Annotated in this window: 416 protein-coding genes, 3 tRNA genes and 1 riboswitch (2 of these 420 only partly in view); of the genes, 191 read left to right on the forward strand and 228 right to left on the reverse strand. The window is 41.9% G+C overall.

Annotated features, from left to right (window positions below):
* The 3 genes from G7092_RS09035 to G7092_RS09045 form a co-directional block, all read left to right on the forward strand.
* Positions 1-1,750, forward strand: the 3' portion of a protein-coding gene (locus G7092_RS09035) for a carboxypeptidase-like regulatory domain-containing protein (protein WP_166088333.1). The gene continues 971 nt to the left of window position 1, outside the view; 1,750 of the gene's 2,721 nt are visible here — the last part of the coding sequence; its start codon lies off the left edge, out of view; it ends in the stop codon at positions 1,748-1,750.
* A 220-nt stretch (positions 1,751-1,970) separates the two neighbouring features.
* Positions 1,971-2,375: a DUF1761 domain-containing protein gene (locus tag G7092_RS09040; protein ID WP_166088335.1), complete on the forward strand. Its 405-nt coding sequence runs from the start codon at positions 1,971-1,973 to the stop codon at positions 2,373-2,375.
* A 68-nt stretch (positions 2,376-2,443) separates the two neighbouring features.
* On the forward strand, positions 2,444-2,830 hold the full coding sequence (locus tag G7092_RS09045) for a hypothetical protein (protein ID WP_166088337.1): 387 nt from the start codon (positions 2,444-2,446) through the stop codon (positions 2,828-2,830).
* A gap of 92 nt (positions 2,831-2,922) precedes the next feature.
* On the opposite strand, the gene G7092_RS09050 is transcribed toward G7092_RS09045, so the two are convergent.
* Positions 2,923-3,432, reverse strand: a complete 510-nt coding sequence (locus G7092_RS09050; protein WP_235953803.1) for a DUF6526 family protein — start codon at positions 3,430-3,432, stop codon at positions 2,923-2,925.
* A 75-nt stretch (positions 3,433-3,507) separates the two neighbouring features.
* On the opposite strand from G7092_RS09050, the gene G7092_RS09055 reads away from it, so the two are divergent.
* Both G7092_RS09055 and G7092_RS09060 read left to right on the forward strand, forming a co-directional pair.
* On the forward strand, positions 3,508-4,365 hold the full coding sequence (locus G7092_RS09055; RefSeq protein WP_166088339.1) for an aldo/keto reductase: 858 nt from the start codon (positions 3,508-3,510) through the stop codon (positions 4,363-4,365).
* Between the two features lie 79 nt (positions 4,366-4,444).
* Positions 4,445-4,858 (forward strand): hypothetical protein, encoded by a 414-nt coding sequence (locus G7092_RS09060; protein WP_166088341.1) that lies wholly within the window; start codon positions 4,445-4,447, stop codon positions 4,856-4,858.
* Positions 4,859-4,907: 49 nt separating this feature from the next.
* Here G7092_RS09060 and G7092_RS09065 read toward each other — a convergent pair whose 3' ends face one another.
* The gene (locus G7092_RS09065) at positions 4,908-5,201 is read right to left on the reverse strand and encodes a YciI family protein (protein WP_166088343.1); all 294 of its coding nucleotides are present in this window, start codon (positions 5,199-5,201) and stop codon (positions 4,908-4,910) included.
* Between the two features lie 21 nt (positions 5,202-5,222).
* Positions 5,223-5,663 (reverse strand): VOC family protein, encoded by a 441-nt coding sequence (locus G7092_RS09070; protein ID WP_166088344.1) that lies wholly within the window; start codon positions 5,661-5,663, stop codon positions 5,223-5,225.
* A 299-nt stretch (positions 5,664-5,962) separates the two neighbouring features.
* Here G7092_RS09070 and G7092_RS09075 point away from each other — a divergent pair, with 299 nt between their 5' ends.
* Together G7092_RS09075 and G7092_RS09080 are read left to right on the forward strand one after the other, a co-directional pair.
* Positions 5,963-7,129 (forward strand): galactokinase, encoded by a 1,167-nt coding sequence (locus tag G7092_RS09075; protein WP_166088346.1) that lies wholly within the window; start codon positions 5,963-5,965, stop codon positions 7,127-7,129.
* A 165-nt stretch (positions 7,130-7,294) separates the two neighbouring features.
* Entirely contained in the window at positions 7,295-7,825 is a 531-nt protein-coding gene (locus tag G7092_RS09080) for an RNA methyltransferase (RefSeq protein WP_166088349.1), read from the forward strand.
* Between the two features lie 164 nt (positions 7,826-7,989).
* Here G7092_RS09080 and G7092_RS09085 read toward each other — a convergent pair whose 3' ends face one another.
* Positions 7,990-8,961 (reverse strand): quinone oxidoreductase family protein, encoded by a 972-nt coding sequence (locus G7092_RS09085; protein ID WP_166088351.1) that lies wholly within the window; start codon positions 8,959-8,961, stop codon positions 7,990-7,992.
* Between the two features lie 342 nt (positions 8,962-9,303).
* Here G7092_RS09085 and G7092_RS09090 point away from each other — a divergent pair, with 342 nt between their 5' ends.
* A complete protein-coding gene (locus G7092_RS09090; protein WP_166088353.1) occupies positions 9,304-9,963 on the forward strand; it encodes a YdeI/OmpD-associated family protein in 660 nt (219 codons plus the stop codon).
* Between the two features lie 371 nt (positions 9,964-10,334).
* Here the strand turns inward: G7092_RS09090 and G7092_RS09095 are convergent, their stop codons facing one another.
* Positions 10,335-12,908 (reverse strand): phosphoenolpyruvate carboxylase, encoded by a 2,574-nt coding sequence (locus G7092_RS09095; RefSeq protein WP_166088355.1) that lies wholly within the window; start codon positions 12,906-12,908, stop codon positions 10,335-10,337.
* Between the two features lie 293 nt (positions 12,909-13,201).
* Here G7092_RS09095 and G7092_RS09100 point away from each other — a divergent pair, with 293 nt between their 5' ends.
* Positions 13,202-15,349 (forward strand): FUSC family protein, encoded by a 2,148-nt coding sequence (locus G7092_RS09100; protein ID WP_166088357.1) that lies wholly within the window; start codon positions 13,202-13,204, stop codon positions 15,347-15,349.
* Positions 15,350-15,385: 36 nt separating this feature from the next.
* Here G7092_RS09100 and G7092_RS09105 read toward each other — a convergent pair whose 3' ends face one another.
* From G7092_RS09105 to G7092_RS09140, 8 genes are all read right to left on the reverse strand, one after another.
* Positions 15,386-15,550, reverse strand: a complete 165-nt coding sequence (locus G7092_RS09105) for a hypothetical protein (protein WP_166088359.1) — start codon at positions 15,548-15,550, stop codon at positions 15,386-15,388.
* Between the two features lie 356 nt (positions 15,551-15,906).
* Positions 15,907-17,331 (reverse strand): RagB/SusD family nutrient uptake outer membrane protein, encoded by a 1,425-nt coding sequence (locus G7092_RS09110; RefSeq protein WP_166088361.1) that lies wholly within the window; start codon positions 17,329-17,331, stop codon positions 15,907-15,909.
* Between the two features lie 24 nt (positions 17,332-17,355).
* On the reverse strand, positions 17,356-20,427 hold the full coding sequence (locus tag G7092_RS09115; RefSeq protein WP_166088364.1) for a SusC/RagA family TonB-linked outer membrane protein: 3,072 nt from the start codon (positions 20,425-20,427) through the stop codon (positions 17,356-17,358).
* Between the two features lie 339 nt (positions 20,428-20,766).
* Positions 20,767-21,636: an AraC family transcriptional regulator gene (locus G7092_RS09120; RefSeq protein ID WP_166088367.1), complete on the reverse strand. Its 870-nt coding sequence runs from the start codon at positions 21,634-21,636 to the stop codon at positions 20,767-20,769.
* A gap of 8 nt (positions 21,637-21,644) precedes the next feature.
* The gene (locus tag G7092_RS09125; protein ID WP_166088369.1) at positions 21,645-22,001 is read right to left on the reverse strand and encodes a VOC family protein; all 357 of its coding nucleotides are present in this window, start codon (positions 21,999-22,001) and stop codon (positions 21,645-21,647) included.
* Between the two features lie 244 nt (positions 22,002-22,245).
* Positions 22,246-22,872: a response regulator transcription factor gene (locus G7092_RS09130; RefSeq protein ID WP_166088371.1), complete on the reverse strand. Its 627-nt coding sequence runs from the start codon at positions 22,870-22,872 to the stop codon at positions 22,246-22,248.
* A 12-nt stretch (positions 22,873-22,884) separates the two neighbouring features.
* Complete coding sequence (locus tag G7092_RS30890; protein WP_166088373.1) at positions 22,885-25,839, reverse strand: ligand-binding sensor domain-containing protein; 2,955 nt, start codon at positions 25,837-25,839, stop codon at positions 22,885-22,887.
* 155 nt (positions 25,840-25,994) lie between these two features.
* Positions 25,995-26,471, reverse strand: coding sequence for a nuclear transport factor 2 family protein (locus G7092_RS09140; protein ID WP_166088375.1), 477 nt, complete (start codon positions 26,469-26,471; stop codon positions 25,995-25,997).
* A gap of 321 nt (positions 26,472-26,792) precedes the next feature.
* Between G7092_RS09140 and G7092_RS09145 the strand changes: the two genes are divergently transcribed.
* From G7092_RS09145 to G7092_RS09155, 3 genes are all read left to right on the forward strand, one after another.
* Positions 26,793-27,677 carry an AraC family transcriptional regulator gene (locus G7092_RS09145; RefSeq protein ID WP_166088377.1) on the forward strand — a complete coding sequence of 295 codons (885 nt, stop codon included), beginning with the start codon at positions 26,793-26,795 and terminating at the stop codon, positions 27,675-27,677.
* The gene (locus tag G7092_RS09150) at positions 27,667-28,074 is read left to right on the forward strand and encodes a DUF983 domain-containing protein (RefSeq protein WP_166088379.1); all 408 of its coding nucleotides are present in this window, start codon (positions 27,667-27,669) and stop codon (positions 28,072-28,074) included. Before G7092_RS09145 ends, G7092_RS09150 begins: the two co-directional genes overlap by 11 nt.
* 139 nt (positions 28,075-28,213) lie before the next feature.
* The gene (locus tag G7092_RS09155; protein WP_166088381.1) at positions 28,214-28,369 is read left to right on the forward strand and encodes a hypothetical protein; all 156 of its coding nucleotides are present in this window, start codon (positions 28,214-28,216) and stop codon (positions 28,367-28,369) included.
* Between the two features lie 141 nt (positions 28,370-28,510).
* Here G7092_RS09155 and G7092_RS09160 read toward each other — a convergent pair whose 3' ends face one another.
* Entirely contained in the window at positions 28,511-28,750 is a 240-nt protein-coding gene (locus G7092_RS09160; RefSeq protein ID WP_166088383.1) for a hypothetical protein, read from the reverse strand.
* Between the two features lie 239 nt (positions 28,751-28,989).
* Positions 28,990-30,828: an ABC transporter ATP-binding protein gene (locus G7092_RS09165; RefSeq protein WP_202985243.1), complete on the reverse strand. Its 1,839-nt coding sequence runs from the start codon at positions 30,826-30,828 to the stop codon at positions 28,990-28,992.
* 208 nt (positions 30,829-31,036) lie between these two features.
* Between G7092_RS09165 and G7092_RS09170 the strand changes: the two genes are divergently transcribed.
* Entirely contained in the window at positions 31,037-31,681 is a 645-nt protein-coding gene (locus G7092_RS09170; RefSeq protein ID WP_166088385.1) for an HAD family hydrolase, read from the forward strand.
* A gap of 427 nt (positions 31,682-32,108) precedes the next feature.
* On the opposite strand, the gene G7092_RS09175 is transcribed toward G7092_RS09170, so the two are convergent.
* The 4 genes from G7092_RS09175 to G7092_RS09190 all read right to left on the reverse strand — a co-directional run bounded on the left by G7092_RS09175 (position 32,109) and on the right by G7092_RS09190 (position 36,754).
* Positions 32,109-32,621 (reverse strand): GNAT family N-acetyltransferase, encoded by a 513-nt coding sequence (locus tag G7092_RS09175; protein WP_166088387.1) that lies wholly within the window; start codon positions 32,619-32,621, stop codon positions 32,109-32,111.
* Positions 32,622-32,683: 62 nt separating this feature from the next.
* Positions 32,684-33,169 (reverse strand): c-type cytochrome, encoded by a 486-nt coding sequence (locus G7092_RS09180; protein ID WP_166088389.1) that lies wholly within the window; start codon positions 33,167-33,169, stop codon positions 32,684-32,686.
* A 212-nt stretch (positions 33,170-33,381) separates the two neighbouring features.
* Complete coding sequence (locus G7092_RS09185) at positions 33,382-34,245, reverse strand: SDR family oxidoreductase (RefSeq protein WP_166088392.1); 864 nt, start codon at positions 34,243-34,245, stop codon at positions 33,382-33,384.
* A 151-nt stretch (positions 34,246-34,396) separates the two neighbouring features.
* Positions 34,397-36,754 (reverse strand): ABC transporter permease, encoded by a 2,358-nt coding sequence (locus tag G7092_RS09190; RefSeq protein WP_166088395.1) that lies wholly within the window; start codon positions 36,752-36,754, stop codon positions 34,397-34,399.
* Positions 36,755-37,021: 267 nt separating this feature from the next.
* Here G7092_RS09190 and G7092_RS09195 point away from each other — a divergent pair, with 267 nt between their 5' ends.
* Together G7092_RS09195 and G7092_RS09200 are read left to right on the forward strand one after the other, a co-directional pair.
* A complete protein-coding gene (locus tag G7092_RS09195) occupies positions 37,022-37,378 on the forward strand; it encodes a BlaI/MecI/CopY family transcriptional regulator (RefSeq protein ID WP_166088397.1) in 357 nt (118 codons plus the stop codon).
* Positions 37,379-37,389: 11 nt separating this feature from the next.
* Complete coding sequence (locus G7092_RS09200) at positions 37,390-39,114, forward strand: M56 family metallopeptidase (protein ID WP_166088399.1); 1,725 nt, start codon at positions 37,390-37,392, stop codon at positions 39,112-39,114.
* A gap of 215 nt (positions 39,115-39,329) precedes the next feature.
* On the opposite strand, the gene G7092_RS09205 is transcribed toward G7092_RS09200, so the two are convergent.
* The gene (locus G7092_RS09205) at positions 39,330-40,415 is read right to left on the reverse strand and encodes a DNA topoisomerase IB (protein WP_166088401.1); all 1,086 of its coding nucleotides are present in this window, start codon (positions 40,413-40,415) and stop codon (positions 39,330-39,332) included.
* Positions 40,416-40,755: 340 nt separating this feature from the next.
* Between G7092_RS09205 and G7092_RS09210 the strand changes: the two genes are divergently transcribed.
* Positions 40,756-41,835, forward strand: a complete 1,080-nt coding sequence (locus tag G7092_RS09210) for an aldo/keto reductase (RefSeq protein ID WP_235953804.1) — start codon at positions 40,756-40,758, stop codon at positions 41,833-41,835.
* A gap of 97 nt (positions 41,836-41,932) precedes the next feature.
* On the opposite strand, the gene G7092_RS09215 is transcribed toward G7092_RS09210, so the two are convergent.
* On the reverse strand, positions 41,933-42,469 hold the full coding sequence (locus tag G7092_RS09215) for a hypothetical protein (protein WP_166088403.1): 537 nt from the start codon (positions 42,467-42,469) through the stop codon (positions 41,933-41,935).
* A gap of 215 nt (positions 42,470-42,684) precedes the next feature.
* Between G7092_RS09215 and G7092_RS09220 the strand changes: the two genes are divergently transcribed.
* Positions 42,685-43,200 (forward strand): YceI family protein, encoded by a 516-nt coding sequence (locus G7092_RS09220; protein WP_166088406.1) that lies wholly within the window; start codon positions 42,685-42,687, stop codon positions 43,198-43,200.
* 116 nt (positions 43,201-43,316) lie between these two features.
* Here the strand turns inward: G7092_RS09220 and G7092_RS09225 are convergent, their stop codons facing one another.
* Positions 43,317-44,336: a threonine aldolase family protein gene (locus G7092_RS09225; RefSeq protein ID WP_166088408.1), complete on the reverse strand. Its 1,020-nt coding sequence runs from the start codon at positions 44,334-44,336 to the stop codon at positions 43,317-43,319.
* 146 nt (positions 44,337-44,482) lie between these two features.
* Here G7092_RS09225 and G7092_RS09230 point away from each other — a divergent pair, with 146 nt between their 5' ends.
* Complete coding sequence (locus G7092_RS09230; protein ID WP_166088410.1) at positions 44,483-45,166, forward strand: hypothetical protein; 684 nt, start codon at positions 44,483-44,485, stop codon at positions 45,164-45,166.
* 70 nt (positions 45,167-45,236) lie between these two features.
* Here the strand turns inward: G7092_RS09230 and G7092_RS09235 are convergent, their stop codons facing one another.
* A complete protein-coding gene (locus tag G7092_RS09235) occupies positions 45,237-45,734 on the reverse strand; it encodes an NADH-quinone oxidoreductase subunit C (protein ID WP_166088412.1) in 498 nt (165 codons plus the stop codon).
* Positions 45,731-46,378 carry a pyridoxamine 5'-phosphate oxidase gene (gene pdxH / locus G7092_RS09240; RefSeq protein WP_166088414.1) on the reverse strand — a complete coding sequence of 216 codons (648 nt, stop codon included), beginning with the start codon at positions 46,376-46,378 and terminating at the stop codon, positions 45,731-45,733. Before pdxH ends, G7092_RS09235 begins: the two co-directional genes overlap by 4 nt.
* Before the next feature lie 208 nt (positions 46,379-46,586).
* Between pdxH and G7092_RS09245 the strand changes: the two genes are divergently transcribed.
* A complete protein-coding gene (locus G7092_RS09245) occupies positions 46,587-47,150 on the forward strand; it encodes a YqgE/AlgH family protein (RefSeq protein WP_166088416.1) in 564 nt (187 codons plus the stop codon).
* Positions 47,151-47,266: 116 nt separating this feature from the next.
* Here the strand turns inward: G7092_RS09245 and purE are convergent, their stop codons facing one another.
* From purE to G7092_RS09260, 3 genes are all read right to left on the reverse strand, one after another.
* Positions 47,267-47,758, reverse strand: a complete 492-nt coding sequence (gene purE / locus G7092_RS09250) for a 5-(carboxyamino)imidazole ribonucleotide mutase (RefSeq protein ID WP_166088418.1) — start codon at positions 47,756-47,758, stop codon at positions 47,267-47,269.
* 194 nt (positions 47,759-47,952) lie between these two features.
* On the reverse strand, positions 47,953-49,092 hold the full coding sequence (locus tag G7092_RS09255) for a 5-(carboxyamino)imidazole ribonucleotide synthase (protein WP_166088420.1): 1,140 nt from the start codon (positions 49,090-49,092) through the stop codon (positions 47,953-47,955).
* 66 nt (positions 49,093-49,158) lie between these two features.
* Positions 49,159-49,539 (reverse strand): hypothetical protein, encoded by a 381-nt coding sequence (locus tag G7092_RS09260; protein ID WP_166088422.1) that lies wholly within the window; start codon positions 49,537-49,539, stop codon positions 49,159-49,161.
* A gap of 182 nt (positions 49,540-49,721) precedes the next feature.
* Here G7092_RS09260 and G7092_RS09265 point away from each other — a divergent pair, with 182 nt between their 5' ends.
* Both G7092_RS09265 and G7092_RS09270 read left to right on the forward strand, forming a co-directional pair.
* Positions 49,722-51,176 carry an NADP-dependent isocitrate dehydrogenase gene (locus G7092_RS09265; protein WP_166088424.1) on the forward strand — a complete coding sequence of 485 codons (1,455 nt, stop codon included), beginning with the start codon at positions 49,722-49,724 and terminating at the stop codon, positions 51,174-51,176.
* Between the two features lie 752 nt (positions 51,177-51,928).
* Positions 51,929-52,522, forward strand: coding sequence for a fasciclin domain-containing protein (locus G7092_RS09270; protein ID WP_166088426.1), 594 nt, complete (start codon positions 51,929-51,931; stop codon positions 52,520-52,522).
* Between the two features lie 69 nt (positions 52,523-52,591).
* On the opposite strand, the gene G7092_RS09275 is transcribed toward G7092_RS09270, so the two are convergent.
* On the reverse strand, positions 52,592-53,089 hold the full coding sequence (locus G7092_RS09275) for a hypothetical protein (RefSeq protein WP_166088429.1): 498 nt from the start codon (positions 53,087-53,089) through the stop codon (positions 52,592-52,594).
* A 106-nt stretch (positions 53,090-53,195) separates the two neighbouring features.
* Here G7092_RS09275 and G7092_RS09280 point away from each other — a divergent pair, with 106 nt between their 5' ends.
* Complete coding sequence (locus tag G7092_RS09280; RefSeq protein WP_166088431.1) at positions 53,196-53,813, forward strand: hypothetical protein; 618 nt, start codon at positions 53,196-53,198, stop codon at positions 53,811-53,813.
* Between the two features lie 849 nt (positions 53,814-54,662).
* Here the strand turns inward: G7092_RS09280 and G7092_RS09285 are convergent.
* Genes G7092_RS09285 through G7092_RS09295 form a run of 3 tightly spaced genes read right to left on the reverse strand, consistent with a single transcriptional unit; the run spans position 54,663 to position 56,775 of the window.
* Positions 54,663-55,937 carry an MFS transporter gene (locus tag G7092_RS09285; protein ID WP_166088433.1) on the reverse strand — a complete coding sequence of 425 codons (1,275 nt, stop codon included), beginning with the start codon at positions 55,935-55,937 and terminating at the stop codon, positions 54,663-54,665.
* An 8-nt stretch (positions 55,938-55,945) separates the two neighbouring features.
* The gene (locus G7092_RS09290) at positions 55,946-56,179 is read right to left on the reverse strand and encodes a hypothetical protein (protein ID WP_166088436.1); all 234 of its coding nucleotides are present in this window, start codon (positions 56,177-56,179) and stop codon (positions 55,946-55,948) included.
* A gap of 5 nt (positions 56,180-56,184) precedes the next feature.
* Positions 56,185-56,775 carry a TetR/AcrR family transcriptional regulator gene (locus G7092_RS09295; protein ID WP_166088438.1) on the reverse strand — a complete coding sequence of 197 codons (591 nt, stop codon included), beginning with the start codon at positions 56,773-56,775 and terminating at the stop codon, positions 56,185-56,187.
* 198 nt (positions 56,776-56,973) lie between these two features.
* Between G7092_RS09295 and G7092_RS09300 the strand changes: the two genes are divergently transcribed.
* Both G7092_RS09300 and G7092_RS09305 read left to right on the forward strand, forming a co-directional pair.
* A complete protein-coding gene (locus G7092_RS09300) occupies positions 56,974-57,174 on the forward strand; it encodes a hypothetical protein (protein ID WP_166088440.1) in 201 nt (66 codons plus the stop codon).
* A 286-nt stretch (positions 57,175-57,460) separates the two neighbouring features.
* Positions 57,461-58,189: an SDR family oxidoreductase gene (locus tag G7092_RS09305; RefSeq protein WP_166088442.1), complete on the forward strand. Its 729-nt coding sequence runs from the start codon at positions 57,461-57,463 to the stop codon at positions 58,187-58,189.
* Between the two features lie 286 nt (positions 58,190-58,475).
* Here the strand turns inward: G7092_RS09305 and G7092_RS09310 are convergent, their stop codons facing one another.
* From G7092_RS09310 to G7092_RS09325, 4 genes are all read right to left on the reverse strand, one after another.
* Entirely contained in the window at positions 58,476-58,811 is a 336-nt protein-coding gene (locus G7092_RS09310; protein WP_166088444.1) for a hypothetical protein, read from the reverse strand.
* 145 nt (positions 58,812-58,956) lie between these two features.
* The gene (locus tag G7092_RS09315) at positions 58,957-59,283 is read right to left on the reverse strand and encodes a hypothetical protein (protein WP_166088446.1); all 327 of its coding nucleotides are present in this window, start codon (positions 59,281-59,283) and stop codon (positions 58,957-58,959) included.
* Between the two features lie 13 nt (positions 59,284-59,296).
* Positions 59,297-59,779, reverse strand: a complete 483-nt coding sequence (locus G7092_RS09320) for an NADH-quinone oxidoreductase subunit B (protein WP_166088448.1) — start codon at positions 59,777-59,779, stop codon at positions 59,297-59,299.
* Positions 59,769-60,383: an NADH-quinone oxidoreductase subunit A gene (locus G7092_RS09325; protein ID WP_166088450.1), complete on the reverse strand. Its 615-nt coding sequence runs from the start codon at positions 60,381-60,383 to the stop codon at positions 59,769-59,771. The genes G7092_RS09320 and G7092_RS09325 overlap by 11 nt, the downstream gene beginning before the upstream one ends.
* On the opposite strand from G7092_RS09325, the gene G7092_RS09330 reads away from it, so the two are divergent.
* Positions 60,382-61,596 (forward strand): BaiN/RdsA family NAD(P)/FAD-dependent oxidoreductase, encoded by a 1,215-nt coding sequence (locus G7092_RS09330; RefSeq protein WP_166088452.1) that lies wholly within the window; start codon positions 60,382-60,384, stop codon positions 61,594-61,596. The two genes, G7092_RS09325 and G7092_RS09330, sit on opposite strands and share 2 nt — an antisense overlap.
* A 163-nt stretch (positions 61,597-61,759) precedes the next feature.
* Here the strand turns inward: G7092_RS09330 and G7092_RS09335 are convergent, their stop codons facing one another.
* Positions 61,760-62,215, reverse strand: coding sequence for a DinB family protein (locus tag G7092_RS09335; RefSeq protein ID WP_166088454.1), 456 nt, complete (start codon positions 62,213-62,215; stop codon positions 61,760-61,762).
* A gap of 2 nt (positions 62,216-62,217) precedes the next feature.
* Complete coding sequence (locus G7092_RS09340) at positions 62,218-63,210, reverse strand: glycosyltransferase family 2 protein (protein WP_317169989.1); 993 nt, start codon at positions 63,208-63,210, stop codon at positions 62,218-62,220.
* Between the two features lie 130 nt (positions 63,211-63,340).
* Here G7092_RS09340 and G7092_RS09345 point away from each other — a divergent pair, with 130 nt between their 5' ends.
* A complete protein-coding gene (locus tag G7092_RS09345) occupies positions 63,341-64,189 on the forward strand; it encodes a cupin-like domain-containing protein (RefSeq protein ID WP_166088456.1) in 849 nt (282 codons plus the stop codon).
* Positions 64,190-64,544: 355 nt separating this feature from the next.
* On the forward strand, positions 64,545-65,741 hold the full coding sequence (locus G7092_RS09350) for an NADH-quinone oxidoreductase subunit D (protein WP_166090956.1): 1,197 nt from the start codon (positions 64,545-64,547) through the stop codon (positions 65,739-65,741).
* A 235-nt stretch (positions 65,742-65,976) separates the two neighbouring features.
* On the opposite strand, the gene G7092_RS09355 is transcribed toward G7092_RS09350, so the two are convergent.
* Positions 65,977-67,089, reverse strand: coding sequence for a S1 family peptidase (locus G7092_RS09355; protein WP_166088491.1), 1,113 nt, complete (start codon positions 67,087-67,089; stop codon positions 65,977-65,979).
* A 12-nt stretch (positions 67,090-67,101) separates the two neighbouring features.
* Positions 67,102-67,671 (reverse strand): RNA polymerase sigma factor, encoded by a 570-nt coding sequence (locus tag G7092_RS09360; RefSeq protein WP_166088493.1) that lies wholly within the window; start codon positions 67,669-67,671, stop codon positions 67,102-67,104.
* Positions 67,672-68,005: 334 nt separating this feature from the next.
* Between G7092_RS09360 and G7092_RS09365 the strand changes: the two genes are divergently transcribed.
* From G7092_RS09365 to G7092_RS09380, 4 genes are all read left to right on the forward strand, one after another.
* A complete protein-coding gene (locus tag G7092_RS09365; protein ID WP_166088495.1) occupies positions 68,006-68,230 on the forward strand; it encodes a hypothetical protein in 225 nt (74 codons plus the stop codon).
* A 176-nt stretch (positions 68,231-68,406) separates the two neighbouring features.
* Entirely contained in the window at positions 68,407-68,631 is a 225-nt protein-coding gene (locus G7092_RS09370) for a hypothetical protein (RefSeq protein ID WP_166088496.1), read from the forward strand.
* Between the two features lie 178 nt (positions 68,632-68,809).
* Complete coding sequence (locus tag G7092_RS09375) at positions 68,810-69,028, forward strand: hypothetical protein (protein ID WP_166088498.1); 219 nt, start codon at positions 68,810-68,812, stop codon at positions 69,026-69,028.
* A 120-nt stretch (positions 69,029-69,148) separates the two neighbouring features.
* Positions 69,149-69,592 carry a hypothetical protein gene (locus G7092_RS09380; protein WP_166088501.1) on the forward strand — a complete coding sequence of 148 codons (444 nt, stop codon included), beginning with the start codon at positions 69,149-69,151 and terminating at the stop codon, positions 69,590-69,592.
* 71 nt (positions 69,593-69,663) lie between these two features.
* Here G7092_RS09380 and G7092_RS09385 read toward each other — a convergent pair whose 3' ends face one another.
* Together G7092_RS09385 and G7092_RS09390 are read right to left on the reverse strand one after the other, a co-directional pair.
* Positions 69,664-70,119 carry a ferritin-like domain-containing protein gene (locus tag G7092_RS09385; RefSeq protein ID WP_166088504.1) on the reverse strand — a complete coding sequence of 152 codons (456 nt, stop codon included), beginning with the start codon at positions 70,117-70,119 and terminating at the stop codon, positions 69,664-69,666.
* A gap of 88 nt (positions 70,120-70,207) precedes the next feature.
* Positions 70,208-70,375, reverse strand: a complete 168-nt coding sequence (locus G7092_RS09390) for a hypothetical protein (protein ID WP_166088506.1) — start codon at positions 70,373-70,375, stop codon at positions 70,208-70,210.
* A gap of 259 nt (positions 70,376-70,634) precedes the next feature.
* Here G7092_RS09390 and G7092_RS09395 point away from each other — a divergent pair, with 259 nt between their 5' ends.
* The 4 genes from G7092_RS09395 to G7092_RS09410 all read left to right on the forward strand — a co-directional run bounded on the left by G7092_RS09395 (position 70,635) and on the right by G7092_RS09410 (position 79,829).
* Positions 70,635-72,140 (forward strand): ATP-binding cassette domain-containing protein, encoded by a 1,506-nt coding sequence (locus G7092_RS09395; protein WP_166088508.1) that lies wholly within the window; start codon positions 70,635-70,637, stop codon positions 72,138-72,140.
* Positions 72,141-72,382: 242 nt separating this feature from the next.
* Positions 72,383-75,682: a T9SS type A sorting domain-containing protein gene (locus tag G7092_RS09400; protein WP_166088510.1), complete on the forward strand. Its 3,300-nt coding sequence runs from the start codon at positions 72,383-72,385 to the stop codon at positions 75,680-75,682.
* A 195-nt stretch (positions 75,683-75,877) separates the two neighbouring features.
* On the forward strand, positions 75,878-79,588 hold the full coding sequence (locus G7092_RS09405) for a T9SS type A sorting domain-containing protein (protein WP_166088513.1): 3,711 nt from the start codon (positions 75,878-75,880) through the stop codon (positions 79,586-79,588).
* A gap of 7 nt (positions 79,589-79,595) precedes the next feature.
* Positions 79,596-79,829 (forward strand): hypothetical protein, encoded by a 234-nt coding sequence (locus tag G7092_RS09410; protein WP_166088515.1) that lies wholly within the window; start codon positions 79,596-79,598, stop codon positions 79,827-79,829.
* 59 nt (positions 79,830-79,888) lie between these two features.
* Here G7092_RS09410 and G7092_RS09415 read toward each other — a convergent pair whose 3' ends face one another.
* The 6 genes from G7092_RS09415 to G7092_RS30895 all read right to left on the reverse strand — a co-directional run bounded on the left by G7092_RS09415 (position 79,889) and on the right by G7092_RS30895 (position 83,435).
* The gene (locus tag G7092_RS09415) at positions 79,889-80,539 is read right to left on the reverse strand and encodes a DUF4136 domain-containing protein (RefSeq protein ID WP_166088517.1); all 651 of its coding nucleotides are present in this window, start codon (positions 80,537-80,539) and stop codon (positions 79,889-79,891) included.
* Between the two features lie 64 nt (positions 80,540-80,603).
* Positions 80,604-81,227, reverse strand: coding sequence for a Maf family protein (locus G7092_RS09420; protein WP_235953805.1), 624 nt, complete (start codon positions 81,225-81,227; stop codon positions 80,604-80,606).
* Between the two features lie 58 nt (positions 81,228-81,285).
* Positions 81,286-81,807 carry a KdsC family phosphatase gene (locus G7092_RS09425; protein ID WP_166088520.1) on the reverse strand — a complete coding sequence of 174 codons (522 nt, stop codon included), beginning with the start codon at positions 81,805-81,807 and terminating at the stop codon, positions 81,286-81,288.
* Between the two features lie 117 nt (positions 81,808-81,924).
* The gene (gene iscX / locus G7092_RS09430) at positions 81,925-82,167 is read right to left on the reverse strand and encodes a Fe-S cluster assembly protein IscX (RefSeq protein ID WP_166088522.1); all 243 of its coding nucleotides are present in this window, start codon (positions 82,165-82,167) and stop codon (positions 81,925-81,927) included.
* A gap of 103 nt (positions 82,168-82,270) precedes the next feature.
* Positions 82,271-82,603, reverse strand: a complete 333-nt coding sequence (locus G7092_RS09435) for a 2Fe-2S iron-sulfur cluster-binding protein (protein ID WP_166088526.1) — start codon at positions 82,601-82,603, stop codon at positions 82,271-82,273.
* Positions 82,604-82,622: 19 nt separating this feature from the next.
* Positions 82,623-83,435, reverse strand: coding sequence for a Rossmann-like and DUF2520 domain-containing protein (locus G7092_RS30895; RefSeq protein ID WP_317170002.1), 813 nt, complete (start codon positions 83,433-83,435; stop codon positions 82,623-82,625).
* Between the two features lie 62 nt (positions 83,436-83,497).
* Here G7092_RS30895 and G7092_RS09445 point away from each other — a divergent pair, with 62 nt between their 5' ends.
* Positions 83,498-84,421, forward strand: coding sequence for an alpha/beta fold hydrolase (locus G7092_RS09445; RefSeq protein WP_166088531.1), 924 nt, complete (start codon positions 83,498-83,500; stop codon positions 84,419-84,421).
* 45 nt (positions 84,422-84,466) lie between these two features.
* On the forward strand, positions 84,467-85,213 hold the full coding sequence (locus G7092_RS09450; protein WP_166088533.1) for a hypothetical protein: 747 nt from the start codon (positions 84,467-84,469) through the stop codon (positions 85,211-85,213).
* An 88-nt stretch (positions 85,214-85,301) separates the two neighbouring features.
* Here G7092_RS09450 and G7092_RS09455 read toward each other — a convergent pair whose 3' ends face one another.
* The 3 genes from G7092_RS09455 to G7092_RS09465 all read right to left on the reverse strand — a co-directional run bounded on the left by G7092_RS09455 (position 85,302) and on the right by G7092_RS09465 (position 89,114).
* Positions 85,302-86,021 carry a phytanoyl-CoA dioxygenase family protein gene (locus tag G7092_RS09455; protein WP_166088535.1) on the reverse strand — a complete coding sequence of 240 codons (720 nt, stop codon included), beginning with the start codon at positions 86,019-86,021 and terminating at the stop codon, positions 85,302-85,304.
* 144 nt (positions 86,022-86,165) lie between these two features.
* Positions 86,166-88,619 (reverse strand): cytochrome c biogenesis protein CcsA, encoded by a 2,454-nt coding sequence (gene ccsA, locus G7092_RS09460; protein WP_166088537.1) that lies wholly within the window; start codon positions 88,617-88,619, stop codon positions 86,166-86,168.
* An 84-nt stretch (positions 88,620-88,703) separates the two neighbouring features.
* Positions 88,704-89,114 carry a cytochrome c maturation protein CcmE domain-containing protein gene (locus G7092_RS09465; protein ID WP_166088540.1) on the reverse strand — a complete coding sequence of 137 codons (411 nt, stop codon included), beginning with the start codon at positions 89,112-89,114 and terminating at the stop codon, positions 88,704-88,706.
* 329 nt (positions 89,115-89,443) lie between these two features.
* Here G7092_RS09465 and G7092_RS09470 point away from each other — a divergent pair, with 329 nt between their 5' ends.
* Complete coding sequence (locus G7092_RS09470) at positions 89,444-89,617, forward strand: hypothetical protein (protein ID WP_166088542.1); 174 nt, start codon at positions 89,444-89,446, stop codon at positions 89,615-89,617.
* Between the two features lie 71 nt (positions 89,618-89,688).
* Here the strand turns inward: G7092_RS09470 and G7092_RS09475 are convergent, their stop codons facing one another.
* From G7092_RS09475 to G7092_RS09505, 7 genes are all read right to left on the reverse strand, one after another.
* On the reverse strand, positions 89,689-90,321 hold the full coding sequence (locus G7092_RS09475; protein ID WP_166088544.1) for a hypothetical protein: 633 nt from the start codon (positions 90,319-90,321) through the stop codon (positions 89,689-89,691).
* A gap of 82 nt (positions 90,322-90,403) precedes the next feature.
* Positions 90,404-91,840 (reverse strand): Glu/Leu/Phe/Val family dehydrogenase, encoded by a 1,437-nt coding sequence (locus G7092_RS09480; protein ID WP_166088547.1) that lies wholly within the window; start codon positions 91,838-91,840, stop codon positions 90,404-90,406.
* Between the two features lie 152 nt (positions 91,841-91,992).
* Positions 91,993-92,202 (reverse strand): CcmD family protein, encoded by a 210-nt coding sequence (locus G7092_RS09485; protein WP_166088549.1) that lies wholly within the window; start codon positions 92,200-92,202, stop codon positions 91,993-91,995.
* 1 nt (position 92,203) lies between these two features.
* Positions 92,204-92,875 (reverse strand): cytochrome c biogenesis protein CcsA, encoded by a 672-nt coding sequence (ccsA, locus tag G7092_RS09490; RefSeq protein WP_202985244.1) that lies wholly within the window; start codon positions 92,873-92,875, stop codon positions 92,204-92,206.
* 279 nt (positions 92,876-93,154) lie between these two features.
* Complete coding sequence (locus G7092_RS09495) at positions 93,155-96,832, reverse strand: ABC transporter permease (protein ID WP_166088551.1); 3,678 nt, start codon at positions 96,830-96,832, stop codon at positions 93,155-93,157.
* 145 nt (positions 96,833-96,977) lie between these two features.
* Positions 96,978-98,117: a carboxypeptidase-like regulatory domain-containing protein gene (locus G7092_RS09500; RefSeq protein WP_166088554.1), complete on the reverse strand. Its 1,140-nt coding sequence runs from the start codon at positions 98,115-98,117 to the stop codon at positions 96,978-96,980.
* 221 nt (positions 98,118-98,338) lie between these two features.
* Complete coding sequence (locus tag G7092_RS09505) at positions 98,339-99,022, reverse strand: heme exporter protein CcmB (RefSeq protein WP_166088556.1); 684 nt, start codon at positions 99,020-99,022, stop codon at positions 98,339-98,341.
* 343 nt (positions 99,023-99,365) lie between these two features.
* Here G7092_RS09505 and G7092_RS09510 point away from each other — a divergent pair, with 343 nt between their 5' ends.
* Entirely contained in the window at positions 99,366-99,851 is a 486-nt protein-coding gene (locus tag G7092_RS09510; RefSeq protein ID WP_166088558.1) for a methylated-DNA--[protein]-cysteine S-methyltransferase, read from the forward strand.
* A 3-nt stretch (positions 99,852-99,854) separates the two neighbouring features.
* Here the strand turns inward: G7092_RS09510 and G7092_RS09515 are convergent, their stop codons facing one another.
* The 9 genes from G7092_RS09515 to G7092_RS09555 form a co-directional block, all read right to left on the reverse strand.
* Positions 99,855-101,783: a hybrid sensor histidine kinase/response regulator gene (locus G7092_RS09515; protein ID WP_166088560.1), complete on the reverse strand. Its 1,929-nt coding sequence runs from the start codon at positions 101,781-101,783 to the stop codon at positions 99,855-99,857.
* A gap of 21 nt (positions 101,784-101,804) precedes the next feature.
* Entirely contained in the window at positions 101,805-102,395 is a 591-nt protein-coding gene (locus G7092_RS09520; protein ID WP_166088562.1) for a chemotaxis protein CheB, read from the reverse strand.
* Entirely contained in the window at positions 102,385-103,215 is an 831-nt protein-coding gene (locus tag G7092_RS09525; protein ID WP_166088564.1) for a CheR family methyltransferase, read from the reverse strand. Before G7092_RS09525 ends, G7092_RS09520 begins: the two co-directional genes overlap by 11 nt.
* Position 103,216: 1 nt before the next feature.
* The gene (locus G7092_RS09530; protein WP_166088566.1) at positions 103,217-106,663 is read right to left on the reverse strand and encodes a response regulator; all 3,447 of its coding nucleotides are present in this window, start codon (positions 106,661-106,663) and stop codon (positions 103,217-103,219) included.
* Between the two features lie 177 nt (positions 106,664-106,840).
* Positions 106,841-107,275 carry a hypothetical protein gene (locus G7092_RS09535; protein WP_166088568.1) on the reverse strand — a complete coding sequence of 145 codons (435 nt, stop codon included), beginning with the start codon at positions 107,273-107,275 and terminating at the stop codon, positions 106,841-106,843.
* Positions 107,276-107,403: 128 nt separating this feature from the next.
* Positions 107,404-107,733, reverse strand: a complete 330-nt coding sequence (gene gldC, locus G7092_RS09540; protein WP_166088571.1) for a gliding motility protein GldC — start codon at positions 107,731-107,733, stop codon at positions 107,404-107,406.
* 84 nt (positions 107,734-107,817) lie between these two features.
* Positions 107,818-108,084 carry a hypothetical protein gene (locus tag G7092_RS09545; RefSeq protein ID WP_166088573.1) on the reverse strand — a complete coding sequence of 89 codons (267 nt, stop codon included), beginning with the start codon at positions 108,082-108,084 and terminating at the stop codon, positions 107,818-107,820.
* A gap of 98 nt (positions 108,085-108,182) precedes the next feature.
* Entirely contained in the window at positions 108,183-109,529 is a 1,347-nt protein-coding gene (locus G7092_RS09550) for a DEAD/DEAH box helicase (protein WP_166088575.1), read from the reverse strand.
* Positions 109,530-109,874: 345 nt separating this feature from the next.
* Complete coding sequence (locus tag G7092_RS09555; RefSeq protein WP_166088577.1) at positions 109,875-110,354, reverse strand: hypothetical protein; 480 nt, start codon at positions 110,352-110,354, stop codon at positions 109,875-109,877.
* Between the two features lie 151 nt (positions 110,355-110,505).
* On the opposite strand from G7092_RS09555, the gene G7092_RS09560 reads away from it, so the two are divergent.
* Positions 110,506-111,840, forward strand: coding sequence for a dihydroorotase (locus tag G7092_RS09560; protein ID WP_166088579.1), 1,335 nt, complete (start codon positions 110,506-110,508; stop codon positions 111,838-111,840).
* Between the two features lie 241 nt (positions 111,841-112,081).
* On the opposite strand, the gene G7092_RS09565 is transcribed toward G7092_RS09560, so the two are convergent.
* The 4 genes from G7092_RS09565 to G7092_RS09580 all read right to left on the reverse strand — a co-directional run bounded on the left by G7092_RS09565 (position 112,082) and on the right by G7092_RS09580 (position 114,682).
* Positions 112,082-112,537 (reverse strand): GyrI-like domain-containing protein, encoded by a 456-nt coding sequence (locus tag G7092_RS09565; protein ID WP_166088581.1) that lies wholly within the window; start codon positions 112,535-112,537, stop codon positions 112,082-112,084.
* Positions 112,538-112,632: 95 nt separating this feature from the next.
* Complete coding sequence (locus G7092_RS09570; RefSeq protein ID WP_166088583.1) at positions 112,633-113,055, reverse strand: SRPBCC family protein; 423 nt, start codon at positions 113,053-113,055, stop codon at positions 112,633-112,635.
* 8 nt (positions 113,056-113,063) lie between these two features.
* Entirely contained in the window at positions 113,064-113,555 is a 492-nt protein-coding gene (locus G7092_RS09575) for an EVE domain-containing protein (RefSeq protein ID WP_166088585.1), read from the reverse strand.
* Positions 113,556-113,731: 176 nt separating this feature from the next.
* Positions 113,732-114,682 (reverse strand): helix-turn-helix transcriptional regulator, encoded by a 951-nt coding sequence (locus tag G7092_RS09580; protein ID WP_166088587.1) that lies wholly within the window; start codon positions 114,680-114,682, stop codon positions 113,732-113,734.
* Positions 114,683-114,829: 147 nt separating this feature from the next.
* On the opposite strand from G7092_RS09580, the gene G7092_RS09585 reads away from it, so the two are divergent.
* The 3 genes from G7092_RS09585 (at position 114,830) to G7092_RS09595 (ending at position 117,339) form a co-directional block, all read left to right on the forward strand.
* Positions 114,830-115,246, forward strand: coding sequence for a putative signal transducing protein (locus G7092_RS09585; protein WP_166088589.1), 417 nt, complete (start codon positions 114,830-114,832; stop codon positions 115,244-115,246).
* 157 nt (positions 115,247-115,403) lie between these two features.
* A complete protein-coding gene (locus G7092_RS09590; protein WP_166088591.1) occupies positions 115,404-116,411 on the forward strand; it encodes a glycosylasparaginase in 1,008 nt (335 codons plus the stop codon).
* 175 nt (positions 116,412-116,586) lie between these two features.
* The gene (locus G7092_RS09595) at positions 116,587-117,339 is read left to right on the forward strand and encodes a copper homeostasis protein CutC (RefSeq protein ID WP_166088593.1); all 753 of its coding nucleotides are present in this window, start codon (positions 116,587-116,589) and stop codon (positions 117,337-117,339) included.
* Positions 117,340-117,957: 618 nt separating this feature from the next.
* Here G7092_RS09595 and G7092_RS09600 read toward each other — a convergent pair.
* From G7092_RS09600 to G7092_RS09610, 3 genes are all read right to left on the reverse strand, one after another.
* Positions 117,958-120,795 (reverse strand): TolB family protein, encoded by a 2,838-nt coding sequence (locus G7092_RS09600; protein ID WP_166088596.1) that lies wholly within the window; start codon positions 120,793-120,795, stop codon positions 117,958-117,960.
* A 428-nt stretch (positions 120,796-121,223) separates the two neighbouring features.
* The gene (locus G7092_RS09605) at positions 121,224-121,511 is read right to left on the reverse strand and encodes a hypothetical protein (RefSeq protein ID WP_166088598.1); all 288 of its coding nucleotides are present in this window, start codon (positions 121,509-121,511) and stop codon (positions 121,224-121,226) included.
* Between the two features lie 95 nt (positions 121,512-121,606).
* Positions 121,607-122,605, reverse strand: a complete 999-nt coding sequence (locus G7092_RS09610) for a sulfite exporter TauE/SafE family protein (protein ID WP_202985245.1) — start codon at positions 122,603-122,605, stop codon at positions 121,607-121,609.
* Positions 122,606-123,122: 517 nt separating this feature from the next.
* On the opposite strand from G7092_RS09610, the gene G7092_RS09615 reads away from it, so the two are divergent.
* The 4 genes from G7092_RS09615 (at position 123,123) to G7092_RS09630 (ending at position 124,680) form a co-directional block, all read left to right on the forward strand.
* Entirely contained in the window at positions 123,123-123,680 is a 558-nt protein-coding gene (locus G7092_RS09615) for an RNA polymerase sigma factor (protein WP_166088601.1), read from the forward strand.
* Positions 123,681-123,729: 49 nt separating this feature from the next.
* A complete protein-coding gene (locus G7092_RS09620; protein WP_166088603.1) occupies positions 123,730-124,140 on the forward strand; it encodes a hypothetical protein in 411 nt (136 codons plus the stop codon).
* Positions 124,141-124,250: 110 nt separating this feature from the next.
* Complete coding sequence (locus G7092_RS09625; RefSeq protein WP_166088605.1) at positions 124,251-124,466, forward strand: hypothetical protein; 216 nt, start codon at positions 124,251-124,253, stop codon at positions 124,464-124,466.
* 10 nt (positions 124,467-124,476) lie between these two features.
* Positions 124,477-124,680 carry a hypothetical protein gene (locus G7092_RS09630; protein ID WP_166088607.1) on the forward strand — a complete coding sequence of 68 codons (204 nt, stop codon included), beginning with the start codon at positions 124,477-124,479 and terminating at the stop codon, positions 124,678-124,680.
* 7 nt (positions 124,681-124,687) lie between these two features.
* Here the strand turns inward: G7092_RS09630 and G7092_RS09635 are convergent, their stop codons facing one another.
* Positions 124,688-125,185, reverse strand: a complete 498-nt coding sequence (locus G7092_RS09635) for a VOC family protein (protein WP_166088609.1) — start codon at positions 125,183-125,185, stop codon at positions 124,688-124,690.
* A gap of 72 nt (positions 125,186-125,257) precedes the next feature.
* Positions 125,258-125,512, reverse strand: a complete 255-nt coding sequence (locus tag G7092_RS09640; protein WP_166088611.1) for a hypothetical protein — start codon at positions 125,510-125,512, stop codon at positions 125,258-125,260.
* 174 nt (positions 125,513-125,686) lie between these two features.
* On the opposite strand from G7092_RS09640, the gene G7092_RS09645 reads away from it, so the two are divergent.
* The gene (locus G7092_RS09645; RefSeq protein ID WP_166088614.1) at positions 125,687-126,349 is read left to right on the forward strand and encodes a Pr6Pr family membrane protein; all 663 of its coding nucleotides are present in this window, start codon (positions 125,687-125,689) and stop codon (positions 126,347-126,349) included.
* 344 nt (positions 126,350-126,693) lie between these two features.
* Here G7092_RS09645 and G7092_RS09650 read toward each other — a convergent pair whose 3' ends face one another.
* Positions 126,694-126,891, reverse strand: a complete 198-nt coding sequence (locus G7092_RS09650; protein ID WP_166088617.1) for a hypothetical protein — start codon at positions 126,889-126,891, stop codon at positions 126,694-126,696.
* Between the two features lie 203 nt (positions 126,892-127,094).
* Positions 127,095-127,952 (reverse strand): glycoside hydrolase family 16 protein, encoded by an 858-nt coding sequence (locus tag G7092_RS09655; RefSeq protein ID WP_166088619.1) that lies wholly within the window; start codon positions 127,950-127,952, stop codon positions 127,095-127,097.
* A 162-nt stretch (positions 127,953-128,114) separates the two neighbouring features.
* Between G7092_RS09655 and G7092_RS09660 the strand changes: the two genes are divergently transcribed.
* From G7092_RS09660 to G7092_RS09675, 4 genes are all read left to right on the forward strand, one after another.
* Positions 128,115-129,368, forward strand: a complete 1,254-nt coding sequence (locus tag G7092_RS09660; protein ID WP_166088621.1) for a metallophosphoesterase — start codon at positions 128,115-128,117, stop codon at positions 129,366-129,368.
* 235 nt (positions 129,369-129,603) lie between these two features.
* On the forward strand, positions 129,604-129,894 hold the full coding sequence (locus G7092_RS09665; RefSeq protein ID WP_166088623.1) for a DUF3892 domain-containing protein: 291 nt from the start codon (positions 129,604-129,606) through the stop codon (positions 129,892-129,894).
* Between the two features lie 449 nt (positions 129,895-130,343).
* Complete coding sequence (locus tag G7092_RS09670) at positions 130,344-130,823, forward strand: Lrp/AsnC family transcriptional regulator (RefSeq protein WP_202985246.1); 480 nt, start codon at positions 130,344-130,346, stop codon at positions 130,821-130,823.
* Between the two features lie 8 nt (positions 130,824-130,831).
* On the forward strand, positions 130,832-131,785 hold the full coding sequence (locus tag G7092_RS09675; RefSeq protein WP_202985247.1) for an EamA family transporter: 954 nt from the start codon (positions 130,832-130,834) through the stop codon (positions 131,783-131,785).
* Between the two features lie 98 nt (positions 131,786-131,883).
* Here G7092_RS09675 and G7092_RS09680 read toward each other — a convergent pair whose 3' ends face one another.
* The 4 genes from G7092_RS09680 to G7092_RS09695 form a co-directional block, all read right to left on the reverse strand.
* On the reverse strand, positions 131,884-132,891 hold the full coding sequence (locus tag G7092_RS09680) for an ABC transporter ATP-binding protein (protein WP_166088626.1): 1,008 nt from the start codon (positions 132,889-132,891) through the stop codon (positions 131,884-131,886).
* 889 nt (positions 132,892-133,780) lie between these two features.
* On the reverse strand, positions 133,781-134,698 hold the full coding sequence (locus G7092_RS09685; RefSeq protein WP_166088628.1) for a helix-turn-helix domain-containing protein: 918 nt from the start codon (positions 134,696-134,698) through the stop codon (positions 133,781-133,783).
* Positions 134,698-135,666, reverse strand: a complete 969-nt coding sequence (locus G7092_RS09690; protein ID WP_166088631.1) for an NADP-dependent oxidoreductase — start codon at positions 135,664-135,666, stop codon at positions 134,698-134,700. The genes G7092_RS09685 and G7092_RS09690 overlap by 1 nt, the downstream gene beginning before the upstream one ends.
* A gap of 203 nt (positions 135,667-135,869) precedes the next feature.
* Positions 135,870-137,120 (reverse strand): DUF2130 domain-containing protein, encoded by a 1,251-nt coding sequence (locus tag G7092_RS09695; protein WP_166088633.1) that lies wholly within the window; start codon positions 137,118-137,120, stop codon positions 135,870-135,872.
* A 380-nt stretch (positions 137,121-137,500) separates the two neighbouring features.
* Here G7092_RS09695 and G7092_RS09700 point away from each other — a divergent pair, with 380 nt between their 5' ends.
* Positions 137,501-137,902 (forward strand): hypothetical protein, encoded by a 402-nt coding sequence (locus G7092_RS09700; protein WP_166088635.1) that lies wholly within the window; start codon positions 137,501-137,503, stop codon positions 137,900-137,902.
* A 352-nt stretch (positions 137,903-138,254) separates the two neighbouring features.
* Here the strand turns inward: G7092_RS09700 and G7092_RS09705 are convergent, their stop codons facing one another.
* Together G7092_RS09705 and G7092_RS09710 are read right to left on the reverse strand one after the other, a co-directional pair.
* Complete coding sequence (locus G7092_RS09705) at positions 138,255-138,830, reverse strand: YceI family protein (protein WP_166088637.1); 576 nt, start codon at positions 138,828-138,830, stop codon at positions 138,255-138,257.
* A gap of 276 nt (positions 138,831-139,106) precedes the next feature.
* Positions 139,107-139,328, reverse strand: coding sequence for a hypothetical protein (locus G7092_RS09710; RefSeq protein WP_166088639.1), 222 nt, complete (start codon positions 139,326-139,328; stop codon positions 139,107-139,109).
* A 231-nt stretch (positions 139,329-139,559) separates the two neighbouring features.
* Here G7092_RS09710 and G7092_RS09715 point away from each other — a divergent pair, with 231 nt between their 5' ends.
* Positions 139,560-140,027: a hypothetical protein gene (locus G7092_RS09715; protein WP_166088641.1), complete on the forward strand. Its 468-nt coding sequence runs from the start codon at positions 139,560-139,562 to the stop codon at positions 140,025-140,027.
* A 106-nt stretch (positions 140,028-140,133) separates the two neighbouring features.
* On the forward strand, positions 140,134-140,727 hold the full coding sequence (locus G7092_RS09720; RefSeq protein ID WP_166088643.1) for a class I SAM-dependent methyltransferase: 594 nt from the start codon (positions 140,134-140,136) through the stop codon (positions 140,725-140,727).
* 176 nt (positions 140,728-140,903) lie between these two features.
* Here G7092_RS09720 and G7092_RS09725 read toward each other — a convergent pair whose 3' ends face one another.
* Positions 140,904-141,722 (reverse strand): N-acetylmuramoyl-L-alanine amidase family protein, encoded by an 819-nt coding sequence (locus G7092_RS09725; protein ID WP_166088645.1) that lies wholly within the window; start codon positions 141,720-141,722, stop codon positions 140,904-140,906.
* A 232-nt stretch (positions 141,723-141,954) separates the two neighbouring features.
* On the opposite strand from G7092_RS09725, the gene G7092_RS09730 reads away from it, so the two are divergent.
* Entirely contained in the window at positions 141,955-142,800 is an 846-nt protein-coding gene (locus G7092_RS09730) for an alpha/beta fold hydrolase (protein ID WP_166088647.1), read from the forward strand.
* Here the strand turns inward: G7092_RS09730 and G7092_RS09735 are convergent.
* The 5 genes from G7092_RS09735 to G7092_RS09755 form a co-directional block, all read right to left on the reverse strand.
* Positions 142,797-143,486: a hypothetical protein gene (locus tag G7092_RS09735; RefSeq protein ID WP_166088649.1), complete on the reverse strand. Its 690-nt coding sequence runs from the start codon at positions 143,484-143,486 to the stop codon at positions 142,797-142,799. The two genes, G7092_RS09730 and G7092_RS09735, sit on opposite strands and share 4 nt — an antisense overlap.
* A gap of 292 nt (positions 143,487-143,778) precedes the next feature.
* Positions 143,779-144,003: a hypothetical protein gene (locus G7092_RS09740; RefSeq protein ID WP_166088651.1), complete on the reverse strand. Its 225-nt coding sequence runs from the start codon at positions 144,001-144,003 to the stop codon at positions 143,779-143,781.
* A gap of 258 nt (positions 144,004-144,261) precedes the next feature.
* Positions 144,262-144,543 carry a YciI family protein gene (locus G7092_RS09745; RefSeq protein WP_166088653.1) on the reverse strand — a complete coding sequence of 94 codons (282 nt, stop codon included), beginning with the start codon at positions 144,541-144,543 and terminating at the stop codon, positions 144,262-144,264.
* 30 nt (positions 144,544-144,573) lie between these two features.
* Positions 144,574-144,942, reverse strand: coding sequence for a VOC family protein (locus G7092_RS09750; protein ID WP_166088655.1), 369 nt, complete (start codon positions 144,940-144,942; stop codon positions 144,574-144,576).
* Positions 144,943-144,995: 53 nt separating this feature from the next.
* Complete coding sequence (locus G7092_RS09755; protein WP_166088657.1) at positions 144,996-145,586, reverse strand: TetR/AcrR family transcriptional regulator; 591 nt, start codon at positions 145,584-145,586, stop codon at positions 144,996-144,998.
* A 679-nt stretch (positions 145,587-146,265) separates the two neighbouring features.
* Here G7092_RS09755 and G7092_RS09760 point away from each other — a divergent pair.
* The gene (locus G7092_RS09760; protein WP_166088659.1) at positions 146,266-148,497 is read left to right on the forward strand and encodes a tetratricopeptide repeat protein; all 2,232 of its coding nucleotides are present in this window, start codon (positions 146,266-146,268) and stop codon (positions 148,495-148,497) included.
* Between the two features lie 70 nt (positions 148,498-148,567).
* Here G7092_RS09760 and G7092_RS09765 read toward each other — a convergent pair whose 3' ends face one another.
* The gene (locus tag G7092_RS09765; RefSeq protein WP_166088661.1) at positions 148,568-148,927 is read right to left on the reverse strand and encodes a helix-turn-helix domain-containing protein; all 360 of its coding nucleotides are present in this window, start codon (positions 148,925-148,927) and stop codon (positions 148,568-148,570) included.
* A gap of 93 nt (positions 148,928-149,020) precedes the next feature.
* On the reverse strand, positions 149,021-149,335 hold the full coding sequence (locus tag G7092_RS09770; protein WP_166088663.1) for a hypothetical protein: 315 nt from the start codon (positions 149,333-149,335) through the stop codon (positions 149,021-149,023).
* A gap of 227 nt (positions 149,336-149,562) precedes the next feature.
* Between G7092_RS09770 and G7092_RS09775 the strand changes: the two genes are divergently transcribed.
* Positions 149,563-149,901, forward strand: coding sequence for a hypothetical protein (locus tag G7092_RS09775; RefSeq protein ID WP_166088665.1), 339 nt, complete (start codon positions 149,563-149,565; stop codon positions 149,899-149,901).
* Between the two features lie 150 nt (positions 149,902-150,051).
* Here the strand turns inward: G7092_RS09775 and G7092_RS09780 are convergent, their stop codons facing one another.
* On the reverse strand, positions 150,052-150,465 hold the full coding sequence (locus tag G7092_RS09780) for a hypothetical protein (protein WP_166088666.1): 414 nt from the start codon (positions 150,463-150,465) through the stop codon (positions 150,052-150,054).
* A 47-nt stretch (positions 150,466-150,512) separates the two neighbouring features.
* On the reverse strand, positions 150,513-150,695 hold the full coding sequence (locus G7092_RS09785) for a hypothetical protein (protein WP_166088667.1): 183 nt from the start codon (positions 150,693-150,695) through the stop codon (positions 150,513-150,515).
* 198 nt (positions 150,696-150,893) lie between these two features.
* Between G7092_RS09785 and G7092_RS09790 the strand changes: the two genes are divergently transcribed.
* Positions 150,894-151,595: a S24 family peptidase gene (locus tag G7092_RS09790; RefSeq protein ID WP_166088668.1), complete on the forward strand. Its 702-nt coding sequence runs from the start codon at positions 150,894-150,896 to the stop codon at positions 151,593-151,595.
* Positions 151,596-151,652: 57 nt separating this feature from the next.
* Here the strand turns inward: G7092_RS09790 and G7092_RS09795 are convergent, their stop codons facing one another.
* The gene (locus tag G7092_RS09795) at positions 151,653-151,958 is read right to left on the reverse strand and encodes a hypothetical protein (protein ID WP_166088669.1); all 306 of its coding nucleotides are present in this window, start codon (positions 151,956-151,958) and stop codon (positions 151,653-151,655) included.
* A gap of 522 nt (positions 151,959-152,480) precedes the next feature.
* On the opposite strand from G7092_RS09795, the gene G7092_RS09800 reads away from it, so the two are divergent.
* Complete coding sequence (locus G7092_RS09800; protein ID WP_166088671.1) at positions 152,481-152,981, forward strand: GNAT family N-acetyltransferase; 501 nt, start codon at positions 152,481-152,483, stop codon at positions 152,979-152,981.
* Between the two features lie 242 nt (positions 152,982-153,223).
* Positions 153,224-153,580 (forward strand): hypothetical protein, encoded by a 357-nt coding sequence (locus tag G7092_RS09805; RefSeq protein ID WP_166088672.1) that lies wholly within the window; start codon positions 153,224-153,226, stop codon positions 153,578-153,580.
* A 94-nt stretch (positions 153,581-153,674) separates the two neighbouring features.
* Here G7092_RS09805 and G7092_RS09810 read toward each other — a convergent pair whose 3' ends face one another.
* From G7092_RS09810 to G7092_RS09820, 3 genes are all read right to left on the reverse strand, one after another.
* On the reverse strand, positions 153,675-153,980 hold the full coding sequence (locus G7092_RS09810; protein WP_166088673.1) for an RNA recognition motif domain-containing protein: 306 nt from the start codon (positions 153,978-153,980) through the stop codon (positions 153,675-153,677).
* 163 nt (positions 153,981-154,143) lie between these two features.
* Positions 154,144-154,740 (reverse strand): hypothetical protein, encoded by a 597-nt coding sequence (locus G7092_RS09815; RefSeq protein ID WP_166088674.1) that lies wholly within the window; start codon positions 154,738-154,740, stop codon positions 154,144-154,146.
* 166 nt (positions 154,741-154,906) lie between these two features.
* Positions 154,907-156,160 carry a BamA/TamA family outer membrane protein gene (locus G7092_RS09820; RefSeq protein ID WP_166088675.1) on the reverse strand — a complete coding sequence of 418 codons (1,254 nt, stop codon included), beginning with the start codon at positions 156,158-156,160 and terminating at the stop codon, positions 154,907-154,909.
* A 469-nt stretch (positions 156,161-156,629) separates the two neighbouring features.
* Between G7092_RS09820 and G7092_RS09825 the strand changes: the two genes are divergently transcribed.
* From G7092_RS09825 to G7092_RS09855, 7 genes are all read left to right on the forward strand, one after another.
* Positions 156,630-157,091, forward strand: a complete 462-nt coding sequence (locus G7092_RS09825; RefSeq protein WP_166088676.1) for a terminase small subunit — start codon at positions 156,630-156,632, stop codon at positions 157,089-157,091.
* A 236-nt stretch (positions 157,092-157,327) separates the two neighbouring features.
* Positions 157,328-158,599, forward strand: coding sequence for a PBSX family phage terminase large subunit (locus G7092_RS09830; RefSeq protein ID WP_166088677.1), 1,272 nt, complete (start codon positions 157,328-157,330; stop codon positions 158,597-158,599).
* A gap of 96 nt (positions 158,600-158,695) precedes the next feature.
* Positions 158,696-161,146, forward strand: a complete 2,451-nt coding sequence (locus tag G7092_RS09835; RefSeq protein ID WP_166088678.1) for a hypothetical protein — start codon at positions 158,696-158,698, stop codon at positions 161,144-161,146.
* A 136-nt stretch (positions 161,147-161,282) separates the two neighbouring features.
* On the forward strand, positions 161,283-162,023 hold the full coding sequence (locus tag G7092_RS09840) for a hypothetical protein (protein ID WP_166088679.1): 741 nt from the start codon (positions 161,283-161,285) through the stop codon (positions 162,021-162,023).
* A 237-nt stretch (positions 162,024-162,260) separates the two neighbouring features.
* Complete coding sequence (locus G7092_RS09845) at positions 162,261-162,701, forward strand: hypothetical protein (protein ID WP_166088681.1); 441 nt, start codon at positions 162,261-162,263, stop codon at positions 162,699-162,701.
* A 139-nt stretch (positions 162,702-162,840) separates the two neighbouring features.
* Positions 162,841-164,964 carry a hypothetical protein gene (locus tag G7092_RS09850; protein WP_166088682.1) on the forward strand — a complete coding sequence of 708 codons (2,124 nt, stop codon included), beginning with the start codon at positions 162,841-162,843 and terminating at the stop codon, positions 164,962-164,964.
* Positions 164,965-165,053: 89 nt separating this feature from the next.
* Positions 165,054-167,105 carry a hypothetical protein gene (locus G7092_RS09855; protein ID WP_166088683.1) on the forward strand — a complete coding sequence of 684 codons (2,052 nt, stop codon included), beginning with the start codon at positions 165,054-165,056 and terminating at the stop codon, positions 167,103-167,105.
* On the opposite strand, the gene G7092_RS09860 is transcribed toward G7092_RS09855, so the two are convergent.
* Entirely contained in the window at positions 167,102-167,278 is a 177-nt protein-coding gene (locus tag G7092_RS09860; RefSeq protein WP_166088684.1) for a hypothetical protein, read from the reverse strand. The genes G7092_RS09855 and G7092_RS09860 overlap by 4 nt on opposite strands.
* Before the next feature lie 246 nt (positions 167,279-167,524).
* Here G7092_RS09860 and G7092_RS09865 point away from each other — a divergent pair, with 246 nt between their 5' ends.
* The 3 genes from G7092_RS09865 to G7092_RS09875 all read left to right on the forward strand — a co-directional run bounded on the left by G7092_RS09865 (position 167,525) and on the right by G7092_RS09875 (position 171,216).
* On the forward strand, positions 167,525-167,968 hold the full coding sequence (locus G7092_RS09865; RefSeq protein WP_166088685.1) for a hypothetical protein: 444 nt from the start codon (positions 167,525-167,527) through the stop codon (positions 167,966-167,968).
* 300 nt (positions 167,969-168,268) lie between these two features.
* A complete protein-coding gene (locus G7092_RS09870; RefSeq protein ID WP_166088687.1) occupies positions 168,269-168,775 on the forward strand; it encodes a hypothetical protein in 507 nt (168 codons plus the stop codon).
* A gap of 80 nt (positions 168,776-168,855) precedes the next feature.
* Complete coding sequence (locus tag G7092_RS09875; RefSeq protein ID WP_166088689.1) at positions 168,856-171,216, forward strand: hypothetical protein; 2,361 nt, start codon at positions 168,856-168,858, stop codon at positions 171,214-171,216.
* A gap of 44 nt (positions 171,217-171,260) precedes the next feature.
* On the opposite strand, the gene G7092_RS09880 is transcribed toward G7092_RS09875, so the two are convergent.
* Complete coding sequence (locus G7092_RS09880) at positions 171,261-171,554, reverse strand: hypothetical protein (RefSeq protein ID WP_166088691.1); 294 nt, start codon at positions 171,552-171,554, stop codon at positions 171,261-171,263.
* 23 nt (positions 171,555-171,577) lie between these two features.
* Here G7092_RS09880 and G7092_RS09885 point away from each other — a divergent pair, with 23 nt between their 5' ends.
* The 14 genes from G7092_RS09885 (at position 171,578) to G7092_RS09950 (ending at position 184,682) form a co-directional block, all read left to right on the forward strand.
* A complete protein-coding gene (locus G7092_RS09885; RefSeq protein WP_166088693.1) occupies positions 171,578-171,808 on the forward strand; it encodes a hypothetical protein in 231 nt (76 codons plus the stop codon).
* Between the two features lie 649 nt (positions 171,809-172,457).
* Complete coding sequence (locus G7092_RS09890; protein WP_166088695.1) at positions 172,458-173,651, forward strand: head maturation protease, ClpP-related; 1,194 nt, start codon at positions 172,458-172,460, stop codon at positions 173,649-173,651.
* Between the two features lie 178 nt (positions 173,652-173,829).
* Complete coding sequence (locus G7092_RS09895) at positions 173,830-175,038, forward strand: hypothetical protein (protein WP_166088697.1); 1,209 nt, start codon at positions 173,830-173,832, stop codon at positions 175,036-175,038.
* Between the two features lie 157 nt (positions 175,039-175,195).
* Positions 175,196-175,783: a hypothetical protein gene (locus tag G7092_RS09900; protein ID WP_166088699.1), complete on the forward strand. Its 588-nt coding sequence runs from the start codon at positions 175,196-175,198 to the stop codon at positions 175,781-175,783.
* A 349-nt stretch (positions 175,784-176,132) separates the two neighbouring features.
* A complete protein-coding gene (locus tag G7092_RS09905; RefSeq protein WP_166088701.1) occupies positions 176,133-177,416 on the forward strand; it encodes a hypothetical protein in 1,284 nt (427 codons plus the stop codon).
* Between the two features lie 105 nt (positions 177,417-177,521).
* The gene (locus G7092_RS09910; RefSeq protein ID WP_166088703.1) at positions 177,522-178,136 is read left to right on the forward strand and encodes a DUF6712 family protein; all 615 of its coding nucleotides are present in this window, start codon (positions 177,522-177,524) and stop codon (positions 178,134-178,136) included.
* Positions 178,136-180,883 (forward strand): SGNH/GDSL hydrolase family protein, encoded by a 2,748-nt coding sequence (locus tag G7092_RS09915; RefSeq protein WP_166088705.1) that lies wholly within the window; start codon positions 178,136-178,138, stop codon positions 180,881-180,883. The genes G7092_RS09910 and G7092_RS09915 overlap by 1 nt, the downstream gene beginning before the upstream one ends.
* A gap of 11 nt (positions 180,884-180,894) precedes the next feature.
* Positions 180,895-181,740, forward strand: coding sequence for a hypothetical protein (locus G7092_RS09920; protein WP_166088707.1), 846 nt, complete (start codon positions 180,895-180,897; stop codon positions 181,738-181,740).
* A 55-nt stretch (positions 181,741-181,795) separates the two neighbouring features.
* Positions 181,796-182,881: an acyltransferase family protein gene (locus G7092_RS30970; protein WP_166088710.1), complete on the forward strand. Its 1,086-nt coding sequence runs from the start codon at positions 181,796-181,798 to the stop codon at positions 182,879-182,881.
* A 259-nt stretch (positions 182,882-183,140) separates the two neighbouring features.
* Positions 183,141-183,296, forward strand: a complete 156-nt coding sequence (locus tag G7092_RS09930; protein WP_166088712.1) for a lipoprotein — start codon at positions 183,141-183,143, stop codon at positions 183,294-183,296.
* A 3-nt stretch (positions 183,297-183,299) separates the two neighbouring features.
* Complete coding sequence (locus tag G7092_RS09935) at positions 183,300-183,518, forward strand: hypothetical protein (protein WP_166088714.1); 219 nt, start codon at positions 183,300-183,302, stop codon at positions 183,516-183,518.
* Positions 183,518-183,982: a lysozyme gene (locus G7092_RS09940; protein WP_166088716.1), complete on the forward strand. Its 465-nt coding sequence runs from the start codon at positions 183,518-183,520 to the stop codon at positions 183,980-183,982. Before G7092_RS09935 ends, G7092_RS09940 begins: the two co-directional genes overlap by 1 nt.
* Positions 183,979-184,230, forward strand: a complete 252-nt coding sequence (locus tag G7092_RS09945; protein ID WP_166088719.1) for a hypothetical protein — start codon at positions 183,979-183,981, stop codon at positions 184,228-184,230. Before G7092_RS09940 ends, G7092_RS09945 begins: the two co-directional genes overlap by 4 nt.
* Positions 184,227-184,682 carry a hypothetical protein gene (locus tag G7092_RS09950; RefSeq protein WP_166088721.1) on the forward strand — a complete coding sequence of 152 codons (456 nt, stop codon included), beginning with the start codon at positions 184,227-184,229 and terminating at the stop codon, positions 184,680-184,682. The genes G7092_RS09945 and G7092_RS09950 overlap by 4 nt, the downstream gene beginning before the upstream one ends.
* Before the next feature lie 23 nt (positions 184,683-184,705).
* Here G7092_RS09950 and G7092_RS09955 read toward each other — a convergent pair.
* Both G7092_RS09955 and G7092_RS09960 read right to left on the reverse strand, forming a co-directional pair.
* Positions 184,706-184,789, reverse strand: a tRNA-Leu gene (locus G7092_RS09955).
* 60 nt (positions 184,790-184,849) lie between these two features.
* Positions 184,850-184,933: transfer RNA gene (locus G7092_RS09960), tRNA-Leu, on the reverse strand.
* Positions 184,934-185,114: 181 nt separating this feature from the next.
* Between G7092_RS09960 and G7092_RS09965 the strand changes: the two genes are divergently transcribed.
* Positions 185,115-186,131: a WD40/YVTN/BNR-like repeat-containing protein gene (locus G7092_RS09965; protein ID WP_166088723.1), complete on the forward strand. Its 1,017-nt coding sequence runs from the start codon at positions 185,115-185,117 to the stop codon at positions 186,129-186,131.
* Between the two features lie 136 nt (positions 186,132-186,267).
* Positions 186,268-186,340 (forward strand) — tRNA-Lys (locus G7092_RS09970).
* Between the two features lie 435 nt (positions 186,341-186,775).
* On the opposite strand, the gene G7092_RS09975 is transcribed toward G7092_RS09970, so the two are convergent.
* Positions 186,776-186,958, reverse strand: a complete 183-nt coding sequence (locus G7092_RS09975; protein ID WP_166088726.1) for a hypothetical protein — start codon at positions 186,956-186,958, stop codon at positions 186,776-186,778.
* A 154-nt stretch (positions 186,959-187,112) separates the two neighbouring features.
* On the opposite strand from G7092_RS09975, the gene G7092_RS09980 reads away from it, so the two are divergent.
* From G7092_RS09980 to G7092_RS10010, 7 genes are read left to right on the forward strand one after another with little or no spacing between them, the layout of a single operon-like run.
* Positions 187,113-187,403 (forward strand): helix-turn-helix domain-containing protein, encoded by a 291-nt coding sequence (locus G7092_RS09980; protein WP_166088728.1) that lies wholly within the window; start codon positions 187,113-187,115, stop codon positions 187,401-187,403.
* 7 nt (positions 187,404-187,410) lie between these two features.
* Complete coding sequence (locus tag G7092_RS09985) at positions 187,411-189,744, forward strand: type I restriction-modification system subunit M (RefSeq protein ID WP_166088730.1); 2,334 nt, start codon at positions 187,411-187,413, stop codon at positions 189,742-189,744.
* The gene (locus G7092_RS09990) at positions 189,734-191,077 is read left to right on the forward strand and encodes a restriction endonuclease subunit S (protein WP_166088732.1); all 1,344 of its coding nucleotides are present in this window, start codon (positions 189,734-189,736) and stop codon (positions 191,075-191,077) included. The genes G7092_RS09985 and G7092_RS09990 overlap by 11 nt, the downstream gene beginning before the upstream one ends.
* Positions 191,078-191,512: a hypothetical protein gene (locus G7092_RS09995; RefSeq protein ID WP_166088734.1), complete on the forward strand. Its 435-nt coding sequence runs from the start codon at positions 191,078-191,080 to the stop codon at positions 191,510-191,512. It begins immediately after the preceding gene.
* Complete coding sequence (locus G7092_RS10000; protein ID WP_166088736.1) at positions 191,509-192,987, forward strand: AAA family ATPase; 1,479 nt, start codon at positions 191,509-191,511, stop codon at positions 192,985-192,987. Before G7092_RS09995 ends, G7092_RS10000 begins: the two co-directional genes overlap by 4 nt.
* On the forward strand, positions 192,971-193,597 hold the full coding sequence (locus tag G7092_RS10005; protein ID WP_166088738.1) for a retron system putative HNH endonuclease: 627 nt from the start codon (positions 192,971-192,973) through the stop codon (positions 193,595-193,597). Before G7092_RS10000 ends, G7092_RS10005 begins: the two co-directional genes overlap by 17 nt.
* Positions 193,598-193,599: 2 nt before the next feature.
* Positions 193,600-194,577: a DUF8743 domain-containing protein gene (locus G7092_RS10010; protein WP_166088740.1), complete on the forward strand. Its 978-nt coding sequence runs from the start codon at positions 193,600-193,602 to the stop codon at positions 194,575-194,577.
* A 168-nt stretch (positions 194,578-194,745) separates the two neighbouring features.
* Here G7092_RS10010 and G7092_RS10015 read toward each other — a convergent pair whose 3' ends face one another.
* On the reverse strand, positions 194,746-195,462 hold the full coding sequence (locus G7092_RS10015; protein ID WP_166088742.1) for a DUF3307 domain-containing protein: 717 nt from the start codon (positions 195,460-195,462) through the stop codon (positions 194,746-194,748).
* Positions 195,462-196,109: a hypothetical protein gene (locus tag G7092_RS10020; RefSeq protein ID WP_166088744.1), complete on the reverse strand. Its 648-nt coding sequence runs from the start codon at positions 196,107-196,109 to the stop codon at positions 195,462-195,464. Before G7092_RS10020 ends, G7092_RS10015 begins: the two co-directional genes overlap by 1 nt.
* A gap of 189 nt (positions 196,110-196,298) precedes the next feature.
* Between G7092_RS10020 and G7092_RS10025 the strand changes: the two genes are divergently transcribed.
* The 9 genes from G7092_RS10025 (at position 196,299) to G7092_RS10065 (ending at position 206,610) form a co-directional block, all read left to right on the forward strand.
* The gene (locus G7092_RS10025; RefSeq protein ID WP_166088746.1) at positions 196,299-196,985 is read left to right on the forward strand and encodes an NUDIX hydrolase; all 687 of its coding nucleotides are present in this window, start codon (positions 196,299-196,301) and stop codon (positions 196,983-196,985) included.
* An 85-nt stretch (positions 196,986-197,070) separates the two neighbouring features.
* Positions 197,071-197,967 carry an NUDIX domain-containing protein gene (locus G7092_RS10030; protein ID WP_166088748.1) on the forward strand — a complete coding sequence of 299 codons (897 nt, stop codon included), beginning with the start codon at positions 197,071-197,073 and terminating at the stop codon, positions 197,965-197,967.
* 4 nt (positions 197,968-197,971) lie between these two features.
* Positions 197,972-199,384: a nicotinate phosphoribosyltransferase gene (locus G7092_RS10035; RefSeq protein WP_166088749.1), complete on the forward strand. Its 1,413-nt coding sequence runs from the start codon at positions 197,972-197,974 to the stop codon at positions 199,382-199,384.
* 7 nt (positions 199,385-199,391) lie between these two features.
* The gene (locus G7092_RS10040; RefSeq protein ID WP_166088751.1) at positions 199,392-200,300 is read left to right on the forward strand and encodes a ribose-phosphate diphosphokinase; all 909 of its coding nucleotides are present in this window, start codon (positions 199,392-199,394) and stop codon (positions 200,298-200,300) included.
* A 55-nt stretch (positions 200,301-200,355) separates the two neighbouring features.
* Positions 200,356-201,147: a DUF5995 family protein gene (locus G7092_RS10045; RefSeq protein WP_166088754.1), complete on the forward strand. Its 792-nt coding sequence runs from the start codon at positions 200,356-200,358 to the stop codon at positions 201,145-201,147.
* Positions 201,148-201,314: 167 nt separating this feature from the next.
* Complete coding sequence (locus G7092_RS10050; protein WP_235953806.1) at positions 201,315-202,178, forward strand: alpha/beta fold hydrolase; 864 nt, start codon at positions 201,315-201,317, stop codon at positions 202,176-202,178.
* A 109-nt stretch (positions 202,179-202,287) separates the two neighbouring features.
* Positions 202,288-202,512, forward strand: a complete 225-nt coding sequence (locus G7092_RS10055) for a DUF4287 domain-containing protein (protein ID WP_166088756.1) — start codon at positions 202,288-202,290, stop codon at positions 202,510-202,512.
* An 895-nt stretch (positions 202,513-203,407) separates the two neighbouring features.
* Entirely contained in the window at positions 203,408-205,276 is a 1,869-nt protein-coding gene (locus G7092_RS10060; RefSeq protein WP_166088758.1) for a DNA topoisomerase 3, read from the forward strand.
* Positions 205,277-205,842: 566 nt separating this feature from the next.
* Positions 205,843-206,610 (forward strand): hypothetical protein, encoded by a 768-nt coding sequence (locus G7092_RS10065; RefSeq protein ID WP_166088761.1) that lies wholly within the window; start codon positions 205,843-205,845, stop codon positions 206,608-206,610.
* A 129-nt stretch (positions 206,611-206,739) separates the two neighbouring features.
* Here the strand turns inward: G7092_RS10065 and G7092_RS10070 are convergent, their stop codons facing one another.
* Positions 206,740-207,843 (reverse strand): LptF/LptG family permease, encoded by a 1,104-nt coding sequence (locus tag G7092_RS10070; RefSeq protein WP_202985248.1) that lies wholly within the window; start codon positions 207,841-207,843, stop codon positions 206,740-206,742.
* 295 nt (positions 207,844-208,138) lie between these two features.
* Here G7092_RS10070 and G7092_RS10075 point away from each other — a divergent pair, with 295 nt between their 5' ends.
* The 17 genes from G7092_RS10075 (at position 208,139) to G7092_RS10155 (ending at position 222,532) form a co-directional block, all read left to right on the forward strand.
* Positions 208,139-210,481, forward strand: a complete 2,343-nt coding sequence (locus G7092_RS10075; protein ID WP_202985249.1) for an ABC transporter permease — start codon at positions 208,139-208,141, stop codon at positions 210,479-210,481.
* Positions 210,482-210,838: 357 nt separating this feature from the next.
* Complete coding sequence (locus G7092_RS10080; RefSeq protein WP_166088765.1) at positions 210,839-211,441, forward strand: phosphatase PAP2 family protein; 603 nt, start codon at positions 210,839-210,841, stop codon at positions 211,439-211,441.
* A 147-nt stretch (positions 211,442-211,588) separates the two neighbouring features.
* On the forward strand, positions 211,589-212,068 hold the full coding sequence (locus G7092_RS10085; RefSeq protein WP_166088768.1) for a hypothetical protein: 480 nt from the start codon (positions 211,589-211,591) through the stop codon (positions 212,066-212,068).
* 21 nt (positions 212,069-212,089) lie between these two features.
* Positions 212,090-212,755 (forward strand): hypothetical protein, encoded by a 666-nt coding sequence (locus tag G7092_RS10090; RefSeq protein ID WP_166088770.1) that lies wholly within the window; start codon positions 212,090-212,092, stop codon positions 212,753-212,755.
* A complete protein-coding gene (locus G7092_RS10095; RefSeq protein WP_166088772.1) occupies positions 212,736-213,533 on the forward strand; it encodes a sensor histidine kinase in 798 nt (265 codons plus the stop codon). Before G7092_RS10090 ends, G7092_RS10095 begins: the two co-directional genes overlap by 20 nt.
* Before the next feature lie 185 nt (positions 213,534-213,718).
* The gene (locus G7092_RS10100) at positions 213,719-214,366 is read left to right on the forward strand and encodes a response regulator transcription factor (RefSeq protein ID WP_166088774.1); all 648 of its coding nucleotides are present in this window, start codon (positions 213,719-213,721) and stop codon (positions 214,364-214,366) included.
* 358 nt (positions 214,367-214,724) lie between these two features.
* Positions 214,725-215,039 (forward strand): hypothetical protein, encoded by a 315-nt coding sequence (locus tag G7092_RS10105; RefSeq protein ID WP_166088776.1) that lies wholly within the window; start codon positions 214,725-214,727, stop codon positions 215,037-215,039.
* A gap of 67 nt (positions 215,040-215,106) precedes the next feature.
* Positions 215,107-215,658: a hypothetical protein gene (locus G7092_RS10110; protein ID WP_166088778.1), complete on the forward strand. Its 552-nt coding sequence runs from the start codon at positions 215,107-215,109 to the stop codon at positions 215,656-215,658.
* Positions 215,659-215,665: 7 nt separating this feature from the next.
* On the forward strand, positions 215,666-216,487 hold the full coding sequence (locus G7092_RS10115) for an HTTM domain-containing protein (protein WP_166088780.1): 822 nt from the start codon (positions 215,666-215,668) through the stop codon (positions 216,485-216,487).
* Entirely contained in the window at positions 216,472-216,891 is a 420-nt protein-coding gene (locus G7092_RS10120) for a thiol-disulfide oxidoreductase DCC family protein (protein ID WP_166088782.1), read from the forward strand. The genes G7092_RS10115 and G7092_RS10120 overlap by 16 nt, the downstream gene beginning before the upstream one ends.
* A 213-nt stretch (positions 216,892-217,104) precedes the next feature.
* The gene (locus G7092_RS10125) at positions 217,105-217,809 is read left to right on the forward strand and encodes a lipase family protein (RefSeq protein WP_166088783.1); all 705 of its coding nucleotides are present in this window, start codon (positions 217,105-217,107) and stop codon (positions 217,807-217,809) included.
* Positions 217,810-217,918: 109 nt separating this feature from the next.
* Complete coding sequence (locus G7092_RS10130) at positions 217,919-218,773, forward strand: lipase family protein (RefSeq protein ID WP_166088785.1); 855 nt, start codon at positions 217,919-217,921, stop codon at positions 218,771-218,773.
* 39 nt (positions 218,774-218,812) lie between these two features.
* Positions 218,813-219,661 (forward strand): lipase family protein, encoded by an 849-nt coding sequence (locus G7092_RS10135; RefSeq protein ID WP_166088787.1) that lies wholly within the window; start codon positions 218,813-218,815, stop codon positions 219,659-219,661.
* 105 nt (positions 219,662-219,766) lie between these two features.
* On the forward strand, positions 219,767-220,060 hold the full coding sequence (locus G7092_RS10140; protein WP_166088789.1) for a hypothetical protein: 294 nt from the start codon (positions 219,767-219,769) through the stop codon (positions 220,058-220,060).
* A 215-nt stretch (positions 220,061-220,275) separates the two neighbouring features.
* On the forward strand, positions 220,276-221,094 hold the full coding sequence (locus G7092_RS10145) for a helix-turn-helix domain-containing protein (protein ID WP_166088791.1): 819 nt from the start codon (positions 220,276-220,278) through the stop codon (positions 221,092-221,094).
* Positions 221,095-221,248: 154 nt separating this feature from the next.
* Complete coding sequence (locus G7092_RS10150; RefSeq protein ID WP_166088793.1) at positions 221,249-221,629, forward strand: YybH family protein; 381 nt, start codon at positions 221,249-221,251, stop codon at positions 221,627-221,629.
* A 129-nt stretch (positions 221,630-221,758) separates the two neighbouring features.
* Complete coding sequence (locus tag G7092_RS10155) at positions 221,759-222,532, forward strand: isocitrate lyase/PEP mutase family protein (RefSeq protein WP_166088795.1); 774 nt, start codon at positions 221,759-221,761, stop codon at positions 222,530-222,532.
* A gap of 309 nt (positions 222,533-222,841) precedes the next feature.
* Here the strand turns inward: G7092_RS10155 and G7092_RS10160 are convergent, their stop codons facing one another.
* Complete coding sequence (locus G7092_RS10160; protein ID WP_317169990.1) at positions 222,842-223,438, reverse strand: RNA polymerase sigma factor; 597 nt, start codon at positions 223,436-223,438, stop codon at positions 222,842-222,844.
* Positions 223,439-223,661: 223 nt separating this feature from the next.
* Here G7092_RS10160 and G7092_RS10165 point away from each other — a divergent pair, with 223 nt between their 5' ends.
* The 3 genes from G7092_RS10165 (at position 223,662) to G7092_RS10175 (ending at position 229,893) form a co-directional block, all read left to right on the forward strand.
* Entirely contained in the window at positions 223,662-224,675 is a 1,014-nt protein-coding gene (locus tag G7092_RS10165) for a FecR family protein (protein WP_166088798.1), read from the forward strand.
* A gap of 288 nt (positions 224,676-224,963) precedes the next feature.
* Positions 224,964-228,212, forward strand: a complete 3,249-nt coding sequence (locus G7092_RS10170; RefSeq protein WP_166088800.1) for a SusC/RagA family TonB-linked outer membrane protein — start codon at positions 224,964-224,966, stop codon at positions 228,210-228,212.
* A gap of 10 nt (positions 228,213-228,222) precedes the next feature.
* On the forward strand, positions 228,223-229,893 hold the full coding sequence (locus tag G7092_RS10175) for a RagB/SusD family nutrient uptake outer membrane protein (RefSeq protein ID WP_166088802.1): 1,671 nt from the start codon (positions 228,223-228,225) through the stop codon (positions 229,891-229,893).
* A 66-nt stretch (positions 229,894-229,959) separates the two neighbouring features.
* Here G7092_RS10175 and G7092_RS10180 read toward each other — a convergent pair whose 3' ends face one another.
* The gene (locus G7092_RS10180) at positions 229,960-232,386 is read right to left on the reverse strand and encodes a TonB-dependent receptor (protein ID WP_166088804.1); all 2,427 of its coding nucleotides are present in this window, start codon (positions 232,384-232,386) and stop codon (positions 229,960-229,962) included.
* Between the two features lie 188 nt (positions 232,387-232,574).
* Here G7092_RS10180 and G7092_RS10185 point away from each other — a divergent pair, with 188 nt between their 5' ends.
* A complete protein-coding gene (locus G7092_RS10185) occupies positions 232,575-233,561 on the forward strand; it encodes a 3-keto-disaccharide hydrolase (protein ID WP_166088806.1) in 987 nt (328 codons plus the stop codon).
* An 88-nt stretch (positions 233,562-233,649) separates the two neighbouring features.
* On the opposite strand, the gene G7092_RS10190 is transcribed toward G7092_RS10185, so the two are convergent.
* From G7092_RS10190 to G7092_RS10220, 7 genes are all read right to left on the reverse strand, one after another.
* Entirely contained in the window at positions 233,650-234,054 is a 405-nt protein-coding gene (locus G7092_RS10190; protein WP_166088808.1) for a DoxX family protein, read from the reverse strand.
* 184 nt (positions 234,055-234,238) lie between these two features.
* Entirely contained in the window at positions 234,239-235,759 is a 1,521-nt protein-coding gene (locus G7092_RS10195) for a glycoside hydrolase (protein WP_166088810.1), read from the reverse strand.
* Between the two features lie 50 nt (positions 235,760-235,809).
* Complete coding sequence (locus tag G7092_RS10200; RefSeq protein WP_166088812.1) at positions 235,810-237,306, reverse strand: RICIN domain-containing protein; 1,497 nt, start codon at positions 237,304-237,306, stop codon at positions 235,810-235,812.
* A gap of 127 nt (positions 237,307-237,433) precedes the next feature.
* Positions 237,434-237,760: a hypothetical protein gene (locus G7092_RS10205; RefSeq protein ID WP_166088814.1), complete on the reverse strand. Its 327-nt coding sequence runs from the start codon at positions 237,758-237,760 to the stop codon at positions 237,434-237,436.
* A gap of 145 nt (positions 237,761-237,905) precedes the next feature.
* A complete protein-coding gene (locus tag G7092_RS10210) occupies positions 237,906-239,585 on the reverse strand; it encodes a RagB/SusD family nutrient uptake outer membrane protein (protein WP_166088816.1) in 1,680 nt (559 codons plus the stop codon).
* Between the two features lie 11 nt (positions 239,586-239,596).
* Positions 239,597-242,815 carry a SusC/RagA family TonB-linked outer membrane protein gene (locus tag G7092_RS10215; RefSeq protein WP_202985250.1) on the reverse strand — a complete coding sequence of 1,073 codons (3,219 nt, stop codon included), beginning with the start codon at positions 242,813-242,815 and terminating at the stop codon, positions 239,597-239,599.
* 834 nt (positions 242,816-243,649) lie between these two features.
* Positions 243,650-247,837: a hybrid sensor histidine kinase/response regulator transcription factor gene (locus G7092_RS10220; protein ID WP_166088818.1), complete on the reverse strand. Its 4,188-nt coding sequence runs from the start codon at positions 247,835-247,837 to the stop codon at positions 243,650-243,652.
* A gap of 249 nt (positions 247,838-248,086) precedes the next feature.
* Here G7092_RS10220 and G7092_RS10225 point away from each other — a divergent pair, with 249 nt between their 5' ends.
* On the forward strand, positions 248,087-250,471 hold the full coding sequence (locus G7092_RS10225; protein ID WP_166088821.1) for a TonB-dependent receptor: 2,385 nt from the start codon (positions 248,087-248,089) through the stop codon (positions 250,469-250,471).
* A 28-nt stretch (positions 250,472-250,499) separates the two neighbouring features.
* Positions 250,500-251,225 carry a DUF4198 domain-containing protein gene (locus G7092_RS10230; protein WP_166088823.1) on the forward strand — a complete coding sequence of 242 codons (726 nt, stop codon included), beginning with the start codon at positions 250,500-250,502 and terminating at the stop codon, positions 251,223-251,225.
* 25 nt (positions 251,226-251,250) lie between these two features.
* Here G7092_RS10230 and G7092_RS10235 read toward each other — a convergent pair whose 3' ends face one another.
* Positions 251,251-251,964 carry a hypothetical protein gene (locus tag G7092_RS10235; protein ID WP_166088825.1) on the reverse strand — a complete coding sequence of 238 codons (714 nt, stop codon included), beginning with the start codon at positions 251,962-251,964 and terminating at the stop codon, positions 251,251-251,253.
* Between the two features lie 114 nt (positions 251,965-252,078).
* The gene (locus tag G7092_RS10240; protein ID WP_166088828.1) at positions 252,079-252,834 is read right to left on the reverse strand and encodes a DUF6515 family protein; all 756 of its coding nucleotides are present in this window, start codon (positions 252,832-252,834) and stop codon (positions 252,079-252,081) included.
* Between the two features lie 287 nt (positions 252,835-253,121).
* On the opposite strand from G7092_RS10240, the gene G7092_RS10245 reads away from it, so the two are divergent.
* The 5 genes from G7092_RS10245 (at position 253,122) to G7092_RS10265 (ending at position 258,502) form a co-directional block, all read left to right on the forward strand.
* Positions 253,122-254,009 carry a helix-turn-helix domain-containing protein gene (locus G7092_RS10245; protein WP_166088830.1) on the forward strand — a complete coding sequence of 296 codons (888 nt, stop codon included), beginning with the start codon at positions 253,122-253,124 and terminating at the stop codon, positions 254,007-254,009.
* Between the two features lie 321 nt (positions 254,010-254,330).
* The gene (locus G7092_RS10250; protein ID WP_166088832.1) at positions 254,331-255,977 is read left to right on the forward strand and encodes an alpha-L-fucosidase; all 1,647 of its coding nucleotides are present in this window, start codon (positions 254,331-254,333) and stop codon (positions 255,975-255,977) included.
* A 132-nt stretch (positions 255,978-256,109) separates the two neighbouring features.
* Positions 256,110-257,126, forward strand: a complete 1,017-nt coding sequence (locus tag G7092_RS10255) for an aldo/keto reductase (protein ID WP_166088834.1) — start codon at positions 256,110-256,112, stop codon at positions 257,124-257,126.
* A gap of 15 nt (positions 257,127-257,141) precedes the next feature.
* Complete coding sequence (locus tag G7092_RS10260) at positions 257,142-257,477, forward strand: L-rhamnose mutarotase (RefSeq protein ID WP_166088836.1); 336 nt, start codon at positions 257,142-257,144, stop codon at positions 257,475-257,477.
* Positions 257,478-257,488: 11 nt separating this feature from the next.
* Entirely contained in the window at positions 257,489-258,502 is a 1,014-nt protein-coding gene (locus G7092_RS10265) for a zinc-binding alcohol dehydrogenase family protein (protein WP_166088838.1), read from the forward strand.
* 251 nt (positions 258,503-258,753) lie between these two features.
* On the opposite strand, the gene G7092_RS10270 is transcribed toward G7092_RS10265, so the two are convergent.
* The 3 genes from G7092_RS10270 to G7092_RS10280 all read right to left on the reverse strand — a co-directional run bounded on the left by G7092_RS10270 (position 258,754) and on the right by G7092_RS10280 (position 262,373).
* Positions 258,754-259,725 carry a family 43 glycosylhydrolase gene (locus G7092_RS10270; protein ID WP_166088840.1) on the reverse strand — a complete coding sequence of 324 codons (972 nt, stop codon included), beginning with the start codon at positions 259,723-259,725 and terminating at the stop codon, positions 258,754-258,756.
* Between the two features lie 175 nt (positions 259,726-259,900).
* Complete coding sequence (mnmE, locus tag G7092_RS10275) at positions 259,901-261,295, reverse strand: tRNA uridine-5-carboxymethylaminomethyl(34) synthesis GTPase MnmE (protein WP_202985251.1); 1,395 nt, start codon at positions 261,293-261,295, stop codon at positions 259,901-259,903.
* Positions 261,296-261,728: 433 nt separating this feature from the next.
* The gene (locus G7092_RS10280) at positions 261,729-262,373 is read right to left on the reverse strand and encodes an ankyrin repeat domain-containing protein (RefSeq protein WP_166088842.1); all 645 of its coding nucleotides are present in this window, start codon (positions 262,371-262,373) and stop codon (positions 261,729-261,731) included.
* 264 nt (positions 262,374-262,637) lie between these two features.
* On the opposite strand from G7092_RS10280, the gene G7092_RS10285 reads away from it, so the two are divergent.
* Entirely contained in the window at positions 262,638-263,696 is a 1,059-nt protein-coding gene (locus G7092_RS10285; RefSeq protein WP_166088844.1) for a nucleoid-associated protein, read from the forward strand.
* A 542-nt stretch (positions 263,697-264,238) separates the two neighbouring features.
* Positions 264,239-264,412 carry a bacteriocin-like protein gene (locus G7092_RS10290; protein WP_166088846.1) on the forward strand — a complete coding sequence of 58 codons (174 nt, stop codon included), beginning with the start codon at positions 264,239-264,241 and terminating at the stop codon, positions 264,410-264,412.
* 371 nt (positions 264,413-264,783) lie between these two features.
* Here G7092_RS10290 and G7092_RS10295 read toward each other — a convergent pair whose 3' ends face one another.
* Entirely contained in the window at positions 264,784-265,398 is a 615-nt protein-coding gene (locus G7092_RS10295) for a hypothetical protein (RefSeq protein WP_166088849.1), read from the reverse strand.
* Positions 265,399-265,530: 132 nt separating this feature from the next.
* Here G7092_RS10295 and G7092_RS10300 point away from each other — a divergent pair, with 132 nt between their 5' ends.
* The 3 genes from G7092_RS10300 to G7092_RS10310 all read left to right on the forward strand — a co-directional run bounded on the left by G7092_RS10300 (position 265,531) and on the right by G7092_RS10310 (position 267,160).
* On the forward strand, positions 265,531-266,157 hold the full coding sequence (locus G7092_RS10300; protein WP_166088851.1) for a class I SAM-dependent methyltransferase: 627 nt from the start codon (positions 265,531-265,533) through the stop codon (positions 266,155-266,157).
* Between the two features lie 349 nt (positions 266,158-266,506).
* Positions 266,507-266,818 (forward strand): hypothetical protein, encoded by a 312-nt coding sequence (locus tag G7092_RS10305; protein ID WP_166088853.1) that lies wholly within the window; start codon positions 266,507-266,509, stop codon positions 266,816-266,818.
* Positions 266,819-266,872: 54 nt separating this feature from the next.
* Positions 266,873-267,160 carry a hypothetical protein gene (locus G7092_RS10310; protein ID WP_166088855.1) on the forward strand — a complete coding sequence of 96 codons (288 nt, stop codon included), beginning with the start codon at positions 266,873-266,875 and terminating at the stop codon, positions 267,158-267,160.
* A 60-nt stretch (positions 267,161-267,220) separates the two neighbouring features.
* On the opposite strand, the gene G7092_RS10315 is transcribed toward G7092_RS10310, so the two are convergent.
* The 5 genes from G7092_RS10315 to proS form a co-directional block, all read right to left on the reverse strand.
* The gene (locus tag G7092_RS10315) at positions 267,221-269,218 is read right to left on the reverse strand and encodes a KUP/HAK/KT family potassium transporter (RefSeq protein WP_166088857.1); all 1,998 of its coding nucleotides are present in this window, start codon (positions 269,216-269,218) and stop codon (positions 267,221-267,223) included.
* A 532-nt stretch (positions 269,219-269,750) separates the two neighbouring features.
* Entirely contained in the window at positions 269,751-270,566 is an 816-nt protein-coding gene (locus G7092_RS10320) for a TIGR02757 family protein (RefSeq protein ID WP_166088859.1), read from the reverse strand.
* 93 nt (positions 270,567-270,659) lie between these two features.
* Positions 270,660-271,799 carry a cystathionine gamma-synthase gene (locus G7092_RS10325; RefSeq protein ID WP_166088861.1) on the reverse strand — a complete coding sequence of 380 codons (1,140 nt, stop codon included), beginning with the start codon at positions 271,797-271,799 and terminating at the stop codon, positions 270,660-270,662.
* A 78-nt stretch (positions 271,800-271,877) separates the two neighbouring features.
* On the reverse strand, positions 271,878-272,393 hold the full coding sequence (locus G7092_RS10330; protein ID WP_166088863.1) for a hypothetical protein: 516 nt from the start codon (positions 272,391-272,393) through the stop codon (positions 271,878-271,880).
* Positions 272,394-272,404: 11 nt separating this feature from the next.
* On the reverse strand, positions 272,405-273,877 hold the full coding sequence (gene proS, locus G7092_RS10335) for a proline--tRNA ligase (protein WP_166088864.1): 1,473 nt from the start codon (positions 273,875-273,877) through the stop codon (positions 272,405-272,407).
* 99 nt (positions 273,878-273,976) lie between these two features.
* On the opposite strand from proS, the gene G7092_RS10340 reads away from it, so the two are divergent.
* Positions 273,977-274,885: a hypothetical protein gene (locus G7092_RS10340; RefSeq protein ID WP_166088866.1), complete on the forward strand. Its 909-nt coding sequence runs from the start codon at positions 273,977-273,979 to the stop codon at positions 274,883-274,885.
* Between the two features lie 104 nt (positions 274,886-274,989).
* On the forward strand, positions 274,990-276,477 hold the full coding sequence (locus tag G7092_RS10345; protein ID WP_166088868.1) for an OmpP1/FadL family transporter: 1,488 nt from the start codon (positions 274,990-274,992) through the stop codon (positions 276,475-276,477).
* Between the two features lie 212 nt (positions 276,478-276,689).
* Here G7092_RS10345 and G7092_RS10350 read toward each other — a convergent pair whose 3' ends face one another.
* Positions 276,690-277,220 (reverse strand): lipocalin family protein, encoded by a 531-nt coding sequence (locus G7092_RS10350; RefSeq protein ID WP_166088870.1) that lies wholly within the window; start codon positions 277,218-277,220, stop codon positions 276,690-276,692.
* Between the two features lie 135 nt (positions 277,221-277,355).
* Here G7092_RS10350 and G7092_RS10355 point away from each other — a divergent pair, with 135 nt between their 5' ends.
* Positions 277,356-278,147: an SDR family oxidoreductase gene (locus G7092_RS10355; RefSeq protein ID WP_235953807.1), complete on the forward strand. Its 792-nt coding sequence runs from the start codon at positions 277,356-277,358 to the stop codon at positions 278,145-278,147.
* Between the two features lie 129 nt (positions 278,148-278,276).
* Here G7092_RS10355 and G7092_RS10360 read toward each other — a convergent pair whose 3' ends face one another.
* From G7092_RS10360 to G7092_RS10390, 7 genes are all read right to left on the reverse strand, one after another.
* The gene (locus G7092_RS10360) at positions 278,277-280,445 is read right to left on the reverse strand and encodes a GH92 family glycosyl hydrolase (protein WP_166088875.1); all 2,169 of its coding nucleotides are present in this window, start codon (positions 280,443-280,445) and stop codon (positions 278,277-278,279) included.
* A 3-nt stretch (positions 280,446-280,448) separates the two neighbouring features.
* Positions 280,449-282,758, reverse strand: coding sequence for a glycoside hydrolase family 3 N-terminal domain-containing protein (locus G7092_RS10365; protein ID WP_166088877.1), 2,310 nt, complete (start codon positions 282,756-282,758; stop codon positions 280,449-280,451).
* Between the two features lie 12 nt (positions 282,759-282,770).
* Positions 282,771-285,050, reverse strand: a complete 2,280-nt coding sequence (locus G7092_RS10370) for a beta-N-acetylhexosaminidase (RefSeq protein WP_166088879.1) — start codon at positions 285,048-285,050, stop codon at positions 282,771-282,773.
* 15 nt (positions 285,051-285,065) lie between these two features.
* Entirely contained in the window at positions 285,066-286,217 is a 1,152-nt protein-coding gene (locus G7092_RS10375) for an acyltransferase family protein (RefSeq protein WP_166088881.1), read from the reverse strand.
* Between the two features lie 232 nt (positions 286,218-286,449).
* Entirely contained in the window at positions 286,450-289,239 is a 2,790-nt protein-coding gene (locus G7092_RS10380; RefSeq protein ID WP_166088883.1) for an alpha-L-rhamnosidase, read from the reverse strand.
* A 155-nt stretch (positions 289,240-289,394) separates the two neighbouring features.
* Entirely contained in the window at positions 289,395-290,891 is a 1,497-nt protein-coding gene (locus G7092_RS10385; protein ID WP_166088886.1) for a RagB/SusD family nutrient uptake outer membrane protein, read from the reverse strand.
* A gap of 81 nt (positions 290,892-290,972) precedes the next feature.
* Positions 290,973-294,131, reverse strand: coding sequence for a SusC/RagA family TonB-linked outer membrane protein (locus G7092_RS10390; RefSeq protein WP_166088888.1), 3,159 nt, complete (start codon positions 294,129-294,131; stop codon positions 290,973-290,975).
* A gap of 549 nt (positions 294,132-294,680) precedes the next feature.
* On the opposite strand from G7092_RS10390, the gene G7092_RS10395 reads away from it, so the two are divergent.
* The gene (locus G7092_RS10395; RefSeq protein ID WP_166088890.1) at positions 294,681-295,193 is read left to right on the forward strand and encodes a DoxX family membrane protein; all 513 of its coding nucleotides are present in this window, start codon (positions 294,681-294,683) and stop codon (positions 295,191-295,193) included.
* Positions 295,194-295,280: 87 nt separating this feature from the next.
* Here G7092_RS10395 and G7092_RS10400 read toward each other — a convergent pair whose 3' ends face one another.
* From G7092_RS10400 to G7092_RS10455, 12 genes are all read right to left on the reverse strand, one after another.
* Entirely contained in the window at positions 295,281-295,901 is a 621-nt protein-coding gene (locus G7092_RS10400; RefSeq protein ID WP_166088892.1) for an alpha/beta hydrolase, read from the reverse strand.
* 4 nt (positions 295,902-295,905) lie between these two features.
* Entirely contained in the window at positions 295,906-296,841 is a 936-nt protein-coding gene (locus G7092_RS10405) for a ring-cleaving dioxygenase (protein ID WP_166088895.1), read from the reverse strand.
* A gap of 253 nt (positions 296,842-297,094) precedes the next feature.
* Positions 297,095-297,430, reverse strand: coding sequence for a YnfA family protein (locus G7092_RS10410; RefSeq protein ID WP_202985252.1), 336 nt, complete (start codon positions 297,428-297,430; stop codon positions 297,095-297,097).
* Positions 297,430-298,224 (reverse strand): FHA domain-containing protein, encoded by a 795-nt coding sequence (locus tag G7092_RS10415; RefSeq protein ID WP_166088897.1) that lies wholly within the window; start codon positions 298,222-298,224, stop codon positions 297,430-297,432. The genes G7092_RS10410 and G7092_RS10415 overlap by 1 nt, the downstream gene beginning before the upstream one ends.
* Before the next feature lie 157 nt (positions 298,225-298,381).
* Positions 298,382-302,500: an FtsW/RodA/SpoVE family cell cycle protein gene (locus G7092_RS10420; protein ID WP_166088899.1), complete on the reverse strand. Its 4,119-nt coding sequence runs from the start codon at positions 302,498-302,500 to the stop codon at positions 298,382-298,384.
* Positions 302,501-302,636: 136 nt separating this feature from the next.
* Entirely contained in the window at positions 302,637-304,082 is a 1,446-nt protein-coding gene (locus G7092_RS10425) for a PP2C family protein-serine/threonine phosphatase (protein WP_166088901.1), read from the reverse strand.
* 90 nt (positions 304,083-304,172) lie between these two features.
* Complete coding sequence (locus G7092_RS10430) at positions 304,173-305,135, reverse strand: hypothetical protein (RefSeq protein ID WP_166088904.1); 963 nt, start codon at positions 305,133-305,135, stop codon at positions 304,173-304,175.
* 44 nt (positions 305,136-305,179) lie between these two features.
* Positions 305,180-306,619, reverse strand: coding sequence for a serine/threonine protein kinase (locus G7092_RS10435; protein ID WP_166088907.1), 1,440 nt, complete (start codon positions 306,617-306,619; stop codon positions 305,180-305,182).
* A 201-nt stretch (positions 306,620-306,820) separates the two neighbouring features.
* Complete coding sequence (locus tag G7092_RS10440) at positions 306,821-309,115, reverse strand: glycoside hydrolase family 20 protein (RefSeq protein ID WP_166088909.1); 2,295 nt, start codon at positions 309,113-309,115, stop codon at positions 306,821-306,823.
* Between the two features lie 322 nt (positions 309,116-309,437).
* Positions 309,438-310,268, reverse strand: coding sequence for an N-acetylmuramoyl-L-alanine amidase family protein (locus G7092_RS10445; RefSeq protein WP_166088911.1), 831 nt, complete (start codon positions 310,266-310,268; stop codon positions 309,438-309,440).
* Entirely contained in the window at positions 310,265-310,711 is a 447-nt protein-coding gene (locus G7092_RS10450; protein WP_166088913.1) for a Fur family transcriptional regulator, read from the reverse strand. Before G7092_RS10450 ends, G7092_RS10445 begins: the two co-directional genes overlap by 4 nt.
* A 101-nt stretch (positions 310,712-310,812) precedes the next feature.
* The gene (locus tag G7092_RS10455; protein ID WP_166088915.1) at positions 310,813-311,232 is read right to left on the reverse strand and encodes a MerC domain-containing protein; all 420 of its coding nucleotides are present in this window, start codon (positions 311,230-311,232) and stop codon (positions 310,813-310,815) included.
* A 141-nt stretch (positions 311,233-311,373) separates the two neighbouring features.
* Between G7092_RS10455 and G7092_RS30900 the strand changes: the two genes are divergently transcribed.
* Together G7092_RS30900 and G7092_RS10465 are read left to right on the forward strand one after the other, a co-directional pair.
* Positions 311,374-312,006 carry a phosphatase PAP2-related protein gene (locus G7092_RS30900; RefSeq protein WP_166088917.1) on the forward strand — a complete coding sequence of 211 codons (633 nt, stop codon included), beginning with the start codon at positions 311,374-311,376 and terminating at the stop codon, positions 312,004-312,006.
* 104 nt (positions 312,007-312,110) lie between these two features.
* A complete protein-coding gene (locus tag G7092_RS10465) occupies positions 312,111-313,307 on the forward strand; it encodes a GTP-binding protein (protein WP_166088919.1) in 1,197 nt (398 codons plus the stop codon).
* A gap of 14 nt (positions 313,308-313,321) precedes the next feature.
* On the opposite strand, the gene G7092_RS10470 is transcribed toward G7092_RS10465, so the two are convergent.
* Positions 313,322-314,818 carry a gluconokinase gene (locus G7092_RS10470; protein WP_166088921.1) on the reverse strand — a complete coding sequence of 499 codons (1,497 nt, stop codon included), beginning with the start codon at positions 314,816-314,818 and terminating at the stop codon, positions 313,322-313,324.
* A gap of 561 nt (positions 314,819-315,379) precedes the next feature.
* Here G7092_RS10470 and rhaT point away from each other — a divergent pair.
* The 4 genes from rhaT to G7092_RS10490 all read left to right on the forward strand — a co-directional run bounded on the left by rhaT (position 315,380) and on the right by G7092_RS10490 (position 321,491).
* Entirely contained in the window at positions 315,380-316,459 is a 1,080-nt protein-coding gene (gene rhaT, locus G7092_RS10475; protein ID WP_166088923.1) for an L-rhamnose/proton symporter RhaT, read from the forward strand.
* Between the two features lie 69 nt (positions 316,460-316,528).
* Entirely contained in the window at positions 316,529-318,649 is a 2,121-nt protein-coding gene (locus G7092_RS10480; protein ID WP_166088925.1) for a bifunctional aldolase/short-chain dehydrogenase, read from the forward strand.
* Positions 318,650-318,823: 174 nt separating this feature from the next.
* Positions 318,824-320,098, forward strand: a complete 1,275-nt coding sequence (locus tag G7092_RS10485; RefSeq protein WP_166088927.1) for a sugar isomerase — start codon at positions 318,824-318,826, stop codon at positions 320,096-320,098.
* 1 nt (position 320,099) lies between these two features.
* Positions 320,100-321,491, forward strand: a complete 1,392-nt coding sequence (locus G7092_RS10490) for an FGGY-family carbohydrate kinase (RefSeq protein WP_166088929.1) — start codon at positions 320,100-320,102, stop codon at positions 321,489-321,491.
* A gap of 96 nt (positions 321,492-321,587) precedes the next feature.
* Here G7092_RS10490 and G7092_RS10495 read toward each other — a convergent pair whose 3' ends face one another.
* The 20 genes from G7092_RS10495 to G7092_RS10590 form a co-directional block, all read right to left on the reverse strand.
* Complete coding sequence (locus tag G7092_RS10495) at positions 321,588-322,448, reverse strand: alpha/beta fold hydrolase (RefSeq protein ID WP_166088932.1); 861 nt, start codon at positions 322,446-322,448, stop codon at positions 321,588-321,590.
* A gap of 103 nt (positions 322,449-322,551) precedes the next feature.
* Complete coding sequence (locus G7092_RS10500; protein WP_166088935.1) at positions 322,552-323,403, reverse strand: ThuA domain-containing protein; 852 nt, start codon at positions 323,401-323,403, stop codon at positions 322,552-322,554.
* 377 nt (positions 323,404-323,780) lie between these two features.
* A complete protein-coding gene (locus G7092_RS10505) occupies positions 323,781-326,726 on the reverse strand; it encodes a DNA polymerase III subunit alpha (protein ID WP_166088938.1) in 2,946 nt (981 codons plus the stop codon).
* Positions 326,716-327,906: a DNA polymerase IV gene (dinB, locus tag G7092_RS10510; RefSeq protein ID WP_166088940.1), complete on the reverse strand. Its 1,191-nt coding sequence runs from the start codon at positions 327,904-327,906 to the stop codon at positions 326,716-326,718. The genes G7092_RS10505 and dinB overlap by 11 nt, the downstream gene beginning before the upstream one ends.
* Before the next feature lie 310 nt (positions 327,907-328,216).
* A complete protein-coding gene (locus tag G7092_RS10515; protein ID WP_166088942.1) occupies positions 328,217-329,017 on the reverse strand; it encodes a snapalysin family zinc-dependent metalloprotease in 801 nt (266 codons plus the stop codon).
* Between the two features lie 709 nt (positions 329,018-329,726).
* A complete protein-coding gene (locus tag G7092_RS10520) occupies positions 329,727-329,888 on the reverse strand; it encodes a hypothetical protein (protein ID WP_166088944.1) in 162 nt (53 codons plus the stop codon).
* Positions 329,889-329,958: 70 nt separating this feature from the next.
* Positions 329,959-330,096, reverse strand: a complete 138-nt coding sequence (locus tag G7092_RS10525) for a hypothetical protein (protein ID WP_166088946.1) — start codon at positions 330,094-330,096, stop codon at positions 329,959-329,961.
* 100 nt (positions 330,097-330,196) lie between these two features.
* On the reverse strand, positions 330,197-331,147 hold the full coding sequence (locus tag G7092_RS10530; RefSeq protein ID WP_166088948.1) for a collagen-like domain-containing protein: 951 nt from the start codon (positions 331,145-331,147) through the stop codon (positions 330,197-330,199).
* A gap of 258 nt (positions 331,148-331,405) precedes the next feature.
* On the reverse strand, positions 331,406-332,563 hold the full coding sequence (locus G7092_RS10535) for a glycoside hydrolase family 88/105 protein (protein WP_166088952.1): 1,158 nt from the start codon (positions 332,561-332,563) through the stop codon (positions 331,406-331,408).
* Positions 332,564-332,616: 53 nt separating this feature from the next.
* Complete coding sequence (locus G7092_RS10540; protein WP_166088954.1) at positions 332,617-333,006, reverse strand: RidA family protein; 390 nt, start codon at positions 333,004-333,006, stop codon at positions 332,617-332,619.
* 174 nt (positions 333,007-333,180) lie between these two features.
* Positions 333,181-333,744, reverse strand: a complete 564-nt coding sequence (locus G7092_RS10545) for a Crp/Fnr family transcriptional regulator (RefSeq protein WP_166088956.1) — start codon at positions 333,742-333,744, stop codon at positions 333,181-333,183.
* A gap of 13 nt (positions 333,745-333,757) precedes the next feature.
* Positions 333,758-334,450 (reverse strand): ribose 5-phosphate isomerase A, encoded by a 693-nt coding sequence (gene rpiA / locus G7092_RS10550; RefSeq protein WP_166088959.1) that lies wholly within the window; start codon positions 334,448-334,450, stop codon positions 333,758-333,760.
* A 26-nt stretch (positions 334,451-334,476) separates the two neighbouring features.
* Positions 334,477-334,899, reverse strand: coding sequence for a nuclear transport factor 2 family protein (locus G7092_RS10555; RefSeq protein WP_166088962.1), 423 nt, complete (start codon positions 334,897-334,899; stop codon positions 334,477-334,479).
* A gap of 6 nt (positions 334,900-334,905) precedes the next feature.
* Positions 334,906-335,445: a carboxymuconolactone decarboxylase family protein gene (locus G7092_RS10560; RefSeq protein ID WP_166088964.1), complete on the reverse strand. Its 540-nt coding sequence runs from the start codon at positions 335,443-335,445 to the stop codon at positions 334,906-334,908.
* A 33-nt stretch (positions 335,446-335,478) separates the two neighbouring features.
* Complete coding sequence (locus G7092_RS10565) at positions 335,479-336,048, reverse strand: DUF417 family protein (protein ID WP_166088968.1); 570 nt, start codon at positions 336,046-336,048, stop codon at positions 335,479-335,481.
* Between the two features lie 62 nt (positions 336,049-336,110).
* Positions 336,111-336,971 (reverse strand): helix-turn-helix domain-containing protein, encoded by an 861-nt coding sequence (locus G7092_RS10570; RefSeq protein WP_166088970.1) that lies wholly within the window; start codon positions 336,969-336,971, stop codon positions 336,111-336,113.
* Positions 336,972-337,038: 67 nt separating this feature from the next.
* The gene (locus G7092_RS10575; RefSeq protein ID WP_166088971.1) at positions 337,039-338,076 is read right to left on the reverse strand and encodes an aldose epimerase family protein; all 1,038 of its coding nucleotides are present in this window, start codon (positions 338,074-338,076) and stop codon (positions 337,039-337,041) included.
* Positions 338,073-341,414 carry a DUF5107 domain-containing protein gene (locus tag G7092_RS10580; RefSeq protein WP_166088973.1) on the reverse strand — a complete coding sequence of 1,114 codons (3,342 nt, stop codon included), beginning with the start codon at positions 341,412-341,414 and terminating at the stop codon, positions 338,073-338,075. The genes G7092_RS10575 and G7092_RS10580 overlap by 4 nt, the downstream gene beginning before the upstream one ends.
* Positions 341,415-341,432: 18 nt before the next feature.
* Complete coding sequence (locus tag G7092_RS10585; RefSeq protein WP_166088976.1) at positions 341,433-342,779, reverse strand: sugar porter family MFS transporter; 1,347 nt, start codon at positions 342,777-342,779, stop codon at positions 341,433-341,435.
* A 48-nt stretch (positions 342,780-342,827) separates the two neighbouring features.
* Complete coding sequence (locus G7092_RS10590; RefSeq protein WP_166088978.1) at positions 342,828-345,047, reverse strand: alpha-amylase family protein; 2,220 nt, start codon at positions 345,045-345,047, stop codon at positions 342,828-342,830.
* Positions 345,048-345,429: 382 nt separating this feature from the next.
* Here G7092_RS10590 and G7092_RS10595 point away from each other — a divergent pair, with 382 nt between their 5' ends.
* Complete coding sequence (locus G7092_RS10595) at positions 345,430-346,335, forward strand: AraC family transcriptional regulator (protein ID WP_166088980.1); 906 nt, start codon at positions 345,430-345,432, stop codon at positions 346,333-346,335.
* Between the two features lie 9 nt (positions 346,336-346,344).
* Here the strand turns inward: G7092_RS10595 and G7092_RS10600 are convergent, their stop codons facing one another.
* The 3 genes from G7092_RS10600 to G7092_RS10610 form a co-directional block, all read right to left on the reverse strand.
* Complete coding sequence (locus tag G7092_RS10600; protein ID WP_166088982.1) at positions 346,345-346,662, reverse strand: hypothetical protein; 318 nt, start codon at positions 346,660-346,662, stop codon at positions 346,345-346,347.
* 216 nt (positions 346,663-346,878) lie between these two features.
* On the reverse strand, positions 346,879-347,958 hold the full coding sequence (locus G7092_RS10605) for an L-dopachrome tautomerase-related protein (protein WP_166088984.1): 1,080 nt from the start codon (positions 347,956-347,958) through the stop codon (positions 346,879-346,881).
* Between the two features lie 24 nt (positions 347,959-347,982).
* The gene (locus G7092_RS10610) at positions 347,983-348,924 is read right to left on the reverse strand and encodes an NADP-dependent oxidoreductase (RefSeq protein WP_166088986.1); all 942 of its coding nucleotides are present in this window, start codon (positions 348,922-348,924) and stop codon (positions 347,983-347,985) included.
* Between G7092_RS10610 and G7092_RS10615 the strand changes: the two genes are divergently transcribed.
* Entirely contained in the window at positions 348,911-349,891 is a 981-nt protein-coding gene (locus G7092_RS10615; RefSeq protein ID WP_235953808.1) for an AraC family transcriptional regulator, read from the forward strand. The two genes, G7092_RS10610 and G7092_RS10615, sit on opposite strands and share 14 nt — an antisense overlap.
* Here the strand turns inward: G7092_RS10615 and G7092_RS10620 are convergent, their stop codons facing one another.
* Positions 349,892-350,635: an SGNH/GDSL hydrolase family protein gene (locus G7092_RS10620; protein WP_235953809.1), complete on the reverse strand. Its 744-nt coding sequence runs from the start codon at positions 350,633-350,635 to the stop codon at positions 349,892-349,894.
* Between the two features lie 140 nt (positions 350,636-350,775).
* Between G7092_RS10620 and G7092_RS10625 the strand changes: the two genes are divergently transcribed.
* The 4 genes from G7092_RS10625 to G7092_RS10640 all read left to right on the forward strand — a co-directional run bounded on the left by G7092_RS10625 (position 350,776) and on the right by G7092_RS10640 (position 355,152).
* Positions 350,776-351,759: a glycosyltransferase family 2 protein gene (locus G7092_RS10625; RefSeq protein ID WP_262889479.1), complete on the forward strand. Its 984-nt coding sequence runs from the start codon at positions 350,776-350,778 to the stop codon at positions 351,757-351,759.
* A gap of 104 nt (positions 351,760-351,863) precedes the next feature.
* Positions 351,864-353,159, forward strand: a complete 1,296-nt coding sequence (locus G7092_RS10630; protein ID WP_166088991.1) for an esterase-like activity of phytase family protein — start codon at positions 351,864-351,866, stop codon at positions 353,157-353,159.
* Positions 353,160-353,500: 341 nt separating this feature from the next.
* On the forward strand, positions 353,501-354,115 hold the full coding sequence (locus G7092_RS10635; RefSeq protein WP_166088993.1) for a DUF4369 domain-containing protein: 615 nt from the start codon (positions 353,501-353,503) through the stop codon (positions 354,113-354,115).
* 665 nt (positions 354,116-354,780) lie between these two features.
* Complete coding sequence (locus G7092_RS10640; RefSeq protein ID WP_166088995.1) at positions 354,781-355,152, forward strand: hypothetical protein; 372 nt, start codon at positions 354,781-354,783, stop codon at positions 355,150-355,152.
* Between the two features lie 125 nt (positions 355,153-355,277).
* On the opposite strand, the gene G7092_RS10645 is transcribed toward G7092_RS10640, so the two are convergent.
* From G7092_RS10645 to G7092_RS10700, 12 genes are all read right to left on the reverse strand, one after another.
* Positions 355,278-358,001 carry a S8 family serine peptidase gene (locus G7092_RS10645; protein WP_166088997.1) on the reverse strand — a complete coding sequence of 908 codons (2,724 nt, stop codon included), beginning with the start codon at positions 357,999-358,001 and terminating at the stop codon, positions 355,278-355,280.
* A gap of 175 nt (positions 358,002-358,176) precedes the next feature.
* Positions 358,177-359,037: a M57 family metalloprotease gene (locus tag G7092_RS10650; protein WP_202985253.1), complete on the reverse strand. Its 861-nt coding sequence runs from the start codon at positions 359,035-359,037 to the stop codon at positions 358,177-358,179.
* 389 nt (positions 359,038-359,426) lie between these two features.
* A complete protein-coding gene (locus G7092_RS10655) occupies positions 359,427-360,296 on the reverse strand; it encodes a M57 family metalloprotease (protein ID WP_166088999.1) in 870 nt (289 codons plus the stop codon).
* 434 nt (positions 360,297-360,730) lie between these two features.
* The gene (locus G7092_RS10660; protein WP_166089002.1) at positions 360,731-361,384 is read right to left on the reverse strand and encodes a response regulator transcription factor; all 654 of its coding nucleotides are present in this window, start codon (positions 361,382-361,384) and stop codon (positions 360,731-360,733) included.
* Positions 361,374-362,177, reverse strand: a complete 804-nt coding sequence (locus G7092_RS10665; RefSeq protein ID WP_166089004.1) for a sensor histidine kinase — start codon at positions 362,175-362,177, stop codon at positions 361,374-361,376. The genes G7092_RS10660 and G7092_RS10665 overlap by 11 nt, the downstream gene beginning before the upstream one ends.
* A complete protein-coding gene (locus G7092_RS10670) occupies positions 362,135-362,800 on the reverse strand; it encodes a hypothetical protein (protein ID WP_166089006.1) in 666 nt (221 codons plus the stop codon). The genes G7092_RS10665 and G7092_RS10670 overlap by 43 nt, the downstream gene beginning before the upstream one ends.
* Before the next feature lie 3 nt (positions 362,801-362,803).
* Complete coding sequence (locus G7092_RS10675; protein ID WP_166089008.1) at positions 362,804-363,370, reverse strand: hypothetical protein; 567 nt, start codon at positions 363,368-363,370, stop codon at positions 362,804-362,806.
* Between the two features lie 184 nt (positions 363,371-363,554).
* The gene (locus G7092_RS10680) at positions 363,555-364,427 is read right to left on the reverse strand and encodes a C39 family peptidase (RefSeq protein WP_166089010.1); all 873 of its coding nucleotides are present in this window, start codon (positions 364,425-364,427) and stop codon (positions 363,555-363,557) included.
* A 55-nt stretch (positions 364,428-364,482) separates the two neighbouring features.
* Positions 364,483-367,956 (reverse strand): hypothetical protein, encoded by a 3,474-nt coding sequence (locus tag G7092_RS10685; protein ID WP_166089012.1) that lies wholly within the window; start codon positions 367,954-367,956, stop codon positions 364,483-364,485.
* Positions 367,957-368,004: 48 nt separating this feature from the next.
* Positions 368,005-369,597: a hypothetical protein gene (locus tag G7092_RS10690; protein ID WP_166089014.1), complete on the reverse strand. Its 1,593-nt coding sequence runs from the start codon at positions 369,595-369,597 to the stop codon at positions 368,005-368,007.
* A gap of 45 nt (positions 369,598-369,642) precedes the next feature.
* On the reverse strand, positions 369,643-371,196 hold the full coding sequence (locus G7092_RS10695; RefSeq protein ID WP_166089016.1) for a hypothetical protein: 1,554 nt from the start codon (positions 371,194-371,196) through the stop codon (positions 369,643-369,645).
* A 366-nt stretch (positions 371,197-371,562) separates the two neighbouring features.
* Complete coding sequence (locus G7092_RS10700) at positions 371,563-371,736, reverse strand: BF3379 family histone-like protein (RefSeq protein WP_166089018.1); 174 nt, start codon at positions 371,734-371,736, stop codon at positions 371,563-371,565.
* Positions 371,737-372,187: 451 nt separating this feature from the next.
* Here G7092_RS10700 and G7092_RS10705 point away from each other — a divergent pair, with 451 nt between their 5' ends.
* Positions 372,188-372,886 (forward strand): Crp/Fnr family transcriptional regulator, encoded by a 699-nt coding sequence (locus tag G7092_RS10705; RefSeq protein WP_166089020.1) that lies wholly within the window; start codon positions 372,188-372,190, stop codon positions 372,884-372,886.
* Positions 372,887-372,986: 100 nt separating this feature from the next.
* A complete protein-coding gene (gene cobA / locus G7092_RS10710) occupies positions 372,987-373,715 on the forward strand; it encodes a uroporphyrinogen-III C-methyltransferase (RefSeq protein WP_166089022.1) in 729 nt (242 codons plus the stop codon).
* Between the two features lie 84 nt (positions 373,716-373,799).
* Here the strand turns inward: cobA and G7092_RS10715 are convergent, their stop codons facing one another.
* The 7 genes from G7092_RS10715 to G7092_RS10745 form a co-directional block, all read right to left on the reverse strand.
* Entirely contained in the window at positions 373,800-374,702 is a 903-nt protein-coding gene (locus G7092_RS10715; protein WP_166089024.1) for a metallophosphoesterase family protein, read from the reverse strand.
* A gap of 28 nt (positions 374,703-374,730) precedes the next feature.
* Positions 374,731-376,503, reverse strand: a complete 1,773-nt coding sequence (locus G7092_RS10720) for a RagB/SusD family nutrient uptake outer membrane protein (RefSeq protein WP_166089026.1) — start codon at positions 376,501-376,503, stop codon at positions 374,731-374,733.
* 23 nt (positions 376,504-376,526) lie between these two features.
* A complete protein-coding gene (locus tag G7092_RS10725) occupies positions 376,527-379,949 on the reverse strand; it encodes a TonB-dependent receptor (protein WP_166089028.1) in 3,423 nt (1,140 codons plus the stop codon).
* Between the two features lie 245 nt (positions 379,950-380,194).
* A complete protein-coding gene (locus tag G7092_RS10730; RefSeq protein ID WP_166089030.1) occupies positions 380,195-381,328 on the reverse strand; it encodes a FecR family protein in 1,134 nt (377 codons plus the stop codon).
* Between the two features lie 77 nt (positions 381,329-381,405).
* Positions 381,406-381,978 carry an RNA polymerase sigma-70 factor gene (locus G7092_RS10735; protein ID WP_166089032.1) on the reverse strand — a complete coding sequence of 191 codons (573 nt, stop codon included), beginning with the start codon at positions 381,976-381,978 and terminating at the stop codon, positions 381,406-381,408.
* Between the two features lie 195 nt (positions 381,979-382,173).
* Positions 382,174-383,091 (reverse strand): glycerophosphodiester phosphodiesterase family protein, encoded by a 918-nt coding sequence (locus tag G7092_RS10740; protein WP_166089034.1) that lies wholly within the window; start codon positions 383,089-383,091, stop codon positions 382,174-382,176.
* 232 nt (positions 383,092-383,323) lie between these two features.
* On the reverse strand, positions 383,324-384,445 hold the full coding sequence (locus tag G7092_RS10745) for a hypothetical protein (RefSeq protein WP_166089036.1): 1,122 nt from the start codon (positions 384,443-384,445) through the stop codon (positions 383,324-383,326).
* A gap of 169 nt (positions 384,446-384,614) precedes the next feature.
* Between G7092_RS10745 and G7092_RS30785 the strand changes: the two genes are divergently transcribed.
* Positions 384,615-384,749: a hypothetical protein gene (locus G7092_RS30785; RefSeq protein ID WP_262889480.1), complete on the forward strand. Its 135-nt coding sequence runs from the start codon at positions 384,615-384,617 to the stop codon at positions 384,747-384,749.
* Positions 384,750-385,107: 358 nt separating this feature from the next.
* Here the strand turns inward: G7092_RS30785 and G7092_RS10750 are convergent, their stop codons facing one another.
* From G7092_RS10750 to G7092_RS10765, 4 genes are all read right to left on the reverse strand, one after another.
* Complete coding sequence (locus G7092_RS10750) at positions 385,108-385,890, reverse strand: hypothetical protein (RefSeq protein ID WP_166089038.1); 783 nt, start codon at positions 385,888-385,890, stop codon at positions 385,108-385,110.
* A gap of 173 nt (positions 385,891-386,063) precedes the next feature.
* Positions 386,064-386,882 (reverse strand): SDR family oxidoreductase, encoded by an 819-nt coding sequence (locus tag G7092_RS10755; protein WP_166089040.1) that lies wholly within the window; start codon positions 386,880-386,882, stop codon positions 386,064-386,066.
* 33 nt (positions 386,883-386,915) lie between these two features.
* A complete protein-coding gene (kduI, locus tag G7092_RS10760) occupies positions 386,916-387,746 on the reverse strand; it encodes a 5-dehydro-4-deoxy-D-glucuronate isomerase (RefSeq protein ID WP_166089042.1) in 831 nt (276 codons plus the stop codon).
* A gap of 176 nt (positions 387,747-387,922) precedes the next feature.
* Entirely contained in the window at positions 387,923-388,402 is a 480-nt protein-coding gene (locus G7092_RS10765) for a Dps family protein (RefSeq protein WP_166089044.1), read from the reverse strand.
* A gap of 95 nt (positions 388,403-388,497) precedes the next feature.
* Between G7092_RS10765 and G7092_RS10770 the strand changes: the two genes are divergently transcribed.
* The 3 genes from G7092_RS10770 to G7092_RS10780 are packed head-to-tail and all read left to right on the forward strand — an operon-like array spanning position 388,498 to position 390,931.
* Entirely contained in the window at positions 388,498-389,259 is a 762-nt protein-coding gene (locus G7092_RS10770; RefSeq protein ID WP_166089047.1) for a DUF4905 domain-containing protein, read from the forward strand.
* A 21-nt stretch (positions 389,260-389,280) separates the two neighbouring features.
* Positions 389,281-390,306 (forward strand): LysM peptidoglycan-binding domain-containing protein, encoded by a 1,026-nt coding sequence (locus tag G7092_RS10775; RefSeq protein ID WP_166089049.1) that lies wholly within the window; start codon positions 389,281-389,283, stop codon positions 390,304-390,306.
* Positions 390,299-390,931: a uridine kinase family protein gene (locus G7092_RS10780; protein WP_166089051.1), complete on the forward strand. Its 633-nt coding sequence runs from the start codon at positions 390,299-390,301 to the stop codon at positions 390,929-390,931. Before G7092_RS10775 ends, G7092_RS10780 begins: the two co-directional genes overlap by 8 nt.
* Positions 390,932-391,052: 121 nt before the next feature.
* Here G7092_RS10780 and G7092_RS10785 read toward each other — a convergent pair whose 3' ends face one another.
* The 6 genes from G7092_RS10785 to G7092_RS10810 form a co-directional block, all read right to left on the reverse strand.
* Positions 391,053-391,709, reverse strand: a complete 657-nt coding sequence (locus tag G7092_RS10785) for a 3-oxoacid CoA-transferase subunit B (RefSeq protein ID WP_166089053.1) — start codon at positions 391,707-391,709, stop codon at positions 391,053-391,055.
* 174 nt (positions 391,710-391,883) lie between these two features.
* The gene (locus G7092_RS10790) at positions 391,884-392,588 is read right to left on the reverse strand and encodes a CoA transferase subunit A (protein WP_166089055.1); all 705 of its coding nucleotides are present in this window, start codon (positions 392,586-392,588) and stop codon (positions 391,884-391,886) included.
* Between the two features lie 129 nt (positions 392,589-392,717).
* Positions 392,718-393,803, reverse strand: a complete 1,086-nt coding sequence (locus G7092_RS10795) for an SGNH/GDSL hydrolase family protein (protein ID WP_166089057.1) — start codon at positions 393,801-393,803, stop codon at positions 392,718-392,720.
* Between the two features lie 229 nt (positions 393,804-394,032).
* Complete coding sequence (locus G7092_RS10800) at positions 394,033-394,395, reverse strand: VOC family protein (RefSeq protein ID WP_166089059.1); 363 nt, start codon at positions 394,393-394,395, stop codon at positions 394,033-394,035.
* A gap of 124 nt (positions 394,396-394,519) precedes the next feature.
* A complete protein-coding gene (locus G7092_RS10805; RefSeq protein WP_166089061.1) occupies positions 394,520-396,886 on the reverse strand; it encodes an endonuclease MutS2 in 2,367 nt (788 codons plus the stop codon).
* Entirely contained in the window at positions 396,867-397,373 is a 507-nt protein-coding gene (locus G7092_RS10810) for a DUF4296 domain-containing protein (protein ID WP_166089064.1), read from the reverse strand. The genes G7092_RS10805 and G7092_RS10810 overlap by 20 nt, the downstream gene beginning before the upstream one ends.
* Before the next feature lie 43 nt (positions 397,374-397,416).
* Here G7092_RS10810 and G7092_RS10815 point away from each other — a divergent pair, with 43 nt between their 5' ends.
* The 6 genes from G7092_RS10815 to G7092_RS10840 all read left to right on the forward strand — a co-directional run bounded on the left by G7092_RS10815 (position 397,417) and on the right by G7092_RS10840 (position 402,569).
* Positions 397,417-398,103, forward strand: a complete 687-nt coding sequence (locus G7092_RS10815; RefSeq protein ID WP_166089066.1) for a YggS family pyridoxal phosphate-dependent enzyme — start codon at positions 397,417-397,419, stop codon at positions 398,101-398,103.
* 132 nt (positions 398,104-398,235) lie between these two features.
* Positions 398,236-398,703 carry a GNAT family N-acetyltransferase gene (locus tag G7092_RS10820; protein WP_166089068.1) on the forward strand — a complete coding sequence of 156 codons (468 nt, stop codon included), beginning with the start codon at positions 398,236-398,238 and terminating at the stop codon, positions 398,701-398,703.
* 3 nt (positions 398,704-398,706) lie between these two features.
* Entirely contained in the window at positions 398,707-399,519 is an 813-nt protein-coding gene (locus G7092_RS10825) for a DUF3298 and DUF4163 domain-containing protein (RefSeq protein ID WP_166089070.1), read from the forward strand.
* Positions 399,520-400,776: an aspartate kinase gene (locus G7092_RS10830; protein WP_166089072.1), complete on the forward strand. Its 1,257-nt coding sequence runs from the start codon at positions 399,520-399,522 to the stop codon at positions 400,774-400,776.
* Positions 400,777-400,925: 149 nt separating this feature from the next.
* The gene (locus G7092_RS10835) at positions 400,926-401,822 is read left to right on the forward strand and encodes a YitT family protein (protein WP_235953810.1); all 897 of its coding nucleotides are present in this window, start codon (positions 400,926-400,928) and stop codon (positions 401,820-401,822) included.
* A 117-nt stretch (positions 401,823-401,939) separates the two neighbouring features.
* Positions 401,940-402,569 (forward strand): porin family protein, encoded by a 630-nt coding sequence (locus tag G7092_RS10840; protein WP_166089074.1) that lies wholly within the window; start codon positions 401,940-401,942, stop codon positions 402,567-402,569.
* Positions 402,570-402,668: 99 nt separating this feature from the next.
* Here the strand turns inward: G7092_RS10840 and G7092_RS10845 are convergent, their stop codons facing one another.
* The 4 genes from G7092_RS10845 to G7092_RS10860 all read right to left on the reverse strand — a co-directional run bounded on the left by G7092_RS10845 (position 402,669) and on the right by G7092_RS10860 (position 407,991).
* On the reverse strand, positions 402,669-403,667 hold the full coding sequence (locus G7092_RS10845) for a beta-ketoacyl-ACP synthase III (RefSeq protein WP_166089076.1): 999 nt from the start codon (positions 403,665-403,667) through the stop codon (positions 402,669-402,671).
* Between the two features lie 58 nt (positions 403,668-403,725).
* Positions 403,726-406,032: a 5-methyltetrahydropteroyltriglutamate--homocysteine S-methyltransferase gene (gene metE, locus G7092_RS10850; protein WP_166090972.1), complete on the reverse strand. Its 2,307-nt coding sequence runs from the start codon at positions 406,030-406,032 to the stop codon at positions 403,726-403,728.
* A 173-nt stretch (positions 406,033-406,205) separates the two neighbouring features.
* A riboswitch (cobalamin riboswitch) is annotated at positions 406,206-406,404 on the reverse strand.
* A 101-nt stretch (positions 406,405-406,505) separates the two neighbouring features.
* Entirely contained in the window at positions 406,506-407,558 is a 1,053-nt protein-coding gene (locus G7092_RS10855; protein WP_166089078.1) for a hypothetical protein, read from the reverse strand.
* A gap of 88 nt (positions 407,559-407,646) precedes the next feature.
* Positions 407,647-407,991 (reverse strand): winged helix-turn-helix transcriptional regulator, encoded by a 345-nt coding sequence (locus tag G7092_RS10860; RefSeq protein WP_166089080.1) that lies wholly within the window; start codon positions 407,989-407,991, stop codon positions 407,647-407,649.
* A gap of 96 nt (positions 407,992-408,087) precedes the next feature.
* Between G7092_RS10860 and G7092_RS10865 the strand changes: the two genes are divergently transcribed.
* The 3 genes from G7092_RS10865 to G7092_RS10875 all read left to right on the forward strand — a co-directional run bounded on the left by G7092_RS10865 (position 408,088) and on the right by G7092_RS10875 (position 410,756).
* Positions 408,088-408,984 (forward strand): MBL fold metallo-hydrolase, encoded by an 897-nt coding sequence (locus tag G7092_RS10865; protein WP_166089082.1) that lies wholly within the window; start codon positions 408,088-408,090, stop codon positions 408,982-408,984.
* Positions 408,985-409,079: 95 nt separating this feature from the next.
* Entirely contained in the window at positions 409,080-410,423 is a 1,344-nt protein-coding gene (locus tag G7092_RS10870; protein WP_166089084.1) for a hypothetical protein, read from the forward strand.
* Positions 410,424-410,474: 51 nt separating this feature from the next.
* Positions 410,475-410,756, forward strand: a complete 282-nt coding sequence (locus tag G7092_RS10875) for a 2Fe-2S iron-sulfur cluster-binding protein (protein WP_166089086.1) — start codon at positions 410,475-410,477, stop codon at positions 410,754-410,756.
* A 212-nt stretch (positions 410,757-410,968) separates the two neighbouring features.
* Here G7092_RS10875 and G7092_RS10880 read toward each other — a convergent pair whose 3' ends face one another.
* The 9 genes from G7092_RS10880 to G7092_RS10920 form a co-directional block, all read right to left on the reverse strand.
* Entirely contained in the window at positions 410,969-411,889 is a 921-nt protein-coding gene (locus G7092_RS10880; protein ID WP_166089088.1) for a phosphotransferase family protein, read from the reverse strand.
* Between the two features lie 4 nt (positions 411,890-411,893).
* A complete protein-coding gene (locus G7092_RS10885) occupies positions 411,894-412,502 on the reverse strand; it encodes a TetR/AcrR family transcriptional regulator (RefSeq protein ID WP_166089091.1) in 609 nt (202 codons plus the stop codon).
* 62 nt (positions 412,503-412,564) lie between these two features.
* A complete protein-coding gene (locus G7092_RS10890; RefSeq protein ID WP_166089093.1) occupies positions 412,565-414,112 on the reverse strand; it encodes a DHA2 family efflux MFS transporter permease subunit in 1,548 nt (515 codons plus the stop codon).
* 225 nt (positions 414,113-414,337) lie between these two features.
* Complete coding sequence (locus G7092_RS10895) at positions 414,338-414,919, reverse strand: YdeI/OmpD-associated family protein (protein ID WP_166089095.1); 582 nt, start codon at positions 414,917-414,919, stop codon at positions 414,338-414,340.
* A gap of 100 nt (positions 414,920-415,019) precedes the next feature.
* Positions 415,020-415,454 carry a hypothetical protein gene (locus G7092_RS10900; RefSeq protein ID WP_166089097.1) on the reverse strand — a complete coding sequence of 145 codons (435 nt, stop codon included), beginning with the start codon at positions 415,452-415,454 and terminating at the stop codon, positions 415,020-415,022.
* 97 nt (positions 415,455-415,551) lie between these two features.
* Positions 415,552-416,118 carry a DUF4256 domain-containing protein gene (locus G7092_RS10905; RefSeq protein WP_166089099.1) on the reverse strand — a complete coding sequence of 189 codons (567 nt, stop codon included), beginning with the start codon at positions 416,116-416,118 and terminating at the stop codon, positions 415,552-415,554.
* Positions 416,119-416,198: 80 nt separating this feature from the next.
* Positions 416,199-416,582 carry a DoxX family protein gene (locus G7092_RS10910; protein ID WP_166089101.1) on the reverse strand — a complete coding sequence of 128 codons (384 nt, stop codon included), beginning with the start codon at positions 416,580-416,582 and terminating at the stop codon, positions 416,199-416,201.
* Positions 416,583-416,588: 6 nt separating this feature from the next.
* Entirely contained in the window at positions 416,589-417,056 is a 468-nt protein-coding gene (locus G7092_RS10915; RefSeq protein ID WP_166089104.1) for an SRPBCC family protein, read from the reverse strand.
* Between the two features lie 6 nt (positions 417,057-417,062).
* A complete protein-coding gene (locus G7092_RS10920; RefSeq protein ID WP_166089106.1) occupies positions 417,063-417,386 on the reverse strand; it encodes an ArsR/SmtB family transcription factor in 324 nt (107 codons plus the stop codon).
* A 202-nt stretch (positions 417,387-417,588) separates the two neighbouring features.
* On the opposite strand from G7092_RS10920, the gene G7092_RS10925 reads away from it, so the two are divergent.
* The 3 genes from G7092_RS10925 to G7092_RS10935 are packed head-to-tail and all read left to right on the forward strand — an operon-like array spanning position 417,589 to position 419,162.
* On the forward strand, positions 417,589-418,164 hold the full coding sequence (locus tag G7092_RS10925) for a Crp/Fnr family transcriptional regulator (protein ID WP_166089108.1): 576 nt from the start codon (positions 417,589-417,591) through the stop codon (positions 418,162-418,164).
* Between the two features lie 45 nt (positions 418,165-418,209).
* Positions 418,210-418,611: a tautomerase family protein gene (locus tag G7092_RS10930; protein WP_166089111.1), complete on the forward strand. Its 402-nt coding sequence runs from the start codon at positions 418,210-418,212 to the stop codon at positions 418,609-418,611.
* Complete coding sequence (locus tag G7092_RS10935) at positions 418,611-419,162, forward strand: YybH family protein (RefSeq protein ID WP_166089112.1); 552 nt, start codon at positions 418,611-418,613, stop codon at positions 419,160-419,162. The genes G7092_RS10930 and G7092_RS10935 overlap by 1 nt, the downstream gene beginning before the upstream one ends.
* Before the next feature lie 312 nt (positions 419,163-419,474).
* Here G7092_RS10935 and G7092_RS10940 read toward each other — a convergent pair whose 3' ends face one another.
* Positions 419,475-420,101, reverse strand: a complete 627-nt coding sequence (locus tag G7092_RS10940) for a MarR family winged helix-turn-helix transcriptional regulator (protein ID WP_166089114.1) — start codon at positions 420,099-420,101, stop codon at positions 419,475-419,477.
* A gap of 78 nt (positions 420,102-420,179) precedes the next feature.
* Between G7092_RS10940 and G7092_RS10945 the strand changes: the two genes are divergently transcribed.
* From G7092_RS10945 to G7092_RS10960, 4 genes are all read left to right on the forward strand, one after another.
* Positions 420,180-420,521 carry a YciI family protein gene (locus G7092_RS10945; protein ID WP_166089116.1) on the forward strand — a complete coding sequence of 114 codons (342 nt, stop codon included), beginning with the start codon at positions 420,180-420,182 and terminating at the stop codon, positions 420,519-420,521.
* A gap of 222 nt (positions 420,522-420,743) precedes the next feature.
* A complete protein-coding gene (locus tag G7092_RS10950) occupies positions 420,744-421,631 on the forward strand; it encodes a helix-turn-helix domain-containing protein (RefSeq protein WP_166089118.1) in 888 nt (295 codons plus the stop codon).
* 89 nt (positions 421,632-421,720) lie between these two features.
* Complete coding sequence (locus tag G7092_RS10955; RefSeq protein WP_166089120.1) at positions 421,721-422,761, forward strand: NAD(P)-dependent alcohol dehydrogenase; 1,041 nt, start codon at positions 421,721-421,723, stop codon at positions 422,759-422,761.
* A gap of 684 nt (positions 422,762-423,445) precedes the next feature.
* Complete coding sequence (locus tag G7092_RS10960; RefSeq protein WP_166089122.1) at positions 423,446-424,261, forward strand: helix-turn-helix domain-containing protein; 816 nt, start codon at positions 423,446-423,448, stop codon at positions 424,259-424,261.
* A gap of 16 nt (positions 424,262-424,277) precedes the next feature.
* Here G7092_RS10960 and G7092_RS10965 read toward each other — a convergent pair whose 3' ends face one another.
* From G7092_RS10965 to G7092_RS10975, 3 genes are read right to left on the reverse strand one after another with little or no spacing between them, the layout of a single operon-like run.
* Entirely contained in the window at positions 424,278-424,775 is a 498-nt protein-coding gene (locus tag G7092_RS10965) for a hypothetical protein (RefSeq protein WP_166089124.1), read from the reverse strand.
* A gap of 13 nt (positions 424,776-424,788) precedes the next feature.
* Positions 424,789-425,142: a YybH family protein gene (locus G7092_RS10970; protein ID WP_166089126.1), complete on the reverse strand. Its 354-nt coding sequence runs from the start codon at positions 425,140-425,142 to the stop codon at positions 424,789-424,791.
* Positions 425,143-425,182: 40 nt separating this feature from the next.
* Positions 425,183-426,364 (reverse strand): MFS transporter, encoded by a 1,182-nt coding sequence (locus G7092_RS10975; protein ID WP_235953811.1) that lies wholly within the window; start codon positions 426,362-426,364, stop codon positions 425,183-425,185.
* Positions 426,365-426,592: 228 nt separating this feature from the next.
* On the opposite strand from G7092_RS10975, the gene G7092_RS10980 reads away from it, so the two are divergent.
* Together G7092_RS10980 and G7092_RS10985 are read left to right on the forward strand one after the other, a co-directional pair.
* On the forward strand, positions 426,593-427,003 hold the full coding sequence (locus G7092_RS10980) for a cupin domain-containing protein (RefSeq protein ID WP_166089130.1): 411 nt from the start codon (positions 426,593-426,595) through the stop codon (positions 427,001-427,003).
* A 139-nt stretch (positions 427,004-427,142) separates the two neighbouring features.
* A complete protein-coding gene (locus tag G7092_RS10985) occupies positions 427,143-428,189 on the forward strand; it encodes a YncE family protein (protein ID WP_202985254.1) in 1,047 nt (348 codons plus the stop codon).
* Positions 428,190-428,214: 25 nt separating this feature from the next.
* Here the strand turns inward: G7092_RS10985 and G7092_RS10990 are convergent, their stop codons facing one another.
* From G7092_RS10990 to G7092_RS11005, 4 genes are all read right to left on the reverse strand, one after another.
* The gene (locus tag G7092_RS10990) at positions 428,215-428,631 is read right to left on the reverse strand and encodes a DUF1003 domain-containing protein (RefSeq protein ID WP_166089131.1); all 417 of its coding nucleotides are present in this window, start codon (positions 428,629-428,631) and stop codon (positions 428,215-428,217) included.
* A gap of 153 nt (positions 428,632-428,784) precedes the next feature.
* On the reverse strand, positions 428,785-429,318 hold the full coding sequence (locus G7092_RS10995) for a hypothetical protein (protein ID WP_166089132.1): 534 nt from the start codon (positions 429,316-429,318) through the stop codon (positions 428,785-428,787).
* A gap of 68 nt (positions 429,319-429,386) precedes the next feature.
* On the reverse strand, positions 429,387-430,064 hold the full coding sequence (locus tag G7092_RS11000; protein ID WP_166089134.1) for a hypothetical protein: 678 nt from the start codon (positions 430,062-430,064) through the stop codon (positions 429,387-429,389).
* A 319-nt stretch (positions 430,065-430,383) separates the two neighbouring features.
* Positions 430,384-431,022 carry a hypothetical protein gene (locus tag G7092_RS11005; protein WP_166089136.1) on the reverse strand — a complete coding sequence of 213 codons (639 nt, stop codon included), beginning with the start codon at positions 431,020-431,022 and terminating at the stop codon, positions 430,384-430,386.
* A gap of 338 nt (positions 431,023-431,360) precedes the next feature.
* On the opposite strand from G7092_RS11005, the gene G7092_RS11010 reads away from it, so the two are divergent.
* Positions 431,361-432,461 carry a hypothetical protein gene (locus G7092_RS11010; RefSeq protein WP_166089138.1) on the forward strand — a complete coding sequence of 367 codons (1,101 nt, stop codon included), beginning with the start codon at positions 431,361-431,363 and terminating at the stop codon, positions 432,459-432,461.
* A gap of 95 nt (positions 432,462-432,556) precedes the next feature.
* Here G7092_RS11010 and G7092_RS11015 read toward each other — a convergent pair whose 3' ends face one another.
* Positions 432,557-433,816 (reverse strand): MFS transporter, encoded by a 1,260-nt coding sequence (locus tag G7092_RS11015; RefSeq protein ID WP_166089140.1) that lies wholly within the window; start codon positions 433,814-433,816, stop codon positions 432,557-432,559.
* A gap of 52 nt (positions 433,817-433,868) precedes the next feature.
* A complete protein-coding gene (locus tag G7092_RS11020; RefSeq protein WP_166089142.1) occupies positions 433,869-434,306 on the reverse strand; it encodes a MarR family winged helix-turn-helix transcriptional regulator in 438 nt (145 codons plus the stop codon).
* Between the two features lie 490 nt (positions 434,307-434,796).
* Between G7092_RS11020 and G7092_RS11025 the strand changes: the two genes are divergently transcribed.
* The 5 genes from G7092_RS11025 to G7092_RS11045 all read left to right on the forward strand — a co-directional run bounded on the left by G7092_RS11025 (position 434,797) and on the right by G7092_RS11045 (position 437,707).
* Positions 434,797-435,189 (forward strand): group III truncated hemoglobin, encoded by a 393-nt coding sequence (locus G7092_RS11025; RefSeq protein WP_166089144.1) that lies wholly within the window; start codon positions 434,797-434,799, stop codon positions 435,187-435,189.
* A 94-nt stretch (positions 435,190-435,283) separates the two neighbouring features.
* Entirely contained in the window at positions 435,284-436,135 is an 852-nt protein-coding gene (locus G7092_RS11030; RefSeq protein ID WP_317169991.1) for a glycoside hydrolase family 25 protein, read from the forward strand.
* Between the two features lie 47 nt (positions 436,136-436,182).
* On the forward strand, positions 436,183-436,674 hold the full coding sequence (locus tag G7092_RS11035) for a nuclear transport factor 2 family protein (protein WP_166089148.1): 492 nt from the start codon (positions 436,183-436,185) through the stop codon (positions 436,672-436,674).
* A gap of 63 nt (positions 436,675-436,737) precedes the next feature.
* Positions 436,738-437,226, forward strand: coding sequence for a DUF6265 family protein (locus G7092_RS11040; RefSeq protein ID WP_166089150.1), 489 nt, complete (start codon positions 436,738-436,740; stop codon positions 437,224-437,226).
* A 139-nt stretch (positions 437,227-437,365) separates the two neighbouring features.
* The gene (locus G7092_RS11045; RefSeq protein ID WP_166089152.1) at positions 437,366-437,707 is read left to right on the forward strand and encodes a YciI family protein; all 342 of its coding nucleotides are present in this window, start codon (positions 437,366-437,368) and stop codon (positions 437,705-437,707) included.
* A 90-nt stretch (positions 437,708-437,797) separates the two neighbouring features.
* Here G7092_RS11045 and G7092_RS11050 read toward each other — a convergent pair whose 3' ends face one another.
* Positions 437,798-438,499: a head GIN domain-containing protein gene (locus G7092_RS11050; protein WP_166089154.1), complete on the reverse strand. Its 702-nt coding sequence runs from the start codon at positions 438,497-438,499 to the stop codon at positions 437,798-437,800.
* A gap of 134 nt (positions 438,500-438,633) precedes the next feature.
* Here G7092_RS11050 and G7092_RS11055 point away from each other — a divergent pair, with 134 nt between their 5' ends.
* Positions 438,634-439,560 carry a glutamate--tRNA ligase family protein gene (locus tag G7092_RS11055; RefSeq protein WP_166089156.1) on the forward strand — a complete coding sequence of 309 codons (927 nt, stop codon included), beginning with the start codon at positions 438,634-438,636 and terminating at the stop codon, positions 439,558-439,560.
* A 3-nt stretch (positions 439,561-439,563) separates the two neighbouring features.
* Here the strand turns inward: G7092_RS11055 and G7092_RS11060 are convergent, their stop codons facing one another.
* Both G7092_RS11060 and G7092_RS11065 read right to left on the reverse strand, forming a co-directional pair.
* Positions 439,564-440,475, reverse strand: a complete 912-nt coding sequence (locus tag G7092_RS11060) for a polysaccharide lyase (RefSeq protein ID WP_166089160.1) — start codon at positions 440,473-440,475, stop codon at positions 439,564-439,566.
* A gap of 443 nt (positions 440,476-440,918) precedes the next feature.
* The gene (locus tag G7092_RS11065) at positions 440,919-442,238 is read right to left on the reverse strand and encodes an aminotransferase class V-fold PLP-dependent enzyme (protein WP_235953812.1); all 1,320 of its coding nucleotides are present in this window, start codon (positions 442,236-442,238) and stop codon (positions 440,919-440,921) included.
* A 15-nt stretch (positions 442,239-442,253) separates the two neighbouring features.
* On the opposite strand from G7092_RS11065, the gene G7092_RS11070 reads away from it, so the two are divergent.
* The 7 genes from G7092_RS11070 (at position 442,254) to G7092_RS11100 (ending at position 456,143) form a co-directional block, all read left to right on the forward strand.
* On the forward strand, positions 442,254-443,696 hold the full coding sequence (locus tag G7092_RS11070) for an aminotransferase-like domain-containing protein (RefSeq protein ID WP_166089162.1): 1,443 nt from the start codon (positions 442,254-442,256) through the stop codon (positions 443,694-443,696).
* Positions 443,697-444,411: 715 nt separating this feature from the next.
* The gene (locus tag G7092_RS11075) at positions 444,412-445,899 is read left to right on the forward strand and encodes a TolC family protein (protein WP_166089164.1); all 1,488 of its coding nucleotides are present in this window, start codon (positions 444,412-444,414) and stop codon (positions 445,897-445,899) included.
* A gap of 17 nt (positions 445,900-445,916) precedes the next feature.
* Positions 445,917-447,101: an efflux RND transporter periplasmic adaptor subunit gene (locus tag G7092_RS11080; protein ID WP_166089166.1), complete on the forward strand. Its 1,185-nt coding sequence runs from the start codon at positions 445,917-445,919 to the stop codon at positions 447,099-447,101.
* Positions 447,102-447,149: 48 nt separating this feature from the next.
* Positions 447,150-450,401, forward strand: coding sequence for an efflux RND transporter permease subunit (locus tag G7092_RS11085; protein ID WP_166089169.1), 3,252 nt, complete (start codon positions 447,150-447,152; stop codon positions 450,399-450,401).
* 5 nt (positions 450,402-450,406) lie between these two features.
* Positions 450,407-453,691: an efflux RND transporter permease subunit gene (locus G7092_RS11090; protein ID WP_166089171.1), complete on the forward strand. Its 3,285-nt coding sequence runs from the start codon at positions 450,407-450,409 to the stop codon at positions 453,689-453,691.
* 11 nt (positions 453,692-453,702) lie between these two features.
* Positions 453,703-454,134, forward strand: a complete 432-nt coding sequence (locus G7092_RS11095; RefSeq protein ID WP_166089173.1) for a MarR family winged helix-turn-helix transcriptional regulator — start codon at positions 453,703-453,705, stop codon at positions 454,132-454,134.
* 92 nt (positions 454,135-454,226) lie between these two features.
* Positions 454,227-456,143, forward strand: coding sequence for a M1 family metallopeptidase (locus G7092_RS11100; protein ID WP_166089175.1), 1,917 nt, complete (start codon positions 454,227-454,229; stop codon positions 456,141-456,143).
* An 82-nt stretch (positions 456,144-456,225) separates the two neighbouring features.
* Here the strand turns inward: G7092_RS11100 and G7092_RS11105 are convergent, their stop codons facing one another.
* Positions 456,226-458,325, reverse strand: coding sequence for a glycoside hydrolase family 2 protein (locus tag G7092_RS11105; RefSeq protein ID WP_202985255.1), 2,100 nt, complete (start codon positions 458,323-458,325; stop codon positions 456,226-456,228).
* 13 nt (positions 458,326-458,338) lie between these two features.
* Complete coding sequence (locus G7092_RS11110; RefSeq protein WP_166089177.1) at positions 458,339-459,775, reverse strand: alpha-L-fucosidase; 1,437 nt, start codon at positions 459,773-459,775, stop codon at positions 458,339-458,341.
* Between the two features lie 238 nt (positions 459,776-460,013).
* Between G7092_RS11110 and G7092_RS11115 the strand changes: the two genes are divergently transcribed.
* Positions 460,014-460,439 (forward strand): SRPBCC domain-containing protein, encoded by a 426-nt coding sequence (locus tag G7092_RS11115; RefSeq protein ID WP_166089180.1) that lies wholly within the window; start codon positions 460,014-460,016, stop codon positions 460,437-460,439.
* A gap of 484 nt (positions 460,440-460,923) precedes the next feature.
* Here the strand turns inward: G7092_RS11115 and G7092_RS11120 are convergent, their stop codons facing one another.
* Positions 460,924-461,373 carry the final stretch of a hypothetical protein gene (locus G7092_RS11120; protein ID WP_166089182.1) on the reverse strand. 771 nt of this gene lie beyond the right edge of the window, so 450 of the gene's 1,221 nt are visible here — the last part of the coding sequence; the start codon falls outside the window, past its right edge; it ends in the stop codon at positions 460,924-460,926.

Raw genomic sequence — 461,373 nt, forward strand, 5'->3', positions numbered from 1 at the left:
ATATACAGCTAATGTTACCTTTCCAAATGGTTCTACAGGCACCTATAAACTTCCACGGGTACAGGCTATGGGTATTAATCTGTCCGTATTTAATACCGATGCTGATAATCTTACGGTTAAAATATCGGCTAACGAGCTATTCTTACAGCGCAAACAAAACAAAAGCTTTTACTTGGTTGGACAAAGCGGAGGGGTTATTTACTATGCGGCTCAAACTGTGCTGCAAAATGCCGCCTATACAGCCAATATCCCAAAAAATAAGTTCCCAACAGGTATTGTACAGTTTACCTTGTTCTCATCCGGGGGATATGCTTTATGTGAGCGCATAGCTTTTGTACAGCATAATGACCAGTTAAATCTGGCTCTAAGACCTGATAAACCATCTTACACAACCCGGCAAAATGTTAGGATTGCCCTATCAGCAAAAAACAGTACAGCTCCTGTTGAAGGCAGTTTTTCTGTAGCCGTACTTGATGATACCAGCGTACCTACCAATGAGGACTCAGAATCGACTATATTAAGCAACCTGTTACTTACATCCGATCTGAAAGGATATATAGAAAAACCTAACTATTATTTCAACAAGCCCGACCAGGAAAAACAGGACAACCTGGATATCCTGATGCTTACACAAGGGTATCGCCGTTTTTCATACGAAGATATACTGGCAGATAAAAACCCTCCTATTTTTATTGCACCGGAGCAGGGCATTGAAGTATCAGGCATATTAAGAACTACCACCGGGCTGCCGGTAGGTAAAGGCAGCATCCGCCTGCTGATACCAGACCGTAATTTTTCGGCAGAAACGGTAACTGATTTATCGGGTAACTTCAAGTTCAGTAACGTGGTAGTGATGGATACCTCTAAAATAACCCTGAGCGCCCGTAACAACCCTAATGGCAAAAACATGGTGATTAGCGTAAACGGCGAATTGTACCAGAAATTAACCAAAAACCCTAATCTGCCAGATGAAATTGTAAACATAGATAGCGCCATGCGCCCATATCTGGATAACAGCCGCAAACAATATCAAAATTCCCGTGTGCTGAAGGAAGTAGTGGTAAAATCGACCAAATTTGAGAAAAAACCGAGCCATAACGATTATGGGACGTTCGCAGGATTACCGGGCCAGGCCGACCATGAAATATCCGGCGATCAGTTAAAGGATTGTCCCCTGCTAATCAACTGTCTAAGCACTATGGCCTTTGGTTTAACTTATGTAGACAATAACTTTTATATCACCCGCGATTATAATGCCGGCAAAAAGGTTCCTGTGCAGATATATGTAGGCAGCATGCCTGTTGATGTAAACTTTCTATCGAGCATGACAGGTGCCGAAGTTGCCTCTGTAGAGATCTTTTTAAAGGATGGGGTAAGTGGTCTTAACCGTATTAACCAAACCAATGGTATACTTCTCATCAACAAAAAGGTGATCAAAAAGGAAAAAATAACACTGGCTCAGTTACAGGCGCTTATTCCCAAACAAAACGTAGTTACTTTTGGCATACAGGGTTATGGTAAATCCAAAGAGTTTTACATGCCTAAATATGATGTTACCAAACAAAGCTCGCTCGGAGCCGATTTGCGAAACACCATTTACTGGAATCCGAAAATAATAACCGATAAAAACGGTGTAGCCTCATTCAGCTTTTTTAACAGCGACGCCCGCGGATCATACCGTGTAATTATTGAAGGTCTGGATGCCGAAGGCGATCTTGGCCGGCAAGTAATGCATATCCAGGTGAAATAGAGATTCTTGGAGTAAGGATTTTGGGAGCAAAGATTATTGGAACAAATACAGCAAAAAGTCTGTCAATCTTTACTCTAAAAATTCTTGCTCTTTACTCCTAATATCCTTGCTCCAAAAGTCCTTACTCTTTGCTCCCAAAATCTTAGCTCCCAAAGTCTCCAAAGTCCTTGCTCCTTACTCCAATAAATGATAACTTTATGATACACATAAACTTATCATTATGGATTTTTCACACATCAACTGGCTGGCCGTGGTAGCGGCTGGCGTATCGGCATTTTTAGTTGGCGGTATCTGGTACTCTCCATTGTTATTCGCCAAACCCTGGATGGCTGATAACAAGCTTAATCCCGATGAAGTAAAAGCCTCCAATAAGGGCCGCATCTTTGGCTTTTCATTTTTCTTTTCCATCATTATGGCAGTTAACCTGGGGATGTTTCTGGCCGATGCCAAAACCAATGTATCCTGGGGCGCCACTGCGGGTTTTTTGGCCGGGATATGGACATTCAGTGCCATTGCTATACAGGGACTATTTGAGCTGAAAAGCTGGCGCCTGATATTTATAAACGGTGGTTATAGCCTGATATCGTTAACCCTGATGGGAACCATTATAGGTTGGTGGAGATAGACGATGGGAAATCCCAAAATCTAAACCCGAAATCCTAACTTTTAGGAGCCAATATCTAAATTTACAATATGGATGCAAGGACGCAGACTATACTGAATCTGTTTCATGAGTCGTGGACAGAAACATTATTGCGATATGATGATCTCATAACCAATTACTCCGGTTTTGAACGGTTTAAACCTTTAAGAGAATTTATTTTAAAACTACAGGTACAGGACGAGGATAAATATTTTCGCATTGGTACATCAGTGCATTATCTTATTATCTCCAGATCAGTAAACCATGGGCTACGAACGGACCAAAAATACATCAAAATAGATGTAATAAATGAACATGATTATTACGTAACATTTCGGGAAGATACAGTAACCTACCGCGAATACCGGCTCCAAACTCTTGATGATCCCCGAATGTACAAATTACTCAAAACACTAAAAGATACGCTTGTAGATTAATACATCATCTGAGACACATGTGATGTGTCTCTACGTTTGTTTTCTTTAGTAATTTAAGACGCATTACATGCGTCTTAAATTACACAATCTTCTTACACCCGATAATGATCGGCGCGCCAATTTTTGATAGCCTGTTTAATTTCACTGGCTGACAGATTTTCTGCTATCGCTTTTTCTATTAGCGGAATCAGTTCATCATCCGGCGCGAAACGCAGAGCAGCTATCTGCGCTATGGTAAGCCGGCTATCCATCGGTTTGCGGGTAAGTATAAAATAACGTAAACCCTCCTCGGCACGAATGGCCCTGTCCTGCGCTTTTAGCGGGAACATACGTATAAACAGGCTCATGAGCAAACAACAACCAAAAAGCAGCAGGATGAGCAATGCACTCAATAAGTTGGCCGAATGCCATTGCAATACTACATTAACAACTGAAACTATCAATCCAAAAATGAGCATAGCGCTCAGCAAATAATGAAATCCTATAACAGTGCGTTTGTGATTGGTCAGGTTTTGAGATGCCATGGTTTGTTTTTGAGCGAAAGATACCACTAAATTAATATCCTTACTCTTTGCTCCAAAAATCCTTGCTCCTAAATTCATTATTACAATCGGGTTATAATATTTTTAAACAATGCAGGCATATTTGAGTTGATTTTAATAACAACAACTTATACTATGGCAAACACATTTGAAAAAACGTTCACTTTAGGTGGCGACTATACCATAAATCGCCTGGGCTACGGTGCCATGCGCATTACCGGCCAGGGTATTTGGGGCCCGCCTAAAGACAAGGATGAATGCATCCGTGTACTTAAACGCGCTGTTGAACTTGGCGTAAATTTCATTGATACCGCCGACAGCTATGGCCCCAACGTTTCAGAAGAGCTGATAGCCGAAGCGCTTGCACCATACCCTGCCGGACTGATCATAGGAACCAAGGGCGGTTTCCTGCGTACAGGCCCCAATCAGTGGAATATTGATTCATCCCCGGCTCACCTGCAGGAAGCCCTGGAAGGTAGCTTAAAACGCCTGAAACAGGACAGTATCGACTTGTATCAACTCCACAGGATAGACCCTAACATACCCGCCGAAAAAACTTTTGAGTTTTTACAAAAAGCACAACGGGAGGGCAAAATCAAGCATATTGGTCTGTCGGAAGTAAGCGTCGATCAGATTAAACATGCCCAGCAGTTTTTCGAAGTGGTATCCGTTCAAAATATGTACAGTGTGGATAACCGTAAATGGGAGGCCGAGCTGCAATATACCCGCGAGCAAAACATCGCCTTTATACCCTGGTACCCATTAGGTGGTGGTAATGTAAAAGGCGAACAGATATTACAGGGTGTGGCCGATAAATATAGCGCAACTATACACCAGGTTGCCCTGAGCTGGTTACTGCACCACTCACCAAACATCCTGCTTATTCCGGGTACATCAACCGTGGAACATCTGGAAGAGAATATGAAAGCAGCTGATATAAAACTGGATGATGCCGACCTGCTGATTCTTGAGGGTCTGAAAGACACCAAATAAACAAGCCCATAAACCAGGAAAAATAAAGGGATGCCATCAAATACGGGTATCCTTTTATTTTTGTATCATCATCAAATACATGAAGAGTAAAGAAGAGATCCTGAACAGCTATAATACCACCGGCAACGATGGTTTACCCGAAATATCGGCTCCCGACCTACTAAAGGCCATGGAGACTTACAAAGAACTATACGCAGAGGCTGCCTTCAACGCGGCCCGCCAAATGAAGGATAATGCCTATGAATTTACTACCTATGCCGATTACGTCAGCCATATCCGCCAGGAGGCCCGCCAGTTAGAGGAGAACCGCGACGGATTTACCGGGGCCATTACCCTGGCTGCCAACAGCGTACTACCGCATTTTATACCCCACGATCGCTCCGTAAAAGAATTTTCCTTCAACTTTACTATGCAGGGTAAAACTTATACCGCGTTTTATAAAAAAGATGCTGATGGCTATTGGCAATTAAACAACTGGACCGCCGCCGATTAATATGCTGGCAGGCTAAGCGATCAAGCGCAGTAATATTCTGGTGGGCCGGCTATCCAACCACAGCTACTTTAAACGGCTTTACATCAACCGATTCCCATATTTTTTGGGTGATGTAGGGATCACTTTGCCGCCATGCTTCCAGCGCTTCATCAGTTTCAAACTGCATGATCATTACGGAGCCTATCATATTACCGTCGTCATTCAATACAGCTCCGCCCATGAGAAAATTACCCTTTTCTTTGAGCTCTTTAAGGTTATCTAAATGATGCGGACGTACATCCATGCGGCGCTGCAAAGCACCCTCATCTGTATAATCATAACCTGTGACCAGATATTGCTTCATAATTAGTGAATTAGTGATTTGTTATTGTTTCTTGTCGGGGTCAAAGGTGATCTTCCAACTTATTCCAAATTTGTCGACAAGCATTCCATAATGGGTACTCCAAAAAGTTGGGCCTATAGGCATAACAGCCTGCCCTCCGACAGCGAGCTCATTATATATGCGATAAGCTTCGGCCTGACTGATTGTGCTGATATAGAGATAAAAATTATTGGCAATTCCAGGTGTTAATCCTTCATAGGTTTCGATACTATCACAACCCATTATAACCGTATTCGGGGCGATTTGTAAAGAAGCATGCATTATTTTTTCATCAGCCGAAAGCGGGAATAATTTTTTATCAGTTTGCGGCACATCTTTATACCGACCCATAAACAGGATATCACCGCCAAAAACAACCTTATAAAAATGGAAGGCCTCTTCGCAATTATCTTTAAAAACCAGGTAAGGATTTAACGTTGTCATCTTTTTTGATTTCTATATTATTACACTCGAAGAGTAAACCTAATATTTAAAAAATTGCAAATCCCACAAAAAAATTACACGAATAATCCATTTCAGTGTACTACTTTCGGTTTACACTTATCCAACAGGCAACAGACTGTTCTGTTTGCCTAACTACTGTAAAACTATATATTTAAATTTCCTGCCTGACCAGATCGGTATCTGAAAAAATTAAAAAATTCTATTTTAAATAAACTTTATAAATGTAAATTTGACAATTTTTACAATATTTGTTTTTTCCAAATTACTAACCTGAAATAATGAAGAATACTTTGCAGCAGGAATTTACTAAACTTTATCATAAAGAGGCCGACGCCACCTATTTTTCTCCCGGTCGCGTAAATCTTATTGGCGAACATATCGACTACAACGGAGGCCTGGTTATGCCATGCGCCATCACTTTTGGCACTTACCTGTTAATATCGCCTAATGAAGATAGCGTTTTTCGTTTCAGGAGTTTAAACTTTACCGATCAGGGCGATATCCCGGTTCAGCAGCGCTATGAAAAAACAGGCGACGAATGGTTCTATTTTCCTATTGGAGTAATAGATCATTTTGGTAAAGATGGACACCAGTTAAAAGGCCTGGACATGCTTTTTTATGGCGATATCCCTATTGGCTCTGGCTTGTCGTCATCAGCCTCTATCGAGGTGGTTACAGCTTATGCTCTTAATGATATTTTCGGTTGTGATTACAGCAAACTCGATCTGGTGAAATTGTCAAAATCTGTCGAAAATAATTTCATTGGTGTAAACAGCGGCATTATGGATCAGTTTGCCGTTGCCTTTGGCGAAAAGAACAAGGCCCTGATGCTGAACTGTGACACACTGGATTATCAGGCGGTTGACAGCAACCTGGGCGACCACGTGCTGGCCATCATCAACACCAACAAACCTCGCAAACTGGCCGAATCAAAATATAACGAACGTGTACAGGAATGCCAGGAAGCATTAAAAGCCCTACAACAGGAACTGGATATCAATTACCTGTGCGATATTAACGCCGAAACTTTCGCTAAATATCAGCACCTGATCACCAATCCAGTGGTACTCAATCGCGCCAAACACGTTATTGAAGAAAATGATCGCGTAAAACTGGCTGCCGTTGCGTTGGCTGCTAATAATTTACAGGAATTTGGCAGACTGATGTACGCCTCGCACGATTCATTGCGTGATTTGTACGAAGTAAGCGGCGCTGAACTGGATGCCGTGGCCGAATACAGCAAAACCAACCCAAATGTAGCCGGAGCCCGCATGACCGGCGCAGGTTTTGGCGGTTGCGCTATAGCCTTGGTTAAAGCCGATGCATTTGATAATTACAGCGCCGAAATAACCGAATATTACACTGAAAAAATTGGCTACGCCCCATCGGTATACAGTTCGCTGATCGGTAACGGTGTAGGATTGCTGAATTTACTGGTACAATAGTTCATTGGGTATTCAGTCATTAGGTCATTGCCATGAATCGGATAATTTGTACACCGGCCATTATTCTTATTTTTGCCGGCTAATGGATTTGTTCATTGACCTCATTGGATAAGAATTTTCAAACTAACCAATGACCTAATGACTGAATAACCCAATGAATCAATTATGCGCAAATTAAAATTGGATGAGCTGAACCGGGCTTCGGTTGATGAATTTAAGGCACAGGATAAATTGCCTGTAGCCGTTGTACTGGACAATGTGCGCAGCATGCACAACATTGGTTCTATTTTCCGCACCTCGGATGGTTTCGCGGTAGAGCAGATCTGTCTTTGCGGTATCACCGCCCAGCCCCCGCACCGCGAAATTGAAAAAACTGCTCTCGGCGCTACACAATCCGTTAACTGGACCTATTATGAAACCCCATTACAGGCTGTAGAACAGCTACGCAAAGATGGCTACCACATTATAGCCGTGGAGCAGGCTGAAAACAGCACCATGCTTAATGAATTTACTCCACTCGACAATGAAAAATATGCCCTCATATTTGGCAATGAAGTAAACGGAGTAAGCGACGAGGTGATGCAAAACATCGACGCCTGCATCGAGATACCACAGTTTGGCACCAAACACTCTTTCAACATCGTTGTATCGGCAGGGATAGTCCTTTGGGACTTTTTTGCTAAGATGGCTATGTGAGGTCGTTATTTTATGGCCGTTCAATTCCCTTCCCACGGGAGGGGTGCGATGGATGGCGCATAAAGGCAGGGAGGGGTTTAGCCAGCGTGGCAATCTCCTCGCGTTCATGTATGCGAGGAGATTGCTTCGTCGTTCCTCCTCGCAATGACATATATAGAAAAAACTCAAATAATCACCACCAACCGCTTACCTCCATCCACTTCCATACCCCAAAGCTCTGCAATGTTTTCCAGCTTTACAGTGATGGTTTCTACTTTCAGTTTACCGGCTGCAGCCAGTGCAAACATCTCGGGCAATATCTGGCTAAATAGCTGGCCAACCTGCGGTTTCGACCAGGCGCCCATTCCCGAGCCTGTTAACTGCAGATCGACACTTCGGAGGTTAGCCGCCGATAGCTGGATCAGATCGCCCGTCATGGCACCTATCGATACATACCTCACCCTGTTGGTAAATGAGCCATTACCTTTTAAACAAGCCAGTATCATTTCGGCCGTGTGCCCCCAGAGGTAATCAATGATCACATCAATAGGTGTGGTGGAATGAATAGTGGCCAATTGCGCTTTAAAACTTTCATCATCTTGTAACACCAAAATCGTTTCGTCGGCACCTAGCGATAACAGATCGTGTAGCGAGGTCTGGTTCCTGCCCGTCACGATCACTCTTTTAGCGCCATAGTGTTTGGCTATTTGCACCGCTACACGCCCGGTAAAACCGGTTGCCCCATTGATGAGTACTACATCACCCGGCTGAATATCTGCTTTGAATTTAAGCCCCATCGCCGCGCCGATCACGGCGTTGGGCAGAGCCGCTGCTGTAACATCATCTAATTCATCCGGGATTTTCACGATACGATCTTTATGAATAGTTGCTTTTTCGGCCAGCATACCACTTATGCCCATGCCATATACCCGCGTTCCATCTGCCAGCAAGCAAACACCATCACCTCCAATTACTCTTCCACTCTCTTTTGGGGCGGAACTTGAATAGTGCTTGCCACTAGCCCTGCTTTTATCTAAATGTTTTATGGCTACGGCTTTTACGGTTACCAATAATTCATCTTCGTTTTGAGCAACCGGCTCAGGAAAATCTATATATTGAGGTAATTCCCCTTTTTGATATATTACTGCTGCTTTCATCTTTATATTTTTTTTATACAAAAGTAGAGTGGCTATTGGCAACGGGCGATAACATTTGTTATCAAATGCGGGGAATGTGGTTATGACTCACTCCATCTGCGCTGCGCTGGACGTACCTCTCTCCTCCTGCAGTAGAAAGAAGGAATTCTTTTCTCCACGCGTCATTGCGAGGAGGAACGACGTGGCAATCCCCTCCTTACAAAGCGGCCCTGCTTATCGGGGATTGCCACGCTACGCCCGCAATGACGCTCTGGGGGCAATGTCGTTTATACGTTGTGTGTTTTAGGCGAAATTGTTATTAAATTAGCTAACCCATGATCTACGAACTATCAACAATAAAAAATGAATGCTCTTGCCAAAAAGCTACAGATGAAACCCAATACCCGTTGGCTATTGCATAACGCACCTGCCAACTACCTGGAAAGCCTGGAACCTTTACCTGCTGATGTGCAGATAGTGCACAGCACCACGGGAAGCTTTAACGGCATACAACTGTTTGTTACCAACAGCCTGGAATTGGCGGATGAATTGAAGACGATCGTTCCTTTACTGAAAAATGATACCATATTCTGGATCATCTACCCTAAAAAAAAATCGGGTATTACTACCGACCTGGAGATGATGAGCAGTTGGGATACCCCGGCACAATATGGCATCCGTCCAGTAGCTTCGGCAGCAGTTAATGAAGTGTGGACGGCGCTGCGTTTTCGGCCTATAGACCAGGTAAAAATTTCGGCAGGTCGGAACGACGCGGTACGGAATAACGAGTACAGCGCCTATATTGATGTAGATAAAAAGACCGTCACTTTACCAGATTATATCAGGGAGACGCTTGAACAGCACCCGGGCGTACTGAACTGGTTTCAGCAGCTGGCTTATAGTCATAAAAAGGAATATGTACTGTGGATACTCAGTGCCAAACAAGAAAAAACCCGGCAGGATCGTTTGGCTAAAATGGTGGAGATGCTACTGGCTAAAAAGAAGAACCCTTCGGATAAGTAAACGTTTTCTCTAATCATGTTCTCGGCCGGAGGCCGGGTAATGGTGGTCACTCGGCTGGAGCCGAGCGACGACAGTGGAGTTATTTTTCAGTTCCCTCCCCACGGGAGGGGTGCGATGTATGGCGCGTAAAGGCAGGGAGGGTTTAGTCAACGTTGAAACCCCTTCCTCCCTTTCCCGAGGGAAGGAATCGCACAATCCCGGGCTTTTGACGGCCTGTCATCCTGAGCGCCGTCGAAGGATCGCGCGTAGAGGCCCGCCCACCATGCTTCGACGAGCTCAGCATGACACCCGTAAATAAAAAAAGTCATTGCAAAAACCGCAATGACTTTTTTTAAAGTCTCCCCTTCAGGGGAGATTTAGAGGGGCGTCTCTTACGCCAGATTCCTGCCCGCGTTCACGATACCGTATACAGTACGGATCACGAGTTTATCATATATCTCAATCAATTCACTATCCTCGCTGCTATTGAGCTTTTGTAAGGCATAATGTTGTATGATCACGAGTGGTAACACAATCTTTTCGCGGATGGCGATAGAACGGCGCTCAACCGGATATTCTTCCATCAACACAGTACTGCCGGTCAGATCAAGCAACATTTCGCGGGTCAGTTCAAACTCGTTCTTCAGCATTTTCCAGAAAGCGCCGAACTTTTTGTCTTTCTCGAGATAAGCCGTTACCCTGAAATCAGATTTCGACATGGACATGGCGCAGTTATCCAGCATGGTTTTAAAGAAACCGGATGTTCTGTACAGTTCTTTTATTTCGAGCCAGTTGCCGCTGTCTTTCATCTTTTTCAAAGCGGTACCCACGCCATAAAAGCCAGGGATACTTTGTTTGAGTTGACTCCAGGAAGTTACAAAGCTGATGGCGCGCAGATCTTCCAGCTTTAATGGCGCGCCGGCATTTCGTTTGGTTGGGCGGCTGCTGATATTGATACGCGATAACAATTTAAGCGGACTGAATTTTTCCAGATACTCTACAAATAATGGGTGCGCGCGCAGGGCCATAAACAGTTCGTAACTTTCACTGGCCATTTCAGATATCAGGGCTTTATGCCTGTTATCCAGCAGGTCGTTATGGTTAGGATGCAAAGCAGATATGATACCCGCATTGATTAACTGCTCCATATTAAAACGGGCGGTCTCCACTGAGCCATATTGCGAGCTCACGGTTTGCCCCTGGATGGTCAGTTGGATATGATCATTGGCGATTTCGTTACCCATAGAAGCATAAAAACGATGTGTTTTACCACCACCACGTGCCGGTGGGCCTCCCCTTCCATCAAAAAACGCCAGGCTGATATCATATTTGCGGGCCATGGCAGTCAACTCCACTTTAGCTTTATATATCGACCAGTTGGCCATCAGGTAGCCACCATCTTTGGTACTGTCAGAAAAACCAAGCATAATGGTTTGCCTGTTACCGCGTTTTTTCAGATGCTCGGCATAGTATGGATGTGTATATAACTGCTCCATGATCTCGGCCGCACGCGAAAGGTCGTTCACAGTTTCGAACAGTGGCATGAAGTCGACACTCAGGCTGTCTTTTTCCCATCCACTCCATAAAAACAGATCGATGAGCTGTAAAATATCAGATGCCTGCTGGCAATTGCTGATGATAAAACGCTGGCAGGCCTTTTCACCATTGGCTTGCTGAATTTCCTGCATCAGGCGAATGGTGTTCAGCGTATCCTGTGTCATGGCATCCGCATCAGACGGGCAATGGAAATCGGCTTCATTAAAGCTGATCTGTTTAAGTTTTCCTTCCTCATCCAGATCGGAATAACCTTTAACAATACCGGTTTTAATATTTTTTAAACTATAATCAAACACACTGCGCAAAACACGGCTATCCTGACGGATATCCAATGTGGCAAAATAACAGCCAAACAAGCGTACCTTTTGGATCAGATTTTCTACAATATCTACAAACAAGCTATCATGATCGGTGATGATGGTTTGTTTGATAGATTGCAGCAGGCTCATTAATTCGCCCTGCAGATTTTTAGAATCCGGATGTTCGTTGGCGTTCTTGTACAGCAATTTCTCCAGCTTAGCCATAGCCTTTTCCACACCACGGAAAGTGATACGGCGTTTAAGCACCCTAAAATCGCGGTAGTAACAACGGAACAGGCGCTGCCTTAAAAAGCTGGCTACCTCCTTAGTGGTTTGCGTATTTACATTAGGATTGCCGTCCCTATCGCCACCTGGCCAAAAGCCCAGTTCCAGCACACGGCTGCTGGCGGCATCAATATCAAACTCCTCTTCGAGTTTGGATTGTATACCGGATACAGCATGGTAAAATATATTCTCCAAAAACCAGGACAAGCTAATGGCCTCGTCAACCGGTGTTGGTGATGTTTTGTTAAAGAATGGTGTTTTGCCCAATTGTTGCAGCAATACATCAATATTATTGATATCGTTGTTTTTTACGGCCTCAATCAGATCGGTCATAATGCCCAGTACAGTGCCCGGATAAAACTGGGTTGGGTGAGCAGTGAGTACCAATCGTAAGGAAAAGTCTTTTAGCTTTTTGCTGATCTGCGCGCGTGTTTCCTCGCTGTTGGTAGCTTGTGCCAGCAGGCTTTGCAGGTTGCCCGAATCATCAAACTTACCCAGTTTATTAAAGGATGAATCTTCAATAGCATCAAACAAAACCACCTGGCGTTCGATGTACTGGATAAACCTGAACATACGGTTGATCTGCTCGCGGTGATCGATATCCGGTACATACTTTTTAAAGAATGACTCAATAATATCCGTCGGCGAGGCCTGCTTAATGGCACCTTTTTCGCAATGTGAACTAAAAAACGGCAATAAAATACCAGTATCCTTTACCTGATAAAACGGTAATGTTTGAAATAAACTGTTATATAACTCAAACCTGGTTACAACCTCGTTATTAAAAGCTGTTTCCCGCTGACTGAGTTTTAAAGTTAATGACATAGTTCGAAAATAATTGGGTTAAAATTGAATGGTGCCGGCTATTGCGCAAAACCGGGGGTGAATTTAATTATCTAAAATTAAATTTCAACTAAAAGTAATAAATTTAATAATATTATTATGAATTTGATATCAAATTTACTAAAACAGGATGAAAAAATTTAATTATTGTAAATTTACAACCTGATTTAAAATCAAAATGATATTAAAGAAATTATATGGTTTAGCTGTAAGCAAAGATTTTTATAACTTGCCTGTGTATTGCTCCGCAGTAGCCAAAAACAAACACTATTTTGATGAATATTAACACCAGGGAAATAAAAAGCTTTTTTTACAGCCAGTATTTTTCTGACGGTTTACGCATAACAGCGGGTATACTACTACCCTCGCTGATATTGCTGGAGTTTAACCAGTTTGATCTGGGCCTTACTTTTAGTTTGGGTGCACTTTGTATCTGTGTAATTGACAATCCCGGTCCGGTTACACACAAGCGCAACTCTATGGCTATAGGCAACTTATGCCTTTTTCTGGTAGCCGCCATTACCGGTTTTGCCCGGCTTAATTTATATACATTGGGGTTAGAGATCACCTTGTTCTCGTTCCTGTTCTCTATGTTTACGGTTTATGGTAACCGCGCTGCATCTGTAGGTACCTGTTCGCTGCTTATCATGATATTTATGATGGATAAAGCGCAGCCCCCGGGCAACGTGTTGTGGTACAGCGCCACTATCCTGGTAGGTGGTTTATGGTACATGGCTTTCAGTCTGATATTTTTTGGTATAAGACCTTACCGTGCAGCGCAACAGGCATTGGGTGAAAATATAGCCGATATTGCCAGATTTTTACGTATCAAAGCCGACTTTTATTTACCAGATAAAGATATTGACGACAATTACCGTAAACTGGTATCGCAACAGATACAGGTAAGCCAGCATCAGGATGCCGTGCGCGAATTGCTGTTTAAAAGCCGGGTATTGGTTAAAGAATCAACCGGGGCCAGCAGGATATTGGTATTAACTTTTGTTGACCTGGTAGATATGTTTGAGCAGATCATGGCTACCCACTATGATTATAGTGAGATACGTGACCGATTTAAAGATACGGGCATCCTGAATGAAATTTCCCGCATTTTGCAACATACGGCAGATGAGCTGGATGAGATAGCCTATATGGTATTATCAAACGCCAGGAACCGTCATATTACCGATTTTAACATTGAGCTGGAAAAGCTGAAGTTAAAGATAGATGATATTGGCAAAAACAATCAGGAGATCAGTAACCTGGTGCTCAAAAAAATCTTGATCAACCTGCGCGATCTGAGCGACAGTATCAATAATGTATATAATTATTATCACTCCAAAACTGCTGCTAAATCAACTGAATTACGCGGCGATGTGGAGTACTCCCAATTTGTAACACACCAGGATTATGCCCCGCATATTTTCTTTGATAATTTCACGCTGGACTCGGGAGCTTTTAAACATGCCTTGCGCGTATCCTTAGTTTGCCTGGTGGGCTTTATTACAGCCAAAACAGTGGCTCAGGGACATCATAGCTATTGGGTACTACTTACTATCATCGTAATCCTGAAACCCGGTTTTAGCCTATCTAAACAGCGTAATTACCAGCGCCTTATCGGTACCATTTGCGGTGGCACTATTGGCATACTCATTTTAAGTTTTATACCAAACACTACGGCGCAATTTGTATTCCTGATGACATTTATGATAGGCACTTATAGTTTTTCGAGGCTCAATTATGTGGTCAGTGTGATTTTCATGACCCCTTACGTGCTTATCCTGTTCAAGTTTCTTGGTGTAGGCCTTTTGAATGTGGCACAGGAACGTATACTGGATACGCTCATCGGGTCGTCTATCGCGTTCATAGCAAGTTACCTGATATTTCCAACCTGGGAGTTTGATCAGATACAGGAAACCCTTCGCGACGTAGTGGTAGCCAATATCAACTACCTCATAACTATTGCCGAAAACTTATCAGGCAAAATAACCGGCACTACTATGTACAAACTGGCCCGTAAGGATGTATATGTAAAATCGGCCAACTTATCGGCTGCCTTTGAGCGGATGACATCTGAACCCAAAAGCAAGCAGCGTAAAGTAAAGGAGGTACATAAGTTTGTGGTTTTAAACCACATTCTGTCATCGTATATAGCTAACATAGCATCAGGGTTGGCAAAAAAGGAATCACAGCTACCCTATCCCGAGGCACTTAAGTTAGTTAAGAAAAGTATATCCGTATTAAACGAAAGCAACAAAAAGCTTCAGGGACAACCTATTGAGTTCAATATAGGCAAAACAACAACCGTTAGTGAAACTGACAAGATTGAACTATCAGCAGAGGATACTTTACTGAAAGAACAATTAGGTTTTATTAATAAAATCAGTTACGATATCGCAAAAATAACTGATAACATCCTGCAATAAAAAACCAAATCAATACTCATTGTATATTATAGCGCTTTAACTCGTAGGCGTGACCTTTTTTGTATGATTACAATTGTTTTTTGCACAATGCTTAGCATAAGTTTTAGCACATACTTTGCTGCTTTTGGGATGTTTTTTTTCTAAACCCGGGGAGTTAAAAAATACCCCGCCGGTAATAGCCAATATGATTAAAGTTTTCATGTTTAGGTGTTTGGATGCCTATATGACGAAAGTAAATGGCAAAACGTTACAATCAATTTAAAAAAAAGTGATTTCGGCCTATCTACAATCAAGTAATATATTAATAAACAGCCAATTAAATGTTTATATATAAAAAAAGTCAGTGACCTCGCGTTACTGACTTTTTAATTAACTATTAACTGACCAAATATCTTAACGAAAACTACTTGGCTGCTACAAACATAGTACGTAAATCAAAAACAGGATATGTGAAAATCACCCATCATGCTTATGTATATAAGTTTCGAATTGTGCAAAAACAACACAGGCCGCTCAAAATGAGCAGCCTGTGTTGTTAATATTAATTATGATACTGATTAATAACCAGGATTTTGTTGTGGTTTTATAGCAGGGTTTGCATCCAACTCAGCCTGTGGAATAGGCAGAATAGTTTTTGGATCTGTGGCAACTAAGCTACATTGCGGCGAACTAACCGCTAGTGGACTGGTACAAAAAGCACCCCGATCCATTGTTAAACCATTCCTCATCAGATCAAAGAAACGTTGTCCTTCAAACATAAACTCTCTCCTTCTTTCTGACAAAATTTCGGTCAATAACGGCGCTCCTGTAACACCGCTAAGGGCTGTTAATCCGCGATTGGTTTTGATGGAATTTAAATCAGCCAGAGCCTGGGCATCCTGACCCCCGATTTTGTTTTCGGCTTCGGCTCTGTTTAAGATAATCTCAGACAGACGTAATACTTTCGTGCTATATAAACCTTGAATACCACTCTGACCTGCAAACTTCTTATTTTCAAGTTCGCTTGGGCTACCTGCGAACGGCGCTATAAATGAAGTGTATCTTACGTCGTTAGTTTTGTCAAATATAGCAGTCAAATTAGGAGATACCCTGATATCCCCATAACCTGGTTTCAAATATATCTGACCCAAGTTATCCGATCCCTGGCTTTCAATTACATTAAAATTAACGGTAAAGATTTCTTCCGGTGTTCCGGGAGCACTGTAAAAGGTTGGCAGATCAGCTGCTGCAGTCACTTTAAAATCGGTATTGGCGATAACTGTATTTGCTTCAGCTATAGTATTTGCATAATCGCCTTTATATAAATAAACTCTTGACAACAATGCAGAAGCCGCAAATTTGCTTGCAGTAACTTTTGTTGCAGCTGTAGTACTAGCCAAAAGACCTTTCGCCGCTGTAAGATCGCTAATAATCCTATCGTAAACTTCACTTACGGTATTTCTGGCCGGATAAAGTGTTACATCAGAAACCAGAACAACAGGCACACCTAATTGAGCTCCGTTTCCTTGGTTATAAGGTTTAGCATATAGCCTAACAAGGTCAAAATAACCAAGCGCTCTTATAAACAAGGCTTGTCCTTTTGCCAGATCTTTAGCTCCCTGATCTCCTGAAACTTTATCTACGCTGTTGATAATGTTATTAGCCCGGGCTATTGATACATAAATTGATGTCCATATAGCAAGCGCGTCAGCATCATTCGAGGCATAAGTTCTTTGAAAAGTACTCAGGTACCTGTTACTATTAGCTACAGAAAGATATACATCATCTGCACTCAGATCACCATATACGTATAAAGATCGCCCATAATAATTTACACTTTGTAAACTTGAATACATCCCTACTACGGCAGAGTTCACCCCAGCCAGGGTACTTAAGGCTTCGGTTGTGTTTAATGAACTTTTGGGGTTTAGATTAAGCTGCTTTGTACAAGCAACAAAAACCACCACCAACATCACCACACTCAGTTTTAAAATCTTTTTCATAATATATATTCTAACTATTATAATTTATAATAAGGATACCTTTATCCCGGCAGTAACACTTTTACTTGAAGGATATTTGAATACATCATTACCATTCAACGCATTTTCAGGATCTACACCTTTATAGCTGGTAATGGTTATTAGGTTAACCCCGGTAACAAAAAACCTTAATGACGAAAGCTGTAATCTGTGTGCAATGTCTGAAGGTAATGAATAGCCTAATGATACTGTTCTTAACCTCAGGTAATTCCCACTTTCCAGGTAACGGGTTGATGGATTAGATGAGTTTTTATTACCATTGGGAGATGGTTTTGGTCTTTCAGCAATTTGCCCTGGAGTAGTCCAGTAATCTTTATCTGCGTCCTTATAATAAGCCCATTGCCAGCGCTGACCGTCTGAATCCAGGTAAGATAAAGTTTGATCATACACTTTTGCACCGGTAACAGCGTATACAAAGAAAGAGAAATCAAATCCCTGATATCTGAATGTATTACCCATTCCAAAATTGAATTTAGGAATAGATGAACCTACGAATTTTCTATTCTCTGTTCTGCTGGCGATGGTATAGCTATTTGTTGTTGTTTTTCCGTCAGCAAGATACCATAGCGGGTCACCATTCTTAGGATCAACACCTGCCCATACTGGCAAGAACCATGAATTAAGAGGCTGCCCTACACTTGTTCTGCCCAAGGTACCTCCAGCAATATCCTGATTGTTGAAAAGCCCGGTAACTACGTTTTTGTTATATGAAAAGTTAAAGTCTGTAGTCCAGTTAAATCCATTTTTCGATTTAAAGTTATCGCTACTCAAAGTAGCTTCATAACCTTTATTTTCGATAGCTGCAATATTTCTGAATGTAGAGGTAAAGCCGCTTGTTCTGGATACAGGGACACTTAACAGGGCCGAAGTTGATTTTTTGTTATAATAATCAAGAGTTGCTCTTAAACGTCCATCAAAAAATCCTGTTTCTAAGCCCACATCAAATTGTCTGCTTTTTTCCCAGGTCAAAACCGGGTTACCAGGTGTACTTGGGGCACTACCCGCTGTACCGTTATAAGTTATACCTGAATAGGTATACAGTGGTTGAGCCAGGTAGTTGTTTGGTAAGCCAGTGACAGGATCAACAGGGAAGGTAGCCACACCTGATGTACCATAGCTTGAGCGTAAACGTAAATCAGAAAAAATAGTCTGATTTTTCATAAACGCTTCATCAATAATTTTCCATGATGCACCAAAAGAGTAAAAATTTGCATATCTGTTATCAGCACTGAATCTGGAGGATCCATCTCTTCTGATAGAAGACGTTAAGGTGTATTTGTTATCAAATGTATAGTTAAGTTGTCCTAAATAGGATAAGAAAGAATACTCTGATTGTCCGCCGCCTACTGCATTAGGTGTACCAAATGTACCTAGCTCCTGCAATTTGGGATTTGCGCTTCCTTTTCCATCGGCAAGGATAAAGCTGGAATTATATCTTTGGTATTCTGTTAAAACCAGGTAGTCAAACTGATGACGCTTGTCCTTTGAACTAGCCTGTCCGTACAATGATGACTGAGAGGTAAACGTGTAAGTATTATTTTGAGTCTGGATTAACTCACCGCTGGTAGCTGGTGTTGCACCAATTCCATTACCTGTTGTTGGATCGAAATAGGTTTTAACAGCAGCCTGGATCAAATCTATACCTACGGTTTGTTTCGCACTTAACCATGGCGTGATTTTAATATCAGCATAACCTTTTCCTAACCCCCTAAACTGTTTTACTTTAGTATAATTCAGTGCGTTAGAGTATAAAAAGTTGTCACCTGAAAAACCTCCGTAATCTGGTTCTTGTCCTGTATACAATGATCCATCAGGTTTGTAAGGATAAACATGGAGCGGGCTGTTTACAAAAGCACTTAAGATGGGGCTGGAGTAGAGATTGCCGGCATCAGCATCTTTTTGATTAGAAAAAGATGTATTAAATGATAAACCTACTTTTAACCAGGTTCTTGGTTTGCTGTCAACATTTAAATTTGAAGTAAATCTTTCAAAATTTGAATTCGGAACAGTTCCATCCTGTTTAAAATAACCCAATGATAAGGAATGAGTAGTTTTATCAGTTCCTCCTCTGATACCCAAATCATAAGTTTGTGTACTGCCGTGTTTAAATGCAGCATCCAACCAGTCAAATGTTTTATTTAACATTGATGCAGGATACTGCGCATCTATATCAGCCTGGCTTGTTCCGTTAAGAGCTAAAACTGAACGTTCGTAATTATAAGTTTGTGCTCCGCTCATCAAGCCAAATTTTCCAAAACTTGGTCTTACGGTACCTGCCTGCGCGCTGAAATCGATAGTTGATTCGCCGGCTTTACCTCTTTTTGTTGTAATAACGATTACACCGTTAGCTCCTCTTGAACCATATAACGCCAGAGCCGAAGCATCTTTCAATACGGTTACGCTTTCGATATCATTAGGGTTCATGTTTGACAAGATGTCGTTACTGTTTGTACCTGCAACTTGTGCCCCATCTATGGCAAACTGCCCTCTTTCCACAATAATTCCGTCAACTACATAAATTGGTGACGAAGAAGCTGAAATAGAACCAACTCCACGGATCCTGACATCTGATGATGCACCAGGCTGTCCTGATGTACTCATAACAGTAACACCCGCTGCTTTACCTTGTAATACGTCATTGATATTGGTTAAAGGAACATCTTGAATATCTTTTGACTTAACTAAAGAGGAAGAAATGGCCGACTTTCCTTTTTCCTGAGAAAGATAGCCTGTAATAACCACCTCGGCTAAGGCCTTTGAATCGGCGCTTAAAACCACATCAATATTGGTTTTACCTTCGATAGCGATATCCCGTGAAGTATAGCCTATAAAACTAAATACAAGCGTTGAGCCAGCGGGCGCGCTGATGGTATACTTACCATTTAAATTGGTTTGGCCACCGGTATTGGTACCTTTTATTTTTACTGATGCCCCAGGTATAGGCAAACCGTCTTCTTTTGAAGTAACGGTACCAGTAATGGTTCTGTTTTGCGCAAAGGCCATAGAAGCCGAGCAAAAAAAGCAAACCATGAAAAGTTTGAGTAATTTGTGTTTCATGCTTTTTGAATTTATTAATATTATTAAGATCGTATTGGGTACTGATTGAGAAAGGGGAACAATTAACAGTACCAAAACCGGGTTGCTGATGTTTTGAGAATTTCCGGTAAATAAAAAAAGTAGGAATTATTTAAGTAGGTGCTATTATCATAGAATTGTGTTTAATAGTTAATATTATATAAGCCTGACTTACAGGTCATACAACTAATACAAACACAATAATAACATATACACGAATAGGATAATATGCGATAATCACCATTTTGATCACTTTCGCACATTACCCTATTGAGTACAAACTTATTATTTATAGTATTATTTAATCTAAAAGAAACACCATCAGGCAGTTTGCCTGTATTTTAAGGGAGTAATTTTATAGTGTGTTTTAAATAATCTGATAAAAGAGCTCGGGCATTCAAAGCCAATAAGATTTACAACCTCATTAATGGGATACGTGGTGCTCTTTAATAAAAGCTGGGCTCTTTTTAACCGTAATTGTATTAAAAACTGATGCGGGGTTAGGTTAAAAGCTTGTTTAAAAGTTCGCAACAGGTGATTTACAGACAGGCATGAATGCTCTGCCAAATCTTCCAGACTTATATTCTGATTGTAGTTACTGTACAGATATTCTTTGGCACGGTTAAGCCTGCGTAAGATCTCTATTTTGGTACTGGCATTTAAAAAATGAAGTTTTTCTGCTTTCTTAAATATCTCCTCATTATAGATACTGAAATAATTGATCAAACAATGATGCAGATACTCGTTGATCAGCAATTCATCATGCTGTCCATTATCCAGGTATTGTTTAAGGTGATACACATTATGCATAATATCACCTGTAAAGGGGTAAATAGTTTCGTCAAACTCCTGAAATTGCTTTCCTTTATAAACACTTTTTAAAGACAGGCGATTGTCGCCCAATACCCAGCATTCTTTAAAATCCTGCAAAAATTGCTGATCAAAGCTTATGCTAAATGATTGTACCGGAATATCTGAATCTGTATCGGTAGAATATTGCGTCCCTCTATTCAATATTAAAAAAGAATCGGGATATATAGATAAATGTCGTTTCCCTATATCATAACGCTCATTTCCCGCAAAAACAAATCTCAGACTAAAATCTGAACTATACTGTTGATTTTGCTTCTGGCTGCTGGTACGACTATATATTTTATTATTGTTCCGTAATGTTTTTGAATAATCCATCATATAAAAATTTATATTTCTGTATAATTTCTCTCTTCTAATAATATAAACCGGTTACCTGAGGGGTCTAAGAACTCAGCCGCAAGGCCCGTTGGCAGGTAACGCGGAACTGCGGAAAAAAACACACCGGCAGTTTTGTATAAGTGATAATCTTTCAAACAATCATCAGTATTTAAAATAATGCAGCTCTTAAAGGCGTTGCCACCAACAACCAGAGCCACATCCAAATTATCTGCCTGTAATACGGTATATTCTTCCCCCTCCGCAAATGACATATTACTAATAGGGTTGAAGCCTAATTTTTGCGTATAAAAACTTATCTGCGCATCGGTGTCCTCTGCAAAAACAGGGATATATTTCAATTTCATATGGCAATAACTCTTATAAAAATTCCTAAGGAAATCAACCCAATATCAATAACAAGTAGTTAGGGGTGACGATTTGGTGTGGGTTGCAGCCGATCAGTTAAAACTACTGCACATACCAAAGATAAGCTGGTAGCATAGGCAACGTATCCCCCAAATAGGGGGATTTATTTAATATTAAACAATAATAAATAAGACAGGAAATATACTGAAAATTAATCAGTTACAAAATAAAACTTCGTATTGATCAGATCAATTTATTTTGTTTTGCCATTTTTATGGCATCGGCGCGGGAGTTAACATCGAGTTTTACGTATATATTTTTGATGTGGCTGCGTACAGTTTCCAGGTCAATAAATAGTTCTTTGGCAATTTGGCTGCGGCTTTTTCCATCACCTATGAGCTCCAGTATTTGAGTTTCGCGCCTGGATAGTGGAGATTCTTGATTTTTTTGAAATGAACGTATAACCAGTTTGGCAATATTAATGCTCATGGGGCCTCCCCCATCTTTAACCTCTTTGATAGATTCAATTATTTTGGTAGAGGGCGTGTTTTTAGTAAGATATCCCGATGCTCCATTAGCTAATGCGTTGAATATTAATTTCTCCGATTCATAAACCGTTAATATTAACACATAACATTGCGGCAAAAGCCTCTTCAATTTAGGGATGGCGTCAACTCCATTGGTACCAGGCAATTCAATATCCAGTAGTACAACATCGGGATGGTCGGCAGCTATTTTTTTAGCAGCTTCGTCATAAGAGCAATAGGTGCTAACTACCTCATAGCCTTCAGTAGCACCAATTAAGTAAGCATAACCATTTCTAATGGTTTCATCGTCTTCAATAATGGTTATTTTTATAGTGCGGTTCATTTCTTTTAATAATTAAGCATCAACGTTTTTCCTGAACTTTAGCTCTACTACGGTTCCCTTGCCTTCTTCAGAAGTAATAAGCAGCTCAGCATTAATACGTTTTGCTCTTGCCTTAATGTTATGCATACCATGTCCCTTTGAAATAGTATTACTGTTAAAGCCTTTACCATTATCGGTAAGACGCAAACTGATCATATCTTTATCCACATAAGCCCAATGTAATATAACCTGTCCGGCTTCAGCGTGTTTAAGTGCATTATTTAGCAGCTCTTTATATATCATGGTGATATTACGGCTATACTCCATCGGCAGCTTAACTTGTTTCAGGATGCCATCAATTTTGTTAAACTCAAAATCAACCGGCATATCCTGAAAAAGCTCAATACCAATTTCTTTAATGTGTATCAAAGTTTCATATAAATTATCACTTTTAGGGTCCAGAGCCCATAAAATATCTTTTGTCCCATTATAAAGGGCGGCAGCATTTTGTTTGATCTGATCAATAAGCCCGTGCTGATCTGTTTTAGTTTGATCAATTTTAGCATTTAAAATTTCTGAAAGTATAGAAATTCGGGTAAGCTTATTACCCAGATCATCATGAAAATCTTCGGCTGTTTGCTGCCTGATCTTTATTTTTTCTTCCTGCTTAATAGCCTCAATGGCTTGCTGGCGCTGTAATTTGCTATGCTGCCAAATATTTTGCAGGCCAAAACCTATCAATACAAAAAATAGCACAGCTGATATTTGAAAGGTAAGCGTTTTATAAAATGGCGGAATAATTTCAAAACTAAAATTAGCCGTATCCGGCGAAACTTTGCCATCCGGACTAATAGCTTTTACCCTAAATGTATATTTGCCAGGTGGCAACATAGGGTACTCGACAATATTGTTTTTTACTGGCGAACAAAAAGTACTGTCTAAACCAACTAATTTATAACGGTATGATACACTTGTTGGATTTTTCAAATAAATGCCTAAGAAAGAAATAGCCAGGTGGTTTTGGTTATAAGTTAAGGTAGCACCATCTGTTAAATAAGTGAAGGCAGTATCCTTATTTCTGCCTATTTGTGGCATCAGCTTTACATTTTCAATAATAATATGCGGAGGCGGTGAGGATCTTGTTTGTAAACGGGTATTATAAACCAAAACTGATTTTGTAGTGGCCACCCAAACCTGATGATCTTTATAAAGTATGGCGTTTTGATTAGTTTCAAAAACAGGCTCTTTTGAACCTGAATTATCATTAATTATAAATTTATCAGCCGCGCCACTAAACTTCATCTGGTTAACACCTTTACCTGTACCAATCCAAACATTATCTGCATCATCAGCTATCAGGCTATATATGGTATTGGCTTTAAGGCCGTCGTTTATGGTATAGTTTTTTAAACGGTTACTTTTCAAATCCCAAGCAAATAAGCCCCGATCATCTGTACCTATTAAGATAAGATTATGATATTTGATCATGGTGAGGATAGCCGAGTTTTTCAGAAAGCTTTGATTATAAGTCTGAACTACTTTTTTGTTTACCAGTAAAACAATACCATTTTGAGTACCAATAAACAAAGAATCGCGCCCTGCCGATACTAATGATGAGGAGTATTCAGGCACACCATCCAATTGCTTAAGCGAGCCATTTTCATAATAATAGCAACCAAGTGAGGTTGCTAACCAGATAACTCCATTATCATCAGCCGTAATAGCGTGGTAGGCTATTTCATCACTTCCTTTTATCTGCCTGAAACCTTTTTGGTCATATTGCCATAACCCAGCCTGACTGGTACCTATCCAAATGGTTTTATTTTTATCGGTATAAAGGCACTGTATCCCTGCCAAATACTTTGAATTAGCAGGCGTAGCTATGTTGGATAGCTTTTTACCATCATATCTTATTAGTCCTCCCCCATCCGCGCCAAGCACGATATGATCGTTCCAATCTTTAGTAATGGCCATGATTATTTTTGACTCAGGCAAGCCTTGTGTGCCATCAAAAGTCACATATTTACTACCCTCACAACGATACAACCCATTACCCAGGCTTCCGAGCCACAGATTATTGTCCCCATCTACATATATATCGGCAATAGAAATATCGGTGAGCCCATTTGATGAATTGTAATGAACAATCTCATCATCCATTAAACAATAGGCGCCGTTATCAGTACCTATCCAGATATTCTTGTACTCGTCCTGTTCAATACATAACAGTTGCCCCTTTACACTTGCCATTCGCACAGGATCGTAAGGCATCACCTGGTTATCATTTGTATAAAATAAGCCTTTCCAGGTTAAGAGGTAAGCCTTTTGGGCATCAAATTTATCAAACAACATCTTTCTCACAGCCAGTTGTTCGTATTTTCCACTAAATGGTGTAGAAGAAATCCATCCGTTACGGGTAAAAGTATATATCCCTTTTCCGTAAACGGCGGCATAAAGTTTGCCACTTTTATCAACGGCTATAGTAGTTACTTTGCTGCTGTCGTCAAATGTTACCGGCTCCATTTTATTACCGGTAATTTTAAATAAACCATAACTCATTACGGCCCAGATAGTGCCATTTGCATCCTGGATAATATCAGTTACAACATTGTGTTTTTGAGAGGCCTCAGGCTTATAATTTTTAATTTTACCATTATGAAGCATAGCCAATCCGTCAAGTGTACCAAACCATACACGCCCCGCACGATCAGAGAAAACGGTGCTTACATAGTTATTCGGCAACCCGTTTTGCCTGGAATATCCTAAAAAATCCTTTCCATCAAAACGGCAGGCTCCTCCAAAAGTGGCTATCCACAAACGATGATCTTTATCCATCGAAAACCTGTTCACCTGCGATTGGATCAACCCATCATCAATATCATAATGCGCAAACGTATATTTTTGCCCTAATGCCGGAAATACCCGCATTAAACAAATAAATACCACACACCAAAACACCCTCACTTGATATAAAATATACTTATTCACTACACCCTGATTAATAATTTGCAGTATTACCGCAATTAAATTCAAAATAAAGCTAAATAAAGCAAAAAAAATCACCCTTTTGGGGTGATTCCTTCTTATAGGGTAAATTGGTCAAAATCCCCTATCAAGTTTTATTATAAGATCAGTTAAAAAACTCAATTTTTAGCGGTTACAGCTTCATTACTACCGGCTGGTGTTTCCAGGTCTTCAAACATTTTACAAACCTGGGTAATTTTCCATTCCTGTGCATCATCTTTTTCAAGCACCAGGTAATTATGCTGTATACTGTCATGATAACTAAAATCAACACGGGCTATTACCAGTGCATCGCTCTTGGCCAGCACTTCGTAGTTTGACTGACAGTTTTGCTGAGTGCCAGCTTCGGTTTTCATTGCATCAACCAAACCTGATTTACTTTGCTGGATTACTTTATTGCCGCGAGGAATTTTCAGGGTATAATTTTCATCCAATATCTTGTTAAGCTCTTTATAATTGCCATTCATGTGGCTGTCAATAAAACTGCGGATCACAGCGGTGTAACCCTTATCGTCAGTTTTCGGACCTGTATAAGCGTAGATTGATGTGACCGATAATAAACTTATTAAGCAAGCCACCAGAAATTTATTTTTCATTGTGATATTTTTTTTATCAAATGTCACCAGGGTTGTAAAATAAAAATGTGTGTATAGCACCCTAAAAGTATGCGTATAACACCCTAAAAATATGCGTATAACACCAACGGTATTAATTGAAGAAGAAGAAATAATGCCCAATAATGAATTTTGAATACTTAACATCTGTTTCTCCCTTCATCATTCAATATCCGGCATTCATTATTCGATCTTTAAAATAAGTTTTTTAATTAATGGTATTATTCAATTATAGTTGAATAGTACCATTTAAAATAAAAATAGTACCATTATAAATGGAAAATTGCTGCGTAATTTTGTTTCATGTTACAAAACATACCACTATATGATATCTGTTCGTTATCTGACATCAATCAGGATGACATATTGGTAAGCCGTTTTGCACCATATCTTGATACACATAAAAACCTGGTTGCCACCCATCGACACACATTTTATCATCTGGTATTATTTACAGCAGGCGCCGGTACACATACTATAGATTTTGAGAGCTTTGAGGTTAAACCCGGGCAAATTTATTTTATGATACCCGGACAGGTACACTCCTGGGCTTTTAAGGGGGTTACGGATGGTTATATTATCAACTTTTCAGCATCGTTCATCCAATCCTTCCTGTTACAGCATGGCTACCTGGATAATTTTTCTTTTTTCAGCGGTAATCTGGCCGATGCTGTGATCAATTTGCCAGCCGAAACTTATGCAGCTATCAAATTACTTTTTGAAAACATACTTACAGAAGTTAGCAATCCCGGCGCATCTGCTGCCGATATGATCAGGTTGCTGATGCTTCAAATATTTATCAGGGTTAACCGGGTAACTGCCATCCCGGTTGTAAATAATAATTCATCTTACAACCAAACCTTGCTCAAAAATTTTAAAAATTTAATTGAGCATCATTATAAGGATATCAGGTTGCCAAAGGATTATGCAGCTATGCTGTATATAACACCTAACCATTTAAACGCGGTTTGTAAAGATATGATGGGTATTCCGGCTGGTGAGATGATCCGTAACCGGGTGATGCTGGAAGCCAAACGCATGCTCACCAATCCACAGCTCAGCATCAACGAAATATCGTTAAAATTAAACTTCAGTGACAACTCCTATTTCACCAAATTTTTCAAAAAACTGGAAGACACCACCCCTGAGGAATTCAGAAAAAAATTACTATACGATCATGGAAAATAACAACTATAAATTAGCGGCATGGCCAGCCTTTGTACATGCCAAATGTCCTCGTTGCAGACGAGGCGATATGTTTGCCACAAGCATGTATGGCTTTAAAGGTCAGGAAATGCACAAAACCTGCTCACACTGCGGCTTAACATATGAAAGAGAGCCAGGCTATTTTTATGTGGCCATGTTTGTAAGCTATGCCTTTAATGTTGCCGAAATGGTAACCGCCGCCGTGGCTATAAGTGTACTGACCGGCAGCCATAATCCGTGGTTATATGTTTCTATTATATTGGCTATTGCGGTTGTACTATCGCCCTTTAACTTCAGATATTCAAGGGTTATGTTATTGTATTGGCTTACACCAGGCCTGCATTATCACCCCGAAATGAGCCGCGACAAAATAAACTGATCTTTTGATAAATGATGATAAGCGTCGGCAGTGTTTTTCCTGTCGGCGCTTTTTTTATGCGTCAATAATTTTGATGACTATTAAACTATGAGGTTTGCTTTTGGTCATAATTACATATAACATCTATATTTTTTTGACCATGAAAACGAAATTAAACATCATAAAAAAAGACCTGTATAATGTATTTGTAATGGGTAATGCCGACGAACGGCAACTAGCAAGGATCTACTTTTTACTGGCTATCCCTTTTTTTACTTTACTCTTTACTTTTGGGCACTTCCCTACCTATAAGTAAGGCAAACTTGTATTATTTAGTCTCGATTACAGAAGGATCACAGCAACCGGACTTAAAAACAAAACAGCCGTTACATTTCTGTAACGACTGTTTGCCAACTGTTTCCCTAATTAAACTAACTAAACTAAACGATCATTAATATTACTGTGTGTACCGGCCCAGCTGGTTGATGGCCATTTGTACATTTTTAATATAAAAAACACTATTATAAACACATTGATTATCTATCCACCTTCTTTTCTTTAAAAGGTTGCTGTAATTAAAATTCGTAATCGTAAAAAAGTCCTTTTTCAGATCCACTTGTGCCGTACTATCGGGCCGATTACCGCCCTGATTTTCCTGTTGTTTTATCTCCGATGGTTGATTATTAAATGATTTCATTTCATCATCTGATGAAAATATTTGGGCACAAGCAACAAGTACAAGGGAAACAAAAACAAAAATTAAAAAGTGATAAAAAAGCTTCATAGTAAATAACTTTGTAAATGTTTGATTGGATGCCCGCCTAAACATTAAGTCAAAATTAATCCTACCACGATAAAAATAACAGGGTGATAATACGGTATCACCTACGTATTTCTACGCATTTTTACATTCCATGAAATAAACTGTTGATTTATTTACCGGTAACCCGCAGCCTGCAAGTCAAATAATTCAGCATAGCGGCCTCCTTTGAGCAATAATTCCTGGTGATTGCCTATTTCTATCAGTTCTCCTTTTTCCAATACCAAAATTCGGTCGGCCATACGAACAGTACTAAATCGGTGCGAAATCAGCACCGCCGATTTCCCTTTGGTTAATTCGGCAAAACGCTCAAAAACATTGTATTCGGCCCGGGCATCAAGGGCCGATGTAGGCTCATCCAATATTAATAGCTGCGCATCACGCATATAAGCTCGTGCCAGGGCAACCTTCTGCCATTCGCCTCCAGATAGCTCTACCCCATCGGCAAAACGTTTACCTAGTTGCTGGTCATAAGTATGGGGAAGTTTAGCGGCCAATATATCGGCCAGGCTTTGGCGCGCAGAGTTTTCGATGAGCGGCCGGTTATCTTTTTCGCTTATTTTGCCTACAGCTATATTCTGCGCAAAGGTCATTTGATAGCGTAAATAATCCTGAAAAATAACACCTACGTTAAGCCGCAGATCTGTCAGGTCATACTGTTTCAGGTCGATACCATCCAGCAGTATCCTGCCCTCTGTTGGGTCATACAAACGGGCAAGCAATTTTACCAGCGTAGTTTTACCTGCGCCGTTTTCACCTACCAACGCCAGTTTTTCGCCGGGATATAGTGTAAAATTTAAATGGCGGTTGGCCCATCTGTCGGAATTAATGTATCTGAAGCCAACATTTTCAAAAGTAAAACCTTGTTGTATAGATTTAGGGAATGGCAGCGCGTTCTCGGCCAGTTTAATCTTTGGTACGATCTCAAAAAATTCAAAAAAATCGCGCAGGTAGATAGCGCCTTGAGATACTGCTGTAAAACGAGTTAAAATACCCTCGAGTAAAGTACGGAGCTGCCGGAATGAACCGGCAAGAAATGCCAGCTCGCCGATGGTTACGCTGCCGTTCACCGTACGTACAATAATAACCAGGTAAGCTGCGTAATAGCCCAGGCTGCCCAGCATGGCAAAAAAAGTCCCCCATAATGAACGTTTTATCGCCAGTCGCCTATTATCGCCATAAAATTTATCAGACAGCAGCCTGAACCTGTCGATAATAAAAGCCGAGAGGTCAAATATTTTTACTTCTTTGGCAGTTTCATCGCTGGCACCCAAGTAACGGATATAATCCAGCTCACGCCGCTCGGGTGTTTGCCCACGGGTTAGAGCATAACTTTGATCGTTAAAGTATGATTCACCTAAAAAAGCCGGGATAATAGCAATAAGCAATAACACAATGAGCCATGGATTAAAAGCCATTAAACCTACGGCCAGGAAACCCATCGTGATCAAATCCTGCACCTGACTCATGACTTGCGACAGCAATATAGTACGGCCAACGGTTTGCTGCCGGGCACGCTCCAGTTTATCATAAAATACCGAATCTTCAAACTGATCCAGATCCAATGTGGCGGCATGCTCCATAATCCTGACTGAAGTATAGTTGCTGAACAGATCGCCCAACAAGCTATCCATTAAGGTGATGGCCCGGCTAAGTGCATCGGTCAATATAGCCAGGGTAAACTCAAGCCCTACTAACTGCCACAGATAGGCCATATCCTTCACATGCTCATGGCTTACGGCTACCACCTGGTCAATAATCAGCTTACCTATATATAGTAGCCCCAGAGGCATGGCCGACCGTATAATGCGCAACAAGGCATTTACTACCGTCATCCAGCGGCTGGTTTGCCATACCAGTTTAAAAAATGCAGGCAAATTGCGTAGAGCCTCAAAACGTTCTTTTAAGGTAACTTTGCTATTAATGGTATTTTTTGGTGGGCGATCAGTCTTCAATATGGATGCTCTTTCTTGTTGATATAAGCGAATTTAACCAATTAACACCCTAACCCACTAAAGGGGAGATTTATTTTACATTGGCTTGTCATTACCAACCAGACTTACGAAATTTTAAAAACTTCGTAAGTCTTTCTAAGTATTGAGTTGTTTTTTGTAAATCACCTGCCAAAACAATAACCTGCTTTTTATTACTTTTGCCGGCACTATGGATACTTCACTACATAATCAATTTGACAGTATAATTTTTGATCTCGATGGCACGCTTTGGGACAGCACAGCCAATGTGGCCCTGGCCTGGCAGGCGGCTATTTCAAAAGTTGATTATATTGATGAACCAATGACCGTAGAACGGGTTAAGTCGATTACAGGCATGACCTACGACGCCATTTTTGATAAACTTTTCCCAAACCTCGATACAGATCAACGCAAGGAAGTACAAACCCTTTGTGCTACCAGTGAGCTCGAAATTTTGCATACCAAAGGCGGTGATCTATATCCACAACTGGAAGAATCATTGAAATACCTGGGCACAAAATACAAACTATATATTGTAAGCAACTGCCAGAGCGGTTATATCGAACTTTTTCTGGACCTGAATAACATGCACCCTCATTTTTTAGGTCACCAGTGTTTTGGCACTAAAGGTAACCCCAAGGCTGATAATATCAAGGATATTGTAAACGATCATCAACTGAAAGCACCGGTTTATGTAGGTGATACCATGGGCGACTATACCGCGGCACACCAGGCTGGTGTCCCTTTTATTTTTGCCAGCTATGGTTTTGGTAAAGTGCCTGACGGCATGGTGGCCACTGTTGATAGTTTTAGTGAGTTGACAGAACTGCTCTAATATTCTTATGGTAAACGGTTTCAGCTCTGTATCCAGGTATTTGTTTGTCTAATCAGGGTTTCCACCTGTATGATTTACGATGGCAGCGATAACAAACATATTTTTTAAGCGGCAACCAAAATAAAAACATTTTTACAAATGGCCCGCGAGGTATGCGGTTAATATTAGTGTTATTACAACGCCTGCAATGAACCGCGTGGGTATGATGGCTTGGGCTTGTTTGCTTTGAGGAAGCAATGGAAAGAATGGGTTTTTCGTCAATTTCAACAGTCATGATCAGTTATTTAGGGGTTTTTTCGCCCCCTGACCAAAATAAAAGCCATTAAAAAGTGCATACCTATCCAATAGGTTCACATCTCAATCAGGGGAGCCTAAAGTTAACTTAAAAACAATGAAATTCATAGCATTTTTTGCTTTAAAAAGAAAATTATTTTTGCTCCTCAAGCAATAATTGCATAAAAAGCAGATCGAGCCAACGGTTAAACTTAAACCCGACTTCTTTAAAATGCGCAACCTGCCTAAAACCCAAGGATTGGTGCAAGTGATAACTGATTTGATTTTCGCTGTCGATGCCCGCTATTACGGCATGAATATCATTTTTCCGGGCTATATCAATAAGCGGCCGCAGTAAAAGTTTGCTTATACCCTGTCCCTGAAATAAAGGATCTACATAAACAGAATGTTCAACAGTATAACGATAACATGGCCACACCCTGAAATGTCCGTAAGTACAAAAGCCGGCTACCTTCCCGCCTGTTACTGCCACCAATACCGGAAAGCCATTATCTATTCTGTCCTGATACCAAGCCTGGCGCATTTCCAGTGTATGGGGCTGTTCGCTGTAAACGGCGGTAGTATTTAATATGGCATCGTTATAGATGTGCAGAATGGCTGTCAGATCACCCTCATTCGCATTTCTGACATTGATTATACTATTCATATTCATCGTAAATTAAAACACCCCTTACTTTAGGTAAGAGGTGCTTTGAATATTTTCAAGGATCATCCTTTTTTATCCGGACTGCCGGCTGCCGGCTGACCACCCGGAGGCATGCCACCAGGACCACCACCAGCTGGTATCACAACTTCCGGATGAGCTGTACCACGATGGCAGGTATTACAATTGATGCCAGATTGCATGATCATGCCTAATGAATCTTTTTTGGCATGAAAATATTTCTGGTTTATTTTATTCATCATCTTGTACATATCACGCGCCATTTCCTTTTCGGGCTTGGCATCACTGGCCCAATCCATCTTTTTTGTTTCCTCATTACGGACATGACAAAAGTTGCAATGTACACCTAATGAATGCTCCCACTCTTCCATCACTTTGTGAAGATTATCGCCAGAGATGCTTTTAGGTAACACTTTTAAATTTTTAAACCCTTCATCCTGGGGTTTCTTAGGGGTCATGGACGTCATGGCGCCTAATACCACAACAGATAATAATCCAAGGGTAGCTACTATTTTTTTGTTAAATGGCATAATTGTCATGTTTAAGTAATCGAAATTAACCATTAACTTTTAATGTAACAACCGGATTCCGTAAAAGATGGTAATTTTTAAGATACAATTTATGGAATCAGGATTACTGGAACCGGAGACAGGGACCGGGAATTAAGAATTAACATAAATTTTGTTTTTTGCTTATGAAAATGAAGCTTTTTTCTTGACTCCTGATTCCTAACTCTGGCCCCTCACCCCGCATTAATAACCGGCCATACCAAATAGCGGGAAAGGAGTTTTTCACTGATAGCCCAAAGTTTATTGCGTGATTCGGTGTCTGTTGCAACCGCCGAGGTAGCTACTTTTTTCTTCTTTTTAAAATAAGCTCCATTGTACTGTTCAAGCCGAGGGGCCGTTGCCAGGAATATCGAAGTTTCGGCCGCTTGTTGTACGGTTACCATAAATGGAGTTGCCAACACAAATAATACCTTACCCAACCCTTTAATATCTGCTCCAAAGCCCGTTTTTACTGTACCCGGATGTAATGAAAAAGCAAGTATCCCTTTATCTCCATACTTCTCGGCAAGTGATTGAGCAAAATAAATATTAAACAATTTACTCATCCCATAAGCCTTAAAGCCATTATAAGCTTGCTGCCATTGCAAATCATCAAACCGGGGTTTACCCCATTTATGAGCTTCCGAACTTACATTGATGATGCGGGCCTGCCCTCTTTGCAATAAAGGCATCAGACAGTGGGTTAATAAAAAAGGTCCCAGATGGTTGGTAGCTAAAGTCAATTCAAACCCATTCTTGCTCAAATGGCGTTCCTGAAAAACGCCGCCGGCATTGTTGATCAGGATATTGACGGCAAAAAGTGTTTTATTGAGTTCATCTGCCGCCTCACGTACGCTTTGTAAATCGGCCAGATCGCAGCGAAGCACATATATTTCTTTATTGCCTGTTTTACCTGTTATTTGATTTTTAAGCCGCTCGCCTTTGGGTATATTACGTACCAGCAGATAAAGCGCATGCCCTTGCGCAGCTAATGCTAATGCAGTTTCTTGTCCTATGCCGGATGTTGCACCGGTAATAATGGTTGTTTTTAATGCCATGCCCTCTATGCTCCGAAAAGAAAATTTTCAGATTAGCAAGATACTTGTTTTTTGCCCCACGGGTCCTCTAAAGAGTGATTTTTTTGATGTGCTTCAATAGTTTTACACTTTTATTAAAATACCCGGATTTACAATCCTGTTTAGGCCTTTGCTACTCGCTCCTTAAACTCTTTACCGGGTTTGCTAACGCAGCTTTAATGGATTGAAAACTAATGGTGATAAAAGCTATTAATATCGCCATTAGTCCGGCTAATACAAATACATACCAGCCAATATTGATACGGTAAGCAAAATCTTCGAGCCATTTATTCATGGAGAACCAGGCGGCCGGAATGGCTATAGCTATGGCAATCAGTACCAATTTGATAAAATCCTTTGCCAGCAGACCAATAATTTCGGTAACGCTGGCACCCAATACTTTTCGAACGCCTATTTCGCGGGTGCGTACTTGTGCTGTAAAAGCAGCCAATCCTAACAAACCCAAACACGAAATCATGATAGCAATGCCCGCAAAATAATTAAACAGGGTTCCTTCTCTTTGTTCTCCTTTATAAAGATTGTTAAAAATATCATCCAAAAAAGTATAATCAAATGGGTATTGCCCATTGTATTGTTTAAACTGCTCCTGGGCTGCATTAATGGCTTTTTGAGCATTGCGGCCATCTGTTTTTATATACATCGAATTCAAATTCGTGGTATAATAAAAAATAGAAGGCGAGATCTTCTCCCTCATGGAAGCGAAGTGAAAATCTTTTACCACGCCTATTATGGTACCATTAGTTTTCCACATCCTGAATCTTTTCCCTATCGGATTTTTTAAGCCAATTTCTTTAACCGCTGCCTCATTTAAAATAAAATGGGTTGAGTCGGCCACTGCTCCCGTAAAACCAGCTCCCTGCACCAATTTCATCTTAAAAAAAGACATGAAATCTTTATCAATGGCCATAGGATGCACAATAAAGGTTTGGTTAGCTTCTTTACCATCCCAATCATTATCGCCGGTAAGACCGCCAAGACTTACAATGTTGGAGTTGGAACGGGTAACACCCAATACACCCGGCTGCTTTAAGAGTTCGGCTTTTACGGCATCATAATGTTTTGCCATATCCCGCATCCAGAAACCTAATACATGACTTTTATCGTAACCCAATTGCTTTGACCGAATAAAGCTAAGCTGGTTGGTAATTACTATGGTGCCAATAATAAGTATAACCGAAAATGTAAATTGGGTAACCACCAGTATTTTCCGGAAAGTAACATCACCCATGGTTGCAGAAACCTTACCCTTTAAGGCTTTAAGCGGCTCAAATGATGAAAGCAGCAAGGCCGGGTAAATACTTGATACAATAAGAGTACCCGATATAGTAGCCAATATAACTATCCATATATGATAATTACTAAGATTAAACACCAGCTGTTTGCCCGATAGCTCATTAAATACAGGCATCAGGGCGTAAATAAGTAAAATGGCTAAACCTGCAGCAATTAAAAACAGCAAGGCGGTTTCTACAATAAATTGAAGGAACAAATGTGATTTTGCAGCCCCTATAATTTTACGCATGCTAATCTCTTTTGATCGGAGCATTGACCGTGCGGTTGAAAGATTTACGTAATTGATGCAAGCAATTACCAATATCAATAAGGCTATGACAATAAATATTCTTACCGTGCTTATGCCGCGATCGGTACCATCAAGCCGATATAAATGTGTTTTTGTTAAGGGTAATAACAAATACTCCACATCGGTATCTTCCTTTTTATGGCTGATGTGAATGTTAAACAATTTTGCTTTTAAACTTTGCGGTGTGATACCTGGATTAAGTAACAGATAGGTTTCATAATTAAAATTGCTGAAATTACTATTTACATCTTCCTTATTATCCGCGAGTTTTTTATTGATATGATAACTCATAGGCATGATCATATCCATATTAAAGCTGGAATTATCCGGAAAATCGTTGATAACGCCACTTACTGTAAAGTTTGCTTTATCATCTGCTACAATTACCTTTCCAATCGGGTTTTCATCGCCGAAATATTTCTTAGCCGATTTTTTTGTTATGACTACGGAGTTATCGTTGGCAAAAGGCTTTGCCGTATTTCCCTCCGCTAATGGGAAATCGAAAATGGAGAAAAATGATGGATCGGCGAAAACAACGTTTTCATTACCAAAAACTTTATCATGGTATCTGAACATCGAAAAAAACTCATTACCGGTTATACGAACCTGATCTTTTACTCCTGCTAATTGTTGCTTTGCCAGCGGCCCCATCGGGGCTACATCCTGCGACCAGATTTGCCTGCTAGCGCCGGTGCCGCCAAAAATTGCCATTCTGTAAATGTTAGGCGCTTTTTTATGGAAGCTGTCAAAACTCAATTCGTTCTGCACCCATAATAATATCAGTATTCCGATAGCCAGGCCAACAGTTAAACCAACAATATTAATAAAGGAGTAAAATTTGTTTTTTAACAAATTACGCCAGGCAGTTTTGAGGTAATTTTTCAGCATGATGGGAGTGTTTTAGCCAATGTTAGCTAAGATTATGCCATTCATTCAATATATTGATTATCAGATAAATAAAACAAATCATTAATAAAATGCCGTACGGATATATTATACTAATTGTTCGCATGCGGACGGTTTATATCCTAATATAATGAAAAGATTGATATTGACCCGACCGAAAGAAAACGGCACTCTTCCCTTCTGAAAAAATTAAAATAAATTTGGATTACTACGAAATATTCGTAGATTTACGAAATAATCGTAAATATAATGGAGAAATTATCGCAGCAAGAAGAAGAAGCCATGCAGGCAGTGTGGCAATGCGGCCCGGGTTTTATTAAAGATTTTCTGGATCAGTTACAGGAGCCCAAGCCTCCTTATACCACCCTGGCATCAACCATTAAGAACCTGGAGCGGAAAGAATTTTTAAAAAGCGAAAAAATGGGCAATTCGCTCCGTTACGTCCCCATCATTAAAGAGGAGGAATATAAAAAACGCTTTATGAGTGGTTTTGTGAGCGATTACTTCCAAAATTCCTACAAAGACCTGGTTACATTTTTCGCCAACGAGAAAAAGATAAGCGCCAGCGATCTGCAGGAGATCATTAAACTGATTGAAAAACAATAAACCCTACCACCATGCCAGCATTGTTTGTTTTTTTGCTTAAAGTAAATATTGCCCTGTTGCTATTTTGCGCGGGTTATTACCTGGTACTCAGACCGCTTACTTTTTATACGCTTAACCGTATTTACCTGCTTGCAGCTATCATTTTTGCCAGTATATACCCCTGGTTAAACTTATCGGCCTTTTTGCAGCGACATGAGGAATTGGTAAAACCTGTACAGCAGATAGTTATCAACTGGCAGGCACCGGTACAAAGCCTGGTAAAACCATTGGGCCAGCCCGATTACTGGCGATGGGCCGAGGTTATTTTCTGGCTGGGTGCCTATGTGTTGGCGCTTAAACTGGTGGTACAGCTATTCTCGCTGTACAGATTATATAAAAGCTCCAAACCGGCTACCATCAACAATCACCAGGTACGGATTATGGATAAAGACGCGGCGCCTTTCTCTTTCTGGCAAAGCATTTTTGTGAATCCTTCAAAACACGAACCTACAGACCTGAAGGCTATATTATTACATGAACAGATACATGTGAACGAATGGCATACCGTAGATATATTGCTGGCCGAAATAAGCAGTATTTTTTACTGGTTTAACCCCGGCATATGGCTGATGAAAAAGGCTATCCGCGAAAACGTGGAATTTATAACCGATCGTAAGATATTAAATAAAGGTATCGACAGTAAAACCTATCAGTATAGCCTGGTTTCGGTAAGTTTTAACAACCAGCAGCCCGGCATAGTGAACCATTTTAATATATCAACCATCAAAAAACGCATTATCATGATGAACGCTAAAAGGTCTTCAAAAATAAACCTTACCCGCTACGCCTTCCTGGTACCTGCGGTGATTACTTTACTACTGGTGTTCAGCATATCAAAAGCCGATTTTGCCAAACCTATCCGGGTAAAATTGGTTAATGCGGTTAAACCTTTGGAAAACATCATCACTGTAACCGCTTTGCCAAACCCGGCTGGTAATGTTCCTCTTCCTAAGCTTAAAAAGCCCATGCATCCGTCGGCCAAAACATTACCAGCCGTCAAACCAGATACAACTAAGAAAGCAATCATCGTTAACAGATATGGCAATAAAGACTCCGTAATTTGTTATATCAACGGTGTAAAAGGCAGTCTTAAAAACATTGATCCTGATAATATAGCGCAGGTTACCGTTTTAAAAGGATCCCCCTTACCCGCTTATATTAGTAAAGATGATATAGATGATGCAAAAAAGCTGGGGCTGATACTTGTTGTGACTAAAGATTCGCCTGATGGAAAAACAATCGAAAAATCAAAACAAGTAAATGGGGTTGTGGTAACCGGTTACAAAGTAAATGCTAACGTAAATTCAACCAATACTGCGCTAAAAAACTATCAACCAGGCACTTTTTCTGTCCATGTTGATACCATCAATAACGCAAATACCAGGAGCAGCATAAAGGCCCACACTATAAGAGTTTCATCTGCCTCAAGCATATCTATAAATGGTAAAAACACCTCTTCTCAAAACATTTCTGTAGATAACGATAAAGGCATGCATATCTCTTTTGATAAAGATAAAACACCTTTAATTATTGTGGATGGAAAAGAAGTACCTACAGCCGACATGAAAAATTTAAATCCCAATACGATTGATTCAATGACTGTTCTTGACAACGATAACGGTGCAAAAAAATACGGAGACAAAGCAAAAAACGGGGTGATACTAATCAGCACTAAAAGAAGACCGCTTAAAGATTAAGGAGCTCATATCGAATGATGACTTTTGAATTTCGCGCCGAGGGAGCCTCAAGTATAAAAAGTGGGTTTACATGTAAACTCACTTTTTGATAGCAAAATACATGCAAATACCTAACTATCAATAACATAATAAATATTAACCCTAAAAAGTGTAAATCATGTAAACCCACTTTTTTGGTAACATAATACATGACAGATCATGCTTAATTATATCCACTAACTGGCTTCGGCCAGTTTTTCTGTTTCAAGCAGGGTAAGTAAAGCTTTTTCTGCCTGGTTGAGCTCTGCTGCTTTCACGTCCTTTTCTTCGTCGATTTCGCTAATGTATTTAAACAGGGTACCCTCCTCATAGCTTTTAATTACCGAAGGGTGCACATAGTATTTTTTACAAACCGAACGGGTGTTGCCTAAAGTAACGGCCACTTCATCAATTACACTGACGATTTTTTTACGGCATTCGGTAACATTGGCAAATTCACCGGCCGCTTTAAAAGCATATAAAGCGCTTACGCTTCCTGCCCAGGTACGGAAGTCTTTAGCCGTAAAATCTTCGCCGGTAATCTCTTTCAGGTAATTATTAATATCGCCCGAATCAACGCTATGGCGATCACCGGCTTCGTCATAATACTGAAAAAGCTCCTTTCCCGGGATGTCGCGGCATTGTTTTACCAACCGAGCTAATTTTCTGCTTTGCAAACTTACTTTATGCTGTACGCCCTTTTTGCCTTTAAACTCAAACCTGATAGTTGACCCATCAATTTTAATATGCCGGTTTTGCAGGGTGGTTAAACCAAACGAACCATACAATTTTTGATAGGATTCGTTCCCTACCCTAATGCTGGTTAGCTCCATAAGGCGCACCACAAGAGCCACCACCTTTTCGTGCCCGGGGTTATGGCGGGCCAGATCTTTATCTACCTGCTCACGTATAGCGGGCAGGTAAGAGGCAAAAGTTTGCAGGCGATGATATTTGGATTGATTGCGGATCTGGTTCCAACCAGGATGATAGCGATATTGTTTCCGACCGGCGGCATCGATACCTGTAAATTGCAAATGCCCATTTTCATAGGGCGATATCCATACATTGGTATACGCCGGCGGGATCACCAACCGGGTAAACCGGCTTATCAACTCCTTGTCTTTTATTAATTTGCCTTCGGCATCGTAAAAACTCCATCCCTTGCGCGACTTTTTACGGGTATAGCCCGGTGATGAATCTGACACATACCTTAAACCAACCGCCTTTGCAGTAATCTTTGGGTCGCGACCAATTTTTTCCAGTTTTTGCAGCAATCGGTTCATATGGATGGAACAACAAAGCCCATACCATTAAGTTTTGATGAGCAGGCAAAGGATATCCATACCCAGCCAACCTTCATTTAAAAGAATCCATACCGAATAATGAGTTTCAAATTTCCAACAGCAAATAATGGGTTTACATTAAATGAGCGAAAATAAATACAACTTATTGATTATAAATCAATTAAATACAAGTAATCCATAAAATGTGTAAACCATGTAAACCCACTTTTGTAACAAAATGGCCCAGCTGTTCGGGGTTATGCTCATCCTTATCTTTTAAATACGTATGCCATTGAGTAAGGAATCTATTGCAGAAATTATTTTGATAACCTCACTAATAATGATGTTTATATTTTATAAACGTCAGATAGTTACTAATTTCACATCAAACGAAAAACACCAATTGATGAAATACAACTTTTTAGGAAACACAGGTTTACTGGTTTCTGAACTTTGCTTTGGCACCATGACCTTTGGTGGCACCGGCCTGTACGAAGCCATTGGCAAGGCCCAGCAAACAGAGGTGAACGATATCATGAAAATAGTTGTTGACTCGGGCATCAACTTTATTGATACCGCCAATATATACTCTTTCGGTGAATCAGAATCGTTGCTGGGCCAATCTATCAACGATGTGGGGCTCGATCGTAACCAATTGGTTATTGCCACCAAAGTGCGCGCTTTTTTAAATCAGGGACAAAACAGCGGGGGCTTATCCCGGTACCATATATTCCAATCGGTTGATGCCAGTTTAAAACGCCTGCAGTTAGATCATATCGACATACTGTATGTACACGGCGTGGATTACCATACGCTTGTAGAAGAGATCATGCGCTCATTAAACGATATTGTTTTAAGTGGTAAAGTGCGCTATATAGCTGTATGTAATTGGCCAGGCTGGATGGTAATGAAAGCCATGGGTATTGCCGAAAAAAATGGCTGGCATAAATTTATAGGCATGCAATGCTTTTACTCTTTGGCCGGCAGGGATATTGAAAGAGAGATATTACCGGTTGCTATTGATCAAAACCTGGCTATGATGCCCTGGAGCCCGTTGGCGGGTGGCTTTTTATCAGGTAAGTTTACCCGTGATAGCCAGAACATCGAAGGATCGCGCAGATCGACGTTTGACCACCCTCTGATAAACAAGGAAAAAGCCTATGATATCATCGATGTAATTGTGGAGATAGGTAAACAGCGCAACGTATCAGCTGCGCAGATTGCTTTAGCGTGGGTACGCCTCCAAAAAGGTATTACGAGTACTATCATCGGTGCAAAAAACAATGATCAATTACTGGACAATATCAAATCGACCGAAATAGTATTATCTGATGAAGAGCTGAAAAAGATTGATGAAGTAAGCGCACTTCCTGTAGAGTATCCGGGCTGGATCATTGATTATCAACACAGGTTCAGATAGATTGTAAAAATATCGAATTTTAAATAAATCCTTATTCTATAACAAAAAAGGGAAGTCAAAATATGGCTTCCCTTTTTTGTCGTATCAGATAGTAAAATTACAATCCAAACCCGTAAGCTACGCGTAAAGCAAATATACCCAGGTGATCTTCTTTATGAGTGAGATAATCATAATGCAGACCAAAATCCCAGTGTTTAGTGGCATAACCCAGGTTTGGCGACAGATCTAAACGGTGCGGCCCCCAACTCGGACCTTCCAGTTTTTCAAAGGCAACACCAATTTCGCCTCCTACATATATATTTGGCAGAAAAAACTCTTTAACGCCGGCCTTTATAGGCAGCTCACCATAGCTTTGATATCTTTTGTCCTGTCCGGGTATTTTTTTTGGAAAAAAGTGGTAACCTCCGGTGGTAAAGGTGATAGCCAAATCATTGGTAACGCCATACTGCAGGCGTGCGGTTCCGCCAAGACTAAAGTTTGTACCCAGTTTGGCAACCCCAGTCGGAAGGCCCGATTCAATACCTAAGCTTAAAACAAAGTCTTTGGCTGGGGTAGTTTGTGCTTTTACGTTGGTTGCAAAAAACAAAATAGCTGCCATAAAAGCTACACCTATTAGTTTTGTTAGTTTTTTCATTTGTAATGATTTTTAGTAAACAATATTTATATACATTACTATCTCATTCACAAATAGGTTGCCTCACCTTCAATTTATTTTTGAACTGATGACCATATGAAACAACTAACCATTGATTTTTATAAAGCAGGCAACCTATTGCTTAAAGCCATCGTATTTTTTGTAACAACCGTCATTTAACAGGAGGTTATAGATCAAACCAAAAAAATATTAAAATGAAAAAAGTTATTTATCCCGCGCTGATCCTATTATTTATCAGCTTTTCGGCTTTTATTGTTGCCACTACCTGGAAGGTAAAAGATCCCTATGAAATAAAGTTTTCGAATGGAAAAATACATGGAGAATTTCAAGGGTTAAAAGCAAATATCCAGTTTGATAAAGCACATCCTGAGGATTCAAAAATTTCGGCTACTATTGATGCTACTACGCTAAGCACCGGCTTTTTTATTAAAACCAGTCATTCTAAAGATGCTATCGACGTTGATCATTACCCTACCATCAGTTTTACATCAACTATTGTAAGCAAAACCAATGCTGGCTATGACGCTAACGGCAAGCTTACCTTAAAGGGTGTTACAAAGCCGATTATCATTCATTTTACGTTTGACGATAAAGGAAACGAAGGCATTTTTAAAGGTGATTTTAAAGTGATTACTAAAGATTTCGGTATCACCAAAAATGGTTCGCCAGATTATCTGGACATTACATTAAGTGTGCCGGTAGCCAAATAAACTATTCATGATTTTTGAGTTATGAGGGGGAAGTATGTGTGTTATTTAATAACTCAAAAAGAAAGCCCGGAGCTTAAAAACTCCGGGCTTTTGATTTTATATTTTACTGCGCTTCTCTATTCAAAACTCTTCAACACTTTGATAACGTGTTCTATCTGTTCGGGATGTACATCCAGATGGGTTACAAAACGGATGCGGTGTTTATCGGTGTCGCTGGCTTTAATGCCATGGATAGCCAGTTTAGCCAATACGGTAGCAGCCGGTTCAATGGTATCAAACAATACAATATTGGTTTCTACGGGTACTACATTACTTACCCAGGACAATTTACTCAATTCTTCGCCTAAAATAGTTGCATGGGCATGATCAACTTTAAGTCGCTCCACATGGTGATCAAGCGCATAGATGCCGGCTGCCGCTAAAAAACCAGCCTGGCGCCATCCGCCACCCAATACCTTACGGATGCGACGGGCGTATTTAATGGTTGCAGTATCTGCCAATAAAACCGAGCCTACTGGCGCACCCAGGCCTTTTGACAAACAAACAGATATCCCGTTAAAATATTTGCCGTAGTCAATAGCCTTATCACCGGTATGCGTTAATGCGTTAAATATACGTGCACCGTCCAGGTGAAGCTTTAAGCCTTTGGCTTTGCATAGTTCGGCAATGGGGGCAATATCTGCCAGTGTATAGCAGCTGCCACCACCCTTATTTACTGTATTTTCCAGCACTACTAAACTGGTATGTGGGAAATGGATATTTTCGGCATTAATCTCAGGCGCTATCATTTCGGCGGTGATAATACCCCGGTAACCATTCAGCAAGCGGGTGGATACACCTGAGTTAAAGGCTATTCCCCCACCCTCATACCGGTAAACATGCGCGGTTTGGTCGGCTATTAACTCGTCTAAAGGTTGTGTAAAGCATTTAATAGCTATTTGGTTGGTCATGGTACCCGATGGGCAAAACAAGCCCGCTTCCATTCCAAAAATGGCTGCGGTTTTCTTTTCCAGCTCGGTAACGGTTTCATCTTCGCCAAAAACATCATCGCCTACTTTGGCGCTCCACATAGCTTCGAGCATTCCGGGTGTCGGTTTTGTAACCGTATCGCTGCGTAAATCAACAGTTAATTGCATGGTAATTTTTTATTCCTATTTTAGAAGCTCAAATCTAAATTATATACGTTCAATTTTACTATTATCCGTATATTTTATGGTTGTAACAAATATGTATCCATCATATTAAATGTTTTTAATTTACGTTCTCTGTTTTTAAACTTACTATGCGTACAACTATACTCCTTTCATTAATTGTATTGAGCTGCACATCGGTTCAGGCTCAAAAATGGCAGCCTGGTACTTTTACCGATGTAAAAGGCAATCGTGAAACCGGTTTTATCAGGCTTGATCCTCCGGGTAAAGGGCCTATAAAAGATGAAGGCTTTATTGAATTTAAAGAAACCGAAAAAAACAATCCATATAAATTAAGCGCCAGCGACCTGCGGTCGTTTGTGGTAGCTAAAGATAGTTTCGTGGTGGCTCATGCTCCACAGAACGGTGCCTGGGGTAAGGAAGAAACTGATTTTGTAAAAGTGGTTTTGGACGAACCAACCAAACTTTACGTGGCTCAGGGAGGCAAAGGCGGCGGTGGAAGCGGCTTTGGTATTTCGCCTGGAATTGGCATGGGTTATGGTACCGGCGGGTATGGAGGTGGCGTAGGCGGCGGTATAGGCATATCCCTTGGTGGCGGTCGTGGCCGTAAAGGCGGTAAAACAATTTATTACTACGGTGCCAACACTGCCGAAATGAAACAATTGACCGACGAAAATTTTGAAGACATCATGACCGATATTATGGGCGATGAACCCGATGTGGTGGAGAAAATACACGCACACCAGTTTGGGCTAAAAAATATTGATAAACTAATCGCTTATTATAAAACAAAGCAGAGCCCCCCAGCCCCCTAAAGGGGGAGCTTTTGATTAGCATAACTAAAAGCAAATGCATTCTTGTTCCCCCTTTAGGGGTTTTAGGGGCTCAATCTATCTTGATCCCTTTATAATATTCTGCGTTCTGGTAATCTTTCCGGAGTGGAAAACCTTCCCAATCGTCGGGCAATAATATCCGGCGCAGATCTGGGTGACCTTCAAAAAATATACCTAATAGATCATAGGCTTCACGCTCGTGCCAGTCAGCAGTGCGGTATACGCTGGTTATGCTTTTAAACTCGGGCAAATCTGTGCTTTCCCGGTTGTGGGGTTTACTTACCTTTAGCGTAAGTTGGGCTTTATAAGGTATAGAAGCCAGGTGATAAACCACGCCATAACGGTTATCCTCATCATTGTAATGCACCCCACTCAGGCTCGACAGAAAATCAAAATAAGTTTTGGAATTATTACGCAGCTCCAGGCACACCACTGTAATATCATCAGGATTGATCAACAAGGCGGGTTGCAACCCGCCAGTTTCTTCGCCAACAATTACGGTCTCACCAAATTTTTCGGTAAGTAATGCTTTGATATCGTTAAACATCATGGTGCCAAACGTACTTTTTTCCAGCTTTTTTTATCAACCTTTTTATATAGGATACGGTCGTGCAAACGGCTTGAGCGCCCCTGCCAAAACTCAACCAATTGCGGGTTTAGGATATAGCCGCCCCAAAATGATGGCTTTGGCACTTCCTTGCCTTCGTATTCGGCTTCTAATTCGCCCCATTTTTTTTCCAATTCATCACGCCCTTCTATCTCCTGGCTTTGTGGTGAAACTATGGCCCCTATCTGGCTGCCTTTTGGCCTTGAGTGGAAATATCTTTCAGAATCTTCCTTACTTAATTTTTCTATCGTACCCTCAATACGCACCTGACGTTCCAGTTCGCCCCAAAAAAAAGTAATAGCTCCCTGAGGGTTCTTGGTTATCTCCTTACCCTTCCTGCTTAAGTAATTGGTATAGAATATGAAACCATGCTGATTAAAGCCTTTTAACAACACGATACGAGCCGATGGTTTTCCGTTTGTAGTAGCTGTAGCCAGTGTCATGGCATTAGGCTCATGCAATTTTGCGGCTAAAGCTTCGTTAAACCATTGTTCGAACTGATTTATCGGGTCGCCTTTGGTATCTTTTTCGGATAATGTAGCGGCAGTATAATCCTGCCTTAAATTTTGTATTTCCTGCTGATTCATTGAATGCAAACTTACAAATATAGTAGCAAGATAGTATCAAGTAGTTAGTATCAAGTATCACGACAATTTTGCAAAGCGACATTAATCGCTAAAACGGCCTCTTGATACTTGATACTAACTACTTGATACTAAATCTTTACATAAATTTTAATTTAATAATTGAACATATTTTTATTATGCTTGTTGTAATATTTAAAAACTGAACCTTATGCTTAGTCCTATTCCGGCAGCCGCTGGGCGTCTGCTCATTTCGGAGCCTTTTATGATGGATCCGAATTTTAAAAGATCGGTTATCTTACTAACAGAATACTCTGCCGACGGCGCTATGGGGTTTATTTTAAACCATCACAGTGAATATATGCTGGGTGATGTTTTACCAGATGTTTCTTACTCTGAAATGCCGGTTTATGACGGCGGACCTGTAGCCAAAAACACCCTGCACTTTATGCACTGTTGCCCCGAAAAGATAGAGGGCGGCATTGAAATAGCCGAAGGCGTATTTTGGGGTGGCGATTTTGAACAGGCAAAAGAATTAATATCAAATTACCAGTTAACCGAACACGAGATCAAGTTTTTTGCTGGGTACTCCGGCTGGACGTCCCAGCAACTTGATGAAGAAATACTGCAAGACAGCTGGATAGTTGCCGAGAAATTTAAATCAGAAACACTATTCTCTAATGATGAGCAAAACCTTTGGAAAGAAGTAGTTATAGGCCTGGGCCAGCGTTACGCCCACATTGCCAACTTCCCGGAAAATCCGGCTTTGAATTGAGTTTGCAGTTAATATCGTAATAGGATTGCCTACTAAAATAAACACAAACAGCGATGGTTACTCATCGCTGTTTGTGTTTAATGTTGATTGTAAACTGCCCACTGGCAACTGCCTCACTACCCTTCCATTTCCTTTGCAGAATCCTCTACTTTCTTTTTAAGGTCATCTTTAAAGCTGATGAGATTTCTAACCAGGTATTCATCAGCTGTAGATAATATCTGCGCGGCCAGTATACCGGCGTTTTTTGCCGCATTAAGGGCAACAGTAGCCACAGGGATACCATTTGGCATTTGCAATATGGATAATATCGAGTCCCAGCCATCAATGGAATTACTTGATTTTACAGGAACGCCGATTACAGGTAAATGTGTTAACGAAGCTACCATGCCCGGCAAATGCGCGGCGCCACCGGCACCGGCAATGATTACCTTAATACCACGATCGGCAGCAGCGCGGGCGTAACTGAACATCCTGTCTGGCGTACGATGTGCCGATACTACGGTGATCTCATAATCTACACCTAATTCTTTTAAAACATCGGCGGCATCCTGCATCACGCCTAAATCGGATTTGCTGCCCATGATGATGGCTACTTTTGGCTGGCTCATATTTATATTTCCTTATTAAAAACCGTCATTGAGAGGGTTATTATATTTTGTTATTCAATTATGATTACATAAAAGAATTGTCATGCTGAACACAGTGAAGCATCTATTATACGATATGCATATTGGCGAATAGATCCTTCGTTCCTCAGAATGACAACTTTAATTCTAATAAACTATGATCTATGAACCATCACCTAACTTATCACCTTCAGCGTTTGCTGCACAAACCTTGCTTTTTCAATGGCTTTTTTCCGGTCAGAGTCAACAATGGTTACGTGACCCATTTTACGGAAAGGTTTAGTTAGGGCTTTTCCGTATAAGTGCACATATACACCTGGAGTTTTCAGTATTTTTTCGATACCCTGGTATATGGCCGGCCCTTCATAGCCTACTTCGCCTAAAATGTTTACCATAATGGCATTGTTAAGGCAGGCCGTATCACCCAACGGCTGATTAAATATAGCTCTCAAATGCTGCTCAAACTGCGAAACCACATTTCCCTCAATAGTTTGGTGCCCACTGTTGTGCGGACGTGGTGCCAGCTCATTTACCAGTATTTTACCATGTTTGTCTAAAAACATTTCAACGGCCAGAATACCTACAATTTTAAGGCTCTCGGCAATCTTTTTGGCAATTTGTTCGGCCCGTTCTAATATTTCGAACGGTAAGGTTGATGGTGATATCAGGAATTCAACAAGATTGGCTTGTGGGTTAAACTCCATCTCTACCAACGGAAATGTACTTACATCACCTTTTTCATTCCGAGCCACGATTACAGCTATTTCTTTTTCAAAATCGATCCATTTTTCGATCAGGCTGGGCTCTTTGAAAGCGCCAGGTAAGTAGCTTTCGTCGACTACTTTATAAACGCCTTTACCGTCGTAACCATCTTTGCGCAATTTTTGAATATACGGAAACGGGATAAAACTTTGCTGTAGTTGTTGCGCTGATGATATGATCTGAAAATCGGCCGTTGGGATGCCATTTTCTTTAAAAAATTGCTTTTGCAAGCCCTTATCCTGTATCAGCCTGATGATTCGTGACTGTGGATAAACCATCACCCCTTCACGCTCCAGTTGTTCAAGCGCATCAACATTCACCTTCTCTATCTCAATGGTGATCATGTCTACATTTTTACCAAAATTGTAAACAGTCTCATAATCGCTCAGCGAACCTATAGTAAACTCATCACAGAGCTTACGGCAAGGCGCCTCCCGATCGGGATCAAGAACTTTTATGGTAACATTATAATTTATGGCCTGTTGTATCAGCATACGACCAAGCTGGCCGCCGCCCAGGATACCTAATTTTAAATCTCCGTAGAATGCTTTCATGTTGAAGATGCAAGTTTACCTGAAATCTTTCAAAAAGCCATAAAATGCTTCAACATCTATAGCTAACTACCGTTTTTTAACCAGTAAATAATAAAAAATAGAGTGTACAACCAGGAATATACCACCAGTCATGAGATAGACTATTTTAACAGGCGGACTTAATTTCATGGTCAACGCGGTAATAATAAACACTATCGAACCGGCAAAATACAGCAAAAAACGTACAATACGATTATTCCAATATGGTGGGTTAACCAGGAACAAAGCTGGCAGCGTCATCACAAAAATGATGATATTTAAAAAAGTAACATTTTCCATGATCTTGGGCAAGGTCTTGGTATAATCGTCGCTTTTTTGCGATATATTGTAGTAAACACAGGTAGCCGCTATAGACAGGATAACTGCAAATAAGAATACTCTGAAAAGTTGTTTAGGAATTGTTTTCATCTTGATATCAAATATAATAAATAAGCCCGGTTCCGGGCCGGTATTATGGCTGCAAAGAAACGTATATGAGCCCGAAAAGCCTTAATCCTATTGTCACAAATTGAACTGCAAAAAGGCAAAACCCCTTTAAATACCCTAAAAACAGTACCTTAGCACCGTTTTTTACATAAATATAATTTTCGATGAAAACTAAAATAGCAGTAGCCAACGGTGATGGAATAGGTCCCGAGATAATGCAGGCCGTACTTAAAGTTTTTGAGGCCAATAATGTACCATTAGAGTACGAATTTGTGGAGATGGGCAAGTCGTATTTCGACGCGGGGCACTCCACCGGTATGACGGCTAAGGCTAAAGAAACCATTGAAACATTGGGTATATTGTTTAAAGGTCCTATGGAAACCCCAAAGGGCAAAGGTGTAAAAAGCATCAACGTAACCGCCCGTAAAGTTTGGAATACCTACGCCAACCAACGCGACTTCAGGACTTTGAATGGCGTTGATACTGTTTTTTCCAAAGCTGGTATCCCTATCAACCTTACCATTATCCGCGAAAACATCGAGGATACTTATGGAGGTATTGAGCACCTGCTTACTTACGATGTTGCTGTAGGTCGCAGGATCATTACCCGCCCGGGCTCGGCGCAGGTTATCCGTTATGCTTTTGAAATGGCTAAACGCAAAGGCTTAAAAAAATTAGCCTGTGGCCATAAAGCCAATATTATGAAACTGACCGATGGTCTTTTCCTGGAAACTTTTCAGCAAATAGCCAAAGAATATCCCGAAATAGAAGCATCAGACATTATTGTTGACGACCTGTGCATGAAACTGGTAACCCGTCCGGAAACGTTCGAAGCCATTGTTTTAACTAACCTGCAGGGCGATATCGTATCAGATCTTTGCGCCGGTTTAGTGGGCGGATTGGGTTTTGCGCCATCAGCCAACATTGGTGATAATATATCCATATTTGAAGCTGTACATGGCACCGCTCCTGATATTGCGGGAAAAGGCATTGCCAACCCTACCGCTTTATTACTTTCGGGTATTTCGATGCTGCGTTTCCTTGGTTTCTCCAAAAACGCGGCTGATATCGAAAATGCGCTATTATATACGCTGGAACAAGGTGTACATACCGGCGATTTTGGAAACAAAGCTATCCCGGCCTCTAATACCAATGCCTTTACCGATGCTATTATTGCCAACATAGGACAACTACCGGCAAACGGCGGTGTTTTTTCAAACCCCGACTTTGAAGCCCGTGTAAGCCATTTACAACCGATAAAAAACAAGCTTACCGTTACCAAAAACATCAAAGAAGAAATGATTGGTGTTGACGTTTTTGTGGAAGCCCGTGTTCAACCCAATGAATTGGCCGAAATGGCCAAAAAGGTGCTAACCGATAATTTTGAGCTGGTAATGATATCCAACCGCGGCACCCAGGTTTGGCCAACAGGTTCTATTTATACCGAACTGGTTAACGAGTACCGCGTACGTTTTGAAAAGAAGGCAGGTAAGGAGATCACCCAGAAAGAGCTGCTGCACATTGCCGCCGACTTTTCTGAACTGGCCAAAGTTTGCTCTGTGGAGTTCCTGATGAATTTCGACGGTAAAATTGGTTATACCTTAGCACAAGGTCAATAAATATTTGCTTACTTCAATATAAAAAGAGCCCGTGATTGATCATGGGCTTTTTTTATGCGATTTAACTACCAGAGTATATCAGCCACAAATTGGCAAAAAGTGGGTTTACATGGGTTTACACTTTTTAGGGTTTACATACATTTAATTTATTGATAATCAATTATTTATATTTTATTTTATCAAAAAAGTGTAAACCATGCTTTTGGGATAAAAGTGTCATTTTTAATTCCCTGATCTACTAAGAGTAATAGCCCGTGATTAGATATCAATCAAACCCAAACATGAAGCATAGTCGACTCACCCGGTCTACGCTTCGCTGGACCACCCTCTCTCCGGCTTCGCCGCAAAGAGGGCATTTTATCTTGTTTTTTGTCATCCTGAGGAACGAAGGATCTATTCTACAATTGAAAAGTTCAATAATAGATGCTTCACTCCGTTCAGCATGACAAATCTTTTTTACCTCCATCCGCGACAGTGTAAGCGTGAAAAGCAGCGCAGCGATGTCGAGCCATGGTGTGCGGACCTTGATAAACAGGGTAATTCGTACCCATTCGTGCAATTCACATCATTTTTACTTCCCTCTCCCTTAGCGGTTTAAGCACCTTTTTCAATTAATTAAAAACCATTCATTGTAATTATAAGTTATAAATCTACATAAATTGAAATGAACTATTAATTTAAACGATAATATATCAGAAAAACTGCTACTTATTTACATGCTAATTATGAACAAAATCAAAAGAAAGATGAACATGAAAAAGTCAGTTTTAATTGCCATTGCATCACTATCTATCGGTTTTTTATCAACCCGTGCAATTGCCCAAACACAACAACAAGATACTACTAAACGCGATACAACTAACAAAACCGCTCCTGCCTCAACCGCTGCTCCTTCTGCAGCGTCTGGCGATGTGGTTGGTGTACTCTCCAGCTCTACTACATTTGCACCAATGGCCCTGGCCATTAAAAACGCCGATCTGGAAGCAACTTTAAAAGGTGCCGGACCCTTTACCGTTTTTGCACCAAACGATGTAGCTTTCAGCAAGGTGCCAAAACCTACCATGGACGATTTGATGAAAGATCACGCCAAACTGGCCAAAGTTTTAAAATATCATGTGGTAGCCGGTAAATACACCAAAACCGACATCATTAAAGCCCTGGGTGCCGGCAAAGGCAAAGCTGTTTTAAAAACTATTGACGGCGATACTTTAACGCTATCGGTTAACGACAAGAGTAACCTCCAGATTACCGATGCCAAAGGAAATTCAGCCCTGGTAATATCATTTGATACTATGGCCAGTAATGGTGTTATACACGGCCTGAATGGCGTGTTGATACCTCAATAAAAATCGTTTGTTTAATTAATTCTAAATCCAAAAGAGTCCCGGTATGCAGGTACCGGGCTTTTTTATGGGCTACTTTTTTGATAGCATATTAAACTTTCCCTGTTTCAGGTGCCGGTCGGCAATTAAAGCTACTGGTAATCCCAGGCAAACAATCAGCACAGCTATACCGGTTATCAAAACCGGTAGTTTAATTACCGGAAACGCTTTTTGGGTGATAGGTATAACCACCAGGTTCATGATGATCCAGGCGGTAAAGCCATACAAAACCGCTATGAGGTAAGCATTTTTAAGCCCCTTTTTAAAGAAGGGATATAGCAGATAAAACGCGTTGGTAAATAAAATAGCAATCAGATAGTGAAATATAACACCGGCTGCAACCATTTCGGCACCTCCTTTAAAGGCTGCTTTGCCAAACACCGCGCTGGCTATAAATTTAAAAATGATGGCGGGTTGTATTTTATAGTTCAATAGCAGGGCAGCCAAACCATCAAGCGTACCGGTTATTAATCCAATACCAAGAATATTGAGCAGCACATTGCTTTTATGAGGTGTGGTATCTTTTTGCATCAGGAAATTTAAGCGGCTAATTTATGCTTTTTATAAAGTTGCGATACCGACATTGTTAAATTATTTTTTGCTTTTAAGTAAATTTTTGTAACAGATGCTTATTTTTATGGCAATGAATAATGACACCTGCCTTATTGAGGTTCCGGCTTTGCTGAATAAAAAAACGAACAAGATATTAACGTTTAAAACAGAAAGCCTGATCATCGAAAAACCGATGGGTTTAAAGTCGCCTGATTTTATACCTGCTGAAGCCATTACCGGTTTCCGGTACGGTGTTAGCTGGATACGGGGCTATGCTTTTACCTTCGGCAGGCAGTACTTTATTGAAATTCAAACCGATCAGCAAAAGGTAATCAGCGTTAAACTAGGTAGTTATTATGGCATCCGGAAAAATTTGTATAACCAGCTCTGGTCAGAGATTATACATCAGCTGTGGCGCTATTACTTTGTAAACCAATACAATTACTACTACGATTTGTATAAGATCAACCAAACCTTTGAGCTTTGTGGCATTTACTTTCACCCCAATGGTATTGGTTGGGATGCGCTCAACATTTTGCAATGGAGTGAAGTGGGTATCAGCAATTACTACAACTATTTCATGATTTACAACCGTAAAAACAAGCGACAGTATAAAAGTCGCAGCTTTGCCAAAGACTGGAATGCTGTAGTGCTGCAGGCTATTTTGAAAGAGATAGTCGAAGAGAAAAAAGTAGTATTCTAATTTTTAAATTTCTCCTTGTTAAAAACTTTTTAAACCTCCCGTTTTAACAATTTTCTATTCAAAAGCGGGGCAAAAACAGCTTAAAAATCCTTCTAAGAATTTTCATTTTAACGCATTTAACAAATTCCTGCACGGTTTTAATGCGTTTTGAAAACTTTAAAAAGTATGAATTTTATCGTCCCTTCAAGGTTGCCTGTAAAATCAGAAAGTTTCATCCCTCAGGGTTCTATCCGAATTTAAGTTAACCCACAAAAAAAAATGTGAACTAAAAAGAACGCGGAAAGCAAGTTCAGGGTAAGGAGACTCCGCTGGAGTCTATTGTTTATTTAAATTTTATCTATAAACAGGAGGCCTCTCTGAGGCCGAATGGCGCTTAAAACATACTGATTATAATATAAAGCATTGGTTGCCCCAGCGGGGCCACGTGTTTATAGCTCAAAAAGAGCACGTTCTTTGGCTCCGTAGGTGCCTCCGGTTGAAATTTCAAGTTGGTTAATTTGTGGGCTAACTTCAATCTCCGAGTGCCCTTGAGGGAACATAAAAGCGGGGCTGTCACCCTGAGCTCCGTCGAAGGGTAGAGCGCAGAGGCCCACCCACCATGCTTCGACGGAGCTCAGCATGACAGCCATCAAAAGCGCCAGGGCTCTTGTGCGATTCCTTCCCTCGGGAAGGGAAGGAAGGGGTTTATGGAACAAGATAATCATCACAAGTAGAAACCCCTTCCTGCCATTACACCTACCCTACGCACCCCTTCCGTGGGGAGGGAACTAAAAATGAATCCTTAATTAAAAGCCCGGATACCTGTTAAAAGGTACCCGGGCTGCTGATATAAATATATGGGAATTTAGTTTACCCTTCTAAAATCACAATTTCATCGGGAATGATCGATTTGCCGCTTTCGGCTTTCTTTTTGATGAGATTATCAACCCTGCGCATTAAAAGGATGGTGATGATGGATATCACTACAATTACATAGCCCACTATGTTATAATGCTGCAGCGGTGCACCTTTGCCCTGCTGTGTTACAATCATGCCTGCAACTGCAGCGGCAACACCACCTGCAATTTGCTGTAACGAGGAGTTGATGCTCATGAAGGCCCCACGATCGGCCATATCAGGTATGGCGCTGGTTAAGGCTGATGAAGGTATCATCCTGCTCATCACGCCCATCATCATTAATATATTGTATAAAATAACCAAAGGAAAAGCAGTAACCCCCAAATTGGTATATAATACACACATCAGCATCATCCATATGGTGGCAATTGTAAATATTTTAAACTTGCTCATCTTATCGCTCAATTTACCTACCAATGGCATGATAGCCAATGAACTCAGGCCAGCTACCATAAATAATATAGGTAATTGCCCGTTGGTTAACCCCAGGTTGTTGATAGCGAAAGCACTGCCGAAAGGCATCATCATAAAACCACCTATAGAAAGTAACGCCGTAGCCGCAAAACCTATACGATAATTACTTTTGGTAACCGTATGTAACAAATGTTTAAAAGCCGTTTTTTCGGTTTTGATGAGTAAATGCGCCACCACGGGTTTCATTTTAATGGCTATTAAGGCTGCAATGCTGATGCTTAACAGGGCTACCATCCAAAATGGAGACTCCCAACCCCAGGCATTGGCCAAATAAAGACCAATAGGCACCCCAAGAACCTGACTTGCACCAAAACCCATCTGTACAAAACCCATCACCCGTCCGCGTTGCTGCAGGGTAAACAAATCGGTAATAATAGCCATAGATATGGAGCCGATAACCCCGCCAAACAGGCCGGTAATGATACGCGCGGCAACCAGCACTGCATAAGATTGCGCCAAACCGCAAAAAACAGTACCCGTAATAAAGCCCAGATAAAAGAATAGCAGCAGCTTTTTACGATCAAACTTATCGGCAAAGCCCGCGGTTAACAAGCCCGATATACCCGCACTAAAAGCATAAGCCGATACGGCAATGCCAAAGGCCGAGGGTTTCAGGTTAAGCGATTTCATCAATATATCGCCCAGCGGCGACATCACCATAAAATCAAGTATCACGGTAAACTGGGTGATAGCCAGTAAAAATATAATGAGTTTTTGGTAACCTGTAAAAGCCACCGGTTGTTGATTATCCATAATGTAATTTAAGTTAGTTCACAGCATTGGTAGCCGTGATGGTTTATGATTTCGATAATTTGCGTATGCGACAGTGTTTCTGATATGATGCGCAATACATGGTCGCTATCCTCCATGTCAATACTCCAGCATTGTACGACAGGATGCTTATCCAGTATGGTATGCAGCAGTTGTTTGCCCTTATGGCTACTGATGTTTGTTTTAAACAGCAGGATATGATTAAAATTTAAAGCCGTTTCCATCAGTTTTACTTTTTTAAGGATTTCACCACCAGGTCAAACGCCCTCCAGAGTACTTCATCGGTCATCTTAAAAGGCTTGCCACCCAGGCTTTTCCCCTCCATATCAAAGCGGATGAGGTTATATAAAGTACCGAACGCTATTGACCAATACACCTCAAAAGGCATAGTTTCTATTTCGCCGCGCTCAGTAATATTTTGCATAAACCTGGTCATGGCACTCACAAATCCAGGCATAAAACCCGAAAGAAACTCTTCCTGGTAACTTGAACTGCGCAGCTGATCAAAAAACTGGCTCATCCTGGGTTTTTCACGGGCATAACGGTAACGGTTTTCCCATTGTTTACGCAAGCCTTGTTCAAATGGCTCTTCGGGGTCAAAGTCTCTGGTAAAAAATTCTTCCATCACCCTCAGCTCCTCCATAGCCACTTTCATGATCAGGTCGTCGCGGTCTTTATAGTATACGTAGGGTGTACCCACCGAAATATTACATGCCTTGGCCAGTTTATTCATACTAAAGCCTTCTAAACCATCTTTGATGATGAGCTCGATAGCTTTTTGCTTTACCAATTCTTCCTTATCTGTATTTCTTGATCGCATAACGGCACAAAGATAAATAAATATTCATTCATTTATAATGATGTTTTATTTATGTGACTATTTTGACAATGTGAAACAGACGTTTTTTGTAAGTTCTTAACCTTTGTAGAAAAACACTATGATCAATTTACTATAAGGTAACATTCCCGCTTTACCTTTAATAGCAAGTGAATGAACCATCATTTAAAAACAAAAACCATGAAAACTTTAAAATTGAAAGCATTAGCACTTGGGGCTACCGAAGTGCTTACAAGAACACAATTGAAAAAGGTAACAGGCGGTGCCAGCGGTCCTACCTGCAGTATTAACCAGGGCGGATGCAACACCAGCATTACCTGCGCCGGAGGCGAAATATGCAGATGCTCTGAAAACCCATGCTGGTGCGGTTGCCGCGGCTAAGCTAAGCCCTCTGACTATTTTCTTTTCCTTACATTCCTTTTAGGAAAATCTATTTGTTATACTGAGCGGAGTGAAGTATCTATTCTGTGATATACCTATTAAAGAAGATCCTTCGCTCCGCTCAGGATGACAATGATATGCTGACCTATCAACTATCCCCTCTCCTCGCTGCCTTATTCTCCTGCTTGCCGCAAAATGTTTGAATTTTGTAAGTATAGCATTGATATTTGTAATCAGTTGCGTTATGTTTCTATGGACCTTTGTGTGATAGATATAACTCAAACAAATGAAATTAAATCATAATAAAATTCTGATCACCGGCGGAGCCAGTGGCATAGGTCTGGGACTTACCGAGCGTTTTTTACAGGAAAACAATACTGTTATTGTTTGCGGCCGGCGCGAATCCCTTTTACAGGAGCTCACCGCTAAATATCCATCCGTGATAACCAAAGTGTGCGATGTTTCGGTTGAAGCAGAACGCGTGGAACTCTTTAACTGGGTTACTGAGAACCATCCCGACTTAAATGTGCTGGTGAATAATGCAGGTATACAGCAATGGATGAACATCACCGACAATGATTTTATGCAGCGTGCTAAAATAGAGATAGCCACCAATATCGAAGCGCCGCTTCATTTAACATCGTTGTTTATCCAATTAAAATCGTTCACAACGGTGATGAATGTAAGCTCGGGTCTGGCTCTTGTGCCTTTTACCCAGGTACCGGTTTATTCGGCCACCAAAGCTTTTTTGCATTCCATTACACTTTCTACCCGCTATCTGCTTCAACCAAAAAACATCGAGGTAATAGAGGTAATACCGCCTGCGCTGAATACCGATTTAGGTGGGATAGGTTTACACGATGCGCATCCGCCGGTAAGCACCTTTATTGAAGGTATATTTGAGCAATTGAAAGCCGGAAAAACCGAACTAACCTTTGGCTTTAGCGAAACTGTAACCCATAGCGACCCGGAGGGGTTGAAGGTTATATTTGATCGGTTGAACCCCGTTAAATAGTTGTAAAATCACTTTTCCCATTCGCCTGAAATTCACAAAGAAATAAAAAGCAAGTCATTTCGAACGAGGTACGAGGAGAAATCTTCTACGACTATAAGGCCAAGCTATATATGGTGTAGAAGATTTCTCTTTCGCACCGCGCTCATGCGTACCTTCTGCTGGCACACGCGTACCGCGTGTGCCTTTGTCACATATATTCAGATGTCTTGCTTAGTTAAATAGGGACACACGCGACACGCGTGCGCAAGCAAAAGGCTTTTGATAATTTGTCTGAAATAAACCGGCCTTATTCATCAATATAACAACCGTCATCGTCGTATCTATCCCAATTAACCGGAGGTTTTATGCCTTTGATGATATCATACTCGAATATAATATCACAGTCCTTTGGATTTTCGTAATTACAATGCGGGCAAATATTATTTTCCAGGGCTCCATCACATATAACCCTGGGTAAGTTGGGCTTACCCCTATCATAATATGGTTCTGCTCTTTTAATTTTATCACCAAGCTTATATTCATATTGCCAAACCTCACCAAACTTAAATTGTACGCGGTACATCATTACACCACCGCAATTGTTACAATTTGCCTGAATAGTCAACGTATTAAATGCGCCCATAGTTTAATTTTTCTTACCCCCCTGCTGGCGCACGCGTGTCGCGTGTGTCTTGGTAATATATGCAAGGTGTACTAATTAAATATATACACACGCGACACGCGTACGCCAGCAAAAGGGGTTAGGTAAGCTACTCTTTAATTATTTTTTAATTTTTTGGATGTATTGGTCTGTTGATACCCGGCTGGTCTTTATTATATTCAACTTCCACTGTATCCCCAACTTTAAGCGTAATATCATGAGCATTCCCTCTATATTCTGAACCATTTACCCGGAACAAGTAAGAATAGGAGAATTCTGGTTTCACCCGCTGATTTCCCATAAAATTCTTCTCATCAATAATCACGGCTTTAATATATTGAGGCTTGTTTCCCAGAAAATGATCTGTAAACGAATTTTTTGCTATCTTATATACAAAGAAACCCAAAATTGCAATGCCAAAAATCACCCAAGTTATATCCTTTAGCTTTTTCACCACCTCATTTCATTTACCCTCTCACCAAATGTTCCTGCTCAATTTTCTTTTGCAGTTCCAGGATGGAGCCGATGAGGGCTTCGGGGCGGGGCGGGCAACCTTGTACGTATACATCCACAGGGATCACCCTGTCTACCCCTTTTACCACGTGGTAGCCATGCTGCCAGTACGGACCGCCGCAGTTGGAACAGGAACCCATCGAGATCACATATTTAGGGTCGGGCATTTGCTCGTACAGGCGTTTAATGCGCTCGGCCATTTTAAAGGTTACGGTACCGGCTATAATGATCACATCGGCCTGGCGGGCAGATGGGCGCGGAAATACGCCAAAACGATCCAGATCGTACGTTGAAGCCATCGACCCCATCATTTCAATGGCGCAGCAGGCTATCCCAAAACTTAAAGGCCACAGCGACGACAGTCGCGCCCAGTTGAGCAGATCGTCCAATTTGGTTACTACAACACCGCCACTTTCACTCGTTATATCACTGCTCATTGGTTGGCTTTTTAAAAGTGGGTTTAAACATGGGTTTGCGGACAGGTGCGGCTTCGACGGGTGCTTCTGTTACAGTTGTTTCGGCTACTACCGGCTCATTACCCATGCTAAAGGGTTTCACCACAAATTTTCCCTGCTCCATATTCAATTGCTCGTACAGTGATGCGGGAATAGTTACATCGGTTACAGGTACCACGGGTTTGGCTTTTATCCATTCCAGGTCGCCTTTGCGCCAAACGTACACCAGGCCCAATATCAGGATGCCTAAAAACACAAACATTTCGGCCAGCGAAAACCAGCCCCAACGTGCGTCCTGCGCTATAATTTCATGACTGCCAAATACCGTTGCCCAGGGAAAAATGAATACCATTTCCACATCAAACAACAAGAATATGAGGGCTATAACATAAAAACGCGAATTGAAGGGCAGCCAGGCATTGCCGGTGGGTTCTTCGCCGCATTCGTACGAGGTTAATTTTTCGTAATTCGGATTTTTTGGAGCAAGCAGGCGGTTAATAAAAAATATTACACATACCATAATTATTCCGGTGATCAGGAAGATGAGTATCTTGCCAAATTCTGATATTTGCGAAACATCGGTCATGACTACAAATTTAACAAAACAAACCCATTTTGATGCAATAATTATTGGCGGCGGCGCCTGCGGACTCATGTGCGCCGTACAGGCGGGCTTTTTGGGCAAGCGCACGCTGATACTGGAAAAGGCCGACCGTGTAGGCGCCAAGATCCTCATCAGCGGGGGTGGCCGCTGCAACTATACCAATTTGTATGCTACCGATCAGCAGTTTATATCGCAGAACCCCCATTTCTGCAAATCGGCTTTTTCGCAATGGACGGTGGAGGATACCATCAGCTTTTTTGAAACCTACGGTATTGAGGGTAAGGAAAAAACACTGGGACAGCTTTTCCCGGTGAGCGATAAAGCCAAGGATGTGGTACAGGTTTTTATTGACTTGTGTGCCGATATGGACCAGGAGATCTGGTGCGATGCCGAAGTAAAAATGGTAGAAAAAACTGCCGATGGATTTACTGTTCGCGCTGAGATAGATGGCAGGCAAGAATACATCAGCGCACCCAGCGTGGTGATTGCAGCGGGTGGTTTACCTATCCCCAAAATGGGCACTACGGATTTTGGCTTGCGTACGGCGCGTAATTTCGACCTTAAAATTGTGGATACCGCCCCTGCCCTGGTTCCGCTGACGATTACCGGGAAGGATCAGCCCTGGTATGAACAACTGAGCGGCAACAGCATTTTTTGCCGGGTATCAAACGACAGGATCAGCTTTGAAGAAAACATCCTGTTTACGCATTGGGGCCTCAGCGGACCAGCCATCCTCCAAATTTCCTCCTACTGGAAACCTGGCGAATACATCAACATCGACCTGCTCCCCAATCAAAACATAGCCGACCTGCTACTACAGGAAAAAGAAGCCAATGGCAAAAAAATGCTGCTGGCCTACCTGGCAAGCTTATATACCCGCAAATTTGCCGAAGCCCTGAGCGATAAACTGCCGGTGGAGAAAAACCTGGCCTCGCTCACTAAAACGGATATCGAGAACATCAGCGAGCTAATACACGAATTCAAAGTAAAACCTGCCGGCGACAAGGGCTACGACAAAGCCGAAGTCATGCGCGGCGGTGTATCAACTGACGAACTATCCTCTAAAACACTGGAAGCGAAGAAAGTCCCCGGCTTGTTCTTCGGCGGCGAATGCGTGGACGTTACCGGCTGGTTGGGCGGCTACAATTTTCAATGGGCCTGGGCCAGCGGTTTTGTGATTGCGCAGAATATTTGAGCGGAATTTTCAGTCTAATCGCGCTCATTTTTAACCCATTATGTCATTGCGAGGAGGTACGACGAAGCAATCTCCTCGCGTTATCATGAATAAGAATAGCTACGAGATTGCCACGCTGCGCTCGCAATGACATATCTTTATAACATCAGATATACACCTATTGCTACGCAATCAGCCCAAACTGTTTCATATGATGGGTAAAGTGCTTACCATGCCATATGAGCCATTCGTGATGATTCATGGGACCGAAACCGCCATGGATAGCGGTGATGCCAGGCTGCTCAAAATACCGGTCAAAGGCTTCTAGTTCCTGCATTAACTGGTCAACAGCGGTTGGGATATCGAGGTATTGATAATGCTCCGGAGGCGATTTAAAAACCACGTTTCGTCCGATCTCTATATCGGAGTACACCATCTCCATTTTGCTTTGATAAGCCTCGTCGGCAGGTCGCTCGCAGAATGGTATTTTTTTACCATTTGTCCATTCTACCTGATCAACCAGGTGCTCCACCATTTGCTGGGGTGTCATTTTACCCCATACTGGTACTGTTTGGGGATTGAGCGATAGTAATAATCTGCGTAATTCAGCCCGGTTATTGATATCAAAGAATTGCGCCATACTTACCGTTCTACAATTTCATAATTGCGATACTCGCCTATGCGCCAGCCGGTAAGCTGCTCCACCCGTTGCAGGAATTTACGCCTGAAGGTCATGTTTTTACGAAGCGCTTTGGTGCTGAAATCAATCTTCCAGTTGGTAGCGGCTATTCGTTTTTGCATAGGGGCAGGATGTGTGCCGGTAAAGTGCACCAGCTTATCGGCATTGCCATAATCAAACTCATAGGTTTCTGGAAGGTTTTGCTCCATCCAGGCATCATCATGGTAAAATTTGTTGAAATTGCGGATTTTATTATTCAATCCCTGCGGTGGCTTGGCCCAGCCGTAGTGGTAGATATAAGCGTCGATGAGTTTTACCTTGATCTTTCGATCGTTAAGCCGGAAACCCTGCGCGTCGCGATAGGCCCTTATCCCTTTAATGTTCTTAACCAGGCGGATCTCCCGGCGATACCAACGGCGCGAATCGCCATAATAATCATACGAGCCATAAAAATGCAGGTATTTGAACAGCAGCCCTTCGATGTTGGGCTTGTTCAGCGCCTCTTCCATTTCCTTTTTGATAAGGGGATGGTATTTTTCATGCACAGCTTCATCGCCCTGAATGTAGAAAGCCCAGTCGCTATCCGGCGATATGGCGTCAAAAGCCTTGTCGGTTTCTACAGCAAAAACGCGTCCGCCATCTTTTAGTGAGTCGTCCCAAACAGAATCAATGATCCTGATCTTGGGTGAACCAATACCTTCAATGAGCTCCCGCGTGCCATCATCAGAATTTCCGGACATCACAATAAACTCATCGCAAAGCGGCAAAATGGAAGTGATGGCTTCAACAATGGGGTAATCATTTTTAACCGCGTTTCTGATAAAGGTAAATCCGGATACTTTCATTAAGCCAAAGGTATTTAAACAGGCGATAATTTGGGTAAAAGTAATGGGATATTTATTCTGGTTAAAAGCCAGCCTGTGCATTTTGTTCACCCAATCTTCATGTTTTTTCACAACCTTTAGTTGGTATTTCCGTAATACGGTCAAATCTCCATCTGCCTCATAAATTAAATCAATCAATTAATTATTAAGCTAAGGGTTTAATCTTTTACTAAACCTGTATCGCCTTGCAGCCTGTTTAAATATGGATATCATCAGAAGAGACAATATTACTTATGAGGAATTTATGGAAGAGCATTATAAACCTGGCATACCACTGGTGTTTACTAATGCCGCCAAAGTTTGGAAGGCTAATGGGCTGTTTAGTCCGGATTGGTTTCGTGAAAATTACCCCGATCGTAAAACCGATTGCCGGGGTACAACCTATACCATGCAGCAGGTAATGGATATGGTGGAGGCCGCTACTGAAGAAAAACCGGCTCCCTACCCCATTATTTTTGATATCCCAAGTACCCTACCCGAAATACTGCCCTTGCTTGATCCGCTGGATCTGAACTATGCATCGCCCAACTGGCTGAAGAATAAGATGTTCAGCATCGGCAAATGGGGCGGCGCTACCGAAATGTTCGTGGGCGGCCCGGGTGGTAAGTTTCCTTATATGCATATCGACTATTACCATCTGAATGCCTGGATAACCCAACTATATGGCGAAAAGCGTTTCACCGTTTTCCCGCGCGGACAGGAACATATGCTTTATCCCCGCCCTGACGATCCCTGGCGCTCGGAACTCAATGTGTTTGAACCCGATTATGAGAAATATCCGCTGTTTAAAGATGCTACACCCATAAATTTTGTGGTCGGCCCCGGCGAAACCTTGTTTATCCCCTTCGGGACCTGGCATACAGCGTACTCGCTTACACCCACCATTTCTGTTGCTTTCGATACGCTGAACAGCAAAAACCATAAGGAATTTATGAAGGATGTGTGGACCTTCAAAAAACGCGACAGCAAACTGAAAGCCGTAGCCATGTATGCTTATGCCGCAGTGGCTACGCAAAGCTGCAAAATTGGGGAGGCTCTGAAGGGGAGGTAACAGAAGTCGACTCACCCCGACATCACCCCGACATCGCTGCGCTCGTCACCCCTCTCTCCGCCTTTGGCGCATAGAGGGGAATTGAAAAGTTATAAAAGAAATTTGTCATCCTGAGGAACGAAGGATCTATTCTGCAATTGCATAATAAACAACAGATCCTTCGCTCCGCTCAGGACGACAAAAAGAAGTAAAGCCCCTCTTTCCGCGAAGCGGAGAGAGGGGCGACAAGCGCAGCGACGTCGGGGTGAGTCGACTGTATATCCTCTAAAGACTACAATTTTTATAGATTTTTATCCCGATAAAACCAAAAAAATGTTGATTTTTGAAGCCTACAAAACAGCATACAACATTGGTGATCACAAACCCGAAATACGAAGAAGCTTTAAATAACTACCATAAAAAAATAGCCGAAGCCAGCGTGGAGGATATGGTGCTCAATATGGGCCCGCAGCATCCGTCTACACACGGTGTTTTACGTTTGGAGCTGATCACCGATGGCGAAATTGTAAAAGAAGTTATCCCCCATATCGGCTACCTGCACCGCTGTTTTGAAAAACATGCCGAATCATTAACCTATCAGCAAACCATCCCCTTTACCGACAGGCTGGATTACCTGGCATCCATGAACAATAGTCACGCTTTTGTGATGGGTGTTGAACGGATGATGGGTATTGACAAGGAGATCCCCAAGCGAATAGAGTATATCCGGGTGTTGGTTTGCGAATTGAACCGTATTGCATCGCACCTCATCGCTATTGGCACTTATGGTATCGATATTGGCGCCTTCACCCCTTTCCTGTGGTGTTTTAGGGATCGCGAACATATTATGGGGATGCTGGAATGGGCCTCGGGCTCGCGTATGCTGTATAACTATATATGGGTTGGCGGCTTGTTTTACGATTTGCCGGTAGGTTTTGAGGAACGCTGCCGCGAGTTTGTAGAATATTTTAAACCCAAAATGGTGGAGCTTAACCAGCTGCTTACCGATAACCAGGTGTTTATATCACGTACGGCCAATGTAGGCGTACTGCCATTGGATGTGGCTATTAACTATGGTTGCTCAGGCCCTATGCTGCGCGCATCGGGTTTGAAATGGGATCTGCGGCGCATTGATAATTACTCCGCTTATCCAGAGCTTGATTTTGAGATCCCCGTTGGCACAGGCTTAATGGGTACTGTAGGCGACTGCTGGGACCGCTACAAAGTGCGTGTGGATGAAATAGAACAATCCCTGCGGATAGTGGAGCAATGCCTCGACCGCCTGCAAAACGAACTGAAACGCACACCGGATTTTGATCCGCGCGCCAAAATGCCGCGCAAAATAACGCCGAAGGCGCAGGACTATTATGTACGCTGTGAAGGCGCCAAAGGCGAACTTGGTTTCTATTTTATGGCCGATGGACGATCGGAGATCCCTACCCGTGTAAAATCACGCGGACCAAGTTTTAACAATCTTTCTGTATTACCCGAAATATCCAAAGGCGTACTCATCGCCGATTTGATAGCCATTGTAGGCTCCATTGATTTTGTACTGGGCGAAGTGGACAGGTAGAAGCCGAGCCCCCTAGCCCCCTGAAGGGGGAATTTTAGAAGATAACATCGAACATCCAATATTGAATTTCGAATGATGAAGGTAAAAAACTTCGATATTCGGTATTCAACATCCGTTATTGGATATTAAATTAATAAATGAAAGGTAGTTCCCCCTTTAGGGGGTTAGGGGGCAAAAAAAAGAGGTCCCTTACGGTACCTCCTTTTCAATTATTAATTTTTATTGGTTGGGCAAATTATTGATTGTAAACTTTAACCATGAAAACATAGTTTTTAAGTTTCTTTAACTGCTGGGTGCGACTTAAACCAGCCAGCGTGTTTTTGGTATTTAAGGTTAATGATTTGCTTAATGAATCTGAAGGTATATTCTGGATTGCTTTGAGCAGATATGCAGATTTTACCGCGAACGCCGCTCCTGCTACCTGGGTTTGTTTGGCATTGATAATACCAACCACATTTCCTTTATCATCCAGCAACGGACCGCCGCTGTTACCCGGGTTAACTGGTATAGAAACCTGGTATTCGGTAGTATCGCCCTGATAACCGGTGGATGAGGTTAACGAACCCAAGCCATAAACAACCTTACTATCCGGATAGCCAATAGTGAATACGTTTTCACCAAGATCTGTAGATGAACGCTTAAAATTATAAGGTACTGCACCCAATCCCTCAAAAGCATCATCATTAATCTGTAACACAGCTATATCATTCCCGGGTTCGGTATAGATAACCTTGCTGTGAAACGATTCGCCATTGGCGTTTTGTACGTAAACAGAATCGGCATCTTTAATCACATGGTAATTGGTAACGATATATCCGTTTGATGAAAGCGCGAAGCCTGTTCCCCTGAAATTACCAGGGTTAGATGGCCTGGCTTTGGGCTTAACAGGTAAATTATTAATAAAAGTATTTGCCTGGCCTTCCAATTTATCTGTTTTTGATTTAAGCCGCCCTACTTCCTGGCTCAATTGCTCAAAATTTGATTCATGATTGTTTAATTTGCCGGTAAGGAACAGCGTACCTAAAACAGCAAAAATGGCTATAGATGCTGCTACTGATATTTTAGAATGATGCTGCCTCCACATTCGCACTACCCAGGTTGGATGGATAGTTACTTCCTCTTTCAGGGCATGTACATCAATTTCGTCATGAATAGCATTCAGGCGTTTTTCAAGCTCCAGGCGCTCGCCGTATTGTTTTAATAAAGCGATAAACTGCATATGCTCGGCAACCCGGCTTTCTACAGTTGCGTCGTTTTTGCGGAGCAATTCAAACTGGGTACGTTCTTCGGCGGTCATGCTGCCGTCAAGGTACCTTTCAATTAATTCCGTAAGTTGGTGATCACTCATCTCTAACTCTCCTTATTTTTGCTGAAAAAACAGCTTTTTGAGCCTTTGCAGGCATTTATATTTTTGTGTTTTGGCATTATCTGCATTGGTATAACCAAAACGTTCGCAGATATCCTGCATAGATCTGTTATGTATATAAAAATCTTCCATAATGGTTTTGCAGGGCTCACCCAGCAGTTGCAGGGCACTTTCCATTTTACCAAACTGCAGGTCTCTTTCATTATGGTCGTCAATTTCTTCATCAACCGGCAGGTACTCTTCAAAATCACGGATATCGCCCCCGTACCTGTTCATGTGGCTAAGCCTTTTAAGCCAAAGCCTGCGACAAACCGAATAGATATACGTTTTAAGCTTACTGCTCAGTTCGAACTTGCCCGATTTGATTTTATTATAAAGAACGATGATGGCTTCCTGGTAAATATCTTTGGCATCATCCTCATCCCCATTGTTATTGACAATTAACTGTAGTATCATCGGAAAATAGGTAGTGTACATTTTTTTTAACACTATCTCCGAGTTGTTAAGTATACCAAGAACTATCTCGCTATCTGTTGGTGCCGAAGTCTTTAACTCTTTATTCACTCTTAATACTATTTATACGAAATTGTAACCCATCATTATAAAAAATAATTTACCTAAAATAAATTATTAGTACCAACGCGGATATTTAGTGTTGTAACAATTATACGCCCGAATGTTTTATCCGTTTTTAATACTATAATTTAAACAAGGTAACCCAAGCCTGTTTTACCCTGTTTTTTTATCAGGCGGCAAATCTGCAATAAAAAAAAACGGCCTCAAAACATTTCGTTAATCACTTGTCAACACCCTATACCTTTCTCTCCTGTCAGGTTACCTTTTTGTTTTTGTTGTATTAATATCAAAAACAAACAATTAAAACTTAAAACATATCCAAATGAAAAATTTAATCAAAACCGGCTTAGCCGCATTAGTTATCGCTATTTCTTTCTCTGCCTGTGGCGGTCATGGTTCAAAAACACCAGTTGATTCGGCCAAAGCCAATGCTACTAAAATTGATTCGGCTAAAATTGATTCAGCTAAAACGCTTGCTGCCGATTCGGCTACAGCAGCGGCAGCCGACTCTGCTACAGCTGTTCTTTCCGATTCAACTAAAAAATAACAAGTAACCCGCAGGTAAATAAAAATCTTATATTTTTTTTCATCCTGTTTATCAGTTATTTACAAACAATAAAAGGTAATTTATATTTTTCTCGAAAAAACTTGGGTTACCTTTTATTCCTAAAAGTATTAATACCGAAAACGATCACAAAATATTTAAATTTTAAAACTCACAAAATGAAAAATTCATTCAAATTAGGTTTCTTAGCTTTAGCTATCGCTGTTTCTTTCGCTGCTTGTAAAGGTTCTGGTTCAGCTTCAACTACTGATTCAACTGCTAAAGCTGATTCTACTAAAGTTGATTCTACTAAAGCTGATTCAGCTACTAAAGTTGACTCTACTGCTAAAGCTGGTGCTGCCAAAGTTGATTCAGTAAAAAAAGATACTGCTGCTAAGAAATAATTTTACCACAATATAAAAGGTATACCGAAATATAAATTCTATTACCTTTTTATTGATTTTTTAGTTATTCGTTAATTTATAAAGGGTAACCTGTAATTTTTTTTAAAATTATGGGTTACCTTTTTTTGTTTACCGTATTAATAACAAAACTATTAAATCACTTATTAAAAAATTAAACATGAAAAATTCATTCAAACTTGGCTTTTTAGCCCTGGCTATCGCTACTTCATTTGCTGCTTGTAAAGGTTCTGGTTCAGCTGCAGGTGCTGATTCAGCAAAAATGGACTCAGCTAAAATGGATTCAGCTAAAACTACTGCTGTTGATTCAGCTAAAACGTCAATGAAAGATTCTACTAAGATGGATTCAACTAAAAAAGACTCAGCTAAAAAAATGTAATTTTTCTTTTTTTAGAAACAAAGAAACGCCCTGACTTACCGGGGCGTTTTTTGTTTAACAGCGGTTTTGCTGCAAAACAATTTGGATAGATATTGTTTCATATGGTAAGTTTAAAATCATATGAAATATTCGGAATGGCAATTACTCAGTAAAGACGAACGTAAAACTATAGGCTGGCACCGGCACCCCCATATTAAAACAGCCACGCTTTTTAGCATTGCTTTTATTATAGTTTTTATTGTAGTAATTTTTGGTATCAGTAAAAACAGCACGGTACACCTTAATCGCAAACCAACGGGTCAGGAGGCTTTTAATATGGCCCGCGGAGTTGTAAAAGATCATTTAAAGCAACCCTCAACCGCCCAGTTTCCGGATCATGATTTTAAGCCGCTGATTGACACGGCTACCAATAGCTACCAGATCCGGTCAACCGTGAAAGCCTTAAATACTGACGGCAAAACTATAAACTCTGCATGGGTGGTTGATATGACTTACACCGGTGGCGATTGGTCTGAAAAAACAAGCTGGCAGGTTAAATCTGTAAGCATATCGCCGGAAAACTAAAAACAACAAAACTTATTTATAAAAAAAGACCCGCCATGTGGCAGGTCTTTTTTTGTTTCAAATTATCTTTTTTATTGAACCCGGTCGCGTAATGCTTTTATTTCGTCATGAGCATCAAGCAGTTCATTCAGTTGCGTGTTCACTATCGCGCGCAAATGAGCAGATAAGGATTTCTCTTCCAAAGCTTCGCGATAGGCTTTAACAATGGCATCTTCCCCAAATTCACATTCTTCCAATATGTCATGGGTATTGTGAGCAGTAAATGCAGCTTTAACATCCAGCCATGTCCGGTGAATTTTACCGCTGGTAGTTGTCCCTTTATCAATATCCTGTCCCAGTACCTGAATTTCGGTACCCAGCTCTACTTTAAACCGATGACTATCGCCAATCAGCGTAGTAAAAAGATCTTTAAGATCAGTTTCGTTATCCTTTAGATCTTTTAAAGCCCGCTGATATCCTTCAATGCGATCATTATTAATCTGTACCAGGTCATTTAATACCTCGGCTGTTGCTTGCGTGTTTTCCATAATAGTAAGTTTTATATAGAAGCAACGCAACAACAATCAAATTGTTTAATTTATAATATAAAATTTATCCTATTTATAAAATAAATCACTATTGCTTTCCGCGGAATAAAGAGATGATCCAAATGAGTAGCAGGATAACTACAACTACCGCTATAATCCCGGCAACGGCGCCTGCTTTAAATATCCCTTCAATTACTGAACAACCACTCATGGTGAACAACAATAGGGCAATAAGTACTAAATGTGCGTTTTTCATATGTTAATTATTTGTTGGTGATTGTATCTACTACAGTGGTGCACAGTTTTTTGTTTTGCTGTAATTTATCAATCCCAAAAACCATACCTAAGGTAAAATTTCAATACAGGGTAATGGCAACACCTCCATCAATCCTAACCATTTGTACAAAAAAACAGCTTAAGTTTCAAGCATATAGTTCTTCGGTATTAAATATTAAGCAAAACAGTATTGGTTTTTAAGGCAGATAAGTATTTTTACTGCCTACTTATTTAAAGCCATGTCTAATCTACTTTTTTCCATAAATAATGCTACCGTAAGGTTTCTCACCAATACATTGTTTAACAATCTTACCTTCAAAATAAATAAAGGTGAGCACTGGGCATTAATAGGCGAAAGCGGCTCGGGTAAAAGCGCTTTGCTACAAACCATAGCGGGGCGCTTTAATATAACCGGAGGCACTATCAATTACTACTTTCAGGATAATGTTTCAGCTTTGCCGACTGCCGAAAGCGGTCAGAATTTACATAGCAAACTGATATCACTGGTTGAACCCAAACACCATTTCCGGAATTTATCAAACACTACCGATTTTTATTATCAGCAACGATACAATTCGTCAGATTCTGAAGACGCTTTAACTGTTGATGATTATTTATTGTCTGTTAAAAGCGTTCCGCGCCCTGGTATACAGTGGACATTAGACAAAATACTTACCCTGTTAAACCTGCATGCTTTACGCGATAAGCAACTCATCAAACTCTCCAACGGCGAAACCAAGCGTTTAATGCTGGCCGCGGCCCTGCTTAAAAATCCGGTGTTACTCTTGCTCGACAATCCGCTAACCGGTTTGGATGTAAAAACCAGGCAGGAGTTTAATGGCATTATTGACCAGATAACAGCCTCTGGTATCAACATTATCATAGCTACATCTGTACATGAAATACCCGAAGCCATTACCCGTATAGCGGTTTTAAAAAGCGGAGAAATTATTCATGAAAGCACCAGGGACGCCTTTAAGCCGGAGCTATTCGCTATAGACACCACAGACAATATTGACAACCAAGAGCTTACAGCACTGTTAAACATCAATAAAAGTCCGGTTGTTTTTAATCAGATTGTAACTATGGATAAGGTGCATATTCAATACGGCGATAAGGTAATTTTGGACGATATAAACTGGCAAATTAAAACCGGCGACAGATGGGCTTTGCTTGGCCCTAACGGCGCGGGTAAATCGACTTTATTGAGTTTGATTAATGGCGATAACCCGCAGGCTTATGCCAACAACATTATCCTGTTTGATAAAAAGCGCGGCACCGGCGAAAGTATCTGGGATATTAAAAAGAAGATTGGTTTTGTATCTCCCGAGCTGCATCAGTACTTCCCTACCGATAATAGTTGTCTGCAGGTAATTGAATCAGGTTATTACGATACACTTGGTTTGTTCAGACCTAGTAATAAAGAGCGGGCAGATATTGCTTTAAGATGGATGAAAGCGCTGGAGATTGACCGTTATGCCCGTACTTTATTAAAAAACATACCCGCAAGCGCCCAACGCCTGTGTTTACTGGCCCGGGCGCTGATCAAAAACCCGGCTTTGCTTATTTTTGATGAACCCTGCCAGGGTATGGACGACCATCAGCAGCTCCATTTTAAAAACCTGGTGGATACCATTTGCAGCCTGAGTAATGTTACCCTTATTTATGTAACCCACTATCAGCATGAAATACCCAATAGCGTTGATAAGGTACTGCGATTAGACAAGGGAAAAGTGGTTAATTGATACCTGTTAAAACGCTGCATTTACAAGAGTAAGCACCCATCTTTAAAATTAAATATTTCTTAATAGTTAATTTTAATTTTATTAATCTGTATCATATTTTTCTTTTAAATGCTATTTATCCATTCATTTTGTTCATTACTTTAAACACTATATCCTTCTGACGAAACGCACGTAATAACCCGTAAATTACTTATTAGTTTAATAGCTGATAGGAATATTTTGTGGTTATAAACCTGCGCTTTATGAAATTTTTTTTACATTATTGGATATTGTTGCTGATACTATTTGGTTTACAGGCACAAAATGTAAAAGCAGCAACCGTATCATGGGCCGGCGGCAATACCACTGGACCCGGAGGCGCAAATGCATGGAGTAATCCCGGCAATTGGAACACGGGTACCGTACCAACAATAACAGACGATGTAAGTATTGGTGCCGTGCTCGCCTTTGCTAATCCCCCTGTTGTGGCTTCAACTGATAATGTGTCCTGTGCATCTATCACTTTTGGTGCCGTGGCAACTCTAGTATCTATACCTTTAACCGTTAACGGCACTTTAACTGTAACGGGTGCTGTTACGGTGCTTCCAACTTTATTAATTGCTTATTCGGTTCCGTTATCCGGAACCGGCACCCTCAACTGCGGCTCTATACAAATTAACAACACCACAAATCCCGGTAATGCACTTTTAAATCTCACAGTTGGTTTAAATTTGATAGTAACACTTCAAAATCTAAATGTGAGTGGAAATGTGACTGTCAATTCAAGTTATGTTGCAGTATTAATTCTTGGATTGGGGGAAATTGACGGGAAATTTTCATTAGTAAGCGGAACTACTACTATTGGGGGGCAAATACTCACACAAAATACCTTGTTTGGTTTACTTAACCTCGGTACCGGTACAGGAGTTCCTGTATTCAGTATCGATCCAGGTACCGGTTCAAACGCTACACTAATACTCACCAATGCCAACCCTATTAATACAACGCCTGTTTCCGGATCAACCTATGCAGGTACCATTGATTTTTATAATAGCACTGGGACCGGGCAAGCTACCGTAAATTATGCTTACACGGGCGCAGGTACTCAAACTGTATATGCTACAACTGGCATAAGCAATTTAAATACAAGTCCGGCATTGTATCAAAATCTGATATTTACCGGAACTGGCAATAAACGCCCTACCGTTTCATCAGGCCTGTTAACCGTTGCCGGCAATATTGATAACTCGGCAAGCTCCCCTATTGATTTTGTTACCAATACCAATACGGTTCAACTGACAGGCACTACCCAAACTATTGCAGGAGGATCATATGTTAACAGCGCGTTGCCCGCATCGCCCGTTGGTACCGTATTCTATAATCTTACCTCATCTGCTACAACTGCAACCTTAAGCGGTCGTAATAATATAGCTGCTCTGGGTACGCTGGCTTTTTTAAAAACCAGCAACACCACGATGAATGTGGATGCTACGGCAACCAACAGCCTCACCCTCTTATCAAACAGTACCGGTGATGCCAGTATAGCCAGTTTAAGCACCGATGCCAGCAGTAATGCTATTACCGCTACGGTTACCGGCAGCATTAACGTACAGCGCTACGTAAAAGGTGGTGGCGGATCAACCGGACCACGCCGTTATATGTTAATCTCGTCGCCGGTTGCCAATGTTTCAGCAAGCACGTATAATCTGCTGCCATTTTTTGCCACTACTTATATCACCGGCTCTCCGGGTGGTGGTTTTGATAGTTCGCCCCAAAACAACCCTTCGGTTTTTATATATGATGAAAATGCCCCTTTAACCAGCAACCCATCAGTAGTGACTGGTAATGAGTTTAAAGGTTTTAACACCATTAACGAAACTGTACCCATGGGCAATGGAGTTGAATTTTATTTCAGGGGTAGCCGTACAGGAGTGTCAAGCTCTACCGTATTTGTAAGCCCTTTCCCTGCTCCTGACAATGCCACCTTAAATTTTTCGGGCGCTGTATATAAGGGCGCGGGGACCAATGGCGCTTTCACGGCAAGCATCATTAATTTCCCTGCCACACCACCAACTTATTATAGTTCGTCAGCGGTTACCTTTTCAAACAATTTATCATATGCCAGCTCTGCCTCTACAAAAAAAGGGCTTAACCTGGTAGGTAACCCCTATCCTTCGGTTATCGACCTGCAAAAAGTTTACTCGGGGAATGGCAATGCTTACAGGTATTATTACATGCTGGTAAAAAATATCAGCACAGGCGCCAATAGCTTCTCAACTAAATATGCTGTTTATGATGCCACCAACTCCGGAACTCCACCTGCAGGAGCCAGCAGGTACGCTGTATCCGGACAAGGCTTTTTTATAACTGCAGCTAATGCAACCTCAACATTAACATTTAACGAGGGGATGAAAGTGCCTTATAGCTCCTATACATCACCTGCTTCAACCAGCCCGGTGTTTAATGTAATACGCAACCCAAGTGTGGTAGCTAAAACCCTAACTGTTAGTCCCGATAAAGCCAATAACACACAACAGGTAGCAGCTGCGGCCGCCCCGGCAGCGGCCCAAACCAATGCCGATCCCATGCCGCGATTACGCTTAGAAATGATGAAGGATACCAATATATTGAATACAGCCGACATTGCCTTTGATAAAAACTCCAGTGCTAAATTTGTACCCGGCGAGGATGCGCCATACATAGCAGCATCGGGTCAGGGCGATTTTTTTTATTCGCAATCGGTCGATTCTGTTGGGTGTTTTGCCAATTATACCGGTAACCTGGAAAAACTAAAACGCATCAATTTATTTATCGCGTTTTCGAATTTTGGGCAGTACAAAATTACATCGCCCATTAAATCAAATATTGACGAACGCTATACCATCTACTTAAAAGATAAATACACTAACGACTCCTTAGATGTGGTACATAACGATGTTTATACATTTAATGTAGATCAGAATGCCGCCAGTTATCCCCGCGATCGTTTCTACCTGAGCATTGGTATTGCTCCGGGACATGAATATAAATTATTAGGCTTTAATGGCAATAAACTAACAGGTGGCATTCAATTAACCTGGAAAACCGACAATGAAAGCAATTTCACAGGTTTTGCAGTTCAAAAAAGCACCAATGGTGGTAAATCATTTGAAGTGATAGACAGCTTACAATCAACCGGCGCAGGCAGTTATACCTTTACAGACCCTGCTCCCGGTACCGGTCAAATCACTTACAGGCTGGCTCAAAGTTTAGTAACCGGTGATACCCAACTATCAAAAAACCTGGTATTTGATTATAGCGGCGACCTGAATGTTTTAAAATTCATGGTATATCCCAGCAATACCGCCCAGGATATTCATATTAAGCTGGGCAAAACCTACAGTAACAATATCAAGATCAATATTATAAGCGCAACAGGCAGTATGGTAAAAACCTTAACTACCACCGATACCGATTCTGTACAGGAAAACGTAGGCAATTTAATCAAGGGGCTTTACATTGTAGAGGCTATTGATGCTGCCACGGGCAAACGCATCGGGAGCGCTAAATTCTTCAAACAATAAGCTACTATCCAATCGGTCTTTATGGTAACCTGGCGAGTTGACGTTTGTCGCCTTTTTTGAAAAAATTCTTTAAAAAATGTTCTTTTTTGTTCATTTTATTCACTGACTAACATGTCTTTAGGGTATAAAAATGAAACTTTGACGAAATTTTACCCGTATAAAGCCCTATTATTGTAAGCTTTAATACTCAAAACATTGTCACTTCCGAATTTGCAAAACCATTTACCCAAAGCTCTACTGATCTTTATTTTCCTGATAATTACCCAAAGCAGAGCCCTTGCCACAATAACTTTTGACTGGGATGGCAGCAATTCTACAGATTGGACGCTTAAGGCTAACTGGACCATTACTGCAAACAATGGCGAAAATTTAACAAACGTAAATTACCCGGGTGAAAGCAGCAGTCGTACTACTGATATCGTGAGACTTGGTGTTAATACCTCTGTTAGTGCTTTTGCTAATCAACCCATACTTAGCGCAAGTGTCACTGTAGCTTCTCTTACGTTTGGATATGCCGTAAACAGCAGTACTCCTGCCGGTACTATATTCTCAGGTTCTGTTTTAACTATCTTATCGCCTGCTATATTAACCGTAAGTGGTGATATTGTTCAAAACGTCAGCACAAGCAGTACCACTATATTTAATGCCATCAGAGGAACAGGCTCCATAACCTGTACTAATTTACAACTCGGCATCAACGGTACCACCAGGGTACCTAATTTATTCTATCTGATCGTTGAACCTGCCGTGTTTACTATAGCCAACAACGTTAATATATACGTAAACTGCTCATCACAAAATGGTAGTGGTATCAGGCTCGAGGGTGGCACTATGACCATAAACGGGCAGATAACATTTACCAATAGCGGCAATAGTACAACACAAAATTCCGCTTATTTTACCGTAAATGCCCTCACATCTTATAAAGGGAGCAATAATAACACAGCTACCAACCCAACACTCATACTGAAGAGCACTACTCCTATAAGTTCTATACCTACACCTTATGCCTCTTGTAATTTTTACGGAGATCACGGCGGTAAGGCAACCACTATTTATCAGGGGGCAAACCCGCAAATTTTCACATCTGCCTATCCTGGTTTCGGACCTGGTGGCGGTCCACCCATAAATTTACCTGCTACAAACCCTACTTATGATAACCTGGTAATACAGGGCACGGGTACTGCCGTAATAGGTGGTCCGGGTGGTGGAAACCCGGCTTATTTAACCATTGATTCTACATTAACAACTGCCAGCAATACTACTTTTAATACGGTTAATACCACAACCACTATTGGCGTTGTAAATGGTGCAACAGGAGCAAAATGGACAAACTCTGCTACAGTGACTGGCGGAGCAGGCTCAATCACGGTTAATGGAAGCCTTTTCAATAACTCACCTGGAATTATTAATCAGGCCGGAGGCAACCTCACCGTTGCATCCAACGCCAACAACACCGGAGCATTAAATCTGGGGACTGGAGCAACAGATATTAATGGAAGTGTAACCACAGGCGGCTCTTTAACGATGAGCAGTGGCACCTTAAATATTGCGCAAAATTATACCAACACCGGAACGTTTACCGCGAGTAGCGGCCTTATTACTTTTGATGGCACAACCGCACAAACTTTAATCGACCAAACTGCTGCGGGTACAAAATTCAACAATGTAACTTTTACCAATGGTACAACTGGCGCTAACAGCAAACGGATGAAATCGGGGAGTAACTTTTTTGTTAACCCAACTTATACCATCAATGTAAATGGATCGGGGATATTGACAGTTGAGAATACACCATCAACTTATACATCCGCTTTAACCCTGCTCTCCACATCGGCAGGAGATGCCAGCATCGGCAACCTCACTGCCGGAACTATTGCGGGTAAAATTGAAGTGCAGCGTTTTGTAAAAGGAGGAGCCCGCAGGTATATGCTTATTTCATCACCTGTTGCTGATACTACCAATACAGCCATAAGCAGTACCTCCAATAGCTACAGTCTTAAACCAATCATATTACCGGGCACGGCGGGTAGCAAGCTCAGTACTATTGTTACCGGCCCCAGTGGTTCTGGCGGTGGCTTCGACAGCGCCCCTGCTACAGGCAATAGCCCATCTGTTTTTGTTTATAATGAAAATGCACCAGCCACTACAGACGTTAACCAGGTGGCAGGCAATGAATACAAAGCGTTTACGAATACGAGTGCAGCTATACCTATGGGTAATGGCATATTACTTTATTACAGGGGGAGCCGAGATCTGTTAAACCTGGCAACAGGGTCACCTTTTGTAAGACCCTTCCCCGCCGCCGACGATGGCACCTTAACCTTTTTTGGTTCAGTTATCAAGGGAACAACGGCTACCAACTCCCCGATGACGCCCAACATTATTAATTTGCCTACCACCACGTCAACAGACGCATCCACTTACCCCATATCAGGCACAACCTATCCAACCACTTTGTCATATCGCAGTACAGCCACACCCAAAAAAGGATATAACCTGGTAGGTAACCCATATGCATCCGTTATTGACCTGGGCAAAGTAGGCGCGGCTAACACCAGTTTAAAATTTTATTATCTGCTCATCAAAAATGCCTCAACCGGCCCCAACAGTTCGTCTACACGGTTTGTATTGTGCAACACAACTGTACCGGCCGCACCTGTAATAGGAACCGGCGGCAGTCAGTATGTACTCTCGGGACAGGGCTTTTTCGTAGTTGCGCCTAATAATACCACAGCCATTACCTTTAATGAAAGTATGAAGGTATCCTATTCAACTTATACCGGCACCACGCCTCCTATTTTCAACGTAAAAAAAGGAGGCCCTTCCGTTGTAAAAACACTGGCTGTTAACGGAAATCATGACCTTGCGGCAGCTGCAGCCACATCGGCCACTGAATCATCATCAGCCACAACAGTTAATACCAGTACTATGCCATGGTTACGCCTGGATATGATGCAAGACTCAAGTACCTTTAGCTCTACCGATATCTATTTTAACAAAAATGCTCAAGCTAAATTTGTACCTGGTGAAGATGCACCTTACTTAGCTTCATCCGGCCAGGGAAACTTCTTTTTTTCGCAAACTGCCGACTCCATAGGATGCTTTGCCAACTATACCACCGATCTGGAGACACTGAAACGGGTAAATCTTTTTATTGCCTATACCAACTATGGCACCTATAAACTTACTGCGCCCATTAAACAAAACATTGACGAACGCTATACCATCTTTTTAAAAGATAAATTCACCAATGATTCTCTGGATGTTGTACACAATGCCGAGTATACATTCAACGTAACCACCGTCCCAGCCAGTTATGCTCGCGACAGGTTTTATTTAAGCATTGGCATAGCCCCTGGGCACGAGTATAAACTACGCGGGTTTAATGGTGCCAAACAAGCAAACGGTATAAAATTAACCTGGCAAACCGACAATGAAAGTAATTTTACCACATTTGTTATTGAAAAAAGCACTAATGGCGGTAGTTCATTTATATCGATAGACAGCCTGCGGTCAACCGGTGCAGGCAACTATAATTACACCGATATAACACCCGGCAGCGGGCAAATACTTTATCGTTTAAAACAGCAATTGGTAACAAACCGTACAGACATTTCAAAAAATTTAACCTTTAATTATCTCAATACAAACCCTGTAAGATTTATTGTTTACCCCAGCACTGCTTCGCAAAACATCAATATTAACTTTGGCAAAACTTATAGCAACAGCATTAAAGTGAGTATTGCAACAGCATCCGGAGGCCTTGTAAAAACCATAACCACCAGCAACACCAATTATTTACAGCAAAATATTGGTAACCTGTTGAGCGGACTTTACGTAATAGAGGCAGTTGACGAGTCGACCGGAAAAAGAATTGGCAGCGCTAAGTTTTATAAACAATAACATCACCATGAAAATACCAGCCTTTGTAAAAACTATTTATAAATTTTTACCGGGGATATGCCTTTTATTGATCACCTCCAATTGTTTTGCCCAATCAAACCCGGGCGGTGGTCTTTGCGACGGAAATGACGGCGGACCGGACGGTTGCCCTTTGGATACTTGGGTAATTGTATTGGTAGTTGCAGCCACTGTGTTTGCTGCTGTTCATTTATATCGCCAAAAAAAATCCCTTCAGGCTTAGCACCTAAAGGGATCATCATTATATTTTTTCTTGCAGGAATGAATGTTGTGTTGTTTGCCTTATACTTTTCGCATTTGCGATGGGCTGATCTGGTTTACTTGTAATTGTTTCAATACGCCGTCAACCACTTTTGGTAATTCGTCAAGTGTTCTTTGCGGGTTATGCAATTCGCCAACGCCAAAACCTCTCCATACTATACGACCGGTATTACGGTCAATCAAGTCGATGATAAGAGTACCTTCTTTATAAGGTACACGAGCATAGGTGCCGCCGTAACCGTATGGGTAACCCCAGCCGCCCCAGCCACCATAGTAGCCGTAAAAGCCGCGGGACCGCCAGCCCCAACCCCAGCCCCAGCCACCCCAGCCGCCCCAACCCCAACCGCCGTAGTATGCCGGATAAAATTCAGTCTTTACCCCTCTGCCGGTTATGGTAGAATAACTTACAAGCAAATCGGGATTGTTTTCCTGTAATCTTAAGCCTTTGGTTTGTAGTGCCGAGATAGTGGCATCTTTCACTCTTTCGTCAGCGATCTCTTTTTTAATCACGCCACCAGCCTTGTTGCTTGTTTCGGGCGCTACCCAGGCAAATGTTCGGTAAGATGAGAGATCAGTTTTGTTACGGGCTGCTGTGTAGTAATTGTAACTGCTGCAAGCAGACAGGGCCGAAACCAGCAATAATACCAGCCCTGTATAGATAGTTTTTTTCATTTTAATTCACTCCCTTATATTTATTCATTAGACTATTGAGCAAACAAAGGTTTAATTTAAATAATTATTTATTTAAATTAACTAGCTGAGCGTATAACTTTTCTGTAGGCAGGCCCACTACGTTGGTATAAGAGCCATTTATGCGTTCAATACCTATTAAGCCAATACGTTCCTGTATGCCATATGACCCGGCTTTATCAAGCGGGTTATACTGAGTTACGTAACTTTCTATCTCCTGGTTGCTTAGTTTGCGAAAAAACACTTCGGAAACATCAAAGAAATTATTATAATGTCCTTTATACAGCAAACAAACCCCGGTAATTACCTGGTGTACTTTGCCCGATAGCATTTTGAGCATCTCAACAGCATGTGCCGGAGTTTCTGGCTTGCCTAATATCAGACCATCTACACAAACAATGGTATCTGCAGTAAGTACCACTTCATCGGTTATGGTACCATCAAAAGCTTCGGCTTTTTTACGGGCGATGTAAACTGCAACCTCCTGTGGAGTTAGTCCTTCAGGATATGATTCGTCCACATCCTTTAAAACAACCTCAAACTCCATATCCATCAACCTGAGCAGATCCTGCCTGCGCGGTGATTTTGATGCCAGAATGATCTTGGGAATAGATGAGCCCCCCAGCCCCCTGAAGGGGGAGCTTTCGATTGGCATATTTATATTTTCCATTCTCTATTAATTGATTAACAGATACACCTTGTTCCCCCTTTAGGGGGTTAGGAGGCTTTTACCAGCTATAAGCCTGTTCGCTCATCCACTTACCCTGCACTTTAAGTACTTTTTCGATAATATCACGGGCGCATCCTTTACCGCCTCCATAGGGAGATACATAAGTGCTTACCGCTTTTATTTCTTCAACCGCATCGGCAGGACAAACCGGTAAACCGGCCATTTTCATCACCTCCAGATCAGGTATATCATCGCCCATGTATAAAACATTGGTAGCAATGATGGCCTTTTCTTCGAGGTATATTTTAAAACGCTGTGATTTGGTATGCGTACCCATATAAACATCCTGAATACCCAGGCTGTTTAAACGGTATATAGCACTTTTTGACCGGCTGCCCGATATAGCACATACATTGTACCCGCATTTAACGGCCAGTTGCAGTGCATACCCATCTTTAATGTTAAAGGCCCGGCTTTGCTCGCCATTGTCTGTTACAAAAACAGAGCCGTCTGTAAGCACACCGTCCACATCAAAAATAAACGTGGTAATATCTTTTAATTTTTGTAAAAATGACTCCACCGGGAATTAATTATTGAATTAGTGAGTTAGTGAATTATTGAATTTAGCCACAGCAATTGTTTTAATCACTTGATTTTGCAAATTGCCCACTGCTAACTAAAAACTGCCAACTGCCAATTATTGGTTATCGCGCCATTCATAAACCCAGGCCGATTGGATTTGCTCCAGGTGCCCTTCTGTAGATTCGGCTTTTGTGCCTGCAAAGTTAGGTAACGCTAAAACCCATTCCAGCAATTCGGTAAAACGAATGCGGTATATTTTTGATTCGTCAAAATCATCACCAAACTTTTCATAAAGTTCAATAGCAATGTCTTCGTGATCATTCCAGTGAATAGGTAAGGCAAATTTATTGTCGCTCATTTTTTGTGGTACGTTTTACGTGATACGTTATACGTTTTTCTATATTTTTATGTTTACCGGCCTTTTACGTAAAACGTATAACGTCAAACGTAAAACCCGCTGTTTAGTGCCCCAGGAATTGTGACTGATCTGGCAGGGTTACTTCTATATCACCGTCGATGATCACACACTGGCAACCCAGGCGGGAGTTGATACGCGGATTTACAGCCCTGTCAATAAAATCTTCCTCTTTATCTGATATTTCCTGAATATTATCCATTCCTTTATTCACATAAATATGGCAGGTACTGCATCCGCAAACACCGCCGCAATTATGCTGCAGTTCTATGCCGTTCTCCAGGCAAACATCTAATACAGATTCTCCTTCGGCAATAGGCAATTCAACCGGTTCGTGCCCTTTTTCCTCGAAATTTATCTTTATTTTAAAAACGTTCATTTAGGCAAAAGTAACAAAATTACTTGTCCCTGTGCCCACCATTATTGTTTTTGATAATACCCTGACTTAATAAAGTATAAATCTCTTGCCAATATGGCTCATCCTTAAGCATTTGCAGGTGAGCATCCATTGTAACCACATCATTTCGTACAGCCGGACCTGTTTGTACGCTTGCCGGCAGTTTTGTCTGCACTTTCTGTGCAGTTTCCAGTATAAGTGGCTTTAGCATATCAAAATTCATCTGATGCCCGGCCAGCAGCTGTTGTGCCACGGCATAAAGATAATTAGGGAAATTACAGGCAAATACAGCGGCCAGATGCAATATTTTACGATCGGCAGAGTTAACATGATATATATTATTACTGATCGTAGCGGCCAATTGTTCCAGATCCGCTTTGATATGATCATTAGCGGCTTCAATACATAGCGGCACGGCCCAAAAATCAACCTCTTTGGTTTTACTAAAGGTTTGCAGCGGATATAATACCCCCGCATTATTGGTAAAAGCCAGCATATCATTCAAATTGGTTGAACCAGATGTATGTACAATGAGCTTTTGATATCCGGCCAGTGCTTTTACCATTTCTATAATGACACCATCCTTAACAGAAATGATAAACATATCGGTATCGGGGCTGATAGCTGCCAGATTATCAATAGCTTCAGCACTCACATGGTAGGCTAACAGGGCGGCGTGCTGAGCGTTGCGACTATAAACCTGCACTATACGGTGACCAGCGTTTTTTAATGCTGCAGCCAGGTGCGTGGCCACATTGCCAGATCCGATTAAGGTTATATGCATAGTATTTTTACAATTAAAATATTTCGTAATCTATTGTAATTTAAATATTTCTGTATTTTAGCAACTATCATCTTCTATCTATCCGTAGCCCCATGAAAATACTTAGAGTAAGTATCATCATTATTATATTCCTTGTAGGAGCTTCTACCCTTATATTATATAGTTTTTACGAATATAACAATAAGGAAAAAAAGGTTTTAACTACCGCCGAACGCAAAAATATCGACGGCAAATTTATTAAATTAAGTCAGGGCATTACGCATTATCAGCTCGAGGGACCAGAAAATGGTGAAGTGGTGATATTAGTTCATGGCTTTAGCGTTCCGTATTACATATGGGACGGCACCTATGAATTCCTGGTGAAGAACGGTTACAAGGTATTGCGCTATGACATGTATGGCCGGGGTTACTCAGACAGACCTGCGACGGTATACAATAAAACCCTGTACAATACACAACTGCTTGATCTTATAACCGCCCTGAAACTACAGGGACATGTAAACCTGGCCGGTATATCATTTGGCGGCGAAATGATAACCAATTTTGCCTGTCAGCATCCGGGAATCATTAATAAAGTGATCCTGATAGACCCTGCGTATGAGAGCCTTAAACCAAGCGCTCCCCGCTATTTTACCTTATATAACGAGGGAGTAAATTCCAATAAACGGGCTAAAGATCAGTTAAATGATTTTCTGTATCCCAAGGAGCATCCCGGATGGGTAAAACGATACCTGCCGCAGATGGAATACAAAGGTTTTAGGCATGCCCTGGTATCAACCATGTATGATTATGACCAGAACGGGCGACAAAGTAATATATGCCTAAATAATGTCAATAAACCCGTATTGCTTATCTGGGGCGAAAAAGACAGCACATCACCTTTCCGTTACAGTGATTCTATCCGCAGTGTACTCAAGGTTGATTTCTTCCCGGTTGCCGGAGCGGCTCACTTACCTTCTATTGAAAAACCAGATACGGTAAATAACAAGATTTTATCTTTTTTAAAGCAGGGGTAAAAATTGGCACTGGCCAGCATCCCCAAAATTTTGTAATATTAGGTGATGAAACCTAAATTACTCCTGCTTTTATTTTTATTGATGTCCCTGGGTAGCTACGCGGAAGGCAAGCGTTTTGCTTTTACTGCGGATACCGCTAAACTGCATAAAACAAAAACAAAACATATTAAAAAGCTACAACCGATTGTATTCCGTGTTGTTCATAGCCGTGAATCTGTTAAAGGTTACAAACCCTGGTATGATGACTGTGTTTTCACTAATCAATACACCATTGCACAACGCTTAAAAAAGTATCCATTTTCAAAGGCAGTAAAAATATTAGCTGTTTCATTTAATGGAGATGCAGAACCAAATTCTCCTATCGTTATTGGTGAGCTTAAGTCAGATACCCGATCTTATGCGGAGAAACAGTTACTCAAAGGATTAACCATTATTAAAGATAGTTTAGATTATTCTACACTATATGAGGTTAAAACACTAAATCAGGATCAGATCAATCACCTTACCAATATTATTTACAACACAGCTTACAAAAAGATTCTACCTAATACCACAGACTTAGGCTATGCTTGTTATGCCCCTCGCAATGCATTCATATTTCTTAATAAATATGGAAAAGTAATTGATTATCTGGAAATATGTTTTGAGTGCAGAAAGTTCGAATCGAAATATGGGAAATTATCTATTGGTGATTACTGCAACCCAAAATTCGATATGCTCAGGAAATGCTTTGCCGATGCAGGAATAAAAAACATGGAACTGCAGAACGACGGAATGAATAACATGACATAAAACACCCACCTCCTCTTCCAGGGGGAAAGAATTGCACAAGCGTTAGCTTTTACACGATTTATTTTATTTATTCAAGGTATAGAGTAAATCACCCTATTCTTTCCGCCCAATCAATTCCATCAGGTAAATCAGCGCGGCTAAACTCAATATGCACTACCCTTCTTTTTTGATTGTTGGTGGTTCGATTAGATGCATGTAGCAGCAAGGGCCGCATAATCATTACCCCGCCCGCTGCCACCGGACAAAGCATTTCTGTTTCTACCTGCCAATCTATTATTTCAGGGCGATAAATTCCCTTCAGATGTGATCTGGAGATTACTTTGAGTGCGCCGTTATCCGGGCCGGCATCATCCAGATGGATGCGAATGGTAAAATTATCTTGTAATATACCCAATGGCGGCTGTACACCAAACTGATTGTGCTTAACCGTCCATGGACCATAGCCTGCTATATCCTTTTTTTGATCAACCACAATGGTAAGGTCCTGATGCCAGGCCACAAACCAGTTGGACAGCTCGGGCTTATCAAAGTAGATGGATTTGACGGCGAAATATCCTTCGCCAAACAAGCTACTGATCAGTGTTTTTAAATTGTTGTTAAAAATTAAAGGAACAGTCTGAGGCACTTCCTTTAAAAATTGCCTGATGGCAAACAGATCATCCGTTTTTCGAAAAGTCGGGTTTGATGGATCAACAGCTTCAATGATAGCAAGGATAGACTCTACTTCTTCCGGTGTATAAACATCCTCAAGAATGGTAAACCCATTATTGAGGATGCTTTCACGGTGAGCGATTAAATGATTATCCATATTAGGGATCAAACTTACGAAGTTTTAAAAACTTCGTAAGTTTCCGTATGGCTTGAAACAACAACTTTTTGGTCGGAATAAAGATGTATTCAAAAGCCCTCTCCATCCCGATAGCTATCCGGGTGGAGAGGACTCAATGAGGTCTTAAACCACTTTCAATTCTTTTTTCCGGCGCAGTATCGACATAAAGAAACCGATCACCATAATGATAGTACCTGCCCAGAAGAAATTGATATATGGGAACTGGATGGCCTTCATCACAATAAATTTCTTTTTGCTTTCCGGCTGCTGGTACACCATGATCTCCACCTTCTTATTCTCGGGTATTACCTTACTGAAACGCAATTTCAAACCGGCATCATCAACCTTACGGGCAAAATCAAATACGTTACCATTTTTGATCATGTATACAGGTACCACGGTATAGTGATTACCATGTGTTACCACTTCCAGGTTGGCGCCAATAGCCACATCACTATCGCTAAGCGGGATGTTTTGCACTTTAGCTTCTTTGTTCAGACCTTTTACTAAAATATAACCATCGCGGTATTTGATAGTATCGCCAGGTTTTACTTCATGGCTAACAGGTGTATCATAGTTCTTATCGTCATCAACCTCGTCATGAGCACTTTCGGAACCACCTTCGGTAGCACTAATAGCGTTTGACATGGTGATGTGTGTATACATGTCATGGAACAGGTAATGTTTGGTATCCGGCGATGAAGCCAGCTGACCTTTATTTACCTGTACCTTGGGTTTCAGCACAAATTCATTGGTCACTTTGCCATTGGCATCAACCTGCTTGTAATCAACCTTAAAGAAGTGGTTAGGGGCCGAGATTGAGTCGCCAGTATAGGTTACCAGGAAATCACCCATTTTTACAGGCTGGTTACGATAAACGATGATGTTTTCACGCGGGTTTTGCTCCTTGGCAAACTCAGGCGAAAAGCCTTCGCCAGTATTGTTAATAGAGATAACGTTGGTGGTACCCGCGGCAATCAGGGCGCCTACCAACAGTAAACCAAAACCGATATGCGCTACAGCCGATCCAGCCAGTTTGTATTGGCCCTTAAATGCATCGGCCAATATTTTGGCATTGGCTACAACTGAGTATACCGAACCCCACATCACCAATATAAACACTGCATTCAATTTATAAACGCCGGTTCCGTACACTACTAAAGCAGTTATTAAAGCTCCAAAAAGCAGGTACAAACCTGTAGTGATAAAAAAGCGGGTAACATCGGTTTTCTTATATTTTAAAAACTGGGTAAAACCAGTGAGTATGGTTACTACAAAAGCAAAAGACGATTGGATAACATTATAATGTTTAATTATATTGGACGGGGGGGCTATTTTAGTACCGAACATAGCGTTCCATACCGGTACAGAAGTTACCACCAGTAAATGGAAGCATGATAAGCCTAAAAATACCGAGCCAACAAACATCCAAAACTCGCGTGAGTAAGTGTCTTCATCTTTTTTGGTGATCGGTAGGTGTTTCCAGCGCACCACCAGTAATACTACTGAAAGCACCAGGAATATCAACACGCCGATAACCAGCTGCCAGAACATACCATTATCGGTAAAGGAGTGTACCGAAGTATCGCCCAGAATACCACTGCGTGATAGGAACGAGGAATACCAAACCAGTACAAAGCTGATGAGGACTAAAAACGTGGCGGTAAAGTAAGAGTGACCAGTATTTTTAAATACGATGAGTACGTGCAAGGCTGCTACCATCGTAATCCACGGGAAGATGGAGGCATTCTCTACCGGATCCCAGGCCCAGAAGCCATCAAAGTTCAATGATTCATATGCCCAGAATGATCCCATGATAACGCCCGTACCCAATATCATACAAGCAAACAAGGTATATGGTATAGCGGGAGCAACCCACTCTTTATAACGCTTTTGCCAAAGACCAGCTACCGCGTAAGCAAAAGGTACTACCATAGATGCAAAACCCAGGAAAAGGGTTGGCGGGTGAATGATCATCCAATAGTTTTGCAGGGATGGGTTCATACCCTGTCCGTCTTTTATAAATGATAGATAGTCGGGATTTTGGAAGATGGGCGCTTCGAGTGCTTTGCGTAACAGCAGAAATGGCGAGCTGCCGATGCGGGTACCTAAAATTTCGACACCCAACACCATAGTGGCTAAAACCACCTGCGAAAAGGCAACCACCGCCATTACCGGACGCTCCCATGATTTGGCTCTGCGGATGAGGATATTACCTAAAACAGCCTGCCAAAAGGTCCACAGCAGGAAGCCTCCCTCCTGCCCGTTCCAGAAACCTGATACAATGTAGTAAACTGGTAAGGAGCGCGAGGTATAAGCCCAGGCATAATGATACTCAAAATAGTGATTATAAATAACGTAGAACAGGCATACGCCCATACCCAGTATAGAGATAGAATTGATATAAAAGCCGATGCGACCCAGGCGCTGCCATGAGCTATCGTTTTTGCCGGCATCTTCGGTAGTGGCAAAATAATAGCTGATAAATGATATAAGCGCCGCGCCAAAAGAAAGAACGATAAAAAACTGACCTATCTGGCCGGGTAAAAGGTGTTCACCTTTAAAAACTGTATCCATATTTTAAGTCAAAATTCAAAAGTCAAAAGTTAAAAGTCAGGCATTTATGCTTTTTTGACTTTTGAATTTTGACTTTTAACTTTATTATATACCGGCCTGCGTGGCCTTTGCTTCTGTAATTTCTAACTTGTCCTGAGTGTATTTGGAAGGGCATTTCATCAGGATCTTGGAGGCGTGAAACTCCTGGCCAACCATGGTACCGGTTAATACCAGCTGCTCGCTGCGTTCAAAGTCTTCGGGTTTGGTACCTGTAAAAACCACTTTGCGTTCCTCACCTTTATTATCTTTCATATAAAATGAAAAGTAATTGGCATCCTTAGTGGCATCATAATACAACTTTTTTGCCGTATTCAGGTGCCCTACTATATGCAGTTCGCTGGTAGTTTTTGTAGCGTCGCTAAAAGAACCATAGGTACTGGAGTTGGAGTAAACACTAATGATAACCGCTATAGCGATGGCTATAACTACAAGACCAAAAATTGCACTTTTCTTCATTCCGAGGCTTATAAATTATATAATAGATTGCAAAAATACAAAACATAGCGCTAATAAAATTCATTACATGTCATATGTGCTATTTAGAATTATTCTTGATAGACATTTTAGAGGTCAGAATTAAGGGTCAGGAATCAAGATTTTGGGCATGTGGAGTTGATTCACCTTTCCTCCTTTATCTTTAAGCGTTATTGCGAGCGCAGCGTGACAATCCCCGTTTAGAAGATTAACTTGTAAATCGCACCTGTAAAGTCGGGGATTGCCACGTCGTCCCTCCTCGCAATGACGCATGCTGGATACTTTTGTTATATTTACCTAAAGCAAATACCATGAGTAACACATGCAGACTAAGATTGGAATGGATACCAGAGGCGTATAAATCTGAGGGGCGGGCTATAGAAAACAATCAGGTTAACAAAACTGCTATCACTTCCGTATTATATAAAAGATTACTAAAGAACCATTTTCAAAAAACTGGTGGTAAACAAAAAATAGCCCGCTAAACTTACTCTTTTATCCGTTTGTAATGCCTGGTGTTCCGTAAGCCTGTTCAAGACAAATACAAAGAGGAAGCCTATTGGTGTAGCTCGTTGTACAAAGCGCCCAGATCTATCTTAGAATTGTTTTGTTTTAGCGTTTTGGCAATTTTAGTTAAAAGCTCCTTGGTATCATTAAAGTCTTCACCTTCCAGAACCGGACTATTCAAATTTAAAACGTGGGCAAAACATAAGGTACTCAGATTGACTTGCTGCACTGCACGCTTAGACCCAGGCTCCGGTACCTGCTTATTATTCTGAGGAACCCTGTAATACCATAGTAAGTAAATTTTATTATTTATATTAACCCATGATTGCTGTAGGTCAGCAATCTCTAATTTCACCTCATTTTTAATATAATCAAGCTCATATTGTGCATATCCCAGCAACTCGGCCTTTTGTCTTGCCACTGTTGTATCAGTTAAGCTGAGCGCACTGTTTTCGATTAATATATACTGCAGTACTTTTTTATCTACTTCGATAACACCGGATTTGTCTAGTGGTTTAATATGTGCCGATACCACATCCAACGTCAGTGAATGCCCTGCGCTGGTATACACTATCTTCGCACCGTACTTAGTTTCCATTAAAGCAGGTTTGAATTGTTCGGCGGTTTGCGCTGCCAGCTTACCGGCACAAAGTATAAGCAATAGTAAAATTGAGGCCCGCATAAGGTTATAGATTATGGCCAAAAGTAAAACAAAAAAGGGCAGATCTTTCAATCCGCCCTTTTTTGTTTTTACATATTTTTATTTACGGCCAAACACCAAGGTTTTGGTATGATACGGCTATTTTGTTGATAGCGCCTACCATGGCTGCGTTACGCAGGGTTTCAATTTTTGGGTTGCTTTTGTATATCTCTCTGATCTCGTGATATGAGCGGATCATGGTATCTTCCAGTCCGGAGTTTACCAGTTCCAGTTCAGATGCGCCTTTGATAATGGTTGAACGCTGCATTGGTGTTAATGATGTACCGGTAATACCTTCTACCATGTTTACCAGGTTAAGATTGGAGTTTTCTTCAAACCTGCGGTTCATACGACCAAAAGCTACGTGGCTCAGGTTTTTTAACCATTCAAAGTAAGATACGGTTACACCGCCGGCATTAGCATACATATCCGGGATGATCAAACCACCATTAGCATAAAATATGGCCTCGGCTTCTGGTGTTGTTGGACCGTTGGCGCCTTCGGCGATAATCTTTGCCTGTATATTGCGAATGTTATATTCAGTGATCTGGTTTTCTAAAGCGGCTGGTACCAGGATATCGCATGGTTGCTCCAGTCCTTCCATAGTGTTGGTAAACTCGCGCAGGGCACCTGCATAACCTAAAATAGAGCCGGTTGCTTTACGGTGCTGGAAAACAGCCTCAATGTCAAGTCCGTCTTCATTATAGATAGCACCTTCAAATTCGCACAGGCCTACAATGATGGCACCAAACTCAGCCAAAAATTTAGCCGAATAATAGCCCACATTACCTAAACCTTGTACAATTACTCTTTTACCTGCTAAACCCGGCAGCAAGCCCAGTTTTTGCATATCCTCGCCAACGCTTACACACTCGCGGATGGCAATTGCCACACCACGACCGGTTGCCTCACGGCGACCAGCGATACCATGTAGCGCAATAGGTTTACCGGTTACAGCACCCATAGCATCCAGCTGGCCTGGGTTCATGGTAGCATAGGTATCAGCTATCCAGCTCATTTCGCGCTCGCCAGATCCATAATCCGGAGCAGGTACGTCAATGCTGGGGCCAATAAAGTTTTTCTTAATTAATTCCACAGTATAACGGCGGGTAATATTTTCCAGCTCGCTTACGGTGTAGTTTTTAGGGTTTATTTTGATACCGCCTTTGGCACCACCAAAAGGTACGTTAACAATGGCGCATTTGTAAGTCATTAAAGCGGCCAGTGCCATTACCTCATCCTCATTCACCATTTCGCTGTAGCGGATACCGCCTTTGGTTGGCGATTGATGATGTGAGTGCTCTACCCTCCACGCGTCGATCACCTCAAAACCATTACCCCTACGGATAGGGAAACGGAAACGATAAACACTGTTACATGATTTGATCTGGTCTAACAAACCAGCATCGTGTTTGGTAAACTGCGCTGCGTAATCGAAGTTTTTACATACGTCGCCAAAGAAATGGGTATCCTGATCAGCGACTAAAATATTCGTAGCCATAATTGTTATATAAATATTAAACTCTTAAAAAAGTGCACAAATTTGGTACAATTTTTATCAATATCGCAAATATTTTATTGTTAGTGTTTCAAATACACCTTATAACAACGGTACAAAAACCAAGTTTAAACAAGATAGGCAAATTATTTGAACTATTTTTCCTTTTCGATTTTTTTTAATCGACGGTCCATCGAGAACAGATAAAGGGCCAATCCGGCAAAAATAATGGCTATGGTAAGTACTACAACGTATATTTTACCAGAGCTGCGCAAGGTGTCGGCCATTTCAACCTGCTGCGCTTGTTGTGCCATAACAGCAGTACAACTAATGAGCAGCAATAACGAAAAGATCAATTTCTTCATATTAATTGTCATTCTTTTTATTCTCAACTAAACGGATACGGTAACGGAGCGTAGCTATCCACAAGGCTATAAAGCTCCAGCCTAGCAAGGCCGGGTAAAAGGCTATCTTCATACCATTATCCAGGTCATATTTTCCAAACGCGGGGTTACCACCACTTCCAGGATGCAGGGAGTCTGTCATCCGAGGTAAAATAAATATCAGCACAATCATGATCGGGAAAGCGAAAATGTTGTAAATGGCCGATATTTTAGCACGCTTTTGCTCCTCATCTATCGAGTTGCGTAAAACGATGTAAGCACAGTACAGCAGAAAAGCTATTGCAGCGCTGTTTTGTTTAGGGTCACCGCTCCAGAACTCGCCCCAGGTGTATTTCGCCCACAGCATCCCGGTTACCAACCCAAGCGCATAAAACAGTAAGCCGGTGTTAACACATTCCACAGCTGCCAGGTCATGCTCCTCTTTACCAGAGCTTAAATATTTAATACTGAAATATACCGATACCACAAACACCGTGAGCATGCCCATCCACATGGGTACGTGAAAATATAAATTACGGATGGTTTCGTGAATGATCTGCAGGCGCGGTACCTTAAATAATAAACCGGTTATAAAGGTGGATAAAACCATTAAAACGGCTATCACTTTCCACCATGTTTGATAAATAAACTTCATATTGATTGATGGGCAAATGTAGTTATTTTGTATTAGTTCATTGGTATTATTGGCTCATTAGTTCATTGGGTCTTTTGCTAAGGTTTTTTACCTTCTTTAAAGTGTTTTTGCAAACAGGCAGTGAAACCGGCCTATTATCAACATATAAGATTCTACCCCTCCAGGTATAAAAAATGCGCTCCGTATCTCAATCCGGAACGCACCACATCAAATGTGTCAACTAAACCTCAGATCTCACCTTATTGACCCAAGCTCTTTACTGCAAAAGCAGCTTTTATATTATTCGCTTCTCAAACTTTTCACCGGATTTTCTTTTGCTGCTTTTATGGCCTGGAAACTTATAGTTGCCAGGGCAATAATTGTTGCAACAAGGCCGCCTGCAGCAAATAACCACCAACTCATGTTGATGCGATAAGCATAAGCCTGCAGCCATTGGTGCATATAGTACCAGGCAATAGGTGTAGCAACGGCAAAGGCAATGGTTATGAGTATGATAAATTCTTTTGAAAACAAGTAAACAATACTGCCCGCAGAAGCCCCGAGTACTTTACGAATACCTACTTCTTTTACTCGCTGCACGGCCATAAATGAGGCCAAACCATACAACCCAAGACAGCTAAGAAAAATAGCGATTGCCGCAAAAATTTTGTACAAAGCGGCTAACTGACTTTCCTGTTTGTAAAAGCTTGCGATTTTATCATCCAAAAACCTGTATTCATAAACATAATCAGGAAATGTTTGCTCCCATATTTTTTTAATGGACTGCATGGTAGAAGAAATATTTGAGGTAGTCAGTTTTATGGCAACCTCACGGTACATGGTAATATTGGTAGCAATAAGCAATGGTGCCACAGTATTACGTAAAGACCTGTCGTTAAAATCTTTCACTACGCCAACAACAGGGCATTTTATCACGCCACCCAATATGCTTACTTCTTTATTCAAAATATCTTCCGGTTTTTTAAGCCCCAGACTTTTTACGAATGATTCATTCACCAAAAACTCTCTTGTCCAATCAGAAGCTTGCAAATTTCTTCCGGCTACCAGCTGCAATTTATAAGTAGGCACATAACCTTCGTCGGCAAATTTTGTAATAGCCTGAAAATCTTCATCTTTTATTGCGTGGTCAAACTTCAATTTGGTAAACATATTATTATCATCTTCAACCGGCGTATTGGAATTAAAACTTACCGTCTTCACACCATTTACCTGCAATAACTGCTGTTTTAAATAGTCCTGCTTTTGGCCCGGGCGGTAAGAAACATTTACAATCGCATCTTTATCAAAGCCCAGGGGTTGATCCATGAAATAATCCATTTGCTTTACAATGATGAGTGTTCCGATAATGAGTGCCTGCGCAATGATGAATTGAAATACCACTAAGCCTCTTCTTAGTGAAATTCCATTCCCGGCATTTGCTGCGAGTTTACTCTTTAAAGCATTAACAGGATTGAATCTTGATAAAACCAGTGCAGGATAGAAACCGGCAAGCGCAGTTACCAAAATGGTTACCATCAAAAGAAATAAAATAATCGCGGGATTGCTGAATATGTTGAATGAAAGTGAAAGTTCCAAAAGTTGGCTTACAGATGGTAAGGCCAATATGGTAATAACCGCGGCAAGCACAACTGCGCTTACAACTATTAAAAATGTTTCAACAATGAACTGTATCTGCAATTGAGATTTACTGCTTCCCAAAACTTTTCTTACTCCAACCTCTTTTGCACGGTTAACGGCTTGCGCGGTTGAAAGATTTATAAAATTTACACAGGCAATTAACAAGATGAATGCGGCAATTACCCACAATACATTAAGCAATTGATGACTGATGGTTTTGTTGCTGTAATTGCCGGCTTCTGCATCATAATGCACCGCGCTTATTGATTGTATAACCTGGCTATCCTTATTACCCTCAGGTGCCACCTTTTGTGAGTAGGTTCTTAATTGCTGATTAAAATGATCGGCAGATATATTTGGAGGCAACAAAACATAGCAACCAAAATCAGGCGCTGTTTCATTTAACCCTGGTTGTTGAAACCCGTATTCTTTATCACCGGTAAAATCGGTTCCATAGGCAACCACCAATTTTAGCTGAAAATCTGTATTTGCCGGGATAGTTGCCAGAATGCCGGAAACCTTCAGCGCTCTTGCCGGAAACTGGAATAACCCTGCACCAATGCTATAATACCCTGTTATTTTAATGGTTTTACCCATTGCCATTTTCCAATCGCCAAAATATTTTTCTGCTATCTCTTTAGTAAGCAATACGTTGTCCGGATCCTTTAACGACTCATATGAACCGGCAAGCAGCGGAAAATCAAACATTTTAAAAAATGAAGGCGCTGTATAAAACACACCGCTTTGTTCTTTAAAATTCTTTACAGGAGTTCCATTAGCATCAACTATTTGTAACTCATCATTGTGGCTGGCATAAACCGGAGTTACCTGTTCTAATTCGGGAAAAGCCGTTTTCAGTTCTGCCGGTATTGGAAAAGGAACATTTTTAGCATAAGAAATAGTTGCTGCATCTGCATGATGATATTCGGTTAACACCCGGTAAATGCGATCTCTTTTAGAGTGAAAACCATCAAAACTTGTTTGATATTGTATAATAATAAATATCACCATGCAAACGGTAATACCAACAGCCAAACCTGTAACGTTAATAACAGTATAGCTTTTATTCCGCACCAGATTGCGCCACGAAATTTTCAAATAATTCCTAAACATATAATTGCCGTTTAATTTTTCATGAGCCCATTTAAAAAGGGTTTCACGATGCAATATTACCGGCGCCAATTGGGATTGACTTCCCAACTTATAAGATGGGTACTCTTTTTTCAGGTCATTTTTATATTCCAGCGGACTTTTCCCGGTTATTTGTTTAAAAATGCGATTAAATGTGCTTTGAGAGTTGAAACCTGATTCATATGCAATGCCCAGAAGAGTGAGGTGATCAAAAGCGGGGTCCTTCATTTTTCGGGTCACCGCCTGTACGCGATATTCATTGATGAAATCATTGAAGCTTTTTTTAAGCACCGTATTGATGATGCGGGATAATTCATGGGTAGTCATCTCCAGCTTTTCAGCCAATGAGTTTAAGCTTAGTTCCGGGTCCAGATAATACAGATTGGCTTGCACAGCTCTCTTTAACCAAATACCCTTTTGCCTGATTTCCGCCGGAAGCGCCGGTTTTAAAAACAAGGGAGCCTCGGCCAGCGCGCCAACCTCCCGTCGTAAAAAGGCTACTGCCCCTATCCAGATAGTCATTATCGCTAAAAGGATATACAAGGGATAGTACGCATGTATACTTAATTGATAATGGTAATAAAAATAATCTATCGCTGTAAAAGGTATCCACAATAACCATAACAGGCCTAAACCTATCAATAAATTGTGCAGCCACCGCAGTTCGTACCGGTACCTGTCGTTCCCGTTAAATTTCAGGTCCCGATAAAAGCGTTCTATCAGCCTAAGGGATACGTACAAGTAGATACTGACCGAAATAAATGTGAGCAATTGTAATATAGGATTCAGCAGATGAAAGGTTGGCGTTTCATCAATAGCAGCACCGGTTTTTAGACTGTCCATGACTTCCAGCCCCTGGGCAGTCAATTCCAGCAGCAGGGGGCTAAAATGCAACAGATCATTCGATCGGAATTTATATTCGGGCCGGGTTATTTTGAGAACATAAAAAAAGATCAATGGACCAAATGCCAGCGAAAACCGAAGCGGCAACCAGCTCCAATGAGAAAAATAGGCTTCAAGACCGATATCCTTACCCAGTAAGCCAAGCAGCCACAGTACCATTACAACCAGGGCCAAACTTAAAAAACGATTTGCAGCCCGGTTGATCTTTTTGGCAAATCCTAATTGCAGCGCAAAACAAAGCCCAATAAATATCGCACCCAGAAAGGCCAGGTCATACAGGTTTATATGAAGTGTATATGTATTCAAGTAAACTAAATAATGCAATCACTGTTCCAAGTTACTAATTTACTGACAGATAGAAAATTGCATTTTATTTACCCTTATTAAATGTAACGAAACCGAACATTACGCCGTTCGGTTTTAACCGGTACAGGAAACCCAATGAACAACATCAGTCCCCCGGTTCATAATCTACAGGCAGCAGATCGGCCAGTTTGGCTTTGGACCAGGTGCCTTCATAAAGCGGACTTGGGTTTGATATCACGATACCATTCATATCAAACAAAATATAGGCGCTGGAAAGACTTACAATACTGGTTTCAAAGTTGCCCATATCCAACGGACGGTAAACATCTTTAAATTCGGTGGTTTCTTCTTTTTTGGTGTATACTACGTATAACAAATGCGGAAAAACAACAGCATATATACCTTTATCCTGTGTTTTACGCAATATTTCAATGGATTGATAAGGTGTTCTCACCAGATTTTCCCGGTTCCATTTGGTGAGGTTACTGAGCCTGTACCAGTTGTTCAGGGAATCACGATTGGGGGCGATGTCCCGATATCTTTTGATTTTTTGCAGTATCAGTCCTTCATCCGGCCGTTCGCGGTTTAGCATGCGTGTAAAATCATGCGCCTCAAAGCCTTCTTCCTTCAGCCTGTCTTTATATAGCGACCGGTAAAAATGCTGTGCCGAGCCGTAATAAGCCTGCTCGCGTTTCAATTTCCAGGCTTTCTTTTGCTCTGCCGAACCAGGCAATTCTTCAAACAGGGCTTTACCCGCATACTGTATGGTATGCTCAATAGCATCACTTACAAAGTTTTTAAGCAGAAATTTGGTACGATATCCCAGCGCGTGATTCTCTACCACCAGGAACTCATCGCCAGAAGCTTCCAGTTGCTGTTTATTGCGGTGATAAATCAGATTAAGGATATGCGGATTAACCACCCGGCAAAGTTTGGAATTTTCGGTAGTACCTATAAACTCGCGCCTAAACTGCTCATAGTTTTTTTTCCAGTCGGCCGCGCTACTGATCACTACTTCGCGCAGCATCAGTACTTTTTGGGTAAGTTCGATATTGAGTTTCAGCGGTGCACCGCTAACCTGTATGGTTTGCGAGAAATCTTCATAACCAACGGTAGTCACTACCAATTCGTACTGACCGGGTTTAACGCCACCAAGAGTAAATGAGCCATCATCAGAGGTAACGGTGCCATAAGTAGCATTACTTAAAAACACGCTGGCCCTGGATACCGGATTTTTGCCATTGGCATTAACAATAGTACCGGTAATGGTGGTATTTTGAGCCATTACCACAAAGGGGCACGCAATAAAAAGAAGGATGATCCAATAAGGCCGCATTAATGAGGGATACAATTTTTTTCCAAGGTACTAAAAAACATATTTTTTATGAACGCTTGATGAAATTGCCAGGCATTTATTTATTGCTACAATAAAGTTACAATGGGTTTTGATTGACGACGTTTTTTTACCTGACCGGCTCTTATGTTACTGATCAGATTTATTCCTTATCAATCCCTCCACAAGTATGGGAAAAGCAGAAGCGCAGTGGTGATCACGATGGCATTAATGGCGAACAAAACGCCTATATTACCCAGGCTCAAGCTCCTGTCTATCCCGTCCATCGCGTTTTTACTCAGGCGGATAAGTACCAGTATTACCGGTATAATAACCGGAAAACTCAGGATAGCCATCAAGGTGCCATTATTACCCGCTTTGGAGGCAATAGCCGATATCATGGTAAACACCGTAGAGAAGCTCAGGCTGCCCAATAACACGGTTAAAAAGTAAAACAAAGGATCGCCGAGCTTATTATCAAAAAATACCATATATACCAATAAGGCCAGTATACTTAATAAAGCCATCAGTAAAACATTGTATATGGTTTTTGACAGGATAATAGCCTGCGGACTGGCAATGGAATAATAATATAACAAACGGCTTTTACTCTCCTGCATAAAGCTTTTGGCGATAGCATTAACCGAGGCAAACAACATAATGATCCAGAACAGCACATTCCACACCACTTTGTACCCGTTGCTGCCGCTAAAACCCGGCGTGAGGTTAAAAGAGATATAGCAAATGAATACCGTTGATACCACGTATAACAAAACACCATTAAAAGCATATTTTGACCGCCATTCGAGCAAAATTTCCTTTTTAAGCAGGTACCAGGTTTCGTTAACGAGTTTCATGGCGTCAAAGGTAATTATTTGGTTTGTTTGTTTATGGGTTTATCGGTGCATTGGTTTTGCTTGCAGTGACTTATCCCGGTATCTTATAAAAAACGCGTCATTGCGAGCGTAGCGTGGCAATCCCCAACTTACAGAGACGCTCTGTATATCCGGGATTGCCACGTCGTTCCTCCTCGCAATGACGCGAAGGTATAAACAGGCTCGCTGTTATACCGTAAAATTCTGTCTTACCAATATCAGAATTGCCCCATACGTTTGCTCAATTGCACCGATTAAATTAAATTTGAAAAACAAAATCACATTGCCTCCGGCAATCCTTTATCAACCTGTAAAAATAAATCTCATGCCCGTTGCTTATTGTAATACCCCGCTTGGCATCACCCGGATTATTGAAGAAGATGGCTTTATAGCTTCCATATCTGCCCGGGATGAGGAATATGAAATTACACCTGCGCCTACCCCCTTGCTGCAAATGGCCATCGACCAACTGGATGAGTACTTTAAGGGTGAGCGTAAGGAATTTGATCTGCCGTTGAAACAAACTGGTACTTCTTTTCAGCAACAGGTTTGGGAAGAGTTACTGCAAATTAAATACGGGCGCACCATAACTTATGCCCAGCAATCAAACCAGATGAACAGCCCTTTAGCCATTAGGGCCATAGCATCGGCAAATGGCAAAAATGATTTGTGGATAGTAGTCCCCTGTCATCGGGTTATTGGCTCTGATGGCAGCCTTACCGGTTATGCAGGTGGTCTCTGGCGCAAGAAATGGCTATTGGAACACGAGGCCAAAGTAATGGGCATAGGCCAAACCAGGCTCGATTTTTAGCGCTTACGCCTCAACTTTTAGCAACTGACTCATTTTTTCGTGAAGCTGATACGGTTGAAAAGGTTTTGCCAATACATCATTCATACCCGCGGTAAGCGCTTGTTCCTGCTCGTGCCCAAATGAAGATGCCGAAAGGGATATAATAGGCACGCTCCTTTTAGGTTCTTCAAAATCAACACGTATAGTACGGGCTGTTTCATAGCCATTCATTTCGGGCATATGGGTATCCATTAAAATAAGGTCGTATCTCTTGGCCTTCAGTTTCTCGATCAACTTGCGTCCGTTATCAACCATTTCAACCTCTACATTCCAATCCTTGAGCATTTTTGACAGCATAAACTGGTTCACCATATTATCTTCGGCCACTAGAACACATACGTTGTTAAAAGGGCTCAATACCCTATCTGGTTTATTGTTCATTGTTTCAACTGGTTTAGCAGCTATGGTATGCCAGTTTATAAAATTAAAGATACTCCCTTTGCCTAACTGACTGCTTACCGTAAGTTCACCACCTTTTAGTTCGGCCAGTTTTTTTACAATGGTTAGCCCAAGGCCGGTACCGCCATACTTGCTTACCGTATCTTCTTCGGCTTGTTCAAACGACTCAAAAATCTTGCTCAATCTATCAGCCGGAATCCCAATTCCGGAATCCTCAACACTATACTTCAGCTTCACCTTGTCACTGTGCTTTTGCAATACCGATACTTTAAGCTTTACATACCCACGCTCGGTAAATTTGATGGCATTACTCAGCAGGTTCATCAATATCTGGTTAAGGCGCAGCGAATCAACCATCAGGTTTGCCGGTACGTTATCTTCTATTTCCAGAATAAATTCGATATTGCTTTCGTCGGCCCTGAACTTAAGCAGATCAAAAACCGATTTGATGATCTCATATACATTGTTTGGCGTACGTACAATGTTAAACTTACCCGCTTCTATCTTGGAAATGTCCAGCACATCATTAATAACACCCAGTAACGATTTTGATGAAGTTTCCAATAAATTAAGCATATTCTTTTGCTGCTCATTTAAATCGGTGCGCAACAGCAGGCTGGTTATACCAATAATACCGTTAACCGGTGTACGCAACTCATGGCTCATATTGGCTAAAAAAGTTTCTTTTACCTTTTTGCTATACTCTGCATTCTCTTTCGACTTGATCAGCTGCTCCTGGTAACTTTTCTGCGGAGAGATATCGCTGATGTTTAAAAAGATAGTTTTATTATGATAGGATGCGCGGCACTCCACCCAAATCACCCGTTTATCGAAGGTTTCAAACTGGAGCTCAAAAACGGCAAAGTTCAGGTTATCCTTAATGATCTCGCCAAGCTTTTTACGAAACAGCGTTTGCTGGTTTTCAACCGCAAGGCTAACAATGCCTTTCCCCATCAATTCCGTCGATTTAAAACCCATAATGGTTTCAACCGCAGGATTAATATTGCTGATACGAAGATTTTGTGCATCAACCGAACAAATAATATCGGCAGAGTTTTTTACAACTATGGCAAAGTTCTGCAGCTCTTCGTTTTTTAATCTGATTTCGGCCTGGGTGCGTGCCAGGTGCACAAATGAATCAACTTTGGCCGATGTAATGTAGGGATCAAGGGGCTTATACAAATAATCAATAGCACCGGTACCCAAACCTTTTACTGCATATTTGGCCTCTTTGGATATGGCGGTCACAAATATCACCATGATATCCCGCGTACGCGGATTTGATTTGAGCATTTCAACCAGCTCAAAACCATCCATCTCGGGCATCTGCACATCAACAAGGGCAATAGCAATATGCGTGTCCCAGGCAATTTTCAGAGCCTCATTGGGCGATGTTGTAGAAAATATACGAATATCATCGCGCTTTAATAATGCTTCAAGCGCAACAATATTTTCTTCTCTATCATCAACAATAAGAATATTAACGGGACTCATTTTGATGCTAATGTAAGTGAATTACTGTGTATGTAAAAGTTTAAATATCTCATCTGTGCGTAATATATACCTGGCGCCTCCGTTATTAATGGCGGCCGTAGGCATTTCATCCATTTCTGCATCCTCCGGGTGCTGGGCTATGGTAACTGCCCCTATCTTTCTTAATTTTAACATCCCCTCAGCACCGTCCTGATTGGCGCCCGATAATAAAATGGCCATACAGCGGTTCTGATAAGCATCGGCAGCGCTTTCAAAAGTTACATCAATTGATGGTTTGGAGTACCAAACCGCCTCCGATACATCCAAACTAAAATACCCACCCTTTTCTATGAGGGTATGGTAATTAGCCGGCGCTATGTAGATGGTGTTTTTTTTAAGAACATCTTTATCTTCAATTTCGCGGAGTGACATACGGCTGTTCTCGGCAAAAAGTTTCGCTATCTCACTAAAAAAGTTCCGTTTGCGGTGAATAATAATGATCACGGTTTTACCCAGATCGGCAGGGAGCAATTTTACCATCTGGAACAAAAGTTTAAACGATCCGGCAGAACCACCCAGTAGCAATAATTCGGTAGTGCGCCAGCGTTCGAGTAAATTTTTATCAGGTCCCAATTTTTTGATAAATATTTTCCTTGTGATTGATCACCTTGAACTTTCGCTTAAAAGCATCAGATCGTATGGTTTCTTTACTGCCTAAGCATAAATAACCTAACGGGCACAGGCTTTTATAAAACAATTCTAATATCCGTTCCTGCAGTTCTGTTTCAAAATAAATAAAAACATTACGGCAGCTGATGAGTTGAAACTCGTTAAAAACATCGTCGGATACTAAATTATGTACCGAAAACAAGGTATTCTGTTTCAGCTCATTGTGCACAGATGCCGCATCATACAAAATAGTAAAATTATCTGATATGGAGCCTTTTAAACCCGTAAACTGATAGTTTTCGGCATAACTTTTTATACTGCGCAAACTATATATTCCTTTGCGCGCCTCTCTCAGCACTTCGGTATTGATATCGGTACCGTAAATGAATGATTTATTGCTGAGCCCTGCCTCGCGCAATAATATGGCCAGGGAGTATACTTCCTCGCCTGTAGAGCAACCCGCGCACCATATTTTGGCATGCTGATAGGTTGACAGATAAGGCATCACCTGCAAATTCAGCGCTTTATAAAATGAAGGGTCACGAAACATCTCGGTAACGTTCACCGTGATTTCCTCTAAAAAATATTGAAAAAAATGCTGATCATTAACCAGGGTGTGTTTCAGATCATAAAACTCCATTTTTTTAAGCTGCATTATCCTAACTACCCGCCTTTTTAAAGAGGCTTTAGTATAACCCGAAAAATCAAACCCGTGTACTCTTCTTACCAGATCAATCAATTCGGTTATTTGGGTGGATGTTATAACAACAGAAGTATCACTCATATTAACTCTCTAACCACAATTGCATCAATGCAATTAACCTGTCCATATCAACCGGTTTGGTAATATAATCGTTAGCACCGGCTGCTATACATTTCTCCCGGTCGTCCTTCATCGCTTTTGCTGTTAAGGCTATTACCGGCAACTTGGCCCATTTATTTTGTTTGCGTATGTACCTGGTGGCCTCATACCCATCCATCTTAGGCATCATGATATCCATCAGTACAATATTAATGTTGGGCACTTCTTCCAGCTTGGCAATAGCCTCTTCGCCATCATTGGCTATCTCCACAACCAGGTCATAGCTTTGCAAGGCGCTGCTCAATGCAAAAATATTGCGCATATCGTCATCAACAATAAGCACTTTTTTCCCTTTTAGGGCATCTTTTCCTTTGGATGGCAGTTTTGCCTTGCTAAACGCAGGGGCCTGCTCATACTGGGCGCTGTTTGATTCGCTGATCTTGTTCAGGAACAGGTTTACCTCGTCAATCAGCCTGTCGGCAGATTTGTTGGTTTTTACTACCATGGCGTTGGCATATTGCATCAACCGGTTAACCGATGCCTTATCCAGCTCCATAGCGGTGTTTACAATTACTGGCAGCGATACAAAACGCTCCACCTCCTTGATCTTGTCCAACAGGTCGAGGCCTGAAATATCGGGCAGGTTCAGATCCAGTATCACGCACTGGTACTCATTTTCATGCAGCATCCGGAAAGCCGATTCGCCATCAAAAGCCTGGCCAACCGTAATACCCTGACCCTGCATCATATCCTTCAAAGCCTGGCTCTGGGCTTTATGGTCTTCTACAAGTAATATCTGTTTGAATTTGGTACCGCTTTGCAGCATAATATCGGCAAAAAGCTTATCCAGCGTTTCGGTATTGATTGGCTTTTTAAGGAAGCTGATGGCGCCTTCCCTGCGTACCCGGTTGGCTGCCGCATCACCTGCCGACATCAAATGCACGGGTATGTGCATGGTTGCTTCGTTATGCTTGAGCTCTTTTAGTATCTGCCATCCATCTTTACCGGGCAGCATAATATCCAGTATCACGGCATCGGGCATATGCTCCTTCACGGTTTCAACAGCCGTGGTTCCTTCATGAACCATTACTGATTTATAGCCATGATCGCGTGCATAATCCTGTAATATATGAGCAAAGTTTTTATCATCTTCTACAATAACCACTAATGGTTCGCGGTCACTGTCGGCGGGTTTAACGGCATGCGCTAAAGGCGAATTTTCTGGTTTAAAGGTTTGTGCGGTTGGCAATATCTCATCTTCATGAGGCGCTACCTGTATGGCCTTCAACGGTATGGTGAGCACAAACTCGCTGCCTACACCCTGCTCGCTGGTCAAACTGATACTGCCGCCCAACAACATAGCCAACTCACGGCTAATGGAAAGTCCTAATCCTGTACCACCATATTTACGACTGGTTGATCCGTCGGCCTGCTGAAATGCTTCAAATATGATGCGTTGTTTTTCGGCCGGGATACCAATGCCTGAATCTTTAATGGCAAAGCTCACCGTTGCTTCTTTTTCGCCCGGACGAGCGGTAATAGATATAGAACCGTTTTCGGGAGTAAATTTAAATGCGTTGGAAAGCAAATTCTTAATCACCTGTTCTACACGCACTTTATCGGTAAATATTGTCTTCGGCAGGTTTTTACTGATATGCGTACTGTAGTTGATCTTTTTATTGCTGGCCACTTCGGCAAACAGCATTTCCATATCGCCCAAAATATCGGATACTTTGATATCCTCATTTTGCATATCCAATTTGCCCGACTCAATTTTCGAAAGGTCAAGGATATCATTGATCAGCGTAAGCAAATCATTACCGGCGTTAAATATTACACTGGCATATTTCACCTGGTCTTCAGACAGGTTCAGCGGCTTGTTATCTTTTAATATCCGGGCCAGTACCAGGATGCTGTTGAGTGGCGTACGCAGCTCATGGCTCATGTTAGCCAAAAACTCCGATTTGTATTTACCCGTTACTTCCAGCTCATCAACTTTAAGATTAATGGCGGCGCGGGCCTGTTCAATAGCTTCGTTCTTTTCTTCCAGCAAGCTTGCCTTTTCTTCCAACTCCGCATTAATAGTGCGTAACTCTTCCTGCTGCACGCGCAACTCCTCTTCCGATGCCTGCAACATTTCTGTTTTGTTCATCAGCTCTTCGTTGGTAACGCGCATTTCTTCCTGCTGTGCCTCCAGCTCTTCGGCTTGTTGCTGAGTTTCCTCAAACAGGTCGTGCATAATGGTGCGCGCCTGTGCAGTGTTTACGGCGATGCCAATATCGTTGGCTACAGCCACTATATAATCTTTACTATGCCCGGGCAGTTCGCCTGCATAGGCTACTTCCAATACCCCTTTTAACTTTTTATCAAAAAAGAACGGAACAATAAAGTTTTCGGTTAATGTTTCTTTGATTACTGACGATTCCAGATCGAACTTCTCGTTCAGCTTGCCTTTAACAACGGCGGCCTTTTCATTTTTGGCTACCTGGCCTAACCAACCTTCGGTCAGTTGAACGGTTTTTTTAATAAAATCCGGATTATGAAAAGCGTACGAGGCATAAAGCTCCAAACGCTGATGGGTTTCGTTGTACAGGTATAGTGTACCGGCTGCGGCCTTGGTATAGGTACAAACTTCGGCGAGTATATTTCCGGACAGCTCTTTTTCGCTTTGCTGACCCTGCATTTTTTCGTTCAGCAAACCAGTACCGGTAAGCAGCCAGTTTTTGGCTTCGTTTTCGGCAAGAACTTTACCCAGTTCAATGTTGGCCACCTTAATTTCACCTTCAATTTTCTTCTGCTGATCAAAAGTGCGCTGTATGTAGAAGAACAGGATCAGGATAATAACCAGGAATACAAAAGATCCACCAATAATAATTATGACAGCGGTATTAGAAGCTTTTTCTGAGCTTTGTTTACGCAGGTTAAGAAAACTACTTTCTGAGTCGATGGCATGTGTAACCAGCTTCCTGATCATATCCATGTTTTCTTTGCCATTTAACAACATGTTATTGGCTACCATAAATTCGAGCCCTTTTGCTTCGCGTGTGTCAATATTCGTTTTCAGGATATTGCGCTGGGCAGTAACATATGTGGTTAAAGAATCAATCCTTTTTTGCTGAACGAGATTATCTACAGTAAGATCTCTCATCGACTGCAAATCGACATTGATACGTGGCAACGCCTCATTGTAAGGCTCAAGAAATACTTTATTCCCCGTTGCAGCATAACCCCGCATACCGGTTTCGGCATCGATCATATGCTGCAGCAGGTTGTTGGCCGATTTGATAACTTTTTGGGTATGATCAACCCAGCGGTTATCATCCTCAAACTTACGGATGCTGTTGTAGGATAACACCCCTACCACTAAAACCAGAATAATGGATACCACAAAGCCAGCTAAAACCTGCTGGCGGAAAGAAAACTTTAACATGCAGACCTTTTATTTATATACAAATATGTTTAAAAAAAACCTTTTAATCATTTAAAAGGCTAATAAACATTTCAGGAATAGTTATTTGAAAAAACAGAATGAAGGGTTAAGAACCAGGAATCAAGATCAAAGTCAATATTTTTTTACCTCCTGATTCCCGACTCTAATATCTTGATTCTACGCCTTCGCATCTTCAGATACTGGTTTGATATATGCTTTAGGCTTGCTGCTTAGCGCGCCCGCCATAGCCAGTATTACCCCACCAAACAACACATACCAACCCCATTTAAACCGTACGTGCCTGGTTAAGTAAGCATCCAGCTTTTTAAAGGGGATAAAACTAAAGGCGGTTTGCACTTTGAATATGGAAGCTAATAACAGCAGCACCACCAGGGCCAATGCCATCCAAGAAGCTGCCTTTATAATTTTAGGCTGATTTAAAAACGACGCTGCTATACCAACCACAGCAACCAGCGCCAACACTAAACCGTAAGGTTGGTTAAGCTGATAAACATCCCAGTTAAATAAGCCAAGCGGTCGTAACAAAGGGCAATAAGTACCGGCAAAAAGCAGCACAAAACCCAGAAATGATAAAATAGAACTGATACGCATGTTGGTGAGTGGTGAATAGGCAATTGTTTATAGCAAACAGTAAGTAATGAACAGGGAAAGAAAAGTGTAAAAGCTATCCCCTTTAAAGTTGACAACCACTCACCTCTCCCTATTCACCACTCACTAATTTATTGTTTTATCTCCATTTTATCGGCAAAGTGGGCGCAGTAGTCGCGCAGGTCTTCAACGACGTTGGTTTCGCCGGTGGCGCGTAAAAAGCTGTCGCCCATGGTTTGCAGGGTTTCGTAAAAAAAGCGTTTCATTTCATCAACGGGCATGTCCTTTGTCCACAAGTCAATGCGCAGGGTATTTTTGTAGCTTTGATCCCACAGGGCCAGCATCATTGATTTTACAGGCAAGGCCTCTTTATTTTGCGAATCTGTTGATTCCCACAGGATGTTCTCCGGTACATTATTATCATCAAGGGTGATGGTCAGCTTTATTTCAGCAGTTTTCATGGAGTAATTTTCTTTTTATCAATAATTATTTTGAGGCCGCAAGTATCCTAATTTTTAAACAAGCGGCATATAATGGTTTTGTAATTATTTAACCAGCAAAAATATAATGGTTACCAGGGCTATAAAGCACAGCTCCACTATCCATAGCTTTTTAAGCTCAGCAAAAAAGTTACGGAATATCAGGTCCAGAAAAAACACCACTGCCGCAAACAGCAAAAATATCCAGCCGATGGTAGTGCTCCAGGTTTCCAATGGTCTACCTGCAATATGGGCACCATAGATCCAAATATAAACTGCCGCCACCATAAAAAAAGTAGTGGCAAAATTCAATGGGGTAATGCGTAGCTTCAATTTAATTAGTGAATTATTGATTTAGTGAATTAGTAAATTTTTCATTCCTGTTAGACAAAAAAGTCCTTGTTCCTTTGTCCCAAAATCCTTCCATCTTATTAACGTTTCTTCCTGGATGGTTTACTTGTTGGATTTTTTTTGCCTACTTTACCATAACGGGCTTTATCCCTGGTAGCGTCGAATTTTTTGCGCTGATTAAGCGTTTTCTTTTCGTGGAAAGCGCCTTTAAAGTCGGGATCTTCCTTGCGTTTCTGCATGTCGATCTCTTTGTTCTGCTCCTGTCTTTCGTCGTAACCGGTTTCCTCAATAAATACGTCATCGGGAATGGCCGATACGGGTACGCTTTGCTTGATCAGTTTTTCGATCTTCCTGAGATAGTACTCCTCCGCAGGGCCACAAAAGGTAATGGCTTCGCCCGATTGCAAAGCACGACCGGTACGCCCGATACGGTGTACATAATCCTCAATTACCACGGGTACATCAAAGTTAATTACATGGCTTACATCGCTCACATCAATACCACGCGAAGCCACATCGGTAGCCACCAAAATTTTCACCTCATCATTCTTAAACGAATTGATAGAATTGATACGGGTGTTTTGCCCTTTGTTGGCGTGCAATACCCTTACTCCGCCTTCGCCGTATTTGCGCAGTAAAAATTTATATACATCTTCGGCAGCTATACGGGTTTTACAAAATATAATGAGCTTGGTAATGTCACCTTCCAGATCAAGCAGCTTTTTGAGCAGGTTGATCTTGGTTTTGTTGTTTGGCACATGATACAAATGCTGGTTTACCGTTTGCGCGGGGGTAGCCTGCGGGGTTACCTCAATAATGGTTGGGTATTCCAGAAAATTATTGGACAGCTCATGAATCTTATCGCTCATGGTAGCCGAAAAAAGCAGGTTTTGCCTTTTCACGGGCACCACTTCCAGTATGCGGTTTATTTGGGGCATAAAGCCCATATCCATCATTTTATCGGCCTCGTCCAGTACCAGTACCTGCAGCGTTTTGGTTACAATATGCCCGGCCAGGTAAATATCCATAAAACGGCCCGGGGTAGCCACAATAATGTCAACTCCTTTATTAATCTGCTCTATTTGTGTTTTAGGACCCAATCCGCCATAAAGTACCACTACACGCAAATCGGTATTGGCGGCAAATATTTTTACGTTTTCCTCAATCTGCATGGCCAGCTCGCGCGTTGGCGAAATGATCAGCGCCCGCGGATTTTCGCCCTGGGCATATTTGAGCTTCATGATAATGGGCAATACATAGGCTGCCGTTTTACCGGTGCCGGTTTGCGCAATGCCCATCACATCCTGCCCGTTCAATATCGGGGGGATGGCCTTTTGCTGTATGGGCGTAGCTTCGGTATAACCGGCATCAGCTATCGCATTCAATATTTGCCGGTTAAAATTAAATTCTTCAAAAGTTACAGCCATGCCGCAAAGATAAGCTTTTGGGGAAAGATATGAGACGTGAGATTTGAGATAGGAGATTTTTAGCCTTGCGCTCGTTTGTAACAAGTGCTTAGCATGGGTTTGCGTTTAAAACGCAAGAGCGATGCAATCGCTTAACCACAATAAGCACTCGTTACAAACGAGTGCAAGACAGAGACGATAGACTCACCCCGCCTACGCTTCGCTGGGCGACCCTCTCTCCGGCTTCGCCGCATAGAGGGTATAGGAATTTTTTTTCAAAATCCCCTCTTTCTGCCGCAGGCGAAGAGAGGGATGTCGAGCGAAGCGATGACAGGGTGAGTCGACTATACAATATACCACGCCCGTCTAATTTTCCTCTTTATGCGGATCTGTCGAAACCAGGTAATACGTATTGTTTTGCAAAGTGATGGCTCTTACGTCTTTTTTTAGCGCAAACTTAACTGGAATAACAATGGGTGTATGGTCCGTTTGCTTTACCTCAATTATCCGGGCACCATCTAATACCAGTTCGTTTTGCTGAGAGCCCATGCCCCCTTGTACAATATTGCCGCCTATGCGTTCCGTTCTGGTTTTTACGATCAACGTCAGGGTATCCTTTTTAATTTTGTAAGTTCCTTTTATTGCAAGAATGCGACCGGAATCATCGTACTGGTTAAAAACGTACTTAAAAGTACCATCATTAAAAAACCGATAAGTGTTGAGCCAGGCATCGGCTAATTGCGGGGTATTTATTTGCCAAACCCCTATTAACTTATGATTACTTACCTGAGCCGACGAGATATTAACCAACAACATGAACGAACAGATAAAGAATAGGTGCTTCATGCCCTAAAGATGAGTAATTAACGGTGATATTACCCAAATTGGCTCAATATAACTTTCATATTTATATCCTAAATTTGCCACGCAATAAATCCGAAACGGCAAAGCCTTCTTGGAAACAAATAAATCCGAAATCGAAAATCCCAACTCCGAAATGACGAAAATTCTCATCAAATCAGCAACTGTAGTAAACGAAGGCCGGCAATATGTAACTGATATTCTGGTAAAAGATGGCTTTATTGAACGGATAGATTCAAGCATTGATGTCCCCGCGGATGAGGTGATCAACGCCGAAGGGCTGCATCTGCTGCCTGGTTGTATTGATGACCAGGTGCATTTTCGCGAACCGGGTTTAACACACAAGGCCAATATCCATTCCGAATCGCGCGCGGCAGTGGCCGGTGGTATTACTTCATTCATGGAAATGCCAAACACCGTGCCTAACACTTTAACACAACAATTGCTTGAAGATAAATATGAGATAGCCTCCCGCAACTCGCTGGCTAACTACTCGTTTTTTATGGGTGCATCAAACGATAATCTTGACGAGGTGCTGCGTACCGACGCTGCCAATGTTTGCGGCGTAAAAGTATTTATGGGTTCATCAACAGGAAACATGCTGGTGGATAATCCGCGTACATTGGATAACCTTTTTGCGCAGTCGCCCATGCTGATAGCGGTGCATTGCGAGGATGAAGCCACTATCAAAAGCAACCTCAACCATTACAAACAGCTGCTCGGCGAAAATCTGCCCGTAAGGCTGCACCCGAAAATCAGGAGTGCCGAAGCCTGCTACCTGTCATCGTCACTAGCGGTTGAGCTGGCTAAAAAGCATAACACCAGGCTGCATATCCTGCATATATCCACTGCGCTGGAAACGCATCTTTTTACCAATAAGATTCCTCTGAAGGACAAACGCATTACTGCCGAGGCTTGCGTACATCACCTATGGTTTAGCGATGCTGATTATGAAACCAAAGGCAATTTTATTAAATGGAACCCGGCCGTAAAAACCGCGCAGGACCGCGATGCCGTTTTAGAAGCCGTACTGGACGGACGCATAGACGTTATCGCGACAGACCATGCCCCGCATACACTGGAAGAAAAAGAGCAACCCTACCTGCAGGCACCATCCGGCGGACCATTAGTTCAACATGCCTTACCGGCTATGCTGGAATTATATCATCATGGCAAAATCACCCTGGAACAAATAGCCGAAAAGATGGCGCATAATGTGGCTACCCTCTTCCGGATAGACAAGCGCGGTTTCATCCGCGAAGGCTACTGGGCCGACCTGGTACTGGTGAATTTGAATAAACCCTGGAACGTAAACAAAAGCAATATCTTATATCATTGCGGCTGGAGCCCGTTTGAAGGCACTACCTTCCGCTCGCAAATTGCCTATACTTTGGTCTCGGGTAATATAGCTTACGCTAATGGAAGTTTAGCTGAAGGTAAAGCTGGCAAACGTTTGAATTTTAATCATTAATAAAATTTACATTTTTCAATTACAGAATTTTCTGTAGAAGAATAAGACAGATTTGTCATCCTGAGGAACGAAGGATCTTCTTCACTTTGCTTTTCGTATAGCAGATCCTTCACTACGTTCAGGATGACAAAGAAAGTCAAAATGGCCTGTCACCCTGAGCCTGTCGAAGGGTCGCGTGAAGAGGCCCGCCCACCATGCTTCGACGGAGCTCAGCAGGACATCCGAGTTTTTGTAAGAGACACTACTTTACCGCCACATATATCTCCACACGGGTATCATCCGAGTTGCAGCTATTACAGCCGTAAACATCAAAATCGGCGGTGTATTTTCGGTTTAAACTGCTGTTCCAGATGTATTGCCAGGTTTCGGCCACACGGTCTGGCATCCAGCTATTTGCTGTAAACCTTACATAAGTACCGGGCGCTACCGTTAAGCCAACCAATCCCTCCGGAATATGATCCAGTGAATTTACTTTGCAGCCCAGTATAGCGGTATAAGGCCCGGTGTGGTCTGTTTCGTAATCGGTATATATGCAATGTACCTCGTCGCTTATCCTGTCTTCTATTTGCAGTAAAACATTATCATCCATAAAGCGGCACCATAGGTCGCCTATGTCTTTTGCCGCCTGACCATCCTGATTGGTGGTACGGGTGGCTATCCCCAGCAAAAAGAAACCTGTTACATCTATTTTATCCATAACCTGAAGCTATCACTATTTGTTATATTGATATATAATTAATTTTATACCAATTTTTTACAGCGATTATATAAATTATTTATTTAATATTAAAATTACTCGATCATTTTCCGTAATCCATCAAAAACACCTTCCCAATTTTGCGCCGAATGCTCCCTTGCGGCCTCATCTTTGATATTATCCTGGGTAATGGCCAGGGTGGTTACATCATCTTTTTCACTCAGACTGTAGGTAATATCGGCATAATTTTCGGGTTTATCTTCGGTGCCGCTCATGCTGCTCCAATAGTTATACTTTACATATCTGCCGGGGTCTATCTCCAGTATGGTACCATGATCGCGATAGGCTTTGCCATCCCATGCTCCGCTGAACACAATGGGCTCCCCTACCCTCCAGCTCGATTCCAGCTTGGTGCCAAAAAAGTAAGCTTTTACCATCTCGGGGTCAGTAAGGCCCTGCCAAACTTTGGCCATGGGCGCTTTAAATGTTAGCTCGATGCTTAATGTTAAATTTTTCATAATGTGTTTTATTTATGGTTTATGATAGCTTCATCTAAATACTCCTCTTTTGAACCTTCACCTTCGGAGAGAGCGGGTTGAGGCACCCCGGTTATCATTTGCCTTTTGATCAGTTCAAAATCATGTTCGCCTATTTCCAGAAAACCAAAACGGAAAGGATACCCCCATGACTTTTTATTGATGATAAAATCAAGCTCATCAACCAGGGGAATAATGGGCGCCTCGGTACTTTCATAAAATTGGATATTGCGGCGCCAGGGTATAAAATCATCAAACATTTTATGTTGATATATCTCGTCGCCAACGGCCTGCCCAATGGCTGTAAAAGCCTTGCAGGGCTCAGTGCCATTCATGGTTTGCTTTGGCGAATAAAACAGCACCCAATCATCGGCGTGTACTTTTTTCAAGGCGGCCTGTTTACCATGATTGGCCTGCATAAAGCCACCGGCTATGCCACGGGCTATATGATCTTTTGAAGCTACGGTTATCCAGTATTTCATATTTTTCAATTATTGAATTAATGATTTATTGAATTAGTGTTTTCATGCAACAAGCCACAAAAACACGACCATAAAACCACCTGTATAAGCCAGTAACTTAAACACGTTGTTTGTAATGGTTAAACAAAGTAAATAAGGGGGAATGACAACCTTATGTCAACAGGAAGAAGTGACTTTTAATTATTTTTTTGAACGATGGCTGCCGCTATAATTTTAACCTGATTGATAAGTTCCTGGGGTTTTACAATTTCGGCATGATCACCGTACATCATAAACCAACGGGCAAAACCTTCGATAGAGCGGGTTAAAAATGTCATCTCGATCTTATTGCCCACCATTTTTTCGGATACAAAGCCGCTGTAGTATTTTTGATGATCCAGGTAGCTCACTATCTCTTTATCCACTTTTACGATAACCGTTTCCAGTTGCTTTTCGTGGGCGGTTTGTGCGATGTAAGCTTTTAAAGTAGGATGCTGGCTATTGTTATAAGTAGCATCGGTAATCACCACCTTACGCATCCTGTCCACCCTGAAATCACGGTAATCGTTACGCAGGCGACAAAAGGCTATCAGGTGCCAGAAACCTTCCAGGTAAAAAATACCTACGGGTTCTACATCCCGTTTGGTAGCTTCCTGGCTGTGACCGGCAAAGTAATCTAAGCATAACAGCTTTTTTTGAACAATGCTATCCAGTATGGTTTGAATATGATCGGTATTATTATCAGAACGTTTCTGCGCACGGCTTTTTAGTACCTCAATACTGCCATCCAAGTTTTCCAGCACATCTTTTTCAGCTGTTTTAAGGATAGCCCGCACTTTGTACATGGCGGATTGGTGATGCTTCATGGTACTGATATCCGTCATCTTTTCCACAAATTTCTCGGCGGTTAAGAAGGCGGTGGCTTCTTCGCGGGTAAACATTACCGGGGGCAAACGATAACCGTCCATAATGGAATAACCTACACCGGCCTCGCCCATGAGGGGGATGCCGGCTTCTTCCAGTGTTTTTACATCGCGGTATACGGTACGCAGGCTGATATTAAAACGCTCGGCAATATCCGAGGCTTTCACAACCCTGCGCGATTGTAGCTGTATTAAAATAGCCGAAATACGGTCGATGCGGTTCATAACATCAAATTAAGCAAAAAACAAGCTACCTTTGAAAGAATAATTCACTAAAAGAATCAAGAGTCAAGAAATGGAACACATTTGATTGTTAGCATTGTTCTTTTCCTGATTCTTGACTCTTAATTCTTGATTCTATATTTTAAAGCCATGACCAACCCTGCTGAAGATAAGATCATAACCCTCGAAACCTATTACGATGTAATGCTGGCACATATCATGCGCACTAAGCTGGAAGATAATGGCATCCCCTGCTTTATCGCCGACGAAAATACCATCGGTGCCAATCCATTATACAATCAGGCTGTTGGGGGTGTTAAACTCAAAATATTTGAACGCGATTTGGAACGCTGCCGCGAAATACTGGCCACCGAGGGCGATTTACATGAACAGGACCACATAGAAATTGATGAGGAAACCAATAATATGATCATCTGCCCTTTTTGCGCCTCCACCAATATCGGTCCCGCAGATCCGGGTAAGTTTTCCACTTTTCTTTCAGCCGTTTTTCCTTTTTATAACACCAAAGCCTGGCATTGCTTTAACTGTTTGCAGGATTTTGAGTAGAACCTCACCCGAAGAGAGTAAGGATTTTGGGATCAAGGAACAAAGACTTCTGTCCGCTTTATTCCTATTCATAGTTTCAATCCTTGCTCTTTGATCTCAAAATCCTTGTTCCTTACTCCACCAGTCATTTAATTGCTGTTTTTTATATATTAGCAGCATGTATAACCGCCGTAAGTTTATCAAAATATCAGCCGCGGGCGCTTCGCTTGCCGCATTATCCAATTCTGCTGTAGCCAAAGCCATTTCGTCAACCACCGATACTAATTTACCTATCGTGATATCCACCTGGGATTTCGGTATCATCGCCAATAAAGGTGCCTGGAAGGTATTGTCAACGGGTGGCCGCGCGCTGGATGCTATTGAAGCCGGTGCACGCATTCCCGAAGAACAGGATATTACCAACCATACTGTTGGTCGTACGGGATTACCCGATCGTGATGGTCATGTTACATTGGATTCCTGTATTATGGATGAGAACGGCAACTGCGGTTCTGTAGCCGCCATGGAAAACATAGCCCACCCTATTTCGGTAGCCCGTTTGGTGATGGAGAAAACCCCGCATGTGATGCTTGTGGGCGATGGTGCAACCCAGTTTGCGGTGGAGCAGGGCATGAAAAAAGAAAAACTGTTAACGCCGGAGTCTGAAAAGATCTGGAAGGAATGGCTCAAAACAGCCAAATACAGTCCGGTTATGAATATTGAGAATGGTAAAAAACCAGGCGATAAATACAATCACGATACCATTGGCATGCTGGCTATTGATGCCAAGGGCAATATATCAGGCGGTTGCACTACCAGCGGCATGGCCTTTAAACTGCATGGCCGTGTAGGCGACAGCCCCATCATCGGCGCAGGTTTATATGTAGATAACGAAGTAGGCGGCGCCACCTCAACCGGGGTAGGCGAAGAGGTGATCCGCAATGTGGGCAGCTTTTTGGTTGTCGAACTGATGCGCCAGGGTTATTCGCCCGAGGATGCCTGTAAAGAAGCAGTTCGTCGTATCATCAAAAAGAAACCCGAAACCGCCAAACAGATACAGGTAGGCTTTTTAGCCATCAACAAAAAAGGTGAATACGGTGCCTACGCCATACAAAGCGGTTTTTCATTCGCCGTTTGCAATGCGCAGCAGCAGGATTTGCTGATTAAAGGAAAGAGTTTTTATTAATTGGTTCATAGTTGATGGTTCATAGATCATGGTAGGAAATTTATTTGTGGTTCAAAGATCATAGTAAATTTAAGCCGGTCAGGTGCCTTCCAAATACTATGATCTATGAACCATCAACTATGAACTCAAAAACATGAACCAATAAACTATTGACTAACGATAATCTTAACCAACTATGATTAAACCCGTTAATCTTGAAGTTTGCGCTAACTCGGTAACATCGGCACTGGCAGCCCAGGAGGGCGGCGCGGTGCGGGTTGAACTGTGCGAAAATTTAAAAGAAGGTGGAACTACGCCCTCGCATGGGCAAATACTAATGGCCCGTAGCTTACTGCACATTAAATTATATGTACTGATCCGTCCGCGAGGTGGCGATTTTTTGTATTCCGACCTGGAATATCAGATCATGATGGCCGATATCCGTTATTGTATCGAAGCAGGTTGCGATGGTGTGGTAATAGGCATCTTAAACCCCGATGGCTCTATTGATACCCAACGTTGCCTGGAAATGGCCAGGCTGGCCCGCCAATGGGGACTGGGTGTTACTTTTCACCGCGCATTTGATATGTGTGCCGATCAGGACACAGCCCTGGAAGAAATTATTGAAATGGGCTGCGAACGCATCCTCACCTCGGGTGGTAAAAGCACCGCTATGGAAGGCGCTACTGTGATCAATCACCTGGTTCAAAAAGCAGCAGGCCGTATCAGCATTATGCCGGGCAGCGGCGTAAGCGAAGCCAACGTGGCCGATCTGGTACACTTTACCGGCGTAACCGAAGTACATTCATCCGCCCGCAGCAGCGTACAAAGCAAAATGCAATACAAAAACGACCATATCCTGATGAGCAACGAACCCGGCGACGAATACAGCATCGACCTCACGAATGTTGACAGGGTGAAGAAACTGGTAGAGCTGGCTAATAGTTAATTAGAATCAAGAGGTTAGACAAAAAAATTTGTCATTTCGAACGAGGAACGAGGAGAAACTATCTCTCGACCGGAGGGAGAAATCTTCTTCGATATACAGTTGGGATTTGTACACAGCAGAAGATTTCTCTTTCGCACACCGTTCAAACCTGCCCATGCGCTATCGAAATGACATTTTTTATATATTTTTTTGAAATCAAACGAAGCATTTCCAATTCCCTCCCCACGGGAGGGGTGCGGCTGGCATGAGCGCAAAGGCAGGGAGGGGTTTGACCGATCGCAAAAGAAACCCCTTCCTCCCCTTCCCCAAGGAAGGAATCGCACAAGGCCCCACTTTCATCTTCAAACCAAAAAATATTATTTTTTCAGTTCTTCCGCTCCCGCGAGTTTTCAACTCGTGGGCTACATGGCTCAGCTTTCAGCTGATTGGCCAACGGAAGCTGAAAGCTTCAAACATGCATCCCACGGGATACACTACGTTAATCCCGCGGTAGCGGAGGCACGAAGCAATCTCTACATAGGTAGATTAACCAATAAAGTTTGCTCTGTACAGTATAGAGATTGCTTCGTACCTCGCAATGACGCGTTGGGGTAAAAAACCCAATCAACAATTCACTCATTAAAAAAACGTAACCGGCAATACCAATTCTATCCTGTTCCTGCCAGTCCCCCCAAAAAAGTCGTCATCCAGCAATCGACTGTACCTGATACCAAACGAAATACTATTCTGGTTAAAGAATTTGGTATCAAAAAACACCCCTGCCCCGGTCGACCGGAAATTTTGCTTAAAGCTGGCGCCATTGGTAAAAAAGTTATCAGAGGTGGCGCGGGTATAATCAAAAAACAGCTGCCCCCGTAAACGCAACAAGTATACGATGTTGCCAAAACCGGCATCGGGATAGGCAAAGGGAAAATGATAGTTAAGGCCCACCTTATTCATATCATCCAGGCTTTCGGCGGTGTAACCTTTGCTGAAGGGAAAATCATTCGAAAAACCGATCACGTTATTCTTGCCTTTTTGCTGATGCGCTACATTGATCACAAAGCTATGGTTGGTTGCCAGTCCCGGGAAATAGAACGAACCCTGTGCCAGTAATTGCGTGGCCGCCCCGCCAGATACACCGGCTTTATAATTCAAACTGATACTTTGCGCCAGCATGGGGTATATATTTTGCTTAGCCACCAAACCCTGATTGCTAAAGGATATATAATTATTGAGATAGGCATAGTCCCTGTCTTTAAACTTAACAGCATTGCCTTGCTGAAAGCGCGTTTGGTTATAATATAGGTCGCTGCCGAAGGTAAGGCCAGTAGAATGTTTACCCGCACTGAAGTTGAGCGGCACCTGGAGTCCGCCATGTATCGATGTTTCGTTCCAGTACACATAGCTGCCTTTATAAAACTGGCGGCGGTCAAGCGTGTAATCAACCCCGGCAGATATATAAGGGTACAAAGCGCCATAAGTAGCATCAAAACCAAATTGTTTGTAACCCTCGTTACGGTTATAATCAAAGGATATCTGCGACTGGAAAGTATTCAGCACGTTTTCGCCGGTAATGGCAAAGGAATAGTTCGGGTCGCTGATGTTAGGGATGATGCTATGGAAATTAAACAGACCGTGTCCTTTGGAATAGGGTGTAACCGGCAGCGGCTTGTCCACCACCTCCGCCAGCATATCCGCCGATGAATCACGTGCAAGCGCACTAATACCCATCGTTGGCAAATGCCGCACATACTGCGGACCAGCATCTATCCATTTCAGGTGTTTTTTATTCACCTCGTTAATCTGGTAACCAAAAGCGGTAAAACCAACCCAGGCCAGCTTGCTGTCGCTCACCGCAGGCTGATAATGGCCTATACCGGTATCATGCCCGGTAGGCAGCAATTCATAGCATTGGTTATCCTTTAACTTCAATACAAACAGGCGGTCGTTCACATCCTCGGTTTGGGTAAAGTATACATCGTCATTTTTAACCGTGGTGAAACCAATAGGGCGATAACTAAAAGGCACCAGGTATTTAGTACTCCCGGTGGCAATATCGATCAGAGCCAGCGTCATTTTACCCTGCGGGTTACGCACGGCTGCTACCAATTGATCATCGCCATAAAATTGGGGGTAGGTATAAAACAGATGCTGCGGATTGGGCAATACCTTGATCACCTCGCCATCGGTGTTTAACAGATGCAATTCACTTGCGCCCGAGGTAGCCACCTGCGACACTACGATACGTTTACCATCCGGACTAAAAGCGGGCGAAAAATATTTTGTTTTTTGCGTGATGCGATGTTCCTTGCCGCTGGCTACATCCAATATCATCAGTTCGCTGTAATTACGATACCCCCAGCGCGCATCGGGACGGTAAGCGGCATAAACCACCTTACCATCTTGGTAATTAAAATAATTATCCAACGATGACGACCGCGTGCTAATCTTCTGCTCCCGGTTACCGGTGCGGATCACAAAAGCCGGGATATGATCATACGGGCTCTTCATATAAATGAGCGTACTATCGTTAATGTAAGCGGGGTACTCCCTGTCGGCATCAAAATGCTTGGTTTTGGTCGCGGGCATTTTTTCATCATCCTTAAACTGCTCCTTAAAATGACTAATCCCGTTATTGGTAAAAGTTTTAAAATCGGTACCCGTGTATTTATTAATGGCCCGCTGAAAAGGATAAAAGCCGCCCCTAAAAGCCGCTGCATCATGTGTTACATTTTTCCACAAGTTATCGCCATACTTTTCACGCCCGTAAGAAACCAGCATATAACCCAGCGGATAATGATCGGGTGTATAATCAACGTACGACCCATTACGCAGTTTCATATAGCTGTAATCGCGATCGGCCGCCCACAGCGCCCGGTAACCGTTAAAAAACCAGGGAAGCCGCCCACGGCCCTGATCGCTTACATGGGTTTCGTTAAATACGGCATCACCTTCAAAAAACCAGTTGGGTACACTCAAGTCGTTACCCAGGGCCTGCCCGCCTTCGCCAAAAAGAATGTGCAGCACGTGCGACACACCCACATTAAAATTATTATACTGCTGTACGTGTCTAAACTCGTGAATGGCCAACTGCTGTGGCCAAGGCAGACTGCCTATATCAAAACTATTTTGCTCGGGCGTTAAAAAAAACTCGCTCCTAAATGGCGCCAAACCCACATAACCATTGGCAATAGTGGTTTGGTTTTGCAGCACAATGCTCACCTGCTTTTGCTTTAAACCGATGGTAGGCTTAATGAGCCCGTTCATTTGTTGTATGATATTGGCCACCCTCACCCCTGCCGAATCCATCCCCGCCGGAAAAATGATGCGCGCCGGTGGTGTATTTACCTGCTTCCACTTGATCGATGGCGGATTGCCTCCAAACTCCTGCGAACGGGCAATGGTAGCAGTAAACAATAACGCAGGCAGCAGTAATATTTGTAAGGTTTTTTTAACGGCGGGGTAGTTTTTCATAGGAGTGCTCAAAGTAAGCACAATTTGTAATTTAAACAATTGGTTTTAAAAAGAGTAAGGATTTGGGGAGCAAGGAACAAGGATTTCCTATTTGCGCTCGTTCTCTTGCACTCATTACAAACAAGTTCAAGATTTATTTTCGCTTTGTCTTGATTCTTGACTCTTGATTCTCAACTCTAAATAATAGCGTTACCTTCGGCCCGCGCTATCCGCTCATACGCCACAAGGCATTAGCCACGGGCCGGTATCCGCTGCTATCGCTAACGCGGCTTAATTATTGAATTAGTGATTTAGTGAATTATTGAATTTTGTTTGAACCATGATTAACTCCGTTGAGGGCTACGCCGTTTTTAGGATTGTAGGATTACATGATTTCTTCATTATTCGATTAAACTCATTTGTCATCCTGAGGAACGAAGGATCTATTCTTAAAATGCATATCGTTTAATAGATGCTTCACTCCGTTCAGCATGACAAACATATTGTAAAAGACTCTCCTTCTTTCCCCCGTCAGCAGATAAGCTTCGGGCGAAAGCGGGCAGAACAATGGTGGACTGTGCGGCCGCGGGGCATAGCAAGTTTTTGCTGAAGCCAGGGGAAGTGAGCGAACGAAGCAGGGCAAAATAATTGCAGCCCTGGTTCTGTCCGTTTTGCAGGGCTAAGGCAGTGAGCGCAAAGAAGCCTCTCTGCTGACTTGATTTTTGGTTACTTTTCATCAAGGAAAAGTAACTGGCCCTCCCGCGGCCAAGAGCGGGTATACGCCAGGTAAAGCATCTCTACTTGCACTCGTTTGCACGAGTAATAAGTTATTCTATAAATTACGCTTATCCAAACTACCGTTTTTATAGATGTATACTTCGTAGTAATGCTTATTTAAACTATATACCTCTTCCAGTAAAATTTTGTCAGCATCCTTTGCAATAGCATTAACCACTTGTTGTTTATCGGCAGGCAGATCTTTCAGCGCAATAGTCCGTTCTATCTCAAAACACTCGTCATATTCAAACTCCATTGCAAAATTACTTTGCCGCCAGCGCACCTTTGTTTCCAGTCCTTTATCCATCCGGTAAGCTTTAACACCCACGGCTTCATCACGGTACAGGGTAAAGCCCGAATTAACCAGCATCACCACACCAGAAAGTACCATGGCCGTAAAACCTATGCGTCGAAAAGTTTTTTCTGTAAAAAAAAGTAATAAGCGCTTCATGGCCTGGGCAGAGATAACCGCGGCGACAGAAATAACTACACCAATACCCAATGCCTTTATACTCAGCAAACCAAATAAGCTATACAGGATAATTTTTAAAATATGGAGCAGTAGTTCGTTTGCGGCCCGGGTGGCTACAATTTCTTCTTTGGTAAGACCATAAGTAAGATAAAAGCGATTGAACAGTAACCCAACAGCACCGGTAAGTCCCGACAGAAAACCGGTAGCCATACCAATAATACAGAGTACCCATTTGCGGTTATGGGTCTGCTGAGGCTTATTAGGAGTTGGTTTAAAAAGAAATGGAATATTAACCACCAGGAACAGGCCGATAAGCAGCTCCAGCAATACCGGGTCAACACTGCTCAGTAACCTGGCCCCAAGCCATACTGCAGGTAAAGCAGGCGGCACAAACCAAACTACAATATCCCAACGGATGTTTTTACGAAAAACCGCCATACGCGAAACACTGCTTGCCGCTGTCCCGACAGACAATGCCGCCGGAACCTGTGCTGCCGGTAATACCCAGCCCAGCACCGGTAATAAAATAAAGCTGGCGCCGCCACCACAAACAGCACTCAACGCAAATGCCGCTACTGCCACAATAAATATTGGTATGAATAAAAACCCCATTATGTTATCTTCTGCTATCTTTTATAGTTTTTGCTAAAGTATATTTAGAATCTGTATTCATATTGTAAAGCAGTTCTTTTTCCGCCAGGTGCAGTTGATTTTAAGCATATATTTTTGTATATTTACTACAATCAACAGCCCGGTTTCCTATCAAAAAAGGAAAACCGGGCTGTTTAGTTAAGGCGAAATACAAGCCAAAAATTGCCCATTTTGAAATCAAATATCTGAATATCAATTATTTATTACTTTTTAAAGTTTAAAAAACTCATCAAAACCACGTTAAAATTTGTTAAAAAGTGTTAAAATGAGGTTTTTTCGATCGATTTTAAGCCCATTTCACCCCGTTTTTGAGCAGAAAATTGTTAAAATTCAGGGTTTAAAAAGTTTTTCAGCACCCCTCTTTATTTTCTTTAAAATAATTTAAAATGTTTTTAACACTCAATCGTCTTTATCTTTAAAGGAGTGAAAAAAATTGATAACCGCCATAATGCCCGACGATAAGAACAGCCACATTATACATACCATAAAAGCGTATGGTAAAAGCCTGTTGGGTTTTATTCGCCGGAGGGTAAAAAACGATGCCGATGCCGAAGATATTCTGCAGGATGTCTGGTACCAGTTTAGTTCGGTGATCAATTCAGAACCTATTGAGCAAACCAGCGCCTGGCTTTACCGGGTAGCCCGCAATAAAATAACCGACAAGCACAAAAAAAAGACGGAAACCCTGTTGGATGATATGCTTACCGGCGAGGACGAGGAAGAAGATACGGCTGATTTTAAGGCTATTCTATTCACCGAAACCAGCACTCCCGAAACGGAATATCTGCGCAACCTGTTTTGGGACCAGCTATTTATTGCACTCGACGAGCTACCCAACGAGCAAAAAGATGTATTTGTATGGCACGAACTGGACGACATGTCGTTCCAGGAAATTGCCGACATCACGGGCGAAAAAATGCAAACTCTGGTATCGAGGAAACGATACGCGGTGCTGCATCTGCGTAAACGCTTACAACAATTGTATAAAGAAATAACAGAATATTAAAGGATGGCGGGCACAATGCCTGTCGCACAAAAAATTAAAGATTAAGAAAATGAGAAAAGCATTTTATAGAGGGCGTTTTATATTTATTCCGCTGGCAGTCGCCGCCTTCCTGTCGCTCATCAGCTTTGTAGTGATGCAGTTGTGGAACAATTTATTACCCGATATTTTGCATCTGGGTACTATTACCTTTTGGCAGGCCATGGGCATATTTATTTTATGTAAGCTATTATTTGGCTTTGGCAAAGGTGGCGGCCGTCCCGGCTGGGGGGGTGGCAAATTTATGCGTGCCCGCATGGCCGAACGCTTTAAAAACATGAGCCCCGAGCAACAGGAAAAGTTTAAAGCCAAAATGCGCGACCGTATGTGTAACTGGGAAGATCGTGGCCATGGCTTTGGAAAGTTTGACCGTGAATGGAACGACTTTAAAACCGAAGGAGAAAATAAAGTAAGCGGAGAATAGTAGTGAGTGGTGAGTAGTGAATGGTGAGTGATATCAAATTAACATTCACTACTCGCCTCTGACTACTTCCTAATTCGCTAATTCACTAACTCACTAATTCAATAATTAAAATGGATGTGCTGGTATTTTCAACAAGCGTTAAAGAACAGCGTCAGGTGAGCCGGGTAACAACTCTACTCACCAAGATTCCCGCTATTATGCAATGGAACTTTGACCTGGAAGATTGTGATAATATATTGCGTATTGAAGCCGAAGGCGTATGCCCGCGCAAGATTGAAACGCTTTTACAAAAAGCAGGCATCCAGTGCCAGGAACTTCCATATTAAATGTTAAATCATGACAAATGCCCAGGAAAGAAAAGTCATTCGCTGGATACACATTATTTTGAGTATCCCGGTGGTTGGATATATTTATGGCCCGGTAGCTTCACTTCCACATGCCTCCGCCGCAGTTAAGTGGGTATTCTTTCCGGTTATTGTATTATCTGGCTTTTGGCTATGGAAAGGGCATTGGTTTAAAAAGCAGCTAAAAAAACTTTAGCCACTTACTATTTCCCTTTTGCGGGACTATTAATCTCAATCCAATACCCGTCAGGATCCTGAAAATAAAGCTGCAGAACGCCATCCGGTCTTAAAGTTGGCTCCTTGCTATCGCCTTTCCAGTTGCCATAAGGAATATGTAACTCATCAAGCTTTTTGGCAAATTCTTTTACCGAGCCTACAGCAAAGCAAAGATGCTCTGTAATATCGTGCTTATAAGTACAGTTACCCTGTATAGCGTGTAGTTTTACATGATTCCCAAGGCTATACCACTGGTGTAATGTATCAGCAAAGGGATTGGGTACTTTTTGTAAGTGCAATACTTCGGTATAAAATGCGGTGCTTTTTTTAAGATTGCGCACACAAATAGCAATATGATCAACTACGGGAACTGCGTCGGTTGCGGTTTGGGCCTTGCAAAAGCCAGGTAAAATAAATATCAGCAAAAATACACCCCATTTTAGCCTGTCGGTCTTATGCGAACTTAAATTCAAAAAAATGCTCATATGAAGTTTGGAGATTAAAGCCTAAAGATATAGGTTTAAAAGAAGTAGCAACTAAAGTCAGTGAATTGTTACTTAGCAAGATACCTGGGGATTAAAATCACGACCGGAAACATAATATACCGAATTGTGACGGTTCCAGTCATCTATATCTATTAGTCCGGGGCGGGTTTGATAATGTCTGTCGTCATTAGGACATTTAACCACATAAAGACCTGCCACATCAGCTTTAATCACAGGACGTGCCCCGCAAATTTTGCAAAGTTTGCAGCAAATCGATTTGGGTATGGTCAAATAGCCATTCATAGCAATTTTTACGGGTAAACTCATGATGTAGTTACCCGTATACCACAATTTACAGTATAATAATGAGCTTATGCGAAAGCATTTTATTCATTTAACAATACCAGAGTAACTTATTTAAACGTATTAGCACATCCATTTCTTTTATTATATTTAAAATCATTTAAATTTTATGCTCCCAACCTTACAACAATAACAAACATGAAACAAAGCTCCTCTACATACAAACCCAGTAAAGCTGCCACCATTTACGCAGCATCAGCCGGACTGGTAGTATGGTTTGCTTTGATATTACAGGTAAGCATCTCGATACCTGCTTATATGCAAGAAGGCTATAGCTGGGCCGGATCCTTTATACAAATACTCAGTTTTTTTACTATTCAAAGCAATTTAGTGGTTGGCATTTGTTTGTGGGCCTTATTATTAAAACCATCAAGCGCCTTTTACAAGTTTTTTTCAAAAGGATATGTACTTGGTGGTATCTGCCTGTATATTATAGTAGTTGGCCTTGTTTACAACATTATACTGCGTAGCTTATGGCATCCCCAAGGGCTGTTTAAATTGGCCGATGAATTGCTCCACTCCATAAATCCTGTATTATTTGTTATTTACTGGCTGATCTTTGCGCCACGGGAAAAATCAAAATGGGTACAATCCATAAGTTGGCTTTGGTTTCCATTCCTCTACCTGGTATACACACTTATCCGCGGAGCCATCACCCAACTTTATCCCTATCCCTTTATTAATGTGGTTAAATTAGGCTATGGTCATGTATTGATCAACTCATTAGTATTATTGGTTGTTTTTTTAGGCCTTGGGTTATTCCTTATTTTTATAAACCGCTTAATCAAAAGTAACGCTTGAGCCTACACTCAACTCCAGTAACATTGGTGTGACTAAACGCTGATATTTAAACTTTTAAAGATAAGGACTGTTCATTTTTATAACACCTATTTAAAACATAAGTATTATGAAAACTTCAATTTCCCGCTCCATAGCATTGCTTGTATTAGCGGCTATCGGCTTTAGCAGTTGTTCAGCAGAATATCGCGAAAGAAGAAGACACCATCATGACGAGGTAGTCCATGAACGTGTTATTTACAGAAACTAAGAAATATCCATAAAATAAGAAAGCCCCGCTTAACAGCGGGGCTTTCTTATTTTATGGTGTATTAACAGGTTAAAAATTTGTATATATTATTGGGTGCTCAATCGTTCCACAAATAACTTTTGTGAACAGATCTGGCAAGCTTATTTTCTATAAAAAAATCTTCTTTCTGCAAACACTCATTGGTGTGCACGTCTTCGTCGGCATTTACTTTTATTACACTGCCGGCCACTTGAGTAACTATACTTGATAAAGTAGCTACTTCGCTATCTGGTATTTGAATTGTTAATATTGCCATAATGGTAGATGTTTGATGTTAATGATTGATATTCAAAAATATGCAATTGCTATTTAGGCAATGTTTAAAAAAAGTAAAATTAGAGCCATAATTTAATGACAATTTTACATTTTTTGCATTTTATAACTCAAACGCATGGCTGGCTATATGTATTATGCCTGCCATAGCTTTGTTACGCATCTTTAACAAATTTTAACAACAAACTACTCTTTAGTCTTGGTAACCAGTACCCAATCAACAAACACTTTAGCTTCGCCAGCTTTTATTTTATTTACGGTGTTTTCTGAGATCCCATAATAGGGTTTAGTGATCTTGTTGTACCCTCCTGGATAACCTCCTCCTAAAGCAAAATTAAGGATGATGAATTTTTTATTGTCGAAAGCCCAACGACCATATTTTTCGACCATGGGCTTTGTTACCGTATACGTTACCTTACCATCAACTTTAAATATCAGGCTGGTTGGGCTCCAGTCGACCGAATAAATGTGCCATTGGGTAACATCAATGCCGGATGCAAAATGCGCCCGATATGCCAAAGGCGTATTACCAAAATAATTGGGACCATGCAGGGCGTGGCTCACCCAACTGGAATCGCCAACAGTTTCCATCATATCTATCTCGCCGCAATCAGGCCATTTACCATTTCCCAATGCCCAAAATGCCGGCCATAACCCTGCACCTGAAGCCATTTTCATACGTGCCGATGCCGTACCGTAGGTAAATTCCATTTTGCTGCGGGTATTTATCCGGCCCGATATAAAATCATACTTTTTTTGTTCCTTACTGGTAAAACCAGGTTTATACAGGGCTTTGAGTACCAATGCTCCGTTCACCGCACCGTCCGCATCCTTACCTTTTGCCATATATATGGTAGCTGTCGAATCAACGTAGGCCTGTTGCTCATCATTCACGGTATGGCCTGTAATCTCTACGTTCCATTTACTTCTGTCGAGATTTTGTTCATTAAAATCCTCAAAAAACACCGTATCCGTTTTGGTTTGCTGGGCGTTGGCATGTAAGGCCATTAATAAGCCTGCAGATAACAAGTAATATAGTTTCATTGCTATGTTTAATTATGGTCTAAAATACTGAGTTAGATTTAAGAGACAAGAATCAAGAGACAAGAAAACGCCATTTAGTTTTAGTAATACCATAATCTTAACACAGGCCTCTTGATTTTAATAACGATTCTTTTTTTAAATTGCAGGTTAATACCTATTGACATGCACGGCAGCGGTTTTTTAAAAGTGTTTCTTATTATTTCGGCTATCAGTTTATTATTCGACTGGTATATTTTTTCGGGACTTAAAACATTAAGTGCCGATTGGCCATCGCAATTGTGGCGTAACATCATGCTGTTTGGCTATCTTTTTATTTCTATTGGAATTGTTGCCTTGTTCCTCACCGGTCTTGGCAGTTTTACTACCGCCAACGGCATGCGTCCCTTTCATGAATGGGTACTGAGTCTGTTCATTACCTTTTTTCTGACCAAGCTTGTGTTTGTTATTATTTTATCGCTGGGCGATCTGGGCCGGTTCATTGTTGGCCTGTTCAAGCTCGCCAGTAATTCTGATACCAAGCCGGTGTTTCCAGCCCGTCGCAAGTTTATCAGTGAAATAGCCGTATTAGTAGCTGCTATCCCGTTTACCTCTATGTTTTATGCGATGTTCAAGGGTAAATACGACTATAAACTGCATCATACAACACTTTATTTTGAGGATCTGCCGGATGCTTTTGACGGCTTTACGATAACGCAGCTATCTGATATCCATTCAGGCAGTTTTGATAATACCGAAGCTATGCAGCGAGGCATTGATATGGCCAAAGCTCAAAAAAGCGACCTGTTTGTTTTTACGGGTGATCTGGTTAATAATGCCGCCTTTGAAATTGAACCCTACATTGACCGTTTTAGTCAGATTAAAGCACCTTACGGACAATTCTCGATATTGGGCAACCATGATTATGGCGATTATATCCACTGGAATAGTGAACAGGAAAAAGCCGCCAATCTGGATAAATTAAAGGAGCATCACCAAACATTAGGCTATCGCCTGTTACTGGACGAAAATGTGACCATTGAAAAAGATGATCAAAAAATATCGCTTATCGGTATTCAAAACTGGGGGCGTGGCTTTATACAGATAGGCAATCTAAGTAAAGCGCTGCAGGGTGTACCTAAGGACGCCTTTAAGATACTATTATCACATGACCCAACCCATTGGGAAGAACAAGTGCGTTATAACGAAACCAATATTCACCTTACCCTTTCTGGTCACACCCACGGTGCACAGTTTGGTGTTGAAATTTCGGGCTTCAGGTGGAGCCCTGTAAAGTATCGCTATCTGGACTGGGCCGGTCTGGCCAATGAAAAAAACAGGTATTTATATGTCAATCGTGGCTTTGGTTTCCTGGCATTTTCAGGTCGACTGGGCATATGGCCGGAAGTTACTGTTATTGAATTAAGAAAGAAGGCATAAACAGACCGATACCCATTTTTTATAAATTTCTGGGCATACTTAATATATCCAAAAAATGCTAAGACAAAAAATGGAAAACCACTAAAGCATAACGAACTATTCACCATCAATATTTCACAAAAACAACCCGTGAAAACACGGTACCCTATCCGTAAAAATACGGTGTTTTCACGGATTGACTCGTTGGCATTTATTTCAGAGTTTTAAAACATTCAAACCCTGATAATATTTAACGATGCCCTTACAAATAACCGGAGTAAATAGTACGATTGGTGAGCATGATAATCCTTATCTGGCTATTAACTCATTAGTGTGGATTGATGACTACACGCAAAATCGCGGAATTACTACAAGAGATGTGCTTTTTGACTGGATCAATGACAATGGTACAGCCTATGTTTTAGACGAGGAAGGAAACAAAGCCAAACTGCTTACTGCAACCACCAAAAGTGGCTATAAGTACGTAAAAACGGCTTTTGATGAAACAAAACCCGACAAGTTACTAAAACTACTGGCTACAAAATAGTAAAATACCTTAACCTTATCGTACTTGCACCCGTCACAAAAAATGATGGGTGTTTGTTTTTTATAGGGATATCACAATCAATCCCGCAGCCTGTTAGTCTCCCCTCCTAAATCAGCGTATCAGCATACAGCAAGTTTCGGGTTTAAGCGCTGCACTCCACTGCGTAATTTTGTGTAGAATACAAACGGAAGCAGGTTGATAAAATAACATTTATCAATGTAAAAAGTAAGGTATACGCTGGATTTTACTCCTTCAAGATCTAATTATGCTAAACTTTTAGCAATTTTTTATTTACATGACGGGAATAAGCAAAACTATTCATTGGGATGCCAAACTGCTTTTAACTACTTCAATATACGTTTAAACACTAAATAGATACATTTGTCGAATTAAATTCATTTTTTAATAATTAAATTGAATTTAATTCACATAATACTTAAAATTACAGAATGATTAACGAAACAGAAATCAATCTTGATAAAACCGACCTGCACATTTTACGCCTGATGCAGGAAAATGCCCGGATATCGAATGCCGACATGGCTCGCGAGCTGGGTATGGCGCCATCGGGTGTGCTGGAGCGTGTAAAAAAACTGGAGCAAAAAAATGTGATCCAACAGTATACTACCCGTATTAATCCGGCTGCCCTGCAGCAAAAATTACTGGCTTTTGTATTTATGAAAGCATCAGACGGACCAGGTTATAGTACTGCCACATTAGAGCTTGCTAAAATTCCCGAAGTACAGGAAGTGCATCATGTAGCCGGTGACGATTGCTATCTGGTTAAAGTACGCACTTACGACTCGGCTTCACTAATGAGTATTATGCGCAACCAGTTTGCCAAAATACCCAACATCATCAGTACACGCACCACCATAGTACTGGAAACGGTTAAAGAAGAACAACAATTAGTTATACCTGAAAAATAAACATCATCATGGCCTTAACACCTCAAAAATCCGCATCACCATTAATGGTTATCATCGCCTTTGCAACAGTTTATATTGTTTGGGGTTCGACATACTTTTTTATAAAAATGGCTGTCGATGGGTTTCCTCCATTATTGTTGGGTGCCCTTCGCTTTTTAACTGCCGGTATTTTGTTATTGACCTGGTGTAAATTTAAAGGCGAACAGATATTTATCAAACGCAATATTATTCATGCTGCTGTTACCGGCTTTTTATTGCTGGTAATCGGTAACGGCGCCGTAATTTGGGTTGAGCAAACGCTTCCCAGCGCTATGGTAGCCATTATGGTATCTTCAGCTCCTATTTGGTTTGTATTGTTTGACAAGCAAAACTGGCGTGTAAATTTCAAAAACACGTCCACCATTATTGGTTTAGTTATAGGCTTTGCCGGCGTTGTATTATTGTTTAGCGAACAAATACGAGGTTTGTTTGATTCCTCAACCGGGCTTTCTAAACTACCGGGAATGTTGCTGTTGCTCATAGGCGCCATGTCATGGGCATCAGGATCATTATATTCTAAATACAATAATACACAAGGATCTGCCTCGGTAAATACCGCCTGGCAGATGGTGGCCGCTGGTCTTATATTTTTGCCATCGAGTGTTTTAACTCATGAAGTGCAAAACCTGCAATGGCAAAACATCCCTACCCATAGCTGGTTAGCCTTACTTTACCTGGTAATTTTTGGCTCCATAGCCGCATTTAGCGCCTACGTGTGGCTTTTACAAGTTCGCCCGGCAACACAGGTGAGTACTTATGCTTATGTAAACCCGGTTATAGCAGTTATACTCGGTGTATTGTTCGCTCACGAAAGCATTACGTTATTACAAGTAGGTGGCCTAGTGATTATCCTGGGCAGTGTATTACTTATCAACCTAAGTAAATACCGCAAAGAGAAACAGGCTAAAATGGAACTGGCGTAAACCGGGAGTCAAGAGATTAGAATCAAGAGTCAAGAAAAACAACCTGGGTAATGTAATAGCCTACATCCTGATTCTTGACTCTAACTTCTTGCTTCTCTTCAATTCTCCCACTTTCCAAACTCAAAATATTTATTGATGTTGATGCTGATTTTAGCTCCCTTGGGGTATTTACCTCTATCATAATTCATTACCCGGAGGGTTACTCCTTCGCGTTCGATGATCAATTCTTCGTAAAAACCTTTGAACAGCACCTGCGTCACCAGCCACTTGATACCCAAAACACCTATCTTGATGTGCTCGGCGTATATAACTACCACCCCTCGCCTGCTTTTAATACCGCAAACTTTGGCCTGGGTAGAGGTAAGCTGACTGCAACTGGCCAGTATCTGTGAGGTATACAACAGTTTAGGAGAATGATATAATTGCTCGGGGCTGCCATTCTCCACAATCTCCCCTTCCTTCAGTACAATCAGTTCATCTGCCATCGACAGTATCTCTGCAGGATCATGTGATACCAGCACTACCGTAACCCCCCATGCTTGTACAATATACCTGATGTCATGCTGTAAACCTTCCCGGTAAGTAGCATCAACCTGGTTAAAAGGTTCATCCAACAACAATACTTCCGGGCGACTGATGAGTGCTTTGGCTATGGTTACACGTTGTTTTTCGCCGCCGCTTAACTTGCCATAAGGTTGCTCTTTCAACTGGTAAATATGAAGCATGTTCAATGCCTCGGTCACTTTTTGTATGGTGAGACTCTTATCTTCCTCCTGAAGCCCGGCACTCACTGTATCCCAAACAGATAATTGCGCATCTATATCGCTTCCGTTTTGGGTAACCAGGCGCATGACCTTATGAGCGTGCTGTAAGCCATGTTCGCGGCTTAAAACCTGCTCCTCCTTAAAAAACACTTCACCATGATCGGGTTGTAGATGACCGTAAAGCAAATTGAGCAAGGTGGTTTTACCACTACCACTTTCGCCTACAATAGCGGTAACTTTACCTTTGGGTATAAATATGGTTATGTTGTTAACACCGGAAGATTTATCACCAAAAAAGTTTTTGGTAACCGATATGGTTTCCAGTATCAGATCATCATTCATTTTGCAGGGGCATTTAAATTAGTTAATTAACTCTTATACAGATGCATGTATCATCCGGAATAAAGTACCTAATCTATAAAAAAGTTCAGGACCAAAAAATGCTGATATGGCTATATTTTAAAATGAACTGTACGTAGATCTGGGATGTAATTAAAACTTTTTAAACCTTAAATTTTAACAAATTTCTACTCAAAAACAGGGTAAAAAGAGCCTAAATCTGATCAGAAAATCCTCGTTTTAACACTTTTTAACAAATTTCAAGACGATTTTGAGTAACTTTTCAAACTTTAAAAAGTATTAAATTACTGATTTTCAAATAATTACACAAAAAACAACCCGTTTTAGGTCTTGTTTTTCCTTTAACTAAACAGCCCGGTTATCCTTTTTGATCGGAAAACCGGGCTGTGGTATATACAAATATAACGATTTTTTAGGTGAGATAAAAATAAAACACATGGCGTACACCCGCTCTTGGCCGCGGGGGGGCCAATCACTTTTGTCGCCACAAAAGTAACCCAAAAGGCTTCAGCAGAGAGGCTTCTTTGCCGCACATAGCCTTTGCCCCGCAAATCGGACAGAACCAGGGCTGCAATTATTTTGCCCCACTTTGTTCGCACATTTCCCTACGCTTCAGCAAAAACTTGCTATGCCCCGCGACCGCACCACCCACCATTGTTCTGCCCGCTTTCGTCCGAAGCCTATCTGCTGACGGGGGAGATAAAAGTAATCTTTTACAATATGTTTGTCATACTGACCGGAGTGAAGCATCTATTAAACGATATGCATGTTTAAGAATAGATCCTTCGTTCCTCAGGATGACAAATTAGTTTTATTAGATAGATCATGGTTCAGAAAAAATCACTAATTCACTAAATCAATAATTCACTAATTAATTAAACGTTGCCCGGAACTCCAGGGGCGATAATTGCGTTTTGGTTTTGAAAAGCTTACTGAAGGATTGGATATGTTCAAAGCCCAGGCCATAAGCAATCTCGCTTACGGTGAGGTTAGTGGTTGATAGTTTTTCTTTGGCCTTTTCAATCAACTTTTCGTGGATATGCTGCTGGGTGTTTTGCCCTGTAAGTGCTTTGAGTAAACTGCTCAAATATTTGGGCGAAAGGTTGAGCGATTCGGCAATGTAGCTTACCGTGGGCAAACCCTTGGCCGTTAGTTCATCATTATCAAAATAGCCATTCAGCAGTTTTTCCAACCGTTCCAATACCTGGTGATGTGCTTTTTCGCGGGTCAGGAACTGGCGGTGATAAAAGCGGTTGGCATAGCTGAGCAAGGTTTCGATATGCGAAACAATGATGTTTTTGGTAAACTGATCAATGTTTGCATTGCACTCCTGCAGCGTAGTTTGCAGGATACCAACGAGTGTAGTTTCCTCTTTTTCGGAAAGGAACAGGGCCTCGTGCACCGCATAGTCCCAAAACTCATACTGTTTAATGGTTTGGGCCAGCGGGGTGTTCCACAAAAAATCAGGATGGATGAGCAGCATCCATCCTGATTGCCGGATATGTTTCAGCTCATCGCTCATCGAAAAGCTCAGCACCTGCCCCGGCGCAACAAACGACATGATGCCTTCGTCATAATCATAATGCTGCTGCCCATATTTCAATTTAATATCTCCAGCGTTCTCCACATGTTTCAGCGCAATCGCATAAAAATCATAGCTCCAACTTTGCGGCTCCGCAATACGCTGGCGCTCCACAGGCTCTACCTTGAATACAGCGATCAGTGGATGCGCCGGCTTAGGCAGGTGCCTGAAATGCGAGAATTCACTGATGGAACTGAAACGTTTCATTAATCTTTCCTTATTTCCAATACCAGTTTACCGCTGGCATGTTTGGTTTCGCTTTCTTTATGCGCTTCGGCTACTTGTGCCAGCGGATATACTTTAGCTATGGCCGCTTTCACTTTACCCTGCTGTACCAATTGGGTTGTTCCGCTCAGCGAGGCAGTATAAGCCATACCACCGCCCCCTACCAGCATACCGATGGCCTGTTTTTTTGCGAATGCTTCACTCACTTCCGGTTCAATGGGCGCATCCAACTGGGTACATATAAAGATACCACCTTCTTTTAATAGTTGGGCCGACACCAAGCGGGTATAATTGTCACGCACCGGCGAAGCATTGAACACCATATCAATGGTACCCAGGTATCCTTTAAAATCCTGGTTTTTATAATCGATCACTTCATCGGCACCCAATTCTTTTAAAAAGTTGAAGTTATAGGGCGAAGCCGTGCCGATGACATAAGCGCCCTGAGCCTTGGCAAACTGTACAGCCAGGTTACCCACACCACCCGCCGCACCGTGGATAAGCACACGCTGACCGGCCTGCACCTTACCCAGGTCGATAATACCGTTCCAGGCAATCAGCGCGCATGATGGCAAGGCACCGGCTTCGTTAAAGCTTATATTATCAGGCATCAGCGTAAACTGCGTGGCTTTGGCGGCAATGTATTCAGCATAAGCACCATCGCCGGGAAAGTTAGGTACACCATATACCCTGTCGCCGGGTTTAAAGTCTTTCACCTCGCTGCCCGCTTCTTCTACAACGCCCGCGGCATCAAGACCCAAACCTAAGGGGAGTTTTAAAAATGGTCTTAGGAGTTCATTACCTCCACTACGGATGATATAGTCGGCAGGATTAACGCTGCTGGCATACATTTTTATTAAAATTTCATCGGCTGCCGGAGCGGGTTTTGCCACTTCTTCCAGTTTCATTACTTCCGGTCCGCCAAATTCATAAATTCTGATCGCTTTCATACTTTGTTATTTTTTTAACAAAGGTCTGCCTTAGACGATAAACAGATTTAACCAGAATGCCGTTTGTTTCAGTCAAAATGCCTGTATACCTGTATCGATGAAAGATGTTTCAGGAAAAAGTCCTTGCTCCTTGTTCCCATAATCCTTGCTCCAGGAAAAAATCCTTGCTCCTTGTTCCAAAAATCCTTGTTCCAGAAAAAATCCTATTCCAGCAACAAGGCGTCCTCATCATCGGTGAGGCTCAGTTGTATAGAATCGCTGCCGGCAATGCCTTCTACGCTGCCTTTAATGTGCGCGGCGTTCAACAATACCTTATCCAGTTGTTTCTCGCGCGATTTCCACATTTTTTCCATCGCGTCGCGCTCTTTTTGTATCGATAGGCGCATGCTCATATAGCCCTCGCGGATGGCCTTCCATTGTTCAGAAAATTCGCTGCTGGTTAAATAATCATACAGCAGGTGCATTTTATCGCCTTTATTGTCTTGCGACCGGGCCTGGTTGGATAATTTGATCACCCCGTCGCGCAGGATGTAGGACACCGCTTTTACTTCGTCAAAACTACAGATCCAAACACCATCCTTTTCGCCAAAACAATCCATCTCCTTGGGGTAGCATTGGGTAACAATAACGGCTACATCTACACCAACACTGCGCATATCTTTCTTCAGCTTTTCTATCCAATCGGCGCCAAAAGTGGCTGTACGCTTACTTTCATAGATAATCCGCCCGCACTCCTGCCCAAACTGGTTACGTACCGTTTGGATACAATCGGCCCCGCGCACGCCTTTGCCTACCTCGCTAATCATATCAAAGGGGAAATAATTACGCAGCAATTCTTCCAGAATCAGCTCCTGCGCCTCACCCTGTAACTGCATCGATCCTTGTTCGGCCTTGCGTTTCATCTCTTCGGCCAGCTTTTTCTGGTCATCGAGCTGTTTTTCAAGTTCCTTTACCTTGAGTTGGTATTCGGTATCTTTTATGCTGTAGCGTTCGTTTTCCTGCTTACGGATCTGCTCGCTCAGTTCGTTACGTTGCTCCTGCAGTTTACGCTGCAGGGCCAGTTCCATTTCTTCTTCCTTTTGCTGCAGCTGCTTTTCGCGCTGCATAAACTCCAGCTCTTTCTGGCGCGAAAGTTTTAGTTTTTCTTCGGTTTCCTGTGCCGAGGTTTTAAGCAACTGCACCTGGTTTTCATAATCCTGACTGATGGATTTGCGCAGGTTTTGCTCCATAGCCAATTGCAGCTGTTTTTTTTCGTCGTTAAGCCGTAACTCAAAGGCTTCCTTTTGCTGGCGCTCCTTGGCTAAAAATTCCTCATCCTTTTTACGGTATTCTTCTTCCTTTTGGCGGGTATAATCCTGCATTTTAAGCCGAAGCTCCTTCTTATACTCCTCTGCCATCACTTCCTCTATCGGGAAACCAAAACCACAACTGGGGCACTTAACTTCTGTAGCCATATAATCAATTACTGCGAAAATAGTTCTGCAGATCAAAGATAATGTTTTTTGGAACAAGGATTTTTGGAACAAAGAGTAAGGATTCCTGTTTTGGGTATTGCTGCACTTCTTTCTCCTATGTCATTGCTGTAAGGAGGAACGACGAAGCAATCTCGTCGCATGCATAAACGCGAGGAGATTGCCACGCTTCGCCCGCAATGACATGATTTTGATTTATTGTTCAAAATTCATCTTTGCGGCGAAGCGGCACAAAGGAGGGTCCAACCAAGCGATGTCGGGGTGAGTTGTCAACACCAGGCAATTTTTGGCCGAAATTTTGATTGTTGTATACACAAAACACCATGGTTGCAGTTATCAATTATAATGTCGAAATTTAAACGATGCAAATTTTAAGAATAGGGAAGGTAATGTGGAGCTATGATCATGAAATTGCAGCATGCACATTAATTGACGCGGCTGGAGGCCTTTTTGCGCTCACTCCGCCCCCACATCATCGCGAAGGCGAAATTATACTGACGCCAGGCACCCTGGTAATTGATGGTTACAATTATTTAGATATCCCCTTAAATCAGCTGGAACAGGTTTACCTGGGCTTTGATGATGTATATAAACGTTCGCTTATCAAAAACAATGGTACGTTTTGGCAGCCATTAAGACTCCGTTATAAAGTTGCCGATGGGCACAATACCATATACCTCATGATTGATAATAGCTTTTTCGGTACCAAAAACCAGCTCTGGTTTGATACCCTGAAGCAGTTGTTGGCCGACGAAGATATGTAGAGTTCTCGAAGATCCTGCCGAAATTTGGTTTAGATTATTTACAATATAAAATCATTGCCGTTGACTTTAGTCAACGGAATAATCAAATAAAAACAAAAGGCTTTAGCCAAAAAATGATTGGGCTGAAGCCCATATTAATAATTTCTTTTACCGTTGACTAAAGTCAACGGCAATGATTTTTTTGTTTTTAACACCTTTCCAGAGCAAAGGGCGGGAATCTTTGGAGTTGAATGAACAAAGTTTTTTGTAAAACAGAACAAGGATCTTTGGAACAAAACAAAAACCTTCTTAAGTCAGTCCTTGCCCCTTGCTCCAAAAATCCTTGTCCCAAAAATCTCAGGATCCTGAAAAATTATTTTGCTTTAGCAAACTCGCCGTTAGCTTTAATAGTTACTTCGTCGCTTAACATGGCAGCGCCAAATTTACTACCAAAGTTAAAATCAGAACGTTTAATAACGCCGGTTAACTGGAAACCTGCATCATCGGCCTTGCTCATTGGGTTGGTAATAGTACCACGGTACCATAAATCAAATGTAACCGGTTTAGTAACACCTACTAAAGTAAGGTTGCCTTTTACCGCATAATGTTTATCAGATGTTTTGGTGATACCAGTGCTGGTGAAAGTAATAGTTGGTTTGTTGGCAACGTCAAAAAAATCGGCACTTGAAAGGTGTTTGTCACGATTTTCATTTTCGGTACTTAAAGAAGCCGTTTGTACAGTAAAGGCAACTTTAGCGTCGCTAAAATCAGGTTTTGCAGCGGTTATGGTTGCATCAAAGTTTTTAAAAGTTCCGTCAACATCATTTACCAATAAGTGGGTCACTGTAAACTTAACGTTTGAGTGGTTTTTGTCGGCCGTCCAGGTTGTTTGTGCCGATGCAGCCGTGTATAAAAACGCTGAGGCCAACAGGATAAAGATCTTTTTCATTGTGTTTAATTTTTTAAAATTCCTTTTGTTTATGTGCCAAAAGTATATATTTGAAATTGATCTTTTTCAAAATAAATGTTTAAACATCTTTTTATTGAAATTTAATGACAAATCTCTACCAGTTTAGTGGACTTTATGTCGATACATATTGGTAAGCAAATTATCCAAGAGGATGTTATTACGATTTGTGGGGAGACTAAAGGCTGCTATTTTTATTCCCTTCCCAAGGGAAGGAATCGCACGGGGCTTTAGCTTTTTTGACAGGTTACCTTACGCCTACCCCTCCTCGGCAAAATGTTCATCAATAGCTACCCCGATTTGTTCCAATGGTATTACGGCCGATAATGGTTCATGTTTAATGTAAACCCAATTACCGGCATCTGTTTTCCCGATAGTATAATTAATGTTTTTATTATAAACATTAAACAATTTGGGAAATACCGAATGAAGGCTCACCTGATAGGCTATATTATTGATGGTTATTACAAAAGATTCCATGTTAACCGGGTTATAACTTATACTAAGTTACTATTTTCTGAAACTTTGGTAAAAATTAAGGATTAGATAATTTTTTGTGGTTAATATGCCCATAACATTGATCGAAATAACTTTTATGTGCATAAAACGATAATAAAAATTAGCCTTTATGAAAACTTTTTACGTGCAACAATGTTAGATGTGGAATAATTAACTAAAAAACACACTAAATTGTAAACTTACAAGGTTACTATGAACACCAACAATTATTTCACAAAAGCAGCTATGCTGGTTATTTTATTAGGATTGATTACAGTGGTACAATCATGTACTAAAACAAACCAGCTCTCGGATGCCTCAGCCGATCCAAACCTGGTAGGTGCCTGGAAAAGAGTGATACCTCGCACTCCACTGGGCGATAGTGTACAAACCATTGCTTTTTATGATGGCGCCCAATTTGCAACTTTACAAACTGATGTTTATGCCACTAAGGTTACTACAAGTGCAACCAGTACGCTTTATAAAGGAACATATAATACTAATGGTACTGTAGTTTATCTTAATTTAAATCAAAAACTAAACTCTACAGATCCTAACAGCAGTGGCTCACCTATAAGTCAGCTCATTTTTGATAAAGCACCCTATAAAATAAGTGGTAATTTAGATACGCTTACCGTTACTTCCGGAGGTACATTGAAGTACATTAAAGTTAACCAATAAACTCCGATAGATTTTCTGGGAAAAGCCGGGCTTTAATTAAATTACATCCAAAATTTAAACTAACTTAATTACTTACTTTTAATTAAGCCCTTTAAATACTGCGTAAATGAATTCATTCCGATATCTGCAGCGTCAGTTAATACGTCTGAAAATAGATCTTTTAACACAACGAACTTTTTTAGCCGGGAAGGTTTCCAGTATCGATAATAAAAACATTATTAAAACAGTAAGCACCAACTATGAAGAGTTAGAAATTATTTTTTTGCAAAAAATTTCACTACAGCCCGATGATGTAATCATCGATGTTGGTTGCGGTAAAGGCAGGGTGTTTAGTTATCTGCTGTATAAAGGCTTTACAAACAAAATGATTGGTTATGAAATTAACCAAATGGTGGGTAGCAAAACAAAAAAAAGGCTTAGTCGCTTCAAAAATATAGAGATCCGTTGCGATAATATTTTTGATGATTTTCCGAGGCAAGGAAATATATTCTATTTATATAATCCTTTTAAAGAAGCTATGGTTACTGAGTTTATGCACCGGATATTAGAAATAGCTGATAGAAATCCCATTGTTATATATAACAATCCAATTCATTTAGGAATTTTTGATAACGAAAGTTTTTCTTGTGAAGTTTTTGATACAGCTGTGCCCAAATATGGTTACAGCTTTACTTACTCGATCATTAAATTAAGAAAGTAAAACCGGCCAATTTAATTTAGCCACCATTTATTGCAGTAATGCCGACTCTGTAAATGCTTTTTAACAAATCCGGGTTTAAATACGGTGCTACACTGCTTAATCTTTTTCATTTACCCTGTCCCCAATAGTATTTAACTTTGGGGACAGGGCAAAATGATCCGGCTTTTGTTAGCTAATTATCTTCCTTCCAGATTATCACGATATTGTTTCAGGGCCCTTAAAATGGAGCGGGCTATTTCATTTTGACCTGCATTGGAGTTTAGGTATTCCTCGTCCGACGCATTATTAATAAAACCGGTTTCAACCAGTACGGCAGGCATACCGCTTTGTGCCAATACCAACACCCCCTGCTCTTTTACACCATGGCTATGCCTGCCATCTATTTTTTTAAACTCATGATCAATCAGATCTCCAAATTGAATACTCTGTTTGCGATATTTTTGCTGAAAAGCGTTTAGCACAATGGTATTTACAACCGCATCGCTGCCATAGCCATTATACTTATCCTTATAATCCTTTTCAATATAAATAGAGGCATTTTCGCGCAAAGCCTCACGCTGTTCCTGGCTCCGGTGAAAACCATAAACCAGTAACAAAGTTCCCCGCTCGGTACTATGTTTCTGTGGCGACGAGTTACAATGTATAGATATAAAAAGGTTGCCATGATTGTCGTTAGCTATATCTGCACGTTTATGCAACTCCACAAAAACATCGGTGCTGCGGGTCATAACCACCTTAACACCACTCATTTCGTCGTTAATCAAGTCGCGTAGTTTCTTGGCGATGCTGAGAGCTACGTTTTTTTCTTTGGAGTAAGCACCATGCGCACCCGGATCTTTGCCGCCATGCCCGGCGTCAACAATTACGGTTTTAAATTTAAATGTGCTTCTGCCGGCAACGTCTTGCTGTGCAAAAGCGGCGCCTGCGGTAAACAGACCAGATATAAAGAAAAGGAGAAAAGCTATATAATTACTTTTTAGGCAAATGGCAGGCATGAATATTATATTGGTATAGGTGGTAAAACATTTCCATCAATTTACATTTAGTTGGATATTGTTTTACGTGTATAGTTTAAAAGTATTTAAATTAATATCGCAAAGGTAATATTACTTAACGTGTTAGCACAGTTTTTTATATTTTCGGTTATTAATATATTTAAAGTAATTATACATTTACGCCCCCGGCATCCTAATTTATTTGCCGGATATATCCTTATAGTTAACCCTTATGAAAATTTTAAAATCACTTTACGTGTTACTTGCTGGCCTATTATGGATACTGTCTGCCTGTAATGCTCAGGTAAAAACGCCATATGGGGATAATGCAGCGATAGGTAAATACTATGATATACGGGGCATCAAATTATACACCGAAGTTTATGGCACAGGAAAGCCATTATTGATGATACATGGCAATGGAGGCAGCATGAGCAGTTTTGCTAAAAACGTGCCTTATTTTGCCAAAAAATATCAAGTGATCATGGTTGACAGCAGGGCGCATGGCAAATCGAGAGATGATCGCGATTCTTTGAGTTTTGAAATGATGGCCGATGATTTTGCCGGCTTATTGGATGCCATGCATATCGATTCGGCATATGTTATTGGCTGGAGCGATGGTGGCATCAATGCCTTGGAACTGGCTATGCGTCATCCTCAAAAGGTAATAAAACTGGCATCAACAGGCGCCAATTTATGGCCCGACTCTACTGGGATTATCCCTGCTTACTGGAAAATAGAGCAAAAAGATTACGAAGCCAAAAAGAACACAACATTTAAAACAGCAAAAGAAAAAAACGATTGGAAGATATTCCTGCTTGATTGGTTTCAGCCTAATATCAAGCTTTCGGCCTTAAAAACCATTAAATGTCCTTCGCTTATTATCGGGGGTGATCATGACCTGATCCCTACGGAGCACACGGTACTTATAGCACAAAACATCCCCAATGCCTATTTATGGATAGTTCCCAACTCCGGCCACGGCACCTTGATTGAGCATACGGACGAATTCAACAAAAAGGTGGATGAGTTTTTTTCGACCCCATTTATAAAACGGGATCCCCTGGTTTTTCACTAAAATTTGTAGGTAAGCGCCGCCAGACCGGTTATTGAAGTATAAAATGTTCCTCCGCTATTATTTTGTTTTTTTAACGGTGCGTAAAAGTTATAGGTCGACTCTACACTTACGCCGATGTGATCAGTAAGTACGAAAATCAACCCTAAACGGGGCGCTACATAAAAATTCTTACGCTCTGGTGTAATTACTGTACCTGATTGATCATTATTGGGATCTAAAACTACATAGGAGTAATCGGTAAAATATCCGCCGATATTAGCACCTCCATAAAGCCTTGCTCCATCTGTCAGATTAACATTATAAACAACACTTGCATAACCCGAAAACACTCTGTAGTTAGTAAAAAGAGTAACAGGAGTTTGATCCTGGGCATCATTAGTTGTTTCACCATTCCCAACTTCAATAGTTACATTGCTGGGGTTGTAAGCATCCTTAGGTTGATAATTATGATAGCCAAAATTCAAGCTTATGGTAAATTTATCCATAAAACGGGCCACGCCTAAATTAAAAGCAACTGCCGGCTTGTAAATATCCTTAAAATAATTCTGCGGGGCATCAATGCCAGCTCCAAAGGTAATACCATACCCCGATTCAAAGTTACCGCCACTTCCACCTCCGCCACCCCAGGTTAACGCTTCATGCGATCGGTGCTGCCCCATGGCCGTACCAAAAAAACAAGTAAACATCAAAATTAAAACCGTTTTTAAACAGCGATTGGTTTTAAACGGATACCTGTTGAATTGCATAAAGCCAGATGTGCAAGGGTTAAATTGACTAAGGTTCATTTAAAGTAAAAATATGAAAAAACCTTAATTCATTACTAAAAGTGAAAATATTAGCTCATTTAACCATGGCAACAAAAAATAAAGCCCGGCTTAAGTAAACCGGGCATAAGGGTATCGAACAAAACAGGTTTATAATTGGCTAGTATTATATATTTTAAAACTATAGTTAACCGGCTTTTCTTTAAAACAGAGGTCAGGTGCCCGCGGTTACCTGCATATTATTACCGCGTTCTTGCTTTTGGTGGTACCAGATGCCTATGGTACAAATAATAACGGTTAATAATAAAAAGCCTTCTACATATAGGTGTGTCACAGAAATCTGCCTCACCGGGAATATAAATAGTGATGAAACATCGGGGATGAGCAATCCCAGCAATGGGAAACTCGAGAATATTCTAAAAATCGCTATTTCCTCCATAACTAATAATTTGATATCCCTAATTTACACCTTTTAGGAATGCCAAGCAAATTATTTTTCTTAAAAAGTAAAATAATATTTCAACAAGGTTAATTTTAATAAAATTTGTCGAAATATTTTAATTATTTACGAATAAAATTTACCAACATATGTCATGTTTATCGTTATTACCGGATATAACAATATCTCTTATCCATTATTTGGGATATAAACTGCTAACATTAAAATATATCAAGAAAATGATATATTTTAATTAGCTCAAAAAGGCATAGCTTTTACTAATTCAAGTAAATTATTACGCACAGCCGGGTCATTATCTATAATTTGCTCCAGCTCCGTATCTGAGGATACATATACTATAATAAAATCATGGGCCTGATTCCAGAAATTACCGCTTAACAACACTTTACCCCTATTTTTAAGGTTTTCGTAATAGTTAACACGTTCGTTAATACACGTATGCTGCGGGTTTACAGTTTCTTTCTCTTCAAAAACCAGCATTACATGGTGGGGTTCTTTATAAGCTGATACAGGTGTCATAAGATGAAATGATTTATGTTTTGATCAATTTTACGCATTACAGGTAATTTCGGTAAGCACATTTCCAGGAGCAATAAAGTAAAAGCCATAACTGCCGCGCAGGCTACCCGGAGGGTGTTCTGTAGCGTATCCTCCGGCAAGTAACCGGTTATACATATCCATCACCTGGTTACGGGTTTCAACAAAAAATCCGATGTGGAATGCTTCGGGATATGCGGAATTACCATTACGGTTAAATTTATTAGCCATTAGTACCAAAGTAAAGCCATCTGAGCCTTGCAAAACCGCCAGCAGGTTATCTCCTTTTACTTCGATACATTTAAAATTAAAATATTGCTCAAAAAAACGGATGCTTGCTGCTACATCTGTTACCGAGAGATTAATATGGTTGAGTTTCATTTTTTCTTTTTTATTATAAGTGAATATTCATTTATTTAAATAATTAAATTTTTTTACGGCTTAAGCGCCTTTAACACCAACTCAAATGTTTGCATCATTAGCTTTTCGGTAAGTTCAAATTCATTATTTACGTAACTCTTGCCCTGGTGATGATACTTTATTAACTGATATAAAGGAGCGAAAGCTATGGACCAGTATACTTCAAATGGCAATGGTATCAATTGTTTTTTCCGAACAGAATTTTCCATAAACGGTCCCAATAACGATCCAAAAGTAACGGTGAGTGATTTACTTACCTCTTCGTAATAATGGGTATACCGCATTGTTTCAATAAACTCCATTTCTGTTGGGAAACTGTCGAAATATTTCATCCGGTTTAACCATTGTATTTTTAGCCCCTCAGCAAAATCCATTTCAGGAGAAAAATTCACAAAGCTATAATCCATCATATTAGTGGCTACATCCACACACAACCGTGTAATCAGATCGTCCTTATCCTTGTAATAAATGTAGATAGTAGCCGGTGATACTGCCGCAGCTTTTGCCAGTTTGTTTACACTAAATCCGTCAAGGCCATCGGCAACTATCATTTCAATAGCTTTTTGGCGTATCAGTAACTCTTTATTTTCGTCGCGTGGTCTCATATTGTCATTGCAAATATAAGTGAGCGTTCATTCATTTAAAAATATTTTTTAATTTTTCTGCTTTGCTCCACCCGGGCAAACTCTTGTGTTTCGATTTATCTTACCAGGTTACTCAAATTTTTTTTCAAAAAAAAACAAAAACCTTTTCGCCCTTCAACTGTAGTACGAATTAGTTTGTTTTTTTATTCAAATAACAACAAAATAATGCCTATCTTAGTATTATCATACTAAATGTTAATAATTATGGAAAAATTAATAATATTAAGAATGTTCTTTTGTTTTCCACTCTTTGGATTACTTCTGCCAGATGCCGGTATTTTAATCTCCAATAGCCCTGGTCATATCCCCCTAATTCATTTTGTTATTGAATCATCTGCTATTTTCTGCATCCTGATTTGCACCGCCCTTATTTTCTATAATAAAAGACGGGACCAAAATCATACAGATGAAATAAATGAAACATTCTATTCTTAATAACTTAAATTTTGTCCTTATAAGTTAATATTTACATAAAACACCTTATTTAAAAAATTAATTATGGGGCTTTTATGCCACAAACTCTGTTTCAATCACGTAATAAATCATTATTTAGAGTATATTTCGGCGGCTTTTATTTTCGGTATGGCCTTTGTTAAGTTTTCTATTGGTTTTACTGAAACTTGCAAACCAGTATTCATAAATGAAAAAATTCTTACTCCTTTTCCTATTTCCTTTAAGCGCCTTTGCCCAAACAGCAAGTACTTACATACAAAATGGAAATGCCAGGGCTAGTGCAAAAGATTACAATGCCGCTGTACAGGAATTTACCAAAGCCATACAGCTTAATGAAAGTAACAGCGACGCGTATTTTTATCGCGCAAATGCTTATGGTAATCTCAAAAATTATGAAGCTGCAATTGCAGATTATGCAAAAACCATCAGTTTCCGGTCAAATTTCGCAACGGCATATTATTATAAGGCCAATGCCGAAAGTAGCATTGGCGATTATCACAATGCTATTGATGATTTTAACAAAGCCATTTCCCTTGAACCTCAGAATGCTAAAATGTACCAGTACCGGGGCAGTGCCAAATCAAATCTGCAGGATTATACCGGTGCCATTGCCGATTTTTCCTTTGCCTTAAAACTGAGCCCGGGCAATGCTGAGCTATATGAATACAGAGGGCTGGCCAAAAACAACAAAGGCGATTTTAAGGGCGCTATTGACGATTATAACACAGCTATAAAACTAAATCCTCAAAAAGGCGACTTATACCGGTACCGGGCTGATGCCAAAGCAAGCATCAATGATTATAATGGTGCGATAACCGATTATACTACCGCATTAACCTTTAATCCTCAAAATGCCGAAGCTTATCTTTACCGGGCCAACACCAAAGGAAACCAGGGTGATTATAAAGGTGCTGTAGACGACTATAAAAAAGCTGCAGCCATTAACCCCGGCCTCAAAAACTTATTTTTTTACCTGGCCAACGCTGCAAGTAAAACCGGCGACAGTAAAGCGGCACTTGATTATTTTAATAAGGCCGTTAGCCAGTATCCTAACAGGGCCGATGTGTATTTATACCGGGGACTGGTAAAAAGCAACCTGAAAGATTATAACGGTGCTATGGCAGATTTAGATCATTCCATAGCGCTTGATCCTAAAAACGCAGATGCTTATCAAAACCGTGCATTAGTTAAATTAGAACTAAACGATGGCGATGGGGCCAAATCAGATGCCGACAGCGCAATTATATTAAACCCTAAAAGCTTAAAGGCGTACATAAGCCGTAGTAAAGCAAAAATGGCTTTAAAAGATACTGCCGGTGTAATAGCCGATCTTACCCAGGCCATCAATATTAACAATAAAAGCGACGAGGCCTATTTGGTTCGTGGTGATGCTTACCGCAATCTGGGCAACAGACAGGCAGCAATTCGCGATTATACCACAGCCATACAGGTAAACCCCAATTATACGTATGCCTATTTAAACCGTGGTATCGAAAAGGATAAGACAAATGATCAGGCCGGGGCTGTAAAGGATTTTGAAAAGCTTTTATCGCTTTCGCCGCAACGCCAGGATGTTTATACACGCTTAGGCAGGGTAACCGATTTTTATAAATACACTACTAATGGCGTATCGCTGTTTACAACTGCCATTAGCTTAAATCCAACAAACTCTAACTTTTATCTTTTCAGAGGCGAAGCAAAAGCCGCTGCAGGCGATATACAAGGCGCTATGGCCGATTATGATGCAGGTATCGCTAAAAACCCAAAAAACATTTCAATATTGCTAAAGCGGGGTCTTAATCGTGCCGATTTCCAGGACAATACCGGTGCATTAGCCGACTTTAGCGCAGCCATAAAAATTGACTCAACTTCTGATTCATCAGCAGTGGTGTATCAAAACCGTGGACATATACAGGCCAGGTTAAAAAACTACAAGGCAGCCATGGCCGACCTGGATAAAGCGGTATCCATCTATTCAAATGATGAAACTTTCTTGTTCAGGGGTGATGTTAAATTAGCCTTAAAAGATTATGCAGGAGCAGTGGACGATTTTCATAATGCTACCTATATCAATAATCGGAATGCCAAAGCCTATGCACATAGCAGCATCGCCAAAAGTAAACTAGGTGATGAACAAGGCTCAACTGACGATTTTGATAATGCCTTAAAATTTGGAGATGGCTCCTATGTTTACACTGATCTGGCTGAGCTAAAACTGAGTCTTAATGACGCAGCAGGCGCACTTGCTGATTGCGTTACGGCTATCACCCTAAATTCTAAATACGCAGGGGCATACTTACAAATGGGGCTTATAAAAGTTGCACTTAACCAAAAACCAGAAGCCTGTACCGATTTTAACAAGGCTGTTGAACTCGGTTTAAAAAAGGCGGCGGTAATAGCCAACCGTTACTGCCGGTAAAATTTAAGACATACAAAAAGGCCATCCTGTTATAGGGTGGCCTTTTTTATATCATTTTTTAAAAGTTAACTTATCCTGCTTTTTTATCCAGATGCAATTGCTCGCGTAGTTCTTTCATCTCCATCTCATAAGCACGCATACGGGCATGTAAAATATCAACCTCCGTACGCATCATTTGGATTTCGGTGATTAGTTTAGCCGACTCAGGTTTATCTATTTTTTTTTCACCGGTTCCCAGGATAAGCCACTCGGGTGAGTATTTAAGTTGAAAGCAAAGCTTACGGATCAAATAATAACTGATATCCTGTTTCTGATTGATCACTTTACTGATAAAACCCTGATCAACTCCTATAGCACCTGCAAGACCCAGTTGCCCACCATGCTCCTTTACAATTACCTTTAACCGTTTTATTATTGCTTCGTCAGACATATACGACTGCAATAATAAACAATTTGTTCATTTGGCAAATATTTATTTATTTTTTGCCTCTGCTGCTAAACTAGTTCATAACAGATTTGTAAATCAACACGTTCCCTCTACCCTTTGCAGTAATTCATTAAGCCTGCTATTATAAACCTGTATGGTGATGCGGCCGCAGTTATAATCGGCAGTTATTTTTTTAAGCTGGGCATTTATTTCACTTTTTGCAACATTTTGAGCCAATGCCTCATTTAACCGCCGAAGCTTCTGCCCTAAACTTTGCATAAGCAATAACGGCTGCACATCACTCGTTTGTTTTAAAAGCATTTTTTGCTTACGACGTTGTTGTTTATCAAATCTTAAAATCAAATAAACTATCACCGAACCTATAACCAGGAAAAAATAAAAGAAGCTCATTACATTTAATACATTATAAAATAATCTGTTATTACGACATTTTTAATGAATAAGTTACTTCCGGCTCTTAAAATATGAGCATATATAAGTTTTGATAGCATAAATTATATATCAGGGAATTGAACAATTATAGGCTGTGTTTTTAAATTCCCGTTTAAAAAGCGGTACTTTGTAATGGATATTGGCTGCAGGTATAATAAAACACAGCCCAAATAGCATAACATATCATGAAACCAGGAGATAAGGTAATTTGCATAAATGACAGGATTGATCCTGAAAAAAGCGAAGAGATAAGAAGGGATTTTGAGATCTGGATAACCAAGGATAAGGAATATACCATCCGCGAAATATTGGATAATAATGGTATAGTAACCGGTGTATTATTGGAAGAGGTACACAATTTCCCCAAATTTTTTAAACTGATCAATCGTTTCCAGGAGCCTGCTTTTGCGCAGTGGCGTTTCCGTAAATTAAATTACGCAAGCCAACCGGCCGAGGCAATCAGTGAAGTGGAAGAATTGGTAGAGGTAGAACAGGAAGAAAAACAGCAGGTAAGAGTGAAGTAAAAAGTAGCCGTCCGGATTAATTACACTACCAGACGTAATCATAACTATTTAAGCCAAAAGCATCAAATGCAGGGATAATATCCCTGCATTTGATGCTTTTACAACTATGAATAAAATTCCATTTGGCATAGTAAAATACATAAAACAAGCTTAATCATAAATGCGGGCAGCTTCGGTTTCAACAAGCTGAGTGAGGATGGCTTTTAAAACAGTTTCACGAGCCCATTGCTGTTCAATAACAGCAGCATCATCCTGGTACCACTTCAATGGTGTATTTATTTCGATACGCGCCTTATAAACAAAGTTTTTAGTTGGATGCATCTTATTACCCTCATAACTATTAAGCCCCTCTGCCTTTATTATTTTAGCAAACTCACGTGCTTTAATATCAACCTGAAGACATTCGTCCAATGAATTTTTGTAATCCTGCTTATCTTCCAGCCAAAGTGTAAGGGTATCGTCGTTCAGGTCGTGGTCTGCAATGGCAATCCGGCTGTAATCATAATCTACAGATATGATGAGCCACCATAACTGATCTTTTAATTTTTGTGCAATTTTTATCATGGTATTGTTGTTAAGGTTATTGAATAAAGCTTTTGTTGAGTGGGGAGTTATCTGAAGGTTGGAGTCCATCCGGGTAGGTATTTTTGTATAGCGGCTATTTCTTTACTATACTTTGTACACGTTTCCACATACGCGTGGTACCGTATGGCCTGTTCATGGAGAGGTTGTAAATTGGAATTTTGTTGATCGTGATCGTTTTGTTTTTGAATGGCGGAATAGGCTATATACATGGTAAATTTGTTTACGGTTTTGGGTATTCTTGAAAGTTGATTTCTGTGATTACAATTATCTGTAATAAATATTCTTTAATTTCTGTATTAAATATATTTGTTATTGTAAATAATTGTAGTACTTTAGCAGAATCAACAGAACAAATATACAGAATTATCTTTATTTAAATCAAGAATAATCTTTAAAAAGTTATTAACATGGATGATACACCAAAAGCCAACAAGATCAAAACCATTCGTCCGGAAACGCTGGAATTTATTATACTCTATAACCAACTTAAAGGAAAAGCATTTACGGGCAACGCTCAATTATCCGAGGCCCTTGGTTTTAATTCACCTAGTTCCATTACTGAAATAATAAAGAGCAGACAGAATATAGATCCAGAAAAGCTTAAAATATTTAAAGAAAAGTATGCCGAATTTATTTCTGGAGTAAAATCAGACACAATTCAAGAAAAAAATACAGAAAAAAAAACAGAAGAAGGTATTCCAATGTATGAGATTTCGGCTACAGCTTCCGGCGTTGAAGTTTATAATGACATCAATGATTCGATGCCGGTTGGCCGTATGAACTTTCCCGGAATTGAGGATTGCGATTTTGCACTGCCGGTTTGGGGACATTCGATGTACCCTTATCTGGAAAATGGTTGCTGGGTAGCCTTAAAGGTAATCCATGATAAAAAAATACTGCCCGGCGAGGTATACTATATTGAATGGGGCGAATACCGCATGTATAAAAGATTATTAGTTGGCGATAATCCCGACGAGGTATTTGCCCATTCAGACAATACTACCGAAATGATCGGGCACCGGCTTAAATACGCCCCTTTCCCTATCAAGATAGCTGATATTAAGAAATTGTGCCTGGTAAAAGACATTCACAAAAAACACAACCACTAATATGGATATCCTACGGGCTCGAATAATACTGCGCCCAGGGTATTTTGTACCATGCGATTAAATAAGCGGTTTGTTTCCCTGCTCAATTCTAAAAATCATGCAATCTATATCAGTTTTTACACTTTCGAGGATCTCCGCCAAATCAGTTTTAGACAGATCATTTCTAAATTCATCGCGTTTGGTATTAGCAATATATTGCAGATATGTGGTGATCATGAGGGCATGTTTTTTGTCTAACCGTGCGCCGTCGTACGCAATTATTTTAAACAACTGATCCAAATGCACATAATAATTACGAGCATTGAGTTTTTCGATAGTTTCAGACTCTCGTTTAAGCCACTTTAAAAACTCCACAAGGGTCATAATTTATATATTTAAAGTGATTATTTGCTGTTTACCAGTAAATATAGGAACAATGAGATGATTATTCACACATTCAACCCTTACAGACTTATTAATGCCGATACAATACCATATACATTAAAATATAAAATGACTATTTTTGATAGTGTAAGCTATTGTAAAACAAAGCGATAAGACCTTAGTAACTTAAACTTACCACAATTGATATGCTGGCCAAAGCCCTACATTTCATTGATCACTCACTCAGTGTTGGCAATAGATTACAGAATATTGCATTTTATGCCATACTACTGCTTATGATATGGGTTATTATCATACAGCTAAAAATCAAACAACGCAAATCTCATCAATAGGTAAAAGGAACAGCCCTATCCCTCCTAAGATCATCACCTATTACAATTATAGTTACGAATACCACCAATAATAAACTCAAAGTCATACGAAGTACATATTAATTAAATTCCTGTATGGATGCATTCAATTTTTATAATTTGGCTTTCTTTATACTATAAATATATTCTTATGCTGATCCGTCTTGCCACATTAAATGATGTTCCTCAGATTATGAAACTGATTGCGGAAGTTGTACCCATAATGATAGCATCCGGGAACCTTCAATGGGACAATAATTACCCTAATAGCACTGTGTTTACTACAGACATCAACAAAAATCAACTTTGGGTAGCTGAGGTAGAAGGACAAATTGCAGGTGTTACTGCTATAACAACAGATCAGGAACCAGAGTATGCTAAAGTTGGCTGGGATATTACAGAGATAGCCTTAGTTACGCATCGCCTTGCTGTAAGTCCCCAATATCGCGGATTAGGTATTGCTGCTGCTTTATTATTACAGGCCGAAAACGAAGCACAGCTTCGGGATATTAAAATATTACGCATTGATACCAATACCAGCAATCAGGCTACTCAAAAACTATTTCCTAAACTGGGTTATTTATATGCAGGTGAAATCGATCTGAGTTTTAGACCCGGGTTAAGGTTTTGCTGTTATGAAAAACGACTTTAGAAATATTGTATAAACCCAATACTCTACGCTCTTACAAATAAACCACCCCAATTCATATAAAACTTTATAAACAGACGAAAATATATACTACCCTTTTAACTGAGGAGTAAATTTTAAATACTTATTAACATTTCTTCGATTTATCAACATTATAGTAATAAGTAACATATAATACTCATATATTTATTTTAATAATTGCTGATAGCCCGGGGCTTCAGTTACCCCAATTATAAAACTTAAAAATGGAACCTGTAATGATGTTTGTAATTACCGCTATTGTTGCTGCAATACTTTTAGTTGTATTCAATAAACAACAAGAAAACAAGGTAAGCAACCACCTGTACTCCAATGATGTACAAAAAATATACCTACTCACCGCGGCTGAATATAAAATTAATGTCTTAGAAGAGAATCAGCGACAACTAAACAATATTACTGCCGATCTGGGTATAGAAACACCCAATATCTCCACCGAACTGGGTTTGCTTACTACTGCATTTAAGAGCGGGGAAATACCGCTTGATGAGCTAAATTTAAAGCTTGATTATTTATTGGAAACCCTTGATAACAACAGCTCATTAATGATTGAGGCTTATTAATTTCAAGAACTGCATAAATAATAATTCAACAAGCATAAAAAAAGCCGGATTATCCGGCTTATATCAAAAAAGAATACTTTTATTTTAGCTTATACTAGTTACGTTTAAAGCTGCCTTTGTTTGTGGTGCTACCATTTCCACCGCCATTAAAGCCAGGCCCTTTGTCTTCAGCAACATTAACGGTAATCCGCCGGCCATAATAACTTGCACCATTCATGCATCTTATAGCCTCTTTTGCTTCATTATCGTTAACCATCTCTACAAAGCCAAAACCCCTACTCTCTTTTGTTTCGCGATCTTTAATGATCCTGAGCGATTTAACCGGCCCAAAATCACCAAAAACAGCTGTTAATTCGGCCTCATCTACTTCTAAAGGAAGCCCTGCTATAAATACTTTCATTAATCTCCTTAAAATTTATGTAAAGGTACGAAAAAAGGGTCACATTCCGGGCAGCAATGTAAAGCATAAGCGGATATGTTAGTATTTTTTACCTTCAAATTACGTAACAAAAAATATTTGAAGATTATTAAAAAAACCAGCAAAAAAATCGGCGGGAGTTAAATTATTTAAGTTGAAGTTCAAAACTGCCCTCAACCCTGTAAAAAGGAGAATTGGCCTTATCATCTTTGGCTAAAAAGGTAAAGAATGTTCCTTTAGCTATCAAATTATCATTATTGTATTTTTCAATACTGATCTTTCCGGAATCGTCTTTGCCGCCGTATTTAGTTAAAGTATATTGCACTACGGGCTTTTTCTCATCCAATTTAAAAAGGAATTGACTACCGGCCACCTTACTGTTAACATTAGCAGCAGCAAAACCTACAGAGCTGATGCCAAAGCTCATGGTATGAGCTTTATTAATAGCAGTAATACCAAAATACCTGCTATCACCACTATGTACATTGATAAAAGCTACGGAGTCTGTAGCGGCATCAAAAGTATAAGTAGAATCTTCAATGGTGATCTTCAGCGTACCCTTACCTGCTAAAAAATTTCCAGGAGTGTTAACAACGCTCATGCTTGAGGCACTATCCGCAGCGGCGATTGACTTAGTGGAATCTATACTCTTTACATTGTCATCTTTTTGGCATGACGAAACAGCCACCGAGATGAACAAAAGAGCAGAAAATAACCATTTAGTAAACCTTATACCGTTCATAGATTAATAGATAGCTAAAATTAATAATAAATAGCTTTAGTTTTATCAATTTAGTGAGTTTAAACAAAAATTTAACATTTTTTTACAATTAATGAGCTTTATTATTAACCTCGTAAAAAATATTGTAATTACATATCCATAAAAAAGATAATTGTAAATAATATCTTTAAAATACTTCGCCTACGTTAATAAACAAGCCTCTGGACCCTTCGCGACCGAAGCCATAATCAATAGCAATATTAGTTTTGGATACTTTATTGAGTTTGATCCGTAAGCCGGGGCCAAAGCCGGGCTGTATACTTTGCAATCCCGAGCCGGGAGCAGCCGAGAAAGATTGCGCGTTTAAGAAAGCTACACCACCTAATAATCCGTTGCGGGTAATTTTAAACCGGTATTCACTCTCCAGGTAAACCATTTGCGCTCCCCTGAACCGTCCCTGGATATATCCCCGTCCGGTGGTGTTATTGGGATCGTAACCGGTAGCGGGCAAATCGAGATAGGCCGGGCGCCCGTTGAGCACCAGCCAATCGTATGACCAAAAAGCCAATACATTATCAGACTCTGCCGGGACTTTATAATATTTACGCACATCAATAATCAGGGAGCGCCATGGAGCAGTGCTCCCCAGAAAAGAGTAATTATCGCGATATTGCAACGATGCATAAAAGCCACGGGAAGGGTTTATAGAATTATCACGGCTATCAAACAAAGCGTTAAAGGTAATACCTGTTGAAATGGCCCGGGCAATGGGTCCGTATCTTTTATAATCAGATTCGCCGCCGTTAAGTTGTCCCCGCTCTGACATGTTCCAGCGATCATCAAAAATATAGCCTAAGCCCGCGTAAAAGTTACCGGCTATTTGTTTCAATACCGTTTCAGAAAAACGAAAAAATGAGTAATCAAGCGGGTTTTCATTCCCAAACTTAGAATGGCTCCCCAGTCCATAAGTACTTTGCGGATACTTGTAAAACCTGAAATCGCCAATGAAATCATACTTGTTGTCTTTTGTCCATATGTTTGACAACAAGGGTATGATCACCTGCTTTTTTTGCGTATAGGCCGGATTAATAGTAATGGTAGATATACGGGTGTTAGGGGCGGTTCTAAAAACCACATTACCCGATAAGGTGACAGCCAGATCTGTTTGCAGGGTATAGCCTACTGCGGGTACAATGGAAAATACCGGTTTTGTAGTTACCGAATCGGCCTTGCTTTCTTTGTAGTTTTTATCAAATAATGATTTGATAACATCAAAAATATCTTTTTCAAAAGTGGTATCCGGGTGAGCTACAATTAAGGTATCTTTAAATTTTGGATGTCCGATAGGGATATATCGCGTATCCTGCGCACATACTTTTTCATTACTGGAAAAGAAAATTGCCAAAGTAAAAATAAGAACAAGTATTTTTTGTATGCGCATTATGATAGTACCAGGGTAGATGAATGGTTATCAGGTGCAATAATAAAAATAATAAGCCAGAAGGCCGTTTTAATAAACTAATTTGACAGCTATCAAACAAAGTTTACCGTTAAATTTTGTATTATAAAACCTTATTTCCGAAATGTAAGACGCGCAAGCGGATATATAGTTACAAGAATTTTGTGCCGGTTAAATTATAACAGGGTAACAATCGCTCTAGTTGTAAATTAACAACCTACTTATCAGCCCCTTATTATAAATTGCCAAAAAAATTAGCATTTCATAAATTTATTGCCGATATTTGTTAGTGATTATTCCAATTGTCATTCATATCATATTTCTCGGATTAAAGACTTTTGGAACAGCAAAAACTAAATAGCGAAAGTGTTTGCTCTGTTCAGAAATCCTTGCTATTGTTCCCAAAATCCTTACTCCAAAAACCCTTGTTCACCAATTCAAACATTAATTAATGAAAATTCACACTTATTATTCAAAATCGGCGGCAGTGTTAGCCAACCGTATTGAGCAGTATTTCAAATACATTGAGGGCGCATCCCCTATGGGGCAAAAACCAGATAACGGAAAAGATCCCACTTCAACAGTACAAAAAGTGTGCGATCGGAAGTCAGAATCTGCCACCATAGCTGGCATGGCGTTGTTCCTTGGCTTTAGCAGCAAACAAGAGTTTGAAGCTTATGAGATTAACGGAAAACATGCCCATGTACTAAAACGTGGCCGCCTGCGCTTAGAAGCCGCTTACGAGTCGCGCTTATACCAAACACCTACCGGAGTTATATTCGCGCTTAAAACATTAGGCTGGAATGATAAACCAGAGGTACAAAAGCCTTCCAAAACTGACAATACCCTCCAGGTGGAGATCCGGAATACCGGCCTCCTACCCGCGGGCAGCGAAAAGGAAGTGATGCTTTGATTTCGGATTTCGGAATGGAGATTTCGGATTTTGGGGATTTAGGAATTTTCAACTTTGACTAAAAATCAAAATAAATCCGAAATCGAACATCCCAAATCCGAAATCTCAAAAAACATTTTGATTTAACTAAATTTATTAGTATTTTTGAGTTCATTTATGCCAAATGGCATTATATACATATAAAGCATACTGCGTCTCTGCCCTATGCTTATAAGATAAATCTTAACTCCATAATCATGATGAATGATATCAATGCGCCCCCGTTTAACGGCCTGGGAGGATCGGTACTTTTTGGGCAAAACTATTTCTCCAGCGCCCAGGTGGTTGTAAACCAGGGTGGAACCAGTTCGGGCAAGACTTATGCTATTGAACAGGTTTTATTCTGCCTGGCCTGTCAGACTTCTAAACTAGTGATCACCATAGTGGCGCAAGATGTGCCAAATTTGAAAGCCGGAGCCCTGCGCGACGCATTAAACATCTACCAGGAATCAACCAGCTTACAAGATATGGTGAAAAGCTTTAATAAAACCGACAGGCTTTTTGAGTTTAATAATGGCAGTGTCATTGAATTTAAAAGCTATGATAATGCCCAGGACGCTAAATCGGGAAAGCGCGACTATCTGTTTGTTAACGAGGCCAATGGTATAACCTGGGATGTTTACCACGAACTGGCTCTGCGTACCAAACAACGTATCTTTATTGATTACAACCCTAATACCGGCTTCTGGGTACATGAAAAGCTGATAGGCCAGTCCCATGTGCAGTTAATTATTTCTGACCACCGGCATAACCCCTACCTCGATCAATCTATGCGAGATAAGATCGAATCATTAAAAAAGGATGATATAGAACTATGGAAGGTATACGCCCGGGGCATCACCGGCAAAATTACAGGCCTGATATTTAACAACTGGTATCTATGCAATCAGATACCCGAAGATGCCCGTTTGATAGCCGCAGGCCTTGATTTTGGTTTTACTAACGATGAAACCGGCTGCCTGCTGGTATACCGGCAAAATGGTGAGCTCTGGATAAATGAACTGTTTTACGAAACCGGCTTAACCAATGCCGATATAGCCGACCGACTTAAAGCATGTGGTGTAAGCAAAGCAACGGAGATTATTGCCGATAGTGCCGAGCCCAAATCAATAGAAGACCTCAAACGTATGGGATGGTACATTACCGGCGCTAAAAAGGGTGCCGATAGCATCAAAAACTCTATCGACATACTTAAACGATACAAAATAAATGTAACCCGCAACAGTGTTAATCTACGTAACGAGCTTAACCGTTATAAGTGGCGTACAGATCAGTCCGGCAAAACCATTAACCAACCCGTTGACAAATGGAATCACCTGATAGATCCACTGCGTTACGTGGCTTTAAACAAGCTGAAGGTCAATAACGAGCACAAACTAAGCTCGCGTTTGCCTTTTATTCCTAAACCTCAATCAAGAACCGGAGTTTTTGAACAGATGATTGGTATAGCGTGCGACTTTAAAAGCTAAGCTATTAACAATACTACCAAGCAACTTAAAAGGTTTTTTAAGACTGTATAAGCCATATATAGTCGCCAAATTTTCAAATTATTAAATCACATACAAATGAAAAAGTTAATTACAATTTTATTAGCCGTGTTTGCTTTTACGGCCAATGCGCAAACCACTGTAGGAAATTCCGACAGTACAGGACATCAGCTTGGTGTATCCTATACCTACTCTTTACCAACAATAAATGCACTTGAAAGCTATGCCAAATTATCAAAGCAGGTTTACGTAACCGATAAACTAAGAGGCGGCTTGTTTGCCTGGGTGCCATCGGCTATACCTGATAGTGGTACAGTATTCCCCGCAAAAGGCGGTGGTTTTTGGCAGAGGCGTTTTGATAATGCCGTACAAGCCACATGGTTTGGTGCAGTACCAGATGGCGTTACAGTCGGCTCATCTTTTTCTGGAACAGATAATTATGCAATGTTACAGCAAGCTATCAATGCTTCTGCGCAAAACCATTGGTTATTAAATTTAACAGAGGGTCAATATAATATCAGCCAGCCGCTTATGCTAGGAGATTATGGTTCTTTCGAGATGAATGGTACAGTCGAAGAATACTCGGCAACACAGGGCACTTTAATACAGTACACCGGCAAAAAATCTAACGTAGGTATTATTACATTCAAAAACAGGGCATATGTAAGAGTAAAGTTAAAAAACATATCACTGGAATGTCTGCCTGATTCAGCAGCATATGGCGTATTATTTAATGGGACAAACTTTTCACAACCTTATCTCGAAAGCATCATAGTGCGCGGAGCTACTACATCTTACGGAATACTTGGTCAAGCAGGTCGGAACGGAGAGTTCATAACATTTATGAAATGCGCCGGCGCCGGCGGGCAAAAGTTTTTTTACATGGATAGTACCACCGGGCAATCATTTTCACATTTATTTATTCAGCCGATGGGTCAGGTACGCGCAGGTGGAACACTGTTTGAAATTGGTGGCAGCAACTTAGGCTTTGATATACATGTTATTGACGCAAACTTTAGCTGTACTCCTGATACAACGGGTAACCCTACTACCTTGATCACTAACCACGGTATAAGCGGTAATATAAATTTTGAAGGAGGCAGAACCGAAGGGGTACAACAGATACTATATAACTATAACGGTACATTTAATATGCAGGGAGTAATTACTTTCAAAGGGATGGAGCTGCCGTTAAGGCCCGATAAAGGAGTATCTGTTATTGCCAATTCAACAGGCAGCAATTCCAGGTATATCGTTAACTTTGAGAATTGCAATATCAGTAGTCTAAATTTAGGTAGTCTGTATATCAACGCTACAGCAGGAACAATAAATACGGGCGATCAATCACAGTATAATTTTAAGAACTGCAATTTTGGTGGATTTAACAATCTCGATGTTGTACAAAGTGCCAGCAATGAGACCTCAAATATTACATTTCTTGATTGTTCATTTAATAGAAACCCCTATGGAGGTACAGCAATAACTCCCCCTTATATTATATCAAAAAGATATGGTGCTCCCCATAATTTTGAAACTACTAAACGTTTTAGTGAGGCAGGCTCCACATGGGTTCAAAGCGGTATACCGCAAAACTTATTGATATACCCGGAATGGGGTTCTACAACAGGTTCGAATCAAACGCCACCTAAACCATGGGTTATGACGGGCAGCACTTCGTTTTATAATGTTCAACGCGGAGTACCTGTTAATACACCTTCTGCTGCAAAGCTTTCCTTTATGGGCTTATCTTCCGTTTATCAGGATATCACGGCTGTCCCGTTAGGAGGCTCTCAGCAATACATCACCTATCAAGCTTTAGTTGCTGTTAGTGGCACTTTTACCTTTGATCTGGAAAACTCAAAAAGCGGAGTTATTTATGATAAAGTCACTTTAAATACTTCAAATGGCACCTATCCTAATACAATTTCCTTGATTGCTCCGTCGGGCCCAACTGATAGTGGTTATGTAAGACTTAAAATAACCAATAATGGAGGCATAGGCAGCAATATCGGGATCTATCATCAAATGGTAACAAATTTACCAAACGGATCTTATGTATTACCCGATGCCGGCACAACTAAAACCTTTACAGAAAACTGGGGAAGTAATGTTGAAATGTCAAGGGTAACAAGCAGGTTTAGTTTACCATATAAATATGATAATTACGGCATAAATGGAACACTGCCCAATGACAGTTCCGATGTATATATCAGTAAATCAACCGGATCGTTAAACTGGACCGCCTTTAGCAAACACTATCAAACCCCTCCTTCTATCCTTACTGCTACCACACCTTCTTCAACAGCCTACCCCGCAGGTACTATAGCTTATAATAGTAACCCGTTAAATAACCTGAGTGTGGCATGGATATATAACGGCACATCATGGCGCAGTATAGGAGCTTACCAATATACACCATCATCTTCAGCAGATACACATGGAGTAATTGGAGACCAGGCTTACGACAATAATTACTTTTATATTAAAACGAGCACAGGTTGGACAAGGTCGGCTTTGACAACTTTTTAACTTTTATTCACAGCATAAAAAAGCATCTAAAAGTTTGTAGGCGTATAAAAAACGTTTACAAACTTTTATCTACTCCACTCATCAATAGACTCGAATTGATAAATCCGAAATCGAACATCCGAAATCAAAATAAATCATGATCCAAAAAACACTCCAAACAATCACCGGCAAATTGGTGGTAAAAATCCCCACGGAGCTAAACGAGGTAACACTCGGACAAATAATGGCTATGCAACAAAAACCGGATCTAAGCGATATTGAAGCCATCAGTATACTTTCGGGCATTGCTGTTGATGAATTACATAACGTAAAAAATATCCAGGATTTCCAGGTATTCACCGAAACCATAATGGCCTTATCGCACCAGATTAAACACTTGTACAATAGCGAAGTAATACCCAAAGAGGTTGTTTTTATTTTACATGATGCACAGGAAAAGCAGACGCGAAAATGTGTAAAAGTAAGTCGTGATCTTTCTGTTGAGCCGGCTGGGGCGTTTATGGCGGCCAGAGATATTATAGCCGATGAGATTAATAACCACATAAAACAGTATGGCGATGAAGACTGGCAGGAGCGTTTTAACCCCTCATTAAGTGCCTGCTGCCAGGTGTTGGCCCATTACTTTTTTTGCAGGGCCACCGGGCAAAAGTACAATGAATACCAGGCCGAGGAATTTTGTAACGAGATTAAAAAAATGCGGGTAACGGAGGCACTGCCCATCGCGCGTCATTTTTTTTCCTGTTATCCCAACTTATCGAGGCCGAAAACAAGCTGCTGGCATCGGCTCCTACTGCGCTGGAAAAACGGGCGGGTATCCAATCGTTCGAGAAGTTCAAATACATCAACACCATCAACTCACTGGCCGGCGGCGATATAACCAAATGGGATACCATCCTGAACATGCCTTACGAACGTGTACTCACCAAACTCCTGCTCAACAAAACCGAAGCAGAGTATCAGCGGAGGTATAGTGAGGTGGTGAGTAGTTAGCGGTGAGTAGTGAATTTTATTAAAATGTTGGATTTCCCAGTATTCTTGATACTCACCGCTCACTTAATCAACTCAATCAACCACTCACTAATTCAATAAATCACTAATTCAATAATTAAACCCTATGCGCAACCAAATAGAAGCTATCGTACAAACCTTAACAGGCAGCCCCACGTTTGCCTATGGTACCCAAACAGAATTGAATACTCTTGCTGATGATATAGCGGCCTTTCCGTGTGTATTCATGTACCCTTTGCAACCCATAGAGGTATCGCCCCAGGTAAACGGTTCGGTAGATAATGTGTTTACCGCCTATATCGAATTCCTGTACCAAACCGAGTTTGGACAGTACACTGCCGAAAACGAAACTTTTGTAAACCAGGCTTTACGCCTGGCCAATGAATTCATTGTAAAAGCATCCAAATACCGCGATGGTGACGGCCGGTACTTCCGCATCAAAGCAGGCAGCAAGGCCAAATGTCAGCCGGTTTATAATAAGTTTGATGCCAACACTACTGGTATCGGCCTAACCATTTCTCTATCAACCATGTACGGTATTAATTAGTGATTTAGTGAATTATTGAATTGAAAAGTGTATTAGTTAAAACTCCAACTGTATTATTTATCCATTAATTCACAACTCACCATTCAATAACTCACTAAATCACCAATTCACTAAATCACTAATTCAAAATGAACCTCTCATGAGCTTAAGAGCTATCATAGAAGAAACCAACTGGACAACCGTTTACCCCGACCAAAACGGGGGCGAAATTGATACCGCCGACGTATTGGTATCCATCATCGATACCAATACCGGGCAATACACAAACGGTAACAACTGTGTGGTAACCTACCAGATCAACACAGATGGTTACTCCAGTACCGAAACTGTAACGGTACCCGGTCAGTCGGTAAAAATATACAGCGGAGTAGTGCGCGAAAGCCATTACAGTCCGCAGGGTGACCCGATATCCAGCACTTATACCACGTTTTCCATTGTTTCCTTACAACCGGGAGACGGGCCGCCACCTACCAATCCGTCGGTATGTGATCTGAAGATAAACTACGTTAATGTAGATAAACCTGAATCAGCCGTTGGGGCAGCCGACGCACAGATCACCATTAATGCTTCATCCAGCTACGGGCCTATCCAGTACAGTAACAATTTCGGTGCCTCCTGGCAGTTATCACCCACATTTACCGGATTGAGCGGCGGCCTGGTTCAGCCATCGGTCAAAGATAGTAATCCGCTGGGTTGTACAGCCCAAACCGCTGTTACCATACCCACCACATCGGGCTTATTGATCGATGATCCCTCAGTGAACCTGGGCGGAGGCCATATCTCCCGCTGGAACGCGGCCTTTAACCCTATTGTGTTCACCTATCAGCGTAAGGATTTTGGCATTATCAGCATTACCCAGGACAACGAAAAGGGTTACGCCAAAATAGCCGTAAACACCACCCTGCTCGATCCCCAAACAGCCAAATACAAAGTTATTACCGGCGACAAAGTATATGTAAGCGCCGGTGCATACCAGGGTGTTTACGTGGTTGATAAAGTGGGTAATTACAACGAAATTACCATTACCACACCTTACAATGGCAATGCCACAGGCTATATCAATATCAACAGCATGCGGCCGTATTATCATGTAATTACCCGTATCACCTACCAGGATAAGCTTACCGGGCATCAAAACACCATTACTGCCATCAATCGGCCCAATAACGAGGGCATCATCAAAGCCGATCTCTCTAACTTTTTACAAAGCTTACTGCGTCCGGTTGATAACAGCGATTTTACGCTGATCAATTTCAGGGACGACAACCTGAGTGCTAGTTACCAGATTGAATACGCCGAGCATTATGACAATGGCACGACCGATGGTTTTACATCGTCCTTTACATCGCTACCCAATCCCTTTTACGTGATGTATGCCGCCAAGCAGTTGGGCGATCGTTATGGTGGCAACCTGGCGGCTTATGTGCCTTTTAAAACCATGAACAACCCGGCACTCCTGGCACGCTGGGTAACTGATTTTACCGAACCCGCTTACTCCATCGACTATCCTTTTGACATTGGCTTTATTTACAGCGAGGATTTGCTGGGCCTGCAATTATATTGCGAACTCACTTTGTTGGATATTAACCGTAACCCGCTTGCCGGCGGGCAACAAACCAGTTACCTGCTTAACGAGGATGGTTCCTGGTTATTGAATGAGGACGGCAGTTCATTCGTCATTGCTCATCAAACTCAGGCAAACACACCTTTAGCCGCCCAGCTGGGACTTAACCGGCTGCGCATCAATGGCAGTTTCCCGCGGGAGGCTTTTTATATGAACCTCGCCATCAAATACAATGATGATCAGAACGTTACCCATACGGTTACCCAAACACAAACCATCCGGATTGATGATGCTGTTGACGATAACTCTGTTTACCTGCGCTGGATAGGTTTAAGCGGAAGCTGGGAATATTATCGTTTTGTTTTTAATCAGGAATTAAGTCTGGACGTGCAGAATGCCGTGATCATCAAAAATTTTGTGAGCGACTGGGAAAACCAGGAAGGCATTGAACAAGTGATCAGCAAAACGGCCGGGCAAAAAATGAAAGTAATGGCCGAAGACCTATCGGTTAATGATATCAAAGGTCTGCAGTCTATCAAATACTCGCCCAAAGTGCAGATGCTGGTGAACAAAAACCCGGTAAAATGGCAAACCATCGTGATCAATACCGCCACCTACAGCGAATATGAAACCCGCAACGGCCAGGCGCCATTCAGCGTAACGTTTAACATGCCATCAATTAATATACAAACGCAGTAGTGAAAGTATTTAGTCGTAAGTCATGAGTTCTAAGACTTGATTTTATGACTACGACTTAGTACTTAAGACTCCCGACTTTATACTTGACCATGAACCAACTACAACTATACCTCAACAATCAACTGGTTGATCTGAGCGACGATAGCCCTATCGCCCTCACCTTCCAGATCAATAACCTGGCCGAGGTGAAGAACCAGCAGGGCAATACCAGCAATCAGTTTAAGCTGCCTCTTACCCAGCGCAACCGGCAGATCCTGGGCTTTCCGGATGATGTCGCGTTCACTACCAACCTGCCCTATGATAATTACGAAGCTAAGATCATACAGGATGGACTGGAGATAGTGCCATCGGCTATAGCCCAACTTAATCTTATTGAGCAGGATACCGCCAGCGTAACGGTGCTCAGCGGCAATGTTGATTTTTTTGATGCGCTGGATGTCAAGATCTATGACATGGGCGATACCACTACCGATATAGGTAAGCAAAACGCTTTTGGGCCTTATCAGCATACATGGGATCTGAATACGGTGGCCTATTCGCAAAAAAACACCAACGGCTTTATATGGCCCGTGATTGATTACGGCCGGATAGCTACCGACTTTTCAAATAATCCCCAAATTGATGTGCGTTACCAGCGTCCGGGCTTTTTCCTGAAAACGGCTATCGAGCTATTCGCGCAAACGGCAGGGTATAAGATCGATCAAAGTTCGTTTCTGCTGATGCAGCCCATGTATGATAAGCTCATCGTACAGTTTGCCAATGATAGCCTGGCACATGGTACCGATTACCAAAACTCCACAACGCTTGGTGTAAACGCGTCGTTAGGTAACGATTTGAATGTATCGCATCCCACCGTTCAAAACAATATCGGCACGGTGGTTTTCAAAAACATCATCAACAGCGACTCCAATTACCAGGCATCAGCAGGCAGATATGTGGCCAAAGCGATTACAAAAGTTACCATTACGGTAAAAATACCTTCCTTTTATTTCTACGGTAAGTTTGCCGGTGATTATGCCTCCAACCTCGATATCAATATCATTTACACCGACCCTGCAAATGGCGAAGTAAAATTGGCCACTCAGAATTTCGATCTGAAAGATAATATTGTTATCGATAAACAATCGGGCTTCCTGAATTTATACGCCCATAAAAACACTACCGATCCGGTCACTCTTTCGGCCGATGCGGAATTACCCATTGGCGGGAAGCTGCATGTGGGTTACGAATTTAAGGGATTTACCGGTTCGCGGTTTAGCATGCCGGGCACTGCGGAGCTAACTATTAAGGCCGATAACCAGGATACTTTATTTGGGCAGGATATCCAGTGCGAGCGTATTTTCCCGGATATTACCCAGAAGGATCTGCTGAAAGATACGCTGCAGCGTTTCGGCATTATTTGCCAAACCAATAACACCACGCGCATGATTACTTTTTCGTCCTTCCGCGATATTGTGAATAATATACCTGTGGCCACAAACTGGACGAGCAAATGCGTTGACCAGGGTAAAACCGTTGCCTTTCAGCTGGGTAATTACGCCCAGGTTAACACCATGACCTATAAGGAAGATGACGCCATTTTGCCCAAAAACTTTGGCAACGCGCAGATCAATGTGGCCGATAAAACCCTGCCTTTAACCACCGCCCTGTTCGAGAGCCAGTTTGCCCCTACCCTTAACCGGCCATACATTGGCGGCACCATGGCGCAGATATTAAAGATTGATACCTCGCAGGATGCCGATGCCGTTGATTTCAGCATCAACACACAGCCGCGTTTACTGATAGATCAGAAGATCGACCTGCGCCAGCAAAACGGGGCGCCCTCGGTTACCTTTACCGATGGCACCAACCGCATTACGGTGAATGATGTGATTTCCCTGCCCTATTTTTATAAACCCGGCGGCGAGCATAGTCTGCTCTGGGAAGATCTGCGGATAGCCTACTATCCCGAACTGGAAAAAATATTGCAGCAAACCAAAAAGGTGGCACGCTACTTTCTGTTAACACCGCGCGATATCCTGGAGCTTAACCTCCTTATCCCCGTTTACCTGGAGCAGGATGGCTGCTATTACTACATCAACAAAATTGACAGCTGGCGCAGCGGGCAACCTACTAAGGTAGAACTGGTAAAACTGGGTTAAGAGAACAAGCCGTGTGTGATTTCCTCCACCGAGTCGTCTCCATAAAACAGAATGGTGAACGAGCCCGGGATTTGGGTAATAACCAATATATCCTCGCGTTTGATGTGGTTTTCGTTGATAAAGCGGGTAAGGCGCTCATGCGTACTAAAGTAATCGGATTTTAAAACGATCATATGGCTGAATTTTTCAATAGGATGATGAGCCCGCTATTTTGTTACAGGTTTTGAACTGAGGTATTCGATCTTATCGCCGCAATATTATCCACAACTTTAATTATTATTTGCAATTGAATATTCTATTGTTTATTTTTACTAAAAAATTTAGCAAATCCCAAATCACTACTTTACCTAGCCTCCAATGTCAGACAAAAAAAATATATCATATTTAGTATCGCAGGAGTTTTGATATTATCATCCATTATGGCTTTCTACAACCGTCAATTAATTATGGCTTGGTATGATAATGCCAAAAACAATCCTTTTAAAACGGGGGATAAGGTTTACATTGCTGATTATTTTCCTCTTAGCAGCAGTAAAAATGACCCACTACTTTTTTTCAGGTTGGCTAAATCTACATCTTCTTCTGATATGAAAATTGTTATGGCTTCAACTGCTGTAATAGGTGATAGCCTTATTAAATACAAATCCTCCTATATTGGCACTTATATAAAAGTTAAATATGTTCCCGGGGTAGTACATGGAGAAAATGTAATAGTACCTTTTCATTCTATACATCTTGATGAACGGGTAATAAATAAACTCCCCAAGGGAGGAGACATTCTGCCTAAAGTATATGCTTATGTAGACAGTGATCTTTACATCGTTTTACCATTAGTAGCAAATAAAGAACGAAACACTTATTAAAACTCTCGTTTACTAAGCCAGGTACAATATAACCAACAATCCCCTCTGCTGGCGCACGTGTGTCGCCTGTGCTTCTAATAAATAAATTTCCCATCAACACATGTATGTACTGACTAAGCGAGTAATTAAGAGTACACCTGAACAAACCTCTAAATGATATTCTATACCTTGATAGATACTCTTAGTAATCTTACTTCAGAATATCCAATAATTATTAACAATATTTGATTTATTCAAACTATTATTTATTTTTACCAATAAAATTAGCAAAACTTAAATCATTACTTTACCTAACCTTCAATGTCAAACAAAAAGAGATATATAGTACTTAGTACCGCAGGAGTTTTAATATTACTATTCAGTTTAGCGTTATTTAATTTCAAATTAATCGAGGCTTACTGTTACAGACTAAAACATCATCGCTTTAGCAAAGGTGATAAGGTTTATGCTTATAAATATTTTGTAAGTGATGTTTCTGTGTTAAAATTAGAATTAATGAGGCTAGTAAAATCAAAAACCTCATCAGATTATAAATTAATTTCTTCAGGAAAAGCAATCGTTGACGATAGTCTGGAAAAATATAAATCTTCCTATATCGGTACATATATAGACTATAAGTTTTTTCCTTATATCTATAAAAACAGACAAGCTATACGGTGCATTTATTCCATCGAGCCCAACTGGAAAGTAGTAAATAAAAATGATACGATTCCTGATAAATTGCCGCAGAATTTTGAGTTTGTAGATAATAATTTCTATTTAAGCTGGAAAATAGCTGTAGAGAAAGATTTAAATAAATTCCAATAATTAATTCATACTAATCACATACAATGAATAAACGTTTGTTGTAAAATATGCCAATTGGCATTTAAAACATTATATTTATTATGGACAACCAACACAACAGTCCCGGTATTACCGACGATGACATTACCAGAGCAAATAAATACAAAGATGCTTTAGACGCGTTAAAGAATTCTATAAATGGCGTAAATAGTAAGCTCCCTGAATTTGCCGACGGCTTACAGGCTGGACTAAAGGCTATTGGCGAAAAACTACCTGAAGTAGTTGACGCAATGGTAAAACTGAATATCCAAAACAGGGAACTTGCCGCATCTGGCCAGCAGCCTAAAAATGTCCTTAAAGAATTAGCTTCATCCCTCCTTTCCTGGAACTCTCTCGTATCTGTAGGTATTACCTTACTTACAAGTTATAGTGGAGTCATTATTGATTGGGTAAGCGATATGCTCAAAGGACAAACAACCTTATCAGCTTTGGCAAAAGCAATGAAAGATAATGCTATTATAACCGAATCGCTTATACAAACCCGATTAAAAGGCAACCAGATGGCACAAGGAGAAATTACCTCTTTAAATGCATTATACAAGGCGACTCAAGATCATAATCTTTCTTTAACTGAGAAAAAAAGGGCCATCGTTTTATTGAAAGATCAATGGCCCGACACTTTCAAAAACATTTCTGACGAGATTATTTTAGCTGGTAAAGCTGCAAATGCATATAAGGGCTTAAAAGAACAAATTTTAGCAACAGCTTATGCAGAAGCCGCAAAAACCAAAATCACAGCCAATGCAAGCCGGGCTTTGGAAAATGATTTAAAAAAGGCTGAAGAAAGAAAGAAAAATCTTGATATAATATCTAACCAAAACAAGGCGAATGACGATTATAAGAAATATCAAAAAAATCCTATAGTTGGTGATGAGGGATTTGCAAGCGTTGGATATGAAAATGAAATAGAAAAATTCACAAAACAGCGTGCTGCCAGCGATAAAATCATTTATGATTTATCAACAGATACTCATTTGCTAAATGCTCAAAATGAAAAACTGTATGAACAAATAGAAGAAAGGGTAAAGAAATTCGGCACAGGTGTTTTAGGTAATAAAACAACCGATGAGCAAAACAAACCTGTCAAATCCCAGACCCATCAAAAGAAAACAGCTGATTTAAAAATTGAACAAGATCAAACCCGCGGCGCCGATTTACTCGAAGCCCAATCCATCACTTTTGCCAAACAGATTGAACTGGATAAGCAGCATTACGATACCGAGCTGACTTTATTAAATGATCAGTTGAGTAAAAAACTGATCAGCCAGGATGATTATAATAAGCAGGCCGAGCAACTGCAGGACAAATTCCATCTGGCCATTGGCGATAAGGTACAATTTTTTAATAAAAATGATTTTGACGAAGCCAAAAAGAACATGCAAGACATGTTTACTGCGGCCGAGCAACAAAGACTGACTATAGATAACGACCAAAAGATCGTTGATAAAGCCATCCTTCCCGGTCAAAAACTGGATGCCGAAAAACAGCTGATCACCGATAAGTACAACTATGAAATAAGCCTGGCTGCCGGCAATGCCGATAAGATCAAGGAGCTGGAAACAAAAAAACAGGAAGCTCTCACTCAACTAACCAAGCAGTATGAGCAACAACGTAATGAATTCATTCAACAAGCGGCACAACAGGTTTCCAACTCGGCATTTTCCATCCTGCAAAACAATATCAAAAACCAAAGCGATGCCAAAATAAAAGGCCTGGAAAAAGACAAAGCTGCCGAGCTGAGCAATAAAAGCCTCACCAGCACCCAACGCCAGGCCATCGAAGCCAAATACCAAAAGCTGGAAGCCGCCGAAAAGGTAAAAGCCTTTAAATCGGAGCAAAAGTCATCCATACTGCAGGCCGTTATCAATGGCGCATTGGCGGTTACCAAGGCTACATCACAGGCGGGTATCCTGGCATCATTTGTTATCCCGGGTATTATTGCTTCTACGGCTATACAGGTAGCCACCATTGCGGCCCAAAAACCGCCGCAATATGCCCAAGGTGGTCTGCATTACCAGTCGGACGGGCGCGGCGCTTTGCTGCCCGGTTACAGTCGTACCGATAATACCAATGCCTACCTGCGTTCGGGCGAGGCGGTCGTAGTATCCGAAGCCATGCGCAATCCCTGGGCACGTAACCTGGTAAGCGCCATCAATGTGGCCCATGGCGGCAGGGATTTTTCGATACCCAACCCAAGCCGGGGTTACGCCATAGGCGGCATATTTACCGATGGCGGCAATGCCAATCGCTACTACAACCAACCGGTTAATGATGTAAAAGAGCTGGCCAACACCCTGGCCTACCAGATGATCAATAACTTCCCCCCTGTGTACGTAGATGTTAAAGACATCAACAACCAACAAAACATTCTGGCCCAAACGGTAAACAGGGTGAATTTGTAAGCCCCCTAGCCCCCTGAAAGGGGGAACTATAAAGCATTAAAACATCATTTGCAATTCCATGAATTGGCAATCCCTGCATATTCGTATTCTGCCTGATCTTTAGCGTCGTCGATTGTTTCATGCCAGGTGTCAACAAATTCTATCCAATCACTATTACAATAAAACAAATAGTAACCATCTCCTGATTTGTATTGACAAATAGCTAATCCATAAGCGGCTGCTTGTAATTCACTACTCACAAAATGTTGGGTATTACCAGTTGGTAGCCACAAATTAACAACGGCATAACAAATAACCCTGGCTTTGCCTATCATATCAGGAACTTCAATCTCAAACATTTACAATAAAGTTAACATTCAAAATGAATATTCAACTCGCAAATAGCTTATTTGATGAAGGCGTATTTACGGCTATGTACAAGGCCGGTTTCATCACCACCAAAATATTTACCTATCGCGAAATTTATCTGTGGGTTGATGCTCAGGTGCAAACACGCGGCCTCAGCAAAAACCAGGCGGTACTTGAAGCCGAAATAAAGTTCGGCAAAGATGAACGCACTATTTGGCGGGCGTTGAATTGCTTTTCGGAATAATGTCTGAACCCGAATTTCTAGAATTAAAGAATTCACAGAATTTAAATACAATTCGATCAATTCAACCAATTCTTTTAATTCAGGTTCAGATACCCACTGACAAAACACTGTCACCACGCCAATAAATAATTGTTCCGATATTTGAATATCAATTCGTCTGAACCGGAATTCATGGAATTAAAGAATTCACAGAATTTAAATACAATTCGATCAATTCAAGCAATTCTTTTAATTCAGGTTCAGACACCCACTGACAAACTACTGTCACCGCACCAATAAATAATTGTCCCGATATTTGAATATCAATTCGTCTGAACCGGAATTCATGGAATTAAAGAATTCACAGAATTTTAATATAATTCGACCAATTCAACCAATTCTTTTAATTCGAGTTCAGACAAAATCACCCGCTGACAAACCACTGTCACCACCAAACAAAAAACAAATTACGATCTTTGAATTATGCCAATCATCATATTAAACACAGAAGCAAATCTGCTTCATATTTAATAACAGGCACAATCCACCATTAGTCTGAACCGGAATTTCCGGAATTAAGGAATTCACAGAATTTTAATACCATTCGATTAATTCAAAAAATTCTTCCAATTCAGGTTCAGACAACCCTCACACCTAATATCTCAACAACATGAGTTACAAAATTTATTTACATGATACCGAAACCGACTGTATAGGTTCGGGCACCTTATCATCGGCCTATATCAAACAACAACTGGAGGCAGCAGCCGGTGCCGATGTGGGTGTACACATCAGTTCGGTAGGCGGCAGTGCGTTTGATGCCATCGCCATTTATGATCTGCTTAAAAAATATCCCGGCAAGGTAACTACTTATATAGATGCGCTGGCCGCCTCGGCAGCTTCGGTTGTGGCTATGGGCGGCCAGCAGGTGGTGATGAGCAAATATGCCCTGCTCATGATCCACAAACCCATGGTAGGCTCTGGCGGTAATGCCGATGAACTTTTAAAAGATGTGCAGATGCTCAACGTTGTACAATCTCGCTTGGCACAGATCTACATGGATAAATCGGGCCTGGACGGCATTACCATCAACAGCCTCATCAATTCCGTTACCTGGATGACTGCCGACCAGGCCCTCAACCTGGGTTTTATTGACCGTATTGACGATTACAATTCGCCCATTACCAACAGCGCCCTCATTCAAAAATACACCGATACCGCCCCTGCGGTTTACCAGCGATGCATTAACAAAATCTTAAACAATAAAAACAACATGAACATCGAAAACAGAGAACTTATCGAGAAAACCACATCGGTTTTGGATAAGATTATGAACTTCTTCAAAAAAGTGGTGAACAAGCAAACCATTACCGACAAAGGCACCCTGCACCATGCCGGTGACATTGACCAGGGCACCGAAGTATACCAGGACGAAGACATGACCACCCCTGCCCCTACAGATACCTACACTACCGCCGATGGCAAAAAAGTAACCGTGCAAAAAGGCCAGGTGCAAAAGGTAAGTCCCTGCGAAACCGATATTGATGACGAGGACGATGATGACGATTTGCCTGAGGATAAATTTAAATCGACCAAAAAGCCTGCCGATGTGGAAAACCGGGTACAGCAACTCAAAGCCAAACTATATGCTCAAAACGCGTTACTGAGCGAAGCCAAAGCAGCCCTGGAAACTGCCAACAACAGCCTGCAAAAAACACGCACGGAGGTTAAAAACGAAATCAAATCCACCTTCAGCCCCGAGGGCTCCAAACGCAGCAACAAAGCCAAAGCCGAAGCAACCCCATTCTTCGCCCCGCAAAGCGAAATAGCTAAAAACGCGGTTAAAAAAGCGATAGCCCCCTAACCCCCTAAAGGGGGAACTAAAATCACCACCTTAACACAATACAGATCCTTTCCCTAAAAGTAAACATTCAAATCAAAAGGTCCTCCCTTTAGGGGGTTGGGGGCCACTTTCCCTAAAAGAAAAGCAAACATTCAAATCAAAAGCTCCCCCTTTAGGGGGCTGGGGGGCAAACCTTTTTATGGCTCAATTTACATTCACAAACAACACCTATGCCGGCGAAGCGCTGGCCGGGTTCATGGCAAGCACGCTGCTGGAAGCCGATTCCGTAAAGCGTGGCCTGCTCACCGTAATTAACGACGTCAAATCGCGCAAGGTTATCCTCGATGTTGATGACGACGTGGTACTACAAAACCCATCCGGTCTGTTTACTGATCAGGGTACCACCGCCCAGCAAACCGAAAGCTACCTTGATCCCGTGGTGTACGAATTCATGAAACAGGAACAATGGGACAAACTGGCCCAGTCATGGGAAGCACAAGCCCTGAAACCCGGCGCCTTTATGGACTATGAAGGCATAGTCGACCTGTCGGACTTTATGGTACAGCGCTATTTAACCAAGATCCAGATAGCCAACGAACGCCTGTATTGGCTGGGCAAAAACGCTACCAAAGAAGCCGCTTTCACCGCCGACTTCGCGGGTTTATTGCCAACCATAGCCGCAGCATCCGGAGTTTACAAAGTTGATCTGGGCAAATCGGCCACATCTATGGCCGCAACAGCTATTGATGCATCAGGTATTGTAACTGTAGCTGATACTGCCTCTCTGCGTGATGGCGACGTTGTAACCATAACAAATGTAACCGGCAGCAGTAAAGACACCACTAACGGGATACCAGGTATCAACGTTCAGGGACAATCGTACTTTATTAAAGTAGCCAGCGCTACAAGTTTTAAACTGGTACGTAATTTTAACGAAGTAAATACTCGTAAACCAGCCACTTTCACCGGTACATCAACCGCGGCTACCGTTAGCTACATCAATGCCAGCAATGTATTAGGCGTATTAGCCGGCATCTATGCGCAATTGGATCCTGCCGACCGTAGCCAATCTGACTTTAACCTGCAGATCCCTCTACACGTAGGTTATGCCTATGCACAGGCACAAGCTGATAGAGCCGTTAATGTGCTCAACGCTTTTGCTGATCCTAAAAAGATGGACTACCTGGGTTTACCACTACAATTAATGAACCACTGGCAGGCCAATACTATCCTGGGTGCACGCTCATCCAACCTATTCTTAGGCGTCGATTTATTGGGCGATGCTTCAGAACTATCAACCGTTTACATGAAGCCTTACACCAATGACAATGTAGTACGCATGAAGGCCCGCATGAAAGCCGCCGTAAACTACAAATTCGCCAACGAATTGTTCTACCTAAGCGCATAAGCGCGCTGCGCAATTACTGAATTATTGATTTAGTGAATGAAAAAAATCTCTATAACAATTCAATAATTAAAACCCTAAACCCAATCACTAATTCACTAAATCAATAATTCAATAATTAGCTCCATTCACTAAATCAATAATTCAATAATTAACACACATGTCAATTTATAATAAAATAAATGCAGGGTTTAAGCTGGGTACAGCCGACCCGATCACTGCAGGTATCGAGGATGTGGTTTACATCTTTAACCAGGACGATGTTACACTTACCTATGATATTACCAATCCGCTTATCGTAACCGGTTTAACAGCAGTTAGTACTGCTAAGGTTTATAAGTTTGAAGGTACCAACAACAGTTTTGGCACTACCTCCAAACTGGCTAAAACCCAAGTTGGGCCACGCTATACCGAGGAGATCGACTTTAATATCGCGGGGCTATCTGTTGATATCAAAACACAATTAACAGCTATGGGCTACGGCAGGGTTTGCGCCATCACAGTTAACAACTACAAATCGAGCGACTCGGCCATCGAGCTTTTCGGAGCCGTGAACGGTTTGATCCTGACCGATGCTGAACGTAATGCCGCGGATGAAACACTGGATGGAGGCTACAAGCTAAAGTTGACCAATCCTGATAAGCTAAAAGAGCCCTACCCTCCACGCGCGGTATCTATTGCACCGCAGAGCGGCACTGCAACTTACGCCAGTACCATTGCCGCATTAGAAGCTTTGGTAGCCGCATAATCATCGCGTCATTCGGTCATTAGTCATTATAAAATGGCTAATGACCATCAAATTCATCAACATCAACTAATGACCTAATGACTAATGATCTTATGACAAAAAAATATATCCTAAAGCCCGGCAAGCACCAATTCGCCCCGGGCTCCGCGGCAGCGCATAGCAATGATAATATCAGCGATGCAGAAGCGGAATGGTATTTAGAGAGATACCCGCATATAGTAAGTCTATTTGCCTTCCCAGCCTCTGAAGTGGAAACATCTGAACAGGAAGTAGATATAGAAATCAAAAAATCGCAGAAAACAAAAGGGGTTAGTTCGCTAACTCCCCCTTCAGGGGGCAGGGGGGCTCTATGAAAACATACCTTCCGCAAATTGAACGAAGAATATTGGTACGACCCAACCAGACATATGGCATTCTGAATTATGACCTGGACAATGCCTATCCGCAACGTATGCTGGAACTGGTTGCCGCTTCGCCAACAGCAAAAGATTGTTGGAACAAGAGAGCAAAATTCATAACCGGCAATGGTTTTGAAATAAATGCCCTCGGCAAACAAATCGTAAACGAAAAAGGGCTGACTTTAGCTAAATTATTAAAAGCCCTGGCAACTGATAAAGCCCTGTTTACTGGTTTTGGCATCCATGTAAACTACAACGCCAACTTTAAAATATCGTCAATAAACTACGTAAAGTTTGAAGACATACGCTTGGGAGATACCGATAATGAAGATACCGCCGATAAATATGCGCTATATTCAGACTGGGGACGCAAAACCTGGAAAAACATCATGCGCAGCAAGATTACCTTCCTGGATAAGTATAATCCCGATCCTGTAGTAATTAATCACCAGGTAACTGATGCGGGTGGCTGGGAGCATTATAAAGGTCAGCTTTTATACTTTAATCCTGAAGTGGATGATTATCCTTTGATTGAGGCGGATTCTGTTTGGGAAGATTTTGAGACCGAAGCCGGCATCAAGATTTTCAACAATCGCGAAGTTACAACAGGCTTTTTACCATCAACCATGCTATTTATGCAGGCCCGCCGAGAAGAAGCCGATAATAGTCGCCCTGATGCCGACGAATACGGCGGACTAAACTCACCATCACAATTGGAAAAAGATCTCGGAGCTTTTCAGGGTACAAAAAGTGCTCAGAAAATAATTGTTATCGAGTACGAAGATGAAAATACAAAACCCGAGTTTAAAGCCTACCCCATCCAAAATAACGACAAGCTGTTTGAAACTACCGAGCGGTCGGTTGAGGCTCGTATCATTAAAGGCTTTTCAGTACCAAAGGAGCTCATCAATTCCGAGAAATCATCGGGACTGAGCAACGGCAGCGAAAAAAAGGAGGCTATCATTGAATTTAATGACCATACCTCGCCAGACAGGATGGAACTTTCTGAAACCTTTGCCGAGCTATTCAGTCACTTCCATATCAATATAAACCCGGCCGATAACTGGAACATCATACCTGTACCAACGTTAATTGCCGATGATAATATTGGTGTTAAGGCCGGAGCTAATATAAATGATCTGTTATTATCAAACATCCCATCCAAAAACAAAATAGCTACCCTGGTACATGCATTTGGCTTTAAACAGGCAGAAGCCGAAGCCATGTGTTCTTGATGGTTGATAGTTCATGGTTCATAGATCATGGGCTTAATCATCAATCATAAAAAACTATAAACGATGGTCTATGAACCATGAACTATTAACCATGAACAATCATCTATGATCTATTTGATTAATAAAACTACTTTTCAGCAATACGAGGATATTACTGTAAATATAAAACCCGAACGCCTCAATGTGTTTATCAAAAAAGCCCAGGATCTGGATCTGAAACCATTTTTAGGGCATGCGTTCTATTATGATTTCCTAACTTATTTTAATGAAGATGGCAGTTTGAAAGATGAAACACCGCAGCATTATAAAGACCTGCTTAATGGCGCGGAATATCTTGATCAGTATGGTCATATCATATTGTACGAAGGACTACTCCCAACACTCGTTTATTTCACTTTTGCACGCTTCATTGAAAATGATGCGATACATTATACGCCTACCGGTCCGGTGATCAAGCATCATGAAAATGGGGATCCGTTATCGGCATCAGCCATCGTAAAACTGGTACAACAGCAACGCAGCACCGCAAATGCCCATGCCAACGAGGTGGAAAAGTTTTTGTGGGAGAACAAAGAAAACTTCCCGCTTTGGAGATATAACGAAAAAAATAACAGTGCCAGACAAGCCGGCCCGCGCATAAGAGGGATCGATAAAACAGATTTTAACTATCCCGGCACTTACAACAATTATAATTTATCAATAACTGAATTTTTAAACTGATGGCAAACGATAAAAAAATAAGCGATTTACCCATAGTATCGACCATTAGCGCAAACGACAATTCAGTTTTAGTAAAAAATGGCACCGATTATCAATTTGCTTTCGATACGCTACTCCAGTTTATTGGCTCGGAATTAAGCGTGGGCGCAAATATCACCTTTGGAAGTACGCTCCCACCTAATAATACAGGCAAAAACGGCGACATCTTTATAAACACAACCACAGGCTCCTTTGCCCAAAAGCTCACCAATACCTGGACAGTCGTTTACACCCTGCCTCAGGGAAACAATACAGTGGATGGCACTGTTCTATACGGCAATAGTAACCCTGGAACATTGATAGGTAATAATAATGACACGTTTATCAATACAGCTAGCGGTATTTTCTTTAAGAAATCGACAGGCGTATGGAATCAGGTATTTTCTATGCAAACCGGTCCGGCTGGTCCGCGGGGTAACAGTGTACTTAACGGATCAGTAGACCCAACGGCAGCTATTGGTCAGAGTGGAGATTTTTACTACAACACTGCTACACAATATATATTTGGCCCTAAGTCTGCCAGTGCCTGGCCAACCGGCACCCGCTTAAAAGGAGCAAATGGCAACACCATATTACATGGCACAACCACTCCGTCAAATCTCAATGATGGTGTTGATGGTGATTTCTTCATCAATATAAGTACGTATAATATATTCGGACCTAAAGTTGGTGGTATATGGCCTGCGCCGTTTTCTTTAATATATGACCTAGGATATACACCAGAAAATTCGGCAAATAAAAATCAGCCCAATGGCTATGCAGGGTTAGATGGCACAGGAAAAGTTGCGGCATCCCAGTTACCAAGTTATGTAGATGATGTATTGGAATTTGCCAGCTATGCTACCTTACCGCTAACAGGTGAAACCGGCAAAATTTATGTCACGCTTGAGACTAATCTTGAGTACCGTTGGAGTGGGTCTGCCTATATCCAATTGGTTGCCTCACCAGGTACTACGGATAATGTACCGGAAGGTAGTACCAATAAATATTTTACGGCGGCGCGGGTATTAAATACATTTTTAACAGGTATTAGCTTTTTAACTAATACCGCTGTTCTGGCCACCGATACTATCCTTCAGGCTTTAGGCAAACTGCAAGCTCAATTCAATTCACTATTGAAAATACCTGCAGGAGGAACAACGGGGCAAGTTTTAGCGAAAACAAGCAGTATCGATGGTGATACTCATTGGATTGACATGTCTGAAGGTAGTACTAGTGAAACAATTGATCCTTATCCAACTTTGCCAACGAATGCTGGTAAAGATGTAGAAGTATTTGGCACAAGTATCTCAGCTGGCTATGCTGTTAATCTACCGGATTTCCCATTTGGAGCATTGTTTGGCCAGATGACGGGAATGCAAACCTATAATAACCGGGCCCAATCGGCAACTAACAGCTTTTCGGCCCTGAGGCAATACTATGCCAACATGCCTGTATCGGGCAACAAAAATATAATCAGTTTAATTGAAATGGGGTTTAATGATTTCCAGAATACTGATAATGCTAAAAACTGCTCTAAGATATTCGGCTGTTTAAGCTCCGCTTTAGTAAGCAGTTTTACCGAAGTTATATACGCTGGAAATTTTAATTTCATGCAAAAAACGGGAGCATGGGCTGATTATGACACCAGTATACATGGGGGTAAAGCTGCTTATATTCCCCAAAATCAAGGACCTCCTTCAAAAGGTATATCCTCTAATGTTGCAGGCTCTACTTATACAATTGGAGGCAAAGGAGCACCTTTAGTTATCGGAACTTATGCAGATGATGGGTCAGGTACGAACCCGCTGGGTGGTTTCACCGTTTCTGTAAATGGTAAAGTCATATACACCTACTCCCCAACAGGGAAAACGAACGGACTTACCGACAATAGCAATTATGATAATAGCATTACACCGTATCCTATACTAATTAAAAGCCAGTATCCGGATTTTACAATTACGATTACTACACTTGATAATCTGCCTACTATCATTGATTACATTGCCTTTTTGGGAGATTGTAACATATATCCACCTGCTTTTGTAGCCCTTATACCAGAAAGATCGGATGCTGCGTATGCCGCAACATCGGGACTTGCCAGTAAAGCAAAAACAGCAGAAGCAAATATGGCTATAAAAAACGCAGTTGCTCAGTTTGCGGGCTATCCGGTAACCATATACGATCCGAATAGCGACGGATATGATCCGAATAATATAGATGATAGTGCCGATGGTGTTCACCCGACAGCTCTGGGTCATCAGTTATTTTTAAAAAGCCTGTTAAATAAAACATTGCCGGTTGTTGGTTATCCTATGCCTGGCTTACCTGATGGCTCTACCGAAAAAGTAGTAAGTGTAGTGGCCACCGGCCCCGTATTAAATTATGATGTAGTAAACATTTTTGTTGCACCCACTAATTTGACTAATGCAGATTGGACGACAGGTGTGGCAGCGGTTACAGGAGCTATTGGTCAGGAAAGCGCGGATACTAATTACAGGTATAAGTGTATAGGTGTAAATCAATGGATACGTCAGTTGATTATATCTCCTACCATTTTGGATTATTATATAGGAACTATTGACGATAGCGGAGGCGACAAAACGAGCACAGCCTTACAAACAGCATTCCCTTCGGCATTAGTCGGGCAACATGTTCGGGGGGTAAATAAAATGTATGAAAAAATTAACAGTACCGACTGGATTAAAACAGCAATAGCAGTAGCATAAATATGGGAACAATGTATAAAACAGGAGGCCAATTATTAGGTGTAAATGGCTCTATATATAAATTCAACACATCATTGACTAGCATTATCAAACCGCTTGACCCGCAGCCACCAAACGGCGTTAGTGATATGTGTATAGACACTTCTACTAACAGATTGTTTGTAATTCCACCTGGAACAGGTGGTCAGGTGTGGGTATATAGTACTATTACATTAAGCCGAACAAACGTTATTTCCGGTTTTTCGGCACCTCGGTTTATTAGAAAAGACCCCAATCCGGCTAATAACAGAGTAACTGTGTATGACTTCAATAACAATGGTTTTATGTTTATTGACTTGACAACATTGGAAGTAAGTAACACTACATTTTCAAGTACTGTAATAGATGGCGGGTTTGATTATGACCAAAACATCGGACGTAATCAAATATTGGTTTCACCGAGGCCAAACACTGTTAGTATTTTAAACGCTACCACATTTGCAGTTGTACAACAAATAATTGACCCTCAAATTATAAACTCAGGAAAGGTTAGGCGTAATGCTCATAATGCTGATGAAATAATTGTATTTAATGGAGGTTACCTTAACGTAGTGGTAATGAATATGGCAAATTTGTCTTATACATTTAAAACATTTTCTAACGGGGCATTCGATGCAGATGCAGACCCCAATTTGCCCAATAACATAATATATTCAGCGATATCAGCTGGTTCAGCCAAATACACAGCGTCCGATTTTGGATTTATAGAAAGTTTAAATTTTCCGTCTGCATTTGTGGTGGTTGCTGACCCAACAATCGCTAATCATCAATTATTTTTTGGAGGTGGCCCAATTCTGTATGCTGCAATATTGGGCTAAGTAAGAATAGTTGGCATTGATTTTAAAGGTTATTTAATTTATATATATTTGAGCAATGCCAACCATACAAACCAAACCATCTATCTCTATATCCCAAAGCCTAAAGAACAGTTATTATCACTCCCTAAACGGATTTAGGGGAATTTCTATAATACTTGTTGTTATTTATCATTTACATTTATTTAACGGTGTTATTACCAATTATATTTTTAATGGTAGGTTAGGCGTAGGTATCTTTTTTGTGCTAAGTGGCTTCTTGATAACAACATTATGTCTTAAAGAAAAAGAATTAACCAGCAATATTTCATTGAGTAGTTTTTATGTTAGAAGATTATTAAGGATATTTCCAGTTGCTTATCTGTATATAATTGTAATTATTACTCTAAATGTAGTTTACAATTTAGGTATCCCGCGTTTTCAGTTTGTTGGTGCTGCTTTATATGTTATGAATTTTAGTTATTTCAGAAGTCATAACTTCACCTATGTATTAGCTCATTACTGGACGCTCTCAATTGAGGAACAATTTTATTTGTTGTTTCCATTCATATTGAAATTTAGTCGAAAACTATTCTTCTACACTATAGCCTTTATAGTTTTTGGGTTGCCTCTAATTTACAGCATCCAAGAAATGTGTTCTACCATAAATCAAGGACTTATATATTATTTTACCCATTATTTTATTAAATTTCAGTGTATAGCTGTTGGATGTTTGTTTGCATTATTGGCGTCCAATAGGTTTTTTGACCATGAATGGATTATAAAAACAAAGATTATAGGTAATGTATTAGCTATATTTCTGATATTCTATCTTAATTTTGATGATTTCTACAGTCTTAAAACGACGTATATTAATCTTATTATATCAATTTTAGTTGGTTATTTAATTATCACTAATCTTTTGGTTAGTAAAGATTGGTTATTCAGGTTTTTGAATACTAAGATTATGTCATTTATAGGTATTTTATCTTATAGCATTTACATTTGGCAAATGGTATTTACTTCATTCGATCCTAAGTTACCTCATATATTTTCAAAGCTACCATACAATATTCCGGGGCTAATTATTGTCCCTTTATTGTCCTATTTCTTTTTTGAAAAGTACTTCTTAAATCTAAAAAGGAAGTTTAGTAGAGTTAAATAAAATCATAAAAAAATTACATGCCGTTTTATTTTTGGTTACATGTAGCTTTTGCAACTTTAATCCTCAACCTTTTTAATCAAGTTCAATTGCTCGATTAAACATCTTCATGTCTGAATAACAAAAATCAATAAAATCGTTTTGCCCACATTTTATTACTTTACTACACCAATAAAATAAGCCAACCTTATTATCTGTCTCAACTTCTCCGTTAGCAGATGCTCATTTAATCATCGGGAATTACTCCCCTAAATCATTCACAATGAAACGATACACAATTTTTATCGGGGGCCTTGTCATGCTCTCTTCATGCATGGTTCAACGGCAGCACAAACTCGAACATGCGGCTCTTGATAGTGTAAAAAAACTCAACGTTGCCGGAGCTATAACCGATAGTATTTACTCCTTAAAAAAATAAGCTATGCAAAAAACAACTTCAAACTTTCTAAGCCTAAACACCCAGGACTTCATTAAGGGCTTAATAGTAACTATAATCAGCGCGGTATTTACCCTTGTTGCACAGTCTGTTCAACAAGACCGGCTTACATTTAATTTCACCACTATATGGCATACCGCTGTAGCGGCAGGCATTGCTTACCTGGGTAAAAATCTGTTTACTCCGGCAAAACCTATACAATAATGAAGATTAGTAAAAATGGCATTACCCTCATCAAAAACTTTGAGGGCCTGGTACTGCATGCTTATAAAGATATTGCCGGAGTATGGACAATTGGCTATGGTTCCACCAGATATAAGAACGGTGAAGCCATAAAACCAGGCGACAAGCTAAGTAGCGAAGTAGAAGCTAATTTGTTATTACAAGACACCCTTGGCAAATATGAAACCGCGGTAAATAGCTATGTTCTTGTTCCGCTTACACAAAATCAGTATGATGCACTGGTATCATTTACCTATAACCTGGGTACAAACGCGCTGTTACATTCCACCTTGTTAAAAAAATTAAACGAAAAAGATTATGCTGAGGCCGCCAATTGGTTTACCCGATGGAACAAAATTACCGACCCGAAAACGGGTAAGAAGATAACAAGCGACACATTAACAACAAGGCGCGCAAAAGAAAGCTCATTATTCAGACAACCATGACAACTATAGAACATCGCGAAATTAAGGGCATTACCCTTAAAAATATCCTGGTGACTGTACTCAGTACCATCAGTATAGTTATGTCGGTTATGACGACCTATTTTCAATTGAAAAGTGACATTAAAGATGTGCGTTCCATTCAAGAGACGCAATCCCGCGTCAATGAAATAAGATTGAAGATTTTAGAGGGCCAGGTGGCCGTATTACAACAAGATGTAAACAAACTTAAAGACAATAGAAAAAGATGAGCTTAAACACTTTTTTAAAAAAAATCTGGAATCAGATCGAGGTTCTTTTTGGTGGACTCCCATCAGAAATTAAAACAGCATTGCATATTGGCATCACGATAACAGAGAATATCAAAAACTTTATCGACTCCCCTACTGTAGATATTCTCACTTCCATTATTCCTGGAACTGTTGATGATATGATCAAAGATAAACTCCGGGTATCTCTCCCCATTTTCTTAACCGAATTAAAACTGGTTGAAAGTTCTTTAAACTTAACTCAACCAGACCTTATTGTAAAAGCCGCAATCTCGGTTATACAAACTATGGATAAAAACATTAAACCGGGAATTCTTCATCAGCTATCTATACTGGTGGCACAACTTGCAGCCGATGGAAAGTTAAGCTGGAGTGATGGCGTACTTTTATCGCAATGGTATTATGAACATAAATTCAAAGCGATTGAAGAATAAAATTAAGATTAATTTTTGAGGTGTGCCCAGGAGCGGATTCGAACCGCCACATCCTTACGAATGCCACCCCCTCAAGATGGTGCGTCTACCAATTTCGCCACCTGGGCTTTTTATTAAAAAATAGTAGCCTTAAATAATTACTTAAGGCTACTTAATCAAATCAGGCGTGCCCGAAGAGAGACTCGAACTCTCAAGAGACAATTCTCAACGGCTTCTGAGACCGCAACGTTTACCAATTTCGCCATCCGGGCTTATTGTTTTGATGCTTCAATATTGCAATAAAGCAATTTTCGACACCAATTAATTAACAAGCGTGCAAATATAATCGTTTCAATCAAATTGCCATCTAAATAATATAAAAATTGATAACTAATTGCCATTTGCCTCTTTTTCAATTAATTTCGGATAAAACTGTATTCTTTATCCTATTCCATGAAAACAAGATATCACCTCATTGTCAGCATTTTATTCTCTCTCCTATTGCTATCAACAATTTCAAGATCTCAAAGCATCATGATTTTACAACAAGACAAGCCTACTAGCATTAGAGGTTTATCTGTTGTAAATGATCAAACAGCATGGATCAGTGGCAGTAAAGGATACATTGCCCTAACCAACGATGGAGGAAAAACATGGAATTGGCAACAAATAAAAGGTTATGAAAAATCCGAATTTAGGGATATTGAAGCTTTTTCAGATAAGGAAGCAGTAGTTATGAGCTCTGGCACGCCGTCATTAGTATTAAAAACTATCGATGGCGGTAAAAGCTGGCAGGAGAAATATCGAAAAACCGATACCACTTACTTTTTTGATGCTATGGATTTTGCTAATGAACGACATGGGTATATACTTGGAGATCCTATCAAAGACAAGTTTTTGCTAATGGAAACTAAGGATGGTGGTGAAACGTGGGCGAATGTATCTAATCCTCCTGTTGCCTTACCGGGTGAAGCGGCTTTTGCTGCCAGTGGAACTTGTTTCAGGATATATAACGAAAGTTTATTTATTGTATCGGGAGGTAAAAACAGCAGAATAATCTCCACTACAAATAATGGTGCTGAATATAATTATGTCAACCTTCCCATTATCCATTCAAAATCCAGTCAAGGGGCATTCTCTTTAGCAGCAGGAAAAAATAAAATCGTGGTGGTTGGTGGTGATTATGAAAAGGACAAAAGAGCAGACTCGGTAGCCACTATTTTCTCCACGCATCCGCCTATTTTTAACAACCCAATCCAGGGTCCATTAGGTTTTCAGTCATGCGTAGAATGTATTAAAGGTGATATATTTCTTTCTACAGGCACTTCCGGAAGTAATATAACTATGGACGGCGGCCACACCTGGAAGCAGATTGACAGCACAAGTTTTAATGTTTGCGGCAAAGCCAAACACGGAAAAATGATTTTACTTGCAGGAAATGGAGGCAAAATTGCCATTTTAAAAATGTAGTTTATTGGCAATGAATACCTTAAAAAATACTTATAAATTAATTCAAAAAAAGACTTGCGCCATATATCAAATACTCCTATATTTGCACCACTTTAAACGGAAACGATAACACTATCGAAGAAGTTAGAAGAAAGATGATTCCGTAGCTCAGCTGGTAGAGCATAACACTTTTAATGTTGGGGTCCTGGGTTCGAATCCCAGCGGGATCACATTCGGAAACTGAAAAGCGCACTTAGGTGCGCTTTTCTTGTTTTATCACAACAAGAACGGCACTTTTTAGTAATATTCGCATCAATTTAGATCAAAGTTTATCAATAAAAATGGTTACCATTTCAGTTACCTATTTTCTAAAACCTGCGAAATATAACTAAAAACGCCCTTTTTACTAACGAGTTCGAGTCCCAGCGGGATCACCTCCAGGGACAAATCAGATAAAAATGGTTTGTCCCTTTTTTATTTATCGATAATTTACTCTAAGTCAATTTTTTATAAAGTAGTTTACCTTTTAAATAGCGGTTCGACCTGGAAATTTCGCCTGTTGAATAATAGCCTGCGTTTTAAATGGAAGTCGAACCGACAATCAGGTATCAAGTATTTGATTTTAAGTATCTCGGATAAGAATTCTTCAAAATTGTACCAATAGCCTAACTGTTGGTACTCGAACCATTTCTTTTACTTCTGAGATATTGTGCAACTGCTATATCAGCGATTGTCTGCAAAAATTCCAAGATTTCTTTCGCCTGTTTATCATTAACAATCACTCCATCTTTTGCAAGAAGCTCTTTTGCTCGTTGTACTGTCATTACGTTAATCGACTCATTTTTCATTTAACAAATTGAGTTGGTAATATCTATTGCCACTTTAAACGAAGTAGACGTTATCTAATTCTACAGCCTTTTAAAGCTGTTGTAAGTGGCGTACTTCGTTATGATTTATTTCGTTAATTTAGCCAAAATTTGACAAGTCATAAATTAACAGGTCATGCATTTTGGTGAAAAAATTAGGCAATTGAGGGAAGAAAAAGAGCTACTGCAGCGACAACTAGCAGCAAGCCTTGAAATCGACACTCCAATGTACAGCAAGATTGAAAGAGGTGAAAGAAAAGCAAAGAGAGAACAGGTACTTGCCTTGGCCCAATTGCTAAATGCCAATGAAGACGAACTATTGACTATTTGGCTGTCAGACAAAATTATCGAAAATGTTGGGAATGAAACGGCTGCATTAGCAGCACTTAAACACGCCGAACAGGAACTAAAAAAGAAATCAAAATAATTGAGCAATGGCTATAGAAATCAAAAAAAACGGCAACAAGATTTTTGCCCCATTGATCGGCAAAGAATTAATCTGTACTCCGGAAGAAGAAGTCAGGCAGGAATATATTGTTCACTTAGTGAACCAATATGGCTATTCTCTCGATCAAATGGCTCAGGAGGTAAAAGTCAATAACTCCAAAAGAGGTCAAGGGAAAGCCAGAGCTGATATTGTTATTTGGAAAACAAAAGAAGATCGTAACTCGGATAACAGTCCAGTAATAGTGATTGAATGTAAGGCCGAGCAAATTACTATCCACGAGGAGGATTATTATCAAGGCTACAATTATGCTTCTTGGGCTGGCGCAGACTTCTTTGTTACTACCAATTTAAAGGAAACAAAATTCTTTAAAGTGGTCAAAGGTAAAATGCCAAAGCATTTAGAGGAAGTGGTGGAAATACCTAATGTTACTCAACTATTTGATGAAAATAAGATTGAAGAATTATTAACCAAGACTAAAGAGTTTACTCGGGACGAGTTTAGTAAATTGTTGTTCAAATGCCATAACATCATAAGGAATAACGATAAGCTATCACCAGAGGCCGCATTTGATGAAATAAGCAAGATTCTATTTATGAAAATTCGCTATGAAAGAGAACAAGCTAAAACAAAGGCGCTGTTTTCCAGAAAAGAATTTGAAGAATTGAAATACGCTTATGAAAAAATCACTGGCAAAGATTCACTTCCCTTTTACCAACACTTTTTTGAGAAGACAAAAGAAGTTTTCAAAGCAGATGAAATTTTTGATCATAATGACACTATAAAAATTCGAGAAACCAGCTTTCTGCAAATTGTGAAGGAGTTAGAAAAATACAATTTATCTAATACTTCTGATGATATAAAAGGTATAGCCTTTGAAGAGTTTTTGGGTAGAACATTTCGTGGAGAGTTAGGTCAGTTCTTTACCCCACGTACCATAGTGAATTATATGGTGGATGTACTTGACCCAGAAGAAGGTGACATAATTTGTGATCCTTGTTGCGGCAGTGGAGGTTTTTTGATTAAAGCATTTGAATATGTGAGGGATAAAATCGAAAAAGATGTCCAAACTCAAAAAGAGAAAATCAAGGGACGCTACTTTGGTCTGGACTATGAAAGGTTGCCGGAAAAGAAGCAGGAAGAAATAGCAAAACAAGTGGATGAGTTATTTGCCAAGCTCAATTTCGAACTGGATATACACAATCCCAAAGGCCGTTTAAAAACCCTTTCGTATGACTGCATTTTCGGCACAGATGCTAACCCAAGGATGGCTCGTACCGCAAAAATGAATATGATTATGCATGGTGATGGTCATGGTGGGGTGCATCATCATGATGGATTACTCAACGTTAACGGTATATTTGACGGTCGATTTGATGTCATATTCACCAATCCTCCTTTCGGTTCCAGAGTCAACAAAACGTTAAAGGTCACTCCTTCTGATGTTCCCAATGAGGATAAAATAAGATTCTATGAAGATCGTTACGGCAGCCATTACAGGCAAACGGTAGTAAAGCAAATACAAGACTGGGCAACGTATGACAATGGTCACGGAAAGAGCCGTGGAAAGGCTTTATTAGACATTTTTGATGTAGGCGCATGGAGTGGCTTGACAGAAGTGCTTTTTATGGAAAGATGCCTCAACCTTTTGAAACCAGGTGGAAGAATGGGTATTGTATTGCCAGAAGGTGTATTGAATAATAGCGCCCTGCAAAAAATCAGAGAATACATTGAAGGAAAAGCTAAGATAATCAACATTACCTCCATTCCGCAGGATGTATTCATTGCATCAGGTGCTACCGTAAAACCTAGTTTGCTATTCCTTAAAAAGTTCAGTGAAGACGAATTAGCAACCTATCAAAAAATCACGGAGGATACCACCCAAGAGATCAAAGACAAGTACCAGGCCAAACTGGATGAACTGAAAGTGACTTTCAAAAAGGAAGAGAAGAAATTGAAAGACAGTAAATCAGCCAAAGAGTTTCAGGCGTTGAAAAAGAAATATGCAGAAGATGTTAAGCAAATAGAAGACCTCATTGCTGCGGAGATTAAACCGGTTGTAAAAGAGCGTTTCGATTACCCCATTCCCGTTATTGAGGTTGAGAAAGCAGGTATATCCAGTACAGGTGCACCCTGCGAAAATGAGTTAGAAGAAGTGGCGATAGAGTTCAGGGCATACCGAAATAAAAACAAACTATGGGTTGAGCCAAAGAAAGAAACACAATACCCTGTAGATGATGAAGGTAACATTTCCCGACTGCAGTTGATTGACGGAAACATTGTAAGCGAACCTGAAATATTTTATCAAGCATATGCCCACTGAGACCGCATTTAAATATCTCAATGAAGTACGCTTCATGACCATGTCAAATTGGAGCGTGGGTGCAATTCTGAGCGACAAAGTCCTATATAAAGATGGGTTCAAATTAGAGCCTATCGGAAATCTCATTATCCGCAACCGTGAGAAAGAAATACTGGAAGATGATAAGGCATATAAGCAAGTAACCATCAAACTGTATGGTAAAGGTGTGATACAGCGAAGTGATGAACTGATTTTAGGCAAAGACATTGGCACAAAGAACCAGTTCCGTATTTCAGAAGGTCAATTCATTATGAGCAAGATAGATGCTCGTAATGGAGCGTTCGGTATTGTACCTGCCGAATTGGAAGGTGCAATCACTACACAGGATTTTTTAAGCTACAACATCAATACAGAAAAGATACTACCCGAGTTTTTCAACCTTATCACAGGCACAAAACACTTTGCCGAATTGTGCCAAAAAGCCAGCTCAGGTACTACAGGCCGCCAACGGGTAGATGAAAAAGCATTTTTAGGATTTAGAATTCCTGTTCCTCACTTAGATATTCAGAAAAAGATTTTTGAAAGATATGATTCGGCAATCAAAAGAGCAGAGGCTTTGGAGGAAGATTCTATAAATCAACATCACCAATTGATCACGTGGGTGAAATCAAAGCTTGGAATTAATCAGACCAATATTAATCGAAAGAAGGGGTTCAATATTATTAATTTCAAAAATCTGAAAAGATGGGATACTGATTTCCTGTTCGGAACAGAGAGTCAATTACATAGTAAATATGATTTAATTGAGTATGGGCAGATATTCAAGGCTTTACGCAATGGGATTTCGGCTAGAAACTATTCAAATGAAGGTGTGAGATTTATTAGAGTATCTGATGTAAAGTTTAATTCTCTTGATGATAAGGACCTTAGGTATATTAATAAGTATGATGAAAGTGACCTTCTTAAAAAATCAACTTTACTTATTACTAGGAAAGGTACTGTTGGACAAGCTTTTTTTCTTAAAGAAGAAAATCAATTAACTGCGTCATCAGAAATTTTCATCATTTCTATTGATGAATCGCTAATCATGGGGGACTACTTAGCAGAGTTAAATTCTTTTGATTTTATACAAAAACAGTATGAAGAAAAATATACTGGAACTATAATGCCAAGCCTATCTCAGCAACGGCTAAAAGAAGTTCGTATCCCGCTTCCTCCTATGAGCGTCCAACGAGAAATAGTAGCAGAAATACACAAGTTAAAGTCTAAGATTAACTCTTTAAAAGAACAGAAATCAGCATTGCTAATAGATGCATCAAAGCAATTTGAATCAGCTATCTTCAACATAGATTAAATGAAAAAATCAGTCATTGCCATATATGGGCCATCAAGTCAGGGAAAATCGGAAACGGTTCGTGAAACAGCTAATTTATTGTTAGCAGCTTTTCCAAACCACATTTTGCAAGCTATCAACACTGGTGCAGATTTTACTTATATTATTGAAATCAATGGTGTAAAAATCGGTATAGAAAGCCAGGGAGATCCGAATAGCAGAATGTTTCAGAGTCTTCAAACATTCGAGGCTCAGGGATGCGATATTATTATTTGTTCGTGCCGCTCCAGAGGCGCGACAGCAGATGCTGTAGAAGATTTGCACCGCCACCATCAATACGAGATCGTTTGGTCAACCAATCACCGCTCATGGCATAAAAATCAAACGCAATTGAATCAAATAGCTGCCGGTGAAATTCTGGAATTAATGAAACTAATCATGAATGGACAGTTATGAAATTACTCAAATTAGACATAAATAATTTTAAGCTTTTCGAAAATCTCTCAGTTGATTTTCAGGACAGTGGTCATATAGCAGTTTTCATCGGTAAAAATGGTTCTGGGAAAACAACGTTAATCGAATCATTGACACAAATCTTCGCTACGCTTTTAGGCACAAAGGATTTTAAGTCATTGGAGAAAGAAACCTTTACTTTCCAATTTTCTATCACTTATTTATTAAGAAGGGAAAAAATCACTAAAACATCCATGTTTGGTGAATCCTTTGTAAACTACATAGGTGTAGAGGTATCATTTGAAGATAAACTACACATCAAATTATTTGAGGGTAACGATATTATAGAGGGCTTACCAAAGATAGAAAAGCATTTGCGTAACAAGGGCGAAGAGTTGGCTTACATTCTGCCCGAAAATTTTGTGGTTTACTATTCTGGTATTTCCAACAGTATTTATGAAATCTATACTAAGTTTCAGCGGGAGCTAATTACTGGAACACTTACTGGAGAAGTTCAATTCGATCAGCCTTTCTATTATTTCCTACCTCAGAACCTACCTGCTATCTTGATAGGATTGTTGAGTTATGAATATGGTGATGTACCAGAGGCATTACAAAAACAATTTGGCATTAGTGGCTTCTCAACTATTCAGCTCAATTTCAAAAAGCCAAGTTGGGCAAAGTCGAAATCTACGACTGAGGACTTTTGGGGAGCAATGGGAGAATTGAATCAGTTCATGAATATTTTGAAAGGGGCAACTAAAGCAAAATTTCAGTCAGACTCAATCACTTTTAGTATATCCGATAAATCACAACTCGAAGATATTTGGAGTTTTTACGGGACAGAAAAAAGGCTTTTTGAATACTTGGTTTCCTTACAATCGAATGACTTTCTTGAAAGCATCGATCTGAACCTCATCAAAAATGGAAGAGAGGTAAGCTTCAACAACTTGAGCGAGGGTGAAAAGCAACTGTTGATTATTACGGGTTTGAAAGAACTACTGGCCGCTGATAATAGCTTGTTTTTACTAGATGAACCCGACACTTATCTCCATCCTGAATGGAAGCGTGAATTTGTATACAACCTATTCAAGGAAGACGAAGATTTATTCAAGAATTTCTCCATCATAACCACCCATTCTCCAAATGTTCTTTCTGCGTTAAAAAAAGGACAACTGAATGTTCTTGTAAATGAAAATGGCAAGTCTAGGACGAAGGATATTTCTTTTAATCCCTATGGTAAGCCAGTTGATGACATATTAACAGATTTCTTTGATTTAGACGGACTGCGCTATAAAAAAGTGCAACAGCAGCTAAATGATATTTGGGACTTTATCAGGGCTAATAATTATGAATCAGCAGAGTTTAGGAAACTATTCGCAGAACTTGAAAAGGATCTCGGTAAGTCGGATAAGGCACTAACAGACATAAGACTTGAAATAACAAAAAGGAATAAGCTCAATGAGAAAAATAAATAAGGATTCTCCATTGGCTTCCTTTACGGATTTTAGAGAAAAGAACCCTGGAGCCGATTGGAATATTGACTTTAGTAAACCTGGTTGTGCAGGACATCCTACCTATTTGGAAACAAGAGCAACCATCCTAATTAGTGAACAGGATTGTATTTGTGGATATTCTGAAATCCCCATAGAAGATGAGCGGGACTGTCATATTGATCATTTTCGAAAGCGAAATATGTTCCCTGAGCATACTTTCAACTGGGATAACCTTGTAGCTGCATGTAATGATGAAGATTTTGGTGCAAAATACAAGGACAATAAATCAGGTATTAAGAAGTCTGACTATGCAGGTTTTTTTGATCCTGTTGTAGATTGTGTTCAGGATTATTTCTATTACAATGAGAGAGGTGAAGTAGAACCACATCCAACATTATCCGATCCTATGTTGCAAGCTAAAGTTCAAAAAACAATAGAAGTCTTCAACCTACAAGATAAAAGTTTGGTAAACAGAAGAAAAACAGTAATAGAGCAAATAAAAGCATATGCAGAACTTACAAAAGAGGAGGTTTTTGATGCTTTGAAATTTGGTGGATTCATAAGTTTAATTCAGCAATACACAAGTGTTTAAATATGGAAAGACTAGTCCAAGGAAATAAAACCTACAGCTATTATGAATATGGCAAAGAGCAGGAGTTTGAACAGACGGTTGTTCAGCAAGCTAACCATATTTTTGGCAGCAATAGTATTTATATTGATATTAAGAAACGAATTGGCGATAGCATCATCACCATCCCGGATGGCTACTTAATTGATTTTTCTTTTGAAACCGAACCACGTCTATACATCATCGAAAACGAGCTTTCAAGCCATGATCCTTACAAGCACATAGGTTCACAGCTACTCAAATTTGCAATTTCTTATAAAGCCAGTGGAAGAAAAATAAAAGCCTTCTTATTGGAGCACTTAATAGCCGATCCCCAAAGCCTCTCATTTGCGGAAAACAGCCTTATAAAAGCAGGCTACCGCAACATTGATGATTTTCTGGAAAGCATCATTTTTGAAAAGCCTGTTGCTGCTATTGTGGTGATTGACCAAAGCACACCAGAGCTTGAAAATGTTTTAAGTCAGCTCACTATGGATACCGATATCATTGAGTTCCAAACCTTCATGCATGAAAATGAAACGATTCACAAATTCACGCCATTCAATGCTGAAATAAGGGAGCTTGCAGAGTCGCCAAAAACGAATTTAAAGCCAGAGGAATTGGACACAGTGGTCGTACCTGCTCGTGAAGAAGGGTTTGAACAAGAATTCCTAAACAATAATTGCTGGTATTCTATCCGAATTAATTCAGCTATGCTTGATAAAATAAAGTTTATTGCCGCCTATCAAGTGGCTCCAATCTCTGCTATTACACACTATGCTGAAGTGGCCGCTATTGAAAAATGGAAGGATACGAATAAGTATATTCTATATTTTAAAGATAAAGCTCAATCCATTGATCCCATACCTTTAGACAAAGACAAAAAGGGACTTGCTCCACAAGCGCCAAGATATACAGCAATTGAGAAAATATTGAAAGCAAAAAAACTATCCCAAGTGTTTTAGTCATAGCATTTTAATAGGTAACTTTTATCCCTGCTAACAATTTCAAATCGTCAACTAAATGGTTCGAGTTTTGTACCAACGGGTTCACAAAAAGCCTCACAAATGTGAGGCTTTTTGCATTTGAAGCATTTTCACAACCATTTTTCGTCCTCCCCTGATTGACATTATTTAGACCTTCAGAATATAGTTAACTACTACTCCAACAATTGCTGCTGACGAAAAACTAATCAACGTGCCTACTAAAATATATTCCGTTTTCTTTTGCTCCCGGTCGTCTTTATCACCAAAACGAAGTATAGATTTAGCTGCCATTAAAAAACCCAAAGCTGTATATTGATTACTGATAATAAATGTCAATATCAAAACCCGCTCACATCGTCCAATCCACATACCGGCTTTGTTCAAACCACCGGCATTCATGGCTGCCTCTTTTTGCCACTTTTCGGTTGCTTTACCTATAGCAATTCCCAACGGACCAATTACCACATAATAAGACAATACCAATGTCCAGAAGTGAGATGAGTTTAGGTATTTAACTACCCATGTTGTTACCAAATGACTGTTAAAATAAACAGCTATCCAAATCAGAAAAATAACAGCAAGGTGCAGCAATTGATCAAGCAAAAAATAAATAAAACTATTACGGCGATGACTTTTCCAGATATCTATTACCAAATGACTTCCCATTACAATCAGAGGAATATACCATTTGCTCCAATCCCACAAGAATACATAGGTTAGTACAGTTACCACCAATACATGATAATACAATTGAGGCGCTTTCTCTTTTTTACTTTCCTTAGCTTTTACCCAACTTTGAGGCTGAAACAAAAAATCACCCAGTAGATGCGCCATCAGCAATCGTAATAAAATACCCAATTCCATTATGTAAAATATTGTTTGTTTAAATCTGTATTGATATAATTAATACCCTTTTCAACTTCTTTCCACCTTGCCGCTCTTAAGCTCTTGGCGACGGCCGGCTGACTCATTTTTAATTCTTTTGCTATTTTATCCTGCGTACTATCTTCTATACTTAACAGCTGATATATGGTCTCTGCCTGGCTTATCGTCCATCCGTTTACAATCATGTTAATGTACATCAATATTACCTGGTACGTATTAGTTTTGGCCTCATCAAAGGTAGTGAGCCTAATGACCTCCTCTTTATCCATTTTATCAAAGTTCCTTCCCGAAAAATGAAATGCTTCTCCATCTGAGTCCAAAACATTTTTACCAATATACGCTATTTCACCAATTCCAATGGAAAGCCTGGTACCCAGGCGGGAGGGACTATGCTTGTCAGAATTCATCTTAAACCAACATATCAATCGTATACATTTATTTAAAACCTCATTGATGTCATTCACTATAAATTGATAGCTATCTCCTCTGAATATTGCAGCATCCAGGGGCTGCTTCACCATCAATCTTAATAACTGCTCGGTATCGATAACTAATTTACTTCGTTTTTGGTCTGACAACCTGGTAAAATTTTTAATATCTCCGGTAACAACTGCATATATCTTCATAACACCTGTATTAACACATACTAAATTATAAGTTATTTTATTTATATCAAAATAAAATAACCAATTTAAGTTATATTTTTATTATATAACCAATTATAGTTATAATTATCAAATATAACCTTCTATTCAAAAACAATCGCCCCATGAAACCACGCTTGACTGCTTTACACATATTAATAACTTTGTGATATGTCAGCTTCTCAGAACATTAAAGTAGCCGTTGATGCGGTTGTATTCGGATATACTTCAAAAGAAGGGTTATCGGTACTATTGATCAAACGAAACATTAAACCCTATAAAGATAACTGGGCCTTACCAGGTGGATTAGTTGGTGATAACGAGTCACTCGAAGATGCCGTACAACGCGAACTAAAGGAAGAAACAGGTGTCAGCATTAACTACCTGGAGCAACTGTACAGCTTTGGCAAGCCAGATCGCGATCCGCGCAACCGGGTAATATCTATTACTTATTATGGTTTGGTAAAGCCTGATGCTTTTGAAATTAAAGCCGATACCGACGCCAGCGACGCTGCCTGGTTCAACATTAAAAAACTACCTTCATTAGCCTTTGATCATGACCAGATCATTACCGTAGCCCACGATCGCCTCAAGAATAAAATGCTTTACCAACCTGTTGGCTTTGAATTGCTGGAAGAAAAATTCCCTTTTTCTGAACTGGAAAAACTATACATGGCTGTTCTTGATCGCTCTATCGACCGGCGCAACTTCAAAAAGAAGGTTGTTAAATTTGGCTTTTTAGAAGAAACCAATGAAAAACAAGCGCTTGACGGCGCCGGCCGGCCAGGAAATCTTTTCCGTTTTAACGAAGAAAAATACTACCAGCTTCAAAAACAAGGAATCAGTTTTGAGGTTTAAATCATCAAAATTAATAAAAAAGCAAAAAATAATTTGCGTATTAAAAACGCATATTTATATTTGCGTATAATTAACGCAATTAGTTATGAAAACAGGAGTAATAATAGCACGCTTCCAAACACCATACCTGCATGAAGGGCACCGTCAATTAATAAGTCAGGTACGGAACAGCCACAACAAACTAATCATATTGCTTGGTGTTAGCCCGATAACCGGCAGTCGAAAAAATCCGTATGATTATCATACCCGCGAAAAAATGATCAAAAAGGATTATCCGGAAATAATTGTATTGCCGGTAAGCGACCATCCGAGCGACAAGGTATGGTCCGAGACACTGGATAATTTACTAAAAAGCGTTTTCCCGTCAGAGCATTTTTGCTTGTATGGCAGCCGTGATAGCTTTATCCCCTACTACTCAGGCAAATTTGAGACAGTTGAATTACCCGAGCATGGCGACTACAATGCCACCGAACTGCGTAAACAATATGCCGATAAGGTATTTGATTCCAATGATTTCAGGGCTGGTATCCTATACGCTTACTATAATCAGTACACCAAGGTTTACCCTACGGTTGATATCGCCATGTTTCGCAATAACAAAACTGAGATACTGTTAGGCAAAAAAGCAGTTAACAATAAATGGCGTTTCATCGGCGGTTTCTCCGATCCAGAAGATGCCGATTATGAAAGCGCCGCTAAACGGGAACTAATGGAAGAATGCGGTGAAATGGAGATCACTGAAATGACTTACGAAACCTCCCGCAAAATAAACGACTGGCGCTACCGCAACGAGGCTGACAAGATTATAACGCTGTTATTCAGCTGTGATTTCATAGCTGGCTCCCCGGCAGCACAAGATGATATCATCGACCTTAACTGGTTTAAACTATCAGATCTGCCACAAATGCTTACAGATGGTTTCATTAGTGATGAGCACCACGAGTTGTTTGATTTTATTATTAATAAATACCTAAAAAAATAAAGCCATGAAACGCGAAAATCTGATTCTTTTGGCTGACGCATATAAATACGCCCACCATAAATTTTACTACCCCGGCACTACTCAAATATACAGCTACCTGGAAAGCCGCGGTGGTTGGTTTGATGAAACCATATTTTTTGGTCTACAATATTTCTTAAAAGAATATATACAAGGACAGGCATTTACCCAACAAGACATTGACGAAGCCGATAGCTTTTTGCAGCAGGTATTTGGCCGCGATGATGTATTTAACCGTGCAAAATTCCAGTATATCCTGGATAAATATAATGGCCATCTGCCCATAAAAATAAAGGCTGTTGCCGAGGGTACCGCCGTGCCAACCGGCAACGTATTGATGACCATCGAAAACACTGATCCGGAATGTTACTGGCTCACCAATTTTTTAGAAACCCTGCTGATGCAGGTATGGTACCCATGTACCGTGGCTACGCTAAGCAACCAGATCAGGAAGGTGATCACCCAATATTTTCAGGAAACCGCTACCGACGATGCCGAAGCAGGGATAGATTTTGTGTTGAACGATTTCGGCTTCCGTGGTGTAAGTAGTGTAGAAAGCGCCAAACTAGGCGGTGCGGCCCACCTAATCAACTTCAGCGGGAGCGATAACCTGGCTGGCAGCAGTATGGCTATTAATTATTACGATACTAAAAAAGTTTATGGATTGAGCATCCCGGCAACAGAACACAGCATTTGCACATTGCTGGGTAAAGAAGGCGAGCTGGAAGTTTTTAGACATGTATTGAAAAGCTTTCCTACAGGTACCATCGCCTGCGTATCTGACAGCTATAACATATTCAGGGCCTGTGAAGAATACTGGGGAACCGAGTTACGCGACGAGATCCTGAATCGCCCGGGCACCCTGGTTATCCGCCCCGATAGCGGCGATCCCATCAGGACCCTCCTGGAGATATTTGAAATACTGTTCAGCAAATTTGGGTATACCGTTAACACCAAGGGTTACAAAGTTTTACCACCGCAACTGAGGGTGATACAAGGCGATGGTGTTAATTACGCTGAGATCAAAAACATTTACAAAACACTAAAAGAAAACGGCATCAGCGCCGAAAACCTGGTGCTGGGAATGGGCGGAGCCTTATTGCAAAAAGTTGATCGCGATACCCAAAAATTCGCACTTAAATGCAGCAGTGCGGTGATCAATGATAAGGAAGTAGCTGTTGAAAAAAGCCCTACCGAAATGGACGCTCAAGGCAACATTACCGAAAGCTTCAAAAAAAGCAAGGGTGGTCGTTTGAAACTGGTGAAAATAAACGGCATCTTTAAAACTGTCAAAGAACAAGACCATACAGAACTGAGCGACCATCTACAAACCGTTTTTGAAAACGGGCAGTTGATAAATACTATCAGTTTTGAACAAGTAAGGGCAAACGCCAATTAATATCGATATGAAGAAGTTACTATTTAATATATCAGACTATGAATACCTGGCCGAAAGAGTATTAGCCTCCGGCATGTTTGAAAAAGGCGAACTGGAAGTAAGCCATTTTACCGATGGCGAACGCTATCAGCGTATTATTTGCAATATCGAGGACCGTGATGTGGTACTACTGGGTGGTACCGTCTCTGACCAGGCTACATTGGAATTATATGACCTGGCCTCATCATTGGTGAGTTACGGCGCCAATTCATTAACATTGGTTATACCCTACTTCGGTTACTCTACCATGGAACGCGCGGTATTAAGCGGTGAGATAGTAACGGCCAAAACAAGGGCAAGACTCCTATCATGTATCCCCCGCTCCAACCGGGGCAACAAGGTTTTATTGTTTGATCTTCACTCAGAGGGCATTCAATACTATTTTGAGCACGGTTTGTATCCTGTACACGTTTACTGCAAGGATATCGTGATAGCAGCCGCCCGCGAATATGGAGGCGGTAATTTTGTTATGGCCAGTACCGATGCTGGTCGTGCCAAATGGGTAGAATCATTGGCGAATGATATGGGTGTAAACGCAGCCTTTATACTCAAACGCCGTCTCAAAGGTGACCATACTGAAGTAAGCGCCATTAACGCCGATGTAGCCGGTAAAACAGTAATTATTTATGATGATATGATCCGTTCTGGTGGCAGTATCATCAACGCTGCTCAAACCTATAAAAACGCAGGCGCAGGTGATATTTATGTAATCACCACACATGGGCTTTTTGTAAATGATGGTATCAACAAGCTTAAAAATTCCGGGCTTATCAAAAAGCTTATCTGTACCGATTCACATGTGAACACACAATATATAGCGGATGACTTTACCGAGATACGGAGTTTGGCAGGGCTGATCAGTCAAAATATTAGCTAATTAATTCATGTTACTTTTTTAACTTTATGGCAGCACCACTTAAACCTAAACACCCATGCCCGCCAGCACCATCAATGAAGTTATCGATGCCCTGCAAACTATTATCACCGATAGTATTGCCGCTAGTAGCCGCGTAGGGTATTTTGCAGCCCTGTATTATAAGGTTACAGCGGCCGTTCGTGATGGCATTACCAAAGGCCAGTTTGAAAATGGCCCCCGTATGGAAAAGTTCGATGTTATTTTTGCCAATCGTTACCTGGATGCGTTGAGCGCCTGGAAAAACAAACAACCTATGAGCGATTCCTGGCGTGTGGCCTTTGAAACCGCCGAAAGATCATCGCCATTGGTATTACAACAATTGCTGCTGGGGATGAATGCTCATATCAACCTCGATCTGGGTATTGCCGCGGTTGAAGTATCCAATGGCAATATGGATGGCGTTCAAAAAGATTTTGATGCCATCAACACCATCATTTCGGCGTTAACCTATCAGGTCATCAGCGAGATTAACCGTGTATCGCCGCTGCTTTCCTTACTTGGCCTGCATTCCTCCAATTACTCCATCATTATCCAGTTCAGCATCGGCAACGCCCGCGACGGCGCCTGGTGTTTTGCCGAAGATTTGCTAGCCAAACAGGGTACAGCTTATGCCGATTGCATCACCGCCCGTGATAAAACCATTGCTCAATTGGCGCAAGGTCTTGCCCATGCCACAGGTCTCATGCGTATTACCCTTTGGCTCATTCATGTTTTTGAATGGAAAAGCCCATCAAAAATCATCAGGGAATTACATGAGTACCAGAAAGAAAAAATAGTAGTTAATACGCCATCGGCGATACCCGCCTGATAAACTCATCTCGTGTTTCACCGTAACAATTCCGTAGTTTTAATTATCCAATTATTGTATAGTACCAATTTTGCCCTGCTTTGTCGCAAAGCGCCCCTTTAATTGTCGGATATACCCATTTAGTAATTGGTGTGGCAGCTGTACATTTGGATATAAAATTTACAACTATGAAAAGCACCATCAACAATAAACTCACACACATTCCATTAATCATTATGGCTATGATGACAGCAGGTAGCGCAACACAGGCACAAACAACAGAGCAAGGTAAATATGCCAACGTGAATGGCATCAAAATGTACTATGAAATACACGGTACAGGCAAGCCATTAGTATTGATACATGGAGGCGGTTCAACTCTAAGTACATCCTTTGCCCGTATCATCCCTATACTGTCCAAAACCCACCAGATAATTGCCGTTGAACTGCAGGCTCACGGTCATACCAGCGATCGCGACGCTCCTGAAACTTTCACCCAGGATGCTGATGATGTAGCAGAACTTTTGCGTCAGCTTAACATATCCAAAACCGACGTACTGGGCTTTAGCAATGGAGGTCAAACAACTCTTGAATTAGCTTTGAGACATCCCAACCTGGTGGACAGGCTCATCGTAGCATCAGCATTTTACAGTCGAGATGCCGTGCCTGCAGGCTTCTGGGAAGGCTTCAAAAACCCAAAATATAGCGATATGCCACAGATTTACAAGGACGAGTACCTCAAAATAGGTAACCAGGCAGAGCTCACTAATATGTTTAATAAAGACGTTCAACGAATGAGCGTATTTAAAGGCTGGACCAAGGAACAAATTGCCTCTATACAGGCTCCTACCCTGGTAGTCATTGGCGATCATGACCTGCCAACTCCGGAGCACGCCGCCGAAATGTCCCGCTTGTTACCTCATGGTCAACTGGCTATACTACCCGGTCACCATGGCGAATATTTTGGCGAGGCCTATTTTCCGAATGCCAGCAGTAAAAAGGTTGAAAGTTTCAGCTTGATTGTGGAGGATTTTCTCACAGCATCCAATTAAAAAATATCGAAGATCGAACACCGAACAAGGAATACCGAATAATGAACTAAAAAAATCGGTGTTCGATAATCAAAATCCTGCATTCAATAGTAAAATAAATTATAAGAACATGTCATTTCAAGCATACCTCACCACCATCAAAGCTAAAACCGGCAAAGACGCTGCAGACTTCAGAAAACTGGCCGAAGAAAAATGCTTTACCAAAAATGGCGAACTTACTGCAAAAGCCGGCGACATCACCAACTGGCTTAAGGCCGATTTTGAGCTCGGCCATGGTCATGCTATGGCGATCTACGCTTTGCTCAAAGGCATCAAGAACGAGAGCAGCCAGTAAAACGGCGACCATCATATACCCTACCACCATGCCCGTTTTTCCGCGGGCATTTTTTGCTGGGGTAAAACTTTTTAAACCTTAAACTTTAACACTTTTCTGGTCGAAAGCGGGGTAAAAACGACCCAAAAATCACTCAAAACCATCGATTTTAACACTTTTTAACAAATTTCAGCATGGTTTTGAGCAGTTGTTAAAACTTTAAAAAGTATTATTTTATTGATTATCAAATAACTACATACAAAACGATTAGTTTTTAGGCTTTGTTTCCCTTAACCAAACAGCCCGGTTTTCTCTTTTTTAGAAGAAAAAACCGGGCTGATGTATACATATAAAGATACCGAAAATTTGTGGGAATAACAAAGGATTACCCATTAGGTTATTAAATAAAATATGTCATTGCGAGGAGGAACGACGAAGCAATCTCCTCGCGTGCCTCTACTTGGGATGAGATTGCCACGCTGCACTCGCAATGACATGGTTTTGATATTCTTTTCCCGTCAGCAGATAAGCTTCGGGTGAAAGCGGGCAGAACGATGGTGGGCCGTGCGATTGCGGGGGCATTGCGAAACTTACCTGAAGCACTGGATAATGAGCGAACGCAGTGGAGGTAAGGTTTAGCAGCCCGTGGTTCTGACTGATTTGCAGGGCAAAGGCCTTGAGCGCAAAGAAGCATTTCTGCTGAAGCGTTTTTGGTTACTTTTGTCGCGACAAAAGTGACTGGCCCTCCCGTGGCCAAGAGCGGGTATACGCCATGCAAGCTGACGAATAGATCCTTCGTTCCTCAGGATGACAAAACAAATAGTAAAGCTTATCTTCCATTTTTCCACATTCATTGTAGCAACCGCCGGGTTTGTCTAACTTTCGCCCCTCAAATTAATTTTGAGACCTCCTGTACATGAAAGTTATCATTGCCGAAAAACCATCTGTAGCCCGTGAAATTGCCAAAGTGTTTGGCGCTACCACCAAAAAGGATGGTTATATGGAAGGTAAAGGGTATACTTTTACCTGGGCCTTCGGTCACCTTTTACAGCTGGCACCCCCACAGGAGTACGGTTTTTATGGCTGGAGTGTCCAAAATCTGCCCATGCTGCCGCCTAAGTTCAAGCTCAGCATCCGCAAGGTAAAAACCAAGAATGGAATAGTCGACGATCCTTCTGTAAAAAAACAGCTGGATACCATCAAAGCCCTGTTTGACGAAGCTACCGAGATCATTGTAGCAACGGATGCCGGGCGCGAAGGTGAACTCATCTTCAGGTACATTTATTATTACCTCAAATGCAAAAAGCCCTTTAAAAGGCTCTGGATATCGTCGCAAACTGATGAAGCCATTAAGGAAGGCTTCCGCAACCTGAAACCCGGCACCGATTATGATACGCTGTTCAATTCGGCGCATTGCCGTTCCCAGTCGGACTGGCTGGTGGGCATGAACGCCACGCAGGCGCTCAGTATTTCGGCAGGTACCCGGGCGGTGCTTTCGCTGGGCCGGGTGCAAACCCCTACCCTGGCCATGATCTGCTCGCGCTATCTCGAAAACAAGAACTTCGTGCCGCAGCTGTATTACCAGGTAAGTATCCAGGTTGATAAGGACGGCCAGGTTTTCAGGGCCATATCTACGGAAAGTTTTAAAACTACCGAAGAGGCGCAGGCCATAGTGGATAAGGTAGAAGATGTGCCTTCTGGTTTTCCCAATGGCGGACATATTGTAAGTGTGGAGGCCAAACCCCGCAAGGAACCGCCGCCGTTATTGCACGATTTGAGCAGCCTGCAGCAGGAAGCTAACAAACGCAAAGGTTTTACAGCCGATCAAACTCTTGGTCTGCTACAAACCCTGTATGAGGGCAAGCTGGTTACCTACCCACGTACCGGTAGCCGCTATATTGGCGACGATGTATTTGCCACTGTACCGGCATTGATCGAAAAATTTAATGAACACCCCGAGTTTGGCAAACAGGCCGCTTTTTTGGCTACCGTAAAGCTGAACAAGCGGAGTGTGAACGCAAAAAAGGTAACGGATCACCATGCGATACTGCCCACCGGCGAAAAACCATATCAATTATCTGGCGACCTGCAGGCCATTTATGATCTGGTGGCCGCACGCATGCTGGAAGCATTTCACCAGGAATGTATTAAGGAAATCACCAAGATCACCGTACAATCGGGCTCCCTGTTTACCGCCAGTGGCACCGTGATCAGTTCGGCTGGCTGGCGTTCGGTGTTAAACGACCCTGACGAGGAAAAAAAGGACGAAGAGAACGCGAGCCTGCCCAAAGTACAGCAGGACGAACGCCTGCCTATTCCGGAAAAGGCCCTTTTAGAGAAACAAACCAAACCCAAGCCCCTATATAACGAAGCCTCTCTGCTAAAAGCACTGGAAACCGCGGGCAAGGAAATTGAGGACGAGGAACTGCGCTATGCCATGAAGGACAGCGGGCTGGGCACACCCGCCACCCGTGCATCCATCATCGAAACCCTCATTAAACGTGATTACATCACCCGCGAAAAAAAGAACCTGGTCCCCACATCAACTGGGCTCAGCGTGTACAGCGTGGTCAAAGACCAGAAAATAGCCCAGGCCGAACTCACCGGCAATTGGGAAAAACGACTGGAAGAGATCCGCTCAGGTGCTTCGGTGGATGATTTTCAGCAAGAGATCAAAACCTATACTCGCAACATTACCCAGGAATTGCTGCAAGCCGGCAAAAGCCTGATGGCCCAGCGCAAGGAAGCAGCCGTTGCCCAGCCTACTGTAAAAGAGGCGAAGTAAGCTCTATACAGATATTGTCATCCTGAGCGAAGCGAAGGATCTATTATTGAACTGACAAGCAGCGGAACAGATACTTCACTACGTTCAGCATGACAAAACTGTTTTAGGTAATTTTTTCAGTCCTAACCTTGCGCTCGTTTGTAACGAGTGCTTATCTTGGAGCGGCGATTGCATGGCCCATGCGTTTTAAACGCAAACCCATATTAAGCACTCGTTACAAACGAGCGCAAGTGGAATCTATTATTAAACTGGCACGTAGCAGAATGGCGGACAGACCTTTGCGCACGCCCCTTCGACAAGCTCAGGGTGACAGGCCTTCTTATATTTTAAGTTCCCTCCCCACGGGAGGGATGCAGCTGTTAGTGCGGTGGTAGGGAGCGGTTTATACAAGCGACAGAATTGCCTAAGAATAAATCCCCTTCCTCCCCTTCCCGAGGGACGGAATCGCACACATCCCGGCTTTTAAAATTCTATTGTGTTCCCTCTCGGGAAAGCAGGACGGAGACAAGCCGGCATTTGATATTATATCACCCCAAAAGCATATTTTTGATATACAACTAATCCATATGAATGCCAATAAAAAGATCGATAATGATCATATAGGGTTTGCCCTGCTAACTATGTTTTTGGTGTTGTTTACGCATGCCATTGCCTTTCTTTTGCATGAGTATTCGCACTCGTTCCTGGCCTGGATATTAGGATTTAAGGCTAATCCGCTGGCTTTGGATTATGGACCACCAACATTCAAAAACATTATACTGCTGAGTGATGTGGAAGAAAATGTTGACTATAAACAAATAATAGCCAGCGGAAATGGTATTTGGGGCGGCATTATTGCTCTGGCCGGTGCCGGGGTTGGTAATGGTTTGTTATACTTTTTATGTTATGGGTTAACCAAACTCAAGCGGGTACAATCGAGCCGGGGCGCTATCACGTTTCTGTACTGGCTATCTTTAATGGGTGCTGCCAACCTGTTAAGCTATGCCCCGCTCCGCGTAATAACTGATCATGGTGATATGGCCATAGCCGCGCGGTGTTTCGGCATATCTACCTGGTTACTTTTACCTTTTGTAACAGCGGGCACTTTTTATGTGATGTACCATTTCTTTTTTAAAATGTTCCCGCTCAATTACCAGCAGGTTGCGGCTAATTCCAGTTTAAAGCTGGTGTTTGTGATTGCCATGACCTCCTACTGGTATTTCGGTTTCTTCGGCAGCGACGGCACCACTTTTATCCCCATCATATCCAAATATTTCTTTATTCCGTTTTCGGCCATGTTCCTGGCATCCAGGTATCTTAAACTCACTGAAAAGCTGGAAGAACAGCAAGTATAATGATGAATTAATATCGAATAATGAATTTTGAATATCCAACACCAAATCCTCATATTCATCATTTGATATTGAACATTCCATGTTCGATATTAAATCTGTTTCGATGTGATTTACGACAACAGACCAGCCTTACTTGGGTGCTTTAATCAATAAATACCCGCCTATGATACCAAACAAAATATTGGGTATCATCACAGCAAAGGCAGGCGGTAAACCACCGCTTACAGAAAAAACAATGGCAAACCGTTCGATGATCACATAGGTAAAACACAATATAATACCTATCCCCAGTGGTAAACCTACACCGCCGCGTACCTTGCGCGATGACAGGGCTACACCCAGCACGGTTAAAACATAAGCCGACAAAGGGTAAACAAAGCGGTGCAGCTTTTCGTAATATAATTTATTAAGCACCTCTGGCCGGCGCAGCTTTTCGGTAGTGATGTTTTTGTTGAGATCATTTAACGACATGGCCGAGTATTCATTATCATAAGCAATAAAGTCGGTTGGGCGCATATCTAAAACCGTATCTTTTTTAATGCCGCTGCTGATAAACTTTTCGCGAAGGCCGTTAACGTACTTTACAGAATAATCCTTTAACGACCATACCCGCTTCACCGAATCATAAGTTACCTGTTTGGCTATGAGTTTTTCGCGAAGGGTATCGTCATCAAACTTCTCCATAATAAATTGATAACCGGTGTGTACAGCGGGATTGTATTGATCCAGGTAAACATAGGTATGCTTATCTATCTGCATATGCACCCGGCTTTTGTTCGGGTCGTTATCTCCAATACCGTTGGCATTTTCAAACCTGTTTTTGAGGTGATTAGTATAAGGGATGAGATATACATTGGCAAAAAACGATACGATAAAGATGAGCGTGGCCGCTATAAAATAGGGTCGCAAAAAACGATTAAAACTTGCTTTGCCGCTCAGTATGGGCACTATCTCTGTTTGATTGGCCATTTTAGCGGTAAAAAATATTACCGCCAGGAAATTGATGAGCGGCGAAAGCAGATTGAGGTAATAAGGAACAAAGCCGGCATAATATTCAAATACAATATCATGGAGTTTGGCATGATGGCTGGTAAAGTTTTCTAATTTCTCTGATACATCAAACACTACAGATACCGCCATGAAAATAGCCATGGTGAATATAAATGTGCCGAGGTATTTTTTAATGATGAACCGGTCGATAATCATCAGGTACCGGTGTACGAAAGCCCTCATCGGTAGATCATCGTTTTGTTAGCGGTTTAATTTATGTAGCAACGCTAATTCCCGATGATTTATTTTGAAGTAACCTATAATTATCAATCTTTGGTAACTACGCTAAAAGCGCACAGTTAATTGTATCGAATCCGCACACTTATTTTTAAATTACACTATTAAATATTTGATTTTCATATATTTATAAAAAAGGCATTTTTTTTGAACCCGTTTTATACTATAGCATTAATAAAGCACTGATTACAATTTCAGGATCATGATAAAAAGTTACTTAAAGATAGCCTGGAGAAACTTAATGAAAAATAAGCTTTACTCCCTGGTAAACATTATTGGTTTAACTATTGGTATTGTTAGCTGTCTGCTTATCGGTGTTTATATTAAACACGAATTAGGTTACGATCATTTTAATAAAAACGCCGACAATATTGTACGCGTTACGATGGAATACAGAAGCGGCGGCCCGTCGCAGAAAACATCCGTTACAGGTACCAAGGTAGGGCCACAGCTTAAACGGATGTTCCCTGAAATAGTTGATTATGCCAGGCTTTATAAAACTTCGCGGATAGTTGGTTATGGAGATCTCTTATTCAATGAAAAAAACTTCATCTACGCAGAACCTTCCTTTTTTAAGATATTCTCCTATAAACTGATCAAAGGCAATGCAGACGAAGCTTTAAACTCACCTGATAAAATCATCATCACGCAATCGGCTGCTAAGAAATACTTTCATGATGAAGACCCTATAGGTAAAATCATGAAATCGGAGCATCAAAATTACACCGTATCTGCTATTGCAGCAGATGCTCCTTCCAATTCACAGATCAAATTTGATTTCCTGGTGCCTTTCAATACCCTGAGCCGGGCCAAAGAAGAAAAATATAACGATGCTAACTATATCACTTATCTGCTGTTAAAAAGCCCAGAGCAAATACAACCATTGCAGCAAAAGATTAGCTCCTATATGAAAATGGTTGATAAAACAGAGCTTCATTTAACCGGCAACCAGTTTTTAACTTTTTACCTGGAGCCCTTAAAAAAGGTTCATTTATACTCCAACCTTCCCGGCGATCTGGCACCTGCAGGCAGTATTGTTTATATTTATATACTCGTTATAGTAGCGGTATTGATATTGATTATAGCCTGTGTGAATTATGTAAATCTGGCTATTGCCCAATCGGCAGGGCGCGGGGCCGAAATTAGCATCCGCAAAGTAATGGGGGCCGGCAAATCGCAACTATTTACCCAATTTGTAGGCGAAGCATTATTGGTTACCGCCATCTGTATCCTGCTGGCAATCGGCATTGCCTATATTGCACTGCCCTATTTTAACCAGGTTGCGGGTATCCAGTTTAAATATTCGTTATTTTTTGACCCTATTATTATTGCTGGTCTCCTGCTCTTAACGGGCATTATCGGTTTAGCTGCAGGGGCATATCCGGCGTTGTTATTATCAAACATTAAATTATCAAAAATACTGAAGACCGGTTTTTCATTTACCTCGGGCAAAAGTATCCGCAAACCGCTTATCGTATTTCAATTTGTTATTTCTATATTTCTGATCGTCACTACCATAGTTATTTTACAACAACTTTCATTTATTCGCAACAAGGATATTGGCTATAATAAAAGCAATATAGTGGTTTTACCTACCGGCTATAACCCGCAGTATGTTGACGAACTAAAAAAAGAGATGCTTAATATACCTGGGGTTGAAAGCGTAGCATCGGCCAATAACGAGCCGGTAAATGTAATGTGGGGCGATGCCATACAAACCGCCGACGGTAAAAACCTTACCGTAAATGCATTGCCTATGGATGAAGACTTTATAAAAACCCTGCAGCTTAAAATAATTGCAGGCAGCGGCTTTACACAAACCGATGTTTTACAAATTGACACCACCAATAATTACAAAAATTTTAAATACGCGTTCATACTCAACGAATCGGCAGTAAGGGCTTTAGGGTGGACACCACAAGAGGCTATAGGAAAGCATATCGAAAAAGGAGAGCAGGGTATTATCAAAGGGGTAGTAAAGGATTTTAATTTTAAATCGTTTCATACAACCATTGGTCCTTTGGTTTTATTTTTGGATCATTTTCAAACAGCTGCCTTGTTTGCCCGGATAACTGGAAACAATACTTCCAATACACTCAAAGCCATACAAGCATTATGGAAACAACGCGTACCAGACCGTCCGTTTGAATATAAATTTTTAGATGAGGATTTTGATGCTTTATACCGTACAGAACAGCAAACGGCTAAAGTATTTACCACTTTTTCGTTTTTGGCTATTTTACTGGCCTGCCTTGGGCTATTTGCCATTACCGCTTATTCTGTTGTTCAGCGTACTAAGGAGATCGGTATCAGAAAAGTACTGGGTGCCAATGTATCCTCTATTATTTTACTCATTTCAAAAGACTTTTTACTCATGGTAATCATTGCCATGATTATTGCCACGCCAATAGCCTGGTATATGTCCTATACATGGCTGCAGGATTTTGCTTACCGTATCAATATTCATTGGTGGATATTTATTGCAGCCGGTGCAGCTTCATTAATAGTTGCAGCGATAACTGTAAGTGTGCAGGCAGCTAAGGCAGCATTGGCCAATCCGGTAGATAGTTTGAAGAATGAATAAATAGCCGGAGGATCTCAACTTTACGAAATCGTTATCGTCAGTAATTTTTTTTCAAAAAGATAATATTGGCCTATTGTGCTATGAATTTTTTTTATATACTTGCGCCATCTATAAGGTAAGCATCCTGCTTACTTATTGTGATAAGGTTTAGGTTGAAGGTCCCCGGCGGCGAGCGCTTTGGGGACTTTCGTTTTAAACAGCGCTTCAAAGGTATCAGATACCTACTTTACCGGTATTATCACAGTATTAAATTTTAAGTTATTTTTAAATAACAAACCAGGACTTAATAATGCCTTAAAGTACCTACATTTGAAATAAGCATCTTATATTTACTGTAATACCAAACCTGCAATACCTATGAAGCTGGTCCAAAAAACATACCTTTTTTGCCTCTTTTTATTATTTACCCTTTCATTTAGTTTATCATCACGAGCGCAATCAGGCCTGCAGCAGTTGGATGATCGTATCATGATCGATCTGCAAAATCAACGTACACCAGAGCAAACCGGCGTATTTATGTTTCTGTCACGTACGCATTTATATGGCGATATTGGTGTTCCGGTAGGTTTGCTGGCAGCAGGTGTAATCAGTAACGATAAACAAATGCGGCAAAATTCCATATATGTAGCCAGCAGTACCCTGCTATCAACCGGACTTACCTTTTTAATTAAACATATTGTTAAACGCCCGCGTCCGTTTGTACAGAATATTAATATTGTACCTGTTTACCGGGCTGGTAGTACCTCCTTCCCTTCGGGGCATACTTCCAGCAGCTTTGCTACCGCAACGGCTCTGGCCCGCGCATATCCTAAATGGTATGTGATAGCGCCGGCATTTTTGTGGGCGGGTTCGGTAAGTTATTCGCGTATGTACCTGGGTGTACATTACCCTACCGATGTAGCTGCCGGCGCTGCTTTGGGCGTGGGATCAACTTTTATATTACAGTCATTAAAAAAATAGCTGCTGATTTATAAATTGTTTTAACCATAAAGAAAACAACCCTATTGCAAGCTACGTAGAAATACGGAATAAAAATTTCAGGTATTTATACGCTTAGCTACTCCGTTGTCATCCTATACATTTGTCATATAAAAACTAAACACTACTATGGAAGAGATTCAAACACTCAAATTTTTCTGGTTAAAGTACGAGATCAGTGCCATCCAGGCCCTAATTAATAATTCACCCGGCATTGATAGTTTTGTGTTTTCGTATTTTTTTGCGGCCACTGATGACGATAGCAAACCGCTACAGCTGATATCCTATGCGCATATGTCGCCGGCCAATCAGTACAGCAGCTATTACGATACATTAGAGGATTATAATAATAACGCACTGGAGCTGAGCGGACCACTTATCATGAGTAACAATATCATATCCCTGGCCGATATGTTATTGCTTATCAACACCCCAGACCCTAATGGCGACAAACCCGATTACCTGGTATTTGTACCAGATGTGAATGATACCCGCCACATTTATTATGATGTTCAGCGATATAAAAGATCAGGCGTAGGCGATGTTCATCAACCGGCTCCCAGTGTCCCGATCAACACTAATCCATCACCACCAGCAACTATTAGTTAAATCATCTGACCATATTCCCGAATGTTTAAAGTATTTCAGATCGTTATTGATTGGTCAGAAGTTTGGGCGTTATTAATACCTATATCCTTATTACCATTTAAAAAACAGCCGGCTGTTCTTAAGCCGGTTGTTTTTTACGTTTGGATAGCCCTTTTTATTAACCTGGCTATTGATCTGACCTGGAAAATACGCACTATTTTGCCCCCTAAGTATAACTCCAATAATTATTTGTACAACCTGCATTCAGTTATACGTTTTTTTTTATTCAGCACCTTTTTTATAAAGCTTAAACAACCTTTTTTAACAACCATAAAAAAAATCATTCCTTTTTTCTTTATAGCCTTTGTTGTTATCAATTTTTGCTTTTACGAAAACTTTTTTGATTACTGGAAGCTAAGCAGCCGTTTGTTATCGGTTGAAGCCATTCTACTATTGTTTTATACACTCCAGTACTATCTATTTAAAATTAACGACCATGTGGATGTCAATATTTTCAACTCAGACTTTTGGATAGTTACCGGTTTGGGTATTTATGTTACAATTAATTTCTTTATATTTCTTTTATACAACGAGTTAACAATACGTTTGCAACACTTTGCAGTAACGCTATGGAATGCACACAACATCTCCTATATTGTGTTTAACTTGTTTATAGCCAAAGGTTTTTATGAATCAAGGGAGCAATGATATTCGTTTGTTACTGGTAGTTGGGATTGCCGCCATGTTGATGCTTTTTATAAGCCTGTTACTTATTTTCATATTCACACAACGCAAAAAACTGCAGTACCAGAATGAGCTACAGGCCATGCAAAATGCGCAGAAAAACCAGCTGATAGAGGCTGCGGTAAGAAGTGAGGAAATTGAACGCCATCGCATTGCCGAAGAATTGCACGATGAAATAGGAGCTTTATTAGGCTCATCAAGTCTGCATTTTTACAGTGTTAATACGGAAGATTGCGACGAACAGAGTCAACGTTTATATCAAAAAGGCCGGGATCTGCTGGATGAGGGGATCAATAAAATACGGAGCGTATCGCACAGCCTGCATTCCAGTATATTGCAGGAGTTTGGTTTAAATGAAGCTATTAGTCATTTTTGCAGCAAAATATCGCACGAATCTATCGTAGAGATCAATGTGACATTAGATAACAGCTACCCCACCCAGGTAGGACAAAACGATATCAGTATTTATCGTATTGTGCAGGAGTTTATCCATAATATAACCAAACATGCCAGGGCCACAAAAATATTTGTACGGTCTATCTATCTGAATAAAACGTTAATGCTAACCATTACTCATAATGGCAATGGCCTTACGCAAACTCATTTTGAGGAATTAAGGTTTAAAAAAGACGGACTGGGCCTAAAAAACATACAAAATCGGATAATTCTGCTCAAGGCTGATCTTAAATTTTCGCACCACGCAGGCGGATACGCCATTGATATTTCGGTACCTATTGATTAGGACAAAACTGCCTTATAATACTAAATCCTTCTTGCAATCACTGCAGCAAAAGGCATTCATGCTATTCATTTTTTAATTCAAAAGCTTAAACTATAGTATATATATAGCATTTATAGCTTTTAGGAATATTTATTATTTTTTTTCATGAAAGTTTAATTATTTTTATGGCAACAACCTAAATAATAATGCAAAAAATAAAAGTAGCCATAGCCGATGATTATGCCATATTCAGAGATGGATTAAAAGTAGGGCTTAACCGGGATAAAAACCTGGAGGTAGTACTTGAGGCGGATAACGGCGAGGAGTTATTGCAGCAGATTGAACTCATACAGCCCGATGTTATTTTAATGGATCTGAAAATGCCCATTATGGATGGCATGGAAGCAACCAAACAAATCCGCAAGAAATACGATAACATTAAAATATTGATAGTGACTATGTATGATGAGGCCAAATTCATTATACACCTGATGGAAAATGGAGCTAATGGCTACCTGCTTAAAAATGCCGACCCCAAGGAGATCCGTAAAGCTATTTACTCCGTTCATGAGGATGGATATTATTTTAATGATATTGTAAACAAGGCCCTGTTAAAAAAATTGGTTATTAAAGGCAATGTTAAACCATCATTTAACCAGGATGTTGAATTTTCTGAGCGCGAACTGGATGTATTGAAAATGATATGTAACGAAAAAACTGCTACCGAAATAGGCTCAGAACTATTTTTAAGTCCCCGCTCTGTAGAGGGTATCAGGCAACGTATTATCGAAAAAATTGGCGTACGTAATACCGCCGGTTTAGTGATGTTTGCTGTTAAAAACGGAGTGATATAAACCCCCTCCTATTCATCAAATTTTAAGAGGTAGTATTTTTAAGCGGTTATAGTCACATAACCGACTCATTTTTGGTGCAAAAAATCGAGTACCTCTTCCCTCCCTTATCCAGGCATTTTTGGCCTTTTGAGTGTATTCCTAAAAGTTTTATACTCAAAAATAAGCACAAATAACAAACTGATAAACAGCATAATATGCGCTATTTACTTATAGCACGTAAAAATACTTTATCTACTAATTAGGTATTTATACTGTGGTAAAACGCGTCATCTCTCCCGTACTTTATGTTGTGCAATGAAGCTTCAATGAAGGCACAAAAACCAAATTTATTTACATCTAATCAAAAAAAAACAAAGAAATGGCAAAGTTAAGTTTAACCCAGGCAGAATTAGCTGCCCTTGATGCATTGATCGCTGAATTAAAAGGTGACAGCAAAACCGTAGAAGCAGAAGTAGGTTCAGCAGCATTTATTGCAGCTATAGCCCGTACTGCTATTGCAGCTACTAAAGTAGCAGTTAAAGCAACTCCAGTTGTAGCCAACGTTGCTCAGGTAGCTACTGCTATCATTGCTGGTAAAGAAGCTAATGACGAAGTGAGCAAATCATTGAATGCTCATGCACAAGAAGGTTTATCATTAGATAAACTGATTGAGCTTCGCAAAAAATTCAATTAATTAAAAACCTATGGAGGAGAGCATCGGCCAATGCTCTCCTTTCTTTAATCATTAAACAAGTAAAATTATGATGGCAAAATTAGATGCAACTGTTATATATGAGATTATAGTAACAGTTTTCCTGGCCTTTTGGTTTTTAATAACCATCATTTGCCAGTTTAAAGATAATCAGTTATCAAACTTTTTTAAACATAAGGTTGATGTATTTGGCCTTATCCCCTTGTGGACATTTTTTGCTCCCCACCCCGGTAAAAGAGATTATCACCTGCTGTACCGCGATAAAATTACTGAGGATAATTACAGTGAATGGCATGAAATCGACATCACCGAAGAACGCAGCTTTTGGTCGTGGTTGTGGAACCCCGAAAAGCGCGATAAAAAGATACTATCAGACGTGGTTCAGAGCCTCGTATCCATTATACCCGCTTACCGTAAAGAAGAAGTAAATCTTAATCTGCTCATGTTCTCGATGCCTTATATCGTTGTACTACATGCTGTTAGTCAGCGTAAAAAGCAATCACCAGACGCTCAGCGCCAGTTTATGCTGGCCGAAACATCGGGTTATCAAAAAGAAACCGAACCGGCATTGGTATTACTATCCGTTTTTCATCAAATATAAAACAGTCATGATCTCATTTAACAATACTACCCAGCTTATACTCCTCATCCTGAGCGTTGGCGTATTCATCTCGGCCATGGAGTACATTAAAAAAATCCAGATATTCTCATCCAATGGCTTACTTTCCTGGAATGTAATGCAACTTAAATGGAGTAATCAGGATCAAAAAACTTTATTAAAACCTCTTTTTAAACTCTTTAACGAGCAGGGACTGGCGGCATTATTTATCATCCGTTGCCTGCTTCTTATTGGGTTATTATTTTTTCCGCTGCAATCTACTTTTGGCTGGATACTAATAAGCTTATTAGGAGTTAGCCTGTTAACCAGTTCGCTGATTACCTATTATGGCAGCGACGGATCTGATCAGATGAGCATGCTCATTATCATCACCTTAATCATATGCAACCTGCCGGGCCTATCTTCTCCGCGGTTAACCGAAATTGGTTTATGGTTTATTGGCTTGCAGGCCTGCCTATCTTATGCAGTAGCAGGTATTGCTAAACTGGTATCGTCTGAATGGCGTAGCGGAACTGCTGTTAAGGATGTATTTTCTACAAAAACATACGGATCAAAAAAAGCCACGATGTTTCTTCAAAAATATCCTGCTGCTAATAGCTTTCTATGCTGGAATGTGATGATCATGGAAACACTGTTCCCATTGTGTTTGTTTTTACCCTGGCAATATGCCATGATCTTCCTGATCTGGGGTTTTACATTCCATTTCCTTACCGCGCTTATTATGGGCCTTAATTCCTTTTTCTGGGCGTTTATGGCTACTTATCCCGCGCTATACTTTATCAATCACCAAATGCCATGGCACCTGTTTTAAATAAGCATAAGGATATTATCCTGTTTGATGGCGTGTGCAATTTTTGCAATAGCTATATCAACTACGTAATAGCACATGATAAGGCCGACAGGTTTGCATTTGCGCCCTTACAGAGTCATACGGCAGTGCGCCTGTCGGCCAGGTTTGGGATTGATTTCCAGGAATTGAACAGTGTTGTGGTGATTCACGGCGATGAGGTTTATACCGAAGCCACCGCCGTGATCCACATCATCAAAAAACTGAGTACCATTTGGCTGCCATTGGCTTACCTGGCCCAGCTGGTACCCACATCCATTGGTAACCGCATCTACCAATCGTTCGCGCAGAAACGGTACACTTTGTTTGGGCAATCGGCAACCTGTATGGTGCCCACTGCACAGGTAAAACATAAATTTTTAAGCTAGATACACCTATTATTTAAATCATCACCCACCATTAAAATTCATTTAAGTATGAAAGATCAAAACGCCAGTGTTCAATCAGATGCACTTTTTTATGCTCAATTTTTAAAAATCGCCATTGAGTTTCATAAAACTTACCCAAATGTACTGAATCCTACCCAGAAGGATTATGGAGTAGTTTTTCCAGAGGGGTATAAATTATTGTACAACATCCAGATGAACGATACTCCTCCAAGCGATAATCCTCTTGTCCCTTCCCCTACACCCACCCCAACCCATTTTGGTTTTATAGCTATTGATAACAACCACGACCTTGTTGTTGCTATCCGTGGAACTCAAACCACCCCGGAAGAGAAGATCGATGCCGAAACCGCCCTTGTACCTTGGAAATCCGAAGGCCAAGTGGAGGTTAATGTAGAAAGAGGCTTTAGAGACCTGTATGATACTCTCCAACTTTGGTACCCGGGAACGAATCAGGTTGAAGATAAGGATGCGATCCTGGTTGCTTCATTCAAAACGATAACCATGATTGGCCACAGCCTGGGATCGAGCCTGGTAACTTTATATGGCGCGCACGTCGCGGCGGCCAAAAAACAAAACAAAAATGTAATTATTTATACCCTGGCTTCGCCACGTGTCGGCGACAAGACCTTTGTTGATTATTACCAAAAGGCTGGCCCACAAACCTACCGCATTTACAACGAACCGGATACCGTTCCCAATTCGCCGTCGTCATTGCTGGGTTATGAGCACGTTTCGGCGGAAGAGGTTCCACTAAACTCCCTGGACTATCCGTTGATAGCGCGATATGAAGCATGCTGGCATTCGCTGTACACCTATTTATTCTTGCTGAAGAATCCTAAACAAGATACAATAGACCAAGATATAATAGACCATGGCTGCCTCGCTCCAGTGCATTAATTAAAATAAAGCTGACTGATCTGCTTTTGCGCCGTGGCAGGGTTATACCGCCACGCGCATGGCAGAACTGAACAATAAGATAATCATCCTCTATCAAAAAAATTTAATTATGAAAAATCAAAACCTTAGCGCTACGGTACCACCAAGCGCGCTTCAGTATGGGCTTTTTGTAAAAGCAGCAATTGACGTTTATACCCTTTATCCAACGGTACTGAGCCCCACTCAAGATCAATATCCAAGCTTTCCAGGCGGGTATACTTTAGTGGCCAATATCCAGATGAATGATTTTTTAGGAACAGATAAAACCACGGCTTATTTTGGTTTTATAGCAGTTGATAATGCTAACCCTACCAGCATTGTTGTTGCCATCCGCGGAACAAAAAGTATCATGGAATGGTGGGATGATTTCCAGGTTTCATCCACACCCTGCCCATTTGCACCAAACTCGGGCAAAGTAGAAAGCGGTTTTTTAGAGCTTTATAGCAGTCTTCATATTTCAAATCCGGGAAGTACCGGTAACACCATCGCACTTAGGGAAACTGTAGTTGCCGGATTAAAAAGCGAATTTGACCTGGGTAAATACAAACAGGTAACCATGGTTGGCCACAGCCTGGGATCGAGCCTGGTAACTTTATATGGTGTAGACATGGCCGCCAAAAACAGCGACAAGGAAGTATCTATTTATACCTTCGCCTCGCCATGCACAGGTGATCAGGATTTTGTTAATTATTACAATACTATTATCCATGAAAGCTACCGCATTTACAACGAACCGGACATCGTTCCTAAATCGCTGTTATTACTGGGTTACAGCCATGTTCCGGTAGGCATTGAGGTAAACTCCCTGTTAGATTCGTGGATAAAGCAAACCATAGGATGTTTTCATTCACTGGGTACTTATTTATACCTGGTGGGTGGTGAGTCAAGCCTCGTAGGTGCTCCCTGCACGGTTACTACACCATAACAACTATACTAATGATGGAATAGCACAAAAATCTCAATCATGAAAAATCAAAAATTTGGCGTTATGCCTCCATCCGCGTTGGATTATGGGTATTTTATAAAGGCAGCTTACGACGTTTATAATGCTTTCCCCGATGTGCTGAGCCCTACTCAGGATCAGTACCCGGAATTTCCAAGCGGCTATCGTTTGCTTTTCAATATCCAGATGAGCAATTTCTTCGGACCGATCTTAAAGCCGGTTTATTTTGGATTTGCCGCTATCAACCTGTCGAATCCCTCCAATATCGTTATCGCCATCCGCGGCACCGTAGGCTGGATGGAATGGTGGGACAACCTGCATGCGTATCCGGTGCCTTGTCCGTTTGCGCCTAACTCAGGCAATGTAGTTGCTGGTTTTTTAGATCTGTATAACAGTCTTAAGATCTTAGTACCCGGTGCCTCATCAATAGAGAACGCCATTGCCCTGAGCGAAACCGTAGTTCCTGGTCTGAAAAGCGTATTTAACCTGGATAATTATACACAGGTAACCGTAGCCGGGCATAGTTTGGGTGCAAGCCTGGCAACTTTATATGGTTTACATATGGCGGCTACTAACAGCAAACGGTCGGTTGTTATTTATACCTACGCATCGCCATGTACCGGCAATGCTGATTTTGTTAAATATTACAACACCGTTATATCCGAAAGTTACCGCATATATAACGAACCAGATGTGGTGCCTAAAATTTTATTGTGGCTGGGATACAGCGCCGTACCTGTGGGTTTCGAGCTTAATTCTTTGCTTGATCCTAACGTAAAACAGTCCATAGGATGCTATCACTATCTGACTACTTATTTATACCTGTTAGGTGCGCCAGCCAGTATTTTAGGTACCTGTGCCACAACCTAAGCCCTTAATTCATCATATATAAACCTACCCGTGGAAAGCAAAAAGCCTGTAAATGGAAACATTTACGGGCTTTGTTATTAACACATAATTCATGATGGCTTAAACATGAGTTTGCAGTATAATGCTATCATTAAATCAAAAAAGATGCGCATCTCGTTTCCTAAAAAAATGTTTAAGCAGTTTTATGCCTGTCCGCTCGATGAGTTGGAGGAAGAACTCTCCCGTTCCTCTATCCGGATGAAACTACAGGATGGACCCAAAACCGACGAAGACCGCGCACTCTATCAAGATGAGCTGGACCGCATGAGTGTACTCAAATACATTAACCAGTTACGTAAAGGAAAACTAAGCCGCGAAGATTTTGGCTTAAAAGTAGATTTGGTTGATAGTGGTGAATAACTCGGTTTAAACAACACAAAAACTTTCCAAAACACTTCCGTTTTATACAATTTATGCAATTGTATTCTTTATTTATTTGTGCTGATTATTTAAAAGTTAACTACGTGTAATAAGATATGCATTTAACAGTCAAACAGTTATTTTACTTAACTTTATAAATAGATTGTTTGGGATAGATAAATTATCCTCACGGATATGTTGAAATAAAACAATAGATGATATTTAAAGAATTTGCACCGGGGGAGCGACTTAAGCCTTATATCAAGTGCTTGTATTATTACGAGTCGGGTTCGGCGGTGGATTATGATGATATTGTATTCCCGAGCGGCAATACGGAAATAATTTTTAATCTGGGCCAAGGTCATTGGCAGGCTAAAAAGGATGGTGCTTTTTATACTACCCCTCCCATTGAGCTTTGGGGTCAAATCACTAAACCATTATCCATTAAATCATTAGGCGAAAACACGATGATGGGTGTACGGTTCTATCCACATTCAGCAGCTTATTTTTTTAATGAAAGCGTGGCCGAGTTTAATAATGAGGTTGTTAACGCCTCCGATCTGATGGGTACATCGGTAAAAACCCTATATGCCCGTTTGCTGGATACCAATGATCTGGATAAGCGGATAGCCTTAATTGAAGATTATTTATGGAACAGACTGGTGCTATTTGAGAAAAAGCACAGCAAGATCAATTTCATTGGTCAGATTGTGCATAGTTTATATCACAACAATTCCGGCAACGAAAAAATAGAAGCTATCTCGGTTCGTAATAATATATCAGCACGTTATCTGAATATGTTGTTTTCGCAATACACCGGGCTGCCGCCAAAGTTATTTTGCAAAATAAACCGCTTTCAGCATAGCCTGAACCTGGTAAATGCCAATGGGCAAAACTTAACCAACATTGCGTATGAGTCGGGCTATTTCGATCAGTCGCACTTTATCAGGGAGTTTAAGTCGTTTACCGGCATAACGCCCAATTCCTTTGCAGCACAGGCATCTCCTATTAACCAGGTGCTGGCGGGCAATTAATCTTCTGCTATTCTCCACTGCACTTTTTTCAATTATTAAAATTGAGCTCTATTTAAGCGAATTTTAAAATTGCTGACCCATCATTGCCGATTTGTACAATTTCCTGAAATCCAGGCAGCATAATTTTGTATCAACAAATAAAAAATCAGCAAAAATGAAATTAGCAAAAAAACCAGAAGAGGTACACGCAACATTGGCAAGTGCCTTTAACACCGGCAATGTAGACACGGTATTAAGTATGTATGATGTTACCGGTATTATTGTCCCAGAACCCGGCAAACCTGTTTCCGGAAAAGAAAATTTTGAAGAAGCCATTAAAGGTATATTATCCATCAAAGGTAAAATGGATATTAAAACCGTTTACTGCATCCAAACCGGCGATACGGCTTTGGGCCGGTCTGAATGGAGCATTACCGACAATGGCGAGGTTAAGATAAGCGCCAAAGGAATTGAAATAATGAAGCAACAGGCTGACGGCAGCTGGAAAATTTTGTTCGATCATGCTTTTGGCGCCGAAGCTGATCTTGTAGCTTAATATCGGCAACCCTATAAAAGGCCAGCAAATTTGCCGGCCTTTTATATCTTAATAATCTCATATTTCCGATTTGTACAATTTCCGGATAGCGGAGTATCTTAATTTCGTATCAACATAATAAATATACAGATGAAAAATAAATTTGAACCGTTTTTAGCCCTACACCAGCAATCAGAACCTTTATTAATAGGCAATGTTTGGAATGTGCAAAGCGCTAAAGTATTTGAGCAAAAAAACTTTAAGGCTATAGCCACCTCCAGCTTTGCATTAGCCGAAACTTTAGGATATGAAGACGGACAGGATATCCCTTTTGAAGATTACCTTTTTGTTGTGAAACGTATCGCGGCATCGGTGTCCATTCCCTTTTCTGTCGACCTGGAAGCTGGTTATGGCGATACTCCGGAGCAAATAGTAGGCAACATCATTCAGTTGTACAATCTCGGTGTATCAGGCATCAACATAGAAGACTCGGTGGTGGTTAACGGGCAAAGAAGTATTGGAAATGCAGAAATTTTTGCAGAGAAGCTAACACGTATATGCGAGCTGCTAAATGCCGAAAATATAAAGATCTTTATCAATTTGCGTTCAGATTCTTTTCTGCTGGGCTTGCCCAATGCTTTGGAAGACGCTCTTAGCAGGATAGCCCTCTATCAAAATACGGGGGTACATGGCTTATTTTTTCCTTGCGTAAGCCAGATATCGGATATGCAAAAGCTTACCCAAAGCACAAAGCTGCCCATCAATGTAATGTGTATACCCGGTTTACCCAACTTTAAGCAATTACAAGAGGCTGGTGTTAAAAGAATTAGCATAGGCGCCTTCTTAAACAGATCGATTTACCAGAAAATGAATACCACAATTGATCAAATTATAGAGGAAGGCAGTTTCGATAGTCTTTTTTAAACTATACTTAAAAGGATGGTACCCCCCACCCAAACCCTCCCGGGGAAAGTAATAGCCCATCATTGACAGTTATCCTCAAACGGGTTTCATGCTGAGCTCCGTCGAAGCATGGTGGGCGGGCCTTTGCGCTCTACCCTTCGACGGAGCTCAGGGTGACACCCCTCTTTTTGGACTATTTTGTTAAAAAGTGGGTTTACACTTTTCACGGTTAACATCTATTTACATTATTGATTATCAATAGTATATGAAAAAATAGGGCAAATTTATGTAAACCCACTTTTTGCTCATTCAAGTACCCGCGCGTACTGCTTAATTCATATAATATAACGACAGAGACAACAGCATAAAATACCCAACATCTGATTGTGCAAACTGACCTTTCATATTTTTAAGTGCGGCAACCAGGTGGTTTTTTACCGTATTCCTGGATATCTGCAAACGTTCGGCAATTTGTTCATAGGAAAGCCCCTCTTCCCTGCTCATTCTAAAAACCAATTGTTGCTGCGGAGGTAAATTATTTAATGCCGAAGCGGCAAATGCCTGTAAACTATTTAAAATCACCTGTTCTTCGGCCTCATTGTGCAACTCAGTTATGGATGCCCACAAACGTTCCAGCCCTTCTTTAGAAGCGGCTGCTTTTTTCATGGAGTTAAGTGTTAACCGCCTGCCAATGGTAAACAGGTAGGGTCCTATGGGATATTCTTCTTTTAGCTTTTCTCGATTTATCCAAAGATTCAGAAAAGACTCCTGTACCATCTCTTCGCTTTGTTCCTTACTTTTTAAAAACCGGTAAGTAAAATTATAAAGCCGTTTACCATATATATCATATAATTCGCGAAAAGCGACCTGATCTGAGTTTTTCAGACGGCTTACATAATTTGCTGCAGGGGTTTCAAGTAGCTTCACAAAATCGGGTTGATGGGTCTACAATAAATCAAATCTAAAAAATATTACCAATAAACAATATATAATCAAAACGGCTTTTTTACCCAATGTAAAACGTTTTTTCATTACGCCGTGAATTTGAGCATAGTGACCATAAATAAAAAAATATTTTTTTGAAACTGCACTAGCCCTAAAGCAATTCCGGGTTGTATTACGCCATATATTACCTTCTGATATCTATACTATGAATAAAGAAAGCATCAATAACCTGCTTAAACAATATATCGATAACACCATCACTAAAAATGATCTGGAAGAATTGATGCATTATATTTCCAGTGCCTCAACCGATGAAGAGTTGCATCGGTTAATGAAAGAGCAATGGGAACTTGAAGAAAATGTTTATTCATTTGACGATCTGCAAAGCGAACTACTGTATCAAAAAATAGTAGCCGATCCAAAATTTGGCCATTACAATAACGAAATTATAACGAACAAACCTGTTTTCCCCTTCAGGCGACTTATCTCTATAGCTGCCGGTTTATTACTTTTTTTAGGGTTAGGATCGGCTATTTATTACTATTTAAGAAGACCGGCACTTCAGCAAAAGGTGGTTTACGAAGAAAAAACGGTACCCTTTGGTCAAAAGATACAAATACAATTGCCCGATGGCACCATTGTTTGGATAAACTCAGGCAGCAAATTAAAATTTCCGGTAAAATTTACAGGAACAAAAAGAGAACTATTTCTAGACGGCGAGGCTTATTTTGATGTAGCACATGATGCATCAAGACCATTTATTATACATACCGGCAAAGTATCCACACAGGTATTGGGGACCGCCTTTGATATTAAAGCCTATGGATCAAATGAGTTTGATGTAACAGTAGCCCGTGGTAAAGTAAGTGTAGGGCTTATAGATCAGCAATTAGGGGTATTAACCGCCGAACAGGGTTTAAGCTATAATAGCATCAGCAAGATATCAAAAAAGTACCCGGTGGTTCTCTCCAAATTAAGGTGGATGTTCGGTGATCTCATTTTTGATAATATAAAGATGGCCGATGCGGTGAATACACTGGAAAGATGGTATGATATTAAAATAACATTGACCGATCCGCAGATCCGGTCGCGCAGGTTTAGCGCTTCCTTTTTAAAGCACGAACATATTGGCCAGGTATTAAATGTACTAAGCGAAATAGCACATTTTAGCTATAAGCAGCAAGGCAACATCTTTATTATCCAAAAACAACAACAATAAACAATTAATAATAACCCTATTAAATTAAATAACAGAGAAATATGAAAAAAACCTAACTCTCCCAAAGCCACCTGTTACAGATGGCGCACCCTCATTAAAAAAAACCGCTGTGGCGCCAACCACAACGGCTTTTATTTGATAGCAGAGCTGATATCTCTGCTTATCTGATTGAGTTTAAACAAGTTTGTGAACCGCTTAAATCAAAGTAAAATTATGAAATTTTTACTGTTAAAATTTTTTTCTCCTCCTCAAAGGAATTCTTCATCAATTTCAATTCTCCTAAGTGTCATGAGGTATACCACCGTAACCTTAACCGTTTTGACTATTTGCTGCAGTACACTGCTGGCCAGCGAAATAAAAGGTCAAACCATCAGGGATGTTAATGTTAACCTGGGCGTTAACAATAACAACCTGGAGTACGCGGTAAAGCAAATTGAAAAACAAACAGATTTTCGATTTGCCTTTAAACGCAGCGAAATGAAAGACTATCAGCATATCACCTTACCTAAGGCCAACCGCACGGTAGAAGAAACGCTTTTACTATTGCTTAATCGTACAGGCCTGATGTATAAGCAATGGAACAACTATATCTTATTGGTTCCTAAACCGGCACCGGTCACTAAGCTACCTGGAGCTAAGGCTCCGGTAGTGGCCGATGATATTACGGTAAAGGGAAAGGTGACCGATAAGACAACCGGCGAGCCCCTGATAGGTGTATCTATCCGGGTAAAAGGCGGCACTTTAGGTGTGGTAACGGATGCCAGTGGCTCTTACAGTATTTTAGTACCCGATAATGGTACACTGGTAGCCTCATATATTGGTTATCAAACGGCAGAAGTTCCGGTTAATAAAGGCCGTCTGCTCAACATATCGTTACAACCTGCGGCCAATAACCTGAATGAGATCGTAGTAGTGGGTTATGGCTCGCAAAAGAAAGGCGAGATCACATCGGCCACAGCCCATACCGATACAGCCGATTTCAGACAAAGCGGTTCGCGTAACGCGCTTGATCTCATACAGGGTAAAGTTGCCGGCTTACAAATCACCCGTACAGGAGGCTCAAACCCAAACTCGGGTGTTGCCATACAATTGCGGGGTGTTGTAACCGTAACCGGCGATTCGGGTCCGCTGATTGTAATTGATGGTATACCAGGCGGTAACCTTGACCTTTTACAACAGGACGATATAGAATCTATAGACGTATTGAAAGACGGATCGGGTGCAGCCATTTATGGTACAAGCGCCAATGCAGGTGTAATTTTGGTAACTACCAAAAAGGGTAAGGCTGGTCCACCGCAATATGCTTATTCCAACTACTTCCGAAGGGAGTATCTGTCTAAGCGCCCAGATTTTTTAACCGCGGCTGAATTTAGGGATAAGATCAATTCGAAACAGCTTGATGCTACCGATTATGGTCATACCTCCGATTTTTTTAACGACCTGGTACATAAAAATAACCTGTCGCAAAACCACAACTTTTCGTTGATGGGCGGAACCGACAAGACCAGCTATCGCGCCAGCATCAATTATCGTAACCTGGAGGGCTTTGCCAAACAAAACGATCGCAGGGAATACACCCTTCGTTTAAACGTTAACCAAAAAGGCCTTAAAGACCGTTTAACTACACAAATAAACCTCGTTACCAACTTTAACAACGCCAATTTATTAGGCGGCGGTGGTTGGGAAGATCAGCTCAGTAAAAACCCTACACTATCTAACTATAATCCCGACGGCAGCTTTTATTTTGAAAACACCAGTACCAACCAGCTTGCACGTTTAATGCAGGAAACCAATAAGCGTAAACAGCAAACTACCGCTGCCGACGCCAAAATGGATCTGCAGATTATTGATGGCCTAAAGGCTTCAATTTTTGGTTCGGTACAACGCGACAGTTATATTGATGGTGCCTACCGCGATCTGAAAAGTGAGTTTTCCATTGAGAATGATGTTTATAAAAATGGAGGTTATGCATCAAGGGCAACTGCTTTAAACCAGAACTTTGCCGTTGAGCCTACCATTCAGTATAACCGTACGTTTGCGCATGACCAAACCCTTACCGCCATATTTGGTTATAGTTACCGCTATAATGTTAACGAAGGTTTTAACGCCAATAACTATGGTTTTGTAAACGACATTTTTGAAGAAAACAACCTCGGCGCCGGTAACCAGCTATCTGCCGGTAAAGCAGGCATGGGAAGCTATAAAAACGATAATAAGCTGATTGCTTTTTTTGGCAGGGTAAATTATTCTTTTAATGATAAATACCTGGCTCAATTCATATTACGTAAAGAAGGCTCATCCAGATTTGGCGCTAACCATAAATGGGGATATTTCCCGGCAGCTTCTGCCGGTTGGGCAGTTACCCGCGAGGATTTCATGAAGAATGTAAACTTCATTAATTACCTTAAACTAAGAGTTGGTTACGGTATTACCGGTAACTCGGGCTTTAATAATTATGCCTCACTGGTTACGCTCGGTACAGGTGGCATCTATCGTTTCCCCGACGGTGAATATCGCCAAACCTACGGCCCAGACCGTAATCCTAACCCCGATCTGCGTTATGAGAAAAAGAAAGAGCTGAACATCGGTGCCGATTTTACTCTTTTTAACAACCGCATTACCGGTGCTATTGATGTGTACAACCGTAAAACACAGGATCTGCTGGATACCTATGTAACACCGCAACCACCGTTCATCCGCTCAAGTATCTATGCCAATGTGGGTACTATATCGGCCAAGGGTATTGAGTTATCATTAAGTTTTGCTGCCATCAAAAACAAAAACTTTAAATGGAACATGGACTTAGCCGCCAGCACTACCAAAAACACGCTTGATTCTTATTCTAATTCCATTTACAAACAGGAGTATAAAACCTTTGGCGGTATTGGCGGCTTTGGTGCTTTGGGCGATGCTATCCGAACATACGAAGGTGGCAAGCTGGGCGAGTTCTGGGGTAAACGCTTTGCAGGATTTGATGCCGACGGCAAATGGTTGTTTTACAAACGCGACGGTTCAAAAGTTCGTAATGATCAAATCAATAACTCTTTTGATCGTAATGTTACCGATTACGCCCCTATCGGTAATGCCATACCTAAATATTACGCCTCCTGGACAAACACCTTTAACTACAAAGGTTTTGATCTGAGGGTGTTTTTAAGAGGTAAATTTGATTACGACATCTTAAATACCACCGCTATATCTTATGGCAATAAGGTAAGTAAAACCAACCTGTTAAGAAGCGCCTTTACCAAGTATTCCCAAATCAATGATACCTATATGTACTCTGATTACTACCTGGAAAGCGGAACATTTGTAAAGCTTGACGAGGTAACGTTTGGTTATACTTTTAAGTTAAAAACCAATTACATACGTAATCTGCGGGTTTATGTATCCGGGCAAAACCTGGCCACTATGACCAAATACACTGGTAACGACCCAGATTTTATTGCTGATACCGGCCTAGGCCCAGGTATTGACGGCCGTGGCCCATACCCAAGCACCCGTACTTTTTTACTTGGATTAAATGTTGGTTTCTAATCTGTATAACATGAAAAAATTAAATTATCTGATCAGGTACAGCCTGTTAGTAGCTGTATTAATATGCGGGAATGCTTGTACCAAGCTTGATGAAAAAGCTTATGATACCCTGCTCACAAGCAATTTTTATAATAACAAAAACGAGGTTCTTTCGGCCGTTTTGCGGCCTTATACCCATGCCAATGCCTGGGTTACGCCATCCGGCCAGGACGGCTGGTGGCGCCCAAGCGAGCTTTCTGCCGATCAGCTGGCATGGCCAACCAAAGGCAGGCATGGCGAAGATGGCGGCAAATGGAAAAGATTGCATTACCATACCTGGACTAATGACGAAGGCGGCATTAACAATGCCTGGTCGTTAATGTACTGGGGCATGGGTTTATGTAATGATCCCATCGAAAACATCAGTAAACTGGATCTGAACCGTATGGGGATCACCCAAACTGAAAAAGACGCCTATCTTGCGGAGTTGAAGCTATTGCGGGCTTTCCATTATTTAAAACTGATGGATCTGTTTGGCAACATACCTGTGGTAACACAAGTAGGTATACCGGCAAAGCCTAATACAGTAGCTCGTAAAGATGTTTTCGCCTTTATTGAAAAAGAGATCAAAGACAATATTGACAAAGCACCTAAACTATCACGGGATATGCTGGGCAGGATGACGCAAGCTGGTGGATACGCCATGCTGGTGGAATTATACCTCAATGCCGAAAAATGGTCGGGCACACCCAGGTGGGATGATTGTATAGCTGCAGCCAACAAACTCATTAACGGCGAAGCAGGTGGGCAAAACGGCGCCATGGCTCTTGACCCTAACATCAACGATCAGTTTAAGCCCACAAACGATCAGTCAAAAGAAGTTATATTTTCTATCAGCTATGAGTTTCAGAAGGCCAACTTTCAACCATCCTGGACAGGCGAATTCTACCATTTCCAGCAACAGTTTATCTATGGCGGCAGCCGCAATGGAAATGACGGTGTGGTTTTAATACCAGGCGTATATACCACTTTTGATGACAAAGACCTCCGGAAAAAAGGCTGGTTACTACAAGGCCCTATGCTCCGTTTTGATAACAATCAGCCGGTAATAGCTACGGGTGGCAACGAGTATGACGGGCAGCAATTGGTATTTGTTGATAACATCCGCAAAAACAAGGTTGCTGCGCAAAATGGTACAGATCCTAATGCTTTACCCTCTACCATGAGCGAAGGAGAAGAGAACAGCGGTGTGCGCTTTAATAAATATAAACTGGGTAACCAGGTGGCTGGTTTTGGAGGTATAGCACCTGATCCTAACTATAATAACACCGACTGGAACATTTACCGTTTAACCTGGATATATTTTGCCAAAGCCGAAGCCATCATGCGGAAAAACGGCGGTGCGGCTACAGCTGAGGCTGTACAATTAATTAACGATTGTAAAAAGCGGGCATATAGCACGGCAGACTGGGCAACCATAGCTTATACCCCAGCTACGTTAACACTGAACGAACTATTGGCTGAGAGAGGTCGTGAGTTTATTTTTGAAGGCTTTCGCCGGGACGATCTGATCCGTTTTGGTAAGTTCAGCACCGCAAGCTGGTGGGATCATCAGCCCAGCAATGCAAACAAAGAATTGTTCCCGATACCACAACAACAAAGGGCACTCAATGCCAGTTTAACTCAAAACCCGGGATATTGATCATCTCCAATAAAAAAAGCGCGACCTGTTGCAGGTCGCGCTTTTTTTATTGGATTTAGCCCTTACTTAAAACTTATAAGCAAAGCTCAAAGCAAAGTTCCTTTGCGCTTGCGGAATTATTGAATAATTACCGATATAATATTTTTCATTGGTGATGTTATTCAGGTTAAATGTAATCCTGTAACTATCGGCAGTATAAAACAAACTGGAATTGATCAATACATAACTTGGAAGGTAAAAAATACCCGTTACGCTACTATCTATTGATTTTTGTTCGCTGGCGTAATTACCGCCAACCCCAAAACCAAAGTTCTTAAGATCGCCTCTGGTAAATTTGTATGTTGCCCACAAGTTTGCCAGATCCGGAGCGCCTTGCCCACCCGGGGTTCTGCCTGGCTCGTTATAAAAATCACCGGCATTGCCTTTTAATACTTTGATAGAGTTATGGCTGTAACCCGCTAAAAGATTTAAACCAGGGGCCGGGTTGGCGTTCATATCCAACTCAAAACCTTTACTACCTACTGTACCTCCCTGAAGATAACCATTTATATTGTTCGGATCGGTGTATACCCTGTCTGAAACCCGGATATCATAGTATGACACCGTAATGTTTAACTTATCCGAAAGCAGGTTAGTTTTCACCCCTACTTCCCATTGATTAGCATGCTCCGGCTTAAATGCCTGAATACCTGGGTTATTACCTGAAGAATCAGCTACCGAACGTGGATCGACGTTAATGAAAGCATTCATATAGTTGGCAAAGATCGACACCTTATCCATAACCGGCTGATAAACCAATCCAAATTTTGGTGACAAAAATGTTTGGTTGTAGTTGGAAGTCTTATCTCCGCCAGCACTATTGGCTACATAATGATCAACCCTTAAACTGGCCATAGCTGCCAAAGCCGGCGTAAAATTAATCACATCCGAAACATAGGCGCTGTATGCGCTATTGGTGACATTATTTCTATTTCCGGGCTTACTTGCCAAAAGATTGTCAACCAAACCCTGGGATAGATATACCGGAGGTATGGTATCATGCGTTCCCGGAACCGGATAAGCAACTTCGCCGCTCTGTGGAGTTACATGTCTTACAACGGCATAACCTGTCCCGTTATTGATGGCATTACGACTAAAATAATCCAGCCCGATCAGTAACTGGTTCCGCATGTTCCCAATCTTGAAATCGCCATTAAAATTTTGCTGTACATCAGTTGTACTGGTTGTTTGCTGATCTTTGTGAAGGGTTTGCCCAAAATATTGATCTGTTGGCACACCATCCTCATAAATATAACTATAGTAACCGTTCGATTTTACCGTCGTACGCGAAACCACTGTTTGTGATGTCCATTGGCTGGATATTTTATACAGCATCTGGGCCTGCAAATTAAACCTCGGGTTTTTCATGGTCAGATCATTACTGATGAATGATTCATTGTAATTCAGGTTTAAATCCTTCACCGTTTTAAAAGGTAGCGGGCTCATCCTGTCAGACGGAAAGAATATCGGTGGCACCGCCCTTTCTTCCTGCAATATCTCTGTCAGGAAATGAAACGAAAGTTTATCATTCACTTCATATGTTAAAGCGGGTGCTATAAAAAAAGATTTTTGAAAACCCGCGTTCTGAAAACTATTTTGGTCGGTGTATGCTGCGTTTACACGCAATGCTACTTTTTCTGTTTTGCTCAGCGGGGTGTTGACGTCAGCCGTAACCCGGTTTAAGCCAAAACTACCCACGTTATAAGTAATCTCGCCGCCGGTTGTAAAATACGGCTTCTTGGTAATGGTATTGATCATTCCGCCATAGCTTAAATAAGCCCCGCCAAATAAGGTACCTGATGGCCCCTTGATCACTTGTATCTCTTCCACATCGGCTAAATCAAGGTCTCCGCTGGTTAAACCGGATAGACCATTCATCAATGTTGTCTGGCCTTGAAAACCACGTATCGCGAAATAAGTACCGCCATCTCCGCCTCTGCCTGTTGATCCCCACGTTTTGGTAATTCCAGGCACATTCCGTAACGCATCATCGTACGAGGTAATACCCTGCTGTTTTATTATTTCGGACGAAACCGTATTATAAACCTGCGGGTTCTCCAGGTTTTTCAAGGGCATTTTAGCCACAATGGAGTTTACCTTATTTGATTTTTTTGTTGAAATTACAACCTCCTGTAATTGGGTGGAGTTTTCTTTCAGTACAAAGTTAACCAGTAGAGTTTCACCTGACCGTGTCTCTATGGTTTGTTCCCTTTTCTCAAGCCCTATAAAAGACGCTACCAATGTGTGCGATCCCGGTGTTACCCGTTTAATCTGGTAATGCCCATTTTTATCGGTTAAAGTGGCCTTGTTAGTCCCTTTAATAGTTATGCTCACCAGATCGGCGGGCTTTCCGTCGGCTGTTTTTACAGAGCCACTGATGGTTGCTGTTTGTGCTAATAAAGTTAAGGAGGGTAGCAGGAACAGAAGTAAACAATAAGTAATTTTTTTTATCATAGTTGGTGATTTTGATATGGGGCAAAAGTATCGTTTAAATCGCTCTCAAACAATACTGTTTAAAGCCGTTCCAAATAGGATTTTTCATTCATTTTAAGGGAGATACACATCTGTTTCCCGGATCTGTAACTATTGATAATTTTAATAAATTAAACAAGTATTGACAGTTAGTTTGTAATTTAGAGATTATGAAAAACTCACCAATTACAAGCTACAAGGAGATTTCCCGTTTTATACGGGTACAAATGATTTTATCATTGTTCTTTTTTTCAGCAATCAATGCCTTAGCTGTTCCGCTTGAAAAAGCGTCCGATGCAGCTGTTATCGGGCGATGGGACATCACTATAGACAAGGCAGGTAAAAGTTTGCCGTCATGGTTAGAGGTGCAAAAATCGGGCACTCATATCCTCATCGGTCGTTTCACCTACGCTTTTGGAAGCGCGCGGCCTATCTCAGAAATTAAACCGCATGATGGTAAATATAGTTTCTCTATCCCACCCCAATGGGAAGAAGGAAACCGGAATATGGATTTTGAATTTGAGCTGAAGGGCGAGGAATTAGTGGGTACCATGGTATATACAGATGGGGTAACTTATCACTTTACCGGGGTACGGGCACCATCACTCATAAGGGCTAAGGATCCTGTTTGGGGAACGCCAATTAAATTGTTTAATGGTAAAGACACCAAAGGCTGGCATGCTGATGGTAAAAATCAGTGGACTGTTGAGTCGGGTATTTTACGGAGCCTGCACTCTGGTGCTAACCTGATCACTGATAAAACTTTTAATGACTTTAAACTGCATATTGAGTTTCGTTATCAAAAGGGTAGCAATAGCGGAGTTTATTTGAGAGGCCGGTATGAAGTACAGATCATGGATGTTAAAAGCGGCGAACCGGAACCTATCAACAACCAGTTCAGTGCCATTTATGGCTTTTTGCCGCCGAACAAAATGATGGCAAAAGACGCAGGAGAGTGGCAATCATATGATATTACACTGGTAGGCAGGCTGGTTACTATAGTAGCCAATGGCACTATGGTGATATGCAGACAGGAGATACCAGGAATTACCGGCGGAGCTTTCAATAGTAAAGAAGGCGAACCAGGACCTATTTTGATCCAGGGAGATCATGGGCCGATTGATTATAGAAATATCGTGATCACGCCTGCTAAATAAGGCTGTTAACTATTCTAATAAAACAAAAATGCCTGAGCAGCTGCTCAGGCATTTTTGTTAAAGCGCCATTCTGTTTTAAACATGGCCATTAATTCATCGCGTAGCTAGCCGGTTTAAAGTAGGTGGCAGAATATACCCTTCGGAACATAGTGTAAGTTACCGTTACCATAATAAACGCTATAATGGCATCTATGGCGCTTGCCAGCCCCAACACATTTACTTTGGAGGCAAAAGCGAAGATAATATCGAAGTAAATGCCTGCAAACACCCACTCTTTTAACCGGAGCAGTTTACCTGGTATTAGAAGAACAGCGATACCTACTACTTTGGCAACACCTAATATGTAAATAAAGTGAGGTGGGTAACCCAGTTTTAAAGTGATGTCCCAAACGAGTTTGTTGGCAGTGAGTTCACAAAATCCGCTTGTACCAAACCATAAAGAGGTAAGCGCGGTTCCTATCCAATAGATTGTTTTTGTTGTTTTAGTTGTCATGATTTCTAGTTTTTAATTTGTTTGTTGATTCAAAAATGGGCTTTACTTACTGAATGGCAGAGCAGTTTTCAAGCGAACCGGACAAAACGCATGACGGGAAAGACATTTTGATTATTAAATAAAAAATAAGCCCGGTGCCAGTGGATGGCACGGGGCTTATTTTTATAGATACAGAATATCTGTTTTACTTAACAACTCCCGTAAGGGTAATAACCGAACGGGACGGGACAGTTACTTTTGATCCATCAATTTTACGGGCTTTAAGTTCATCCACCTGCGACGTTAGGTACAAGGTATTAAACCGAGCCTGGCTATTGAGATCTGCAACCACATCATCAGCATTAGGATTGATGATAACCGCAACTATATTTCTCCCATCCTTAAAGGCCGAAATAAGCAGCGGTTTACCCGTTGAGGATGAAATTGTCGCGCCAATCCGCACGGCGCCTGGTCTGATGAACCTGCTATAATTACCCATAGCCCAAAGCATTTTGCTGGTATAAAAGTTACCATCGGTTTTATTTTTATCTATATAAATAAGACCATCTTTATAATCATAAGCTGAGATGGCTGTCCACCATTGCCACGCCGAAGCATTAGCCACCGTAAGATCGGTATGGATCACCGAAGCCAGGTACAAGGCCGCATCAATACCCAGGTCGCGTTTGCTACCATCCATTTCGCCTGCATTATCACCTAAAATACAATATTCGGATTGCCAGTAGCCGAGACCTTTGATAGCCGTTACATTATCGGCCAGCTCCTTACGTACCTTTACAGCTGTTGCCAGTGGCGATGTGGTAAAGTAACTATGTGCAGATATGGTTTTACTTACACCGGGTAAAGCACCGAGGTAATTTGCAGAGCCCGACTTAAAAAAATCATTTATTTGATTACCTTTTCCTGGCTTATCACCTTTGGTAAATAGATAGTTAATGCTCCCGGCTTCGCCAACAAGAATTTTCGAACCGATTTTTTTAGCCTCAAATTCTTTATTAATAGATCTGATGACGCCGGCAATTTCCGTGTTGTTATAAGGGCTCCCCTCCTGCCCGCCATCGCTCCAATCCCACTGAGGCTCATTGATAGGGCTTATATAATCGAATTTAACTTTACTTACCTGCTCTACACCTTTTACAACTTTTGCCAGAAAGGCAGCGAAATTGGCATAATGATCGGCATCAATATTTACTTTTCCCCCGCTGGCGTAAGCCTTTTTGTTTATGGTAAACTGCACCGGCGGGCTATTGGTAAAACCTAAAAACTGCTTTACACCACGTTTTTTTGCCGCCTTTAAAAACCAAACCTGCCCGGCCTGATTTTGCCAGCTGTACGTACCATCGGTATTTAAAAATGATTCAGCCCGACGCCATTCGTCATTAATGCCGCTTTCACTTCCCTGCTGGGCACTGCCAGCTCCTATATTGAACCGCCATAATGATAAACCAATTCCTTTTGGAGAACCATCGGCATCAATATCCTGGCTAAAAAGCAGATCCGCAATTTTGTTTCGCTTATCATCGGGCCAGTTGCCTACAAACTGGCATGACCAGGCATCAGACGCACCAAAATTGCTGATAGTTTGGTATGTTTTCGAAAAATCAATATCGATGGTCGCTTCCTTATGCTGGCCAATGGCTAAAGAAACATTAAGCGCTAAAGCAATACCTGTAAGAAATATTTTTTTTGTTGTAGATATCATCATTATTCAGATCAACAATAAAGCAGGACCTTCCGATCCTGCTTTATTGTAATTTATTGTTGTACGATTTGCCATTGCTGGTTGTTGCCACCGCCCCATGGCCATTGGATAATACCCGCGCCATTAGCGGTCGAGGCGCCATTAACATCAAGCGCGAGACCGCTGTTACGGTTAATAGTTTTATATACGCCAGTACTAGTGGCCGTAAGCTGCCATTGTTGGTTATTACCCCCGTTCCATGGCCACTGTATAATACCGGCGCCATTAGCTGTTGAGCTCATATTAACATCAAGCGCCTGGCCGCTGTTGCGGTTGGTGATTTTATAATATCCACCACCGTTATCGGTAATTTGCCATTGTTGATTGTTGCCGCCATTTTGCGGCCATTGTATAATACCAGCACCGTTGGCAGTTGAAGCTCCGTTAACATCAAGCGCCTGCCCGCTGTTAAGGTTCAGGAAGCGGTAATAAGCTCCGGTATAAAAGGTATCGGTACCACCAGCGCCAACTCCCCAGGCATATTTTAAACGGCTTAAGCCTGATGCATTGGTGGTACTAACCGTTGGACTGGCAGCACTGCCACCCAGCTGTTGTATAGCATAACCATCACCGTTACGAATACCCGGCCAGTAAACAGCTCCCATACCTAATGACCTAATTACATTAGTTAACCCTTGTATGTAAGCTATATCTGCACTGCCGCCAATGGCGCCGGTGTAATTTATGCCACTGTTCATGGTATCACCAAACTCCGTAAATACAGCGCGGTTTCCATAACTTCCGATATTGCCTTTCGCCCTATTTTCCCATTGTGCCGCTGTTGTAAGTCCTCCGCTGCTAAAAAAAGTATAATCGTGGATGGATAACAGGCAGTTAGTAAAGCGGCTATCGGCACCTACACCAGTAATATCCTGCGCATATGATGTTCCGTCGATAAGTATATGTCCTTGTGGCACCGATGGATATGTACTCAGCCATTGTGCACAAATGGTAGTCCAGTCTGACAGAGAATAGCCATGCGGTTCGTTAAATATCTCGAAATATACATGCGCGTTGTTGCCATATTTGGTCACAACGGTTTGCCACATAGACCAGAATTGGGTAGTGTTATCAATCTTACCATCCTGTGATGATTTGCCTTCCCAATATCCCAGTATCACGTTCATTCCTTTGCTTACAGCTTTATCAATAACGCCGGTGTAAGAATTCCACCAGGTTTGTGATACAGTGGAGTAATTGACAGGTAACCGGACTGTGTTTGCTCCTGTATTGGTTTGAATGCCCGATAATATGGCATCAGCCTTTGCAGATACGGTAGCATAACTGTCTGATGATGTTAAACCGCTTAACACCAGTATCCCATCGCTGAAATTATCACTATCACAAGCCCAGTTCACGCCCTGAAGAGCGCTTGCCGGCGTCGAGTTAAGTTTTATTGTTTTTGTTTTTACGTCGTCTGTGGATGACGATCCTTTTACCGCGGTAATATCCTTTTTACACCCTGCCATCAAACAACACCCCGCTATTAGTAAAATGCCTTGGTTTTTCATAATTTGGTATAGGTTAGTATGAGGTAAAAAGGGGCGAAAACTTTCCCGCCCCCCCAGAATAATTTTATCAGCAACCGGTACTTTGAACCGATTCAATCGCACGGTATCGAAAATACAATGCGTGCCACTAATTAGTAATACCTACGGTGAGGTTGTTTTGCGCGTTTATGGTATAAACAGCTCCGTGACCATTAGCGTTATTGATGAACGTTGGTGTGCTCCCGCCCCCATCTAAACGATAATTGTAAGTACCCGGTCCGGTAGTATAAATACCTACGGTGTACTGGCCAGGAGTTATAGGTCCGTAACTTCCGGTGGTTCCGGGTGCAACAGTGATGGTGTGGGTGGTTGGGCCGCTCAATTCTATGGTACAAGTGTAGGATGTTGTATTATAGTAATTGACACCGATACTAAATTTGTACGGATGGGTTACAGCATGTTTTTCAATTTTCATAGACTGAGAAACGAAAAACGAAGAAAAGCACAGGAAGAGAATTAACATTTTTGTTTTCATAATTGTATGGTTTTAATTGATTTGAAATGTTGTTTAAAAGGAGACCCTACCGGGCCTCCCTGATTGATATAGGTATTTGGGATTTTTAATTTGTATAGCCCGGATTTTGTTTTAACTGTCCGTTTGAAGCCTGTATCTCGGCCAAAGGTATTGGCAACCAATAATGCTGCGACTGAAACGCGCGGCCGGTTAACGCTATCTTTGGAGCATAACTGTAGCCAGAAGCGTTGGCTGTATTTATACCTACCGCTACACCATAAGCAGGAACATTTTCAGTTTGATCGGCAATTTTCCACCTGCGCACATCGTAAAAGCGGTGTTCTTCAAAAGCAAGCTCAATCTGTCTTTCATTTCTGATAGCGGTACGCATATCATTTTGCGATAAGCCCGACAACACAGGCATATTCACAGATGCGCGCTGCCTGATGGTGTTAATGGCCTGGTAAACGCTCGCGTCGGGCCCAACGGCTTCATTTTGTGCTTCGGCATAGTTAAGCAGAATTTCGGCATACCTGAAATAGATCCAAGGCTGTGCACCTGCCTCGCTTGAATTGGTGATAGAATAATTATCATTCGCAAATTTTCTCAGGTAATAACCGGTTTTACTCGCGTTTTGCGGATTCGGACCCTGGTTACTGTCTTTGCCACCCGGCAAAAATACCTGGACAACATTGCCCCTGTATGGCGCCCCATTGTAAAGAATAGTTGCATAAAACCGCGGATCGCGGTTAACATATGGGTTTTGTGAATCATAACCCGATGCCGGATCGGTGATCGCTTTGCCATTACTCATTGGATAAGCATCTACCATATTTTGCAGGGGTACATTACCACCATAACCGCCATAACTGTTAGGTCCATTGTCCAGCTCTATAGGGAGGTGGGCCGCTGTAACCGGGTAAAATAACCTTTCAAATATAATTTCGTTACTATTGGGTGTTAAAAATAACTGGCCATAGCCGCCCTGGAACAAACTGTATTTGCCCAGATCCATCACTGCTTTAGCGGCCGCGGCGGCAGCCTGCCAGGTCCCTGCATTATATAAAGGGCTAGCAGCATAAAGCAGTAATCTTGATTTTAGAGCCAACGCAGCACCCTTTGTTGCCCTGCCTAAGGCCCATGTTGTGCCGTTATCCACCGGGAGCCTTGAGGCTGCATCGTCCAATTGAGAACTGGCATAAGTAATAGATTCCGTAATAGAAGCACGATTAAAAAGGCTCGGATCCTGCAGGTTATCCGTTAGTTCGGTTACCTTATCACCCATTAATACAACACCACCATAGTTACGGATAAGATCCTGATACCTGAACGCCCTGATAAATTCAAGCTCGCCGATCAGTTTATTTTTATGCCCGGCGCTTAATGGCAAACCGTTTATAACGCTTAAAGCATAATTACATTCCCGGATACTACGGTAACTGCGTGCCCAAATAGTCCCCGCATCGCCAAGATTGTTAGGAGCTAACTGACCTTGCTGGATAACCCAGGTATTATCATTGTTGTTGTATATCGATTCGTCTGTCAGTGAGCTCCAAAGTGCCCATTGAAAGCCCCGGCCAAAACCGGTATCGTCATCTTCTTTATCCTGTAATTTAACACCGATATACCTGTTGATCACATAAGCTTCAAAAAGTGATGTATCGGATAAAATAGAGGCATTACTTATTCTGTCGGTAGGTGGTGTGGATAGGAAATCTTTTTTACAGGATGTCATAAACACAACGCAAAGCGCCAGGCAGCCTGTTATATATTTTATATTTTTCATAATGCTGAATATTAAAATTTAATGTTTGCGCCCAGGTTAATTATCTTTTGTTGCGGATAGAACTGACCGCTGCCATACTGGGCGCCACCGAATTGACCACTGCCATTGGTTCCTTCAGGATCGTAGTCTTTCACTTTGGTAAATGTTAACAGGTTGAAACCGCTTACAAAAACCCTGACGCCTTTGATATGGAGCCGTGATAACGTTTGCGACGATAGCGTATAACCCAGCTGAACATTCTTCAATCTTAAAAACGAAGCATCGTTAAGCCAGAAGGTGCTGTTATATAAACCACCGCTTACCGCGCTTGAAGCCCTGTCTGATACTTTTGGATATGATCCGTTCGGGTTGCTTGGGCTCCAGGCATTATTGGCCCATGAACTGTAAAAATTACCGATAACACCAGATTCAGGTAATACATACTGGCTTACCTGGGCCTGCCCTGCAAATAAAACCGACAGGTCGAAATTTTTGTAAGCGGCGGTAAGGTTTAAACCGTAAACTATTTGTGGGATATTACCATATTTAGATCGCTCCTGATCGGCGGCTGTTATTTGCCCGTCGTGATTAACATCAGCATAAATAAGATCCCCAACCTGTGCACCAGGCACATGCGGCGTATTATCCAATTGCGCCTGGCTTCTGAAAATACCGATGGCTTTATATAATAAATAGGTGTTTAAAGGTTGACCTGTTTGGCGCTGGTAAGGTAATACACCGGCAGCCTCATCTATATAAATGATTTTGCTTTTAGCATAGGTAAAGTTGCCCGACACCCCCCAGGAGAATGTACCGGGATGATTATAGCCTAATGTTGCTTCGAAACCGGCACTGTTAACCTTGCCAATATTTTCTGCGGGCACTAATGGATTGCCATCAGATGGGTTCACTATTCCGGAAGTACCGGGAAGAGAGCCGTTACGGTAAGCCAGGATATCTGATCGCACCTGGCGGAAATAGATAGCCTCTAAGGTAAAGTTTTTTAAGAATACCGCATTAATACCAATATCGGTCTTTTTGGCCTTTTCCCAGGTAATATTAGGGTTTGCAAGCTTGGTTTGATCGATGCCCGGTTGAGGTGAAGCGCCTGAGCCATTATCCAGAACTACCGAATTATTAAAAGCGTAATTATCAATATACTGGTAAGGAGCTATGTTGTCATCACCTAAAACACCATAGGAAGCTCTGATCTTCAGATCGTCGATAAATTTAATTTTGTCCTGAAACCACCTCTCTTTAGATATACGATAACCACCGGATATGGAAGGGAAATATCCCCATTGGTGACCGGGAGCAAAAAGAGATGAACCATCTGCACGGAACTGGGCCTCCAACAAATACTTTTCATCATAATTATAGGCCAGCCTGCTGATCACACTGCGACGGTTATAATTGTAGTTGCCATTGTTATCGCTGCTGCTGCCCCCATTGGTTGCATCACTTGGTGCGCTGCCGCCTTGCGAAAGCTCTGGTGTAGTAGCCGTTGGAAAATTGTTTCGCTGGGCCCAAAAGAAATTATAGGTATTTTTACTTTGCTCGTAAGCTACAAAGGCATTGATATTGTTTTTACCCAGCTGCCTTACAAAATTCAGCTTAATGTTGGATGTAATGAGCGACTGGTTAAGCTGCGACTCATACAAATAAGGCCTTCCGTTTGAGCCACCCTGTGTGCTTGGGGTATAAATATTGGTAGCGCTGTTATAGGTATAAACGGTGTAAGGCGTATTAAATGTTTTGTTAAACACACCTGTTTTATCTGCAGAGAAGAAGCCATCGAGCGAAAGACCCTGAACACCCGGGATATCGTAGCTGGCTTTGAGTATACCGTTAAAAGTTTGTGTAGGGTTATTAATAGTACCGCCAATACTTGTTGGTGTAAGGGCTGGATTTGTATTATCGAACCCTGAAGTAGGCAAACCATTGGGATAAAAAGCAGCCACAGTTGGATATCCCCTGTAAATACCCCTAAAATTATTGGCGGCCGAGGTGGTTGGAAATTGCCTGTCTTCTTCCCTGCCCTGTAAAGATAGTCCTACTTTAAATCCCTTGGCAACTGTAGCGTCGATATTCGACCTGAAGTTATACTGGTTGTATTTTGCAGCGCCATTTTTATAAAGCCCACCTTGTGAGGTAATACCAACGGAAGTGTAATATTTAATATCGTCAGAACCACCGGTAACTGTTACATTCTGTTGGTTTTGTAAGGCATAGTTCTTTAAGGTTAGTTTTTCCCAGTCGGTGTTTGGGTAATTAAGCGGGTCGGAACCGTCTCTGAATTTTTGGATCTGAGCGGCGCTGTAAGCCTGGTTAAAACCACCTGCCGGATTATCATAGTAATTGATATCATTCAATATCTGCGCGTAGGTTGGCGCATCGGCCAATTTAGGCAAACGTGTTGGCGAACTGAATCCTTCATTAAAGTTATAAGAAATGGCAGCCTTACCTGTTTTACCATGTTTGGTAGTTATGAGAATAACACCATTTGCCGCGCGATTTCCATACACAGCCGCAGACGCATCTTTTAATACCGAAACACTCTCGATATCATTAGGATCAAGGCGCTCGAGGCCACCAATCTGACCCGGGATACCATCCACAACAATCAACACCGAATTGCTGCCGGTTGTGGCCAAACCCCTGATAGAAATATTGGAACCATCATAACCCGGTTCGCCCGATCCGTTGCTGGCAATAACACCGGGTACACGACCCGCGAATGAGCTTGAAACGTTGGGCTGCGGACTTTTAACCAGGTCGCCTCCCTTTACAACGGAGATAGAACCGGTGAGGGTTGCTTTTTTCTGCGTACCATAGCCCACAACCACTACCTCGTTCAATGATTTTGATTCGGGTTGTAATTGTACGTTGATATCTGCCTGTCCGCTTAAAGTTACTTCCTGTGTTACATAGCCGATATAAGTAAACACCAGCGTACCTGATGAAGCGTTAGGTACATTAAGTGAAAACTTACCATTAACATCTGTTAAAACACCTGTAGTAGTTCCTTTCAGGGTAACACTAACGCCGGGTAATGTTTCGCCTTTTTCGTCGGTTACTTTACCGCTTATTTTCGCATCCTGTACGCTGAGTACCTTACTGTTATTGGCGAAGGCTGGTGAATACATCTGGCAAGTGATCAGGCAGGTAATGGTGATACTTGCAAGCAGCAGGAAAAAACGGGGTGCTCTTTTCCGATGAGGAGAATCCTTTACATGTAAAATTAGTTTCATATGTTTTTAATTGGGGTTTAAAATTTGGTTTAAACCTTACTCCATAAAAGGCACGGCTATGGGCAAACGGTTAAAGCTGGTTAATTGCCTTTTCAGCTATCCGTGTCAAATTAGTGCCAGATACAAAAGTTTGGTTTACACCTTGGTTATTGGTGAAGCTAAAATGAGGCTAAATTGTATGAGCAAGTGAGGGGCAAATTCGGATTTAAAACGGGATAAAATCATAAAAAAAGACCATTGCAGGCTTCTTTGGGCCTTTTTGATCAGGGGGTAAAATCATATCACTAATTATTGAGGGTGCTTATTCATGATGCAAACCGTAGAAACCCCTCCCTACCCTCCCAAGGGAGGGAATCGAACATATCCCATGCTTTTAGGCGCTCTCAGAGTCTCCCCTGAAAGAGCTGTAAAAAGTGGGTTTACATGGGTTTACACTTTTTAGGATTAAAATTTTTATAATTTATTAATAATCAAATATTTAACTTAAAAAAACCAACAAATAGTGAGTTTTTATGTAAACCAACTTTGGGTCTTTTGAAAGAGCCTCTGAGGGAATTATAAACGAGCAAATAATGTCCAGGCCTGTCACCCTGAGCTTGTCGAAGGGGCGTGCGCAGAGGCCTACCCACCATGCTTCGACGGAGCTCAGCATGACAGCCATCAAAAAAGCCTGGGCTGGTGCGATTCCTTCCCTCGGGAAGGGGAGGAAGAGGTTTATGGAACAGGATAATCATCGCGTATAGAAACCCCTCCCTGCCACTACACCTACCCTACGCGCCCCTCCCGTGGGGAGGGAACTAAAAATGAATTCTTAATTAAAAACCTTTAGTATGGTCAATTATCCTTAACCATATCGCGGTTAACATTATAGTTATTATGAAAAGGCTTGCGGTATTTTTTCACGTATTCCGAAGGGTTGATACCGAAAAGTTTATTGAATTGCTCCCTGAAATATTTAAGATCGTTGATACCCACCATTGAAGCGGTTTCATAAACTGTGCTATCTGTGGATAGCAGGATCTCTGCTGCCTTTCTTAACCTGATAAAACGGATAAAACCATTGGCCGATTGGCCCGAAATGGATTTGATGCGCTTATACAAATTAGAGTGACTCATCCCGATCTCAGAGGCCAGCGTTTTTATGCTAAACTCAGGGTCGGTTAAATGCTGTTCTACAATTTTGAGGCATTTTTCTAAAAACTCTTTGTACTCGGGCGAGATCTTTAAATCATTGGATTTATTGAGCGTGATTTCGTTATAAAAATACTTTTGCAGATTGTTCCTGCTTTTCAGGATGCCGTTAACACGGGCAATCAGTATTTCTTTTTCAAAAGGCTTGCTGATGTAATCGTCGGCACCGCCTTCAATACCTTTGAGCTTAATTTCGGGTGATGAACTGGCAGTTAGCAATATTACCGGGATATGGTTTAACAACGGATCCTCTTTAATACGGCTACACAGTTCTATACCGCTCAGACCCTGCATCATCACATCACTTATCACAATATCCGGCACCAGCTGATAAACCAATTCAAGTCCATTGGTTCCATTATCGGCTTCAAAAATCTCAAATTCACCGGCAAATATCTGTTTAAGATAAATGCGGATCTGCTGGTTATCATCTATCAGCAACATTGTCTTGGTATCCGAGCTTAAAGCTTCCGGGCTTTTAATAGTAGACATGGCTCTGGATTGCTCTGCAGCCAATTCACCCTTGTTCTCTATCAATTCGTCTAAAAACACCGATGATTCCGCAACATCCTCAAAAATAAGCTGCTCACCAAAATGATCTTTCCCTTTTAGGAGTACAACATGGAACAAGGTGCCCTGTCCCTGCTCACTTACGTAACTGATACTACCTTGGTGACTTTCAATAAATGCCTTCACCAGGTAAAGCCCTATACCAAAGCCACCCGCCAGGGGTGTCGCGTTTTGTAATTGGTAAAACTTGTTGAATAGTTGATCGCCTATACCTTCGGCTATGCCACAGCCGCTATCTTTTATTTGGATACTAACCCGGTTATCCTGATCTGTTATGGTACAGCTTACCAACCCATGTTCAGGAGTAAATTTCAAGGCGTTTGATATCAGATTGAATAAGGCTATTTCTATTTTTTCCCTGTCGGCAAATATTTGAATTACTTCTTTTTCGCTCGAAAAATCAAACTGTATATGTTTGGTACGGGCCTGGTGATTAAAACATAAGAATACTTCATGACAAAGGGTCACTATATTAAGTCGTACTATTTTAAGCTTATCCGTATCGCTCTCTGCCTTTCTAAAAAGCAATAACTGATCAACCAGGCTCAGCAAACGGCGCGCGTTACGGTAAACAATATGTAAATTACCGGGATCGCTATCCTGCCCGCCCTTGCCAAACAACATATCCTTAACCGGATTAATGATCAGCGTGAGCGGTGTACGAAACTCATGCGAAATGTTAGTAAAAAACGAAAGCTTGCGCTCATTAAGTTCTTTATCTTTTTCTGCCGATAACTGGGCAACTTTTATTTCATATTTAAGTTTTGTTTGCCTGGCTTTGTACAGCAAATAGTAATAAATGATCAATCCGGCTGCGAGTAAACAGATCAGGTAAGCCCACCATGTTTTATACCAGGGCGGCATGATTTTTATTTTAATGACAGCACAATTTTTAAACCATACACCATCCTGGTTGGAAGCTTTAACCTTAAATGTGTAATCGCCGGGTTCCAAATAACGATAAGTGGCCAGCCTTTGATTGCCTACATAGTTCCATGATTTATCAAGTCCTTCCAGTTTGTAGGCGAAACTACCCTTCTGCGGGTAGGTATAATTTAACGAGGCATACTGAATAGAAAATACCGACTGATCTGGCTGCAGCGTAATTTGCCGGGTTTCGCTGATGGCTTCGGGTAATACCGTCCGGTTACCATCCAGAGCACCCACCTCTACCTGTTTACCAAAAATTTGCAGGCCGGTGATGATAACCTTTGGCTGATAATTGCTTGGCGTTACTTTTTCGGGGTCAAAAAAGTTGAGGCCCTCTGTACCTCCAAAATACAGGAGTCCGTTGCCCGAATCGCGCAAAACCGATCCTGCGTTAAATTGTCCGGCCTGTAAACCATCAGACTGATCGTAATTCACCACTTTATCCGTAAGGATATTAATATTGGATATGCCTTTATTGGTACTTAACCATAAAGAACCATTGGCCGATTCTTTGATAGCCGATACCGTATTATTTGCCAAACCATTGGTTTCATTAAATTTCTTAAAAACCCTTTTTTTAAGATCGTAGGAAATCAGCCCATCGCCCTCAGTCCCTAGCCATAAGCGGTGTTGTTTATCGGGGTAAATTGAAAAAATCACCTGGCTGGGTAAATTATTCTTTTCGTCGGCAGGTTTAAAATATCGTTCAAACCTATTTTGTTTTGAATCGTAAAAATCGAGTCCGCCGCCGTAAGTGCCTATCCATAGGTTACCCTTTTCGTCTTCGGCAATGGAGCGTACATCGTAAGAAGTAAGACCACTATTGGCAGGTGTGTAGTTAGTAAATATTTGGGTATCAGCATTAAATAAGCTCAGGCCCCCGCCATTGGTTCCAACCCATAAGTTTTTATGGCTATCCTGAAAAATAACCCGCACATCATTACCGGCAAGGCTTTTACTATCAGCCGGATTATGCGCGTAATTGGTAAATGAGTCTGTTTTTTGATGATACAGAAAAAGTCCCCTGGCATAAGTACCAAACCAGAGATTACCATCCTGATCACTATAACCATATAAAATAGCATTATCGGTAATACTTCCGGGTTTACCATCAGCCTTATACTGTTTAATCAGGTTGCCGTTATGGCCGGTTTTAAATATCCCTTCGCCATCGGTTCCGAACCATAAAAAGCCGTCCCGGTCCTGACACATCCCATAAAACCTTATCAAACTTTCGCCGCTGGGTTCAATCCGTTTCCTGGTGATCCCCGAAAATTTGTCTTTGATATTACTGACCATATAAATACCATCACCGTAGGTGCCCACCCAAATATTCTTGTCTTTATCAATGTAAAGCGCCTGAACAGAGCGTTGCGTAAGGTAATAGCCATCATCGCCGGTTACCGGTTGCAATAAAAAGCCTGCTGTGTTATAATCCGGGCTTGTTCCCAGATTTACCTTATATAATCCGCCATCCTGCAAGCCAACAAGCAATTGCTTATTGCTATCCTCCATAACAGAAATATATCTTTTGCTTTTTATACCAGGCTGTGTGGTTTGCAATAAGGTAAATTTATTTGACTGCCGGTGATAGTATAAAAGCCCGTTTCCGGTTGCTATCCAGATATTATGAAAATGATCTTCAAAAATGTCATTGATCCGCGCTGCAGGAAGGTTTTGGATTGGAGATACCAGGTTTTTTTTGTTGGTGATGATACCTTTTTTATGTTCAAATACATTGATGCCTGTTTCCTGGGTACCAACCCATAACAAACCCTTTGAATCTTCAAACAAACTTATAACCCGGTTACTGGATAGCTGGGGTAAATTGGCCTGCGTATAATTAGTGAACTTAGCCGAATGGATATCAAAATAGGAAAAACCTAAACCATAGGTGGTTATCCATAAATTGCCATTGTGGCTTTGTACAATATTCCCTACATCGTTTTTAATTGCACGATTGGAGGATAATTTATAGTGGATAAATTTTTCTGTCCGCGTATCCAGTTTACTGAGCCCATTTCTTGATGATACCCAGATGTTCCCATACATATCACAAAAAACCTTCTGTACATAATTACTGGCCAAACTTGCAGCATCGCCCTGGCGCGATTTAAAGATCTTAAAAGTTGTGCCGTCAAAACGATTCAAACCGTCGTTGGTGGCAAACCACATAAAGCCCTTATCATCCTGCGTAATGCTGTTTACAATGCCGAAAGAAAGACCATTCTTTAAAGAATAGTTTAAAATCTTATTCTTTATCGGAGACTGGGCGCAAGCCAGGGAAACGATGAGCAAAAGAAAAAAACAAAAGGGGTATTTTTTTTCCATTAAAATAATTTCAGGTTGTCAATTACATTATAACTGGGGATTAAAACTACCTATTAATTGTTTAAAATACAATAATTATCAGGCTCATCTGCAATTTATTTTTGTCATCTCTTCAAAGCTCCTTGACCATTTTAACCTACCGGTATTAGAAAAGCCTTGCTAAAACATTTTATCTTTAATTAGACTCATTATAAATAATAATCTATATTTGCCGGTGTTTAAACTACACTAACCCATATTATTTTATTGATGAAACCCATATTTACACTCCTGCTAATCTTTCTATCATCCCTTTCGCTCCGTGTTTATGCTCAAACCACCGGTCAAATCTCGGGTACGGTGACCATGGTTGATGGCCGTCCGTTGGCGTCGGGCTCGGTATCCCTTATTGAGCTTTCCAAAACCACACTTACCGACGAGCACGGTCATTATGCTTTTAACGATGTTGCCCCTGGTACTTATACTGTCAAGATCCAGGTACTCGGAGCTGCCGAGAAAGACCTGCAGGTAAAAGTAACCGCCGGACAAACCATTACAGCAGATTATCAATTCCCAAAAGAAAATGTGACCGCCCTTCAGGAGGTTACGGTATCTGGTAATAAGAACCGATTTTCTAAAAAGGAAAGCGTTTATATTGCCCGTTTACCTTTAAAAAACCTCGAGAATCCGCAGGTTTACAATTCTGTTTCCAAGGAACTGATCCAGGAACAGATGGCTGTTGATCTGGGTAGTATTTCCAAGAACGTACCGGGAGCAGGTATCCCGATGATTGCCAATCAGGGCCGGGTTACTTTTCGTTCCCGTGGTTTTGAAACCGAACCCAATGCCAGGAACGGCGTAGCCGGTGCCGCATTCGCATCTATCGACCCGGCAAATCTTGAACGGGTAGAAGCAATCAAAGGGCCTTCGGCTACTTTGTTTGGCACCAGTGTATCCAGCAGTTATGGTGGTTTATATAACCGTGTTACTAAAAAGCCTTATAATGGTTTTGGTGGCGAAGTAGCCTATTTTGGCGGCAGCTGGAATTTTAACCGGATAACCTGGGATGTAAACACCCCTGTAAATGCCGATAAAACTGCTTTGTTTCGCCTCAATGGGGCTACTTCATTTGAAAAGAGCTTCCAGGATTTGGGCTTTACCAATAGCGTGAGCCTGGCTCCAAGTTTCTCTTACCAGATCACAGATCGTCTCTCTTTATTACTTGATGTAGAGTTTGGTCAGGCTAAAGGCACATCGGTGGTTCGTTTTAATCCTTTTACCGGCTACAAAACACCAACAACACTATCCATAGCCGATATGGGTTTCCCATACAAGAAAACCTTCCTAAGTAATGATCTGGCCTACAGTACCCAGATGCTGAATATTTTTGCCCAGCTCAATTATAAGATCTCAGAAAAATGGACCTCGCAAACCATTATTTCCCGTGCCCGCTCAACCATCAACGGTTATATCACGGCACTTAATGGTAAAGCAGCAACTACGATAAGCCCACAGGTTATTGTAGGCAACACCTCGTTTATTGCGACAGATCTGCAACAGAATTTTATAGGCGATTTTAAGATTGGTAACCACCGTAACCGTGTAGTAGGCGGGCTTGACTATTATAACAATTCCAATAGCTTTGACAGGGTAACTGTTAACCTGCCGGCAATTGATTTTGTTAATGTTCCGGCTACCTATCGGGTGAGCCGTTTTAAGATCGATTCACTAACCAGCAAAGGGACGTTACGAAAAGAAAACAATGGTGATGACACTTATGCAGCCTACATCTCCGACGTATTTAACATTACCGACAGGTTATTGGTTATGGGCAGTATACGGGTTGATCGTTATCAATATCATGGTGTTTATAATATAACTACGGGTATTACAGCCGGAGGTTTAGGCGCCGGGGGTATACAGGCTGGCCCATATGGACAAACCGCTATATCGCACAAATCGGGCCTGGTATACGAGCTATTTAAAGATCAGCTTTCTGTATTTGGTAACTACATGAACGGCTTTTTCAACAAAAGCGGTGTTGCTGCCGATGGCGGTCATTTTAAACCAGAACACGCTAATCAACTGGAATTTGGTGTAAAAGGCGATGTGCTGGATCACCGCCTGGTAGGTACCGTGAGCTATTATGATATCAGGGTGGCTAACGTATTGCGTCCGGACCCTAACGATCCTAACAATTACTCGGTACAGGATGGAACCCAGTTAAGCAGGGGCGTTGAAGTTGATTTGACTGCCAATCCTTTCCCTGGATTGAACATCGTTGCCGGTTATGCTTATAACAATAGTAAATTTACTAAAGCGGATCCAACGGTGAATGGCCTGCGCCCGGCATTATCTGGCCCGGCCAATACTTATAATTTATGGATCAGCTACCGCTTACCCGCCGGTGATCTGAAGGGCTTAGGTGCAGGTTTTGGCGCCAATGCGGGCAGTTCATCGTACCAAACCAATACCGTAACAACTAAAATTGTTATACCATCCTATACTTTATTAGATGCCAGCATTTTTTATGATCAACCTAAATATCGTATCGGGTTTAAAGTAGATAACCTCACCAGCGAAAAGGCCTGGTCTGTACGGTTAACACCGCAGGCGCCCGCCCGGTTTATCGGCAGCATGAGCCTTAAATTTTAATCAACATACGATATAATTAAATAGCGTTATGAAATATTTAACATTAATTACCCTGTTCATTTTAATGATAGCAGGTAAAGCCAAGGCCGATTCCTTATGGATTGAAGCTGATGCCAAAGGCCAGATTGGCCAGGCGCAAACCATTAAGGTGATATTTGGCTCTTACAATCAATACCGCCTGCAAAAAGTAACAGGCGAATTCCAGGAAGTAAAGGATTTTACCTGCTGGGCTATTAGTCCGTCGGGCAAACACATTAGTTTACAATTTACGCCAAAAGAAACCGCCTACGAAGCCAGTTTCATACCAGCAGAAAAAGGGACCTATGTGGTACTGCTTGAAAATAAACAGCGTAAGGTTGAGGATTGGAGTAACTCGGCCACCAAAATAGGGGTTGCCAAACAGCATTATTACGCGCGGACGATCATACAGGTTGGCCAGGAGCAAATGATTGCAAAAGAAACGCTAACAGATCTTACTATTATGGAAGATGGTAAAAGCACAGCAGATTCTGTAGTGAATTTATTGGTTTTGCTACATGGTAAGCCGGTACCTAATGCTACTTTATTTATGCGTCACCCGGAAATGCAGGAACAAAAACTAACTACCGATCAAAGCGGCAAAGTAAGCTTCCATGCACCCAAACCAGGCCGGTATTTTGCTTTGGTTACTTTAAAATTTGAAACACCCGGAACTTACAGAGGAGTACATTATGATGTATTCCGGGAAAAAGCCACATTAACTAAAGTGTTATAATCAGGCTTAATTTATTGCTTGCTGATCAAGGGATCAGCAGGCAATAATTACAACGATACCGGATACTGGTATAGTCCACTCCTTTATAATTACCGGGCGCAGGATTGTCCCAATCTTGTCTGATAATGTACAAACCGGGCATGGTAGTTTTAAAAAAAGCCTCTCCATGTTCATTGATGACCAACTCCTTCTCCCAGTTTTCGGGGTTAAAAACCCTTAGTTTGGTTTGATTTTCGGCAAAGTGTCCATTGTTAAAAGCCTGAACATTGATCAGGTCGCCTTTCCGGCTTACGATGATATCCAACAACTGAGCGGGTTTTGATACAGCCTCTCCCCTGCCAACCTGGTAGGCAGCGCACAGATAATCGATCGGCCTCACATTCTTACCTCCGCTTTTGGAGCGGTCAACAACGGGGTGACTATCGTTGATGCCTAATATGCGATAAGCTCCCTCATGCACAGGTATAAACTGGCCTTCCCAGCAATCCACTTTCCTCGAGATGGGTACCTGGATTATTTTGCCATCATTATCCACTACACTTATTTTGAAATTTCCGGTGAGCTCAAGCTCCTTGCCAGTATCCCGGTGACGGATACTGAACTCATCGATATGGCCATAACAAACTTGTATTTGTACAGGCTCGTTTAATTTTCCGGAACCCCTAATCTCCATCCAGTAGGCACTGGCTTCTCCGGTAAAGGGAAGAAAAAATAAAAACAGGAATATGATTTGTTTCATCGCAGCAAAGATAATCAATCCAGCTATTGGATATCGTTTTCCTTGCTATCTAAAAAGGAGATGATCAGAAGCAAACTCTATTTGCCTCTGATCATCCCTTTAATTTTTTACTACTTAAAGTTCGCCGCTTTTTTGAACGGGAGCGGCATCCTGAGATTCGTTGTTAACTTTTTCAGGAATGCTGATCACACGATAGCTGGTTTGGTTGTCATGTACCACCTCTTCCAGATAAATATCATCGGGAGTTACCCAATATTTTTTACCTTTTAAATTCACTTTATGCGAGCCGGCAGGCAGCTGATCGGTCATATCTCCAACTGCAGGCATTTGCGTATTGGTTGAGTCGGTTGCTGTTGTATTCTGGTCGGTATTTAACACGCCATCCTTTCCGGCTACAACATAGGTGGTTTTACCGTCATCCTTGGTTATCTGTTGATAGTATACGCCATTGTATTCATAATACTGTATGCCGTTTATGGCAATGGACTGGGCACCCTCGGGTAAAGATGGCACTTCGGCGCCTACAGGAGGAGCAGCAACCTCGTAACCACCATTAGCACCAGGCTGGTAAAATATACCACCATAGTAATAATATTGATTTGGCCCCCAGAAAAACGGATAATAACCAAATGGCAGGACATTTACAAAAAGCCCGACATTGGCGTATACATGAGGACGATAATAACCCCGGAAACCTGCATGAACCACCGGGCTCCGGTAACCGAACCCGCCGCCAAAATGAGCACGACCAAACCCACCTCTAAAACCACCAAAATGCCCGCCTCGTTGAGCGTCAGCGGTAGTTGCCAGGCCAAATACTAACAAACCTGCCAATGACAGATTTATGAAGGACCTATTTAACGCTTTCATGACACTATTAAATTAAATTTTGTATGAATCTAAATCTGCTTTTTCTCCTTAAAAAGCTAGTATTTGGACGAATAAATAAGGGTTGGGTTTAAGGCAGATATGTTAAAATTTGTTAATTATTTTAATTGTGAAGTGTCCAGGAATTGAGCCGCACGTTTCAGGCGAACAAAGCGGGACCTTAAAATTTGATTGAAATGGGATTTTTTTGTAAAAAACCGACTTCACTATATTTAAATCATTCATATACATCTATATGTATTCAGGCAATTTGCATATTTGTAATCCAGATGATCAAAAGAAATCTACAACATACTTTTTCACTCCTTAACGTCGACTATGTAAAGCTCGATTCAAAATGGAATTACAGGAATGTTATCAGTCCCTACTACCGGATTTATTACATCGACGATGGCGAGGGTGAAATATCGGGGGCAGACAGTTTGCTCAGGCTTGAGCCGGGTTATCTGTATATCATTCCGAGTTTCACCTTATGTAATCTAACCTGCAGTAGTTATCTGGGGCAATACTTTGTTCAGTTTTTCGAGGATTCAATCGACGGAAGTTCACTTTTCGCCAATAACAGGATCTTATTAAAAACGAAAGCCACCGAAGTGGATGTTAACCTTTTTAACCGGTTGCTTCAAATTAATCCCGGAAGAGGAATAAACAGGTCTGACAACCCCAAAGTTTATGAAAAAGACATTTATTACAAAGAATACCAGGAGCTTAACAACCAGCAAAACACTTCGGCATATCTGGAAACTCAGGGTATCCTGATGTTGTTAACCGCCAAATTTCTGAACCCTCAGCTATTCAAACACCCGGAGCATAAGCCTATTCCGTTAAAAATCGCGGAAACCCTAAATTATATCCTCGTCAATTTACATCTGGATCTTTCGGTGCATCAGCTCGCTTCCCGCGCTAATCAAAATGCCGATTATTTTTCAAGGCAGTTTAAACAGCATACCGGAACCAGGCCATTGAATTACATTAACGAAAAACGTATTGAACGCGCCCAGTATCTGATGGCTACGAGCAGAATGTCGTATTCTGAAATCTGCACTCAAACCGGATTTGATAATTTATCTTATTTTTCAAAAGCCTTCAAAAAGTTAACCGGCATGTCGCCCAGCACCTATAAAAAACAAATCTTTCAGGTCGGTTTTAATCAATAGCAGACTCGCCAGGCATGCTATTTATTTGACTGCGTGATATCGAATAATATCCCTGAGCGATTGTCAAAGCTTTAAGATCAGTGCTGTATCCAATAGCGATCACATTCATTCTGCCATGTCTAAAAGTCGGTTTTTTACAAAAAAAAGTCCCATTAGGTCAACTATTTAGACATTATTTCAAAGAAATTTGATTGATCAATTATTGATGGAAATACATCAATTGTGGATGAACCAATTACAGCTAATTGACTTATCGAACATTAATAAAATTTTGGATAACACGCCAGCATAGCTATTTATTACCAATCACCAAATCCAATTATGAAAAGAAGAACATTAATAAAAGGTTTAGCCACGGGATTATCATCCTTATATCTGTCTAAGCTTTATGGGGGCAGCCTGTTAACCCCATATGCAAACACTCCTATTGCTTCCGGCCCTTTTAAACCCGATTGGGATTCATTGTCTCAATACCAGGTGCCTGATTGGTTTCGCGATGCCAAGTTTGGCATATGGGCACATTGGGGGCCGCAATGTCAGCCCGAACGCGGCGACTGGTATGCCCGCGGCATGTACCAGGAGGGCAGCGACCAGTATAAATACCATATTCAAAAATACGGGCATCCTTCAAAATTTGGTTTCAAGGATGTGATCAATGAATGGAAGGCCGAGAACTGGGATCCCAATGAGTTGGTTGGTCTTTATAAACGTGCCGGTGCGAAGTACTTTATGGCCCTGGCCAATCATCACGATAATTTCGATCTTTATGACAGCAAATATCAAAGCTGGAACTCCACCAAACTAGGCCCAAAAAAAGACCTGGTTGGCGGTTGGGCTAAAGCTGCCAAACAGCACGGTCTGCCTTTTGGGGTAACGGTACATGCATCTCACCCCTGGACCTGGTACGAGGTTGCCCAGCGGGCGGATAAAACCGGACCTTATGCAGGCATCCCCTATGATGGCAAGCTTACCAAAGCCGACGGTGCCGGCAAATGGTGGAATGGCTATGATCCACAGGAATTATATGCACAAAACCATGCTTTAAGTAAGGACAGTCTTAATGACGATAGTATGAGTGCTCACTGGGATTGGGGTAATGGTGCCAGTGTACCCAACAAAGCTTATTGCGACAAATTTTTGAACCGCACTATAGAACTGATAGACAAATATGGCCCCGAACTCATTTATTTTGATGATACCGCATTACCTCTTTGGCCGGTAAGCGATGCCGGTCTGAAAATAGCGGCACATATGTACAATACCAGTATTAAAAAGTATGGTAAACTACAAGCAGCATTGTTTGCCAAAGTATTGAATGAGCAACAGCGCAAATGCATGATATGGGATATAGAGCGCGGACAGAGCAACCAGATAGAGTCTTTGCCATGGCAAACGGATACCTGTATTGGTGCCTGGCATTATGACCGTCGCATATTTGATAATAAACATTACAAAAGCACCAAAACAGTGGTACACACCCTGGTTGACATTGTAAGTAAAAACGGCAACCTACTCTTAAACATCCCATTACGTGGTGATGGCACCCTTGATAGCGAGGAACTTGCAGTAGTTGAAGGCATAGGTGCCTGGATGCAGGTTAACAGCGAGGCAATTTATGGCACCCGCCCCTGGAAGGTATTTGGAGAAGGCCCGGCAACAGATTCAGCCGCGCCTATCAATGCGCAGGGTTTTAATGAAGGCAAGGGAAAGCCTTTTGGGGCACAGGACATCCGGTTTACTGCAAAAGGTAAAACCCTTTATGCTACTATGCTGGGCTGGCCCACCGGCAATGAAGCCTTTGTTAAAAAACTAGCCAAAAGCAATGAAGTAGGTAATGTGACCAGCGTAAGCCTGCTTGGAAACGATAAGTTGAGCTTTGAACAGACTGAGGCGGGCCTCAAAGTAAAACTACCTGAAAATGCTCCGGGTAAATATGCATTCGTTTTTAAAATTGAAGGGGCTATTTAATCAGGTGTGATGGATCTGAAAATTTGTTACACCTTGATTACGGCCGTTTCAGTGACAGCTCTTTGTTTTGCGCAAATTTTAAGCTGGTGTCATCGGGTAAAAAACTATCCTCAGCCGTAACCCGTTTCTCATATGCAAGAAATCAATCTGCCTAAAGTAATTTTTGGCACCAGCGGATTAGGGAATTTATATGTCGCGCTTTCCGACGATGTTAAATGTGCCATTGTTGCCGAAAGTATCAGGTACTCTCCTAAACCAGCTGTATTTGATTCTGCCGGTAAATACGGCGCAGGGCTCGCGCTGGAATCACTGGGGAGGTCACTAACACAATTGAATGTATCTCCATCGGATGTGCTGATCAGCAATAAATTGGGTTGGTTACGAACGACACTAAAAACTCCCGAACCAACTTTTGAGCCCGGCGTATGGCGCGATCTGAAATACGATGCCATTCAGCGGATATGTTATGAGGGTATCCTGGAGTGTTATGAACAAGGAAATGAGTTACTGGGCGGTTACCAGGCGGAACTGGTATCCGTACATGACCCTGACGAATACCTTGCGGCAGCAAAGGACGAGCCAGACCTGGCTCAACGTTACCGCGATATATTAGATGCCTATTGCGCGTTGCAAGAATTAAAGCGGCATGGTAAAGTGAAGGCTATCGGTGTAGGCTCAAAGGATTGGCGAACTATTAAAAAAATAACTGATGATGTAACACTCGATTGGGTCATGATAGCCAATAGCATGACGGTTCACAGCCATCCCCGGGAATTAGTCGAATTTATGCGGGAGCTTGAAAAGCAAGGAATCCAGATCATCAATTCCGCTGTTTTTAACGGGGGCTTTTTAACAGGATCTGCTTATTACAATTACCGTTTAACTGATCCTGTAAAAGACAAACATTTGTACCATTGGCGGGAGTTGTTTTATGGCTTATGTGCAGATTACAAAATAAAACCCGCGGATGCATGTGTTGCCTTTGGACTAAATGCGCCAGGCGTTAAAAGCATTGCCCTGAGTACTGCCAATGCAGAACGGGTGTCTCAAAATGTTGCTTTAGCTTATTTGACGATCCCGGCGCAATTTTGGAAAGACATGAAAGCACATGGTTTAATTGACGAATGGTACGCTTCCGCCTATCTTTAAAAAATAAATATTACCATGAAAAGATACTGTTTGGCCCTTGATTTAAAGGATGCCCCACAATTGATAGCAGAGTATGAACACTGGCATAAGGCAGAAAACTGCTGGCCCGAGATACGCAAAAGCATACTGGATGCCGAAATTCGGGATATGCAGATCTACCGTACAGGTAATCGTTTATTTATGATCATGGAGACAAGCGATCATTACGAGGCCGAAAAAAAAGAACAAATGGATGCGCTTAATCCTGTAGTACAGGAATGGGAGCGGTTGATGTGGAAATTCCAACAGCCTTTGCCCTGGGCAAAAGAGGGAGAAAAATGGGTAGTTATGGATCAAATTTTTCAGCTTTAAACTTAAATCATATGCAATCAATAGTTTGTGAAGAACCGGGAAAATTAGTTTTTAAAGAAAAGGAAAGACCTGAAATAAAAGAAGGATATGCCCAGATCAGGATCAGGAGAATAGGCGTTTGCGGTACAGACCTGCATGCCTTTGAAGGCACACAGCCCTATTTTAATTATCCACGTATCCTGGGGCATGAACTTTCAGGAGAGTTAATTGAGCCAAACGGTGCGCCCGGTTTTAAAAAAGGTGAGATCGTTACATTCATCCCCTACTTTAACTGTGGTGTTTGTATTGCCTGCAGATCTGGAAAACCCAACTGCTGTGCTAAAATTAATGTTTGCGGCGTTCATATAGATGGAGGAATGACCGAATACCTTAATGTGCCAACCTATTCACTGGTTCATGGTGATGGTTTAAGTTATGATGAACTGGCGTTAGTAGAACCCCTCGCGATAGGCGCTCACGGAATCAGGCGGGCAGATGTAAAGCCCAGTGAACATGTATTGGTTATAGGGGCCGGTCCCATAGGTCTCGGAATAATAGAATTTGCCCGCATTGCAGGGGCCAAAGTAATTGCCATGGATCTCAACACCAAAAGACTTGAATTTTGCAGGGACCGACTGAAGATAGATCATATTATTAATGTATCGACCGAAGATGTGTTGGAACGACTGGCCGCAATAACGAAAGGAGAGATGCCAACAGTGGTGATAGACGCCACGGGCAGCTTAAAAGCTATTAATAGCGGATTTGAGTATATGGCACATGGAGCCAGATATGTCCTGGTCGGTCTGCAAAAGGGGGACATAAGTTTAAGCCACCCAGAGTTTCACAAGCGTGAAGCAACATTAATGAGCAGCCGCAACGCTACCCGCGAAGATTTTGAACATGTTATTTCCTCAATGAAAAATGGATTGGTGCAACCGGCCAATTATATTACCCATCGTGTATCCTTTGACGAAGTGAAAGACAACTTTGAAAGCTGGCTTGATCCTACAAACGGTGTAATTAAAGCGATGATAGAATTTTAGTCAGGATCATACCGTAATGTACTTTATAAGGCAGGTACCCTTTTGTACTTAAGGGTATTCCGAATAAAAAATATGATGATGAAAAATTCCTGGATTACTGTATCTTTTATAACTGTTATCAAACAGTTAATCAATCATTCAGTGCGGGCTCCGGATAGATATCTAATTTGTATGGCTCGTTAATCCTTTAATCTGTAAAAAGCAAAAAATCCATTAATGATTATTAGGTTCAGGAATAGGGCAAAATTCCCTTAATTAAAACGGCGAACTCCTGATGGCTTAATTTTAAGTATATCGCCTTTCTTATCAAAATTCAGACTATCTAAACATAACTCTCTCAGTACATATTGCTTTTTTTGTGGATGAATACGGTGATATAAAATATAATACTGATCTTTCTCTTTAAACACAGTATGGTGCCCGGGTCCCAGGGTTGTACTGTCTGGGGAGGTAGAAAGAACAGGATCATAGGAGCCTTCTGTCCATGGCCCAAAGGGTGTGTTGCTTGTTGAATATCTGACCTGGTAGGTGCCATCAATAGCTTTTCCGTAAGAGTACATCAAATAGTATATACCGTTTCGCTTTAACATGTGGGGGGCTTCAAAATAATGAGGTGGAGTGATCTCCTTTGGCGTACCATCAAAGCTTATCATGTCTTTTTTTAGTTTAACAGCCATACAATGCCCATTTACCCAATTAAAGCCAGAACCCCAATACAGGTAAGCATTTCCATTATCGTCAATGAAGCAATCTGCATCAATATTATGTACCATCGGAAAATCGGTTTTAGTTATAAGGGGTGAATTATCAACTTTGGCATTTTTCCAGGGACCGAGCGGATGCTCACTTACACCCACCCAAATCTCGCTGCCGACAGCCACGTACATATAAAATTTCCCGTTATACTTCCGTACCGAAGGCGCCCAAACCATGGCATCACCCGAAGTTGAACTTGTGCATGCCTCTTTAGTAGGCCAATTGATATGTCTTTGGGTAAACGTTTTAAAATCTTTTGTTTCTAATACTCCAAGCTCCTTACCACCCCAGGGATCAATAGTAGCATAAATGTAGTATACACCATGATCTTTCACCACCGTTGGATCGGCATAATATCCTTCTGTAATAGGGTTTTTAATGAATGTTTCCTGCGCTACACAATTAAAGGCAGTAATAAATAACACAAAAAATAAAGTGCGCGATATAAAAGGACTGTTGTTCATCATTTGAGAAATAAAAGTGTTTAAATTACACTTAATTTTTCAACAAATAAAACACTCTCGCAAATTTCATTATTCAGAACATATCAAAGCCTCGCAAGGCGTCGAGAGATAACAGACGCGCAGGTTTTACCGGAATTTTTACGTTGTTCATTCCTATATTATTTCAGATCCTCTCCCATTATTTACCGATACAAAACTTACTGAATATATTATCCAGCAGATCATCTGTAGTAACTGTGCCTGTTATCTCACCGAGATAGTGGAGAGCTTGTTTGATGTCCATAGATAGAAAATCGGAGGTAATGCTGCCATCTATCCCACTCAATACCCTGGTTAAGGCTTCTTCTGTTTTTTGCAGGGCCTCCAGGTGACGTATGTTGGTTACCAGCGTTTCGTCGCCGCTAAGCTGATCTTTGATGGCTGTACCGTAGATTTTACTTTTAAGATCGTCTATGTGCAGTTTTTCTTTGGCTGAAATAAAGATGGTCTGCAGATCCGGAAGTCCGGAGGCACTGAAAAACTCCTGGATGCTTTCCCTTTTTTCGTCTTGTTGTAACAAATCCATCTTATTGGCTACCAGCAACATGGCTATACCAGGACTTTGCAAACTTTCCAGATCATTTTTTAGCTCTTCCGGCGTTATCTGCTCAGCGTCAAAAACATAGATGAGCAGGGCACTTTGACTAATCTTTTCCATGGTGCGCTGTACTCCTATTTGTTCAATAGCATCGGTGGCTTCTCGTATGCCGGCGGTATCTATCAGTCTGAAATTGATGCCTTGTATATTCAATACCTCCTCAATGGTATCACGGGTGGTGCCCGGGATATGGCTAACAATGGCCCTTTCCTCGTTCAGGAGTGCATTGAGCAGGGTTGATTTCCCCGCGTTGGGCCTACCGGCTATTACTGTATTAACACCCTGTTTTATGGCATTGCCCAATTCAAACGATTGTATCAGCCTGCCTATAATACGGGTAATATCAACAATCAGCTGTTTGAGCTGATCGCGGTTGGCAAATTCTACATCCTCTTCGGCAAAATCCAGTTCCAGCTCAATAAGCGAGGCAAAATTTACCAGTTGTTCGCGCAGACCCTGCAATTGATTACTAAATCCGCCACGCAATTGCTGTAGGGCCACTTGTTGGGATGCTTTGGAATTGGAGGCAATCAGATCGGCTACAGCTTCGGCTTGCGAAAGGTCTAATTGACCATTCAGGAATGCCCGCAGCGTAAATTCGCCGGGTTTGGCACTCCGTGCTCCTTTTTTGATGAACAGTTTAATGATACTTTCAATAATATAACCAGAGGCGTGACAGCTTATTTCCACCACGTTTTCGCGGGTGTAGGATTTGGGCGCTACAAACAGTGATACCAATACCTCATCCAGCATCAGGTCGCCGTCCATAATATGACCGAAATGGATAGTATGCGAGGCCTGTTTGGTCAAGTCCTTGCCTTTCCATACGCTGTTGGCTATGCTGATAGCATCCAGACCCGAAAGGCGGATCACCGCGATAGCCCCTATCCCGTTTGGTGTAGCCAGCGCTACTATGGTATCTTGTAAGTTGTCCATGGTCAATAGTTGATGGTCCATGGCAATCATTTTTGAGATTTATGGACCCGAAGTACAAAAGTAATACAAATTACCTTTTGCCTTTCCGTTTCATGGACCGATCGTCCGAGCTTTTACTTTGGCATGGCTCTAAAACTTTTTAAACCTTAAATTTTAACACTTTTCTGCTCAAAAACTGGCCAAAAACGGCTCAAAATCATTCCAAAAACATCGATTTTAACACTTTTTAACAAATCACAACACGTTTTTAACGTGTTTTTCAAACTTTAAAAAGTATTAATTTATTGACAATCAAACAACTACATTCCAAGCAATTGATTTTCATCTTGCTTTATTTCTTAACAAAACAGCCCAGCTCTCAAAACAAGAGAGCCGGGCTGTTTGCTTATTGTAAATATACGTTTTTTTGGGGAGAAGTCCATATTAACAATGATCACGGCCTTCCCTCAGCCTTCTCTAACAGATTTATAAATATTAGGTTTTTATTTAAGCGGGCATAGTCTAATGCCGTTTTACCGAATTTATCTCTATAGTGCAGGGCAGCCTCATGCTCAATAAGCTTTTGTTCTAATGTCAAGGCCCAGCCAAAATCAAATGATATCCCCCGGATGGTATTCCAGATCAACGCCGTACGACCTAGGTTATCCCTTGCATTCAAATTAACATCATTTGCTATCAATTTATTAAAGTATTTAAGCTTTAGTCCCGGGGAACATTCACGCAGCGGGCTTGCAGGTACCAGCAAATCCCTTTGCTGTGCCTTGGTTAAGGCAATTAGAAGCGTTGTACCATTTTCCGACTTACAATTAATATCATCAACAACGTCAATTTCATTATACAATTCAACCACCCGTTCACACGTAATGGTGTCTCTATTCAGAATATCTTTCATCCGGTAAGCCACCCTGCCTGTCACTGGCGATTTAACGCCATCCCAGGTTTGAGATACGGTATGTTTAAAGGCATCGTGAAAAGGAGTTTTACCATCAACCACCCATTGATAAACCAAAATGCATATAAATATCGTCAAAGCACCTTCGGCAAATTTCTTTATTTTTCCAATGTCTTCCTTTTCCATTGTTTATACATCAATAGTTAAATCAGTTTCATGGTTACTACTCAAACTGAATATACAAATAAGGCTTTAAATACTTGACTTAAAATCAAACAGATTTATAAGCAAAACCAGCTGGTTTAACAGGCACCTCGCCGAACCTCGAACATTAATAGCCAATGGTCCGTAGAGCCGATATTCCATAGCTATCTCTGCTATATTTCTTACCATGATCTATGGACTATCAACTATGTACTACGCCCTAAAAGCCCTACCTTCGCAACCATTATGGTAACTTTTTTTGAAGCTTCGCTCGATACTATTTCGGTTCATCATGTTGGCAATCAGTCGCAGGAAGAAATGTACGCCCTGTCATCCCAGCCCCTGGAACTCAAGGACGATATTATTCCCAACCTGCTGATGCAGTATTTTTTAAAACCATTTGAAAAAACAAACGAAGTGTACCACCTCATACACAGCAGCGGCAACCTGGGCCTTAACGAGATACATCACTTTGTAACCGAAGCCTTTGACGATAAGGAAAAGTTTCACGAAACATCAGAACAGATAGCCAAGCACCTGTACAAAACCACCACGCACCCCAATATTAAAGGCGGCGAACTGTACGTAGTTTACTTTAACCAGGTGCAAATTGAGGGCAACCCGCTGGACGCCATCGGCATTTTTAAATCGGAAAATAAGGAGACGTATTTAAAAGTTTACCCGGATAAAGGTGGCTTCCAGGTTGATTACGAGCAGGATGCCATCAATATCAACAAACTGGATAAAGGCGTGCTTATTTTCAATATCGAAAAAGAGAACGGCTACAAAGTAGTGGTGGTTGATAAAACCAACGGTGGACAAGATGCTGCCGTATACTGGAAAGACGATTTTCTGCAGCTCCGCATCCGTAACGACAGCTTTAACCAAACCAATAATACCCTGGGCATTTACAAAAACTTTGTGACCGAAAAACTGGATGAACAGTTTGAGATGAGCAAGGCCGACAAAATAGATCTGCTCAACCGCTCCATGAAATACTTCAAGGAGAAGGATGAGTTTAATATGGACGAATTTTCCAACGAGGTAATCGGTAACCCCGAGGCTATCGAATCGTTCAAGAGCTTTAAAAACCAGTACGAGCAGGAGTTTGACAGCCCTATTGCCGATAACTTTGTAATATCAGACAATGCCGTAAAAAAACAGGCCCGCGTTTATAAAAGCGTACTCAAGTTAGATAAAAACTTCCACATTTATATTCATGGCGATAAGGAATTGATTGAAAAAGGTTTTGACGATGGCCGCTCCATGAACTATTACAAAGTTTACTTTAAGGAAGAAGCGTAAGGTGGGCAATTATTGAATTACTGATTTAGTGAATTAGTGAATTAGTGATTTCATAAAACCAAATTTCTTTTTACTTACGCTCGTTTGTAACGAGTGCTTATTGTGGTTAAGCGATTGCATCGCTCTTGCGTTTTAAACGCAAACCCATGTTAAGCACTCGTTGCAAACGAGCGCAAGAGTGAATCCACTTGTTTTAATACTAATTAGCAAGCAATACAACATAAGGGCTAACCTTCAGCATGATATTATCACCCGTTCAAGCCTTCACGCTTAAACTAACCGCTTCTTTTTTAATTCCTTAGTAGAAGTACCTGATTAAGAAAAATTTCAATATTTTTATATCTGAGCGTCAATACAATTTAAGGTACTTAGTTTGATCAATAAAAAACCAAACATATACCTCTTTTCATTTTTTCTTGTCCTGCACTCCTGTTATTTATCATCATGATTAAAAAAACTTTATTCATAAGTAAAGGAGCATGCACTTTGGTAATACATGTCGCTATTCAGGGCGTTTTCTGAGTCTGTTAAAAAGTCACTAAATGGAAAATTCTAAAAAACTAAGCAGAGAGGAAATGAAAAACATTGTTGGCGGTAAATGGCCATTGATCACTTACACCTGCAATGATGGCAAAACCATCGAAAGCGGCGGAGTTTGCGACCCGGCCTCAAACATTTGTTACTCAGATGGGGGTGTTGCCTTTTGTAATGGCTAATTAAAAAAAGAATGGGGTGATTACCCCGCTTTTTACTTGCACTCGTTTGCAACGAGTGTTTAACATGGCGTGGCAATTGCATCGCCAGAGCGTTTTAAACGCAAATCCATGTTAAGCACTCGTTGCAAACGAGCGCAAGATTGAGAGTGTTTTAAACGCAAACCCATATTAAGCACTCGTTACAAACGAGCGCAAGATTAAATTCTATATAAAGCCAGAGCAGGGAGAGCGTTGAGGGCGAAAGAGAAATCTTCTACAAAATGCAAAGCTTAAATGGCAAATCGAAAAAGATTTCTCCTCGTACCTCATTCGAAATGACAACGGCTTTATATCTTCCCAACATTTAAGATTGTAAGGGAACGCAAGTTTGATTATTTAACAATTTCTAATACCGTTGGCGGTTGTTCAATTTTAGGTAAGTAAGTACAGCTACTTTCGCATTTAAGTATTTTACCGGTAAGTACCGGATTTTTAATACTCTTTACTTTTTGATCGACTTTAGAAGGCAAGATAAAAACACTTTGTACCAGCTGATTGAAGCCGTCATCCATAAATGCATCGACTAATAACAGTTCGTCACTTTTACCCCGAGCATCAATATAATACAAATATTCAAGCGGGCCGGCATAGTGCCTGCCTGGTGGCAATTTGTTAGCTACCATGTAACTTGTTAATTTTTTACTCCCGTTAAAAATAGTATTCAGCTTTTGGATCTGATCGTCACTTAAGTAAAATGATGTATCTGTTACACCTTTATAATACTTTGTCTTTAGATGGGCTAATCCGGCTTCATTAATCTCCTGGAGATCCGAAATTTCAACTTGCTTCTTTGCCCCGGATAATTTGGTTTCATAAGTAGCATGAACCCAATATTTAAAAGCAGGTTTAATGTGTGGCTGTGCTTGTATGTGTGATAATGAAAGTAATGACAGGCATACCAGGATAGTGCATATTTTACGGATCATGTTAAGGCGTTGGAAATTCATTGTGAATATAACACAATTACCCAGATTGTACAGGCATTAACAGAGAAATACTGAGGCCTGATTCAGATGACATTGCAATAACAAGCCGAATAATTATTTCCTGTAAATTACGCCTCAATAATTTAAAAGATCATGGCAAACGAAAAACCGGAGTTTTGGGAAGCGGCCTTTGGCGAAAAGCAGGAAATGTGGGGCTTTGAACCTGCCAAATCGGCCGTATTAACGAAGGATTTTTTTGTACAGGAATCGATAAAAAACATCCTGATCCCCGGTATTGGTTATGGACGGAACGCGCAGATTTTCAGAGATAACGGAATTGATGTAACCGGCATCGAAATTTCCAAAACCGCCATTGACATGGCCCGCAAGCATTACGGAACGGATATGGTTATCCATCATGGTTCGGTAACGGATATGCCATTTGATCAAAATCAATACGATGGTATATTCTGTTATGCATTAATTCATTTACTGGACAGCAGCGAAAGACAAAAACTCATTCGTGATTGTTATAATCAGCTGGCAGATAATGGCTATATGGTATTTACCATGATATCCAAAGAAGCCCATACCTACAAACAAGGCAAATTCATCAGCCAGGATCGTTACGAAATATTTGATGGCGTGAATATGTTTTTTTACGATCGTGACTCCATCAAATCGGAGTTTAATAACTTCGGATTATTCGAGATCACAGAGATCAGTGAGAACCAGCCGTTTTTTTTGATTAAATGTAAAAGGGAGATGGCTAAGATATAGCCCCGCTCTTTTTAATTCCCTCCCCCACGGGAGGGGCGCGATGGACAAGTGTAATGGCAAGGAGAGGTTTATACACGCGACGATGATCCTATTCCCTAAAACCCCTACCTCCCCTTCCTGCGGGAAGGAATCGCACTATCCCCAGCTTTTGACCTTAATTACATTGGAGAGTTACGAAGTTTTAAAACCTTCGTGACTCTTTTTATTTCGTAAGTCTTTTTCTTATACTGTTCGGGATGCTCGGTACCTCTGCAAAACAAAATTTATCCCATCCCCTAAACTTTAATGATTTCGCGCCGTCATACCCATATAAATTCAACACATTATTTAACCATATCACCAACCAGCCATGAAACAATCATTTATTATTTTATCTATCCTGTTTATTATAACTGGCTGTGCCGCTCAAAAACTCCCCTATACCATTGGCATGAGCGAGGCGGATTTCAACGCCAACAAATCGCGCATAGACCTGGTGGAAGCCACCGCCAAAAGAACGATTTATAAAAGGGACATCGAATATGACAATAGACCTGGAGGAACTATGAAACCCACCGCCAGTATGTACTACTATTTTGTGGAAGGTAAGCTGGTGCGTATGGAACGGGTGGAAATAGTACAGCAGCCCGCCGTGGTTATACCACCGCCTGTAAGAGGTTAAAAAACAACAGCAAAAAACCATTTGAAACATTAATCACAAACTTTATCACCAGCCATGAAAAAACTATCTGTTTTAAGCCTTTTACTATTACTTTTTATTACGAGCTGTAAAGCCCCGGTTTACATTTTAGGGATGACGGAGAATGAATTTAATGCCGGTCACCGAGGGTCAACAGAACTGGTTGAGAAATCTGCGGAAAGAACCATTTACAAAAGAACATTCCCTGCTTGGGTAACATCAGACCCTACTCACTATTTTTATTTTGTTAATGGGAAGCTGGTTCTTATAGACGACGGCACACAACGTAAGCATTATATTATTGTAGAACACACCAGTAATTAACGGGGGCTATCTGTAAAAAGACTTACGAAGTTTTTGAAACTTCGTAAGTCTGATATTATCTTAATTCACTTCCAGTGCGCCGTTGCTGTAGCTAACAGCATCTACCCTTTTCAGGTGCACGTTGCTTACAGGTTTCACCACCAGCGGTATTTTTTCTATGCGAGTTTCGCTGGTATCCAACCCAAAAGCTTTAGCTTCTGACTGGGCCAGTTTTTTAATGGCGAAATAACTGTTGAGGATAAATCCCTCCGAGGTGCTGAACAGGTTATTGTACGACAGGAATTTCTCCATGATCACAAACCTGAAATCGGCGGCTATCTTGTATTTGTTTAAGGATTCGTACTGACTGGTGATATCAATTTCTTTGCGCTGCACCATATCTTCTACCACATTCCTGAACAATACATTTACCCGCGGCTGTATCCGGAAACCCAATCTGAATTCGATACGGATCACCTTGCCGGGCTCTATCTGGTCAACACTGTACTCCATAGTATAGGGTTCATCAGTACGTTCAATATGCACAAACCAGTAGGTATCGGCACGTTTTGGCCGGCGGCTCATAATAGAGTAAATGATCTTTTCTTCTATCTGTTTACCGTTGTTGGCTTTAGTGAGATAAATTAAATGGGTAGAATACTTATTAACCGTAGTATCGGCGCTCAGTGCTTTCAGCAATGGTAACTGCTCTTTAATATCAATAAAATGCAGAAAGCGGTTATTGATCTTGCGCGCCTTAAACCAAACGTACATGGTAAATATCAAACCTATTTCAAAGCCTACAAAGAACAACCTGTGTATAATTTTCACGGCGTTGGCCACAAAAAACGAGAACTCAACCGTTAAAAACACGCACAAGATCATAGTAACCATCCATACCGGCCAGTGCTTTACATAACGCATAAAGTAATACATTAAAATGGTAGTACTGAGCATGGCTATGGTGATACTGAAACCATAAGCAGCTGTCATGGCGGCAGATGTTTTAAAATATAACGATACCAGGATACAACCTACGCACAATATCCAGTTGATGCTGGGGATATAGATTTGTCCGCGGATGTTGGATGGGTATTTAATGGTGATGCGCGGCCAGAAATTCATACTCACCGCTTCGCTGATGAGCGTGAACGAGCCACTGATCAAAGCCTGGCTGGCAATAATGGTAGCCATGGTGGCCAATGCTACGCCCGGGATCAGGAACTGGTGCGGTACAATTTCAAAGAAAGGGTTAACACCGGTAAAATCTTTACCCGGCGCTTGTGCCAAAACCCAGGCACCCTGCCCAAGGTAGTTTAAAACCAGCGTAGTTTTTACAAATATCCAGCTTACCTGTATATTCTTGCGGCCGCAATGGCCCAGATCGGAGTACAGCGCTTCGGCACCTGTGGTACATAAAAATACCGCGCCCAGCAGCCAGAAACCTTTGGGGTGATCCATCAGTAAACGTGCGCCATAATACGGGTTTAAAGCTTTAAATATAGATGGGTGATGCATTACCTGCAGGGTACCCAGCACGCCCAGCATCACAAACCATAATAACATGATGGGCCCAAATGCCGACCCCACCACCTTGGTACCAAACTGTTGAAAAAAGAACAGCAGGATGATAATACTGATCACGATAATGAGGATGAGATTATTACCAGGCACAATAACGCTTGAAAAGGCAGGCACCAGGTTAAGCCCTTCAATAGCCGATGTTACGGATATCGGCGGGGTAATAATACCATCGGCCAGCAAAGTTCCGGCTCCCACAATGGCGGGGATAGCCAGCCATTTGCCATAGCGCCTTACCAGGGCATAAAGGGAAAATATACCGCCCTCGCCTTTATTATCGGCCTGCAGGGTAATCACAATGTATTTAAAAGTGGTTTGCAGGGTGAGTGTCCAGAAGATGCAGGATATAGAACCTAATACCAGGGCCATATTCACCTTGCCACCCTCTACCAGTAAGGTTTGAAAAACGTACAGGGGTGAGGTACCGATATCGCCAAAAATAATACCAAGGGTAACTATCAGACCCGCGAAAGAGAGTTGCTTAACGTGCGAATTCATTTAATGAGATAAAAAAAGAGGGATTGATATAACGGGGTAAAGATTGCCGGTGAGATTTGTGCCATTGTTTTTATTTTTTTGCTGGCAACTACAGAAAACAACACCGTCATACATTAATTTGATTGATGATTTCCCATAGCCAAAATTCGTGCCCCGGGAAATTTTATTTAGTTAAAACATTATATAACAGATACATAACAAAATTCACATCATTTTGACACCTATTCTAAAACCTATCATTTTGATAGGTTTTATCATTTTGATAGGACGGTTGGAAGAGCATTATTTCTTGCAAAATCGAGACGACTCACCCGGTATACGCTTCGCTGGACCACCCTCTCTTCGCCTGCGGCGGAAAGAGGGTAAGGAAAATAAGAATAGGTAAAAAGAAATGGCGATCCCCTCTATGCGCGAAGCGGAGAGAGGGGTGACGAACGCAGCGATGTAGGGGTGAGTCTACGCCGGTATGCCTGCCCTGTGGGACCTGAAACAAGTTCAGGATGACTTTGGTAGAAGACTTGGTTGGGTGCGGTTAAAACTGCACACCCCAGCGTTCTTCGATCCCCAATCCGAAGAGGGCAAAATCGTATTTCACGGGATCGGCGGGATCAAATTCACGCAGACGGGCGGTAAGTTCGAGAGCGGTTTGCCAATCGGTTTGTTTGCGGGTGATGAGGAGTAGTTTACGTGCCACCCTGTCTACATGCAGATCAAGCGGACAGATCAGATCGGCGGGTTTGATACGGTTCCAGATCCCGAAATCAACACCGCAATTGTCCTGGCGCACCATCCAGCGTAAAAACATATTCAACCGCTTGCAGGTGGATTTTTGTGAGGGCGACGACACATGCTTTTTGGTACGGTGCGGAAAATCGGGCAGGGAAAAGAAATAAGAGCGGAAAGCCTCAAGTCCAGCCCCCCAGTCCCCTAAAGGGGGAGCTTTTTGATTGGCCTCTTGTTCCCCCTTCAGGGGGTTAGGGGGCAAAAACGCGTCCTCCAATGATTCAAAGTGTTCGTAATGATACCTGAAAAAAGCGATGAAGTACAGGGTATCGATATCGTTAAAAGTGCGGTGCTTAAAGCTGAGCAACCGTTTAAGATCGGGTTCCTGGTGGTTGATGATAAAATCATAAGGGGCGCCATCCATCAGGGTGATGAGCTCCTTACATTTTTTGATGATGGTAACGCGCTGCCCCCAGGATAAAGTAGCGGCCCAAAAGCCCATGATCTCGATATCCTGCTTGCGGGTAAATAGATGCGGGATGGATATGGGATCGTTCTCAATAAAACCGGGCTGGTTGTATTGGGCTACTTTGGCGTCGAGGAAGGCTTTTACGTTTTCGATCATAATTTAGTATCAAGTAGCGAGTATCAAGTATCAAGTACAGAATCTTTGATTGTATATTCAAAAATCTTGATACTTGATACTAACTACTTGCTACTAAGATAATGCTTGTTTCAAATCTTCCAGCAAATCCTCTATATCCTCCACCCCTACGCTCAGGCGTAACAGGTTATCCACTACACCGGCTTTTTCGCGCTCGGCTTTGGGGATAGAGCCGTGGGTCATACTTACGGGGTGATTAATCAGTGATTCCACGCCGCCTAAAGACTCCGCCAGTGAAAATATTTTAAATGACGACGCGATGCGGAAGGTTTCCTGCAGATCGGCGCCTTTCAGCACGATAGATATCATACCACCAAAATCCTTCATCTGTTTTTTGGCGATGTTGTGATTTGGATGATCGGTAAAGCCCGGCCAGTAAATTTTTTCGACTTTAGGATGCGTTTTCAGGAACTCGGCTATCTGGCGACCGTTTTCGCAATGCGCTTTCATACGCAGGTGCAGGGTTTTAATGCCACGCAGCACCAGGAAGCTATCCATTGGGCCCGGGGTAGCACCGCAGGCGTTATAGATGAACCACAGCTTTTTGTACAATTCCTCATTATTCAGCATCAGGGCGCCCATCACCACATCGGAGTGCCCCCCGATGTATTTGGTTACGGAATGCATCACTACGTCGGCACCCAGATCGATAGGGTTTTGCAGGTATGGCGAAGCAAAGGTATTATCCACTACAAAAAGCAGGTTCTTTTCCTTCGATATTTTACCAATCGCCTCAATATCCACAATTTGCATGGTTGGATTGGTCGGCGTTTCTATCCAGATGAGTTTGGTTTTATCGTTGGTATACTCGCGGATGATCTCGGGGTTCGACAGATCCAGGAAATGGAACTTGATGCCATAGTTGGCGTATATCTTGGTAAAGATACGGTACGAGCCACCATACAGGTCATTCCCGGTAATCACTTCATCGCCCGGGGCAAGCAGTTTCATCACCGCATCGGTAGCACCCATTCCGCTTGAAAATGCCAGTCCGAATTTGGCGTTCTCCAGTGCAGCCAGACAATCTTCCAGTGCCTTACGGGTTGGATTGGTACCGCGTGAGTATTCATAACCCTTATTATCACCCGGCGATTTTTGCCAGTAGGTTGATGTCTGATATATCGGCGTCATGATAGCGCCCGTTGTTGGATCGGGCTCCTGCCCCGCGTGTATAGCTTTTGTTGCGAATTTCATAGGCCCCCTAACCCCCTAAAGGGGGAATTTTTGGTTAGCTTCCTTCCCTAAAAGGAAGCCTATTTGTGTTATTATCCTTTAGGGAAGGATTATTTCGTTTTCTGCAATTGAAATATTATTCAACAGCAGATCAAGACCATTTTGCATCACCTTATTCAATATATCAATTTCAGTGTCATCAAAAACCGGATTGGGTTCATTTGCCCAATAACCATTGCTTGCGTTAAATAACTTATCATACACCTCATCCCGAATCTCATCCTTCACATCGCCTATAAATTTAAGCTTTGTTGATTCTGAGATATCCGTAAACAGATTCCATAAGTTCAAAAACACATCATAGTCAAATTGAGGATAAGGATTAGTTATCCATTGCTGTATTTTATATATATTGTAATCGGTTACTTCAGTATTTGATCCTCTTATATGATCATTCCAATACCGCAATAGGCCGACCTCTGTTTTAAATGCAATTACTTTAAGATCATCATTAACTAAAACTTCATCTACCTCATTACCAATCCATATAATATATAACTGGTAAAATTTAAAGTCGAGGCGAATGATATAGTAATTATCTCCTTCAAAATGCATCTAATTCAACTCTAATACGCTCTCGCGAAGAGAACCCTTTGTTTAGAAGGAGCTCCTGTCAAAATACATTTGCCTTCTTCCTGTTTGTTATCCAAAGGTATACAACGGATTGTCGCTTTAGTTTCCTCTTTTATTTTTTGTTCGGTTTCTGATGTACCGTCCCAGTGGGCGCTCAGGAAGCCTGGCTGCTCATCCAGCATACGTTTAAACTCGTCCCAGGTATCTACCTCGGTAGTATTTTCGGCACGGAAATCGAAGGCTTTTTTGTAGATATTATTCTGGATCTCTTCCAGCAGGCTTTCAATTTTTTGTGCCAAACCTTCCTGTGTGGTAGTTTCCTTGGTTTTGGTATCACGACGGGCCAATTCAACGGTTCCATTTGTCATATCCCGGCTGCCGATGGCTACGCGCAATGGTACACCTTTCAGCTCGTACTCGGCAAATTTGGCTCCCGGACGGTGGGTATCGCGTTTGTCAAACTTCACAGAGATACCTTTTGCTTTCAGCTCTTTGGTCAGGCCGGCTACGTACGCGGCTATATTGTCCAGTTCTTCGTCGTGCTTGTAAATAGGCACCACTACCACTTGTATAGGCGCCAGTTTTGGTGGCAATACTAAACCAGCATCATCGGAGTGGGCCATGATCAGCGCGCCGATTAAACGGGTAGATACGCCCCATGAAGTAGCCCAAACAAAATCCTGAGCGTTCTCTTTGTTGGTAAATTTCACATCAAAAGCCTTGGCAAAGTTCTGCCCCAGGAAGTGTGATGTACCTGCCTGCAGGGCTTTACCATCCTGCATTAAAGCCTCAATACAATAGGTATCCAAAGCACCGGCAAAACGCTCGTTGGCGGTTTTACGACCTTTTACAACCGGCAGGGCCATCCAGTTTTCGGCAAAGTCGGCATATACGTTCAGCATTTGCTCGGTTTCGGCAACGGCTTCTTCTGATGTAGCGTGTGCGGTGTGGCCCTCCTGCCATAAAAACTCGCTGGTACGCAAAAACAAACGGGTACGCATTTCCCAGCGCATTACGTTGGCCCATTGGTTTACCAGGATAGGCAAGTCGCGGTATGATTGTATCCAGCCTTTATACGTGTTCCAGATAATGGTTTCTGATGTTGGGCGGATGATCAGTTCTTCTTCCAGTTTGGCTTCTTCGTCAACAATGATATTGCCATCGCCATCATTTTTTAAACGATAGTGGGTTACCACGGCGCACTCCTTGGCAAAACCATCTACGTGGCTGGCCTCTTTACTAAAAAATGATTTGGGTATCAGCAGTGGGAAATAGGCATTACTATGCCCGGTATCTTTAAACATCTGATCCAGTACGGCTTGTATTTTTTCCCATATCGAATATCCGTACGGCTTAATGATCATGCATCCTCTAACCGGCGAATATTCGGCCATATCAGATTTTATTACCAGGTCATTAAACCATTGCGAATAATCTTCGTCTTTACTAATAACACCTTTACTCATATTGATTGGAATATATAATTTGACTTGTGCGAATTTGTATATTGCGCCAAATTTATAAATTAAAAGTTATTTGAACTCGAACTTTTCACATACCTGCATATGAAACGGAACATTGCTATAGGAATTTTTCTGATCGGCGCCATGGCGTTGAGTTCCTGCTCCACAACCAAGCTTGCCAATACCGATATCAGCGATGACGTTTACTTTTCAAAAGCCAAGGCTGGTGATGAACCTACTTACGCCGCGGCCGACAATTATAACCCAAACGCGGCACAGGGCCAGACTTATATTGACGATGATGACGATTATTTTTATTACGATGATTATGCATCGCGCATCAACCGTTTCAGCTATTTCTCTCCATTTAGCTTTTACGATAATTTGTACTATGGCTACAGCGATCCCTATTATAACAATGGCTTTAGCTTAGGCTTTAATTATGGTCCCTGGGGTTATGGCTATTCTCCTTACGGCTATGGCTACGGTTATGGTGGCTGGGGACTGGGTTATGGCTACGGCGGCTGGGGTCTTGGCTACAGCTGGGGAGGCCTGGGCTGGGGTGGCTACGGCGGATATTATGGTGGCGGCTACTATGGTGGCGGTTATCCGGGAGGATATTGGGGTAGCAATTACTTCACTTCGGGCAGGCCACGTCCAAACAGAGGGCCGGGCATTCCATTTGGTGGCGGTGGTGGCCGGGGTATTCCCAGTGGCACACCAGGTTATGGCTCACGCGTACCGGCCGGTGGTGGTGGTATAGGCTATATACCTGGCGGCCGGGGCACCAACAACAATTATTCGCGTCCCGCACGTACAGATGCGCGTCCGTCACGCCCGGGTTATCAACAAACCAATGCCGACAATGCACGGCCCGTTACACAACAACAACCACAGTATCAGCCCCAGGTTGATCGCTCTTCTTCTGCTCCTTCCAACAATTCGGGTGGAGGATCCAGAAGCTCCGGCGGTGGCGGTGGAGGTGGTGGCGGCAGACCAAGCAGACCATAAACTTTATTATCCTGAAATTCCATGAAATCATCATGAGTAAGCGCTTATAAAAAATGAACAATTGCTCATGATGACATCATCATCTAAAAAAACCGATCACATCCATGAAAATAAAATATTTACTTAGTATAATCGCTATAGTAGCTGTTACTAAAACCAGTTTTGCGCAGTACTCACAGGATGTAGTCCGCTTTTCGACCTTTCAAAACGGTTCTACATCACGTATCAAAGCCATTGGCAATGCGGGTACCGCTATCGGTGGCGATTTAAGTTCTATTAGCGGCAACCCGGCAGGTCTGGGCTTTTTCACCCATTCAGAGTTCAGCATCACACCTGAATTTAATGGTTCTAAAGTAAACTCCACTTATTTTGGGCAAGCCGGCAACGCCAGTAAAAACAGCGGCAACTTAAGCAACGCTTCCATCGTGTTTTACCAGCGCCTCAATACGGCAAAAGGAAGGGATAAAACCAAGGGATGGCTCAGTATCAATTATGGAGCAGGCTACAGTCGCACCAATAACTTTTATGAAAATATAGCTTATAGCGGCAAAAATGCATCTAACTCCATATCTGATTATTACGCAGGTACGGCTAATAACCGCCCGGATGATGCACTTGCACAATGGGCTTATAAAGATAAGTTGATTGATAATTTCGGCACCACTCAAAAACCCGATTTTGCCAGTACGGTATCTGTACCGGTAAACCAAACCGGGATAATTTCGCGTATAGGTGGTCAATCGGAGTTTGATTTTGCTTTTGGCGCCAACTATAGCAATAAACTATACCTAGGTTTGGGCGTTGCCATAACAGACCTCCGGTACGATTATTCCCGCCAGTTTATTGAAGATGGTACAGCGTCTATCACTAACGGAGGTACAACCGGTACCCCCACGCCCTTTAATTCCAACTACGCGCAAAATCAATCAACCAGGGGCTCTGGTGCCAATGTTAAACTGGGTGTTATTTACAAGCCTGTGGAAGCGGTTCGTTTAGGATTTACCTTCACCTCGCCAACATTTTACAGCATTAATGACATCTATGCCGAAGGACTGGCTACATCAATTAACGGAAACCGTAACCAGCCTAACTCATCTGGCGATTATGCGCTTAATTACAACATGCGTACCCCACTTAAACTGGCCGGTGGTGCAGCGGTATTTATTGGCAAGTATGGTTTTATATCGGGCGATGTAGAATACATCGACTATTCAACAACGCATATCAGCAATAACGACTCTTACGATAATACCGATGATATCAATGCTATTAAAGCCAATTATAAATCGGCTGTCAATGTACATGTAGGCGCCGAGGCCCGTGTAACCAATATGTTTTATTTACGTGGCGGCTATAGCCAGCAAGGCAGTCCTTTTAAAAATAATACCGGCGCAACAGATATAAGCAGCGATATCAAAACGGTTAGCGGCGGTATTGGTTTGCGATTTGGTCAATATTATGTGGATGCTACTTATGCACACATTACTGGTTCCGAAGCATTTTCGCCATACTTAATTAACAATGGAAACCCAACTGCCAATTTTAAAAAGACAAACAATAACGGTTTCCTGACTTTGGGATACAGGTTTTAATTTTACTCGATAACAAAAAAGACGCAGGTGATGCGTCTTTACTATATACTCCTCCGCCGTCCGTGTCCTCACGGGCGGCTTTTTTATGCTGTCAACTGGCGTGAGGACACAATCAGCGAGACGAGCCTTTTCTGTTTATAACCTTAATAAATCATGTCATTGCGAAGAGGAACGACATATTGGTTACCCTCGATTGTACTGTATTTTAATAACTATATCCCCGACACGTCGGCTATCTGCTCGGTTTTTACCAGTTTGCGCACGTCGAAACCTTTATCGGCAGCGCGTACTACCAGTTCATTATAAGTTTGCTCATCGAGCGTTGGCCTGCGGCTCAGTATCCATAAATAATTACGGTTGGGGTGCCCCACTACCGCGTAGCTATAATCTTTAGCCAGGTCAATGATCCAGTATTTACCTTTAAAGGGCCAAAAGAATTCCACGTCGAGTTTCGCGTTGGTATGATCGGTCACAAAAGCCCGTCCCGCGGTTACTTTTAATTTACCATCTTTAATACAACGATTTTTGACGATGACTGAACCATCTTCCGCCAATCCATAAGTTGCCGATGTGCAGCTGCAGCCCTTTTCAAAAATCTGCGGAAAGGCAGCTATCTCAAACCAGGTACCTAAATATTTTTTTAATTCTACGTATTTCACAGTTTCTAAAGGTTTACACCTGGCTTGCAGGGCCAGGGCAGTTAACCCTAAAACAACTGATGTTGCTAAAATCTCCTTTTTCATATCACAACAACGATTATAGCCTGCAAAAAGTTTATCCCAAAAGCGCATATTCTATGCATTTTTCTGCTTTAGATATTTAATTACCTTTGCGCCAATCCATTAAAGTGGGGCCAAAAACAGGTCATGGTGCAGAAAATGAATATCAGTATTTTAGGTTGCGGCTGGTACGGCCAGGCATTGGCAAAGGCATTGATTAGCGAGGGACATACTGTAAAAGGTTCCACCACATCATCGCAAAAAATGGATACGCTAACTGTTGAAGGTATTGATCCATACCTGGTGAACTTTTCGCCTGGTAACGAACATTATGACGATTCCTTTTTTGCCTGCGATGTTCTCTTTATCTGCATCCCGCCAAAAAGCAGGGGCGGCGAACGCCCTGAGTTTATTGATAAGATACAAGGCATCATCAAAGCCATTAAAAAGCACGATGTAAAAAAGGTGGTATTCATCAGTTCTACCGCTGTTTATGCCGATGTAAATGCCGATGTTGATGAATTAAGCAACCCGCAACCCAATACCGAAGCCGGCAGGATCTTACTACAAGCAGAAAACCTGTTCAGCGCAGAAACCACATTTAAAACTACTATTATCCGCTTCGCGGGATTGATCGGTCCGGGTCGTGATCCGGGCAGGTTTTTTGCCGGCAAAAAGGATATTGCTAACGGTAAGGCCCCGGTTAACCTCATCCATCTGGATGATTGTATTGGCCTGAGCATAGCTATTATTGACAGGCAGACATTTGGCTATTTGTTCAATGGCTGTTCGCCAGATCATCCGGACCGGTCTGCTTTTTATACGAGTGCGGCCATCAGGTCGGGATTAGAACTTCCGGAATTTATTGATGAATTGAAGGAATGGAAGATGGTGAAGGGTGTGCATGTGGATGAGATTTTGGGATATCGGTATAAGGTGAGGATTGAATAGCAGTAAGCGGATGTCATGCTGAGCCCCGTCGAAGCATGGTGGGTAGGCCTCTGCGCTCGCCCTTCGACAAGCTCAGGGTGACAGCCTTTTTTCAAGAGGGGAATCGCACATTCCCACGCTTTTTTATCTTCACATCTTCGGCTTATCCCCCATCACAAAAACCAACCGCCCGCCTTTTAAAATATCGGCATGACTGATATCATTTTTCGGATAAGGCTTGCCATTCAGGCTGATGCTTTGCACATATTTATTGACTTCTGATAAACCTTTGGCTTCGATCACAAAACTTTTACCGTTGGCCAGAGCCATGCTTATCTTACTCAACTGAGGTGCCCCGAAAATGTAACGGCCATCTGCCGGATTAACGGGATAAAAGCCCATGGCCGAGAAAATATACCAGGCCGACATTTGCCCGCAGTCGTCGTTCCCCGAAAGGCTATCGGGTTTGTTCTGATAAAATTGATCGGCTATTTGACGTACCAGGCGCTGGGTTTTGTAAGGTTGACCTGCAAGCGTATATAAATAAGCGACGTGATGATTGGGCTCGTTGCCATGCGCGTACTGGCCTATCAACCCCGTAACATCCAATGTGGAACCTTTGCCAAATACTTTAGAGTCCATACTAAACAGGGAATCGAGCTTGGCGGTAAAAGGTTTATTCCCGCCCATGAGTTTGATCAAGCCGGGAATATCCTGCTGTACCGACCATACATATTGCCAGGCGTTGCCTTCGGTATAATCGCCACCAATGGCCAACTGACCACTATCCAGGTTGGCAAAAGGACGCACCCAATCACCATTTGCCAAACGGCCCCGCATCAGGTTGGTCGACTTGTCAAACAAATTTACATAGAACCTGGATCGTTTGTTGAAATAGTTATAATCGGCTGTTTTATGCAGGGATTTGGCCAGTTGAGCGGCGCACCAATCGTCATAAGCAGCTTCCAGCGTACGGGAAACAGCCTCGCGCTTTACCGAGTCGGACGGTAAATAACCATAGCGCATGTAAGTATCCCAGTTGTACTTGGGGCTTTTGTTATTGGTGAGCGAGGCTTTAATGGCATCGAATGCCTTCTCTCCGTTAAAACCTTTGATGCCTTTTAAAGCGGCATCCACTATAGCAGGTACAGCATGATTGCCGATCATGGCATAGCTTTCTTTGCCCCACAAGGTCCATATGGGCAGTAGCTTGGCGGTATTAAAATGCTGCAGCATGGTTTCGATGATCTCTCCATCTTTATCCGGGCACATCAATGTATACAATGGCTGCGCCGCCCGGTAGGTATCCCATAGCGAAAGGGTGGAATAATACACCTTATCTGCCGATTGATGAATTTCACCATCAGCGCCGCGGTATCGGCCATCCACATCGGCAATATTGTTGGGCTGTATCAGGGCGTGGTAAATGCTGGTATAAAAGGCGGTCTTTTGTGAGGGGGTACCTTCGGCCTTCATCCGGTTGAAATAGCTTTCCCAAACTTTGGAGGCTTCGGCTTTAACCTGATCAAAAGTTTTGTTAGCGGTTTCGGCAGCCAGGTTTTTGCGGGCGCCATCGATACTTACACCAGATATGGCTACTTTAATTTCAATGGTTTCGCCGGGTTGGGTATCAAAGTCGACTATCAGGCGACGATGATCTTCGTCAATAAAATGAGAGCCGGTAAAAGCCTTGCTGAACCTCGCGGTGAAATAAACTTTCTTTTCCACCCATTGATTGCTAAAAGCGTAACCACTGACATCGTTTTTTGAATCGATGGTGACACTTCCTTCGGATACGTGCTCTTTCAACTCTTCCGCATTCTCTACCAGTCCACTTTGCATATCGATGAGCAGGTGCGATTGACCGGCTTTGTTGAACGTATAGCGATGCAGACCGGTATGCGCCGAGGCGGTGAGTTGCACTTTGATATCGTTATTATCCAGTATCACTTCATAATAACCCGGTGAGGCTTTTTCATTCCGATGCGAAAACCTGCTAACAAACTGCTGCGGATCTTTACCCTGAAAAGGGAAGAACAGCACATCGCCCAAGTCAACCCCACCTGTACCGCTTAAATGGGTATGGGCAAAGCCGGTGATCACCGTATCCTCATAACGATAGCCGGAGCAATAGTTCCAGCCAAAATTTCCCGTTTCCGGGCTTAGCTGCACCATCCCAAACGGTACCGTGGCACCCGGAAAGGTATGCCCCGTGGCGGAAGTACCTATAAATGGATCGACATATTTACTGTAACTCTGAGCGTAAGCGCCAAGGCATCCGCATAAAAAAAGCATTCCGATCAGCAGGCATTTTCGCATAGCTTATTCTTTATATTCCAACGTTTTGGTGAGCACTACGTCTGCTGCCGAGCGGGCGATCATTACATCAAAGGTTCCCGGTTCGTTTACCCGTTTCATATCCATGTTCCAGATGGCGATATCAAGGGGTGTGATGCTGAACTTTACCGTTTTGGTTTCGCCGGGTTTAAGGGTTATCTTGTCAAAACCTTTCAGGGCCATCACCGGCGTGGTTACCGAATTTACTTTATTACCCAGGTACATTTGCACTACTTCTTTACCATCTACACTGCCTGTATTAGTTACGTCGACAGAAACCTGCACCTGCCCGCCTTTATCAAATGACATCGCCGATACCTGCATATTGCTGTACTTAAACGAGGTATAACTCAGGCCAAAACCAAAAGGAAAAAGCGGATCGGTGGAGGAAAAAACATAATCCTGCCCCGGCTTATCCAGTGAACCCGGGTTATGATAAAAACCCCTGCCAGAACTTACATGATTATAAAACACCGGGATATGCCCCGTAGATTGAGGTATAGACACGTTTAACCTGCCCGATGGGTTCACCTTACCAAATAGGATATTAGCCACCGCATTGCCGCCCCTTTCGCCGGGATACCAGGCTTCGAGGATGGCCGGGATATGTTCTTTTTCCCAGCTGATGCTCCAGGGCCGGCCATGCACCAGCACCAGGATCACTGGTTTGCCGGTTTTATAAATAGCCTGCAACAGTTGCCGTTGTACGCCATCGGGATTGATATCAGTCACATCATAACCTTCGCCGCAGGTAAAAGGATCTTTGGGTTCGCTTTCGGGTGTATGACCATTCCAGCCTATACCGGAGAATACCACACTGGTAGTGCCTAAAACCACCACCACAGCGTCGCTATTTTTGGCGGCAGTAACCGCCTCTGCAAAGCCACTTGTATCCTGGCCAGACAATGCGCTGCCTTTGGCGTAATTGATCTTTATTTTATTACCCACTAATTGTTTAATACCATCCAATAGGGTAGTTCCGGATCGGTTATCCCGGGTGGAGCTATAATCGCCGTATTGTACCTGGTTGGCATTTGGGCCGATCACGGCGAGCGATTTCAGTTTGTTGATATTTAAAGGCAGCAATTGCCGATCGTTTTTAAGCAGAATGATAGATTCTTCGGCTATTTCCTGCGAAAGGGCCACATGCGCCGGGGTATGTACTCGTTTTTTCAGTTGTAAGGTATCAACCAAAGGTTTTTCAAACAAACCGGCCTTAAACTTGGCGGTCAGGATGCGGGCAACTGCAGTATCTATCTGCGCTTCTTTTACCTTACCTGCTTTTACCAGCTCTATCAGTTTACTGTATACATCTGGACTGGGCGCTTCCAGATCAACACCTGCATTGAGGGCCATGGGCGCGGCAGTTTCCGCATCTTTAGCGGTACGTTGAAAACCGTATAACATTTTCAAGCCTTCGTAATCAGAGAACACATAGCCTTTAAAGCCCCACTCTTTACGCAACACCTGCTCCAATAAAAAGCGGTTGGCGTGGGCAGGCACACCGTCCATTTCGTTATAGGATGGCATTACCGAGTAAATATTAGCCTTTTGCACCGCATCGCGGAAGGGCGGCAGAAATATCGACCGCAGTTCCCGCTCACCAATGGATGCAGGCCCTAAATTGATACCAGCCACCGGGATACTATAGGCAGCAAAATGTTTCGCAGTACACATTACCTTATCTTTTCCAATACCGATGAGGCTTTGCTCAGCATCGCCCTGCATCCCGGTTACAAAGGCAGTTCCCAATTGGCTTACCAGGTAAGGATCTTCGGCATAACATTCTTCTACCCTACCAAAACGCGGGTCGCGAATAAGGTCAAATAAAGGAGATAACGCCTGGTCAACACCCGAGGAGGATGCCTCGTAGGCAATCACCGAGCCCATTTGTTTGATGAGTGCCGGATTCCAGCTGCTACCCTGCGCTATGGCCTGCGGAAATATGGTAGCTCCTGCGGCCAGTTGCCCGTGCAGGCACTCGCCTATTTGTATGGGAGGGATACCTAATCGTGTTTTTTCGCGGGCGTACTTTTTGGCTTTAACGGATAGGGATGCTATTTCATTAATCGTAACGAAGGGGCTTTCGCACACACCATAAGCAATGGGATTATCCAGCGAACCTTTTAAGGAGTTCATACTCATCTGCCCTACCTTTTCTTCCAGTGTCATGCGGCCAAGCAAGTCTTTGACCCGGGCGGGCACAGGAGCTTTCGGGTCTTTATAAACCTGGGCATAGGCGGCGGATATGATCAAAAATGCCGCTATCGTTAAACTCCATTTTTTTTGCACCATATTTAATATGATCTATAAATGAAACAGGTATGCCGATGGGTCAAGCAATTTACCATTGGCATCCTTTAACACAAACAATGTCTGCTTGCTGTTGGCCTCATTGGCCGTGTAATATCCGCTAAATTCATAAAAGCCCTTTTTAAGATGTAGTAGTGCCTTTTGCGGCTCTACATAAGTATTTTTTTCACCTGCGATGAGCAATTCATTATCCAGATACAAAGTGGGACTCACCTCAAAACCCGAAGTCAGCTCATAATCGCCTTCGGTGTCAATTTTAATCAGTCCGCTGAATTTAACCAGGGTCAGATCGCCATCACTTACCGGTTGTATCATTGGAGTGGCTGTTGTTATTACGGTTACCGAAACCGGCGTAACAGCTTCCAGCTTGGCATAATTATTTTCTTTGGCCTTGAACAGCTTATAGCCTAAACCAGGTTTCAGCTCAGCTACACCAACTTCCCTGGGTTTAATTTTTATATGTTTTATAGTAGCGCTTTGTAATATGTGCTGTGCGTTCAGGCTCCAGGTGGTGTAGGTTTTCAGTTGCAGGCTATCCTTCAATGTAACGTCGATATTCACAGGGAATGCCACTGCTTTAGCCGTACTATCGGGCATTTTACCGTTGAGCGAATAACGTACCTGTGCTCCAGATAAAGGATATTGCAGTGTTTGTTTAAGCCGGTCGGCATTGGTAATAATATGATCAACACCCACAATATCGGGCAGGCGCGCGTTGAAATTCCAGAGTTTAAAATAAGGATACTGCTGTTTCATTTTGTATTCAAAACGATCGATGTTCTTATTCTCTTTACTGCTCCAGGCCAGTTCTGCCACAGCCAGTGCACGCGGATAAACCATGTACTCCAGATGCGGGGCATTGGGTATTTTTTCCGTCCAGATATTGCCTTGCGCACCTAAAATATAGTCAGCCTCGGCAGGCGTTAACTGGCTCGACTGTGGTTCATAGTTGTACACCATTTGCCAGGTAACCGGCGGGTTCCAGCCTATGGGTTCCAATTGTTCGTTGGCCTGCGGGGCATCAAAATACATATAGGGCAATGGCGTCATCACTACGTGGTGGTGCATGCGGGCAGCTTCAATACCTCCGGCTTCGCCCTGCCAGCTCATTACTGTTGCTGACTCGGCTAAACCGCCTTGCAATATCTCGTCCCAACCCACCAGCTTTTTGTTTTTGGAGATCAGGAATTTCTCAATGCGTTTAATAAAATAGCTTTGCACCTCCTTCTCGTTCTTCAAACCTTCCTTTTTCATGAGAGCAACCGCTGTTGGGCTTTTGAGCCAGTCGACCATTTCGGCTTCATCGCCACCGATGTGTATATATTGATTTGGGAACAACGCGATCACCTCGGTCAGCACATCTTCCATAAATTTAAAAGTGTATTCGCTGGGGTCCAGCATACGTACCCGGTGTTTGGCACCTGTAGAATCCTTGCACCCCAGTTCGGGATAGGCAAATATGGCTGCTTCACTGTGGCCCGGCATTTCAATTTCGGGTAATATGGTCACAAACCGGTCCTGCGCATATTTGATCACATCGCGAATCTCGGCTTTGGTATAAAAACCATCGTTGCCTCCATCTACCAGGTTGTCCAGTTTACGAAACTTTCCTTCTTTAGCATAATAAGCTATTTTGGAGCCAACTTCGGTCAGCTTTGGATATTTATCAATCTGGATGCGCCAGCCTTCATCATCGGTCAAATGCCAGTGCAATACATTGAGTTTATAATGCGCCATCACATCAATGTATTTCTTCACCTCATCAACCGTAAAAAAATGGCGGCATACATCAATACTCAAACCGCGCCACTGAAAGCGAGGCTCATCACTAATGGCACCAACCGGTATCTGTAAGGTCCTGGTAGCAGCCGGAGGCAATAATTGGATAAGCGATTGTACCCCATAAAATATCCCGGCGCCTTTACCGGATATAGTTATTTTACCGGCAGTAATACTCAGGGCATAAGCGCCATCCGCGCCTTTAAGATTACTGCTGATTAATCTTATAGCTGTTGATGGCGGTATTTGGGTATAAACTTTCAGGTTTAACTGCAATTTATAATACCGGGACAGATAGTCTTGTAAGTATTTACCCACCGCGGCGCTTTGCTTATCAACGCCGATAAGCGCGTTGCTATTCAATACAAAACTACCCTTCTGCGTGGTTACATGCAGCGGTTGTGGAATGATGTGCATTTGAGCGGTGGATTCTTTTACACCTAAGCCCAAACAGGTTATTATTAAAAGCAGATATATTTTGCTGAAACGAATCATAAAAGGTATAAAGGTTTAAATTTTAACCGTAATGTTCCTGCGGTACAGGATCCAAACCGGTATAAAAATGATGATCACCGTAAAGATAGCCGAAATAAGCGAGGCATTCTCTGGCGAAAAATTTGGCGTGAGCAAATGAAAATACATGTACGACCAGATATTGGTCTTGTGCCCGTTATCGGTAACCGGGATAATGGATATAATAGCGGGAATAACATCGGCCAGCACATAGGCGGCTATAGCATTACGCCCGAAAGCCAGGAATGGCGGCAACAATTTTTTATAGCCTTTTACATCAATAAGCCAATAAGATACAGAAAGGATAATGATGGCCAACCCGGCGGTGAACAAGACAAAGGAGCTTGTCCATAAAGATTTGTTGATGGGGAAGAAAGTATTCCAGATCAATCCGGCAACGGCCAGCAAGGCTCCGACGTTTGTTAACCGGAGTATCTGGTTGCCGGTTTTTAGCCTATCACTTTTGAGCCAGGTACCGGTAAGCACACCAATTAAACAAGTACCGATAGCCGGGATAGTACCCAGCAATCCTTCCGGATCCCAGGTCTTTGACGCGCCCCAAAGGTGATTTGGGGTAAATACCAGCCTATCAAGCCAGGCCCCCAAATTGGTTTCAGGATTAAGGTTGGCAGGGCCGAAACCGGGTACGGGCACCAGTGTCATGAGCAGGTAATAGCCAATTAAACAGGCAGCAGCAATAATTATCTGCGTGCGGGTATTGGTTTTAATATAGAGTACAGCGGTAATGCCAAAAACAACACCAATGCGCTGTAATACGCCGGGGAAACGTAAATGAGCAAATTGAAAATCGCCGATAAGTGGTAAACAAATTCCCAGCAGGACAATAATAATAGTACGGCGCAGGATGGACAGCATCAATTTTGGATGACTTGCAGTATCCGTTTTTTTAGCTTGCATGGCGTAAACAACAGATACGCCTACCATAAATAAAAAGAAAGGAAAAACCAGGTCAGTTGGTGTGCAGCCGTTCCATTTGGAATGCTCCAGGGGCCAGTAAATATGACCCCAGTCGCCGGGATCATTCACCAGTATCATGGCCGCTACGGTAAATCCTCGAAAAAAATCGAGCGAAAGCAAGCGCGGGCGACTGATACTGGTGGCTTTATCGCCAACGATGGTGTTTGCCATATTTTTTGTTCTCTGTTGATTAAAAATCTTAGACTCAGCTTAAAATGTAATTATTAATTGCCGTTGACTTTAGTCGACGGTTAAAGAAAATATTTTTGAAGGCTTTAGCCCAATTATTCAAGCGATTTTGGGCTAAAGCCCCCTATTTGCAATCATTACTCCGTTGACTAAAGTCAATGGTAATGATTTTATATAATTCACCATATCAGTTAAATCTAATTCTGACAGCGTCTTAGTTAATGTGCTTGCCAAAAGTTTTCAGTGTATACACAAAATGATAGGTACCTGAGCCCGCATTCAAATGCTCATCGTTACCTATTTTTTGGATACCGGTAATTTCCTTTATGGTATTGATATCAAGGCCGCCTTCGGTGATCTGCTCGGTTACTGATGGCAGCACAATCTCGGCGGTGGTATTGGGTGGCACAATAACATCCAACGTAAATATACCATTATCAATGCTCCATGCCGATTTTACTTTACCGTATAATGTTTCCAGTTCGGCCTGCGCGCTGCTCAATTTGCCGCCCGGGTGGGGTGAAATGATGATCTTATGAAAACCCGGCGAATTTTCGTCAGTATTAATACCGGCTATCACACGGTACATCCAATCGCCAATGGCACCGTATGCATAATGGTTAAAGGAGTTCATTCCAGGATCTTCAAAACTACCATCGGGCTTGATGCCGTCCCAGCGCTCCCAGATGGTTGTAGCGCCATGTTTTACCGGATACAACCATGATGGGTACGACTCCTTCATCAACAAGTCATAAGCAATATCGGTATGCCCAAAACGGCTCAGCACATGGCAAATGTAGGGTGTACCCAAAAAGCCTGTAGTAATATGCTCATCATAATCCTGGATATTGTTTACCAATCTTTTTGCTGCTGATTCCCGTAAATTTTCGGGCAACAAATCAAAGTTCAACGCCAGTACATAGGAGGTTTGGGTACCCGATATCATACGCCCATTGGGGGTTACATACTCACTCTGGAAAGCTTTTTTAACATTGTATAGTAATTGCGTGTATTTCTGTACATCATCGCCTCTTTGCAAAATTCTGGCGGCATTGATGAGTAACTGAGTAGAATAGGCGTAAAATGCCTGTGCTATCAGGTTTTTATCGGTCAGGGCGGCTCCATCCTCATAATTAGTTCCGGCATAAAAGAGCCAGTCGCCAAAGTGGTTGCCGGTGTCCCAAAGGTAATTACGGCTGTGGAGCTGGATATAGCCCACCCAGGCCTTCATACTTTCATATTGCTGCTGCAATACCTGTTTATCGCCATAGGCTAGGTAAATAGTCCAGGGGGCAATAGTGGCCACATCGCTCCAACCCGAGGCAGCCGACGAAACACTATCCAATACGTTGGGGATCACATAAGGTACAGCCCCATCTTTGTGCTGATCGGCCGAAAGATCTTTGAGCCATTTGGTAAAAAATCCCGCTACATCCATATTAAAAGTAGCAGTACGGATAAAGGCCTGTGCGTCGCCCGTCCAGCCCATGCGTTCATCCCGCTGCGGGCAGTCGGTAGGCACATCAATAAAATTACCTTTTTGTCCCCATTGTATGTTGTGTTGTAGTTGATTAATGAGCGGGTTTGAGGTAGAGAACTTGCCCGTTTGTGCCATATCTGAATATAAGGCATAGGCAGCAACGTTGGTAGAATCCAGCGGCCCATTATAACCCACCACTTTCAGGTAGCGGAAGCCCTGGAAGGTAAAATGAGGTTCATAGCTTTCTACACTATCGCTTTTAAATACATAGGTGATCTCCTGTTTGGCGGTACGCAGGTTTTTGGTATAGAAATTACCTTTCTGATCAAGCACTTCGGCATGGAAAAGCCGAACGGTATCGCCGGTTTTGGCTTTCAGTTTAAATTGTACCCAACCCACCAGGTTTTGCCCAAAGTCTATGACTCTTTCGCCGGCGGGGGTAGTGAAAACTTTAAGTGGTAAAAACCTCTCATGTTTTTTTACCGTAGGACCAATGGTAGTGATCAGGTTACTTTTAATGCTTTCGTCTGTTTTTACGGTGTCCCAGGTAGCATCTTTGTACAAAGGCTCTGTCCATCCGCTTTTTTCTTTGCGGGCATCATAAACCTCGCCATCGAAAAACGACGATGAGCGGATAGGACCATAAGCTACCTTCCAGCTTTTATCTGAGGTGATCAGTTCGCGTTTACCGTTGCTATAAACTATCTCGAGCTGATATAACAGGGCCAATTTTTTACCGTACACATTCTTTTTACGATTGTAGGTATAGCCCCGGTACCAACCGTCGCCTATGGTTACACCGGTAGCGTTTTCGCCTCTGCGGAGTAGCGAGGTAACATCATATACCTGGTATTGCAACCGTTTGTTATAACTTGTCCAACCGGGTGCGAAGTAATCGTTGCCTACCCTTTTACCGTTTATCTGTGCTTCAAATACACCATGAGCGGTAATATATAAGTGAGCGGCGCGTATTTTACGATCGAGTTTAAATGTTTTGCGGAACATAGGGCTCGGGCCGCCTGTGGTATCAGACAGGTAATTATCCTGGATCCATTTGGCCGACCAGTCTTCCTGTTTCAGTAAACCCATTTTCCAGAAGTTTACCATACTCCAGGGTGTTACCTGGTTTTTATTATTCCATACCCGTACTTGCCAGTAACATTTTTCGCGCGAGGTAAGCATCGGTCCACCGTAATATACATGAGCCGATTCATCTGAAGGAACCTTACCCGATGTCCAGATCAGATCTTTGCCTTTGGTTAACGATACAGCGTTGGTACCTACCCGTATCTCGTAATAAGTTTGTTGTATGTTACGATCCTGGGTTATCAGTTTCCAGCCCATCCGCGGGTTGGCCGCATCAACAGCTATGGGGTTAATTTTATACTCACATATTAAATTATCAACCCTAAAATTAACAGGCGCATTTTGAGCCTGCGCAAAACCCCGGCAACAAATAAAAAGTAATATTACGATACTCAGGCCCGCCTTTTTGAGCGTACCTGTTTCGGCTATGTAATTCATGCTACTAAATATAGCTTAAGAACGGTTTTTGTTTGTATATATAACATATTTTTTAGCCTCAAAAGTAAATATGATGGCATTGTTACAAATACTGCTTACACTACATATAAACGTATTATGACCCCATAAAGGTTTTACAGGATCATAAATACCTGTTAATGTTCCAATTGTCCTTCGTTTAACGGATACTGGAAAAGCAAACGAATATTAGTATAAGCAGCTGAGTTCACATTCCAGTATGGTTTCTTGATCGCTTTTTCCCTGGCACCATGGGCTGTCATTACCGCTACCGCTTTTCCGGTACGCAGGAGGTCAAACCAGCGGTGGTTTTCGAAACATAGCTCGATTTGCCTTTCATGCGCCACAGCAGCGCGAAAATCTTCTTGATTAGCCACATTCAGCGTAGCATCAGCATTACCGGCACTTTTATCAGGTAAGCCGGCACGCTCTCGCACCAGGTTTAAATATCTGAAGGCGTCACCACCGCCTGCAAAACCCTGCTCATTCAGGCATTCGGCCAGCATCAGATACACATCGGAGTAACGATACACCGGAAAATTATTACCGGTGATACCTTTAACCGCACCAATACTCTGGTATTTTTTGATGTAAGGCATGATAATACCATATTGATCTGATGTAAAAGTTTCATCAACCGATGCAGCTCTTCTTTTATCATTGGGTTCATAAGCATCCAGCAAATCCTGGGTAGGTATGTTCCAACCATTTTGGGCACCATTATCTAATGTATGCCCCGTTACCGATGTATCATATACATCCCAGGGTGCAAACGTGTCAATAAAATCGCTACCCAACCCATTAGGTCCCTCAATATATTGGATCTCAAATATCGATTCGGGGCCATTTTCTTTGTTGATATCAAAATTATCGGCGTAATTGGCGTTTAAGCTATAAACATTCGACGAGATAACAGCCCGCAGCAATGGCACGGCCAGATCAAATTTTTTCTGGGTCATGTATACTTCGGCCAGCAGGGTTTCGGCCGTGCCTTTGGTAACCCGGCCTTTATTGCCTAAACCCGAATAACTAAGGGGTAATTTGGCTATAGCATCAGTAGCATCGGCAATTATCTGGGTGTACACATCGGCAGCGTGGGCTTTGGTGGCCCCTTTATAAGCATCACCTACCGATTGAGTTTCTGTTAATACCAGCGGTACATCACCAAACATCCGCACCACGTTAAAATAGTTAAAAGCGCGTAAAAAACTGGCCTGGCCACCTATCGTATCAGCAATGGCAGCAGGCAATTTAGCTGCGGGTAACCGGGCAAGAATCACATTGCATCTCCCTATAGCGGTATAGCAGGAACTAAAAAAAGCACCCACCATGTCATTATTGTTTAGTTCCCTGAATTCGTCTATCTCCTCTTTATTAGTGCCGGAGCGATCGTCCGGATCAAATTCATAGGAGGTATTGTCTGATCGCATTTCGCCCATCGCCCAAAAAGAGCCTGTATATAAACCTTGCAAAGGTGCGTAAGCGCCATTAACGGCCTGCGTAAACTGGGCAGGCGTTTTGTAAAAATTTTCGGCATTTTGGGTCGAAGTTGGCTGACGGTCCAAATAGTCCTTTTTGCAGCCGGCTATCCCGGCAGCGGTAAGGATCAATAATATATATAAGTATTTTTTCATGTCTTCAGTTATTAGTTTATTGGTTCATTGGTTTAAAAATCTTTGATCCTTGTTCCAAAGATCCTTGCTCCCAAAACCCCTCTAAAAAGTTACGTTACAGCCCACGGTATAAATAGCAGAAACAGGGTAACCGGTAAAATTCACATTTGGTGAAAGAGATCGGTTCCCTTCCTGCCCATCAATACCTACCTCGGGGTTACCACCTCTGTAACCGGTAATCAGGATAGCATTCTGTGCGCTGAAATAAACCCTGAAATTTTTACTGAATTTGGTTTTAAAGTTGTACCCAAGGTCAATATTCTTAACCATGAGATAAGAGTTGCTTTCTACCCAGTACGAGGGATAATAATCACGGGCCAGGTTAGTATTGGATACCGTTGTTGGCAAAAGCCCGGCGCCCGGCTGACTGGCAGAACGCCAGCGTTGTATCACAGATTGCTCCACATTGAACACCCCATCCAGATTGGTGGTAAACTGCTTGTATACGTCAAACACATGGCCACCTACAGAACCAGCCGAAATGATATTCATATCAAAGTGTTTGTATGAAAAGTGGTTATTAAAACCGAAGGTAAATTTTGGCCATGGATTGCCAATCGGCACCTGGTCGCCGCCATCAATTACCCCATCACCGTTGACATCCTTGTAGCGTATATTACCCACCTGCTCGCCATCAAAATGCGGATATTTGTCTAATTCGGCCTGGTTCTGGAATATCCCCTGGAATATATAACCGTAAAACTGCCCCAGCGGCAGGCCTACCTTGGTAATATTAGTTGGGTTATCGTTGGCGGGGGCATCATATATCTGTTGAGTTGGCCCCAAACTCAATACTTTGTTACGGTTAAAAGATATATTCATATCTGTACTCCAGTTAAACCCACTGCCTATAATATTTTTGGTGGTTAGCGTAAACTCCCAACCACGGTTACGCACATTACCTACGTTTGATAAAGCGTAACCATAGCCCGACACAATAGGTACCGGAATGTATTGCAGCATCCGCTGGGTATAGCGGTTATAATACTCTGCGATTAAATAAATGCGCCCTTTCAGCAGCGAAAGGTCCATGCCGATGTCAAGTTGCCTGGTGGTTTCCCAACCCAGGTCGGCATTGCCTAATGTGGTTATGGATTGGCCTGGTGCAAGGCCGCCGCCAAAGGTGTAATTGGTTTGATCAATTGATCCTATGTAATCATAGTTACCTACATTATTATTACCGGCAAGACCATAACTGGCAGTAAATTTCACCTGTTCAATAGCCGGTATTTTTGGAAAGAAGGATTCGTCAGAGATCCGCCATCCGCCTGATACCGAAGGAAATGTTCCCCATCGGTGTCCCGGAGCAAATCTCGAAGAACCATCACGGCGGATAGATCCGCTTAACAAGTATTTATCTTTATAAGCATAATTTACACGGGCGATAAGTGACAGTAGCCGCCAGTCCTGATCATTATTGGCATCCTTTGGAGCTGTTATAATGGTTGCAGCTCCAATTGACTTGACAACATCATCCGGATAGCCTGTTCCGAAGGTAAACCGGTTATGATCTGTTTCCTGTTGAATGGAATAATCGCCAAATACGGTTAAAGTATGATTGCCCCAAGTTTTTTTATAGTTAACGGAATTTTCATTAAGCCAGTTAAGGGAATTTACCGAGGTAACTGAGCCAATTGCCTTTACCTGCGTACCATCGATGTTATGATTGTTGAATGCGCCCAGGAAAGATGGTCTGAAATAATCCTGCGATTTGGTTTGATAATCAACCCCAAAGGTTGACCTGGCGGTTAATCCCGGGATAATCTGCCATTCTGCATAGGTATTGGCTAGTATACGAAATTCATTTCGTTTATTGGTTGTATTTACCAGTTCGCTTACCGGGTTGGCATTTTGGAATGTACCGGGCGAGCCTACTACATTAGTATACGAGCCATCGGGTTGTTTTACGGGCACCAGCGGGCTTTCCAGATAAGCCTGGCTCAGCACCGCAGATTGGAAATGCCCATCTGTTTCCTGCAATTTACGAAGGCTGTAAGTTGGCGCTATACTTAAACCCACAGTTACGTTTTTGGCCACCTGAGCGTCCATATTACCCTTTAAGGAATATCTTTTAAAACCGGTATTCAGCACCGTGCCTTCCTGATCAAAATAGCCTAAGGAAAATAAAGACCTTACCTTATCAGTACCATTGGCAATAGTTACATCATAATTTTGCATGGGAGCCACCCGGGTAACCGCATCAAACCAATCGGTGCCTTTACCCAGCGATGCCGGGTTTTTATACGCATCTGGTATAGGGTCATTGGTGCCGTTAACTTTGTTGGCGTCCTGTATAGCCTCCGTACGCCACTGTGCAAACTGAGAGGCGGTCATCATTTTGAGCTTACTTTTGGGCAATATGGTCTGGATACCAGTGGATGTATTTACAGTTACTGATGACTCTCCTTTTTTAGCCCTTTTGGTGGTGATCAATATAACACCGTTTGCCCCGCGTGAGCCATATATAGCCGTAGAAGCGGCATCTTTTAACACGCTGATATTTTCAATATCATCGGGATTAATGGTGCTGAGCGGATTGGAGTACTGATCAAACCCGGGGGAGATAGGAAAACCGTCGATTACATACAAGGGATCGTCGCCGGCACCCACTGAACCCGCGCCACGGATATTGATAGATACACCACCACCTGGGGTACCCGTTACCTGGTTCACGGTTACGCCGGCCAGTTGCCCGGCCAGCTTCAGATCAACACTAGCCGCTTTGATCTCTTTGATGTTCGACATTTTAACTGTTCCCACAGCGCCGGTTACATCTTTCCGTTCCTGATTACCATAGCCTACCACCACTACTTCGTTTAATTGGGTCTTATCTTCTTCCAATACCACATCGATAGAGGTTCGTTTATTTACAGGTTCTTCTTTGGTTCTGAAACCCACAAAAGTGAATATCAATACGGCGTTATCATCAGCCTGTAAACTAAATTTACCGTCGGTGCCAGTGGTTGCTCCAATATTTGTTCCTTTTATTTTCACATTAACACCCGGTAACGGTTGATTTTGAGAATCCTTCACCTGGCCCGTTATAGTTATGGGTTCCGGAGGAGCTTCTGTGAAACTTTTAGCCCTAAGCTGTAAACAGCCCGTGATCAGTAATAAACCCGTTAGTTTTAAGATTAAAAATAGCTTGGAGGTTGTTGTCCGGGGCGCATATAATACCCTACTCGTAAAGTTTAATTGCATACCTTGGTTGTGTTTGGTTAATGTATTGGTTAATGAAATTCGGCTAAACCGGTTTGGCCCATCTATGTCAAAAAGTATTATCTACTCCACTTTTTGTTGATGAATGTTAAGCTGCTGAGGCGGTGATTTTGTTGATGTTTATCCATAGTTTTATATTTGGTTTTGATAGTGATACAATGCTATTTTATAGCTTATCATATGAAATGATAAGCTGCAAATACTTCACAATAAAGGTTAATTTGAGTTGTCGGCCTACAAATAACCTGTATAACAAACAGTTATAAGACCAACAAAATATATAGGAATTGGTTGTATTAAATTGAAATAAAATTAATTTTAACTTAACGCGCGTTGCAGAATAAGAAAACTGATTGGAGAAATAAACAGGTTTTTGCAGGTTGATTTCTCTGAAAGATATACTCAACCTGAAACATGATATCTCTAAACAACAAGGGTGTAAGTTATTTCCTAAAATCGAAAACCTGTCGAAGTACTTTTCCCGTATCTGTGGTATACATCTGATATACACATCTATCTAAACTTCCTTTTATGATAAGCAGGTTCATTAATTTTGCAATAACCACAGAGCGCACTATGGTTAAATGGAAGGTAAAAAACGGGCTTAGCATATTGCGGGTTTCTTTAGGGATTGTTTTTATCTGGTTTGGTGCCATCAAATTTTTTCACGGATTAAGTGCCGCCGAAGTAATTGCAGGAAAAACCATTTATAAATTAACTTTTGGTTTGGTTAAGCCCATTGTAGCTTTGCCTATACTTGCCTGTTGGGAGTGCACCATAGGTTTAGGACTCATTTTTAAACGATGGCTTAGCTTTACTTTATTATTGCTTTATTTTCAAATGGTGGGAACCATGTTGCCTTTATTCTTTTTTCCGCATGATACATGGACTGTTAATATTTTTGTTCCTACTTTGTTAGGCCAGTACATTATCAAGAATCTGGTACTGCTATCAGCGGGAGTGGTTATTGGTGCAACTGTGCAGGGTGCTTGTTTGATGGAAAAAAATGAACCAATTGAAACTACGGACAACATGATCTGCTAGGTACTTAAAAGAGATAGCAGTATTTACTGTTATGAACAAAAAAGACCGCTTCTCAGCGGCCTTTTTTGTTACTTATTGGAGATATATTTATGATAATATATTGTTAGCCAAAGCCAACTCTTCGGCAGTTACCGTGTGCTGACGGCCCTTATATATTTTCAGGGTAACGTTGGCGTTGAGCTTTTTGATCAGGCTCACCGTTTCATTTACACGGCTAACAGGCACATGCGGATCAGGATCGCCGGTGGTAATGAGTATCAGGGTTTGATCAAAATCGCCTTTATAGTTTTCATTGATCAGCCTTTCACCTATCAATCCTCCTGTAAAAGCTATCACACCACCATATTTACCGGCATTGCGAGTCACATACTCCAGCGTTAAACATGCTCCCTGCGAAAAACCAAGGAAATAAATATTCTCCTGCGTTATGCCCTGCTGCTTGATATCCTCCACCAAACTACCAATCACTTCCAGCGCCGAATCCAATGCCGGCTGGTTATCCGCTATCGGCGCCATAAAGCTATAAGGGTACCAGCTGTGTTCGGTAGCCTGTGGTGCAAAAATGGCATAACCATCCAGTTGCAGGTGATCTTTTAAAGTGAGGATACTCACCGCCGATGCCCCACGCCCATGCAGCATGATCATGGCTTTTTTGGCCTGATCTGCGGGCTCGCCCGCGGTAACTATCTGTTTACGATGCGTGTACATGATTTTATATTAATGAAGGTAACGATTTTTCCAGATCCTCGCGAATATTCTCATATTGTGCTGGCAATTTTAAACCGCTACCCAATTGATCAACCGGTTCATCAACAGAAAAACCAGGATTATCGGTAGCCAGCTCAAACAATACGCCACCCGGTTCGCGGAAATACAGCGAGTAAAAATAATTCCTGTCGATCTTGTCGGTGATATGTAAACCCAATGCAGCAATCTTTTCGCGGTATTGCATTAATATCTCCTCATTTTTAACACGGAATGCTACGTGGTGTACCGAACCTCCGGCTACATGACCTGCAACTTCTCCGGCTACTTCAACCAGATCAACTATGGCCGCGTTATCTACCGCATCGGTTACAAAGCGGAAACGGTTCACATGCTGTTCCAATAATTTATAACCAAACACATCGGTTAATATTTTGGCTGTAGCATCCATTTTATTGGTAGTGATGGTGATGTTGTGGAAACCACGGGTAGCATTTTCTGCTTTCACCTCTGCGGTTTCCCAGGGCAGCCTGCTATCGGCAGTTTTGGGGACTATCAGTTCCAACTTCAATCCATCCGGATCCAATAAAGTAAGGTATTGTTCGCCAAATTTTTCGGCCGGTTTGTTATACAGTACATTATTAGCTTCCAGTCTTTTTAACCAAAAATCCAAACTGCCTTCGGGTACGCTATAACCAATTTCGGTAGCCTGACGTGCACCTCTCCTACCGGCGGTAATACCTTCCCATGGAAAAAAAGTAAGGATGGTACCAGGTGTACCCAACTTATCACCATAATACAGGTGGTAAGTTTGCGGATCATCAAAGTTTACTGTTTTTTTAACCAGCCTTAAACCCAAAACACGGGTGTAAAAATCATAGTTTTTTTTGGCGTTACCTGCAATTGCAGTAATGTGGTGGATGCCGTTTATTGTATTTTCCATTATCTTCCTTTCGTGATCAAAAATTAATAATTGTTTTAATTGATGATTCAAAGTTACCGTGTAAAACAAGGTTTACACTTAATGTAGGATAAGAAATAAAAGGGAGATTTGGAGCAAGGATCGAGACGACTCACCCCGACATCGCTGCGCTTGTCACCCCTCTCTCCGCTTCGCGCATAGAGGGGATCTTTTTCACCCTCTTTCCGGCGAAGCCGAAGAGAGGGTCGTCCAACGAAGTGCAGACGGGGTGAGTCTAGACCGCGTTTCTCGGCATGTAAATAATAATGAAAGTTCCTATCAAGGCTACTAACGCACCGATGATATCATATTTATCCGGACGAAAACCATCCACTTTCCAGGCCCAGAGCAGGGCCAATACAATAAATATACCGCCATACGTAGCATATACCCTACCAAAGTTTGCGGTTTGCCAGGTGGCTACCACACCGTAAAGGGCCAGTATTACACCGCCTAAAAGGCCATACCACCATGGTTTGCCTTCTTTTAACCATTGCCAAACCAGGTAACCGCCGCCTATTTCAAAAAGGCCGGCCAGGATAAAAATGAGTAGTGATCTGATAACGGTCATTATCCTTCTGCTTTGGTACTGAACAGAAACACCGCCGATTCGCCCAGGATCACCTGGTCGCCTTCGCTCATAGGGTGACCGATCTGCGTAGAATTCAGCTTAATCATTTTCCCATCAGCAGCAATATGGATTTTAGTTTTGTTACGGGGAGGCACACCACCTTCATCAGCAAATATCATGAAGCATTCCGAGTCTTTATTCCATTCAATATGGGCGTGCTGTCTGCTAATGAATTTATTGCTTTCATCTTTGCTGTCAGCCGGGAACACCAATTTGTTTAGCCGGAAAGAACCATTATCGGTTACCGCTTTTTTATCGCGACCGATGTTTATTTTATCGTCGGTGGCCTTGATCATGTATTCCTCCTGCTCGGCTTCCCCATTCAATATCCGGATATAAGCTACTGCTGATGACGCGTTATGCATTACCTGCCGGCGGGTGTGCATCAGGAATGCAGCATCCAGGTCCGGAATAGAGTTTGCTTCCGGAGGTAACTCATCCACAAATTCCACCTCAATTGTCCAATCAGATGGTAAGTCAAGCGCATAATCATCGGCAATTTTTTGCACCTCGTTTCTGAATTTTTCTTTCTCGTGAATATAAACTGCGCCTTCATACAAGTGCTTGTCCTCGGCACTTGTTGCTATATAGAGCAGCAGCTCCTTGATATGCCCACCCTCGCCACCTTCTACTTTTTGTAACGACTCTTTGATAAAACGCAAAAGGGCATCGCGCAGACTTTTCACATCCCAATCGCGTTTCTCGCCCTTATTTCTGAATAATTTAAATGCCATATTTCCTTTTTTTGAGTAAGGATTTTGGGATCGAGGAACAAAGATTTTTGAACGATACAAAATACTTTTACAGTTCTGTCTTTACTCCTCGATCCCAAAATCCTTTATCTAAAAATCTTTACTCCTTGTTCCAAAAATCATTGTTCCAAAAGCTTCCTTACTGCGTGGTATCCCCCGGAAAATTTATTTCCTCAGGCGCTTCCACTTTTTCACGAGCTACCACTTTTTCAGGCTCGAGACTTTTCATGTAACCTTTTTTCAATAACAGCGGGATGATGTGATTTCCAGCCAGCCGAACAGCATCTGATGAACCCCGGGTTGATTCTATCCGGATACAAACCACCATATTGCCTGTGCCTTTAGCCTCGGGGGCAAAAAACACATACCAACCATCATTCACGCTTTTATTTTTTACAATACGCTCTGGCGTACCGCTTTTACCGGCCACCGCTATGTGCAATATAGGCACTTTTGGTGCACTTTGCGCTATCATATATTGTTTCAGCAAAGCTGCATATTCCGGCTTTTCGGCTAGCTTAAAGGCTGGCTTTACTGCTATTGCCGTGTCATTGACCTTGAGCACAAAACGGTTAGGGTGCAACATCCCCTCATTAGCTACGCCCGATATGAGTCGGGCAACAGCCGCCGGGGTCGCAATCAATTCGCCTTGTCCCCAGGCCATACCCGAGATGCCTTTGGCCCTGGTTTTATGGATATTGTTAGGATCATAACGGGGTTTGGTGTTAAACTCGGTTTTGCGCCAAAGATTACGCCATTTTTCTTCCTGCTCATCATTTTCGGGTGGTTTATTATAATAATAACCGCCTACGCCATGCAAAAACATACCCGTTTTCATATACAGGTTACCCATATACTCTTCCAGGTGTTGTTGATTGGCCAGTTTGATGAAATACACGTTGTTTGATTTGGCAATGGCCCTGGCCATGGTGATCATCCCGGTTTCATCGGGTTCGATGCCTTTAGTACGGATACGTTCTTCGGTACTTACATGGTACACCACATCTGCAGCGCCAATACCCAGCTTATTAAATGCCGACATGGCCGTAAGCACTTTGGCCGTCGATCCCGGTTGCGAGGCATAGGTAAAACCCAGGTCGGTCGTAGTCATCCAGGTGGCCAGTTTATTCTGATCGCCCTGCGACATGGTCAGTTGATCCCAGTTATGCACAGGTGGCAACGGGTACACTGCCGAAGCCAGCACATCGCCGGTATTGGCTTCCATCACTACCACCGAAACCCGGTTATCCTGTAAGGAGGTATCGGCTGCTATGGCTTGCTGTATCCCGGTTTGTAATTCAGCGTCTACAGTCAATTGTACATCGCGGTTTTTATTTTTAAAGGCGGCTATTTCAGGACCGTTTATATCAGCCAGCAACAGCGGAGCTAACGCACTGTAATCGCGTTTGCTCACGGTCATCTCCTTCATGCCGCGGGGTAAAAATCGATCTTCCTGGTAGCGGGATGCTTTAACATTATAGCTGGTTATCGGCATTTTAAAGCCGCGCAGCTCGGCGGCATGTTCATACTCGGCGAAATAGCCGTTGGTGCTGCCGTTAAATACACCGGTGTTTTCGTCGCCCGTCCAGAAAAACATATTTTCTTCAAAAGGATAATACCGCTCCAACCGCTTATGCATGGCTGAATCCAAATCATAATGGGTTGTTAAACCACTTGCTGCCAGTTTTTCTTTTTGCTTTTCAATCAGTTCAGGTTTGCTGGTAGCCAGGATCAATCCATTTCGATCCAACAACGAGCCCGCCTGCAGTTTATTCATCAATATGGCAATACGCGGATTATAGCTGAACATCCGCAGACCGCCTTTATCGGCCACCAAAGCAGGTTTTACTACCCAGTGTTTGTTATCAGCGCTATAGCGCGAAACATTCACGGTGAGCAAAATTACCGCGGCCAAAGCAGCTGCCAAAGCTGGTACCAGGTTTTTATCCTGTTGTTTGGTGATAAAACTCATTTGTACCTGCGTGCCTTTTACAGAAGATACCGACAACAGGAAACCCGCCGCCACCATATTGATGACCAGCGATGAGCCACCATAGCTTTCAAACGGCAGGGATACGCCGGATAAGGGCAATGCCCCGATAGAGCCACCGGCTATGAGGATGAACTGCACAAAACTACAAACTCCAATACCCGCACTGAGGTAAAACAACAGCGGTGTGCCTGTTTGCCGACCTATGATGATGGAACGATGCAGGTAAAGCAGGAACAATATAAAGATGGCGGCCATACCAGCCCAGCCAAATTCTTCGCCGATGGATGGCAGGATCATGTCGGTATGCGCCTCGGGAATGGTTTTGGCAAAACCCTGGCCTACACCGGTGCCGCTTAAGCCTCCGCTAGCCATGGCCCAAAGTCCGTTGGCAACCTGGTCGCCACCATACACTTCATTGTTCCAGGGATCCTGCCAGATGGCTTTACGTTCTGTTAAACGTTCTACTGGCCCGGGAATGATCTTGTCCAGACCAGGAATCTTATCGATGGTTAAAAATGCCGTGATCACGATCAAGGCCATAAAGGACGATTCGCTCAGCAAGCGTGGTTTAAAAAACGCCACAATACCCCATACACCAAAAGTAATAGCCGCACTGATCCACACATTTTCAAAAATCCAGGTGGCCAGTACAAACAGTATCACATAAGCAGCCATGTACATAAAATCGCCGCGCGAAAAAGAGAACAGGATAATAAAGGTAAAACAGATCACCATCGCCGGGCCCAGATCGCCCAGTACCAAAAACAGCAACAGGGTGATCACCGTAGCGATGAGTGCGAAGGAGAAGAACGACCAGCGCTTACCCCAACTGGCATACTGACTGATGAATTTTTCATTAGCAGCAAAAAAGCCGGCCAGAAATATCATGATCAGGTATTTTACAATCTCGCTGGGCTGCACACCCAACAGATTTACCTTTACCCCACTGCCTTCGGGGCCGGTACCAAATAAAATAGTACCGAATAATAAGGCCATAGCCACCAAAGCCCAGGGCCAGCCATTGGCCGCGCTGCGTGCACCTTTAAAAAACAATAATCTATACAGCGTTGAATCGGCATTAAAGCGACGCAAGTTGAAGAATTGCATGATGCAGATACCACCCACTCCAATGCCTAAATATATTAAGGTGTCTTTAGCCAAAAAACGATCGCGCAATGGATCTTGTAAACTCAATAGCGTTAATATGGAAATACCGGTTAACAACATGATCAGTGGCAATATCAACTGATCGGCCTGCGGATAAAGCGTGCTGAGCAGCAGGTGTATGATCACGAAACCTGCAAGAAAACTTCCTACGATGATCCAGTACCATTCGTTAAACTCCTCATGTGTACGAACGATGAAGGCTCCTTCCTTTTTCAGGATATTAAAATCGCGAGTAGATAATAGCTTTATCGTGTGTGGTGCCTGGCTGAAATTAAGCGTTTTATCTTTATTCAACTCTACCACACCCTGTGAGCGGCCAAATTCAAAACCCGGTTGTAATGGCAGTACTTCGAAAGCTTTGCCGGTCGGCAGGTTTTTAAAAGCGTAATGTCCTTCGGCATCGGTACGGGCAAAGGCTGTGAGCGATTGCAGCTGGCGCTTTTTATCCGCGTTGATCACATAAACTTTTTTATAAGCGGCGGATGCTTGTGTGGTGGTTCCTCTGGCTATGGTTTCTTCATCGGTATAGATGCTATCCTGTGGTAATATCATGTTCAGCCTAACCAGCACACCACCAATAGCCTGTTCTTTGTGATGGATGGTTCCAGATATACTGTATTCGCCCAAGCCCAGGTCGGTTTGTGCCGGTAATTGCGGGGGATGAACACGTTCTTGTGTAAAGCGAACGGAATCATCGCCGGTATAGCCCAATAAAGAACGGGACACCTGCACTCTTTTTTTGAATGATTCACCCCCATTAGCGAAAGCGTCATCGGCATTTACATAGTAGCGGCGTTTGTTCAGCTCACCAGCATTATCAATCTGTTCACCAACATTGACTTTGGAAGCTATAGTGGCCCGGATATAATCAACATCTTTGGGATCATCAAAATAATACCCTTTTTGTAACAAAGCAGCCACGTTACGGGCGGTATTAGGTGTATTGAGGTTAACGATGGTGCCATCCTGAAGCCGCTTATCTACATCCACAAACTTTTGTTGCAGTACAAAATAAAGTTTGCCAAAAAGCGCAACCAGTATAATACCGGTCAGCAATAAAAACAGCCGCTCCATTCCCCTGCCTGGTGACTTATCCATTTTGAGTAGAAGATAGAGTCAAGAACCAAGAGTCAAGAATCAAGAGTTTATTCAATATTCTTAATCCAGATTGCTGACTGACGTTTCTTAATTTTTGGTTTATACTTTTACAACTAAAAAATTTCTCCATCCCTCATTATTTTGTCTTGATTCCTGACTCTTGGTTCTTGACTCCTCTCAAACTGTCTATTTTAAACATGCCTCCAAACAGTCTTCCAGAAACCTGTTTATTAGCCGGGAAACTGTATGAGGTTTGTACCGGTGTTACACAACTATTAAATATTACATGCTTTAACACCAGGGCATCGTTATGCGTAGTAATAGCTGTATTAAAACCTTCAAAAGCAACGCTATCCAGCACAATGAACTTACAGGTAGCGGCCAATGTAAGCGCAGGGCCGCGGTATAGGGAATCGCATTTAAACAGAATATTTCCTTTTGCTTTGATATACAAACTGTCGCCATCAATATGCAGGCTATCGGTTAAAATAATGGGCTGGGGATAATCGGCGGCAGATAAAATCAGCGTTTTTCCTTTAAGCTTATTGATGGTATCCTGCAGTTTAATTTCCTGGGCATTCTTTACCTTAACAGGGATGACCGGTACTTTTACTGCTGTTTGCTTCAACTGATAATTGAGCCAAAACTGCCACAAGAAACCGGCTAAAGCCAAAACCAGCAATATAAAAAGCATGATCATACTTCCCCGATTACTTTTTTTCCTTACCGGGATAGATACCGGACCATCGGGCAGTTTAGGCTGCGCCAGCGGATCGATGATCTCATCAGTAACTTTTGCTGTTGCGGGGCGGGTAGCGCTATGTTGCCGCGGGGCCTTATCATTTTGAACCAGGGCTACGGTAACATTATCTTTTCCACCTTTGCTGTTGGCGGCATCAATTAGTCTTTGGCCCTTTTCTTCAATGGAGTCACTACCGGTCAGGATAGCCGTGATGAGACTTTTATCAACCAGATCGGTCAGGCCATCGCTGCAAACCAGTAAAGTATCACCGGGAAGAAAAGGCGAATGCCCCGTCTCCACAAAATCTGGGTCCTTAGATATTTCGGGATTAAACCCAAGTGCCTTATTAATCTCGTTTCGTTTTGGGTGATCCATGGCCGCTTCTTCAGTCAACCGCCCGGAATCTTCCAGAAAACCAACGAAGGAATGATCTTTGGAGATCTTGATCAGGGTATGGTCACGCAACAGATACAAACGGGTATCGCCCACATGGGCGTAATAAAATTGGTTGTTCTGCATGTCAATCACGGCCAGTGTGAGCACACAGGCCATACTCTCCAATTGCTTGTCTGTTTTCTTTTTGTCGTATATTTTTTGATTGGCTATATTAATGGTATTTACCAGTAAAGGCACCACATCACCGGCAATATAGGAGAGCTGTTCCAGGATACACTCGCGTGCTATATCGGCCGCTACTTCCCCACCCACATAGCCGCCTACGCCATCAATTACACAGGCAATAATAAAATTGCCATCACCGGATTTTTGGGCAATAAAGGTATCCTCATTATTATCCCGCTGCCGGCCAATATCTGTTATTCCGAAAAAATTATTTGCCATGGTTTTTACTGGAATTTTTGATGTCGATAAAATGGGCCATTAATAATAAAACGCCTATTGCTAACAACCCGAATGATAATATTTGCGACATTATACTTCGGGTTTAAATAGGTTGATGCCAATGATGCCATTCAGCAATATTTTGGAGTTAAAGGGCAGATCCACCCATTGTGGCGCGTTTACATCGCTGCGAGGCACTTCCTGCTCATTAATTAAGGTAAGCTCGCCAAACGAAGCCAGGTAAAATTTACCGTCGGCCTTGTTAAGCCGGATACGCAGGTGAGGTGTATTTACCCAATCGCTGGGCACTTTGAACACGGCACGTTCTTCGCGGCTTTCTTCATTGCCCGATACTACAATATCATCATCTTTTACCAGATACTCTACCTTCCGGCCCACAAACTGCTTATCGGGCATAATAGTATCCAGGCGGGCCAACACTTTATCGCCGGGGCGGTCAATTTCTTTTTCTTTATGGTTCAGATCATAAGCATAAGGCAGTTCATAGTAACCTTCGCTGTAATAGGTAAAGCCCTTCAGTATATCGTTGCTGATGTCGAGCGTTTGCGCCACACCTGTATGGCGGGGGATAAAGGTTACCCGTAAATTCTCTTCCTTTTTATCGCTGCCCGGTAACAGCTTACCAATAAAACCTTTATCGCCTTTGGCATAATCGGGATGCGAAACCAGCCGGAACACCCATTTGGAGCTGGAGGGCTCTACCTTTTTACCAACTTCCTGGTATTCGCGTAGCAGCTCATAGAATTTCTTTACCGATTCGTTAACGATAATACCGAACAGGCCCGAACGATTATTGATAAACTCCTGGTAATCTTCTTCGTTAAAGCTGATGATGAATTCGTGATAAAATACCACCCTATCGGCAAATGAAAGCTGACCGATAGATTCTTTAAATTTTTCGATGATGTATAAATAAACATCATCGGGGGTAAGTGCCTTTATACTTTCGGCTGCCGCATTGGCTGGTTTACCGTTGGGTAAAAACCAATCCTGCAAGCCTATTTTTTGCCAGAATGTTGATTTTGGTTCCATTCTTTATATTAAGTTCTAAACTCTAAATAATATTATACTCAAATCTAAAAATTCAAATTGGACGTGTCCTTTGTTTTGGCGCTGTCGCGATAAAACTGGGGCTCCTCTTTTCCTGATTTTTTATATTTCATCCCCTTAAGTATCGAATCGGCCTGCGAGTCAACATCTGGTGGTATACCCGATTCATCATTAGCAGGAGTTGTATCTGGTTGTTGTTTTTCCGGCTCCTTCTTTTGAGGAAGAATAACGTTTTTGGTAGAATCCACGGGCTTTTTTGCCGATTTAAAAAGCCGGTTATAAACTCCGTGATATATCTTGTCGCCATATTTGCTCAGCACTACTGCCGAAAACACGGTAAACCCGCACAGTAGAAACATAAACAATAAAAAAATCGGTTTCGACATGCGCACCTGCTTTCCATCGTCTACAGGTCTTTCAATCCCTTCACCTATCGCCGGCTGAATGGTTTTATTATTCTCAGCCTCCTGGTAATACAAAAGCAGGCCTTGCAAACGCTCGTTCTCTTTGAGCAATACAGACGAGTTCCAGGTGTCATCACCCTGGTTATTGCTTACTGCCGATATACTACTGTGCATCAGCGTTTCCTGCAGCTCAATACCGTCAGCAAACCTATCATCCGGGTCTTTTTTAAGGCATTTGGCTACTATTTGAAGCAGCCAGGCCGGCACCAGCATTTCGTGCTCTTTTTTCTTATCGGCCCAACTTTCTGGCAGATTGTTTCTGCGCAGTTCCATCACATCCGGCACCGGCGATTCCATATGGGCCAGCATTACGGCATTACGCGCGGTTTCGCCATTATCGCGTAGTGGGAACGGTACCTGGCCCGCTATTAACTCATAAAGAATAACGCCATAGCTGTATACGTCGGTCTGAAAATACATCAGCCCCTCATTTTGCTCGGGCGCCATAAACTCTATGGCCCCGGCGTGACGGATACTGGTACGGCGCTGATCATCGGACATGGCCGAAAGACCAAAATCCAACAATACATAATTTCCCGTATGGATATTAAATTTGACGTTATTGCTTTTGATATCACCGTGCTTTACAGAGACCTTATGGCAGTGCGACAAGGCGTTAGCCAACTGATCGGCCAGTTTAATGATCTCTTTAATGGTGAAGATGGGCTCGTGTGGCGGCTTCAACAGATCCTCCAGATCTGGGCCATCAATAAATTCCATTTCGATAAACGGAAACGAACCACTTTCTGTAATGCCCGAATTCAGGATCTTAACTACATTAGGGTTAGGTTCTTCGTTTACCTTTTTTAGCTTTTCAACCTCGTTTTGAAAATTACGAAAATTCTTATCGTCGGTACTTTCGGTATGGATGGGGGTAGGTAATAGTTTTACTGCGGTAATGATGGGGCCGTAGCGCCTGCCTTTGTAAACTGAGCCCTGGCCGCCCGTTCGTAAAGCACCCATATTTTCTAAACCCTCGGTTATTGTAAATACTTTGCTCATGGAGTAGTTGTCCTCGCGGTGCTTTCTGTGTAAAATAATTGCATAATAAACATTATATTATTTCAACATAACGCACGCATTAGTGTTTGGTATAAAATTAGGAAAAAAAATATGGATGGCTGTCTGAACTCGAATTTATCGAATTTTGGAATTTTCAGAATTCGGGTAATTCTAAAATTCGATAAATTCAAGTTCAGACATCTACCGCACTATCAACTCATCCACCATTAACCAAGCTTTGGCACCGGCAATATATTCGCCGGGTGGGATGATGCCTTTATTAGTGCCTTTTACACGGATGTACCGAGCTTGTGTAGCTTTTATATTCGCCCTTACCGCATTGATGCCATTATCGTTAAAAGTGGTTTGGCGATATACTTCGGTATAGTTTTCACCATCTGTTGATGTTTCAAAAGTGAGCAGTGTGGGTTCCCACATTTTTTGCCAGTGGTATTTTAAAATATTGATACCCAGCTGTGATACCGGCTGAATTTTCCCCAGATCAACTACCGCCTCCAAATCATCACCATTGAAACCGTACCATTGTCCGTCGTTATATAGTTTACTGCCAAAAACTCCGTTCACCAGACCAAATGTGTTGCCGGGGTTATATCCACCCTGTGGTTGATTGACCAGCGTTACCGTTTTTCCGATGGCTTTGTGGAGATGAAAATCTTTTTCATAAACGCGTCCGTATTGCTTAGTATCACTGAATACGGCTGCCTTTATATGTCCTGATGCGGATACGATAAACGGTTTACTATACTTTTTACTTTTTCCCTCCGGCACAGTTCCATCGGTGGTATAATAGATTTGTCCACCCGGCAATGTGCTGCTTAAAGCCAACTGTACCTGATGATCTGCCGACTCCATTACACTGTCGGTAATTTCGTCAAAAGTATCAGCAGCATTGATATTTAATTGTTTAAGTAATGGTTGTTCGTAGCGTAACCGTTTCAAAAAGTTGGGGTAGTTTTTATTTACTTTATCTGTCCACCCAATTTCGGCCAAAGCCAGTATCCGTGGAAATATCTGATACTCGGCTTGCGCGGTACTGGCAAGGTACTCACTCCATGCATTGGCTTGCACACCTTTAATATATTTGGCTTCATCGCCGCTTAATTCTTTGGTTATCGGCTCGTAGTTGTATACTTTACTTAAAGGAGTATAGCCTCCTCCGGCCAATGGCTCACTGGGATACAAGGATTGGTAGTAATCCAGGTAAACGTATTTTTCGGGGGTCATGATGGCGTTGTGGTGCAACTTCGCCGCAGCAATGCCACCCTCCTCGCCTGTCCAACTCATTACGGTTGCTCCGGGGGCTAATCCGCCTTCCAGTATCTCGTCCCAGCCAATAATCTGGCGGCCTTTGCTGTTCAGGTATTTTTCCATGCGACCGATGAAATAGCTTTGCAGCTCGTGCTCATCTTTCAAATGCTCATCCTTAATACGCTGCTGGCATTTAGGGCAGGTTTTCCATTTGGTTTTAGGGCACTCGTCGCCACCAATGTGGATATATTTGGATGGAAATAACGGCAATACCTCATCCAGTACATTTTGCAAAAAAGTAAAAGTTTGCTCGTTACCGGCACAATACACATCATCAAAAATACCCCAATAGGTTGCTGTTTTGTAGGGGCCGCCGGTACACCCCAGTTGTGGATAAGCAGCCAATGCCGCCAATGCATGACCGGGCATTTCAATTTCAGGAATAATGCTGATATGCCGATCCATAGCATATCCCACCACTTCTTTAACTTCATCCTGAGTATAATAGCCGCCATAAGGTTTGCCATCAAACCGGTGCGGGCTATCCTTTTTATGACCAATAATGGTTTCATCACGATAGGCCGAAATACTTTGTAATAAGGGATATTTTTTGATCTCGATGCGCCAGCCCTGGTCGTCAGTCAAATGCCAATGAAAAGTATTGATCTTGTAGAGTGCCAACATATCGATCCATTTTTTAATGGCATCTACCTTAAAAAAATGACGACACACATCCAGGTGCATCCCCCGATAAGCAAATCGTGGATGATCTTCAATTGTACAGCCCTGTACTGTTATTTTTCCGTTTGATTGATGCAGCAGCTGTAGAAGCGATTGTAAACCATAAAATACGCCTGCCTGATCGTGACCAATAATATTGATCTGTTTTGAGGTTACGGATAGATGATAACCTTCGGGCGCTGTGATCTTATTAGAGTCGATATTTAATTGGATGGATGGAGCAGTAGTTTTTTTGACTGATAAGCTATATCCTGCCAGTTGACAAAAATATTGGTTGAAAAAAATCAGATTGTCGGTGCTGATACCCGACCCGATTGCAATACCTGATGATGGCGAAAACCTGAATACTTCACCGTTTTTTTGGATATGGTAAGGCTTTGGTATAATACCCTGCTCTTTGATTTGAGCATATACCACATTCATCAGTAAACAAAAGCATAAAGTATAGCGGATGGTTTTTAAAATAGCGGTGCAGGTATTGATCATCGGCGTAGAGTTGTTAAAGCCGAATATAGTTGTTTATACCGATATTTCCGTTTGGTTACAGTCGGCATCGACTCACCCCGACGTCGCTGCGCTTGTCTCTCTCTGGCCGCTTCCCGCATAGAGGGGATTTTTTGTTTGTCATCCTGAGGCACGAAGGATCTATTCTACAATTGAAAAGTTCAATAACAGATGTTTCACTGCGTTCAGCATGACAAATCTATTTTTCTTACGCTCCAGCGAAGCGTAGACCGAGTGAGTTGACTATACTTCATGCTATAGCCACTCAAATTTGATCAATGTCTGATCATAAACTATCACCTGATTACAAAGCCCCTATTGCTTTTTTATAATTATTAATAGCCCTGATAATGGACTGAACAATCTCATTTTGGCCTTCGGGTGAGTTCAGATAATCTTCCTCCTCTGGGTTATTGATAAAGCCTGTTTCGATGAGCACAGCAGGCATAGCGCTGTGGGCCAGTACCAATACGCCCTGTTCTTTTACGCCATTACTTTCGCGACCATTGGTATCTACAAATTCAGTATTCAACAAATCGCCAAAAAGGATACTTTGCTTGCGGTATTTTTGAATGTAAGCATTGAGGATGATAAGGTTAGACGGATCGCTTTCGTCATAGCTCTCATAATTTTGCTTGTAATCTTTTTCAATAAATATGGAGGAGTTTTCACGCACCGCTTCTTCCTGCTCTTTTAAACGGTGGAAACCATAAACCAGTAATAACACCCCTTTTCTTTTGTGTGCTATAGCCGCATTACCCTCGGGCGATGAATTACAGTGTATAGAGATGAACAGGTTACCATGATTCTGATTAGCAATAGCCGATCGCTGATTAAGCGGGATAAAAGTATCATCGGTACGCGTCATGATGGTTTTAACGCTGGTGATCTGCGAGTCAATAGCCGCCTTTAATCTTTTGGCGATGGCCAGTGTTACCGTTTTTTCGTTAGAATATGATCCGCGGGCACCAGGATCTTTACCACCATGGCCGGCATCAATAATGATGGTTTTAAACTTAAAAGTAGAAGTACTTGGAATAGTATCCCTACCAGGCGTAAACGAACAAAGACCAAGAAATAAAAATAACAGCCCGCAGTTAATGCCGATGTAGAAAAGCTTTTTATTAAGAATCATTTTTTAACCGCTTTTTTACTGCATTTTGGGCATAAACCGGTAGCATATAGTGTAAAACCAGTAGGTTCAAATCCAGGGGGAAGAGTTATTGCCGGCAGATGCAGGTCGTCCAAACAATAAACATTTTTACAATTAGTACAATTGAAGTGCAGGTGGTCGTCATGATGATGGCCCTCGTCGCAATTAGAAGAACACAGCGCATAATTAGCCGTACCATTTAAATCAAATACCTTGTGGATAATACCCTTTTCTTCAAAAGCATTCAGGATACGATAAAGCGTAACACGGTCAATATCGCTCATCACACTTTCCAGATCGGGCTGGGAAGTGGCTGCACTTCTTGACGACATCATGGATAAAACCCTGAGCCTCGGCGCGGTCTTTTTTAAATGATGCTTGTTCAGCAAATCTTCAAAATGAAAATTATTGCGGGTTTGTGCCATTCAATTAGGGTATAATATAAATCTTACAAATTTAACAAGAATAACTAAGGGTTTAAAATAAGGTTTGGTTAAATGCTAAAAGTTCAGATTCACAGACTATCTCACTCACATACAGCCATTTTTTCCTTTTCTTTTATTAAATATTTGCAGGTACCTATATATTTATAATTTATAAAATGCGCTGCTGCAATCAGCAATCCGCCGATTGGTACTATAATTACTTCAGACCAACCATGTACAAACACATGCCCCAGCAAAATAATGGCAAAACCTGCTATCAGCAAACATAAAGGCAACAACCGTTTGTGTATGCGCAGGTAAGACAAGCCTATGGAATATGTCCCGATGGTTAATGCCAGCAGAATCATTCCCCATTCTATCCAAACATTGGCCAAAAAATTTAAACCCAGCAATGGCAAACTGGTAAACAGCACCGGTACTATAGCGCAATGTATAGCACACAACGTTGATGCTGTTATTCCGATATGATCAAGCCAGGACGTATTTTTTGGAATATTCATGCGCAAATATAAATCAAAACGCAACATCATTGCATCAGATTAATTTCATATTTTTACAGAATTTATTTTAACTATTTGGTAACAAGTACTTAATATTGATGTCAATAAGTTATTTTTGAACGCATTATCCATATATAAACTGTGCCCAATACCGCTCTATATAGATTAAAACAAAACTGGTTAACCGCTTATGATACCAGTTTAAAACAAGTCAAGCTACTCATTGGCAGTATCCTTATTACGGCTATTATTAATATTATGCCAGGTTTTTTCAGGGGAATTGAAGACCGTAATGGCATAGTACTTAATGATTGGGTACTCACCCATTTACCGGCTTATGATGTTTCGATACCCATTTTTGCCTTGATATGGGGCATGGGTATCCTGATGGCCGTTAGGGCTTTTTATAAACCGGCCGTTTGCACTACCTATATCTGGACACTGATATTTGTTTGTATCGCCCGTTTCATATCGCTCACATTGGTAAAGCTCGATCCTCCCACAGGCCTTGTTCCCCTGGTTGACCCGCTTACCAGTTATTTTTATGGGCATGCCTCCATCACCAAAGATCTCTTCTTTTCGGGCCATACCTCTACCATGGTGCTTATTTATCTCCATCTAGAAAGAAAGCGTGACAAAGCTATCGCGCTTATTGCTGCCCTTGTTGTAATGGCATTACTCCTTATACAACACATCCATTATACTATGGATGTATTGGCCGCTCCGGTAATAGTTTACTGTTGCTACCGCTTTGCCCGGGCTTTTAACCTGTAATTGTTAGAAAATCTATCCTTCATAGATAATTTATGTTTCTTTTTTAAATGCAACATAATTGCATTTAAAAACAAATCGATTATATTTGCATCAAACAATAAGCGATGGAAAAGAAATTACCGGTAACCGTACTTAGCGGTTTTTTAGGCAGCGGCAAAACAACCCTGCTTAACCACATACTGCATAACAAGCAGAACCTGAAAGTGGCCGTTATAGTGAATGATATGAGCGAGGTGAATATTGATGCGCAACTGGTGGCTAATCAAAAAACCTTATCGCGTACCGAAGAAAAACTGGTAGAAATGAGCAATGGCTGTATTTGCTGCACCCTGCGCGAGGATTTGATGATTGAGGTAGAAAAACTGGCCAAAGAAGGTAGGTTTGATTATTTACTGATAGAAAGCACAGGTATTTCTGAACCTATACCCATTGCCCAAACGTTTAATTTCGCTGATGAAGAAGCGGGTATCGATCTGAGTCGTTTTTCGGTATTAGATACGATGGTTACCGTGGTAGATTGCTTTAACTTTTATAAGGATTTTGGCAGCTCGGAGTTATTACTAAACCGCGATTTGGTTGATGATCCCAACGACCGCCGTACCATCGTTAACCTGCTTACCGACCAGATTGAATTTGCCGATGTGATACTGCTCAACAAAACCGACCTGGCATCACCCAAACAGGTAAAAGTATTGGAGGCAGTGATCACTAAACTAAACCCCGGCGCTAAAATATTACATACCCAATTTGGCCGGATTGATCCTGCCGAGATACTAAACACCGGACTATTTGATTTTGACAAAGCATCACAATCTGCCGGATGGATCAAGGAATTAAATGGCGAGCACACACCCGAAACTGAGGAATACGGTATAAGCTCAACCGTATTCCGGTCAAAAAAACCGTTTCATCCTGAAAGATTTTACCATTACCTGCACCATGATTTTCCGCAAAACATTATTCGCTCCAAAGGTTTGTTCTGGATAGCTTCGGCTCCTGACGATGCCTTGAATTTTTCGCAGGCCGGCGGTTCCTCGCGCCTGGAGAACGCTGGCGTCTGGTGGGCCAGCATGCCTTATCAAAAACGCATCAAATTTCACGACTTTGTAGAGAACCAGGAACTGATCGAAAAAAACTGGTCAAAAGAATTTGGCGATCGTCATAACGAACTTGTTTTTATAGGTGAGCACCTGAATAAGGAAGAATTAACAAAAGAGTTAAACAGCTGCCTGATCACAGATGCCGAATTTCTGGATCTTTTAGCCGGAAAATCCTTTGCCGATCCGTTTAATAATCATTAATAGCAGCCCCCTTTTTAAATATCTAATTCATGCAGTCGGTGCATAGAATCCATGAGATCACGGTACAGCTTTTTAAACATCGGAAATAATTTGCTGTACCGCTCATGGTTTTGGGTATTGGGTTCGATAACTGTCTGATGATCTATATGGGTAAGCTGACCATAGCTTTCGGGATGCAACACCTGCATAGCCAGGTAAATAGCCCCTACGGCCGAGGCATCTTCAGGTTGTAATACCACCAGCTTTTTACCGGTAATATCGGCCAGGATCTGTGTCCAGGTGGCCGAGCTTACAAAGCCGCCGCTAATGTTTACCTGGGTAATATTCACCGAGGCATCTTCTACCGTTTTCAATACATCATACAAGGCAAAACAAACGCCTTCCAGCGCTGCCCTTAAAAAATGGGCACGGGTGTGAGCCGGTTTTATATTTAAAAATGCGCCGCTGGTTTGGGTATCCCAAAGCGGTGCACGCTCTCCGTATAAATAAGGTAAAAAGATCAAACCATCGCTTGCTGCAGGTACAGTATCTATCGAGGCAAATAATTGGTCGTAATCTGCAGATGTTAGCTTTTCTTTTTGCAGAAAATTCTGCAGCAGCCAGTTAATCGCTATCCCCCCATTATTTACCGCGCCACCGCATACAAAAGTATCCTGATTGAGTAAATAGTTAAAGGTCATCCCTTCAAAATTATACACCGGTTTAGGACTGGTGATACGTACGGCACCACTGGTACCAATGGTAAGCGCGGCAATGCCCGGTCCGGTGGTATGGCTGCCCAAATTGGCACAACATCCATCGCTCGCCCCGATAACAAAAATGGTTTGCGGCGAGATATTCAGCAAAGCAGCTGTATCCTGGTTCAGATCATCACGATAGTACGTAGTATTCCTGGGAATTGATAATTTATCGACTGAGATACCAGCCAACGCACATGCTTCGGTACTCCAATCCAACTTTAGTATATCAAACAGACCTGTAGCCGAAGCGATGGAATAATCAATTTCAAAACTTGTAAAAAGCTTGAACCAGATAAACTCCTTGATCGATATAAATTTATCCGTTGGTATAAACAACTCCGGTTTGTTGGTTCGCAACCAGATGAGCTTACACAAGGGCGACATGGCATGTATGGGTGTACCCGTGATACGATATATTTCGGGGCCTTGTGCCGAAAGCCTCAGTTCCTGTGCAATATGTTCGCTACGCGAGTCGGCCCAGGTAATCATAGGCGATAGCGGCATTCCCATTTCATCAACAGGTATAATACTATGCATGGCGCTGCTAAAACTTACCGCAACGGGTGCATAGCCTATCCGCGTAGTTATATCCTGCATGCATTTTACAAAAGCCTGCCATATCAACAACGGATCCTGTTCGCTGTAACCTGGCTCCGGACTATTAATGGGGTAATGACTTTGTACCACGCCTAAAGCCTCGCCGGTAAGCGTAAGGGCTACCGCTTTAGTGCTCCCTGTGCCTATATCTATTCCTAAAATGTATGCTTGCATATCAAGTCCTAAATTAGAATAAAAAGATAAAGGACGAAAGGATAAATGGTTTGTAACCAACAAATAGGTGGATGCCCAAAAGGCTATAAAGTGGGTTTACATAATTTATCACTAAAATCAATATAAAAATCTGACTATCAATCAAATAAATCAATTTTAACCCTGAAAAGTGTAAACCATGTAAACCCACTTTTTTAACAAAATGGACTCCAGCGCATAACGCATAGTCGACTCACCCGATCATCGCTACGCTCGATCACCCTCTCTTCGCCTGCGGCGGAAAGAGGGTATTTAGGAATTGAAAAAATGTTTTTGTCATCCTGAGGAACGAAGGATCTATTCTTGACTATACAGACCGTAGAATAGATGCTTCACTCCGTTCAGCATGACAAATATTTTCTTTACCCTCTTTCCGCCGCAGGCGAAGAGAGGGTCGGCAAGCGCAGCAACGCCGGGGTGAGTCGATATTCACCAGAGCAGGTTCTTGTTCCCATGACAGTACATGACAGTTTCGGCCCAATTATTACCTAAATTAGCTTTACCAATATAACCTGATAACGTATGCAAATAATCTTTGGAGTTTTTTTCCATTTTGTCGGCGGTTTTGCCTCGGGAAGCTTTTATATCCCTTACAAAAAAGTTAAGGGCTGGGCCTGGGAAAGCTACTGGATAGTGGGCGGTATTTTTTCCTGGTTCATCGTACCTCCGCTGGCCGCATGGTTAACCATTCCGGGTTTTGCAGATATTATCAGCCATACCGAAAGTTCTGTTATCGGCTGGACATACCTTATGGGCCTGCTTTGGGGCATCGGTGGACTCACCTATGGTCTGGGCGTACGATACTTAGGGGTATCCCTGGGTAGCACGATTATATTAGGCCTTTGCTCCGTTTTTGGCGCGCTGATACCATCGGTTTATTACGATATTTTTCCAAAAGCAGGCAAGGATACTTTTAGCATGATGCTGCATTCGTCATGGGGCCAGATGGTACTGCTGGGCATTTTGCTATGCGTAGCGGGCATTGTGATATGTGGCAAAGCAGGTATGATGAAAGAAAAAGAATTATCGGCCAATGGGACAATAGCACAAGAAAATAAAGACTATCGCTTTGGCCTGGGTATATTGGTAGCTATTGTATCTGGTGTGCTGAGCGCCTGTTTTAACTTTGGCATAGAGGCAGGTAAAAGCATGGCCGATACCGCTAATCAGCTTTGGCAGGCTGCTCACCCTGCCCAGGGTAATTTCCTGTTTCAGAACAACGTTACTTATATTGTTATACTGTGGGGTGGCTTAACTACCAACTTTATATGGTGCATGATATTAAATGCACGTAATAAAACTTTTGGCAATTACACCGATAAAAAAACACCCCTGCTTAAAAATTACCTGTTTGCGGCGCTGGCAGGAACTACCTGGTTTTTGCAGTTCTTTTTTTACGGCATGGGCGAAAGCAAAATGGGCAATGGTGCCAGCTCCTGGATACTGCACATGGCCTTCATTATCCTGATAGCCAATATGTGGGGGCTGGTATTAAAAGAATGGAAAGGCGTAAGTAAAAAGGCATTGGCCACCGTAATAGCCGGCATCGCAGTCATTATTTTATCGGTACTGGTAGTTGGGTATGGCAATTCAATTAAGTAAAACAAAATATAAAAACATTCAGTAATTCAAATCAAAATTCACCAACTCAATAATTCAATAATTAAATATATGTCTGTCAGAACAACACCATTCAAACACGTAAGCTATTTGTGGGATGATGCCGAAGCCGCCAGGCTCGAAGGGGATGAAGTTGCCCTGTTAATATACCGGTCGAACCTGTTGGGGGCCGATCTGCGGCTCACCAATTATGGAGGAGGCAATACGTCATGTAAGCTTATGTCAAAAGATCCGCTCACTGGTAGCGAGGTAGAGGTGATGTGGATCAAGGGCTCTGGTGGCGACATCGGTACCCTTAAAAAAAGTGGACTGGCAGCATTATACGTCGACCGCCTTCGTAGCCTTAAAAACGTTTACCGTGGCGTAGCTTATGAGGACGAAATGGTAGAGCTTTTTAACCATTGCATATATGACCTGGCTTCCAAAGCGCCATCTATCGACACTCCGCTGCATGGCTTTTTACCCTTTAAACACATCGACCATCTTCATCCCGACGCGGCCATAGCTATAGCGGCAGCTAAAGATGGTAAGAAAATAACCCAGGAACTTTTTAACGGCACTATTGGCTGGGTGGAATGGAAAAAGCCAGGCTTTGAGCTTGGCCTGCAACTCAAACAATGCCTTGATGAAAATCCGGGAATCCGTGGTATTATGTTGGGTTCGCACGGTTTATTTACTTGGGGCGATACCGCATATGAAAGCTACATCAATACCCTCGAAGTTATAGAACGCTGTGCTGAATATCTGGAAGAAAACTATGGCAAAAAAGGACCTGTGTTTGGCGGACAAAAAATCCAAAGCCTTGATGAGGCTAACCGCAAAAAACAGGCTGCTGCCATTGCACCTATCCTACGCGGCTTTTGCTCCAGCGAAAGGCACATGATCGGTCATTTTACGGATGATGCCCGTGTGGTGGAATTTATCAACTCCCATGATCTCGGGCGTTTGGCTCCTTTAGGAACCAGCTGCCCCGATCATTTTTTGCGCACCAAAATTAGTCCGCTGGTACTGGATCTTCGGCCAGATGAGGACCTGAGCGATGTAAAAGCATTACAGGATCGCCTGACTCCCGCATTTGCTGCTTATCGCCAAATGTATACCGACTATTACAATACCTGCAAACACGATAACAGTCCGGCTATCAGGGATACCAACCCGGTAATTATCCTGTATCCGGGTGTAGGCTTGTTTTCCTTCTCCAAAGACAAACAAACCGCGCGTGTAGCTGCCGAATTTTATACCAATGCCATCAATGTAATGAAGGGTGCCGAAGCTATATCTGAATATACCTCGTTACCGCGTCAGGAAGCTTTTGACATTGAGTACTGGTTACTGGAAGAAGCCAAACTACAACGGATGCCGAAACCTAAAGCACTATCGGGAAAGATAGCCTTGATCACTGGCAGCGCTGGTGGTATTGGCAAAGCCATCGCCAAAAAATTTGTGGACGAAGGTGCCGTAGTGATTCTCAATGATATCAATACCGAACGACTGGAAGCTGCCGCCGAAGAATTTAAAAAACAATATGGTAAAGATGCTTACACCACATCTGTGCTGAACGTTACCAAAAGCGAGCAGATCAATACCGCCCTGGAAACCGCTGCCTTAGCTTTTGGCGGAGTTGATATTGTGGTAAACAACGCGGGCTTATCTATATCTAAACCCATTGCCGACCATACCGAGCAGGATTGGGATTTATTGTATGATGTACTGGTAAAGGGGCAGTTTTTTGTTACCCAGGCCGCTGTAGCCGTGATGAAAAAACAGGATATTGGCGGTGACGTTATCAATATAGTAAGCAAGAATGCCCTGGTAAGCGGGCCTAATAACGCGGGCTACGGCTCGGCTAAGGCGGCACAACTACACCTGAGCAGGCTAAATGCAGCCGAACTGGGTGCTGATGGAATCCGCGTAAATGTAGTAAACCCCGATGCGGTGATCAGCGACAGCAACATATGGGCGGGCGGATGGGCCGAAGGTCGCGCTAAAGCTTATGGTATTACCGTTGAAGAGTTACCTGCTTACTATGCCAAACGCACCCTGCTAAACCAGATCATTTTGCCTGCCGATATTGCCGATGCCTGCTTTGCCTTTACCGGTGGCTTGCTCAGCAAATCAACCGGTAATGTATTGAATGTTGATGGCGGGGTAGCGATGGCTTTTGTAAGATAGTTTTTAGAGTAAGGATTTAGGGACAAAAGATCAAAGCACATTAAAATCCACCATGTCATTGCGAGCGAAGCGTGGCAATCTCCTCACTTGTTTATAAGCGAGCGAGGAGATTGCTTCGTCGTTCCTCCTCGCAATAACATGGTTTTAATAATACATCATTATAAACCAATAAACATGCAATTAGAGAAGAGCATTATTGACGAAGCTAACCACAAACAACAAACCGCGCACCAACGGAAGTTTGATTTTGTGGCCGCCGATATAAAAGGGTTGGATACCATCCTCCAAAAATTGGGTGAATTTCAGGTGGCTATACCCAGTTGGGCATTAGGCACAGGAGGCACCCGTTTCGGCCGTTTCTCGGGCGGTGGTGAACCACGCAGCCTGGAAGAAAAGATAGAGGATGTGGGTTTAATACATGCTTTAAACAAAAGCAGCAATTCCATATCCCTGCATATTCCCTGGGATATCCCGGATAATGCAGCTTCCATCAAATCGCTGGCTGCACAGCTTGGCTTGCATTTTGATGCGGTAAACTCCAATACTTTCCAGGATCAGCCCTCTCAACAGCATAGCTATAAATATGGCTCCTTGCACCATGTAGATAAAGCGGTTCGCAAGCAGGCCGTTGAACATAATATTGAAGTGATCAATTATGGTATCGAGCTACATTCCAAAGCTTTATCACTTTGGCTATCCGACGGATCAAATTTCCCCGGGCAACTCAACATGCGTGGCGCCTTTGAACGCACATTAGAAAGCCTCCAGGAAATTTATGAAGCTCTGCCTGCCGACTGGAAGCTTTGGATAGAATACAAACCATATGAGCCTAATTTTTATTCCACCACCATTGGAGATTGGGGGCAATCGTACCTATTAGCATCTAAATTGGGCGATCAGGCGCAGACCCTGGTTGATCTGGGTCATCATTTACAAGGTGCCAATATTGAACAAATTGTATCCCTTCTATTGATGGAAGGTAAGCTGGCCGGCTTCCATTTCAATGATTCCAAATATGGTGATGACGACCTTACAGTCGGCAGCATTAACCCCTACCAATTGTTCCTGATATTTAATGAATTGGTGGAAGGTATGGACGCCCGCGGCATGAACCACGCTACAGGCATCGGCTGGATGATTGATGCATCGCATAATATCAAAGACCCTATTGAAGATTTATTGCAATCTGTAGAAGCCATCAAAATAGCTTATACCCAGGCATTATTGGTCGATCAACAGGCACTGAAGCACGCTCAACAGCAAAATGATGTAGTACTGGCACAGGAAATTTTACAACAAGCCTACCGTACCGATGTGCGCCCGTTACTGGCCGAATCGCGTTTACGGGCAGGCGGCGCACTACAACCTTTGGATGTATACCGTCAACAAGCGGTGCGCAAACAACTAATTACCGAACGAGGCGCATTAGCCGTATCAACAGGTTTATAACATGACACCGATACCCGTAATAGCTGTTTTTGATGTAGGTAAAACCAACAAAAAGCTGTTCCTTTTTGACGAGAACTATAAAATAGTTTTTGAAAGAACGGCCCGCTTTACCGAAACCCACGACGAAGATGGCGACGTTTGCGAAAACCTGGACAGTCTGCGGCTATCGGTATTTGATTCCCTTCGTGAGATATTCAAACACAAAGAGTTTGACCTCAAAGCAGTCAATTTTTCCACCTATGGAGCCAGTTTTGTTTACGTTGATGACAGCGGCAGCCCGCTTACACCTTTGTATAATTACCTTAAGCCATATCCACCCGAATTAAGCAGGCAGTTTTATGAAACCTATGGTGATGAAGCCAAATTTGCTCGTGAAACCGCCTCACCTGTTTTGGGGAACCTTAATTCGGGTTTGCAACTCTACCGGCTTAAATATCAGCAACCAGAAGTATTTAAAAAGATAAAATACGCCCTGCATCTGCCGCAATACATGAGCTACCTGCTCAGCGGTCAAATGGTAAGCGACCTGACCAGTATTGGCTGCCATACCGCCCTTTGGAATTTCAATACAAACAGCTATCACCACTGGGTTGATCAGGAAGGCATCCTACCCAAAATGGCTCCACTTCAACCTGCCGATGCAGTACTCCCGGCTATATTTCCGGGGAGTACTTACAGTGTAGGTATCGGGCTTCATGATAGTTCGGCAGCGCTTATACCCTACCTGGTAAATTTTAATATGCCCTTTGTGCTCATATCAACCGGCACCTGGTCTATCAGCCTCAACCCTTTTAACCAAACGCCGCTTACCGGAGATGAATTGAAACACGATTGCCTCAACTATCTTCAATACAAAGGCAGTCCGGTCAAGGCATCTCGTTTGTTTAGTGGGTATGATTATGAACAGCAGGTAAAGCGCATCGCTACTCATTTCAATCAGGATGTGATCAAATACCGCAGTATGGCTTTTGAGCCTGCTATTGTGACCAAACTACAGGCACAGGACGCACCAAAGGCCCGCTCAAACGAGGGCGAATTACAAAGATCAGTTTTTGAACAGCGTGATCTGCATGATTTCAAGACAGATACCGAAGCGTACCATCAATTGATGATGGATATTGTACAGCAACAAGCCATCTCCACCGGGTATGTATTAGCGAATTGTAAAGTACAACGCATCTTTGTAGACGGCGGATTCAGTAAAAATGCTGTATTTATGCATCTACTGGCATTCGCTTTCCCCCACCTGGAAGTGTATGCCGCATCAATGGCGCAAGCCACCGCTGTGGGTACAGCTTTAGCTATTCACCAAGCCTGGAACACCAAACCGCTGCCTCATGACCTTATCGAACTAAAATATTACTCGGGGCAAAGCGAAATAAACCCCGTTTAAAAAGGCATGGCTGTCATGCTGAGCATGTCTAAGTATGGTGGGCAAAGGCCTCTCCGCACGAGTCTTCGACAAGCTCAGACTGACAGGTCCTGCGCTTTATTGCTTATTCTTCACCAATTCCAAAACATCTGCTATCAGCCTCGGATCTTTGATGATCCTTTCATGGGTGGCATCAGGGTATTCTTTAGAGGTAATAGCAGCATGCCTGTTCAGAAGCTCCTGCGTGTAAGAGAAAGGCGCCATTTTATCCTCACGATCGTAGGCAAGCCAGTGCTTTTGAGCAATATCGGCCTTGTATATATCGGCGAGGTTAAAATACGATGTAGGTACATCAAATATCTTATTAAAACTCTCAAAAAACTTATCCTGTGCAGCTTGTGGTACATCGGCATTGTTCATGGTGGCTATAAAGTTTTCCTTTAAATTCACCATAGGTGTTATATTGATCAGTAATGATGGTTTGATCCCTGTTTCTTTTATAGCCAGGGTGTTGGCCATTACACCCAGAGAATGTCCTATCATCACATCCGGCGCTCCATAAGTATAGATAACAGCTTTTACTGCTTCCACAAATAACAACAGATTGGATAATTCTCCGTCCGAACTGCCATTACCGGGAGCATCAAACGCAATGATCTGCAAATCGTCGATGGTTCTGAGCGCGGTGATCAGATCAATAAAATCAGCACCCTTTGAACTCCAGCCATGGGTGATCAATACTTTACGACTGCCATTTCCCCATGTGAAACCATTGAATTTTAATATCGAATGACTAAAATGCAGGTCGTTAACCTCCAGCGTAAATGGTGCAGACTCATCCAGCAGCTGTTGTTGCGGTAATCTCGGCGGGAATTTTGGCGAATAGCAGATCAGCGGCCAAATCAGGTCGGTTATATCTTCGTTATCTGTATGCTGCAACTCTTTTACCCGGGTAAAAATCTCCTTTATTTTCTTCATAAATGCAGATTGATATCTCCAAAGGTATAAACCGACAACAAAAAGCTGTTCTCTGCAAGGCTACTTTCTAAAAAAATGACACCATTACGAAGATTAAAGATCTTTACTTTTTACCGCTCCCCAGCCATAGCAGCGTATTCAGGATCAGCTTATTTTGGATATCGTTGTCAAATGTTTGTGATTGCTCTTTGTTGGTACCGCCATCATAATCAATAGCGTTATGCCCCATGTTAAAGTAAACCATCCGATAGTTCTTGTTTGTCCACACCACGGGATAATAACCGCTGTGCCATATTTCATATGGTTTTGGCCCCGTACCCAGCGGGAAACTGGTAGAATCGATTGACAACAATATTTTGATATCCGGATTGGTACGTAGATCCTTTTCCCAGCGGTACCACTCATTGGGCGATGCTTTGAAGGTAACCGGTAAACCTTTGGTAACCGGGTGCTTAGTATCCTCTACCCGCAAAATAGCCGAGGTGGGGTGCCAGGTATTACTCTTGTACTGTCCCGATCCCAGGAATTCATTGTGGTACCAATCCCAGTTTTGAGGATAATCTGATGGTGTAAGTGCGAAGGCGGCAAAGTGGAAACCCATCCAGCCGCCACCATTTTTCATATATTGTTCAAAAGCAGCCCTTTGTGCAGGGTCGTCGGCCCGGGTATCTAAAAATATAACCACCTGGTACTTGGCCAGAAACTCCGGATTCATATTGCTCCAGTTGTTGGTAGAGTCATAGGCGAAATTATACTTTTTGGCCATGACCGGGAACCAGCGGTTAGCCTCATGCATAAAGCTGATATGTGCCTTATCATTACGCCCTGTGTAAAAGGCTATTACCTTAAATTTAGGTTTGGTACCTTGTGCATGAGCGTTGTATAAACTAAAACATATGGCGCAGATAGCAATAGCTAACGCTACAATTTTCCGAATACCTATTCGACTGATCATGGTTGAAATCTTGGATTTTGGTTAGAACCATAAAACTAAATGATTTTTATAAACCCTGCACATCAAAACCGGGTATGAGAGGTGATGTAGGGGCGGGGATGGGAATCAAGACATGAGAATCAAGGAGTAAGGTCGGATAATATCCATCACATGACTGGAAGCGAGAGACGGCGAGGATTATAATTCTAAAAAAGAGTTGTCATTTCGATAGAGCATGGGTTGGCTCGAGCGTTGTGCGAAAGAGAAATCTTATACAACGTACAAAGCAAATTTGCAGGTCGCAGAAGATTTCTCCTCGTACCTCGTTCGAAATGACACCCCTTTTATATCTTTTCTTGATTCCTGACTCTTATCTCTTGCTTCTAACCTCTCTCTCCTTACCCCCATTGCAGCATTTCTATTTTGAAGCCTATTTTGTGCATTTCCCATACTTCAACGGCGTACACGCCAAACTCTTCCACTACTTTACCGGTCATCCGGTAAAAGCCATCGCCCTGAAAAGTGTAACGTTTTAGTGATTCGGGCCAGTGTACGGTGTCGAGCCAATCGCCGTGGGGGTCAAGGAAAGTACCAAAATTCATGATCTCTCGCTTAATGGTGTTTGATTCTTTGATGGTGACCAACTGGCCCAACATCTTCACTGTTTGCCCCAGTTTGCCGGGCAGCTCTTTAACATAGGTGAGCCCCCGCTGGTCGTCATCAACCATCGGAAAAGTGTCGGTAAGGGCAAAGCCCAGTATCTCAATCTCATCAAAAGCATCCTGCAGCGGGCGACTACTTAATTCAGGCAATTTAAAATCGATGATAGGCTCATGAAATAAGGCTACGGTAGTGGGTTGCTCTTCCTGCTGTTTCTGAAAAAAGTTGGCACGCCACAACAACTCCTGTTTGCTGGTGCCGGTAAAGCGTAATGCGCCAATACGGATCAGGATATTCAGCTGCTCCATACCGGGTTGGGTCCGCTCTATAAAATCCTCCATACTCAAATAAGCGCCATTATTGCTGCGTTCGGTTATAATAGTCTCCAGCAAACCGGCTGTTAGCCTTTCAATATGTACCAGGCCCACATATACATCGGTACCTTTAATATTGGTATAAGTATCGCTTTGATTTACACAGGGTGCATGCAGCTGTGCACCGGCCCGTTTTAATTCATGAAAATAAAAAGGGGTACGGTAAAAGCCGCCAAAATTATTGATCACCCCAACCATAAACTCCATCGGGAAGTAGGTTTTGAGGTAAAGGCTTTGATAACTTTCCACCGCGAAACTGGCCGAATGTGCCTTGCTGAATGAGTAGCCACTAAAACTGGCTATCTGCCGCCAAACCTCCCGGCTGATATGGGGTGGATAGCCCTCCACTTTACAGTTGCTAAAAAACTTACCCTCTATCCTGATCATCTCCTCGTTTCCTCGGTACTTGCCCGACATGGCCCTGCGCAGGATATCCGCCTCGGCCATATCCAGGCCGCCAAAATGATGTGCTATCTTGATCACATCCTCCTGGTACACCATAATGCCAAAGGTTTCTTTTAGCAGCTCCTTCATTTTGGGGTGCAGGTATTGCACCTTGTCCTGATTATGGTAATTGTAAATATAGGCCTTCATCATACCCGATTGCGCCACACCCGGCCTGATGATAGAGCTGGCTGCCACCAGCGTCAAGTAATCATCACACTCCAATTTCATGAGCAATTGGCGCATAGCCGGACTTTCGATATAAAAACACCCGATGGTATCGGCCCGGCGAATCCTGTCGGCCACCAGGGGATCTTTCATAAAATCATCTACACGGGTAATATCTATGTCGATGCCCTTATTTTGTTTCACCAGTTGTATGGTATCCTTGATGTGCCCCAATCCCCGCTGGCTCAGGATGTCCAGCTTGATGAGCCCCACACGCTCGGCTCCGAACATATCTATTTGCGAGGTGGCGAAACCTTTTGGGGGCATTTCTAGCGCGGTATATTGATGAATAGGCTCTTCTGATATCAGCATACCACCGGCATGGATACTCAGGTGGTTAGGAAAATTCTGTATCAGGCCGGCATATTTCAGGATAACTTTTTGTATACTGTCTTCCTTAAAAGTGGCGTTCCGGTTTTTAACCAGGGTGTCTATTTCTTCTTTGGGCAATCCCAATACTTTTCCTAATTCGCGGATAGCCGCCCGGCGCTGAAAAGTGCCATGCATACCCAGCAGGGCCACATGATTTTCGCCATACTTGTCAAAAATATACTGGATGATCTCGTTCCTGTCCTTATGGCTAAAATCCATATCAAAATCGGGCGGCGAGGTGCGGAATTTATTCAGGAAACGCTCAAAGTATAAGTCGAGTTTGATGGGGTCGACGTCGGTTATTTTTAAGTTATAAGCGATGATGGAATTGGCGCCGCTGCCCCTGCCCACATAGTAAAAACCTTTGCTTCGGGCAAAATTTACGACGTCCCATACAATTAAAAAGTAGGCGTTAAACCGTAGATCGTTAACCACTTTTAATTCCTTTTGTACCCTTGCTTCAATTACCGGATCATCAGGATACCGTTCCTTCATTCCGGTTAAAGCCAGCTGCTCCAATAGCAGCCGGTCTTCTTCTAAAGAGTCGGTATAGGTTGCTTTGTTTTTGTCGGACTTTGGGTCGATGACCATAGCTGTACCGCACGTATCCGTTAACTGTAGTGTGCGTTTGATGATATCCGGGTACTGCCTGAATTTCTCCATCAGCTCCTCTTCGGTCATGAACATTTCATCGGGCAATGCGGTATCGGCCGGTATTAGTTTGGAGAGCAGCGTATTTCTGTCAATAGCCCTTAAAAGCCGGTGGAGGTTAAAATATCTTTTGCTTTGAAAAGTTACCGGCTGGCGGATGATGAATTTTTCAGGATATTTTCCTACCGGTACGTTAAACAACTTGTTCACCTCGTTTGCCCGCACGCCAATCAGTTCATTATCTTCCAATTCCTGGGGCTGTAATACGCCCAGGGTATAAATAATAAAAACATCATCATCAAAAACGGGCCTGGTCGGAAAGGGCTGATCTTCCATCTTATACCGAGACACAAAGCGGTTGATCTGCATCAGGCCCTGATCGTTTCGGGCTATCAGCAGGTAACAAAAGCGGTTATTGTTATGAATTTCACAGCCTAATATGGGTTTTATGCCTTCTTCGCGGCAATAATGTACAAAATCCCAGGCATCGGGGTTGCCATTAATATTGGTGAGACCAAGAGAGCTTATACCCATTGCCTTTGCCTTCGCTATTAGCTCTTGGGTTTTATACGTACCATAACGGTAGCTGAACCATGTTTTGCAATTAACGTACATAACGCTCCTTTTCTATCGCATTGAGTTGTTGTGCTATAGAGCGGTGCACAGCGTCCTCGCCAAAGCGGTTGCGGATATGATCCATCGCCTGGTACAAACGGATATTCTCTACTGTATCGTTAAAGATATCTATCTGGTATTGCCCCTGCACCAGGTGACTTAACCGCACACCCAGCAGGCGAACCAACTGCCGACGGTCGTATACTTTTTTAAAAAGCTCTTTAGCGGTTTGCAGCAGCACATCGTCAGACGAGGTATAGCTGATCATCGCCTGTTTGGTTTCGGTATTAAAATCAGCATAACGCAGTTTGATGGTGACACAACCACACAGCTTTTTTTGTTGCCGGAGCTGAAAGCTTACTTTCTCGGTCATCCGTACCAGTTCGCGGTGTAAAAACTGGATATCGATGGTATCGTTCTCAAAGATCTCTTCGGTTCCGATACTTTTTTGTTCGGAATAAGGTATTACCGGACTCTCATCAATACCATGCGAGCGGCGATGCATTTCGATACCCGGCTTACCAAAACGGCTCTGCATCATGGGCCGCGGTATCTCGCTTAAAATTTTAATGGTAGTTACTCCCATTTGCCTCAGCAACGACGATGTTTTTTCGCCAACGCCCGGCAGCTTTTGCACCACCAGCGGGGCCAGGTATTCCCGCTCGGTCCCAAAAGGTACTTCCTTATGACCGTTGGGCTTGTTTTCATTAGTGGCTACTTTGGAGATCAGCTTATTGGAAGCCAGGGCATAGGATATGGGTAAGCCCGTTTGGTTGGCAATACGTTGCTGCAGTTCACTCATGAACAGACTGCAGCCAAAGTAGCGATCCATACCGGTGAGATCGGCATAAAACTCATCGATACCTGTTTTCTCATACAAAGGCACTTGCTCCCGGATGATCTCACCAACATCACGCGAGAGTTTACTATAACGGTCGAAATCGCCTTTTACCGGTTTTGCTTCCGGGCAAAGTCGCAAAGCAATTTTCATAGGCATTCCAGTGTGCACACCGTAAGCACGGGTTTCATAACTGCAGGAGGCCACAATACCCCTATCGCTCAAACCGCCAACAATTACAGGTTTACCCATCAGGTCGCTGTTGTCCAGCCGGGCCACGCTCACAAAAAAAGTATCCAGATCCAAGTGGGATATAAAACGACGGTCGGCCAGGGTTGTCATAATGATTGCTGTAAATACAGTGCTAAATTACTAATATTTTTAGCAATTATTATATAACACAGATGCCATTTTTTTGTTAAATTATTGTTAATGAGTATAATAAAAAGAATAGCATCAAAAAAAGCTCAGGATAACCGCCTTCCATTGTCTGAAGTTTATCCCTCGCATAAACCCCTCTCTACCCTCCCGAGGGAGGGAATCGCACTTTGGCCTGTGCTTTTAAAAAGAAACCCCTCTTTCCGCCGCAGGCGAAGAGAGGGGTGACAAGCGTAGCGACGTCGGGGTGAGTCGGTTCATGGCCTTTTTAGTACTATCTGCCCGGATAATACTTTTTCATATAGGCTGCATCGGTAGCCGTAATGGTGGTGTTATTAGCAGCTATGGCTACATTATTTGTTGTAAACCTGGCCGGAACCGGGTAGTGCATAATGGATGATTTATCATAGGCCAGCAAGTTGCTCCCAGTTCTGGGGCCAACCCACAATACATTAAAATCTATTTGATCTTTAGTCCAGAAGTTAGGGGCACCTTCATAATAAGCATATACTGCATCTTTGTTCCATGGAATGTTGGCATCTGGGTGTGCCTGCTCATGCTGCAGGCCCAGCACATGGCCAAATTCATGGGTGGTGGTTCTTCTGAATTCTTCGTCGGAAGTATTATTATCAAACCACCCAAAATTAACCGACTGAGTTTGGCCACGACCGTCGGTGCCCACATAGGCCCATGAGCCTGCGTCGCCATTGTGCTTAAAGCCAACGGTCAGATCGGCAGCCGCATTATCAGCCACAAACTGAAACGTTAAATTAGCGCTGCTTTCCCAACTTTTAGCATATTGCTGTACTTTGCTGCGTACAAATGTGGTTCCTTCGCCACTAATAAAGCGCACTTTAATGGTACGACCGTTGGTCCACAATTTGTTGTTGGGTCCCCAGCTTTCGGTAACCGGGCCGCCCGTTACGGTTTTCATTTGACAGTTAAAATCTGCGAAAAGGGTTTCTTTTGTCACCGCATCTTTTTGCAGTACATTTTCTTCATTGTTGTTGTTTTTTTTGCAGCCCGTGGCGGCCAGCAGGGCCAGGGAGATGAGCAGGAGATTTGTAGTTTTCATCGGTGATAGATTAATTATGATTTATTATTTAAGATATTTCACATATTGATAAGATAGAATTTATAAGAAAATTCGTGTATTGATCGGTAGATTACCCAGATTTTGAAGAAAACTGGTATTCATCTGGTCCATGCCTTTATGAGACACCTATTAACAAATTTTTCATACTATCAATAACTAGCATATAATCAGAATTATAAATACCAAATTAGCAAAATAATTATATATTTTTATATTATTTGAAAAAATACACAATCATCCTATATAGAATATCATAAATACTATACAGGATGACGATTCCAGGCATGGCGGGTGGGCTTCTGCACTCTACCCTTCGACGGCGCTCAGGGTGACACCCACCTTTTTGGATCAGAGATCACGATTCTTTATAAAAAGCAACAGCCGCCACATTGCTGTAGGCGGCTGTCTCTAAGTTATTATCCCTAATTTATAACTTATTATCTTGATCCCTTTTAGGGGAGTATACTTACCTCTGCGTGGTTGTTCACATTAATATGGTTTTTGCGCATTGATTTCATCAGCGTATCTATTTTGCAACCACTACTTATTTATTAGAGGTTTTATAATGTCAAAGATATATGCCCCGGTTAACAATAGCAGTAGTGATACTACGGTATTGATATGCGGGTTTTACGCAAAATATTACGTTTACTTCATGCTCAAAAACTTGTCTACCTCCTCATATTTGTTAACCGTAATAGGTTAGGCAATAATCTCCGGCTTTACCCAAGTTGGGGGCAGGCGAACCTGCCCCGCTTAGGGTAGCGCTTCCGGCAGCACCCGGTGCACCGGTAGCACCGTTTAATGAAAATCCGCCTCTCCAACCTGCAGTAGTTTTGAGGCCATACAATAAGCCAGTAGCGGTATCCCGGTAATAATCGCCAATAGCGCCTTTAGCAGCTTCCTGAACGTTTTTTCTACTATAAACTCATACTGCCTGCTGTGCCATTTGTCCCGGCAAAACCGGCAGGCCCAACAGCACCAATTGAGCCCTTATCGCCGGTATCGCCTTTGGGACATGCAGCGCCGTCTTTACTGCATGAGGTCGTTAACAGCATGGCTACTGTGCTGCTGCTAATAAATAGGACTATCAAATTTCTTTATGTAAATAAATTTCAAGGGGTATTAAAATTGGGGGTCTCGAAACTACAGAGTAGATTATTTGATATTCAAGAACTTGCTTACCTCCTCATATTTGTTAACATTAATATGGTTTTGCTGTAACTGAATGGCAAAGTGCCCGGATACCGCCAGTATCTTATATTTTGTTGTAAAAGGCTGATAGGTACTGGTAGCTGGCGGATCTTTGGTTATTGGGGTAAAATAAAAATACAGGTTTATTTTACCCACAAAAGTTTCGTAAGCATAATTATAATTGTAGCCAACACCCGGATATGTAAATGGAAGAGGTTGCCATTGCGCTGTATTTCCATTCGGATCGGCTTGAAAATAGACTAATATCATCCCTGCATTTAATACATCGGCCGTGATCAGTGAGCTATAATGCTCCACACCTTTAACCGGATTATAAGAGCCGTTAATAGGATAATTGAAGTTGTTGTTCCACTGGTTACTTTCTATGATAAAAATCTCTGTTTGAACATTGGCATTCCCTTCAGGCCCCTGCGGCCCTACGGGCCCCCGCAAGTTTACGGGAGCCCCCCACCCCGAGCCAGATTTAGGGCCGTATAATAGGTAGTTGATTTTATCCAGATAATAATCGCCGGTTTTACCCAAGCTTGGGGCAGGCACGCCTGCCCCGCTTAAGGTAGTGCTTCCGGCAGCACCCGTTGCACCGGTAGCACCTTTTAATGAGAGACCGCCTCCCCAGCCAGTGGCCGTTTTAGGGCCGTACAATAAACCGGTAGCGGTATCCAGGTAATAATCGCCAATAGCGCCTTTTGTAGCCACAGGAGTGGTAGTGCCACTGTAAATCATATTACCGGCTGTACCATTTGCCCCGGCTGGACCGGCGGGCCCAACTGCCCCAGTTGAGCCTTTATCGCCGGTATCACCTTTAGGCCCTGCAGCACCGTCCTTGCTGCAAGAGATCGTAAACAACATTATAATTGATGCTAATAATAGCAGTGTGTAATTAATTTTCTTCATATCCATGTATCCCGAAAGTTTGTAAAAACAGCACTTAAAAAATTATCGCTAGTATTAATAATCTTTCAAGTAATATTTCATTTGCAATATTCCTTAAATCAAACAAACCGGTCAATCACAGAAAACGGTGATTTTTAACAAGAGACCGCAAGCCCTAAAACAGGCTAAATGCCTACACTAGGGCACGAATATGGCGGGGAATAAAACACAAAAGGGAGGCTAGTGCCTCCCTTTTGTGTTTTATAAGAATATTTCGTTTTAGTTTTTTGCAGCAGCCGGATGGGTATTTAAATACTGATATAGCTGAGTTCCGGTAAGCAGAAACGCGCCCACTCCGTACACTTCGGTACTGTTTTCGGTAACGGCATCGGGGCTGGCCCCTATGCGTTGTACATACCCCAGCATCCCATCGGCATGCACCGAAGCTGTTAGTGCGGCCCAGGCTTTTTTTACCACAGGCCAATAGGTTTTGTTATCCAGCATGCCGTGGTTAAGGCCCCACAACAGGGCGTAACAATAAAAGCCGGTACCGCTTGTTTCTTTAACCGGATAACTTTCCGGATCGAGCAGAGAGGCGTGCCAGCTGCCATCGGGTTGTTGCAGTGAGGATATCCTGGCCGCCATATCGCGGTATAATTTTTCAAACTTCTTTTTGTCTGGATAATTGGCAGGCATATTTTCCATCACCCTCACCAAACCGGCCAGCACCCAGCCATTGCCCCTGGCCCAAAATACTTTCTTGCCGTTCTTTTCTTTTTTATCCAGGTAGCTACCATCTCTAAAATACAGGTGCTCGGCAGGGTCATACAGATAATCGGTTGTTTTCCACCAAAGTTTAGTGGCTGTATTTAAATATTGAAGATTACCTGTTGCTGTACTCAAATAACTTAAAGCCGTAGGGCCCATAAACAAGGCATCGCACCATGCCCATTCTCTGGAGGCTATATGATTTTTCCATTCCAGCGATTCGTCATGCGGCTTGTTCACAATGCTATCGGCTAATAAGGTGAAGGGCGCAATCATTTTTTTGTCCTTGTATTTTGCATATAGCAAGGAATAGGTTTGCCCTATACAATAATCATCAGCCATAAAACGATCGCGTCCGGTATTCCAGCCCAGATCGTTGCCTATATTCACCAGTGTTGTTAAATACTTTTCGTTGTTTTTGAGTGATCCCAGTGCATAAATGCCGGTATAACAGGCAGCGTTTGTCCAATCGACTTTAGCGTGTTTAAAACCATTGGTATTCCAGTCATTAATCTGCCAATCTGCAACCCGGTGCATGATGTTGAGTATATATGCTTTTTGCAGCAGCGAATCGGGTTTAACCGCAGGCTTTACAGCATAAGCTTTTATACCAGGGATCAAAAATAGCAGTAACGTACAAAGGTATTTGAATTTTAACTGGGCAATCATTTTCAGGTATTTTTAGGTTAGGCTTTAAAGATAAATATTTTACCCGAAGTTGATTACTTCACTACTGTAGCTTCCAGTTCAATCTTTAGTGTTTCAAAAAGACTTTTCACTTCTAACAACGTGAGCGATTGTTTGATGCCATGTTTAGCCACCCAATCCTGGAAAATTTGAAAGTGAGGCCAAAGTTCCGCGGTAGAAGTTGTATAGATATTTAATCTTACAATACCTTCGGGCTTGTAACCTGCCTCGCCGATCACTTGCTCCAAGTTTTGCAGAGCTTTAATTAATTGGGTTTTCATATCGTCGTTACTGGATATACCATCGGCGCTAATAGCCGTCTGTCCCGAAATATACAGCGTACTTTCTGCATGTTTTACTTCAACCGCTTGTACATAGCTGCGCTTGTCCTGCCATTGCCAGGGGTTAATGATTCTTTTTTCCATCTTATTGGGGTTTTGAGTTTGTGCCAGAGCAGGCACCGTGATTATGAATAGTAATGCTAAAAGTTTTGCCGTTTTTTTCATGATCGTTGTTAAAAATTCATGAGGCAAAACTGCGCATAACACCCGGAATAGACAGTTGATAAACCTCACGATTATTCTGTGAGGAATATCACATTAAGAAGATAACCTGCTCAGTGTTTCGCGCGAAACACCCAGATAAGCAGCCAGCAGACCTTTAGGCACACGCTGAATAAGGGAAGGATATTGTTTAAGCAACTGTTCATAACGCTCTTTGGAGTTTAAGGTTAGCCAGGATATGATGCGGCGCTGAGATCCAATAAAACCAAAATTGGCTTTCTCCAGGAAAAAACGCACCATCTTTTGCATACTATCACACAACTTTTTGTAATCATCGAGTGAAAGACAAAGTACCTCGGTATCTTCCAGGCACACTAAGGACATGGTTGCTTTTGTTTGTGTGTAAAAGGCATAAAAATCGCTCTCCCACCAGTCTTCCATCGCAAACGAAACAATGTGCTCCTTTCCCGCTTCATCTGTATATACCAATTTTAAAAGCCCCGAGAGCACAAAGTAATGATACTTTACCGCTTCGCCCTCCTGTATCAGAAATTGGTGTTTTTTATACTTTTTAGCTGTAAAATGCGACCATACAAAGGCGAACTCTTCGTCGGTAAGCGGTACTATTTTTTCTATATGTCTTCTTAATATTTCCTCCATGTATAAGAAGATGCTATAATTCGGGCATAATAACCCTTATTCCCTTCTCTCCGGCAATAATAGCTTTGGTAGCCATCCCATAAAACAGGGAATGCTCTACAATTCCGGGAATCATTTTTATATCGATATTGAGCTGCTGCCAATGTGGCGTGTGAGCAAAATAAATATCGGCCAGCAGATTACCGTTATCAGAAATAACCGCGCCATCTTTCTGATCGCCCATACGTAATTTGATCTCGGCATCGGGATACGCAGCAGACTTGAGTTTAGCCAGCACAATCTGTAAAGCCTGCGGCAAAATTTCAATCACCAGCGGGTAGGTGGTAGTGAGTTGGGGTACAAATTTAGTATCATCACCCATTAAAATAAATTCGGCAGCCATGGAGGCCAGTATTTTTTCGGTGGTATGGATGCCGCCGCCGCTTTTCAGAGCATTGAGTTGCTTGTCGAACTGGTCGCAGCCATCAAAATAGATATCCAGATGTTTTACAGCCGATGCGGACTTTACATTTAAGCCTTGCTCTTGCAAATAGCTATTGGTTTTAAATGATGACGATACCAAAACAACAGACCGGGCCAGACCCTCGTCCTGCCCGATCATATTGGCCAGGTGCAATACTGTTGTACCGGCACCCAGGCCAATTGTTTGCCCTGTTTCTATAAATTTAAACGCGGCTTTGGCAGCCTCCAGTTTATAATCAGCCATGTGTCTTAATTTTGCGGCAAGATAGTTTATATCCCCGCAATAAAAAAAGCATTGATGCCCGGCACATCAGAAAGATAAGTAGCCATGCTTATGATCTTTCCTCCGTTCACCTCAAAAACAATGGCTACTTGCTCATCCAACAGCAAATTCCCGCGACTGGCTGTGTTATGCAACGATAAGGTAAAACCATTAAGACCAATCAGGATATATTTCAGATCGAAATTCACCCCAAAATGTTTTAGGCCCTGCGCCCGTTTGATGATCGCTTCGGCACCATTTGCCAAACCGGATAGTAAGCTGGTTCCGGGCAATGTCCAACTGGCATCGGCCGCCAATATGGAGCGCATGGTATCCCAATCATTGCTTTTTAATGAGGTGATAAATTTATTGGCAATGGCCAGTTTTTCATCATCGGTTGGCTGGGTATTATTTTGATTATCAGTTTTCATTGTAAATTAATTTATTGGTTCGGCCAAAGGAAAATCAACCGGGATAGCGGTTGCCGCAAAAACATAATTGGTAAATATCCGTACGGTAACCAGACCTATAAGTTCCATCAAGGCAGCTTCATCAAAGCCGGCAGCATAAAAATCATCCAGGGACTGCTCATCTGCATGGCCTTTATTAATGGTTATTGATTTGGCCAATTGTACTATCGCATTCACCTTATCATCGTTGCTTTTCCCTCTTCTCAGATCCAAGGTTTCTTCTTTGGTAAATCCGTTTTTAATGGCGGCCAAGGTGTGACCTGCCAAACAGTAGGCACAGCCATTTATTTCTGACACGATAAGCGCTATGGCTTCTCTTTCTTTTGGCCTAAATACCCCATGGCTAAACGCGGCATCAAAATCAACAAAGCCTTTCAAGGCATTTTCGGAATAACCCATAGTAGCGTACAGGTTGGGCACCCTGCCTAATCTTTTTTGAAACTGATCAAATATAACCTGCGATCCGGCGCTTACCTGATCGCGGTTGGGCACTTGTATTGTTTTCATGATATTATGTTTAAAGATTTTATTAAAGATAACTTATTTTGATTTTTGGCGATTGAGGTAAAGCCTTGCCGATTCGCTCATGGTGATGATAGCGCCACCCAGTATCACCAGATCCTTAATTACCAAACGCCCCCTACCAGAAAGATACGGGAAACCCCATTGCGCATCGGTTAAGTGCGGCACCCAACTTTCGTGCGTCGTAACCAGGAACGAGAGTGTCCCCAAGGTGAGGATAGCGATAAGCAAACTGCCAATCATACTGGCTAAAGGAGCTATCCGGTATAAGGCCACCAATACGGCTAATGTTACCAGGAAAATCCCCAAACCGGTTGAAAATCCGTAGGTATTGTTTTCGATGTTCCACTGATGATTGGCGGGTATCAACTCGCCTTCTTTATTCTGATGGGTTTTGTATTCAGTTGGGTGATTATAAAAGAAAGACATGAAGGGGCTGTTGGCTACAAAAGGCACAATACCATCGGCCTCGTAAGTAAAAAATTTAAGGCAGCCTATCCAAAGGAACACCACAACGATACCAAAACGGATAACTTTTTTGCCCAATTGATCGAGGTTGGCGATGCTGTTTATAATAGAAGTTTTCATGATGTAATTTTGTTTAATCAAAGCTACATCAGTTATCAACGCCCCAACATGGACGAATGTGGCTATTGCTTGGACAAATCTGCCACAATGGAGATACCGGTTTTATCGCGAAAAGTTTGCGGTGAAACTTTGGTTACCTTTTTAAAAACACGGCTAAAATAAAATTCATCCTGAAACTGAAGCGCATAGGCAATTTCCTTGATGCTTTGCCGGGTTAGGTGCAGTCGCTTTTTGGCCTCCAGTATCAATCGTTCCTGGATCAACTGCGAAGGTGTTTTTTTAAAATAACGCATACAGCGCTTACTGAAACTATTGGGTGTTATGGCCAGTAGCTGCGCATAATCATTGGGTTTATGCAGGGTAAGATAATGCTGATCCAACAGCCTGCTGAATTGCTCCATTTGCTCATCCTTTTCTTTACGATCCTGGTTACCGGCTATCAGCTTTACTTTAATAGTGCTTGACTTGGCCAGGAAGAGTTGCAAATACGCCCGGAGAACGATCTCTGATGGAGACACCTGTCCAAACTCTTGATCAACCTCGACTAACAGCTGCTCAAATACCCGGGCATCGTCGGTGGTTAGTTTAACACAGGGTTGTATATACAAATTATTAAACAACAAACCATTGCAGGCAACCTCTTCCCGATGATATTCGATACAATAAAAGTCGGAGTGAAACTGCAGCATGGTTAATGGTTCAGGTTTATTATGCTCCAGGTAAATAACCTGTAAGGGTGTCGAGAACAGGAGAATAGGTCCGGCATAGTTAAACTTGCCAAAATCGGCATGATAAACACCTTTTCCTTCAGGAATAAATAAGATAGTATATTCAGAGAACTGAGCCGGTGAGCTCAGCAGATCGGTATCTGCATTTTTTAACCCAATCAGATATTCGCCAGATCTTGAAAATACTTCTTGCATGTTTATTTATATTTAACAGAGCTAAAAGTAAATATTTCCGGTATACCCATCTGTATAAATGTGACCCTTAAATAGTCCCAAACTTATAAATGATACTTTCCCGATAAGTATCGCCGGGGTTTAATACTGTTGAAGGAAAATTGAGGTGATTAGGACTATCCGGATAATACTGGCATTCCAAACATAGGCCATCAAAAGGGCTATACTGTTCTCCTTTGCAGCCCGAATGTTTGCTTTGTAAATAATCACCAGTGTAGACTATGAGAGATGGATAGGTAGTAAATATTTCCAGCTTGCGCCCCGATTTTTTTTCGGTCAACTCGGCCGCCAATTTATGGGCATTAACTAATTGTCCGCTCAACACATAACACTCATTTAAACCGGTAATGTTGATTTCGTTTATCAACATTTTACTTCGGATGGTAGTCCCTGAAAAACCTTTGCTCCCCACAGACTCAATAAGTCCCGTGGGGATATAGGCCGTACCATTTTGCAGCATAGTTGCTGCATGCACAGTAAGTATATGATCAAATATCTTGGCTCCGTTATTTGATAAATTGAAATATGCATGATTGGTAAAGTTGGCTACTGTTCTTTTATCCGTCGACGCGTAATAGCTAATGATCAGCTCATTCAGATCCGTCCATATATAATGCACCGTAAGTTCAAGGGTACCGGGATATCCGCCGTCTCCATCGGGGCTCTGTATCGTAAAAAACAACCCTTCTGCGGTAATTGCATATTTAAAAATCCGGCTGTTAAAACCATTGTTGCCGCCATGGTTAGTATTTTCACCATCATTTTTTTCAAGATGCCAAGTGGTATCATCCAGCTCAAAACTACCCCCTCCTATCCTGTTGGCGTAACGACCTATGGTTGAACCAATATAACAGTCATCATCCAAATAGCCCTGCAATGATGAAAATCCTAAGACCACGTTGCCATAAGTGCCATACCCATCAGGTACCACTGCCGAAACCAGCGTAGCCCCATAATTGGTCAGTTCCACATAGGCACCATGAGCATTCTCCATTTTAAAGAGACAGACAGGCTCACCGTCATGATCTCCCCATTCCTGCCAGGTTATATTGGTAGTATTGCTCATCCCTGGATATTTAAAATATGTTTTGCCATATCCAGATGGATCTTGCTTCCGGCATGAGCTGCGTCGAGTTCCAGTACATTATCGAACATTTTTTGCGCGGCATCCAATTCCTGTAAACCTAATGCGCCCAAACCTTGTAAAAAGCTGGTGTGGATACGGTTGCGCAAATTTAGGTCGTCATCAAATATGAGCAGGTTTGGCAGCGACACAGCGAAATAATCGATCTTGATATCGTCATTGGCATGCAGGGCACCATAATTCTTTAACTTTTTAAATATGTTGCGGGCCCTTTCCTCGTCCCCTAATTTTCTCCAGGCTAATCCCTGGTAAAAGATCTTATCCGGCTGCTGATCATTGTAAAATACAGCGGCCGACGGCTCATCCAAGCCAATGGTAGCCTGTTCAAAGTATTTTTGGGCCTGCTCTGTTTGTCCGGTGGCTTCGTAAGCGCAACCTAACCAGTAATCAATATCATTCTCCTGGGTTCCGTACAGTTTACCTTCGCCCAGGTTATGCGGATAGGTTTTGGCATTGTTGAGGTAAGTGATCGCTTTTTCGGACTGCCCATCTTCATGAGATTGTTTAGCCTGTTCGATCAGGCTGAATATATACTGCCCTGATGCTTTGCCTTCGCCCCCTTCCCATGGATGAAACTGGCGGCTGTTCAACAGATTCAAAGCGGTTTCATGCTTACCTAAAAGGTTATACAGCGTTACTCTTTCCAGATACACATCATCGCGCTGATCGGACACAGCAAGGTTATCTTCCAGAAATTTCAAACGTTCTTCAGGCGATCTGTTCAATCTTTTATACAACTGATCAAGCTCCATTAATACCCGCGCATCTGTTTTATCCAATGCAAAGGCTTTTTCAAAATATTCCAGGGCTTTTTGCTCGTTGTTTTGCTTATTGAAATAAGCGATAGCCAGGTTACGGAAAACCGTTGGGAACTGAGCATCCAGCTTAGCCGAACTTTCCCAGTAACTCACCGCATCAGTATACTGGCGTTTATCATAAAACAGGTTGCCCAGGTAGTACGGCGCTTTGGCATCAGTTGGGTTGAGCTCTATAGCTAATTTCAAGATACCGATCTCATCCAAACGGTTAGGAAAACACAAATATGGATCGGCTTTGACAGCTTTGGCCAGCCACTCGGCAGCCTCAGCCTTACGGCCACCCAACTGGCTCAGCCAACCTAAAGTATAATAAACCATAGGGCTTGATTCCGCAGGTTTTACAACCAATTGCAGCAATTGCGATGCTTCATCATACAAACCCGCAGTGGCGTAATCCAGGACATACTCTATAAAATTCTGATCGTCATGGCGCGAAAGCGTTAACAACTGGTTCAGGCTCTCCTCTATTTTATCGGCATCGTTACTTATCCGGTAAGCCAGTACTTTTTCAAACAGTGCGCCCAGGTTAAAACCATCACGCTCCAAAGCAGCATCAATAGTAGTCAGGGCTTTGTTGAGTTGACCAAGCTTCCGATAAGCCGCTGCTTTGAGCACGTATGATTTGCTATTGGCGGCATTCCTATCCAATGATTGGTTAATATGATCCAACGCTAATTGGTAATGGCCGCGGGCCATATCTATCTGCGCCACGCAGAAAAAGCCGGTATCTTTCCAGGCATTGCTCCATGTTGATTTGTAAAACATGGTATAAGCTTCATCGGCCCTGCCCAAGTATTTTAAGCACAAGCCCAGGTTATAATAAGGCTCACTGTCATAAGGATTAGGATTACGTTGTATACTGGTTTCAACCGCCTGGCGTAAATAAGGCTCGGCCTTGGCAAACTGCCCTTTGCGGATATACCATTTACCCAGCGCGTTATTGTTACGCACATCAGTTGGCTCACGACGCAAGGCTTCCTCATAATAAGGGATTGGGCTGTAAGTAGCATGGCGATATTGCTCCAGGTGCTGCGCGGTTAAAAACAGCTGCTCCACACTCTCTACATCAGCGGGAGGCAAGGCTGGTTTTGCCGGTAAAGGCATTTCGTTCTTTTTGTTTTTGGCGGGCTCATAACGCAGCACTTCCTGTTTGTTGCTGTTGGTGATGATGAGCAATAATTCGTTCTCATTCACATCGTCTTTAACCGCTACTTCCTTCACAAAAATCTGTTCAGGGCTGATATCCGTTGTTTGCGCCAACAAGGATTCGCCTTTGTAAGTCAGATTGATATTCAATCCGCTTTGCGCCGAAGTTACCTGTACTTTGATGTTTACCTTGCCGCCATCTTTGCTTAGCGCGAGCAGAATATCTTTAGTAGCATTTTTTACCATACCTAATTCGCGGTAAGGCAAAAAGTACTGAGTGAAAGTTTTCTCTTCGTAAGGCATCAGCCAGCTAAAATCGGGCTGGTTATCGGTGAATACACCAGTCATTAGTTCTATGTACGGGCCGTCCTCATCGGTCAAATTTCTGTCCCAGGCCTGACCGAAATCGCTGTGGCCCCAGGTCCACTGTTTTTTACCGGGCGATACATGATGGTTAGCCACATGCAGCAAACCACCCTGTGAATCGTGCTCATACCCACCCACAAAATCATACTCAGAGTTGATAGCCATATATGAGGTTGGCACCGGGATATTTTTATACATCGATATATCGGTACCCGGCGAATAATCAACCTTGTAATAAGTACCGGTAGCGATAGGAAAATCAGATACATCACGCTTGCCATGATCAAACACCGCGTTTACATCTGGCGGAAAAACCGACTGGTAATAGTCATTCACCTTCACCGCCGGGTTTGCCCACCACAGGAAAGTTTGCGGCAGGGCCGAGCGGTTAAACAGTTTAGCTTTAATCTCGATATAAGCCGTATCCGGGCGAAGCGTAAAACCGGCCATTCCCTTGGTATGAAACATGCGCTCCACCTCGTTCACCCAAACGGTTTTGCTGCCATCAGCATGTTCTTCCAGGGTGTAATCAACCGGATCAAAAGTACTTGGGCGATGGTGCTGCGGCCAGTTAAACTCGATACCACCCGAAATCCACGGACCGGTTAAGCCCACCAGCGCGGGCTTGATCACCTGGTTATAATATATAAAATGACGTTGTTTGATCTTATCAAAAGCCATCTGGATGCGACCGCCTAGTTCGGGCAGGATCATCACCTTCAGGTACTTATTTTCCAGGAATAAACCTGTGTATTCTTTGTCTTCTTTTTCGTCGGCAATTTTTTCGATCACCGGGTTGGGATATACTACACCACTGCTGCCCTGGTAAACACGTTTTTCGAAAAACATGGGATTTTTATCGGGCTTGCCCACACTATACGTAGGGATAACAACTTTTTCTTCCCAAACGGATACATTAGAATGATGCATAATATATTTTTCTTATGATTAATGTCTGATTAAATTTTCTTCCAGTTCTTCGAGGGTTTGGCCTTTGGTTTCCTTAACGCGCGACTTCACGAACAGGAAGCCCAGGAAACAGATACCTGCGTACAGGTAAAACGGCCCGTAAGTGCCCAGTTTTTTGGCTAGTATAGGGAACGTGAACACCAGTATAAAGTAAGCCCCCCATAGCGATACGATGGCTACCGACGAGGCTACTCCCCTGATCTTGTTCGGAAATATCTCTGAAATAAGCACCCAGGTAACCGGGGCTAGTGAAATGGCATACGTACTGATAGCCAGCAACACAAACAGGGATACCAGGCCGGCCGGGAAATGGTTTTGCAAGGCAATAGCCAGCACAATATACATGATAGATAAACCCAGCGAACCCACCAGCATCAGCGGGCGGCGGCCCAACTTATCTACCTGCCACATAGCCAATAAGGTAAATACCAGGTTTACAACACCTATAGAAACCGTTTCCAACAACTGACGATTGAGATTGGCCCCTACCGATTCAAATATGGTTGAGGTATAGTTAAATACCACGTTAATACCACAAAATTGCTGAAACACGGCCAGCGTGATACCCACCACAACCGCCGGACGTACCGCCTTTTCAAACACCATTTTGTAGGACTGTTTTACTGCGCCGCCCGCCAATGATTTTTCAATGGCTTTCATGGTGGTATTAGCAAAATCTGTCGTACCTATTTTGTTGAGTACTTGCTGGGCCTTAGTTACCTGGCCCGATTTCATCAGCCACCTTGGACTCTCGGGTAACCAGGTTACGCCGATCAGGAATATAGCCGATGGCACTGCACCGAGGCCAAACATCCAGCGCCAGGCATCATGCCCTGCATCGGCCAAAAAATAGTTGACCAGGTTGGTTACCAATATGCCAATAACCACCGTAAGTTGGTTTATAGCCACATTACGGCCACGTACTTCAGCAGGCGAAATTTCGGCAATATACATGGGGCAAAGCATAGAGGCCATGCCCACACCAATCCCCGCGGCAAAACGCAGTACAATAAAATAAGTCAAGCTTTGTGCAAAGGCAATACCAATGGACGACACTGCAAAGATCAAAGCGGCGACCATTAGTCCTGGCTTGCGACCATATTTATCGGCAAGGTTACCGGCAAATAAACAGCCTATGATACAGCCTAAAGCTAATGAGCCAGTCAAAAAACCTTCCCACACGGGGTCGAGCGCAAATTGGGTACGCAGAAATGGCAAAGCGCCCGATATCACGGCAAAATCGAACCCGAAGAGGTATCCGCCCAGGGCCGAAATAAAGGAGATCCCGATTATATAACTGCTGTTAAATGTTTTTGAACTACTCATTTTTTAGGGTATGTATTTACTGGTTTAAGCGTAATATCGTTATTTAGCCTATTTATTTACTGGGATTAACTTTATCATTATTGCATCGGCTGGTGCAGCGCTTAATTTAAATTCAGTATCTCTTTTTTTTAATTCGCCTATAACGGCATCCGTCAGCATATCCTTAAACTGATAAGCTTTGCCCGCATCCAGGTGCAGGGCCCGTCGGGTTAAAACCTGTTCATAGTTCTTTTGCTTATCAAAATTGAACAATGCCAGCAGGGTATTTTCACCCGGCAGATAAAAAGACATCTGCTGATCAAACGTCTCTCCATCAGCAGCTTTCAATGGTATAAATGCTTTAGGCCGACTAAAAAACGCCGCTATCTGCTTATTGTTTAAAAACGCCTGTGCGCGGCTTGCTATGAGCGGTTGCCTGAAATCGGAACCATCACCCAATATGCTGCCCATAACCATCAACGCGTATAAGCGTACTTTGACATCCTGCTCACTCAGATCGGGATTTTTCTGGAAGTTTTTCATGATGCTTACATCCATATTGGTATAAGGAAACAGTGTACCCTGCACCCAGCCCATATGCGAGCCCGTAGCCAGCGAGGCCTCCGTACTGCCATAATGCGGAAAACCGGGCTGATCATCACGCAAATGCGAATACACATCGGTTGATATGAAACGGGTGTGTGCATACTGATGCGGGAACATAGGCGATATAGCCTGGGTTATAAAAATATCTTTGCCCAGTATAGAATCAACCAGGTGGCGCAACGTTTTCATGCCATAATCATAGGCCTGCATCCCGGTACGGATATTTTTGTTATAGCGGGTAGTGCTTTCCAGCGCACCGCCTGTCAGGAAATCTATTTTCAGGAATTTGGCATTGATAGCTTTAGCTTTTTTTAATTGCTGGATAATATACAAGCGAATTGCCGGGTGCGTAGGATCCATGGCATAAGCGCCCCATTTACCATCTTTATACATAATGGGTTTACCTTCGTTATCATGCAGCAATACGTCTTTTAAATCATAATTTGATCCCGCTACCTTTTTCCCCTCAATATCGTCTTTCCAGTTCCACATAGCAAAAGGGATAAAATAAAAGCCCATTTGTTGGTTGTTTTTCGCAAAGTATTTACTTAAATCAGCCAACACTTCGGTTGAGTAAATACCCTGATCATAGGAGTCGATACTCATTACCGGTTTGGAATAGCTGCTGAAATTGGTAAGTGTATGCAGAAAATCGGAGATCTTTTCAACGGCGGGTGGCATCATTACTTTCTCGTAACCTAACACACCTTCAACGCCAAAGCTGTTCCAGTAAACCGGGGCATAGCCATTCCTGGTTTGTTTACCATTGATGGCAGAATTTGCTTCTCCATATTGCTTAAAGGCCTCGTTCAGATCGTCCTTGGCGCATAAAAATATCGCAGGCGAACTTACCGACTGGCCCATTGCCGTGCCATGTGCCACCAGGTCATGCGTGCCATCATTACCGCCATAAGCAGGGGGCAATTTAGGATCATCGGGCGTTGATGCACCGCCAAAAATTTTGAGCGAATCCACATAACCCAACTCGTTGGAAGTTTGATAGGCCAGGCCGGTTTTCCAAAAATCGTGCTTTACACTGCCAATAACCAGTCCAGAGTTTTTTAGCATATCATAAATAGCCGCGAACTCATAAGTAATGCCCGTGGTTTTAGGCAATCCGGCCTTAGGCCAGCTTCTCTCCAGGGTAGGTGTCCAGTCGTCATTATCAAAGGGCATATCCAATATGCGGGGTTCGGTACCAGGAACAAACAATCTGCCTTTATATTGGGGTAGCACGGCTATCGGGCTAATATCACGGGTTTCTAAAGGCTTTGCTTTGGCATCTTTATTTTTGGCAGTCAGGCTGATCAGCGTATAATCGTGTCCCTCATAATTGGTAAAACGCTGTTCCAGTACAAATGGATGTTGATGATCGCTATGTGTAATGATCGTTTGCCGGCCGGTACCTATATTATCATGAATTACAGTAGTTGTATATCGATGACTGATAAAATCGGCGGTTGTAGTAACACCCGATTTTAAATCGTTAACGTAGCCTACCGTATTTTCAATCCGTATACCATTTGGGAATACATAATTCACCGTACCGGTATGAGCATCTACCTTAATGGTAATATGGCTGGTGGTGATCTCAAAGGCGTTAACCGTCTTTTGCGCAAATCCTGAGTGGTAAGCTAACAATAAAACAATAACAACAAGCGGGTAGGTTAATCTTTTCATCATAGTTTATACCGGTAAATCATATCACCCCTTGTTAACAGGCATGCTGTTATCTATTATCCAGTGAGGCAAACGCTATAAATATGGATAATATGTTCAATTGGTTACGATGTAAAGCTCAATGATTAAAATAGATTAAAAAATAGTGAATGTTATGATAATGATGGATTTTTTTACGACAACCCCCATAACTAGCATGAAAGAAAAATCTGGCCCTTAATTTAATAAAACTACCTTTTATAATATAAACAACGGTACATATCATTAATTAGCTGCGTAACGCCACCTATCAAAAAATGAAATATTTTATGATGTTTTTGTTTTTTTGAGTAATGTTGTGCACCATATTATAAACCGGTCAGCGTAGCCCTATACCCCGCAAATAATGACAAAAAGCACAGCGTTAAGACGGCGTGAAGGTTTTGAAGGGCAGAAACTTATTGTGTTGCCCAAAAAGATCATTACCAATTTTTTAAGTAAAGACCCTGTCACCAAACAGATCTATATAACCGATATAGGATACTACCCAAAAGCCAGTCACCATTATGCCGAACGGCCCAATGGCATCAATCAGCATATTATTATCTATTGTACAGAGGGTTATGGCTGGCTGGAGATCAATAAAAAGAAGGTGGAAGTTTCACCATCTCAATTTATCGCTATACCTGCCAATACGCCCCATAAATATGCCGCTAATACCAACAAACCCTGGACCATTTATTGGATACACTTTAAGGGTGAGATATCGGCTTTTATTATAGACCTGATCCTTCAAAATTCCGAAAACTACAAACCCTATTTATCTTATAATGAAGACCGTATAAAACTATTTGAAGACATTTGCTATAATCTGGAAAAAGGCTACAGCGATGATACTTTACGCTATGTAAACATGATATTTTCACATTTCCTATCCTCATTGATCTATGAAGATAAATTCAATCACCTGGAAGAGAATACAGATGATACTATGGTGGAGAAAACGATCAGTTTTATGCAGGATAATATTAGCAAGATTCTCCGGCTTGATGAGCTTGCTGCCTTGGCCAATTTATCAACATCGCATTTTTCGGCACTTTTCAGGGCCCAAACAGGTTACGCTCCTATAGAATACTTTAACCAGCTTAAGGTACAGAAAGCGTGTCAGTATATTTCGTTTACAGCAATGTCAATTAAAAGCATAGCCATTAGTCTGGGTATCGAAGATCAGTATTACTTTTCCAGAATGTTTACCAAGCTGATGGGAAACTCACCCAATGAGTATCGCAAAAAGATGCGTTCAGCATCATAAATCATTATTTTAAATCAATAACGCAGGATTTGGATCGTCTGTATTGATAAACAAACGTTTAAAAAAGGATGCTATTTTATCCAGCAGAGTTGGCGTTTTTACAGGCATAGAAGCCGGTATATCCTCTTGTTTTGGTTCATCCGGAAGATCATTTATGGCCTGCATTTCTTCTAAAACACTTTCTCTTATATCAGGGTCGCGATTCACAATAGCGTCCAATTCTGTAAGCTCGTTAAAAGTAGCTACACCGCTTTTCTGTCGTTTTATTAAAATATCAAACCGATCCTGGTTAAACGTACGCCGCTCCAAATATTTGCGCTGTTTCATAATAATCTACCTGCTTCAATACCGGCATCAAAGCAAGTGCCATCATTATATTTATTTGATTATCAACATATTAAAACAAACAGATAATACAACATGTGCTGTTTTGATACAATGCATTGTTCGTTTCCGATCAGTTGGTAAGTATTGTAAAATACGGGTTTAAATCACCAACCCCAGCAGGCTAATATTGCCGATGCTGGAGAAATAGGCCCCTGGTTAACTTTTAAAAGCCCGGGCATGAATCTGGACCTTATAAATACAAACCGGAAATTTAACCTGCGATTTGCCATTTTGAAAAGCGGCCAGCCGGTTTATTTGTCCGGCGGGTATCCACAAAAAGCCTTTATCATCAATCCAAAGTGCATCGGCCCATAACAGCCTTTTATCCTGCATGATAGCCTCACTTGTACCATTTGGCTTTATTTTGATGATGCGCAGATGATCAACATCCGACAGGTAAATATTACCATCGGTATCCATTGCGGTACCACCTGTAGTAGGCGAGTTGTAGTATTTGGTTACATGACTAGCCAATTGAGCTTCACTTAATTTGGTATCGTTGAGATAAGCCATCTCTACCCGGGCAAGCGGACCGGATACCGGTTGAAAATAGAAGTATTTACCATCCGGAGATATTTCTAACTGATCGGCATTTACTCTTAGCTCCCGGCCATTTTTCAGACGTATTACTTTACCTTCTGCCAGCAGTGCTTTACTATCCGTGGTAGACCAGTGATTTTCCATTACCCTCCTGCCCTTACCGGTTTGCTTATCTAATATTACCAGGCCAGGTTCGCCGGCATCGGTAATGTAAATGTGTGAACCATAAACACGCAGATCATCCATAAAGCTATTGGGTTTCATTACTCCATCCAGGGGAATGGTACGGATAACCTGATTGTTTTTCACGCTGATCACTACAATCTTAGCACCTCCCGGCAGGGCTTGCTCTCCCAGTTTGGGCGCACCGGTATCCATCACCCAAAGGTCACCATCGGGTCCTATTCTCAGGGAGTTGGTGCGGATAAATTTATGGGTGGTGACTTCGCCTTTTACCCAACTATTCCAGTTTTTAGATGGGTATGGTATAATGCTACCGTTTTTAATTACTTCGCCAATGCTCATACCCTTTTCGCCTTCCAGCCGCGGAAAACATACAAATATCCTACCATCACTGGTTGTGGTTACCCCATTCCATACTTGCTTAGACGAGCTGGCTACAGGTATCAGCTGGGATTTGGTTTGAGCCATCACCGCGCTGCTAAACAGCACGGTGATGAATATTAAAACTCTCATTGATGTCGATCTAAAAAATTTACATCAAACAGTCACCACTACTTTGCCCCGGGTTCTGCCGCTGACAATCTGCTGATGGGCCGCAGTCATTTGGTCAAACGGGAACACCTGTGATACATGTGATTTGATGATACCCTGCTGCAGCCATTGGGCCAATTGCTTCATATCATCACCGTTTGATTCTACCAGAAAAAAATAGCCATTTATGCCCTTTGCTTTGGCCTTTTCGGTTACGGTTTCGCCAAGGCCTGAGGGTATGCTGATCACTGTTCCTCCTTTTTTGGTTACCTCCAACGAACGGTCGATATTATCACCACCGATACCGTCAAATACCAAATCTACATCGTGCAATACATCCTCAAAACGAACCGCTTTATAGTCGATATGTTCATCGGCGCCCAAACTCAACACAAAATCCTTATTGGCTGCCGACGAAGTACCGATCACATAAGCACCCAAATGCTTGGCTATCTGTACCACATAATGCCCAACCCCGCCTGCTGCTGCATGTGCCAGCACCTTTTGACCAGGTTGTACATTCGCTTTATGAGTTAAACCCTGTAAAGCGGTAAGTGCGGCCAATGTTGCGGCTGCAGCTTCTTCATGACTGATATTGGCCGGTTTTAGTGCCAGGTGATTTGCCGGAGCGGCTACATATTCGGCATAAGCCTTACCGTGGCCAGGAAAATTCACCATACCAAATACAGCATCGCCTACTTCAAATCCGGTAACCGCACTACCTTTTTGGGTTACGATGCCCGATATATCCCAACCGAGGATAAACGGGTCTTCACTTTTTAAACGGCCCGACAGACCTTTGCCAATAGCCGTTTTTACGTCAACAGGATTTATGCTGATGGCTTTTACCTGTACCAATACTTCGTTATCCCCTATTTCGGGTACTGGCAACTCAACAGTGTGTAAACTATCAGTACCTTCAAATCCTTTTAATATGATCGCTTTCATGTTCTTTTTAATTTTATGGTACAAAATTATACAGATCACCCAACCCATTATTTGTACAAATAATACCAAATGCTGTACATTTGTACCTATGTACCAGGAAAACTTACACCAGGAGTTTGAGATAGTTTATAAAGAACTCAACGAAAACCCTCAAAAAGCGCATCAGCATAGCTTTTTTGAGCTGATCTATATTGTAAGCGGCACGGGTACACAATGCATCAATAAAAACACATTCGACTATCACGAGGGGCACCTATTTCTGATAACCCCACAGGATTGCCACTCCTTTGAAATCAAAACCACAACAAGCTTTTTCTTTATTCGCTTTAATGATATCTATATCCGCAACCAGCAGCAAGACCGTAAAGCCAAGAATGACTGGCTACAGCAAATGGAATTTATCCTGCAACATGCCAGTCACCAACCTGGCTGTTTGCTATGCAACAATGGCGATAAGCCGCTGGTAAAAATGCTGGTGGAAAGCATCATTCGCGAACAGGTAAACCGTGAGGCCCATTATACCGAATTGATCAAACAACTGGTAAACACCATACTCACTATTGTTGCCCGCAACATGACCATGATGCCGGTGAGTGCATGCATGGTCAGCGGCTTGAACAACGAACCGGTTGTAGATATTATCCGCTATATACAGGAAAACATCTATGAGCCGGAAAAACTGCGAACTGAACTCATCAGCGATCATTTTGGGATAGCGCAGGCTTACCTGGGGCGTTATTTCAAAAAACATACCGGCGAAAGCCTGCAGCAATACATCTCCAATTACAAACTTAAACTGGTTGAAACCCGCCTGCAACACAGCGATATGCGCATCAACGAGATTGTTCGTGAACTGGGTTTTACCGACGAAAGCCACCTGAACCGTCTATTCAAAAAGCATAAGGGCATCAACCCTTCGTCATTCCGTAAACAGAACAACGCGGCCTATCAGTCTGTACAGCAATAGCTATTTCAGCGCCTTGGCAATAGCTTGCTCGGTAACCTTGGCCATAACTTTATAACCGGCAGCATTGGGGTGTACGCCATCTGTAGTAAGCTCGGTTTTTTGCCCGTTGCGCTCATCAACCATGGGCGTAAAATAATCCAGCAGGGTCAGGCTATTTTCAGCGGCATAGGCTTTTATCAATTTGTTGAGCGCGATGATCTTACCAGCAGGCTCAATGCCTTTGCGCCATGGATAATCAAATACAGGCAGGTAAGCGCATAGTATCACCTTGATATGGTGTATTTTAGCCAGCTCCGTCATAGAGCGAATGTTGTTCATGATGTATTCATTGGTCAAATGGCCATAGTTGGAGGCGATATCATTACTCCCAGCCAATATGATTACCGCCTTTGGTTTCAGGCCGATCACATCCTGCTGAAAGCGCAGCAATAACTGTCCGGAGATCTGTCCGCTCACCCCCCGGTCCAGGTAAGGCCTGCCTTCAAAAAACTCAGGTACAGTTGTTTTCCATCGCTCAAATATGGAACTCCCTAAGAAAACAACCCGTTTCTCACCGGGTTTGGGATCGCCTATTTGTTTATTTTCCCTCGCATAGTGCGACAATGCCGCCCAATCGTCCCTTAAATCCTCCTTGACAACCATGGTCGGTTTATTTTTCCCGGTATCAGTACTGCTTTGCTGTGCATAACCAACAGAAGCAATCAGCAATCCGACGGATAATAATAGGGTAAGCCTCGTATTCATTTTGAAGTGGATAGAAGTAAAACTTTAGGGTAAAACATTAACGCTTTTCCGCCTAAAAATTGGAGCATAAAGCATATCCTAAAAATAGAACTATTTGTAACTTTTTTTTACGATTTTTCCAGTCGCTTAAATACAATTCAATGACTCCTGCTATCTCCGTTACAATGCCTGTTTATAATAGTGCTCCGTTTTTAAGAGAGGCTATTGACAGCATTTTAGCCCAATCATTTACTGATTTTGAATTTGTTATTTTGAATGATGGCTCAACCGATAACTCCAAGGAAATTATATTAAGCTATAATGACCCACGAATAATATTTTATGATGGCAAAGTAAATTCAGGCTTAGCTCATATTCGTAACAAAGGTATAGAGATTTCGAAGGGTAAGTATTTGGCTATCATGGATAGCGACGATATTGCAACTCCTGATAGGCTGCAAAAGCAGTTTGACTACCTGGAAAGCAACAGGGACATAGTTATGTGCGGGGGCTTTTTTACACCATTTGGTAATAAAAACTCTGTATTAAATTTTAACTGGGTAACGGAAACCGATCCGGAAATGGTTAAAATTAATTTATTGTTTGATGGTGCTATATGCCAGCCTACCGTTATGATAAGAAGCAGCACGTTAAAAGAAACCGGATTAAAGTATGAATCCTATTTTGACCCGGCAGAAGATTACAAACTGTGGGTGTCTTTATCGAAGAATCACCTGATCGCAAATATTAAAGACCAGGTTTTGAAATACAGGCTTAGTGATAATCAAATCTCAAACACAAAAAATCAAGTTCAAAGAGCGCGAAAGTTTGAAGTAATTAAAGATCAACTTAGCTGGCTCGGTATTACGCCAACAGAAGCGGAAATGCGCATACACGATTACATGTTTTTCGCATCCGCAATACTATCCTATGACTATCTCCCCAAAATAAAAGCCTGGATTGATAAGTTAATCCTGGCAAACAAAAAATTCAAAATCTACAACGAGCAAAAGCTATCCAGCTATTTAGATAATCTATATGTTCGAAATAAAACATCTTTAAAACAGGCATTAAAAAACAGTTCGCCAAAATCTATAGCTATGTTTTATCTTAAAACTTTACTAAAGTGGCAGTCGATAAGATAAGCAATGTTCCAAAACAACTACCTAATCAATTATTTTTAAGTTAACAATTTCTTTACGGGCTGAGGCTTACTTTGTGGCAACTTTATTATAAAAAACCTGCACCCATGAAAAAAACTTTATTAACCCTGCTCACTTTTAGTGCTGTAGCCCTTAGTGCCTGCCACAAAGATCATAAGGTAAATATAGCACCATCGTACCCGGATATGGCCGAAGCGGCTGATCCTGCCATTTTGATGACCACTGCCGATGGCGTAAAAGTATATAACGGAGGCTTTGGTTCGGCTATAGCTGCTGATCATAACGACGCTAATGTTTTTTACCTGCTTACCGATCGTGGGCCAAACGCCGCAGGTTCTATTGATAACGCCATCATATTTGGCAAGGCCGATTTTACCCCCGAAATAGGTAAGTTCCGGTTGAAGGATGGCAAGCTGGTATTAGAGCAAACCATTCAGCTTAAAAATGCTGCCGGGCAAAACTTAAATGGTTTACCTAACCCCGACAAACAAGGTGGTACAGGAGAGATTGCTTTTGATCTGAGCGGCAAGCAGATTGCTCCCAATGCCGATGGTATCGATTCAGAAGGCATGGTTTTAGCCTCCGACGGCACCTTTTGGATCAGCGATGAATATGGCCCTCACATTGTGCACTTTGATGCCACTGGTCGTACTATTGAGCGTATCAACCCATTTGGAACAGGCACAGGCGGCCGTAAAATACCATTGGTATTTGCCAAACGCAAGCCCAATCGCGGCATGGAAGGCCTGACCATTACACCCGATGGTAAAACACTGGTGGGCATGATGCAATCGCCTATGCTTAACCCCAGCAAATCAGCTGTAAGCAATTCAACCGTGCTGCGCATTTTAACCTTTGACATCGCCTCCGGCGCTACCAAACAATATGCTTATTTAATGGACAATGCCTCCCTTACCGGAGTAAGTGATATTGTGGCTGTTAATGCTACTACATTTTTAACCATTGAGCGCGATGGTCTGTACGGCGGCGCACCAACCAACCCAGCTACGTTTAAAAAAGTATTTAAGATAAGTATTGACGGTGCTACCGATATCTCAGACCCGGCAAACGGCGTCAATGGCAAACTTTACGGTGCTAATAAAACCGTAGAAGAACTGAATAACCAGGCCGGTTTGCAAGGTGCAGGCATCACCCCAGTTTCCAAAACCCTGGTACTCGACCTGCTGAAAGATCTTCCAACTGTTTACCCGCATGATAAAGCCGAAGGATTAGCTTTATTGCCCGGTAACATCCTGGCCATTTCTAACGATGATGATTTTGGCGTGGTGGATAATAGCAAAGGCGGCTTCGCAGCCAAGATACTGCCGGCTACCAATACGGTAGATCATAACCGTATTTATTTTGTGAAGATCAAGTTGTAGAATCAAGAAGTAAGAGCCAAGAATCAAAATAGAAGCATTTTGCATCTTTATAAGCCATTCCTGTGTTCGGGATGGCTTTTTTGCTTTCGCCCATTGAAGTGAGTCCATTTGATGGAGGCGAAGGAACAAAAAGTGGGTTTACATGGTTTACACTTTTCATGGTTAACATTATCATAAATAATTAATAATCAGATAATTAAAAATAAAACAAGCTAATTCATGTAAACCCAATAATTAGCTTATCATATCATCCCTCCCGGGCACCTGAAGAGAGAATTAAGCTATCCCAAAGTTCGGAATAGGTCTATTTTTTATCTATCTTCATTCAAATTTCAATCCCAGTGAACCATTTCAGAATAATACTTATCCTTTTGGGTGTGTTTATATTTAACACCTCAAATACACAAGCCTTTGCCCAGGTTTATATTTTAAATGGTAAAATTAAAGGGATTAGTGAAGGCTGGGCCTTTCTTCTGCACCGCCAAACCGGGGTTGTAGATTCTGGCAGGATAGAAAATGGCGTTTTTACTATCCGGGGTAAAGCAAGCGTGCCGGAGTTTTGCAATTTTGGGTTATCGGCAAATGGGGTTAAAGATTATTACTTTGGATTTTTCCTGGAGAAAGGCAGATTAACACTCCGGGCATCTAAAGATTCTCTCACTGATGCCGACGTCTTATTTACGGGGAGCCGGGTGGCTGTAGAGTTTCAGCAGTTTCAAAAGCTAACCAGGCAGATATACAGTGCTCATGATACAGAAGATGCCACCAACGCCAAACTTGGCGAATTAGCCAGCGCCTACACCCTCAGGCATCCCCGCTCCTACATCAGCGCCTTCGCGCTTGCATCCTTCGGAGGCAACTTATCTCAGTTACCTAATCTTTACAATAGCTTAAGTCCTGAAATACAGGCATCTTACTTCGGAAAACAGGTTTATAACAAGCTAAAACACCGCTAATTTTATTTTTGAAAATACGGTGTTTTCACGGATTGCGGCGACTTGTAACTCTACTTACATTTGTATCAAAGGGTTTTACTAAAACCGTTGATAATGAAACTAAGGTTAACTGATAAAGTACTTATTTTTTTTATCCTGTTGATGGCGATCTTAGTGCAACGCCCAAATTATCAAATGGTGAATGCCATGATTAGTGGTTTGCATCTCAATTGGAGATTGATACCACACCTCAGGTCATTCGCTGCATTGTTTACGAATATATCATACTTCCTTAAGGGAGTATATCAAGAATACCACCTATGAAAAGCACCCTGAGAAAGTGCAAACAAAATTAAGTATATTGTTGGTGATATGCTTAGTTAAATGGTCCTGACCGGCCTCAATACAAGCATTACCTTTAACCAGGTAATGCTTTTTTGTTGGAATAAGGGTCTGTCACCCTAAGCTTGTCGAAGCATGACACCCATTTTTGAAAATCATAAACAGCCTACATCCTGAACTTATTTCAGGGCCTCTCAGGACAGGCTAACGATATCAAGCCAGACATGGTGTAGAGGGCAATTATGGCCTCTGTAAAAAATAAATTATATTTGAATTACTAGCCCAGGGCTTGTAAATAATCGCCACCCGGGGTTAGAACCAGACGACTGCATGCACATTCCCAAATGAAGAAAAAGAAGCCAATGCCTTTTGATTTCCTGCTGGATTACTTACCCAGCAGTATCATCATTAAGCCCGCAATTGGTATGTTTTATATCTATTATGCACAAAAGATCGTCATGATCTTCCGCAAAACCAGCAAGAATCCACAACATAACGGCATCTGGATATCAACCAAACGGGAGTACCATACCAGTTTGAAAACCGAAATACCGGCCATAACCGATTTTGAATTAGAAGAAGGTTTTGATACCGCCTGGCTGCTGCTTAGTGATAGTCATGATGATTTTGAATACGCCGCCATACAGCTCTGTGAACTGGTTGCACACAAAGACCAAAGGATTGGCAAAGTAACGCCCAATAGCAAAACAATTTAGCCCGGTATTTACATTAGCGCAACATCACTCAGGCAAGCACTCGCCTCCAGCCTACAATTATTGAAAAAAGCGATCAAATTCCCCTCTTGAGAGAGTTAAAGTCGATCTGCATGAGATGTAAGGGCTTATACCTTAATCAGCTTGCCCCGTGTAAGTATTTTTCCTTTGAGCATGATCACATAAATATATACCCCCGGACTAAGGTTTATTTGAAATGTATTTTGCAGCTGGGTAATGGTTCGCTCCAGGCGTATATATCCAACTGCGTCATACAGCTTAAAATCATACGTATTGTTGATATCGCCGCTTAATATATTAAGCTGGGTACTTACCGGGTTTGGATAAAGTGTAAACTGACTGGCCTGTAAAAACGTGGCGCTGGCCAGATCGGAGTAAATGATCTTACCATCGTTAGTCTGAAGTTCGACCCGGTAATATTGAATACCATTTTTAGGATTGGCATCAGTAAACTGGTAAGCCAAAGCTGTACCTACTACAGTTGTACCCAGGTTAGCGTAAGCATTGGCCCCGGTTTGTTTTTGCCAGGTGATGGATTTGAGATTGACCACACTACCTATCTGCAGGTTAAGCACAATAGCATTGTCCACCACATTAGCCAGCAGGGTTTTAACGTAACAGCCTACTCCCTGGTTATTAACATTAATGGTAAGGCTTTTTAATCCTTCAAATCCATCGCCTTGTGCGCTTATCGCAAAATAAGAAGAGGTTTGTTGTGCTGCAGGTATTATAATGGTGGTATCGGTAACCGCGGTTAGTTTTTGTAATAAATTATCTTTAATGGTATAAATAACGTAACCCTTGCTTCCCGGCTGCGCTTTCCAGTGCAGCAGTGTACCATCGGTACAATTGTATCCAACCTGTAAACTAAGGGGTTGTGAAAGCACAAACTCCTTACTGATGAATGACTGGCTGCCAATATCCATTTTAAGCATGGCAGTAGTAAAAACATCGGGGGCGGTCCAGTCGTAATACCTGTTTTTCAGGGTAACGCTGCTGATAGCTTTCCAGGTGGCGCCGTGGTCATAGCTTACACTCAGCTGTCCCGATGTGGCGCTGAGCGAACTTTGCCAGCGCAGGTAGTTTTCACCAGCCGCGAAAAGATGGTTCTGTCCCGATGGATAGATCCATTCAAAACGATTGGCCGCTGTAGCTCCATGTGCTATATAAAAAGTTTGGGTTCCGGAGGCTATTTTACTTCCTTTTACATGAATGATATAATTACCCGCTACCGGATTTTGCAAAGTAACCTGCTCTGTGTTATTCAAAGTATCTCTACGACGTACAGCAGGTTTTGTTAAAGAATCTGTGGATGGATAAGAGCTCAAGCTCCACGGCAGGAGGTTTTGACCATCGGGTGTGGTAACAGACAGGTCCAGGTCATTTATAAGCGCTTTAGGAGCATTTAATGCCGCAGGAAGATCGTTCCAGGCCAATGATACTTTAAACAGGCTGCTGCCCGCCGGAACGTTGATGGTATAGTCGGTTTGCTGCTGGTTACTTACGGCTCCTTTTTTAAAGCGATTATCGGTAATTGTCCGTAAAGCTTCTAATGCATTTAATTGGCCGTAACCTGTTTTATGATCCACATTGGGTAAGCCGATATCATCTGCTGAATTGATGAGTATACTTTTGACTAACGCGGCCGAAGGTAACTGACCAAATTGCTTTTTATAGGCTTGCTGCAGCAGTACCACTGTTCCCGAAACCAGGGCCGCAGCGCCGGAGGTGCCGTCTTCGCCGTTGGATACCAGCTCGGGTTTCACCCGGCCATCATAAGCCGGCCCAGCCGAACTCAGATCTGCCGGTACGCCGGTTTGGTCGGTACCACCAATAACCAATACATTTTTGGCCTGTTTAAAAGTTCCCGACAGGTTAGCTACATTCGGAATACCATTATATAAACCTGTTGTGGGTGCTGTAGTGCCAATATTACCCGACGAGAATACATGGATAATAGAATCGTTCGCCATCACCTGCTGATCATAAGCTACTGCTTCAACCCCATAATAGTCTTCGATGCCGGTACCGTAGGAGTGATTTTCAACACCAATATCAAATGCTTTAAAGATGGCGGTGCTATCGGGTAGTAAACGGGCAAAATCCGACGAAGTGAACCGTACTTTTGGTGCACTACCCAATCCCCTGATAAATGAATTACCATTGCCGCCTATCAGAGTAGCCATAATAGTGGCATGTCCCGAAGTAATAGCGGCCGCAGGAAACGAGGTGAAGGTACGCCCCAGCAGGTCGAGGTCATTATCATAACGTTCTTCTTTAATGGCTATGTTGATACCGCGACCGTCGATGCCTGGAAAATTATCGGCAACCGCCGAAATCTGGTTAATACCCAGATCAATATCATTAATTACCAGCTCGGCATGTGCTTTCCGGGTTATATTGGCAAAGGTAACATAAGGTTGCTGCAATAAATCGGTAAGGCGTTGTAATGAAATATTCAGGGTAACCGAGTTTGAAGTTTGAGCGGTTATTTCACCATACTTTTTGAGGTCATTCATCACCGAATCGCTATGGGAAGCAATTGACAAGTCGACCGATTGTTTGGCAGAGGGGTGCTTTTGTAAAAGCTGCACTAAATTATCTGTGGCTTTCCACAAGGAGTTTGCTGGTGTGGCCTCCTGTATATTGGCATCGGTTGATATATCGGCAGTGGTAGCTACCACATAAAAATTGTACGATACCCGTTTTACCGGGCGAAGTTTTTTAACGTCGGCTTTATCTGGCTCTTTAAATTTAACCAGGTAATATTTAAGCGTGTTATCCCTGTTCAATGGCTGGCCAGCGGATGTTGCTTTGTAAAGCGCAGCCATAGTTTTATCGCTCGCTGGATTTTGCGCCCAGGAACATTTAAAACATAAAAATATCAGTATAAAAGAGAGTAATTTTTTAACCATACTGTATATTAAAAAAATAAAGGGGAGTTATGCTCCCCTTTATTTGTAAAACTACTTGATTGATCAATAAGAAGCAATACGATAAAGTTTTTTAGTACAGGTAATTCAACGCTATTTTATCATTTGCGTTAAAGGTACGATCGGTACCGCTTGAGCAAGCTAACATCCATGAGCCTGCATCAGCAGCAGAAGGTGTTCCTGGGATAAGAACAGCGCCAGGATAATTTTGAGGGTCGCTGCTGTTATAAGTATTGCCTTCATTTACAGCTGTACCACCGCAGCTGAAAGCACGGTTAAAATAATCTGTATGACGCATACCTATACAATGGCCCATTTCATGCTGGATAACAGAAGTAAGATAACCTACATTCGGGTTAGTTCCATATGCCTGTGCGTTGGTGTTCATGCCGATAGCGTTGTAAGGATTACCCGCTGCGGTTGGGAAACCAGAATAGCCTAAAGTGATATAACCACCGCTTGGGCCTTGGTTAAAGCCGGTAATTACGATATTACCACCGCTGCTTACCACCTGGAATTTAAGCGTAAGGTTTAACGCATTGTAGCGGGCCACGGCAGCAGCTGTAGCTGTAGCGTAAACAGTTGGCAGGTTTGAAACTGAAACAGTAACGGTTCTTGGCAAATTTTTTACCAGGTTGTGTGTTTGATACTGTTCTGTTTCGGCAATTCTAACAATAGGGCCAGCAACCGCGGCTTCATTTAAATTTTCCGGAGTAAGCAAGATATCGTCTTCTACCAGGTAATTGTCGCCTATTTTACGTACATTATCTGTACTGAAACCAAGCGCTGCAATTTTTTTTGAAGCATCAGCCGCAATTTGTGAAGTTTGATCGGCCTTTTTGTCTGCACCTTGATTGTTTTTGGTACAGGCGGTTAGTAATGAAGATGCACATATAATGCATAACCCCATTTTTAGCAAGAGTTGTTTTTTCATTTGTCGGTACTTTAATTTTGTTAATAGTTAATAATATTTAAAACAATGTACAGCTGGCCAGCCTGTTGTTTATATGATAAAAATATTAAATTATATTTAAAAATTAACTAAACATTAAAAAATATTTTGTTAATAATTAATTTATATTACACATACAATGTAAAATTGCATTAATACACGTAATACCTATTTATATTATATCATAAATCAACAATTATTTTATCGCCCGCGGCCCATGCACATCTGAATTATTGCTCAACAGCTATAATTCGCCTATTTTTTTTTCATACTGCATATTAAAGAATAAAGGAGAACATACATTCTCCTTTATCAATAACAATTACTTCATTGATCAATAAGGAGTAATACGGTAAACGCGATAAAGCTTTTTAGTATAAATAGTTTAATGCTATTTTATCATTAGCATTAAATGTACGGTCGGTGCCACTTGAGCAGGCTAACATCCATGAGCCGGCATCAAATGTTTTGGTAGGGGTGCCCGGGATATGTACAGCACCTGGATAATCCTGAGGATCGCTACTGCTATAAGTACTACCTTCATTACCCCCGCCATTTACACCACAGCTCAGATTTCTGTTAAAATAATCTGTGTGGCGCATACCTATACAATGGCCCATTTCGTGCTGAATAACAGAGGTAAGGTACCCTACATCGGGGTTACTTCCATATGCATCGGCATTAGTGTTCATGCCAATAGCATTATACGGATCGCCTGAGGCAGTCGGGAAGCCTGAATAGCCTAAAGTAATAAAACCATCAGAATCAACACCTTCGTCAAAACCGGTAATAACCATATCGCCACCGCTGCTTACTACCTGAAATTGAAGTGTAAGATTTAGCGCATTGTAGCGTGCTACCGCATTAGCTGTAGCTGTAGCATAAACGGTTGGTAAATTAGAAACTGAAACGGTAATGGTTCTTGGCAGGTTTTTTACCAGGTTGTGTGTTTGGTACTGCTCTGTTTCGGCAACCCGAAGAACAGGGCTGGTGGTATTGGCTTCGGAAAGATTAGCCGGGGTGAGCATAATATCACCTTCTACAATGTAGTTGCTACCCATTTTACGCACATTGTCTGCACTAAAACCCAGGTTTTTAATTTTCTGGGCAACATCGGCAGAGATGGCAGTTTTAGGAGAGGCTTTTTTGTCGGCGCCTTGGTTGTTTTTAGTACAAGCAGTTAGTAATGAAGATGCACATACAATGCATACCCCCATTTTTAGCAAGAGTTGTTTTTTCATTTGTCGGTACTCTAATTTTGTTAATAGTTAGAAATAATTTAAAACAATCATGATAATAGCTGGCCAGCCTGGTGTTTATGATTATAAATGTATTAAAATACAACGACATTAATTTTCGATTTTATAAATACAAAAGCCAATTTTATCTTTAAAATAAAATTTTATCAAAAAAACATACCCGTATAATAACTAGAAAAAATTAACGTTATAGTGGCTTTAAATTAATTCCAGACAGTTTTTATAAAAAAAGAGTTTGCGACCCGGTAGGTGTAAACACCTACCAGACAACCGGATAAAATACGGGTAAAATAAAAATGGACAAACGTGAAATTTATCCATGCTTGTCCATCTTTAGTGCCCCAAGTGAGCACCGTTATCTTCTTAATACCTTAATAATTAAACAGGTATTCATCGACAACTAACCAGGTGGTATCTCAAATTTTGATCAGTTCATGCTTTATCGCAAAAAGAACCAGACCTGTTCGCGATTTGATATCGAACCGTTGAAACAAGGCCTCCCGGTAATTATCAATGGTATGCGGACTTAAATTCATCTTGTCGGCAATTTCTTTATAAGTGAGCTCTAAACAACAAAGCTCCAGGAACCGCTGCTCATTAGCGCTGATGTTCATCACCGCATCGCGGGACAAATTATTGCTTTGAATAGCACGCAATAATTTACCGGTAACATTCGCATTGATAAAAAAGCCCTGTTGGGCGATGGTTTTGATGGCATTCACCAGGTCGGTAGTTTTCGATTCCTTCAACATGTAACCACCGGCACCGTTCCGCAGCATTTTTATAATAGGCTTTTCATCCTCAAACATACTGAGAGCCAGTACGTGAATATCCGGATAATGTGTTTTCAGCCAAAAAGTTGCTTCATAACCATCCATCACCGGCATGGTAATATCCATAATAACCACCTGAGGGAGCGCGTTAACCTTTATTCTTTCTATCATTTCCGCGCCATTCCCGGCATCAAACACAATATGGATATCCTCAAACTCCGAAAGCAAACGGGACACCCCCTGCCTAAACAGGGTATGATCGTCAACAATAGCAATATTTATTTTTTCACTTAACATATATTGGATAAGGTATAATGATCTGAACTGCAGTGCCCGTTCCCGGGGTCGAATCAAATTGTGCCGAACCATTTAACATGGCTGTTCTTTTTTGTATATTATGCAAACCCATTCCGCCTTGTTGTTTTAAGGCCTCTGCTACGTTAAAGCCTTTACCATTATCGGTAATGGTTAAGATCAAAGATTTCTCAACTTGAGCTACAATCACATGAATTACCGACGCATTGGCATGCCGAATAGCATTATTGATGATCTCCTGAAAAAGGCGAAAAATAATGGTTTCGTTATCGCGCTGATCAGCTACGGAAACAAAACCATTATTTACAAAAGAAAGCTGGTACCGCTCAGATTTATTGAGCCATTCCAACTCAAATTCTATAGCGCTTACCAAACCCTTCTTCATCAATTCCTCGCCATGCAGCAAACGCGACAACTGCCGCAATTCGGTGATCGATCGTTGAATCAGCTCTCCTGCATCTTCTATTTTACGGGAAAGCACTGGCCGGTCATCAATATCTATAGAAGTGAGCGTGATAGCCGTAAGACTCAGTATTTGCCCAATATTGTCATGCAAATCATAAGCAACAGTCTGCAGCGTTTGTTCCTGCACTTCCATTTGTGTTTTTAACAGCTCGCTGTCAAAAGTTTTGCGCAGCCACACTTTCTCTTCCGCATGTTTCTTTTTACGCCGGTTGTACCAACTGATGTAAATGAGCAAAAACAGGGGCGCGATCAGAAAGACTATTGAGGTCAGTATGATGAGCGTTGCAACGTCCTTTGTCGATATCTGCATATAAAACTATATGACCAGCAACAATATAAGATGATATCAATGATGTTAAAAATCATGTACCGGACAGATCCCGATATCAGACTTTTATCCTCCATAAAATAATCAAAAAATATATTGCATGCGGTACTGCCAAAATAAAAAAACAAAACGCCGTTAACCCACCAAAAGGGAGCGTAATTACTCAGCTGCCTAAATTGCTCGTCCTTCAATATCAAATAATAATAATTCAGACTGGCCAACACAAATACGATGGACATGAGCGTAGTTGTTTCAAAAACAAAACTGTTAAACTTCTCTGTAACCATCTCAGCGCCGTAACAAACAAAAAACACGATCAACCAGACAATCAGCCACATGGACTTGTACTGATATTGTTTATACAGGTAATAAAAAAAACAGCTTATGGTAGTACACTCCACCACCACAAAAATATTGTACAACATAAAATTGGAAGTATGCCATACTTTGCGGCATTGAATGCCTAATATTTCTACTATACAAGTGACCAGCAGGTACACGATGAAAAACCGCCATGCATTGCTTTTGTCCTTAAACAAGCAAAACAGCGCCACACCGAAGCAGATGAACTCACTTACTGTATTGATGGTGAAGTATTTTAACATTGCCTATTGCACGCTAAGTAATGTTGCTCCTGTACAAGGGTTGGGCGGCGGGCACAATTCACCTCTATTCTCGGGATTTACCATCAAAATAGAACCTATGTTAAATTTAGGATCGGTTACAGGTCCGTTAAAATAATAATCCTGATGAACCTTGGCATTTATACGATAGGTAGATACCATCAATAAGGTGTTATGGCCCCAGTATAAACTATCAGGCGTGTTTGGAAAATTCTTTTTATAGGTAGTATCATAAGCGGCCAGATAAAAGCGCACACCGTCGCCGCCTTCTTTATTTACTTTATTAATAAGCATTTGCAGCCGTTTTAAACTGAACCATATACAGCGCGTATTGGGTTGCTTTTTCTTGATTGCCTTATCCTGTACACTATCCGCAGTTGCATATTTAGCATAGTTATGTACGTATTGTTTAGCAACGTCAACACCTATGGTATCCTGACTGGGGATGGTATCGTTTAAAGCGACGGTTGAGGGACTGTCTGATTTTTGTTTACATGCGTTAAGGCAAATAGTTAATAGCATTAAACCAATTAGGGATAGGGTAATTTTCATGTGAATAGTGATTTAGAGTTTTTACTAAAATATTAAATAAAACTGACGAAAACCGTTTCGTTTTGTTCATTTGATTAAACTATTTATACGATAATTTAACTATTCAAAATTAGCAGGCACTCTGCAATGCACACAGGGAATTAGAGGGTTATTTTAAGGGTGATTTCACCCTTTCTGCCTGATTTTATGGCAGACCTGTAAAAAAGGTATTTACCCATACCGATTTACCTTCATACCCGGTACACAGATCGCTAAACGACAGCAAACGCATACCCGGCCCGCGCGAATCCCAGGTTAAAAACTGACGACTACGGGTAAAACCACTCACAACCAATATATGGCCGGTAGCTGATTGCTGCCACTTTATAACAACAACCACCGGCCTGTTACAAGCCAATTCTCTTATCAACACTTCCTGCGAAACGGGATAAGGCATTGCATTTCGTAGTATACCAACGTGGTCAAGCGCTTCGCCCACATACCAGGGGCGATTGCACATACCGCATCCTTTACCATTACAACAATATCCATTGCTAAGGATCGTGGAAACCAATTTCGTCTGATCTGCGAAATCATTTTTTTTATAAAAGCGGGCCAAACTGGCCGTTATTGCCGCCCAGCACCAGTTGCTTTGCAATTGCTTGTCGATCATATAATCACTTATCCATAACTCTTGTATGGATACCGTCCAACGGCTATCGGCCATCCTGAGCAATAATTCATTGCTGCCCGGCTGTAATTTCCCGGAGTCAATAGCCAGCATATTTAAATTTTCATCCCCATTCTGGGCAATCTCCATCTGGCCTATCCATTGCAGGTTGAGCAAGATGTTCAAAGCACAGTTCCTGTCATTTCTTGGGGTTATGACATGGTAGCGCAGCAATAAATACATTGTTTTTTTAACTACCGGGCGGAAAGTAAAACGAACAAATGATTCCGGAGAATTAAAACAATACCCTTCCGGCAGCCTATCATCAGTTTGCTGAGGACCCAGCGATAAATCCCGGATACGATCTGTAATATTTTTTTCTGCTGAAAATTGAATACCTGCTTGCATAGGTTTTAGTTAAAAGAGCAGGCTGCGCACAGCCTGCTCTTTTATTGACGACGGATTAACCTCCTGGGTTAACCACATGAACAATATCTTCCGACCTGAGACAATTGACCAGACCAATGATAGCTCCGATATAGGCTATACCAGCTCCTACTACACCAACTACTGGCCCCGCACCTGTTTCTTTAAAAGCCATACCTCCGGCCGCTGCTGAACCACCAATATTTGATAATGTATCCTGAGTATATGCCCACCCACTTTCATTATTAAGCGAGTCGGCAGGCATTGCCAAACAGAAAATAATAATATCCACAATAGATTCGGCACCCGCGGATACCTTTTTAACCGGGATGAATTTAAACCCGATATCTTTAATGACGGCCAAAACCCATGTGGTGACTTTTAATATATAAGAATCATCATTCTGATCATCTTTTTTTATAGGGAAGCTTAGAGCAGCTGTGACCAGCGAAAATCCTAAAGATATCTTATCCAATGTACTCAAGCCCGGCTCATCGCCATCATCCGCGAAAGCTATCAGGTTTAAAATACTTGCAGGTATAGAGGCTACCGAAGCTATAGCACCACCAATCCTGGAATAAGCTATAGCACCGGATGAACTGCCAGCCAAAACAAATGGCGAAACCTGGCTACCAAACAAATTGGCATAATAACCGGCATCTTTCATCCCAAAGTCGCTATCGGCAAAAGGAGCCGAGCCGGTAATTATCTTACTTACAAATGTGTAAGGGATAGCTATAATAAAGGCTATGGCATTTACAATAGTCAGGTCCTCATCCTCTCCCATCAATGCGCAAAAGAATTTGTACATACTGGTCAGGAAAGGAATATCCAGGCTCTCGGTAAGTAATACCTGTAAATCGCCGGTGAGGTCTTTTAAAAATTTAAGGATCCCTAAAATGATCGTTTTTATAGGATCGATAACCAGTTTAATCAGATCTCCGATCATTTTATAGGCATCGCTGATATTGCCGGATAAAATACCCGTAAAATCATTAAATACATTTACCAGATCGGTAGCCAGAGCCGATACCGTGGGCGCAATAATGTCATTTACAAACTGCTCAAACGGGTTATGGCTTACCGAGCCAGACGAGCCGCCGCCAAACAAATCATTATTAAAGATCTGCGAAAAGATCCAGCTCCCGGCTGATGAACTCAGTGGGTTATCAAAAGATCCGCCCTGGCTCAGGCTTTGGCTGGCAATATTGGCCGGCAAAACCTGCTTCAATATCATATCTTCGGCATTATTGAAGGTTTTACTCAAAAACGCCTGCAGATCATCCAGCTTATCTTCTAACTGGTTGGTACCGTATATAACCGCGTTCTTCATCAATTCGGCAATAACTTTGTGGGTTTCCCATACAGCATCAAGACTTAATAAATGGCCCAACCAACGTAAGATAGCCTGCAGATCGATCCCGATCAATTTTAGCACCCAGTTGATGGCTTTAAATACCGTTAACATGGTATCCAATACAATAGTCAGTATCTTATCGGCCAGCGTGAGCACAAAATGCAGAACATCACCCACTTTTTTAACTATAAAGCTTACACCGTCTTTTAAATAGGTTATGCCTTTATCTATCAGTTTAATACCATCTACAAAAGCATTTTCCAGCCATTGAAATGCATCACCTGCAAAAACCAGAAAGTCATCAAATGCCCCTCCTGCTTTAATAAAGCCTGTAGTATCGGTGTGAGGCACCCAGGCTCCATTCTCCAGCTTCATACCTATCATTAAATTATCGGCTATATGCCCCAGGCTCAACTTACCCGTTTCTTTTGTTCCTTTGTCCGTAAGCGAAATAAACAAATGCCCGTCCTGCACCACACCTGTTTTATGTGCGGCGGTGGCCGAAGTAAGCTGCCCTAAATTGCCAGCCACACCATCCAGCGTATCTGCCGATTGATCTGTTGTTAATACGGGTTTTCCATCGGCATCTTTAGCATTTTTAATGTCATCGCCCGAACTGATCTCCGAAAGCCCTTTTTGAATTTTTCCGTTTGGATAGATATTGATGGTTTTATCCAAAAAGTCGGCTTCCAGATGAAAAATAGGGGCTGCGATATGGTCAGTCATCTGGATGATGTTAATCATACCACGGGAATCTGTGGGCACTATGGCTGGGTTATCCCTGTCAAGACTATACACTTTACCATTAATGGTAGCGAATAACCACTCAGAGGAAGTAATGGACACGTTTTGTGCCGGCAGTATTTTACCATCCTGATCGGTCATGCTGATCTGGGTGGTAAAAGAATCGAAATTAAGCAGGAACGCATCGCTCTTAGTATTCAGCGTACGCTGGCTCCAAACGGTTGAAGTAGGATCCTGCCAGCAATGGATCAGGTTTTCGCCCTGATCAACCAGGAACAGTTCATTAGCTAGCGTAACCTTATTCCGTATAGGGGCAATGTGTATTATTCCTGAATTGAAAAGAATGGGATCATTCCAGGTGTAACCACCTTTTGCCCTTTTACCGTATATATAATATAACCTGCTGGGACTGGCCATAGCCCATACCGAAATATTACCTGCATCCTCGGTAATATACAATTGATGAACATCTTTAATCTGATCGGCTACCACCTGAAAACCACCATTTGATATCTTGCACCCATTGAACAGGATGATGCCCTGGTCTGTACCCACATACAAATCGGATGAAATAAGCATTGGGTTTGTTTGCATGCCCTGGGCCGTAGCCATGCAATTATAGGTAAGTTGCCTGTATTTTTGAGGTATATTGGTATTACCCGGACTAAAATCATACGTTATACTACCCTGAAACTTATCGGCAATAGTAGTACACTCCAGTGTTTGTGAACCACCGATGTTATACAAGAAAAATTTACCCTTTTGGCCATAAGCAAATCCGGTTTCTATTTCTGTAGGCTGGTGTACATTTTCGGGTAGCTCCAGTTTCACAGCGGTATAATCCGTACCGTTTACCTGATAATAATACTCATTGCTGTTAATGTTGCCCGAAACCAGGATCAGCGCGTTATTGTTGATATCTGTTGTACCTAAACGAATATGATCGGCGGTAAAGGCAGCATCAATGCCCTGCACCTTTTTGCAGGAAGCGACAAAGGTTGTCCAGTCAAAATCGCCCGGGAGATTTTCGGCCACAAACAGATCGGTAAAGCCGTTATCTTTCCGTTTCAGGGCTAAAGCAATAGATACTCTTCCCTTGATATCTTCAGACAGGTCAAAAGTTACAGCCTGTACATAATCGGTAAGACTGGTGAGCAGGTCAAGGGAGGTATATCCATCGGCAGAACCGTTGGTAAAGCGGAGCAATCTGAAAACGCCATCGGTACCGATAGTAAAAATCAACGGCTGCCCGTTATTATCCTGGGCCACCAGGATATTATCATTAGGTTCTATAGGTGAGGCTTTAAGCTGATTTTTCATCAGCTCGCATGATACCAGCAGCTGAACCGAGTTTACCTTGGGTAAACCCACAGCCGGCAGGGAAAGCACATCATTTAAATGATTTTCCATAAAATATTTTCTTTTAAATACTGATTAAACTAAAAAGGCCGCAAGCCCTTAATTCTCTGATTTATAGGTAAGCTGCAAGTAAAAATTACCCTCTGGATCAATAGATGGTGTTTTAAAATAAAACACCTGACCACCCGGCAGCAAAATGGTAGTGCGAACAGCATTGGAGATGTTCCCGAACGCTGCACCGATATTACCGATGTTAGGGATATGCAGATCCATCAGATCATCAAATAGTTTGGTAAAAAATCCCTGGTCTAAACCTGCAGTGATCACATCAAGAATGGTTCCCAGGATTTTACCAATCCATTCAAATGCCTTGGCGCAGTCGTTCTTATCCGAATCTGAAGTGCAATTATCTATGGTGGTGCTTTGAGTAAGTTTCAAAGTAGGGTTTCCCAACTCATCTTTAGTAGCTTCAATGCTATAGGTACCGGTCCAATCCACCGTGCCACCCGCGTGTGCTTTAGCAGTACAAAAGCCCATGTTTTTATCAACTTCTTTATAAAGCTGAATATGCCCCTTAACCACAATATCAACACTGGTATCCTTATTATTGAGGGTAACATCCATTGTATTTACATATTGATCGTCGCCGCTGTTCACATTGGAGATGGTATAAGTAATACCGGTGGATGTTAAAGTTTTACCATTTTCATAATTATTGCCGCTGGATACATCGATATTACCGTTGATCTGACTGAACACACTGGTTTGCAAACTCTCATAAAGCGGTTTAAGGATCAGCGACTCTACCAGGTCGGTATGTGAAATGATCATTTTGGCGTTGATATCCTCATTATCGCCTATCCAGTTGGTATCAAATGTACCGGGCGAACCAGAGATGTGCCCAAAGCCACCTTTGGTAGCCAAAACAAAATTCAGGTTACTTTTTGCCGGGGTTACGGCATCGCAGTACATAGAATAGGTTGTGCCTACCGGTTTAAGCGGATCAGGTACTACTTCATTGGTTGGCACCTCGCTTTGATCGTTCTGATTGATGGCATAGCCCAGTACATAAGGGTTGCCCGAGGCAATAAGCCACTTGAGGTAAAACTGCATAAACAGCACCATTTGCTCAATGCCCACGTCACCGGATTTTCCGGCATTGGTGTGAGTGGGGTTAAACTGGATCAGATCAACCGATTCAAAGTCCATTAAAAGGGAGTTCACCGAAAACATCTTGTCGGTAAAGTTTTTAAGCTGGTCTTCTACCAGGGGTGGAACGGTAATTTTTTTACCGATATCGTCCTGCTCCAGTTTAAAAAGATCCATGTTCACATCAATGCCATAGCTCCAGTTATCAATATCATAAGTGTGCAACCTGGCCAAAGGACCACTGCCAACCCAGAACCCAGCGGTTCCCGAAAGCATGTTCAACACAAAAGTGATATCTAAACCACTGTTTGAAATGTTTACCTGAGGCAAAATATCGGCATTGATATAAGCTGAATTAGGCGGGATCTGGCTGGCATCATCCAGCACCTTGTACACGTAATCATCATCCTCAATAACCTGAGCCAGAATAAATGAGGAATGAATGGTTCCTGTTCTTAACAGGTGGGTAAGCTGATCATTAATAGTTTGCTGGGTCATGGAAACCACCATGTCAAACTGATTAAAAATGAAGGTATTTTTCATAAAAATAAGATTTAGGAATTAAGGTAATATGTATTTGATTATTGATTAATTAAGGGAAAGGTCAAGGTATACATCGCCCTTTTGATCAATGGCAGGCGAGTTATCCGACGGGCTTAAGTTATACTTTGACCCTGTGGGGGTTAAAACCATATTGTTAATGGAGTTGGAGAAATTATCCAACCCGATATTCAGATTGCCAATACCAGGTAAATTAATGCTTAAAGCATCGGACAAGAGATTGGAGAACATGCCATTATCTGTCCAGAAGGTGAATACATCCAAAATCCCGCCGATGATTTGCCCCATCCAGCTAAATGCATCGGCACAGCTGTTGGTATCATGATCTGAGTTTTGATTGGTTATACTAAAGTATTTATTAAGCTGCAACTGTCCATTTGCAATGCCGATTTTAACTACGCCTTTCCATTGAATATCCGCGCTGGCATGAGCCCTGGCCGTACAGAAAAAACAATTTTTAGACACCTCTTTGTAGATGTGTACCCCCCCGGTAAACTCCAGACCTATAGCGCCGCTTCCATTTTGCAGTGCCACAGAAAAGTTGTTCACGTACTGATCATCACCATCATTAACATTAGAGATATTAAATGACCAGCCATTACCCTGTACAGATTTAGCTGCATCATAAGAGTTGCCAGCCCCAACATTAACATGCTGAGACACCTGTGCAATGGTTTGCTGCTGTAAGTTATTATAAAAAGGCCGCAGGATCAAAGCTTCCAGTAAACATTGGCTCGAGATGATCATTTTGCCGGCCGGTGCGCTGTTTTGGTTAAACCAGTTACTGTCCAGTGTTGCCGGGGTACCAGAAATTGAACCGTGACCGCCCTGGGTAACCAACGTATAATTCAGGTTACTTAAACCCGGATAGTTAGGATCCGAAAACATAGTATAATCTGTACCAACAGGTTTAAGCTGCGGTGGAACATCCTGCGAAAATGAACTGCCGCCACTTGCATTAGCACTATAACCTAAAATGTATGGGTTACCGGTACTGTTCAGGTGCATAAAGTAAAAGCTCATGAACTCCGTCATTTCTGCGGGGCAGGATGTCTCTGCCGGAATGGTGGTTTTCAGATCAGACGATACAAAATCAAGAAAAAGACAGTCGATAGATAAATTGCCGGCATTAAAATTTTTCAATTGTTGTTCCACTGCCGGCGATGGCTTGTGTGTACCGTCATCTTTATAAGAGGTAAGATCAAGGTTTACATTAAACCCATATCGCCAGTTACTCATATCATACTCTTGCAGTTTGGCCAGGGGACCAAAACCATTCTTATCGGCAAAGTATCCTTTACCCGATATAAAATTGAGCACTAATACTACATTACTGCCAGAATGATCTATTCGTATACCAGGAATAACCATTCCATCAATATACTCGGCTCCCTTCGGAACATCGCTGCCGGAGTTTACCACGGTGTAGCTATAAGTACCCTGGGCATTTACTACTCTGTAAAGAACTATTTCCTGTTTAATAGTTCCTTCGTAAGCCAGCTTTTTCAGCTCCGCATTAATGGTATCTTCTGTAAAGGAGATAACCATATCGTACTGGTTAAAAATTAAGGTATTTTCCATTTTTTTGATTTGGTTAGGTTGTTTTGAATACGTTTTTGTAATTGATCCGGACAATAAATAAAAGACAGATGTAAATTCAGCTAAGGTTTATCTATCTTCATTTGCTGCCCTGATATTCATTTTCCGATACTCAAAGCTATAGGGAAGGGGTATTTTTAAACAGGGTGATAATAGCCTTTATCAAGGGGTACTAAAGGGGTAATAATTGGGGGGATACGCAATCAAAATATTTTCAAGGAGTAATTTGCCTGATTCTAATTGCTGAAAGCGAAGATGGAAAGATGACGACTAAGGCCAATGCTTTAAAACAAGAAAGCCTGATCTACCGATCAGGCTTTCTATCTAAAGTAGCTTTAATTAAAAAAATTACGCGTTTTTCTTTTCGGTTACTTCTTTGCGGATATCGGTAGCTGCAACTTTCAATTGCTGCATGGCGTTTCTTAAACGTGTTCCGGCTGCTTTGTTTCCTTTTTCATAAAATGCGGCAGCTTCTTTCTCTGTAGCGGCTACTAATTCCTGTAATGCTTTAAACTTTTCCATAGTATATTCTCTTGCTTAATAAAGTCGCGAATTTAATGTTTTGCATTAATAAACAAATACAACTTCTTCAATAGCTTTTCCTTACACTTAAATGAACTTATTTATAAGAAATTAATTGAATTTATTCATTTTCTAAGAATTTTTATATTAAAAAACGAATTTATTAACAATAAAATACAATTTATTTTTTAAAAAATAAATTAAATCACACAATTACACATAAAAATTTAAATAAAACATTAATTAAACAAAAATTACAGATAATTTAATTTAAAAATTTATAAAATTTTAATTTTTATATTTTTTTAATCTATATATATAATTAATTTTTATTAAATTTTATAAAACAATTAAAAATAATGACATTTATAATGTTTTTTATATGTTAATTTATTATTTTTATTAATTAACATTGTAAAAACTGTTTTTAAAAACATAAAAAATAGATAAAATGAAAAAAAGTCAAAATATATGTGATTCAAATAGTTGTTTTTTACATAGAAATTGCCTTGATGAATGGAAGCCAGCAATTTCTGCACATAAAACAAGCTATAAAGTAAAAAAAGGAGAGCTTATTTTTAAAGAAGGCGACCCCGCAACGGGAATTTACTTTGTAAACTCCGGAAGCGTAAAGGTTTATAAAAAATGGGATAAGGACAAAGAGCTAATCGTACGCTTTGCCAGAGAGGGTTCTCTTTTTGGTCACAGAGGTTCTGGTGATGGCGGCTATTACCCTATATCTGCAACAGCCTTGCAACCAACAGTTGTATGTTATGTGGACACAGCCTTTTTTGAAGCCACATTGAAGGTAAATCCCAATTTCACCTACAAGTTGCTGACGTTTATGACAGAAGAATTAAAGCAATCTGAAAGAAAAATGCGCAATCTGGCACACATGCCCGTTAAAGGACGCGTGGCTGAGGCATTAATATCCCTGCAAAACCAGTTTGGCACCACTGCGGATGGTTTTATCAATATCGACCTGAGTCGGCAGGATTTGGCCTCTTATGCCGGTGCTACCTACGAAACCGTGTTCCGGATGATGAATGAATTGGTAAACGAAAAGCTGATCAGCCTGTCGGGTAAAAGCATCCGCCTTATTAACCGTGCTGAGCTTTTGAAACTGGCACAGGATATCGTTTTTGTATAAAGCATCTGTTAATTCTGTAAAATTTTACATTATTTTATTACCTGTATCAATTACGAATTAAATAAAATAAACTATAATTGATGAATTTCTTCATCCAAGCATGTCACATAATATCCCAATTCCCGAGCTATTTATACTGGGTGCCGGTCCCGGCGATCCGGAGCTGATCACTGTAAAGGGATATAAAATTTTACAACAGGCCGATGTGATACTATATGACAACCTGGCCAATAAAGCTTTATTGGATATAGCCAAACCCGGTTGCGAAAAAATTTATGTAGGCAAACATCCTTACGGTAGCTATACCCCTCAGGAAACCATCCTGGAGATGATCAAACACTATGCTTTTACTAAAGGGACTGTGGTACGCTTAAAAGGCGGCGACCCTTTTATATTTGGCCGTGGGTTTGAAGAAATTGTGTACGCCCGCGAACAAGGTATCAAAACGCATTACATTCCTGGCATTACCAGCATACAGGCTTCTGGCTTTTTAGACATACCATTAACCCACAGAGCCATAAGCGAGGGGGTATGGATTATTACCGGCACCAAAAAAGACGGATCGTTATCAACCGATCTGAAACTGGCCATGCAAAGTAATGCCACCGTGGCTATTTATATGGGAATGAAACAGATTGATGCCATTGCCGAAACCTATATAGCTGAAGGCAGGGGCGATACACCTGCGGCTATTATACAGCACGCCTCGCTGCCCCAGCAAAAAGTAGCCCGGGGCCTGGTTAAGGACCTGCGCCAGATGACAGATTCACAACAACTCACCCATCCCGCAATTATTATTATAGGCGAGGTTGCAGGTTTAAGTAGCTAGAGCTTAAAGAAGTACTCAACAAAAAAGCCTCATGAATAAAATTCACGAGGCTTGTAAAATTATGCTGATAGTATAATCAGAAGATTAAAACGCGTGTGGCTTGTAAGTGTTTTTAACAGTACCATCCTGATACAACTCCAATATGGCATAACCCGGAGGCGTTTCTTCATAATAACCATCACCGGCAGATTTATCATCACCCTTGCCCCACCAAAAGCCGCTCATAGCGCCATTGCAAAAATACTGCGTACCATTGTAGGAGGCAGTATCCAGCAAGTGGTTATGCCCGCTTAAACATACTTTTACCTTATCGCGGTGCTGATAGAACAATGCTTTCAATTTTTTATAATCCGAGTGCATTCCTCCTTCCCAAAATGGTGTTACACCTAATATGGGATAATGCGACATCATCAAAACAGGTTGGTTTGCAGGCAATTGCTCCAGTTCCTTTTTTAGCCAATCAAATTGCTGATCATCTAACGCAATGGAAGGATTATTACCATCTAAAATGATAAAATGCCAGCCGGCTTTGCTGAAGCTATAGTAGCGGTTAGGCATACCCAGGCGTTTTACTACATAATCTTTGCCGTACATTTCATCAGTTTTGCTGGGAGCCGCCCACCAGGTATCGTGATTACCAATGCAACTGTGTACCTCGTAGCCTTTTAAACCTTTAAGACAATCATCCCACAAGTTCCATAGTTCGGTAACTCTCTCCCGTTTTACGCTATCATAAGAAGCATCAAAAATAGAATCGCCGCCGTTCAGAAAGAAGTCTACCTTTTCATTTTTAATAATTTCCAGGCATTTTTTAAACTTCTGAGGCGCATCAATATCAGGCCGGATATGCACATCGGTTATATGGGCAATTTTTAATGCCAGCTTATTTTTTGGACTTTCTTCTGCGGCTACTACATTATTCGCGCGTGTTACTAAACCCGCTGCTGCCAGTATACCTGCTTTTTTTAAAACATCTCTTCTTTTCATATTTTTCAATTTATGTTGCAGTTTCTTTTTACCAGCCTGGGTTTTGTGTTAAGTTTTTATTGAGTAATAATTCGGTAGCAGGTATTGGGAAGTAATAGTTTTTAGGATCACTAAAAGTTTTTACCAGTGTAGGATTAACCACTACATTACCGCTGTTGCCATTACTTAAGTAGATATCCTTACCAAGCACAAAGTAAGAAACGTTTGTTACAGGATTAGCCGGCTTGGCCGTTACCAGCGCCACATCAGGCTGCCCGTCGCCATCCAGATCATAAGTCCCTAATCCAGGGAAATACATACCCAGAAAAGGTTGTGCCAACAGCGGACCGCTTTTCCACCGCATCAGATCATCATAGCGGAAACCTTCGCAGGCTAACTCTACCCGGCGTTCACGGCGGATCTCCAGCAATACATTTTGTATTGAACCAGATACATTGGGGTACGTTGCAGCTAACACGGGATCCAGAGGTGCACTCATGAGCAAATGTGGCATACCTGCCCTATCGCGCAGTAAATTAACAGACATATCCAGATCGCCCTGTGAAAAGCTGCCAATCCCTGAATTTGCCAATTCGGCTTTTGCTTCAGCATAATCCAACAACATCTCGCCATAACGGAATATAATACCGGCATTATAATTTGTATTGTAAGTAGGCGTAGCCGGATCGTAATACTTTATCTGCTGATATCCTGTTGGTGTTGTACCCAACCTTTTAGCTCCAATCATATTACCATAAGTTACTGCCGGCGCCAAAACGGTTTGCGTCAACCTCGGATCACGGTTTGTTAATTCATCCTTGATCATTTGGGTATTATAACCGGGCAAAGCAGTAAAAGGAGTACCTCCTTTGGTCAAGTAAGTATCCATTAAACCCTTGGTTAAACTATGGCCATATGCTGCTATGTTACCGTCAAGCGCCGAGGTAAAATGAAGGGTATTACTGTAATAATAACCTAAGAGCACTTCGGTATTCTGCGGATCAGAAGGAGCATAGAACAGGAATAAATTCAGGTAATCCTTATTGGGGTTTCCCGTGGTATACAATTTAAAATTCCCGCTTTGCATCACTGCCTGTGCAGCGGTGACAGCTGTTTGCAAAAAGGGTTCCCAGCCTGCAATACCATGATATTTTCTGAATGTACCCTCATGCAGGGCCACCCTTGCCTGGAAAGCCAGGGCTGCCCATTTGGTAATAGTACCCGAAGGACCGGTAGGGTTGATATTATTAACCGCAAAATTCAGATCGGCCATCACAGAATCCATCACCAATTGCCGGGGATCTCTCGCTTTATTTAAACTGCCCACATCATTTGGTTGAATAGTTTTACCATACCATGGCACATCACCATAGGCCTTTACCATGCGAAAATAAAACCAGGCCCTGAAAAAACGGGCAACGCCTACATAATGATTTTTTACCGCTTGTGGAGCATTAGCCTTTTGATAATTTTCAAAAAAATAGTTTACCTGACGCAAAAAATCCCACTGCCATTTGGGTTGGTTATTATTGTTATCAGCAGCGCTCGTAGGCACTGTAAGCTGCCCCGCTACTATTCTATCATAAGGATTGTTTTCGTAATTATCACTCTGCTGATCATCCAGGGCTACAGATGTAACGCCCGGCAGAGTAGGATAAAACCCATTGCAGTAGGTATTGAGGTCATTGGCATTGGCAAAAAAGTTTTGCTGTGTGAGGTCTGATACCGGTAAGCGGTTTAAAAAATTATCTTTTTTGCAGGAGCTTAGTGATAAGGAGCTTATCACCAAACAAGCCAGCATGAGTATATATATCTTTTTCATTGTTATCAATTTTGTGGTGAACATTAAAACTTCACATTAAGTCCGAATGAGTATCCGCGCTGAAATGGGTATATCTTACCAGCACCCCAGTAGCCTACACTAGAACCGGATACGTGGTTTAAGCCTTCCGGGTCAAATCCCTGAGGCAGGTGATCAGATTCCCAAAGATCCTCACCGCTGAAATAAACTCTCAGGCGATCAACCCCTATTTTACGCAGGAACGATAAGTTAAATGAATACCCTACGCTTAAATTTTTGAGGCGTATATAGGCGGCACTATACATATATCTTGTTTGCGGAACAGCCAGATCTTTCCATGCCCCGGCATCTCCGGCCCGCCAACCTTTCAGGCTTGGAAAAAAGGCGTTTGGATTATCCGGTGTCCAGGTATTGCCTACAATGTTTTTTGTTACATTTTCCCAGGGGGCAAAAAACATACTCCAATAATATCCGGTTACGCCGGGGTTAAAAGTAGCCTTACCTACCCCCTGGAAAAAGATGCTGAAATCAAAATTATTCCAGGCAAAGTTGCCTCCAAAACCAAAATTGTAACGTGGCGAGGTATTACCTATCACGTGGGCGTCCCCGGGCTTGCTTACAGTACCATCGCCATAGTCAATTTTCCCATCGCCGTTCCGATCGGCATATTGTATCTCGCCGGCTTTATTCCAGGCATAATATCCCTGTAGTTTAGATTGATCTGGTTTACCCTGGGCTGCAGCATCTGATTGGAATATGCCCACTGTGGTTAACCCCCATATATCACCTACTTGTTCGCCTTCATAATAGTCGCCACCAAACCAGTATTTGTTGGGGTTATTGTAACGGGTAATAATGGTTTTATTATCCCAAAGATTTGCCCGTACACTGTATTTAAAAGGCTTACCGGCTAACTGAAACTGGTCATTGTAAGACAGGTTTAACTCCCAGCCACGTGTACGCAGATCGGCTGCGTTTTCTTTTGGCTGAGTGGCTCCTAATACAGCTGGCAATTGAAACCCTTTGGTGATCATATCTTTAGTATCACGCTGATACCAGTCGAAAGTGGCGTCGAATTTTCCAAATAAGGTAATATCTACACCACCATCCCTGCTATACACTTTTTCCCAGGTAAGGCTTGGCGAAACTAATGAAGCAGGGTATACAGCAGTTGGCTGTGCACCACCTAATATATTATTGATCTTTTCGGAAGGGAGCGTTGGTATAAAATCATAGTTACCAAGGCTCTGATCGTTCCCCAAAGAACCATAAGAGGCACGAAGTTTAAAATTGGTTACTACCCCCCTGAGACTTTTAAAGAAAGACTCTTCAGAAACCCGCCAGCCAGCAGAAGCCGATGGAAAGAATCCGTAATGATCATTCAATGGGAAACGGGATGATCCATCATACCGGGCATCTACCTCAAACAAGTATCTATTGTTATAGGAATAGTTTAACCTGGAAAACACCCCTCTCACTGCCCACTGATTACCATAGCCCAATACCGAAGGTGTAGCACCGGTTGTTTGGCTCAGGTACCCCACATTGCTACTGATCAGATCATTATTCTGAGCAGAAAAGTAATTATACTTGTTCAGCTCCTGGTTAAAGCCAATCATCCCTTTGAAATAGTGTTTACCCAAGCTTCGCTCATACTCAGTATATATATTGATGGCCTGGTATGAGTTATCATCAGCATTTGCAGAAGCATCACTATGCCCGGCATAGGATACCTGCTGATTAGGCCCTACTTCATAGGGGATCGCTACCCGATAACTCTGGTAATAGTTATTAGTAGCCCGGAAGGTATAATCACCTTTTATTCTCCAGGTATTATTAAAAAAGGATGTAGTAAATCCAACCGTATTTTGCGGCTGATTGGTTACCGTATTTGCACGGCCGCCTTGCTGTAAAAATCCTATATCAGCGCCAGAGGAAGTCCAGGAACCATCTGGATTTTTCAATATCCCTAAAGTTCCTATACGTCCTACTTCGTGATATAAATCGCCTGCTGTATAATCTGAGGTCCATAAAGACGGCTGATTATAAACTGTACGATTGTAGGAAGTGTTGGTATAAATATGCAGCCAGTCGGTCACCTTAAAATCGAGCTTGGCCCGCATGTTGATCCTATCGTACTTATCCGGATTATATCGAAATACACCCGTCTGCGTATTATAATCAGCCGAAAAATAATAAGTGATCCTGTCGCTTCCGCCGCTCACACTCAGGTTATGATTTTGGCTGGCATTATCAGGCTTATATAATTCATTGAACCAATTGGTATTACCTACATACATATAAGAGGTAGGATCTGCAGGATTAGGAATAGCTGCAGGCAAACTAGGGTTTTGTGAGCGTTTTTTAGCATAGTCAACAAAGGTTGTGTTGTATAAATTCACACCATAATAACCCGCATAAGCCTGGTTTTTATAGTCAACCACCGTTGCCGGATCAGTCACCACATCGGGCAAATTAGCAATCTTATGTATTGCATAATTCATATTATAGCTCACTTTTGGAGAGCTGCCTGTTTGCCCGTTTTTGGTAGTGATCAGTATTACTCCAAATGCGGCCCTTGAACCATAAACCGCGGCAGCGGCAGCATCTTTCAATACCGTTGCATTGGCAACATCATCCGGATTGATATTATTAATATCAGTCATGATACCATCAACCAATATCAAAGGGCTGCCGCCGTTAATTGATGTAAAGCCCCTGATATTAAAAGTAGCTCCCCTGCCAGGCTGTCCATTATCGGAATTTATGTTTAAGCCAGGCAATTGTCCCTGTAAACCGCGACCAATAGTAGATAGTGGCCTGTCTTCTAATACGCTTCCGCTTATGGTGCCGACAGCTCCTGTCAGGTTTACTTTTTTCTGACTTCCATAACCAACAACCACCACATCATTTAATTTGGATTGATCCTGCTCAAGAGCTATGTTAATTTCTTTTTGCTCTTTAACAACCACCTCTTGTTTTTTAAAACCAACAAAGGAGAAAACGATAGTTTCGCCGCGCTCTACTGGCAGTCTGTAAATACCATTGATATCCGTAATGGTACCTTTCTGAGTGCCTTTTACGGTAACATTTACGCCGGGAAGCGGAACTCCTTTATCATCTGTTACCTTACCGGTAATGTTTTGAAACACCGGTAACTGATTTGATGACTTTGATTTTTCGTCAATAACTACCGTATTATCAACGATGGTATAAACCAGTGCCTGATCTTTAAATAGCATGTCCAGTGCCTGCTGAATAGTTGCGTTCTGAAGATTTATACTTATAGCTGGAACATTTTTTAACAGTTTACTCTCGTACCAAAACACGTAACCGCTTTGGCGCTTTATCTTAGTGATTACTTTTTCAATAGATACATTTTTTTCTGATAAACTGATAGTTTGGGCATCTATATTGGCTGATGCGCGCAGGCAAAAAAGGATTATTAAAAATATCGTGATTTTCATAATCAAGAAAGTTTTAATTAATTGTCTTCGATTAATACGCAGAAGACTGGGGAGCGTATAAAAATTCATACTTTTGTTAAGTTTGGGTTTAATGCAATAAGTCCGTTACAAGATTTTTTTTCGCTTTGGCGAGAGGTTAACCCAACGTTTGCCGGCAGTGTTCGTACCACTTCCGGCTTTTTTATGAGTTACCTGATAAAGTGATTATTTCTCCATATCAATTAATTAAGGGATTAAAGATTTAGTTATTGCTTTACAATTAGTTGTTTTCCTTCAACAGAAAATTGGATATGGTTTAGGGCTAATATTTTCAACAGTACCGAAAGATTTGATTTTCTGGATATAGATCCTGTAAACAATCGGTCGGAAACCTGCCCCTGATACTTTACATCCACATCATACCATCTGGATACCTTGCGCATAATACTTTTGATATCCGCATCATTAAAAGAAGTAATTCCATTTTTCCAGGCCACTGCATCATCTACATCTGCAGGTGTAATTTTTATATCCTGGTTAACAAGAGCCTGTTCGCCTGGCTTTAATATTTTACTTACATTGTTCCTGGTAATTTTCACAGAACCTTCCAGCAGCGTTGTAACAATGCTGCTTTCTTCCGGATAGGCCATCACATTGAAATGCGTGCCCAAGACCGTTATGGTTTGCCCGGCACTAGTAACATTAAAGGGCTTATGCGCGTCTTTGGCCACTTCAAAATAAACTTCGCCGGTTGTTTCCACATTACGCACTTTACCGGCAAAGGTCACCGGAAAACGGATAGACGAAGCAGCATTAAGCCAAACATGCGTACCATCGGGAAGGATTACCTGATATTGACCACCACGGGGAGTAGTAATAGTATTAAATTCATTTACTGTTGCATCATTATCCGACGTACCAGCCTGATAGGCCACAAGGCTGTTATCTGTTTTATGAACTGTGGTTGCTCCTTGTTGTGCCAGGTTACCATTTTTAGCGCCTTCCAAAGTGATCTGACGGCCATTGCCTAATGTAAGCACCGCCTTATTACCACCGGGAGCAATATCTGTTTTGCCAATAGCTGCCGTTATCTCGGGTTTCGCCGATCTAAAATATATATAGGTGCCGATGCTGAAAGCAATTAATATAACTGCTGCTGCCGCATAACGAGTAAAATAACTAACACGTTTTATAGGAGTAATGGACGGTATATTATGTATTTCGCTGCGGATATTTTGCAACATGATTTGTTGCAACGCCTGTTCTTGTTCGGGAGTTAATGTGGATTGATTGTTTTTATCCAGTCTTTTATAATATTCTTCCAGTAGGTTCTGCTCTTCCCGGGTAGCTTTTCCGGCAAGATATTTATCAATAAGTTCAAAAAAAGAGTGTTGTTCCATGCTGCTTTAATACTAAGTACCAAAAGCAGTGGTATACCCTACGCTAAAAAGTTTTTTTTCTAAAAAAAATAATTCTATTAAAAGCTGAGCATAATAACGGAGACACAAGTACCTACGCTTAAGCCGTTGCGAATGTGCTTTAAGGATTTAGACAGTCGTTTTTCGACAGTCTTCTCGGAGATATTTAATTGAAAAGCGATTTGCTTATAGGTCAGATTTTCTTCCCGGCTTAAATGGTAGGCTTCCCGGCAATCCTGGGGCAGGGTATTTATCAGCTTATTGAGCAATTCTTGCTGCTCTTTGTATAACAAAGGATTATCATGAATGATCTCTACAGTGACTTGTGCCAGGCGCTCATAAAACGCATCATTTACTTTCTGCTCCCTGATCACTTTAAAAACTGCAAAGCGCACCGCCTGGTGTAGATAAGCTTTTAAATTTTGGATATTTAATTCGGCGCGGCGCTGCCAAATACTAATAAAAACTGTTTGTATGGTATCCTTCGCCAATTCGGCGTCCCCGAGTATATTATTGGCGGTGGTATATAATAAATTCCAGTATCGCAGGTAAATTTCCGTAAAAGCCGCCTCCTGGTCTTGCTTTAATAAAACTACCAGTTCCAGATCCGTAAGCGTTTTTATTCCTGACATTCAAGTACAAAATACGGATTAAAATATTACCTTACTGTTAAGCGAGTAATAGATCAAAGATTTATTTTATGAAGTGTGCAAAAGTTAAGAAAAAAAACGCCTTAGTTCTTTAGAGCACCTACAAACTGATAACTCACTAAAGAACTAAGGCGTCGGGTTAAAAAGGCTGATCAGTTTCGAGATCAGTAAATAGCTTTAACGATGCAATGACCTTTTACGCAGATAACTCAAAAGCTCTCTGGGACGGTCTGTTTGTATGATAGTTGCTCCATGTGCAATCAGCCAGTCCCAGCTGTCTTTTGTATTACCCAAATCAACAGCCGTATCATCATCATGCCCGGCATTGAGACTTGCCCAAAGGGAATTGATCCATATTTTTGATCCGTGCTGTTTAATAAAATGATTATCAGACAAAACAGCAGAAGTATCAGTTTTAAAGTTAAGTTCAAATGCCACCGGCTTTATATGCTGCTGATAATCTTTAATGATTTGTTTGGCATTGGGTTTATCCAGATCAACTACCGCCATAAAAGTAATGCTATCTAAAATTGCGGGGTATTTACTTTTAACAGCATCGTAAACAGCGTCTGTTTTAAAAATAGCCTGCTTAAGAGTTCCTGTATTTTTTAATATCTGGTAGGCTTCATTATAGTATGGGTAGCTTTTATCCAGGTTGATGAGCACTTTATCTTTTACTAATAACATCACTTCTTCCAGGGTGGGTATTGTATGGTTGGTAATGCGGCCCAGGCCATTCCGTAAATGAAACTGCTTGAGTTCGCTCAACGTAAAATCACTCGGTTTACCTTTTCCGTCGGTGGTTCTGTCAATGGTTTGATCATGCATGATCACAATAACACCATCCTTGGTTTTATTCAAGTCGAGCTCGATAATATCTACTCCCAAGGCAATAGCGTTTTTAAAACCCTGCAAGGAATTTTCAGGCGCATTCCGCCAGTCACCACGATGCGCGGTAACCATTATGTGTTTATCTGATGGGTTGTGCAGCTGATTAACCAGGCTGTCTATTCTGGTTGTTTTTTGAGCATTCACTGTTTGTGTGAACAGGATTGCAAGCAAGCCAATAGTACGCCCCTTTCCAAAACTTATCATATATCTTTTCAATTAACCAATTTTTCTTTCTGCATATGCTGAAGATATGTACGATGGCCGCAAAACTGCGATTTAATTGTTATGGTTATATTAATTTAATGAAAACAGTTAAAAACAAAAGGCCCTAGCAAATTGCTAAGACCTTTTGTTTTCTCGCATGGGCCCGAATCATGATCTTCTGGACCGGGATCAAAAGTGCCATCAATAAATTATGTCCCGGCAATGCACCTGATTAGTTATTTTTCAATCCTAATTTATGATTTGTATAATCTAACAGATATTCGTTATTCAAGAAATACTCCAGACTGACAATGGAGACATCGGTTCCTGAGGATATTGGATTTTCCACATTGGTTAAGTTATCTGTCGCGGTCACCTGATAAGCATAATTAAAATTGCTACTGGTATTAACAGATACTGATGTACCAGAGGGTAATGCGACAAGATTACGGGCTGCAGTTCTGTCTTCTAAATAGCTATATGGTTCTGTGCCGGTGTCAAAAACAGTGTAAGCTGATGAAACCGATTTGCCACTATAGGTAAAACCAGCAGGGAGAGCCACCGAATAGCCATAACCTGGACTGGTGCTGAGCGTATGCATGGTAAAACCAGATGATGAACTTAAATCGGATGAGGTAAGGCCCAGTGTAAGTACATCGGGCACAAAGGTTCCTTTTAAAGAAAAATTACCCGTACCTAAGGCTGCCATTTTAAAACCCTTTGTCAAGCCGGTTCCCGGATCAAAATAACTAAAAGGGCTGGTAATAAAGGCTCCGTTAGGGAAGGTAACATCGTATTCTGAATTAACACCAAAAATATCAAAAGATCCCGTGTCTTCTGGCTTGCCTGTACTGTCTGTACCCTTGTAATATAAAAAGAAGGGTAAGCGTTTTACGGTTATGCTGCCCCCCTGGTCACCCACTGTAACAGACGCATAAGCCAGGTTACCATATACCTTTTCTGTTGTCGTATTGTCGGCCCCATATTCGATAGTGGACGTTTGATTAGTAATGGTGATCCCATTTACAACCGTCGAATCACCGGTAAAGTTAAAGCCTGTACTGGTTATCATAGATGCCGGTAAAATTTCATGTGCATCAATTACCATTCCGCCCGACCCGGTATCAAATATCAGAAACTGCTTTACAGTTTGTGTGCCGATTGTTGGAACCGAGATAAAAAGCAATTTATAAATTGATGAATCGCTTTCATATAATCCTAATTTGGTTGGCGTGGCGGTAATCGGAGCATTGTTTACTGGTGAATTATTAGGGTTATCCTTTTTACAGGAAGCCAAAGCCAATAACAAGCATAACGTCAAGAAAATTTGAAAACAGGTAATAGTTTTTTTCATGTGGAAAAGTTGTCGGTATATATTCAGTAAGCGTTATAACCTATATTCCACATTATAACTTCACTGTCAGTATTTTATTATCTAAAAAACAATTTACAGTGTACTATTTTTACCCTTTCAACGTACTTAATATAAATTCGTTGATAAAACTTAATTAACGTTATTATTTATGAAACTCTCAAAGACAGTCGTGCTCGCGCTTTTAGTTATTTTCAGCGCCAACATCGTATGCGCACAGATGATCCGCAACAAGGCTATTCATTTTAAAAGGCACCGGGTAGTTCATCATCACCACAAAAAATAACGGTAAACTTTGCCGTTCTATCCGCTAATATGCAAAGAGGTTTGTTCTAATACTTATCTGGAATACTTATCTGGCAGTCTATTTCCTAAAGTTTGAAAAACCGAACAACCCGAATTGCGAATGCTATTTATATAGATCAAATCTCCAATAAATTAGAAATAAAAAAACGGGGCATTGATGAGAATTCATCCTTGCCCCGTTAAGTTTTCCCGCATGGGCTCGAACCACGATCGTCTGAACCAGAATCAGAAGTGCTACCATTACACCACAGGAAAATATAAGCAAATATACTACTTATCGCCTCATTAGTCAACAGACTCCTGTCAGCCCTGCGTTATATCTGTTATTGCTTATTTGCCTATTTACCTATTGCTAACTGTAGTAACCAATGCACCAGATCATTAGCGGCTTTATCATTTTCAAAACCAGCCGGCAGTCTGCCGTTGGTATATTCGTTGTATAACCATGGATCGCCTACGGCAACAACTGCACCTTTACCGTATTTGGCGCTGGCAATAATGGTGGCGCCGTTGCTATTTTTCAGCACAGATTTAGCCGGACCAGTAAGCCCGATAGAGCATACATCCTTCATGAATATTTTGTTGGCGGTTGCAAATACCGGGTTACCGGTAGTTATAACAGCGCCATCTTCAAAATGAGCATCATTAATCACATGATTTTGCAGGTCATCATTAAAATGCATACCAAATTTGGCTGCCAGGGTGTTAAAATGAGGCAATTCTACATTGGCGCTGTCGTTGGCCATCATTAAAAGTACGCCTCCCTTTTTTACCCATTTAGTAATCTCTTCCACATCCTTAAGCTGAATATAGTTGGGATTAGGACTTTCCTTTTTGGTATCCGGATCAACAATAATATAGATAGCTGTATTTTTAAGATTATCTGCCGTAGGCGCCTGATCGAGCGAATCTAATTGAGCCCCGGCAGTGGTAAAAGAAGCACCGAATATGGAAAAGCCCGTATTTTGTTTTTCGCCCCAGAGGTAATGAAATCGCTCCTGTTGTCCTGATTTATTTTTATGCACTTCGTGGTTAAAATAATAATCGAGCGTAACAGTTTGGGCACTGGCCGCTAAGCCTGTGCTCATTAACAGGGTTATTATGATTAATTTCAGTTTCATAAAAATGGTTGCTTTAATAAGTGTACAATTTGAATACTATATAGTTTCACAACTCCCCTCTTGAGAGGGGGAGCGAAGGCTTATGTAGTAGCAGGGGTGTGTTATACTACAAGCAGATAGCACACTCCTCCACCCCTCTCAAGAGGAGAGTCGCACGTGGCCTTAACTTCGTTTTACACCCCGCCAAATATCGAGAACCCGCCATCAACGCAGATCATCGATCCGGTTACAAATGCCGAAGCATCGCTCAGCAGCCAGGTCAGCGCGCCTTTCAATTCATCGGCATGGCCAAAACGTTTAAATGGCGTTTGTTTGATCACCAGCTCGCCGCGTTGGGTATAGCCGCCTTCGGGTTTGGTAAGCAGGTTACGGTTTTGCTCGGTCAGGAAAAAACCAGGGGCCAACGCGTTCATCCTAATCTTATCGCCATAACGATTAGCCAGTTCAACCGCGAACCATTGGTTATAGCAATCAACGGCAGCTTTGCCAATATTGTAACCTAATACTTTGGTAATTGCCCGTTTAGAATTCATAGATGATATATTCACGATACTGCCTTTGCCAGCAGTTGTAGCAATAGCTTCACCAAATATCTGGGTTGGAATGATGGTTCCCCAGGTATTCAGATCCATCACCTTCTTCATACCGGCAATGTTCATTTTAAAAATATCTTCTTCTGGGGCCAAAACTCCTTCGGGCATATTGCCACCAGCGCCATTCACCAGGCCGTCTACCCGGCCAAAAGCAGCTATAATTTTATCTTTAGCGGCTATCAGCTCTTCTTCGTTCAGTACGTCGGCAACTAAGGCTATGGCTTTACCGCCATTTTTGTTGATGGCTTCGGCACGCTCTTCGGCTACTTCTTTTTTCCGACCAAGGATACCTACTGCTCCGCCAGCTTCAACAATAGCGTTTACAAACGCATCGCCCAGGATACCGGTACCGCCAGTTACTACTATAACTTTACCGGCTAATGAAAATGAATTTTCCAATGTCTTTTTATATTTTATGAATCAATTGATCTTTTATCTGATATCGGGTATGGCTATGGCGTCCATATCAGTATAATCGAGGTTTTCACCGGCCATGCCCCATATAAAACTATAGCTGGCCGTGCCGCTACCCGAGTGTATACTCCATGGTGGTGATACGATAGCATCATAGTTATCCATCAGCACATGACGGGTTTCCTGTCCTTCGCCCATGTAATGGAACACGCGTTGTCCTTCCGGTACGTCAAAATAAAAGTAAGCTTCCATACGGCGATCATGCACGTGTGCAGGCATAGTGTTCCACACGCTGCCGCCATGCAGTATAGTTAAGCCCATCACCAGCTGACAGCTTTTAATGCCTTCCAGATGGATATATTTATTGATAGTACGTTTATTAGCCGTTTCGATAGAACCTGTGTGCACTTTGGTCGCATCCTCATTGGTCATCAAGGTAGTAGGATACGCCGCATGCGCCGGGGCCGAAAGCAAATAGAATACCGCAGGTTGCGCACTATTTTTACTGGCAAACTTTACACTTTTTACGCCTTTGCCAATATAAAGGCAATCCAGCTTGTTTACCTGAAAGGTTTCGCCATCGGCAGTAACCTCGCCATCGCCGGCCACGTTGATGATGCCTATTTCGCGGCGTTCTAAAAAGTAATCAGCACGCAGGTTCGGGTAGTTCGCCAGCTCTACCGCTTGAGTTACCGGATGAGCTACGCCCACAATCATGCGGTCGTAATGGGTATAAGTACAGTTCAGCTGATCGGTCTGTACCAATTGGTCAATTAAAAAACGTTCTCTTATTTGTGATGTTTGATAACTCTTAAAATCTTCGGGATGTACGCTATGTATTACTTTCAAGGCTTTATGATTTGGTAGGGCAATTCTACAACGTATCTTTTTTAAATCAAAAGTATTCGGCCCATTATTCTACTCAAACGTTTGCGCTGAGGAGCCTTATTAACATAAACGCAATAAAAAAAGCCACTGACGTAAAATATCAGCGGCTTTATAAAATGATACTTGACCGGTGTTTGTTAGTCCTCGTTCACAAACGAACGCAGCATCCAGGTATTTTTTTCGTTAAACTGCATAAAGCGGTTTACCATATCGTTTGAGCCATCATCACCGGCTTCGGCGGTAATGTCCAGGATCTCTCTTTCTTTGGCAATTAAAACTGCTAGGTCTTCAATAACGGCCTTCACCATTTTAGTATCTTTTAAGCCAATGGTTTGAATCTCTTTGATAGCCGATTTTTCGATATAATCATGAAATGTGCTGTATGGCGATTTACCCAAGGTTAATATCCTTTCGGCAAGCTCATCAATGGTGGTTAACGCAGCGGTGTATAACTCTTCGAACTTTAAATGCAGGGTAAAAAAGTTTTGCCCTTTGATGTTCCAGTGGCAACCGCGTACTTTTTGGTAATAGATATGATAATTGGCCAAAAGGTCATTTAAGTGGTCAACAACAGGTTTTACTTTACCTTCTTCCAGACTAATTTCTTTTGCGTTCATATATAAATAGTGATTTTTATGTTTAACATTTGCTTGGCAGCAATGTTTGGTAAATATAAACAGATTTGATTTTAATACCCATATTTACAAACTTTATGACACAGATGCTACCTTTTATCAACGAGCAATTTGATTGGCCTATATGGCGTATGGAAATCGACAACACCAGCTCTACTTTGTTTGTTGAATTACGTAACAGCGAGGATAAAAAGGTAGCTTTCGGTGCTGTAAACCTGCTTAGCGGCGAGGTTTATTTTAAGGATGTCACCACACCTGAGCGATGGCTCACCGGCATTGAAGCGACTTACGATGGTGTACTGTTGGTGCACAACTATCAATCAGCAAACGGCCCTGTTCATAAAGGACTAATAGCCTTTGATACAAGCGGGCAAACCTTGTGGAGCAATTATACATTGGCGTTTGATCATCTATCTGTAAACGGCCCGATAGTTTATAACGCCCAGGTACAACCCCCGAAATTATTTTTGGCCGATATAAAAACCGGTGAGCTTGTACGCCCCCATCAACCGGTGATAGATACTCCATTACACAACCATATTGCTGTACCACAGATGCTCCCGGCAGCGCTTTTAGCAGATTTACCCTTACCTGCCAAACCATATGCAAATACCCTTCATTATTTGGAGCACAATAGCTACAGAATTGTATCTTTGCACACGTTTTTTCAGGAAAAAATAAAACAGCATTTATATATTATTAACAGCGAAGGCGTAACGGTTTACCATGATTTGTTAAACAGCAACATACAAAAATTGCAGCCCGAGGCGTTTGTAGTACATAAGAATAGTCTGATCTATTTAAAAGAACGATCAGCATTAATAGTTTTAAACTTATAAGTTACTGTATTATAATTCATTATGAAAGTAAAGATTTTATTAGTCATCGCTCCCCTACTTACCCTGTCCATATCCATTTTTGCAAACCCGGTTGTAGACTCTATTGGAGTTGAAAACCTGAACGGAAAAAAGGTTGTACTACACAAACTTGATCCTAAAGATAATTATTACTCTATCGGTCGCCGCTATAATGTAAGCCCTAAGGCTATCATGCAATTTAATAACAATGCTCCGCTTAAAATTGGCGGTATTGTTAAAGTACCTACCGAACAATCGTTTACACAAACTGCCACTACTACCCCTCCACCGGTTCAGCAAACTAAACCGCAGGTACAACAAACGGTTCAGCAGCCAAAACCACAGGTACAACAACCCGTAGCACAACAACCCAAGCCACAAGCGCAGCAACCGGTAGTTCAACAACAAGCTCCGGCAGCCGTAACTACAACTACACCACCGGCCGACACCACACCTGCAAAACCATTGAATATGGATAATGTACAACAGTACAAAGTATCCGCAGGTGAAACGCTTTATTCTATAGCTAAACGCTTTGGTACTTCTGTTGATGACATTACTAAATTAAACGGCTTAACATCAAGCACGCTTACACCAAACCAGGTGATCAAAGTACGCTCTGGCATGCCACCGGAAGAAAGACCGGTAGCTAAGCAAGATGCTGTAGTGACCACCCAGGATTCGACCGTGGCCGCTATCGACAGTGCCGGCAATAAATTAAAAGCCAACCGTTTTGGCCTGTACGAAAAAAATGAAACCGGTGTTGCTACCTGGATTGATGATACCAGTCTTGACCCTAAAAAAGAACTGGTATTGCACCGTACTGCCCCTATCGGTACCGTGATCAAGATCACCAACCCTATGAACAACCATACCACCTATGCTAAAGTTGTAGGCAGATTTACCGACAGCGAGGCTACCAAGGACGTACTTATTGTGATGACCAAAAATACTGCCGATGCATTAGGTGCTTTAGATAAACGTATTCACGTAAACATCAGCTACGGCAGTCCGAACCCGAATGAATAAACCTTATATTATTGGAATTGCCGGTGGTAGTGGATCTGGCAAAACCTTTTTCTTGAAAAGTTTTCTGAAACATTTCACTGCCGACGAGGTGTGCCTGGTATCGCAGGATGACTATTATTTTCGCGTGGCTCATAAGATGACGCCCGAAGAAAATAAAGTGTATAATTTTGATCTGCCATCTACTATTGATCATGAGCATTTTCAGCAGGATATCAGTAGACTTTTGAATAATGAAATCGTTATCAAGCCTGAGTATACTTTTAATAATCCTAATGCGGTGCCCAGGATGCTGGAAATAAAACCGGCGCCTATTCTTATTGTAGAGGGATTGTTCATCCTGCATTTCAGGGATATTGCCGATATGCTGGACATGAAAATTTTTATTGAAGCCGACGAAGAAGTTGCCATGAATCGTCGCCTGAAGCGCGACCTGATAGAGCGCGGCTATTCGCACGAGGATGCCATGTACAAATGGGTAAACCATGTGTTACCAGCCTATAAAGAGTTTTTACTGCCTTATAAAGACGAATGTGACCGGGTGATTGCCAACAACAGCCAGGTTGCCGATGATATCATTGCCGTAACCAAAGAAATATCGGCGGATTTAAGGAAGAAATTATTTTAATGGTTGATGGTTCATAGATCATAGTTGATAGTTCATGGTATTAATTACTACGAATTATCAACTATAATCTATAAACTACCTACGATCCATGAACCATCAACTATGATCCATGAACTACGGATCAAATAACAATCTCTGGAATTTCACCCTCAACAATCAGCTTACCGGCTGTAGCATTCTTGATATCCTCTACACTTACCCCTGGCGCACGTTCCAATAGCTTAAAACCACCTTCGGGCAGTACATCAAATACGCCCAGTTCGGTCACTATTTTTTTTACACAATGAACACCGGTGAGCGGCAGGGTACATTTGGGTAATAGTTTCGATTCACCAGCTTTGTTTACGTGTTGCATGGCTACGATGATATTTTCGGCAGATGCTACCAAATCCATTGCACCACCCATGCCTTTTACCATTTTACCTGGGATCTTCCAGTTGGCTATGTCGCCGTTTTCGGATACTTCCATGGCGCCCAGGATGGTAAGGTTCACTTTTTTGGCGCGGATCATCCCAAAACTCATAGCCGAATCAAATATAGCAGAGCCAGGCAGCATGGTAATGGTTTGCTTACCCGCGTTGATTACATCCGGATCTTCCTCTCCTTCAAACGGAAATGGGCCCATCCCCAGCAAGCCATTTTCTGACTGCAGCACCACATCCATAGTTTCGGGTATATAATTGGCTACCAATGTTGGGATACCAATACCCAGGTTAACATAGTAACCGTCTTTTATTTCGCGTGCAATACGTTGTGCAATTCCTTGTTTGTCTAACATAATATCTTATAAATATGTCATTGCGAGCGATAGCGTGGCAATCTCATAGCGTACAGAGCAACAATGCCAAGTTCGCGATTGCTTCGTTCCTCGCAATGACATGTGGGTAATCCTTTATTCTTTACTTCCTCTTGTCCTTGCTCCTTGTTCCTTCTATCCTTACTCCTTGTTCCCCTATCCTTGATCTCTACTTCTCACTGTCCTCTGCTCTATTCTCTTCTCATAATCTTTTCCCTGGAAAATACGGTGCACATAAATACCCGGGGTGTGGATATGATCTGGATCAAGCTCGCCGGGTTGTACCAGCTCTTCTACCTCGGCAATGGTTACTTTACCGGCCATAGCCATCACCGGGTTAAAATTACGCGCGGTCGACCGGTACACGAGATTACCCATGGTATCGCCCTTCCAAGCTTTTACAATGGCAAAATCGGCATCAAAGGCCATCTCCATCAGGTAATCCTTCCCGTTAAAATTGCGTGTTTCTTTGCCTTCGGCTACTTCGGTTCCTACACCGGCCGGCGTAAAAATGGCGGGCATACCATAACCGGCAGCCATACAACGGGTAGCCAGCGTGCCCTGGGGCAACAGCTCTACTTCCAGCTCACCGCTGAGTAATTGACGCTCAAACTCGGCGTTTTCGCCAACGTACGAGGAAATCATTTTTTTCACCTGGCGCTGTTTCAACATCAGGCCGATACCAAAATCATCAACCCCGGCATTGTTGGATATACAGGTGAGTTCTTTTCTTCCCTGTTTCACCAGAGCGGTTATACAATTTTCGGGCAGCCCGCAAAGGCCAAAGCCACCCAGCATTAAAGTCATGCCATCCTGAATATCGCGGATGGCCTCATCGGCACCACTAACTACTTTATTCATGTTCTATAATTGGTTGCTCAAAGTTAGAGATAAGAAATTAGAGTCAAGAATCAAGACATAAGAAATAGCATGTAATAAAGCTTTTTCCTTCTTGATTCCTGACTCTTATATCTTGACTCTATTGGTATTTTACCACTTCACCTGCTTATCAATAAAGCTGATCAGGTCATCGGCCATAGCTTGCTGCTCTTTGGCACTGGGGTGCCCTGGCGTATTTTTGAAAGGAAGAAAATGCGTATAAATGGCTTTGTCATTGAGACTGGCTACCGCCTTTTCGATATAGCCCGGCCATGGCGAACCCGCTTTTGTAGCATCCATACTGCCCAGTGCGCAAATGATCTGTGCCTTGGGATATTTCTTACGGATGTTTTTTACAAAGTCACGGTAAGCTTTGATGATCTGATCGGGCTCGGGTGCTTTGGCTCCAAAACGTTCTTTAAACTGCTGGTTGTTGGGTTGCTGAACTATCCACGAGTCGTTCTGAAAAAGGTTGATGACCACCAGCTCCGGTGTATATTTCGAAAAATCCCATAAGCTGGTTGGATCCGTTGGATCGAGCCGGTTATACATTTCGGGCATAATGAGCGGGAACCAGCTTACCAAAACACCGATACCACTTTTAGACGTGCACACATAATCGGCATCAAAGCGGCGGGCAGTAATAGCGGCATAGCTGATATAGCCATTTTCATAGGGAGCCGTCCCCCTGTCCTTCCCTGTGGTATCCTCAACCGCGTAACCACAGGTAATGGAATTGCCGAAAAACTCTATCCGGTGTTTTTTAGCTGACGGAGCGGGTAAAATGCTAGCGTCTTTGGCCAATATAAATTGGTAAAAAATGGTTTTGCCCATTTCCCATTCAGTACGTTTAAATAACTCCAGGCTGTGTGAACCTGCGGACAATCCTTCGGCCAATGTGTAAACTTTTTTAGTGTTATCCAGGTGAATAGTGTTGACCACTTTATCATCAACAATTACGGTAAAATAGTTTTCACCGCGTTCGTCCTGCAACAGTGCTGAAGCACCGGTACCATTAAAGTTAATTTTAACTGATGAGCCCGTCCAGTAAAGCTCGGCAGCTTCATCGGTCATGTTGATGCGGCCGGTATAGCGGATATGCGAATCTTTACTTTTAAATACCGCTATTTGAGCATCAGAGCAGCCTAAGCCGGCGGCAAAAACGAGGAACAGAACTACAGAGCAGATTTTACGCATTGCTTAATGGTTGTGATTTAAAATTCGTTTTAAATAGGAGGCACCTACGGAGCCTTTAAATTAATATTTTCTACCTATAAACAGGTTACTCCTCCGGAGCTATATTTACACCATTCGGTAAACTCCAGAGGAGTAACCTGTTTATAGATAAAATATAGAAAGAATACTGGCTCCGTAGGTGCCTCCAATCAGCCATTTGAATTAAAAACAATTCCCTTGTCAATCCCAATTATTCCAATGGCATGCCAAATTGCAATATATAGGCATTGTTATCAAAAACCGCAAACTCTCGCATGCCATAGTTAAAATCTTCAATAGGATAACAGATCACGGCTTTTTCCTTCAACTCATTCCATAGTTCATCCACATTATTGGTGCGGATGTAAAATGAGCCCGTGAATTTGGGCACGGTAAAGGTTTCGTGCTCATTAGGGAGCGCAATCATAATCTCAATATCATCCCTGCTCACGGTTGCCCAGCCCCAATCCTCATCAAAACCAACACAGGTAAAACCGAGATTACTAACATAAAAATCAACGCTTTCCTTAACACGAAGCGTATACAACATAGGAGTAATACTTTTTAATGCCATAGTTTACTTTTAGTATCAAGTAATTAGTATCAAGTATCAAGACCTCTTTGTTGACAGCAGATGTCGCATTTAAGCAATCTTGATACTTGATACTAACTACTCGATACTTATTTTAACAGCTAATTTACTTTAAATATGCATATGTTATACCATCCCCGCCGCGGTCAGCGTGTTCATCTTCCAAGCGGTCAACCTGGTCGTACTTTTTGAGGTATTGCCTGATCATTTTACGCAGGATACCATCGCCTTTGCCATGAATGATCTTGAGGTTATTAAAACCCATCATCAGCGCACGGTCAAACAATTTTTCAATAGCATGCAAGGCATCTTCCGTACGCATGCCACGTACGTCTATCTCCGGACTAAAACTGGCCAAATCATTGGTATGCGAGCTAAAGTTTCTGCGGATATCCTTCGGCACCGATGATTTGGAAACCTTGATCACCCGTTTCTTTTTGGCAACGGTACGCAAGTCGCCAATGGCAATTACCACGTTATCCTTGATTAGCTCAATCACCTGCCCCGTAGTTTCCGAATCGGTTAGCTTTACCCAATCGCCTGGTTTTAACTCTTCATCTATAGCAGCTGGGCTTGGTTTTACCGGTTCAACTTTAACAGTATTCTTTTTAAGCTCCGTGTTCAGGTTTTCGCGCAGGGCACGGGTTACTTCCTTATCGGCGTTGCTGCTCTTTATTTCGGATATGGTATTCTCAACCAGTTTATTGGCATTCAGGATAATATTTTTGGCCTGATCCTTAGCCTCTTTGATCAGCACTTTTTTGTTCTCGTCCAGGTAGCTTTTCAGCTTTTCGTTTTCGGTTTGCAGCTCGTTAACCCGGCGTTGCTGTTTATCCAGCTTTTGCTTGGTTTCAAATATCTCGCGCTTCTCACGTTCCAGGTCAACCAGTAAAGTATCTACCTTTTTCTGACCTTCGCTTATCTTGTTTTTGGCGAGGTTGAGCACATTGGCAGGCAAACCTATTTTTTGGGCTATCTCAAAAGCGTAGGAGCTGCCGGGCTTACCAATTTCCAACTGGTAAAGCGGTTTCATCTCTACGTTATTAAACAGCATCGATGCATTTTCGATACCCTCTGTATTGCTGGCGAATATTTTGAGGTTGGAGTAGTGCGTAGTGACCATCCCCCGCACCTTTTTCTGATTCAGGGATTCCAGCACAGCCTCGGCAATGGGGCCGCCAAACTGCGGATCGGTTCCGGTACCAAACTCATCAATCAGAATCAGCGTTTTGCCGTTGGCATCCTCCACAAAAGTTTTCATTTTGCTTAAGTGGGCGCTATAAGTACTCAAATCACTCTCGATAGACTGGTCATCACCAATATCCACAAACATTTGTTTAAATACACCAACCACGCTGGCTTCGGCAGCAGGGATCAGCAAACCGGCCTGCACCATCATTTGCAGCAAACCAACAGTTTTCATACAAACCGACTTACCGCCCGCATTCGGCCCCGAAACCACAATAATACGGGTACCCTCATCAATATGCACATTAAGAGGCACCACTGTTTTTTGCTCTGCCTTAAAATTTAGGAACAACAGTGGGTGGCGGGCATTGTATAGTTTTAAACGGGCTTCGTTAACTACCTGCGGCATTTCGGCCTCTATATCAATAGCGAATAAAGCCTTGGCACGCACAAAATCGAGCTTGGTTAACAAGCCATGATAAGATAGTAAAAGCGGCGTATAGGGTCGCAGTTCATCGGTTAAGGCAGTTAATATTTTAACTATCTCCCGGCGGCGTTCAAACTCCAGGTCGCGCACGCGGTTGTTCAGCGTAAATACTTCCTCGGGTTCCATATATACCGTTTGGCCCGATGCGGATTCATCATGAATAAAACCTTTGAGCTTGCGTTTATTTTCGGCCAGCAGTGGTATACACAAACGCCCATCTCGTACAGTTAGCGAGCCATCGGCCGTCCAGCCACTGCCGGATGCGGCTTTAAATATCTGGTCGATCTTTTTACGGGCCTCTTGCTCGGCCTTGGCAATGCCTAAGGTAATTTCATTCAGCTCGCGCGAGGCATTTGGCCGTATCTTGCCTTTGGCATCAATAACAGCATCTATCTTTTTCAAGATCGCCTTTTCAATAGGCAGGTGCTCAAATAGAGCCTCGAGGTTCGGATACAACCCTTCCCGCTCGCTGAAGTAAGCGATCACAGCAAACACCGTTTGCAGTGAGGTTTGCACCTGGTAAAACTCTTCCTCCGACAAAAATACACCCTCAATACGGGCTTTATTGGCTAAGGTTTTTATATCGAAAAAGTGATGAATGGGTAAGGCTGCATCATTAACCAGGATATTCTTAAACTCATTGGCCTGGTTCAGGAACTTGTATATCAGATCGTAATTACTCATCACCTGTATCTTGTCAACCATTTGTTGACCCATTTCGCTCAGGCAATGCGCTTTTATTAATTCTTTTACCTCGGTAAACCCCAGCTTATCAACACTATTTTTTGGGTAAAGCATCAGGATGTTTTTGTTTTAACTTTTTTAAAGAATCGGCTTTGCTTTCGGCCTTTACAGGCTTTTGCGCGGCTTTTTTAATAGAATCGGCCTTATGGGCCATTTTGATGGAATCAGCTTTTAAATCGTCCTTGCGTTTTTGAGCCGATATCTTGTTAACCGAATCAGACAGGGCTTTAATCCGCTCATCAACCTTATCATATATATCCGTAAGCTTGTCGGGATATTTGGCATAATAATTCAGACTTTTTTTAAACGTGCCCGAATCGGTATGGAACCGTTCAAAAGCGGCCAGGTAATTACCCATGCCATATTTATACAAGCTATCGGGTGTTTGCAAACCGGTATATAACCGCCCGTCGATGATGTGAATTTCGGTCAATAAACCAGCCATGGCATCGGGTTTTATAAGCCCGGCAGGGACTTTATCGTTTTTACAGGCACATAAAAGTAGTGATACTGAAAAAAACAAGGTTAAATATTTATGCATTCTGTAATTTAGCGGCTAATTAATTAAGCAAATTTACGGATAAATGAGCATTGCAGATAATATCAAAAGCTTAAAAAAAGAAACGGGCCCGGGGGTAACTTTATTGGCGGTGTCGAAAACTAAACCTGCTGCCGACCTGCAGGAGGCCTATGATGCCGGCCAGCGCCTGTTTGGCGAAAACACCGTGCAGGAAATGGTGGAGAAATACGAACAGCTGCCGAAAGACATTCAATGGCACCTCATTGGACATTTACAAACCAACAAGGTTAAATATATTGCCCCTTTTGTGAGCATGATCCAATCTGTCGACAGTTTGAAACTGCTGCATGAGATTAATAAACATGCTGAAAAGACAGGCCGCATTATAGATTGTTTACTGCAGATATATATTGCCGATGAAGAAACCAAATACGGCCTGGGCTTTGATGAAGCTATTGAACTGCTGCGCTCAGATGAGTTTGTTACGTTTAATAACGTTCGTATCCGCGGATTGATGGGCATTGCCACCAATACCGATAACGAAAAGCAGATCAAAGAAGAATATTACGAACTGAAGACATTTTTTGATGGCATAAAACAAAGCTATTTCCGCAAGATAGATACTTTTGATACGCTGTCGATGGGCATGTCGTCTGATTATAAACTGGCTATTGAGCAGGGCAGTAACATGGTACGCGTAGGCAGCACTATTTTTGGCAGCCGGGTTATTAAGCACTGGAAAAATAACTAAGTGAGTGGTTAGATTGAGTTGATTGAGTGAGTGGTTGCCGAGTATCCTGAGCCCGAGTTTTCAGGATTAAGGAATTTACAGAATGGGTTTCGCAGGTTCCAGAACCCAAAGAACTAATGAACAATTGAACTAATGAGTATTAATATAAGAATTGCCCGACGCGAAGATTGCCCGCGCCTCATGGAGCTGGTACATGAACTGGCTCTTTTTGAAAAAGCACCCGAAGAAGTAACGGTGAGTTTGCAGGAGTTTGAGAATGCCGGCTTTGGCCCCAAACCCGTTTGGAAGGCTTTTGTTGCCGAAGCAGAAGGACAAATAATTGGCTTCGCGGTTTATTATATACGCTATTCTACCTGGAAAGGCTGCCGTTTATATTTGGAAGACCTGATCATTACCGAACAATATCGCGGCAAAGGTGTTGGTAAATTATTGTTCAATGTACTGATTGCCGAAGCCAAAGAATTAGGCTTTAGCGGTATGGTATGGCAGGTGCTCGATTGGAACGAGCCCGCCATCAATTTTTATAAAAAATACGAAGCCAATATCGAGGCCGGGTGGCTTAATGCCTCCTTGTCCAAAGAACAGCTTTTAAACTATTAAACTATGAAAACCAGCTACCTGTTTTGTTTTATCATCGTTAGTTTCGCACTGGCGTCATGTCAGTGGGGTGTTCCGTCAAAGCAAAAGGATACCACCAGTGTCGACACGCTTTCTTATACCTATAAAAACATACATGAGCGGGCGGCAGACTGTGGCAATAAACCGGACAGCGCCTGTGCTGTGGTAACTATAAAATACCCGGTTTTTACAGGACAGAAAAAGCTTAACGACTCGATTATTCATAAGCTAACAGGTTTGTTTGTTATGTCAAGTGAAGAAAAACCCGATAGCACTATTGAGCTCATGAACAAAGCTTTCTTTAAATCATACGATGATCTGAAGAAAACGGAGCCCAAACTGGCCATGTATTACAAACTGAACAGCTATGCCAAGGTGATATTACAGGATTCAAGCTTAACAACCCTTGAAGTTGGTGGAGATACTTATCAGGGCGGCGCGCATGGTGCCGCGGCTACATTTTTCATCAACTGGGATACTAAAGCCAATAAAGACCTTACGCTGGATGACATTTTCACTGCCGGTTATAAAGATAAGCTAAGGGTTATTGCCGAAGGCATTTTCAGGAAGGACGAGAAATTGAGCCCTACTGCTTCGCTGGCTAACGATTATTTTTTTAAGGATAATAAATTCGCGCTGAATGATAATTTCCTGATCAGCCCTGTGGGATTAAAATTCTTTTATAATTCTTACGAGATCAAACCTTACGCGGGCGGTACAACAACCCTCATCATTCCCTATCCATCCATCAAATCATTATTACGACCGGGTTCGGTTGTGTCCAAATACATCAAATAAATGCTTGTTTTTAAATTCGGAGGCGCGTCTGTTAAAGATGCCGGTGGCATTATTAACCTGGCCAGCGTTGTTAAAAAATATACAGGAGAACAATTACTTATCGTGGTATCGGCCATGGGCAAAACCACCAACGCGCTGGAAAACCTCACCAGGGCCTATGTAGATCAGTCGGACAATATGCACCTCATATACGAGGGCATTAAACAATATCATTTTGACATTCTGCATGAACTGTTTGAACCTAAACATCCTGTATTTGACGAAATAGCCAACACTTTTGTGGAGATTGACTGGATGATTGAGGACGAGCCTCAGGATGATTACGATTTTATTTACGACCAGATCGTATCCATTGGCGAGCTGGTATCCACCCGAATCATCAGCGCTTATTTGAACAAGGAAGGCCTGAAAAACCAATGGCTGGATGTACGCGGCTATATCCATACCGATAATACTTACCGCGAAGGCATAGTGCAATGGGATAAAACCTGCGAGAGCATCACCAAAGATATCCCGGCTTTGCTGGATAAAGGCATCGTAGTAACCCAGGGCTTTTTGGGCGGCACATCTGAGAATTTCACTACTACACTTGGCCGGGAAGGATCTGATTATACTGCATCCATCTTTGCATCCTGTTTAGGTGCGCAATCGGTAACCACCTGGAAAGATGTACCCGGCATCCTGAACGCCGACCCTAAATTTTTTGAGGATACGGTAAAATTTGATGAACTCTCCTATTCCGAGGCCATCGAAATGACTTATTACGGTGCGAGTGTTATCCACCCCAAAACCATTAAACCGCTACAAAACGCGCATATCCCTTTACTGGTTAAACCCTTTACCGATCCATCGGCACCGGGAACGGTTATTAAAGAAGATGGCATAAATACATTTGTAAAACCGGTCATTATCCTCAAGCAAAACCAGGTATTGCTTTCGGTATCTTCCAAAGATTATTCTTTTATCACCGAAGAACACCTGAGCGATATTTTTGGTTTGTTTGCTCAAAACCAGGTCAAAGTAAATGTGATGCAAACGTCGGCCCTGAGCTTTTCTGTTTGTTTTGACTTTTATGAAGAACGTTTCGAAAAACTACTCAATAGCCTGCAACAGGATTTCAAAGTAAAATACAATACCGGCTTAACGCTCATTACCGTAAGACATCACGCCGACGGCGCATTGAAAGAGTTAACCAATGGTAAAACTGTTTTGTTGGAGCAAGTGAGCAGGAATACAGCGCAGGTGGTGGTAAAGTAACAACAATCAACAAACGCGTCATTGCGAGGTACGAAGCAATCTCTACGAAAGCACGGCGGATTTGCTTGTTCGCTCTGTATAGTATAGAGATTGCTTCGTACCTCGCAATGACGCTTTTAGTCTTTTAATTCCCAACAAAAACCACCTTTATGCCTCCTTTTAGCCTCAAAGGGCTATATTTGGGGATGGACGCTATCAAGACAGTAAAGGATGCAATAACAATCGGACTTGGGATATTATCTGCCGGATTTGGCCTAAAAGGTTTTTTATTATCGAGCCACTTTATTGATGGTGGCGCTACCGGTATAGCCATGCTGATATCAGATATTACCCTGGCACCTATCTCTATCCTTATCTTTATTATCAACGTACCGTTCCTGTGGTTGGGTTATAAAAAGTTGGGCTTACAGTTTGCTATCAAAAGCACCCTCGCTATTGGTCTACTTTCGGTGGTTGTGGCTGTAGTTCAGTTTCCGGATGTTACACATGATAAATTATTGACCGCCGTATTTGGTGGTGTTTTTATAGGCACAGGCAGTGGTTTAGCCATGCGCGGCGGAGCCGTGCTGGACGGCACCGAGATTGCTGCCGTACTGGTGAGCAAAAAAACACAGCTGCTTAAAGTGAGCGACTTTATTTTGCTGCTCAATGTATTGATATTTAGCATGGCCGCTTTCTTTTTAGGTGTGGAACCTGCTATGTACTCCATACTCACCTATATGGCTGCAGCCAAAATGATCGACTTTATTTTGAACGGTATTGAGCAATACTCAGGCATCACCGTCATATCAACCCATAGCGAAGCCATCCGTAAGGCCATCACAGAAACCCTGGGTCGCGGGGTTACCATTTACCAGGGCAAAAGTGGTTATGGTAAAGATGGGCATATAAACGATCCACGGGATATTGTTTTCACCGTTGCCACCCGTCTGGAAATCCCTTCACTTAAACAAACCATCCTGGATATAGATCCAAAAGCTTTTATTGTACAGCAAAGTATTGATGATACCACCGGCGGCTTGCTCAAACGCAAAGGCCTGCATTAAAGCGGAAAGCCGAAGGCAGAAAGCTTTTTCACCTGATATATTTTTCCAGCTTTAAGCTTTGAATCTTCTGCTTTTAGCTTAAAAAATGTTTCCTTTGCGGCCGAAACCAAATCATATATGAAAAAAACACTTATCACAATTCTTGTTATTCTGGGCGCTTATTCTGCAACATTCGCGCAACAAACAAAAGGTGATGTTGAATTGGGTATTTATGCCGGCTTCAGCTATGCCAATGTTAGTGGCGGTGGCTTGGTTAATGCCGATAATAAATCGGGATTTAATGCTGGTGTAGCTGCCGACTTTTACTTCTCGAACCGTTGGAGCTTGAAAACAAAACTAATTTTTGATCAAAAGGGCTGGGGCGATGGCTTTTTCTCTGTCGAAAATAGTAATAACAGTAATTTCAAAACAGACTACCGATTAAATTACATTACCCTGCCAATAATGGCCAATTGGCATTTTGGCAAAAAGCGTAACTGGTATTTGAATTTTGGCCCCTATGTGGGTTATCTGGCAGGCGCCAAAGCAACCGACATCAGTACAGATGTAAAAGATTATTTTCACAACACCGACTTTGGGATAGCAGCCGGAATTGGTACTAAGATCCGGCTATCAGACAACATAAAGCTTCTACTGGAATACGACGAGCAAGCAGGGTTTACCGATATTTTTAAATCAAACCCAGGTTCGGCAATCAGGAATGGCCGGGCAAGCTTAAATGTTGGCTTTAACTTTATATTGAAATAGACTAGCTAAAACAACAAAAGCGTGGGCAAGCCCACGCTTTTGTTGTTTTATACGACACCCATCATTGTAATGACGGCATAATATCAATGAGCGTTAAACTTATCTCAGCTTACCCCATTTTAAGAGAGTAGCACCCCATGAAAAACCAGCTCCAAAGGCGGTTAGTATCACGTTGTCGTTATATTTAAAGTCGTTTTTAAAATCCCAAAGGCAAAGTGGTATGGTGGCAGCAGTGGTATTTCCGTACCTGTCAATGTTCACCTTTACGCGTTCAGCGGGTAAGCCTAAATGATCGCCAACGGCATGTATTATCCGGTAATTGGCCTGGTGTGGTATCAGCCAGTTGATATCATCAATAGTCAGATCGTTACGCTGTAGTACCTCTTTACACGTTTCTGTCATACCGTTAATAGCGGCTTTAAAAACCACCCGACCGTCCTGGTGTATAAAATGTTTGTTGGCAGCAACGCTCTCCGCCGTTGCCGGAACTTTTGAGCCCCCGCCCGGTACCAGTAAATGCTCCCGGCCTTTGCCTTCGGTTTTAAAAACACTGTCAATTAAGCCGGAGCCATCGGTAGTCGGTTCAATTAAAACCGCTCCGGCACCATCGCCAAAAAGTATACAGGTATTTCTGTCTTTATAATTGATAATAGCGCTGTTTTGATCGGCACCTACCACAATCACCTTTTTGTAACGACCGCCTTCAACCAGGCTTGATCCGAGGGTATATGCATATAAAAATCCGCTGCAGGCAGCGTTCACATCCGTTGCCCAGGCATTGGTCATGCCCACCTTGTCACAAACAATACTGGCGGTTGAAAGCAGTAAATGATCGGGAGTTGATGTGGCGATGATCACACAGTCAATCTCATCGGCAGAAACTTTAGTACTATCTAATAAATTTTTGATGGCCCAGGTGGCCATATCAGAAGTAGCGAGCGTTTTATCGGTTAAAATTCTTCTTTCCTTTATCCCGGTTCTTGATACTATCCATTCGCTGTTGGTATCAACCATTTTTTCTAAATCACTGTTACTCAGGATACTATCTGGAACATAACCACCAATACCCGTAATAACTGCGCTGCTCTTTAACTTCATAAATACTAAAATTCTTCAAAAAACAGGCAATTATACGGAAATTGCCTGTTTTTAATGGTCAGGAAACTGTTGTTTCTACAACTAACTGACGAAGTTGTTTTGCAGCCTGTACCATATTTACCAACGCGGTCTGTGTTTCGGGCCATTTCCGGGTCTTTAAACCACAATCAGGGTTAACCCATAAATTACCTGCGGGCAACAGTGTGGATGCTTTTTCGAGCAGGGCCGCCATCTCATCAACCGTAGGTACGCGCGGCGAGTGGATGTCATAAACACCGGGGCCAATTTCATTGGGATATTTAAAATCGGCAAAGGCATTAAGCAATTCCATTTGTGAACGGGAAGTTTCAATGGTGATCACATCGGCGTCCATATCGGCGATGTTTCCAATGATATCATTAAACTCACTGTAGCACATGTGGGTATGGATCTGTGTTTCGTCCCTAACCCCGCTGGCTGATATACGGAATGCCCGTACTGCCCAGTTCAAATAACTTTCCCAATCTTTTTTACGCAGCGGCAAACCCTCGCGTATAGCGGGCTCATCTATCTGTATCACTTTAATGCCTGCACTTTCCAGCGCTACTACCTCATCACGGATAGCCAGGGCTATCTGATAAGTGGTTTCGGACCGGGGCTGGTCATCGCGCACAAACGACCATTGCAGTATGGTAACCGGGCCGGTAAGCATACCCTTCATTAATCTGTTCGTATTAGCCTGCGCAAAGCTGCTCCAACGCACGGTCATATCTGCCGGGCGACTTACATCACCATAAATAACAGGGGGCTTAACACAGCGGCTGCCATAGCTTTGTACCCAACCGTTTTTGGTAAACAGAAAACCGTCCAAACGCTCGCCAAAGTACTCCACCATGTCGTTGCGTTCAAACTCGCCGTGAACCAATACATCCAGGTCGATCTCTTCCTGCCAGCGAATAGCTTCGATAGTGGCCTTTTCTATCTGTTCGTCGTACTGTGCTTCGGTAAGTTCACCTTTTTTGAGGCGTGCGCGCAGCGTACGGATATTATTAGTTTGCGGGAACGATCCTATGGTAGTTGTAGGGTACAGGGGTAATTTAAAACGCTGCTGCTGTATTTTCTGGCGATCACCGAATGGACTGTCCCGGCGTGCGTCGACATCGGTGATAGCAGCTGTACGTTGTTTAACTTCCTGTTTGTGGATTAGCTTGGAGATATTACGACTGCTGATAGCCTGAATATTGGCTTGCAGCAGATCGTTATTGCTTTCTATGATCTGGGCAAGTTCATTGACTTCGTTCAATTTCTGTTTAGCAAAAGCCATCCAGTTTTTGATCTCGGTGTTGATGGTGGTTTCCAGGTCGAGATCAAATGGGGTATGCAGCAGGGAGCAGCTTGGGGCTATGATCACCCTATCCTTACCCAATACCGCGATGGCTTTTCTGATATGCGATATAGATTTGATGTAATCGTTTTTCCAGATATTGCGACCATCGATAACGCCTACCGACAGGCTCAGTTTTTCGGGCAGCAGGGTAAGTACCTCGTCCAGTTGTTGCGGTGCGCGCACCAGGTCGATATGCAGGGCACTTACCGGCAGATTTACCGCCAGCTGGGTATTATCCTTCAGGCTTTCAAAATAAGTGGTAAGCAATATCTTGATACTTGGGGTGTTTTTACTGATCTCGGCGTAGGCATACACAAAGGCATCTTTTTCGGCCTGGGTCAAATCAAGAGCCAGGAAAGGCTCGTCCAATTGCACCCACTCAGCACCATACTCTTTCAGGCGTTTCAATACCTCGATATAAACCGGCACCAGTTTCTTGATCAGATCGATCTTGTTAAAACCGGCTTGTTTTTCTTTACCCAGCAACAGGTAACTTACCGGACCAATCAGCACCGGTTTTGGGGTGGTGCCGGTATATTGCTTGGCGAGGGTAAATTCGTCAAACACTTTTTCTGAGAACACCCTGAACTGCTGGTTTTGTACAAACTCGGGCACAATGTAATGGTAGTTAGTATCAAACCATTTGGTCATTTCCATGGCGGTAACATCTAGTCCGTCTTTCTGGTAACCACGGGCCATAGCAAAATACAGGTCGATTTCGGTATTGGCTTTGTTTTGGGTTAAAACAGGGGTGTAACGCTCAGGGATAACGCCCAGCATGAGCGACGTATCCAGCACCTGGTCATAAAAACTAAAATCGTTACAGGGGATGAGGTCGATACCGGCTTCAACCTGGGTTTTCCAGTTGCCGATCCTGATCTGGCGGGCAACGGCAAACAGCTCGTCGCGGGTAAATTGGCCGGCCCAATAAGCCTCATTGGCCTTTTTGAGTTCACGGAGGGCACCTACACGAGGATACCCGAGATTGTTTTTGAGCATACGCATAAAACTTTTTTGGTTAAACATTAATTAAATTAATGCTCCTTACGGTTTTCGGTATGCTTTCGGGAAATGGTAATAAAAGGCAAAAGCACAACAACGCGCAGACCACTAAAAAGGGGCACAGGCGGTTATCCTTTTTCTTTGACTACTGCTTCAAAACGCGAAAGCATTGTCTTTTATACAATAAGGCAAGTATCCTGGCTTGTAATATTGTTGCCGTCCTTCTCATTCCGTTTGGATAGAATAATGGACCTTACCGGCAACAACTTGTTGCATTACTTACAGTTGCGCGACAGCCCGCGATTTACACACGGTTCCTTTTTAATCCCTACCCTCCACAGGCAGGAAACCATATTGCTGAAAAAAAGTAAAGAACTTTATTAAAACAAATATAGGCTTTAATGCAACACGATAGTAAAAGTGTACAGGAAATTGCCATAGGACAAGTTCGCATCGGTAAAAGGTGACTATTAGTTGTTATTCATTTCCTCATTTATTTCATCCAGATGAAAACTATCCAATTTGATCTTATTTTTCATGTCCCCAAACGTGGGGTTAGGATATTTGGCAAGTGCGATAGCCAGATATTCGCCCAAAGTCTGATACCTGAATTTATCTTTGGTTTGCAGTGTTCTTTCAAATAAAGCTAAAGTTTGGGGTGTTGGATATTTGGCGAGGGCCTGGTATAGTATGCGCCAAAGTGGATAATCATAGCCTTTTAAGACCCACTCCCGTTCAAATATCTGAACCAGTTTGGGATAAAATTTAGCGTCTGGAAATTCCCGGACGGCGTACACCGCATCGTGCTGGGTTTCGTTCTTTTCTAAATAATCACTAATGATATTCAAATCATCCGGGTTTTTATACCTGGCTAATGCTACCACGGCTATGGAGTTATTCTCTGTAACAGCTATCTCTCTGATACGGCTATAGTTTTTTGCCTCTGGTTTCAGATTGTGCAATAACTTGTTTTTTGCGGCTAAAACCACATGCTTATCATAAAGTAAAATACTATCCAGCTTTTCTTTCTGAATAGTACTCATTTTATATGTTTTCAGGTCTACTTCCGTAGTCGTAATTACATCAATAAAATAATCTCCCACCTTTGTCTCCCAACCCATATCAAATGATATGGCTTCTACCATGGCGGTATCCCGTACATGCGCTAACATGATCGAAAAAACAGCTGTATCTTTTCGTAAAGCTAAGCCATGAAATGCATAACACCTCACCACAGCATTGTTATACTGAGTGAGTTCGCGGAGTTCTGCACTTTGTGCAATACGGTTTAACTGCTCAAAACGCTCCCATTGCTTTGATTTTTTTCCAGCCATACCAATGAGCCTGTTCTCAAATCTTCCAGCTTTCGAGATATCTTTAACTATTTTCATCACAGCGGGCCGCACATGAACGGAATCGGTATAATCCCGAGCTACAACCATATATAGACTAAGCATTAATATACCAGAGAAAAGAAAAAACACTAATGCTATTCCCTTATTTTGTGATTTTACAGGTTTCATTTATTGTGATGGTTAGTCGCTTACTAACATATATAAAATATATTTTATTTTCGATCCGCACTTACTATAGCGAGTACAAGATAGATAATTAACGTTTCTCCATGTTGGCATATCCCCAAGCTTTCATGGCATCGATTATAGGTAATAAAGTTTGGCCGTGCTGGCTGATATGATATTCCACCCTCGGCGGTACCTCGGCAAAAACTATCCTTTCCAATACGCCGTCTACCTCCAACTCCCGCAGCTGATTGGTGAGGGTTTGTTTGCTTATTTCGGGGATGCCTTTTTGCATTAAGCTGTATCGGTTGATTCCGTTCCTGATGAGGTGGATGATCACCGGTTTCCATTTGCCCCCAATAATGTTCATACAATAAGTTACCGCGCAATTGGTGGGATTAAAATCTTTTGTTTTACGGGTGATTGATTTTTCCATTAGTCTAAAATTATTGCCTAAGCATATAAATATAGTCTTTTATCCATGATCAGCAAAAACAGAGGACATTTGTCAATGATAAAAAAATCAAATACCATGATCAATAACTCAGAAACATCAGCAATAAAAACAAACCCAACTCCGGACATTAAAAACTACCATTTTGAATCATTTAACCTGTTGGTTATTACCGATGGCAATGTGGAGTATGATAACGATTGCTTTGCTCCCGGTATACCGCCAACGGAACTGAAACAGCTCCGGGAAAAACACAGCAGCCTGTCCACACATTTTATGCTGCCTCATAATATTATGGTGTTCACCTTACCAGATAGAATCATCATGATTGATGCGGGCAATGGCGATAAGGCCGGCCCGGGTGCCGGTAAATTGGTAAGCAATTTGTGCGTGGCCGGAATTGAACCAGGCGACATCACCGATATTATATTGACACATGCCCACCCCGATCATTTTAACGGCCTGATCAGCAATAGCGGTCAATTGATTTTCCCAAACGTGAAGATCCACATGCACCAAAAGGAATTTGACTTTTGGCAGGATGATCATGCCGATTTCTCTAAAAGTAAAAGTCTGCTATCCTCACTTCAGTCGCTCCAGCAGGAGATCCAATTTTTCTTTACGCAGATAAGCGGAAAGTTACAGCTATTCAATACCGATGAGCCAATATTTGATTTTTTGCAACCCATACTTACACCCGGGCACACACCGGGCCATTGTATGTTCACGATCACTTCGGGCAATGAAAAATTTATTCATATGGCCGATATTTTTCATGACGAGATCGTTTTGTTCGCCAAACCGGAGTGGGGTACTGTTTTCGACATTGATTTTGATTTAGCCGCCCGTACACGCCACAGGGTTCTTGAAGAATTTGCCGCATCAAGGCAAAAGGTGTTCGGCTACCACTTACCCTGGCCGGGGTTTGGACATATTGAAAAGGACAATGATGGGTTTACATGGGTGGCGGAATGATCAGGCTTCGGCAAATGGCTTACTATTTTTATATTCACACCGGGCTAAAATAATTTACCATACATTGTCGTTATCCGGATATTAACCCAAGCCTTATGCGTTTTCGTTTCACTTTTATTTTTTTGCTTACAATCATTATACCCGGTATAACGTTTGCCCAGGTTAAATTATCTATTGATGATATCGTTAAAATTCACATGGTTGATGGTGCGAGTTATCTAGGTGCTTTTTTTCGCAATAATTATGACATAGTGCTCAGAAATAGGCAATGGAAAAGCTACCAGGTACGTGAAGAATATCAACGGATGAATCCCCAAATACGCGATCCTAAAAAATTCATAGAACATAAGGATAGTGTAGAACACCGCTTTATCAAAATCATCCCGCAGGATTCCATCAATTTGTTATTGCAATCCATAAGCAAAATCAAGCCTAAGTTTAATCCGGCCGACTTACACCTGTCTATTCCCAAACTCACCCAACAGATTGATAGTGCCTACCTGAAAGAGCCAGATGCAAAACGCAGGCACCTGTTTAATTCTTTTTTTGATACTCCGGCAAAGCTTTACCGTTTGTTAGATACTATACAACATGATTTTTGGACGGATGATTATCCATTCTCGGTTATGGAGATCGTGAAAAAACAGGGCGACACTGTAAAAGTGATCACCACCGCGCAAACAGAATATATGATGCCATGGCGGGTTAACAATGTGCCTACTTATGATTTGGGCATCAACCAATTTTTCATAAATGCTACGGGGGTTACACATCACCGTATGGCGGGTGAACGCATAAGCTACAATATTTATGATCATGTAGATTATTTATATGCCCGTGACGCATTTGAACGCCTGCGTTGGCGAGATCTTGAGCCTGAAAACTTCAAATATATTCAGCAACATTTTAATATCATTAAGGCCGTAAATTATAATAATGATAGCTCGCAATATTTTTTCAATCCCAAAAAGCTGAATAAACACATTGTTATTGCCGGAATATTAAAAATCAATAAAAAGGACCAGCTAAAGGCACTGACCCAATTTGCCGAAGATACACTTGGCTCTTTCTTAAAAACCCGCGCATTTATGATAGATAGCTGCATAGCAAAACCTGGATGTACTATCACTTTTATTAATAGTAACGGACAAGCTCTTCATGGTTATTACAGTTGGAACAATCAGAAAGCTGAGCATTATTTAAAGAAACTCAACCGCCGGCAAATGTGGTGGTTTGAAATTGAGGCGGGCGAAAGAATAAAAGACTATTGGACAAGACTTCCCAACGGAAATTTTGCACTAACTACCTATATTGACGATTATGCAGTTGGGGTATCGTCCAAATACATTAAAAAAGATGGTATAAAAGCTGGAAAATTTGTTTTGATGATATTTTCGCCAAATGGAAAGCTGCTTGAAGATGGTTCGGGCATTAAGTAATATTGTTTAGCGTAAACCGGTAAAAGATATTTCTCCGATCTTTACTAATCAATGCCCACACCAGAAAACATCATCCTATTTAAAGTAGCGTACCTGGGCCGCATTACGGAGGTACACACCTACCCCAACCAGTATTATAGTTTGATGACCCTGATATCTGACCAACTGGCTATCCCCGGTTTTGGTTTATGCTGCGGTATGGGCAGTTGCGGCACCTGTTTGGTACAGATCAATAATGGTTATCATCAAGGAGTAAAAAACGTACTAGCCTGTGCTGTTGGCGTTAATGACGAACTGACCGGTGCGGTGATTACTATATCGGGCGTATTCTAAAAGATTATCCAAGTTTTATAAAAAGTTTGTCATCCTGAGGCACGAAGGATCTATTCGTGAACTTTGTATATCGGCGATTAGATGCTTCACTCCGTTCAGCATGACAAAAAAAGGAGAGCCAGCGAAGCGACGTCGGAATGAGTTGTCTATGACAGGTAAGTAAAAAGGCCCGCAAAACAAAAACATTTGGCCTTTAAAACAATTCCGGTTAACTATAAATTCCCCTTAGCCCACTGCTCAATATATTCATAATCCTCCCGCTCGCCCCTAACAGTGTGGATATGTAAATGAAACAAGGTGTAGTGAATAGTATAACATTGCAAACGTTCCTCAAAATGGAGTAAAGCCCTTGGATTGTTTTTCATCTGTTCTTTCCATATATCCAGATAGTTTACCGGAAGATATTCAGACCAGGGCTCATTCATATGGATCAGGTCGTACATCGGGTCGCCCAGCATCATTTCTGCCCAATCAATTACAGCGGCTACCTGATGATCTGGGGTTAGCAGTAGATTATCAAAACCATAATCACCATGCAGCACGTGTTTGTCTTTTGGCAAGTATGGAAAATAGGTTTGCATACGCTCAGTTAAACGGGTAAACAGCTCTCCGTTAAGCCAGGTAGTTTTAGCCAGCTCCTTCCATGCAATGGTATATTTGCCATTGTGTATGGCCAGCAGATATTCTTCCCAGCTTCGGAATATCCCATTTCCATTTTCATCGGTATATCCCCAGCCGCTGAGATTGCTGGTATCGATCTGATGAATGGTCAAAAGTTGTTCTACCGTAGTTTGAGCCAACAGTAAATCGGGTTTAGTCTCTTGTGTATCTATAATTTGATCTGAGGGGATACCTTCTACATATCTGGAAACGCAATAAAAAAACTCTTCGTCATATTTCCCGGTAGTTATAACCTCTGGTATGGGTATTTGGGTGCTGTTAAAGTGGGTGTAGGCGAATACATCTTTCCTGAAATCGGTAAGGTGTTTACTTATTCTGATCACCCTTGCCCCCTCATTTGTTTTAAAAGAGAAAACCTGCGACCACCAGCCATCAGCAATATGCTTAATGTCATCAACCCCGGTAAATTGCCGCCTCAAAAAGTTGCTCAGTGAATCAAGGTCTATATGCATAATGTCAGCCTTTGATGATCAGCCCCATCCAAAGCGGGATCAATTTTTTACGCTCCTGCATCAATTGAAAAAACTCATCAGAAGTAAAATATCCAGATTGCAGCATATGCGGACGGCTGAGGAATGGCGACATGATCATACCGGAGATATTCCAAAACAGGTTAACCGGATGATAATTGATATCCCCATTGGTTTTCAACTCACGCAGCTGTTGGGCAAAATGTGAGTTAACTAACAACTTCATAGTACCAATCATAGGTAATTGAGTGAGGCCACCCATTACCTCGCTCACCATAAAAAAGATAAAATCGGGATTTACCAGTACCTGGTCAATATAATAACCCACGCAAACCTCTATTTTTTCGACAATACTGGTACTTTCGTCATTCAACACAGGCTCTATTTTATCAAAAAGCTTTTTGATGGTTTCGTCCATGATAAAAGCAAAAAGGTTTTCCTTACTACGGAAGTAGTAATTGATAGAGGCCACATTGATATCGGCCTCGGTAGCAATATCTCTGATAGTAGTAGCCAGGAAACCTTTCTTAGTGAAAATTCTCCTGGCTGCGTCCTTTATTTTTTCTTCTGTTGAAAGTTCGGCTGTTAGCGTCATAATTGGCATTAATGGTGTAAAGCTAACCATTAACCAACAAATTAGCTGCCACAATTAAATGCTTAATGCGACTCGGATATGGCTTTTTGTCCTTTTACAAACGGTGCCAAATAAACCAGCGGAATGGCGCATAGCATCACGATGCCCACAATCCAATAAGCATCGTTATAACTTAAAAGCGTACTTTGCTTTTGTACCGCGCCTTCTATAGCTCCGTAAGCCATACGTGTAGCATCGCTAATGGATTTGCCTTTGGCGATGAAGGCTTGTACATAACCATTAAACCTCTCATTATAAAAAGGGTTGTAATTGTTAATATTCACCAGAAGGTTATTGCGGTGTACCGCCTGACGTATGTGGATCATGGTATTTAAGCCTGCAATACCAAACGAACCACCTAATTGCCGCATCATATTATTTAAGCCGGTACCCTGCCCAATTTCCGATCCTTTTAGGCCGCCAATAGCCAATGTAGTCAATGGTACAAAAAGCAGGGATAAACCAACACCGCGTATAGCCAGAGGCCAGAAAAAATCGCCAATACCTGATGATAAGGTAGAATGACTGAGCATAGCCGAAAACACAAAGAAAAGTAACATCCCTATGGTGGCCATAAATTGGGCAGGTACACCCTTATTGAGCATAATACCTACAAAAGGCATCATTACAATGGTAAACATACCACCCGGAAATAATATTTCGCCGGTTTGCTGTGCCGAAAAACCTAGCAGGCCCTGGCAAAATACCGGGAATACAAAGGTAGAACCATACAAACCTACACCGAGTACAAAGGAGGTGACCATACCGGCCGAGAAACTCCGGTGCCGCATGATCTTGAAATTAATGATGGGATATTCGGTGCTCAATTCGCGCCAGATGAATAGCAGCAAGCCAAAAACAGCTGTTACGGTTAGTACAGTGATATAAGGCGTGGCAAACCAATCTTCATCCTCCCCTTTTTCCAGTATGGTTTGCAGGCTTCCTACAGCTATGGCTAATAAGGCTATCCCCCACCAGTCAATAGGTTTTCCTTTACCATCGCTTGGCGTAGCCCTTACAAACATATAGGTGCACACCGCCGCAAGGATACCTACGGGTATATTCACATAAAATATCCAGCGCCATGCAGCGTGGTCGGTAATATAACCACCAATAGTTGGCCCGATGGTTGGGCCCACTATAGCTCCCAAACCAAATAAGGCAGTAGCCGTACCTACCTGGTTAGGCGGCCAGGTTTCCAGCAGAATAGCCTGTGCAGTAGAAATAAGTCCCGCACCTGCCAGGCCCTGCAATATCCTGAACATCACGAGTTCGGACAGGCTCTGCGCGTTGCCGCACAAAAAGGAGGCAATGGTAAATACAATAATAGAAGTTAAAAAGTAATTTTTCCGTCCGAAGAAACTGCCCAGCCAGCCCGACATGGGCAGGATAATCACGTTGGCTACGCTGTAACCGGTAACTACCCAGGCAGCATCTGTAATAGTAGCACCCAGGTTACCTTGTATCTGGGGAATGGAGACGTTAACGATAGTGGTGTCGATCAGTTCCAGCAATGATGCTGTGATAACTGTAATGGTAATGATCCATTTTTTGAAGCCTGTTTCAGCCATTTGATTATTTCCTAATGAGTTAATTGATAAAAAATCAAGACAAAATTAATCAAACGATTGATTAAAACATTTGTTTAAATTAAATGTTTACTTTATTTACACAGGGTTGACGGATGAATAATTTACCTATAAACTGAATTATAGCGCAAAACAAACCCTGCACCAGGAAACAGATAGTAAAATTTATAAAAGGTGAAAAGAAACAAGAAAGAGATAATTCAGCAATCACGCATCATTCAATCCTTTTCCACTGAGTATTTGTGGCATATATTTCTCGACCCTGGCCTCGCGGGTTTTGGATTGTTTGGGTTGAGAAAAATGGAGGATGTAAGCTCGTTGTCGACCTGGTGTTAAGGCTTCAAATGCGGTTTTCAGGGCCGGGATTTTATCTAGTTTACCTTGAAATTCTTTTGGAATGGGAAATTCCTCCGTTTTTTTCAATTCCACTTTTAAACCGGCTTTTTCTACCTCAACGGCTTCATGAATATGGGCTTTCAGGATAGCTTTCTGCTCTATAATTTCTAGAGCATTGGTAAACCTGATCTGGCGCGCGGCCTGTACATTCTCTGTTTGCTGAATCAGCAGGCCATCGGTATTACTTAACAAGGCACCTTTGAAAAACAAAAGCGCACAGTACTCTTTAAACACATGTATTAAAACAATATTATTTTGCTGAAAGGTGTAGCAGGGACAACCCCATTTTAATTCTTCGGAAAGCCCGCAATCCAATACAATCATTCTTAACTGATCGAGTTCTTCCTGCCATCTTTCGGCCTTATTGAAATAAAAATCAACTTTAGGATTCATACTGTTTTTACAACTATATGTATTTATTAAGCCCCCAATTTGTAAGTATGACGTTTTTAAGTCCAACTTATAAAATTCAACAGACAAAAAAGGTGATTTATCAAGGAGCCTGCAAAACTTCGAATATTTTCTTGTGATAATTCCATTCAATGATTACCGGATCAGATGCCTCTGCAGAACTTTTGCCTATGCTAAATAGCTGGATAAAATCGTTCGTCAGGTGTTCGATCTTATACCCGTGAAAATTTTTTTTATCAAATTGAATATCAATTCCTCTTGGATTTGTAAATACCCAGTCGTTAATAAAGTATAAAGTATCCGTTTTCCCCTTTTCTGTTTTCGTAATTAACAGTTTTCTGAAAACATCATTTTTAAAATCTTCTACATAAAGCTTACCCAGCAAGTTGCCTTTTTTATCTTTAAGCGTATGAATAAACTTTATGTTATACCCGGATTTAGTTTGATTGTTGGTATGATTAAAGCTAAATGAGGAAAGTGCAAATACCATTAGTACGAGTGCCAGTCTAATTTTCATGGTTTATATTGGATCATTGAGACTAAATTATATACTTATCATTACTTCATCAGGATTTTACTCCACGTTTTCAGTTTATTAATCACCTGCACCAAATTTAAACCCTTAACAATCCCCGGAAACCCCTGGCCGCATAGTAAGATTCGGCACCGTTATGGTACAAAAAAACAGTATCATACCGGCGATCACAAAAAACTGCCCCACCCAATTTCCTGATATCAACCGGCGTTTTTATCCAGCTGGATGTTTTGGTATCAAACTTTCCAAGCTGCTGCAGTGCCCGGTATTCTTCTTCTGTTAACAATTCAATACCCATATCATGAGCCATCTGCACCGCACTGTTTTCCGGTTTATGTTCTTTGCGGGCCTCCAGGGCTTCATGGTCATAACAAACACTTCTCCGGCCTTTAGGACTTTCGGCCGCACAATCATAAAAAATGTATTCGCCGGTCTTTTTGTCATAGTCAACCACATCAGGTTCACCACCGGTTATTTCCATTTCATCAAGAACCCATAGTTTCTCAGTATTTGCTTCCAGTTTTTCCTGCACTCTGGCCCACTCTATACCTTTATGCCGGTTCATATTTTTCTCAAAACGCATTTTTAGTGTGCCGATCAGTTCAATACATTGTTCTGGCGACAATTGCTTTGTATTATTCTTCATGTTGCTTTATAGGTTTATATACACTGTTGAGCAGGTATATTATTTAAATATACACGAACCTTTGGGCTCACGCCATTCATTTATGAATTTACTGTAATGATTTTACGATCCGCAGGCCTTAAATACCACGATAAAACAGCAAAAACGGCCAGTATAAACGGAGCAATGATTTGGGCAGATACATCATTACTGGCAATATGCGAAATTACGGCGCCCGTCATTGTAAAAAATATCCCTGCATAGGCCCATTCCTTTAGCAATTTAAATCCTGGGATTAATATCGCAACTACACCCAGCATTTTCCAAACGCCTATAATTGAAATAAAGTAAGTAGGATATCCCAAAGGCTTAAAGCCCTTCACTACCCCTTCTGCCTGCACAGCCTGTGCTAAGCCACCCGAAAAAATACAGAAGGATAATATTACCGTAATTATCCAATACCAAAGTTTTTTTCTCTTTTCCATTTTTTGTTATTTTAATTGATTTACAATGTTTTGTAAGCGATTATGCGCCATATTGATACCTTGTGCAAAAGGCAACTGCAATACCTGGTCTCTTTGCGCTACCGATTTATATACCACCTGCATAGTAAGCTTGCTGGTATCATCGCTGAGCTGTTCAAATTCCAGATACTCCAGTTGAACAGCAAACGGGGTGTTCTCCATTTCAAATGTGCGAGTGATCTTCTGGTTCCGGATAAACTCGTGGATTGTTCCATTGGCCCTGAAAACCATATTTCCTTTGGCATCAGATGTTTCAAATTGGTAGCCACCGTGCTTTTTATTATCCAGTTTCAGCACTTTTGTCCCCATCCATTGCTCTACAATCTCTGCTTCTTCATAAGCCTTAAAAAGCAACTCCACCGGTAAATCAAATTCGCGGGTGATCACTAATTCCTGTTTGCCGTCTTCGGCATGGATTTTTGTTTTTTGTTCCATATCGGTTTATTTTTTGGTTTGATAGTTTTTCATAATAGCTTCCAGTTTGTTAAATCTGTCGTCCCACATTTGGCGGAATGGTTCAATAAAGTCGGCTACAGTTTTCATTTTTTTTGCGTTAATGTGATAGTAAATTTCCCTGCCATTTTGTTTTTGCTCCAATAATTCGCACTCGGTGAGTATTTGCAAGTGTTTGGAAACTGTTGGTCTGGCGGTGTCAAAGTTGGCGGCTATGGCACCTGCTGTTAAGGCCTGCGAAGCAACCAGCAGCAATATAGCCCTCCTGGTGGGATCGGCTATGGCCTGAAATACGTCTCGTCTTAAATTCATTGCGTAGTCATTTGACTACAAATATATATGTAGTTATTTAACTACGCAATTTTTTACATTATTTTTTTTCGATGATTTTGAAAATCATTGAGATAACCAACTTCGAAGCCCTTTAAAATCTTTACGAAACCATGTTTTGATCCGGATAAGTCACCGTTAAATAAAACTTATCTTTGATACGTATTACTAATCAGCCAAAGCAATGGAATCATTGATCTCTTTATTTACCGAAAAATTAGGGTTAGATAAAAGCCATTTCGAAACGTTTTATAGTGAGCTGAAGGTAAAAAACCTAAAAAAGAAGGAGCACCTGATCCGGGAAGGCTCGGTCTGTAATTTTATGGGAATTGTATCTTCCGGAACCTTCCGGTCATATGTACAGAATAATGAAGGAGAGTTTAACAATGATTTTTATTTTGAGCATGATTTTGTGAGCGCCTACACCAGCTTTTTAACGCAGATGCCTACCAATTGCAATATAGAAGCCCTAACTAACAGCACCATCCATTATATCAGCTATGAGAAACTCAACAAATTAATTGCTCAGGACAATGCTTTTCTGAAGTTGGCCAAATACGTTTCTGATACCTATTTCATCAGGAAATGTAAGCGGGAAACCTCATTTTTAAAACACTCCGCATCGGAGCGGCTCGAAGCGCTATCCTCCCTGTACCCGGGAATAGAGCAAAGGGTTTCCCAATACCATATTGCTTCTTACCTGGGTGTAAAACCAGAGTCCCTGAGCCGGATTAAACTCTTAACATACATCAATAAATAAAGAGTTTTTTAGGCGGAGCTTTATACTTCATTAAATATTTGAAGTATGCCCATCATTAATTTAAAAGTAAGCGGCCAGGAAGATCCCGCTTTAGCGCAAGAAATCGCCAAAACTATCAGTAATGTTACCAGGGATGTTTTAAACAAAAAACCTGAGGTTACAGCAGTCACCGTAACCTTCGTACCGGATTACCTCTGGTTTGTTAATTCCGTATCCCTGGCCGAGTTAAAAACAAAAAGCTTTCATCTCGACATCAAAATTTCCGACTCTACCAACCTCAAAGCTGATAAGGCTAAGTATATTGATGCCGTACACAGTTCATTAACATCCATTCTTGGCAATATCCATCCGGTAAGTTATACCGCCATTCAGGAGATGAAAGCAGACGCTTATGGCTATGAGGGATTAACTATTGAATATAAATACATCAGCAATCAAAAAAAGTAATGAAACGCACCAAGCTACTATCCATCATACTATTGTTAACTGTTCAACAAGCCTTTGCACAGCAGGCTGCAGACAATAAAAAAGAAATAACTGACATCATCACCAAGTACACACAAAGCGTAATTGCCAAGGATTCTGTCACATTTTATAGCTTGTTTAATGACGGGCCTGTTATTTGGTGCGGAGCCGTTAAAGACAGATCGCAAGCCAAAGAAACAGAAAAACGGGGAGCCAAAGCGGCTAGGAGTAATTACTTTTCGGCAAGTTACAAAGGTTTTCTACGAGCCTTATTCAGATATAAATCAACCGAGGATAAGTTTGATAACATCCGAATAACGGAAGATGGAACCGTTGCATCGGTAACTATGGATTACAGTTTTTGGGCAGATGGAAAAATGACCAACTGGGGCGGCAAATACCTGGGCTTAATAAAACGGGATGGAAAGTGGAAGATTACCAGCGTAATATATTCTGCAGAGCTTACAGAATATTTTGAACAGCCAACGCTTAAAGAAAGACAAAAGCTTTCCTTATATCATACTGTACAATAACCTCAAAAACAGCGCTTACGAACAGAAGAGATCTTTTGCGCAAATGTGCATGGGTGATAGCATGCACATTTGCAGGTTTTAAATTAGCCCTTTTTAAAATATCTGCTTTTAATAAAGGACGTAAACAGGATACCCGCCACACTACAGGCAACCAATAGATAAACAATCAGGATGTGTTCTTGCATTTTGGTTTATAATTTCCATAAATGTAACAAGTATGATACAAAATATGCAAGCATTTTGAAAAATAATCTTTTAACCCAATGGGATAAAAAGTCAGCAAAACATCATTTGATAGCCTGCCCCAGGTCACTATTCAAGCCTATTTATCAACTGCTTTACAGCCAGTTCCATACTATCAATTGCTTTAGTTTTACCCTCATGAAACATCGCTGTATGTTTATCGGCTATTCCAGATAGGACTCGCGTAACCACCGATTTATCGTCTGCATGAATTTCGCACAGTACCATTGAAGTTACTTTACCTAACAGCGTATTTAAATGGATCAGGAGATCGCTACCTTCATTAGTCAGCTTTATTAAGCGTGCCCGTTTATCGGCAGGATCTACCTGCTCGCTGATGAGACCAACTTTGAGCATCCGGTTTAAAATATCGATGCCTGTGGTAGGTTCCAACAGGAGGTTAAAACTTACAATTTCGGTTTTACGGAGTTCTTCACCGGCCGCTATCGCCTCTAAAAGGTAATACCACTCGAGTTCAAAACCGGGTATTTGCCGCAGAACCAGTTTATAATAAACTTTCAAAATACTGTTGGTTTTGCCCAGTTGCCTGGCCAGCTGCAGATCGGCCTGATTATTATTTGAAGCATGACTTTTATTAGCCGATAGATAATGATAACAAAAACCTTCTACCCCAGCATCCGGAACCTGTTCTGTGTATTGCTGCCATGCGGTAATGAGTTGTACTAAAGGTTGCATGTACAAATATACAATTAATTATAAAATCGTTGTATTTATATCGATTTCGTTTTATAATTGTAAAAAAATAAATTAGTTATGAAAAATTATATTGTACTATTTAGGGAGCCCGATGGTCGTGTTGATGAACATCAGGACGAAGCTGTTAAAGTACATCAGGAAAATTGGGCCGCCTGGTTTAAACAATGGGGTGCAGCAGGTAAACTGGCAGGCGGCAGCGGATTAACACTGGAAGGCCGCATCATTAAAGAAAACGGCAATATTATAACAGATATTCACCGGGTGGGTACCGAAATAATTGGCGGCTACCTGCTGCTCAAAGCTGATAACCTTGATGAGGCCACGCAAATTGCCGCCTCCTGCCCTATTTATGAATTTGGCGGTTATGCCGAAGTTCGCGAATTGCAAAATCAATCGTAGAATCGACTCACCCGGTCTATGCTTCGCTGGACCACCCTCTCTTCGCCTACGGCGGAAAGAGGGAAAAAGAAAGAAAACTCCCTTTATGCGCGAAGCGGAGAGAGGGTGACAAGCGCAGCGATGGCGGGGTGAGTCGATATATCAGGTTTTGATCTAATGTCTCTACTCGATGCCGTTTCCTCACCCACTCTGCTTTTTTCTTTGAAATGTTTAACTTTGCGCATGTCAACGTCTGAGTTAACCCAAAACACCATTTATAGCCACGATACCATTACCAGCGAAGCTGTGCAGTTCAGGGTTTCTGAAATTTGCCAGAGCAGCTGCGAGTTAAGTTCTTATAACCGACGCGATTTTTACAAGATCACCCTATGGTTGGGCGGCAGCAGCCAATTAAACTACGCCAAAAGAGCTATTAACATTGATAAACCTGCGCTGGTGTTTACCAATCCGCTGGTACCGTATGCCTGGGATTGTGACCATGCACATAGCAGCGGATATTTTTGTCTTTTTACGGATGAGTTTTTGCAACCCGGCAACCGGATGGAAAGCCTCGAAGAATCGACCCTGTTTAAACCAGGCGGCGACCCGGTATATTTTTTGGATGAGGTGCAGATAGAATACATCCGCAGCATCTTTAACCGTATGCTGCAGGAGTTTGACAGTGAGTACACTTACCGGTACGAATTGCTGCGCAACCACCTCAACCTCATCATCCATGAGGCCATTAAAATGCAGCCTGCCATCGCTTACTTTACACCGCAGAATGCCGCATCGCGCATAGCTAAACTATTTTTGAGCCTGCTCGAAAAACAATTCCCTGTGGATTCGCCCAGGTATATGCTGGCGCTGAAAAAAGCCGGCGATTACGCCGATAAACTATCCGTACACGTTAATCACCTGAACGCGGCTGTACGCGAAATAACCGGTCGATCAACCACCACACACATTAACGACAGGATACTGGCCGAGGCAAAATCGCTGTTAACACATACCGATTGGAGTGTTGCCGAAATTGCCCGTAGCCTTGGTTTTGATTACGCATCATATTTCAATAACTTTTTTAAAAAACACACCGGACTTACCCCTATGGCTTTGCGCAAAACTCTTTGAAAAGTATAATTATTACTTTGAAACGTTTAGCAGGTGTTCAAGCCATCCGTCATAACTTTGTTTAACGAAAACTTCAAATCAACATTATTATGATACAAGCAAAAGCGTATGCTGCTCAAACGCCTGAAACCGACCTGGCGCCATGGGATTTTGAACGCCGTGAGGTAGGGCCTCATGATGTACAGATAGAAATACTTTTCTGTGGTGTATGTCATTCCGATCTTCACCAGATTAAAAACGACTGGTTCCCGGGTATATTCCCGATGGTACCGGGCCACGAAATTGTGGGCAGAATTGTTAAGGTAGGCGATCACGTTAAAAAATTTAAAATAGACGAACTTGCCGGTGTTGGCTGTATGGTTGACTCCTGTCAGGTTTGCGAAAACTGTAAAGATGGTTTGGAACAATATTGCCTGGAAGGCAACACCCAAACTTATAACAATAACGACAGAAGCGGAGTACCTACTTATGGCGGCTATTCCAGCTCTATTGTGGTTCGTGAGGAATTTGTACTGCACGTGTCAGACAAATTACCACTAGCTGCAACCGCTCCCCTGCTTTGCGCGGGTATCACTACCTACTCACCACTTAAACACTGGAAAGTAGGCAAAGGCCATAAGCTAGCCGTTTTAGGTTTAGGCGGTCTGGGCCACATGGGCGTTAAATTTGGTGCAGCCTTTGGCGCCGAAGTAACTGTACTGAGCACATCACCATCAAAAGAAGCCGAAGCAAAAGCTTTAGGTGCACATCACTTTGTGGTTACCTCCGATCCGGAGCAGGTAAAAGCCGTTAAAGGATCCTTTGATTTTATTTTGGATACCGTTTCGGCCGAGCATGACATGAACCTGTACCTGTCGTTATTAAGAACAAACGGCACGCTGATTGGCGTAGGTGTACCATCAGAGCCTTATTCTGTTAGACCATTTGCACTTTTGGCTGGTCGTAAAAGTATGGCAGGTTCGGGCATCGGCGGCATCCCTGAAACTCAGGAAATGCTTGATTTCTGCGCCGAACACAATATCGTTTCGGATATTGAACTGATAGATATCAAAGACATCACCGCCTCCTACGAGCGTATGCTGAAAGGCGACGTACGTTACCGCTTTGTGATTGATATGGCAACCCTTTAATTAATTAGTGAATTATTGATTTGGTGAATTATTGAATTTTCTTTCAACACCAGCAGATAAACATTTTAATTATTTATTAAAAGATATCGCAACACTGTAACTAATTAACTATCAACTAAACTAAAACAAAAAGCGCCTTTCGGACTTTCCGGAGGCGCTTTTTTAATTAGTGAATTATTGATTTAGTGATTTACTGAATTAGTGACTTCTTCTTCCCCGTCAGCAGATAAGCTTCGGGTGAAGGCGGGCAGAACAATGGTGGCCTGTGCGGTTGCAGGAGCATAGCGAACCTTACCCAAAGTGTGGGGTAATGAGCGAACGAAGTGGAGGTAAGGTTTAGCAGCCCGTGGTTCTGTCTGCTTTGCAGGGTAAAAACCACGTGCGCAAAGAAGCATTTCTGCTGACTTGATTTATTCGTTGTGGTTTATTTTATTGGTGCTCATTATCTCGCTACGCTCGGTCTTGGTTACTTTTCATCAAGGAAAAGTGACTGGCCCTCTCGCGGCCAAGAGCGGGTATACGTCATGTCAGCCGAAGAACAGATCCTTCGCTCCGCTCAGGATGACAAGCTTAAAACGAGATTGATTGGTAATGATGTCTTTCTTCTCTCCAAAAAGAAGATTCTCGCATAAACATCTGATAAAGAATCTACTTATATTTGTATATCACCTGCTTGAAACGACAATGAATTACCGCCAGTTATCACCACCCGATTACCTGAAAAGCTATATTCGCTATTTCTGGACGCTGGAAAGCGACGATGCGGATGTATTTTCCCGGTCGTTCAGAACTGTGGCTGAAGGTTGCCCCGGATTGATATTTCAGTCGCCCGATAAAGGACCTATGTATCAGTTTGATAAAAAACTGCCTCATATTTTTATATACGGACAATCCACCCGCCATGCCGAGATCCAGTTTGGTAACGTTTTCAGCACCATTGGTATTTGCTTTTTTCCCAACGCCCTCAAAACCATATTTGGCTTTGACGCCCATGAACTTACAGACGATTGTACCTGCCTGGACCTGGTAGCCCGGGAAGACGGATTTTTACTATCAGAACAATTGCTCGAAGCCGGTTCATTAGATCATCAGATGGAAGTAATGTGTGCTTACCTGCTTTTCAAACTGCAAAAAAACAACCGGTTTGAAGATGATGCTATGCAATTTGCCATAACCCGTATTGTTCAAAGCAAAGGAAATGTTTCCCTCAAAGAATTACAGGAATACCTGCAACTTTCAGAGCGAAGCTTCGAACGTAAGTTTAAGCAATATGTAGGTATTTCGCCCAAGCTATTTTCCAGGATCTCCCGTTTCCAGGCTACCTTAAACCAGATCCGCTTTGGCCAGCATGAGCGCCTTACCGATCTGGCCTATGAAAACGATTATGCTGATCAATCGCATTTTATACGTTCATTCAAGGAATTTGCCGGTTGTTCGCCCCTGCAATATCAAAAGCAATCCATGCAGCAAGTGGAGAATTTTTATGAGAAGGTGGTGTAATTTTTGAAGGACGATATTAATCATCATTTTTTGAGAAAGAATAAAGATCACCCCTATTTCCTTTGCAGTTTATAAAAAGGTCTTTAGGTAAACCATTGCTTAAATCAACACGGGTAATCATTTTTATATCGCAACCACTATCAAAATTATTAGAGTTAAGAAAAACTAACTGATTATTTACCAAACTGTTTGGCAAATCATAGGCCGTCCCCAAATAATACTGACCTATATATTGATTGGCTCCATTGTAGATCAATAACCGGCTCGTAGCTCTATGAGCGAGCCCCCATAGCCATATTGATGTAAGGATTTTATACCCGGAACCATCATGAGTTTTAGCTTTCCCAAGATATTTTAAATAAGAAACCGTCTTGTCATGATGAACAAATTTGTACTCCTTACCTATGATTCCCTTCCTCAATACTTTCTGTCTGATATCCTTGTCATGTAGTTGCCCGAATGCACTGATACCCGCAATGAGCAGTATAACTGTTAACCAAAGTGTTTTTACCATACCATCAAACAACTTATCCCACCTGCCCATAATAGGCTTTAACCAGTGTTGCCTTGCCATTTTCGTCCAGAACAGCTACATCGGCTACCAGAGCTCCGGTTTCCCGTTTATAAATAATGGTAATGCCATCAGTTCCGCTCAGCATATCAATAAATTCAAAATACAGATTGGGAGCCAGTTCAAATCCTTTTAAAAAATGCGCCCGCAGCTTTTCTTTTCCTACTATCTTCCCATCGGCAATACCCCAGCGTTTGGTAACCGTGAGCGAATAAAATACAATATCATCTGTGTAGTGCGTCATGATCCGGTTAATATCCCGTTTATTCCAGGCATCTATCCAGTCCAGCGCGATGGCTTGCGTATCCATTTGGTTTATTTATGATATATAAAGATACGTGTTTTAGCTTTTAAAATACTTCCGCAACTTCTTCTGATACCGGACTGTTTTTAATCCTGCTGTCGTTTATTTTAAAGATGAGCCCGGCGAATAAAATACATACCCCGATAACCCCCAATGCTACGGGCAACGTAAGCAACTGGGCTATAAAACCGATGAACGCCGGCCCCGCCAGTATACCGGCGTAAGCCATGGAAGTAACCACAGGGAGCGCATAAGCAGGCGAAAGTCCAGGCATATTACCCGCCGTTGAAAACAAAATGGGGATGATATTGGCACAACCCAGACCTACCATCAGAAAACCTACCAGGGCTAAGCTCACATAGGGGAAACAAACAGCCAGGAGCAATCCCGCCGAAGCGATGACACTACCCCATATGACTACTTTCAGCCGCCCTGCGGTAGCTATAACACTGTCGCCGGTTAAGCGCATGATGGCCATGGCTATTGAGAACATAGCATAACCTACACCGGCAAACTCGATACTGAAATGCCTATTGGTGGTCAGGAACACAGCGCTCCAATCGAGCATGGCACCTTCGGCCAGGGCTGATATAAAACAGATGGCGCCCAATATCAGCAAAGCAGCCGAGGGTAATTTAAATCCTTTTTGGGTTTTCTCCGGAGTCTCTACAGGATCATCGCTCATTAAGCTGGTGAACTGCGAGTAAGTGATAAGCACCAACAAAACAGATATAAAAATGATGGTACTCATGGCATCCAGTCCCGCTTTGAGTAGTAGTCCGAAGCCCAACGAACCTACTAAACCACCAATGCTGTACAAACCGTGAAAAGACGACATGATATGTTTTCCATATGCCCGCTGCACTTTGATAGCCTGCGCATTCATAGCTACGTTAATTCCCCCGGTTGATGCCCCAAAGATGAGCAGGCAGACACTCATTTGATAAGTGTGATCCAAAATCAGCAGCAAAGGCAGTATTGCCGCTATCAAAGTACCCGAAACCACAATAACCCTTTTACTCCCAAACCGGGCAACCAGTTTACCGGTAAGCGGCATGGTGATCATGGCGCCTACACCAAAAAACAATAGTAAAAGCCCCAGGCTGCCATTATCCAACCCAAGCCGTGTTTTGGCCAATGGTACCAGCGGCGCCCAGCTGGCCACACCCAAACCACAAACTAAAAACATTAAAGAATTGGCTATTCTGGCTTTTCTAAGATTGCTCATCATTCAAATTTTAAAGGTGATTGAATTTTACATTGCAATATTATGCAATAAAAAGCAAATAATTGCATTAATATGCAAATTTTTGCAATTATTTGCAAAAAAAACAATCATATAGCTCAGGTATGAATTTGACCGGTTCAGCTTCCCGATTGTCCACTTACCCTGTTTAGTGGTTGAACGAGGACCGCATAAAGCACAACTTTGTATCATCAAACAATAACTCAAACCATGGAAACTAAAAAAGACATTCTTGCCGGTATCATTATTATGGTTGCACTGGCTTTATTAACTATCTCAACCTCTGCCTCAGCGCAGCAGCAAGGAGTTAAACGTAATGATCTGCAGCGTCATGATCTCAGCATCCCGGGCTATGAAACCGTACAGGCACGCATCGACTTTGAACCCGGAGCCCTGGCGATAAAACACAAACACCCCGGCGAAGAGATTATTTATGTACTGGAAGGTTTACTGGAGTACCAGGTAGCCGACAAACCACCGGTAACATTGAAAGCCGGCGACGTACTGTTTATTCCTGCCGGAACAGCCCATTCGGCCAAAAATGTAGGTACCGGTAATGCTAAAGAACTTGCTACCTATGTAGTTGAAAAAGGGAAACCGCTTGTTGTACCGGTCAACTGAGTCACCCCTGGTTGCTGATGATTTCATCTATACCGGTGAATATTGCGGGAGAATCTCTCCAACTTAAAGCATAAAAATGCCTAAATTGGTCTGGTTATATATCGGTGACTATTAGCGGTTTCTTCAATCTGTGTATCATATGAATAAAGCATCGCACAACCCAGTTGTTAAACGCATCAAATTCGGCCTGGTTAAATTACTTTCCGTAAGCTTATTATGCCTGCCCTTAGTTTTTATTGCAAGCGGATGTGCCGCACAGTCAACACCTGCACGCTCCTTACTTGCGCTTTCCAAAAGCGACCATACCTTGTCTATTATTGACCCGATTAGTCTGAAGGTTCTCGCGCGTGTGCCGGTGGGTTCCGATCCGCATGAGGTTATTGCCTCGGCTGATGGTAAAACGGCTTATGTTTCAATCTATGGCGGCGGGAGCCTCCATGAACTCAGTGTGATCGACCTTGTTGCACAAAAGCCCCTGCCCTCTTTGGATACCCGGCCACTCATGGGGCCTCATGGCTTAACGTTTGCCAATGGTAAGGTTTGGTTCAGCGCAGAGGGCTCTAAAGCCGTTGGAACTTACGACCCGGCAACTGCTAAATTCGATTGGGCCATGGGAACCGGGCAGGACAGGACCCACATGATCTATGTAACCCACGACGGAAAAAAGGTTTACACCACCAACGTTAACGCAGCAACGGTGAGTATTCTGGAAGATAACGCTACCCCTCCGGCCTATCATGAATGGGTACAAACGGTGATCCCGGTAGCTAAAGGGTCCGAAGGTTTTGATGTATCGCCGGATGGCCGCGAACTGTGGACCGCAGGCGCCGCCGACGGAGCCATTTCTATTATTGACTTGACTACTAAAAAACTAACCGGTACAATCAACGCGAAGGCTGTAGGGGCCAACCGGCTCCAGTTTACACCGGATGGTAAACGGGTACTGATCAGCAGCCTCAAGACCGGCGACCTGTTTATTTATGACGCAGCATCGCACCGGGAATTAAAACGCGTAAATACCGGTCATGGCGCTGCAGGTATCTTGATAGACGATGACGGATCACGCGCCTTTATTGGCTGCACCGGCGACAACTATGTGGCCGTGGTCGACCTCAAAACCTTAACCGTAACCGGTCATATTGATATACGCGGAGCTGATGGTTTGGCCTGGGCGGTTCGGCCTTAAGTTTACATTTCCGTCGATTACCTAATTACTGCTTATCCATTTTTTCGAGCAGGGCCAGAATTTTGTCGAGCTTATCTGTTTCAATGGCGTTTAAGCGCAGTTGTAGTTCTTCAATTTCTTTTTTGGCTTCTACGTTGGTATGAAAATCTTCGTTGGCCTGGGCACGGTCACGTTCGTTCTGGCGGTTTTGGGCCATCATAATAATCGGTGCAGCATAGGCAGCCTGGGTAGAGAATAATAAGTTTAATAAAATATAGGGATACGGATCCCAGTGATCAACAAAAGCTACCAGGTTTAGCGCCATCCACACTACAACAATAATGGTTTGAATAATAATGAACCGCCATGAACCCATGCCCGTTGCCACAGAATCGGCCAGGCGCTGACCGAAAGCCAGCGATTCTTTATGTCTTTGATACCAATTTTTTTTACCGTTTATCATTTTTAAGAGATTAAGCTTTGTACGATAAATATAAAAAATTAATTGGCAGGCGTAGAGGTAGGTTAGGTAATAGAAAATCCTGTCACAAATGCCTTAAATATGCTGTTTAAAGGCCTTTGCGACAGGATTAAATATAGTCTGTTTTAATAAGACCTAATAGGCATTGTTCGCCGTTAACGGATAGGTATCAGCAGCGCCCTGTACGCCGCCTCCTACAGTTTGGCTTTTAGCTAAAACAACCGGTTGGGTTATGGATACATGATATTTCCCGCTTGCATCTACGGTTACATCTGCTGTAGCTGTGGTGCTGGGTGAATCATACCTGGTAGAACCCGTGTTAACTGCTGTACCAATTTGGCATTGAATATTTATTAATTGAGTACCGGGGCTGTTTAGTACAAGGTTAGATGTTGTTATGGTATATTTACCGGCACCGAGAGGGTTATAGGTAAAAATTAAAGCACTGCCCGAATAAGCGCCTTTATCGTTGCCATCACCTGTAGTTACAACCGTTACATTAAAAGCACCGTTACCGGTTTGTGACGAGGCTGCTCTGTTATAGGTGTAGGCTCCAAATTTCCAATTACTGTCGCTGTTGGTAACCGGGGTGGTATCCTTTTTTTTACTGCAGGAAAATAGGCTAAATGCCAATAAGCCTATCGCTGCGATTAATGTAATTTTTTTCATGATTTGATTGATTTTTAATTGATGGATAATAAATATACTCCTGAACGCTTGCGCGGGCAGGCGAACAACTACGGTTTGAACGGTGTGGTTAGAAACACCCTTTCTCCATTTTTAAAGGACGAAACGGCATCAAAGTTGATAGATTCTGAAACCCCGTCTTTATCATAAGCAACCCTTCCCTGCCCTTCATTGATAAATATGCCGGTTCCATGCGAATTGTCGATATTGATGATACCGTAAGTAACGTTTTTCAAAGTTGTACCATCTTTTGTTCCGGATAGCAGGATCCCAAAGTAGGCATACTTGGTTTTATCAGCAGAAACTGATTTTACCTTTCCGTAAACGGTAAAATTATTTCCACTGCCCGAAATGGCCGTTGTAATACTGGTATCTGCGGCATTAAGAAAATATTTTCCAACTAATTTTATACCGAAGTCGTTGGTACTTTGCTCAAAGAATTTTACGCTGGCATCATGAAAAACCTGACCGGCATAATCTGTTTTGATGTTACTGTTTTTTAATACCAGCGGCGCTATACGGAAGGCACCCTCTACATTGGGCGGCGTTGTACCCTGATTTACAACTAACCCTAGTTTTGCCAGGGTATCGATGTATTGCTGAGGTAGGATATCCGATATTTTTTTATTTAAAATATCCTGCGGGGAAGGATTTACTTTATCGCTTTTTGAACAGGAAACTATCATACCCGCACATAGTAAACACAGTAGAACTAAGAAGTTTTTCATAGGTAAATGAATGATGATTGAATGAGATATCTAAACGTCTTTAGGGAGAGTTCAAAAGTATACATGTTCCTACAATGCATCCATACCTACATTCTGGTATTTATTTATACCGGTTTTTTAATAATTAACCTATGAAGAGAGGAAGGTTTGTCATCTCGAACGAGACACGGAGAGAAATTTCTGGCAGTTCAAGCGTCCCCTCGCTACCGCAAGCGTCCCGCTTGTGATCATCGTGATGGTAACTGTAAACTAGTCTATCTTAAATAGCACAAGCGGGACGCTTGCGGCAGCGGGGGCCTGAATGGATAAAGCACCCGTTTTAATAATCTTTCGTAATTTTTTCTGCGGCAAATATGCTATCGGCCTGTTTCCTGGAAATTGCCCGGTTGTCACTACCAACACTGTAATAAAACATTACAGAATCTTTACCATGCGCCATGGCATATTTGGTGGTAACTGATATACCCCGGGATATGGTATCTGTAGATTTAAGGTGGTATTCATCATTTTCGAGATATACTTCACAGGAATGGATAAAAATGGTTTTACTTTCATGACCGATAACCCCTTCTTTTCCTTTCCAATCAATCGAATTATCATACCTACCCTCAGCATGCCAATCTGCTGGGATTTCAGGAATGCCAAGGGTTTGTCGCCTTTTATTAAACTCCCGCCCATACTTATCCTGACAAATATTCCTCCTATACTTAGTAATATCAGTATAACCAAGGAACGTTAACCACAAAATCGAAAAACATACCGTAAAAATAACAGAAGATTTACTCTCCTCCTTTTTATTGACCCTGATAAAAACTACACCGGCCATGATCAGGAAAAACCCAATCAATTTACCGCATAGCCAATAAATAGACTGCAATTCGATAAAAACATCCAAATACACCCATACTATCAAAAACAGGCACGTAAAGCAGGTGTGGAGTACATTAAATTTTTTCATTGTATAATTTGCCCATCCTACTCATAGAAACTCCCAAATGTGCCGCGGTCGATTTTCAAGGAGACTGTTTATTTTAAGATTGATGAATAAGATTTAAGATCTTAAATATAAATAAGATTTTATTACGGAAGAGATATTTATTGATTGACAGAATACACGCCGATTCAAGCCTCCGTCGCTTGAGTGGGCAAACGAAATTTTTGTTGCCATAAAGATGATATTTTATGAAAATTTCATTATAAATTTATATTACCTAAGCGGTTGTTTTGCCACTCAAAAACGGGATAACCTCAAAGAGCCAATACAGCGATTCCCTGCATAAAAACAATCATTTCACAATGAAAAAGCTATTTTACCTATCATTAATTTTGATGTTGATAAGCTGTAATAACAGGCAAAAATCTGTCGAAAAAAATATCCATTTACCTGGCCGGGCAACTTCCAAACCGGCAAATAATACACCACCTAAAAAAGTGCAGTATAGCGACCAGCAACTTGAGCAATTTTTAGATAGTATAGGTCATCTGCCAACACAAGCACTTGCAGATAAAGCAGCTTTTTGGGCCGATTCAATTTTTAAAAACCAGGCAAAAATTGATATTGTGATCTCCGCAAGTGATTTTAAAAAACTTAAAAAAGCGGTACATACTAAAGTAATTGATGTACTTACAGCCAGGCGTATTTTTGGGAACAAGGCAATTGACAGCGCCTGTAATGAAGCGAGTGTTCTTTTAACTCTTAAAGCCGGACTTATTCCTGTTGTTTATTATCCCTTTGATAAGCATAAATCAGATTTTAACGAATATGCCATCTGTATTGGTGATCCAACCCACTGCGCAAACGCTTATTTATATTTTTTTAAAGGGAACAAGATTATTTCCAAACATAACGGCTACAGTCGCTACGGGCTCGATTTAGAACATTATAAAGATTCAGATGGGAAAACAGTGGTATATTATAAAGAAGAATTTGATGACGGTTCAGGCATTTGGTGGAATAACTATTTCTTTTATAAATATGATGGCGATAAATTAATACCTGTTTTAAATGAACTTCAAAATGGGAATCTGCAATCATCAGAACTCCGGGCATTCTGGCTCGAGTCTTTTGTGCAAAAAACAAATCCCTTAACTATTAAAATGGTTTATTATGATCAATTTTCGATCCCCACTGACTCTGGAGACTTTGGGCCCAATATTATAAACGACTCCACTATAGTTAGATATAACTGGAACGAACAATTAAAAATATATCAAGGTGATTACAAAAACTCAAAGATCAATAAACCCCAGGTCTTGTCTTATTACCTTGCCAGCGATGATCTTTTATTTATAAACGCTTACTATAAAACCTTAAAGGCCACTTTATTTGATAAAGTAAAGAAAAAGCGCACACTGTATTATCTTAACCAGGTAAAGAACTATCAACGCAAGCAGTAGTAAAAAACATACCGCCAGTTCAAGCGTCTGCGCTTGAATAGGCAAAGTGCATTATTATTCAATCTTGATACTTGATACTCGCTACTTGATACTAACTACGAAAGCGTATTAATAGGTTGCTGTTCCAGCGTGTGCACCGTATCTTTTTGCAGATTGGTTTTGCGCAGGAAACGGAAATGCAGAAAGCCGATGATGAGGGCTACTATACCTTCCAGCATTACAGTATCGGCCGTACCTATCCATTGTGATACGGAACCTACCAGCAAACCACCAAGCGGCTGCATACCAAAAAAAGCCATGGCATAAAAGCTGATCACCCGGCCACGCATGTCCGGCGCCACCGTAGTTTGTATCAGCGTATTACTGATGGTGATCTGCGACATCATCCCAAAACCGGTAACCGCCGCAAACAGCAAAGCCAGCGGGTAACTGGGCATGTGTGAAAATATCACCAGTCCGGCGCCAAATATCAGCGTGTTAACCGCCAGTATCTTTTTAAGGTTATGACCCGGTTTAAGCGAGGCCAGGTAAATAGCGCCCGAAAATGCTCCCAAACCTATCAGGCTATCCAAAACCCCGAATGTGGATGCTGTGCCTTTAAAAATATCCTTGGCATACACCGGTATCAGCGTACTAAAAGGCAACACCAGTAAACTAATGGCCGCCAGCATAATCAATATAGACTTGATGGATGGCGTATTGCTGATATAAACAAAGCCTTCCTTTAATTCGGAGAAAATATTTTTATCGTGTTTTTTAGATGCTGTTTTGGGTAAGCGCATCATCAGCAATGAGCCTATTACAGCTATAAAGCTGAAGGCATTGGCTCCAAAACATACCGTATCGCCAAACTTTTCCAGCACAAGGCCAGCTATACCCGGACCAATAAGTCTGGATAAATTAACCATCGAAGAATTTAAGGCCAGGGCATTGGGCAGGTCGGCTTTGTTATCCACCATTTCATACACCAGCGATTGCCGGGCAGGTACGTCGAAAGCGTTGATAAAGCCCAGCACCGCGCTCAGCGCAATGATCTCCCACACCACATAATGCCCCCAGAATACCAGCGCGGTAAGCAGCAGCGCCTGTATCATGGATGCGGCCTGGGTGAGCAGCAGCAAACGGTAACGGTTATACCGATCGGCCACTACACCACCCAGAAACGAGAATAAAAACGACGGGAACAAGCTGGCAAACAGCGTAAGTCCCAGCATAAACTCTGAGTGCGTGAGCGAATAAATAACCCAGCTTACCGCGGTTTTCTGCATCCAGGTACCTACTAATGAGATGGATTGACCGCCAAAATACAACCGGTAATTACGGCTCTTAAAGGCATTAAATGTGCTTATATTCATCGATTTATAATGACTCAATTATTGATTTAGTGAATTAGTGATTTTTTTATCTTCAATCAAAATCAACTAATTTGGTTAGGGGGCCTATAGCCTGTTTAAGTAATACTTTTTCCTCCGCGGTACAAGTGGCATCCAATGCTTTGTTCAACCATTCGTTGCGCTCGTTACGGATCTGGTAAAGCAGCGTACGACCCAGATCAGACAGCGTGATAATAGCCTTGCGCTTATCCGTTTCAGAAATACGCCTTTTGATCAGATCCATCTGTTGTAGCTTGCTCAGTATTTGCGACATGCTTTGCGTAGTGATCTTTTCCATCGCGGCCAGTTCATTGGGCAGCAATTCCTGGTGCTTATCCAAAAGGGCGATGATGGAACGCTCGGTAAGCGACAGTTTATCGGCTGAGGATGATTGCTTCCGCAATTTCTTAATCAGCCGTGTTACTACGGTACGCAGCTCAGAAGCCAGCAGGGTATCTTTTTGCTTTGTCATAATTTATTAAGTAAACTTATAAGTTTACCTTACAAAGGTAATTATTGTTTTATCTGCTTAAAGTCATAAAGAAAAAGGAGGGTCGTTATCAAGAATTGGGGGTCTCCATAAAATTTCGTATATTGTATAAATCATAGCCCGATGCTCTTTTACCCAGAGCACCGGGCTGTTTTGTTAAGGATAAAACCAGGCTAAAAACCGACCACTTTCCGTGTATTAAATTAATAATCAATCATTTAATACTTTTTAAAGTTTTCAAAACATATCAAAATCAAGCTAAAATTTGTTAAAAAGTGTTAAAACGAGGTTTTTTTGAACAGTTTTAGGCGCTTTTTGCCCCGTTTTTGAGCAGAAAAATGTTAAAATTTAAGGTTTAAAAAGTTTTTGAGCAGGGTCGCGGTCCTGTCATCAGAAAAATCAAGGTCATCAAAAATTACTTCGGTGTTAAATATTTGTCGACACAAAACCACATTTTTGTAGTGCGTAAACTATGGAGCCCAAACACGACATAACCACCCTGGATGATATCAAACTACTGGTAGATACTTTTTATACCCAGGTAGCAACCGATGCCCTGCTGGCCCCCATATTTACCGAACGCCTGGGTGAGCACTGGCTACCGCACCTCCAAAAAATGTATACCTTTTGGCAAACCGTGTTACTGGAGCAGTATACCTACAACGGAGCCCCTTTTCCGCCCCATGCCAACTTACCGGTGGCCGAGCAGCACTTTGATGCCTGGCTTAACCTGTTCTCGGTCACGGTAGATAGTTTATTTCTGGGCCCAAAAGCCGATGAAGCTAAATGGCGCGCGGGTAAAATGGCCCAGATGTTCCAGCTCAAAATAGCGCACTTCAAAAACAACCCGCGGAATATATTATAGCGGAATTACCTGCGTATAAGGGCATTTTTTGTAAATTTGCATCGTGCCGCCTATCGAAAAAAAAGTTACTGAAATCCCAAATCCCTTCGTCCCGGTGAAAAAGAAAGCTCCCGCTAAAAGGAAAACCGTGACCCAAAAGAAAAAGGAGCAAAAAAACACCATATACTGGCGAATAGCCATAGCCGGACTATTACTTATACTGCTTTCGCCATTTTACTATGGGTATGTTTTACGGAGTTTCAGCGCTACCTGGCGTTGGGTACTGGATATTGGGCAGGATACCCGGTATCGTACCTATAAAAGCTTTAATGTGCGTATCCCGGCAGGTTTTACCGTTCATGGTATCGACGTATCTTCGTACCAGGGCAAAATAAACTGGCAAAAGGTAAAAGCCATGAATGATGATGATGTGCACATCACTTTTGCCTTTATCAAGGCTACAGAGGGCGTTTTAAGCGTCGACCCCTACTTTCAGCGTAACTGGCGCGAAGCACCTAAAGCCGGGATCATCTGCGGGGCTTATCATTATTTTCTGCCGCAAAAAAGTGGCATATGGCAAGCAAGGTTCTTCCTGCAGACTGTAAAAATAGAAAAAGGCGATCTGCCTATGGTGGTTGACGTAGAACAGCTTTACAGAACACCGCCGGCCAAAATGCGCGAACAACTGATGTCCTTTATTAATCACATTGAGAATAAAACAGGCGTAAAACCTATTATTTATACCAACATCAGCTTTTACCAGGATTACCTGCAAGGCTACTTTGATGATTATACGCTTTGGATAGCGCATTATTACCAGCCGGTGCTAAACATCAGCAACAAAACCAACTGGCAGTTTTGGCAACACTCTGATAAAGCACGTATTAACGGCATCAACCAAAAAGTTGATTTTAATATATTCAGGGGTGATAGCCTAGCCTTCCGGAAATTACTCATTAGTCAATGATTTTTTGTAACGGGGAAGCAACTGCAAACGTCAATAAAATAAAACCTATGAAAACACCGGCATACCGTTTCCTGATAGCTGCAGCTTTTTTAATATCCAGCATAATTTCAGCTCAAAACGTACAGGCTCAGGCCACCCAAAAACATGTTGACCAAAAGCTGTACAACACCATTTTACATATGGACAGCGTTTGCTTTGATGCTTATAATAACCACGATATACAAACGCTAAAAAAAGTATTTTCTGAAAATTTAGAGTTTTACCATGACCTGGGCGGTCTCACCAACTATGAACAAAACATACAGGCGTTTGAAAGGATTTTCGTTCAAAATAAAGTCTCAGGTATGAAAAGGGAGCTGGTAAAAGGCAGCCTGGAAGTTTATCCTATTAAAGATTATGGCGCTATTGAAGTTGGCGTACACCGCTTCACACATGTGGAAAATGGCCAACAGGTGGTTGGTCTGATGAAGTTTTTACATGTATGGCAATTCAAAAACAATGAATGGAAAATTACCCGGATAATCAGCTATGATCATTGATATGAACTAACGACTACACAATTCCTTATTACGCCTTATCTTTATAACTAAATAACCTTGTATATGAAGAAGTTCCTGCTGATCCTCATCATTTCAAACGTATCATCTGCCTGCGTGTGCTATGCACAACATACAGGCACGTCGCACACTCAGCTTAAAAAAGCCACCTGGCTATTAGGCGACTGGCAAAACAAAACACCAAGGGGCATAACTGTGGAGAGTTGGAAAAAACTGAACGACTCCACCTACCTGGCTAAAAGTTACCAATTAAGGGGACTGGATACTGTCTCTTCTGAACATGTGCGGCTGGAAGAGCATCATGGTAATCTTTATTATATCCCTACCGTTAAAAATCAAAACGATGGTAAACCGGTGATTTTCAAGATGACCGCCTCATCGGCTGATAGTTTTATTTTCGAAAATCCCGAACATGATTTTCCGCAAAAGATCACGTATAACCGTATCGGCAAAGACAGCGTGGCGGCCGAAATTTCAGGAACATACAAAGGGAAACAACGCGCCATCAAATTTCCGATGGGCAGGGTCAAATAAAGTATACCTCAGAACAATACAGCCATCAAGCGTACCGCATTGTTATAATTTATTTTTTTGAAGGAATGTCCAATTAGTGAAACCTCACTTGATATGATGGTATAATTCATTAATCAGATAACCTTTAAAAATTAAAAAAATGAAAGATTACGCATTAATTTTCAGACATGAAGATGGTCAAAAAGTGGCCTCTCCAGAACAGATACAAATCTGGATGAAACAAACCATGGATTGGATAAGCACTATTGCGGCTAAAAACAAATTTGTAAGCGGTACCGGGTTACCCTTTGATGATGCCCGGGTTGTGCATGCCAACAGAACGGTTACCAATGGCCCTTTCGGCGAAATCAAAGAAACCTTAGGTGGCTATATTATTGTAAAAGCCGACACCGTTGATGAGGCGGTTGAATTTGCAAAAGGCTGCCCGGTTTTACAAGGCGAAGGTAATACTGTTGAGGTTAGAACAATTGCCAATCACTAACCTTAAAAGTTAATTTGACAAGCTTGCTCAAAACAGAAAAACCGTTAGCGCTATGCCAACGGTCTTTCTGTTTCTATAAATTAAGGGAGATTAATTTACTTTATTTACCCTGCCCGAGCCGGTGTATTTGGTTTCGGCTATGGTAGCATTTCCGGAGTAGGTTACACCACCAGAACCAGTAATACGTGCAGATACGGTTTTATTGGCGATGACAGAAATACTGCCTGAACCGCTGATAGTAGCCGCAAGTGTTTCTGTAGTTAAGTTAGTACCGTTGATCTCGCCAGAACCACTAATGCGAAATTCAGCCTCATTGGTACTCCCTTTAATGTGTATACCTCCGGAACCGCTGATACGTGTTTCTAAAGTGGATGCTTTTACAGCCACACGCATATTACCGGAGCCGCTAAGTATTACTTTAACATTTTGACCTGTTAATGCACCATCCAAATCCAGATTACCGGAGCCGCTGTTGGCCAAAGCGCTGAGCGATTTAGCAGTTACATAAATATCTCCGCGTTTGATGTTATGATTACGTAAGGAAAAATTATTGCGGAAGCCTATTTTTAAAACTCCGCCTTCTACCTCGGTTTTAACGTCATTTACTACATCGTCATCCACATCAAGCCTAACACTTTCGGTGCCGGTAATTTTAACGTGTACATTAAAAGGGCCGCCCGATTCGATACTGCTAAATCCAGATACAGACCTGCTTTGCCCGTTTTGAGCGAAGCCATTTAAGGTCAGCATAGTCATGGCCGACATAAAGAGGATAAAGAATTTTCTTTTCATAATTCGATTGTTTTTTAGAAGACGTTATATTTTGCCAAATAGTTGCAATAAATAATAAGAGACGGATATTTTATTTCCAGAACAGGTTTTTTGTATTATTTTGGATGAAGTTAGTATATAAAGTTCAGCAATAAATGTCAGGTCGGCTTATTCATTTTAACAAAACGCGTATAGCTCCTACGCCAAGTGGTTTTTTACATTTGGGTAATGTTTTATCATTTACCCTTACAACAGCTTTGGCCAGATTGCATAGAGCTAAGGTATTGTTAAGGATCGATGATATCGATCAAACACGTGCTGACGAAAAATATATACAGGACATTTTTGACACGCTGAACTTTTTAGAGATCCCATGGGATGAGGGTCCACATAATGCCGGAGAATTTAAGGATAGCTACTCGCAAATGCACAGGCTGCCACTGTACCGGGAGGTTATTGAACAATTAAAGGATAGTGGATTGGTATTTGCCTGCACCTGTTCGCGGAAGCAGCTCGAGAAGGCACCTTGTACCTGTTTCGACCGTGAAATTCCACTGGATACAAAAGAGGCTGCCTGGCGCCTGCATACTTATAAAGCCCGGGAATTAAGCATTAGGAGCTATAACGATCAAACCGTGACTGCTGTTTTACCAGCTGATATGCAAAATTTTGTGATCAGGAAAAAAGATGCGTTCCCTGCTTATCAACTTACTTCGGTCATAGATGACCTGCATTATGGAGTTGATCTGATTATCCGCGGCCAGGATCTTTGGTCGTCTACCTTGGCCCAGCACGAATTGGCATTGGCCCTGGGTAAGAGCGAATTTCAGGATATTACTTTTTATCATCACCCTTTACTTACAGATGAGTTGAACCAAAAGCTTTCCAAATCAGCAGGGGCAACTTCTGTACTTTACCTGCGCCAAAGCGGCAAAACCCCGGCTCAAATTTATACCATGATAGCAAATATGTTGGGGTTGAATATGATTATCAATAATTGGGAACAACTTGCTGAAATAGTATTAACTTTTTATAAAAACAACCCTGCCCCGGCAATTAACGGGGCAGGATTGCATAAATAATGATTAATTAGTACTTATACGATGTACACTGAGATTATCATAATAGATATAATCGGTAGTATTGGTTTTCCAATAATCCTGGCTTCCGCCTCTGAAGGTATGCCAGGTTAACTGGTCAATCATCCGTTTGGAATCGTTGGTTGTCCATCTGATGTCCTGATCAAGTAAAACAGTTCCATCAATAACAATCTGCGCGTGACCATTGGTATTGCTGGCGGTATTGCTTTTAATGTATAAATGCACATGATACCATTGCCCTTTAACCAGGGCGCCGCTCGAAGGATAGGATTTACCAAATGTATCGCCAAAGTTGTTACCTGACGAAGGGCCGCCATTCATATCCTTATAATAAAGATAAGGTTGAAAATAAACCCTGTTTGGATTGGAATCAGGCGAGTACCACATCAACCGTAAGGTTCCGCCGTTACCATCCCAGGCAGCGTCTCCACCTGTATTGTGTTCGCCTATGCCGAAACCAAAACCTACTTTACCGCCGCGGCCCCAGTTAAACTGGCTGTGAAATTTCACATCGTAATCCATCTCATAAGCGGTACCAGCGCCAATACTGGTATTGGTTACCAAACCACCGGCGCCGGAAAGCTCATTGGGTAGCAGCGTAATCCTGCTGCCTACGGTATTATCTTTACCATTGGTGGTGTAAGCACGATCATTCCATGAACTGGTGTTCCCCAAATCGGCATTGGCTTGCGCCTGGGTGTAGGTAGCACCATTGGTACGATTGTTCCAGTTCACGGTAAAGGTATTATTAACCGCGTTGACTGCTAAATTAGGGCCATTTACAGATGGCTTTTCTTCAGCATTGTTGGAGTTTACATTCGCTTCCTTTTTGCAGGAGGTAAGCGAGAGACCGATAAGCATGATAGCTGCTCCCGATCTTAAAACGTTCTTTTTCATAGTACTGGTTTTAAATGATAAATTGGTTATAGTTAAAAGTTGATGATTTGCTGCAGCGGTTTTCAACTGTAAAACTCAAGTTCATCTATCTGCTTTTGATAAGGTTAAGCTGATATCAATGAAATGTACAAGCATGGCAATGCCCTGCGAAATGTGTTACTTTTTCAATTCCGTTAAATTTTTAATAAATAATTATTGATGTATTGATTGCGGTTTAAGCTCCAAATGAGTACTGACTTCCATTTGGCTAATTGGTATATCAAAACTATTTAACTAAAAGATAATATTGCAACAATACGCTGATTTTATTTGCGCAATCGTTTTCGCAAAGAATACCATAACCACATCACTTAAAGCTAATTATAGCAAAAAGCCTGGAGACTATTAAATAGTAACCAGGCAAATATTGAAGGGCGGGCGGATATCTTTTTAGTATTATACTGTTATAATATCGCTTTTAATGATTCGTTTTTTTCTGCTTCAGTTATCATGATATTTATTAATACCCGGCACATCGTATCTATCTCTTCTTCAGTATTGTAATAATGTACTGAGGCCCTTACTACGGTACTTAGCTTATACCTGTTCATATAAATGAGTGTTGATTTGGCTTTGCCTACCGATACATTGATCCGCTTTTCGGCCATTTTGTTTTTTACGGTCGCGCTGTCCATTCCCCGTACTGAAAAAGTCACAATACCACATTGCTGATCGCCTTTATCGTGAACTGTTACTCCTTCAATTCCTTCCAATTGCTTACGCATGGAGGCGGCTAACTGTTGTATACGGGGCCAGGTACGCTGTACACCGATATTTAATATATATTCAATGGCTTTACTAAAACCTAAAAAAACAGCACGGTTCTTTTCTGTAAGCTCAAAGCGACGGCAGTCATTTCTTATCTTATAGTCATTTTCTGTAACCCATTCTGCTGTGAAACCATCCATCAGTATCAATTTCAATTTAGCCTGAACCTCTTTCCGTACATACAAAAAACCAGTTCCGCGAGGCGCCCGTAAATATTTTCGCCCGGTAACTGCAAGCATATCACAATCTATTTCCTTCACATCCACAGGAAGCTGCCCAATACTCTGACAAGCATCAACCAGATATAAAATCTGGTGCTTACGCGCTATCTTACCTATTTCAACAACCGGAATGATAGTACCCGCTGTTGAAGGTATGTGTGTAACGGCAATCAATTTTGTTCTGGGTGAGATAGCATCCTCTAAGGCCTGTACCGGAAAATTACCTTGTTCATCTGTAGGTATCACAATTATCTTTACACCATGAGTTTTCTGCGCGGTTATAAAACCCATCAAATTACTTAAATATTCCATTTCTGAAGTAATGATCTCGTCACCTTCAATAAAAACAATACCATTAAATACCAGCCCCCAGGCAATACTTGCATTTTCCATAACTGCCACTTCATCTCTGTTGGCATTGATGAGCTTTGCAATCAGATCATAAGTATGTTCCATTTCCTTTTCATACTTATCTTCAGTTTCGTAACCACCATGGGTTGCCTCTTCCTGTAAGTAACTGATCACCGCATCAACAACCACATCGGGTGGTAATGACGAGCCGGCATTGTTGAAATGTATCCTTTCGGCAGTTCCTTTAGTTTCAGTCCTTAACTGCTGTATTTCCTGCGGACTTAATGGTGTAATTTCCATATCAAGTAATTGAATAATTTTATAATACAAAGTAAAAGCCCAGATCAACAACAAAACAGATGCAGAATTATTAATTTTGAACATAACAGATTTTATTAAATGGGAACAGCAGCGATTTTTACCGATAATGATTTTTTATATGCCAGGATCTCCGGCCGCATTGAAAAACAGATCAGAGAAGGGCTGCTCAAAACCGGCGATAAACTGCCCTCTGTCCGTGCATTGAGTCAGGAACAAAATATCAGTATAAGCACAGCTTTTAAGGCTTATGTAGAACTGGAAAACATGGGCATGATTGAAGCCCGGCCAAAATCAGGTTATTATGTTCGGTTTTCTCCATCGCTATTAACCAGGTCTCCGGAAAGTAAACCACCTATAAAAAGCCTGGAGCAGACCGATGTAAGCCAGATGATATCCATGATTCATATTAACATGACCAAAGAAAGTGTTTTACGTTTATCACAATCAGCACCTCATCTAAGTCTGATACCTGTGTCAAAACTTAGTCGCTCCATGATGGAAGCGTTGCGTAAAAACCCATCAGCAGGTACCAATTATGAGTATGGTCAAGGAAATATTTCTTTACGTAAACAGATAGCTAAGAACGCCTTTAACTGGGGTAGTCATGTTACCGAAAATGATGTAGTAACCACTCATGGCTGTATGGAGGCTCTGCTGTTTTGTCTGCGGGCCGTTACGCAACCTGGCGATACCGTAGCGATCGAAAGCCCTACTTATTTTGGTATATTCAACGTGATGCTAAGCCTGGGCTTGCAGGTATTGGAGATTCCTGTTGACCCGCGTAACGGTGTGGATATAGATTATTTAGCTCAGGCTATAGATAAAGTAACCATTAAAGCCTGCCTTTTTATACCCAACTTTAGTAACCCGGTAGGTAGCTGCATACCCGACCATCGCAAGCAACAACTGGTTACTCTACTAAGCAATAAACAAATACCATTGATAGAGGATGATATTTATGGGGAGATTTATTTTGGTAAGAGCAGACCCCGTACCTGCAAAAGCTTTGATACCGAAGGTTGGGTAATGCTTTGTTCTTCTGTTTCTAAGTCAATTGCTCCGGGTTACCGGGTTGGGTGGTGCATACCCGGCCGCTTTAAAGACCAGGTTATTAATATCAAGATGATGCATACCGTAACTTCTACCACGCCCACACAGGCGGCTATTGCCTTATTCTTTGAAACCGGCCGGTATGATTTACATATGCGCAAACTTCGTAAAGCCTTGCATACACAATGCCTCAGGTACACTCAAGCCATTACAACATACTTTCCGGCAGACATTAAAATAAGTCAACCCCAAGGAGGTTATACTTTATGGATTGAGCTTAATAAAAACATCAACGCATTGGAGCTTTACCATGCAGCCATAACCCAAAACATTAGTATTGCACCAGGACAAATATTTACTACGGATGCCCGGTTCAGCAACTTTATTCGTATCAGCTTCGGGATACCTTTTGACGCTGAGGTGGAACGAAGCTTCAAAATACTGGGTGAATTGATCAGAAGAATGGAATAGCTTATTTTATTCCTCTATTTCGGTTATTATTTTTTGTATCTAAATATTTACAAAATAGTTTATAGTTAAAACTGTATTTTTACAGCAGTTAAAATTTGTGTTTTGAAATCGCGGAAACAAATCATAAGGCAATGTATTGTTTTATCACTTTTAGTGATATTGCAGGCTGTATCTTTGATCCACATCGCGTCGATGCCCCGGTTCTATATCCCGATCAACAAATCCCAGTCATCTTCAAGTATAGATATCCTTCATAAAAATCAAAGCGCGGGTAGTGTAAGGACACCTTTTCAACGAGGTATCGAAAACAGTCGTAAAGCTTTAATAACTCCTCCAAATAAGGATCTTGTCCTTATTGTATCATTCTTTTTAGGTAGCCTTATTTCACTGGCTATAATTAAAAAACGTAACACTCATTTAATTCAACCAGGTGTGTTATCACCGAGTTCCTATCTGAGATTGTGTACGCTTAGAATCTGATCTTCTCCTGCCATTTCCTGCTCTAATTGATTGAAGCTTCTGATTGACAGGAGTTCCGATCCATGATATGTATGTATTCCGATTTCCATATGGAATAATACCTCATATCCCTGTTCGTTCAGCTGGTTTTTAAAATTTGTCGCTTAAAAAAACAAATAGATAATCATCGACCGAACCATCATCCTGATAAAACTAAATACGGATGTGCCACAAGGCACAAACAATATGTTTTGAAATGAATAGAATACATTTTAATATAAAACGCAACCTTTCCGTTGTACTCGCGGGTTTGTTATTTTTATCGTTAAGTGCTCATGCACAAAATGGTAAACGTAAACCTAAATCGTTCCCCGTTCCGGATAATATCCCGGACACCAATAAAGTTGGCTTTCCTGTCATGCCTAATGCTACTAATCCAGGTAATGGCAGCGATCAGTATATGACACTAAAGCAGTGCATCGATTATGCGATGATACACCAACCGGCATTAAACAAATCGCTGATTAATGTTGATATCGCCAAAACAACCAACGCCATTAATTTGTCGGCATGGTTGCCCCAGGCCAATGCAAACGGCAATCTCATCCATTACATACAGCAATCCAACGCCAATATATCAACTGGTGTAGGTACTGGTGGCACTACCACTGGCAGTACAGGTACAGGCACCGGCTCAACCACCAATGTGCGGTCGAGCTATTCCAATACATTTATCCCTGAACTGGCCATTACCCAGGCTATAGTAAGCCCTAATTTATTGTACGCCGCTAAAACTGCTCCCCTGCTGGTTAAACAGGCCCAGCAAGTAACCGATAGTACCAAAATATACCTGGTATCGGCAGTGAGCAAGTCATTTTATAATGTATTGCTTACACTTCAGCAGATCAATGTTTTAAAAGAGGATACCACCCGCCTGGGTAAAAACCTTCGTGATACGTACCACCAATATAAAGGCGGTATTGTAGATGAAACAGATTATCTGCAGGCTACCATCACCCTCAATAATTCCAGGGCACAGTTGAAGCAGGCCAATGAGAATATTGTACCTCAGTATGCGGCTTTAAAACAGTTAATGGGTTATGAACCGGATAAGGATTTTAATGTAAGTATCGATACGGTACAAATGATGAATGACATCCAGATTGATACTACCCGGCAATTAGAATATGAAAAACGAATAGAGTATCAACAGATTAAAACCCGGAAAGATCTCCAGCTTCAATTAAGTAGCTATTACAGGTATCAGTTTTTGCCCACCGTATCCGGATTTTTTAATTATAGTGCGCAATTCGCGAACAATAATTTTCCAAGTCTTTTATCCAAATCCTACCCAAGTTCGTTGGTGGGTTTATCCATCAGCATACCCATATTTACCGGCTTTGCCCGCCTGCATAATTTGCATAAATCGCATTTGCAGGAACAGTTGATCGGTTGGGATGAGGCAGATCTGAAACTGCAATTACATAAAGAATATGCCACAGGTTTAGCCGATTACCGGAGCAACCTTTACAATTTTAATGTTCAGCAAAAAAATGTGGCCATGGCCAAACGGGTTTACTTCGTGGTCGACCTTCAATACAAACAAGGTATTGTGGCTTACCTGAATGTGATCACCGCCGAATCAAACTTAATTACCGCAGAAATCAATTACACCAACGCGCTGTTCCAGCTGCTTTCGAGCAAAATTGACCTGGAAAAAGCAATGGGAGATATCACTTATTAATATAAAAAACAAACTCCATGAAAAGAGTATTTTTAAATGCCATTTTTATAAGCCTTACTATTCTGGCAGCATGCAACAAAAAACAACCACCTGTTAATCCGGAAGTTCCTGTTAACCTGTTTAAGGTTAAGGAGAAACATGTGCTGTATTATGATCAATATCCTTCAACCACGGCCGCGCTTAGCCAGGTTACGCTGTTGCCGCAGGTTCAGGGTGCCGTTACGGGTATATTTTTTACCGAAGGCACTCATGTAAAAAAAGGTCAAAAATTATACGAGATCGACAAGCGTATATACCAGGACAGCTATGATGCCGCGGTAGCAAACCGTAAGGTAACTGAAGGCACTTTAGTACAGTCGCAACAGGATGCCGACCGTTATGAGTATCTGAATAAGTATAATGCTGTTGCCAAACAACTTTACGATCATGCGGTAATTACGCTGCAAAACTCGCAGAGTCAGGTTAAATCGGCAGATCAGGCGGTAAAAACGGCCCGTACAAATTTAAACTACGCTACCGTGTACGCCCCTTTTGATGGCACCATAGGTTTTAGCCAGGTAAAGCTGGGCAACGTAGTTACCGTAGGTTCAACTGTATTGAACACCATATCTACAGATGATCCTATGGCGGTTGATTTTGTGATCAACGAAAAGCAGTTGCCACGCTTTGAGTTGCTACAACAGAGCAAACAGCAAATCACCGATTCGCTTTTCACCATTTTATTGGCAGATAATAGTCTTTACCCGATCAACGGAAAAATTTCGGTGATAGACCGCGCGGTTAACTCACAAACAGGATCTATTACCATCAGGCTCGTATTTCCAAATCCTAAAGGAATGCTTAGGGTTGGTATGAGCTGCGTGGTGCGGGTTCATAACCAGGAAAAGGGTAAGCAATTGGTAGTTCCCGGCAAAGCAGTTGTTGAGCAAATGGGCGAATACTTTGTGTATACCGCAAAAGACAGCCTGATGAATAATCCAAAAGCCGGTGCCGACTCAGCTAAGAGAAAAGTAAAGAAACTGATAGCCGTGCAGAAAAAGGTTCAGGTTGGTCAAACTATAGGGCCAAATATGATCATCAAAAGTGGTATTAATAATGGCGACCGGGTTATAGTTGATGGCGTACAGCTGTTACATGATGGTTCACGGATCACCACAGCTAATAAGATTGGTCCATCAGCAGGCGGCAGGGGCGGGCGTTAAAAGCCTCGTCAGAGAACACGATCCGAAATTTTTTAGACAAAGTATTGTATGATTGCTAATACCTTCATTAAAAGACCTGTAACTGCTATAGTTATATCTATTGTACTGATTATTACCGGTACAGTAAGTATACTGCTTTTACCGATAGACCAATATCCGGACATTACACCGCCTATTGTGCAGGTGAACGGTCAGTTTACCGGTGCCGATGCGCAAACCGTTGAACAAACCGTGGCCACCCCTATCGAAGAACAGGTAAACGGAACCCCAGGCATGGAATATATGCAAAGTAATAACACCAATAACGGGCAAATGACCATGAATGTAACCTTTAAAATGGGAACAGACATTGACGTTGCCGCGCTTGATGTTCAAAACAGGGTAAGTATTGCGACTCCCTTGTTACCAGCCGTAGTAAGCAGGCTTGGCCTTACTGTACGTGCGGTTAACCCCAGTATGCTGATGATGGTGGCCATTTATGCTCCGAAAGGAACGCATAATATCACCTTCCTGGATAATTATACCAACATCTTTATACAGGATGCCTTATTGCGCGTACCCGGTGTAGGCAGTATCAACCGCTTTACTGATGATTTCAGTATGCGGATATGGATGAACCCGGATAAAATGGCAGCTTATAGCTTAACCCCTCAGGATGTAATCACCGCCCTTAATGCGCAAAATGTGCAGGTAGCGGCCGGTACTGCTGGTGTACCGCCACAGGCATCAAGTCAGACGTATGAGTTGGGTATCCTGGTTAACGGGCGATTGAGTAAAGTATCTGAATTTGAAAAAGTTATTGTAAAAACAGTACCAGCAACGGGCCAACTGGTTTACCTGAAAGATGTTGCCCGGGTTGAATTAGGCAAATTTACTTTTTCAAGCAACTCCTTTGTTGATGGGCATAAAGCATCCTATCTGCAAATTTACCAGGCGCCGGGAAGTAACGCCTTGGAAACCGCCAATGGTGTATATGCGGCCCTGGCTAAATTGAAAACCAATTTCCCTTCGGATGTAGAATACAAAGTTCCTTTTGAATCGGTTACGGTAGTTAAGGTTTCTATGGAAGATGTGGTGGGTACCCTATTAAAAACCCTCGCATTGGTTGCCGTTGTGGTATACGTTTTCCTGCAGAACTGGCGCTCCACACTAATCCCGGTACTGGCTATCCCGGTATCTATTTTTGGTACTTTCTGTTTTTTTATCCCTTTAGGGTTCACCATCAACACCCTGACCATGTTCGGTTTTGTACTGGCCATAGGTATTGTGGTGGATGATGCCATTATTGTGGTGGAAGCCGTGCAGCATTACATCGACCATGATGGCATGTCGGCCAAAGAGGCTACTTACCAGGCCATGAAGGATATCTCGGCACCGGTAATAGCCATCGCGCTGATATTGGCTGCGGTGTTTGTTCCGGTAGGCTTTATCCCGGGTATTGTGGGACGATTATACCAGCAATTCGCTATTACTATCGCCATATCGGTGATCATATCTGCATTTATCGCACTTTCCTTAACACCAGCGTTGTGTACGCTTTTGTTAAAACCATCTCACCTGGATAAAGATGCCAAAGGTATTAACAAGTTATTCTTCAAGTTCAATACCTGGTTTGAAAAGGTAACCGCCAGTTATACCGAAGGCGTACGAAAAAGCATCAAGGCATCGCGTTTTGTGGTGATCATTTTGATATGCATTTGCGTTGGAACCTACTTCTTATTCCAGAATAAGCCATCAGGCTTTATTCCTTCTGAAGATGATGGTAACCTGTACGTGACCTTTCAGCTACCGCCGGCATCTTCCACTGCGGCATCTGTTGATGTGATGTCCAGATTGATGAAAGTTATTGGATCCACACCAGGTGTAGCCCACTACGCAGCCCTGTCTGGTCTCAACGTAGTAACCAACGCCAGTAACTCCAACAACGGCACCATTTATTGCCAGCTTGCCCCCTGGGATGAGCGTAGTAAATCCACTGAACAGGTACCAGGGATTATTGGAGAGTTGCAAAAACGTATTGCCGATGCCGGTATCAGAGATGCAAACGTAGAAGTTATTCAACCATCGCCACTGCCGGGCATTGGAGCAACCGTAGGCTTTAGTTTACAGATAGAACAACGAAGCACCTCTGATAACTTGCAGGACTTTGAAAAAGTAGTGAAAAAGTTTGTTGCCGAGGCCAATAAAAACCCGGTTATCAGCAAAGCATTTACCTTCTACACCGCTCATACGCCTAATTACAGTTTAACGGTAGATAGAGAGAAATGCGAAAAATTGGGTGTAAATGTGGCCGATGTATTTACCACCATCCAGGCATATATGGGTAGCCTTTATATCAATGACTTTACTACCTATAACCGGACTTTTCACGTAGTTGTACAGGCAGATACGGCCTTTAGAAAGGTGGTAAGTAACATGGACAAATACTATGTACGCAACCAAGCCGGTGACATGGTTCCGTTGGGTACGGTCATCAGTTACAAACCTGTTGACGCGCCGCCGCTGATATCGCATTTCAATATCTTCCGTACTGCCGAAGTCGATGGTTCTGCCGCTCCCGGTCATAGTAGCGGTGAGGCCATCGCTGCCATGCAGGATCTGGCCAAACGGATTTTACCACAAGGTTATGAATACGAGTTTTCGGGTTTAAGTTATGAGGAGATCAAGGCGGGTTCAACCACCATTTATATATTCATCTTCTCCATCACCTTTGTGTTTCTGTTCCTGGCAGCCTTGTATGAAAGCTGGTCGGTTCCTTTCTCCGTACTGTTGGCTGTACCGGTTGGTGCGATGGGTGCAATTCTTGCCCTGATCCTCGTGCCGAGTTTAACCAACAATGTGTACGCGCAAATTGGCCTCATCACCCTGATCGGTCTCGCGGCCAAAAACGCGATCCTGATTGTGGAGTTTGCCAAGGTGCGGGTAGATATGGGTGAAGAGCTCATCAAATCGACACTGGAGGCTGTGAGTCTTCGCTTGCGCCCCATCATCATGACTTCGCTTGCCTTCGTTTTGGGTGTATTGCCTTTGGTACTGGCAACAGGTGCAGGAGCAGTAGCGCGGCGGACTATCGGTTTTACCGTTTTAGGCGGTATGATCGCGGCTTCAACACTGGCCATATTTATTGTGCCGGTGCTTTTTGTGCTGATAACCCGCTTCTCCTACGGTAAAGAAAAGCTGGAATATTTACAGGCCCATAAAGAAAACCTGCGGGAAAAAGCAAGAAAAGTAGAAGCTCAGAACATTGATCCGGAATTGGAATATGAGATTTCAAAATCCCGTGAATTACATAAAAGCTAACAAGGATGGTTTCAAATACATTTATAAAAAGGCCGGTAACCGCTATTGTTATTTCATTAGTCTTAATGATAGCGGGACTGATCTGCCTTTTCAATCTGGCGGTTGACCAATATCCTAATATATCGCCGCCAAGCGTGTCGGTAAACGGTTCGTATACCGGCGCTGATGCTCAGACAGTTGAGCAAAATTTAGCTACCCCCATCGAAGAGCAGGTAAACGGTACCCCCGGCATGGAATACATGACCAGTACCAATACCAACAGTGGCAGCATGGGTATAAGGGTAACCTTTAAAATAGGCACCAACGTACATATTGCTGCGCTTAACGTTCAAAACAGGGTGGGCATAGCCACTCCCCTATTGCCTTCGGTTGTAAGTAAATTGGGACTAACGGTACGGGCTAGTAACCCCGATCAATTAATGCTGGTCGCGATTTACTCACCCAAGCGTACCCATAGCATTACCTTCCTGGATAATTATACCAATACGTTTATCCAGGATGCTATACTCCGTGTTCCTGGTGTGGGCGATGTTAGTGCACGTACCGACAATTTCAGTATGCGTATCTGGATGAACCCGGATAAAATGGCCTCTTATGGCCTAACCCCTGCCGACGTTACCGCTGCACTGAATGGTCAGAACGTTTACGTTGCCGCAGGTTCTGCAGGTGCCCCGCCGCAGCAATCGTCACAAACTTTTGAAACCGGCATCCTAGTAAACGGGATGCTGAGCAAAGTTTCGGACTATGAAAAAATTGTGGTGAAGAGCATTCCAGGAACCAGTCAGCTGGTTTACCTCAAGGATGTGGCCAGGGTTGAACTGGGTAAGTTTACCTTCTCCAGCAACGCATTTGTGGATGGCAACCGGGCATCAACTATACAGGTATATCAATCGCCGGGAAGTAACGCCCTGCAAACTGCTGAGAATGTTTACGCGGCATTGGCCAAACTCAAAAAATCCTTCCCAAAAGATGTGGATTATGTGGTGCCTTTTGAATCGATAACCATTATCAAGGTATCTATGCAGGAGGTAATAGGCACCTTGCTTAAGGCACTCGCCTTGGTGGCTATTGTGGTGTTCTTATTTCTGCAAAACTGGCGTTCCACACTGATCCCTATATTGGCTATCCCAGTATCCATCCTGGCAACGTTTATATTTTTTATACCGCTGGGATTTACCATCAATACGCTAACCATGTTTGGCTTTGTGCTGGCCATTGGCATTGTGGTGGATGATGCCATTATTGTGGTAGAGGCGGTGCAGCATTATATAGATGAGAAGCAGCTATCACCCAAGGAAGCCACGTATCAGGCCATGAAGGAGATCGCCGCGCCAGTGATCGCGATAGCTTTGATCCTGGCATCGGTATTTGTGCCGGTAGGTTTTATTCCGGGTATTGTGGGCCGTTTGTACCAGCAATTTGCTATCACTATAGCCATATCGGTTATTCTTTCGGCTTTTGTTGCCTTATCATTAACCCCGGCGCTTTGTACCTTGTTGTTGAGGCCAACTCCTCCGGTAACCGAAAAATCAAATTGGCTGACCAAGTTCTTCAATGCTTTTAACAAAAGGTTTGAAAAAATCACACTGAAATATACCAACGGTGTTCACCGCAGCATTAAAGGGGCGCGGTACATTGTGATCATACTGGTGTGTATTTGTGTAGGCACCTATCTCATGTTCAGGATCAAACCATCCGGGTTTGTACCTGCCGAGGATGGCGGGCGTTTGTACGTAACCTATCAATTACCAGAAGCTTCATCAACAGTTCAATCCGTTAATGTAATGGAAAAACTGATGAAAATAGTAGCCTCCACACCCGGCATATTGCATTACACGGCTATATCTGGTTTTAACATACTTAATGGCGGGGCCAATTCCAATAACGGCTCCATGTTTTGTATGCTTACCCCCTGGGACGATCGTACCACCCCGAATACGCGGGTGCCCGGCTTAATGAATGTGATCAAACAAAAGATCGCCAAAGCGGGTATCAAAAACGCTAACGTGGTAGTGGCGCAGCCTCCACCCATCAGGGGTATAGGCCAGGCAGCCGGTTTTAGTATGCAAATTGAGCAGGGAAACACTACCGACGATATTTATGCTTTTGAAAAAGTGGTTAAAAAGTTTGTGGCAGCGGCTAAGGCTAATCCTGCCACAGCGGGAGCCTATAGCTATTTTTCGGCGCATACACCAAGTTATGAGCTTAATGTCGACCGTGAGAAATGCGAAAAGCTGGGTATCAATATTTCGGATGTTTTTTCGACCATGCAAGCTTATATGGGTAGTTTGTTCGTGAACAACTTTACCTTATACAACCGCACCTATCACGTAGTTGTACAGGCCGACACCGCTTATCGGGCACTCATCTCCAATATGAATAAGTACTACGTGCATAATTCTGTTGGGCAAATGCTGCCTTTAAGTACGGTGATCAGCTATAAGCCTATCGTAGCGGCCCCGTTGATTACGCACTTTAATATCTTCCGCTCGGCCGAAGTTGATGGTTCCATACCTCCGGGTTATAGCAGCGGGCAAGCTATTGAAGCGTTAAAAGAATTAGCGGCCAAAACATTACCACGTGGGTACACCTATGAATTTTCGGGCTTGAGCTATGAGGAAATCAAGGCAGGTTCAACCACGGTTTATATCTTCCTCTTTTCTATCATTTTTGTATTTCTGTTCCTGGCTGCATTGTACGAAAGCTGGTCGGTGCCATTTTCGGTAATGCTCGCGGTTCCCATCAGTGCCTTTGGTGCCATCCTGGCGCTTACCGTTGTGCCTACGGTCACCAATAACGTATATGCCCAAATAGGATTGATAACATTGATCGGTCTTTCGGCAAAAAACGCGATCCTAATTGTGGAATTTGCCAAAATAAGGGTAGACCGAGGAGAGGAACTAATCAAATCGACATTGGAAGCTGTACGCCTGCGTTTGCGCCCCATCATCATGACCTCCCTGGCATTTATTTTAGGTGTATTGCCATTAGTATTGGCAACAGGTGCAGGCGCCGAATCAAGGAATACTATCGGGATCACAGTTTTAGGGGGAATGATAGCATCATCAACCATTTCCATATTTATTGTGCCTGTGCTCTTTGTGTTGTTTACCCGTTTCTCTTACGGCAAAAAACAACTAGCTTATTTGCAGGAACATCATGAAGAATTAATGGAAAAGGCCCGAAAAGTAGAGGCTCAGAATATCGATCCTGAGCTGGAATACGATATTGCCGAAGCCAATGCCAAACATAATGCCGACAAGCAAACAGCAAATGAAAATAACCAATAGCGTAGCGATCTATGAAACACACACAGCTGATATCAGAAAATTTAAGACTGATCAATTATTTATATAATAAAAACCTCGCCAAAGAATTATCATCAATTAAGGTAAATCATCATTTTGAGGTGCTATTAATTTTGGCTCAACAAAAAGGGCCGATCACGCAGAATAAGTTAGCAGAATTACTGCATGTAGATAAATCACGAGTGGTGAGTATTGTTTTTTCATTGGAACAAAGAAAGATGCTGACCGTGAAAACAAACCCTGCCGACAGGCGTCAGCACTATATATCTTTGTCTCCGCATGCACTAACCTCAATCCCCTATATCGAAAAAAAGATAAAAGAAGTAAATGAAGTGGCTAATACCGGCATCAGCGAAGAAAAACTGGACACTTTCTTTGAAGTAGCCGAAGCGATAATGCAAAACCTGACAAAAAACAAGCACTGAAGCGTACTACACTTTTCATAAAAGTATAATATTTTTCACGTCGCAGTCAGGGTAATCTGCTGTTAAATGTGTCATGGTTCAAAATATCTACCATGAAATATTTAACAGCAGATTTAAAATTCATCAAAAAGAGCCTGTCACTCCTGGCTTTAATAACTGCCCTCCTGCTTATTGAACACGCACAATTACAAGCACAATGTTTCTACTACCCCCGCGATCTGAAACAAGCTTTTAAAAATAAAACCAGATCGATAGATGGTAAGCCTGGGAAAAACTACTGGCAAAATCACGGCAGTTACAACATTACCCTAACCATATCGCCCCCAAATAGAAATATCCAGGGAGCCGAGCAGATCATCTACAGCAATAACAGCCCTGATACGCTCAAGGAACTGAACATGAAGCTGATCATGAACATACACAAGCCGGGTGCTGCCCGTTTTGCCAATGCGCAAGCTAACTATTTAACCCAGGGTGTTCAGATGGATAGTTTTGTGATAGATGGCCAAGCTGTAGCGATAAATAATCAGGATGCTACAACTAACCAGGCCATCACTTTGCCAAAACCGTTATTACCACATCAGTCTGTAAAACTGGATATCACCTGGCATTATGAACTGGCTCTGGGAGCAGGCCGTGAAGGAGCCATCGATTCAACCTCCTTTTACCTGGGCTATTTTTATCCCAGGATTGCCGTTTATGATGATTATAACGGCTGGGATAAACTTCCTTTTTTAGACGTTCAGGAGTTTTATAACGACTTTAATGACTATACCCTGCAGGTTAAAGTTCCATCAGATTTTTTGGTGTGGGCGACTGGCACCTTACAAAATCCCCAAGAGGTGTTACAACCAGAGTACACCAAACGCTTGGAACGCTCCATGAACAGCGACTCCGTTGTACATATAGTTACTCCGCTTGATCTCAGCCAAAAGAACATTACCACAAAAAACAAGCTCAATACCTGGATCTGGAAAGCGGATGATATCAGCGATATGGCCGTAGGGATAAGCGATCATTACGTTTGGGATGCCGCAAGTGTAGTGATTGATCATTCAAGCCGCAGAAGAGCAAGTATACAGGCCGCCTACCTGGATAATGCCGCCGATTTCCACTCCGCGGTTAAGTTTGGACAGTATGCTTTAACCTGGTTTTCGAACAATTTGCCAGGTGTGCCTTACCCTTATCCTAAAATGACCGTCTTCCAGGGTTATGCCGATATGGAATACCCCATGATGGTTAACTCCAGCCACAAAGACGATTTGAGTTTTGCTCAGCTTTTATTGGATCATGAAATTTCGCATACCTGGTTCCCATTTTATATGGGTACCAATGAAAGTCGTTATGGCTTTATGGATGAAGGCTGGGCCACTACCTTTGAACGGCTCATAGGCGCTACAGAAATAGGCCAGGAAAACACCGATGCCCTCTGGACTGAGCTTCGGGTAAAACCATGGATAAGTGATCCGTCAGCCCCCGAGGACCTACCTATTATTACACCATCCAGCGAATTAAGAGATGGCTTATCTAATAACGAATATGGCAAACCGGCTTTGAGCCACTTTGCATTGAAAGATCTATTGGGTGATGACCTGTTTAAAAAATCATTGAAGGGCTATATGAACAATTGGCACGGGAAACATCCGGTTCCGTGGGATTATTTTAACTCCATGAGTGACAAATCTGGCCGAAACCTGAATTGGTTTTTCAACAATTGGTTTTTCAGTAATAGTTACATCGATCTGTCCCTGCAAAAGGTAAACAAAATTAAAGATGGTTACTCCATCACCGTTAAAAATACCGGCGGGTTTTATATCCCCTTTGATGTTAAAATTACCTGCCAGGATGGGACCTGCAAAATTATTCACCAAACACCTGCTATATGGGAGCAAAACCCCCAAATTGTCTGTTTTAATTTCAAAACAGATAGAGTCGTAAAAGCTGTTGAAATAAATACAGGGATATTTCTGGATGCCAATGTTTCAGATAATGTATTCGTGGTTAAATAACGTCAGACAAGTATATGAAACGATAACTCAATATATTTCTGTACAATTAAGAAAAGGTTGTTCATTAATGGATAGCCTTTTCTTAATTCTTAAAATACCAGGTAATATGATCTGTGATTACTTTACCATCCCTATGGCCTTCTGCCCTTAACTCGTTGGCTCCTGGTTGCAGGCGCACATCTTTAAAAACAAAATCATACGAAGTAGTACCTATTTCAGGTTGATTCAATTTATTGTTATTGAGATACAAAGTAACATTTTGCAGATTGGAAAACACCTTTACCACCGTTGTTGCTTCAACCCGGACAGAGTCTCTGCGGCCGCTGATGTAAAGTACAGGATCAGGACTCCAATTAGCTTTGTACCAATAAAAAGCATCTTTTTTTACTTTCCGATCATAGGTAATCAAACCCTTCATATTACGGGCAGGCACGCCACCGCCATTTGCAGAGGGCACCGAAAAATCGAACATATTCCATACATATGAGGCTACCAGGTAGGGATGCTTCTCGATAATACCCCATTGTATTTCGTGAAACTTGGTTTGATAGGTTTCCGGCCAAAACTGGGCGCCCGGATCACCGGTTTCGCCTACATTTTCCTGTTGCTGATTTACGTTGGCCTCCGTTCCGTACTCAGAAAGCACTACTTTATGATTGGGATATTTTTTTTCCAACCCGGTAACCCAATCTTCCAGGTCAGATATTTTCCCTTCGTACCAGCCATAATATCTGTTGATACCCTGTATATCAGCGGCCAGGTTTGACGGGCGATCCATTTCACCATAACCGCTTACACTCGCAGTGAACCGACCAGGATCTTCTGTTTTAGCAATATCATTAAGTTCGCGTGTTAAAACCGGTACAAACCCATCTGCCGAGCTAGAATAAACTTCGTTATGTAAACCCCAATTGTAAATAGCCGGATGATTGTAATTTTGCCTGATCAACTCTGTAAGCTGTTGCTTCGCATTATCCCCTTCTTGTGTTGACACCGCGTTTACAAACGGAATTTCGGCCCATATTACAAAACCCATACTATCACATTTCGCATAAATATATTCGGCCTGCTGATAGTGGGCAAAACGGATGGAAGTTGCCCCGATCTCATAGATCATATCGAGGTCAGATTTGTGCTGCTCATTGCTTAGGGCGCTTCCATAATCCTGCCATTCCTGGTGGCGACAAACTCCATACAGGCGATAAGGTTGCCCGTTAAGGTAAAATCCTTTCCCCTGTACAATTGAAAAATACCTGAGTCCGAGAGGTTGGGTAACCTCGTCAATAGTTTTACCTTGTTTAATAATAGATGTAGTGAGTGAGTATAAATAAGGGTCTTTTCTGCCGTTCCATAAATGAGGATTGTTTAACGATAGTTGCTGACCGACTATATTTATGCCTTGTGGCTTTACCTTTGCAGGTTGCTGTATCTCTTTAACTATTTTACCAGTCCCATCCCTGATAACCGTTTTTACAGTTATCTCCTGTATCTGTGTTTCCTTGTTCTCAACTTTAGCGGTTATGCTTATGCTGGCTTTTTTTGCACTTACATCCTGTTTAATATAAATGCCCGGCGAGGCGTAATCAGTAGTACTGATATTAATTTTATTGGTAACAATTAAACTTACCGGGCGATAGATTCCACCATATACCCCAAACAGTTTATTATTGATGGGTATAACATCCGGGCGTTCCTCATTATTAACTTTTACCAGTATCGTATTAACTGTATCGTAACGTAGTGAATTACTGATATCAAAGCAAAATGCAGCGTAAGCACCTTTATGCTCCCCGATCAACTTATTATTGATATAGACATCGGTTACTGTACCTACTCCTTCAAAACGAATAAAAACACGCTTTCCTTTCCATGAATCACTTGCTTTAAGATCTTTTTTATAAAAAGCATCGCCCATGTAAAAGCCTTTTCCTTTCTGAATATCTTTATTATTCCAGGTATGGGGGACAGAAACAGTTTGCCAATCGGCGGTTGCCAATGCAATATTGGTTCTGTACGAGGCTTTTTTAAATTGCCAGTCGCTATTAAACGGTATAACCTGTCGCGAAGATGCCGGTGCATCTGTATCCCGGGCTTGTTGCCGGGCCTTGCTTTCTGCATTAATGCCAACAATTATCATGAGCAACAAAACGTATCTCACGTGGATCATATATTTCATATTCATTTGTGGTACAAATTTAGGTTTTCGCTTTTTCATACCCGGTTCCATTGCCTTTACCCGTTTCCAAAACAATAACAAAAGGTTTTTTGAGCGTTTGTTGATGTAAATGGATAAAATAAGTGGATGCTCCTATTTCTTCTGGTATATAAGTTTGCATTGCGTTATCCAGGTCATAAGCCTTTGTAATCACGGAGTGTAAAGGGGATGTTACGCGTAATAAGCCCGATACCGGCACATTAAATACCACCATATAAGTTTTATTAGTACCGGTATTTTTTATAAAATATCCCCAATCCTGTTTGGCGAAACCTGCGTATTCGCCATTGTAAATAGCTTTCTTATTTACGGCCATCCAGTCGCCAATGGCTTTGGCCAAATTTAGCTCTTCTGTCCTGAAGGTTCCATCGGGCTTCGGGCCAAAATTGAGTACAAAGTTACCATCAAGCGAAACACATTTCGCCAGCATCTCCAACAGTTCATCAGCTGTTTTTATATGCCCACTCCATCTTTTAGCATAGCCCCATTGATTTTCGGGAACAGTCATTACGCAATCCCAATCATTTCCGTGAACATCCTCTATCTTTTCGGGTATCTTACGTTCCCAGCCTTGTTCATAGTCGCCCATCAGATTACCATTCGAGTCGAAATGCCGCTTACCATATTCATCAGCGCGAAAACGGCTACCGATGATAAGGCCGGGGTGTACTTTTCGCATTTCCGTTTCAAGAGAATCGGCAAAGGCTGCTTGTTTAACCCACGAGCTATCCCAGGTTCCATCAAACCAAAGTCCCTTGGCAGTTGGATATCGTGCTAACAATTCGAGCAACTGATTACGGGTAAATTGCTTAAAACGGTTAAAGGCGATACTATCATCGCGGGTTTTAATATCGTAACGCCAGTCGGGGTTGTGCCAGTCCATAATAGAAAAATATAGGATCACATCTATTCCCTGCTTATTGTAGGCCTTTACCAGCGGACCGATGATATCCTTTTTATACGGTGAATTGGCGACTGTAAAATTAGTGTATTTACTAGGCCACAAACAAAAACCATCATGATGCTTAGTGGTAATAGTAACATATTTAACACCCATCTGGCCAGCCACAGCAGCCCATGAATCCGCGTTAAACTTTGTTGGGTTAAACTGGTAAATTAATGAATCATAGGCTTGGGGGGATACTTCTTTCCAAGTTCTGATCCATTCTGCAGCGCCGTTATAGATTTTACCATTCCATTCGCCCCCGGGTATGGAATACAATCCCCAGTGAATAAACTGTCCTAAGCCATAAGCCCTCCAACGGGCCATATCTGCATCATTTCTGCGGCCCAGTCTATGCGCCCCATGCTGTAACGACATTTCCTTTTTCGCTGTCGTAGCTGCCTGCTGGGCAAATGTCTGCCCGGCATAACAACAACTCAACAAAATAATTATGATCAATAAATTTCTTTTCATCACTGGCGATCGTTTTATCCCTTGCTATCACAAGAACAAATTATACCCGAAAGTTAAGCCATCAGTCATCTTTTTCGGTATATAAATACAGCGCAAACGTTTGCTTTATTCAACAAGAACAAATTTTACAATTTAAGCTTACCGTACGTGACCTGTCGCAAATCGCCCTTAATTTGTCGTTGTTACCGGTTTTACTGGCATGACATGCACGTTACTTTTGTATCATAAACTAACTATCATGAGGAACAACAACAAAACAACCATTACTGCAGAAGTAGAAATAGACGCCCCAATTGAAACAGTTTGGGCCCGATGGACTAAACCCGAACACATTATGCAATGGAATAATCCAACTGACGAGTGGAGAACTCCCAGAGTAGAAAATGATTTGCAGGCAGGTGGCAGGTTTCTATTTGTGATGGAATTAAGAGATGGAAGCTTTCATTTCGACTTTAAAGGAACTTATGATGAGATCAAACCTCATGAACTGATAACTTATACGCTTGACGATGGCCGTAAGTCGACAATAACTTTTACTACAAATAACGGAGTAAGAGTAACAGAAATTTTTGAACCTGAAAACAACCACCCCCTTGATATGCAAAAAGACTTTTGCCAGGCCGTATTAGATGGTTTTAAAAGATATGCCGAATCTGAAATTTAATGTCTATTGATAGGCTATTACACTAAATGAGTGGCCATTTTATTACAAAAGTGGGTTTACATGGTTTACACAATTTACGGTTTAAATCCATTTAAATAATTAATAATCAATTACTTAAATAAGTTTTATAATAATTTATGTAAACCATCATTATAAGCTATTTCATGCCGTCAAAGTAATGTGAATTTGATGCAAGGGATGAATGTAAAATATTAGTAAAGGGGTTAAATCCTCCCCCTATACGCAAACAAGTCGCGCTAATTAGCGCGACTTGTTTGCGTATTTTATAATAACCTCTAAACCATACGTATCACTAAGGATACCCCATTTACAGGATAGAGCCTTAGTGATTATACGGCTTGTCGGTACTAATAAAAACTCATCCAGGCCCGGGCATCAGTAGCATTAACCAAATCATAAGTTTTGGGGCCAGTTTGAATAACATAGAAGTTTTACTATCGATATATTATTAAAACCTATCAAGCTACATGTTATTCGAAAGAAAATACCGATTTTCTCCCCACATAATATAAAGCCCAGTATCCCCCATAAAAAACACCTTATTGAAGATAACGCCATCGAACATAAGCGGTTGATTTAACTTAATTGAATAATCAGGCCAATCTTCATCAAAATCAAAACTTGTTTGTTGCTGTTGAGGCAACCCTTGGTTGTCAATATAATTCAATACAATGTATTTCGAATCCAGATGAATACTAATTGAGGCTATAGGCGCAGTATCAGAAAGTTCCTGTATTTTTAATTCATAACTACCTCCAATTTTTTTCAAATAATCAGATATGGTCTTCGGGCTATTTAGCTTTGGATCGAAAATAACGGTTGGCGGTACAGTTGTTTTTACTGGAAGTAGTTTCATAGAGCTTGCCTGGATAGCCCCTATTAAACCTTGCTTAATTCGTTCATTTTCTCCGCT

The organism is Mucilaginibacter inviolabilis (assembly GCF_011089895.1).
Classification (GTDB): Bacteria; Bacteroidota; Bacteroidia; order Sphingobacteriales; family Sphingobacteriaceae; genus Mucilaginibacter; species Mucilaginibacter inviolabilis.

Bases quoted from the DNA above. Each gene is read 5' to 3' on its own strand.
- G7092_RS09040 (WP_166088335.1), top strand. From the start codon at position 1,971: ATGGATTTTTCACACATCAACTGGCTGGCCGTGGTAGCGGCTGGCGTA.
- G7092_RS09045 (WP_166088337.1), top strand. From the start codon at position 2,444: ATGGATGCAAGGACGCAGACTATACTGAATCTGTTTCATGAGTCGTGG.
- G7092_RS09050 (WP_235953803.1), bottom strand. From the start codon at position 3,432: ATGAATTTAGGAGCAAGGATTTTTGGAGCAAAGAGTAAGGATATTAAT.
- G7092_RS09055 (WP_166088339.1), top strand. From the start codon at position 3,508: ATGGCAAACACATTTGAAAAAACGTTCACTTTAGGTGGCGACTATACC.
- G7092_RS09060 (WP_166088341.1), top strand. From the start codon at position 4,445: ATGAAGAGTAAAGAAGAGATCCTGAACAGCTATAATACCACCGGCAAC.
- G7092_RS09065 (WP_166088343.1), bottom strand. From the start codon at position 5,201: ATGAAGCAATATCTGGTCACAGGTTATGATTATACAGATGAGGGTGCT.
- G7092_RS09070 (WP_166088344.1), bottom strand. From the start codon at position 5,663: ATGACAACGTTAAATCCTTACCTGGTTTTTAAAGATAATTGCGAAGAG.
- G7092_RS09075 (WP_166088346.1), top strand. From the start codon at position 5,963: ATGAAGAATACTTTGCAGCAGGAATTTACTAAACTTTATCATAAAGAG.
- G7092_RS09080 (WP_166088349.1), top strand. From the start codon at position 7,295: ATGCGCAAATTAAAATTGGATGAGCTGAACCGGGCTTCGGTTGATGAA.
- G7092_RS09085 (WP_166088351.1), bottom strand. From the start codon at position 8,961: ATGAAAGCAGCAGTAATATATCAAAAAGGGGAATTACCTCAATATATA.
- G7092_RS09090 (WP_166088353.1), top strand. From the start codon at position 9,304: ATGAATGCTCTTGCCAAAAAGCTACAGATGAAACCCAATACCCGTTGG.
- G7092_RS09095 (WP_166088355.1), bottom strand. From the start codon at position 12,908: ATGTCATTAACTTTAAAACTCAGTCAGCGGGAAACAGCTTTTAATAAC.
- G7092_RS09100 (WP_166088357.1), top strand. From the start codon at position 13,202: ATGAATATTAACACCAGGGAAATAAAAAGCTTTTTTTACAGCCAGTAT.
- G7092_RS09105 (WP_166088359.1), bottom strand. From the start codon at position 15,550: ATGAAAACTTTAATCATATTGGCTATTACCGGCGGGGTATTTTTTAAC.
- G7092_RS09110 (WP_166088361.1), bottom strand. From the start codon at position 17,331: ATGAAAAAGATTTTAAAACTGAGTGTGGTGATGTTGGTGGTGGTTTTT.
- G7092_RS09115 (WP_166088364.1), bottom strand. From the start codon at position 20,427: ATGAAACACAAATTACTCAAACTTTTCATGGTTTGCTTTTTTTGCTCG.
- G7092_RS09120 (WP_166088367.1), bottom strand. From the start codon at position 21,636: ATGATGGATTATTCAAAAACATTACGGAACAATAATAAAATATATAGT.
- G7092_RS09125 (WP_166088369.1), bottom strand. From the start codon at position 22,001: ATGAAATTGAAATATATCCCTGTTTTTGCAGAGGACACCGATGCGCAG.
- G7092_RS09130 (WP_166088371.1), bottom strand. From the start codon at position 22,872: ATGAACCGCACTATAAAAATAACCATTATTGAAGACGATGAAACCATT.
- G7092_RS09140 (WP_166088375.1), bottom strand. From the start codon at position 26,471: ATGAAAAATAAATTTCTGGTGGCTTGCTTAATAAGTTTATTATCGGTC.
- G7092_RS09145 (WP_166088377.1), top strand. From the start codon at position 26,793: ATGTTACAAAACATACCACTATATGATATCTGTTCGTTATCTGACATC.
- G7092_RS09150 (WP_166088379.1), top strand. From the start codon at position 27,667: ATGGAAAATAACAACTATAAATTAGCGGCATGGCCAGCCTTTGTACAT.
- G7092_RS09155 (WP_166088381.1), top strand. From the start codon at position 28,214: ATGAAAACGAAATTAAACATCATAAAAAAAGACCTGTATAATGTATTT.
- G7092_RS09160 (WP_166088383.1), bottom strand. From the start codon at position 28,750: ATGAAATCATTTAATAATCAACCATCGGAGATAAAACAACAGGAAAAT.
- G7092_RS09170 (WP_166088385.1), top strand. From the start codon at position 31,037: ATGGATACTTCACTACATAATCAATTTGACAGTATAATTTTTGATCTC.
- G7092_RS09175 (WP_166088387.1), bottom strand. From the start codon at position 32,621: ATGAATAGTATAATCAATGTCAGAAATGCGAATGAGGGTGATCTGACA.
- G7092_RS09180 (WP_166088389.1), bottom strand. From the start codon at position 33,169: ATGCCATTTAACAAAAAAATAGTAGCTACCCTTGGATTATTATCTGTT.
- G7092_RS09185 (WP_166088392.1), bottom strand. From the start codon at position 34,245: ATGGCATTAAAAACAACCATTATTACCGGTGCAACATCCGGCATAGGA.
- G7092_RS09190 (WP_166088395.1), bottom strand. From the start codon at position 36,754: ATGCTGAAAAATTACCTCAAAACTGCCTGGCGTAATTTGTTAAAAAAC.
- G7092_RS09195 (WP_166088397.1), top strand. From the start codon at position 37,022: ATGGAGAAATTATCGCAGCAAGAAGAAGAAGCCATGCAGGCAGTGTGG.
- G7092_RS09200 (WP_166088399.1), top strand. From the start codon at position 37,390: ATGCCAGCATTGTTTGTTTTTTTGCTTAAAGTAAATATTGCCCTGTTG.
- G7092_RS09205 (WP_166088401.1), bottom strand. From the start codon at position 40,415: ATGAACCGATTGCTGCAAAAACTGGAAAAAATTGGTCGCGACCCAAAG.
- G7092_RS09210 (WP_235953804.1), top strand. From the start codon at position 40,756: ATGATGTTTATATTTTATAAACGTCAGATAGTTACTAATTTCACATCA.
- G7092_RS09215 (WP_166088403.1), bottom strand. From the start codon at position 42,469: ATGAAAAAACTAACAAAACTAATAGGTGTAGCTTTTATGGCAGCTATT.
- G7092_RS09220 (WP_166088406.1), top strand. From the start codon at position 42,685: ATGAAAAAAGTTATTTATCCCGCGCTGATCCTATTATTTATCAGCTTT.
- G7092_RS09225 (WP_166088408.1), bottom strand. From the start codon at position 44,336: ATGCAATTAACTGTTGATTTACGCAGCGATACGGTTACAAAACCGACA.
- G7092_RS09230 (WP_166088410.1), top strand. From the start codon at position 44,483: ATGCGTACAACTATACTCCTTTCATTAATTGTATTGAGCTGCACATCG.
- G7092_RS09235 (WP_166088412.1), bottom strand. From the start codon at position 45,734: ATGATGTTTAACGATATCAAAGCATTACTTACCGAAAAATTTGGTGAG.
- pdxH (WP_166088414.1), bottom strand. From the start codon at position 46,378: ATGAATCAGCAGGAAATACAAAATTTAAGGCAGGATTATACTGCCGCT.
- G7092_RS09245 (WP_166088416.1), top strand. From the start codon at position 46,587: ATGCTTAGTCCTATTCCGGCAGCCGCTGGGCGTCTGCTCATTTCGGAG.
- purE (WP_166088418.1), bottom strand. From the start codon at position 47,758: ATGAGCCAGCCAAAAGTAGCCATCATCATGGGCAGCAAATCCGATTTA.
- G7092_RS09255 (WP_166088420.1), bottom strand. From the start codon at position 49,092: ATGAAAGCATTCTACGGAGATTTAAAATTAGGTATCCTGGGCGGCGGC.
- G7092_RS09260 (WP_166088422.1), bottom strand. From the start codon at position 49,539: ATGAAAACAATTCCTAAACAACTTTTCAGAGTATTCTTATTTGCAGTT.
- G7092_RS09265 (WP_166088424.1), top strand. From the start codon at position 49,722: ATGAAAACTAAAATAGCAGTAGCCAACGGTGATGGAATAGGTCCCGAG.
- G7092_RS09270 (WP_166088426.1), top strand. From the start codon at position 51,929: ATGAAAAAGTCAGTTTTAATTGCCATTGCATCACTATCTATCGGTTTT.
- G7092_RS09275 (WP_166088429.1), bottom strand. From the start codon at position 53,089: ATGCAAAAAGATACCACACCTCATAAAAGCAATGTGCTGCTCAATATT.
- G7092_RS09280 (WP_166088431.1), top strand. From the start codon at position 53,196: ATGGCAATGAATAATGACACCTGCCTTATTGAGGTTCCGGCTTTGCTG.
- G7092_RS09285 (WP_166088433.1), bottom strand. From the start codon at position 55,937: ATGGATAATCAACAACCGGTGGCTTTTACAGGTTACCAAAAACTCATT.
- G7092_RS09290 (WP_166088436.1), bottom strand. From the start codon at position 56,179: ATGGAAACGGCTTTAAATTTTAATCATATCCTGCTGTTTAAAACAAAC.
- G7092_RS09295 (WP_166088438.1), bottom strand. From the start codon at position 56,775: ATGCGATCAAGAAATACAGATAAGGAAGAATTGGTAAAGCAAAAAGCT.
- G7092_RS09300 (WP_166088440.1), top strand. From the start codon at position 56,974: ATGAAAACTTTAAAATTGAAAGCATTAGCACTTGGGGCTACCGAAGTG.
- G7092_RS09305 (WP_166088442.1), top strand. From the start codon at position 57,461: ATGAAATTAAATCATAATAAAATTCTGATCACCGGCGGAGCCAGTGGC.
- G7092_RS09310 (WP_166088444.1), bottom strand. From the start codon at position 58,811: ATGGGCGCATTTAATACGTTGACTATTCAGGCAAATTGTAACAATTGC.
- G7092_RS09320 (WP_166088448.1), bottom strand. From the start codon at position 59,779: ATGAGCAGTGATATAACGAGTGAAAGTGGCGGTGTTGTAGTAACCAAA.
- G7092_RS09330 (WP_166088452.1), top strand. From the start codon at position 60,382: ATGACTACAAATTTAACAAAACAAACCCATTTTGATGCAATAATTATT.
- G7092_RS09325 (WP_166088450.1), bottom strand. From the start codon at position 60,383: ATGACCGATGTTTCGCAAATATCAGAATTTGGCAAGATACTCATCTTC.
- G7092_RS09335 (WP_166088454.1), bottom strand. From the start codon at position 62,215: ATGGCGCAATTCTTTGATATCAATAACCGGGCTGAATTACGCAGATTA.
- G7092_RS09345 (WP_166088456.1), top strand. From the start codon at position 63,341: ATGGATATCATCAGAAGAGACAATATTACTTATGAGGAATTTATGGAA.
- G7092_RS09355 (WP_166088491.1), bottom strand. From the start codon at position 67,089: ATGAGTGATCACCAACTTACGGAATTAATTGAAAGGTACCTTGACGGC.
- G7092_RS09365 (WP_166088495.1), top strand. From the start codon at position 68,006: ATGAAAAATTTAATCAAAACCGGCTTAGCCGCATTAGTTATCGCTATT.
- G7092_RS09370 (WP_166088496.1), top strand. From the start codon at position 68,407: ATGAAAAATTCATTCAAATTAGGTTTCTTAGCTTTAGCTATCGCTGTT.
- G7092_RS09375 (WP_166088498.1), top strand. From the start codon at position 68,810: ATGAAAAATTCATTCAAACTTGGCTTTTTAGCCCTGGCTATCGCTACT.
- G7092_RS09380 (WP_166088501.1), top strand. From the start codon at position 69,149: ATGAAATATTCGGAATGGCAATTACTCAGTAAAGACGAACGTAAAACT.
- G7092_RS09385 (WP_166088504.1), bottom strand. From the start codon at position 70,119: ATGGAAAACACGCAAGCAACAGCCGAGGTATTAAATGACCTGGTACAG.
- G7092_RS09390 (WP_166088506.1), bottom strand. From the start codon at position 70,375: ATGAAAAACGCACATTTAGTACTTATTGCCCTATTGTTGTTCACCATG.
- G7092_RS09395 (WP_166088508.1), top strand. From the start codon at position 70,635: ATGTCTAATCTACTTTTTTCCATAAATAATGCTACCGTAAGGTTTCTC.
- G7092_RS09400 (WP_166088510.1), top strand. From the start codon at position 72,383: ATGAAATTTTTTTTACATTATTGGATATTGTTGCTGATACTATTTGGT.
- G7092_RS09410 (WP_166088515.1), top strand. From the start codon at position 79,596: ATGAAAATACCAGCCTTTGTAAAAACTATTTATAAATTTTTACCGGGG.
- G7092_RS09415 (WP_166088517.1), bottom strand. From the start codon at position 80,539: ATGAAAAAAACTATCTATACAGGGCTGGTATTATTGCTGGTTTCGGCC.
- G7092_RS09420 (WP_235953805.1), bottom strand. From the start codon at position 81,227: ATGGAAAATATAAATATGCCAATCGAAAGCTCCCCCTTCAGGGGGCTG.
- iscX (WP_166088522.1), bottom strand. From the start codon at position 82,167: ATGAGCGACAATAAATTTGCCTTACCTATTCACTGGAATGATCACGAA.
- G7092_RS09435 (WP_166088526.1), bottom strand. From the start codon at position 82,603: ATGAACGTTTTTAAAATAAAGATAAATTTCGAGGAAAAAGGGCACGAA.
- G7092_RS09445 (WP_166088531.1), top strand. From the start codon at position 83,498: ATGAAAATACTTAGAGTAAGTATCATCATTATTATATTCCTTGTAGGA.
- G7092_RS09450 (WP_166088533.1), top strand. From the start codon at position 84,467: ATGAAACCTAAATTACTCCTGCTTTTATTTTTATTGATGTCCCTGGGT.
- G7092_RS09455 (WP_166088535.1), bottom strand. From the start codon at position 86,021: ATGGATAATCATTTAATCGCTCACCGTGAAAGCATCCTCAATAATGGG.
- ccsA (WP_166088537.1), bottom strand. From the start codon at position 88,619: ATGGATACAGTTTTTAAAGGTGAACACCTTTTACCCGGCCAGATAGGT.
- G7092_RS09465 (WP_166088540.1), bottom strand. From the start codon at position 89,114: ATGAAGAAAAGTGCAATTTTTGGTCTTGTAGTTATAGCCATCGCTATA.
- G7092_RS09470 (WP_166088542.1), top strand. From the start codon at position 89,444: ATGAGTAACACATGCAGACTAAGATTGGAATGGATACCAGAGGCGTAT.
- G7092_RS09475 (WP_166088544.1), bottom strand. From the start codon at position 90,321: ATGCGGGCCTCAATTTTACTATTGCTTATACTTTGTGCCGGTAAGCTG.
- G7092_RS09480 (WP_166088547.1), bottom strand. From the start codon at position 91,840: ATGGCTACGAATATTTTAGTCGCTGATCAGGATACCCATTTCTTTGGC.
- G7092_RS09485 (WP_166088549.1), bottom strand. From the start codon at position 92,202: ATGAAGAAATTGATCTTTTCGTTATTGCTGCTCATTAGTTGTACTGCT.
- ccsA (WP_202985244.1), bottom strand. From the start codon at position 92,875: ATGAAGTTTATTTATCAAACATGGTGGAAAGTGATAGCCGTTTTAATG.
- G7092_RS09500 (WP_166088554.1), bottom strand. From the start codon at position 98,117: ATGGCTCAAAATACCACCATTACCGGTACTATTGTTAATGCCAATGGC.
- G7092_RS09505 (WP_166088556.1), bottom strand. From the start codon at position 99,022: ATGAAACTCGTTAACGAAACCTGGTACCTGCTTAAAAAGGAAATTTTG.
- G7092_RS09510 (WP_166088558.1), top strand. From the start codon at position 99,366: ATGCCCGTTGCTTATTGTAATACCCCGCTTGGCATCACCCGGATTATT.
- G7092_RS09515 (WP_166088560.1), bottom strand. From the start codon at position 101,783: ATGAGTCCCGTTAATATTCTTATTGTTGATGATAGAGAAGAAAATATT.
- G7092_RS09525 (WP_166088564.1), bottom strand. From the start codon at position 103,215: ATGAGTGATACTTCTGTTGTTATAACATCCACCCAAATAACCGAATTG.
- G7092_RS09530 (WP_166088566.1), bottom strand. From the start codon at position 106,663: ATGTTAAAGTTTTCTTTCCGCCAGCAGGTTTTAGCTGGCTTTGTGGTA.
- G7092_RS09535 (WP_166088568.1), bottom strand. From the start codon at position 107,275: ATGCGTATCAGTTCTATTTTATCATTTCTGGGTTTTGTGCTGCTTTTT.
- gldC (WP_166088571.1), bottom strand. From the start codon at position 107,733: ATGAAAACTGCTGAAATAAAGCTGACCATCACCCTTGATGATAATAAT.
- G7092_RS09550 (WP_166088575.1), bottom strand. From the start codon at position 109,529: ATGGCTGTAACTTTTGAAGAATTTAATTTTAACCGGCAAATATTGAAT.
- G7092_RS09555 (WP_166088577.1), bottom strand. From the start codon at position 110,354: ATGAAGCACCTATTCTTTATCTGTTCGTTCATGTTGTTGGTTAATATC.
- G7092_RS09560 (WP_166088579.1), top strand. From the start codon at position 110,506: ATGACGAAAATTCTCATCAAATCAGCAACTGTAGTAAACGAAGGCCGG.
- G7092_RS09565 (WP_166088581.1), bottom strand. From the start codon at position 112,537: ATGGATAAAATAGATGTAACAGGTTTCTTTTTGCTGGGGATAGCCACC.
- G7092_RS09570 (WP_166088583.1), bottom strand. From the start codon at position 113,055: ATGAAAAATTTAACATTAAGCATCGAGCTAACATTTAAAGCGCCCATG.
- G7092_RS09575 (WP_166088585.1), bottom strand. From the start codon at position 113,555: ATGAAATACTGGATAACCGTAGCTTCAAAAGATCATATAGCCCGTGGC.
- G7092_RS09580 (WP_166088587.1), bottom strand. From the start codon at position 114,682: ATGAACCGCATCGACCGTATTTCGGCTATTTTAATACAGCTACAATCG.
- G7092_RS09585 (WP_166088589.1), top strand. From the start codon at position 114,830: ATGACCAACCCTGCTGAAGATAAGATCATAACCCTCGAAACCTATTAC.
- G7092_RS09590 (WP_166088591.1), top strand. From the start codon at position 115,404: ATGTATAACCGCCGTAAGTTTATCAAAATATCAGCCGCGGGCGCTTCG.
- G7092_RS09595 (WP_166088593.1), top strand. From the start codon at position 116,587: ATGATTAAACCCGTTAATCTTGAAGTTTGCGCTAACTCGGTAACATCG.
- G7092_RS09600 (WP_166088596.1), bottom strand. From the start codon at position 120,795: ATGAAAAACTACCCCGCCGTTAAAAAAACCTTACAAATATTACTGCTG.
- G7092_RS09605 (WP_166088598.1), bottom strand. From the start codon at position 121,511: ATGAAAAGTAACCAAAAATCAAGTCAGCAGAGAGGCTTCTTTGCGCTC.
- G7092_RS09615 (WP_166088601.1), top strand. From the start codon at position 123,123: ATGCCCGACGATAAGAACAGCCACATTATACATACCATAAAAGCGTAT.
- G7092_RS09620 (WP_166088603.1), top strand. From the start codon at position 123,730: ATGAGAAAAGCATTTTATAGAGGGCGTTTTATATTTATTCCGCTGGCA.
- G7092_RS09625 (WP_166088605.1), top strand. From the start codon at position 124,251: ATGGATGTGCTGGTATTTTCAACAAGCGTTAAAGAACAGCGTCAGGTG.
- G7092_RS09630 (WP_166088607.1), top strand. From the start codon at position 124,477: ATGACAAATGCCCAGGAAAGAAAAGTCATTCGCTGGATACACATTATT.
- G7092_RS09635 (WP_166088609.1), bottom strand. From the start codon at position 125,185: ATGAGCATTTTTTTGAATTTAAGTTCGCATAAGACCGACAGGCTAAAA.
- G7092_RS09640 (WP_166088611.1), bottom strand. From the start codon at position 125,512: ATGAGTTTACCCGTAAAAATTGCTATGAATGGCTATTTGACCATACCC.
- G7092_RS09645 (WP_166088614.1), top strand. From the start codon at position 125,687: ATGAAACAAAGCTCCTCTACATACAAACCCAGTAAAGCTGCCACCATT.
- G7092_RS09650 (WP_166088617.1), bottom strand. From the start codon at position 126,891: ATGGCAATATTAACAATTCAAATACCAGATAGCGAAGTAGCTACTTTA.
- G7092_RS09655 (WP_166088619.1), bottom strand. From the start codon at position 127,952: ATGAAACTATATTACTTGTTATCTGCAGGCTTATTAATGGCCTTACAT.
- G7092_RS09660 (WP_166088621.1), top strand. From the start codon at position 128,115: ATGCACGGCAGCGGTTTTTTAAAAGTGTTTCTTATTATTTCGGCTATC.
- G7092_RS09665 (WP_166088623.1), top strand. From the start codon at position 129,604: ATGCCCTTACAAATAACCGGAGTAAATAGTACGATTGGTGAGCATGAT.
- G7092_RS09670 (WP_202985246.1), top strand. From the start codon at position 130,344: ATGATTAACGAAACAGAAATCAATCTTGATAAAACCGACCTGCACATT.
- G7092_RS09675 (WP_202985247.1), top strand. From the start codon at position 130,832: ATGGCCTTAACACCTCAAAAATCCGCATCACCATTAATGGTTATCATC.
- G7092_RS09680 (WP_166088626.1), bottom strand. From the start codon at position 132,891: ATGAATGATGATCTGATACTGGAAACCATATCGGTTACCAAAAACTTT.
- G7092_RS09685 (WP_166088628.1), bottom strand. From the start codon at position 134,698: ATGAAACGTTTCAGTTCCATCAGTGAATTCTCGCATTTCAGGCACCTG.
- G7092_RS09690 (WP_166088631.1), bottom strand. From the start codon at position 135,666: ATGAAAGCGATCAGAATTTATGAATTTGGCGGACCGGAAGTAATGAAA.
- G7092_RS09695 (WP_166088633.1), bottom strand. From the start codon at position 137,120: ATGGCTACAGAAGTTAAGTGCCCCAGTTGTGGTTTTGGTTTCCCGATA.
- G7092_RS09700 (WP_166088635.1), top strand. From the start codon at position 137,501: ATGCAAATTTTAAGAATAGGGAAGGTAATGTGGAGCTATGATCATGAA.
- G7092_RS09705 (WP_166088637.1), bottom strand. From the start codon at position 138,830: ATGAAAAAGATCTTTATCCTGTTGGCCTCAGCGTTTTTATACACGGCT.
- G7092_RS09710 (WP_166088639.1), bottom strand. From the start codon at position 139,328: ATGGAATCTTTTGTAATAACCATCAATAATATAGCCTATCAGGTGAGC.
- G7092_RS09715 (WP_166088641.1), top strand. From the start codon at position 139,560: ATGAACACCAACAATTATTTCACAAAAGCAGCTATGCTGGTTATTTTA.
- G7092_RS09720 (WP_166088643.1), top strand. From the start codon at position 140,134: ATGAATTCATTCCGATATCTGCAGCGTCAGTTAATACGTCTGAAAATA.
- G7092_RS09725 (WP_166088645.1), bottom strand. From the start codon at position 141,722: ATGCCTGCCATTTGCCTAAAAAGTAATTATATAGCTTTTCTCCTTTTC.
- G7092_RS09730 (WP_166088647.1), top strand. From the start codon at position 141,955: ATGAAAATTTTAAAATCACTTTACGTGTTACTTGCTGGCCTATTATGG.
- G7092_RS09735 (WP_166088649.1), bottom strand. From the start codon at position 143,486: ATGTTTACTTGTTTTTTTGGTACGGCCATGGGGCAGCACCGATCGCAT.
- G7092_RS09740 (WP_166088651.1), bottom strand. From the start codon at position 144,003: ATGGAGGAAATAGCGATTTTTAGAATATTCTCGAGTTTCCCATTGCTG.
- G7092_RS09745 (WP_166088653.1), bottom strand. From the start codon at position 144,543: ATGACACCTGTATCAGCTTATAAAGAACCCCACCATGTAATGCTGGTT.
- G7092_RS09750 (WP_166088655.1), bottom strand. From the start codon at position 144,942: ATGAAACTCAACCATATTAATCTCTCGGTAACAGATGTAGCAGCAAGC.
- G7092_RS09755 (WP_166088657.1), bottom strand. From the start codon at position 145,586: ATGAGACCACGCGACGAAAATAAAGAGTTACTGATACGCCAAAAAGCT.
- G7092_RS09760 (WP_166088659.1), top strand. From the start codon at position 146,266: ATGAAAAAATTCTTACTCCTTTTCCTATTTCCTTTAAGCGCCTTTGCC.
- G7092_RS09765 (WP_166088661.1), bottom strand. From the start codon at position 148,927: ATGTCTGACGAAGCAATAATAAAACGGTTAAAGGTAATTGTAAAGGAG.
- G7092_RS09770 (WP_166088663.1), bottom strand. From the start codon at position 149,335: ATGAGCTTCTTTTATTTTTTCCTGGTTATAGGTTCGGTGATAGTTTAT.
- G7092_RS09775 (WP_166088665.1), top strand. From the start codon at position 149,563: ATGAAACCAGGAGATAAGGTAATTTGCATAAATGACAGGATTGATCCT.
- G7092_RS09780 (WP_166088666.1), bottom strand. From the start codon at position 150,465: ATGATAAAAATTGCACAAAAATTAAAAGATCAGTTATGGTGGCTCATC.
- G7092_RS09785 (WP_166088667.1), bottom strand. From the start codon at position 150,695: ATGTATATAGCCTATTCCGCCATTCAAAAACAAAACGATCACGATCAA.
- G7092_RS09790 (WP_166088668.1), top strand. From the start codon at position 150,894: ATGGATGATACACCAAAAGCCAACAAGATCAAAACCATTCGTCCGGAA.
- G7092_RS09795 (WP_166088669.1), bottom strand. From the start codon at position 151,958: ATGACCCTTGTGGAGTTTTTAAAGTGGCTTAAACGAGAGTCTGAAACT.
- G7092_RS09800 (WP_166088671.1), top strand. From the start codon at position 152,481: ATGCTGATCCGTCTTGCCACATTAAATGATGTTCCTCAGATTATGAAA.
- G7092_RS09805 (WP_166088672.1), top strand. From the start codon at position 153,224: ATGGAACCTGTAATGATGTTTGTAATTACCGCTATTGTTGCTGCAATA.
- G7092_RS09810 (WP_166088673.1), bottom strand. From the start codon at position 153,980: ATGAAAGTATTTATAGCAGGGCTTCCTTTAGAAGTAGATGAGGCCGAA.
- G7092_RS09815 (WP_166088674.1), bottom strand. From the start codon at position 154,740: ATGAACGGTATAAGGTTTACTAAATGGTTATTTTCTGCTCTTTTGTTC.
- G7092_RS09820 (WP_166088675.1), bottom strand. From the start codon at position 156,160: ATGCGCATACAAAAAATACTTGTTCTTATTTTTACTTTGGCAATTTTC.
- G7092_RS09825 (WP_166088676.1), top strand. From the start codon at position 156,630: ATGAAAATTCACACTTATTATTCAAAATCGGCGGCAGTGTTAGCCAAC.
- G7092_RS09830 (WP_166088677.1), top strand. From the start codon at position 157,328: ATGATGAATGATATCAATGCGCCCCCGTTTAACGGCCTGGGAGGATCG.
- G7092_RS09835 (WP_166088678.1), top strand. From the start codon at position 158,696: ATGAAAAAGTTAATTACAATTTTATTAGCCGTGTTTGCTTTTACGGCC.
- G7092_RS09840 (WP_166088679.1), top strand. From the start codon at position 161,283: ATGATCCAAAAAACACTCCAAACAATCACCGGCAAATTGGTGGTAAAA.
- G7092_RS09845 (WP_166088681.1), top strand. From the start codon at position 162,261: ATGCGCAACCAAATAGAAGCTATCGTACAAACCTTAACAGGCAGCCCC.
- G7092_RS09850 (WP_166088682.1), top strand. From the start codon at position 162,841: ATGAGCTTAAGAGCTATCATAGAAGAAACCAACTGGACAACCGTTTAC.
- G7092_RS09855 (WP_166088683.1), top strand. From the start codon at position 165,054: ATGAACCAACTACAACTATACCTCAACAATCAACTGGTTGATCTGAGC.
- G7092_RS09860 (WP_166088684.1), bottom strand. From the start codon at position 167,278: ATGATCGTTTTAAAATCCGATTACTTTAGTACGCATGAGCGCCTTACC.
- G7092_RS09865 (WP_166088685.1), top strand. From the start codon at position 167,525: ATGGCTTTCTACAACCGTCAATTAATTATGGCTTGGTATGATAATGCC.
- G7092_RS09870 (WP_166088687.1), top strand. From the start codon at position 168,269: ATGTCAAACAAAAAGAGATATATAGTACTTAGTACCGCAGGAGTTTTA.
- G7092_RS09875 (WP_166088689.1), top strand. From the start codon at position 168,856: ATGGACAACCAACACAACAGTCCCGGTATTACCGACGATGACATTACC.
- G7092_RS09880 (WP_166088691.1), bottom strand. From the start codon at position 171,554: ATGTTTGAGATTGAAGTTCCTGATATGATAGGCAAAGCCAGGGTTATT.
- G7092_RS09885 (WP_166088693.1), top strand. From the start codon at position 171,578: ATGAATATTCAACTCGCAAATAGCTTATTTGATGAAGGCGTATTTACG.
- G7092_RS09890 (WP_166088695.1), top strand. From the start codon at position 172,458: ATGAGTTACAAAATTTATTTACATGATACCGAAACCGACTGTATAGGT.
- G7092_RS09895 (WP_166088697.1), top strand. From the start codon at position 173,830: ATGGCTCAATTTACATTCACAAACAACACCTATGCCGGCGAAGCGCTG.
- G7092_RS09900 (WP_166088699.1), top strand. From the start codon at position 175,196: ATGTCAATTTATAATAAAATAAATGCAGGGTTTAAGCTGGGTACAGCC.
- G7092_RS09905 (WP_166088701.1), top strand. From the start codon at position 176,133: ATGAAAACATACCTTCCGCAAATTGAACGAAGAATATTGGTACGACCC.
- G7092_RS09910 (WP_166088703.1), top strand. From the start codon at position 177,522: ATGATCTATTTGATTAATAAAACTACTTTTCAGCAATACGAGGATATT.
- G7092_RS09915 (WP_166088705.1), top strand. From the start codon at position 178,136: ATGGCAAACGATAAAAAAATAAGCGATTTACCCATAGTATCGACCATT.
- G7092_RS09920 (WP_166088707.1), top strand. From the start codon at position 180,895: ATGTATAAAACAGGAGGCCAATTATTAGGTGTAAATGGCTCTATATAT.
- G7092_RS30970 (WP_166088710.1), top strand. From the start codon at position 181,796: ATGCCAACCATACAAACCAAACCATCTATCTCTATATCCCAAAGCCTA.
- G7092_RS09930 (WP_166088712.1), top strand. From the start codon at position 183,141: ATGAAACGATACACAATTTTTATCGGGGGCCTTGTCATGCTCTCTTCA.
- G7092_RS09935 (WP_166088714.1), top strand. From the start codon at position 183,300: ATGCAAAAAACAACTTCAAACTTTCTAAGCCTAAACACCCAGGACTTC.
- G7092_RS09940 (WP_166088716.1), top strand. From the start codon at position 183,518: ATGAAGATTAGTAAAAATGGCATTACCCTCATCAAAAACTTTGAGGGC.
- G7092_RS09945 (WP_166088719.1), top strand. From the start codon at position 183,979: ATGACAACTATAGAACATCGCGAAATTAAGGGCATTACCCTTAAAAAT.
- G7092_RS09950 (WP_166088721.1), top strand. From the start codon at position 184,227: ATGAGCTTAAACACTTTTTTAAAAAAAATCTGGAATCAGATCGAGGTT.
- G7092_RS09965 (WP_166088723.1), top strand. From the start codon at position 185,115: ATGAAAACAAGATATCACCTCATTGTCAGCATTTTATTCTCTCTCCTA.
- G7092_RS09975 (WP_166088726.1), bottom strand. From the start codon at position 186,958: ATGAAAAATGAGTCGATTAACGTAATGACAGTACAACGAGCAAAAGAG.
- G7092_RS09980 (WP_166088728.1), top strand. From the start codon at position 187,113: ATGCATTTTGGTGAAAAAATTAGGCAATTGAGGGAAGAAAAAGAGCTA.
- G7092_RS09985 (WP_166088730.1), top strand. From the start codon at position 187,411: ATGGCTATAGAAATCAAAAAAAACGGCAACAAGATTTTTGCCCCATTG.
- G7092_RS09990 (WP_166088732.1), top strand. From the start codon at position 189,734: ATGCCCACTGAGACCGCATTTAAATATCTCAATGAAGTACGCTTCATG.
- G7092_RS09995 (WP_166088734.1), top strand. From the start codon at position 191,078: ATGAAAAAATCAGTCATTGCCATATATGGGCCATCAAGTCAGGGAAAA.
- G7092_RS10000 (WP_166088736.1), top strand. From the start codon at position 191,509: ATGAAATTACTCAAATTAGACATAAATAATTTTAAGCTTTTCGAAAAT.
- G7092_RS10005 (WP_166088738.1), top strand. From the start codon at position 192,971: ATGAGAAAAATAAATAAGGATTCTCCATTGGCTTCCTTTACGGATTTT.
- G7092_RS10010 (WP_166088740.1), top strand. From the start codon at position 193,600: ATGGAAAGACTAGTCCAAGGAAATAAAACCTACAGCTATTATGAATAT.
- G7092_RS10015 (WP_166088742.1), bottom strand. From the start codon at position 195,462: ATGGAATTGGGTATTTTATTACGATTGCTGATGGCGCATCTACTGGGT.
- G7092_RS10020 (WP_166088744.1), bottom strand. From the start codon at position 196,109: ATGAAGATATATGCAGTTGTTACCGGAGATATTAAAAATTTTACCAGG.
- G7092_RS10025 (WP_166088746.1), top strand. From the start codon at position 196,299: ATGTCAGCTTCTCAGAACATTAAAGTAGCCGTTGATGCGGTTGTATTC.
- G7092_RS10030 (WP_166088748.1), top strand. From the start codon at position 197,071: ATGAAAACAGGAGTAATAATAGCACGCTTCCAAACACCATACCTGCAT.
- G7092_RS10035 (WP_166088749.1), top strand. From the start codon at position 197,972: ATGAAACGCGAAAATCTGATTCTTTTGGCTGACGCATATAAATACGCC.
- G7092_RS10040 (WP_166088751.1), top strand. From the start codon at position 199,392: ATGAAGAAGTTACTATTTAATATATCAGACTATGAATACCTGGCCGAA.
- G7092_RS10045 (WP_166088754.1), top strand. From the start codon at position 200,356: ATGCCCGCCAGCACCATCAATGAAGTTATCGATGCCCTGCAAACTATT.
- G7092_RS10050 (WP_235953806.1), top strand. From the start codon at position 201,315: ATGAAAAGCACCATCAACAATAAACTCACACACATTCCATTAATCATT.
- G7092_RS10055 (WP_166088756.1), top strand. From the start codon at position 202,288: ATGTCATTTCAAGCATACCTCACCACCATCAAAGCTAAAACCGGCAAA.
- G7092_RS10060 (WP_166088758.1), top strand. From the start codon at position 203,408: ATGAAAGTTATCATTGCCGAAAAACCATCTGTAGCCCGTGAAATTGCC.
- G7092_RS10065 (WP_166088761.1), top strand. From the start codon at position 205,843: ATGAATGCCAATAAAAAGATCGATAATGATCATATAGGGTTTGCCCTG.
- G7092_RS10070 (WP_202985248.1), bottom strand. From the start codon at position 207,843: ATGAGGGCTTTCGTACACCGGTACCTGATGATTATCGACCGGTTCATC.
- G7092_RS10075 (WP_202985249.1), top strand. From the start codon at position 208,139: ATGAAAAATAAGCTTTACTCCCTGGTAAACATTATTGGTTTAACTATT.
- G7092_RS10080 (WP_166088765.1), top strand. From the start codon at position 210,839: ATGAAGCTGGTCCAAAAAACATACCTTTTTTGCCTCTTTTTATTATTT.
- G7092_RS10085 (WP_166088768.1), top strand. From the start codon at position 211,589: ATGGAAGAGATTCAAACACTCAAATTTTTCTGGTTAAAGTACGAGATC.
- G7092_RS10090 (WP_166088770.1), top strand. From the start codon at position 212,090: ATGTTTAAAGTATTTCAGATCGTTATTGATTGGTCAGAAGTTTGGGCG.
- G7092_RS10095 (WP_166088772.1), top strand. From the start codon at position 212,736: ATGAATCAAGGGAGCAATGATATTCGTTTGTTACTGGTAGTTGGGATT.
- G7092_RS10100 (WP_166088774.1), top strand. From the start codon at position 213,719: ATGCAAAAAATAAAAGTAGCCATAGCCGATGATTATGCCATATTCAGA.
- G7092_RS10105 (WP_166088776.1), top strand. From the start codon at position 214,725: ATGGCAAAGTTAAGTTTAACCCAGGCAGAATTAGCTGCCCTTGATGCA.
- G7092_RS10110 (WP_166088778.1), top strand. From the start codon at position 215,107: ATGATGGCAAAATTAGATGCAACTGTTATATATGAGATTATAGTAACA.
- G7092_RS10115 (WP_166088780.1), top strand. From the start codon at position 215,666: ATGATCTCATTTAACAATACTACCCAGCTTATACTCCTCATCCTGAGC.
- G7092_RS10120 (WP_166088782.1), top strand. From the start codon at position 216,472: ATGGCACCTGTTTTAAATAAGCATAAGGATATTATCCTGTTTGATGGC.
- G7092_RS10125 (WP_166088783.1), top strand. From the start codon at position 217,105: ATGAACGATACTCCTCCAAGCGATAATCCTCTTGTCCCTTCCCCTACA.
- G7092_RS10130 (WP_166088785.1), top strand. From the start codon at position 217,919: ATGAAAAATCAAAACCTTAGCGCTACGGTACCACCAAGCGCGCTTCAG.
- G7092_RS10135 (WP_166088787.1), top strand. From the start codon at position 218,813: ATGAAAAATCAAAAATTTGGCGTTATGCCTCCATCCGCGTTGGATTAT.
- G7092_RS10140 (WP_166088789.1), top strand. From the start codon at position 219,767: ATGAGTTTGCAGTATAATGCTATCATTAAATCAAAAAAGATGCGCATC.
- G7092_RS10145 (WP_166088791.1), top strand. From the start codon at position 220,276: ATGATATTTAAAGAATTTGCACCGGGGGAGCGACTTAAGCCTTATATC.
- G7092_RS10150 (WP_166088793.1), top strand. From the start codon at position 221,249: ATGAAATTAGCAAAAAAACCAGAAGAGGTACACGCAACATTGGCAAGT.
- G7092_RS10155 (WP_166088795.1), top strand. From the start codon at position 221,759: ATGAAAAATAAATTTGAACCGTTTTTAGCCCTACACCAGCAATCAGAA.
- G7092_RS10165 (WP_166088798.1), top strand. From the start codon at position 223,662: ATGAATAAAGAAAGCATCAATAACCTGCTTAAACAATATATCGATAAC.
- G7092_RS10170 (WP_166088800.1), top strand. From the start codon at position 224,964: ATGAGGTATACCACCGTAACCTTAACCGTTTTGACTATTTGCTGCAGT.
- G7092_RS10175 (WP_166088802.1), top strand. From the start codon at position 228,223: ATGAAAAAATTAAATTATCTGATCAGGTACAGCCTGTTAGTAGCTGTA.
- G7092_RS10180 (WP_166088804.1), bottom strand. From the start codon at position 232,386: ATGATAAAAAAAATTACTTATTGTTTACTTCTGTTCCTGCTACCCTCC.
- G7092_RS10185 (WP_166088806.1), top strand. From the start codon at position 232,575: ATGAAAAACTCACCAATTACAAGCTACAAGGAGATTTCCCGTTTTATA.
- G7092_RS10190 (WP_166088808.1), bottom strand. From the start codon at position 234,054: ATGACAACTAAAACAACAAAAACAATCTATTGGATAGGAACCGCGCTT.
- G7092_RS10195 (WP_166088810.1), bottom strand. From the start codon at position 235,759: ATGATGATATCTACAACAAAAAAAATATTTCTTACAGGTATTGCTTTA.
- G7092_RS10200 (WP_166088812.1), bottom strand. From the start codon at position 237,306: ATGAAAAACCAAGGCATTTTACTAATAGCGGGGTGTTGTTTGATGGCA.
- G7092_RS10205 (WP_166088814.1), bottom strand. From the start codon at position 237,760: ATGAAAATTGAAAAACATGCTGTAACCCATCCGTACAAATTTAGTATC.
- G7092_RS10210 (WP_166088816.1), bottom strand. From the start codon at position 239,585: ATGAAAAATATAAAATATATAACAGGCTGCCTGGCGCTTTGCGTTGTG.
- G7092_RS10215 (WP_202985250.1), bottom strand. From the start codon at position 242,815: ATGAAACTAATTTTACATGTAAAGGATTCTCCTCATCGGAAAAGAGCA.
- G7092_RS10220 (WP_166088818.1), bottom strand. From the start codon at position 247,837: ATGGAAAAAAAATACCCCTTTTGTTTTTTTCTTTTGCTCATCGTTTCC.
- G7092_RS10225 (WP_166088821.1), top strand. From the start codon at position 248,087: ATGAAACCCATATTTACACTCCTGCTAATCTTTCTATCATCCCTTTCG.
- G7092_RS10230 (WP_166088823.1), top strand. From the start codon at position 250,500: ATGAAATATTTAACATTAATTACCCTGTTCATTTTAATGATAGCAGGT.
- G7092_RS10235 (WP_166088825.1), bottom strand. From the start codon at position 251,964: ATGAAACAAATCATATTCCTGTTTTTATTTTTTCTTCCCTTTACCGGA.
- G7092_RS10240 (WP_166088828.1), bottom strand. From the start codon at position 252,834: ATGAAAGCGTTAAATAGGTCCTTCATAAATCTGTCATTGGCAGGTTTG.
- G7092_RS10245 (WP_166088830.1), top strand. From the start codon at position 253,122: ATGATCAAAAGAAATCTACAACATACTTTTTCACTCCTTAACGTCGAC.
- G7092_RS10250 (WP_166088832.1), top strand. From the start codon at position 254,331: ATGAAAAGAAGAACATTAATAAAAGGTTTAGCCACGGGATTATCATCC.
- G7092_RS10255 (WP_166088834.1), top strand. From the start codon at position 256,110: ATGCAAGAAATCAATCTGCCTAAAGTAATTTTTGGCACCAGCGGATTA.
- G7092_RS10260 (WP_166088836.1), top strand. From the start codon at position 257,142: ATGAAAAGATACTGTTTGGCCCTTGATTTAAAGGATGCCCCACAATTG.
- G7092_RS10265 (WP_166088838.1), top strand. From the start codon at position 257,489: ATGCAATCAATAGTTTGTGAAGAACCGGGAAAATTAGTTTTTAAAGAA.
- G7092_RS10270 (WP_166088840.1), bottom strand. From the start codon at position 259,725: ATGATGAACAACAGTCCTTTTATATCGCGCACTTTATTTTTTGTGTTA.
- mnmE (WP_202985251.1), bottom strand. From the start codon at position 261,295: ATGGACAACTTACAAGATACCATAGTAGCGCTGGCTACACCAAACGGG.
- G7092_RS10280 (WP_166088842.1), bottom strand. From the start codon at position 262,373: ATGGAAAAGGAAGACATTGGAAAAATAAAGAAATTTGCCGAAGGTGCT.
- G7092_RS10285 (WP_166088844.1), top strand. From the start codon at position 262,638: ATGGTAACTTTTTTTGAAGCTTCGCTCGATACTATTTCGGTTCATCAT.
- G7092_RS10290 (WP_166088846.1), top strand. From the start codon at position 264,239: ATGGAAAATTCTAAAAAACTAAGCAGAGAGGAAATGAAAAACATTGTT.
- G7092_RS10295 (WP_166088849.1), bottom strand. From the start codon at position 265,398: ATGAATTTCCAACGCCTTAACATGATCCGTAAAATATGCACTATCCTG.
- G7092_RS10300 (WP_166088851.1), top strand. From the start codon at position 265,531: ATGGCAAACGAAAAACCGGAGTTTTGGGAAGCGGCCTTTGGCGAAAAG.
- G7092_RS10305 (WP_166088853.1), top strand. From the start codon at position 266,507: ATGAAACAATCATTTATTATTTTATCTATCCTGTTTATTATAACTGGC.
- G7092_RS10310 (WP_166088855.1), top strand. From the start codon at position 266,873: ATGAAAAAACTATCTGTTTTAAGCCTTTTACTATTACTTTTTATTACG.
- G7092_RS10315 (WP_166088857.1), bottom strand. From the start codon at position 269,218: ATGAATTCGCACGTTAAGCAACTCTCTTTCGCGGGTCTGATAGTTACC.
- G7092_RS10320 (WP_166088859.1), bottom strand. From the start codon at position 270,566: ATGATCGAAAACGTAAAAGCCTTCCTCGACGCCAAAGTAGCCCAATAC.
- G7092_RS10325 (WP_166088861.1), bottom strand. From the start codon at position 271,799: ATGAAATTCGCAACAAAAGCTATACACGCGGGGCAGGAGCCCGATCCA.
- G7092_RS10330 (WP_166088863.1), bottom strand. From the start codon at position 272,393: ATGCATTTTGAAGGAGATAATTACTATATCATTCGCCTCGACTTTAAA.
- proS (WP_166088864.1), bottom strand. From the start codon at position 273,877: ATGAGTAAAGGTGTTATTAGTAAAGACGAAGATTATTCGCAATGGTTT.
- G7092_RS10340 (WP_166088866.1), top strand. From the start codon at position 273,977: ATGAAACGGAACATTGCTATAGGAATTTTTCTGATCGGCGCCATGGCG.
- G7092_RS10345 (WP_166088868.1), top strand. From the start codon at position 274,990: ATGAAAATAAAATATTTACTTAGTATAATCGCTATAGTAGCTGTTACT.
- G7092_RS10350 (WP_166088870.1), bottom strand. From the start codon at position 277,220: ATGAAAAAGGAGATTTTAGCAACATCAGTTGTTTTAGGGTTAACTGCC.
- G7092_RS10355 (WP_235953807.1), top strand. From the start codon at position 277,356: ATGAATATCAGTATTTTAGGTTGCGGCTGGTACGGCCAGGCATTGGCA.
- G7092_RS10360 (WP_166088875.1), bottom strand. From the start codon at position 280,445: ATGCGAAAATGCCTGCTGATCGGAATGCTTTTTTTATGCGGATGCCTT.
- G7092_RS10365 (WP_166088877.1), bottom strand. From the start codon at position 282,758: ATGGTGCAAAAAAAATGGAGTTTAACGATAGCGGCATTTTTGATCATA.
- G7092_RS10370 (WP_166088879.1), bottom strand. From the start codon at position 285,050: ATGATTCGTTTCAGCAAAATATATCTGCTTTTAATAATAACCTGTTTG.
- G7092_RS10375 (WP_166088881.1), bottom strand. From the start codon at position 286,217: ATGGCAAACACCATCGTTGGCGATAAAGCCACCAGTATCAGTCGCCCG.
- G7092_RS10380 (WP_166088883.1), bottom strand. From the start codon at position 289,239: ATGAATTACATAGCCGAAACAGGTACGCTCAAAAAGGCGGGCCTGAGT.
- G7092_RS10385 (WP_166088886.1), bottom strand. From the start codon at position 290,891: ATGAAAAAATACTTATATATATTATTGATCCTTACCGCTGCCGGGATA.
- G7092_RS10390 (WP_166088888.1), bottom strand. From the start codon at position 294,131: ATGCAATTAAACTTTACGAGTAGGGTATTATATGCGCCCCGGACAACA.
- G7092_RS10395 (WP_166088890.1), top strand. From the start codon at position 294,681: ATGATAAGCAGGTTCATTAATTTTGCAATAACCACAGAGCGCACTATG.
- G7092_RS10400 (WP_166088892.1), bottom strand. From the start codon at position 295,901: ATGTACACGCATCGTAAACAGATAGTTACCGCGGGCGAGCCCGCAGAT.
- G7092_RS10405 (WP_166088895.1), bottom strand. From the start codon at position 296,841: ATGGAAAATACAATAAACGGCATCCACCACATTACTGCAATTGCAGGT.
- G7092_RS10410 (WP_202985252.1), bottom strand. From the start codon at position 297,430: ATGACCGTTATCAGATCACTACTCATTTTTATCCTGGCCGGCCTTTTT.
- G7092_RS10415 (WP_166088897.1), bottom strand. From the start codon at position 298,224: ATGGCATTTAAATTATTCAGAAATAAGGGCGAGAAACGCGATTGGGAT.
- G7092_RS10420 (WP_166088899.1), bottom strand. From the start codon at position 302,500: ATGGATAAGTCACCAGGCAGGGGAATGGAGCGGCTGTTTTTATTGCTG.
- G7092_RS10425 (WP_166088901.1), bottom strand. From the start codon at position 304,082: ATGGCAAATAATTTTTTCGGAATAACAGATATTGGCCGGCAGCGGGAT.
- G7092_RS10430 (WP_166088904.1), bottom strand. From the start codon at position 305,135: ATGGAACCAAAATCAACATTCTGGCAAAAAATAGGCTTGCAGGATTGG.
- G7092_RS10435 (WP_166088907.1), bottom strand. From the start codon at position 306,619: ATGAGCAAAGTATTTACAATAACCGAGGGTTTAGAAAATATGGGTGCT.
- G7092_RS10440 (WP_166088909.1), bottom strand. From the start codon at position 309,115: ATGATCAATACCTGCACCGCTATTTTAAAAACCATCCGCTATACTTTA.
- G7092_RS10445 (WP_166088911.1), bottom strand. From the start codon at position 310,268: ATGATTCTTAATAAAAAGCTTTTCTACATCGGCATTAACTGCGGGCTG.
- G7092_RS10450 (WP_166088913.1), bottom strand. From the start codon at position 310,711: ATGGCACAAACCCGCAATAATTTTCATTTTGAAGATTTGCTGAACAAG.
- G7092_RS10455 (WP_166088915.1), bottom strand. From the start codon at position 311,232: ATGAATATTCCAAAAAATACGTCCTGGCTTGATCATATCGGAATAACA.
- G7092_RS10465 (WP_166088919.1), top strand. From the start codon at position 312,111: ATGGAAAAGAAATTACCGGTAACCGTACTTAGCGGTTTTTTAGGCAGC.
- G7092_RS10470 (WP_166088921.1), bottom strand. From the start codon at position 314,818: ATGCAAGCATACATTTTAGGAATAGATATAGGCACAGGGAGCACTAAA.
- rhaT (WP_166088923.1), top strand. From the start codon at position 315,380: ATGCAAATAATCTTTGGAGTTTTTTTCCATTTTGTCGGCGGTTTTGCC.
- G7092_RS10480 (WP_166088925.1), top strand. From the start codon at position 316,529: ATGTCTGTCAGAACAACACCATTCAAACACGTAAGCTATTTGTGGGAT.
- G7092_RS10485 (WP_166088927.1), top strand. From the start codon at position 318,824: ATGCAATTAGAGAAGAGCATTATTGACGAAGCTAACCACAAACAACAA.
- G7092_RS10490 (WP_166088929.1), top strand. From the start codon at position 320,100: ATGACACCGATACCCGTAATAGCTGTTTTTGATGTAGGTAAAACCAAC.
- G7092_RS10495 (WP_166088932.1), bottom strand. From the start codon at position 322,448: ATGAAGAAAATAAAGGAGATTTTTACCCGGGTAAAAGAGTTGCAGCAT.
- G7092_RS10500 (WP_166088935.1), bottom strand. From the start codon at position 323,403: ATGATCAGTCGAATAGGTATTCGGAAAATTGTAGCGTTAGCTATTGCT.
- G7092_RS10505 (WP_166088938.1), bottom strand. From the start codon at position 326,726: ATGTACGTTAATTGCAAAACATGGTTCAGCTACCGTTATGGTACGTAT.
- dinB (WP_166088940.1), bottom strand. From the start codon at position 327,906: ATGACAACCCTGGCCGACCGTCGTTTTATATCCCACTTGGATCTGGAT.
- G7092_RS10515 (WP_166088942.1), bottom strand. From the start codon at position 329,017: ATGAAAACTACAAATCTCCTGCTCATCTCCCTGGCCCTGCTGGCCGCC.
- G7092_RS10525 (WP_166088946.1), bottom strand. From the start codon at position 330,096: ATGCTGTTAACGACCTCATGCAGTAAAGACGGCGCTGCATGTCCCAAA.
- G7092_RS10530 (WP_166088948.1), bottom strand. From the start codon at position 331,147: ATGAAGAAAATTAATTACACACTGCTATTATTAGCATCAATTATAATG.
- G7092_RS10535 (WP_166088952.1), bottom strand. From the start codon at position 332,563: ATGATTGCCCAGTTAAAATTCAAATACCTTTGTACGTTACTGCTATTT.
- G7092_RS10540 (WP_166088954.1), bottom strand. From the start codon at position 333,006: ATGGAAAAAAGAATCATTAACCCCTGGCAATGGCAGGACAAGCGCAGC.
- G7092_RS10545 (WP_166088956.1), bottom strand. From the start codon at position 333,744: ATGGAGGAAATATTAAGAAGACATATAGAAAAAATAGTACCGCTTACC.
- rpiA (WP_166088959.1), bottom strand. From the start codon at position 334,450: ATGGCTGATTATAAACTGGAGGCTGCCAAAGCCGCGTTTAAATTTATA.
- G7092_RS10555 (WP_166088962.1), bottom strand. From the start codon at position 334,899: ATGAAAACTGATAATCAAAATAATACCCAGCCAACCGATGATGAAAAA.
- G7092_RS10560 (WP_166088964.1), bottom strand. From the start codon at position 335,445: ATGAAAACAATACAAGTGCCCAACCGCGATCAGGTAAGCGCCGGATCG.
- G7092_RS10565 (WP_166088968.1), bottom strand. From the start codon at position 336,048: ATGAAAACTTCTATTATAAACAGCATCGCCAACCTCGATCAATTGGGC.
- G7092_RS10570 (WP_166088970.1), bottom strand. From the start codon at position 336,971: ATGCAAGAAGTATTTTCAAGATCTGGCGAATATCTGATTGGGTTAAAA.
- G7092_RS10575 (WP_166088971.1), bottom strand. From the start codon at position 338,076: ATGAGCAATACTACCAATATAACCTGGCAGGAATGGGGAGATCATGAC.
- G7092_RS10580 (WP_166088973.1), bottom strand. From the start codon at position 341,414: ATGCATCATTCTAATGTATCCGTTTGGGAAGAAAAAGTTGTTATCCCT.
- G7092_RS10585 (WP_166088976.1), bottom strand. From the start codon at position 342,779: ATGAGTAGTTCAAAAACATTTAACAGCAGTTATATAATCGGGATCTCC.
- G7092_RS10590 (WP_166088978.1), bottom strand. From the start codon at position 345,047: ATGATGAAAAGATTAACCTACCCGCTTGTTGTTATTGTTTTATTGTTA.
- G7092_RS10595 (WP_166088980.1), top strand. From the start codon at position 345,430: ATGACAAAAAGCACAGCGTTAAGACGGCGTGAAGGTTTTGAAGGGCAG.
- G7092_RS10600 (WP_166088982.1), bottom strand. From the start codon at position 346,662: ATGAAACAGCGCAAATATTTGGAGCGGCGTACGTTTAACCAGGATCGG.
- G7092_RS10605 (WP_166088984.1), bottom strand. From the start codon at position 347,958: ATGAGAGTTTTAATATTCATCACCGTGCTGTTTAGCAGCGCGGTGATG.
- G7092_RS10615 (WP_235953808.1), top strand. From the start codon at position 348,911: ATGATCGCTTTCATGTTCTTTTTAATTTTATGGTACAAAATTATACAG.
- G7092_RS10610 (WP_166088986.1), bottom strand. From the start codon at position 348,924: ATGAAAGCGATCATATTAAAAGGATTTGAAGGTACTGATAGTTTACAC.
- G7092_RS10620 (WP_235953809.1), bottom strand. From the start codon at position 350,635: ATGAATACGAGGCTTACCCTATTATTATCCGTCGGATTGCTGATTGCT.
- G7092_RS10625 (WP_262889479.1), top strand. From the start codon at position 350,776: ATGACTCCTGCTATCTCCGTTACAATGCCTGTTTATAATAGTGCTCCG.
- G7092_RS10630 (WP_166088991.1), top strand. From the start codon at position 351,864: ATGAAAAAAACTTTATTAACCCTGCTCACTTTTAGTGCTGTAGCCCTT.
- G7092_RS10640 (WP_166088995.1), top strand. From the start codon at position 354,781: ATGAAGAAAAAGAAGCCAATGCCTTTTGATTTCCTGCTGGATTACTTA.
- G7092_RS10645 (WP_166088997.1), bottom strand. From the start codon at position 358,001: ATGGCTGCGCTTTACAAAGCAACATCCGCTGGCCAGCCATTGAACAGG.
- G7092_RS10650 (WP_202985253.1), bottom strand. From the start codon at position 359,037: ATGAAAAAACAACTCTTGCTAAAAATGGGGTTATGCATTATATGTGCA.
- G7092_RS10655 (WP_166088999.1), bottom strand. From the start codon at position 360,296: ATGAAAAAACAACTCTTGCTAAAAATGGGGGTATGCATTGTATGTGCA.
- G7092_RS10660 (WP_166089002.1), bottom strand. From the start codon at position 361,384: ATGTTAAGTGAAAAAATAAATATTGCTATTGTTGACGATCATACCCTG.
- G7092_RS10665 (WP_166089004.1), bottom strand. From the start codon at position 362,177: ATGCAGATATCGACAAAGGACGTTGCAACGCTCATCATACTGACCTCA.
- G7092_RS10670 (WP_166089006.1), bottom strand. From the start codon at position 362,800: ATGTTAAAATACTTCACCATCAATACAGTAAGTGAGTTCATCTGCTTC.
- G7092_RS10675 (WP_166089008.1), bottom strand. From the start codon at position 363,370: ATGAAAATTACCCTATCCCTAATTGGTTTAATGCTATTAACTATTTGC.
- G7092_RS10680 (WP_166089010.1), bottom strand. From the start codon at position 364,427: ATGCAAGCAGGTATTCAATTTTCAGCAGAAAAAAATATTACAGATCGT.
- G7092_RS10685 (WP_166089012.1), bottom strand. From the start codon at position 367,956: ATGGAAAATCATTTAAATGATGTGCTTTCCCTGCCGGCTGTGGGTTTA.
- G7092_RS10690 (WP_166089014.1), bottom strand. From the start codon at position 369,597: ATGAAAAATACCTTCATTTTTAATCAGTTTGACATGGTGGTTTCCATG.
- G7092_RS10695 (WP_166089016.1), bottom strand. From the start codon at position 371,196: ATGGAAAATACCTTAATTTTTAACCAGTACGATATGGTTATCTCCTTT.
- G7092_RS10700 (WP_166089018.1), bottom strand. From the start codon at position 371,736: ATGGAAAAGTTTAAAGCATTACAGGAATTAGTAGCCGCTACAGAGAAA.
- G7092_RS10705 (WP_166089020.1), top strand. From the start codon at position 372,188: ATGAAAAAAAGTCAAAATATATGTGATTCAAATAGTTGTTTTTTACAT.
- cobA (WP_166089022.1), top strand. From the start codon at position 372,987: ATGTCACATAATATCCCAATTCCCGAGCTATTTATACTGGGTGCCGGT.
- G7092_RS10715 (WP_166089024.1), bottom strand. From the start codon at position 374,702: ATGAAAAGAAGAGATGTTTTAAAAAAAGCAGGTATACTGGCAGCAGCG.
- G7092_RS10720 (WP_166089026.1), bottom strand. From the start codon at position 376,503: ATGAAAAAGATATATATACTCATGCTGGCTTGTTTGGTGATAAGCTCC.
- G7092_RS10725 (WP_166089028.1), bottom strand. From the start codon at position 379,949: ATGAAAATCACGATATTTTTAATAATCCTTTTTTGCCTGCGCGCATCA.
- G7092_RS10730 (WP_166089030.1), bottom strand. From the start codon at position 381,328: ATGGAACAACACTCTTTTTTTGAACTTATTGATAAATATCTTGCCGGA.
- G7092_RS10735 (WP_166089032.1), bottom strand. From the start codon at position 381,978: ATGTCAGGAATAAAAACGCTTACGGATCTGGAACTGGTAGTTTTATTA.
- G7092_RS10740 (WP_166089034.1), bottom strand. From the start codon at position 383,091: ATGATAAGTTTTGGAAAGGGGCGTACTATTGGCTTGCTTGCAATCCTG.
- G7092_RS10745 (WP_166089036.1), bottom strand. From the start codon at position 384,445: ATGAAAAAAACTATTACCTGTTTTCAAATTTTCTTGACGTTATGCTTG.
- G7092_RS30785 (WP_262889480.1), top strand. From the start codon at position 384,615: ATGAAACTCTCAAAGACAGTCGTGCTCGCGCTTTTAGTTATTTTCAGC.
- G7092_RS10750 (WP_166089038.1), bottom strand. From the start codon at position 385,890: ATGAAACTGAAATTAATCATAATAACCCTGTTAATGAGCACAGGCTTA.
- G7092_RS10765 (WP_166089044.1), bottom strand. From the start codon at position 388,402: ATGAACGCAAAAGAAATTAGTCTGGAAGAAGGTAAAGTAAAACCTGTT.
- G7092_RS10770 (WP_166089047.1), top strand. From the start codon at position 388,498: ATGACACAGATGCTACCTTTTATCAACGAGCAATTTGATTGGCCTATA.
- G7092_RS10775 (WP_166089049.1), top strand. From the start codon at position 389,281: ATGAAAGTAAAGATTTTATTAGTCATCGCTCCCCTACTTACCCTGTCC.
- G7092_RS10780 (WP_166089051.1), top strand. From the start codon at position 390,299: ATGAATAAACCTTATATTATTGGAATTGCCGGTGGTAGTGGATCTGGC.
- G7092_RS10785 (WP_166089053.1), bottom strand. From the start codon at position 391,709: ATGTTAGACAAACAAGGAATTGCACAACGTATTGCACGCGAAATAAAA.
- G7092_RS10790 (WP_166089055.1), bottom strand. From the start codon at position 392,588: ATGAATAAAGTAGTTAGTGGTGCCGATGAGGCCATCCGCGATATTCAG.
- G7092_RS10795 (WP_166089057.1), bottom strand. From the start codon at position 393,803: ATGCGTAAAATCTGCTCTGTAGTTCTGTTCCTCGTTTTTGCCGCCGGC.
- G7092_RS10800 (WP_166089059.1), bottom strand. From the start codon at position 394,395: ATGGCATTAAAAAGTATTACTCCTATGTTGTATACGCTTCGTGTTAAG.
- G7092_RS10805 (WP_166089061.1), bottom strand. From the start codon at position 396,886: ATGCTTTACCCAAAAAATAGTGTTGATAAGCTGGGGTTTACCGAGGTA.
- G7092_RS10810 (WP_166089064.1), bottom strand. From the start codon at position 397,373: ATGCATAAATATTTAACCTTGTTTTTTTCAGTATCACTACTTTTATGT.
- G7092_RS10815 (WP_166089066.1), top strand. From the start codon at position 397,417: ATGAGCATTGCAGATAATATCAAAAGCTTAAAAAAAGAAACGGGCCCG.
- G7092_RS10820 (WP_166089068.1), top strand. From the start codon at position 398,236: ATGAGTATTAATATAAGAATTGCCCGACGCGAAGATTGCCCGCGCCTC.
- G7092_RS10825 (WP_166089070.1), top strand. From the start codon at position 398,707: ATGAAAACCAGCTACCTGTTTTGTTTTATCATCGTTAGTTTCGCACTG.
- G7092_RS10830 (WP_166089072.1), top strand. From the start codon at position 399,520: ATGCTTGTTTTTAAATTCGGAGGCGCGTCTGTTAAAGATGCCGGTGGC.
- G7092_RS10835 (WP_235953810.1), top strand. From the start codon at position 400,926: ATGCCTCCTTTTAGCCTCAAAGGGCTATATTTGGGGATGGACGCTATC.
- G7092_RS10840 (WP_166089074.1), top strand. From the start codon at position 401,940: ATGAAAAAAACACTTATCACAATTCTTGTTATTCTGGGCGCTTATTCT.
- G7092_RS10845 (WP_166089076.1), bottom strand. From the start codon at position 403,667: ATGAAGTTAAAGAGCAGCGCAGTTATTACGGGTATTGGTGGTTATGTT.
- metE (WP_166090972.1), bottom strand. From the start codon at position 406,032: ATGCTCAAAAACAATCTCGGGTATCCTCGTGTAGGTGCCCTCCGTGAA.
- G7092_RS10855 (WP_166089078.1), bottom strand. From the start codon at position 407,558: ATGAAACCTGTAAAATCACAAAATAAGGGAATAGCATTAGTGTTTTTT.
- G7092_RS10860 (WP_166089080.1), bottom strand. From the start codon at position 407,991: ATGGAAAAATCAATCACCCGTAAAACAAAAGATTTTAATCCCACCAAT.
- G7092_RS10865 (WP_166089082.1), top strand. From the start codon at position 408,088: ATGATCAATAACTCAGAAACATCAGCAATAAAAACAAACCCAACTCCG.
- G7092_RS10870 (WP_166089084.1), top strand. From the start codon at position 409,080: ATGCGTTTTCGTTTCACTTTTATTTTTTTGCTTACAATCATTATACCC.
- G7092_RS10875 (WP_166089086.1), top strand. From the start codon at position 410,475: ATGCCCACACCAGAAAACATCATCCTATTTAAAGTAGCGTACCTGGGC.
- G7092_RS10880 (WP_166089088.1), bottom strand. From the start codon at position 411,889: ATGCATATAGACCTTGATTCACTGAGCAACTTTTTGAGGCGGCAATTT.
- G7092_RS10885 (WP_166089091.1), bottom strand. From the start codon at position 412,502: ATGACGCTAACAGCCGAACTTTCAACAGAAGAAAAAATAAAGGACGCA.
- G7092_RS10890 (WP_166089093.1), bottom strand. From the start codon at position 414,112: ATGGCTGAAACAGGCTTCAAAAAATGGATCATTACCATTACAGTTATC.
- G7092_RS10895 (WP_166089095.1), bottom strand. From the start codon at position 414,919: ATGAATCCTAAAGTTGATTTTTATTTCAATAAGGCCGAAAGATGGCAG.
- G7092_RS10900 (WP_166089097.1), bottom strand. From the start codon at position 415,454: ATGAAAATTAGACTGGCACTCGTACTAATGGTATTTGCACTTTCCTCA.
- G7092_RS10905 (WP_166089099.1), bottom strand. From the start codon at position 416,118: ATGAAGAATAATACAAAGCAATTGTCGCCAGAACAATGTATTGAACTG.
- G7092_RS10910 (WP_166089101.1), bottom strand. From the start codon at position 416,582: ATGGAAAAGAGAAAAAAACTTTGGTATTGGATAATTACGGTAATATTA.
- G7092_RS10915 (WP_166089104.1), bottom strand. From the start codon at position 417,056: ATGGAACAAAAAACAAAAATCCATGCCGAAGACGGCAAACAGGAATTA.
- G7092_RS10920 (WP_166089106.1), bottom strand. From the start codon at position 417,386: ATGAATTTAAGACGAGACGTATTTCAGGCCATAGCCGATCCCACCAGG.
- G7092_RS10925 (WP_166089108.1), top strand. From the start codon at position 417,589: ATGGAATCATTGATCTCTTTATTTACCGAAAAATTAGGGTTAGATAAA.
- G7092_RS10930 (WP_166089111.1), top strand. From the start codon at position 418,210: ATGCCCATCATTAATTTAAAAGTAAGCGGCCAGGAAGATCCCGCTTTA.
- G7092_RS10935 (WP_166089112.1), top strand. From the start codon at position 418,611: ATGAAACGCACCAAGCTACTATCCATCATACTATTGTTAACTGTTCAA.
- G7092_RS10940 (WP_166089114.1), bottom strand. From the start codon at position 420,101: ATGCAACCTTTAGTACAACTCATTACCGCATGGCAGCAATACACAGAA.
- G7092_RS10945 (WP_166089116.1), top strand. From the start codon at position 420,180: ATGAAAAATTATATTGTACTATTTAGGGAGCCCGATGGTCGTGTTGAT.
- G7092_RS10950 (WP_166089118.1), top strand. From the start codon at position 420,744: ATGTCAACGTCTGAGTTAACCCAAAACACCATTTATAGCCACGATACC.
- G7092_RS10955 (WP_166089120.1), top strand. From the start codon at position 421,721: ATGATACAAGCAAAAGCGTATGCTGCTCAAACGCCTGAAACCGACCTG.
- G7092_RS10960 (WP_166089122.1), top strand. From the start codon at position 423,446: ATGAATTACCGCCAGTTATCACCACCCGATTACCTGAAAAGCTATATT.
- G7092_RS10965 (WP_166089124.1), bottom strand. From the start codon at position 424,775: ATGGTAAAAACACTTTGGTTAACAGTTATACTGCTCATTGCGGGTATC.
- G7092_RS10970 (WP_166089126.1), bottom strand. From the start codon at position 425,142: ATGGATACGCAAGCCATCGCGCTGGACTGGATAGATGCCTGGAATAAA.
- G7092_RS10975 (WP_235953811.1), bottom strand. From the start codon at position 426,364: ATGAGCAATCTTAGAAAAGCCAGAATAGCCAATTCTTTAATGTTTTTA.
- G7092_RS10980 (WP_166089130.1), top strand. From the start codon at position 426,593: ATGGAAACTAAAAAAGACATTCTTGCCGGTATCATTATTATGGTTGCA.
- G7092_RS10985 (WP_202985254.1), top strand. From the start codon at position 427,143: ATGAATAAAGCATCGCACAACCCAGTTGTTAAACGCATCAAATTCGGC.
- G7092_RS10990 (WP_166089131.1), bottom strand. From the start codon at position 428,631: ATGATAAACGGTAAAAAAAATTGGTATCAAAGACATAAAGAATCGCTG.
- G7092_RS10995 (WP_166089132.1), bottom strand. From the start codon at position 429,318: ATGAAAAAAATTACATTAATCGCAGCGATAGGCTTATTGGCATTTAGC.
- G7092_RS11000 (WP_166089134.1), bottom strand. From the start codon at position 430,064: ATGAAAAACTTCTTAGTTCTACTGTGTTTACTATGTGCGGGTATGATA.
- G7092_RS11005 (WP_166089136.1), bottom strand. From the start codon at position 431,022: ATGAAAAAATTTAATGTACTCCACACCTGCTTTACGTGCCTGTTTTTG.
- G7092_RS11010 (WP_166089138.1), top strand. From the start codon at position 431,361: ATGAAAAAGCTATTTTACCTATCATTAATTTTGATGTTGATAAGCTGT.
- G7092_RS11015 (WP_166089140.1), bottom strand. From the start codon at position 433,816: ATGAATATAAGCACATTTAATGCCTTTAAGAGCCGTAATTACCGGTTG.
- G7092_RS11020 (WP_166089142.1), bottom strand. From the start codon at position 434,306: ATGACAAAGCAAAAAGATACCCTGCTGGCTTCTGAGCTGCGTACCGTA.
- G7092_RS11025 (WP_166089144.1), top strand. From the start codon at position 434,797: ATGGAGCCCAAACACGACATAACCACCCTGGATGATATCAAACTACTG.
- G7092_RS11035 (WP_166089148.1), top strand. From the start codon at position 436,183: ATGAAAACACCGGCATACCGTTTCCTGATAGCTGCAGCTTTTTTAATA.
- G7092_RS11040 (WP_166089150.1), top strand. From the start codon at position 436,738: ATGAAGAAGTTCCTGCTGATCCTCATCATTTCAAACGTATCATCTGCC.
- G7092_RS11045 (WP_166089152.1), top strand. From the start codon at position 437,366: ATGAAAGATTACGCATTAATTTTCAGACATGAAGATGGTCAAAAAGTG.
- G7092_RS11050 (WP_166089154.1), bottom strand. From the start codon at position 438,499: ATGAAAAGAAAATTCTTTATCCTCTTTATGTCGGCCATGACTATGCTG.
- G7092_RS11055 (WP_166089156.1), top strand. From the start codon at position 438,634: ATGTCAGGTCGGCTTATTCATTTTAACAAAACGCGTATAGCTCCTACG.
- G7092_RS11060 (WP_166089160.1), bottom strand. From the start codon at position 440,475: ATGAAAAAGAACGTTTTAAGATCGGGAGCAGCTATCATGCTTATCGGT.
- G7092_RS11065 (WP_235953812.1), bottom strand. From the start codon at position 442,238: ATGTTCAAAATTAATAATTCTGCATCTGTTTTGTTGTTGATCTGGGCT.
- G7092_RS11070 (WP_166089162.1), top strand. From the start codon at position 442,254: ATGGGAACAGCAGCGATTTTTACCGATAATGATTTTTTATATGCCAGG.
- G7092_RS11075 (WP_166089164.1), top strand. From the start codon at position 444,412: ATGAATAGAATACATTTTAATATAAAACGCAACCTTTCCGTTGTACTC.
- G7092_RS11080 (WP_166089166.1), top strand. From the start codon at position 445,917: ATGAAAAGAGTATTTTTAAATGCCATTTTTATAAGCCTTACTATTCTG.
- G7092_RS11085 (WP_166089169.1), top strand. From the start codon at position 447,150: ATGATTGCTAATACCTTCATTAAAAGACCTGTAACTGCTATAGTTATA.
- G7092_RS11090 (WP_166089171.1), top strand. From the start codon at position 450,407: ATGGTTTCAAATACATTTATAAAAAGGCCGGTAACCGCTATTGTTATT.
- G7092_RS11095 (WP_166089173.1), top strand. From the start codon at position 453,703: ATGAAACACACACAGCTGATATCAGAAAATTTAAGACTGATCAATTAT.
- G7092_RS11100 (WP_166089175.1), top strand. From the start codon at position 454,227: ATGAAATATTTAACAGCAGATTTAAAATTCATCAAAAAGAGCCTGTCA.
- G7092_RS11105 (WP_202985255.1), bottom strand. From the start codon at position 458,325: ATGAATATGAAATATATGATCCACGTGAGATACGTTTTGTTGCTCATG.
- G7092_RS11110 (WP_166089177.1), bottom strand. From the start codon at position 459,775: ATGAAAAGAAATTTATTGATCATAATTATTTTGTTGAGTTGTTGTTAT.
- G7092_RS11115 (WP_166089180.1), top strand. From the start codon at position 460,014: ATGAGGAACAACAACAAAACAACCATTACTGCAGAAGTAGAAATAGAC.